Origin of the sequence: Sphaerochaeta pleomorpha str. Grapes (assembly GCF_000236685.1) — a bacterium.
GTDB classification, from domain to species: domain Bacteria; phylum Spirochaetota; class Spirochaetia; order Sphaerochaetales; family Sphaerochaetaceae; genus Sphaerochaeta; species Sphaerochaeta pleomorpha.
Genome location: NC_016633.1, coordinates 3,192,672 through 3,590,853 on the forward strand (window position 1 = coordinate 3,192,672; position 398,182 = coordinate 3,590,853).

A 398,182-nucleotide genomic window follows, 5' to 3' on the forward strand; every position below is an offset into this window, starting at 1 on the left:
GTTCGATGCTCATATGGATCTTCGCTCTTCCTATGAAGGTTCCGTCTTCAGTCATGCATCTGTCATGTACCGTGCAGTGGAAGCAGGGATTCCTTTGTTCCAGGTCGGGATAAGAAATTACAGCAGTGAAGACCTTGCGGCTAGAAACGAGTATAAGGTGGGTTTTTATGATGCCTCGGAACTCTACAGGCTAGCACATTCTCCAGCGGGTCTCGCCTCGCTTACGCTTCCTGATTCCTTCCCTGAGAAACTCTATATAACGTTTGATGTCGATGGTTTTGATGCTTCTTTGATGAGTGCTACAGGAACGCCTGATCCGGGTGGCCTTTTTTGGTGGGATGCCATTACCTTGTTGGATGTCCTTACTAAGGGAAGGACCATCGTAGGATCTGATGTGGTGGAGCTTGCCCCCAATAAGATGCTCTATCATTGTGACTACACTGCAGCAAAACTAGCCTATTATCTTATGGGTCTCATGGAGACAAGAAGAAAGCAATAAAATTCGTTTTGTTGATATTCCTCCCTATTTGAGAAATGAATAGGAAACCAGAGGGAGAAATTGGCCACATGGCCGGTAAAGAAAAAAACTCCAGGAGACAATGTAATCAATATAATTGATAAGTTGTCGCTGGAGTTTTCATGATCAAATACCAGGAAATTAGCCTTCGAGTTCTTCCCATGTAGTACGAACTTTTGATTCTGCCTTAGCCCAAGCCTGAGTAATGGTTTTTTCTAAGCTGGCTTCCAGTTCCTCACGTTCTTTATCTGATTTTGCACGTAATTCAGCTACCAGGGTCTCTGTCCAATCTTTCTTGACCTGAGGCAAAGCTGCTTCCCATCTAGCCGTAGCTGCAGCTTCAGCAGTGTCTACGCTTGTGAGCAGCGTTTTACCCTCAACCGCTTCAGGAGAACCTGGTTGAAAAATAAAGAGCTTCTCCAGAGTTTCCTTTGATGCAGCATACTCTTTACTTTCCAATTGTGCTTTCGCATCAGCAAGAAGCCTTCCTGCGTCATAGCGAGATGCGTCTAGTGCAATAGCCATTTTCGCATTTTCTTTTTTACCTGTCTGTACAACAGTCACTGTCATGATTAAAAATACGAGCAACCCCCCGATGAGTAGTGCGATAATTCGATTTACCAGCAAATTGTCCTTGAAAATAGCCATTAAGTCCTCCAAATTGTAACATCCCAATGCATAATGTATTGGGTGAGCGCTTTGATGTAGTTCCATACTGTCATTTGATTTTCTGGTTCTTATTACTATCAAAATAATTGGAGTCAAGACGAGAAGCGAGATAAGCTACTCAAAAGCAGTATACCTTTTTTATCATTATTATGATATAGCCCATATTTTTAGCTGACCGATAAAATATCAGGAATATGTCCCCCATGCTATAAAGGCAATTATGCTAGGATTGTTTAATAGAGAAAATCGAATACCAATTGCGAGATACCTCTACTATTTATCACTTGCTATCAAGCAAACTGGTTTGATTGATGCTATCAGGTACCTCAATGTAAGGTTTGAACGGCTAGAGAGGTGATGTTCTCATTGGAATGTCTGGAAACGGTTTATTCCCCTATGATTTTGATCAGTGCGTGTTTGTCTCGCATCCCGTCAAAGTCATAGTAGAAGATTTGCTCCCAGCTGCCGAAGTCCAAGGTGCCTTGGGTTATGGCTATTACAGCCTCTCTTCCCATGATGGTTCGTTTGAGATGCCCGTCAGCATTCTGCTCCAAGCCTTTGTTGTGCTTATATTGCTCATGGGGGTTTTCAGGGGCAAGTTTTTCCAGCCAGATTTCAAAGTCCTCGTGCAGGCCGCTCTCAATGGCATTGATGAAGACACTCGAGGTAATGTTCATTGCATTGACCAAAACGAGTCCTTCCCTGATTCCGCTTTCCGTTACTGCTTCCTGCACGGCATCGGTGATATTGACTAGTCCGCGCCTGGTGTTGATATGAAACCACAGTTCTTTTCGGTAACTATACATATATGCCTCCGCTGGTGACTTCAGTATATCATGGCTCATTGCAACATGTAAGGATTGAAGCTACACTGCCGCTCATCATGCAAAAATTTATTGAACCAAAGGGACAGGTCAAGGTAATCGGACACCTTGCTGTTTTGTTTTCCGTGGTAGTCTGGGCTACTACCTACATCTCGACAAAGAAATTGCTCTTTGGGTTTTCCCCTCTGCAGATCCTCATGGTCCGTACTTTTCTTGCTTTTATAATCCTTTCTTTCCTGAACCCCAAAAAAATGATCTACAAGGAAAAAAAAGACCGCTTTTTGATTGCCGGTGCCGGTATTTGTGGACTGTATGTCTATTTTTTTATGGAGAACACAGCCCTAACCTATAGTTCAGTGTCGAATGTCGGTGTAATCGTATCGATTGCTCCTTTTTTGACTTTGTTGGCTTCCCGTTTCGCCCTCAAGGAAGAAAAACTGCATCTGCAGTATTATATTGGGTTTGCCCTTGCCATCTTTGGGATTTGTTTGATGAGCTATAGCGGTAAGACAGATTTGAAACTCAATCCCTTCGGGGATTTTCTGGCCTTTGTCGCTATCGGGGTCTGGGCAGTCTACTCAGTGTTAACCAGAATGATTGCGAACAAAGGGTACGCTACGCTTCTTGTCACCAGAACTATGTTTTTCTATGCTTTTTTGGCCATGGTTTGCCAGCAAATCCTTTTTCCCTGCAAGTGGGAACTGGGGAGACTCCTTGGCAAAGAATATCTGTTTCATTTTCTTTTCCTTGGTGTGGTTGCCTCAGCCTTGTGCTTTGTTACCTGGAATTTTGGCTTGAAGACGATCGGGACCATACAAAGCTCGGCCTACCTGTATCTTAGCCCGGTCATAACTATCGTCTTTGCAATGCTATTCTTGGAGGAAAAAATCACCTTGGTTTCGGCAATAGGGGCAGGTTTGACCTTCTTTGGATTGTTGGTTTCTCAACGCAGAATACCAAATCCTAAGAAAATTCGGTAAAAGGAAAGGAAGCACTTTTTCTTGAAAAACTACTATACGTATGTTACTCTAACATCTGTATAGGAGGCTGTATGAATACCCAAGAGAAACTCGATATCCTCAGTGCCGATGCCCAGTATGACCTTTCCTGTGCCTGTGGTACGAAAAACCCCCTTGAACACCGAAAACGAAACGATACCGGTGATGGCTGGCTTTATCCAACAACAACGGCAAGCGGTGGAGCAGGCATTATTCTCAAGACCCTCATGGGCAACCGATGTGCCAATGACTGCAAATATTGTCCGCTAAGGGCCCAGAATGATTTTCGCCCTGTTGCCCTTTCCCCCTTCGAAATGGCCTCCTTTTTCTACGAATTCCAGCTCAAGCGACCTTTGTTGGGAATTTTCCTCTCAAGTGCTGTGATGGGTGATGCAGAAAAGACCATGGGCCTGCTTGTTTCAACGGCAGAAATACTGCGCAAGCATTTCCGGTATAAGGGATATATCCATGTAAAAATAATCCCAGGGGCCAGTAGGGCAAGTATCGATGCAGCACTTTCCTATGCTTCAGCGGTTTCCCTGAATATCGAAACTCCCGGAGCCAGACATTTTTCCAAATTGACCGATCGTAAGGATTACCAGAAAGATATCATCGACCCCCTAGCCTATATCGGCAAACAAACCGGCCCTGGTGCACGATATAAAAAGGTGCATACTTCCAGTCAGTTTATCGTAGGCGCCAGTGATGAGAATGACAAGGAAATCCTATTATACGGGAGTCGTATGTATTCTGAACTTAGCATGGGAAGGCTCTATTTCAGTGCTTATCAAAGTGGTTTGGGTGATCCTTCGATTCCTGGGGAACAAAGGATCGATCCACCTCTTTCCCAGTCTATGCTCCAACCGCTTTTATTTGACGAGGAAACCCTCGGAAAGCCAGTACGTTCGGATGGCTTGCTTGTCAGGGAACACAGGCTCTATCAGGCAGACTGGCTGCTTCGTAGGTATTCTTTTTCTTATGAAGAGCTACTATTTGAAAAAGACGGGAACCTTTCTTTGGAAAAGGACCCGAAGTTAGTATGGGCAGAGCATCATCCTGATTTTTTTCCTGTCTCGGTCAAGAGAGGGACGAAGGAACAATTGCTCAGGGTTCCTGGCATTGGCCCCACGTATGCGAGCAGAATTGTGAAAGGTCGCAGGGATTCTGCAATTTCTTCTTTGGATGATTTACGGTTTCCTCCTGCTTCCTTGCAAAAAGCGCGCAAATTCCTGCAACTCTGAAGCTATTCAATTGGTGAAATTACTGGTTGAAACTCCTTGAGCCTAAACGAAGGAATGAATACAATCAGCGTATTATGCGAGAGCTTTACCTATCATTCTTTTTTGCGTATACAATTTTTGCTATCGTAAACCCTTATCTGCAGATAATTCTCAGAAACTGTGGATATTCCTACCAGACGATAGGTATTTTGTTGGCTCTTTTTGAGGGGGCAGGAATTCTTGGGCCCCTTGTCATGGGCTCCCTTGCCGATAAAACACAAAGATTCAAGGATACTATCCTTGTCAGTACGGCAATGACTGCCCTTGGGTTTATATTGGTCACGCAAGGGACCTCCCAATGGATAGTCGTCAGTGGTTTGCTTGTCTCTGCCTTTTTTCTCCGTTCAATAATACCTATTCAGGATACCGTTGCAACCAGTCTTTTTGAGGGAGATGCAAAGAAATACACGAAAGTCCGTGCATTTGGGACACTCGGATTTGTACTCTTCTCATTATTTTATGCGGCTATCAAAAAACCTGTGCTTTCTGACAATGCAAGCATCCTGCGCTACATTCTCTTTGGCTGTGTACTGTTCTTCCTTCCTGTTTTGGCATGGAAGGAAAAGAAACGGCCAAAAAGGAAAGCAAAGAAAGTGGTTGTTGAACCCAAGAGAAAAAAAGGTGCCTTTTATGACAGTGCCTTTGTCGTTGGTTTGATCATCATTGCGCTGAACCGGTTGAGCATGTCAACAGTCAGCAGTTTCCTTTCCCTGTATATGGTGGAGGAATTGCATATTGAGGCTTTGACCTTGGTAAATGCCCTTGCGGCATCCAGTGAAATAGTGGCAATGCTCATCGCTGGCCGTCTGCTGCAGAGCAATAAAGTCAAACCGGTTACCCTGTTGATGATAAGTGCCTTGGGAATGGTGGCGCGATTGGTTATCTATGCCATGGTTCCCTCGATTTTCGGTATTATCAGTGGACAGTTGCTACATTCCCTCGGGTATGGGGTATTCCATCCTGCTGCTGTCCAGTTTGTCTTCAGAAGGGTAAAGAAAAGCCATAGGGCAACGGGAATGGCTATGTATATCTCCTTGGGAACAGGGCTTCCCGCGATGCTTGGTTCTACGTTTGGTGGGTATGTTACCCAGTTTTACGGATATAAGGTACTGTTTCTTTCGTTCAGTTTTTTTGCAGCACTTTCCGCATTGCTGTGTATCATATTCAGGCAATTGTTTTCAAAACCACCGATAGGGGAGGCTTAAGATGGTTCCGATGCGTAGGTCCGATAGGGTAATGGAACAAGAGAATACCTTGGAAGTTATAATAAACTGTCAATGGGCGGTCCTTTCAATGGTAAATAGCAAGGAAGAGTATCCTTTGGGCCTTGGGTCTCCCTATGCAATTCCCGTTTCTCCGGTATTCCTCAATGGTTTTATCTATTTCCATTGTGCTTTGCGGGGCCACAAGATTGACAACCTAAAAAAGGATAATCGCGTTTGCCTCTCCTGTGTGGGCCAAGCGGAAAATGATGAAAAGGCGTTTTCAGTTGCCTTTACCAGTAGTCTGGTGTATGCCAGGGCCTTTGAAGTGGAGGACCAAATGGAGAAAGAGAAGGCTTTATTGGCAATTTGCGAGAAATTTGCTCCGAGCCAAAAAGAGAGGATGCAAAGTTGTATTGTAGACCAAATGGACCATACTGCAATTTGGCGTCTGGAACTATTGGATATGAGTGGAAAACAGAGGAAGTTTGAATCCCTGCCAAAGGTGTGATATGCTCAAAACAAGGAGAACCTATCCGTGAAAAACAGCCAGAATTGGGATTTGCCAGCCATGCTTGGCGTAGCACCGGAAAAAATCCAACGAAATCTCAGGGACCTTTCAAATTTCCTCGATAATGATATAACGAATTTCCATAGGATTTTTTCTTTGTACCATCCTCTGGAGCTATTGAAGATGGCCTATTGGGAACAACATCGTATCGCCAATACCCGCCTCGATGACGAGTTCCAGAATCTTGTTACCAGCCGTATGGTTTCGTATCTCCAACAGTTAGTCTGTGCAAACCAAAAAGGGTTTTCCAAGAATCGTGACGTCAAGAAGAAAGATTGGAAACGTCTTTGCCAGCTGTTTGATGATATTTGCCGAAAGAGCGTTCGCTATGTCGACAATTTTTCACTTTCCCTTGCTGGCGAACAGGTTTTTCCCACAGAATCGGATATGGTTTCTTTCCAGCAGCTGACAACAGATTTTTGCCTTCCGCCTGCTACCGATCCTTCCTTGACCAAGCAGAAGTTTGTTACCCTTTCTTATCGGTTGCAACCGTTCAATGAACTGGTTTCTGCTGTCTTTTCCTGTGGACTTGATGGATTACTCAAGGCTTTTACTGCCTTGGTCGAGAATGCTTTTGATGGAATTGAAAAACTGAAAGATGACAGTACTGTTTTCAAACAGGCAGGCATGCTTCAGATTGAATTGCTCAAAAGCAAGGGTGAAGGGAGCGACGACTTACAGGCCATGATGGATAAGGTTATCCGTCAGGAAGGTTGGGAAAGCTGGGTTGCTGACATTGTTGGCCGAAGAGATGGGTTTGATTTGTTCGATGTGAAGAAAATTACATCCCTGAGCGATGAGGATTGCCTATTGCTCGCATGTGCAGCAGGCAAGCACCAAGAACTCTTTTCTGGGGACAAGAAAGGATGGTTGACCAGGGATTCAGTCCTGTTGGATAAGCCTTTTTTGCAGTTTGGGTCGTTTTTCTATTGTTTCGATGCCGAGCATCTTCTGGATAAGGCCTATAGGGTAATAAAGAAGGCAGTATGTGCCCATAGCGAAGATTTTGCCTATAGATGGGTTTCCCTTGAAAATGAAAAAAACTCTCTTCTGCCGGTCTCCTTTTTCTCTACGTTGCTGGGAACCATGAATTTTACAAGAAATGTGGAACTTGGTTCTGGCTATGTAGATGCAGTATTTGAAGATGAGCGGCAAAAGCTATACCTTTTGATTCCTTCATGCCATGCGCCGGCAGCTGAAGGAAATCCTTTTATTTTCCCAAAGGCTTCGGTTTTGCATTTGGAAAATGAAAGAAATGCTTTTGAAAGTCTCAAAGAAATTTCTGATCTATGCATTGTCCTTGATATGGACAGGGATGCTTTGTATCCATTGGAGATCAAGGATAACGTATTGACGATTTCTTTTTTGCAGCTGGCTAATCTTGCTTCTGATTGGGATGGCGTGAAACAGTTGAAAGGAATTCTAGGAGTAGGTGCTCCTGTTGTACCTGATCTGAAAGCCGGTTCAGAACTTGAAAGAGAGGATGCCATTCCCTTTGAACAGGAAGTTGAAGAAGACGATGAAGAGGAAGCTGCCAACGAGCTTGCACTCGATGAGTCCCAGCCCACTTTGTTCCCTATCGATGAATCCATTCCTTTTGAACAGGGCACTATGCTTGGAGCTTCTGACAGAGACCTTGATTTTCCTGATGAATATGACCAAGAGGCTGAAAATCTCTTGAATGAAAGCGAAGAAGAAACAGAGAACGAATATGAACAAGAGGAATCAGGGATATCGGAAGCAGATGAGGATCTTGAATCAGACAACGAGGATAGCTTTCATTCAATTCTAAATACCAATGACGATGAAGACGAAGCTATCGAGGAAATGCATTATAAGAAAGAAAATAGCTCATCATCAGCGTTCTCTCTTTTTTCGCTTCTTTCTTCTATCGCAAAGGGTGATGAAAATCCAATGGGAATCACGGAGAAGAAAGTCTCTGAGCCTGAACCGATAGCTGAGCCTGAACCGATAGCTGAGCCTGAACCGATAGCTGAGCCTGAACCGATAGCTGAGCCTGAACCGATAGCTGAGCCTGAACCGATAGCTGAGCCTGAACCGATAGCTGAGCCTGAACCGATAGCTGAGCCTGAACCGATAGCTGAGCCTGAACCGATAGCTGAGCCTGAACCGATAGCTGAGCCTGAACCGATAGCTGAGCCTGAACCGATAGCTGAGCCTGAGCCGATAGCTGAGCCTGAACCTATAGCTGAGCCTGAACCGATAGCTGAGCCTGAACCGATAGCTGAGCCTGAACCGATAGTTGAGCCTGAACCGATAGCTGAGCCAGAGCCGATAGCTGAGCCTGAACCGATAGCTGAGCCTGAGCCGATAGCTGAGCCTGAACCGATAGCTGAGCCTGAACCGATAGCTGAGCCTGAACCTATAGCTGAGCCTGAACCTATAGCTGAGCCTGAACCTATAGCTGAGCCAGAACCTATAGCTGAGCCAGAGCCGATAGCAGAGCCAGAGCCGATAGCAGAGCCAGAGCCGATAGCTGAGCGTATTGAACAAACAAAGCATTTTGCTATGCCTGAAGTTGTTGAGGCCTTACAAAAAAAAGAGGAAGCAGCTGCAACGGCAGTTGCTTCTGAAAAGCAACCTGAAGCAACTTCTCGTTCGATGCCTTCACCTCGGTTTATCCTTGCAGAGAAAATTGCGGAAAAGGAAGAAGAAGCTCCGAAACCACAAGTTGCGCAACCCTCTGTACTGTTTGAGGAAGTAGAATCTTCCTTTGACGAAGTCATTCCTGCCCGTCTGGAAGAGATACTGCGAATTATGAGTGAGGAAACAGGAACAGCCTTCTTTGATTTCTGTAAGTCTTCCGAAGGCCTGCTTCTGCAAAAGATTGATAAATTGATCGAACAGGCTCGGGAAGCCCAGCTTGTCGATGGGAAAGACAAGATGTTTACCATTCCCGGGAGTAACCTCACCATAGTGCTGGTTACCGGGCGTAATGATATGCTCCGTACCTGGGATCGAAGAAACAATGTTGCCGCAGTCATGTATGCACAGGGAAAAGAAACCTGGACAGCGCTCTACCTTTGCTTCAGCCGAATGGGAAATCTTCTCCATGCAGAGGAAAAGGTCATCAAAAAAGAGGACTTTACTCAGAATGACTGGAAATTTGTCATGAGTTTGGGTGAACGCATCATAGAAAAAAGGAAAAATACATAATGATAGAAGATCTTATCGACAGCCACCTTTCGGTGGCTTTGCTTGCTGCCAGACAAGCAGGTGCTTTTGTACTGGCAGCTAGGGAAGCCGGAAATATTGAGGTTCACACCAAACATACCAATGATTTCGTTACAGATATTGATAAAGCCTCTGAGAATCTGATTATTTCCATTATAAGGGAAACATTCAGAGATGATGCAATATTTGGTGAAGAGTCAGGGAAATCAGGAGCGGAGACAGGGGGACGATGGATAATCGACCCCATAGATGGTACCACCAATTTCTTTCGATCTCTTCCCAACTATACAATTAGCATTGCCTGGGAAATTGAACCTTTCAAACCCTTGGTCGGAGTGGTTTTCAACCCAAAACAAGATGAAATGTTTTGGGCCAGCAAAGGAAACGGGGCTTTTCTCAACGGAAAACCGATACACGTGTCCTCTGTCTCTGATCCATCAATGGCTTTATTGGTTTGTGTACCTCCCCACCGACATCATGAGAAAGCAATTGCCTATTTTGAGATTGAACAAGCTCTGTTTCATCAAGTAAGTGATATACGTTCCTTTGGGTCCTGTGCCTTGGAATTGGCCTACATAGCAGCTGGCAGAATGGATGGATACTACGAGCTATTCCTTGGTTATTATGACATGGCAGCGGGGATGGTTTTGGTCGAAGAAGCCGGAGGCAGGGTAGAAAGTGCCGACCCAGATACAAGTTTTTCTGATACTCATTGTGATCTGATATCTTCCAATGGGTTGATTCAAGATTGGATTTTCCATATGGTTCACGCATGAAGTTTAAATTAGTAATTTTTGATCTAGACGGAACCCTGATGAATACCTCTCCCGGTATTTTCGACTCTGCAAACAAGGCAATGGTTCAACTGGGCCGGCAACCTGAAAGCGATGTAAAACAGCTGAGTAAATTCATCGGTCCCCCGATTATCCAGTGTTTCAAGAACACCTATAACCTTGAAGACGAGTTTATTGAGCAAGCCGTTGCGAATTATCGTGTGGAATATTCACTGCATGGCCAATATAACGCTGTCGCCTATCCCCAGATTATTGAAACGCTGGCCCAATTGAAGGAAAGGGGATATTTGCTTGCGGTAGGAACCCTCAAACATGAAGAACTTGCAACGAACATGATGCAATACTTTGAGCTGGCACCATTCTTTTCCTCAATCAGGGGAGCCGATATGGGGTCCAAGCTCACCAAGGCCGATATAGTTAAAAACGTATTGTCCGATCTGAAAATCGATCCGAGTGACGCTGTGCTTATCGGTGATACAACGCATGACCTTATAGGGGCCAAGGACTCAGGTGTCAAGTTTGTCGCAGTGGATTATGGGTTTGGTTTCCCCCGCGGACAGCAGCCGATCGAAGGAATGCTAAAAGTTATATCGTCTCCTGGCGAACTGCTCACATTTCTTGGATAAGCTTTCGAGCCTGGGATAATGCTTTTGCATTATCCTTGGCAGGGTTGTCATCATCGGCACAAACTGGCAGATAGCCGGCAAACTGCATCTCTGTATATTCGCAGATGGCATTGAATTGTTCCTTGAGAAGCTGGTATTGGATTCCTTCCAAAGAATCCTCGCCTGTGACGATAAGAAAAAATTTCTTACCTTTGAAATCTTCAATTTCCAAGGAATACAACCTGTCGAGGAAAGTCTTCAACATTGAGGATATTCCCCACCAATAGACAGGGGATGCAAAACATACTGCATCGGCCTCTTTGAATTGGTTGATCAATAATTTCATGTCATCATTGAACACACAGATTCCAAGATCCCTGCACTGTTTGCACCCGGTGCAGTGATTGATTTTCTTTTCATGAAGGTAGATGGTTTCCACAGAATACTGCTGGGCGGCTTCAATTTCGAATTCGTTTGCGAGTGTAGAAGAATTCCCGTCTTTTCTGGCGCTGCCATGGACTATTAGCATTTTCATAGTTTAAAAATACAACCATCTGCAACAGCTTGCAAGATAATTTCTCAAGGAGTATTCTAAGCGGACAGGAGAAAAAAATGATTGATAAAACAAGCACACTTGAGAAAAAACAGATACGTACGGAGAAGGCTCCTGCTGCAATCGGTCCCTATAGCCAGGCCATTCTCGTAGCACCTTTTCTCTTTACTTCGGGACAGATTCCCGTTGATCCTTCTAACGGCCAGCTGGTTGAAGGTGGCATAGAGGCCCAGACCAGACAGGTATTCGAAAATCTCAAGGCCGTTCTCGCCGAAGCAGGCAGTGATTTCTCGAAAGTAGTAAAATCAACTGTATTTTTGAAGGATATGAATGATTTTGGAAAAATGAATGAGGTGTATACTTCCTATTTCAAGGAAGGGATACTTCCTGCCCGTTCTGCAGTCCAGGTTGCCAGACTTCCAAAAGATGTCGCAGTGGAAATTGAGATGATTGCTTTGGTCTAATAGTAGTTTCTAAAAAGGGGAGAAGAAGGGATGAAACGAACGCCGCTTTATGATGTGTATCATACGTATGAAGGAGTCAAGTTAATTGACTTTGGGGGCTGGGAACTTCCGGTAAATTTTGCCGGTGGTATTCTCTCGGAACATGAGGCCGTCCGCACTAGGGTCGGGCTGTTCGATGTTTCCCATATGGGCGAGTGTATGGTGGAGGGGAAGAATGCAAGCCAGTACTTGGATTATCTCTGTACCAATACCATTTCATCCCTTTCTCCCAATCAAATACAGTACACCATGATGTGCTATCCAAATGGGACTGTCGTAGATGACTTACTTGTCTACTGCTATGATAGCGAGCACTATCTCGTTGTTCTCAATGCATCCAATACCGAGAAGGACTTATCTTGGATACAGGAAGGAAACCCCAAAGCTTCCTTGAAGCCTTTGGTGACCGATTGTTCTTCGCAAACCGTACAGATTGCCCTTCAGGGCCCTCTGGCAGTGAAAACACTGCAGAAATTGCTTCCTGACTGTGAAACTATCACAAGTTTTACCTTTAGGAATCATTGCAACCTCCAAGGGGTCGATACGTTGGTCAGTAGGACGGGGTATACCGGAGAGGATGGCTATGAGCTGTATTGCGATGCAGCGGATGGGAAAAAGCTATGGAATATGCTTTTGCAATCTGGTGAAGAATTTGGGATTGTCCCTTGCGGACTCGGTGCCCGCGATACTTTACGCATGGAAGCGAAACTTCCTTTGTACGGACATGAGATCAGCGACAGTATTACTCCCCTGGAAGCCAATCTGGGAGTATTTGTGCATCTCGAGAAAGAAGACTTCTGTGGAAAGGCAGCGCTTGTCAAACAGCAGGAAACTGGTATACCGCGTACACTCAGAGGCGTTGAGATGATTGAAAAGTCTGTTCCCCGTGCCCATTGCAAGGTGTTTCTCAAAGACAGGGAAATTGGATTTGTAACAAGCGGTACAAAAAGTCCAACCTTGCAAAAATTCGTTGCCTATGTGATGATTGAACGTAGTACAGGGCTCAAATTCGGCGATGAAATCGAAATTGAGATTCACGGACAACGGAAAAAAGCCCAATTGGTCAAAACTCCGTTTTACAAACATGGCAAGACGAATGCCAGTACTACTTGTTAAATGCTAAAAATTGAAAGTTACTCCCCGGAAGGGTTTATTGCACTTGATAATTCAGCATTGATCTATCCGCCTACAGAAGCTAGATTCAATGCAAATACCTTCAGGGTATCTGTGGATCTTACTGTGGAGGTAGACCCTTCAATTCTTGAACTCGCCTTGCATGAAGTTTTGCAACGCTGTTCCTATGCGAAGGTAAGCCTCCATAAAGGATTCTTCTGGTATTTTTTGTCGCCGAACAACAAAGCCCCTATTTTACATCCGGAAGGTGCCTATCCCTGTGCAAGGTTTTTTTTCAAGAAAAACAATGGATACCTGTTTAAGGTGTTTTACAGCCGCAATAGGATTGCCTTGGAATGTTTTCATGCCCTAACCGATGGTTCAGGGGCTTTGATTTACTTGAAGATGCTCATTCAAAAGTATTACTCCCTTGCTTCCCTCGGGGACTTTGTATTCAAGGGTGCTTTGGATTTTGAAAGGAAATCGACAAAGCAGGAATTCAGCGACCCGTTTCAACATTTGTATAACAAGAATCTCCCTGGTTCCCCTTCTACAGGTTCTTCCTATCATCGCATTGGTGAAGGTTCCTATGATGATAGGGTGAGGGTTGTCAGTGCAATGGTCGATGCGGCAACGCTCCACTCTACAGCCAAGAAACAAGGTGCTTCGATAACCGAATACCTTTCTTCAATTCTGCTTTGGTCCCTGCAGGAACTGCAAAGGGAGGAGGTCCCTCTGCAGAAAAAAAGAAAACCGATCAGGCTATCGGTTCCCATGAACCTCAGAAAGATTTTCCATTACGATACCATGCGGAATTTTACGCTCTTTGCCGTTCCTGGAATTGAACCAGCCTTGGGTGAATATACTTTTGAGGAAGTTCTCAAAAATGTGAAACATGATATGGCAATTTCCCAAGACCCGAAACGGATACTCAGCCAGATAAAGAGAAATGTCGGGGGGGAACGTAATTTCTTAATGCGAATTGCACCCAATGTTATCAAGAATCCCCTGTTCAAGCTTCTGTCAGATTCCCTCGGTGATGACCTGTATTCTGCCGTTCTTTCCAACCTTGGCTATGTAGAGGTCCCTGATGAACTGCAACCTACGTTATCACGGATGGATTTCTACCTGTGCCCCGGGGAAATGAATAAAGTTGCCTTGGCTGTCATTGGATGGAAGGACAAGGTAGTTTTGAATTTTACCAGTTTCTATAATGTCGATACAAAACTCGAGCGGATGTTTTGTTCTTTTCTCGTTGAGGCAGGGATTCCTGTCTCAATCTCAACAAACCGCCCGGAGAGAGAGGATCAATAAATGGCCTATTGCATACAATGTGGAGTAAAATTGGAAGATGGTGCAAAACAATGTCCCCTCTGTCATACAGAAGTTGTCCTGCCCCCTTCCATGAGTGAGCAAAAAAAGGAACCCTTGTTTCCGCAACCTATGCCCCCACAAGGTACCGGAGGGTTCAACAAAACGATAAAAGGGATTGTTGAACTCATTGTCGCCTTGCTTCTGGTAAGCGAGTTTACCATCTTTTTTTCCATGCTGTTCTCGGGAAACCTGGCCTATAGTTTCGTCCCCTTGTTCTGCCCGTTTATGGCAGCTGTCATAATTGCCATCGCCTTGGCTGCGAAACATACCTATCCGATGCAGGTTTCGCTGCATTCACTGGCGGTAATTGTCCTGTTGCTAGGACTCGATGCTTCAGACTGGACTTTGTCCTGGTCGTTGGTCTGTGTAGGTGCAATTCTTGTGTTTTGGATTGTAGCGGTATTGCCTACGATCAGAAATGCGGCAAAAAAACCTTGGTTGCTTGCTATTTTTTCAATTGCTTCTGCACTTGGCTATGTAGCTTTCCTCAATTGGATGGCCAAAGGTACACTGACTTGGTTTTTACCTGTCGCAATTCCCACTGCCCTTGTGTTTCTTGTCGGGTTCAATCTTATGTGGCTGCGTTTTTTCAAGAAAACGAGATTGCGGACGCCCCTTGCCGATGTCATTTTCTTTTCGATTATTGTTTTGTTTCTGACAATCAGCGCGACGGATTTGTTTTCTACCCATTATCTACTGGGGGTATGGAAGCTTCGTTGGTCGGTAAGCCTGCTCTCCGCTGCAATCATCCTGTCGGTTTTCTTGGCAGCCGTATCGCTCAGTAGACGCGTCAGGCGCTATTTTACCAGCCAGAACAAACATTCCTAGGTAAAGTCAGCAAAGACAGCCTCAGAGGCTTTGAGAAGGTCTTCCGGTTTGAGTTTCAACTGGAGACCTCTCTGTCCTGCGCTGACATAGATGTATTCTTCCAGCTGGGCCAATTCCTCAATGAAAGTAGGGAAGTGCTTTTTCATTCCCAGTGGTGAGCAACCGCCGCGTATATACCCTGTGGTGCTTTGCAGTTTATCCATTTTTATCAGATCAATGTCCTTGCTCTTTGTCAGGGCCCTTGCCTTTTTGAGGCTTATCGAGAAATCAGCGGGGAGGCAGAAGACAAAGACTGCGTTGTCTGAATCCTGCAGGACAATTGTCTTGAATACTTGTTGCGTTTCGATTCCTGCCGATTGGCTGGCATGGACTGCGTCCAGGTGTTCTTCATCCCATTCGTAGGTTACGGTTTCGTACTCTATTTTCAAAGAATCGAGAATCCTCATGGCATTGGTTTTCTTTACTGCTGTGCTCATCTGAATATGGTACGCATTTTAAAAATTATGTGCAAGTGCAAAAAAAAAGGGACCGGTGAAGGTCCCTTGGAAAACAGAATAGGAGCAAGTTACTTGTCATCGATGGCAAAGGGGGTACCTAGTGCCGAGGGTGAGGCAAACGACCCTTTCTTTTTCTGGTTGATAATAGTCATGCCAGCTAAGACTATCAGGGTTATGAGATACGGGGAGAAGGCTAAAAACTGGGTGGGAATGACCATCTTGAAACCAGCGGCCTGCAGACTGAACTGGAGGCTGGTGATTCCACCGAAGATCAAGGTACCGATTACTACCTTTCCAGGATTCCATGTAGCAAAGATGACCAAGGCGATTACAATCCATCCTTTTCCTCCAGTCATCCCTTCATTCCAGCTCGGCGTGAAGCTGAGCGATAGGCATGCACCCCCGAGGCCTGCGAGCATACCACCGATGGTGGTGTAGATATATCTGGTTTTGGAAACAGAAATACCCATAGCAGCAGCTGTTCTGGGGTTTTCCCCTACCGCCCTGACCACCATACCGTATTTTGTCTTGTACATGAGTACCCAGGCAAGGGGGAGCAGGATATACAGGGTGTAGGTGAGTACGCTTACGTCGAAGAGAGCCCCGAGTACAGGGATTTTGCTCAGACCAGGAATGGCTATGTTGTTAAACTTGGCAGGGAGGTTCATCCCGGCAAGGTTGAACCCATTGGAAGCAGGACCGAGGCGCTGTCCCAGAAAGTTCGCAAGGCCGGTTCCGAGCATCGTGATGGACAAGCCAGAGACTACCTGGTTTGCCCTCATGGTGATGCAGAGAAATGCATGGATGAGGGAGAAAAACCCTCCAACCAGCATTGCCATCACAATGGCCAAGTACAGATTTCCCGTTGTGTACGTAGTGGCGAACCCCGAAAGGGCTCCCATGAGCATGATACCTTCCATGCCAAGGTTCAGAACCCCTGTTTTCTCAGTATAGACTTCTCCAAGGGTTGCATAGGTGAGGGAAGTCCCCATAGCGAGGGTTACCGCCAACAGTTTCGTAAGAAAATCGAGTAAATTCATTTGGCTACCTCCTTCTGTTTGCCTACGGCAATAAGCTTGTATTCGGTGAAAATACTTCCAGCCAAGAGCGGTATAAGGATCAATCCCTGTAGGACTTCACCCATAGCTGAGGGAAGTTTCAGACTTATCTGCAAGGCATCGGCACCGGTATCGAGGGCTGCCATGATGATCGCTATAAGAATCGAAGCAAAGGGATTCAGTCCGCTCATCCAGGCGATGATGATGCCGGTAAACCCATAGCCTGAGTTCACGCCCTTTGTAAGGCAGTGCGTTACAGCAGCAGAGTCGATTACCCCGGCGAGTCCGGCAATTCCGCCCGAGAGCAGCATTGCCAGGATGATGTTTTTCTTGATGGACACTCCCTGGCACTGGGCGGCACGGGGGTTTTTGCCAATCATGTTCAGTTCAAAGCCCCACCGGGTCTTATACAGCACAAACCAGAGGATAAGGACCAATACCAGCGCGAAGAATATTCCGCTATGTACTTTTCCCCAGATTCTGGGAAGCCAGGCAAATTCAGGGTATTTTACGGTTCCCATATTACCCCTGGGTGCCTTCCATGCATTGATGTACAGGTACTCGGCGTATCCTATGGCTATATAGTTCATCATGAGGGTAGTCAAGGTCTCATCAACCCCCCACTCGGCCTTCAAGACCCCAGGAATACCTCCCCACATTGCTCCGAAGAGAACCCCGACGATCATACCGACAGGAAGGAGCATCCAGTTCGGGAGAAAAGTCCAGAACTGCATGACCCAGGTAATGCCGATAACGCCACAGACATACTGTCCTTCAGCACCGATATTCCAGAACTTAAGCCTGAAGGCGATACCGACGGCAAGACCCGTCAACAGCAGTGGTATAGCCTTTGTTATGGTATACTGGAATTTGGTAGGGCTGCCAAAGGCTCCCCGAAACATTGCATAATAGGTTTTTGCCGGGTTTGCATTGGAAATGGCCAAAACAATTGCTCCCAGCGCAAAGGAAATCAATAAGGAAAAAATAGGGACCAGAATGGTCATTTTACGGGACTTGCTATCCCGTTTCTCCAAGGCAAGTCTCATACATCCCTCCTCTGAACACCGGCCATGAGCAAGCCGATTTCTTCGGTCTTTGCCTCTTTGACATCTAATATTGCCATGAACTTACCCTCAAACATGACTGCTATTCTGTCAGCCACCATTAAAAGTTCCTCAAGCTCTTCTGAAACCAGCAACACTGCATTGCCCATGTCCCTTTGCTTGATGAGGTTCTGCCTGACTGCCTCGGTGGCCCCGACATCGAGACCTCTTGAGGGGTATACTGCGATGAGGATTCCGCCACAGGAGTCGATTTCGCGTGCCAAAATAGTCTTCTGTATATTTCCCCCGCTCAGGAATTTAACCGAAGTATCCTGCGACGGTGTTTTTATAGTGAAGGCAGAAATCAGCTTCTCTGCAAAAATCCTGACAAGCCCCCTCTTTATGATACTGTGGTTTGACAGCTCCTCCGTCCTGTATTTTTTCATGGAGAGGTTGTCGCCGACACTCATATCCCCAACAACTCCCATCCTTCCCCTGTCAGCAGGAATGTGGCTCACCCCTGATTTGATAATCTGTAAGGGAGTTTTGTTGGTCAGATCCTTTCCATTGATAATGATATTTCCGCTTGAAACATGTAAAAGCCCAGTCAAAGCCTCAGTCAGCTGTTGCTGCCCATTGCCTGCAACACCTGCGATGCCAAGGATTTCTCCCCCACGGAGCTGGAAGGAAATATCGTCAAGTACGTTTCGCTCTCCCCCGATGGTTTTTATCACCAGGTTTTTCGCTTCCAGCTTGACTTCCCCCGGCTTGTATTGCCCGCGTTCCAAGGAAAAGAGAATGTCGCGGCCAACCATCATGTTTGCAAGATCTTGGACCCGTTCAATAGTATTGGTTGCACACACGCTCACGCTCTTGCCACGTCTGAGTACCTGAACGGTATGGGAAAATTCCATAACCTCATCCATTTTATGGGTAATGAAGATTGCGCTCTTGCCTTCTGAGAGCATCTTCTTGATTATCTCGTTCAAATCCCTTGCTTCCCCCGGGGTCAAGACCGCCGTCGGTTCGTCAAGGATAAGTATCTGGGCCCCACGATAGAGGAGCTTCAGGATTTCTACGCGTTGCTGCTCCCCGACAGATAATTCCTGGATTATTTTATTGGGGTATACCTGCAGTCCGTACCGTTTGCTCAGTTCAGTGATCTTTGCCTTGATTTCAGCCATAGGAGGGATTACCGCAAGACCTTTCATGCCCAATATGATGTTTTCTGCAACGGTCATATTGCCAACAAGCATGAATTCCTGGTGGATCATACCCACACCCAGAGCCATTGAATCCTGTGGAGAATGAATCTCAGCCAATTTGCCATTGATGTATATCTGTCCTCCATCGGGTCTGTATAGCCCGACGAGCATATTCATCAGAGTACTCTTTCCTGCTCCATTCTCCCCGAGCAAAGCGAGTACTTCGCCACGGTGCAAGGTCAAGTTGACTTTGTCATTTGCCAGAACACCTGGGAAGTGTTTGGATATTTCAACCATCCGCACGACGATTTCTTCGTCGGTGTTTTTCTCGTCCATATGTTTTCCACTTTTCAAAGCCCTCGGGAAGAAGGCTCGTCTAGGTAAAGAATTAGGGACGGACGAATGCCCGCCCCTATATTAAAGATTTAGAAAGAGATTACTTTACTGATCCGATAACGCCTTCAACAAACCAATCCATGGTAAGCATAGCACCGTCATCCATCTTTTCACCGGCCTTCTGGCGAAGTGCACCGGTCTGGTTGTCTTTCAGCTCGCCCCAGAATACATCGAAGGTACCATTCTTGATTTCTGCTTCCTTGGCTACAATGAGCTTCTGGAAATCGGCAGGGACCAACGGGGAAATCTCTGAAAGGTGAATCATCTCATCATCAAGTCCACCCCAGTAGCTCTGGGATTTCCAGGTTCCGTTAAGGGCACTTTCCACTGCAGGGATCATATAGTTGCCCCAGTTCCACATCGGGGATACCAGGATACGATCATCACCGATCATGCTTCTGAAATCGGCATTGTAACCAACTGCATACTTACCGCGTTCAATTGCGGCCTTGGCAGGTTCGGTGGTGTCCTGGTGCTGGGCAATGACATCGCAACCCTGGTCGAGAAGGGCTACTGCACCTTGACGTTCCAGTGAAGGGTCATACCAGGTATTTGTCCATACGACGGTAACAGTAGCGTTCGGGTTGACAGCTCTGGCTCCGAGGGTATAGGCATTGATGCCACGAACAACCTCAGGGGTATTGAAAGCGCCGACATAACCGAGTTTTCCGGTTGGGGACATTTTCCCGGCGATCATACCTGCAAGATAACGCATCTGGTACATTCTGCCGAAATAATTTGACATGTTTGCATTGGAGAGGTAGCCAGAGCAGTGCTCGAAGTATACATCGGGGTGAGCCTTTGCAACATTGAGCATGTATTCCTGGTAGTTGTAGGAATTGGCGAAGATTACTTTGCAGCCTTCATCAATGAGGCTTTCCATAGCTCTTTCGCTGTTCTCGTTCTCTTCGACGCCTTCCATCCGAATAACCTGGATTTTGTCACCGAAATACTTTTCCATTGCTTTTGTGCCCTGGTCGTGCATGTAGGAATACCCCATGTCGCCAGGAGCGCTGATGTAAATTACACCGACCTTCATCGGTGCATTAGCCTTAGCGGTAGTATCGGCTTCCTTGGCTCCCTGTGCAAAAGCAAGGGAAGAAACCAATAGGACCATCAGAGATAGAACAATACCTTTCTTCATGACGCTCTCCTTAAAATGATTGTGTGATAAGAGTGATATTACCCGAAGATGTTCAACTGTTTCAAATTATACGAGACGAAACAGGGTATGTCAAAACTTTATTTTTAAACATTTTGAGCGGTAAAACGCATTGTTTTTAGTGTTTTCCTTGGGATATACAAAAAAATGATTATGAAAAATGCAGTATTCCATAATTACAACAGAAATTCACAATATTTTTTCAAGCAACCTTGTTGCGTGTTGTTGTTTTGAGTGAAAAACGTTGTCATTTGGTGTCTTATTTACTGATTAATGCAATTCTTGTTGCAATATTATGCGATTTTGGCACTTCTCTGGTAAAATTTCTTTGTTTTTAATCCTTTTTACCTTGAGCTAATTTTGGTGTCCTTTGGTTGCCGTATTAAGTTTTCTATGCTTGTACGACTTATCTTCAAGTGATAAGATAAGTCGCAGTCGAATAAATTCAGGCAAGTTTTTTACATACAAAATTTCCCCAAAGAATGAGGTTTCCATTTCATGAAAACAGCGAAAAGAATAGTATCATTTTTTTTGGTTATTGCCATGACTTCCGCTTTGTTTGCATCCATTGGACCCGGTTTGGTAGTTCGTTCTCCCTTGTTCGGATTAAGTGTGGATGACGAAACACCTGTTGCAATGCTGGCAGTCCAAGGATATTCACAACAATTGGGACTTTCAAGTCTCACCGTTGAGGAAACCGCACAAGCAAGGGTTCTTACAGCTATAAGCAATGGCCAATACCCGGTAACCCCAGGTGACACCTACCGCTTGGTTTATCTTGATGGATTGAAGACCGTTACCTTGGACCTGCAGGTTGATGAGAAATTGTCTGTAGCGGTACCGGGGCTTGGGACTGTCGAAGGATCTGATCTTACGCTTGCACAGCTGAAGCAACAAATCCTGGCTATGGTAAAAACCTATCATAGTTACTCAAATCCCCAGTTGGTCCTAACCGGGACAGGTTCTTTCACCATAGCGGTAATTGGAGAAGTCGGGGGAACCCGCTTTATTCCTGTCTGGGGTCTTTCGCATCTTTCCTCGGTTGTCTCGAGTGCTACGAATTTTGCCTCAACCCGAGAAGTGACCATTACACATAAAGACGGAACCTCGGCAAGCTATGATTTATATCTTGCCCTACGCAAAGGCATTCTCGACCAAGACCCTCTTTTGAGAAGTGGCGATGTTGTTTCGATTCCTAGGGCGGAGAAGATGGTTGTCCTTGCAGGAAATGTATATTCTCCAGGAACGTATCAGCTCAAGGAAGGGCAGGCTTTGCAAGATCTTATTTCCTATTATGGGGGAGGGGTTTTAAGCAGTGCCGACGTGCAGAAAATCAGAATCCAGCGCTATGACAAGAAAACAGGTGTCTGGCAAGCACTCTATGCCAATTTGCTCAATGGTGATTCCTTTGCTTTGCAGGATCAGGACCAGGTTGTCGTTGATACCATTGCCCCGTCCATGATGAGCGTCACGGTAGAAGGCGCAGTTTCGGTAAAGGAAGCGTATGACGACTTGTCTTCCACCGCTTTGCTTGGCAACCCCTCCGGAAGGATTTTCTATCAGTTCTACCCCGGGGAATCAATCAAGCAGCTATTTAATTCCATTGGCACTCGGCTTATGACGGTCAGTGACCTCAATGGTGTCTATCTGGAACGAGATGGCCAGCGTATAGCATTGGACCTTGAGCAGATCCTCTATGGGAGTGCGGAAAACGCTTCGATGAAGCTTAAGGCAGGCGATACCTTTACCATTCCTTTCAACCAGCGTTTCGTTACCGTAAGCGGAGCTGTCGTTCGTTCCGGGGTATATGCCTATGTTCCTGATAAAGGGATCTCTTATTACCTTTCCCTTGCTGGGGGATTGAGTGATGATGCTTCGGTACCCACCTCGATCAAGGTGTATGATGCCAATAACAACCAGATCGACAAGGACTCGAAAGTACCTTCTGAAGCTACCATTAAGGTTGCGAAGAATACCTTTGTAAAAGATATTGCACCGACTGTGGCCATTGTAGGCTTGGTCAGTTCAATCCTTGGGATAGTGTATATTGTCTTGCAGAGCATCAGCGAAGCAAAAACTCTCTAACAGCCTGGAGGAAAACATGAACGAAAATACCGAAACCCAGACGGGTCAAAATATATATGACAATAACGATGAGGGGATTTCCCTATCGGAATTGCTCAAGATATTCAAACATCATTTCAAATGGTTTCTGTTTGGGTTCTTTCTTGTAGTCGGCATGGCTGTTGTCTATCTCCAGTTAGCTATACCCCAATATGAATCCGGAGTATCGGTTTTGGTAGACCCTATCCAGAAATCCTCCTCAATCGAGAACCTTTTGGAAAGTTCTGCAAGCTCTACCAAGATTGCCACGGAAGTAGAGTTGATAACCAGTAGGAAGAATATCGAGTTTGCGCTCAGTACCTTGGATCTCGATTCCTATAAGAATGCGGAAGGTGACAGTTACAGCAATAGAGAAGTCCTTGGCAATGTCAAGGACCGGATTGTCGTTTCCACCGTAAAGGATACCAATATTGTCAAAATCGTGGTAACCGATGCAAGCCCAATGTTTGCCCGGGACCTCGCCAATGCCCTTGCTTCAAGCTACGATGGGCTTCTGACTGGTATTGCAAAGAACTCAAAAACCGCCCAGAGAGAGTTTATCGACGCACAGATTCCCATTAACCAGAAAATGTTGGTACTCGCTTCAGATGCCCTTGGAGACTTCAGGGAAAATAGCGATATCATCCAGCTGACTGATAAAAGCACGCTTCTGGTAAATGAGATTTCCTATTATAAACTTCGGCTGGAACCGCTGAAGTTGCAGATGCAGGAAGCCTCGGTTTTTATCCAAAACTACAATCAGGGCCTGGTAAATGCCGGGATCAAGGGAATACTTACCTTGGATGAGTTGGGCAATGATGTAAAAATCAAGGCGAAGCTGAAGGAGCTGAACGGCTGGAAGACAGAACTTACCATGTATGAGTCTCTCAGTTCTCCTCAGATTGGGACTTCGGCAACTTCTTTGTCTTCGAATAATTCTTCCAGGGTCTATTTCCTCAATAGTGCCATTGAACAGATTACAAAGGATTTGTTGGATCGTGTTTCGGTCCTTACCAGTGCATATGCCAATGAATCAAACACGCAGTCCATTGTTCAACTCCTCACTACAGAGGTTGCCATACAGGTTTTAGAGGAACGTGGGGCACAGTTTACCAATGAGCTGTCACAGCTTCCGGTTTTGGAACGGCAACTTTCCGAGCTTCAGAGAGATGTCCAGATTTATGAGACCATTGACCTGAAACTCAGGGATATGCTTGAGGAAGTGAAATTGGTCGAGGCAGCTGTAACCGGAAATGTTACTGTTGTTGACCAGGCAAATATTCCCTTGAACCCGGTAAGTCCCAACAAGCTATTGATCCTTGCCGTTGCCCTGCTTCTCGGTTGTGCGGTAGGTCTCTTGTTTGCTTTGGGAATCGAGGCTTCCGACCAAACGATCCGCAATGAAGCGCAGATCAAGAAACTGGTGAAAAATGCAATACCGCTTCTTGGGTGGCTCCCTCTTATGAAGGTTTCCCCGAAAGATAAGTACCCCATGTTTTCCGTTTTCAATGATCCGCTTTCTTTTGAGGCCGAGCGATTCAAACTCATTTCCAACATGCTGTACAACAAGCATGATATGAAAGTCTTTTCCATCACCTCCTGCTCGATGGCAGAAGGTAAGAGTACGATTGTTGCCAACGTAGCTCTTTCCCTGGCCCAGATGGGTAAGAAAGTTTTGATTATAGATGGTGACTTGCGATTACCCAGCATGGAACGGTTTTTCCTTCTGAAACACTCAGAATCGGGTCTTGTCGACTACGTAATCAATTCTGTTCCATTGGAAAGAAGCATTGTTCAGCCTCTGGATTCGGTTCCCAACCTTCACTTGCTCTCATCGGGAAGTACCCCATTGGTCCCTGCAGCAATCTTTTCGAATCCAAATTACATTGAAACCCTGAAACACCTCAAGACTCTGTATGATTTCATCATCATCGACGCCCCTCCGTTGGATTCGGCAAGCGAGTTGTTAACCATATCGAAAAATATCGATGGTTTGATAATCACGGTAAGGGCAGGTGTTACTTCTAAGTTGTCCTTGATCGATTTGGTGGATAACCTCAAAACAGGAAATGCGCCTATTTTGGGTATCGTTTTCAATGGATGCAGTGCCGGGACGACAAACAGTGGGTATCATTATGGGAATTATTACAATTCTTATGCCTATCGTTATAATTCATACCAGAATAACAATTCCAAGAAAGGACTTAAGTTAAGCAATTATAAGATTCAAAATTCTTCCGGGTACCGTAAAAAGTACAGGCAGAATATTCGCCAGCGGGATAACCAGAAGCTTGATCTCAGCGATACCGTCCTTGCCTTTGGCCCTCAGTCCTATTGTCATTCACTCCATGAATGGGGAGATGTACAGCATTTCAACCCGGTTACAGGAATTGGACCCCAGCACAATGCTGACTTCAAAGATGGCTTGGAGGCTATTGAAAACGATTTGGAATCCATTGGGAAACTATAAGCCTGGGACTGGACAGAACTCGTTTACTCTGGTAATGTTTTCCAAAAGTAATAGGGAGGGGGGACGAAGTGGCAAGGAAAAGATACGGTTATTCGTACAAAGCCTTGGAAGCATTGTCTTCCCATAACATTAAGTAGAATTCAGAGTCGGTCAAAAATTGGCCGGCTTTTTTTTTGGAGGAGTGATATGGAAAAGCAAAGCGTTTTTGCCGGAAGGTCCCTGTGTGTCATTGATGATTTCACCATTGAAGAAAGGAAGTATCTTTTTGAGGAAGTCAAGGTCCTGAAACAGGCCATGGAGAAAAACGATCTTTCGGTCATGGATAGATATCGGATCAATGACAAGGATTTTGGGATTTATGAAGTATTCCTTGAAGACAGTACCAGGACGAAGGAATCCTTCCGCAATGCAGCCAATTTTCATCATGTCAAGGTATCGGAGCTGAATAGCGATAGTTCATCCTTCAACAAAGGCGAGAGCTTTGCAGATACATTCAATACGCTCAGCGGGTACTCGAATACCATCTTTATCGTAAGAAGCAAAATTGAAGGCGTATGCAGGTGGCTTGAGGATGAATGCCACGAGTATGCCTTGCGTAACAAACTCTGGAGAAAACCTTCATTCATCAATGCCGGGGATGGCAAGCATGAACATCCTACCCAGGAACTTCTTGATGAGTTCACCTTCATGGAGGACAATACCTGGCAGACCGATTCGATCCACCTTGCACTTGTAGGTGACTTGTACCATGGACGTACCGTTCATTCGAAAGCAGCTGGCCTGCGGATTTTTGAAAAAGTCAGGGTTGACCTCATTGCCCCCCCCGAATTGGCCATGCCTGAGAACTATCTTTTGGAAATGAAGAAAAATGGCTTCGATATAAGACAATTCTCATCCATCGAGGAATACCTGAAGCAATCGGATATTGCCGACAAGTGGTATTTTACCAGACCACAGTTGGAAAGAATGGGTGACCGGATTCTCCAAAGGCAAGATGAACTGCGTAATTCCATAACCTTTCGCAAGGAATTCATGGGGAAACTCCCGGAAAATACAAAATTCTACCATCCTCTCCCGCGTCATAAAGTTACCCCAACGATTCCTACCTTCCTTGACAACACCTCACTCAATGCCTGGGAGCGCCAGTCGATCAACGGGATGTATGTCCGCATTGCACTGCTTGCTTTGATCGGGGGGAAAATAGGTTCTGGCTTTGTGCCATCGGAAAGCAAGAGGGAGCGTGAAGACGAGGAATATATCTTTGAAGTTGCCCTTGACCAGGAAAAGCCCAAGGACAAAGTCATCAGTGAAGGAGTCCAGCCTATCCGTAACGGGATAGTAATCGATCATATCTGCCGCGGTGACAGCCCTTCAGAAATCAGGGACCATATGCGCTTGATCAGTAGTGTCCTGCACCTGGATGAAGAGAAAGGCGGGGAATGGGTCAGTTGCGGCCATAAGGATGAGACTACCTTCAAGGGAATCATCTTCAGGCCGGGTGCCAATGATTTGACCCGAAAGGAACTCAAACGCCTGGCAGCAGTGTCGCCTGGATGCACACTCAATATTATCAAGGAAGGGAAGGTAGAGAAAAAATACCGGATGCAGATGCCACCCCGAATCTATAATTTTGACGATCTTTCCTGTACGAACGAGGCTTGTATTTCTCACCCTGTCCAGAGTGAAGGGGTTCCTGCCATGTTTTATCGTACGGCAGACAATAAGTTTGCCTGTGCCTACTGTGGAAAGACTCATTCATTCAAGGAAATCTGGAAGAGTCGCAAGAAATAACGTAAACTGGAGAAAACGATGAAGACTATGGATGCCATTACCGATTATTATGGACCTTTACTGGCCGAAGAAGCCTTGCGCCTTGGGGCAATCCGGCTCAAGCCTGAGGACCCCTTTACCTGGGCAAGCGGCTATCGTATGCCAATCTACAATGATAACCGCCAGCTTCTTGCTGTCCCCAAGGCACGAGCCCTAGTTTGTTCTGCCTTCAGTGAGATGCTCAAGGCGCTTGACTTTGACCCAGATAACATTGCAGGAACTGCTACTGCGGGGATTCCCCATGCGACCAGCCTTGCTGATTTGCTTGGCAAACCTTTAAGTTATGTCCGGAGTGCCGGAAAGGATCATGGCCTGCACCAACAGATTGAAGGTCTGGGACCCAGTGGAAGCTATGAAGGGGCAAAGGTTGCCCTTATCGAGGATTTGATATCCACAGGGGGTTCCTCAATAAATGCCGTGAAAGCCATAGTTGCTGCCGGTGGGAAGTGCCCCTATTGCCTTGCAATCTTCACCTATGGTTTGCAGGCTTCTGTGGATGCCTTCCGTTCCTTGGATCCTGTATGTTCGCCTTATACCATTCTTACCTATGAGCGTATGGTTTCTACTGCACTGAAAAGCGGATATGTTGATAAAGATGGAGCTGCCTTGCTCTCAGCATGGCGCACAGACCCCTTCGGATGGGGAGAAAAGAACGGGTTTAAACCCGTAACCAAATAGGAGGCCTCAATGACATTTATTGAAAAACTTGAAGAAAGTTCCCGCCTTGTGGGCAATACCACCTGTATGGGTCTCGATCCACAACTTGCCCTGCTTCCTGAAAAAAGCGACGATATCCGTACCGATCTCAATGGTTTCTTTCAGATTTTGTTCCGGAGAATGAGTCTGTCAGGGCTTATTCCTTCAGCTTTCAAGCCAAATATCGGGTACTACCAATCTCTGGATAGGCCAAGGGACGAAGATTTTTCTGGAAGTCTCGCCTTAACCGACATCCTGGATATGGTCGAGAACTTTTTTCCCGGCATTCCCGTTATCCTTGACAGTAAGCGGGGCGATATTGCCCGAAGCAGCCTGAACTATGCCATGGAGGCCTTCGATTGCTGGCAATCTGATGCAGTAACCGTAGCCCCCTATATGGGTAGCGATTCCATCACCCCCTTTGCAAACCATGTGCCTGGCGAAAAGGGTGTGTATGTCCTCAATAGGACGAGCAACCCCGGGGGGAAGGATTTTCAAAACCTCCTTGTTTCCTCAAATGGTTCTTCCGTGCCTCTGTATATGGAGGTAGCCAAGAAAATCGCATCTTTGAAAACTGAATTTGAAGGCATAGGGGCAGTAGTCGGGGCAACCAATATGGCTGAGCTTACCAAAATTGCAACCTACTATGCAGACAAACAGATTCCCCTTCTCATCCCAGGTGTCGGGAGCCAGGGCGGTTCCGCAATCGAAGTGATGACGACCTTGCGCGAGGTTGGTTACCCTATTTCCCTCGCCAGGATAAACAGTTCGAGTGCCTTGACTCACCCTTGGAAAAAAGGGGCTGCGCCAGAGGATTGGCTTGAGCTCTGTGAGGCAAACCTTAGGACAATGATCGAGGAAACTGCCCTATGAGAGAAAGTAAAGCACTGCAGGTTTTAAAAGGACGGCACTTGAGGCTCGAAGAGCCTCTTTTACTCTCGACGGTAAGTGGCGTTGCCTCGACTAAACCTGCTCTGATTCGCTATTTCGACCAGAAGATATCGCCTATCGGAATTATAACGACCAAAAGCTTCCAGGTTACCCCCAATCCCGGTAACCGGGAGCCTGTAATCTGTGAGACAACCAAGGGTAATTTCGGAAATTCCGTAGGATTGAGAAATCCGGGTATGGACCAGGCTCTTGCTGAGTTACGTGCCCTGCGCCAAGAGTGGAAATTCAGGTGCCTCCTTAACGTTTCCCTTTCTGCAAACAGTGTCGAGGATTTTATTATGCTCGTTGAAGTCTTTTCAGAAGTTGCAGATATCTTGGAGCTGAATTTCTCATGTCCCCATGCTGCCGAAGGGTATGGCGCTTCCATCGGGTGTAGCAGTGAGATTTCCTCCGATTATGTAAGGAAAATCAAGGAAGCGACAAAAAAAAGTGAAGTTCCCCTGTTTGTGAAACTCACCCCAAATGTCGAGGATATCGGCCAGGTTGCCAAGGCGGTTGTAGATGCAGGTGCCGATGGTTTGGTTGCTATCAATACCGTTGGCCCCATCGTCCATGAAGACCCGGTTTCCCATACTCCCATTCTCCAAAATACTATCGGGGGGAAGGGTGGTTGCAGTGGCCGTTGGGTGCATGGGAAAGCAGTTTCTTGCATCAAGGAAATTCGAATGGCAGTAGGGGATGATGTCCCGCTTATCGGGATGGGGGGTGTTTCGACCGGAGAGGAAGCCGCTGAAATGGTTCTCTGTGGTGCAGATGCCGTTGGCATCGGATCTGCTTTTGGAACAGTCAGCCAAAAGGACTGGGAACCGTACTTGAACTCAGTTCTGGCCGAAGCAGAGGCAAGACTGAAACCTGGAAAGGAATACCTTGGGCCGAAAAGCGAAACCTATCTTGCAGAAGACCGCCAGATGGCCTATCGAAAACATACGGTAACTAAAATCGCTTATTATGGGAAAGACACTATCATCTTGACCCTTGACGGTTCTTTGCCTTGCAAGGCCGGTGAGTTTGCCTTTCTCTGGTTGCCAGGGATAGGGGAAAAACCCTTCTCTGTCGCCCATAACGACCCCTTGACCTTTGTGGTGAAGAAACGGGGGCCGTTTACCGAAGCACTCTGGCTCTTGTCCCTCGGTTCAGACTTGTATGTAAGAGGCATCTATGGTGCCCAACTCGAGAACGAACGTACCGACAAAGCACTTCTGGTTGCCGGAGGTACCGGGGTAGCCGTACTTCCAGCCCTTGCCCAGCAGCTGAAAGAACAGGGAACCGAGATGACGATTCTTGTTGGCACCAGTGAGTCCGTTGCAGGCAAGGCCTTGCTTGAAGACAGACTGAGTGGCTTTGGATCCTTTACCTGTGTTGCCGATGACGGGAAAAACGGAAGGGTCCTTGACCTTCTCAATGGTCTTTCCCTTGGGCCAGATCAGGCTTGCTACCTTGTAGGTCCGGAGATTTTTATGGCAATCGCTGCAAAGAAACTCATTCTTCAAGGTATGGAGGAAGAGAAAATCTATCTTTCCATGGAACGGATGACCCTCTGTGGTATCGGGATGTGCGGGGAATGTGTGTGTGGTGATCGTCTGACCTGCCAATGGGGTTCCTTTATGCGGTATGACTACCTCAAGGAACATGCCCCCTCGATGGTCGGCTTATGATAGACGCTCATGTACACCTCCGTGACTGGGGGCAGAGGGAGAAAGAAACACTCGCCCATGGCTTTGCAGTTGCCAAACTATGTGGGGTCGAAGAATTCTTTGACATGCCCAATACTGTTCCCCCATTGACCTCGGAGCAGGAAATCCTGAGACGGCTTGAAGATGCAAAGGCAGCCGGGCTTAAAAATTCGTACCATCTGTACGCAGGGTTGACCGGGGACAGTCAGCAGATTGCGTCCATGGTAGAATTGACAAAGAAACTCAAGGGGCAGGTAATTGGGTTGAAACTTTTTGCCGGTCACTCGACCGGCAATATGGGCCTTGTTACCGAACAGCAGCAGCGAAAGGTCTATGAAGAACTTGCCGCCTCGCAGTACGAGGGCGTTGTTGCCGTTCACTGCGAGAAGGAATCACTATTGTTGCCAGACTTGGAAGACCCCACTGATTTTTCCACCCATTCTCTCGCCCGTCCCTCCAAAGCAGAAGTGCAATCGGTTGCAGACCAGCTCGAATTTTGCAGGGATGCAGGCTTCAAGGGCACCTTGCATATCTGCCATTTGAGTTCACCTGAAGCCCTCGACCTCATCGAAGAGGCAAAAAGACGGGGCCAAAAGGTCACCTGTGCCGTTACGCCTCACCATGTTTTGCTTTCCAGCGAGGTTGCCAAAGATCAATCGCTTTATGCAAAGATGAATCCTCCCTTGCGCTCGGAAGCGGAGCGGAAACAACTTTTCTCAGCCTTGCTTTCAGGTAGGATTGACTGGATCGAAACTGATCATGCACCCCACACCCTGCAGGACAAGCGTAATGGTGCCTGCGGAATACCGGGTTTCAGCGGTCTGTTGCTCTTGGTAAAGGTGCTTCTTGACAACGATTGTTCTCCCACTCTGCTAAAGCTTCTTGTGGGGGGGAGGGTAAGCCAGGTCTTTGGTTTGGGAAAAAAAGATATCTTTATACCAGCCTATGAGAATCTTTTGGAATTGTCTTCACAAGCTGCCAAAATGTACGTTTTTGATCCTTTTTTGACTGTACGGCAAAAATGTTGACGTAGACATGTCTAAATAGTTCACTTGCGGTATCATCTGGGTATGATATACTACTCCAACGTGGAGGGTAGGTATCTATGATTGATTTACGGAAGCATTCAAGCAGACATCTTGAAACCAAAATCATCCTTCCCATTCCTGAGAGCAAGTCCTATGAACGGGAAATACATTACTATCTTTTTTCTCCCCCACAGCTGTATGTAAACAAGACTACCTACTCAGAAACAAGCATGCTCCATAAGTTCCAGTGCCATGGAAGATATTCTTCTCCGGAAATTACCCTGGAGGAACTCATTGATGAAGACAATGAGATGAGTCCTCTGGTAGTCTTGAAAAATTACACTGCTAGCCTTGAAAAAGACGTTACCTCGATACCTGAGAGAAATGTTGTCCATGAATTGCAGACTGTCGTAAATTCCCTTCGCCATGAGAACAAAGCCTGCCTGCAGGATTGCAAGGACATGGTGAAACTTGGTATGGTCAAGGATTTGCGGAAAACCCTCGAAGACTGGTATGTAAACATTAATATGCTTAAAGATACCGTACGGGATTTGCTCATTCATATCCGAACCAAATTCTCCCCTGACAATAGGGTCCTGCTCGCTTTTCTATGGGCAGATGAGGCAATTAGCCTGCTTGATGAAAAAGAAGCCATTGACCTGTATATGGCGACGTCTCCCCTCAATGCGCAGTTCCCTGTGATTCTTCCCAAGCTTTTGTCTTTTTCGCGGGAAGAAGCAAACTATAGGGTTCGCGAACAATATCAGAGTGGAAGCAATAACCCCGAGACTGTGCAATACCGGAAAGCGGTTTTGAAAAAATGGACACAGTCGGCCCTTTACCTCGTTCCCGAGATTTCTCGTTGGCCGATGAGGGTTTCTCAGATTCTTGCCGGTACTGCTGCTGCAATCGCCATGGCGTTTGCCACGCTGGCGGCTATTTTTGCAGAGAAAACATTTATCAAGAATAGCCTGCAGTGGGCCCTGATCGTAATTATTGCCTATGTCTTCAAGGACCGCATCAAGGAATGGCTGAGGTCTTTTTTCAATGCTGTTTTGCCTAAGATGATGGCCGACGAGATATCATCGTTTCTTTCGCCCAAGACCGGGGCGAGAATCTGCACAAGCCGAATCAAACTGAATTATCTGGAATTCGCAGAAATTCCCAAGGAAGTGAAGGATATCCGAAGGGACAATAACAATCCTTTTGCCGACATGCTTCCCAAGGAAGACGTTATCCACTATGTTCGAAACCTTATCATGCACCCGTATGAGAGAAAGGATAATGAGCAGAGCCAGCTCCCCCGGGAAAACAATTTTACCTTGGTGACCAGGATTCGGCTTGACGATTTCCTCAAGGAAATGGATGACCCGAACGACATTGTTTTCAGAATGGACCCGAACGCTGATGAACTTGACCAGCTGAACAGCGAACGGGTCTACCATTTGCACCTTGTCATACGCGAATGTTCAATAAAAGATGATATTGATCTGTACAGTCATTATTGCATTGTGCTCAATAAGTCAGGTATCGTACGGATCGAACAAATGCCTGACAACTAGAGACCTATCTGGCTCTGGACCCCGGTCATGGCATCAATGGTAATCTGAATGATTGCAGGGATTTCCATGTCGATCATATCCGCACCCTTGGTGATCAGGTCACGGTTGACCCCTGCCGCGAAACCTTTCGAAGCCCATTTTTTCTTTACGGATTTTACACTCATGCCTTGCATTCTCTCTGGGCGCATAAGTGCTGTGGCATATACGAGGCCTGTCAGTTCATCGATGGTATAGAGGACTTTTTCCATGAAAAGGGTGGGTTCGATATTGCTGCATAGTCCCCAGCCATGGCTGCAGACAGCATGGATAAAATTTTCATCCGCCCCGATTTCTTTCAGCAGTTCAGGAGCCTTTGTGCAATGTTCCTCAGGAAAACTACCGTAATCGACATCATGGAGCAATCCGACAAGAGCCCAATAGTCTGTATCTTCACCTTGCAGTCTGGCAAATTCCCTCATGGTGGCCTCTACACAAAAAGCATGGGTGACCAAGGCTTCCGACGCATTATATTTTCGTAGCAAAGAGAGAGCTTCTTCTCTGGTAAACATATATTCCTCCTGTTTTGAAGAGTATAGGGTTTTTTCCTTTTTTTTAAAACAAAGAATGGAGGTTTTTTAAGATTGCCTTGGCCCCTTGTTGAAAAAAAAACATTATTATGGAGGATTCCCCTTTATCCTGTTTGTTAGGTTATGGTAGTATGGGTATGCAATTCCTAAGCTTAGGGAATTATTTTTTCCGTGGAGGAGGATCCTATGTCTGTTTCAGACGAAGGTGGCAGTATAACACCCCTGCCTAGTTATTTACCCTTGGCGTCCTCCTTTCCCATAATCTAGCCCTTTTGGGGTTATGTTCTGATGTGGAAATGAAGGTACGCCTTACCTATTCCATGGAGGAACTATGATTACTATTAGAAACAACGTCGTTACGACCAATCCAGGTGATCCCGTACAGGCTGCATCCTATACTTGGGTAGATGCAAGGGATGTCAATCGCGATGACATCACCTTGCTTGAAGAACAATATGCTATTTCCAGCGAGTTGCTGGCAGATATCATGGACCAGGACGAGCAGTCACGCATTGAGAAAGAAGACGACTATGTCGCTCTCATCGTACGTCTGCCAGCCCTTGCCGATGATTGCAAAGGTATCAACCAATATGCAGTACCCTTAGGGATTGTCCTCTATAAGGACACTGTCATAACTATCTGCCAGAGCGACAGTATTGTATTGGAAGATTTTTCCAGAAACCGATATCGGCAATATCCCGTAGGGACAAAGGAAGGCTTTGTCATCAGCATTCTCGGCCGTGCTGTCATGGTATATATTCGCTTGTTAAAATATATCAACAGACAGAAATCCCTCGTTGAAGAACAGTTGCATAAGAGCATCATGAACTATGAGCTGATCCAGTTGCTCCAGATCCAGAAATCACTGGTATATTTTTCTACAAGCCTCACTACCAACGAGGCATTGCTTGAGCGATTGCTCAAGACCCCCTATTTCAAGATTAGCACGGAAGAGGAGCAGGATTTTCTAGAGGATGTTATCACCGATAACAAACAGGCTATTGAAATGGCCAATATCTATGCTTCAATCCTTACTGGGACGATGGATGCTTTTGCTTCGGTAATCAGCAACAATATGAATGTCATCATGAAACGGTTGACTATCATTTCCATAAGCCTGATGTTCCCTACCTTTATTGTAAGTTTCTATGGAATGAACCTGGAACTACCCCTGATGCATTTCCAATATGCCTGGATTGTTGCACTGCTGGCATGTGGCCTGAGCGCCTTTGTCGGGACTTGGTTTCTTTCTGACAGGAGGAACCAGAGGCTGATCCAACGCACTATGCAAGGTGGCGTACTCCCTGAGAAAGAAGCGATGAAAAGAAAAGAAAGAAGAAGAGAGAAAAGAAGAGAGAAAAGCAAAAAAAAGAGGTCGCTGGTAGATTGAATCATTTGTAATTCCAATGCTATCATCTCGCCAATCGGGAGATTCTGATACCTATGAATAGCCTTTCGTTTCTTTGTGATACCTTTTTGGGTACCTATGCCGAAGAGTCCTTCAAAAGCCTTGTGGAACTCTATGCGACAATTGAGCATGATACGCAGCTTTTTTGTTTTGAGAATTCTATTGCCTGTGGTCCCGGTTGCGGCACCTGTTGTGAACACTTCATTCCTGATATTACCAATGCTGAAGCCCGTCTGGTCGCTGCCTACCTTCTCTTTGTGAAAAACGACCAGACTCTACTCGATAAGCTTGAAAACTTCGACCAAAACTCCGAAGGTCCCTGTCCCCTCTATGATTTTGGCAATGCCCATCACTGCACAGTCTATGAGGTACGGCCTTTGATCTGTCGGCTTTTCGGAGCCTGCGCCAGCCAGGATAAAAACGGCAGCGCCGTTTTCAGACGCTGCCGGTATAATACTGAGGGTACGATGCCCATGCTCCTGCATTTTACCAATGAAGTCCCTGTAATGCAGGATTTTGCGTATGCAATCCGTTCGCTCGATATGGATCAGGTTGGGGCACGGTTGCTTCCGGAAGCAGTGACCGAGATGGCCGAGCAGTTGAAATTCCTTCGCTCGATGCTTGGTTTCCAGAATGACAACCCGGACGATACCCCGAACCCGATCGCAAGCTAGCGGATTACCCTGAGAATGTAACCCTTGAGGTATTCGGACTCTGGGAAGGATATCCGTATCGGATGGTCTTCGCCTTGGCCGAGTACCCTTAAGATTTGGATTTCTACCTGTGCATCTTTGGCACTCCAGGCAAGAATTGTCCTGAGCATTTCACTTGAGATTGCCCCTGAACACGAGAACGTAGCAATAATTCCCCCATTCTTGATTTTTTGCATCGCAAGTCTGTTCAGATCCTTGTAGGCTTTGGCTGCATTGTCAGCCTGTGCTTTCGTCTGGGCAAGCTTGGGTGGGTCAAGAATAATCAAATCATATTTGTTTTCCTCTATCAGACGCATCTGCTCAAAGATGTTGCAACAGGTTGTGGTAACCTTTTCCCTGCTGTCAGCAGGTATTGCTTTTGCATCCTGGTTAATGTGGATATGAACCAGGCTCTGGTGCAAGGCATCGTTGCTCGAATCGAGACAATCGACCTGTTTTGCCCCGCTTCTGAGCGCATGGAGCGTGAAGGCACCGGTATAACTGCATCCATCAAGGACGACAGCATCCTTGCAATATGGCTCGATAGCCTTTCTGTTTTCTCTCTGGTCACAGTAGAATCCGCTTTTTTGGCCTCTTCCTGGAATTATCTCATACAAGAGGTTGTCTTCTCGGAATCTGATAGGGTCGAGTTTCTTGCTCGGGGTAAAATAAGCACCGTTTTGCCAGAACAAAGCAGTCTCACTTAAATGTTCCGAAGCACAGAAAGCGCTATCGGTGGTGACGATTATCATTGCCGGGTTCAAAAGGTTCTGAAGGGTTTCCACTACGAGGTCCTTGTGGTCCCAGGCAACCCTTGCACTGATAATAATGCGGATTAGCGTTCCGTATACATCGGCAACGAGGCCCGGCAACATGTCGGCTTCACCGAAAATGATTCTGAACGTTGTATTTGGGCTTGCCTTGTCCTGAAAAAAAGAACTCCTGCGAAGCACGCTCTTTTTGATTGTCTCAGCCCACCAGTAATCATCAATGTGATCCTTTTCGTTCCAGGAAAGCAAATGGAGGGGAATATGGCTTTCTTTGTCATACCAGCCCCAGGCAATGAATTTGCCTTCCTCGGTGAGCACTTTTGCGACACCGCTTTCATCCGATTCGGAAGTAGCGATGGCCCCGGAAAAAACCCATGGATGGTGGCGTAAAAGCTGTTTTTCTTTGCCACTTTTAATTGTAATCGATTGCATAGGTAAACAGTATCTGAACAGCGGTATTTTGTCAAAACGTTTGTTGACTTGTATTGCAAGGATACTGGATAATGACCATATGCAGGAATCAAGAATACAGGCGGTCCTCTTTGATCTGGATGGAACGTTAGTCGATACTATTGAAGATATTACTGCAGCATTGAATGCTGCTTTAGCGGATGAAGGACTTGCTCCCTTGACACTCGAACAGGGCAAGAAGGTAGTAGGAAGGGGACTGAGGAACGCAATTGCCGGTGCTTTGGAACTGCAAGGACACAAGGTGACCGAGACACGGATGGATTCACTGTTTTCCATTTTGACAGACTATTATATTGCTCACGCCACGGTCTATTGCAAACCTTATGAGGGGATTTCCACTCTTTTGGAAGCACTGAACAGAAAAAGAATTCCCCTTGGGGTTTTTTCGAACAAGGATGATGTCCTGACCAAGGTTATCGTCAAAGAAATGTTTCCAAAGATACGGTTTGAATGGATTCGGGGTATGCGCTCCGATTTCCCCCGGAAACCGGAACCGGCTGGTGTCTTGCACTTTTGCAAGAATCTAGGCCTGCCTGTGGGGTCACTGCTGTATGTTGGCGATTCGGAGGTGGATTGGCAAACAGCACAAAATGCAGGTTGCCTGCATGTCTTGGTTACTTGGGGGTTTCGCAAGAGAAGCGAGCTGCTTACAATTGAAGGAGCCCGGTTGGTTGATTCTGTAAAAGAATTGGAGGATGCATGCAATGGCTTATAATGAGAAAGAACTGAGAAATAAGGCTGAAGCTTATCGTAAGGCTGAGAATGATCCGTTATTCAAGAAAGAAATCGAAGATGCCCTGTCAGAGAAAAACTGGGAAAACCTTTTTGACCGATTCTATACCACCCTGGCGTTTGGGACAGCAGGAATGAGAGGCGTGCTCGGGGGTGGGACAAACAGGATCAATAACCTTATAGTTCGAAAAGTTACCCAAGGACTCAGTGAATATCTGAATGAAACCTCAACGAACCCTTCTGTGGTCATCGCCTATGACAGCCGGCACTACAGCAAGGAATTTGCCATGGAAGCTTCCCTGGTCCTGGCGGGCAATGGGGTATCGGTATATCTGTACGATACGCTCCATCCGGTCCCGATGCTGAGCTTTGCCGTACGGTATCTCAAGACGACAGCGGGAATTGTAATAACTGCAAGCCATAATCCAGCAAAATACAACGGTTACAAAGTGTATTGGTCCGATGGGGGACAGGTTACCCCTCCCCATGATTTCAATATTGCAGGAAAGGCCAATGCGGTAAAATATGAGGACATCCACTGCCTGACTGAGAAGCAGGCAAGGGACAAAGGCCTTTTGGTCCCCGTACCGGAATCTGTCGATGAAGCTTATTACCATATGGTCCTTGCCAGTCTGCGCAGGCCAGCTTTAGTCCAGAACAGTCCCATTACCGTTGCCTACACTCCCTTGCATGGAACAGGGAATGTCCCGTTGCGCCACCTGCTTGAGCGCGTCGGCATACGGTGTGTTGTGGTCAAGGAACAGGAACAGCCTGACGGTTCTTTCCCGACAGTTACCCTTCCAAACCCGGAAAACCCCCAGGCAATGGAACGCGTCATTGAATTGGCAAAGAAAGTTAAGGCAGATATTGTGCTGGGAACTGACCCCGATGCTGACCGTCTGGGCATAGCTATTCCCGTCTCTGCAGATAAGAAAGAATATAAATTGCTGACTGGTAATCAGATAGCGGCTTTGCTCTGTGATTACCTGATTCGATCAAATGAAGAATTGCAAACCGAAAAGAGAACTCCCCTCTGTGTGAAAAGCCTGGTTACAACCGATTTGGTAAAAGACATAACCCTTAAACACGGCGGCAAATGCAAGGAAGTCCTTACCGGATTCAAATACATAGCTGAACAGATTGCCGCCCTCGAAGGCCCGCGGGGAGAGGACGAATATTTTCTCTTCGGATGTGAGGAAAGTTATGGCTATCTTACCGTTCCTTCCGTGCGGGACAAAGATGCAGTGAGTTCTGCTTTGGTCGCAGTTGAGATGATGTGCTATTATGCAAAGCAAGGAATTTTGCTGCAGCAACGGCTGGAGGCAATCTATGATGAGTATGGATACCGCTCTGAAGTTGTCTTTTCCCGGGATTACGAAGGATCAGCAGGGAAAGAGCGAATGGTTTCCATCATGACTTCCTTACGGAGCCTTAAAGAGGGCGATGTGCTTGCCGGCCGTACAATCGATTCAATCGAAGACCTGCTTTCTAAAACCTATACAGGATTCCCCCCCTCGGATGTGGTTATTATCCACTTCGTCGGTGGTGAGAAATTGGTAGTCAGGCCTAGCGGAACAGAACCAAAGATTAAATACTATCTGTTTTTGACTGCACCGAAAGGAAAAGCTGACTTGTTGCAACAACAGTTGCCTTCCATCGTAGAAACATTCAAGGCGGCGTTATAAATGATTAATTGTTATGTACTTACCCGAACGAAAAGACCAGATATCTACTTAGATCCATATCTTCAACAGGAAAAATTGGACCAATGGGGAGCCGATGAGCCGGTATGTCTCAAAAGTGGCGGAAATCTCACGAAACAGCAGAAAGACGAGGCTTCTTACAGTCTCTATGCTTCCATCGATTTTGCTGTGGACCGTTGGATCCAGGACAAACAGTATATTCCCAGGCTCTTGGTTTCTGCTTTGGTATTTCTCCTCATGTATTTTTTCCTTTCTTTGGTAATTAGAGACCCTATCCCGATGGTAGATGAACTGGTTATCAGTTCAGCCCTGACTATTTTGACCTGGGTATTGCTTTCACGCAGGGATACCCGATCTTCAGTTGCCTTGAAAAGACGCTATGAGTTAAAGCAGAGGGCGGGGAGCCCTACCTTGGAGAAACTTGAAGGGTTGCTAGACCTTGAATCGTTCCTTGAGGATGTTTCCCATTTCGATTCGCTAGACCTTTGTGAAGCCTTGTGCCTGCAAGGGAAAGAGAAACTGCCTGCAATAACTGTCGAAGGCGACTCTACATGGGTCGAAGAGCTTTCGTCTCTTTTGCAATTGCAATTGAAGACTTACAAAAAAAGCCTGTACAAGATATTCAAACGAGTCGAAGCAGTCAGAAACAGCAAAAACAAAGCCAGCAAGCTTCCTGCGCGGTTGTTCCATCTGTCAATGCAGCAGAAACTCGACCTTGGGTTGCTTTCCCTGGTGGTTGCCCTTGATGAGCAATTTGGATTGAAGCAATAGCGGGACCTTGTTGCCTTTGGGGGTATGAATGGTACCCGCTTTGCCAATCTTTCCATTGCTTTGCTACTTCCTGTTTTCTTTTATCTTTCCTATATATCCTCAGACCTTCTTTTCTATCCTGTCTTGGCTGCAATGGTCTTGGGTGGCTGTGGATTCCTGTGGGTATTGATCCGGCCTGATCTAAAAAAAACCATCTGCCTCTTTGTATCTTCCTTCTACCTTGGGTATGCCCTTTTTGGATTTGCAACAACTAGCAACCGGGCATGGTTCTGTTTCCCGAAAGAGAGGATAGTTGCCCTATCAGGAAATCTGGTGGAAGATTCTTCCCTGACAGAAACCGATAAGCAGCTTTTGAGACTCTCTCTCACCCGATGTACAACCCGCGACGGCTCTTTTGGCAGTGCCAGGGGCACGATAGCCGTTCTCTGTCCGCTCAAGGATTTTTTTGTGAGTGGCAGCAGTCTTTCGGTAAAAGGGACTTTTTCACAGGATGGTTCGCTGTTCTTTGGCGAAAGGTATCAAATCGAACATATTACCAGGCTCGGATATATCCGGCAGATGTATATGACTCGTTTGGAGAACCGGCTATTTGCGGTCATGCCTGACAGCCGTAGCCGTTCACTTTCCATGATGTTGCTGCTTGGCAGGAGTAGTGATGATGCGTTCCCACTTAAAAAACTCGGCATGGAAAGTGGTTGTGCCTTCATCCTTGCCCTTTCCGGCATGCACCTGCAGTTCTTCTCTGTATTTTCTTCCTTCCTATTCATCGGGTTACTCGGGAAACGGCGGGGAAAATTCTGTTCCTTGCTCATACCGGTAGCGTTTGTACTGTTTGTAGGGCCAAAGCCTTCCTTGATCAGGGCCTTGGGGATGTATGGGTGTTCTCGCTTTTTGCAGAAAAACCCGCGTTCCCTGTTCCTTTGTTTCTGGGTTACCGCGATGTGCCAGGCACTTCTGTTTCCCCAGAGTCTGCAGAGCATGGGGTGTTTGCTCAGTTATGTATCCTTTTCTGGACTTCTCTGCAGTTCCCTGCTGTGGGGCTACTGTCCACCGTATTTCAAAAACCTGATTTCTTCACTCTTTGCAATCGTATGTACTGCCCCGATTTGTCTGCAGGTAACCGGCAAGTGGCAACTCTCCTCGATTATCGTTGGACCGCTGGCATCCGCTCTTGTCGCCTTGGATATGTTTTTTTCCCTGTTGACCCTGTTCTTCGGTGTGTGGTTTTCGCCTTTTGCAGCTTGGTGTTGCACCGAATTGTTCACTCTCTTGGAGTTTGGGAGCAATCTGGTGCGGTTTTCCCTGCTTCTCAAAGAATATTATGTGTATCTTGCGGCCATGTTGACCTGTCTTGCCTCAATTGGATATGCTAAGCGGGCTTTGCAGAGAAAAAGGAGACGTTCCTATGAGTTGGAATTTTGCATACGATTCCCCGATAGCTATCGGGAAACTACTTGATAGGGAAGGTCTGTCGATGAGCAAAAAGTTCGGGCAGAACTTTCTCTTATCGAACCAGGTCAGGGAACATATTGTCCAGATCCTAGGGGTTGATGAAACCATGAAAGTCTGGGAAATCGGTCCCGGAATCGGAGCATTGACGAAAGTCCTGATTGCAAAGCAAGCTTCGGTAACTGCTTTTGAGATTGACCATGGGTTTTGCAGGATTCTTTCTTCCGAAGCCTTTTGTGACGATGCGAATTTCCGCCTCATAGAGGGCGATGCCCTCAAAACCTGGGAACCGTTGTTTTTGAAAGAAGGGGTGCCTGACAGAATCTGCGGAAACCTACCCTATAATGTCGGTTCGATCTGCATTGCAAAACTTCTCGAAGGGCAATGCCTTCCCCCACGCATGGTATTTACCCTGCAAAAGGAAGTATCGGACAGGCTCTGTGCCACTGCCGGGGATAAAAACTGGTCATCCTTCACACTTCTTGCACAGACAGATTATATAATCAAGACAGAGTTTACCATCAATAGCGGCGCTTTCTATCCTGCCCCCAACGTTATGAGCAGTGTCATTTCCATGGTCAAACGGGATAAGCCTTTGGTCGATGCTGCTTTGCGTCCCTCATTTTTGCTGGTTATCAGGGACTTGTTCGCCCAGCGGCGAAAGACCGTGAAAAACAATCTGCTTTCAGGGAAAGTAGGGGCCCTTGTAGGAAGGGAAGGGGTGGAAGCAATCCTTGAAGAAAGTGGGGTGGCCCCTTCCAAACGCGCAGAGCAATTGGATTGGCCTCAGTTTTTGGCTCTCAGTGAGGTTACTTCCAGGCTTTCTGCCACGATCCACCGCGATAGCGGAAATAACTGATAATCCCCCTGAGTATCAAGTCACTCATCATGGCAATCCAGATTCCCTGAAGGCCCAAATGTGTCGTTCTCAATAGAACCCAGGCCAAGGGGAGTCTGAGCAGCCACATGCCTGCCAGGGAAATGGTAAAGGGCCCTTTCATGTCCCCTGCTCCCCTAAGGACTCCGAAAACCAGAAGGGACAAGCCGAATGCAGGTTCTGCAAAGGCCTCGATCCTGAGTATCTTGGCACCTAGATGTACCACTGTCTGGTCACTGGTAAAGATTCCCATCAATTGTGGGGCAAAGAGAAACATGAAAAATCCCATGGTACTCATCAGAATGGTCCCCGCGACCACACAATTGTCGGCGAATTTCTTTGCAAGGGTGGTGTCGCCTTTGCCGAGGGACTGTGCTACCAGCGTAGTGGCAGCCGTTGAAATCCCGGAGGGGGGGAGATAGGTGATCGACTCAGCTGTGTTTGCCAGGTAATGCGCGGCCAAGGCTGCCGTTCCAAGGGTGCTTACCATTTTGGTTAGCACGATTTGCCCAAAAGACAGTGTTGAACGCTCGAGTGCGACCGGGATGCCAAGTTTTAAAGCCTGGGCATGAATCTGCCGGTCAAACTTCCAGTCTTTTATTTCAAGTTTGATAAGCCTATCGTTTCTGAAGAGGGATAGTAGTAGTAGAACCGCGGTAAACGTACAGGAGAGAGTCGTTGCTAAAGATGCCCCTCCAACTCCCATTCCAAGTCCTTTCAGCGATAATGACCCTACTTTGACTACAGGGAATATGAAAAACAGATTCAGCAGGATATTGAGTAGGTTGTTGAAAGTATTGAGATACAGCGGCGTGCGCGAATCCCCACTGCTTCTGAGAATTCCCCCGATTACAATCATCAGTAGGTTCGGAATGTACCCGATTGCGATGAATTTCATGTAGTCCTTGGCAAGGGGCCTGACATTTTCTGCTGCGCCCAGCCAAGTGGGAAGATAGAGTCCCACAACAGAAAGCAAAGCGGTGAGGAAAGCCCCATACCAAAGCGATGCGAGAAGCGATTGCTTGACAACTTGTTTTGCACGTACCGTATTGCCGGCTCCAATATTACGTGCCATCAAAACGGAAAAGCCTATCGCTATGGCATTCATCCATCCGTTTACCAGCCAGATCATGGAGTTGTTTATGGAAATAGCCGCGGTAGCCTCCGCCCCGAGGGACCCGACCATAGCAGAGTCTACATAGGTAACGGTAACCTGCAGTATTTGTTCCACAATGGTAGGCCAAGCCAGAAACCAGATAATGGAACGTGCCGGAATCGTGGGATCCAGCAAATTGAGTTGCTTCGTTGAAGGCTGCATGGGGACTTTCTCCTTGGAAAGTGCCCCTATCGTAACGAAAAGCCAGACAAGAGGCAACAAGGAAGATCATGAAAAAACGAGGCCCCTAAGGACCTCGCTTCTTCTTTGATAACCGTCGTAGATGTGAAAATTACGTAAGTGAAGCTGCCTGGGCTAAGGTAATGGAGGCGGTGACTACGATGTCGTCAACCGAACAACCACGGGAAAGGTCGCTGACAGGTTTTGCGAAACCCTGGAGAATAGGACCATAGGCCTCTGCCCCTGCGAGTCTCTGAACGAGTTTGTACCCGATGTTTCCAGCCTGCAGGTCAGGGAAAATCAAGGTGTTTGCCTTGCCAGCAACAGGAGAGCCTGGGGCTTTGCTTTTTGCTACGCTGCCGATGATTGCTGCATCAAGCTGCAACTCACCATCAACTGCCAGATCCGGGCATTTCTCTTTGACCAGTCTTGTTGCTTCCACTACCTTGTCCACCAGCTCGCCCTTGGCAGATCCCTTGGAGGAGTAGGAGAGCATTGCTACCTTTGGTTCAGCACCAAGGAAGGTGGAACAGGAAAGGGCAGAGGCTTCTGCGATTTCAGCAAGCTGTTCTGCTGTCGGGTTGGGGATAGTCGCACAGTCGGCAAAAATGAACGAGCCATTTGCACCGAGTTCGGTTTTGTCAGTTGCCATTACAAAGCAGGAGGAAGCATATTTGATGCCGGGTTTGCATTTGATAATAGTGAAGGCCGCCAACAGGACATTACCGGTTGTATTTTCTGCACCGGCTACCATCGCATCTGCCTTGCCAAGGTGAACCATCATAGCTCCCCAGCGTAAAGGCTGCGTAATACCTTCAAAAGCCTCTTCTTCACTCATGCCCTTATGCTTGCGAAGTTCATAATATTCCTGGCCGAAGGCTTTTCTGTCCTCACTGGTTTTAGGATCCACAACCAGGATTCCTTCAAGGGAGGTGCCCACAGCTTCAGCTGCTGCCTGTACTGCCTCTTTCGTTCCGACGAGGGTTACTGTTTTGGCGATTTTCTCGTCAATAATCTTGCGGGCGGCCTGAATAGTCCTGGGTTCCGTCCCTTCTGCAAGCACAAGGTTTTTATTTGCCTCTACTGCCTGTGCTTTCATTTTCTCTGCAAATGTCATTGTTTCGCTCCTTGGCAGGAAATATTGTTTACTCTGGTGTTAAGGATACCACTATTAACCTTCTTGGAAAAGTGCCGCAAGAGTCTGTATCCCTTCCATTTAGTATGATAACCTATGGTTCATGCAAATTAGAAATTTATTATTTGGGATGCTTGTAGTATTTGCCTTTGCTGGAAATTTGTTCGGGACTATGAGTGCCGATATCCAGCAAACCTGTTCCATTGATTTGAATCAACTCAGTATTATCATGAGCCTGAGCCAGGTTGGTACGTTTGTCTCTTTCTTAATGCTTCCTTCTTTGGTCAAGCGCATCGGTTCCTACCGTTTGATGCTTCTCGGCATCTTCGGGGCAGGAATCGGATTTTTGGGGATGGGCCTTTCCCGGTCAATGATTACTTTTGGCATTTCCTTTATGGTAAACTCATTGCTGGGGTATTATTACTGGAGTTGCAGTTACAGTGTCATGGTCTTTTGTGACCCTCAGAGACGGACAGTCAATATTCCGCTGACCCATCTGGTCTACAGCCTTGCAAGCGTAGCCAGCGGTTTGTATATAGCCAAGATAAAGGGACCCCGTTGGTACAATGGCTATTACCAGATGACCATTGTGTTTCTGGTGATGACCTTTTTGTTTATCATTGCTTTGCCGAAGGCCAGGGAAATTCCTGCCTTGATGAAGCAACCCAAGCGAAAAGTACCCTTTCTCAATAGCTTCTCTCTTCTGGCAAAGCGTGATTTTCTCTCTTTTTTCTTGTTTTTGGTTTTTTTCAGTTCTGTTGAATTCTGCTGCAGCGTGTATCCGCTCTTGTTCTTTCAGAGGCTACTGGGTGCAACTGCCTCCCAGGTTGCGCTGGCATTTTCGCTCTACTACGTTGGAAGTTCTACGAGCCGTCTCTTTATCATGCCGGTTCTTAAAAAAGTAAAAAGCCCGTTCACCCCATTGAAAGCACTGTGTATCTTGGCAATATTTTTCTTGGCAGTCTTGGCTTCCAGCAAATCACTTACTTCTGCTTATATCGCCATGATTTTAGTCGGTTTTTCGTTCGGGGCGATAAACCCGTCCAGCCAGATTCTGGAGATTATGAGTTGGCCGGAGGATATCGACCAAGTGGCTAATCTCCACATGATCAGCTCGGTTGTCGGCAAGTTGGTTGTTCCTTTGGCAGTAGGGGCAATTTCACAGCGTTATTCATTGGTTCAGGGGTTGCTTTTTCTCTCTGTTACCATGACGCTTGCGTTATTCTTTTTGTTTCTGGCAAAATGGTTGCAACCAAGTTCTTGCTAGCCGTTCTTCTTTTCTGTACAATACCCGCCATGAATAGTTCAATGCGTATCGGAGTATATGGCCTCGGCCGTTTTGGTTCATTCTGGGCCCGCGAGCTGGTAAAACACGGTTTTACCGTGGTTGGGTATGGCCGAAGTGCCAAACAGGCTCCCGAGGGCGTTGTTCTGGGAACAGAAGATGAAGTGCTTACCTGTGACGTGCTTTTTTTCTGTGTGTCGATAAGTGCCTTTGCCCAAGTGCTGCAAAACACAGCCAGTCGCATCGGACCTTCCACGTTAGTTATGGATACGTGTTCCGTTAAATTATATCCAGCGAAAAAAATGAGGGAACTTCTCCCTTCTTGCGTCAGGACAATTGCTACCCATCCGATGTTTGGGCCCGATTCCGGAAAAGACGGGGTTGCAGGACTTCCTATGGTGCTTTGCCCGGTGAATTGCCCCAAAAAGGATTTTCAATTCTGGGTCGATGAATTCAAGAACTGGAAATTGCAGGTCATTGAAATGACTTGCGACCAGCACGACCGAGAGGCTGCCTGGTCACAGGGGATTACCCATTTCATAGGGCGAACTCTCTCGGAACTCAACCTGCAGGATACCAAATTGGCCACGACCGGGTACCGGACGCTCATGTCTATTGTCGAACAGACTTGCAACGACCCATTGCAACTGTTCTATGATTTGCAGCGTTATAATCCGTATGCGCGGCAAATGCGAATGGGTCTGAAAGGTTCCCTCGATACTGTAATGCAGGTGTTGAAGGAACAGGAGAAAATTGTATGAATGTGTGTGTATATACGTTAGGTTGCAGGCTTAACCAATGCGAAAGTGAAGCTATTGCCGATGCTTTCGCACAGGAAGGCTTTACTGTTGTCGGTGAGGAAACCCCTGCAGATCTATATATTGTGAATACCTGTACGGTAACGAGCAAGGCAGAGCAAAAGGCCCGGAGAATGATTCGCAAATTTGCTACCACTGCTGTTACGGTTGCAACAGGGTGTTATGCCCAGGTGAACGAAGAGGAATTGGCAGGTCTTTCTGAAAATGTCATCGTTGTCCCTCTCGAAAAAAAAGCCCATCTGTTAAAATTGGCAACACATCTCAAGGCCTCCCTGATTTCAGGTTTTGATTTGCGTACCGGCTGTCTTTCGTTTGCCGATGGACAAGCCTCTGTTTTCGATTACGATGCAGCTTCTTTTTCCTATCATAGCAGGGCCTACTTGAAGATTCAGGATGGCTGCGACAATAATTGTGCCTATTGCAGGGTGCATATTGCAAGGGGAAAAGCCCTTACCCTTGATTCCGATACCGTACTGGAACGCGCGCTGGCCCTTGAGGCTGCCGGTTTCAGCGAGATTATGCTGACCGGGGTGAATTTGACCATGTATGATCACCAGAACGGAGGGTTGGGAGGGTTGTTGGAGAAGCTGCTTGCCAAGCTTGGCCCTTCGATTCGCCTTCGTCTCAGTTCCATGGAACCAGACCATATCGATGACCGCTTGCTCGATATCCTTTCCGATTATCGGATGCAACCCCATTTCCATATCCCCGTGCAGAGTGCCAGTGACAAAGTCTTGGTCAGGGTTAACCGCCACTATGGCATGGATCATCTTACCAGGGTCGTACAAAGGCTTCGCCAGGTAAAGGATGATCCGTTCCTTGCCGCCGATGTCATTACGGGGCTTCCTGCGGAGGACGATGAGGAATTCGAGAAAACCTATCGGTTCTTTGCAGAACAGAAATTCGCCCAAATGCACGTTTTCCCTTTTTCACCCCGGCCTGACACTGCCTTGTATATGGCTCGGGACAAAGTGCCTGAAAGTGTACGTGACGAAAGGGCCGCAAGGCTTCGGGAGCTTTCTGCAACATTGCACACTGATTACCTGGTCAGGCAGAGCGGAAAAGAGACTGAAGTGGTTTTGCAGAACAGAAAGGGAGGCCATTGGTACGGAGTGAGCGGAAACTATATCGATGTCAAGGTAATCGACGCTCCCCCGTTCTCCAAGGAAGGAACCTTGGTTAAGGGAACGTTCGGTATCATCACTGCCGAAACCGTGAAACCCACAGTACTTTGCCATGCATAAGCTATTTGAGACCGAACGCCTCAGTGCTTTCGTACTTGACCAGAGCGGAGGACGGCAATTGTTGTCCTACGAAGTGAGAAACCGGGAATTTTTCCGTCAGTATTCCATCGCCCGCAATGACAGTTATTTTACGCATGCGAACTTTCTCTCTGTATGCGAGAACCAGCATACGCTGTTCGAACAGAATCGGAAGCTTCCCCTGGTTTTCGTAATGAAAGGGAAAGGGAAAATCGTCGCTACGGTCAATCTCAATGAAATCGTGTATGGTGTCTTCCGTTCCTGTACGATTGGCTACAGCGTCGATGCTGAGCTGATTCGCAGGGGAATAGGGAAGGAAGCTGTCTCGAAGGTTGTAGAATATGCCTTTGATACCTTGCTTTTACATAGGATCGAGGCAAATATCATGCCACGAAACGAGGCTAGCCTTGCCTTGGCCACATCCTTGGGTTTTTGCAATGAGGGGCTGTCAAAGAAATACCTGTATATCAATGGAAAATGGGAGGACCACGTAAACATGGTCCTCATCAATGACAAATTGGATATGCAGAAAATCCATTAGTCTTTTTTCAGTTTCAAATCCCTGAACGTGGTCTTCGGTTCCTGCAAGACAACCATTGTGTCAGGGGGGACGTTTTCCTTGATCCAGACGTTCGACCCTATGATTGCATTTTGTCCAACGGTAATATCGCCGAGGATTGTCGCATTCGAATAAATCGTTACGTTGTCTTCAATGGTAGGATGCCGTTTGGTTCCCCTGATGAGCATCCCGCAGGCATCTTTGGGAAAGCTGAGGGCCCCAAGGGTTACGCCTTGGTAGATTTTTACATTCTGGCCGATGATTGAAGTCTCCCCGATTACCGTACCAGTGCCATGGTCGATAAAGAAAGAGGCTCCGATCTGTGCCCCGGGGTGGATGTCGATACCCGTTTCCCTATGTGCATATTCGTTGAACATGCGGGGTATGAGCGGGATGCCCATCACAAAGAGCTCATGGGCAACCCTATGGATCGTGAGCGTCATGATACAGGGGTAGGAGAGGATGACTTCCCCCACGGTTCTGGCCGCAGGGTCGCCGTCAAACCCTGCCTGTGCATCCTTTTTGAGGCTTAACCTGATCTCGGGTAACCGGAGGCAGAGCTCTCTCAGGTTCTGCTCTGTCCTTTCCATGAGGATGCATTCCTCAGTATCTGGATTCTCATATTTATAGGCAAGGAATATTTGTGATTTCAAAAGTGAGCAGACCCGATTCATCTGTTCCAGGAGAATTTCTGACAGACTTTCCGAAGGCCTGTCATGGCCACACCGGCCCGGGAACATAAGTTCCAGCAGATTTGCCGCTATCTCGGCGATGGTCTGCATTTGGGGCAATAGTTTCATCCCATGGAAGTTTGCTGTCCCTGAGATTCTGTCGAACGTATCAAGGAAATCAGGGAGATATCTGCTTGCATCAAAGCTTTGCTCTTTACATTCTTTCATGGATATACCATACGGTTGTTCCTAGGGGTTTTTCAATAGCTACCACCCCGTTTTTTTTTATTCAGTCTGTTGCGCAGTGATAAACGTGCGGACACGTTCGGAAAAACTGCCTGAAAGGGTTACGGCAACGATCAGTTTGACCGTATCGCCAATCAAGAAAGGAAGCATACCTGCCTTGATCGCAGGTCCCCAGCCCATCGAGAGGTTTAGCTTCAAGAAGGGTACCCCAATGAGGTAGATGGTAATAGTGCCTGCCAAACCGCCGAGAAAGCATCCTAGGGCATAGCTTTTTTTTGTACCCGCTTTGTACCCGATATCACTTCCGATACCGACGATAAAGGCAGCAGGGAGCAATGCAAGCAAATATCCGCCGGTAGGCCCGAGGAGAATTCCTATTCCTCCCCCGGAGGTGAAGACAGGCAGTCCAATGGCTCCCAGCAAAAGATAGATTGCTGTTGCCAATGTGCCAATCTTCCTTCCACCCAGCATGGCTGCCACGAGCACAAACATGGTTTGCAACGTGATGGGGACAGGAGGAAGGGGGAACCTGATATAGGCTCCTACGATGATAAGGGCACTGAAAAGCGCAGTTAAAATAGTTTTTCTGTTGTTCATGGGAAAACCATAGCATAAACGGATTTTTGTTGTAAACCATGTTTTGGTTGACAATCCACTTGCCCCTCTTTGCCTGTTTCGCTACTATTTTGCCATGAGTACCGTACAAGACGTCCTTGCTTTCCTTCATATCCATGAGGATACCTATGTTTCCGGCCAGCTGATCGCCCAGAACCTGGGGATAAGCCGCAGTGCCATCTGGAAAGCCATTGAGTTATTGCGTGATGAAGGCCATAGCATCGATGCGGTGACGAACAAAGGGTACCGCCTTATGCCCAATCTAGATGTATTGGATAAAAACCGGCTTGAAACCCTGTTGGGCGGTTTTCCCGTGCATCTTTTTGATACCATCGATTCAACCAACCGGTTTGCAAAACAGCTCGCAGCCGAGGGTTCTTGCCACGGGACGGTAGTAGTTTCTGCATCCCAGAGCCAGGGGCGTGGCAGGCTAGGCAGGGAGTTCTCAAGTCCCAAAGGTGGCCTGTATATGAGTATTATACTCAGACCCAGGTGTAAAACCGAGGAGGCCCTGCTTGTTACCAGTGCTGCCGCGGTTGCCGTTGCCCGAGCTGTTGAAAAAGTCTGCAACCTGGAACTGGGGATCAAATGGGTCAATGATCTGTTCTTCAGGAAAAGAAAAGTGTGTGGTATCCTTACTGAGGGTGTTATCGATTTTGAAGCGGGGGTTCTTTCCTCCCTGGTCGTTGGTATCGGGTTGAATTACTCGACCCCCTCTGCGGCCTTTGAGGCGAATCTCAGGTCGGTTGTTACCTCCCTTTATGATGGACCTTCCCAGGTTCCTCCTTTTCTGGATGCAAACGTATTGGTCGCCGAGATTGTGCGCACGGTTGTATCGCTCAGTGACCTGCTTCCCGACCGTTCATTCCTTCAGGAATACCGCGACCGTTCTCTTGTACTGGGCAATACGGTTTCGGTTGTCCAGGCTAAGAAGACAAAGACTGCCTTGGCCCTGGAAATCGATGACGATGCCCATCTGGTCGTCGAATATGGCGATGGCAGCATAGAGTCGCTTGGCACCGGGGAAATCAGCATCCGGCTTGATGTATGAGTTTTGATATAGTATAGTTTCACCGACTTCTCAGATAAGGAAAATAATATGCTTTTTAAGGTACGTCAGTTATGGAAAGCTCTGGTAGAAGAGCAGATAGGGATTTATGCTCGTGAAATGCTTGGTTCGGATATTGTCCTTCCTCCCCTTGCTGTACAGACACCTCCGAAACCGGAGCTGGGAGACATTGCATTCCCCCTGTTTGCCTATGCAAAGCTGTTAAGGACAGCTCCCGTGAAACTCGCTTCCGAGTTAAAGTCCCGGATAGAGAAAATCGACAACCGTCCTCTTGGGGATTTGCTTATTGCCGGCCCCTATCTCAATATTCGAATAGATATGAATTCCCTTGCCAGTGAGCTCTCAACAGAGATTGCCAGCAGGAAAGAAGCCTATGGAACCAACGATACGATGGCAGGCCAGCGGGTGACCATTGAATTCAGTTGCCCCAATACGAATAAGCCACTCCATCTTGGGCATATGCGTAATGACAGTATCGGGGAAAGTGTCTCTGCGATTCTCAAGGCAAATGGGGCCAATGTCAGGAAGGTCAACCTGATCAACAACCGTGGAGTCCATATTTGTAAATCTATGCTTGCCTACCAGAAGTTTGGAAACGGGGAAACCCCCGAGTCTACAGGCATCAAGGGTGACCATTTTGTCGGCAAATTCTATGTGAAGTTCGCCAATTGGGCAAAGGAAGACCCGACAGCTGAGGCCCAGGCCCAGGAAATGCTCAAGAAATGGGAAGACGGGGACCGTGAAGTCTTGGCTTTATGGGAAACCATGAACAAATGGACCCTCGATGGGCTGGCAGAAAGCTATAAAAAGATGGGTATCAGTTTCGATGCCTTCTATTATGAGTCAAACACCTATAAGTTTGGCAAGGATGAGATACTCAAGGGCCTTGCAGACGGGGTTTTCTATCAGGAAGACGATGGTTCTGTCTGGGTCGACCTTTCCTCGATCAACCTCGACAAAAAGGTTTTGCTCCGTAAGGATGGGACTAGCCTCTATATGACCCAGGATGTCGGGACCGCTATCATGCGTCACCAGGATTGGCCGTTCGATTCACTCATCTATGTAGTAGCAAGCGAACAGCAATACCATTTCAAGGTTTTGTTCTATGTCTTGGACCAGCTCGGTTACGATTGGGCAAAGAATCTTCACCATCTTTCCTACGGCATGGTCAATCTTCCCGAAGGCAAAATGAAAAGCCGTGAGGGTACGGTAGTCGATGCAGATGACCTGGTTGCCCAGCTTACTGAGCTTGCATCCTCTGAGATCCATGAGAAACAACGTGAGGATTTGGTAGGTGATGTGGAACAGACTGCTTCCAGCATCGCGCTCGGTGCCCTGAATTATTACCTCTTGCAGGTAATCCCTACCAAGGATATGGTATTCAACCCAGCTGAATCGATTTCCTTTGCCGGTAATACAGGACCTTATCTCCAGTATATGGGAGCCAGGATCTGCAGCATGCTGAGAAAATTCGAAACAGAGGAAAAAGGGTATGAGGGCATCGGTTTCGATAGTAGCCTGCTCACACTCAGTGATGAGCGCGAATTGGTGAAACAACTCGCCCTCTATCCCCAGATTGTAGCAAAGGCTGGTGCTGACCTTGACCCCTCGATTGTCTGCTCCTTCCTGTATGAGCTTTCCAGGCTCTTCAGTAAGTGGTATCACGACAATCCTGTGCTCAAGGCAGGGGACAAGGCCCTTGTCCGTTCAAGGATAGAGCTGTCGAAGATGGTGCTTCAGGTTTTGAAGAATGCCTTTGAGCTCATCGGGATTCCTTTCCTCGAATCGATGTAAGGTTATTGTATTGCATAGAGCTTGCAGAATTTGGTTATAAACCTTTCTTCCTGCCAAAGGATATCAGGGTCGTTCCCGACCATTGCCTTGGACAGGAAGTTCTGCACCGTTGCACTGAAGGTCATGACGGCAAGGTCCAGTTCCTCGATATCGAGTCTCAGCGAATCGGAAAGGGTCTCCAAAAGGATTCTGCTTTGCCCGTCGACCATTTCTCCCAGTGTCTTGCTGATAACCCCTGCTTCCCTATGGGTGAGTTTTTCCGACTCTACGATGCGGTAAAACCAATTCAGGGGCTCTTTTGTATATACTTCATGCCAATGGTCCACTGCCCTGAGTAATACCTCTTCTGCCGTCCCCGCAAGGGAGATGGTTGCCTGCTGTGTGTAGGCGAGGTTCGAGCAGAAGGCAAAAAGATGGGAGATAAGTTCCTCCCTGTTGGAAAAATGGTGAAAAATGGAAGCCTTCGAAATCTTGTTCTCTTTTGCAAGGTCGGAGAGTGAGACATTGTCCAGCCCCTTGAGAGAACCTAGGTGCAAAAGCGAAAGGGTCAGTTGGTTTTTCATATCTGTGGTATGCATATATCAATACTAACCTATCGGTCGGTAGTTTTTCAAGCACTTTTTCTTTGTTTTTGAAGCACTTGCAGTTCATACACCTTGAATCTTGGTTGCTTTCTATAGTATAAAAAGTGAGCACAAACTAAATTTAAGGATGAATATCGACATGTACGCACTTGTAGAGATTCTCGGAAAGCAGTACAAAGCAGTCGAAGGCCAAACCATTCAGGTTGACTTGATCAACAAAATGGAAGAAGGCTCTTCACTTGAGTACGCAACTGTCCTCGCCGTTGTCGATGAGAACAGTGCAAAGTTTGGCACCCCCTATATTGCAGATGCAAAAGTCAAAGTGACCTATGTTGGCGATAAGAAAGGTGACAAAATCAGGGTTTTCAAATATGAAAAACGAAAAGGATATCGCAGGACACAAGGTCATCGTCAGCGGTATTCGCTGATCACAATTGATCAAATCATTGCATAAGGAGTAAGGAAAATGGCACATAAGAAAGGTGGCGGAAGCTCCCGCAATGGTCGCGATTCCAACTCCCAGCGCTTGGGTGTAAAAAGATTCGGTGGTCAACTTGTAAAGGCCGGCGAAATTATTGTACGTCAGCATGGAACAGTCTTCCATCCCGGGCAGAATGCCGGTGTTGGCTCAGACTGTACAATCTATGCAAAGGCTGCAGGTACTGTTTTGTTCCATGTACGGAACAACCGCAAGTACATCAGCATCGTAACTGAGTAGTAGTTTATTCGACGAAAATGGCCTTAGGCCAGAGAAAACGAACGCATGTTTGGATTTTCAGACGAGACCTATATTGATGTTGCCTCCGGAAACGGGGGCAACGGTTGTGTTTCTTTCCGACGGGAAAAATACATTCCCAAGGGAGGACCGGACGGTGGTGATGGCGGCCGTGGCGGCGATGTAATCTTTGTTGTGAGGAATAACCTCAGAACGCTTGGTCATCTAAAAATGGTTCGTACCTACCGTGCCGAAAATGGCAGAAATGGTTCCGGTGCAAAGTGTTACGGTCGGGATGGCGATAATATTGAAATCCCAGTACCTCCAGGCACCGTTATAAAAAACGCTGAAACCGGAGAAATAATCAAAGACCTTACCGGTATCGACCGTTGGACTTTTTTGACCGGTGGTCGTGGCGGACAGGGAAACTTTCATTTCAAGACCTCAACCAGGCAAGCCCCGCGTTTTGCCCAGACAGGTGAAAAAGGGAGTGAAATGCGTATCGGGGTTGAACTTTTGGTCATTGCCGATATTGGTTTCGTAGGTTTTCCCAATGCCGGAAAATCTTCCCTGCTCAATATGTTGACCAATGCCCGCACGAAAGTCGCTGGGTACCCCTTTACTACGAAAATTCCTCAGCTCGGTATGTTCCGATACGATGAGCATGATATTGTTCTTGCCGATATTCCTGGCCTTATCGAAGGTGCAAGCGAAGGGGCTGGAATGGGAATCAAGTTTCTCAGACATATCAGTCGGACCACTGGCCTTGCTTTCCTTATCGATTTGAGTGATGACCGTTATCTCGATGCGTATGAAATTCTCTGTAAGGAACTGGAAGCTTTCGAACCATCGCTTCTGGAAAAGAAACAGGTCATCATAGGTACAAAGCTCGATGAAAGCGGGGCTCCCGAACACTTGAAGGAATTGCAGGCGAAATATCCCGATAAAGAAATAATCGGGTTGTGTGTATACTATGAGCAAGGAGTCGAGGAAGTGAAACGGGCCTTTATCAAGATGGTTGGGGATGCAGAGAATCCAGCTCTCCAGGCTCTCAAAGATAGTACAGGCGGTGGTTTTTCCTCTTCGATCGACTATGATGCAGAGTATGCCGAAGAACCCTTCGAGCAATAGGGGGGCGATGTGGCATCGGTAGTTCCAACAGCTATGGTCGGGGGAAGTTTTGATCCAGTTCACCTTGGTCATCTTCACTTGGTCCATACGGTACTCAATGCAACGAACTACCGTCGTTTTGTGTTTGTCCCCGTGGCACAGAATAATTTCAAACCACAGGCCCAGCTGGCAAGTGCCAAGGACCGAATTGCTATGTTACGGTTAAGCTTCAAGGCTTACCGGCGCCTGTATCCGGATGATCCTCCCTGTGAGTTGCTTCTCGATGAGTGTGAGCTGCATAGGGGAGGGGTTTCCTATACCTATGATACAGTCAAACACCTCTATTTGCAGTATAGTATAAAAGGGAGGTTGGGTTTGGTCATGGGTGATGACCTTTTGCCTGATCTTTCCAAATGGCATGAATTTGAATCCCTGAAGGAATTGGTTTCTTTCGTGGTCATCCGTAGGGATGCAACGGCTACGGTTTTCAAGGATTACTTTGTTGACCTTTCCTACGTCGATAATGCAGTATTCGATGATTCTTCCTCAAAGATCAGGGCAGCCTGTGCCCGGTTGGGCGAGGATGAACCGTTAGGCGATGACATTCGTTCCCTGATGACCAAGGAGGTTGCTGATTATGTTCAGCAAAACAAGCTTTACCGTTCTTGAAAGGGATGTCAGGTCCCTCATGAGTGAGAGACGCTTCCTCCATAGCCTGGGGACTGCCCAGACTTGTGTAAGCCTTTGTGAGAGGTATCATGAGAACGTTGAGGTGGACGACTGCTACCGATGTGGTTTGCTGCATGACATCGCAAGGGAATGGCCGGATGCCAAGCTTCAAGAATATGCCAGGGAACACCAGCTCTCATTGGAAAGTGAGGAGAAACTCATTCCGATGTTGCTGCATGGTCCGGTTGCCGCAGATATGTTGGCCTATAAGGGGTATGACTCTGCCCTATGCACTGCGGTACGCTACCACACCCTGGGAAGCCCCTACATGGGGCGGTTGGGGCTTATCCTGTTCATTGCAGACTTTATTGAACCTGGCAGGACACACCTCAGTGGGGGACAAAGGGAGTCGTTGCTGGAAAAAAGAAGTCTGGAAGAGGTTTGCTGCGGCTTGCTTTCCCTGCAGGATAGTTATTTCGAAAGCAAAGGAAAACGTCCCGCGTTTTCTTCCTTGTCCCTGAGAAAATTCATTGAGGAGGGGGGCAGGCTTTGAAACGGTTCCGCTCTTCTCCCTGCTTTTTGGTCTGTGCTCTTCTCATACTTCTGGTTGGCTGTAGGCAGGAAGGAATCCAAGCCGAATACGGTTTGTTTGGTTCTGAGGCTATCGTCCTCCTGAAACAAGGGGAAACTCTCAGTGTTTTGTCCTTACCTGCTGACATTGTTGACGGGTATGCCCTTCATACAAAGTTGGGAAAACAATTGGCTGTGCAGGATCTGCTGGGAATTCCTCCTACCGGTACGTTTGGGACGACTAGCGGCAACCTCGCCCTGCTCAGGGAATTGAGTAGGACTCTTGCAAGCGAAAGACTGGGGGTCGGGGAAGACCAAATTACCGACCAAATGCGTCTTGATGCGATGTTTGCCAGCGCTGAAGACTTGAGAAAAACAGAGTTGGACAATACACTGCAAAGGCTCAGCGGTCTGGATTCTGTCCTTGACCGTTTTTCGGATGTGAAATACTGCCATTATTATGATGTTGGCAGGTTTATCACGATAGATACAACAACGGATTGGGAAGCATTAAGCCTGTATATCAGGCAATGGCTTGCAGAGGCCATGCTTCTGGACCGAAGGAGAAATATTTCATGAATGAATTGATCGATTCCAATGCAAAGACCATTGGGCAGTTTCTTGAAGACCACAAATGTAAGGATATCCATATCATCGATGTTAGCGGAGAATGTTCCTGGGCGGATTGCTTTGTCATTGCTACCGTCAACAGTGTCGGACATCTCAAAGGTGTAGCCCATGAATTATGGAGTGAGCTCAACAATCTCGGACTTGAAGTGAACAATCGTCATAAGAATCCCCAGGGAGACGGCTGGGAATTGATAGATTGTGGCAGTATTGTCATACACCTGATGAGTTCAGAGCTCAGGGATTTCTATTCCCTTGAGAAGCTTTGGCAGAAAAAAGACCTCTAGTCCTCGATATTCTCCCGGATTTTGATAATCGTATTGGTTATTGAATCCGTGGGAGGATTTTTCTGGTTTCCTATCATATAGGCGAAGAGTTTTTGAATGGCCTGGTATCCCTGTTGTGTAGGGTTCTGGCATAAGGTAAAGGAAATGATATTTTTCTTTACCAGTTTTTTTGTCGAGGGAATGTCATCAAAAGTAAGCACTTTGACCAGACCTTCCCTTTTTAGTTTCGTGACTGCCCTGCAGGCGCCTTCCACCCCGGCAGCAGCTATAAAGATGCAATTGATCTGCCGATGCATTGTCAGGGCCTGGGTCGTGACCGTGAAAGCCAAGTCATCATCATCGAGGCTTTCCTTTGTTTCTACGATTTCAAAGGGTACATTCTTTTCTTTCAACCCCTGCAAGAATCCCTTGATCCTTTCGTTATGGCCCAGAATATTAAATGAACCGGTAAGAATGAGCAATTCCTGCTTATCCTTGCTGATCATGGACAGAAGCCCTGCAGCAGTCTTTCCCGCATGGTAGTAATCGGGTCCGATATAACAGAGCCTGCCGCAATCAGGGATGTCTGTGTTGACACAGACGACGGGAATCCCTCCTGCAATGGTCTTTTCCAGGGCCATTCTTACCTGAGGCACATCAACTGAGGTTATGCAGAGGGCGGAATACCCTTTCTCCTGCAATTCCCGTATGGCATTGACATGGGTTTCAGTATCGAATGATTTGACCTCTTTAATGTCGATAGAAAGCCCAAAATCAGAGAGTTCGCGCTCTGCAATCCTGAAACCGGCAATTACATCCTCAAAAAAAGGGTTTCCTATACTGGGAAGGAGGCAGGCAAAGGTCATGGGTTGCTTGAGGGCTGCCAATACTTTACCTGCCCGGTTAGGGAAAAAGCCCAAATCCTCGGCTATTTCCCTGACCTTGGCAGCTACCTCTGCATTAACCCCGCCCCTATTATGCAATACCCGGTCAACAGTGCCTCTAGAGACTCCTGCAACCCGGGCTATATCCTTAATTGTAACTGACAATTACGTATCCTTTTTTGCGAAGTCTACCGTAACGTTTCATCCACATCAATATAACTAGTTTGATTTGACTCGTTTTTTGCTCAATACATCAAAGACTACAGCTCCAAGCACTACGATGCCCTTGACGGCCTTCTGCCAGTTGGAATCGACGCCGAGAATGGACATACCATTGTTCAAAACCCCCATGAAGATTGCACCGATAACCGCTCCGCCTACAGTACCTGTTCCGCCATAAGCCGAAGCACCGCCGATGAAACAGGCTCCGATGGCATCGAGCTCGTAGTTTGTACCTGCGGTGGGTGCTGCTGAATTGAAGCGCGCCACACAGACCAAAGCAGCGACTGCTGATAGGAACCCCATGTTTGTGTAGGCTGAGAAGAGAACCTTGTCCGTATTGATGCCTGAGAGCTTTGCGGCTTTTTCGTTTCCACCTATTGCATAGAGATGCCGCCCCGGGACAGTGCTCGAGGTGTAATAGCTGTAGGCAAGTACGATGACTGCCAGTTGAATCAGGACAACGGGGATTCCCTTGTGCCTTCCGAGCAAGGAGAAGACAAGCAACACGGCAAAGGAAATGAGCACCGTGCGGGTAATTGTCATGGCTGGGTGTTCTGTCTGGTAGCCTTTCCGTTTCTTGTTGAAGCGGTCAAAGACTGCAAACGCGATATACACCAGGCAAATAATGATGCCTACCAGAAGAGTAACCGTGAAAATCGTTTCTGCGTTGGAAGTCCCCGGAAGATACGTAGTAAAATATTTCTGGTAGCTTTCAGGGAACGGGGAGATGGTAAGGCCATTGAGAATGAGCAGGGCTACACCTCTCCAGAGCAACATCCCTGCCAAGGTTACGATGAACGGCGGTATTCTCACGAATGCAATCCAAAAACCCTGCCAAGCCCCAATAAGAGTCCCTACGATAAGGCAAATAATGATCGAGAGAAAAATATTGAGGTGCATGTTGACGACCAACGTACCTGCAACAGCTCCGACGAGTGCGACAATCGAGCCTACCGAAAGGTCGATGTTTCCACCGGTAAGGATGCAGAGCAACATACCTGAAGCCAAGATTACCACATAGGAGTTCTGGCTGATAATATTGGAAATGTTTGCCGGGGCAAAGAGGGAACCCCTGTCCTGACTGACAATAAGAAGCTGGAACAGTATCATGGTAGCTATCAATGCAATAAGCATCGAGTTCTTTTTCATGGTGTTCTTTATTACGCTCGTATTAATCATTCTTTGTTTGCTCCTTTGTTTGATTGCACAATGCACTTCATTATTGCTTCCTGGGTAGCATCTTTCTGGAGCAATTCTCCCACGATGCGCCCTTCATTCATGACATAGATCCTATCGCACATACCCAATATCTCCGGGAGTTCCGAGGAAATGACCAATACCGATTTCCCTTCCTCCACCAGTTGATTGATAATGCAGTAGATTTCATATTTGGCCCCGACATCAATGCCTCTTGTCGGTTCGTCGAGGATCAAGATGTCTGGTTCGGCAAATATCCACTTGCCAAGTAGCACCTTTTGCTGGTTTCCCCCCGAAAGGTTGTTTACATCTTCCCTGACTGAGGAACATTTTGTACGAAGTTTCTCGCTGATATCCTTTGCCACATGGAACTCCATGTCCCGGTCGATCCTCTGGTGCTTGCTTATGGCCTTGAGGTTGGCAAGGGTTGTGTTCTCCATAATTGATTTGGATAATATCAAGCCGTTGCCTTTCCGGTCTTCGGTGACATAGGCAATTTTATGGTCGATGGCTGTTTTTACCGAATGAAGCTGGACTTCCTTCCCATCGATGAATGTCTTGCCGGTAATATTCCTTCCATAGCTATGCCCGAAGATACTCATTGCCAATTCTGTTCTTCCAGCCCCCATCAGGCCGCTGATACCCACGACTTCCCCCTTGTGAAGGGTAAAGGAGATGTCTTCACAAACCTTCCTGCCTTCATACAGCGGATGGAATACGGTCCAGTTCTGCACCTCAAAACTGATAGGGCCTATCTTTGGAGTGCGTTTGGGGAACCGGTCGGTGAGGCTCCTTCCTACCATGGCACTGATAATTTCGTTTTCATTGAAAGACTGAGTTTTTTTCTCCAGCGTGGTAATGACTTCGCCATCACGGATAACTGTCACCCTGTCGGCAATATACGATACCTCGTTGAGTTTGTGTGATATGAGAATGGACGTCATGCCGTTTTTCTTGAACTCCAGAAGGAGGTCTAAAAGTTTTAGGGCATCCGTATCGTTGAGGGAAGCGGTAGGTTCGTCAAGGATGAGCAGTCTGACATTCTTGGCCAGAGCCTTTGCTATTTCGACAAGCTGCTGTTTGCCGACGCCAATATCCTTGATAGGGACCCGGGAAGACTCCTTGAGTCCTACCATCCTCAATAGCTCATCTGCCTTGGAATAGGTATGGTCCCAGTCTACTTTGAGATAGGCCCCCCGCTCATTTCCAAGAAACATATTTTCCCCGATCGTAAGGTAGGGGACCAGTGCGAGTTCCTGGTGGATTATGACAATTCCCTTGTTTTCGCTTTCTTTGATGGTATGAAAAGCGCATTCCTCACCATTGAGCACTATCGTCCCGCTATAGGTTCCTTGGGGGTAAATCCCACTGAGAACATTCATCAGGGTTGATTTTCCTGCCCCGTTCTCTCCAACGATTGCATGGATCTCTCCCTCTGTAATCTGTAAGCTTACATCATTGAGGGCTACGACACCGGGGAATCGTTTGGTGATGTGTTTCATTTCCAATAACGTGTTTTCCAATTGAATCCTCCACCCAGAAGTTGCAGGCGGGCATTTTGAGTGCCCGCCTGTACGGTAATACGAGAAATGGTTTAGTTAATAGCCAAATCAGCTTCTTTGTAGTAACCGCTGTCGATCAAGAGAGCCTTGTAGTTATCCAAGGTAGCGAAAACAGGATCGCAGAGGTAGGAAGGAATGATTCCGGTTCCATTGTCATAGGTCTTGTTGTCGTTGATCTCAACAGTTGAACCCTTGACAATTGCGTTGACCATATCTACGACCTTGCTGGCCAAGGTGCGGGTATCTTTGAAAATCGACATACTCTGCAAGCCCTGGAGCATATTCTTTACTGCTGGCTTGTCACAGTCCTGACCGGTGAGGATCGGGAAATTGTCTTTGGTATAGCCAGCGGCTACGAGCGCGTTGGTAATTCCGTTTGCTACAGAGTCATTGGAGGAAAGAACTGCATCGAGCCTGTTGCCCTTCGGTCCATAGCCATTGGCGGTAATCAGGTTTTCCATTCTCTTCTGGGATTCTTCAGTTGACCAGTTCGGGGTTGCGCACTGGGCTTTTGTGGTCTGGCCAGAGCGAACTACGAGCTTGCCGCTCTTGATATAGGGCTCAAGAATGGACATTGCTCCACCGAAGAAGAAGTTTACGTTGTTGTCATCGGGGGAACCGGTGAACAATTCAATGTTGAAGGGGCCTTTTGCGGTGTCGAGTTTCAATGCATCGCGGATGAAGGTTCCCTGGATGGTACCGACTTTGTAGTTGTCAAAGGTCGCATAATAGGATACTGCATCACTGTTCATGATCAGGCGGTCATAGGCAATGACAGCGATTCCCTTTTGCTTTGCGGTTTTCAGGACCTCGGTGAGGGCCGATCCATCGATTGCAGCGATAACCAGAACTTTGCAATTGCTGGTAATCATGTTCTCGATCTGTGCAACCTGGGTCGGAATATCATTGTCACCAGCATATTGCAAGTCAACCTTGTATCCGGCTTTTTCAAGCTGTGCTTTCATGTTAGCACCGTCTTGGTTCCATCTCTGCAGGCTTTGCGTAGGCATAGAGACACCGATTTTTGCAACTGATGAGGAAGCAGCTTCAGTGCTTCCAGCCGCAAACATTGCCGATGTTGCTAGCAACAGGATCAGCAATACACTTGTAATCTTTTTCATAGGTCACTCCTTAATTAACTGGATTTCTCCAGATATTAACAAATCAAGTGAGCTATAGCACATGCAAGTAGAACGAAGGAGTAGAATAATCACATTAGGTCATGATTACTAAACCGTGCTCGAGCACAACTAGGTATAGTATTAAGCGGATTTGCTGAATTGTAAACAAAATTTTTCTAAAATTTTACTTTACCCAAAGGATTTTCGGGTAGTAAGAAAGGCGAGACTTATGAAAAATCATTGTCTCACAGCCTGGAATACCTATTTCCTGCATAAGGAACATTGTTTCTCAGATTACAATTTTCGTTTTCCATTTTCCCCGGGCAAAACGGACAATGAAACAGATGGAACGGAAAATCCAGTCGATATACATTGCATACCATACCCCAAGCAATCCAAAGCCGAGCTGTAATGCAAGCAGGTAGCTCATACCGACACGGAATACCCACATACTGAACATGGAGACTATCATGGTGTACTTGGCATCCCCTGCGGCCCTGAGGAAGTTGGGAAGCGTAAAAGCTGTCGGCCAGATGAGGATCGAAGCCACCATACAGGTTTTTATGACATGGCTTGCCATTAGGGTAGCCTCAACCGATAGGTTGAATACCTGTACAATCCCTGAGGAAAAGAAGAAGATCGGGGTAACGATGAGGCCCATGGCAAAATAGGCATAAACAAGAAATTTCTTGGAATAGTATACGGCTTGGTCGGTTTGCTGGGCCCCGACACATTGGCCTACGACCGTTATGGAGGCTAGGCCCAAGGCGTTCCCCGGTATATTGGCAAAGGAACCTACTGAGTTGGCTATGGCATTTGCGGCCAGGGAAGCAGTTCCAAAGGAAGCCGTAATACCTTGGACGAGCAATTTGCCGATTTGGAAGACGCTTCCTTCGATACCGTTAGGCACGCCAATGCGCAAAATCCGCTTGATCATGTCGCCCTTCCATTCGAATTTCCAGAGCTTGTAGATAAAGATGCTGTTGTTCCTGTTGCTTATCAGGACAACCATGATGAGAGCCCCGATGATTCTGCTGAGCATGGTTGCCAGTCCTGCCCCGGTAACCCCAAGGCCGAGACCGAAAATAAAGTAGGCATTCCCACAAATGTTTATGAAATTCATCAATACGCTGACTGCAAGGGAGACCTTGCTGTTGCCCATTGACCTGAACAGCGCGGCACAGGAATTGTACACGGCAAGGAAGGGCAAGGAAAACAATACAAAGATAAAGTACGTGACTGAGTTCACCATGACTTCGGCATCGATCGAGCCGAAAATCAATCTGATGATAGCACCTCTGAAGGGCAGGCAGATTGCCATCAGGGAAACCGAAACCACCAAAGACAGAATCAACAATTGTTTGGCTGCAATGTTTGCAGAGGCGTTGTCTTTTCTCCCCAGATATTGGCTCGACACTACAGCCCCTCCGGTAGCAAACGAGGCAAATACCTGTACGATCAAAATGGAAATCGAATCGACAAGACTGATGGCGCTTACTGCCGCTTCACCGGCTGAGGCCACCATAACGGTATCGGCCATGCCTATGGTAACGGCAAGGAATTGTTCGATAATCAAGGGTATTATAAGTTTCGATAAAAACTGCGGGGTAAATATGGATTCACCCAGAAAAGGGAGGGCTTGTGACTTCACGAACGGTAACCTCTGGCCTATAGTAGGTTGGTACTGAATATAATACAAGGGGGGTAATCCCCCCCTGTATTACTACTGGAAATGTATTTGTGACTACTCACAAGTAAGCAGGCCTTCGTCGTTATCGAAATCTTTTTTACGGATATTCTTGAAGAGCTCAACCAGCTTGTTGACAGTAAGCTTTTTCTTGTCTTCCCCGCTTACATCAAGGATAATCGTGCCTTCATCCATCATGACCAGACGGTTGCCAAAATCGATGGCAAACTGCATGTTATGGGTTACCATCAAGGCTGTAAGGTCGTATTCCTTGATGAACCGTTCGGTAAGGTCCATGACAATCTGTGCATTGCGGGGGTCGAGGGCCGCGGTATGTTCGTCTAGCAGAAGCATCCTCGGTTTGCTCATGACCGTCATGAGCAACGTAAGAGCCTGTCTCTGGCCACCGGAGAGCAATCCGACATTGTCCTTGAGCCTGTCTTGCATTCCGATCGGTTCCAGTAACTTCTTGAACTCTTCCCGCCTTTCATTGTTGAGGCTTATCCTGAGGCTTTTCATTCCCTTTGTTGCCGCGGTGATCATATTGTCCTCGATGGACATGTTGGCCGCCGTCCCTTTTGTCGGGTCCTGGAAAATCCTGCCAATGGTCATGGCCCGTTTGTATTCAGGGCTATTGGTCACATTCTTTCCGTCCAGGGTAATCTGTCCGCTGGTTACCGGGTAGGTACCGCTTATCAGGTTGAAAAGGGTGCTTTTCCCTGAACCGTTCGAACCTACGATACAAACTACATCACCTGGATTTACATGCAGGTTGATATCATCAAGGGCGAGTTTTTCATTCACGGTCCCCGGGTAGAAGACCTTGGTCATATTGATAATGTCGAGCATTAGTTTGACTCCTTGTTTTCGGCTTCGTGTCTGGCCAGGGAACGTGCGATGGCTTTTCTCTTTGCTCCCTTGGAGGAAGCAACGCTACGCGTCTGTGCTATGAACAGCGATGCGATGACCAAAATACCGGTGAGAAGCTTGAAGTCATTGGGGGTAATGTGGACCAAGTATCCATACTTGCGTCCGAAGAACATCAAGGCCTTATACATGATAGCCCCAAGGATGGCCCTGAGGGTAAGCAAGGAAATCCTGTTGGAGGAGAAAAGGAACTCCCCGAGCATTATGGCAGCAAGCCCTTGGACGACCATTCCGACTCCGAGGTTTGCATCTGCAAATCCTTGGTACTGGGCAAGGATCCCTCCTGAAAGGGCAATGAGACCATTCGATAGACCGATGCCCATGAGCTTGAGTATATTGGGGTTCATTCCCTGGCTGATGACCATCTGTTCGTTCCCGCCCATTGCACCCATCGCGACTCCAAGGTCGGTACGGAAGAAGATATCAATGAGCACTTTTACAAACAGCACAACCAGCAAGGTTCCCAGAAGCGAAGCCCATTCGGCCGGGATAAAGGCAAATATGCGGGGAAGTTTCGAGTACATGGTCTCTACCCTGAGCAACGGTACGTTTGCCTTGTTGCCAAGGATGCGCAAGTTGATGGAATAGAGCATCGTCATGGTCAAGATACCGGCAAGGAGGCCTGGGATTTTGAGTTTGTTATGGATAGCAGCAGTTACCATACCGGCTAAGATCCCTGAAAGGAAAGAGAAGATCAAGGCAAGGTAAATCGGCCAGCCATGTATGATGAACATAGTTGCAACGGCGGCCCCGGTCGCTACTGAACCGTCGCAGGTAAGGTCTGCGAAGTCGAGTATGCGATAAGAAATCAAGATGCCGATGACCATGAGCGAAAAAACCAAGCCATCTACGAAAATTCCTTCTAACATGTAAAACCCCTTAAACAGAAAAACCGCCGGACTTATTCAAGACCGGCGGTTCATGAAATTGCCAAATTATTTCTGGCTTATTTTTTTGCCGTCTTTAATAAGCACCGCCGCACTGTCTTGCAGTGACTGCGGAATAGTATATCCAAGCTTCTTGGCGGTATCAAGGTTAAACCACAACTCAAAATCAGAAGGATCGGAAAGATATTCGGTTCCGATGGATTTTGGAGACTCACCCTTGAGAACTTTTTCGACTACCTTACCGGTTGCAACACCGATGCTGTAGTAGTTGAAGCCCCAGGCGACCATGCATTCAAGGCCGTCGACACCGGAGGGGTCTGCACACAGAAGGGCTTTGCCTGCCTTGCTGGTTACGTCATCGACAGAGGCGATTGCACTGATTACAGCATTGTCTGTAGCAATGTAGATTGCATCTACACGGCCGATGATGGACTGGGCAGCCATCTTGACTTCGCTTGAATTGCTGATTGCAGCACTGACGAATTGCACCCCGAGGTTTTCACAGGCTTTTTTGGCCATTTCCATCAGGACAACACCGTTTGCCTCGCCAGAAGCGTAGATATTACCGATGGTTTTTGCCCCGGTAAGGTCAACGAGCAATTTAATCTGGGCTTCGACAGGGTTGCTATCGGATACACCGCAAATATTGTCAGCTACAAGACCGGCCTCGACAGGATCTGTGACGGCACTGAAGACGACAGGGGTGGTGGGGAATACGTTTGCCAGGGCCTGGGCCGAGGGTGTTGCGATACCTACTGCTACATCGACTTTGTCACTTTTGAACTTCTGGGCAATAGAAGAGGCAGTGGAGATGTCTCCGTTTGCATTCTGAAGGTCGTAGGAGACTACGAGCCCTGTGGTTGCAAGATAGTCCTGCATTCCTTTTTCCGCTGCATCGAGTGCAGGGTGGGCCAGGAGTTTTGAAACGCCGATTTTATAAGAAGGGGTGCTTGAAGAAGCTACTTCTGCAGTACCATTTGCAAAGACCGGCAGAACCAAGGCTACAATCATGGCAAGCAACAGGATTGTGGTGCGAACTGAGTGTTTCATGTAATTTTCCTCCAATCGTGGAATCCTTTCGTTTTGCGAAACTATAAACACAAATTTACCATTTGTAAATCATTTATGCAACACAATGAATAATAATTCATAAGTTATGCAAGAAAACTATCTAAGACGTTTTATTCTTGGTTCCTGGGATGCTTCTTCCTGTTTGCCAGAGCTTCCCCTCATGCGGTATGATTACAGCTAATAGAGGATCAATTATGGAAAACACACAGACGTACGGCTTTGGGATCATTGGCTTGGGTTCTATTGCCATTACCCATGCCCAGGCAATTAACCAAGCCAAGGGTTGCACCTTGGTGGCAGGATACCATGCAAACAAGGACCGTGCGGAACGTTTCTGCAAAGAACATGGGGGAAAGGCCTATTCTGACCTCAATGCATTCCTTTCCGACCCTAGACTCGACGTCGTAGTTGTTGCAACCCCTTCGGGCATGCATCTGGAGGCCGCTATTGCGGCAATAAGCAGCAACAAGCATGTCATCATCGAAAAACCCCTGGAAGTTACCGTTGCCCGCTGTGACCAGATCATTGACCTTGCCAGGCAACATGCTGTCAAGATAGGAGGAATCTTCCAGTCCAGATACTATGGAGCCTCACAGACGTTGAAAAAAGCAATCGATGAGGGACGTTTCGGCAAGATTACCCTCATGGATGCCCAGTTCAAGTGGTTCCGGAGCCAAGAATATTACGATAGTGCTTCCTGGAGGGGGACTTGGCAATATGATGGGGGAGGGGTTTTTATGAACCAGGGCATACACGCCATCGACCTGTTGCAATGGTTTGGCGGACCGGTAGTGGAAGTGAACGGTACCATAGCGACCTTGGCCCATGAACGGATTGAGGTAGAGGATACTGCCGTTGCCACCCTGCGTTTTGCCAGCGGAGCTTTGGGCATCATAGAAGGCACCACAGGCTCGTATCCGGGTTTCTTAAAAAGGATAGAGGTTTGCGGTACAAAAGGAAGTGCCATACTTGAGGAAGACAGCTTCCTTGCCTGGCAATTCCTGGAAGAACGGGAAGAGGATGCGGATATCCGAAGGATTTTTGGAAAGGACAATGCATCGACTATAGATGCAAGCAAGCCCAGTGGGTTGGACCCAAGTGGCCACCGTGCAGTCTTTGAGCAATTCTCCAAGGCCCTGCGTACGGGAACTGCACTTGATCTTCCGGGGGAAGAAGCAAAGAAGCCTGTGGAAATCATCGAGGCGATTTATAAAAGCGCAAGGGAAAAGACCTCCGTATTGCTATAGCAAAAGTCATCTATAAAATACAGAAAGCCCACCGTTTGACGCAAACCGGTGGGCTTTCTCTCTCTATATATTGGGAATTATGCAGGTTGGAGAACCTCTCCTTTCATATGGGCATATCCGAGCTTATTTGCTGACCTGCCTCTTTTGTCCGTTTTCAATCAGTATTGAGGCTTTTGACAGCAAATCCGCATCTATTGCAATGCCCAATTTCTTTGCATTGTCCAGATTGAACCAGAGTTCGAACTGCGTAGGGTCGTTAAAGAAGATTGCTCCGATATCCTTGGGTTTCTCCCCCTTGATGATGCGTTCCACGACTTTACCGGTCTCAACGCCAACGGTGTAGTAGTTGAAGCCCCAGCTCATGAGAAAGTCGATATTCTCGCTACTGGTCGTGTCTGTATTAAAGAGTGGGACCCCTGCTTTGTTGCATACTTCACTGACGCTGGATATTGCACTTACCACCGTGTTGTCTATCGCGATATACATCCCGTCCACCCGGTCAATAATCGAGAGGGCAGCCATTTTGACTTCGCTTGAATTGCTTATTGCGGCAGCGACGAACTTGACCTGGTACTCTTCGCAGATCTGTTTTGCCAGTTCCATCATGGCAACCCCGTTTGCCTCGCTGCTGGTATAGATCATGCCGATACTTTTCGGTTTGATAAGGGAAAAATAGGTTTCCAGTTGCAACCTGACCGGGTTGAGGTCGGATATGCCGCATACATTGGTATCTTCTGTCCTGTCATAGTTTGCTACAAGCCCAGCCCCAAGCGGATCTGTGATTGCTCCGAATACTACCGGGATATCAGTGAAAACCTGGGCAAGGGCCTGCGCTGGTGGGGTAGCAATCCCTATGACTAGGTCTTTGCCATCGCTTTTGAATTTCTGGGCAATTGCAACCGCTGTCGATATCTCGCCATTGCAATTCTGTTTGTCGAAGGTTACTGACAAGTCTGTAGTGGCCAGGTAGTCCTCGATTCCCTGTTCGATGGAATCCAATGCAGGATGTGAGACCATTTTCGAGATTCCGATATTGGTTGCGTTATTCTTGACTTCGGCATTGGATTGGGCAAAAAGCATTGCAGGTACCAGTAAAAAAGCGATAAGCATTGTTTTTTTCATGGGAAGCTCCTCTTGTAATAATGTTACTATAAACAGAAACACTAGGGATGGCAAGTATCTTTCTATAGAAACACTATTTTTTTCTGCAAGGAATTCTGTTTCCTTCCGTGCAGGGCAAAAAAAGTTGTTCCGTATCGTTATAAACGTGTCTTCAGGTTATCTGGCTTCCCAAACATAGATACAGCCTCCCGTCACGGGGAGGCTGTGTTACATACACTGAGATCATTACATCAAAGGAGGCGAGAAGGGTTATTCCTCATCAAGGTCGTCGAATTCATCATCATCGAAGAATTCATCTTCGAATGACTCATCCCCATCAACCATGAAGCCGTCGTCGAGGAGTTCTTCATCCTCTTCCTCTTCAATGATTTCATCGTCATCATCACTGAATCCGATTACATCTGGGGCTTCGATATCATCTGCGAGATATTCGTCCTCATCGTCTTCCAGGCGACTGAAATAACGGTTCTCTTCGTCATCCAAATCGTCTTCTTCGTCACGGTATTTAGCCATGCAAGTACTCCTTCCCAATCAACTACTACTACACTATACAACATAAAAGAAGCTATATGACTTGTCAATCAGTTTGCCACCGTTCGATACCTCATCATTACTGGACAGCCTACAGGAGCACTGCTATGATGCAGATATGAATGACAATATCGTATACCTGACGGTTCCTATGGGAGATCCTGCCGGCATCGGACCTGAGATAGTTTTGAAAGTGATTGCCCAGAATGATTTTCTCCCCAATGTTGCACTGGTGTTTGTTGCTGACAGACAGCTTTTGGAGCTCACGGCTTCGCGTCTTTCCCTTCCCTTTTCCTTTGATGCAATCGTGGGCGATGACCCTAGCCTGCGTGAGGCGATGCAAAGGGGGGCCAGGACAATTCTCTATGCCCTTGGTTTGGTGAACCTGCAACAGTTTTCCTTCGGTCAGATCAGTGCAAATTCAGGTAAAGCTGCCTATGACTGTGTCGCCAAATGTGTGCAATTGGTCACCGATGGCCTTGGCCAGGGCATCGTGACCCCTCCTTTGCATAAAGAGGCTTTGAAAAAAGCACAGGTGCCACAGATTGGTTATACCGAGATATTGTCATATCTTACCGGCACTGAGAACGCTGTGACTATGTTCGACACACTGGGGATGAAAATATTCTTCCATACCCGTCATCTTTCCCTTATTGAAGCGTGCAAGGCAGTGAAAACAGAGAGCATATTGCACACGATACTGACCTGTAACGAGATTAGTACCAGGTCATCGGCCTTCAATAGGAACCTAAGCCTTGCAATTGCAGGGTTGAATCCCCATTGCGGGGAGCATGGGTTGTTTGGCAATGAAGAGCAGGAGGCTTTGGTTCCTGCAGTGCTCAAGGCGAGGGAGCTGGGGGTTTCCATTGAAGGCCCCATAGGTGCAGACTCTGTATTCTACCAGACGAGAATGGGGAAATACCGGGCAGTCATATCTCTCTACCACGACCAAGGCCATATTGCCGCAAAGACCTTGGATTTCAACCAGACCATATCGGTCACCTGGGGGCTCCCGTTTCTGAGAACAAGCGTAGACCATGGGACAGCCTTCGATATCGCTGGAAAAGGAATAGCAAACAGCCAGGGAATGGCCCGCGCTATTTTAGTCGCTTCAGAATATTTGATTTCAAAAGAATGTATCCAATAATTATTATAAGGAAGACGTATGAAAAAGAAGTTGGCCCTTGCCGTATGCCTGATTTCCCTTTTGACTCTGTTTGTGTCCTGTAGGACAACCCTTTCTGTAAGGCATCTGGTTCCAGGAGAGATGGATCTGAGCAACTATAGGACAATTGCCGTTGCCTCGACAGATGGGTTTGGTTTTCCCTATGGGAGCCCTTTGTCTTCCTGGGTAAGGGGAGGGTCTGAGAACCAGTATAGTCTGACAACCGGTTACCGCGGTGGACTCTCTGACCAGGTTGCAGACTTGGCTACGACGTATCTGATGGAGACCTTGGATAAAACACACTATTTTACCATTCTCAACCCGAAGACAACAGATGCCTATATTGCCATTGGTCTCGGCGGGGACGATGCTATCTCTTTGCTAAAGGCAAAAGGTGTGCAGGCCATCCTTACCAGCGCCATCAGTTACATGGACTGCGAGGAGAATATCTATGGCAGGGATGTGAGCAAATGGGTAACCGAAGCCGATCCGAATGATGCAACGAAAACCATATCGTATTCAAAGGTAGTGGAACGGCAGTACTTTCTGAAACAGGAAGCCACCGTGACGTTCAACTTTTCCTTGATGGATATCAATACGAAACAAACCTTGGTATCGCGATCTTTCACTTCCAAGGACTCAAAGGAAACTCTGATAGGAACCAGAACCTACCATGACCCCATAGACAACAATCCAGCCACCTATACCGACCGGCTTACCTATTCTTTCGGGTACGCCCCCTCGTTCTTGCCCTTGTTCGAGAGAATGCTCTCTTCCTTCCAGACAAACATAGGGAAAACCCTTGCACCGTCCTACGAAACCGTTCATCTATCCCTTATGCCAAACAAACCCAAAAACAATCTGGCAAAGAGTGGATATAAGCTTGTTGAGTCAGGCTCCTTGAACTCTTCTTATTCTTTGTTCCGGGATATCTGGGACCAGGAAATGCACACTCCCAGCGGCTATAACGCAGCTTTGATCCTCGAGGCTCTCGGCGATTTGCCCGGCGCAATCGATCTGATGCAGGAGGTCTGTGACTATAGTGGCAATGAGGCCTGTTACGAGCAGATTGCAAGAATGAAATCTGCACTATCCAAGGAAGGCCAGGCTGCTAAACAGATTTCCGGAGAAGGTTCTGCCAATGATTCATCAGTGACCAGGACGCAACTGATAACCGTGGAGTAAACGATGCAAGGAACAAACAAGCCCTTGATTCTCCTTTATACGGGGAATGGGAAAGGAAAGACTACTGCTGCCATGGGGCAGCTGATGCGCGCCTTTGGACATGGTGCCAAATGTGCCGTTGCCCAATTTATCAAGGATGATCCGGAAAAATTGGATATCGGCGAGTATCGTACAGCCAAAACCCTTGGGGTTGCCTGGAAAAACTTTGGATGTGGTTTTACCTGGGAAGGGGATAACGACAAAGTCAACGCAGAACTTGCAAAAAAAGGCTGGGAGCAGGTCAAGCGATGGATTTCTACAGGGGCCTTTGAGATGATTGTCCTTGATGAATTTACGTATGCACTTTCACTTGGATATCTCGATACTGAACAGGTTTGTATCTGGATAGAAGACCATAAAGGAAAAAATGATTTCCCCCATTTGGTTATAACGGGAAGAGATGCACCTCCCCGATTGCTGGCCATAGCAGATATGGTCAGCGAGATTGTGGAGATCAAGCACCATTTGACCAGAACAGGAAGAAAATCAGAGGCAATGATTGAGTTTTAGGCCATCAAAACCAAATGATAGCCTAAAATGCAAGTTAGTATTAATTATTCTTCCCCATTTGCACTAATCTGGGTATAATCTCATGTAGGAGTAGTGTGAGATGGGAATTTGTGATTTGCATTGCCACTTGTTGCCGGAGATAGATGATGGATCTGTTTCTCGAGAAAACTTCGAACGAATGTTACAGTTGTATCGAGAGAGCGGAGTTGGTTCAATTGCTTTCACCCCGCATGTGTACAATCCTTATGTCACTACCAATATCTCAATGTTAAGGGGAACGTATGAATGGGCTGCATCCATTGCCTCTTCGATGGGACTTGTAACCTATCTTGGCAGTGAGCTGTTCGTGGGGACTCAAAAAGTACTCAAAAGCGTTCCTATCAAAAATACCTATTCGTTAGTGGAATTTGGGATCAACCTCCCTCCTGCAAATCTTTTTGAACGGCTTGAAGCCCTTGCAGGGACCGGTTTGACCGTGATTGTTGCCCATATTGAGCGGTATCGTTGGCTTTCAGTGGAAAGCCCCTTGCTCGCCCGGTTCAAGGATCTTGGCGCTTTGGTTCAGGTCAATGTAGAAGCAGTTGAGAGTGGATTGGCATTGCCTTACTTGCATGCTGGTCTTGTCGACATAATAGCAACCGATAACCATGGGGAGGAAAGCCTTCCCGGGCGATTGCTTTCAGTATTGGGTAATTGGCCTGAAGTGTACCAGAAGATGGAACGCATGGGGCTATGAAGTTACAAGGATCTCTCCCCCTAGGGGCAAAAGGAGGTGGCTTATGCTACTGGACATGACTATTGCGAACTTTAAGTCCGTGAAGTCTCCCCAGACTATTTCGTTTGAAGCTATCAGGGACAATAGGCTCTCAGAATCCAAAGTGGTGGTAGTTAACGAAAAGCTGAAATTGATCAAAACGGCCGCAATCGTAGGACCTAACGGTGCTGGTAAAAGCACGTTTGTCAGGGCTCTTGAGGCGCTCAAAGGCATCGTTACCGCCTGTGAGGGGACTGAGAATCCTCTTCTCGTCCTAGCCGGTACCTCGTTTGCCTATTCCGAAGTCAAAGGCCAACCTGCCACGATCATTATCAGGGTTCTCCTTGATCGCGGCGATGAGACGCGTGAGGCTGAGATTGCACAATACACCCTGGTTGCCGACCGTGAGAAAATATATGAAGAGTCGTTGTACTATATTTTCGGAAGGTCAAAAAAGTTGATGTTTGAGCGAAAGCTCATAGAATCGGTTTTGGTTGAACCTACCGAGGACCTCACCTATAAATACCGTTGGGGAAAAATGTACCGTGGTGAGAAAAAACGTCTGGTAAACAAGGTTGATGAGAAGCACTCCTTTTTGGCTGCCTCCAAGAACAAGGGAAGCGATACGACAACCCCGTTGTATACCTGGATCGAGGAATCCTTGCATCTTTTACCCATGGGCGTGTCGAATATTTCAGAAAAATATCTTATTCAGCAACTGACTGAACACCCCCAGTGGGTACAGCAACTCATAAATTTCCTCTGGAGTGTCGATATCACCGATATTCGTGATATCAGGGTTAAGGATGACCGTTTGATTTTCGTCCATACCAATGTCACCCAGCATTATGCCTCTTTCTTCTCTCTGGAAAGTTTGAGCCTCAGGCGTCTTTGTCTTATTGGTGTCGCTTTCTTTGAAAGTTTCATAAAGCCCAGAACCTTGATCATCGATGATTTCGGAATGCTCCTGCATCCTGATGTGCTTGCCCATATCGTAGAGATATTCGAAGCCTGCAATACAGGGTATGGATCACAGATGCTCACGGTTGACTGCAACCCTTCCTTGCTACGGCCCAATTTGATGCGGCGTGACGGGGTGTACTTTGCAGAGAAAGACAGCGAGAGCGCCACTGTGTATTTCAGCCTGGCCAACTTCAAGTATTCCCGGAGCAAGGATCGTACCCAGTCTCAATATATGAGCGGTGCCTTTGGTGCTTTGCCGATCCTCTCGGAGTTTTGTTTCGTTGATGGAACCAAGGATAAGGAGGTCTAACCATGGCAAGAAAAAGAATCAAGGAAGAACCTCGCAAAACAATTCTGATAGTCACGGCAACCGAATCGGAAGCTCTGTATTTTTCCCAGATGCGCAAGGACTGCAGGTTTTCGAATATGACTGTGCAGTGGGTAGAGAAATACAAGGATCTTACTGATTTGGTCAATATTTCCTCACGGATGCGCGGTGCTGGGAATTTTGCATCAGTCTGGGTTGTCTTTGGTCTTTCAGACCTGGAAATCACCCCTGAGGAAGTTAAGGCCTTGCTTCCGTATGCCAAGAAAAAGAAAGTAAAGCTCGCCTGGACAAATCCATCCTTCTCGCTTTGGTACCTGCTTCACCTACAAACCCCCCGTGGTTTTGTAGCGGAGTCCCAGACCATTGCCAAAGCCCTTGAAACCCCTCTGGCCGGTTTTTCCAAAGAGCCCGCCTATCTGCTTACCGACGGGTTGAACCTGCATCTGAAACTGTATCCTTACAAGGCACGGGCTGCAGTGAATGCAAGCAACTATAACAGTTTGGTGGAAGCCCGCCTGGGCTTGCCGGCAACTAACCTTATTTCCCTGTTCAATGACATAACCGATGTCTGCGGACTTGCCGATTTGACTCATAACCAAAAGCAACTCGGCATGAAAAAGAGCTGAGGAACCTGTGAATGGAGTAACCCTTCTCGTCTATATGCTTGCGTTTGCCATAGGCTGTATGACTTTGGCACTAGCTGTAGTGTATTGTATCCAGAGCCCTCATACCTGGACAAAATATTTTATCATCTGCCATGCATCCCTTTTGGGATGCATGATGTTCCTTGCTTTGCAACTTATATCGAGTTTATTCCTTTCTGGTCAAACCTCTGTGGTAATCGGGTATGTAATTGAGGGCATAATTATCGCAGATATTACGTTTTTGACGGTTTTTATCCCGTATTTTACGACTTGGGTAATCGCTCAGCCCTGGAGGAATCCCTACAGGCTGTTGTTTTTCTGTCTCGGCGGAATCTATCTTGCCTGTGGTGTTCTCAATGTAATTTTTGAAATCAAGATCCTTTCGGATATAACGATACTGCTTTTTGTATTTGTCGTTGGGTTTTGCCTGATTGTCATGTTGAAAAATATCAACTCGATCGAAGATAAACGGGCCAGGGCCACTTGCTTTGCAACCATTATCGTGAGTGCCACAATGCTTCCGGCCATTATGCTCGCCCTTTTCTTCCCTGCGATCAAGCCCCTGATGTATGGTATTTACTTTTTGGCATTTTCCATAACCATTATGACCTTTCTCTTTATGGAATTCACAGGACGTAGCAGGGAGATGCTTCAGGCAAAGAAAGAACTTACCCTTGCAGACCTTGAGCCCTATCATATCACCGAGCGTGAATTCGGGGTAATCCAGCTTATCAGCAAGGGTTTGACCAATAAGGAAATTGCAAGCGAACTGAATATCAGTGCCAATACGGTAAACAATCATGTTGCCAATATTTTTTCCAAGGCAAAGGTTCGTAGCAGAATCGATTTGCTGAATTTGCTTAAACAGCCTTGGTAAGGAGGAGATTCCCATGCATATAAGCTATGATGTATCTGACTGGACGAGAAAACACTATCAGGACAAAGGACCCGTACGTATGTGTGCGCGCCCATGGAAAATGGTTCATGACGAAAAGGCAGCCAAGGCTGTCCTTTGCTGTCATGGTTATACCGGGTATCCGGGAGAATTGATTAGGCCTGGCAAAGACCTCTATGAGGCTGGTTTCGATGTCTATGCGGTCAGATATCCCGGGCATGGGACTACAGGCGAGGATTTTCTGCAAAGCAAGGCAGAGGATTGGATCGGGGTTGCCTATGATGCCTATGCAGAGTTGAAAGATCAGTATGAAGAGGTGTATTTGGTGGGGCACTCCATGGGTGGGGCCATCGCTACGATTATCAGCGACGCCTTTGATGCGAAACGGTTGGCCCTTCTCGCCCCTGCCTTGGTTATACCTTCTGTTCCGGTTGCCCGGATTCGGTTTTTGCGGCATTTTGTCACGAAGACAAAAAAAGAATGGAAACGCGATCCCCTATACAAATTCTATTATGAAGGGGATCCTGATGACGATGCTTTTTTGGGAAGCCAATACTGGTCGTTCAATTATCCGAAATCTATTTGGGAGTTGGAACGGGTACGCGCTCAAGCAGTAGCTTGCCTTGATCACCTCAAGGCTGATACCCTTTCTATCAGCGGGGGCCTTGATGTCACCATTCCTGAGGAGGCCTCAGTACTGGTTGTTGGCAAGAAACTGGGCAAGAATAAGCATTTGCATATTCCCACTGCTACCCATCTGATGCCCTATGATAAAGATCTGAACGCACAGGATGAAGCAATGAAAGCCGTGGTAGACTGGCTGTCAAAGTAGGGTAGCCACTACTGAGTCTATGCCATTGAGATAATCGCCAAGGGTTTGTTCAACCAAGATGTCGGGTTGCAAGGAACCCTTGGTTTTTTTATCCATCACAAAGTGCTTCGAAGAATAATAGAGTGTGTTGCCACTATTTTCCAGTAGTTGGGTTTTTACTTCCCCAAAGTGGTTCACGCTCCCTCCTGTGTCATCGCCCACAAGGGTGCAGAGTGTCCTTTGCTTGCATTGGACCGCATTCATGAGTGCTGAGGAAAAGGTTCCCCCCCCTATAAGTGTGAACAGTGTAAGCGGTTGTTCTTTCTGTATGGAAGCTATTTCCTTGATGAAAGGTTCCAGCAGGGCAGAGTTCCCTCCGCCGTTGAAACGGAGGTCTAACAGCAGGGTATCGCTTTTTTCGGTACGGATGATTGTGGTGACTTCGCTGATGAATTGCCAAATCGGGTAATCTGGATCATTTGAGCATGAGTTGTATTGGATGAACAGAGTGTTTTTCCCCATCCTGAGATACCGATACGGTTCGCGGTTAGGGAATGTCACCGGATAGGTTTTTGGCTGTAAGGTCACAAGTTTGTCTTTGTTTAAGTTTTCAATGGGTACGCTTTGCAGTGAAAGGCAGCTTCCTTCCCTGGTTTCGATATAAAGGGGTTCTCCTGGTTTTGCCAGGTTTGTAAAAACCAATGCCGAAGGAAGGTTCATAAGATTTGGTAACGATTGTTGGAGCCAGGCTTCATTGTCATGGCTGACAAGAACCGATAGGGCTGTTTCGACCTCTTGCATCGAGTATCCATTCAAAGAAGAGATTTCCTCCCCAAGATGTGCACTGTATGCATTATCGATTGCCCCAAGGTAATAGTGCCCGGCAAATCTGGAAAAGGCCAGGGGGAAAACGCGGAGGGTTTTCTGCATTTCCCCGGACATGGCCAGGGAGGTGTGGCTATCCCCCAGCTTCGCTAAAAGGCTTCTCATTGCAAAATATTGCATTGTTGCATCTCTGTCGTCATAGAGGTTTTCCGTCGAGATAGCCAGGTCAATGAATTCCTGTCTGCCAATCTGGGAATACGGATCAGGATGGTTCGCCTCAAGGGTCTGTACAATATTCGCCAAATCCTTTGCAAAGGGGGTGTCCCCTCCTGTATAGGGAACCATGCTATTACAGGAGATAAGTGTACTGGCTAACAAAACCAATACATAAGGCAATAGGGTTGGGGCAACAAGTCTGGTTTTCATTTACCTGAGTATATCTAACAGCCAAAACCCTTGCAAGCGCGATACTCCGTTGTTGCTATAATCCTTTATTTGCGATACAACAGTACCATTAAGAGGAGTAAATTCCGATGGAAGTCCGAGTTCGTTATGCCCCTTCCCCGACCGGTTTACAACATATCGGTGGTGTTAGGACGGCTTTGTTCAATTATTTCTTCGCCCGTGCCAACGGGGGGAAGTTCATTTTGCGTGTTGAGGATACCGACCAAGAGCGGTATAGCGATGAATCACTCCAGGATCTGTATGATACACTCTCCTGGTTGGGTATTTCTTGGGATGAAGGTCCCATTGTGGGTGGTCCCTGCGGCCCCTATATCCAGAGTGAACGATTCGAATTATATAAGAAATATGCAGAGCAACTGGTTCGTGACGGAAAAGCCTATTACTGCTACTGCTCAAGTGAAAGGCTTGAACAGCTTCGCAGTGAACAACAGGCAGCGAAGAGCGAGCAACAGGGCTATGACCGACATTGTCGCACGCTTACTGATGAGCAGCGCTCTGCATATGAGCGTCAGGGAATTAAACCGGTTATCCGGTTGAAAGTACCCCTTGACGGAAAGACTACGTTCCATGATGTCCTGATGGGGGATATTACCCGTAGGAACCGTGATGTGAGTCCTGACCCTGTTCTGCTTAAGAGTGACGGTTTCCCTACCTATCACCTTGCAAATGTCATTGATGACCACATGATGGGCATAACCCACATCATGAGGGCCCAGGAATGGATTCCTTCCGGGCCTTTGCACATTCTGTTGTATGAAGCCTTTGGTTGGGAACCGCCTTTGTATTGTCATCTTCCTATGGTTATGGGCAAAGACGGCCAGAAGCTTTCCAAGCGCCATGGTTCCACTTCTGTCCGTGATTTCAGGGAGAAGGGATATCTTCCCGAGGCTTTGATGAACTATGTAAGCCTTGTCGGTTGGTCCTATGACGGGCAACGGGAATTTTTCAGCAAGCAGGATTTGGAACAGCTTTTCTGCCTGGAGAAGATCAACAAGGCCCCAGGTGTGTTCGATTATAAGAAACTCGATTGGTTTAACGGCCAATATATCCGTCAGAAGGACGATGCAGAACTTTCATTGCTGCTGCTGCCGTATCTGGAGAAAGCGGGTTTTGTCTCCCTGCCCCTTACCGAGACACAACAGGAACGTCTTTCTTCGTTGGTGCCTGCTGTCAAGGAACGTATGAAAGTGCTATCCGATGTCGTAGAGCTTTCCAGGTTCTTGTTCGAGGAGCCAAATCTTTGCGACCCCAGTGCTTTCTGTGGGAAAGGCGTGGACCTTCCTACGACGTTCACAGCCTTGGAGAAGGCTTATGCAATTTTGCGTAATGGCTTGGAGACAGGTTTGGAAGACAGTATCATCGAAAGCCAGCTGGTAGACCTGGCCACTTCAATGGAGATTAAAGTGAACGGGGTGTTTATGCCCATCAGGGTAGCGATTACCGGTAGTTCGGTTAGTCTTCCTTTGTTTGACTCGATCCGCCTGCTTGGGCAGGGGAAAACGTTCGATAGAATTGAAAAAGCATTGGCATTGCTGAAAAGTGAGGTACGGTAAAATGGCAGAAGTGACAATGGACAAAATTGTGTCCCTATGTAAGCGTCGTGGTTTTATTTTCCAGTCAAGTGAGATTTACGGCGGATTGAACGGCGCCTATGACTACGGTCCGATGGGGGTTCAGTTGAAAAACAATATCCGTGATTTCTGGTGGAAGGAAATGACCCAGATCCATGATGGTATTGTCGGTCTTGACGCTTCAATTTTGATGCATCCCCGCGTATGGGAAGCCAGTGGCCACGTTTCGAACTTTACCGACCCTATGGTTGACTGCAAACAATGCAAGTCACGTTTCCGGGCCGACCAGATCGACCTCAACGGTGCCTGTCCGACCTGTGGGACAAAAGGTAGTTTTACCGAGCCCAGGAACTTCAACTTGATGTTTGCAACCCATATCGGGGCAAATGCCGATGCTGGTTCTACGATTTATCTTCGTCCGGAAACTGCCCAGGGTATTTATGTCGATTTCAAGAACGTTGTACAGTCGAGCAGGGTCAAGATTCCCTTCGGCATTGCGCAGATAGGCAAATCATTCCGCAATGAAATTACCACGAAGAACTTCATTTTCCGCTCCTGTGAATTCGAGCAGATGGAAATGCAGTGGTTCTGCAAACCCGGTACCGATGAGCAGTGGTTCCCCTACTGGCGGGAACAGAGAATGGCTTTCTACCAGAAGATGGGCATTAAGAGCGAGAACCTGCGTTGGCACCAGCATGGTCCAGACGAACTTGCCTTCTATGCCAAGGATGCCTATGACATCCAGTTCCTCTTCCCAATGGGATGGCAGGAACTAGAAGGTGTGCATAGCCGAACCGATTACGACTTGACCCAGCATCAGACCTTCAGCGGCAAGGAAATGAACTACCTCGATCCCGAGACCAATGAACGGTTCATCCCCTACGTTGTCGAGACTTCAGCCGGTTTGACCAGAAATGTATTGATGGCCCTCAGCGATGCCTACGACGAACAAGAACTTGAAGGTGGGGACGTAAGAACGGTTCTGCATTTCCACCCGCGTCTTGCCCCGGTTACCGTTGCTGTCCTGCCATTGGTAAAAAAGGATGGTATTGGGGAATTTGCAAACGAACTCGAGCATACGCTTCGAGAGGATTTTGCAACATTCTTTGACCAGAGCGGAGCTATCGGAAGAAGATATCGCCGAATGGATGAGATTGGTACCCCGTATTGCGTTACCGTTGACTACGATACACTCAAGGACAATACCGTTACCTTGCGTTTCCGTGACTCTATGGAACAGAAACGTGTAGCAATCAGCGACCTTGTTGCCACTATCAACCAGGCGACAAAGGATTACAAACGTATCTAGGGGGATAGCAATGAATGAAGCTCTTCAGACTTTGATGGACCGGGGGTTTATCAAGGCATGTACTGATATCGATGCGCTAAGCGACCTTATGGATAAGGAAAAGGTGAAATTCTATGTCGGGGTCGACCCGACTGGAAAATCACTGCATGTCGGACATATGGTACCTTTTTTTGCGATGCACCATCTCCAGCTTGCCGGGCATAATCCTATTGCCCTGGTAGGCGGAGGGACTGCCATGATCGGGGATCCCTCGGGAAAAACCGATATGCGTAAAATGCTCACTCCCGAACAAGTCAGGGAAAACTGTGTTTCGATCAAGGACCAGCTCGGTACTGTTGTCGATTTTTCCGAGAACCCTGAAAAAGGAATGGGCAAAGCTGTCATGCTTAACAATGCCGACTGGTTGTCTTCTCTGAACTACATCGATTTTCTCAGGGAAATCGGGCGGCATTTTTCTGTCAATCGAATGCTGACATTCGAATCCTATAAACAGAGACTCGAGCGAGGGCTTTCATTCATTGAATTCAACTATCAATTGTTGCAATCTTTCGATTTCCTTACCCTCTACCGTAATGAAGGTTGTCGCCTCCAGATCGGTGGTGACGACCAATGGGGAAATATTGTTTCGGGAATCGAGTTGATCCGAAAGACCGAAGGTGCGGAATGCTACGGCCTTACCTTCAATCTCATTACCCGCTCCGATGGGCATAAAATGGGTAAGAGCGAAAAAGGTGCTGTTTTCCTGGACCCTGAGATGTTCAGTGCCTATGATTTTTACCAGTACTGGCGTAATGTCAATGACGCAGATGTAATCAGGTTCCTCAAACTCTTTACCTTCCTTCCCCTTGCAGAAATTGCTTCTTATGAAAAAGAAGGGGTTAATATCAATGATGCCAAGGAAAGGCTTGCCTATGAACAGACTAGGATAATCCATGGCGAACAAGAGGCTGAGAAGGCCCGTGCTGCTGCCTCTGCCATGTTTGGCGGAACTGGGCATGGTATCGAAAGCCGTGAGGGTATGCCTTCGCATGAGATAACACGTTCTGAGCTTGAAAAGGGCATAGGGGTCCTTGACCTTTTTGCCAGTACCGATCTTGCTGCAACCAATAGCGATGCCAGACGTCTGGTAGCCGGTGGAGGTGCCTGGGTCAGTGACAAGAAAATCGAGGATCCTAAGGCTTTGATTGATTCTTCCTATCTTGATGAACATGGGGAGTTGTTACTGAGGGCAGGTAAGAAGCGATACTATCGAATTGTAGTAAAGTAATGAGGTAGTAAGCCCCAAGGGAGATTTTCGATGAAAAAAGTTCTTGTTTTTATAATGCTTGCCTTGCTAGTACTGTCTTTTGCCAACGCCCAGCCAATGTACGAAGAGCGTCTCTCCAATGAACCTGTCAAAGCCAATATTGCAGTAATGGCCGGTCCTACCGGTTTCTCTTCGGTTGCCCTTTCTTTCAATGACGGAAAAATCAATGACTCGGTAGTTGCCGAGATTTCAGTCTATCCGTCTCCGAATGAAGTCATTGCCAGGCTCGCAAACGGTGAGCTTGACTTTGCCTGCCTTCCGACCAATGTTGCAGCCAATATGTACAACAAGGGTGTGAAGGTCAAGATTGCCGCGGTTGTCGGCAACGGCATGCTCAGTGTCATCTGTAGCGATGGATCAGTAACCGATTATACAGGGTTGCTGGGAAAGACTATAAATGTTCCCGATGTGGGGAGCACTCCCGACCAGCTTTCCAAGCTTTTGCTGATGAAAGCCGGTCTTGAGAACGGAAAGGACCTTGTCCTGGACTATTCTGTGGCTTCGCCGGCACAGATTTCCCAGATGCTGATTGCAGGGAAAATTTCCCTTGCAGTGATGCCTCAGCCCTTTGTCTCTATGGTTTTGGCCAAGAATCCGAAAGCAAAAATCGTAGCAGACATCCAAGACCTCTATGCACAGGTATCCGGTATGGAAAACTATCCCATGTCTGTATTTGTCGTGACTGACAAGTTTGCCCAGAATCATCCTGTTGCAACCCAGTCGGTTCTCGAGGCCTATAAGGCATCTGTTGCCTGGGTGAATGCTAATCCAGCGGAGGCCGGACAAGCCATTGAGAAAATCGGTATCATGAAGGCTGCCTTGGCCGCCCCTGCCATTCCGTATTGCAATCTTGTCTATGTTCCCGCAAAGGAAGCAAAGGCGCAGGTACAGGCATTCTTTGCATCACTCTATGCCTTTAGTCCAGCCTCTATCGGTGGTTCCATTCCCTCAGATGCCTTGTATCTGTAAAAGGTAGCCTATGAAAGTTCGGACGAAGCGAAATCTGGTTGTCTTTGGCTCCTCTTTGTTGCTGATTGTGATTTGGCAATTGGGGGCTATGGTTCTTGATAGCCAGATTTTACTTCCCCAGGTAGGCCCTGTAGGGAAGGCTCTGGTTGCATTGGCTTCATCCTCTCCGTTTGCCTTGCATGTCGGTTTAACCGTATCCAGGGCATTGGAGAGTTTTTTTATCATAGTCATAAGTGCAACATTTTTAGGAATCCTTGCAGGGGGAAGCCCCTTCTTTTCCTTGTTTGTAAAGCCTCTGATCGTAGTGCTCAAAGCTGTACCGGTGATGAGTATCATCCTGCTGGCATTTATCTGGTTCAGTAGCGGGACGGTTCCTCTCTTTTCAGCCTTTCTGATGGGTTTTCCCGTCATGTTTGTGCAAATTGAGCAAGCCTTTCTCCACATGGATAAAAATCTTGAACAGATGTGTGACCTCTATGACTTCTCAACCTCTCTGAAAATTCGGCATTATGTAATCCCTTCTCTGGTTCCCTTCTTCATAACTGGGGCACGTACCACACTCTCTATGGTGTGGAAAGTGGTTATCGCAGCTGAAGTGCTGACTGTTCCCCGCTATGGCGTGGGTGGGCAAATGCATCTTGCCCAGGTACAGTTGGATACAGAGTTCGTACTCTCCTGGACTTTGGTTGCCATTTTACTGACAGCCTTGGGGGATTTGGCTTTTGATGGGCTTGTAGCACTTGCGGGGAAATTGAAAAAACAACTGGATAAGCGGAGATTGCCATGCGATTTGTAGAAGTCTCGAAGCGGTTTGGCGACAATATAGTGTTCGACCAGTTTTCGCTTGCTATTCAGCCAAAAACTATCATGGCAGTCGTTGGTCCTTCCGGAATGGGAAAAACAACCCTGTTGCAGATGGCTTCAGGGCTTCTCGTCCCTGACAGCGGGGCAGTGGTAAAGGAAGAAGGGGAATCGGGCTCTGTTAGCTATCTGTTCCAGGAACCACGTCTGTTGCCACAGGGAACCGTATTCTCCAATGTGGAACTTTCCCTGCATAAAGCGTTCCCTGACAAGAAGGAACGTACCGATGTTGCGATGCATTATTTGAATCTGGTAGGGTTGCATGACTTTATTGCCTATTATCCCAGGCAATTGTCCGGGGGTATGCGCCAGAGGGTGGCGATAGCCCGTTCCTTCGCCCATCCCTCTGCTGTAATACTGATGGATGAGCCTTTCCAGAGCCTTGATATCAAACTACGATACAATCTACTTGATTCGTTTGTTTCGCTTTGGAACGAGAGTCCTAGGACGACAATTTTTGTTACCCATGACCCGAAGGAAGCAGTATTAGTCGGTGATAGCGTCTGCTGTCTGGGAAATCCGAAAGAACCCAATCTCCTGTTCAAAATACATATTCCCCGCGAAGCGAGGAATATTAGTGATTCTGAATTGCTTGGCCTTGAATCCAAGCTTGTCAAAGCCCTGGTAGAAGCCTAGAGCTTTACTTCCCAGAGGCCATGAAGGTTGCAATAGGCAAACACTGCAAGTGGCTTGTCTGCTTCAACCATAAAGACAGCATGTGGTTTTCCATCGATAACCGGGTTCTTTCTTTGTCCACCGTGCTCGGTCTGGAGATAAATCCATCCGATATGGTGTTCTTTTGTCATGGGATGATCAACTGAACCCACATTGACAGTAACCTTATTGCCTTCTACTTTGACAACTGGTACATGTTTTTCTTTGGCTGCATCAACGGTATTTGCCTTGATAAGCATCATTTCCTCGCCGCAGCAGGAAATAGCAGGACCATGGTCCTCTACTTTGGCCACAATGTTACCGCAATGTTTGCAGATGTAGAATTCTTGTTCTTTCATGGTTTTCTCCTTAGATAATATTCACCTATTTACATAGATGTCCGTTTATAGGCTAGGGTAATATCCTGTAGCCAAGGGTGCGATACATCAAACTCCATTGGTTACTATATACTTAATAGTACTGTAATTTGAGCAAAGCGTATAGCAAATTCTGGAATTGCGGGTTTCAATGAGAAAATGAAGACCTCTTTGAACCTCCGGTTTTGTTCTGGCAGGTGCCGTATTGGTGAATAAGGGAAGAATCCATATGCAAAAGAAAAGCAGGCCTAAGCCTGCTTGTTTCAAATCATGGAAAATGTAGGTTTATACATAGCCCTGGGCAATCATAGCCTCGGAAACTTTCAAGAAACCGGCGATATTTGCACCATCGATGAAATTGTTTTTCGTGCTGTATTTCTCTGCGGCGGCATCGATCGAAACATAGATGTTTTTCATGATACCCTGCAGCTGCTGGTCGACTGTCTGTGCCGACCACTGCAAGCGTCCGCTATTCTGGGACATTTCCAATCCGGAAACGGCAACCCCTCCGGCATTTGCTGCCTTTGAGGGAGCCTGGAGCACTCCTGCATCGGTAAAGATATCATCAGCCTCGAGGGTCGTAGGCATATTTGCACCTTCCCCGATGAGTTGTATGCCATTTGCCACGAGGTTTCTTGCATCCTTGGCATTGATTTCGTTCTGGGTAGCCGAGGGGAAGGCATAGTCAGCCTTTACTTCCCAAAGTGGGTTGTAATCCCTCTGTCCATTATGAGGTATATAGGTGGCCTCTTTGTACTGTTGTGCATATTCGGCAATGCGTCCCCTGCGTACGTTTTTCAAGGTTTTTACGTAGGCAAGTTTTTTCTCGTCGATTCCCGAGGGATCGATAAGAACACCGCTGGAATCACTCATCGAGATAACCTTTGCACCCATTTGGTTGAGTTTTTCTGTAGTGTACTGGGCAACGTTTCCACTGCCGCTGACAAGACAGGTTTTTCCGTCGTAGGTTTTCCCTTGTGCCTCGAGCATGGCTGCACAAAGATAGACCAAACCGTATCCGGTAGCCTCCGGCCTGATATAGGATCCCCCGTAGGACATACCCTTTCCGGTAAGAATACCGACGAATTTGTTGTTCATCCGCTTGTACTGGCCGAACATATAACCGATTTCTCTTCCCCCGACGCCAATATCACCGGCAGGGACGTCAGTATCCTCTCCAATGTGCCTGCTGAGCTCGGTCATGAAGCTCTGACAAAAACGCATGACCTCCCCGTCGCTTTTCCCCTTTGGATTGAAGTCGCTTCCACCTTTGCCTCCACCCATGGGTAGTCCAGTAAGGCTGTTTTTAAACGTTTGTTCGAATGCAAGGAATTTCAAGATGGAAAGGTTTACAGAAGGATGGAGCCTGAGACCTCCCTTGTAGGGACCGATTGCACTGTTCATCTGGACTCTGAATCCACGATTAAGTTGCAGTTGCCCGTCGTCATCGAACCAAGGGACCCTGAACATTACAACGCGCTCAGGCTCTACGACTCTATCAAGAACTTTGTGATATACAAGCTGTGGGATATCTTCGATAAGTTTGTCGATTGAATTCATGAAAGATGTGACAGCTTGGATGAATTCAACTTGTCCTGGGTCAACTTGTCGGACATGGTCCATAACTTTTTGGGTTACCTCATGCATAAAAAACTCCTCTCTTCTTCTTTTTTCCTTATAAATCTGTATAAATATGCAAATTTATGTATGCATAATACTGAATTATCAGGATAAGGTATAGTATTTAGGTAAAACAAAATTTATTGAAAAAATATTGATGTATTACTAAAAAGGAAGGAATTTTAAACAAACCTGAGGTAATGCGCAATTGGAGGGGGCTTCATTGAGAATGCACTAAAAACAGACCAAGGTCAAAAATGTGAAAAAAAGGTCAAAAAAAGAAGGCTGGAAAAACCAGCCCCCTTTTATTCCTACAGCAAAGATTCGCCGTTTCTCAAACGTTCTATGTTCTCGCGGAAGGGAGGACGTATAATTCCTCTCTCTGTGATGATGCCGGTAATATTCTGGTGTGGGGTTACATCAAAACAGGGGTTGTACACATCCATGCCATCAGGGGCGACTTGCACGCCTCCAGGGTGGGTTACTTCTTCCTTTGACCGTTCTTCGATAGGAATGTCGGCTCCGCTCGCAATGGAGAAGTCGATGGTAGATACTGGAACGACACTGTAGAAGGGAATCCCATATTCCTTGCAGATAACAGAGAGTGCGAAGGTCCCGAGCTTGTTGGCGACATCGCCGTTTGCAGCGACACGGTCCCCGCCGAGAACAACAAGGTCAATCTTCCCGTCTCGTATAAGGGTGGCCGCTGCGCTGTCGGGAATAAGTTTTGAAGGGATTTTTGCTTGCATGAGTTCCCAGGCTGTCAACCGCGAGCCTTGGAAGCGAGGTCTGGTTTCATCGGCATAGACAAAAATATTCTTGTCGTCGTAGAAAGCTGTTTTGATGACTCCCAGAGCCGTTCCCCATCCTGCGGTAGCAAGGGCCCCGGTGTTGCAATGGGTGAGAATGGTTGCATTGGCAGGAACCACAGTGTTGCCGATTCTTCCAATTTCCTTATTCGTAGCGATGTCTTCGCTACGGATAGCGTCTGCATCGGTTTTCAGGAGGGCGATAATTTGTTCGATAGGCAGCTTTTTTGCCTTTTCATAGGTACCGAGCATCCTGTCAATTGCCCATTTCAGGTTAACTGCGGTAGGGCGGGCGAGTGAGAGGAACGCACAGGCTTGCTTGAATTTCGTCTCGAAATCCTTCTCGCCTGCAAATTCCTTAGCAGCCATATACACCCCGTAAGCCGCGGTTGCCCCGATAGCCGGGGCCCCCCGGACTACCATGTCACGGATCGAAAACTCGACATCTTTATACGTATTGCATACGAAAAGCGTAAACGTGGTAGGTAAAACCCGCTGATCGATCAGGAACAGCTTTTCCTCCCTGTATTCCAGGGTAATAAATGTTTCATCCATTTTATCTCTCCTCTAGCGTTTTTGAATATCATCCCAACAGGCGTTTGTCTGTTCTCTTATCGATTCGAAATCGAGTCCGAGCAGATTTTTGTTTTCCATTACCAGCTTACCCTGGCAGAATACAGAATCTATATCGGAAGCCTGTGTTGAGAATACCAAGGAACTGAAGGGATCGTTCAGTGGTGTGAGGTGGCTTTTCTTTGTATCTATGAGGATCAAATCGGCTTCTTTTCCTACTTCGATTGTGCCTATGCGTGAATCGAGGCCCAAGGCCTTTGCCCCATTGATGGTTGCCATTTCCAGAATTTTGTACGGGCTAAGGTTTCCAGGGTTTCCACTTGAAACGGTACTGAGCAAAGAAGCAATATGCATTTCCTCAAACATGTTCTGGTTGTTATTACTGCTTGACCCATCTGTTCCCAGTGAAACGTTGATCCCTTGCCTCGAGTAGTTCCCTATCGGGGCGATTCCGCTTGCAAGTTTGCAGTTGCTTGTAGGATTATGAGCAATCGAAGCGTCAAGGGTGGCCAAAAGACGGATATCCTCATCGGTCAGGTAGACACAATGGGCAAGGATGCTTTTGATGCCGGAGAAAATTCCCATGTCATAGAGATATCGCAAGGGGGTTTTTCCGTGCTCAGCTATGCACTCATCGAATTCAGCCTTTGTCTCGGAAAGATGGGTATGCAGCAGAAGCTGGTGGTCCAAGGCCCAATCGTGGCCATAACGGTACGTATCTGCAGAGCAGGTGTATATGGCATGGGGGGCCACAGAGACTATGATACGTCCATCCGATCGCTCAACCTCATATCGGATATCCTTGGGGTTCTTTGCCATTCTCTTCTTTGAATCTTCAAGGTTCCCGAACAGGGTCAATCCGATGCAAGCGCGAATTCCAGCCTCATTTGCTGCCTGTGCTGTAGCAGCCTGTGAAAAATACATGTCATTGAAGGTTGTAATTCCACTTTGTATCGATTCGATCACTCCGAGGCGGGAGGCAGTGAGAATATCTGAATCGGTTAATTTTGCTTCGATGGGGAATATTTCGCCCAACCAGTCCTGGAGATTGGCTGCGGTATCTTTATAGTTACGCATCAGTCCCATGCTGAGGTGGGTATGGGTATTCACCAAGGCCGGCATAGCAATAAAAGAGGATCCATCAATGGTTTTGTCTGCGACAAAATCCTGCGGACCCTTTCCTGCGAATACGATTTTTTTCCCTTCAATCCCAATATCTCCCGTAAACGAAACGTTCTCAGAAGTCATAGGTAGTATAAGGGCATTGGAAATAAGAGTTTTCATAGCTCCCATACTAGCATCGAGTAGCTATGAAAGTCTATCGGCAATTTTTAGGCAATGACTTTTCCCCGTTTGATTTTCTGGGTACTGGTCATAGCCATTGGTTTATCGATGAGAGTCAGCTTGGTAATCTTTTTATATCCGGATAGATTTTGGTTTACTTCTTTGATTACAGCCTCGAGGTTTTTCTGTGGATCTTCCTTGCTTTCCTTGAAAAAATCCATATTCGGATAAATGACGGCCTCGATGCATTCTGCAGGAACATCCTTTTTCTCTTGATAACCCCTGATAAGAACCTGTTCTACCTGGGTATAGAGTTGGAACAGATCCTCGATTTCCTCGGGATATACATTCTTTCCGCCCTCAGTAACAATAAGGTTTTTTGCCCTTCCTTTGAGATAGAGGTAGTTTTCCTTGTCAAGGCAACCAAGGTCACCGGTTTTCAAGTACCCATCCTCGGTAAAGAGTTCCTTGGTGTGTGCCTTGTCTTTATAATAGCCCCTGGTAACGTTGGGACCTTTCACGAGAATTTCGCCAATGCCTTTTTCGTCTGGGTTTCCGATTTTCATGTCGACCAGCGGGAAACACATGCCGACTGATTCAATTTTGAAATGGCTGATCGGATTGAGCGTGAGGATCGGACTGGTTTCTGTAAGGCCATACCCCTGTATAAAATCAAGTCCCAGTTGCTGATATTGTTTGAATACCTTGGGAGAAAGGGGACCCGCCCCACAGATACAGATCCGGTTGTGATCCAAGCCGATTTTATTGAGCAGAAGCTTGTTGAAGGTCTTTCGAAATGGATTTAGATGGAGATATTTCTTCATGATTCCGTTTATGAACATCATCGTATGAACAAGGGAATTCACAAAGACCCCCTTTTTCTTGACTTGCTTCATCATGCCCGAAAGTACTTTATTGTATAGCAGGGGAATGCCCATGAAAATTGTGACATTCCCTCTGGTCAGGTCGACGATCATCTTGGAAACGGCAATCTCATGTCCAAATACACATTCAGAGCCATGACGGATGCTTTCAAGCAAGACGGACGTGCAGCAATAGCTATGGTGGAGTGGCAACAGGGCATACAGGACATCCCGGTCATCCAACTCAAGGAAAATCCCATCGCAGGCTTGGTATACGTCGCTGATGATATTGGCGTGGGAAAGGACGGCACCTTTTTCATTTCCCGTAGTACCGCTGGTAAAAAGGATTGCAGCATCATCCTCGCACGAAGATGGCACAGAGGGATACAGCTTGGTTGGCTTTAACTCTTCTAAGGTCGGGCAATGTTTGCTTCTGCCGAGAAGGGTTGCAACTCCCTTGAGGTTATTTACCCAGGGTGCGTCTAGGGACAGTGCGTCGATTACCGAGCTGTCTCCAAAAAAGAAAGATGCCTCACAGAAAGCACTGAGGGTTCCTACTCTGTCCGGATGCATCTGGTTATCCAAGGGGACAACGATACCGCCGGCATAGAATACAGATAGATAGGCCAAGGCCCATTGGGGGGAATTTTTACCGTTGATTACGACCTTGTCCCCTTTTTTTAGACCCTGTTGCTGTAAGTATGATCCAATGCGGGAACATTCGTCATACACCTCGGTATAGGTCATAGTGTTTCGGTCTGGCGTAAATACCGTAAAACACTTATTTCCAGGGAATTGCTGCAAGCTGATCATAAACATTTCCAGAATCGTAGGCCATTTGCCGGGGAAAAGTATTCCCCTATATTCGTCTATCTCTTCCCATGAATGCTTCATTGAGGTAAATCTCCTTTCTGCCAGCATGATAGAAATGTACTATTCATACTGAAGCTCAAATCATTCTTGATTTTTACAGAAAGGGGTATGATTGTCAATGAAAAAATAATTTCTTTGATTATTGGAGTTTAGAAATATAGTTATATATTACTATGTGGAAGAAAAGAGCCTATTGTCATTACGAAGGCTAGAAATATCGTCATAGAGTACATCACATTTTTTTTGGAGTAGTTTTTTATTGTTGCTTCCGCTTAATAGTGCTATGCAATATCCAGCTTTGCTATTCTTGGCAAACTGCATATCGGTGCCTGTGTCTCCGACTACAGCCACCGATTCGCTTTTGAGATTGAATAGTGTGCAAAACTCGTTAAAAGCCTCGGGGTCCGGCTTTCTCTTATATCCACTATCCCTTGCGCTTATAAAGTCAACTTTATCGTCCAGTCCCATCTGTTTGAGAAACAGGAGTGTCGAGGATTTTGTGTCGCTGGTTATAACCCCGATACGGTATCCTGTTTCCTTTAGCTGTCTGAACAGTTCCTGCTGGACAGAGAAATCCATTGATTTGAGCTTTTCCTTTATCAGGTTTTCGCTGTTGTGGACATTCTCCTCGTAGGTTTTGAAGGCTTTGACTGCATTGATTCTATAGCGCAGGCAGAACAGCATGAACCTGCATAGAATCTTGCCTTTCTTGTGGGTGAATACCAACCCTTTTGCTATTGTATTGCCTTCGCTATCGATCCCAAGCATGCGTAACATGGCCTTTTTTGCCGATTCATTATGCGGTTTTCCCAATACGATGAAAGCATTGCTGATAGACTCTGCAAGTACTTCCGCCCAAACCTGTGCATAGTCAAAGAGTGTTCCGTCTTTATCGAAAATGATTCCCTTGAGAGGATAGCTGTTTTGTGTCATGGTACGGTATGATAAATCAATTTGTGGTTGTCTGACTAGTGGAGGAGAAAGTGATGGAATTTGCCCATACGGTTCGTGATCGTACGTTGTTGCTCAGGTCTCAGGTGGAATCGTTGCGATTCTCCAAAGATTACATTGTCTATGACCCCCTCGATTATGCCTGGAACCTGCATGAACAGTATATTTTACGATATCTTTGCCACCCAGTGAAAGCTATCTTCCTTGGAATGAACCCTGGTCCCTTCGGCATGGCACAGACAGGGGTGCCCTTTGGCGAAATCAATGCAGTGAAAACGTTCATGAAAATTGAAGGGGAGGTTGGAAAACCTTCTTTTGAACATCCTGCACGGCCGGTGAAAGGTCTTTCCATCCAACGGAGCGAAGTTAGCGGAAAGCGGCTCTGGGGGTTGCTGTCAGATCATTATGCTACTGCTGAACAATGTTTTGGGGAGGTTTCCGTATTGAACTATTGTCCCCTTGTCTTCATGGATAGGGGTCCCACAGGAAAAAACATTACCCCTGACAAACTTCCCAAGATTGAACGTCTTGCTTTGGAAACCATATGTGATAGCTATTTGTCGGATTTGGTTGTCCTGCTGGAGCCTACCTATTTGATAGGGGTCGGCAACTATGCAAAAGCAAAACTGATGAAAATCGCAGAATCACTTGGCACAGGTTGCAAGGTCGATTCCATTCTGCATCCAAGCCCGGGAAATCCTCTTGCCAACAAGGGGTGGGCTGAGAAAACCGAACAGAAATTGATAGATCTTGGGGTATGGGACGCGTAGGTACGCCAAGACGCTATGAATATTATATAACTTTTTTTTAAATGCCCCACTCTAAGTGTAGTAAAAAAAGAAAAAATATGCTATTAGACTAGGTATCTGAAAAAAACTTACTGGACAATATGGCAGGTGTTTGCTAACATTTGAAAATGGAATGCAAAATTTTTTGTCAGGCGTATGCAAAGATAAATTTACACCTTGCCGTAGGTTTGCCTGATGAAAGTGGGTATCACACAATAGAATCGATTTTTTCCAAAGTAGGGCTGTACGATTCGCTTGAGGTAAGCTATTCAGAAAGCCCTTTTTTTTCCATAGAGGTCAGGGGGCTCGAACAGTATTGTCTTCCTGGTATGGATACTCTCACGAAGGCTGCAAACCTTTGGTATGCGAAAAGCAAAGTCCCTTTTTCCATCCTGGTTGACTGTAAGAAGGTTATTCCAGTGAAGGCTGGATTGGGAGGGGGGTCCAGCGATGCTGCCTCGCTGTTGGCCGTCCTGCAACAAATTGCTGGTAAGAATGCTTTGGATTGTGAAGAACTGCAGCAAGTCGCCAGACAAGTAGGCAGTGATGTTCCGTTTTTCCTTTCGGGGTTTCCCAGCGCTCTGGTAAGGGGTAAGGGCGAGCTTGTCGAGAAAGTGAAGGTTCCTGAAAAGGAAGTTTTGCTGGTAATGCCGACCGGATTTGATATTTCTACGTCACAAGCCTACAAGGCTTTGGATGCGAGAAGGGAATCGGTCCCCTTGGTTGAGAGATATTCTCTTTCTTTTTTGCTTTCGCTGCTACAGAAAAATTGTTACACTTGGAATCATATGCTGTATAATGATTTTTCCCCATGTACTGGCCATACTGAATTCTATGATTCTTTGAATCGGCTTGCCTGCGAGTATTCGGGGTTTTACAGTTTGACAGGTAGCGGGGCCTGTTGGTTTTTTGTCAGTGAACAGAAAGATAAGCTCTTGCAATTGCAAGAAAAGATTACATTGTTGTTTGGTTCAAAGGTTCGAATGTGGCTTGCGCCATTGATGCAATAGGCGTTTCTTTTGAAAAGGGATTGCTTGCATTTGGGAGGTTGAAGTGGACATTTCAGAAGTACGTGTTCGAAAAGTTAATCAGAGTGGAAAACTCAAGGCCTATGTGACAGTGACTTTTGATAATCAATTTGTTGTTCACAATATTAAGATAATCGAAGGGAAGGAAGGCGATTTCATCGCTATGCCCAGCCGCCAGTTGGCTAATGGTGAATTTAAGGATGTTGCCCACCCGATAAGCAGCGAATTCAGGGATCACCTACAAAAAGTAGTAATGGAAGCGTATGCTTCAGAGTCGGAAAATCCAGTTCTTGTCGATGATAGTCTTTAACTGCTGGACAAAGGGTTGTTTTTATTATATTGTCGTATCGATCAGTGGGAAGTAGCCAAGCGGTTAAGGCTCTGGTTTTTGGTGCCGGCATGCGGGGGTTCGAATCCCTCCTTCCCAGTTTTTAAGGCAATCTATGTAATTGTAGGTTGCTTTTTTTTTGTAGTATGCTTGCAATGCAAGTTGTTGGTAGTATACTATTGTGTTCCAGTGGATATCTTGGATATTCCCAGTTTATGGTAATTGGATACCCTCCTAAAGGTAGTTCCAATGAGAGTGCAAGGAGTTTTATATGGTTGATAGCAAGAAGCTCACAGCTAGCGAGCGTACTACTGATTTCGGTTCGGCCGGTTCACGCCGTCTTCTTCGCCAGGGTTTTATCCCTGCGGTAATTTATGGTAAGAATGCCCCTGTTCATATCGTATTGAATGCCAAGGAATTTACCATGAAGTTGCGTCATTTCTCTGAAACAGCACTTCTGGAAATTACTGTCGGCAAGAAGAAATACGAGTGTCTCATGAAAGCCTATCAGGAAAATCTGATGAAAGGCCAGATCAAACACGTTGACTTCTACGAAGTTACCCGTGGACATTTGCTTCGCACCAAAGTCACCCTTACCTTGGAAGGCAATCCGATTGGAACCCGTGAAGGTGGTGTCCTTGACCAGGTTGTCTATGAAATTGAAATCGAATGTATGCCAAAAGATCTTCCCCAGACCATTACCGCCAACGTATCTGGTCTTAAGTTGAACCAGGTTCTTCATTTGAAAGATATCGCCCTTCCTTTGGGTGTCAAGCTTCTTGAAGACGTCTCAATGACTGTTGCTTCTGTCAAATCTGTCAAGGAAGAAGTTGTAGCTGCCGCTGCTGTAGAAGAAGTTGTCGCTGCTGCTGCCCCTGTTGCTCCGGAAGCCAAGGCAAAGAAATGAAGCTCGTCCTTGGCCTAGGTAACCCTGGGACCAAGTATGAACACACCAGGCACAACGTCGGTTTCGATGTTGTGTCCCAATGTGCAGCGTTTTTTCAGGTTAGCCTGAGAAAACGCTGTTTTCATCTTTACCGGCAGGCGAGTGTTGAGGTGGAGGGTGTCGGTTATACCCTGGTCCAACCGTTGACGTACATGAACGAGAGTGGAAAAATTGCAAGTGACTTCCCTGATGTTTCAGCCCAAGATATGATTGTAGTCTGTGATCAGATGGATTTGCCTCCTGGTACGATACGGGTACGCAAGGGTGGTTCTTCGGCGGGTCATAACGGTTTGAAAAGTTTGATCTCGGAATTCAAGGGGAGTGGTTTTATTCGCATTTATGTCGGTATCGGAAGACCCGGCCCTGGGATTTCCGTAATTGACCATGTCCTGTCCCTTGATTCCGATCCGTTGGCAAGAAAGGGCGTAGACCTGGCAAGTAAGGCTCTTGTTGACTTACTCCAGGGAAAAACCCTCGAGGAGGTAGCATTTGCCTATAATCGACGAAACAGTCCCCAATGAAATTCGTCTTTTTTTGCAAAAACAGGGAATTGCCCGTGACGACCTGATAGTAGTCGCCTTTAGCGGGGGTAGCGATTCTTTGGCAATGCTTGCCGCTTTTTCTTCCTTGATGGAAGAGGGTTCCTTGCTTGCCGTATATGTCAACCATAGAATCAGGAGTGACAGCGAACTTGCCATAGAACTTGCATTGAACGAAAAGAATTGTAAGGAGCTTGGCATCCCCCTTGTGGTTATCGACTTGGGATTCGGTGAAGTCGAACGGGTAAGCCTGCTGCGTTCCTCGGGTATCGAAGAGGCTGCGCGTACCTTGCGGTATGCTGCCTTGTCCCGGATTTGCCAGGAAAAAGGGGCTCGGTTTTTGGCGACAGCCCATACCTGCGATGATCAGATGGAAACAGTGCTCATGAGGGTTTTCCATGGTAGCCCTGTTTCCGCGCTGGGGGGGATCGACCCTTTCAGGAAGAATCATTTTGATGGAATCTCTCTTATTAGACCTGTTTTGGAGCTCAGCCACGTGCAGTTGCAGAGGTATTTGCAGGACCGTGGAATTGGCTGGACAGAGGATTCGACAAACCTTTGCGACAAATATTTCCGCAATGCCCTTCGCCATACGGTTTCCCCTGCAATCCTCTCTTTGTTCCCCCAAGCCTACTCAGCTTTGTCCCGGCTACATAAAAGAACAAGGGAAGTCTCTGATTTTCTTGAAAGAGAGGCGACAAAAGCAATGGAGCAGGTGGGGTGCTCCTTGCCTGTCAGCATCGGCCTTCCTTATTTCCTATCCATAGAACCCCTTGTCAGGGATACTGTGCTCTATCGGATGTTCGATCTACTTTGTGGGGAAAAACCAATACGCATAAGCTATGCCATGATACAAAGGATCCGGGATGGGCTGGAATCCAGCAAGGAAGACGCAACCTGGACAATCTCTGCCTTTGGCACCACAGCGCGATTTTCGCACGGTGTGTTTACCTGGGAAAAAGAAAACACTGCATATCAATACTGCCTTGAGTTGAAAAAGGATGGGAAGGAGTGTATTGTGGAACTTCCTGACGGTTTTTCGCTCGCTGTGAGGCAATATAAGGAAGATTCTGACCCGACATTGATTCGCATAGGTATCGGAATCCTCGAAAACCCTATTGTCCGTTCACCTCTGGAAGGGGATACGATTTCCCTGCAGGGCAAAACTGTTTTGCTTTCCAAGCTTTTTTCTGAGTGGAAGATACCTGCTTCCCTCCAACCTTGTATTCCTGTACTTGAAGACAAACAAGGTATAGTTGCTGTTTTCGGAAGGATTTATGGAGGGCGTGACAGGCTGTGTGCCAGATGTAAAAGCACCCTTGCCCATGACCCGACAAATATATATAGTATTATAAAAAGGAACGAATGCCGTGAAATTTAGAAACGATAATCAGGAACCTGATACAGAAAACCAGCCCGATAAAAAGGATGATAAGCAATACTGGCAAGGCCGGTCGGATGATGGAAAAAAGCCTTCGTTCATGCCTAAAAACAATCCCAAAAACCGTTTTGCCCTGATTGTATTCATTACCCTGGCAATTATGTTTACCTATATGTTTTTTGATAGTACGTCAAATGCAAAGGACCAGGTTGTTCCCTATACGACGTTCCTTTCCTACGTTGAATCAAACCAGGTGACCAAGGTCGAGATCAAGGAACAGACACAGATCCATTTCTCGCTTGAGAATGGTATTTCTGCGCAGACAAGGATTCCCTATTTTGACGATGGTCTTCTCGCTGTCTTGAAAGCCCACAAAGTCTCTGTCACCGGTTCGGCCCAAGAGATTTCTTTCTTGCAGATTTTGATTCAACTGCTCCCTTGGTTGATTTTTATTGGCTTTACCGTAATGCTTTACCGCCAAACAAGCGGCATGAATGGAAAGATGATGTCCTCTTTGGGTAAGAGCAAGGCCAAAGAATATATGGAAGGGGATACAAAGACCACGTTCAAGGATGTTGCAGGCCAGATAGAGGCCAAATATGAATTGGAAGAGGTGGTTGCCTTTCTCAAGCATCCTGACCATTTTACCAAGGTCGGAGCTAAGATTCCCCGTGGCGTATTGCTTGTGGGACCTCCCGGAACAGGTAAAACCCTGTTGGCCAAGGCGGTCGCAGGCGAAAGTGGTGTTTCCTTTTTCCATACCAGCGGTTCCGATTTTGTCGAGATGTTTGTCGGCATGGGGGCTGCCCGGGTCAGGGATCTGTTCGAACAAGCCAGAAAACACTCACCCTGTATCCTGTTCATCGACGAATTGGATGCAGTCGGGCGTACCCGCGGAGGTGGGCTTGGTGGGGGAAACGATGAACGTGAGCAGACTTTGAACCAGATTCTTGTTGAAATGGATGGGTTTGAAACTACCGCAGGCGTTATTGTCATGGCTGCCACCAACAGACCTGATGTCTTGGACCCGGCATTGCTTCGCCCGGGACGTTTCGACCGACAGGTCGTAGTCGATCTTCCGGATATCAAGGAACGTGAGGCTATTTTGAAAATTCACTGCAGGAAGATTAACCTGGAGAGCGATGTGGATCTCAAACGTCTTGCCCGTGGTTCTGCAGGAACCAGTGGAGCCGACCTTGCAAATATGGTCAATGAGGCTGCTTTGTTTGCTGCCAGGAAGAATAAGACAACTGTTAGCATGGCTGACATGGAAGAGGCAATTGATAAAGTCCTCCTCGGGGTTGCCCGCAAGAGTAGGGCAATGTCCGATGAGGAAAAAATGGCAACAGCCTATCATGAGGCCGGCCATACTCTTTTGCATTACTATCTCAAGAATCTCGATCCGTTGCACAAGGTTACAATTATCCCCCATGGAAGAGCTTTGGGCCTGACTGTCAGTCTGCCCGAGCGAGACCCGTATACGAAGAGACGCTCGATGCTCAACGATTGGATCAAAGTCTGTATGGGTGGCTACGTAGCCGAGGATCTGGTGTACGGTGAAACAACCACCGGTACCAGCAATGATATAAAGCAGGCAACCGATATTGCCAGGCGTATGGTAACCGAATGGGGTATGAGCGGTCTGGGGTTTGTCAATCTTGCAGATGAGTCAGAACCGTTGTTCCTTGGCAGGGAGATTACCCAGCACAAGGATTATAGTGATGAAACGGCACGAAGGATTGATGAGGAAGTACAGAAGATATTGGCTGAAGCTATGGCTGAAACCCATTCGATTCTTTCTGTTCACCGAGACCAGTTGGATTTGCTGACCAAGGTCTTGGTCGAGAAAGAGACGTTGGATGACAAGCAGGTTCGAATACTCCTTGGCTTTGAGCTTTTGGATAGCCAGAAGACTCCCCGTGAAGAAGCGGGAGTGGAAATGACTGATAAGCCCGAAGAAGCTTCCAGCGAAGAAACGGCCCAGGCCCAGACCGATGAGCCCCAAGAGACTCCCCGCGAAGATGTGAAACAGGACCAGAGCGAAACTAACGTATAAGGATTAATATGTCGAAGGATTCTTCACTCACAAGAAATTTCTGTATTATTGCCCATATAGACCACGGTAAATCGACGCTTGCCGATCGTTTTATCGAGAAAGCCAAACTCGGTGTTACCAGGGGACCTGCCCAGTCGCAGATCCTCGATAACATGGATATAGAGAGAGAACGGGGAATCACGATTAAAAGTCAGGCCGTTACGATTCCCTATACTGCAAAAGACGGTAAAACCTACGAGTTGAATCTTGTCGATACTCCGGGACATGTTGACTTTTCTTACGAGGTCTCCCGGGCGATCAGTTCCTGTGAAGGAGCCTTGTTGCTCGTTGATGCATCCCAGGGGGTAGAAGCCCAAACGATAGCCAACCTCTATATGGCAGTTGAGCATAACCTGACGGTTATCCCTGTCATAAACAAGATTGACTTGGCTTCTGCCGATATTCCTGCATGCCTTCACCAGATTGACCATGACCTTGGGTTGGATACTGATCTGACCGTGCAGGTCAGTGCAAAGACAGGGGTGGGAGTCGATGAGCTTTTTGAGTCGATTGTCACTAATATTGAACCTCCCCAGGGTAGCGACGCAGCTCCTCTCCAGGCTCTGATCTTTGATTCCCATTATGATGCCTACCGCGGGGTTATCGTGCATTGCCGTGTTGTCGAAGGGGTAATGAAGGTCGGGGATGAAATAACCTTTATGCACAGTGATGCCAGCTATAAACTTGAAGAAGTCGGAATTTTCCAGCTTGGGCTGGTAAAGACCGGTGAGCTTCATTATGGCGATGTAGGGTATTGTGTAGCAGGGGTCAAGACCATCAGCGATATCCGTGTCGGCGATACGATTACCAGTGTCATAAACCCTGCAAAGAGTCCTTTGCCTGGATTCAAGGATGTCAAACCTGTTGTCTTCAGCTCTATTTATCCGGTTGACACCAATGACTATGAAGAGTTGAATGATGCCATCGAGCGCTTGAAGCTCAATGATGCATCGCTTATCTATGAAAAAGATTCTTCGGCCGCACTTGGCTTTGGATTCAGGTGTGGGTTTCTGGGCATGCTTCATCTTGAAGTAGTTCAGGAACGCATCGAACGTGAGTTCAACCTTTCCATTGTGTTCACGAGTCCTTCTGTCTCCTATATCGTGCATATGAGAAACGGTGATGTGTTACATATCGATAATCCTTTGACTTACCCGGAACCGATGCAGGTAGAGTATGCCGAAGAACCCTATATCCGTGCGAATGTGATTACCCCGACCCAGTATGTCGGGCCAATCATTACCCTTTGCATGGAGAAACGTGGGGTACAGACCGGGATGAACTATCTGGATGAGAAGCGTGTCGAACTTGTCTACGATATGCCCCTTGCGGAAGTCCTGTTTGATTTCTATGACCGTCTCAAGTCCATATCGCGGGGCTATGCTTCGTTTGATTACGAAGTGAACGGGTACAAGAAGACAGATTTGGTCAGAATGGATATTCTGGTAAACGGTGAACCTGTCGATGCGCTCAGCCAATTGGTTTTCCGCGGAAACAGCCAGAAAAGGGGACGGCAGGTCTGTTCAAGGCTGGTCGGGGAAATTCCTCGCCAGCAGTTCAAGATTGCCATCCAGGCTGCTATAGGCGGTACCATAGTCAGCAGGGAAACCATCAATGCCTATCGCAAGGATGTCACTGCAAAGTGCTACGGCGGTGATATTGGGAGAAAGCGAAAGTTGTTGGATAAGCAGAAAGAAGGTAAGAAACGGATGAAGATGGTTGGGAATGTAGAGATACCTCAGGGTGCTTTCCTAGCTGTCTTGAAAAGTGACGAAACCTCCTCATAGGGTATTGGATAAATTTGAGATTGTTGGTTCTTTGCAATAGGGTGTATACTTTCCACTGAATTGAATTCAATAAAAACGGAGTGGTGTATGCTTTCAAAACAATCCTTTGGCTTTACCCCAGATAAAGAAGAAATACTATTGGTTACCCTGTCCAATGGTCCTTTCAGTGTAGAGATACTCAGCCTCGGCGGTATTATCCGCTCACTGAAGACCCCGGACAGGGAAGGCAATATCGGTGATATCGTGCTTGGGTTTGACGACCCCTTGGAAAACTTGAAATCTACAACGTATTTTGGCCAGATTGTGGGGCGTTTTGCAAACCGCATTGCCAAGGGCAGGTATTCGATCGATGGGACTGAATATCAGATGGAGACGAATGACGGTCCCAATGCCCTCCATAACGGAAAAAGCAATTTTGGCTGGAGAAACTGGCATGTAGAGACTTTCGAGTGGTCAGGTTCCCCTGGTGTGGTCTTGAGCCTTTTCAGTCCTGACGGTGATGGGGGTATGCCAGGATCCCTGAATATTACTGTCACCTATCTGCTTCGCTCAAATGGTGAGCTGATGATTGAGTATGAAGCTACTACTACAAAGAAAACCATTGTAAACATGACGAACCACAGCTATTTCAACCTTGCAGGGGCTGCAAACGGTACTATCCTTGACCATGAGGTCAAATTGGAATGTGACCATTACCTTGAAGTTGACAAATCGCTGATTCCCACCGGGAAAATCCTGAGTGTCTCAGGGACACCTTTTGATTTTACAAAGGCAAAACCGTTGGGCAGGGATATGCTGAAAGCAGGGGGGTACGACCATTGTTTCGTTGTTTCAAAGCATGCAACGAAACTGTTTGAGTTTGCCCAGGTCTATGAACCAGTATCAGGCAGGACAATGAAAATCAGTACGACAATGCCTGCTGTCCAGATGTATACAGGTAATTTTCTCAATGGAAATGATATCGGGAAAGGGAACGTAAGGTATGCAAAACATGCCGGCGTATGTTTTGAGACACAGTTTTTCCCTGATAGCCCGAATCATCCGAATTTCCCGTCCTGTGTCCTAGAGCCTTCCTCAGTGTATAAACACACGACGGTGTTCGCTTTTGGAGCAAAATAATGCAGTTCAGTGTCTGTATCGATTCTCTCTTCCAGGGTCAGGTTACTACAGAAACGTTTACCCATTTGAAAAGCATGGGGTTTGACTATGTCGAGTGGTGGTTGAATGAAGGGCGTGACCTTGATGCCCTGGAGGCTTCGATGCAGGCAACAGGTATTTCATGCCATGCTTTTTGCACACCTTTTATCTCCTTGGTGGATCCTTCTTTCCAAAATCAATACCTTGAAGAGTTGGAGAAGACCCTGGTTATTTCCCAGAGGTTTGGGAATCCTGTTATTATAAGCCAGATGGGACAGGCTACGGAAGAATCCCATGAACAGCAGCTGGAGTATCTTGCCGCGGGCCTTGACCGTTGCGCGCCCCTTATGCAGAAGTACGAGCGGTTGCTGGTTATTGAACCGCTGAATACGCGCTTGGACCACAAGGGCTATTCGGTAAGCCGTAGCGGCGATGCCGTTGCGGTCCTCAAGCTCGTGGATAGCCCCAGGATCAAGATGCTCTATGATATCTATCACCAACAGATCAGCGAAGGTGATATTCTTACCAGATTGCAGAAATATCTACCCTGGATAGGGCATATCCATGCGGCTGGGGTTCCCGGGAGAGGTGAACTGGATACCGGGGAATTGAGTTATAGGCGGATTTTCTCAGCTTTGGAGGGAATGGGGTATACACAGAAGGTCGGTTTGGAGTATTTTCCCAAAAGGCCTCCATTTGAAGGTTTGCAGATGTTTGTCCAGAGGAGAGAAACGTGATCAAGGAAGTGAAAATAATTGGGATTACCGGAGGTTCTGGATCAGGTAAGTCCACAATTGTCAGAAAGATTGCCGAAGTTTGTTCCGATTTTGTCTTTATTGCCCAGGATAATTATTATCGTTCGGCTACTTTTATTTCAAATGCAAACATTACGGCTTTTAATTTCGATCATCCTGATGCGTTTGACATGGAATTGCTCTTTCAGCATTTGAGTGACCTGAAAAAGGGGAAGCCCATCCAGATGCCACAATATGATTTTGTGCATCATAGACGAAAAGAAGAGACTGTTTTTGTTGAACCCAAGCCACTTGTTATTATTGAGGGACTCATGGTGCTCTATGAGAAAAATATACGAGACCTGCTTGATTTGAAGTTATATGTAGATACCCCGGACGATATACGGTTTATACGCAGGCTCAAGAGAGATATTGCGGAACGTGGCCGTACAGTCGATAGTGTTTGCAGCCAGTATCTGGAAGTGGTGAGGCCGGGGCATTTCAATTTTATTGAGCCTACGAAGGAATATGCCGATATCATCATCCCTGAAGGCGGATACAACGAAAATGCACTCTCTGTTCTCATTCCTTTTGTAAAAGAACTTTCTCGTTAGCCTAATGGCGGCGGAAGAGGATGTACGCGTCTTTAATGGCTTTCCAGGACCAGGTTTCAGGGACAAGGTCTTTTCCGCCCATAAACATCCTGCTGCAACGAAATATGCGCGCCAGACCCATTATTCCGCCCTTTATGCAGCCATGTTTGAAAACGGCGTCTACCATATAGGATGAGCAACTCGGAGAATAGATGCAGCTTTGTCCGAAGAAAGGGGAAAGCAACCCTTTATAGAGGTATACAGGAACGAGGAATATATTCTTTAACAACCTATGCAGAACAGTACTAAGTTTTTCCATATACTATAGATAATATGATTTACAAAGGTGTTGTTCAATAACTTGGGAAAAAAAATTAGTAAGGGATTTGACTTAGGTGAAAAGAATCGGTATAGTTCTTATGACTATGATTTTATTGGAGGGATACTAATATGGCAGGAAACATATCCAAGAATGCTCGACGTGAAGGTGCGAAAGTGCTGACCAGTCGTTGGGGCGGTACTATTAAAATGAAAGCAGTTTTCGAAAACGGCAAATTGCGCCATGTCGCTTATTGTGAAAAAAGTGGTAATACCGCACGCAAGCCTAAAGACTTGATGTAAGTTTACATTACAAGAAAATTGTAAGGATGAGCCTGTGATTATTATTATCACAGGCTTACTTTTTTGGCTTTTACAGCCGTAAAATAGAAAAAATCCATCATTTTTGATGTATCCACTTTTTCGAGTGTGTGTTATAGTGTTGTTGAGTACGTATACAACGACACATGAGAACGTCATGAGGAGGAAACACGTGAAACGTCTTTCAAGAACAATTATGACAGCAATGCTGGTTGCTTTGTTGGCTTTTACCCTTGTAGGTTGTCAAAGTACCGCAAAGGTTGAGTCAATTCCACCGGCCCCTGTTGTAGAACCTGCTCCCGAGCCCGTAGCTCCCGTAGCAGAAGTTCCCGCAACCATCGAAAAGGTTGCAGAACCTGTAAAGGTTGCAGCACCTGTAGAGGTTGCAGCACCTGCTAAGGTAGCAGAACCGGTCAAAGTTGAGCCCGCCAAAGCGGTAGCTCCACAGGAAATGACAGAATACCCTTACGGTGTAAAATTGATTGAAAAGAACAATTCCGGAACGAAGGTGTTTGATCTTTTCATTGTCCATACTAACGACATTAACGGCAATATTTATGCCGAGAATGGTGGTATGGGTGTAGCTAAGCTTTCAACTATGCTGAAAGCCGCTCAGGGTATCACTGACAACTGGTTGCTTTTAAACTCGGGAAGCGTTGGTGAATTGCCAGCTTCTGCTTTTCAAACTGCAGCAGATGTAATTGATGGACTTGGTTATGATGCATATACCCCACAGGCTATTCAGCTTGCCACCGGTATTGCAGGAACCAAAAAAGCCATTCCCCTCAGTGCAAATGCGCTTGATTCAAAAGGCTATCTGGTTGCTCAGCCCTATCAGGTCTATGATTTCAACGGATTCAAGGTTGCAGTCGTAGGTCTCGTAGCGCCCAAAGCCATCCAGGGTGTTTCCTTTACAAGTGATTTGATCCTTCAGAATGCACAGGCTGCAATCGACATCGCAAAACAGTATGTTGATTACGTCGTTGTTCTCGGCGACCTTGGAAGCAAGGGCCAGTTGAACAGTGATTTCGTCTGCCAGAACTTGAATGGGATTGATCTTTTTGTAGACGGAAACGGAAGTGCTGAAGCAAAGACGGTCAATGGTACATTGATTGTTCGCGCTGACCAGAATCTCCAGAGCCTCGGTGCCGTTCAGCTCCATGTTGAAAATGGTGCTGTTACTGCCACCTATCCTATGATTCTTCCTGCAAAGGACGTTCTTGATCCTGCTCACTCCCAGATTGCAAAAGCTTTCAGTGGTGTTGCACAGGCCTATGGATATTCCCTTACCTCAGTTCCTGAGGATCCAGCCATTGTTTCTTTGATCGGGCCAACCCCGGTGAAGAAAGCCGCGGTAGTAGCTCCTGCAAAAGCAGCAGCTCCTGCTAAAGCAGCTGAACCTGCTCCTGTTGTAGCTCCTGCTCCTGTTGTTGCCCCTGCTCCAGCTCCGGCACCAGCTCCTGCAAAGGTTGCTGTTGAAGCAAAGAAACCTGAGATTGTCTATCCTTATGGTGTGAAAGAAATCCAGAAGAACGAAGACGGTGCAAAGGAATTTGACCTGTTTGTTGTTCATACCAACGACGTACATGCTCGTATTACACCGGCAGACGGCGGAATGGGTTATTCCAAGCTTGCTACCATGTTGAAGATGGGCAGAGCTTTGACTGACAACATTCTTTTGCTCGATGCTGGCGATGTCACCCATGGCACAAACCTTGCGAACATGTTCGAAGGCGAGCCCGTTGGTGTACTTCTCGATATGCTCGGGTACGATGCTGTTGCTCCTGGTAACCACGATTTCAACTATGGAAAAGATCGTCTTATCGAAGCTGCAAAGTATGCAGAAGCAAATACCAGTCTCAAGGTCTTGAGTGCCAACATCCTCGATAAAGATGGATATTTGGTGTTCCAGCCTTACCAGGTATATGATTTCAACGGATTCAAGGTTGCTGTCGTCGGTCTCACCACCCCCGATACTGCTACCAAGACCCATCCTAAAAATGTCCAAGGTCTTTCTTTCATGGATGATGTAATCATTCAGAATGCACAGGCTGCCATCGATGTTGCCCGTTCAATGGTTGACTATATCATTGTTCTCGGCCATATCGGTCTTGACTATGATGGAGCTTCAGGCATTACCAGCGACTTGATCTGCCAGAATGTTAAGGGAATCGACTTGTTTGTAGATGGTCACAGCCACACTACCCTCGAACAGGGTAAGAAAGTTGGTGACACTCTCATCGTACAGACTGGTTCCTATATGCAGAATGTTGGTGTTGTACAGATTCATGTTAAGAATGGAAAAGTTACTGCAACCTATCCGATGTTGATTCCTGCAAAGGACGTTTTGGATCCTAAGAATTCCGCAATGGCCAAGGCCTATGGAATTACTGACATCCCCAACGACCCACAGGTTGATGAATATGTCGGTTACATGACTGCCAAGTTGGGCGACCAGCTTAACAGGGTTATTGCAACTATTCCTGAGACCCTGCAGGGTGAACGTGCCGATGTACGTACCAAGCAGACCAACCTCTCCAAGCTTATTACAAAGGCTATGACCGAAGAAAGCGGCGCTGACTTTGCCATCACCAATGGCGGCGGTATCCGTACTTCGATTGCAGCTGGAAACGTAACAGTTGGCGATGTAGTCAAGGTGCTTCCTTTCACAAACATCATCACCGTTTGTGAGATCAAGGGTTCTGAAGTCTATGCTGCTCTCGAGCATGGCTACAGCATGTTGCCTGAGACCAATGGTGCTTTCTCCCAGACTGACCTTCAGGTTGTTTACAACCGGTATGCAGCTCCTGGAAAACGTATCCTGCGCGTCTTGCTCAACGGAAAGGTCCTTGATAAGAATGCTACCTATAAAGTAGCTACCAATGACTTCATGGCTGCTGGCGGCGATGGATACACCATGTTCGGTAAGGTCCTTACTGAAGGCTCCTTGCTCAGTGATGTGTTCATGGATTACCTTGCAGCTAACTATCCTGTGAAGTAGTTCCGATTTACTGATTATTCTGGGCGGTTTCCTTCGGGGAGCCGCCCATTTCTTGTTTTAGCCATAGCTATTACTTATTTGCTCCTACATTGAGTTTTCTATGTTTGGATAGGTGATTTATACACATTCGGGGTAGGGTCGCTTGGTGTTCCATTTTTAGCTGTTTCCGTACTTGTTTGCTATCATGTGCTAGTACAACTGTGTTTTCATTGGAATTGCAAAGGAATGACGCGCTGCAGTAGGTTAGCTTTTACAGAAAAAGGCATCAATATTTTATTTTCTCACTGTTCCTGCGTTATTTGCAAAGTCTTTTCCGCTTACTTGAGAACAATCGCTTCCCAGTACGAAAAAAGTTTACCCTTTTTTTTAAACAGCTTGACATAAACAGGCCTATACGGTATCTTAGCTATCGTTCTAGAGAGTTATTCGCCTATAGCTCAGTCGGTAGAGCAGATGGCTGTTAACCATCTTGTCGGGGGTTCAAATCCCTCTGGGCGAGCTAACACACTGAAAGCATTCCTCAAAAGGGAATGCTTCTTTTTTTTCTTGCATCCTGCTATGCATAGCCATTCACCTGACCCTTGTTTTATCATCCAACGAAATATACAGATCAAAAATAGGTACCAAGTAGTAAGAAACCGAAGCCTGGGTTGCCCTATGCTTTATTTCTCAATCTCCCAATGCATCAGAAACACCCTTGGATTTGTATTTAATCAACTTTTCGTCAGAGATGAAACCTTGACAGCTCAATATTTTGGATTCTTATAATACAAAACAGGTTGTCGGAAAATCCTAATTGATTGGGAGGTTACGAATGGCAAAGCATAGTATCATTCTCGGAAATGTCGGAAATTTTACAGACCGATTCATGGGTGTTGGTTACCAGAGGGATTATACCTTGGAGGAAATGTTCGATAGGGTAAAATCGGTGAAAGGGGTCACAGGGGTCGAGTTGGTAGGCAATTGGCATATTAACGAAAGAAACTTCAAGCAGGTCAAAAAAAACCTCGAGAGGACTGAACTTTCCCTGGTATCGATCATTCCTGATCATTTCGGGATACCTGAGTATGGGAAGGGGGCTTTTACTTCAAAAGACCCGAAGATCCGGGAAAAAGCAGTATCTGATACGAAAGTGATGATAGACATAGCCGTTGAGCTAGGTGGCGATTTAATCAGCCTATGGCCTGGGCAGGATGGATATGACTATTTCTTCCAAGGGAATTACATAGACGAGAGGGGTTGGTTTGAGGAAGGCGTCAGGGCCTGCTGTACCTATCGCCCGAGTTGCAAGATCTCAATCGAATATAAACCAAAGGAACCTAGGAATTTCAGTTATGCTTCAAACGTTACGTCAACGCTACTGATGGTTCAACAGATCAACCTTTCCAACCTAGGGGTTACCATTGACTATGGCCATGGCTCGGTAGCCGGTGAGAATCTTGCTGAGAGTGTAGCCATTCTCAAAAAATATGGTAACAAACTGTTTCATGTGCATATGAATGATAATTATGGTTCTTGGGATGACGATATGATAACCGGTTCCATCCATACCATCCCATTTATAGAGTTTTTTTACTGGTTGAAGAAGACTGGCTATGAAGGCTATATCTCAACAGACCAATATCCGTACAGGGAAGATGGCAGGGATGCCTGTAACGAGTCTGTACGGTGGTTTGATGTGTTTGAATCAATGGTGGACAGGATAGACGAACAAAAGATTACAGCACTTTATGAAACAGGAAATGCCTGTGATATAAGCGCATTCCTGCGTGACTTGATGTTTGGGAGGTGAAGACAATCCGAGGTTACATTTCTTCAATGGGAAGAAATTAAAAAAATGGAGGATACTGTATGAAGAAGATTGCTGTTTTGGCCCTTTCTCTTTTTGTGGTTGGTACTCTGCTTTTTGGTGCTGCCCAGGCAGAAAAGAAGACCGATTGGGAAATTGTCGTTGTTCCGAAGGATGCCTCGAATCCTTGGTTTGTCAGGATGGATGTAGGTGTCAAGGAATATGCTAAGCAAACAGGGTTGAATGTGTATCAGAAGGGGACAGCCCAAATCGACGCAACCCTTCAGGCTCAGTTGATCCAAGACCTTATCGCCCAGGGTGTTGATGCCATTTGTGTGGTTCCTGTAGATATCGAATCAGTGGAACCGGTTCTTGCCCAAGCCAGAAAGGCTGGAATAGTCGTTATCGCGCATGAAGGGTCCGCACTGGAAAATGTTGATTATGATATTGAAGCCTTCTCCAATGCCGGATACGGTGCTTTCATAATGGATAACCTGGCAGAGGCAATGCATGGGGAAGGGGTCTACACCACCATGGTAGCTTCCCTTACCAATGGATCCCATAACGAATGGGCAGATGCAGGTGTTGCCCACCAGATAGCAACCTATCCGAAGATGAAACTGCTTGAGGAAAGGAAAAGGGTAGAGTCGAATGACAATGGGGATGTCGCCTATAACGCTGCAAAGGAACTCTTCAAGAAATATCCCAACCTCAAAGGTATCATGGGGACCTCTTCCTATGATGCTCCGGGCGTTGCCAGGGCCATTGAGGAACTCGGGCTTATCGACAAAGCTTTTACCTCTGGAACCGGAATGCCCTTGGATAATGCGGAGTTGCTGAAAAGCGGGATTGTCAAATCCTTGACCCTTTGGGATCCTGCCCTTGCAGGCAAAGCAATGGTTGCCCTGGCTGTCAAAGTACTCAAAGGCGAACAGATTACCGATCCCGTTGACCTTGGGGTTGATGGCTATACGGCAATGAAATTCAAGAAAGGAAGTAAAACGGTACTTGAAGGCGAAGGCTGGATTGTAATCAATAAAGACAACGTATATGACTTTGGCTTCTAGCATGGGATACTGAGCGTTTGCCCTGTCACCTGAAAAGAGTGGCAGGGCATTCCCATAGACAGTGTGGAGGTTGTCGCATGGCAGAGAGTTTACTCAAGGCTGTTGGTATTTATAAGGCATTTATTGGAGTACAGGCACTCAAAGGCATCGACCTGGAGATCAAGAGTGGAGAGATACATTGCCTTGCCGGGGAAAACGGTTGTGGCAAATCGACCCTGATAAAAATCATCTCCGGTGTGTATACTCCTGATTCTGGCTATATTGAATTCAATGGAAAAAAATATAGCAAAATTTCCCCAAAAGAGGCAATTTCCAATGGAATCCAGGTTATATACCAGGACCTGTCAATATTTCCGAACCTAACGGTTATGGAAAACCTTGCCCTGAACAATGAGCTTGCCGATAAACGCAAACTGGTCAACTGGAAACGAATGAGACGTATTGCCCAGGAAGCTATTGAGAAGATCAACTTCCATGTTGACCTCGATGTCCAGGTAAGCACGCTTTCGGTTGCCGAAAAACAGATGATTGCCATTAGTCGTGCCCTCATGTTCAATGCACGGTTGATAATCATGGATGAGCCCACGACTGCCCTCACAAGGGTTGAAGTCCAGCAATTGTTCAAGATTATCTTGAAGTTGAAAGCACAGGGCATATCGATTCTGTTTGTCAGCCATAAACTCAATGAGGTATTCGAAATCTCCGAACGGTTTACCATTTTTAGGAATGGGGAACTTATAGTCACTGGAAATACTGCAGATCTCGACTCAAAGAAATTTTCCTACTATATGACAGGTAGAAAATTTGAAGAAAAGCATTTTGTCCCTCAGGACATCTCGGGAGAGCCCTTGTTCGAAGGAAGGAAAATTGGACTCTCCGGTAGTTTCGAGAGCATTGACTTCCAACTTAAAAAAGGTGAAATTCTCGGGGTTACCGGGTTGCTCGATTCAGGGAGAACAGAGTTTGCCCTGTCTTTGTTCGGCATTCATCCCCTCGACAGCGGGGAGTTGTTTCTCAATGGAAAAAAGCTGCATATAAAAAACCCACAGGTTGCAGTGGCCAATAAAATTGGCTATGTCCCTGAAGACCGGTTGAGTGAAGGCCTTTTTCTCCCGCAAAGCATCGCCGATAACATTATCGTCTCCGAATTGGATAGTCTGTCCAGGAAAGCGGGCATCCTGGATACGGAAAAAAGAAGAAGTGAAATTGAAAAATGGTTGAAACATCTTTCTATCTCCACTCCGAATGCAAATAATGCCTGTCAGACGCTGTCAGGGGGAAACCAGCAACGGGTAGTCCTGGCAAAATGGCTTGCCTGTAATCTGCAGATCCTGATTCTCAATGGGCCTACCGTCGGCGTTGATATCGGTTCCAAACATGATATTCATGAAATATTGCAGAAACTTGCCTGGGAGGGATTGGGAATAATCGTTATTTCGGACGATCTTCCGGAAGTGCTTGCAGTCTGTTCCCGGATCCTTGTCATGAAATCGGGGAGAATAGTGGCAGAAATGCTTGCCCACGATGCCGATGAACAGAAAATATTGTCTTTAATGATGTAGGGAAGGGGGTCGACTGTGCCGAAATCGTTTGAATTTACCATAAGGAAACTGTCACGCAGGAATGAGCCGTACATTTTTCTCGTCCTTTTGGCATTATGCCTACTCATTGAATTCCGCTCTGGTCAATTTTTTTCATCAAATAATATCGTCGATATTGCCTCAGCAATGATTGTTCCGGGGTTGTTTGCGATCTGCGCCTTCATGGTGCTCGTTTCAGGGGGGATAGATGTTTCCTTCCCTGCCTTGGCTTCTTTGAGCACGTATGCAACGACAAAGCTGCTCTTGGACGTCAACTATGAGGGTGGGGTTTGGTTACCCATTCTGATGGCCGTGGTAATCGGGGCTTTGCTAGGAGCTTTCAACGGATTGTTCATTGGATATTTTCAACTTCCTGCCCTTATCGTAACCTTGGGTTCTTCAAGTGTCTTCAAAGGAATAATGCAGGGGGCGCTGAATGCAAAGCAACTCACCATAATCCCTGTCGGTATGAGAGAATTCGGAACCTCTGCCTTGTTCGTCGCAAAGAATGCCGCCTCTGGGCTGACTTCGAAAATGTCAGTTTCTTTCATCGCCTTTGCTGTGGTCCTGTTCCTCGCTTTCCTAATGCTGAAATATTCGATGTTTGGACGGAGTATCTATGCCATTGGGGGAAATGAGACCAGCGCCTTGCGAGCCGGCATAAGTGTGAAGAAGACAAAATTCCTTATGTATATCCTTGTAGGTATGATTGCCAGCCTGGGGGGAGTGATAAGGACTTGTATGATGCAGCAATGCCATCCTACCAATATGCTCGGGATGGAAATGAATATCATTGCGGGCGTGGTGCTGGGGGGCACTTCGATTACAGGGGGGCTTGGTTCGCTTAGCGGTTGTATGCTGGGCACTTTGCTTATCGTGATTGTCGAGAATTCATTGATTCTCATTGGGGTACCCACCTCCTGGCGCAGCGTGTTTGTGGGGGCCCTGATTATCATAGGGACGGCTGTGAGTGCCTATCAGGTAAGCAGAATGACCAAGGGCACCAAGAAGTCTAGGGTTAAGGCCCGCAGGGAAAAGGAGGCCTTACGATGAGAACGGGTAACTCTGTACGCTCAACGATGAGAAGGACCTATGAAAGCGACCGGCATTTCTGGCGTTTGGTAGTGCTTATTCTCTGTTGGATGATCTTCATGGCAATTACCAAATTCAACAAATTCTATTCATTGTTGAATTTCCAGACCATGGCCTCGCAGTTTCCTGAATTCGGGTTGATGGCCCTTGGGGTTATGGTTTGCATGATAACCGGTGGAATAGACCTCTCTACTGTAGGGGTTGCCAATGTAACTTCGATTCTTATGGCCTTTTTTCTCTTGCGTTTTACCTCAGAAACAGGATCGCTTCCACCCTTTGCCATACCGCTGGTCTTTTTGCTTGCCATTCTTATCGGTGCTATTTGCGGGATTTTTAATGGTTTTTTGATAGCAAAGCTCCACATTCCTCCAATTCTGGCTACCTTGGGTTCCGGAGAATTGTTTACAGGGATCTGCATGGTAATGACTAATGGCAATGCCATAAGTAAGTTTTCAAGAACCTATGCCCAGACAATTAACAATAAAATCGGCGGATTGGTTCCAGTACAATTGCTTGTGTTTTTGGTAATGGCTGGCTTCATATGGTTCCTGCTAGCCAAAACGGTATTCGGGACTAAGATTTATCTTCTCGGCACGAGCTATTCAGCTGCCCGTTTCAGCGGGTTGAATACAAGTCTCCTTCTTTTGAAAACCTATTTGCTTTCAGGAATCTGTGCTGCCCTCGGTGGTATCATCATGCTGGCAAATTATAATTCGGCCAGGGCTGACTATGGAACAGTCTATACGTTGCAATGCATCCTTATCGTCGTATTGGGTGGCGTAAACCCAAACGGGGGAAAGGGGAAGATAAGTGGCGTACTATTTGCCATCATACTACTGCGGATGCTTGAAACCGGCATAAATAGATTCCCGAAGGTCAGTAGCTATTATATTTCCCTAATTTGGGGAGGTGTTCTCATCCTGGTAATGGTTTTGAATTACTTTACCGAGAAAAGCACTCGTACTATTAAAAAAGCGCATGCGTAAGCAGACAAAGAAAAGGAGGCAGAAAATGCCTCCTTTTCTCGATTGATCGCTTTTGTCAGTATGCCTTTGTCTTCGGGGCGTTTGCGAGATAGACTTTCCAGGTCGAGTCAATGATGGACTCAAGGGAAGAATGCTTTGCCGTCCATCCCAGTTCTTTATGGGCCTTCTCGGAAGAGGCAACAAGTTTGGCAGGGTCGCCTGGGCGACGGGCAACATATTGCGCAGGAATTTCTTTCCCGGTAATTTCTCGTGCCGTATCGAGAATCTGCTGGACAGACAATCCAGACTCAGATCCAAGGTTTACAATAAGACTCGTATTGTTGGCCATCAGGTAATCTGCAGCCAGTACATGCCCGTTTGCAAGGTCGGTGACATGGACATAATCTCTCACCCCGGTTCCGTCGGGAGTATTGTAGTCATTGCCAAAAACCAAGAGGTTCGGTCTGATCCCGGAAGCGACTTCCATGACAATAGGGATCAGGTTTGCCGGATTGCTTTCGAGTCCGAGCATTCTTCCCTCCGTGTCATATCCTGCTGCATTGAAATACCTGAGTGAGACATAGTTGAGCCCTTTCAATTGGGAGTACCATTTCAGGTTTTCTTCGATGCAGAGTTTCGTATATCCGTAATAATTTGTCGGGTCTTTGGGATGCTCTTCGTCGACAGGAAGATAAGAGGGCTCCCCATACACTGCGGCAGAAGAGGAAAGGATAAAATTCTTTACATTATGTTTGACACACTCGGTGATGAGGTTCAAGGAACCGGTGATGTTGTTCTCGGAATATTTCTCCGGTTTCAACATTGACTCGCCGGCTGCTTTGAATGCAGCTAGGTGAATGACAGCGTCCCAACCTTCACTCAGGACTTCTCCGACATGCTTGGCATCTAGGATATCGCCTTCGAAGAACTTTGCTTTCTTGTTGATATTGCTTTTAAGGCCTGACGAAAGATTGTCATAGATTCCGATTGTATCGCCACGGTCGAGAAAGGCGAGGGCTACATGGGTTCCGATATACCCAGCGCCTCCGAATAGAAGTACTTTCATATGTATTGTTTCTCCTTAAGAACCAAAATATGGCCGTTTAGTTGAATTGTTTGATAATCGAGGACAATTCAGTAAATTTTTCCTTGAGTTCTGCATCTGTCTTGGCTTCTGCGACAAGGCGTAGGTAAGGTTCCGTGTTTGATTTCCTGACATTGAACCACCAGGTGGGGAATTCAATCCTGTAGCCATCAAAGTCGAGGACTTTCGAAGGATTGTCATGGGTGACAAATCTGTCGAACAGGGCAGAAACCGCAGCATCCTTATATTCAAGCTTGAAATTTACTTCCCCGCTATTTGCATATGCAATAATGGAATCGATCAAGGAACTGAAGGTTTTGCATTCTTTCTTGAGCTGGGCAACAACTTCGAGGACAATGAGGGAAGCCAAAAAGCCGCTGTCGCAATTGTAGAAGTCACGGAAATAGTAATGTCCTGCCAGCTCTCCACCGAAAATGGCATTGAGGTCACGGAGCTTTGTCTTTGCATAGGCATGCCCGACTTTCCAGGTGTAAACAGATGCTCCGAGGTTGGTCAGATATTCTGACGTTGAGCGGCTTGTCCTGATATCGACCAAAACATTGCCCTTTTCGGACTTAAGGTAGTAGGCACCTATTACCGCGGTAATATAGTCCGGCTGGATAAATCTACCTTTCTCGTCAATGAACATGACACGGTCTGCATCTCCATCGTAAATTACCCCGATATCACTGTGGTTGGCGAGAACGGCTTTCTCAAGGTCTTTGCAGTTCTTTTCTTCAAGTGGGTTTGGCTCGTGGGCAGGGAAGGTCCCATCAAAATGATCATACAGGTAATGGGGCTTGTTCCCGAGCAAATCTTTTACCAAGAGGTTTGCCATTCCATGGGAACAGTCGACGGAAATATCGAGAGCGGAAGTATCGGGGACAAACTTTTTCAAGAATGCCAGATAAGGGGTCCTTGCATCTTTTTCAATGACTTTTCCCTTTGTCTCTGCAACCACGATGGAATCATTGGTTACCATATGTTCCAGTTCTTTCAAACCGCTGTCGACACCGACTGGAATCGCTTTGGTCCGGCTTATTTTCAATCCGTTGTATTTTGCAGGGTTATGGCTTGCTGTAATCTGTACAGAGGCATCTGCCTCGAAATGGACGGTGGAAAAATATACCATGGGAGTCGTTGCAAGCCCAATGTTCCAGACGTCGGATCCAGAATCTGTAATACCCTTACAAAGGGATTCGAAGATTTCGTCACTTGTGGTACGGACATCCCTTCCAACCACAACAAATTTGCTTTTCAGCAGTTTGGGGAGGAAATAGCCAATTTTGTAGACTGTTTCCTTGTTAAAATCCTTATTATAGATTCCTCTGATATCATATGCCTTGAAAGCACCCATAGCTCCTCCTAATTATGTAATTCTCCCACAAACGTTTTGCGGTCGATAAGTTCAAAAAAATGCACGGACCCGTCTTTAAGGGTAACCATTTCTACCAGTTGCCGGAAAATCTTGTCAAAGGAATTCGCCGTGTTGACCTTTTTGCTATCCATATACCCTTGGGCCACTTTGATAGCCTGTTGCTTGGTTATGGGTTTTGAATCGGCAACATCTGATACTGCAAAGGAACCTTCATACTTCATAAAGGGTTCTTTCTTTTTGTTTGTCTTTATGGAAAGACCAAACATACTGGGGGTTCGTTCGAAATCCTCGTAATAGAATGAATCCCTGCAGCGGTAAAGAAATACGCCGAATTCCCTAAGAATGTTTTTATCATTTCCGTACCAAGTGGCATAGGTACGCCAAGTAATTGGCCCTTGGTGTCGCTTTTCCAGTTCCTCGATAAAGGCCTGGGCATCGTCTTCCATGTTTTTTCCTCGCTTCTCTAGCTTTTTTCTATATTAGCATATACACTGCTTTGCAGAAAGAGTAATCAGGAAAGACATGGACTACGCTGAAAAAGATTTTGGAAAGATTTTGAAAACCAATGCATTGAAAATGCGTCGGCTGTTGTTAGGAAATGACACGAATTGTATGCGTGTCTACGATAGGAACCTTGAACGTTTTCCGGTAACGGTGGACATGTATGGTCCGTATGCGAGAATTACTGATTACAGTGAAGAGGGCTTGGACGAGGAAACAGAAAGGGTATGCTGCGACATAGTATCCCGGATGTTATATGTCCAGGCGGTACATGTTGTATTCCACCATCGGATCAAGAGGATAGGAAAGGAACAACATGAAACACAGAGCGAGGAATCGCTCATGGCTCAGGTATCGGAAAATGGATTGTTATTTACCGTTGACCTGACAAAACGCATCGATACCGGCTTATTTCTCGATCATATGCTGACAAGGCAAATGGTGATGGGAATGAGCGAGGGTATGACGGTTCTGAATTTATTCTCCTATACAGGTTCGTTTTCCGTATACGCCGCAAAAGGTGGGGCGAAACGAGTTGAATCGGTAGATTTGTCTGGAACCTATACGGCTTGGGCTCAGAAAAACCTTTCGGATAATGGGTTTCCGGAAGAACTGTTCCCTTGTATTGCCTCGGATGCCTGGCGATACGTGGTTGAAGCCGTCCAAGAGGGGCGTCGATACGACTTGATAGTATTTGATCCCCCATGTTTCTCAAACAGCAGGAAGATGGACCATGATTTTGATGTCCAGAGAGACTACCTGCGATGGATTAAGGTGCTTAATGCCCTTTTGACAAAAAATGGAATATTGTTGTTCTCTACAAACCTGAGTAATTTCAGAATGGACAAGGGCGCGATTCGCGGTTACGAGGTTGAAGATATCAGTTCGAGTGTCGCAGCACCGGGCTTTACCAACCGTTTGGGAATCGCAAGAAGTTGGTTGCTATATAAGCAACAGGATGTACGGCTCTATGCAGGTGACCTGCAGACCGTTGACAAGAAAGCTGTAAAGAAACAGCGCGATACAGAAGAATTGGAAGATACAAAAATGACTAAGAAAAAAGAAGTGAAGAGCGAAGAAATGATTGAAGAACGTATTGAAGACGTCAAGGTTGAAGAAAACCTTGCAGAAGAAGCCGTACAGAATGAAGCACTTGTTGAAGAAACTGTAGAGAATGATGCAATTGAAACTGAAGAGAACGATGATTTCGTTGAAGATATTGCTGAAGAAACCGAAGAAGATGACGAAGTCTATGCAGAAGATGATGAAGAGTTGGATTCTGACGACGAGGAAGAAGCTGATGAAGATTTTGATGAAGAATCTGATGAAGCTCCCGTCGAAGATGCAAACACCATCGAAGATGACGTTTTGTCCTTGCAGTGGGATGATGACGATGTAGAACCGATTGCCTCTGTCGAGAAATCGGATGAAAACACTGAACGCAAACCACCCCGTGAGTTTGGACAGGACAGGGATCGTGAAGGCCGTGGCCGTGATGACCGTCGTCCTTCCTATGGAGAGCGCGACTCCAGGCCCAGTGCCGGTGGAGACCGTGAACGCCGCCCTTATGGTGACCGCGATTCAAGGCCTAGCTTCGGTGGAGACCGCGATCGTCGTCCTTCCTATGGCGACCGTGAACGCCGCCCCTATGGAGAGCGTGATTCCAGGCCCAGCTTCGGTGGGGACCGTGACCGTCGTCCTTCCTATGGCGACCGTGATTCCAGGCCCAGTGCAGGTGGAGACCGTGAACGCCGTCCCTATGGAGAGCGTGATTCCAGACCCAGCTTCGGCGGAGACCGTGAACGTCGTCCATATGGCGACCGTGATTCCAGGCCCAGCTTCGGCGGAGACCGTGACCGTCGTCCTTCCTATGGAGAGCGCGATTCCAAGCCCAGCTTCGGCGGAGACCGTGAACGTCGTCCATATGGCGACCGTGATTCCAGGCCCAGCTTCGGTGGAGACCGTCGTCCTTCCTATGGAGAGCGCGATTCCAAGCCCAGCTTCGGTGGAGACCGCGACCGTCGTCCTTCCTATGGAGACCGTGATTCCAAGCCCAGCTTCGGTGGAGACCGTGACCGTCGTCCTTCCTATGGAGACCGTGATTCCAAGCCCAGCTTCGGTGGAGACCGTGACCGTCGTCCTTCCTATGGCGACCGTGATTCCAAGCCCAGCTTCGGTGGAGACCGCGACCGTCGTCCTTCCTATGGAGACCGTGATTCCAAGCCCAGCTTCGGTGGAGACCGCGACCGTCGTCCTTCCTATGGAGACCGCGATTCCAAGCCCAGCTTCGGCGGAGACCGTGAACGTCGTCCATATGGCGACCGTGATTCCAGGCCCAGCTTCGGTGGAGACCGTGACCGTCGTCCTTCCTATGGCGATCGTGATTCCAAGCCCAGCTTCGGCGGAGATCGTGACCGTCGTCCTTCCTATGGCGACCGTGATTCCAAGCCCAGCTTCGGTGGAGACCGTGAACGCCGTCCTTCTTATGGCGACCGTGGTGCAAGACCTGGTTTCGGTGGAGACCGCGACCGTCGTCCTTCCTTTGGTGACCGTGACAGGACTCCTGTTGCTGGTGGCGAAAGGCGCGATAGGAACTCTGCCCCCAAGCCTTATGGTTATGACAAGTTCAAGACCACCCGTACCCGTGGACAGGAAGAGAATACAGATTCTTTCTTCTGGCTCGAGGATCACAAAGACGACAAATAGGTTTAAAACCTGTTATTGTTGATAACTGATAGTTTAAAAAACCCCCAGAAGTTGGCGACAACCCCTGGGGGTTTCTCTCCTGTTTCTTTCTTGCCCCTTTTTTTTAGGTTCATGAGATTTTCTTGTAGGTTTTCTCCCAATTCTCTTTTGTCTTCATTTGTTTCTCAATGGCAGCCCTCAAGAGGTCCGTTCGAGATAGGGAAGCGTAAGCGCGAAACAATACCCTCCAATGGGTGCGGAGCATCGTGTTGGATGCAGGGACCTGGACAACATAGCTCTCGGAGAGCTCCCGCCCTTGTCGGTACCATTTTTCGGTGTTTCATTATAGACAGCCCGCTTTCCCTGATTGATTTTCCTCGCTTAGCACAACATTGGTATAGGGGTAATGGTCTGTGAGTATGTAAATCCAAGGCTTCTGACCGGGTATAACGGGATTTCTATTGTTGACAATGAAGTTTCAAAGATTTATAATCCTAATTGATATTGATTATCAATTAGGTACCCAATGAAAGCTATCCGTCAGACAATTCAGAAAGACCTGGTCAAGGAAACTGTGTTTGCTTCCTGTGATCATCCGACAGCAGAACAGATTTACAACACCATTGTTCTCACCCATCCCTCTATCAGTAAGGCAACTGTATATAGGAACCTGAATCTGTTGGTAGATGATGGGCTTGTGAAACGGGTACAGGTGCTTGGTGGGCCTGACCACTTTGATAAGACAGTCCTGGATCATTATCACATTCAATGTACCTGCTGTAAGCGGGTAGAGGATGTTGAGGGTATTCCGAATCTAGGGATATTGGCCGGGATTACGAATGCAAAAGGGTATCGTATAGATTCCTATGAAATTGTTTTCAGCGGGGTTTGCCCCGATTGTCTAGAAAAAAATGCTGCCATGAAGCAGTGAAGGAGCACGAGTATGGAATTGAAAGGATCAAAGACCGAAGCTAATCTGGCTGCAGCTTTTGCAGGGGAATCACAGGCAAGGAATAAGTATACCTATTATGCCTCAAAAGCACGCAAAGAAGGGTATGAGCAGATTGCAAACCTGTTTGAAGAAACTGCAGGGAACGAAAAAGAACATGCAAAAATCTGGTTCAAGTTGCTCCATGGCGGTGAAGTTGCAGATACTGCTACCAATCTCAAGGATGCTGCTGCCGGGGAATATTATGAATGGACCGATATGTATGTAAACTTTGCAAAGGATGCACGTGCAGAAGGGTTTACAAAGATTGCCACTCTGTTTGAATTGGTTGCAGCAATCGAGAAAACCCATGAGAAGCGTTACCTTGACCTTTTGAAGAATGTAGAGGAAGGCCTTGTATTTAGCAGAGATGGCGAGCAAATCTGGAGATGTTCCAATTGTGGCCATATCGTAGTCGGGAAAAAGGCTCCTGGCATTTGTGCTGTCTGCAATCATCCGCAGGCATACTTTGAACTTGTCAGCCAGAACTACTAGATTGTAGTCTGTAGCTTTCAAAAGGTCTGTTGCAAACAGTATGTATGGCAACAGACCTTTTTGTTTTGCCTTCCTTCGTTGAAGCCCGGTAGCACAGTGAATTATGGGATGCTGCCTATGGTTGCTTCCCTTACTGGGGCAGTCCCATAAACTTCATCGGGTTTGTCTGTACAAATAAATCAATTTCAGCATCGCTGAAAGGTGATTGTTCGAAAAGCCGATAATAACTGGTATAGGACTCGACCTTGAACAGGTTGACGCAGAAATCGGTACCGAATATCGTCCTTTTGAGAATGGTATCGGCCTTCTCACGGCTTTGTGATTTGATGTAATTGTACAGTTGTACATAGAAGTCTGGATTTGTACCGCTGAAGGATACATCCGCATAGACGTTGGGGAACAGGTGCATGAGCTCGACCAGTTCATAGAACCAAGGGGAGTCGGGAATCCTGTTCGCTGCCGCAGATATTCTGTTGATCGGGTTTTTCTGCAGCTGGTTGTATTGCCAGCCATAATGTGCAAAGTCGAGCCTCAAGGTAGGGTAATGGTCCAGAACAGGTTTGAAAGAAGCAGGGGAGGTAAACATCCAGGCTTCCTTCGGGCTTATTCCCCTGAAACCCTGGTCATCGCAGTGAGTGATAACCGGCAAGTCATATTTTGTACAGAAATCATAGATCATACAAACCTTTTCGCGTTCCTCGTCATCGCTCGGCCAAGGGTTGTACCCGAGCGGCGGATAAAATTTTATACCGAAGAATTGTTTCTTTCCTTTTCTCTTCTTGGTTTTCGCTACATATCTTTCCAGCAGGTCATGGATAAATTCGGCAGAGTGCACCGGAGGATTGATTCCTATGAACGGAAAGAACTCAAAGAGCCCTTCGTTGTGATTCTGGTGATACCATTCAATCCCCTCGAGGGTATCGTCTGCATATTTGAGAATCTTTTCCAATTTATGCGAAGGGTAATACAAGTCTTCAATCTGGGATGAACCCTGGGAAAAATCCATCAAAAGCGGGCACATTGCCATTTTGTCATAGGAGGCGGAACGCATATGCATTTTTCCGTCTCTGATGTAGGGCAAAGGGGGGTAGTCCTCTAGCTTTCCATGAGTCTGGAATTTCCCGAGCAGGTCATCTTCCATCATGGCAAAGGTCATCCCTATCGGTTGTTCAAAGGAGGTGAGTGTATTCATTACCTTGGTAAGCATCTGGGATGGCTTGAGATTTTTATTATTAAGGATATACGAAGGAGAAAGAGCCCCACTGGTTAACATGTCAGGAATCCCATCTTTGATCGCAGACATGAAACTCAGCAGATTGGGATGTTCCAGTGTCATGACATGAAAGTGTTGGTCAAAAAAATAGTTCATTTTTTTCTCCCTGTTTCTGTTGGGTTCGGAAAGGAAAAGGAAGAAAAGGGACGCCACTGGCGCCCCTTCCACTTATCTTCAGATACCCATTTTCTTCTTCATCTTGGCCCAGGAGTCCTTGAGAGTTACTGTCCGGTTGAAAACCGGGTGCTCACTCGTACTGTCCTTGCTGTCAACGCAGAAATATCCGTTTCGGATAAACTGGAGGTAATCGCCTACTTTTGCTTTCAAAATCTCAGGCTCCGCGATTGCGTTGGTAATTACCTTCAGTGAATCGGGATTAAGGTCATCGAGGTAGTTGCCAGTTTCCCCGCCAGGGTATTCGGTATTGAAAAGCTTGTCATAGAGTCTGGCCTCGATGGTTACCCCTTCTGTGGCACTTACCCAGTGGCTGGTTCCCTTTACCTTCCTGAGGTCAGGGGTTGTCCCTCCCCTTGACTCCTTGTCATAGGTGCAGTGGACTTCTGTGATGTTGCCTTCAGCATCTTTTACCACTGAGTTGGCAGTGATGTAGTAGGCATACTTCAACCTGATTTCATTTCCAGGATAGAGTCTATGGTAGCCTTTGGCAGGAACTTCCATGAAATCCTCTCGCTCGATGTACAGTTCTCGGCCAAAAGGAATTTTATGGGTCCCGCTGTTTTCCTGTTCGGGGTTGTTTTCGCCTTCGAAATACTCGATGGTCCCTTCACTGTAGTTGTCGATGATAATCTTGAGTGGATCGAGGACAACCATGAGGCGTTCTGCACGCTTGTTGAGGTCTTCGCGTACACAGAATTCCATGAGCGAATAGTCAACCACACTTTCGACTTTTGCCACCCCGACCCTGCTTACGAAATCTTTCATGGATTCAGGTGAATATCCCCTTCTCCTGATTCCGCTGACTGTAGGCATCCTGGGGTCGTCCCACCCGGTTACGATTTTCAAATTGACCAAGTTCAAAAGTCTCCGCTTGCTCATCAAAAGGTAATTGATGTTGAGTCGGGCAAATTCATACTGGTGGGGGGCATGGTCAATGCCATCGATTTCCGTGGCCCAGTCATAGGCGGGGCGGTGATCTTCGAATTCAAGTGTACACAGCGAGTGTGTAATACCTTCGATAGCATCACTTATGGGGTGCGTGAAGTCATACATCGGGTAGATGCACCACTTGTCCCCGGTGCGGGGGTGTGTTGCATATTTGATCCGGTAGAGGGCAGGGTCGCGCATGTTGATGTTCGGGCTCGCCATATCGATCTTGGCCCTGAGGATGTATTTCCCCTCACTGTGCTTGCCAAGGCGCATCTCTTCAAAGAGACGGAGGTTTTCTTCGATGGAACGGTCCCTGTCAGGGCTGTTTTTTCCGGGTTCGGTCAAAGTCCCGCGGTATTCTTTCAGTTCCTCGGCTGTCAGGCTGTCAACGTAGGCTTTTCCTTCCTTGATGAGTCTGAGAGCGATTTCATACAGTTGCTGGTAGTAGTCGGAAGCATAATATTCATACTGCCCCCAGTCGAAACCAAGCCAATGGATATCTTCCTTAATGGAATCGATATATTCCATATCTTCTTTGGCTGGGTTGGTATCGTCCAGTCTCAGATGGCAACGTCCGCCATATTTCTGGGCAAGGCCGAAATTGATACAGATCGATTTGATATGACCGATATGGAGATACCCATTGGGTTCAGGCGGAAAACGAGTGACAATGGTATTGTCAGGTACTCTTCCGTTGGCCAGATCATCCTCGATGATTCTTTCGATGAAGTTGAGGGAAACCTTTTCCTTCAGCTCTTCCGTTTGCAACTCTTCCATGAATTGTCCTTCCTTGATACCCTTTCAAAGGGGCTTGGTATGAAGATGCGCAATAGTACCATATCGGCATTGCTTATTACAGGGGGAAATGCTATTGCCCTTCCTTTTTTGCATACCGAACCGACCGTAGGCCGGAATCGAAAGGCTTCGATTCCCTGTTGGAAAAATAAGGGCCGAAACTTATGGCCCGCTGCATTCCAGGCAAGGACGATTGCATCACTTCGATGAACTGGGGATTTTCCAATTCTGTGGCATAAAAGATCTTTACCGACTCCCCGCTCCTGTCCAGTTTCCAGAGGACTTGTTTTGTATGCAACTCCAAAGGTGAATGGCTTTCGGTTTTATAGCCCCGAACCGAGGTGTGGACTGATAACGTGTCAAATGATAGTCCCGCGGCACAGAAGGAGAGATCACTATGATAGATGCATAGACCGCTTTCTCCTCCTGCAGGGGCTACGTCAATAAGCAACTGGCAGGTAAAATCCTCATCACTGACAGCCAATAACAAAGGGCAGGAGGGCAATTCTGTCTTGCCTTCTACGACAAGCGTAGTCTCCCTATAATCTTTTTTCCATATCTCCGGTTTGCCAAGCCACCGGAAGTCGCGCATCATTACTTTCTTCATGGATGCAGTATACGCCTCTTGTGTGTTTTTTTCCACAGGAGGCTTTCCCGACGTGTAAAGTTGTTGTAATCTTACGCTATGAAGTCACCAAAAGAACACATTCTCGACCGCCACCTGCTTGGACTGCTAGACCAGAGTAACCCGAGTTTCAAGCTGGCAAAGTTGCTGGTTACCGATCCTGAAATCGAGGCAATTCAGGATTTTGCCAATTCGGTATCGATAAAGCGTCTCAACTACAACGACCATGGGCCGGTGCATATGCGTCAGGTTGCCTATAACAGCATCCAGATGCTTTCCTTGTTGAAGGATGCCGGTATTAAAAGTTCCTTGGAAACCGAAGATGCCGGGACCTATGACGACAGCGTCTGTGCCGTGATGTTATCGTCTTTTTTGCATGACCTGGGAATGAGTGTTTCCCGTACCGACCATGAACTGACTGGGATTATCATTGCCCGACCTATCATGCATCGTCTTTTGAAGGAAATCTTTCCCAATGACCTTGGCAGACAGATAGCCATTCTCTCGGTTGCTACCGAAGGAATCCTCGGCCATATGGCAAACCGTAGGGTAAACAGCGTTGAGGCTGGCCTTCTTCTGGTAGCCGATGGTTGCGATATGGAGAAAGGAAGGGCAAGGATTCCCATGAGTATTACCACGGCACCGAAGACCGGGGATATCCATAAATATTCGGCCAATTCGATCGAGAAGGTAAACATCGGGAAAGGACAGAAAAAACCGATCAAAGTCGATGTCGATATGTCCAGTGACGTGGGCTTTTTCCAAATCGAGGAAGTATTGCTTCCCAAGATAGCGATGAGTCCGGCCAAGCAGTATGTAGAGGTTTTTGCCGGGGTAGTCGGACAAAGCAAAAAACAATATTTATAGGGAGATTGCTATGATTGGAGTGATTGGTGAAGCGTTGATTGATTTTATCGGGACCAATGTGGAAGGTTCTTCCCATAATTTTGCCTCGTATATCGGAGGTTGTGGTCTCAATGCCGCAACGGCAGCCACCAGGGCCGGTTCCCCTGTGGGTTTTTTTGGCAAGCTCTCCAGCGATATGTTTGGTTTGAGAATACTTGACCACTTGGTTGACAATAAAGTCCTGTTTGATCCGGCACTCTGCAATTCACCCCTTCCTTCCATGATTGGTTTTGCCCAACTTGATGAACAGGGGAAAGCCAGCTATGCATTCTATAGTAAAAATACCGCTCCCGTCTGCCTGAATTCCGAGGAACTGCTGGATTGCCTGTCAAATCACACAGACCTTAAAGTTTTGCATATCGGTTCCGTATCACTTGCCGTCAAGCCTGGCTGTGATGCCATTATCGATACTGTCGATTTTCTAAAGCCCCGTCCTGTGGTTTTTCTCGACCCCAATGTACGGCCTTCGGTTATCGAGGATTTTGAATCATACAAAACCCGCCTTTTTACTGCTTGTCGACTTGCTGACATTATTAAGCTAAGCGATGAGGACTTGTTGTTGCTGTACCCTGGTCTCGATGTAGAGACAGCTGCAAAAACCCTTTGTGCAGAGGTTTCTTCCCATGTAATCCTTACAAGGGGGAAACAGGGCAGCACATGGTTCAGTCCTGATAAGTTTACTGTCGATTCCCCTATCATCGATCTTCCTGTAGTCGATACGGTCGGTGCAGGCGATACGTTCAGTGGTTCGTTGCTTTCTTATCTCCATGAGCTCAATTGTTTTGGAGAGGACGGGAAAGAGCCGTCCTTGCAAAAGCTTGACAAGGCTATGATTACAGAGGCTATGCGGTTCGCCAATGCCGCTGCTTCGATAAACTGTTCCCGCAAGGGATGCAATCCTCCTTCAAGAAAGGAAGTGGAATCGTTACTGGCGTCTTTATAGTTGTCATCATCTGCTGTTTGGCTGTAGACTTGGTCTATGCTCAAGGATTCAAGAAAACGGTTCATACAGGTTTTGGTAGTACTGACTGCCTTCGTTCTGGTTTGCATTGCATCTCTGTTGCTTTGGCGATGGACGAACGCAATCCAAGTGAGTGCCAACCGCAAGGAATTGGAGAAAGTCCTTCACACCATCGTCAAAGACGAAGGTGAAGTAGGACTTCTCTCTATGGCCGGGGTTAGCGTAGATTCAATTTTCTATGGGGATGAGGGCATTACGCTCTTTGAGGGACAGCCAACCTCCTGGAGGTATACTGCCGATGAAAGACAAAGTATCAATGTCTATGAGTCCACTAATAAAAGCGTAGTCCATATTACCTCAACAGTCGATGTACAGGTTACCTCCTTTATGGATGTGCTTCCTGCCCAGGGGACTGGCAGCGGCATTATCTTGTCTTCCGAGGGCTATATACTTACCAATGCGCATGTGGTCGAAAAAGCGGCCAGTTTGAAGGTTAGCCTGTATGACCAGAGTTCCTATACTGCAAAGCTCATAGGTGTTGACAGCGAGGATGACCTTGCTGTGATCAAGATTTCCGTAGATAAGGATACTGATCTCATACCCATCACCCTGGGTACCAGCGAAGATTTGAGAATCGGACAGAAGGTCATTGCAATCGGAAATCCCTTCGGGTATGACCGTACCATGACCGTTGGGGTAGTCAGTGGGCTGAATCGTCCGGTAAAGACTGCGGAGGGGAAGGTAATCATGGATGCCATCCAGACCGACGCCTCGATTAACCCGGGAAATTCCGGGGGGCCTCTACTGAACAGCAGGGGTGAGGTTATCGGGATTAACTCATCGATTTATTCCATGAATGGAAGTTCCCAGGGTATTAACTTTGCCATTCCGATCGACACTGCGATTTCCATAATACCAGACCTTATCAAACTCGGGAGAGTGAGCAGGGGGTGGCTCGATATTGTCCCTGTGCAGTTGACCCCGCAACTTTCATCCTATGCAAAACTTTCAGTCGATACAGGCATCCTGGTGAGTCAGGTAGTGAGTGGGGGGTTGGCGGAAAAAGCAGGCCTGAAAGGCGGTAGCCAGATGGTTCAATATGGCTCGAGTGTGATTTATCTCGGAGGGGATGTCATTCGCGCAATCGACGGGAAACAGGTCAACGATCTCAATGACCTGTATCTTGCACTGCTTGATACGCATAGCGGGGATACAGTCAAGGTTCTGGTTAATCGTAAAGGTGAACAGAAGACCCTTGTCGTGCAATTAGTCGAACGAAGTGCCCAGAATGTAAGTGCACTTGTACGGTAGGATATGATGAAAGAGAGTAAAGTTGACGGTACTTGGGGTGGCGAGACGATTGAAAACATCCATGGTGTTGTTTCCAATGAACAGAAACGGTTTGCCGTTGTAGCTCCGTATGAACCTTCGGGTGACCAGGCGCAGGCAATCGAAAAACTCGCCGAGGGACTGCAGCAAGGCGACCGTTGCCAGACCCTTAAGGGGGTGACCGGAAGTGGCAAGACCTATACGATGGCCAAAATCATTGAGAAGATTCAGCGCCCTACGTTGGTGTTGTCCCACAATAAAACGCTTGCTGCCCAGCTCTACCGGGAATTCAAATCATTTTTCCCCGACAATGCAGTTGAATATTTTGTCTCGACCTATGACTACTACCAACCTGAAGCCTATGTCCCGGGAAGGGACCTGTATATTGAGAAAGCTACGGATATCAACCAGGAAATAGACAGGCTGAGATTATCTGCTTCTTTTTCACTCATGGAAAGGCGTGATGTCATCGTTGTTGCAACTGTCTCCTGTATTTTCGGACTAGCCAATCCAGTGTCAGTAAGGGATATGGTCCATACCTTTCGTGCAGGGGAAGCCTTCCATCATCATGATGTGCTCGACCAATTGGTCCGTATGCAATATGAACGCAACGATATGATTCTCAAACGCGGAGCTTTCCGTGTCAAAGGTGATTTTCTTGAGATTTGTCCCTCCTACGTAGAGAACGCGGTACGTATCTCCATTGACTGGGATGAGATAGCCTCGATTCAATGGTTCGACCCAGTCTCAGGGGAGAAACAGGAAAAGGTAGAGAGTTTTACTTTGTACCCAGCCAAGCAGTTTGTCATGCCACAGGAAGAGATCAAGGCTGCAATCCAACGCATACGAAGCGAAATGGATGATCAGGTTGAATATTTCAATAGCCTGGGGAAACCCCTTGAGGCAGAAAGGATCAAGACCAGGGTAGAATATGACTTGGAGATGCTCCAGGAAATTGGCTATTGTTCAGGTATCGAGAACTATTCCAGGCCCTTGAGTGATAGGAAGGCAGGAGAAAGGCCTGCTGTGTTGCTTGACTATTTCCCGCCTGATTTTGTTACGTTCATCGATGAATCCCATGTAACCCTGTCCCAGGTGGGGGCGATGTATGAAGGCGATCGGTCGAGAAAACTCAACCTAGTGAATTATGGGTTCCGTCTACCCTCTGCCCTCGACAACAGGCCTTTGAAAGCAGCGGAATTCAACGAGGTTGTCGGGCAACGGATTTTTGTTTCAGCCACTCCCGGCGCAGTTGAACTTGCTCAGAGTACCCAGATGGTGGAACAGGTTATCCGCCCCACCGGGTTGCTCGACCCTGAAATCGATGTACGTCCGACCGAAGGCCAGATGGAGAATCTGTATGGGGAAATACGCAAGACGATTGCAAAGAACCAGCGTGTTCTCATTACTACGCTGACGAAGCGTATGAGTGAGGACCTTACCGACTATTTTGCAGGTCTTGGCCTGAAGGTAAGGTACTTGCACTCGGAAATCGAAACCATTGAGCGGGTTGAGCTGCTCCGCGATCTTCGGCTCGGGGTGTTTGATGTACTGGTGGGTATCAACTTGTTGCGCGAAGGCTTGGACCTTCCTGAGGTTTCCCTCATCGCAATCCTTGATGCAGACAAAATAGGATTCCTTCGCTCGGCTACCTCCTTGATTCAGATAGTAGGACGTGCGGCACGTAACTCTGATGGCCATGTCATTATGTATGCAGACAAAATGAGCAGTGCCATGGAACAGGCCATTATGGAAACAAATAGAAGACGTTCCATCCAGATGGCTTACAATACAGAGCATGGAATTACCCCTACTACCATCATCAAGGCTATCCACGACCTTATCCAACGGGAACAGGAAGATACCAGGCAGAACGAGAAGCAGGACCTTTCCATTCTCAAGGGTGGGTTCAATATGCTCAATGCCAATGAACGTAAGAAATATATCAAGGCTCTGGAGAAGGAGATGTTGCAGGCAGCCAAGAATTTGGAATTTGAGCGTGCTGCGGTTATCCGTGATGAGATCGAGGTAGTCCGTAACGGTCAGTTCAATACCTAAACAGTACCAAGTCCCTGCTTCCGCCAGTGAGTACAGGGTGTTGGTACTGGTAATGGAACGACCCTTTGGTAGGTATTTGTTGGTGACTATGGATATAGCTGTAGAGATTGTCTGCCGAAACCTTTCCTTTTTGCCCTGCTGGGGGGACCATGTCGCCCATGTTCCCTGTCTGCTCATTCCAACCTAGGCCTTGCAACAGGGCTTCTGTGAAATAGCCATGTGGATGCATGCTGTCTTTCGGTTCCTTGCTGGTATTGTCCTTTGTCGTTGCGGCTAGGACAAATACTGAAGCAGGGTTCTTGCCTGGTGCAAAGAATTTCCTAAAAGCGTCATCAAGGTATTCGTCTTTTTCTATCAATGAAATCGAGGTTTCGCTTTCCTGTACGAAACATCCACAGTAACAACTATCGAGTATCAACAGTTTTGCCCCTGCAAGTGTTTGTAGCGAAGAGAGCAACGTGTTGACAGTGAGCAGGCATTCGCTGTCAACTGTTCCGTCTTCCTTGAAGATTGAGCCTAGGGGATTTGTCGGGGCTACTACCAGAGACCCGTCATCATACCCATGTCCGCTATAGTAACATATGGTAAGGTCCTCAGGTTTCAGAATACCGGAAAGAGAAGCAAGCTTGTTCAGTATATGTTCTTTTGTAGGCAACGAAGGATCTTCAACGGGGTCGTACGCATAGAGAGGCCTGTATGATTCTTCTGGAAGCAATGGTCCTCCCTCCTGGACAAGCGAGTATCCAAGGAAAGATTTACCTGAAAGATTGCAGGCTGCTTCAAAGGCTTGTCGTATCTCGCGCTCGTCATTTAGGGTCCCGTTCAGGTAATTTACATTGGTTCCGCGGTAATTGAGACCAATGCTGACAAGGTGCATTGTTCCTTTTGGGGGTGCTTCCCTGGCAAGCTCGCAACTGCAGGATAGGACAGAAACCATAAGGAACACAGCAAAGAAGTATCTGTTTCTGCCCATCCAAGCCCTCCTGGAAGAGAAAGGCAGGGAAGGGGAGTAATCACTTCAGATCAGAAATTGAACAGGACCATATCCATTGCACCGCCGTTAGTCATGGGGTGCTGGTGGGAGAGGTAAAGTTTATTTGATGAAATCAATTGATGTTTCAAAACGTATGCATACAGGCTGTCGACAGTAACAACTGAATTTCTTGCAGCAGGAGGTATGCCGTCGATAATAACCGAGGATAGGTCAGTATTGTGTGACCTGGGCCAGCCCAATGCATCCAAGAGTGCATAGGTGAAATACCCATGGTTATGGTCGGCCTCATCAAAATAGTCTTCATACGATTTTGTGTTATTTGCACTTGCACTCAAGACATACAGATTCGACAAATCATAGGATTCATCAGAGAAGAATTTTGCATAAAAATTATAATCTGAATAAACGGTACTGAGAGAAGTGGAACTTTCCGCTACATGTTGACCACTGTAGCAACTATCTATAAGCAAGAGTTTCTTACCTGGAATCTTCTCCATTGCATCAAGCAATTCTTTCACAGTGAAACGGCAATCATCATAAATATTCGATGAACCATCGAATATGGAACCATCAGCCCTCGGAGGGGCAACGATTAGGGCCCCCTCATCATCCCCATGACCGCTATAGGTGAAAATGGTAAGATCATTATCATTTACGTCTTTCAATTCTGAAAGTATTTCGATGATTTTTGATTTTGTCGGTAAATCAACATCACTTATAGAGTCATAGTCGTATTGTGCTCTTTTATAATAAGTTTCCTCAGAAATAAGGACTCCCCCATCTTGGATCAATAAGCTAAAAGTACCATTCCTCTCTATATTGGAACTGACTTTTTTTAGCACTTCTTGGAGTTCGCGTGCATCATTAAGGGTTCCCTGAAGATAGTTGGCATTAGTTCCATGATAATTTAATCCAACTGAGACAACATGAACATTCCCCTTACTTGGTTCGTCAGTGAAGAACTCACAGCTTGTGAATAAAAGCAGGGGAAGCAACAGCAAGAGGATGTATCGTTTTTTCATAGTACTTCCTCCTTGTCCTTGGATCCGAGTGGGAAATAGCTATAGCGTAACCCAATTCCTACCGTAGGGGCTGTAATTTCTTTTCGTAGATGTACAGTAACGGGAAGGGTCAAGTCCAGATGGTAGCGTGGATTCTCTACAAGGGTAAACTGAGGGCCCACCCCAATTGTAAAGGAGGCGAAGGCTTCCTCAATCTTGTCATAGTAATTTATTTCAGTTCCACCGTCTAAAAATATGCCGAATTTTGGGTTCAATTGATAGGAAAGGCGTAATGCCATACCTAATTCCCAAAAACCGCGGGCAATATAATTCCCAAACACTATTGAGTCGCCGACATGTAGGATTTTGACATCAAGACTTGCATTTCCCTCACCGAATGAGAACCCAATGGGACTTACGGAAATGCCATAGGCATAGCTTGACCGGAAAGGCAGCTCATCTTCAAAATGCGGGACAGACATATAGTAGGAATTGGTAACTCCGAGTGCATACGTATATCCCACTTTCGCAAAGAGTGGAGAAACCATCAAAGTAACCAGTAGTAAGGCGAAAACTCTTTTACTCTTCATTTTCCCAGTATACCGTTTTACCAGAAAAATTCTATTCCCCAACCTTGGTACTTAGGTTTCCTACGTTCTTTCCCTGCATAAATACTTTGATATCAGCATTTATTATCCCAAGCCGTACATGGGTACCCCTTGGTTTCCTTTGGGTATTCACTTTGATAGTGTGCCCTTCCCAAAGGCAGGAAAGTCGGTAATGGGTGCCGGAAAACTCGCAGTTCCCCACTATTGCATCGCTAAACGCAAGGTGGGGGAGGAATGCAGGCAAAGGCAAAGACTCGTCATCTTGGACCAGTACATTCTCAGGCCGGAAGAAAAGCAATTGGCTGCTTTCATCTTGGTCGGTAGTCTCTTCCCCCGATACTTTGTATTCTGGCATGCATTTTGCGAGCACACCATAGGGCAAAAGATTGCCTTCCCCCATAAAGGTTGCAACAAACAAAGAGGAAGGATTTCGATAAATCTCCTCTCCGCTTCCCATCTGTTCGATTTTTCCTTCGCTCATCACGATTATCCTGTCTGCAATCGCCATGGCCTCTTCCTGGTCATGGGTTACATAGAGGGTTGTCACCCCCGTCTCATCATGGATTCTCCTGATCTCATCGCGGAGGTGCTTCCGCAATTTTGCATCGAGTGCGGAAAGCGGTTCGTCGAGTAATAAAAGCTTTGGCTGGGAAGCCAAGGCCCTTGCAAGGGCAACCCTCTGCCGTTCCCCTCCAGAAAGTTCCTGGGGTTTTCTTTTCTGGTACGCAGAGAGGGCAACCAGATTGAGCAAGGCAGCAGTCTTTTCCCTTCTTTCCATTTTCTTGATTTTTCTCAGTTTCATCGGGTAGGAAATATTCTGCTCAACGCTCATATGTGGGAACAATGCATAGTCTTGGAAAACCATCGCAATTTCCCGTTGGTTTACCGCTGCCTGGGTAATGTCAGTCCCATTGAGAAGCACCGACCCCTCATCGATTTGTATGAGACCGGTAATCAACTGGAGCGTTGTACTCTTCCCGCAACCTGAGGGGCCGATGATGCACACCAATTCCCCTTCCTCGATTGAGAAAGAAACATCAAGCTTGAAATCCGGATATGATGCCTTCAAAGAGCAGAAAAGACCACTACCGTCCATTGCCATCCCCTTTTGCCAGTTCGCTGATGGAAAACACTATAGCACAAACAAGGATAAGCACAGAACCCAAAGCGCAAGCTCCCTGGTAATTGTAGGAACCTATCAAGCGGTACATCACAATAGGTAACGTGACAATTGAGCTGTTTGCCAAGGTTAGCGTGGCATTTATTTCTCCCATGCTCAAGGCAAAGGCAAAAATTCCCCCGGTAAGCATCGCCCCCTTGAGAAGGGGTACCTCAATGCTGAAAAATGTCTTCATCGGACTTGCCCCCAAAGTAAGTGCGCTTTGCATATAGGAGTTGGGGATTTTCCTATATTCAGGAAGAATAGTACGTAAAGCGAAGGGGATGGCAATGACCATATGGGCAAGTACGACCAGTGTATAACCGATTCCATTACCGCCCTTGATATGGCTAGAGATAATATAATAGCCAAGCCCGATAATTACGGAACTGACCGTCATGGGAAGCATGCCGAACAATTCCAAAGTCGATGAGAGTTTGCTCTTCCTCCTGATAGCAGTAGAGAGAGTCAGTGCAACAGGGACGGTAACCAAAGCAACGACAGTTGCGATGCCAAGGCTGTTTTGAAGTGCCTCGAGTGCAGATCCCATATGACCGGTTCCCCGTTCGATTGCAAACAGCTGACGGTACCATTTCAAGGAAAAACTTTCGGCCCCGGACCGTGTTGCGGAGGACATGAATGATCGGACCAGAATGGAAACGATAGGACCCAAAACAAAGACCAGGCTGAAAAGGGAATAGAGAACAGCCAAAACTTTTCCGAGCAGGGTGGCAGGTTTCTTTTCCAAAATTCGGTGCGTCGTAGTATAGGATTCTGCCTTAGCCAGGGATTTCTGGGTGGCATTGTACCAGATGAGGATAACCGAGGTGACCACAATCGAGAAAAGCGCCATCGCCGCGGCAGCTCCAGTGTCCATCGACATACGGGCCAGCCGATAGATTTCTACTTCCATGGTAGTGAATTGGGGCCCTCCGCCCAAGACCATGATGATGGCGAAGCTATTGAAACAGAAAAGGAAAACCAAACTGGCCGAGGATAGGATTGCAGGCAAGAGCCTGGGCAATGTAATAGTCCTAAATGTTTTTGCCTTGCCTGCCCCCAAAGTCCAGGCAGCCATCTCGCAGTGCATGTCCATGTGTTCCCAGTAGGATGAAACCAGATTCATGATGATGGGGAAGTTGAAAAACGTATGGGCAAGTATAATTGCAGAGAAGGAATAGAGAATTTTCAAGGGAGGTTCCTTCAGGTTGAACACTGCCATGAGGGCACGGTTGAGAAACCCGTTATTACCGAAGAAAATGACAAACCCGAGAACAACTAGAATCGAGGGGATGACAAACGGTACGGTACTGATAGCCTTTACCATCCGCTTTCCCCTAAACGAGTAGTTTGCCAGCAGATATGCACCGGGAAGCCCGAACAGTAGGGAGGCAAGCGTGCTTATTGTTGCCTGAAACAAGGTGAAGAGCATAATACGAATCGTATAGGCACTGGTAAAGGTCTTAACGATACGGGAAAAGGTGAAGGCACCTTCCTTGAGGAAGGCGCCTGAAAGAGTAAAACAGAGTGGAATTAGAAACAACAAGAGCAGTATGGCAGAGCCAGGAATTGGCATTGCCCTATATAGCCCTTGGAATTCTTTTTTGCCCTGTTTTGTCATTTGCTCATTACCTGCGTCCATTCAGTAAGCCATCTATCAAGGTTTTTTTCAATAGCCTGTGAGCCGATGGAGAGGTTCTTCTCCGGTTTTGGGGCCCAATCGAAAGCTTTTGGGAGTACAATCGAGCTATTGACCGGGTACATGGAATTGGCATTAGCTATTTCCAGTTGTGCGTCCGATAGCAAGAAGTCAATGAAGAGCTTGGCATCGGCTTTGTTTTTGGAAGACGCCACCAGGCCGACACCTTCGATTGTGGTGCTGTGACCTTCGGAGAACAGGACTGTCTGGTAACGGGTGGTATTCTCGTAGGTTACATGATAGACAGGGCTGGTGGTATAGCTGAGTACAAGCGGGGCTTCGCCTTCGGTGAAAAGCCCATAGGCACTGGACCAACCTTCAGCGATAGTCAATGCATTGTCTTTCATTGCTTTCCACCAGGAAAGATATCCGTCTTCCCCATAGACCTCGATGGTCCATAGCAGCAGCCCGAGACCTGCCGAGGAAGTGCGGGGGTCGATGAGCAAAACCTTGTCTTTGTATTTTGGGTCGGTAAGCTGGCTCAAACTGGTAGGTATATCCTCTTTTGCCATTTTCTCGGTGTCTACGATAAAGGAGAAGTTACCGTAGTCGAAGGGTAGCAACCTTTTTGAAGCATCGAATTGCAAGAAAGAGGGAATTGTAGCAAGGACTGGGCTGTCATAGCTTTCAAACAGGTTCGACGCAAAGGCCTTTGAAGCCATGTCATTGCTGATACCAACGATGACATCAGCGACAGGGTTGCCCATTTCGCTCTTTGCCTTGGTAAGCATTTCGATAGCATCCCCGGCGCTTACAAGGTTGACCTTGATACCGGTTTTTGCTTCGAACTCGGGGACGATGGTGGGACCAGGGCCCCAGTCGCCACAGAATGCGTCATAGGCGTATACGGTGATTTCCCTTTCCGCTTGAAAAGAGGGAGTTTCCTTGGCACCCTGTGCAAAAAGAAACACAGGAAGCAGGGAAATGGCTAGAACGGCACAAACGAAATGATGCTTATTCATAAAAGCACCTCCATATTGGTATTCTGCCATGGGGAATTATTAGAATTGAGAATTGGCGTGTCTCCCTCCGCTGGTATTATCCAGATCAGGTTAACGGGTGTAATCTCAGGCTTTATGGGCCACCCCAGGACTTCTTCAGACTAAACAGAATCATAAAATCTGTCAAGCTGTGTTCTGTTGACCCCTTAGGCAACCTGCTGTACAGTATTGGCATGGATCAGCTTGTATCATCCGCAGCAATGGCAACTATCGACAGCGATGCCCAGTTACAGTACAAAATACCGGGCCTTTCTCTCATGGAAACCGCTGGTTTCAAGATTTGGGCTTCTCTTGCAGCTGAGATTCACAAAGAGCAGCATCTCGTGTTTCTCTGTGGCGGCGGCAATAACGGAGGGGATGCCCTTGTCGTTGCACGCCTAGCCTTCGATCAAGGGTATGTAAACCAGGTCTGCATCCTTATCGGTAACCATATTTCTCCCTCCTGTGCAGTGCAGCGCGAAATTATACAGGCGTATGGACTTCCTTCCATAATGCTTGGCGATGAGATTTCCCCCCAAGTCACCAGAGCTCTTCTGGATGCAGGGGTCGTATTCGATGGAATAGCCGGGACGGGGTTGAAAGGCCCTTTGCAAGGAATCTCCAAAACGTTGGTAGCCTTGGCGAACAAAAGCAAGGCGCTGCGGGTGGCAATTGATATCCCTTCAGGGCTCGGTGATATGATTTCACCTGATGAAATCCATTTCCTTGCAGACCGTACCTGTACACTCGGACTTTCCAAAGCAGCATTTTACCATCCCTTGTCAAGAAACGACTGTGGGCAAATTGAAATTCTCAATCCTTCTTTTCCTGCCAGGCTATTGGAGAATGTCCAAGCTGAAGGCAAACTGATAGATCCAAAAGAAGTAAAGATGCATGCTCTTTCCTCCGCTGCGTTCAAGAATAGCCGTGGCCATGTGGCTATCATCGGAGGAAGCAAATCCTATACCGGGGCAGTACGGCTTTCTGCCCGGGCAGCTTTTTCCTCCCGTGCAGGGTTGGTTACCCTGTTCTGCGACCAAGAGGTTTTTCAACTGGCTGCTACTGAAAGTCCCTCTGTAATGGTTAAAACACTGTCAGAAAATGATGATTTCTCCCCATTCAATGCTCTTTTGGTAGGACCTGGTTGGGGAAAAGGGAGGGAATCCCTGCTTGAGAAGCTTTTCTTGACCAAGAAACCGATGGTTCTTGATGCCGATGGGATCAAGGCCTATGCCAATCTACTGAAAGATAAAAAAAGACCACCCCATGGGCCACTTCTCCTCACTCCACACCTTGGAGAGTTACGGGAATTGGCTTTTTCCGTGTTTGGAGACCAAGCCCTTTCTTTGGGGAAACAGGATACTCCTGAAGCCTTTTTTTCCATGACCAGAAAATTGTCAAGGGAGCTTGATGCGATTCTTATTATGAAAAGTTCCTTGGTCCATATCGCAGGGGCGGCTGACCAGCTTATTGTGATGGAAGGGTTGAATCCTTCCTTGGGGGTAGCCGGAAGCGGTGATATTCTCTCTGGCATAATTGCAGCTTTACTCGGCAACGGTATCGAATTGGCGCAAACAGCAGTCATTGGCTCTGCGATTCATCAGAATGCTGGCCGTTTGGCCCATGAAGAGCTTGGCTATTATGACAGTGAGACGCTTTTGGGATTTATAGGCAAAGCCGTCGGGGAGATGGAGCAGTGATTCAGGTTTATTCCCTCTGTATAATCTATCTCCTCCTTGGTTCGGGATTTCTTTTGAGTGATTCCTATGGGGTGCAATTTCCTTTGCTTCTTTCCCTCCGGTATTATTTTAGGAATTCTAAAAGGTTCAGACGGTTCCTTGTGCTATCGGGAATCCTGCTTGCAGTTGCACTTTGTTTTTTCCCTGTAGATCCTGGCCCTGTCTTTCTTGGGGACCTTATCCCGATGGTGAATGTCCTGGGCCTTACCCTCTGGTATGTTTCCCAGGCTTTCAAAGTAGTGAATTCTACCTCAGGTGAGGACGAGAATTCTGTATTGGAGGCAACGGGCCAGTATTTTGAGAGAAATAAAAGAGTATTCGGGTATCTGACGGTTTGTGTCGCATGTTTGCATTTTTTAGTACCGGTTTCGGTGTTGCTATAAGGGTAAAGGTATATGGAAGAATATTCAGCAGAAAGAATTACTACTGCCGGGGTGTTGGTGAAGGATCAGAAGTACTTTGTGGCAAAACGTGACAAAGGCGGCTCTATCGGAGGGTTATGGGAATTTCCTGGGGGTAAGAACAGGTGGGGCGAAACCGAAGAAGAAACCCTCAACAGGGAATACCAGGAAGAACTGGGACTTGAGGTAAAGGTCGGGGCGTTGATCCATTCCCATGACTTCGTAAATAAAGGGACCCTCTATCATCTTAAAGCCTACCTTATCACCGCCAACGACTTTGAGGACCTTCCCCTTTTGGTACATACGACGTTTAAATGGGTCGATAAGGACGAATTGGGAACCTTGGACTTTGCTCCCAGCGACAGGAAAATCGTTGAGACTATATTGGGGTAATGGCAGGCTATGATTCTTTTGCCTTGATTTGGACTTGAAAGAATCAAATTCACATATCAGTCGCTTTCCCCACTATTGATGGCAGTGCAGATAAGGGTGATTTTGTCAGATGGTAACTCAGTTCTGGCTGAAGGTTTCCCGACGCCTGAAAGGGTAAACTCAACAATGCCTTTTCCTAGGTAATGGCATCTATTCCAGTGATGCAAACAATATCGGGTTGAATATGGAGCTGGACGCCATCTTAGCCGTCGCACTTGGAGGGCATAGCCTCGGGGGAGGGACAGTTATCGGTACTTTTTTTGGTGTGTTGATCAAGGCTTCTCTAGAAACCTATATCCGCTGCAACGGTACGGTATCTTCCTGGTGGAATAAAATCGTATTGTCTGCCTTGCCGTGTTTCTTTAACGTATTGCAGAGGGTGTTTGCGACAATCAAAGAGAAACGGAAATAAATACCGAATCCAACAGGTTTTCCGCAGAACCTTTCAGTTGCAGACGATACCCGATCACACTTTTTATAGGTTCTTTTCTATACGGTAGAGAGTCAGGATCTAGGCTCCTTCGACTTTATCGGTAGGTGCAGAGAATGGAAACAGGTTTTTGCAATGCGTTGGATTCTGAATTGCAAAGGATCAGCGAATCCTATAGCTCACGTAAAAATTCTGTGATTTCATTTGCGGTAAATTCCCATTGTTCTTCTGGTTCTATCAAGGCTGTCCCGTCACCTTTCTGTTTTCCGTAATTACCGAATTGGGCATGGTTTCCTCCCACGATAGTAACATATCTGGTATCTGCGGGAAGAAGGCTTTGAGCCTTTTCAATCTTTTCATCTGTTGCCAACAAGTCGAACTGGGCAGAGAGAGACAGTACAGGGAGTCTGGATAAAGAGAGGTCATTGCTTTTGGCAGGGTAGGCAGCAAGAAGGATAAGGCCGGAGAAAACCTGCTGGTGTTTTTCCACGAGCGTAGCTGCCATGGCACCCCCGAGGGAATGGCCCGCTGCAAACCAGGTTGTTACGTTGGGAAATGCCTCAGGTACCTTGGCTCCTCTTTGGGGGGCTAGGACTGCAAGATCGAAGGGCATTGGTACAATGACAACAAGTACCTGTGCTTCGTAGGCTATCTCTTGGGCAAGGGGCATATATGCTTCAGGTTCTACCAAAGCACCCGGGTAAAATACTATTCCGTGTTTCTTCTGCATCCCCTCGTACGCCAACGGTTTGACAGTGATCCAATCCCCTGTTTTTTCGGTTAGGGTAAAAAGTGTCTTTTGGTAAAAGGGTTCTTCCAAGGGTTTGTAAAAAGCACATGAAGTGAATGTCCCGGTAGTAAGGGCAATGAGGAAAAGTAGGGTACTGACACAGGTAAAAAAGGATTTTTTCTTCATTGGGGGAACCTCGTTCAGTGAATTAAGACTCTGAATAAAAACTATCCTTTTGGAATATACCTGTTTGCATCCCTTTCTGCAATTCTCACTTGTCGCAGGAGCCATGCGTGAACAAGAAGTTCGATTGTTCGTCCTGCAGATTCTCAGGTAATATGATATCGATTGGTAGGTCGATTACAACCTCTGAGGTCTGGTTTAACATATTTTTGCGATACAGTTGATAAATTGCCGTATATCCTTGGAAATCGGGGCGCTGGGATAACAGGCAGTCGACCTTGCCTTCAAGCATAGCTTTCCGGTTCTGTTCGATCAGGTCGTATCCTATCAGTACGGTTTGGCTCTTTCTCCCGATGAGGGAAATGAAATTTGCCACCCGATGCACCGCATCATTGACCACAAAGATTCCCCGTATATCAGAATACTGTCTATAGGCGTTTTCAATGAGGTCTTCGCCTCCTTCGGTCAGATTCATTACCAGTTCAACAACTTTATAGCCTTCTTTTACTTGGAAGAAGCAACGGAACCCTCGAGAACGTTCTGCGGAGTTGTAGGCTGATTTATGGGTCTGGATTGTCAGGTAAGTCCCTTTCTGTGGGTTGAGCAGATGCATCATCCTTGCAGCCAGATAGCCGCCACGGAACGGATTCTGCACAACCGATGCCACCGGGCTTGTATCAGGCAGGGGGGAATCGATAAAGGCATAATCGACATCTTTGTGGTTGTTGATAAATATCCTTGAGACTTCAGGTAGTACAGGAGGGAACAGCACTGCATCCGGGTTTTTCAAGAACAGTATTTCTCCCGACTTGAGAAAGGTTTCCGGCTTTGCCCGGTCGAATTCTACCAGGTCTATCGATACCGAAAGGGGCGAAAGTTCCTTTGCTGCTTTGAGTACCCCCTCATAGATCAGGTTCCAGTACCCAAACTCGGAGTGGAGCTTGGGAAGGAGAACCCCAATATGAAAGGTTTTGCTTAGCTTGAGATTACGTGCATACGTATTGGGTTGATACCCGTAATCGTGTACGATAGCCAGAATTTTTTCTATGGTCTCTGGAGCTACTCGACCTCTTTTATGTAATACACGGTCAACAGTCCCAATGGAAACATTAGCAAGTTTTGCAATTTCGGAAATGGTCATGGTTGTGGGGATATCCTTCTGTGAAAGATTTGTTTAAGTGTCGATAACGCAAGTATAGCATATACAATTATTCTGTCTAGAGTCAATTGGAAATAACAAAAGCAAAAATTAAATATAAGTAGCATAGAGAAATGGGCTATTGTAATAGAATTATAAAAAATAAATATTGACAGATATTATAAAAGGATTAACAATATAGCAGTCGATGCGTTAACGTAAACGCATATGATATCAATTTCACGAATGGAGGTTTTTGAATGAAGAAAATTGGAATGCTCTTGCTTGTCCTCGCACTTGTAATGACGGGTGTATGGGCAAATGGTTCGAAAGAAAGTGCTGCAAGCGGTAAAATGACTGTTGGTGTATGTATGCCTACCCAGTCCTCTGAAAGATGGATTAATGATGCTGCAAACATGAAAAAGCAATTGGAAGCACTTGGTTATACCGTTGACGTACAGTTTGCGGAAGACGATGTACAGGCACAGGTTTCCCAGATTGAGAATCTCGTGGCAAAACAAGTAAACTGCTTGGTTGTTGCCGCCGTTGACTCTTCTGCCTTGGTAAATGCTTTGGCTCAGGCCAAGGAAGCCGGTATTCCGGTAATTGCCTACGACAGACTTCTCATGGATACCGATGCTGTTTCTTATTATGCGACATTTGATAATAAAGGTGTCGGGACAAAGATTGCCCAATATATTGAAGAAACAAAGAAACTGAAAACAGCAAAAGCTGAAGGCCGTTCCTATACCTTTGAACTCTTCATGGGTTCCCCTGACGACAACAATGCCCTGTTCTTGTATAACGGCGTTATGGAAGTATTGCAGCCTTATCTTGACAACGGTGTTTTGGTCTGTAAAAGCGGAAGAACTTCTTTCAAAGAAACTTGCATACTTCGCTGGTCTCAGGAAACTGCACAGCAGTGGGCCGAAAACTATCTTTCTGCCTTCTATGCCAACGAGAAACTCGACATTGCCTGTACTGCCTTTGACGGTTTCGCTTACGGCCTCCGTTCAGCTCTCGAAGGTGCCGGTTATACCCTCGGTCAGGACTGGCCTTTGGTCACAGGACAAGATGCTGAGTTGATGGCTACCAAGAACATCATCACTGGCTACCAGACCATGAGTATCTATAAAGATACCCGTTTGTTGGCTCAGAAGTGTACTTCTATGGTCGAGGCCGTGCTCAAGGGAGCAAAGCCTGAGATCAATGATACAACCCAGTACAATAACAACAAGCTTGTTGTACCTTCCTATCTCTGCCAGCCGGTTGCCGTCGATAAGAGCAACTACAAGGCAATTATTGTTGATGGTGGGTATTATACCGAAGACCAGCTCAAGATCTGATTGGAAAAAAACGTGATCTGAAATACTGTGCGGTTTGCAGTGCAATCCGCACAGTACTGTAGTCATGGCTTTCCCTCCATTATCAATGTATGGGAACCCAGGCTTAACCATGAGAATGAGATCAGGAGCAAGGTATTTATGACTGATACGATCTTGGAAATGAAGGACATCACAAAGAAATTTACCGGTGTCCAAGCCCTTACCGAAGTTAACCTACAGGTAAAGCGTGGTGAAATCCATGCGCTTTGTGGGGAAAATGGGGCAGGCAAATCTACGCTGATGAATGTCCTGTCAGGGGTATACCCCTACAAGTCATACACTGGGCAGATAATCTATAATGGCAAAGAATGCCAATTTCACCAGATTCGCGATAGTGAGGAACAAGGTATCGTAATCATTCACCAGGAACTGGCTTTGATCCCGTATCTCTCTATTGCCGAGAATGTGTTTCTAGGAAATGAACAGGCAGACAACCATGGCGTCATTGACTGGTGGAAAACCAGAAAAAGGGCACAGACAGTGCTTGAGGAAGTAGGACTTCCCCATGAAGATGTCTCCAAGCCTATCAATAGCTTAGGCGTAGGGAAGCAACAACTTGTCGAGATTGCAAAAGCACTTGCCAAGAAAGTAAGCCTCCTGATTTTGGATGAACCCACAGCATCCCTTAATGATGAGGAGAGCGACCACCTGCTTTCCATCCTTCTGGACCTTAAGAAGAAGGGTATTACCAGCATCATCATATCCCATAAACTCTCTGAACTGACAAAGGTGGCCGACACCATTACCGTTATCCGCGATGGAGAAGTAATAAAGAACCTTGAGAGGGGAAGAGATGCCTTTGAAGAAGATGTAATCGTAAGGGCAATGGTAGGACGGGAACTTACCCAGCGATACCCTGCAAGGGAAAATTGCAAAATAGGCGAGCCGGTTTTTGCTGTGAAGCATTGGACTACCTACCATCCGGATGATGCAAACCGGATAGTACTGGAAGATGTCAATTTCACTGTCAATGCAGGTGAGGTAGTAGGGTTTGCAGGCCTCATGGGAGCTGGAAGGACCGAACTAGCTATGAGTCTGTTTGGCAAATCCTACGGGCAAAAGACCTCCGGGGAGATTTGGCTTCATGGCAAACAAGTGTCCATTGAAAATGTAGGGGATGCAATCCGCAATAAAATTGCCTATTGCAGTGAGGACCGAAAGCAATATGGGCTCGTCCTTACCGATGACATGAAACATAATATGACAATGGCTGCCTTGCCATATTTCTTTTCCAACCATGGTATTGTCAATTCGAACGACGTTATCCTGGAATCGGAAAAATATAAGAAATCCATTAATGTCAAAGCGTATTCAATTAACCAGAAAGTCGAAACACTCTCAGGTGGAAACCAACAAAAAGTCGTGTTGGCTAAATGGATTATGACCGCACCGGATGTTTTGATCCTGGATGAACCTACAAGGGGTATTGATGTCGGGGCTAAACACGAGATCTATCTTTTGATCAACGAATTGGCCAAGAGTGGGAAGGCCGTAATTGTCATTTCCTCAGAGATGCCTGAAGTAATCGGGATATCGGATAGGATCTATATCCTCAACGAGGGCCGCATTATCAAGGAAATGCAGAAAAACGAAATATCCCAGGAAGCCATCATGACTCATATTATCAGAGATGCAAACAGTCGAAGGAGAAAGTAAGCATGGAAACCCTTGCAGTTAAAAAATCAAAGGGACGTATCGACGTCAAACAATATGGAATGGTGTTGGCTTTGATAGCTATCTACCTTTTGTTCTTCTTTCTCACCGGGGGGACAAATGCCTCACCAACCAATATCAATAATCTCATTATGCAGAACGGATACATCATCATTCTCTCAGTTGGTATGTTACTCTGTGTTTTGACGGGAAACATCGACCTCGGTGTCGGTTCTGTAGTCGCCGTTTGTGGTGCTTCCGCTGCAATTGCAGTGGTTGACTTTCATCTTCCGGTTTTTGTCGGTTTCCTTTTTGCCTTGGGAATCGGGGGGCTATTCGGTGTGTTTACCGGATTTTTTGTTTCGGTGCTCAGTATTCCTCCGTTTATCGTAACGCTTGCTACCATGTTGATAGGGCGTGGTTTTACCTACACCATCTTACAGGCACAGACAAAAGGACCGCTACCTCCGTCCTATACCAAGATAGGTGCAGGATTCTTGCCTTCTGCCAAGGTTTCAATTTTCGGGAACCAACTTGACCTTCTCTGCCTGATAATAGCTCTTACCGCATCAGTCTTGATAATACTTTCTACGGTGCATTCAAATAATACAAAGCGGAAATATGGTTTCCCCATAATTCCAGAATGGCAGGAACTGATTAAAATTGGCCTTATTCTGTTTTTAGTCTGGTTCCTGCTTATAAAGCTTGCTTTATATAAAGGCATTCCGTATGTGTTGCTTTTAATGGGCGTGCTGGTAGCTTTTTATCATTTCCTTACAGAAAAAACAGTTGCAGGAAGACAGATTTATGCTTTGGGTGGTAATGCAAAGGCTGCAAGGCTTTCAGGTATTAACACTCGGAAAGTCTATTTCTGGGTCTATGCAAACATGGGACTTCTTTGTGGAGTGGCAGGTATAGTGCTTTCTGCCCGAAATGCTTCTGCAACCCCCAAGGCCGGAGACGGTTTTGAGATGGATGCAATATCTGCGTGTTATATCGGCGGTGCTGCGATTGCCGGTGGGTCTGGAACTATCATCGGGGCGGTGGTTGGCGCCTTGATCATGGGTATTCTCAATAACGGGATGTCTTTGGTTGGACTTTCAACCGATATTCAGAAAATCGTGAAAGGAATGGTGCTTCTCGGCGCAGTTACGGTTGATCTGGTTTCAAAACAAAAGAAAGCCTGAGTTTTTCTTTGGGGTATGTCAAAGAATTAAGAAGCTTTTTAATGGAAGAAACCTTCACCTGCTTTTCTTGTAAAGACAAAAACAATGCTTTATGAATGTTGTTTTCAAGTTTGCAAGAGAGCAGGGGAATCTTATGTAAAAAAGACTTTAGGCAGCGAATAGGTTGCCTTGTAGTAAGGAAAAAAGAATGGAAAGAAAACCTCTCAAGGAATATGAGTTCTGGCTACTAGTCGGTTCCCAGTTCCTCTATGGAATCGAAACCTTGGAAAAGGTTGCCCAACATGCGGTCATTATTGCTGAAGGATTGAATACTGCGAAGCAGATTCCCTGTAACGTCGTGTATAAGGCTACGATGAAAACCCCTGAGGAAATCGAAAAATGGATAAAGGAAGCAAACTATGACGATTCCTGCGCAGGAATCATCACCTGGATGCATACCTTCTCCCCATCCAAAATGTGGATCAATGGCCTTAACCTATTGCAGAAGCCCTATTGCCATCTGCACACGCAGTTCAATAGGAATATACCTGACCAAGGCATAGACATGGATTTTATGAACCTGAACCAGTCAGCTCATGGGGACCGTGAACATGGCTTTATTGCAGCAAGGATGCGTCTGGGGCGTAAGATAGTCGTTGGTTACTGGGAAGACGAAGATGTACAGTCTGAACTTGGGAAATGGATGCGTTCAGCTATAGGTGCAATCGAGAGCAAGAACCTAAAGGTTGTTCGTTTCGGTGACAATATGCGTAATGTCGCTGTTACAGAAGGGGATAAGGTCGGGGTGCAAATGCAACTCGGCTGGCAAGTGAATACCTGGGGTGTCGGCGATTTGATCAAGGAAATAGACAACGTGACAGAAAGCGATGTCGATGAGCAAGTTGCATCGTATCGAAAGCTCTATGATTTTGCTACCGACAACCTTGACTCAATCCGCTATCAGGCGAAGGAAGAGATAGCAATGCGCCGGTTCCTCGATCGTGAAGGGGCAATGGCCTTTACCAACACCTTTGAAGACCTGCAGGAATTGAAACAACTTCCTGGACTTGCCTCCCAGAACATGATGGCTTTGGGTTATGGCTATGGTGGGGAAGGGGATTGGAAAGTCTCGGCAATGACTGCCTTGATAAAGCGTATGACCGAGGGGATGGGCGGTGGTACCGCATTCATGGAAGACTATACCTATGACCTCGAGAAAGGTAAGGAATTGTCTTTAGGTGCCCATATGCTTGAAGTTTGTCCCTCCCTTAGCGCTGATCGTGCCAGAATTGAAGTGCATAAACTGGGTATAGGAGGCAAAGAACCTCCAGCCCGGTTGGTATTCGAAGGTCATAGCGGGAACGCCGTGGTGGCCTCCCTTGTCGATATGGGAGGTCGTCTGAGACTCATTGTCCAGGATATTGAAGCGGTGAAACCCAAATATAAAATGCCCAACCTTCCCGTTGCCCGTATTATGTGGAGACCTGAACCGGATTTGATAAGCGGAGCCCACATGTGGATCCTGGCCGGAGGTGCTCACCATACTGTCCTGAGTTTTGATGCGGATGCAACGATGCTTGAAGATTGGTGTGAGATTATGGGGATTGAATTTGTGCATATTGGTAAGGAATCAACAGTAGCGGGAATGAAACAGCAGTTATTTCTTTCCGACCTTGCCTGGAAATTGAGATAGAGGTCTTATAATAAGTAGGCTTGCCGTGATGGTCTCATCGCTGCAAGCTTACTTTTCAGAATCTATGGGTATGTTCAATCTGCAATACCGAGCTGTTATCACCTCGAAGTAACAGAATTTTGCCTTGCTTGGTTACGTTGCTGATTGGTTATTGCCGAATATCATTTTTCTTAATTTATCAACGAGACCAACCTTTTTTATGTTTACTAACGATTTGGTTTTTATTTTAGGATAGGTCACTAGGTTTGCATACAATGTGAGGTTTTCCGTATCGCTTTTCTTTGGCACAAGAAATGTGAAAGTCACAGATTCCTGGATATCAAGCGGTTTTGTATCAGTAAAAAGAATATTGCCATCGGCGTTGCAGATTGATAACTCAACAGGAATAAATGAGAGGCTTCTTCCACTTTGGACAGCATGTACACTGACTGTCAGGTATTGGCCTTCTTCGATTTCCTTCTCTGTTTGGATTTCCAATCCAGTTACATTTAAATATGATGTAATTTTTTCTCTGATCAATTGCAGGTAACTCTGTTCCTCCGGCTGTTCGTGTTCTCGGATTGATGGACCCATAAAATATTGGCTAAGAACGTCCTGAATTCTATAGAATGATTGCATTGTTTCATTGAAATTCTGCTGTTCTGTTATAGAAGAAAGTTCGAGCTCGACCTGTTTCTTCAGTGTCTCCTTCTCTTCTGTTTGGATCTGCTTCCAGACTTTTTTATCAAGTGTCACAAATTGTTGATAATTTCCCTGTTGAGATTCTTTTCCTTCAAAAACGGAAATCTGATCAGTTAGCAGGAGTAAATGAAAACTGACATATTCATCGATCTGGTCAAGGAATTTTCCCAAGTCTATCAATTCTTCAGCTTGGACCCATGAAGTTCTGCTTTCTTTGATCAGTTCTGTTTTTAAACCCTCTTCAAGATTGGTCCTGGCAATCTGTTTTGCATCGAGCAAGGATATTTTTGAGATGCCCTCGCTGACATAAGCATAGGGAGAGTGGACCAATTGGGTAATCAAGCTATCTCTCCTTGTTTCTATGGCCGTGAGATACTGTCTATACTTCCCATCGATCATTCCCTCAACGCAGGGACCCCATATTGTTGACTGCAGACTTTCCCTTGCGTTCTTTAGAATTGTTACTTCCTCTGCCTTTTGCATGTCTGGATATCGTGAAGAGAGAATTTCATCAGCCTTTTGTTTCGCGGCGAGGGTTTTTCTTGCCTTTTGGCCTTCCCAGGCATCTTTATTGAGAATGGCATACGTTGTTTGTCCGGTAGCTTGGCTATAAAGCTCCTCAATGTACTGGATTTCCTCAAATTCTTGGGTAAGTTCCTCGGATATACAACTTTCCATTGAATTTGAAGAATGATTATCATCGTGCAATGATATGGCGGTAGTATATGAGGTTATCTTTGTTTGAATCTGTGAGGCCAGAGCAAGGAGTGCTTGTTTTTTTGCACTCTCCTTATCGATGCCTATGTTGTCACCATGCACAGTTGCCGAGCCTACAAAGTATTTTTCATTAGGATAATTGATGGATTGGAACAAAGGAGGGGGAAGTTCTTGAACAGAGGTGCATGAACTGAGTATCAGTACAATCGCAAAAACGATGCAAGCAATAGGAAGAACTTGTCTGTATTTTTTTAAATTGTTCTTATCCATGGAAATAGGATAGCACCAATATTTGATGGAGTAAAGATTAGTCGCGGTTGGAAAAGATAAAGCAACCAAAGGATTATTCTTCCAGCGGTAGTAGGCATGAGTTTCGCAGATTACCTGCAAGTGAGGTACAATAAGAAAACACACAGATCCTGGCTATAACCGTCTCTGTGTGTTCCCTTCAGTGAAATATTATACGTACCAAGGTAAGCAAAACTGTCAGTCCAAGTTCTCTACAGCAGCTTTCTCTACCGCAAGGCCTTTCTTGTAATTGGCAAAGAATGCATTGAAACCATCGATATCTTCCTTGGTGGGAGCTATGGTGATAGCCTCGCTTGAAGCAAAAACATCCTTTGTAAGGAATTCCTGTAGTGTTTGCCCTTTCCCCTGTACCAAGTAGGAAGCAAGAAGGGCTATGCCCCAGGCACCACCTTCCCCTGCTGTTTTTAAAACTGAGATGGGAGTATGCATGGCTGCTGCCATCATTGTTTGTCCAACCTCTGCGGTTTTGAAGAATCCCCCATGGCCGTTGATCGAATCGACTTCAACATGCTCTTTCTCAAACAGGATATCCATACCAGTTCTCAATGCTCCCAGGGCAGTGAAGAGCTGGGCCCGCATGAAATTGGCAAGGGTGAAATTGTTTTTTGTCTGGCGAACAAACAAAGGACGACCTTCGTAGATGCCAGTCATGGTTTCCCCGGAGATGTAGTTGTAGGGAAGCAATCCGCCACAATCCTTATCACCTTCCAGAGCCTTTTGCAGGAGTGTATCGTACAGCTTGCCTTTTTTGATTGGGTTTCCGGTAGCCTCAAGGACTTCATTGAACAGATTCATCCAATGGTCATATTCCCCGGTACAGTTGTTGGCATGGGCCATAGCCACCAAGGAACCGTCAGGAGTAGTGACCAAATCGATATATTTGTTATAGCTTTTGGAGAGTTCTTTCTCCAGGACAATCATTGCAAATACTGAAGTTCCAGCCGAAACATTTCCTGTTCTCTGGGCGACACTGTCAGTGGCAACCATTCCTGTCCCTGCATCACCTTCTGGAGGGCAGAGAGGTATTCCCGGGGACAACGCTCCTGTTGGATCAAGCAGCAGAACTCCCTCAGCAGTAAGGTTTCCCGCATTCTCTCCGGCAACCAATACTTTGGGGAGAACAGAAGCAATCTTCCAAGGGAAAGCATAGCCGTTGACCAATGAGTCAAACTGGCTGAGCATGGTTTTGTCATAGTCTTTGGTGTTCACATCGATGGGGAACATCCCTGACGCATCGCCAATACCAAGCACTTTTTTCCCTGTCAGTTTCCAATGCACATAGCCAGCGAGGGTACATACATATGCCAAATCAGTAACATGTGCTTCTTTGTTGAGGATAGCCTGATACAGATGTGAGATTGTCCAACGTTCGGGAACAGGGTAGCCAAAGAGATCTGAGAGCTGGTCTGCAGCGTTCTCTGTAATGGTGTTTCTCCAGGTCCTGAAAGGGACAAGCAGATTGTCATTTTTATCGAAGGCAAGGTAGCCATGCATCATGGCGCTTATCCCAAGGGCTTGTATCTTGGTCAGTGCTACCCCGTATTTTTCCTGCACATCATATTTGAGGTTTTGGAAACTTGTGGCAATGCCTTTCCAGACATCATCTAGGGCATACGTCCAGATTCCATCTACCAAGGAGTTTTCCCAATCGAAACCACCTTGGGCAATAGGCTCGTTTTTAGCATTGACTAATACTGCCTTGATCCTGGTAGAACCCAGTTCGATGCCCAAGATTGCATTTCCTTCAACGATTTCCTTTGCTGTCTCATTCTCTTGCATTGTTTTCGTCCTCATGGTTTTGGTTCGTGTAATGGTTACCTGCACGCTTGGAATTTTTCCTTTGGCGTTGCAGGGAAGAAATACTCAATTCAGGCATATGGGTTGCCAATACCCTATAGTTTATACTTGGCCTCTATACTTTTCGTTGATAGGTTCCATAAAACTTTTTTACCAAGAGTAATGGCAATTGCCTCGTATCGACAGCGATAATTGTAATATAGATATCATTTTCAAACAACTATATACAGCGTAATTCTGTGTCCAAAGCAGGTTTACAGGAGTATTTTGCATACAGAAAGAAACCATGAAAGGCGGCAAGCCAAAGTGTCAGCAGCACAATTTGCTTTCTTGGTTATTGATGCTCATTTGCTCAATAAAGAGAAGTGCCAAAGCTCTGTCAAATTGGGTTCCCGCATGTTTCTCTATTTCCAGAAGTGCTTCTTTGGAAGTCATGCTCTGTTTATATGTTCTCTCTCCTGTCATTGCATCATAGGAATCTGCGATAGCTACTATTTTCGATTGAAGCGGGATTTCAGAGTCCTTGAGCCCTCTTGGATATCCTTTGCCATCCAACCGTTCGTGATGGGCCAATACAAATCCGGCGAGATCATTCATTTCGGGTACGCTGGATAAAATCCTGAACCCGATTTCCGGATGGCGTTTGATTTCCTGCCATTCTTTATCAGTCAGCTTCTCTGGTTTATTCAGGATATTTTCCTCGATTCCGATTTTCCCAATATCGTGGAGCAACCCCAAGGTCTTCAATTCATTGATTGCACTTTCGCCTAGACCCAAGGCTTTCCCGATCAGCTCACAGTGTTCACTCACCCTTCTGGAATGAAATTCCTCACGTTTATTTTTCTCATGTAACGTGTTGATAATAGTGTAGATAACATTGTTCCTGATACTGAGGGTCTGGAAAAGTTTTGCACGGTTCAATTGGACTTCTGCCCTTTTGAGCATTTGCTGAAGTGTGTCTGTGGAATCTTGAAGAGTCTCCAGTCCGAAGGATATCGTGCGTTTAAGATAGTTGACACTGGAACAGGAGAACTGTTTCTGAATAGCGTCCTCGATTTCAAGGACCTTGTCAGACGTTGTGTCAGGGAAAAGCATAATGAATTCATCCCCGCCGATCCTTGCACAATAATCACAAATGCGAAGGTTGTTCGATAAGATTTTAGCCAGTTCCTTGATCAGGCAATCTCCTGCATCGTGGCTAATGGTATTGTTTACCAGATACAGGCCATTGATATCTCCAATGGCAATCGTGAAAGGTGCTTTGATTGCATTCCCGATTTGGTTGACATAGGTACTGAAATGGGTGCGGTTATACAGACCGGTAAGGGAATCGGTAGAGTTTGCATGGGAAACCCGTTCTTCGACTGCTTTCCGTTCCGAAATATCTGTTACCATACATAAAGTCATTGGCTGCTTACCATTTTCCTGACGAAGGGAAGAGATCAGGACAGTAGTCCACACATAGGTCCCATCTCCTCTGAGGAATCGCTTGTCATGGGAGTAGGAAGCAATTTTGCCCGCCTTGAAATCCTTTATCTTGGCTAGGTCCAATGGATAGTCTTCAGGATGGGTGATGCTCATCCAATCGTTTTTCAGCAGGTCTTCTTCGGTTCTTCCCAGGATTCTCAAGTACTCGGAATTCATGGCCAGCCTTTTGCCCGTCTCAGGGTCGGTAACGGTGATGCCCACGGGTGCCTGGTTAAATATTGTCTTGAACCGATATTCGCTGCTTTCCAATCGGGCCTGCATGGAATTTCGCTTATAAATGGTAAGAAATAGGTTGCCAAGGACGGCAGTTGCCAAAGGATAAAGAACCAAAACCGAAAGGGCATTCGTTCGGAAAATGGGGGAAGCCAGGTCCTTGGGGATGAAAAGCAAGCTGGCAATCATGAAAGAATGGAGGACAATTCCAATATATAGGAATTCCAAGCGATTTTCAGTACCCTTGGTACAGTAGCTTTTAGCTTTGAATTTCCGCCATAACATTCCGATAGCAGAGGCGGAGAACAGCATGAAAAGCACAGCCGCTTTTCCCGTTCCGCCTTGTAAGAATGCATAGATGCTCATTGAGACAAGGGCAAAGAGGGTGGGGACCCAACCAAAGAATATTGCAGTAAATGCTAGAAACAAGGAACGTGAGTCGAGTGCAAGGACAGGGAATGTATCATATGAACATTTCATGAGAATAAGTCCAAATGAGCTGATAATGAGACCTAGCACTAGTTCAATGTAGGTAATCTTTTGTTCGGTTTTCTGTGAATACAGAAAATAGAGAACTGAAAGTGACAAAAGCAACGAGATATTATAGAAAATAACATTAAACATCAAATAAAAATCCCCTGGGAAAATTCTGCGTGGTGATAGATATATAGAGAAATTGGAAAAAATGCTAGAGATTGTACATGGCTGGGAGAATTTGATAGGTATGTGAAAAACCTATAACGTTATTACATCTGGTGATTTTTCACGACATAGTTCAAAACCGTTACTGCTATTTAACTCGGTGGTGCACCTGTAAAAAAGGACCGTTTCAAAAAGTACTTTCTGAAACAGCCCTTTCTTTGCATTGGAAATACAGTGTATTACATCACTGTCCCGTTTTTGATAACGGCATTCTTGTTGATGACGATAATACCGTCATGGATAGAATACATGGCAAAATCACCTTCCTGGCGGGGGATATCATCGATACCGATGCGGCATCCATCACCGATGCGGGCATTCTGGTCTATGATAGCCTTTCTGATAATCGTTCCCTTGCCGATGCCGATGTTTGGAATCCCTTTCTTGGTGTTTTCAAGTTTTTGCTCATCGGTCTCATAGAAAGAAGCTCCCATACAGTAGACACCGTCAAGGCTTGCCCCGGATTCAATCAACGTACGGACACCGATAATCGAGTTGACGATATAGGCATTGGTAATAATCGAACCTTCGGAAGCCAGTGAACAGCTGATATTGCAGAAGTTCACTTTCGTTGCCGGCAGGTGGCGGCGGTGGGTATAAATGGGCATTGTCTCATCATAGAAGTTGAACTGTGGGTTTATCGAGGCAAGATCGAGGTTGGTCTCATAGAAAGCCTTGATCGTTCCGATATCTTCCCAGAAACCATTGAAGAGGAATGTGGCCACTTTGCGGGTCTTGATCACATCAGGGATTATTTCCTTGCCAAAGTCAGTCTTATCATTGTTGAGCACTTCTTCCAACGTCTTGGCATTGAAAATATAGATACCCATGCTTGCAAGGTACTCGTTAGACGATCCTACCTTGAGATTCAAAGCCTCTTTCATATATGTCTCAGGAATCTTGTAGTCACTGATATCGAGGTCATTGGCTGGTTTTTCATAGAATTTCTGGATATAGCCCTTCTCATCGGCACCGATAATCCCAAGGCCCGTGGCTTCCTTCCTGCTAATTGGTTTCGCGGCGATTGTAAGTTCTGCACCACTGGCTATATGGCGGTCAAGCATTTCCTGGATATCCATGCGGTAGAGCTGGTCACCACTGAGAATGATATAGTAGTCGGCATTCTGGTCATGGAAATGCTTGAGGTTTTTCCTTACTGCATCGGCAGTCCCCTGGTACCAGCTTTCGCTGTGATAGGTCTGTTCGGCTGCAAGGATTTCTACGAATCCATTGGAGAAAGTGTCAAAAATATACGTATTGGAGATATGGTTGTGCAAGGAAGCGGAATTGAACTGGGTCAGGATATAGATCTGCCTGATCCCACTATTGATACAGTTTGAGATTGGGATGTCCACCAGACGATATTTCCCTGCGAAGGGAACTGCTGGCTTTGATCTGTCCATGGTCAAGGGATAGAGTCTCGTCCCCTTTCCACCACCGAGAACGATTGCGATTGCCTTTTCCTTTTTTACCATGTTTTTTTCTCCCTTATGCTGGTTTCGTATATATTCAGATAAGATCGAGCTGATCTTTCCCAGGTTGCGTCAGAATCCATACACCTGATTCGAATAAGGTCCATTTCCTTTGATCCTTTTTCCCACCAGTATAATGCTCGTTTAACGCCCTCAATTATAGCATCTCCGCTTATTGTTTTAAAGAGAATTCCGGTGCCCTCCTGAGGGCTTTCATCCAGATCTATGATGCTGTCGGCTAATCCTCCTGTCTTTCGGGCAATAGGGAGCGTCCCATAGCGAAGGGAATACAGCTGGTTCAACCCACAGGGTTCATAGCGGCTTGGCATCAAGAAGAAGTCTGAGGCAGCCTCGATACGATGTGCCCCGCGGTTGGAGAACATAATGTTCACCGAGAGGTTCTCATACCTATTTGCCAGTTCCAGCATTTGCTTTTCCATGCGTTCGTCACCGGTACCCACAATGAGCATCTGCAAAGGGTAATCGCGTACCAGCTTTTCAAGGGCACAGGGAGAGCCTTCAAGTAATTCGACGAACCCTTTTTGGTCTGCTATGCGGCTGATCATGCTGATAAGTGGAATATTGGGGTCAACGGGAAGCTTGAATTCTTTCTGGACCAAAGCCTTGGTCTTTGCTTTTCCCTGCAGATCCTCACGAGAAAAATGGTCATCAAAGAAGGTGTCGGTCTGGGGATTCCATTCCTCATAATCAATGCCGTTGATAATCCCGCAAAGATTGTTGCTTCTTTCCCTCATAAGGTGATCTAATTTGCAACCATATTCGGCAGTCTGGATTTCCTTGGCATAGGTAGGGCTTACCGTAGTGATGGCATCGGCAAATTCCAGACCGGTCTTGAGCATGTTGACCCGTTTTTCAGGTGTGTCGCCACTGAACATCCGCTTGTCGCTCTGAAGGTTTCCACCCAATAGCTGCAAACGGGAGAAGTCTCCCTGGTAAGCCAGGTTGTGTATGGTCATAATGCTTGCAGTCCCACTAAAGAATGCATCCCGTTCAAGGTCCATCAGGTAGGGGATGAAACCGCAGGTCCAATCGTGGCAATGTATGATTTCAGGTTTCCAGTGCAAAGCCTTGCACAGAGGCAATGCTGCTTTGTTAAGGAGCATGTATCGTTCAAGGTTGTCACTGTAGGGGGTATAAGAACTATCGCCGTAGATGCCTTTCCTGTTTTGAAACCAGGGGTGGCAGAGAAAATAGAAATGGACGTTGTCGAGTTCTGTCTCAATAAAAGTGACTCGTTCGGTTTTCCCGAGAAGCGGTATATCGATACCGATTGTCATATCGGAAAAACCAGAAATGTCCATATTGCCATAACATGGAACTAACACCCGAACATCAGAACCGAGGGAGGATAATGCGGAGGAGAGAGCCCCTACCACATCAGCCAAACCCCCGGATTTTGAAAACGGCACAGATTCACTGGAAACCATGAAAATATTCATAAACCAATTAGAACACTAACCGTAGGGTATCGTCAAGGATAAAAAGCCAAATCAGAGTGCTATCTAGCGGTATTCCCGGCCTTCAATCTCATCAATGTATTCACTTGCGCAATGTGCGGCAATGGCTCCATCGCTTGCTGCGGTGATCAACTGTCGGAAAACAGTATCGCGGACATCACCCGCTGCATACAGGCCCTTCTCTTTGGTTTCCATTTTTTCGTTCGTGATAACATAGCCGCTCTTATCAAGCAGTTTGGCATCGAGCAGTGCTGTCTGGGGAAGCATCCCGACAAAAATAAACACGGCATCGAAATCCCTGTGGTATTCTTCCCCTGTGACGAGGTTCTTCAGGATAACACCGGTTACGCGATTTCCATCCCCCTCGATCTTGGTAAGGGTTTGTTGCATCACCGTTTCAATATGTCCGTTCCTGTTCACTTGGTCGACTAGGTTGTCCTGGGCTCTGAAGCGGTCCTTGCGGTGTACGATTACCACGTCGTCAGAAAGTTTGGAAAGGTAGAGGGCATCGGTCAAAGCGGTATCACCACCACCTACGACAAGGATTTTCTTTTTCTTGAAGAAAGGACCGTCACAGGTACCACAATAGGAAACCCCTTTGCCCTGGTAGGTTTCTTCACCCTCGACCCCAAGGTGACGGTGTTTTGCCCCGGTTGCAATGATTACTGCCTTGGCCTGGTAAGTTTCCCCGCTTGTAGTAGCAATAAACACATCCTTCTCTTTTTTTAAGGAAGTGACAGAACCATAGACAATTTTGGCCCCGAATTGTTCTGCCTGGGACTGGAATTTTATGCCAAGGTCATATCCACTTACCGGTTTGTCAAATCCTGGATAGTTCTCTACCATGTCGATATACATTGTTTGTCCGCCGGGGGCCATTTCTTCAATGAGAGTAACGCTTCTCCCTGCGCGGGCTCCATATTGGGCAGCGGCCATTCCTGCTACACCTGAACCTATGATAAGTATATCCTGTTCAACCATTGATTTCCTCCAGTTTGCGAATTTTTTCAAGTAATGCCAATTCCGCATCGCTTTTTCTGACATAGGCAGGCCCCGTTCCGATATCATCAGGACCATTATCCCTGAATTTCTTGAATCCAAGCCTGATTAAGGTCAATGCTAGGTTTGCAGATGGATTGCCATCGACAAAAAGTGCCCCGTCATAGTTTTTCAGCTGATGGGAAAAAGCGACTGCATCGGGACCGGTTACCAACGTACTAGTATGGCCTTCAAGCAGTTTTGCAATTTCATCACCATCGCAATCGAGGTCAGGGGTCTGCCGTTTTCCATCAGCGTAAATTGCCGTGTAAAAACGTTTTTTCCTGGCGTCAATCGCAGGAACGACCGCACCATTGAAGAAGCTTACGCACTCATACAGGGCATCAAGCGTAGATATCGAAACCAAAGGAATCGATGCAGCCAGTGCAACGCCCTTGCAGGCACTCATGCCTATTCTCAGTCCGGTAAAAGACCCGGGACCGTTGGTACAGACCAATAAATCCAAGTCTTTCAGGATAAGGCCATTGTGCTTACACAGCTCAAGCATCTGGGGGACCAGCGATTCGGAATGTTGAGCTCCGTTTGCGATAGTCCTGGTCTCAAACCGTTCAAACAGGTTGTCTTCTGTTCCCCTGGCGAGACAAAGGGCCATGGCTTCAGTCGATGTGTCGACACTTAGGATGTTCATAGTTCGATTCCCTCAATGGTAATGACGCGTTCTTGGTTAGGCATAATGGAAATATCGACATAAATAGTCGAATCGGGAAGCATTTCCTGAATTTTTTCACTCCATTCGATCAAGGTTATACCTTTTCCGTACAACATTTCCTCACCGCCGATCATTTCGAATTCATCAGTCCCGCTGAGGCGATAGAGGTCCATATGGAAGAGTTTGTATTTCCCTTCATATTCCTGGATCAAGGTAAAGGTGGGGCTGACGATGGCTTCGTTGATTTCCAGTGCCTGGGCAATCCCTTTGGCAAGCACCGTTTTACCTGCTCCCAGACTTCCGCGTAAAGAAATCACTGAGCCGCCCTTACAAACAGAGCCAAGGCGGCGTCCGAGCTCAATGGTTTCCTGGGCGCTTTTGCTAATTATTTGCATGGTATGCTATTCCTCTTCATGGTCATGGTTGCAGGAACACCCTTCTTCCCCATGCTGATGGCCACACGAGCAGGCATGTCCTTCTTCCTGGGCCTCGAAAGAAACCTCGAGGTCGTCGGTATCTTCCTTTCCCTGGATATGGAAAGGTTTTTCTTTCCTTGCTCTCTGTAATTCCTGTTCCTTGAGCATGGCAGTATCTACGAATTCCTGTACTATCGGGGATGCAAGGGCCTCTCCTGTAGCATTCTGATAGTCTTCCATCAGTTTGATGATAACAGGATCGTTTCCGTCAATATTGCGGGCTAGTTCCAGAAATTCCCTGGCTTCGTCAAATTCTTCATCTTTGAGATGGAGATAGGCGAGATTGGAAAGCAGGGTGAGGTTCTCTGCATCCAGATCGACCGCTGTGTTGAGATAGTTCTTTGCAAGCTCTGTTTTTCCACTCTCCAAGGAGCAGATGGCAAGTTCGTTATAAATGTCACTGCTGCTCTCGCCGAGGGCGAGGCATTTGAGGAAAGCTTCTTCGGCTTGGGAAAATTGCTCAAGTCTTCTGAAAGCCCAGCCCTTGAGAAACCAGCCGTTCCATACCTTTGGGTTTTCCGTCAGGTAGGGTTCCAATAACGTAAGGGCTTTTTCCTCGTTATTCATCTGGATCTCGTCGTAGGCCTGCATCAGCGCCTTGTCATTGTTCAGTTTGTTGTCGATATCTGAGACGATGCGCTGGACATGGGTCTTTTTGTCACTATCCTGGGCAAGGTCGAGATAGCGGTCGAGATAGTTCTTTGCAATTTCGATATTACCCTGGTACATATGAAAGAATCCGAGTTCGTTGAGGAGATTCTCATCGTCACCGAGTTTCTCGAGTCCTTCGTTAAGGGTGTTCAAAGCTTTTTGCTGGTAGAAATCGTATTGGGTCCCTTTCTTCTCATCCAGGGCCGCACGCTTGCTATATAAGGTCGCAAGGTTGATAAACGTTGCACTCTGAGGATACAGGTGGTTTACCGTCAAAAAGAGTTCCTCTGCAAAATCAAGGTCATTGTTCTTTTCCTTGGCAATCGCTGCAAGGTTGAGTTCGTTCACTGCATCGCTTTGGGAAGCCAGGACAAAATCCCTGTAATAGGCAAAATGGGGGTGTTCTGGGTTGTAGGCAATGATCTTGAGCATTCCCGCTATGATCATCTCTATGCTGATTTCTGTAGTTGCATCTATTTCTTTCTTTCCATCGGGAAGTTGCACCGGTATTTCGATGGAACTGTCGACATGGAAGCCGTTGATGTCCCTCTCCATAGAGGAGGGTAGGTGAATAAAGAGTAGATCTTTGAATTTCTGGTTCTGTTCTGTCATGGATTATTGTTTCCTGTATGCAAGAAAAACCTGCGGTGCCGGTACCGGAGAATGCTCTTGAACCTGTGGTTCAAGGGGGATGCCAGTTGTGCTGAAGATTCTGTTCCATTAAACCCCGAAAGGTTGGATCAATGCAACTCAGCTATGCCGTATCCCGTAATTGTAATTTGAGCCAAGAGACTATGGCTCCGGGCGAACACCGCAGGAACTTGTCAAATATCGAGGGACAGGTTTCCCTGTCACGTCTACATCCTACAATAAGAATAGGGTTTGTAGAAGAGGGTTGAAAGAAAAGAAAACGGGGCCCGAAGGTCCCGTTTCCCTGGACATAGCCCAGACTATAAAAAGTCTCTTAGAGTGCTGGAGAATCACCAAGGAGTGAATCCAGATCAATATCCTCTTCCATGGCCAGTGCATCACCAGAGGAAAAGCCTTCGGCGGCTTCCAACTCAAGTGCGACATCGTCCATCAAAGGAATATCATCCAACCCGTCGATAGTCGAGAGGTTATCCATTGCCTTGGCAATACTTTCCTCGATGAGCTTGTTGCTCGTCGTGAAACTTTCTGCATATTCTTCGAGTTCGGCGTTATGGGTGTTGACCAAGTCGAACTTTTCTTGGAGTTCTGCTTTCTCCTTGCGGAGCATTGCAATCAAACCTGCGGCTTTCTTGGTACGCAGTTCCAACAATTGAACGGTATCGACAACTGACATAGCCACTCCTTCCTAAAGTCTGGACAAATACCTCCCGGTTATTTACCGAGGGTAACCTTTACCTGGGCAACGAGAGCAGAAAAAGCTGTTTTGTCTTCAATAGCCATATTGGAGAGAGCCTTTCTGTTGATCTCAATGTTTGCGAGGGTCAAGCCATGCATGAACTGAGAGTAGTTGAGACCCTCAGCCTGTACGGCTGCGCTGATTCTTGCGATCCAGAGCTTGCGGAAGTCCCGCTTGCGCTCTTTACGACCACGATATGCATATTTACCAGCTTTTGCAACTGCGTCTTTTGCAACACGGTTGTTGGTACTTCTGCGTCCATAGTAACCTTTTGCAAGGTCAAGAATCTTCTTTCTTCTGTCCTTGTGTTTTGTTCCGTCTACTGCTCTTGGCATTTTCCCACCCCCTACGCGTAAGGAAGCATAGTTTTGGCTCTTTTTGCTTCCATGTCGGCTAGAATTCCAGTTGCACGAAGGTTACCCTTACGCTTGCTGCTCTTCTTGGTGAGAATATGGCGAAGACCTTGCTTTTTATAGCGGACCTTGCCAGTCCCGGTAACGTGGTAACGCTTTGCAGCGGACCGTCTTGTTTTCATCTTGGGCATTTTTTGCACCTTCCATACTTGCGCTCACAAGGAACAAGAACCCCTTGGAGCAGCATATTCAACATCCCATACAGGATACTGTTTAGAAATTAGTCTTTTTTGGCAGCAGATGGATTGTTTTTCAGAGGGCTGACAATCATGCTCATCATCTTGCCTTCCATCAATGCATCGCGGTCAAGGTTGAAACCTACACCATTTTCAGTCAGTTGGGCAAGTATCTTATATAATACTACCTTACCAAGTTCAGTGTGAGCGAGCTCACGACCGCGGAAACGGATACTTACCTTGACTTTATTGCCTTCGGCGAGGAAATCACCGATGAATTTTGACTTAGTCTCAAGGTCGTGTTTCTCGATCTTGGGCTGCATTCGGATTTCCTTGATCTTTATTACGGTTTGGTTTCTTTTTGCATCCCGAATCCGTTTTTCCTGTTCATACCGGTACTTTCCGAAGTCCAGTATCTTGCAAACAGGTGGGTTTGCGGTTGGGGACACTTCCACCAAATCAAGCCCAGCGCTTTCGGCAAGCAATACTGCGTCAAATACGCTCATAATGCCTTTCTGATTTCCATCAGCATCTATGACATATACTTCTTTAGCACGGATCTGTCTATTGATCCTCAAATCCTTCGTAGCCAATCGAGCTCCTTGTGTTTTCGCAGAAAACCACTGTAATTTTGTGAGGGTAAGCCAGCCAAATAGCCAGCAAGGAATAATATAACACATGCGCTTGCATATGTCAAAGTACTGAATACCTAGAAAAACCAAAAGCCATCTGGAAATTTACAGATGGCTTCTGAAAGTATTACAAAGGCTTAGGCCTGGCCTGCAGAACCGAGTACATCGATGTTCTTGTGCATATACATCTTTTTCAGTTCAGCTCTGGCTGGTCCGAGGTATTTGCGGGGATCGAACTCACCGGGTTTTTCTGCAAAGACCTTGCGGACCATTGCGGTCATGGCAAGGCGGGCGTCGCTGTCAATGTTGATTTTGCAAACGGCACTCTTTGAAGCAAGGCGAAGCTGTTCCTCAGGAATACCTACGCTGTCCTTGAGTTTGCCACCATACTCGTTGATCATGTTTACATATTCCATGGGAACAGAGGATGACCCGTGCAGTACGATTGGGAAGCCTGGGAGTTTCTTCTCGATTTCCTCGAGGATGTCGAAGCGGAGCGGAGGGGGAATCAAGATGCCTTCGGCGTTGCGGGTGCACTGCTCGGGAGTGAACTTGTTTGCACCATGGCTGGTTCCAATACTGATAGCAAGGGAATCTACACCGGTTTTGGAAACGAAATCGATGACTTCGCTTGGCTGGGTGTAATGGCTGACAGCTGAGGAAACTTCATCCTCGATGCCTGCGAGAACTCCAAGTTCACCTTCGACGGTTACGCCAAACTGGTGAGCATACTCTACAACTTTCTTGGTCAGGGCAACATTCTCGTCATACGGGAAGTGTGATCCGTCGATCATGACAGAGGAGAATCCATTGTCGATGCATTCTTTGCAAGTCTCGAAGCTGTCACCATGGTCAAGGTGGAGGACGATAGGAATTTCACAACCAAGTTCTTTGGCATATTCCGTAGCGCCACGAGCCATGTTTCTCAAAATATTCATGTTTGCGTAATCGCGTGCACCCTTGGACACCTGGAGGATAACCGGGGACTTTGTCTCGACGCAGGCCATGATGATTGCCTGAAGTTGTTCCATGTTGTTGAAGTTATAGGCAGGGATGGCGTAACCACCCTTCACTGCTTTTGCGAACATTTCCTTGGTATTTACAAGGCCGAGTTCCTTATAGGACGTCATGTGTTGCTCCTTTCAAAAAAATAGATGAAGTGTTGTATCGATACAAATTTAATCAATCTACCCAAACTGGTCAACCTGTATACAATCAATTGTTGACCTTACTATCCTGCACTGGTACAGTTTGGGGATGAAACGCAAAGTTCGCATTGCCTTATCAAGCCTCTCTCTAGCCCTGATTCTCGGTTCACTGATGGTTTTTGCCGTACCGCATCTATTAGGGAGGGTTGTGTTTTTCCTCGACGGACCTTATGCAGAGACCCAATGGGAACAAACAGGCAAGAAGACACAGTGGATGCTGCTTCGCCATGGCCTCTCTGCACAGGTAATTATAGTTGACCCGCTTCCCCTCGATGAGCAGACCCTTGCGAAGGTCGCTTCCCATAAAAAAACCAAGGCAATGGTATTTTCCCCTTTGCTGACAGCTCTGGAGAAGGGGGCTTTACCAGAAGATGGACAACCTCTGGTTATCGGAATGGGAATGCTTGCCCAAAAGAATAGTTTTTTCGATATAGCTCTTCTCGCTGACGCTGATGCCGGGTGGAGCGAAGCCGCCGTGTTTTTAAAGGAGAGGCAGGCAGAAACCCATCTTGGCTCGGCTGTATTGTCCCAGCAAGGGGACGAGCGCTCGACTCTTGCGGCAAAAACCTTTGCCGCTTCCTTTTCAGATGCTTCTTTGGTCACCGTGAGTCAAGGCAAGGATGAAGGGGGGCCGTTGTTTGCCGCCGCCCTTCTGGATTCCCTCAAAAAAGAGCATGTCATGTTGGTAGCCACAGCAGGGGCTGACAGACTGGATGCCTATTTCGCTTCAGACAATTCACTTCAGTGGGTGGTCGATGTCCGGTATAAGCCGATTGTGCCTGTCAGGCAATTGTTCGCAGTTGTTGCCGATGACCTTTCGCAATCTCTTCTTCCCTTGCTCCCTATACTGGACCAACGACCTGAGAAACGGGACAACCCACTGAGTCTCCCCTTGCTCAGGAGTTGTTATCCTATGACAAGAACGCTTGGAAGTTTTGTTGAATCTGCTCTGCAAGGGCTTCGACGCTCATTGCTCTGACTTCCGCTGCCTTTTCATAGATGTGACTTATCATCAGGGGTGTGTTGATCTGTCCCCGATAGGGTTCTGGGCTGAGGTAGGGGCTGTCAGTTTCCAACAGAATTCTGTTTATTGGGAGCTTGGCAAGTATCTCACGCATCAAGTTGTTGCTTTTGTAGGTCAGTGGACCTGCAAATGAAATGTAGAACCCTTTCTTGATAGCGGTAAAGGCGAGTTCCTCAGTGCCTTGGAAGCAATGCAGGAGACCTCCTTTTGCAAACTTCGTATTCCTGATGATTTCCAATGTTGCTTGGTCTGCCTTCCTGTTGTGAAGGATTATCGGCAGATTCCGGCTGTTTGCAAGATCAATCTGGCTTTTTAGGAGTCTGTGCTGTTTTTCGGCTGTTCCGTATTTCCAATGGTAGTCGAGACCGATTTCGCCGATGGCACACACTTGATAGGTATCAATCTGGTTGACCAGTGTTTTCATTTGCTCTTCTAGGGACGGTTTTCCATCCTCAACGCCCCAGGGCCCGATGCCCGCACTCAGCCTGATACTGGGAAAGTCCTGTACCAGTTTGGAACGTTCGGCTAGGTCGTCGCAATCGACACCGATATCGATGCCCCCTGCCATATGGTTTTCTTCCATCTGTTTGAGTACTGACAGGCTTTCTATGCCTTTATGCTCCATTGACTGGAGGTGGAAGTGTGAATCTATTAAGTTTGAATATATTTTTTGCATGGCTCAGTTATAGACGAGTTCCTATTTGCTTGCAAGTGACTCGGATAAAAAGAAATGCAGTGTAGTGGAATTAGTGGTACAGTGAGAGTATAGATTATCGAAAAACCAAGGAGTGCCAAAGGTTATGGACATAGCAGTCGTATATTATTCTTTGGAGGGACATACCGATTTTATTGCCAGGAAAATCTGGGAGCAAACCGGTGCGGTCCCCATTCGATTATTCCCCAAGAAGGAATTTCCCAACGACGGTTTCAAAAAATATTTCTGGTGTGGCAAGAGTTCTATGTTTCATGAAAAACCGGAACTCTCCAACGAACCGTTGCAGCTCGATACCTATGATACAATTGTCGTGGGAACCCCTACCTGGGCGGGTTCCATGACTTCCCCTATCCGATCCTTCCTTGCCAAAGAGAACCTCAAGGGAAAGCAAGTCTATCTCTTTGCCTGCAACAGCGGGGGAAAGGACGATAAATGCTTTGCGCAGATGAGCAAGTACCTTGAGGACAATACGCTCAAGGGTTGGGCTTCGTTCAACCAGCCGACTGAAGAGAATTTTGAAACAATGAAAGGAGAATTCGATAGGTTCTGCGAGGCTATCCAGGCGGGAAAGCAATATCCCTGAAAACACAAGAGGAAGATGAGTCGATGGCCAGAAAAGTCGAGAAGTGTCCTAAGTGCGGTTCATCCAATGTCATACCCATTGCCTACGGGGAGCCAGGCCCCAAAATATGGAAAGAGCAGATCGAGGGCAGGATTATTCTTGGGGGATGCAATATCTTTGAGGATAGTCCCAACGTACACTGCAAAGACTGTAAGTATGAATGGAAAAAACAAAAGCATTGGCTTGCAATGATAAAGCCAGAGAAATACTAATTTGCAGTATAGCATATTGTAAGGTCTTACAATAAAAGCAACTATCTGGAGTATAACCTTCCTGGGGACTTGTTCACCAGGAAGGTTGTTTGGTTCTAGCAGGTTTTCCCCCTATATTCAGGCTAATTTCAGTTGGAACCGCTGGTAGAATCCCCCTATGTATACGAAAGAAAGGAAGAGGGCGAGAATCACTGGCCAAAAGATTCCTGTTTGTGCATAGCTGGCAATCCAAAAAGACGGCAGCAGGCAAAACAGGTATCGGAGATTCGATTGCATAAAGAACGGAATGGGAAGGCCCAGCATCAAAAGACCCGAAAGCTTTGCGATTGCCATGCCCTCTACCTTGTTCCTGGAATAGGAGAAGACCAGCATTGCCTCGATGATTGCCGAAAAACCAGAGAGCAGGGTGGTCCAGAAAAGGGGTTGCAATGACCATTCGGTCAAAGAAAAGCCAGTGAGCAATGCAAGAGAGCCAATGCAGGCGATAGCAGTGGGCAAAAGCAGGCGGGAAACCAGATAGCCCTTTTTCCCGACTGGGGTTACCGAGAGATAACTCGATAAATTCACATCATATTCTTCCAACATCACCATTGCCGAGGCAAAGCAGAACATGAAGGGGGTCAACATAATCAGCAAGAGGTCGAAAAGCAGGTAGTACGGGGAAAGAATCGCCTGCAAACCGAGAACACTGCAGAGAATATTTTCTATCTGGGGGATTGCAAACCTGAAAAAGAAGGCTGCAAGAAGCGAGGCAAAGCACACGATGACCAGCATGCTGTCGCTTCGTATCTGTTGTATGAACAGAAAAAAGGATTTGAGTATCGGTCTCATGATTTTGATCCTCCCAGGGAAAGGAAATAGCGTTTCATCTGCAAAGTGGCAAGCAATGAAACCCCTACAGTCCAGGCGAATAGCACAGAGCCAGATACGATCCAAGGGTTTCCGTTTCCACACAATTCGATAACACACACCCCGGGATGTAGCAAAAGAGCAGGGGCTTTCCAGCCAAACAGGTACGCAAAGGCGGGAAGATTGATGATAAGCTCGAAAGGAATCGTGAAAACGATGAATTGGTTAAGGGTTTTCGCCTTCGTCGCAACCAGAAGACCTGTCGCTGAAAACAGACACGACCCCAAGAAAACTCCGAGAAAAAAGAGAATCGGCCTTTCTATCCTCGTTACTGAAAGGCGTATGGCAAATCCAACAAGGGTGGAAAGGAAGGCTAGGGACAGCAGTTTTGCAAGCACGTATTCAAACGGCTGTATCGGGGAAACGGCAAGGCTCTGCAGGGTTTGTTCGCTCTTTTCCAAAAGGATGATCGCTCCCATGAAAAAAAGCCCCATCGCAGCCGGGTCTGAGAAAACCATGATAAGGGAAGCGGTATCCGCCCATGCAGCAGGAAATGACTGCAAAAGAAAAACATAGAGCAAGGAGAATACCAAATAGAGGAAATAGAACCCATATTTCCATTGGAAACGGATATCACCTAACAGCAGTGCCTGTATCCTCATTGCAGTTTCCTCCCGGTCAATTCGGTAAAGATATCATTGAGGGTTGGTTCTGAGCTATGAATTGAGAGAATCTTGTTTTCGTGGAGGAGTTTCTCCAATACATGGTCTTCTTTGGTGGTTTTTAGGGGAATTTCCCGCTTTGTCTCCTTGCCTTCCTCAAGATAGGAATAGGTAATCTTGGTGGCACCCCTTTGCATGATGAGATTCCTGGGGGAGTCGAGGGCCCGTATCTGCCCATCGACTATGAATGCCACATGATCGCAGAGCTCGGTAGCATCATACATGTTGTGGGTAGTGAGAAGAATGGTTTTTCCTTGTTTCTTCTGTACAAGGATCAGGTCCTTCATCAGGCGGGCATTGGAAGGGTCGAGCCCGGAGGTCGGTTCGTCCAGAAAAAGCAAGGAGGGGTCATGTACCAACGCCTTGATGAAATTCAACCTTGATTTCATGCCCTTGGAATACGCTGATACTTTCTTGTCGGCTTCTGTAAGCAGGCCTACACTCGCCAGCAATGGATCGAGGGGGAGGGTCTTCGTATACAGGGAAGCAAAGAATTCGAGGTTTTCCCTTGCGGTCAGTTTTTCATAGAGACTGGGGAATTCGAAATCGACCCCGATGGTTTCATAAAATGTATGGTCATGTCTTTTAATCTCTTTTGCATTTACCAGGACAGAACCCTTGTAGCGCGGCAGCAAGCCGGTCAAAATTTTCTGGACGGTGCTTTTCCCTGCCCCGGATGGGCCCAAAAAACCAAAGATTTCTCCTTGTTGCACTGAAAAATCCATCTGTTGAATGAATGGCTTATGGGTGTAGCTGAACTGAAGGTCTTGGACACATATCATAAAATCCTCCTAAAACAATTGGGAAACTATTCCTCTGAGCATCATTTTTACTGCATCGTTGAAGTGTTCTTCCCCGATCTCCTGTTTATGCAACAGACTCGTGAAAATTGCCCGTAAAGCCACACTGAACACTTCGATCATTTCCTTGGTGGTCTCAATGGATAGAAGGTCTAGCAACTGTCCAACACTGAAGTCATCTTTCTTCATATGTTCACGGGCAATTTCCGGTGGGAGTTTTCGCATCAATAACTCAAGATCTCCACTTGCCAGAAATGAAGGAAGGAAGGTTTTCTCAATTTCGCGAAACAGGTTGTATAGTAAATCCGTCAATTCCTCACATCCTACAGTTCTTCCTTTCTCCTGCACCTGGGATAAGAGACTCTGCTGGAGCGAATCGTGCAAATCCATGAGGATTTCGAAAAACAGGAGTTCTTTTGAAGCATAGAAAAGGTAGAAGGTTCCTTTTGGAATCTGTGTTCGTTTTACCAGTTCGTCAACAGTGGTTTTTTTCAGTCCATAGAGTCCCAGACAGATTTTTCCTTCCTCTTTCAATCTGATTCTTATTGCGGTTCGTTCATGTTCCGAAAGTGCTTTTGGCAAAGTAATAATCCTTTTGACTAAAAATGTTTTTATAGTCAAAATCATATCAGAAGTTTTATCTTTGTCAATACAAAGAAGTCTTTGATGCCTATATCTTTGTTTTGCAACGAAAACCCATGAATAAAACCGCTCTATTGATTTTTTCCCTACCATTCCCAAAATCTCTGGTTTACAATACAGGCAGCAATTATTCTTTTTTTCCTTGTCACAAAACGAAGAGGGGATACTGAATGAACGATGATGTCATTGTAATCGGAGGGGGGCTAGCCGGTTTGACTGCAGCGAGTCTTCTGGCAAAACGCGGTTTGCAGGTCACGGTAATAGACAAGAGCTATAACCCAGGCGGGTCATGCGGAACTTTCAAGCGTGACGGCGCAATATTTGACCAGGGTTCTTCCATGCTTTTTGGCTTCGGTGAACATGGATTCAATGCCCATCGGTTTGTATTCAACTGCCTTGAAGAACCGATCGACGTCATTAAAAACAGGATTTTGTACTGTGTGACTTTTGAAGGGCACCGGATACACTTTTACGACGATATCGAAAAGTTCATTGTAGAACTTTCCGCAGTTTTTCCCTCCCAGAAACGGAATATTGCGCGTTTCTACCACGATATGCGAAAAATCTACCAGCACGTTATGGTTGAGAATCCAAATTATGCCTCTGCAGACGAAGCTGACCGAAAGAGTTCCCTGAAGTCTTTGCTTCGCCATCCGGTTTCCTATGCCCGTTTTCTCAGCTATTTGAATAAGAGCGCAAAACAGCTTTTACAAAAGTACTTCGATGACCCTGAGATTTTCAAGTTCTTCGATAAACTCACTTCGAGCTACTGCTATGCGACGGTGGAAGAGTCGCCGGCAATTCTGGCGGCTGTCATGTTTGTCGACAACCATGTCGGGGGAAGCTATTACCCTGCAGGGTCGACAGTATATCTTCCCGGTAAACTGGAAAAAGTCATTGAGGAGCATGGGGGAACCATGATCGGCGAAAAAGAGGTTGTTTCCATCCTGTTTGAGAACGGAAAGCCCGTTGGGGTGGAACTCGATGACAAAAGAAAACTGTATGCTGAAACTATTGTGTATTCGGGGACTGTATGGAACCTGTATGGCAAGCTTATCCCTTCAAAAGAGACCACAGCCGACCGAATTGCCTGGGCACAAAACCTGGTCCCGACTTTCCCCAGCGTTATTCTGTATGCGGTAGTCGATAAAGAGGTTATTCCTGAGGATACCGAAGTGGTGGAGTTGCTTGTAGGCAATCCCAATGCCGTGGATGAAAGTGAGGTTACCGCTTATATCCATAGTATAGACGATAAGACACTCTGCAGTGAGAACCAACATGTCATTATGGCTATCGGGCCCAGTCTGGAAACATGGGAAGGCCTTACCAAGAGACAGTACGAGGCAAAGAAGAAAAAGGAAGAAGAACGGTTGCTTTCAGTCCTTGAAAACCGATTCCCTGGAATAAAAAAGCACGTGCAGCACGTTGAAATTTCCTCTCCCCGTACGATCGAGCGTTATACCATGAAAAATGGTGGTGCAGTGGCAGGTCCCAAGCAGATGTTGGGGCAGCACATGTTCAAACGGCTCCATATACGCAGTGAGTGGGATACTCTCTTCTGTTGCGGGGAGTCGACGGTAATGGGGACTGGAACCCCTACGGTAACTACTTCAGCTATAAGTGCTGCAAATGCCGTCTTGAAAAAGAAGGGCCTTAAACCGTTTGTCTATGAACCGGACAGGAAGCAATACGTTCGTATCGTAGATGCGCCTTATACTGCAGACCGTCTTTTCGAAGGGTATCTGGATGAAGAAAAAAAGATTATGAGGGAAGCTTCCCGGTGCCTGTTTTGTGAACACCCGCTCTGTAGTGAAGGTCTGCACTTCGATATCCGTGGTATAATGCGGAGAGTAAATGTAGGGAATTTTACCGGGGCTTGGAATCTGGCTTCCGATTATGCAGGTGAATCGGCCTTGATTGCAGCTTGCCAGCAACGGTGTGCCCAAAATGGGTTGCAAGGAAAACCTGTAGAAATAGTTGAGGTGATACACTATCTGAAGAAACGGGGGGAGAATCGTGGACTCAAGCCAAATCTATGATGCAATCGTCGTGGGATCAGGAATTGCGGGCCTAAGCAGTGCTGCCTTTCTATGCCGTGATGGAATACGGACTTTGGTCTGTGAACGCGGTGAAACCTATGGGGGGCTGGTCAATTCCTTCGATAAGGACGGATTTACTTTTGACGGTGGCATACGGGCTTTTGAAAACTCAGGGATAATCATACCTATGCTCAAGCAGTTGGGTATTGACCTGGAATTCGTAAAGAACCCTGTTTCGATTGGGATCGGGGACGATATCATTACCCTCACCTCAAAAGAGAGTCTGAAGGATTACCAAGCCTTGCTCGAAAGGAATTTCCCTACCTCCAAGGAGGATATTGCCAGGATTATCGAAGAGATCAAAAAGATTATGCAATATATGGATATCCTCTATGGAATAGACAACCCCCTGTTCCTCGATTCCTATTCCGATACCCAATATATGTTCAGTACCCTGCTTCCCTGGCTTGCAAAGTATCGAAAGACACTCAAACAGATCCGTAAGCTACAAATGCCCGTATATCAGTATCTCAGGGGATTTACGGCAAACCAGGTCCTTGTCGATTGCATTGCCCAGCATTTCTTCAAGGATACCCCGGCCTTTTTTGCCATGAGCTACTTTGGCCTCTATCTCGATTATACGTACCCTAAAGGGGGGACAGGCATCCTTGCCGAGAAGATGTCTACCTATATTCTGGAACGGGGTGGTATGATTGCCTTTGATACCGAGATTACTTCCATTGATGTGGACGAGAGGGTGATAAAGGCAAGGGATGGAAGAATTTTCTCCTATAAGAAACTGATCTGGGCTGCCGATATGAAAGCGCTCTACCGGTCTGTGATTCCCGAGTCTATTGCAAACGATAAAAAGCGGAGGTTCATCGGCAACTGGAGAGCGCTTGTCGAGCATAGCCATGGGGGTGATTCCATTCTCAGCATTTTTGTTGCCACGTCCCTTACCCGTGAGTATGTCAAAAACCATTGTGGGGCCCATGCTTTCCATACGCCGGCACGCAAGGGTCTTCATTCCATGGACCTAAATAGATGGAAGCTTATCATCGAGAATGGAAAAATGAGCCGACAGAGGGCTCACCAGGAACTGGAAGCCTATATCAAGGAATTTTTTACCTGCACAACCTATGAGATTTCCTGCCCTGTCCTCAGAGATGCTTCCTTGGCCCCCGAAGGCCAAACCGGTCTTATCATCAGTACGCTGTTTGAATATGACCTGGTTAAATTCATAAAGGATTCACTCTGGTATGATGAATTCAAGGAGCTTTGCATCAAAACATCTCTCGAGGTGCTTGGCAAAGATTTGTTGCCTGACCTTGCAGATCATGTTCTTTTTTCCCTGTGTTCGACTCCTATGACCATCGAACAGCTTACCGGTAACAGTGAAGGGGCTATCACCGGTTGGGCCTTTACCAATGAGACTATTCCCTCTGAATGCCGTTTTGCCCATATAGCCAAGTCGATAAGAACCCCGATAAATGATATCTACCAGGCAGGGCAGTGGTCCTTCAGTCCTTCGGGGCTTCCTGTATCGGCATTGACCGGAAGGCTTGCAGCCAAGGAAGTAAGCAAGAAGTTGAAGTAATGTGTACTTGCCTTGCCAAAGGATCACCAAGGGAAAGGTTTTTATAGAGGAGGAATGAGGCCTTTTTGTTAACTACACGCCAATAGAAAATGGCCAGAGTGAATTTTCTTGTGTATGCTTCTTCCTATTGAGCAGCGTCTATTATGGGAGGTGTTCATATTTTTACAAATCAAGAAATAGCAATATTGGCGTGGTTGCCCTTCGCTATCATTTTTATTATTAAAAATAAGGATATCAGAGAGTCTTGTGTAAAATTAATAAAGATTGCCTTTTCTCCAGGATTATGGATTATCGATAGTATTCTTTTAGTTCAGCTTTTACTAACATTTGTTATTTTTGCATTATTCGAAGAATTATCATTTTCGAATATTAAAACCATCATTTTCTGGGAATTGTTTGAGCTCTTTAAAAGAGTAGTTAATCTTAATACGAATAAAGAAATAAGTTGTAGAAAATATTTTCTAGAACATTTTGGATTTACCGCTATTCGTCAAGGGCAACGATCAAAGGTTGTTCTTGTGCCATAGATTGCTACACACTGCAAGATAGTGCTTGCTTAGAGTTCGTGCAACTCAGCTTAGTTTCTCTAAGTCAAGGGGGGAATGAACATACAGATAAACTCAAATCACTCAACAAATGGATGAAGGATATTGAGAGACTTGATAAGAATTTAAAGATTCAATACACGGAGAGTTTTCATTGAAATCAAGTGAGAGGGATTTGCTCCCTGATCTATACCAATATAAATCGAAAAGGGTGTTTCAATTTATATTCTTCATTTTTATTGCACTTCCTTGAGCCAATGCCTGAGACTGAATACTTTGATCCCGTCCTGTACCATACCATCCATGGAGGTATCGGCTGTTATCATGAAACGAGGGTATCCATCTCTGGGCATTAATAAATTCCCAAATTCAGTCTCCATTTTTTCCTTCGTCTCAAAACGCTCGCAAACCTGAAAATACATTTTTTTCTCTCCCTTGGAAGCAATGAAATCTATTTCTTTGCCTTTTGGGCCCCTGCCTGTAGTGATTGTATAACCGTTCTGTAGGAGAGACAGATATACAACATTTTCCGTCACTTTGGCCCTGTCCGATACCTTAAAGCCTCCACAGAGGTGATTTCGTAACCCCAAATCTTCGTAGTAGTATTTGGCGGAGATATCCAGAAATTGTTTTCCCTCCAAATCATAGAAGGGAGTCTGATGCACTAGGTATGCTCTGTCGAGCGTCTCCAGAAAAGAAATTATTGTGGGAACAGTAATACTCATGTGTTGGGACTTCATATACTTCGAAATTGAGTTTGCCGAAACAGGGTTTCCAATATTGTCTGCCAAGAACCGTACCAGAAACCGGAACAACTCTTTGCTTGAACCCTTATGAGCATTCAACACATCATTGAGCAGTATTGTCTCCTCGACTGTGTTGAAATAGTCTTGTACCAATTCATGATCTTGCAAGGATATATGGGAAAGATAAGGGAGTCCTCCGAGGCGGAGGTACTTTCCTAAGCTTTCTTCCGAATCCTCCAGATTGTGGAAGGAAAGAAATTCCAAATACGATAATCCATGTATCTCCAGCTCTGTATATCGTCCGGAAAGTAAGGTTGCCAGATCACCACTGAGAAGGTGACTGTTGCTGCCAGTCACGTAGATATCGTATCCACCCTGCTCGTACAAGGCGGATAAAACCTGTTCGAAACCAGCAATTTCCTGGACCTCATCCAGCAGCACAACCTTATGGGTATCGGTATCCTTGAACTGGGAGACAATATATTTGTAAAGCTCTTTGTTGTTGCTTAGGGGATGATCAAATCGATCCTTTGGTATGTTGATACTGACAATTGTTGCCTTCGGATATTCTTTTTGTATTTCATCGATTACTTGGAACAATAAATAGCTCTTTCCCACACGTCTTTGGCCAGTGAGAACCTTAATGAGACTACTGCCCATATGGGGTTTGATACGGTTCAAATACATAGGTCTTACAATATATTCTGGATGTTCTATCTTCATGACAATAGTATTGCATCAATGTTGATTGTTGTAAAGTATACTTTATATTAGTATTAAAAAACACTGTTTTATAAAGTGCATTTAAAACAAATTTATACTATCAAGGAAATCTTTACCGCCGATGAATCGCAAGGAACTTCATGCAACTAATGCATATAGTCAGAATGGTTAGTCTAGTAACCATTTTTGTTTTGAAAATGTATACCCTGGTAACCAAAAAATAGTTGTTTTCCAGAGAACTCGAAAGAAAAAGCTCTTCTTTCACTGTTTCTAATATTCCTGCATCAACCATTTTCTTATTTGTAAAAAGTACCGGGTCACTACCTCAATCCTGTATTCTTTGTCAGTCTATTCGGTATACAATAGAAGCAGAAAAGCCTTGGCATTGTGCCGAAATTTGCAAACTTGATGAGGAGCCTGAATCTTTTGGAACAATTTGCATTGAAAGGAATCTTCTTTTGTGACGTCGACGGGACCTTGCTTCCCTACGGGAACAAGAGACTATCAGATGAGGTGATCGAGCTCATACACCAGATAACGGAACTAGGCTATCTTGTCTGCATTTCAAGCGGGCGTCCGTACCTGTCACTTCAGGAATTGTTCCAGGAAGTCAAAGAGGAAGTAATATTCTCCTGTTGTAATGGAAGTGCCTTGTTCTATAAAGGCAAACCCTTGGTAGACGAGGTGTTCCTAAAAAGGTCTGTGCTGGAAGGAGTCTATGAAGATTGCCTTGCAAGGGACTGTTTGGCAATTATCGCCACCTCAGAACGAATATATCTTTCATTGCAGCAAGACACTCCTTTACGCAAGAAACACTATGAGAACAGGTCGTATGCACAATCTATCGCAGACCCAGCGCAAGTAGGACAGGATGCACATCAGATAACTGTATGCTGTAATGGAAATCTAGAGGAAGTCTTACCCTATTTTAAAAAAACTTGGTCAGATGAAGCGCATATTGCAGTCAGCGGGAATTCCATGTTTGACCTTTCCGCTTCCAACAAGGGAATTGCCTTGCAGCGGGTTGCAACCCATTTTTCCCTTCCGCTAGCACAAACCTTTGCTTTTGGCGACAGCGAAAATGACCTCTCTATGTTACGTCTCGCCGGCAAGGCTTTTGTGATGGAACAAAGCAGTGAGGCATTGAAAAACGAAATTACCGATCATTGCCGGGATGTAGGAGAGACAATCCGCTCGATTGTATTTGCATAACAAAATCTGGTAATGCCAAGCAAGAGGGTCTCCATCCACTTTACTTTTAGACAATGTACGGTACAGTAGAAACGTGACTTTTTCAAACCAATTTTGGAGAGATGCCAATGCTTGAACTAGTGATTATAGCCGATGACCTTACCGGGGCTCTCGATACCGGGGTGCAATTCGCCAAAAACGGATATTCTACGGCCTTGCAGGTCGTTACCACTCGCTATCTGATAGAGATTCCCTCTCCAGACATTGAAGTCTTGATCATCGATGCAGAACAAAGGCATCTCAGTGATGCGAAGGCCGAAGAGAAAATTATTGCATTGGTTACCCAGATCAAAGCTTTTTCTCCGCACTATCTGTTTGTAAAAACAGATTCGGGTCTTCGTGGCCCCATAGGGGCTTCCTTGCAAGCTGCTTCGCTTGTCTACGGAAACGAACCCCTTGCCTTTATCCCCAGTTTCCCACAGCTAGGCAGGATAGCTATAGACGGCAAATATTTTGTCGAGGGAAAACCGGTGAGGGAGAGCGTATTTGGCCGCGACCCACTCAATCCAGTAACCATTACCGCTATAAAAGACCTTTTTCCTTCCTCGGTTCTGCTCAGTGATGATGAGTCTTCGGGAATACACATCTATGACTCTGCTACAACAGAGGAGATTGCCAACCTGGTTTCCCGGCTTCTTTCTGCAAAGGTGCGTCTCTTTGCAGGCTGCGCTGCGTTAGGGGGCGAGTTAGTCAAAAAGTTACGACCGGATATTGATTGCCCATCCCAGCCTTTGGACACGGCAAAGCCACTGTGCATACTCAGTGGCAGCTTGAATGCAATTACCCAACGGCAACTGGAAAGTGCCGAGGCAACAGGTTTGGTTCGCTTTCAATTGGAACCTGAGGACCTGTTCTCTGATTCCTGGATGGAAAACACCTTTCTCGAAGATATAGCCGCAGCACTTGAAAAGGGCTCGAATATTGCAATCGATCCGGGTATTTCCGACCAACAACGCATGAAAACCTACCTGCAAGAGAATGCCATTGATGACACAAGGGCAAGCAGGCATATTGTCTCTGTCTTGGCCCAGATAGTGGCATTGTTGCATGCCAAGGAACTGCTTAGTGAGCATCAACTCATGGTAATAGGGGGAGACACCCTGCTAGCTGTCCTTGAGCACCTACAATTCAAGGAATTGTTGCCACTGGGGGAATTGGAGCGTGGGGTTGTCTACTCCAGGCTTGCGACAGGAAAAGGGGCAATGATGCTCATATCGAAATCAGGTGGTTTTGGAACCGTACAGACAATAGAAAACTTAATGAGGTGAATATGGATACAAGACCTATAGTGGCAATTACGTTGGGAGATCCTGCAAGCATTGGACCTGAGATAACCATCAAGGCATTTTCCACTCATACCTTGCTTGATCGATGCAGGCCTTTGGTTGTTGGGGATGTAACGATACTCCATCGGGCTCTTTCCTTCCCTGGCATTCCTCAGGTAGCACTCAATGCGATACAGAACGTCTCTGATGCCAAATTTGAACAGGGCACCATTGATGTGTTCGACCTTGGTATCTGTGACAATGCCTTGCCCCCTGTAGGGGAGGTCTCCAATCTCAGTGGCGATGCAGCCTTCCAGTATGTACTGAAGGCAATCGACCTGGCAAAGTCGGGCGAAGTCGATGCTACGGTAACCAACGCACTTAACAAAGAGGCAATGAATAAAGCCGGACATCATTTTGATGGCCATACGGAAATCTACGCCCACTATACGGGGGTCACGAACCAGACCATGATGCTTGTCCATGGCGATTTGAGAGTCGTGCATGTCTCTACGCATGTAAGTCTCAGACAAGCTTGCGACCGGGTGAAAAAGGCAAGGGTGCTGGAGGTTATCGAGATAGCTGACAAGGCCTGCAAAGACTTGGGCATCGCCAGCCCCCGGGTTGCGGTCGCCGGTTTGAATCCCCACTGCGGGGAAGGGGGCTTGTTCGGCACAGAAGAGATCGAGGAGATTTCCCCTGCGATCGAGGAAGCCAGAAAAGAAGGGATCAACGTTATAGGCCCCATTCCCCCTGATACTATTTTTTCCAAGGCCCTTGGGGGAATGTATGATATCGTGGTGGCAATGTATCATGACCAAGGGCATATACCGTTGAAAGTAGTGGGCTTTGTCTACGACAGGGCTTCCAAGGCCTGGAAATCGGTCAGTGGGGTCAATATCACCTTGGGGCTTCCCATTATCAGGACCTCGGTAGACCACGGCACTGCCTTCGACCAGGCAGGCAAGGGTACAGCTGACGAACTGAGTCTGATCAATGCGATTGACAATGCCATAGACCTTGCTAAGCAGAAAATGAGAAATAAGTAGGTACGGAAAACAAAATAGTGAGAGAAGAGGCAGTATCGAATGGATGCTGCCTCTTATGTATCCCTATCGTTTTTCTCCTTACTGTCCTATAATCCTGTATATCTTTCAGTTGGGTATAAAGATAAAGCCCCACCCAAGAGATTTCTCCCTGGAGTAGGGCTTTTCCAAACACTGCAGTTTCAAGTCCCTTCTGTTTACAACAAGGCAAACAAAAGATACCAAAAGACAAACTTTGCTTGCCGTTATCGCGTTGCTATCACTTCGATCTCGACCATTGCTCCTTTTGCAAGCTTGGTAACCTCGACACAGGCACGGGCAGGGGGCTCAATTCCTTCATAATAACGTGCATACACTGCATTGACCTTGGAAAACTGGCTCATGTCAGTGATGAAGACGGTGCATTTGAGAACTTTGTCAAAAGAAGAGCCTGCAGCAGAAAGCACTGCCGCAAGGTTTTTCATTGCCAGGTCCGTCTGCTGGGCAATATCGCCATCGAGCAGTTCGTTGGTAACCGGGTCGATAGGCAACTGGGCAGAGGTGTAGACAACGTCGTTATAGACAGTAGCCTGACTGTAGGGACCGATTGCCTTTGGTGCTTTGTCAGTCTGTATGATTTCTTTTTTCATGATCGTAACTCCCTACAGGTCTTGATAAGATGGAAGGTTCTGAAAGCTGCATCCTCGGTAAGCTCCAAAGACCTTGCCATTGCTTTCTCCAAAGGCATTGCCGCATTGGTGGTGCTTACGATTGCGTCAATTCCGAGTTCGTAGAGACTTTCTGTCCCTTCTCCGATATCACCGGCGAAAGCAATTACCGGAACGTTGTGTTTTTTGGCCAGTTTTGCTATCCCGACAGGAACTTTTCCACATTTGCTCTGCCCGTCTATCTTTCCTTCACCGGTAAAACAGAGCGTTGAACCTTTCAGTGATTCTTCCATGCCGATAACACTCAGAACGAGGGCGATACCGCTTTCCAGCTGCGCATTTGCAAAGGTCATCAGGGCAAAGCCGAGACCTCCGGCAGCCCCAGCTCCTGGATAGATGGCCAGCTCCTGTTTCCCCAGAAGCTTGGAAAAAGTATCCATGGCGCTGTCGAGAGTGGCGACCATTTCGGCCGTGGCCCCTTTCTGGGGCCCGTAGATTGCGGATGAACCATTGGGACCGCAAAGGGGATTGTCAACATCGCAGGCAACCCGAATCGACGTGTTTGCAAGCAAGGGAGTCATCTTTGAAGTATCTATGGCTGCAATGGAAGATATATTTCCTCCTGTGGGTATTACAAGGTTTCCTTCTTTGTCATAGAAAAGAGCACCGAGAGCGGTTGCCATGCCGATACCACAGTCATTGGTAGCACTGCCACCGATTCCTACGATCAGATTGTCACAACCCTTTTCGAGCGCATCGAGAATGAGTTCCCCTGTTCCAAGCGAAGTCGTATGCAAAGGGTTCCTCTGGTCAACAGGGACAAGGGGGAGGCCGCTGGCTGTCGCCATTTCGATAATTGCCAGCTTACCCCTTTTGAGGTAGGAAGCCTGTCTTTTTTCAAAAAGCGGACCATGTACGGTAACGGTTACCTCTTCATCCCCTGCTTTCTGCAGGGTTGCGATAAGACCTTCTCCACCGTCTGCAACCGGATATTTGTCGCAGACTACCGTGGGGTCGACCCTATGGATGCCCCGCTCTATTGCCCGTGCAACCTCAAGGGATGATGCACTTCCCTTGAAGGAGTCGCTTGCGATTGTAACTTTCATACTTTTATTTCCCTTTTTGTAGAATTTATTCGATTACCATAACTGATACGCCATCAGGAATGGCAGTTATAGTTGCTTTGTCATTGCCGACAATTTTTTCGGCCTTCTTCAGCGCCTCCTCGAGGGAATGGGCAGGTATCATATGCAGACCCCTGACAATTTCATCAGGTGCCTCAGAAACATAGATTACCTGGGCTTTCAGAAGAAGGCGGATAAAAATCTGGGTTTGCCATTGGTCTGCCTCGGTATGGTTCCTGTCCCTGGAAAGAAAGATTCCCATAGTCTTGGTAATATCCATCTCGTCGGCCATCTGATGATAGAAGGCATCGCCTCCGATTCCGTCATTGGATCTGGCAAGCATGATGATAACCCCACCTTGCTTGACAGTAGCCTCAGCGGCAGTCATGCCCTTTACCGCCTGATAGATATTCTGGTCAAGCGGGTATCCCCCGTTGGTGGATATGACAATATCTGCCGGTTTGGCATCGACCTTACACAGGCTGCTGAGGAACTTGCAACCTTCTGCATGGGCTTCAACCATATCCCCGCTCACAGCGAATATTGCCTCTTTTTCAGCATTGATCACTACATTCACGATGAAAGCCAGCTTTGCTTTTCTTGCTGCCCAGACCATGTCCTCGTGAATGGGGTTGCCTTCGAGAATCCCGGTTCTCGCCTTTGGATGTGCGATAAACTCGGAACAATGGTTGGCTAAAACAGTTGTCCTGCTTGCAACACCTGGAAGAATGCTTTTTCTGGACCCTGAGAACCCGGCAAAGAAATGGGGCTCGATGAAACCTTCAGCGACTACCAAGTCTGCATCTATTACAAGTCTATTGATAATGCATTCCCCGCCGCTGGGAAGTGTTCCGATTTTGACCATAGGTGAAGTGGAGCTGTCATGGACAAGGATTTTCTCCTGTGCAACTACCTCGGACCCGAATTTATTGACAAGTTCCTCTTTCGAGGTTTCCCTATGGCAGCCTGTAGCAATAAGGATTGTAATATCGGCGTTCGGATTGCCCTTTCTGATTTCCTTTAGCATAGGGGGAATGATTGCCTTACTGGGCACCGGCCTGGTGTGGTCGCTTGCAATCAATACGACATTCTGTTTGCCCCTTGCCAGGGTGGAAAGCCTCGGGGAACCGATAGGATTCTGGAGAGCTTCCTCAACCAGTTCAATCTGCGTCTTTTCGGTCTTGAAACTATGTAAGGTAGATATGAGGACCCCTTGGAGACGGTCCTCTGGAATATCTATTCCAAGGGTTTTCTTGCCATAAGGAAAGTCAATGTTCATGAAAAATCACCTCTGATAAATATAAATAGTAAAAAAAATAGTAAATCAGTTTTTTGAGTAAGCATCAAAAAGTCTAGCATAGGAAAATACTCATGAGAATTGGTATATAAAATGAAAAATATAAAAAAAAATTGTTTTGTAAGATGAAAAAAAAGGAGAAAAACTACAAAAAAAAACTTTCTTTACAGTCCCAATATACAGGTTTATATTCACGTAAATGCAATTTTCAAGTAAGGAGTGTATTTTATGAAAATGGGAAAAGTTCCAATTCTGGACACCTTGAACAAAATCCCTGGGGGCCTCATGGTGGTGCCTTTGCTCTGTGGTGTTTTGTTTAACACGTTTCTGCCCAAGTCTCTGATGATCGGTAGCTTTACCACTGCGTTGTACAAGACAGGCGCTTTGACTTTGATTGCAGTACTGTTCTTCTGTAGTGGAGCCCAGATTCAATTCAAGTCTGCAGGTATGTCCTTGTATAAGGGACTCGTTTTGAACGCCAGCAAGGTTTTCTTTGGCGTTATCTGCGGTGTTGTCCTTGCAAAAGTCGCCGGCCCTGCCTCGGCTTTTTTGGGCGTTACCCCACTTGCAATGATTGCGGCTATGTCCAATTCCAATGGTGGCCTTTACACTGCACTTGCCTCAAAGTATGGTGATGACACTGACGTTGGTGCCATTGCGGTTCTGTCTTCAAATGACGGACCATTCTTTGAAATGATGTTCATGGGTATCGCAGGTGTTGCAACCATTCCCCTCATGTCCCTTGTTGCTGTTATCGTTCCTATTTTGGCTGGTATGATTCTTGGAAACCTTGATGACAAGTTCAGGTCTTTCCTGAAACCTGGAATGTTTATTGCCATTTTCCTCTTTGCTTTCCCCTTGGGCGCAGGACTCAACCTGCAGACCTTGGTAGTAGCAGGTTTCCCTGGCATCCTTCTTGGTCTGATGACCCTTATCATCACTGGTGTCCCTTCCTACTTCATCTACAAGTGGTTGGTACCCAGAAAACATCGCAGAAGTGCAGCCGTCGGTGCAGCTGTAGGTACCTCAGCCGGTAACTCGATTGCAACCCCTGCAGCTATTGCTGCTATCGATGCAACTTGGGGTCCCTATGCTGCTACTGCAACCGCCCAAGTCGCTGCTTCGATTATCGTTACCGCAATTTTGGTGCCCTTCCTCGTAGACTGGTTCTATAAGTGGGATACAAAGCATGGCGTACTCAATGAAGACGTTCCTCTTGCCGGTGGGGTATTTGGGACGGAAGTAGCTGCTGTGGCAGAAGTAATGGTCGCAGACGCAAAGTTATAATGCAAAGCTAGCATGACTAAAGAAAGGCAGGTGGAAAATATCCATCTGCCTTTTTTGGTTTGTCCGGCATGGTCATGCTTTATGCTGAACATAGGTGTACTGCCAGCTGCTCCCCGCTGGTTTAAACGGAATGACAATCAAGCTTCTTAAGAAAGTAGGAGAGAAATCTGCAATCGGCAGTCAATTCCGGGTGGAAGGCAGTTACCAGAATGTTTTTCCATTCGGCAGCAACGGCCTGGCCTTTTACTGTGGCGAGGACAATGACACCTTCAGAGGTTTTCGAGATGACCGGTGCGCGGATGAAGGTCATCGGTATTTCACCTATATCCGCAAAAAATCCTATAGTCTGGAAGCTACCCAGCTGTCTGCCGAAGGCATTTCTTTTCACTCTGATCGGTATACTTCCAAAATAGACTTCATCCTCATTCTCAATGCCCCCAGAAAGCAAGATCATTCCGGCACAGGTTCCGAATACAGGCAGACCGCTATCGATCAAGTGCTTTATTGGATAAAAAAGTCCGGTCTCATGAAGCAGTTTCCCGATGACGGTACTCTCTCCTCCTGGAAGGATCAAAGCATCGATACCGTTGTCCAGGTCGCTCATCTTCCTAATAAGGAAATTCTCGACACCCAACTTGCCCAGAGCTGCAACATGTTCTGCAAATCCCCCTTGCAGTGCAAGGACACCGATTTTCATAGGCCCCGTTCCGCCATCAATACTTTGATTTCCTGTTCATTGATTCCGACCATTGCCTCTCCCAAACCTTGAGAAAGAGAAGCAAGGATATCGGGATCGTTATAGTTTGTGACGGCTTGAACGATAGCACGCGCACGTTTGGCTGGATCCCCGGATTTAAAAATCCCCGAACCGACGAAAACGCCTTCCGCATGTAATTGCATCATCAATGCGGCATCTGCAGGGGTCGCGATCCCCCCGGCGGCAAAATTCACCACAGGAAGTCGGCCCTCACGGGCTACAAAAAGCATCAAATCCTGAGGAACCTGCAATCGTTTCGCCTCCTCATACAACTCATCCTCGCGGATACTGCGCAATTTTCCGATTTGTTGGTTTATCAGTCGCATATGGCGGACTGCCTGGATGATATCCCCCGTACCGGGTTCCCCCTTTGTACGTATCATGGAAGCCCCTTCAAAGATTCGACGAAGGGCTTCTCCGAGGTCCTTGGCCCCGCATACGAACGGAACCTCGAATTTTCTCTTGTCGATATGATATCTATCGTCGGCGGGGGAGAGTACCTCGCTTTCATCTATATAATCGATCTCGAGGGCCTGTAATATCTGAGCCTCCACGAAATGACCGATTCGTACTTTCGCCATGACCGGGATAGTGACGGCTCTCTGGATTCCGTTTATCATCGCAGGGTCGCTCATCCTGGAGACGCCTCCCGCTGAGCGTATATCGGCAGGGATGCGCTCGAGAGCCATCACGGCGCATGCTCCGGCATCTTCGGCGATTTTAGCTTGGTCAGGTGTTGTCACATCCATGATTACACCGCCTTTGAGCATCTGGGCGAGGTTCTTGTTCAGTTCGTATCTGTTTTCCATGGCAAATTCACTCCTTCCTCTATTGATTCGATTGAAATGCAACCCTATCCTAGAAGGGAATCTGATTGTATGAAAAGTCTCAGATATTGAATATTTTATGGTATCAGAATGGAAGTGGACAGATGAATGAAATTACCTTGACCCTCGATAGGGATGACAGACGGACATTGACAGAACAACTGTACGCATTCTTGAAGGCGGAAATCATGCAGGGGAACCTTGCAAAGAACGAAAAGGTTCCCTCGAAGCGAAAGTTATCCTCACATCTGAAGTGCAGCATAAATACAATCCAAGGGGCATACAACCAACTAGTCGACGAAGGGTATCTGGTCGCGAAAGAAAAAAGCGGCTATTTCGTTGCAGAATTGGACGGGATTCTTGATTTGGCCGCGATACCAAAAAAGGTTGTGGAAGATACCCCCCTGTCAAAAGGGTACCGGTACGATTTTTCTTATCATGGTGTCGACTTGGAACAGTTTCCCTTCCGTATATGGCGCAGGATTACCCGGGAGGTGATCAACGAAGATGACAAAGACCTTCTGGTTCTGGGCAATCCCAAAGGACTTTTGCCATTACGTTCGAGTATTGCAAGGTATCTGCATCAATCCAGGGGAGTGGTATGTTCCCCACATCAGATTATTGTCAGTTCCGGAACGGAATTCCTTCTGCAGTTGCTCATTCAGCTGCTCGATCCCTCTACCATCTATGCCATCGAGAATCCCGGGTATGAGAAACTCAATCTCTTGTTCAAGAGAAACCGTGTGAATTTCAAGTCGTTGCCACTGGATGAGCAAGGCCTGCGGCCTGAGAGGCTCGAGCAAGAAATGGTGGATGTAGTGTGTGTAACGCCATCGCACCAATTTCCTACAGGTTGTATCATGCCGGTCAAAAGACGGCTCCAATTACTTGCGTGGGCGAGCGAGCAGGCTGGACGCTATATCGTAGAGGATGATTATGACAGTGAGTTTAGGTACTCTGGCAAGCCGATACCCTCCTTGCAGGGAATGGATCAGGCTGGTCGGGTCATCTACCTGGGAGCATTCTCAAAATCTCTTTCTCCCTCTTTGAGAATCAGCTATATGGTCTTGCCAGAAAAACTGATCGATTCGTTTGATGATACATTGAGTTTTTACAATTGCCCTGTGCCGACGATTGCACAGAAGACGTTGAAAGAATTCATGGACAAAGGTCATTTCGAACGCCATCTCAACCGCATGCGCAATCTGTATGGACAGAAGAGGGAGGCCCTTGTTACGGCAATACAAAGACATCTTCCCTTTGCTGAGATTGAAGGAGCATCAGCGGGGTTGCATGTGACTGTCCGAATCAACAATGGCATGGATGAAAAAGCATTGGTGGCTTCTGCAGAAAGCCAACAGATAAAGGTTTATGGTCTGTCGCGTTATTATTCGGAATGTTTGCAAGGGGGTGACGATGGCAGATTGCTACTTGGATTTGCCACGATGAAAATTGAAAATATGGAGGATGCAGTTGCTTTGCTTGCAAAAGGCTGGTGTTGAGATTTTGAATAGCACACTCTGGGAACCTACTGTACTTCACCTTTGAAATATGGTTTACAGGTTGTTCAATTCGATCATAAAGAGCTCTGCAAGGGAAAAAGGTGCCGCAAACTTGAGTTTCCTTAAATCTAGGCCTGTTCTTGTTTCGATTCGTTTGAGTTTATACTGGAGGGTATTCGGATGGATGTTCAGTATTTCTGCCGCCCGCTTGATCGATCCATCCTCCTCATAGAACACCTTGATGGCATTGATGCTTTCTTCAATTTCTTCCGCTGAGAAATCTTTGAATATTTTGGAGATATAGAGCTGCTTGGCATTCAAGGGAATTTCGTCAAGCACCAGCTCGATGTTGAGCTTGCTGTAGAAACAATATCTCTGTATCCCAAACTGGCTGCAGGAAATCAAGGCTTTTCTTGCTTTTGTATATTGGTCATAGATTTTAAGCATATCAATAAAGCCGTCATCGACCCCGATGTAGAATTTCATGGGATTGTCAGCATATTTATTGATGAGTTTCTCTATGAGTTCGACAATTTTGTCATCTGATCTGTTTGTAATTGCAGCAACCACAAAATTGAGATTCCTGAATGCTACGTTTTCACTGTCCTGTTTTCGTATTTCATGGATAATCTCGCTTTTCAGATTGCTTTCGATGTCGTTCGGTTCCATGCAGAAAAGTATCAGTCTCCTAGGTTTCGTTATATCGATGTTGAATTCCTGGCCTTTTGCCCTGAGGCTGTCAGTAATGACTGTCTGGGGGTTGCAGATCCATTCAATTTCAAACCGTTCCTTATCCTGTTTGAGTTTGAGAATCTTGGAATCCCTGTCTTTTCCCAGGATGAGGATTTCGGTCATCTTTTTGATAATCTGGCCATAGGCCCTGGCTTCCTTGTAGGGCCCTGTAATTCCGACAACTCCAATGATTTGGCCATCAATAACCAAAGGCAGGTTGGTTCCCGCATGGGTTCCGATAAATTGATCGTCAGTTACCGCTACCAGTTCTTCCAGTCTGTTCTCGATTATCTGTTTCGTGGCCTCATGGAAGTCACCGACCCGTTCCCTGTCAGAATTGGCAATGATGATTGCATCGCTTCCCACGATATTCATTTTCAGGTTAATAAGACTAGAGAGTTGATCAACTATTTCTGCAGCATCTTGTTTGGAAATTTGTAGCATATAATAACCTTTCTATGCATATGAGTATACCATGGAATTTTTCGGTATTAATACAGAAAAGGAAGTTTTGTATTTTATATGTACACTGTTCCCGGGAATAAACCAGGTGTCGGCAGGATGTGCCTATATACAAGCGGTAGCCCTTGGTATATATAAATCAAAGAAAAAAAATGTAGTGCTTTATTGCAAATGGGGATTCTATGAATACCGTTAAGACGGGATGAAAATCGAATTCATTTCCTTTGATTCTTTTCTAGGTTCGAAGAGTGCTGTCCTTTTGGCTTGCAAGAAGTTTTTCATATAGAATTAAGATAAGTCAGAAAAACCAGACACAGTAAATTTGCTCGTCAATTATTGATCCTTTTCAAATCAAAAAACCAGAAACCATGGAAAGCCTTTTCCCATAATTCCTGGTCTTTTCTTATGCCCATGATCCAGTGAAAGGTTTTGGAAATCGGTTCATTCATCATGCAAAGGTGTACCGTTGCCGTCTTGAAAACGAGGGCGAGAGCCAAAATATTGTGATTGTTCCCTCCTTTGCCTTTGAGGACCGATTGATTGACACTCCCTTTACCATAGCTCCCAGTCGATTTGCCATAGTCATTATGCTGGAAGGCAAAGACAAGGGGAAGGAATATTATTTTGACGAGCCCCATACATTCGAGGGTAATGCAAGGATTCTTGTCTGTTATGGTGCTAAGCGGTAAGCGATAAGTGTTTACGTATTGCCTTGAGAAATACGACAGTATCTCAAGGCGTGCCAGAGGTTACCAAAAAATCATTAGCTCACAGGTAGGTCACGATTTTCCACCATGCCCCTTTATTACGGGAATGGATAGGAGGAAAGGTGTCCCCTTCATTAAGCACGATGGTCAATTCTTCTATAGTCGGGAACGGAGCATATGTCCCATCTGTGTAATGATCCCAGACATAGCGTGCATGGGAAGGTACTTTCTGTCCTGTTTCATACAATTCTCCAAATGCCATATATTTACACCTCTGGTATGTATTCTACTCATTCAAACAAAAAAACCAATACTTACAGTACAGTAAATGTAAAAAAACCCATAATTGTTTTTACATTTGCTCCACCCATCTCAGTAGGTATCGAATAGGCCTGCCCAAGTGGAGTAATGAAACAAGCAGTGCCTACAAACTATGACATTTAGCATAGTTGTAAATACTATAGGTATTACCTACTCACTACCGGTTCAAAACCCCGAGGGATTTTGCCTATGGGTATCCTTCCCGCCATGGTACGGTTCGTACCTGTGTACAGAGAGCCGGAGAGGAGAATTCTGACATTCGTACAGGTTGTTTCGCCACCACAATGTGTAGATGTACTGGAAAAGGAATTGCATGGAAAAAAGTCATTGTCTATCAGAGTGATTCTCCTTGCCCTTACCCTTGCAAATCCGCTTTTCCCTTACATATAATGAATTGTCGAGGTGAATTTTTATGAAAGGCTTTGCCTATGAAACCCATCTCCACACCAAAGAAGGCAGTGCCTGTTCCTCTTGCCCTGCTTCGACCTATGTCCCTTTATTCAAAAACCTTGGGTATGCTGGCATCATTGTCACTGATCATTTTTTCAACGGGAACTGTACGGTTCCCCACTGGCTCTGCTGGGAAGAAAAAGTCAACCAATTCTTCCTGGGATATGAAAAAGCAAAGAAATTGGGTGATGAGATCGGCCTACAGGTATTTTTTGGCTGGGAATCGACGAATCGTTTTGATGACTATCTTGTCTATGGCCTGGATAAAACATGGTTGCTAGGTCATCCTCAGGTGGTAGACTGGAGTCCTAGTCAGATATTCGAAGCAACCGATGCAGAGGGTGGTTGCGTTGTCCATGCCCATCCGTTTCGAGAACAGTTTTTTATTACTGAAATAAAATTATATCCAGAGTGTATCCATGCTGTAGAGGTAAGCAATGGAGCGAATGAAATTGATTTCGACCGGAGAGCCCTTTCCTATGCCCAGGCTTTTGACTTTCCCATGACCAGTGGATCTGACTTGCACCATGGCCAATATGTAGCAATGCAAAAAAGAGGTGTGGTATTCGAAAAAAAGTGGGAATCAATCCAGGATTATTGTCAGGCGATAAGGGAGCGTAAACCCTATTCGCTGATAACTACCGAAGAGAGATACTTTCCCCTATCCTATAAGACCAGTTCTGTACCCATTACCATGTATGGAAGAAATAATGAGATTCTTTTTCAGGGCTAGCATTGTTTTAATCGTCTTGGTTCAGAAAGTACCCGATTGCAGATGCAGATGCCTGGGTTTAGTAACCAAACAGAGTGTCTTTTGGGAGAATGTTCAATACTGATTACCCAAAGGGCTTTTCTTGGTTCAGGAAGGAGCGGAATTTTCTGGCAGTTTAGCGATATGGTGATACCATAAGCTATGGCAATGGTCGCAGTCCCTTAAATCCTTTCTTTTAGCAGGTCTGAGCTATTGCAGTTACGAAAAAGGACTCAGTACTGCAACGTACTGGAAACAGGGCAACCTGCTAATTCTTCATTTGGAGGTGTTCAATGGCACTGAGTGAATATGTATTGGCTTTGCAGCATATCGGGATCCCTTCTTCAAACCTGGATCGGAGCAGCGATTTCTTTCTTTCCTTGGGTTTTTCGGTTGTGCAACGGGAAAAACTTCCCGATTCACAGAAAAGGGTTGTATTTATGCAATGCAGTAATGTGGTCTTGGAAATCTGGGAAGAGAGTAGCATGCAGAGTCCTCGCTCAGTCGGCGCCATAGACCACATCGCCTTGGATGTTTCAGACATTGAGGCAGCCTACGATGAAGCATTGGAAATGGATCTGTCCTTTGTAGACCAAGGAATCCAGTTCCTTCCGTTCGGAAAATCCGGGGTGCGATATTTCTCGGTCTTTGGACCCGATAATGTAATAGTCGAGTATAACCAGAAGCTACTTCCAAACGACTGATTGGTCATTATGCCCCCTGCCTCTTTTGAAAACCCTGCATAATACCCTTTTGGTAGGATACAGGGTCGTTCGAATGAGTATATTGTTTCTTGACCAATTTCTATCCCTTGTATACAGTAATCTAGTCGAAATAAAAACACAGTTCCGGTTGGTAGTCCGGACGCAGTAACTTGTAAGTAACCTGCCTCCTCGGTTGTCCGTTTTCGACCTTTGGATTTTTACAGGAGGCCATGAAAATGGAAAAGGTTGAAGGCAGTTGTACTGTCTATTTTGATGACCCCTTTTGGGTAGGGGTGTTTGAGCGTACCTATAGAGGTACGTATCAGGTTGCGCGGGTGGTGTTCGGATCAGAACCAAGTTCCCAGGAATTTCTTGACTTTCTCACTTTCCACTATGATCGAGTAATCTTCAGCATACCAGTCAAGACTGGTATTTCTTCAAATCATAAGAAGATTGGAGCGAAGCGATCGATGCGTAATGCGAAAAAGGAAGCAAGTACCGCAATAGGGACAGCAAGCCAGATTGCTTTGCAGAGACAACGGGAATTGATGGCAAAAGAGCGTAAGCAAATCAGAAAACAGAATAGAGAGACGAGGGGAGAAAGGCTCTATCTGCTTCACAAGGAAAAGAAAAAACAGGCAAAAAAAGGGAGATGAGCCTATCTATAAGGCCTTTTGATGCGATAGGCTGGAAAAATGTAGTACAGAAATGGACGCATTTTCCTTTGGTATATATCAGTTACCCGATGTATATGGGGATGCAATAGAAAGAGGGAAGAACTATCTGCGTCTTTCCCCTATTCTGAATTGTTCAGTTTTTAATTTTCGTCCCTTGTTCATCCCTGAAATATCTGTATAAGTTTTCTTAGGTTAACTGTGACAGGCTTTTCCCCAGATATTCCATGTCAGTTACCCCATATCTCTGGTCAATCTGGACACTTACGATATGGTCATAGATATAGAGGGAGTGGGGGAAGGCTTCCAGGTTTTTTAACTGAGGGGGCAAGGGCCAGTAGACGGTGCTCTTGATTCCCATCTCCTCAAGCTGTCTCTGTGCCCTCTCTCTGTCTTCGCTATAAAAGCAAAAATGGCTGGGGCAACTGTTTTCTCCCAGGACAGGGAATACGGCCCTGCATTGCTTCGATTCCTTGAGCGTATCGAGAACAGTCTGGTAATTCCTTCTTCTTATGGCAACAAGGCCTTCTGCATTGAAATGGTTCAGTATTTCTGCCGAACGTTCATCGCTTCCTTGTTTGGCAAAGCTTTGCCTTAACTGCATTTCTGTTTTCCAGAACACCTCGTAGGCTTTCTGGTCATAGCAGCTGTCTTTCGTCAACAAGGCTTTTGCACGGAACGCCATCGCTTCATATCGTCCCTTCAGATGGTCCTGATCAGGTGGGTCTATAGGGATTTCGAATTTTCCTTCCCTTTTGATAGCGACGCCGCCACAGGCGATTCCCATCCATTTTCGGATGCTTCCCGCATAGAAATCGGCTTCAGGGCAATATCCGTCAAGGGAGAAGGGACTGTGGGTAATATCCTGAAGGATTGTAATTCCCATTTGCCTACATTTCTGTAGGATAGACCGTGAATAGGAACTGAACCCGTAGTATGCACTCAAACCCAGTACAGAAACCCCCTGCAAATCAGTATCTTTGAATAAAGGAGTCAAAAGGTATTCGTCAACGTCATAGAAACGGAGGGAATAGCCCGCCTTTTCATAGCTCGCCAAAACGGTTTCGCATGTATAGGCGGGTACATAGGCAATTTTTTTCGTATCGAGGGTACGAATTTCACAGAGACAGGCATACAAGGCGCAACGACCAGACATATAGAACCGTACATCATCACCTTTATTTTCCAGAAACGTATTGCTTCCTTTAGAAATCCTCTCCATGCAAAACATACCACCGATACGACTTGTCATCCTAGAAACCCCTGATTACCGATTCGTTCAGCCTTTTGATAATCTCGATGGCAAGCTTGATCCCATTTTCAATATCACAATAAGAACTGATCCCGTAATGAGTGTGAGCATAACGCACCGGAACTCCAATAACAATACAGGGAATACCATCATTGGAAAGATGAATGGGAGCACCATCTGTTGATCCTGCACTCCTTACTGCTTCCTGTACGGGAATGCCATATTCTCTCGCCAAATCCAGGGCAAAGCGCTGGAAACGGGGGTTGGTAATCATCCTTGAGTCGATATGCCGGAGCATCGGGCCTTTCTTTAAACACGTCTGGGCCTGGTAGGCAGGCACTACCGTATCATCAGCGGGACATCCCTCGAATACGATGGCAATGTCAGCCTTGATCGTATTGGCACTGACTATGGAACCGCGGGTACCTACTTCTTCCTGGCTGGAAAAGTCTCCCACCAGATTTACCGCAAGCTTTTGGCCTTCCAGCTCTTCCAGGGTAGAGAGGACAGAGGAGCAACCGACTCGGCAGTCAAAGGCTTTTCCCATCAGGATATCGTGTTTTTCATTATAGGTGCACATCGCTTCAGGCACAACCGGAGCTGCGATACCTACTTTGTAGTCGTTGATAACTTCCTCTGCGCTGACTGCCCCGATGTCTATTACCAGACTGGCAATTTCAAGCGGGGCTTTCTTTTCTGCTTCACTCATGAAGTGTGGGGGTTTACTGGCTACCAGCCCGGGGATATACACCCCTTCTTGGTTTTTGACCCGTACCAGATGGGCAGGAATGTTGGTGGGGATCCAGCCCCCGATGGTAATGAACTCCAGCATACCGTCAGGGCGGATAGCCTTTACCATAAAGCCAACCTCATCCGTATGGGCATTGAGTTGTACCACCGGTTGCCCTTCGATGTTTTCTTTGCGCCAGAGGTACAGGTTGCGCATTCTGTCTTCCGTAAAAGTACCAAAATCTTTGCCTTCCTCACGGATAACAGAGAGAACCTCATCCTCAAAACCGCTGATGCCATTTGCATCGCTGATTCTCATTATTCTTTCGATCGTTTTTGTTTTGTCCATTAGAGCACTACCTTCTCGAATTCTTCAATAAATGAAACTATATAGTCGGCCATAGCCTGTAACATTTCAGTACCCCATGCCTCAGTGGCATATTTTGGATGATCGCTTCCGATCCATCCATTAGTGGTGACGTGGTTGGTCAAACGGGGAATCGTCAAGGTGACTTCCTTGTATTTGACTGTGTTAAATCCTGAGGCTTTGATAGTGGCGCTCACGTCTTTCAGTTCAAGAGGAAGCTCGATTTGGCTTGTATCGACCAGAGAAGGGTCGATTGCCATAATTGCGGCAGTTTCCTCTCCGCCTCCATGTCCACCTTTCCAGAGAGGGTTCATCTCCCAGACGTTCTGCCACCAGTTAAGTAGGGCCATCATGCAGCCCTCGCTGTCCAATTCATATCCAATTCGTTCCAGAGCCTTGATATTTCCCCCGTGGCCGTTGACCACAAGGAATTTTCTGGCTCCATGACGTCTCAAATTCAGTACAATTTGCTTTACCAGCTGGTAGAGCAGGTCATTTCCCAGATTAATCGTCCCTGGGAAGGGCCACAGACTTTCACAGGCCCCATAGGGAATGGTTGGAGCGATCAGGATACGATCGGTCTGCTGTTCCACCAAAGAAAGGATCTTATCGGGAATCATGGTGTCGGTACCAAGAGGCATATGCCTCCCATGGCATTCGATGCTGCCGATAGGGATTATTACCATATCGGACTTCGTAAAGTATTCTTCGGCTTTTGGCCAGGTCATTTCTGCAAGATACACATTTCACTCCTTCTGAAGGCAAAGAGCCGGATAACTCCAGCTCTTTGCCCAAGAAATGCCAGAATCGTAGGATTTCGCAACCAATTGGTTATTTGGTTACGGAAATGCCCTCAAGCCTATGATAGCCAATTGGATCCAGTACAAAGTCCTGGACCTTGTTACTGGCACCGGCTGTGATGGCAGTGTAGATAATCGGAGCATTGTTCGCAACTTCCTTCAACCTAAGGGCAAGATCTTTGTATGCTGCGTCACGAACTTTGGTGTCTGCACTGGTGCGACCAAGTTCGACAAGGCGGTCTACTTCAGAATCATTGATAAAGGATCTGTTTCCTGGGGCACCCTGCTGTGAGCTGTGTTCCAGGGAATAATAGGTGTAGTCGCCATCTTTGGTAGATGTTACCCAGCCAAAATAACCCATGTCATGCTCGCCTGCGGTTGAACGGCTGATAAAAGTACCGAATTCCATTACTTCGACCTTACAGGTAATTCCGATTTCACGGAGCATTTCCTGGATAGCCTGGCACATTTCTACACGACTCTGGTTGTTATTGACCCAGAGGGTGCAGGAGAACCCGTTGGGATAACCAGCCTGGGCAAGGAGTTCCTTTGCCTTGGTCGGATTATATTCCCAGACACCTGTTGAATAGTAGCCATAGACAGCAGGTGCAATGATTTCATCTGCAGCTGCACCGGTTCCATTGTTTACTGTGTCAACGAGAAGCTGGCGGTCGATAGCCATGTTGATTGCCTGACGGACCAACTGATTGTCAAAGGGAGCTTTCTTCATGTTAAAGGAAATGTAGAAACAGGTAAGGGAAGGAGCCTCAAAAAGGGTAAGGTTCTTGTTAGCCTCAACGCGTTTCATGTCAGAAACCAAAATATCGTAGGAAAGGTCGATCTCGCCAGTTTCGAGGGCGATAGTACGCTGGGCAGCTTCGGGAATGACCTTCATGACCAGATACTTGGTTTTCGGGGCACCCTTGAAATAGCTGTCGAAGGCTTCAAGCTTTACATTATCACTCTGTGCCCAGGACACAAACTTGTAAGGGCCACTTCCGACTGGTTTCATCTTCAGTGCATCGGGATTGGCACTGACATAGTCTTTAGGGACAATTGCTGCAAAGGGAACGGCAAGGTTGCGGAGCGTTGGTCCATAGGGGGCCTTCGTGGTAACAACTACCGTATAATCGTCCTCAACGACAACCTCTTTGATGAAGTCGACAATGTAGGAAACAGAAGCACTGGCGATGGCACGGTCGAGAGAGAATTTTACGTCATCGGCCTTCAGTTCTTCGCCATTGTGGAACGTAAGTCCCTTGCGGATGAAGAAGCGATAGGAAACAGGGGAGAGTTGTTCCCATCTCTCAGCAATCTGGGGAACTACCTCACCGGTTACCGGGTCGGTATCGACAAGCGTGTCGTAAATGTGGTTGGTGACTGCTACAGCCGGGGTTTCTTTACCAACATGAGGGTCAAAGGAAGTGACATCAGCACCTTGGCCAAAGACAATGGTGTCTTTGTAGCCTGTTGTGGCTGCAGAAGATCCTTCTTTGGCACCACCGGCAAAAAGCACAGTACCACAGAGCAGCGCGAGAAGTACAGTCAGAATCTTTTTCATTTCTTTCTCCTATTTCGAAGTCCCCTTACTGGGGAACAAACGAGCTATACCAAGTTACACGCGACGAAATGACCGCTTTCAACTTCTTTGAAAGGAATGTCACCCTTTCTACAGGCCTCGGAAACATACGGGCAACGTTTTGCAAACCTACATCCCGGACCAGGGTCTATCGGGCTTGTCAGTTCCCCCTGCAACAAGACACGGTTGGTCTCATAATCTGGATCTGGAACAGGAATTGCCGAAAGCAACGCCTGGGTGTAGGGGTGCAAGCTGTTGGCGAACAATACTTGCGAGGGTGCTTTTTCAACCATCTGTCCCAAGTACATAACCAGAATGTCATTTGACAAATGTTTTACCACCGAGAGATCATGGGTAATAAACAGATACGTCAAACCGAATTCATCCTGAAGGTCCTGCATCAGATTAAGGATCTGGGCTTGTATGGAAACATCCAAGGCGGAAACCGGCTCATCACAGACAACGAACTTCGGATCGAGTGCGAGTACGCGGGCAATGCCGATGCGCTGCCTTCTCCCGCCATCGAGTTCATGGGGATAGCTATTGATGAGACGCGGGGAAAGTCCGACCAATTCCATGAGGTTTGCAACCCTTGCCCGTAGTTCTGCCCCTTGGCGACGGGTAAAAATTTTCTGGATGAGCAGACTTTCACCGATGGTCTCGGCTACAGTCATCCTGGGGTTCAACGAAGCAAAAGGATCTTGGAAAATAATCTGCATGTCTCGCCTAAGCGCTTTCATGTCATTTTTTTCCAGATTGGTGATTTCCTTGCCCTCGAAGAAAACCTTTCCCTCGGTTGGTTCATGCAACCGGAGAATGGTTCTTCCCAGTGTCGATTTTCCGCATCCCGATTCCCCTACGACACCAAGGGTCTCCCCTTTGTTGATCGTAAAAGTGACGTCATCGACGGCATGGAGGGTTCCGTTTGGGGTGTTGAAATATTTTTTCAGGTTCTCGACCCGTACCAATTCAGACTTCTTGTTCTCAGCCATGCTGTACCTCGTCTTTGCAGAGAATGCACCTTACCCAATGTCCTTCGCTTACTTCGTACAGGTTTGGAACATTTTCGTTGCATTCAGCACAGGAAAATTTGCACCGGGGGGAAAACTTACAACCTGGCGGCAAATCGGTAGGGTCAGGCATAAGTCCCTTTATGGGGCTCAATCGTTTTACATTCTTAGTGAGGGATGGAATCGACCCTAGCAAGCCGAGGGTGTAGGGGTGTTTTCCTTCCTTGAAAATATGGTGGAGACTTCCGATTTCCACGATCTCGCCTGCATAGATGATAGCCACACGGTCACAGTTCTGGGCAACTACCCCAAGGTCATGGGTAATCAACAACATTGCCGTATTCAAGCGGGCCTTCAAAGCCCTGATCATATCGAGTACCTGGGCCTGGATGGTAACATCGAGGGCAGTGGTAGGTTCGTCGGCAATCAGTAAGACAGGGTTGCAGGCCAAGGCTATGGCAATGATTACCCTCTGTTTCATGCCCCCTGAAAACTGGTGGGGGTACTCATGGGCACGGTCGGCGGAAATACCAACCATTTCCAGCATCCTGTTTGCCTGCTTGCAAATCTCCGATTTGTCCATTTCCTTGTTGTGGGCTTCGACAACTTCCATAATCTGGTCCCCGACGGACATGACCGGGTTAAGGCTGGTCATGGGATCCTGGAAGATCATGGAAATCGCATTGCCCCGTACATTGCGCATCTGGTTTTCGGTAAATTTCAGTAGGTCATTTCCTTGGAACGTAATCTTCCCGCCTTTGATAACTCCCGGAGGGGAGGGGACTAAGGCAAGGATTCCCCTGGCCAAGGTTGTTTTACCGGCTCCAGTTTCCCCTACGAGTCCCAGGGTTTCCCCTTCTTTCATGCTTAGAGAGACCCCATTGAGTGCCTTGACGATGCCGTCATCGGTCTCATAATGAATTGTCAGGTCTTCTATCTTGATCAATTCTTTTTGGTTACTCATGACAACTCCTAGTTTTTCAATCTTGGGTCAAGTGCGTCTCTCAGGCCGTCTCCCATGACGTTGAGAGCCAAGATGGTAATCATGATTCCCAGTCCTGGAATTACCGTGATATGCCAACCCTCGCGGATATAGGAACGGGCTGAAGAGAGCATCGAACCCCACTCGGGTGTCGGGGGTTGAATTCCCAAGCCCAGGAAGGAAAGCCCCGCGATGGAAAGAATTGCACCGGCAACCCCCAAGGTAGCCTGCACAATCAGTGGGGCCATGGAATTGGGGAGAATATACTTGAAGATGATACGCAAGTCGCTTGCACCCATGGCTCGGGCGGCTTCAATGAACTCCTGGTCCTTTATGGTTAGCACAGAAGCTCTTACCGTACGGGCGAAAGTGGGTACATAGCTGATGGCGATTGCAATCAAGACATTGGTCAGGCTCGTACCCAATGCCGCGACGATCGCTGTAGCGAGTAACATGGAAGGAATAGCCAGCAGAACATCCATAATACGCATGATTACATTATCGGTTACCTTGCCGTAGTATCCTGCGAGTGATCCTAGAAGGCCCCCGACTATAGTAGACAGGGCAATTGCTACTGTTCCCATGAACAGCGAATAGCGTACAGCCCAGAGCATTCGCAAAAAAATATCACGGCCGAACTCATCCAAACCGAAAATATGCTCGGAACTTGGACCTTGGAGCCGCAACCTGAGATTCTGCTTGATAACATGGCTGTTATAGATGGCATTGTCAGTTACCAAGTCAATGACCATGGTGGTAAGCGCTATGGTTACCAGGGCCACAAGTACAAACATGCCTGCCAATGCCAATTTGTTTTTCTTGAACCGTCTCCAGGTTTCGGCACCCAAAGACCTTTGTTTTTTCTTATCTTGCAATACGTTCATGCAGCTACACCCTTTTTCTTTCCAAAGCCTTTGCCGTACTGGGATTTAATCCGTGGGTCAATGAAAGCGTAGAGAATATCAACGCAGAGATTTACGAAGGAGAACATGACTGCCATGAAGATAACAGCCCCCAGAACCATCGGGATATCCTTGCTGGTTATCGACTCGACCATCAAACGCCCCAAGCCAGGCCAGGAAAAGATTGTCTCGGTGAGCATTGCTCCCCCAAGTAGCTGGCCGAATTGCAATCCTACTGCAGTAACAATGGGAATTAGTGCATTCTTGAGCATGTGCCGGTTGGTTACTTGTTTTTCACTGATACCCTTTGCCCTGGCCGTACTAATATAGTCTTGGCGAATTACTTCGAGCATGGAAGACCTTGTCATCCTTACAACAGTTGCGGCAGCCCCTGTCCCGAGGGTAATGGCAGGAAGGACGAGCGAGCGCAGCAAGGGCAGAAAACCTTGGCCCATACCTTGGGAAGGAAGCCACCCCAGTTTTAAGGCAAAAAGGAGGGACAAAAGCAGCCCGAGCCAAAAGTTAGGCATGGAAACCCCGATAAGGGAAAGCACCATCGAAGAGGTGTCCATCACGGTGTATTGCTTTTTTGCCGATAAAATACCGACAGGTATTCCAATAAGCAGGGCAACGAAAATACCCGCAACCGCAAGCATTGCGGTATTGGGGAATTTGTCCCATACCTGGGCTGCCACGCTGATCTGGTTCTTGTAGGATGTGCCGAGGTCACCTTGCAACAAGTTTCCCATGTACTTTGCATAGCGTATGATCAAAGGATCATTGAGCCCCAGCTCAATTCGTTTAAGCGCAAGGGCTTCCGCACTTGCCTGGTCTCCTAGAATGATGGCTGCGGGGTCTCCCGGCGTAAGGGACATGATAAAGAAAACAATGAACGTTACGCCGAGCAACACCGGGATCATCATAAAGAGACGCTTGAGAATGTATTTCCCCATAGTGACTCCAAATTAAAAGCTTAAAAACTATATATATGAAAACCCCTGTATTAGGTGTGCTTTACTAAGAGTATCTCTGTAAAAGAGATGCGTGACATTTTATGATGACATCACGTTGATAGACCTTAGGTGTACTGGGAGAACCGGCCTCCTACGATGGCAATTGTCAGAATCATCCTGAAAACATCGCTATAGTTCTTTGAACGGTAGGCAACCGTCCGGCCTGAAAGCCGTATGATCCCTGGTACTATAGCTACAGCATCGGCAACGACTGTAGTGGTTAAGTCAATTTCAAGTTCATAGGTTCCCTCGAAGTGTTTGACCTCCAAGTCCCTATAGTTGCCAATCGCTTCCCTGGTCTTTTCCCTGAATTTCTTTTCAACATACTCGGGTGAGAACATTTTCCCAGTGAATCGCCCAAGACCTTGTTTTGTGCAAACATAGGGTACCTGGAAAAAATCCTTGAGCTGCTGCTCCAGCACATCATCGCCGCTGATCATTGCTATCGGTACTCCGAATAAACCGGCGAAATAGGCATTGATCTCTACTTCCCCTACGGTTCTGCCATTCAAGCGGGCATTGTAAATGCAGGAAGCGGAATAGGAATGGTCCATCATGCCGTGAAGGGTACCGATCATGGCATGGTAGCCGATGAGAAATACTACATCGAAACTTTCATCCAGGCCTTCCATCATATAGGAATGGCGGGGGTAGCCCTTGATATGGTTGACCCGCTCATCACCAAACGATCCGAAAGAGAGGTTTTCTCCCCTGGAATGGGAATCACAGATACAGATTTCTTCGATTGCAAAGAGCTTGTCTTCTCTTTCCATCCGAAATAATTCATCAATTACCCAAGTCAATTCCTGCTTGAGCAAGGCTGCACATTCCCTGCCCCTTACATTCGGTTCCATCTCATTCCAGGACGAGATCCCTTCGATTCCTTCCATGTCAGTTGAAATATAAATTTTCATATGAACATATCCTTCTGGATTTTAACAAATTGGTACGCAGCCCTTTCATCTTCAACAACCGTTTTCATTCCCGTAAGTAGGTTTTCCTTGCTGTTCAGCAATAACATGTTTATCAAAACCTGTACTATGGCAACCATTCCTACATAGGAATTCGTTAGGAGCAAAGAATTGTTTTCACAACGCACTACGGCGCTAGCAAACGAATAAATCGGGCACAGGGGGGAGTCGGTGAACAAAAATACGTCCGCACCTTTTCCCTTGGCATAGGTTGCTACCTGGATTGCCTCGATGGAATATGGAGGGAGCGTCATGACAAAGAGAATGTCGCCTGGTTTTATCGAGTGCAACCTTGGATTGTAATCTGAGATAGATCCTGTAATGCCGATAATTTCCTTTATCTGCATGCTTACCAGGGCATATTCAAAAATCTGCATAATATTCTTGCTGACACCAAAACCACTGATGAATATTTTCTCGGATTCAAAAACCTTCTGGACCATTTTGGAAAGAGTCTGGACATTGATATCATGGAGTGTCTTGCTCAAGTTGAAGATTTCATTCTCGGCAAGTTTTTCCAGCTGTTTTGTGGCCGGAAGTATATCAAGCTCATTTAAGGCTACCTGGGTGTCCTTATTCAGTTTGTTCTTGACCTCATCCTGGATAGCTTCCCGAAATTCCTTGTACCCCTTGAATTCCATGAATTGGGTGAACCGTACCAAGGATGCATTGCTCACTCCAATTTTTTTACTTAATTCATTTACAGAGGTGAATCCGATCTCATCATAGTTTTCCAGTATATAGACCGCAATCTCATGATACGAAAGAGACATCGAAGCGAGGTTTTTTCTGATCTTGTCTCGAACCATATCATGCTCCTTATACGATAAATGCGTACTGAAAAGGGGAGGAAAAAGAAAAAAGCGTTTAGGGCTTGGGCTCGGCAAAGTAGGTAAGGCGCCCTAAACCGCTTTTCTCGTTGTTTAGGTTATCAATAACTGTAATAATAGTTACCACAACTTAGATTATATTAACAAAATTTACATAGTTTTGCATCATTTATTTTATTTATTTTTAGATATGGAATAAATTGATACAATATAAAGAAAAATCAGAACACCTGTTTTTAATTTTGTCAATAGTAAAAAACTAAGTAAGCGAAAATGCCAACCCTGTACAATGATTTCCTCTGTGGTAATTGCAGAAAAAGATTCCTCTGCTGTTACAATATCCCTGTGCAGGGAATGTGAAAGGGTTATACTCACACTAGATGATAATACGGGGGAGTGTGTATGAAAATAGCTTTTATAAGTGACATTCATGGCAACCTGCAGGCCTTTGAAGCTGTGGTGAAAGACTTTACAAAAGAACACGTCGAGGCAGTCATCTTTTTGGGTGATTTAATTTTCTATGGGCTCTATCCCCGTCAGTGTTATGACTTGCTTGTCTCCTTACATCCGATTTGCTGCATCAAGGGCAATACCGATGCAAACTTGGAAGAGCTTGAAACGTTTGTCCCGGTTTCACCACAAGAGAGGATTCTGTATGAGAATATTCAATTTTGTAACGAGCAACTTTCCCCAGAGGCTAAAGTTACTATAGCCTCCTGGCCTATTGCAAAGAGAATCACCTTGGAGAATGAAGAGATACTAGTCTGCCATGGCAGTCCCTACCATTTCAAAGATCAGTTATCCCTGCAAAGCAGGCAACTCGAAGAATTGGCCGCCAGGATTGAAAAAGAACCGGTTAACCATATTTATTGTGGCCATACGCACATTCCGCAGATCTTTAGCCTGAAAGAGAAACGCATAGTGAATGCAGGGGCCGTAGGGTACTCCTTTGACAGGGACAACAGAGCTTCCTATTGCCTGACAACCATTGAAAAGGGACAGTGGGAAAATATGATAAAAAGGGTGGAATATCCAGTAGACGAGTATGCCAAAGAAGTCTTGGCTATCCCGCGGTTTGGGCATAATCTCTGGTATATCCTGAAGCAAGGGACATTCGAAAAGAAACTATAAAGAATTGGCTTTATGGTTTCCTTTCGAAGACTAAAGGGAAAAAACCTATACCCCCAGGATTGCTTTCCTCGTCAGTTCCTGTGCTATTTGGACTTTATACCGGTTGCAGGCAAGCGGAAAGGCTTCCTTGCCAATGATTTTTCCCGCCATGGCAGCAGTTGCTTCGGTTATCTTTTTGCCGATGAGCATTTTCTCGACTTTCGATGCTCTCACCGGTATTGGTGCAACCGCCCCGAGCACGACCCTGGCTTCGGTTATAACGTCGTCTTTACAGGTGATCACTGCCGCCACACTCACGATAGGAAAGTCAATCGAGTTCCTGATCCTAAATTTTTCAAAGCTTCCCCTGGAGTTTTCCTTTGGCAAGGGGATGAAAATCTCCTGAACGAGTTCATCATCGGCGAGCACCGTTGTTTTCATGAGAGCGGCAGAGAAAAAATCTTCGGCAGGGATATTCCTTTTTGTTGTTTTTATCATTGCTTTAAGGGCTATAAGCGCTGGGGCCAAGTCTGAAGCATTTACTGCGACACAGCTACAGTCGAAGCAACGATGGGCTTCCAGTTCGATTTTTTCCCGGCCAATCGTTTGGTAATCTTCCTTTTTCAGGCTACGATTGGAGACTGCAATTTCTTCAACTGTGATTCTCGGTGAGGTTGTAAAGGCTTCTCTGTTAATCTCTCGGAGTTCGGGTCTCAATATCTGTGCTGTGGGGCTTACCATAGCTTTCTTTTCTTTTAGAAGCGATGCTTCGATGGCATGTGATGCGAGTCTGCCTGCTGCAATGGCTTCTACCGCGGTTGCCGGTCCGCTTACAATATCGCCTCCTGCATAAATTCGTTCTATGCTGGTTTCCATGGTAAGTGGATTGACTTCGATACCATTCCCTTTGGTCGGTTTGAGCGCTTCCAGTCCTTTCAGGTTCTGGTCCTGCCCGATAGCGGCGATTACCCAATCTGCTTTGAAAAGGAATTCACTGCCAGGAATCTCTATCGGTCTTCTCCTTCCTGATGCATCGAGGTCGCCAAGCTGCATCTTGCAACATTGGAGACCTACAAGGGTATTCCCTTCCAAAACTGCTTTTTTAGGGGAAGTGAGAAAGTGTAGCTCGACTCCCTCTCTTTTTGCATCTTCTATTTCCTCGGCTTCCGAGGGCATCTCATTCTGGGTTCTTCTATACAGGAGGGCTACGTGTTTTGCCCCGCATCGAAGCGCGGTACGTGCTGCATCGATTGCGGTATTCCCTCCACCGATGACAGCAACCGTACCTTTCAGGTTTGGAGAACCCGTTCGTTTGACAGCTTCCAGAAAATAGATTCCGCTGAGAACGTTCCTGTGTTGTTCACCTTCGATTCCCAAAGATTTTGGAACCCATGAGCCCACAGCCAGAAATATTGCCTCGAATCCCTCATGCTTGAGACTGTCCAGGGTAAAGTCCTTTCCCAGGACTTGTGATGTGCTTACCCGTATGCCTGTAGAGACGAGAAATTCGATTTGTCTGTCCATTATTTTGCCAGATAGCCTGAATTCTGGAATTCCATAGCGGAGCATTCCCCCTAGCTTAGGCTGTTTTTCAAATATGGTAACGGTAAAGCCTTTTAAGCGAAGGTAATAGGCGCAACTTAGGCCTGCAGGGCCTCCACCGATAACAGCAACACTCCTGCCATTTTCCTGTATACTTTCTTTTTTCCAGGTTTCCTGGTTCTCCAGGATAAAGTCTCCGATATGCCTCTCTATGGACCTGATAGACACTGCACTGTCGATTTCGCCGCGGTTGCATCCCTGCTCGCAGAAATGTGGACAGATCCGGCCTGTAATGGCAGGCATCGGATTCTTTTCCAGGATAATCCGGCTTGCTTCCTCTATCTCCCCTATACGTATTTTTTCCATGTAAAGAGGAATATCGACAGAATCGGGACAAGAGGCACTGCAACCCGGCTTGCCTACGGGCACAGAACCGAAAATGGAATGAAATCGGTTTTCCCCTGTCAGGGCTGGGCATTTCTGCCCACCCTTGCGAAGGCAGTGAAAGGTGTTTTCATAGTTTCTGTAGTACCAGCACCTGGGTTCCTGACAGATATTGCCCCCGACTGTGCCCATATTCCTGATTTGCGGGGAGGCCACCGCATGGGCGGCTTTGGCAAGTAAGGGGAGTTTTTCCCGGACTGTTTTGTCCTTGGCAAGGTCACTGAGTTTTGTCAGGGTGCCCACGGTAATTCCGTTTGCATCGTGTATGATATGGTCCAAGCCCTTGATTGTTTTCAAATCGACAAGGAAAGCTGGATTTTCAGCATGGACTTCGTCTTTGAGGATTCCTAGGATATCGGTTCCCCCAGCTATGGCAACAGCCTTCCCTTTTTCGACATCCAACAGGCTTGTAGCTTCTTCAAGTGATTGTACCGCTATATGTTCGAACGTTTGCATTCCCATGGTTTTCCCCTCAGTCCTTTCCCAGTGCTTTGAGAATTTTTTCCGGTTTGACTGGAATATCGTTCACCCTAACGCCGATGGCATTGTAGATTGCATTCTGGATTGCCCCAGGCGTACACGACACTGTGCCCTCACCAATGCCACAAGCGCCATATTTGCCGGTCCCTTTCCAGACTTCAAGCAAAACAGGATCGATTTCAGGCATATCTGACATGGTAGGGATGGTGTAGTCTATCCAGTTGAAGTTCAAAGGAATGCCTGTTGCCTTGTCATAGATGATTTCCTCGGTCAAAGCTTCGCCCATGCCCATGCATTGGCCTCCGATTTGTTGCGCTTCGGCTCCTGAGGCATACATGACTGTTCCGCAGTCATTGACTACCACCAGTTTCACCACCTCGACTTTTCCTGTCCCGGTGTCGACTTCAACTTCGGCAAAATTTGCAAAAAAGGGAACTCCGGTGAGTTTGACATCCGGTGTGCGACTGCTTGCAACGGTGATAGGGGCATTGTCGCCTTTTCTCAGAAGTTCTTTGATGGTCAGGTCCAAGGAAGGCTGGGAGGTGACCAAGACTTTGCCTTGTTCGAAGAAAATCTCTGTTGAAGGGACCTTGAGAATCTCAGAGGCTACCTCTCCGAGTTTGAGCTTGAGTTCCTTGGCGGTATCGATTAGTACTTCTGATTGCAAAAAGGAAACTGCACTATCAGTCTGTACACAGTCCTTGATTCCATCGTTGGTGTCGACGATACTTGTCCATTGGATGTCTTGCAGGGAGATATTTAGAAACTGCAGGGCTTCAGCACACCCCAGTAGATTACAGGTGTTCGACCCTCCTCCGACTTCGATGGAGGCTGCCTTCAACAAAACTGTGCAGTCGGGATTCAAGGTAAGGGTTACCTGAACCTTCCCCCTGCGTTTTTCCTGCCATTCGGCATGCCAGGAGGGATGGCAGGAGAACCCGACCCCGCGTTTCTTTGTTCCGTTAAAAAGAGGTCCTTTCCCTGGTTTGTGACGTAGGTCCTTCCACCCTATTCTCCGCTTTCCTTCCTCCAACACTACCTGCAGGCTTTTACTGGGAAGTTTTTCCCATTCATGGGCAAAATTCTTGATACAGAGATCTATTGGATCCATATCCAACTTCTCGCTCAGCTCATCGATAAGGTGGGCGAAGATAAGGTTGAACTGTGAATTCCCGACACCCCGCATCATGCATCCGGGGATGACATTGGTATATACCCCATAGGCTTCCATGCGCAAATTGGGAATGTGGGCAAGGACGACTTCTGCAAGTTCTTTGGGTACAAACTTGAGGGCAAACATCGAGAGGTCTGCGTAGGCGCCGACATTGCCTATCGACTTGAAATGCATCGAGGTTATCGTTCCGTCCTTCTTTGCCCCGACCTTACAGGTATACTGGGCAGGTTGTCTGGTGTTGAGGAAACTCTGATGGCGGGTATGGCGGTATTTGACCGGCCTCCCTGTTTTCATCGAGAGTAGGGCGGTTATAAGAAAGAAGGGTTGGTCTCCGGTGTCTCCACGGCCAAACTGACCTCCTACGTACGAGGCGATTGCCCTGATTTTGTGCAGGGGCAAGCCAAGCATCTCACTGATATGCATCCGTAACTGGTCTGCAGCATACGAGTTTGACCAGACTGTCAGATTGTCTTCTTTCCATTGCATGAGGCAGCACCAGTTGTCCATACTTGCCTGGGTCGCATTGTGATGGGTGGAATGTACTTCGATTACTACATCAGCAGTTTTAAAATCGGAATCGACGTTTCCCCTGTCTTCGAACACATCGGGGCCGCCGGTAGGGTCGGGGGCAAGCACGTTGCTACTGGTCAAATCGGGATGGACCAAGGGGGAGTCGATGGCCATCGACTCGATGGGGTCGAGGGCAAAAGGTTTTTTCTCCCATTCGATATCGATGAGTTTCAAGGCTTGTTCTGCAATTTTTTCGCTTTCGGCAGCTACTGCGATGCCCATTTCATCTCCGACCCAGCTTGCTCCTTCGCCAAGGACCCTTCGGTCGCGGAAAGGAAACATCATGCGGTCCCAGGTTACGGTGTCGACGCAGTCGGTCCAACCTGCATTGGTGAGTTTGAGATTGGAGAATTCCGGATCTTTGTAGGTCATGACCGTCACTACTCCGGGAAGTGCTTCTGCTTTTTTGGTGTCAAAGGACACGATCCTTGCATTCGGGTAGGGACTTCTGAGCACTTTTGCATAGAGCAGGTCAGGAAATTTTCGTTTGATAGTCATGTCATCGGCAAACAATGCTTTCCCGCTTGCTTTCTCCCACCCATCGATTTTTGGGCGGTAGGTTCCGATAAATGTATGCGCATCTCTTGGTTTGAAGGGTTCGTTCATAGGGTTTCCCCCCTTTCCCGGATTTTTTCGGCGGCCCTGAATACTGCCTGGGCAATGCCTGCATAGCAGCCACAGCGGCAGATGTTGCCACTGAGGGCATCCTTGATCTCTGCTAGGGTAGGATTTGGATTCTCATTGAGAAAAGCCTTTGCGGTCATGACAAAGCCCGGGGTGCAATAGCCGCATTGCATTGCCGTACCGTAATGGGGTTCCGATTGCTCGGCGAAGGCCTGGATTACCGGGTCGTCCTTGGCAAGTCCTTCGATGGTGATCACCTCATGTCCATCGGCCTCTATGGCGAGCACCATACAGGAAAGTACTGCCTTGCCGTCCATAATCACGGTACAGGCACCACAGGCTCCTTCATCACAAGCCACCTTGAGTCCCGTAAAACCGAGTTTCTCTCGAAGGAGATAGGAAAGGGTCGTAGCATTGTCAAGGTCACCTTCCAAAAGAAAGGTATGATACATTCCATTGATACGAATTCGAAGCTCTCTGCTTGGTTTCTCCACAGTAATCAGAACGTCAGGTTCTCTCTTTGACATGGTGTTCCTTCCTCAATAGCTCTTTGTAAAAGATGCGAGAGAATATGGAATGGAAAAAATGAACCGTTTTCTAAGTGGTAAGTAAAATTTTATAATGTATCTATATAAACCTTTTTAATCTTACGACCGCTTGCAAGGAACTGTCAATAAAATGTTTTCCCATAAAGAATGGCTCCACAGAAAGAATTGCCTATAAAGAATGGTTTATAGGTTTTGTCTTTATTGCTGGCATGCCCTGGGGTTTGTTTGCCGGTCGATACCCTTGAAAAAAGGGACTATCTAGCGTTTTTCAAGGTTTGTCATCACTATCGTTGTATCGAGAACCTTCCAGTCGCCTGTGATAGCATCGATGACAACAGGGTAAAAACCCGAGATGACATCGAGGATTACCCAACCGAGTCCAAGTTCACTGTTGATCAAAAACGATTTGCTCTGGTATCCGGATTTCCGAAATTCCACAGTGTAGGAATTGGAAGAGTCCATGTTCATGGTAAACGGGGTGTCCCCGAAATAGGATCCATTGATATATACCTGTGCTTTAGCAGGGTCCGAGGCAAATGCCACTTCTTGTGTATTCCCTTTCAATAACGTAGCACATCCTGTGAGACTCAAGGCGAGGATGGTAGCTACGAGAATGGTTATAAATCTTTTCATAAATATACTCCATGCAATAATTTGAATCGTACCTGATTACCATAATATGGTAAAGGTTCCAATGGCAATATGCTATGAGTGTGTTACAAGAAAAGATTGGAAAGTGAAGGTAAGATTGGCCTTTACCCTGATAATCCAAGCCAGTGGATTTCTCTATACAAGGCAAACTTGGTAAATTTCGTAGATACTTGGAAACTGTAAAAAAATTACCCAAGACTTTTGATATCTTGGGTGATAGGGGATGCCGAAAGCGGGAATCGAACCCGCACGACTTTGCAGTCAAGGGATTTTAAGTCGTTCTGGGATCATTTTAAAAGATTATAAAATCGCAAAAATACTTTATAAAAGAATAAAATATAAAGAATTACTAAGTTAGCAATTTTGAATTTTTAAAGACTTAAAAAAATGATTCACTTTTGATGTGATCTTGATTACTAAAAAATAATACCAAAACAGTTTATTTTTAACTAATATCGCCAAAAGCGATAAATTTCTTTACATATGCTTTGAGCAAGTTTATTATAACCTAAAGTGTTATATAGGAGGGTTACGATATGAAGTCAAAAGGGACTGCGTATGTCTTATGGTTCTTCCTAGGGTTAATCGGTGTTCATAAGTTTTATCTTGCTAGAACAGGAATGGGCGTTTTGTATCTTCTTACTGCTGGTATTTTTGGTATTGGTTGGTTTTTTGATTTGTTTACGCTTGGCGGACAAGTAGATAGGTATAATGCTCTTTATGGAAGAGGGCAGCAACAATCACAAAGCCAAAATATAATTATCAATATGCCTACTAATGGAAATGAACCAGCAATTGCAAAGACTGAGTAAGGAACCTAATGAACTTTCTTTCAAGCCATAGAATAGCTCTGTGGCTTTTTATTGATATATGAGGAAAATTTTGAAATATGATTGGCATTGGATGTGTTTTCTGAGGGGGGAGCTATAAATGAAAAGAAGAATAGTAGTCTTGATCGTAATGACACTTTTATTTTTTGTTTTTATTGGTTGTGATGATAGTCTTGGAGGGTTTGCTTCGATACTTAATACAGAACAGCTAACAGATTCCAGATTTAATGGTAATTTTACTTTTTTTGAGCATTGGACTGACTCCTATGGAATAAATGAACGATATGAATATACCTCATACAACTTTGATGGTACAAATAAAGTGCATTATTACACCAAGTATTATAGTTATTCTACTAGCTCTGGTTGGCATTATTCAGGCGATTATATAGGAGATTATTATTCCTGGGACTTGGAATTTGAAATTCAGAATGGACAATATCGTACTAGACTTTGGAATAATAAATACTCAGATTGGGAAGAATGGGAAGATTATGAATTTAGTGGGAATACACTTACCCTGCATAACAAATACAATATTTCTGGGAATGATGAAATTCTTGCAAAACATTAAATACTGTTATACAACCCCAAAACGTCCTTACCGTCAACTCCAGTAAAATTACCATACTGCCCACAACATTCTCGCCGAAGCGCGAGATCCGGTGTGCTTTTGATATTCTACTTGATTAAAAGCACTTTGCCCTTGTACCTGGCATTCATCATTGCAACCCGCTTGTTACCGCATTTCATGTATTCGTCTATAAACTTCAACTGGTACGGGTAAGATCAGCAAGATTCGTGATCTTCTCTTCTTCCATGTCTGTCCTCCTGACAAAACCATACAGTCTTTTCACTCAGGAAAATGACTATGAAGTAACGAGATTTTGAATATAAGAAGTTTAAGGTATAAATAGGAATTTTTGATAATTTCAAGCCATATATTAGCGGTAAAAATATAATCATGGTATTATGACTTATATATTTAATTGTAAAACCAGTAGTTTAGGAGGGCTTATGGAGGAAATGCTTTACCACTATACCAAACTTGAGACTTTTTTAATCCATATTCTTCCACAGAAAGAACTACTATTCTCAAGAATGGGCACATCTAGGGATCCGAATGAGTATAAATCGCTAAGCAGATACAGTTATACAACAGACGAAAATGAGACGACAAAATTTAATGATTTCCGTGAAGCATTAGAAAAATATAAATTCAATTCCAAGTTTCTTTGTTTTTCAATGGAAAACCATAAAGGAAATCAAAATCCCAGACATGAGTTTGATCGTTTACGCATGTGGGATCAATATGGTGATGGAAATAATGGCATCTGCCTTGGTTTTTCTAAAGATAAGCTTATTAGTACTTTTACGAGTATGAAATCAAAATACTCCAGACAAGAGTATGAGTTTTTTAACGACCCGATAAATTATTTAAATTTTGCAAAGGAATGGCATGCTATAAATGCATATGAAGTTGTAAAGGATTATGCCCCTCCCCCTTATATCGAGAAATACCTAAGTGATAAACGAAAACGAGATTTTCTTTTTTTCTCAAAAGATGAAAATTATGGAGATGAGAACGAATTCAGGTTACTGATTCTAACCCAGAAGGATAATTGCACAATTAAAATTTCAATTACAGAATCTCTAAGTGAAATTATTATTGGGGATAACCTACCGACATCGTTTTGGGAAACCTATATGCCACTTATAAAAAGTATTTTCCCCGATGTGAATGTATTTCAAATGAAGTGGAATTATGGAATCGTACAAAGGGTTCCTTATTAGCCCTCAGAATGAATTTCCTTCTGCCCAATCTGTATCATGAATTTCAATGAAAATATAACGTTGTTATTTTTAAAGCCTTATTTGGTTTTACAAATGTTTACTTAAATTCCAAATCGATGGTTTCTTACGTTAAAATAATGATTGATCTTCAAATGCACTGTACTCGATAAGGACACTGTGACTACCATTAACAATATTCCACCTTAATTGGATTTTGGTTCCATCTTTTATCCAGTTATACGTATCAAAACTCATATTCAATTCGGATTTGTCGCTCGACTTATCAATATAAGGTCCATATTTTGAAATCAATTGTAATCGGATATCATTTACATCTCTTCCTACTAAAAAGTCTTCATTTTGTAAGGCCAACTGTACTAAGCTTAGTTGTCCATCTATAAACATGAAGTAGACATTATACATTTTTCTTCCGATATTGAAATTTAAAAGATTGGCAACTTCAAAATGGCTAATACCAGGGATATCCTCCCCTGGTTCCTCAAAACTGGCATCAGGGAATAAATTGCTTACTTCAGCGATTGTCATGTTGAGCATTGTTCCATTCCAAAGCGGAGTGGCGAATAGAACCGATTCCATTAGTAGAAATACAATAATTGAGCCAATTCTTTTCATGATACCTCTTAAAATATGGCTAATAGTGATAAAAGTATTATTGTTTATGAAGATTGTGAATGCAAGGCATAGTAATTAAAACTTTTGAACAATATTCACAGGTAGAGGAGGGGTTCTCCCGCAGCCCTTGATTAAATTTGCCGCCCCCATACCTTGCTTTTTATACACCAATTATGCAGGAAATGATGTCTTGTCCGTCTTGTCTGGGTAATTGCAGTGAGATATTTTTTAGCATAACTTCATAACCCTAGAGATGTCCATTGGCCCCTGCAATGGGGCATACCCTTAGAGGCTCTCTGCTGATAATTCAAGCCAGTGGATTTCTCTATACAAGGCAAACTTGGTGAATTTCGTAGATACTTGGAAACTGTAAAAAAATTACCCAAGACTTTTGATATCTTGGGTGATAGGGGATGCCGAAAGCGGGAATCGAACCCGCACGACTTTGCAGTCAAGGGATTTTAAGTCCCTTGTGTCTACCAGTTCCACCATTTCGGCGAGAGAATCAGTTCTTTTCGTCAGTATCGATCAGGTTAGGAAGCACTGAGGCATCAGTCTTGATCGGAATCAGGCGCTTGATAAACGGCTGTACCCCGATATAGGTCTTCTGGAACTCATCTTCGCTTTCCTTGAGCGCTGCCTGCCAGGCTGCACCGAAGCCAGGACTGTTGATAGTCAAACGGTCAACTGCCAGCTGGTACACATGAAGCCTTGCAACTTCTTTTCTTCCTGGTTTCTGGGAGTAGGTGCTCAGACTGATGCGAAGGTTCTCATTCTGTTTCTTGAGTTCCTCGTTCTGGTCTTTCAACTTCATTATCCCATCGCCCTCAAGATCCATACGGTCGGTAAGCATTCGTTTTAAACGCTCGTTCTCTTTGGTCGCAACAAGGATTTCCTTGTGTCGTTTTACCGACATGCTGACAACAAGGACGATAGCAAGAACAACACCTATGGCAAGACCGATAAGAAAGTTCTGCATGCATTACTCCTAACGTATGAACTCTAGCTAAAAATACTGTAAGAGAAGGATTTTGTCAAAGGAGAAAGAGGAAAGAGAGCCTGTTTCAGCCGGCAATGACACTTTTTTTCAATGATTTCTTTGCAAATGTAAAAATATCGGCAGTAATCTCGTTTGGTCGGTAGCCCAAGTGGACAAGTTTTCTGCAGTACTTTGCTGAAATGCCTGTTGCCGTTCAGTATCCTGTCTTGGGTTTAAAATCCTGGAAATGCAAAGGCGTAGCGTAAATTATGTATGCAATCAGGTGCAATGGTATTGGAATATGAAAGACCGTAGGTTATAACAAAATACAATTGAATGCTTTGTGAATTTGTATACATTCTCTTGCTTGAGGGAATGGAAATAGTATGTAAGGAGTTGCATATGAAGATATCGGTTGTTGAGCCTTTGGGGGTCAAAAAGGAAGTTCTTGCAGAAAAACTGAGAAAAGCCATTGGAGAAGATCCTCAACTCATGCTCTGGGATGACAGGAAAGAGAGTGACGCTGATCTTGTGGAACGCAGCAAGGATGCAGACATTGTAGTCTTGTCAAACATCAAATATGGCCGCACCGTCATCGAGCAGTGTCCTTCCTTGAAAATGATCTGCGTTGCCTTTACCGGCTTCGATCATATTGATATGGAGTGTTGCAAGGAAAAAGGAATTCTTGTCTGCAACTGTGCAGGGTATTCCACAGTTGCCGTAGCCGATCTCGTATTTGCCTTGGTCCTTTCCCTTGCCAGAAACATTGTTGCCTGCGACAAAGCTACCAGGGAAGGTAAGACGAAAGACGGTTTGGTGGGTTTTGAGCTGGAAGGCAAGAAATTCGGCATAATCGGTTTGGGAGCCATCGGGACAAGGGTTGCACAGATTGCCCTGGCTTTCGGTTGTGAAGTCTCTGCGTATTCGCGGACAGCAAAAGCAATTCCAGGGGTAACGTTCACCGATTTGGAAACGGTACTTAAAGAATCAGATATCGTTTCTTTACATGTTCCCCAGTGCAAAGAGACTATCGGCATGATCGGGAAAGAGGAATTGGCCCTGATGAAGAAGAGTGCCTTCCTGATCAATACCGCCCGGGGTCCTGTGGTTGACACCGCGGCATTGGTTACCGCTCTCAACAATGGGGTAATTGCCGGGGCCGGTATCGATGTCTTTGACAAAGAACCACCGCTTGCTCCCGATTATTCCCTTTTGGGTGCAAAGAATACGGTACTTACCCCACATGTTGCCTTTGCAAGCAGCCAAGCTTTTGCAAAGCGTGCCGATATCGTTGCTGATAATATCAGAGCCTGGATTGCAGGCAAGCCTGTACATGTGGTTTCCTGATAGTCAGGGAAAAAGAATACCATTCTGCCCTCGTTGCTGGCATTCTTTTTCCTCTCATCAATAGGGTGTAGCGACTCAACTGGTTTTTGTTTTGGTGTCCAGAGGCTCCAATTCGGGAACTGTCACGCATCCATCCGGGAGTATGAGTACCTTGGGTTCCTGGATCCCCCTGTCTATTGCCCTTTGGATGCCTTCTTCGATAGCGTCTTGCAGGTTGTGGACAGGGGTAATGAACAGGCCGGTAAGTTGTTCATCCTGCATTTCCGTGAATGCTTGCACGGTAATCCTCTGCGAGACCGCAGCCATTTTCGCCGCCTTGTGGTAGCCAAGCCTGTAACAACGGGAAATCCTGTGTAAGGCATCCCCGGCAGAAGAGGCTTCGCAAAGCAGATTCGCAAAGGTCTCGTCCCCTATCCCTTCCCTGCAGGAAGAGACCAGGATCAAGGTCCCCCCGTCTTTTACTGCAAGGGCCCCGTTGTCAATCGCCTTCTGTGACTGGTACAGGTTGATATCCATCGGGAACCTGGCTACGGACACCACGACATCTGCTTTCTGGGGAATCTGTACGCAGAAAATCTGTTTTGCAACCCTTACCGACTCATAGAATGACTGATTGATATCCCCGGCGACAACCGAAGCGATTTTCTGTTCCTTGTCCAAAACAGCCATGATGGAGAATGTAGGGGTGGTGATTACATGCAGGGCATCCATCATATCCTCATGGACAGGGTTCCCTTCCAGTGCAAGCGATTGGGCCCTCTGGGACAACGCCAGCCTATGGTTTGCCTCAATGGTCTCATAGCCGGCAATACCCGGAAGGAAAGCCTTTCTTCCCCCGGTAAAACCGGCAAAATAATGGGGTTCCACGCTCCCCGTGACAATAACCCTGTCGGATTCGAACAGGCGCCGGTCCAGGATTATCGGTGTCCCGTTCCTTGTTGTCCCTACCTTGACCTGTTCGTCTTTTTTCTTCGCATCATGCGAAACACAGCAAGTACGCAGACGTTGTTCCAACGGACCCAGAATCTGTGAGAATTCCTGTTCTGTAGCCCCCCGGTGGGCTCCCGTGGCTACCAGGACCGTAAGGCCCGTACGTTCTGAAATACCATGCTTAGCTAGGATGGGAAGCAACGCTTCGAGCATGGTTGAGGTAGGGGTAGGGCGGGTGGCGTCATTTACGATGACCAGTACCGTTTTCGCGCCTTTTAGGAACGTGTCGAGGTCGGGGCCTCCCCGTGGTTTTTCCAAGGCCTGTGCCAGCAGAGTCAAAGCATCTTGGGATGCTATGAACTCATTGGGCTCAAAGGAACCGAGCAGGTTCCTTTCCTTTATTGAAAAAGATTGCCGGTTCCTTTGGTATTCAACCTGCATGATATGCATCTCCTTGTCTTTGAAGGCCTTTTGCATCCTGTCACCGAAAAACAGAACCCCTCTCCCCGGTTTTCAACCAGGGAGCTAGGTTCATCCGACATTTTTGTTTTCGAAGGGAGAAAGCGGAATCTTTACCGTATAGGCTCGGTAAGGTTGCGGTCGTAGGCCTTTTCCATGGCAGTGATAAGGGGCAATTTCTTTTTGGACAGGAACCTGACCATTGCGCCCCCTGCGGTACAGACATACGAGTAACCTTCAAGCCCTGTGAATTTTGCAGCGGCACTGACGCTGTCGCCCCCGCCGATTACGGTATAGCCGGGAGCCTCGGCAATGGATTTCCATATTTCCCGGGTACCGTTTTCCCATCGAGGATCCTCGTATACCCCGGCAGGTCCGTTTACAAAAACCGTGCCTGCCTGTGAGATAACACCGCAGTACCGCTCTATTGTCCGTTTTCCGATGTCCAAAAAGAGCTTTTGCTGCAGGCCGGACGGAACGGCAAAGGACGAGACCTCTGTCTCTGCCCTATTTTCCTCGTTCTCATAGGCAAGGTCCCCGGGAACAAGGAAAGAATCTCCCCATTTTTCCAAAAGGGATTCAGCTTCCTGGATGAATACAGTCAGGTCCCTGTCGTCCAAAAACGTTCTTGTCCGCTCCCCGAGCTCGACCCCCTTTGCCAGCAGCATGACCAGGCTGGTGATTCCCGTTGTGAGGATTTTGTCGGCAGTCCCTGCTTCCAGCACGCTTCTCATCATACCGAAGGCATCGGAGATTTTTCCTCCCCCGAGCACGAACACGCAGGGGCGTACCGGGTTCTCGGCAACCTTGGACAGGGCCGTATATTCTGCTACAAGTTGCCGCCCCCCGGCGGTGGGGAGTATTTCCTGGAAGGCTACCATCGAGGGGGCATTCCTATGGGCCGCGGCAAAGGCATCATTGACGTAGATATCCGCCAGGGGCCCCAGCGATCTCACCAGCCAGGTATCGAGCATCTGGGAAGGGGTAAGCTTTACCTCCTTCTCAAAGGCGGTCACCTCTTCGCTGAGATACCTGAGGTTTCCCAGTAGGATGGCTTCGCCTTCCTTGAGGGATTGTACGGCGGTGACGGCGGCAGGGCCGCATACATCATCGATATAGCCTACCTTCGAACCGGTGAGGGCAGAAAGGATCCGGGCATGTTCAGATAGGGGAATGAGATTCTGGTAATCCAACGTATCACCTTGGTGTGCAATCAAGGCTACCTTGGCTCCCCTTACAAGCAGCGCTTTCAAGGTAGGGGCAGCCTTTTCCAGCCTGTTCGTGTTGGTTATCTGCTTTGTCTTGGCATCGAGGGGCGAATTGATGTCGGGGCGGAACAGTACCGTCCGCCCTTTCATTTCAAAGTCTTCCAGGACCTTTATCTTTATACGGTTTTTTTCCATGTTCCTATCCTGAGGTATTTGTTTGTCTCAGCCGTCCCTGTCTCACGGGTGAGCTGCATCTTCATGGAAGACCGGATCGCGTCAATGTTTTCCGGGATGACCACAGACTCCTGGGGGATATTGATGGCGAACATCAGGTCCCTGCCGCTCTTTACCACGGAGTCGCTCCATACGGCAATCTCATACATGTCACCGCGGGGGTTGCCAAGGTCACGGGCATACCTGAACAGGCTCGCATTCCCTAAAAATCCCTCGCCTATCGAAACCACCCTGATACGTGGGTGCTTCTCGAAGATCTCGAGGGCATCCTTGACGCTGATATCCTGTTTCGGGGTGAGTACCACCGTGATGATATGCCCATGGGTGACCGGGGTATGGATCAGGATACCCGTTGCCTCGACATGGGGCATGATGGTCATCAGGTCCAGTGCCTGGTGGCTTGGTGCCTTGTCGATTTGCAGCGCGTTCGTCAGCCCGCGGTGGTAGTCCCCGGGGTCGGCGACACGCCTTATGATGGTGATGGCCACCTTTTCCACCCCGACGGCCCTGTCGATGCAGTCTACGGCACGGATGAGGCCGGTCGTATTGCAGGAGGTCAGTTTGAGGAAATCGACGCCGAGCCCTTTCTCAAAGTTCGCATAGCCATGGAAGAAGACATTTGCGACATCGTTTTTTTCCCCGCCCTGGAAAATGGCATGCTTGCCATATTTCTCATACAGGAGCTTGTTTTTCGCACCGATGCCCGCACTGGTGGCATCGAGCATGATATCAACCTGCTGGACCAAGTCTTCGAGCATACCACTGATAGGAATGCCTGCCCCTTCAAGAGCTGCCTTGCCCTCAACCGATGCGGCAAACAATCTGTAGGGCATCCCTTTTTCTTTCAGGGCCCTCACGCTGAGGGTGGGCATAACATCTGCAACCCCAACCAGTTCCATGTCACCCTGCAAGGCAACCCCATCTGCCAGCCGTTGCCCTATAACGCCATATCCGGCGACACCTACCCGTATTTTCTTTTCCATTCTTGTCTCCTTGCCTCAGATCCCTGCAGAATCCAGGATGAATTTTCTCGCCCGCATTGCATATTCCAGGGGATTTGCCTGCGCAGGGTCCTGCTCTGCCTCCACGACCCACCAACCGCAGTATCCCCTGTCCTTCAGTTCCTTGAAAATCGGCTTAAAATCGACACAGCCATCGCCGGGGATGGTGAATACCCCGTTCTTTACCCCCTGGAGGAACGACCATTTCTTTTCTATCGCAAGATTCCTGCGTTCTTCCCTCACGTCCTTCAGGTGTACATGCCAGATCCTGGGGTACCATTTGCAAAGCGTTGCCATAGGGTCTTCCCCCGAGAAGGCAATGTGCCCGCTGTCAAACAGAAGCCCGACCAGAGCAGGGTCTGTCGATTCCATGAGCCGGTCGATCTCCGCAGTCGTCTGGATGCCTGTTCCCATGTGGTGGTGATACGTCAGGCGAAGGCCTTTTTCCTGTGCAACCTTTCCAAGGCGGTTCAATCCCGCACAGACCTGGTTCCACTGCATGTCAGAGAAATGGGGCTTTGCGTCAAAGACAGGGACATCCTGTTTGCCCTGTATGGAATTCCCCTGTTCCGCGACCCCCACGATCTTTGCACCCATGGTGTGCAAAAAATCACAATGCCTGGCAAAGTCTTTCTCGACTTCCTCATACGGTTGGGTGGTCAGGTAGGTGCTGAACCAGGCGTTGCAGATGGAGAGCTTGCGCATTCCCAGTTCCCTTTTTAACACCTCGGTGTCCTTCGGGTATTTGTTGCCCACCTCGCACCCAGTAAATCCGGCAAGGGCCATCTCGCTGACACACTGCTCGAAGGGGATGTTCCCCCCGAGTTCGGGAAGATCGTCATTGGTCCAGCCGATCGGGGCGATTGCCAGCGAAACCTTGTATTCTTTCATGGTGAATCCTCTCTTAGAATTTTCTCGTTTTTTTGATTTCAGGCTGCATTTCTTTCCAGGCCTTGACGACCTCGGGGTTGCTCGATACCTCGGCAGTCCCGACACGCCACCAGGATTCGTATCCCTTCGACATGGATTTGGGGGCAACATGGACATGGATTACCACCGGCCTTGTTTCAGCCAAGGCGAGGGACACGCAGTGTTCGAGTTCTTCTATGGTATCGGCACGGAGCCCGATAGCCCCCCAGCTCTGTGCGTTCATGGCATAGTCGACCGATAGGGAAGGGCCGGTAAGTCTGCCGGTGGCATCTTCCCTTGTCTTCCACTCATTGCCGTAGTGTACGATCCCCTGGCTCTGCTGCAGATTGTCTATGCACTGGAATCCGGCATTGTCCAGCACCACTACGATGATTTTCTGTTGTTCCTGGACTGCGGTGAGCAATTCCGAATGGAGCATGGTGTAGGCCCCGTCCCCGACAAGGGCAATTACTTCCCTGTCCTCATGGGCAATCTTGGCACCCAGGGCCGCGGCGATTTCATAGCCCATGCACGAGAAGGCATACTCAACATGATAGGTCCCTCTTTTTCTGACTCTCCAGACCCGCTGCATATCACTGGGGATGGAGCCTGATCCTGAAATGACAATTGCATCGTTAGGCAGGAGCTTCTCGTTCAACATGCCGAGTACTTGTACCTGGGAGAGGCTGCCGGGGATTTCCTCGGAGAAAAGACGGTCGACCTCCTCATCCCATTTGGCCTTTGCCTTAGCGATCTGGGACCCCCAGTTTGAAAGATATCCCGAGGGTAGCAATGCTTTGGTGAGTGCTTCCAAAGTCACCTTTGCGTCGGCTATGATGGGCTCGCTGTTCATCTTGTAAGCGTCGAAACCCGATACGTTGATTGACAGGAAACGGCAGGAGGGGTTCTGGAACAGCCATTTTGAACAGGTGGTGAAATCCCCGAGGCGGGTTCCCACCCCGATGACAAGGTCTGCTTTCTTTGCAAGGGTGTTTGCTGCAAGCCCCCCGGTGGACCCTATTCCCGAAAGGTTCAGCCCGTTGTCCCAAAGGATGCATCCCTTGCCGGATTGGGTCTCTGCAAACGGGATCTTGAAGTTGGAACAGAATTTCTCCAAGGCCGCACCGGCCTCGGAATAGCGGACTCCTCCCCCACAGATTACCAAGGGGTTGGAAGAGGCCTGCACCGAGGCCACCATCCGTTGTATTTGCCTTTCGGTGGGCTCCCTTCTCTCTATGTGGTGTATTCTCTTCTCCAGGAATTCCGCAGGGTAATCATAGGCTTCCCCCTGGACGTCCTGGGGCAGCGCCACGGTTACGGCCCCGGTTTCCGCAGGGTCGGTGAGGACCCGCATGGCATTGATCATGGCCGTCATGAGTTGCTCGGGCCTGTTGACCCTGTCCCAATAGCGGCTCACGCTCCGAAAAGCATCGTTTGCGGTGTTGGTATAGTCGTTCGGAATTTCAATCTGCTGCAGGACCGGGTCTGGCTGCCTGCTTGCAAACGCATCGCCGGGAAGCAAGAGCACCGGTATGTGGTTTGCCGTGGCAGTCCCTGCACCCGATATCATGTTCAGTGCGCCCGGTCCTATCGAAGTAGTGACAGCCAGTATCTTCCTTCTGTTGTGTTCCTTGGCAAACCCGGTGGCGGCATGTACGGCGCCCTGCTCGTTCTTTGCCTGGTAAAACGGCAGCGAGTTTTCCGCCGCCGCCAAGGCCTCCCCGAGCCCTAATACGCATCCATGCCCGAATATCCCGAATACGCCCTGTACGAATTTAGTGGTTTCCCCGTCAAACTCCACGTACTGGTTGTCAAGGAAACGGAGCAAGGCCTGGGCCATCGTCAATCGAATAGTGTCCATATAGGCTCCTTTGTTATTGGTTTCTCTTTGGTTCCCAGATTTCTGCCCCAGGTTCCGTAACCCATTTGTATTGGGGGGGGACTGTCTGTACCCCATACCTGTTTCCCTCGAGATGCCTGATCACCCACAGATACCACAGGGCATAGCCGGGTGCCGTCACATGCGGGTGCACTTCCTGGTCATGTATGAGGATGGTGTCCTTATCCTTGATAAGGTAGGGCGTTTCCCCGATCGCACAGAAACCGAATCCCTGTTCGGGCTGGACCCTGTAGTGGTAGATTTCCGGTTGGGGATGGTGATGCGGAGGGTAGCTGGACCATTTGCCGGGGACTCCGATTACCTCACCGATGACAAGGTTCGACTCAGGCCTGTTTGTATCGTCGAAAACCGTGCGTACGATCCTCGTCGAGGTTTCGCCCATCATCCCTTCACCCCTGAATTCGCTCATGCATTCACTGGGGGTGAAAAGCCGGGACTCGAACTGCAGCGGGTTGTCCGTGGCACAGCGGTAGAACTCCGCCCCGCTTTCCCCCGCCTTGATGGTTACTGCAATGGCAGAAGGTACTGACAATACCCAAGGCCCATGGTCGAACAAATCGGGTCTGAACATCTCTTGCTCCCGTTCTCCCCAGGCAATCGTCGCCGAACCTTTTGCAAGCAGCCAGATGCGCTCGTCGCCGGTGCCTGCGCAATCCTGCCAGATCTCATTCGCTTTCAGGACAAGGACCCCGAAACTCATGAACATGTCGCTTGTCGGACCCGACCGGGGTACCAGTTCGGTATAGCCTCGAACATAGGGCCCCTTGTGTCTCATCTGCATCGCCTATACTCCCAGTTCTTTTTTCATTTCCTTGATTGTGACGGGCCGGTGTTCTTTCAGGGACTTCCCGGCTGCCAAGGCAGCGACCATGTCCTCAAAGCCGTCTTCTCCGCCTACCTCGACAGCAGTGTCCTTGAGGATTGCCTCCACAAAGGAGGTTATCTCGCCGATATACGCATCCTTATACCGCTCCAGAAAGAAATGGAGGGGTTTCTCTCCCTTCACCCCGTCAACGGTTGCAAGTGTCACTGAATTGGCGGTATCGTTTTCGCACTGGGCCGAACCTTTCGACCCGAAAACCTCGACCCGCTGGTCATAGCCGTAGACAGCCTGCCTGGAATTGTCGATGACCCCGATAGCCCCGTTTGCGAACTTGAGGGTGACGATTGCCGTATCGATATCGCCGGCTTTTCCTATTTCCGGGTCGACCAGTACAGCTCCAGTGGCATAGACCTCGGTAATCTCGCTCCCTGCCTGGAAGCGGGCCATGTCAAAGTCATGGATCATCATGTCAAGGAAAATCCCGCCTGACACCGCAACATAGGCAGCCGAGGGTGGGGCCGGGTCCCTAGAGGTGATCTTTACGATCTGGATGTCCCCGACCTGCCCTGTTCTTCCCAATTCCCGTATATGCTGGAAGTTGTGGTCAAACCGTCTGTTGAACCCAAGCTGGAGCTTCACCCCTGCTTCTTTTGCAACCTTGATTGCCTCAAGGCCCTTCTGTACGGACAGGTCGATCGGTTTCTCGCAGAATATATGTTTCCCTGCCCTTGCCGCGGCGATTATGAAATCGGCATGGGTCGAAGTGGAGCTGCAGATGACCACGGCCTTGATATCGGGATTACCGATGAGGTCCATGGCATCCCCGGTTGCCAGAGGTATATTCAGGCTTTCAGCCCAGAGCCGTGTCTCTTCGTTCATGTTCACATCGGCAATCCCGATGATTTCTACGCTTGGGACCATGCGGGAAATATTCTCCGTATGCAACCGCCCGATCCTGCCTGCCCCGATGATGCCGATTTTATATTTTCCGCTCATTTCTTGGATTCCTTCCTTCTTATTTCGTACAGAGGCTTTTTTTGAAAATTTATGAAAACGTTACCAATTAATATTGAGTATACTACGAAGTCATTATTTGTAAAGTATTTTCTCTTGTCAGTAGTTAATAGAGTATAATCTTGAAACTGAAAAGTAATAATTGACAAATGTATAAATAGATGTGAGCATAAAATAATGATAACGTTTTCATTTATAGTGCATAAAAATACCTTGAAAAATGGTACTGGCCTATCTGCAGTGCAAGCATGCCTGCGATGGCTACATGCTCCTGGAATACAAGGTATGGATTCTGAAATTGTGTTTGAAAAGGTTGGTTGCTTCCTGTTTCGTCGACAGGCAATTAATTCAGGCAAACAAAGGACTTGCCTTTATGCTAGTATGTGCTTGCTGATAGCCGGATGGTACTGTTTTGCAGCCTGTGGAGCCTAGTGGTTTGAGATCCGTCGAAGACCTCCTGGCAAAGGGGATTGCATGTGACTTGGTTTGCTGCCGTCTTTGCATCAAAGTAGTCCTTGCCTAAGGCTGTTGCTTTTTTTCTTCATGAAGTTGTATAAAAAAAGGATTCTCTGCTAAGATTCTAAGGCTCGAAAGGAATTGCATATGGTAAGTATCAAAGAAGTAGCACAAAAGGCCGGAGTATCAGTTTCCACCGTTTCCCGGGTTATCAACGGGAAGCAGAATGTGAGTCCTGAGAAAAGGGCTAAGATTATGCAGATGGTAAAAGCTACGGGATATGTTCCAAACAGGGCAGCCAGGGATATGGTCATGAAACGTAGTTTCACCGTCGGGATAATCATTCCGATGACCTTCAATATGTTCCAACGCCAGCTGTTTTCCGATATTGAGCATCATCTGGAGGACTTCGGATATCATTCCAGTTTCTATTTCGTCGCAATGAGTCAGGAGAGCGAAGAGGCTTGCCTGAGACGTTTGAAAGGTGAGAAGACCGATGGTGTTATCCTGCTCCACGAAATTGAACTACCTGAATTTCGCGAATACCTGGAAAAGAATGATATTCCTTCAGTAATCGCTACGTTTGAGAAGGAACGATGGAAATCGACCAGTATCCATATCAGCGAGAATGAGGCCGCTAGCGCTGCGGTGAACCATCTGATCAAGCTTGGGCATAGGGAAATTGCTCTTTTGAGTGGCAAACGGTATTCCTTTGGGCGTCAGCGCCTGCAAGGCTATGTAAATGCGCTTGAAAGTGCCGGTATTCCCTACAACGAGTCAAAGGTTGTCTTTGTCGATTCTTACAGCATCAGCGACGGCATGTCCGGTATGAAAGAACTGCTTGACCGGAAAATCTCGTTTTCTGCTTTGTTTGCCATTACCGATGAATTGGCTATCGGTGCAATGAGATACCTGAAAGACAGGGGGTACCAGGTGCCTGGGGATATCTCGGTAGTCGGTTGCGATGATATCGAAATATCTTCCTATACCATTCCCCGGTTGACAACCATTCGGCAACCGGTTTCCGAAATGGGCAAAATGTCTGTTGCCATGCTCCATTCCCTGATCACCAGCGAAAGTAAAATGAATGTAAATATTGCCCTTCCCTTTACTTTGATTGAAAGGGAGTCTGTAACCGAATATACAAAGAACATCTAAAACCGATCGTGCCAAATGGGTGAAGATAGCAAGGATATGCATAAAACGCTCAAGGCTGTTGTCCTTTGGTTGTATCCCTGTTTGGTAAACGCTCCGATGCTACAGGATTCACAAAAAGAGCTTTGTCCCGGTCCTTTTCGGACAGCTAGTATTTGATTCTGGTTTTTTCCCTTTCCTGGATGAAGACGGTTATGTTGCCTGCACCCTCCCTTGAAATTTTTTTTCTTGACGATTTTGTTGGGGGAGAAATATAATGAATACTATTGAAAACGTTTGCATATGGAATTTCCCAGCTATAAGGGGTTATTGTCGCCAGTCAGGTTATGGAAAACCAAAAGAGAATGGCCCCTGGCTGGAAAGGTTTTTGTTGAGGGGAATGTATACATGCACACAATTAATACGATTAAGGAACAATTTTAGCTTCCTCTGCTGATGGGAAATGAAAAAAATACCTTTTTGCTTGACGGTTTTTGAAAGCTAGAAATATAATGACGTTATTGGTAACGTTTTCAAAGAATAGTGAATTGTACCAGATATTCGAACGAAAGCTTTGAAAGATGGCTTGAAAACCAAGATACCGTTACTAGCTGAGAAGAATTATTTTCAAGTATCGTCTGGTGCTTTCCCCCTGACCAAACGAACCGATCGGCTCTCAGGGAATGAACCTAAATATCTAAGATGATGGAGTATCTAATGAAAGTATCCAAGAAAATACAAATTTCATCTCCCAGAAAAAGAAGTCTGTCTCACGTGTATGAGCCTTACCTGTTTTTACTCCCTTCCCTCACCATTTTTTCCTTGTTCCTTTACTATCCTTTTATCCGTACCATGTATCTCAGCGCCTTTTTGACTAACAAGGTAGGTAAGCCTAAGATTCTTGCTGCATTTACGGAAAATGACAATTACCTTGCCTTATTCAAAGACCCCTCGTTCTGGGCAAGTGTTGTTGTAACGTTCCAATTTGTTGCCATAGTGGCACTGGGAGGGTTGCTTATAGGGTTGACCTCCAGCCTTCTCACCGAAAAGAAGTATTTTGGGTCCAGTATAACGGCGGCTGTCTATGCCATGCCTATCGCAATAGCCTCTGCGGCTGCTTCCATGTCTTTCAAAATGATATTGCATCCGACCATTGGCCTGCTCAATTCACTTATGGGTACCCAGATCAATTTCACCGGTGATTCTCGGTATGCCTTGGCCTCGGTCGCGGGGATGACCATCTGGCTTACCAGCGGCATCAACTTCATTTTCATCAGTGCAGGGCTTCGTAATGTTCCTGCAGAACTCTATGACAGTGCTTCCGTTGATGGGGCAGGGTATTGGAGAAAAGTGTTCAATGTTACTCTGCCGTGCATTTCGCCTACACTTTTCTTCCAGATTATTATCAATATAATCGGGGCCTTCCAGGCTTTCAGTCAGATTAAATTGCTGACAGAAGGTGGCCCTGGGGATGCTACAAACGTAATGGTGTGGTCTATTTACAAGGATGCATTCCGAAACTTCAGGTTCGGAGCGGCGGCCTCCAGGTCAATCGTTCTTTTCCTTATAGTGCTTACGATTACGATAATACAGTTTAGATTTGAGAAAAGGGGTGTGAACTACTAATGCGCATAACAACCATTCAAAGAAATAGATTGCAGAATTTTGGGCGTTTTGTAATGAATATTCCCCTCATGCTGGTAATCTTGGTTCCCCTGCTCTATACCGTATCGATATCGGTGATGCCGGCAGACGAAATATACAGTAACCATATTTTCCCGACTTCAGTCAATTTTGTAAATTACATCCAGGCGTTCGTAAACCCGTATTATAACTTTTTGAGGATGATTTTAAACTCCTTTATCGTATCGACTGTAGTAATGCTCGGACAGATGGTTACTTGTTCCCTGGCAGCCTTTGCTTTTTCGTTCCTTGAATTCAGGGGAAAGAAACTATTATTCATAAGTGTCCTGGCTACGATGATGGTTCCTGGCGAAGTCACCATAATTGCAAATTACCTGACTATGGCCCAATGGGGTTGGCTGGATTCGTACCGTGCCTTGATCTTCCCCTACCTAACCAGTGCAATGGGAATATTCCTGTTGAGACAATACTATCTGACGTTTGCAAAAGAATTGTACGAAGCGGCAAAACTTGATGGTTGTTCCAATCTCCGTTTTCTGTTGAGTATTGTTCTTCCGCTTTCGAGGCCGGCTCTTGGGGCTTTGGGTGCCTATGTATTCCTTAATACCTGGAACCAGTATATGTGGCCGCTGTTGGTCACCAATTCGAGTTCTTACCGGACTGTCCAGATTGGGATATCGATGCTGTATGACGTCGATGCACAATCACTGGGGTTGATGATGGCTGGAGTTGTGATAGTAATTGTTCCATCGTTAAGCATTTTCGTATTTATGAACAAGCAATTGATCAACGGTTTGATGGCAGGGGCAGTGAAAGGATAACCTTTGGAGGAGAGGTTATTGTGTGCTGCTATAGTGACTCTGTTATATTCTCGGTACTTGATCTATGCATTGGTAAAAATGGGCGTATTTTGCGTTCCATCGGAATTATCGAACGAGGAGAAAAAAAATGAGGAATGGAAAAATGAAGAAAGTATTGTGCTTGCTTCTGGTCGGGGTCTTTTTGGTAGGGACCTGTTTCGCCAATGGCGCGGCAGAGAAAGGGCCGAGTGCTCCTGTTAAGAGTGCTGGACCTGTTGAGATAACATTCTGGCATGCTATGGGCGGAGTCAATGGCGAAGCTATGGTTGCCATGGTAGATGAATTCAACAAGAACTATGAAGGCAAGATACACGTAAACTACGAGTTTCAGGGCACCTATGATGATGAATTCTCCAAAATCCAGGCTTCCGGCGGAAATTATCCTTGTGATATCGTCCAGGTCTATGATATTGGATCCCGCTACATGATCGATTCTGGCTGGATTGTTCCTGTCCAGAAATTCATCACAAGCGATAAATATGATATCAGCCAGCTTGAACCCAATATTGCAGCTTACTATACAGTTGACGGGACTTTGTACTCCATGCCGTTCAACAGCTCCACTCCTGTTCTCTACTACAATAAGACTGCTTTCAAAGAAGCAGGTATCGATAAGGTCCCGACTTGTTTCGAGGACGTTTACGAAATTGCAAGCAAACTGAAGATTGTCAATCCCGACGGCAGCGTCAAACGCTATGGATTCGGAATGGGCAACTATGGTTGGTTCTTCGAGCAGTGGATGGGCAAGATGGGCAAAAACTACGTAAACAACAACAACGGACGTGGCAAGAATTATGCTACAGCAGTTGATTTTGATGTGAACGGTGGTGGCTTGGCTATTATCAATGTCTGGGACAAAGTACTCAAAGAAGGGATTGCCCCTTATCTCAACCAAGGCAACAATGATGCCAAGGCCGCTTTCATTGCAGGAAATACTTGCATGGTACTTGAGTCTACGGCAGCTTTGAAATCCTTGCTTTTGAACGTAGGTGACAATTTTGAGATCGGCGTTGCTTACTTCCCGTCGATCAATCGCAATGACGTCGGTGGCGTATCGGTTGGTGGCGGTTCCATGTGGATGATGAATACCGGTAACGAAGCCAGAATGAATGCTACCTGGGAATTCCTGAAATTCATGGTTTCCCCTGAGATGCAGGCTACCTGGAATGCAAAGACCGGTTATTTCCCTGTAACTGTTGCTGCAGCCAATACTGCAACCTTCAAAGAGAATATTGCAAAGTATCCTCAGTTCCAGGTTGCCCTCGACCAGCTGCATAGTTCTTCCCCGAAGTATGCAGGGGCTTTGCTCAGCGTCTTCTCCGAGTCCCGCCAGATTGTACAGGATTATATTGCCCGGCTTGCCAACAGTGAGTTGACCCCACAGGCTACTCTTGACGGAATGGCCAAAGACATCAACAAGGCAATCACTAGTTATAACCTGGTCAACTATTAAGTTAAAATAGGGTTTTGATTCACCGTCAGCTTTCGTAAGACTGGCATGATGCTTAACCATGAGGGGCTGTTTCATGAAAGAAAATGGAACAGCCCCCTTTTTATATGCGTATTGTTTCGCAGCAGGACCTGAATCCCTCAGGACGGGGAGACCTTTGTTTACCGAGTTGGTAGGTGCCTGCAGTTTTTGATAATGTACTGTTCCTTCTCAGCATATTCCTGTTCGGCAATACATGCATGCACCCTATTGAATAAAGCATTGATAGTGCAACGCATGTTCGTTCCAGACCCAAAGTATTAGGTCTCAGGCAAATCGAGAAGTGAAGATTGATCGATGCTATCATGCACAACGAGTGTAGAATACATAAAAAGAAACAGGCAGATTTGGCCTGCCTGTTCCCCTTCTTATTTGCTATCTTTTGTTTCTTGTGAGTTACTTCTCAAACCGTTTGATCACTGCTTCCTTGCTGTTCTCAATTGCCTCGGGAATGGAAACCCTTCCGGTGAAGACTGCCATATCCTTGAAACCGGTACCGGTGAGAAGCGTACAGACGCTGACATCCTTTCCGAATTTCTCGATGAGCATCTTGCTATCCTTGACAACCCCGGCCCAGGCACAGGCTGCTGCAGGCTCGACAAAAATGCCGGCTTCCCTGGTCAGTTCAAGCTGGGCGTCAAGGATTTCACTGTCGTCAACCTCAGTAGCCCAACCCTCGCATTCGTTGATATAGCGCACGGCCATACGCCCGTTTGCAGGACTTTCGACGCTGATGCTGTCAGCACGGGTGGTAGCTGCCTCGATGCAACTGAAATCCCCGGTCTTCCACGCTTTGCTGATTGCATTGCTCTGCTTGCTCTGTACACAGATGATATGGGGCATTTTCTCGATAAGCCCTGCTTCCTTGAGGTCGTAGAAACCCTTGAAGACCCCGGCATAGATACAGCCGTCCCCAACTGGCACATAGACCACATCGGGAACCTTGCGTCCCATCTGCTCGAACAGCTCGATGGAAATGCTCTTTTTGCCTTCGATGGTCATGGGGTTGTAGGCGGTATTGCGGTTGATTCCCCCGAAACGCTCGGTATAGGCAATGGAAAGGGCAAAGGCATCATCATAGGTGCCCTTTACCGGTACTACCGTTGCCCCATAGAGAACGCTCTGCATCAATTTGTTAATCGGGGCTGAGGCAGGGACAAAGAGAATGATTTCCAGACCATAGGCAGCTCCTGCACAGCTCATTGCAGCCCCGGCATTCCCGGTAGAGGCCAAGGCAATACGGTTTTCCCCATGGGCGAGGGCTTGGCCTACGATCAACTGGCTGGCACGGTCCTTGAAAGAGCCAGAGGGCAGGGTGCTGTCCAGTTTGCAGCTAAGATTCTTGATACCGTATTTTTTAGCAAGGCGAACTGGTTCTGCCAAGGGAGTCCCCCCTACTGGGTAGGCTGAGGGAGTAGGAACTTCGTAGGGAAAGAAATCATACATAGTGACATGTTCTTTTTGGGCAAGGGTTTTCAAGTCTTCCTTGTTAAGTTTGACTATCAAGTTGCCTTTGGGGAACGAGGTCCCGTCATTGAGCTTGGCACAGGTTGGACACTGGTAGATTACCTCGCCCGTTTCAAATACATTGCCGCAATCGCAGCATTCATAGGTAAAACGCATTTTTCCTCCAGGATAAAAAATGCCGGACAGTTAAGCCCGGCATCTGGTAGTAGCAATCGTTATTTTGCCAAGACTTCCTTGTTGAACGCCTCGATCAATTCATCGATCTTGTCTGCCATGGCAGGAAGTTGCTTCCAGTAGTTCTTGTCGTACCACTGGGCATTGATCTCTGCATAGGTTTTGCCCTGCTGTTCAACCCAAGTATAGTACTTGAGGTTGTGGACGCGAAGCCTATCGTAATAGGAAAGCTCGAGAGCATTGTCGATTCCCTGGTGCATGAGGGAAGCGGCGAGCACGCGGACAGCTTCGAGTTCGTCGAACTTGCCTTGTTTCTCATCCAGTTCCTTCAAACGGGAAGTGTACATGACGGAGCTGTCGGTCAGGACAGTGAAGATTACATCGTCCTCGTCCATCTCATAGTACTTGGCCATCTTGATTGCGCCGAGCATGTTGCCGATACCGCTGATCCCGAACAAAGCCAGGTTTGCAATGTCTGCATCACAGACGCCCATTTTCTTGAGGTACTCGATACCTGCACTTTCATTGAACAAGCGATAGATATCCATGCAGTCCTGGTCGTCGATGGCAAGGACCATATCGGTGTTCTTGACATTGTGGATCCATGGAACATGCTTGTCGCCGATACCTTCGATTCTGTGTCCGCCGAAGCCGTTGCGAAGCAATGTAGGGCACTGGAGGGCTTCAGCCGCGCCGATCTTGAGGCCAGGATAGACATCTTTAAGGTGATCTCCGGCTGCCAGGGTTCCGCCGGAACCGGTAGCAGAAACATAACCACGGACGTTCTCGTCCTTGATTCCCTGTTTCTTGGCGATCTCGATCATAGCACCACCGGTTACGGTATAGTGCCAAAGGTAGTTCTCGAACTGCTCGAACTGATTGAAAATGACAATGTGCTGGCCGCGTTCTGCATCAAGCTCATGGCATTTGTCAAAGATTTCCTTGACGTTTGATTCACAACCCGGGGTTGCAATGATCTCGCCGGCAACTGTCTTGAGCCAATTGAACCGTTCCTGGCTCATTTCCTCGGGGAGGATGGCGATGGATTTGCATCCGAGCAAAGCACTGTTGTAGGCACCACCGCGGCAATAGTTGCCGGTGGACGGCCATACGGCCTGCTGGTCGACAGAGTCAAAGTTACCGGTGACAAGAGCGGGAGCCAGACAAGCATAGGTTGCACCGACTTTGTGAACCCCGGTGGGGAACCACTTTCCGGCCATGGCAATGATACGGGCTTTGCAGCCTGTGATCGCGCGTGGGATTTCAATGTAGTTGACATCACCAAACTTTCCGCCTTTCTCGACGGGTTCGTTATGCCAGGTTACTCTGAAAAGGTTGACAGGATCGACGTCCCACAAACCAGTTACAGCGAGTTTGGCCTTGATATCCTCAGGTACAGTGGAAGGGTCCACCATCTGCTTGAAAGTAGGAAGTACAATACTTTTTTCCCTACAGCGTTTAATGTTCTTTTCCCTTACTTCAGGGTTAACATTCAAATTAATCAACATATCATTTCCTCCATGCGGTCACTAGGTTGCAATTTTCAATGAGTCAAGTATACAGGAATGCAATGAAATGTAAAGAGAAATATTCGTGAAAGTTAGATTTTACCATCATATATTGCGTTAAGTATCAGTAAATTGTTATTAATTTATGGTAAAGTGCGATTTATTTGATAATTATAATTATTTCTCTTGACTTTTTCAAAACCTTTTAGGCTTTTGAGGGGTTTTCTGGTGGACCTCGGCCTTCGTTTTGAAGGGAAGAAGAGGAAACGATAAAAAAGGGGCAAGCGCTGCCTTTTGGAGGAAACAAGGCAAAACGAACCCCAAGGCCGCGGGGCAACCAAGGGATTCGTTGTCTGTTGTTTCGTTAGGTAATCAGTAAGCTTTTTTGTTTCCTGAGACCAAGTTGGCCCCGGCAATTATGGCCGTGATGAAAATGAGTAAAAACGAAATTGCGTTGATCACCGGGGTTGAACCGTCGCGTACCTGCATATACATGTTGATAGGCAGGGTAGCCTGGGAACCGACAAGGAAGATGGTGGTATTGAAATTTTCAAACGACATGAGAAAGGCCATCGCTGCCCCCCCTATTATGGAAGGCCGGAGATATTTGAGCGTAATGAACCATAAGACACTGAATCGGTTCGCGCCTAGGTTGTAGGCAGCCTCTTCCAGTGTACGGTCGAATTTTTTCAGCCGGGCAATCACTACCAGGGCAACAATAGTGGATATGAATGATGACTGGCCGACTACCACAAGCCAGAAACCAGGTCCCAGTATTTTTGCATACCCCCCGAAGAGACTCTCCAAGGCTGATCCAAGTGTATTTGCGAACATGAGGATTGAGATACCGAGAATGACCCCAGGGATTACCAATGGGGCAAGCATCAAAAAATAGAGAAGGCCTTTGAATCTGAAGTCCTCTTGTTCGAACAGAAAGGCTGCACAGGTCCCTAATATAGTGGAGACTACAGTAACAGAGAGAGCAACCCGCACAGACATGCCAAGGCTTCTCAAATTGGACTGGTCATGGAAAATGCCGTATTTCTGTGGTCCGTTGCCAAAGAACCAATCGAGGGTAAAGCCTTCCCAGGGAAGGGAAGGGTACATCGAATTGTTGAAGGCAAACACCATGGTTACCACCAGAGGGGCAAAGAGAAACAGGAAATATAGGATTATAAAAATGCGGAAACCCCAAGAATAGGCTTTTGAACTGGGAAGTGATCGGATCATTTTACTACCTCCTTGAGACTTTGCCGTGTCAGTTTGAGGATAACCCAGATGATGAGCGAGGAAAGGGAAAGCAGGAGGAAGCCAAAGGCTGCCCCTTGGTTCCAGTTGAAATAGATGATTATCTGGTTATAGATCTGCTCGGTAAACCACAGGGAGTTCTTCCCGCCCATGAGGTTCGGGGTGAGATAACTTCCCAGTACCAGCATAAACACGATGATGCCTCCTGATACTATGCCTGGCATACAGTGGGGAATGATGATGGTACGCCATATGGCGGGTTTCTTGGCACCCAGGTCATAGGCAGCCTCAATAAGTGCATCGTCCAAGTCGTCCATGACCCCGATGATCGGGACAACCATGAAGAGCATGCTGGTGTACACCAGTCCCATGACCATGGTTATGTCGTTATAGAGCATCTCCACCGGTTGCTTGAACAACCCAATGGAGGTGAGCAGTTTATTCAGTACGCCGCTTTCCCTCAATAGAATGATCCAGCCATACACCCTGATCAATTCACTCACCCAGAAGGGAACCAGAACAAGGATCATTAAAAAACCTGAGGCTTTGACCTTGGCGATTTTGGTGATATAGAAGGATACCGGCAGGGCAATTACCATCACGATGAACGTGACCAGTATGGAATAAAGGGCGGTACGGACGAAGGTGAGCCAATAGATTGGTTCCTTGAAAAAGGCCAGGTAGTTGTTCAAGGTGAACCCGCTGGTACCAGAATAGCCTGTCCCCAGAAACGAAAGCCTCAACAGTTCCAGATGGGGCAATACGATCAAAAGAAACAGCCAGAGGAATACCGGAATGAAAAAAACGAAGAAACCCCAGTTCCTTTGCTTAGTATCTTGTTTATTCTTCATCATATAGTTTCCAATTTTCCCTTTTGTAGCAAATCGAGGTAGCTGCGTCCCAGCCCACCTGAATTTTGTCTTTTGCCTTGATATTGTCGAACTGCCTGTTCTGCGGCAAGGCAACTACCAGTTCGTTGTCAGTCCCCTGGGGGGTTACCAGCAAGCGGCTGTTTCCCCCGTCAAACAGAATCGCCTTGACCTCTACATCCAAGGTGTTGAACGAAGCTGTCTTCTCCTTCGGGTTGATAATCATAGCCTCGGGACGGATGAAAAGGTCATAGGCTTCCTTTTCCTGGAGTTCCTGTTTTCCGAGTAAAAGGAACTCCTTGCCATTCTCGTATCGGGCAAAATATTGCCCATCACCGTCTTTTCTCAAGGAGACAGGGAGTTTGTTGTTGTTGCCAACAAACTGGGCTACAAAAGAAGAAGAGGGGTTGTGGTACAGTTCCTGCGGAGTTCCGATCTGTTCGAAGTGACCCGCATTCATGACCGCTACCGTATCGCTCATCATCATTGCTTCCGACTGGTCATGGGTGATATAGACAAATGTGGTGCCAACCTGTACCTGCAGTTTTTTCAGTTCGACTTTCATATGTTCCCGTAGCTTTGCGTCGAGGGCTCCCAGCGGTTCGTCAAGCAAGAGGACCGAGGGGTCGAGAACCAGGCATCTGGCTATCGCAATACGTTGGCGCTGGCCGCCTGAAAGCTGGTTGATTTGTTTTTTCCCTGATCCGGGAAGCCCGACCCGTTCCAGAAGTTCATTGACTTTTTTATCAATTACCGCGGATTTCTCCCCCCGTCTTCTCAGGCCAAAGGCAATGTTCTCGTGTACGTTCATCATGGGGAATAGTGCAAGGTTCTGGAATACCAGGTTCACCGGCCGTTTATTCGGGGCTGTGTTTGTCATGTCAACGCCACTGAATGCAATGTTTCCCTCGGTTTGCCTGTAGAACCCTGCGATCATGCGCAAGAGGGTTGTTTTCCCACAACCCGAAGGGCCGAGTATCGAGAAGAATTTTCCTTCCTCTACATCAAACGAGACATGATCGACTGCGGTGAATTCACCGAATTTTTTAGTCAGTCCCTTCACCGACAATGCAATTTCCATGTAGTAGTCCTCCTGTCCAACGGTTATGGTTCGCTTGTTTTGCCTCATTGCTTTCAAGCTGGAAAAGAAATATCTGGTTTTCCAAAAAAGGAACGGCAGCCTTGTAGACTGCCGCTCAGGTCTACCAAAGGAAGGCCATTTAACGGGCAGCCTTGACCTTGTCGAGCGTTTTCCCTTCCATCTCCTCAATCCCGGCAGGAACGGTAGGGTACCAGTTCACCTTAGCCAGAACTTCAGGTGGAAGGCATCTGGTAAAGTTTGCGGCGATTGCCGGATCCAAGAATTTCACAGCATCCTTGCTAGCTGTTCCATAGGTTTCCTTGTTGGTGAAGAAGGCGGCATTTTCAGGTCTCAACATAAAGTTAATCCATTTATATGCGCCGCTGACATTTTCCGACTTTGCAGGAAGGGCAAAGGTGTCGACCCATCCAAGGGCTCCGCTTGTCGGTGCGATATAATCGATATTAGGATTCTCGGCATTGAGTTTCCACCCGGCCTGTTCCCAGGCTGAAGCAGCCCAGACTTCCTCGCTGCGGAGCAGCTGGAGCAGTTGGTCACCGTTGTCCCAGTAGGTCTTTACAACCGGTTTTCCCTTGATCAGGAGTTTTTCCATGTCATCGAGGAAAGCCTGGTATTTGACAGGGTCGGAATAGAGTGAGAAGGGGTCGTAACCGTTTGAGAATCCCTGGCCTATCAAGGTAGGTCTCTTTAGGCGATAGGAAACACGGCCTGCATATTTGGGATCAAGCAGGTCTTTGAAGTCTTTGATACCAGGGGCCTTTGCCTTGTTGACTACCAGGCCTTCTGTTCCATAGACATGGGGAACGGCATAGGAGCTGCCATTGACCAGGGTGTTTTTCTTTACAGACTGCAAAAGGGAAGGGTCTATCTGATCTGTATCGATCTGTGTGAAATCGATCGGCTGATAAATGCCATATTGCTCGACAACCGAGGATATTCTGTCCTGGGAGGGCTGGGCCAAGTCAAACCCACCACCACGGGTAGCCCGTAACTTGGAAATCATCTCTTCGTTATTGCTGAGAGTGACTTCCACTTTAATACCGGTTTCGGCAGTGAATTTGTCAATCAATTCCTGGGGGGCGTATCCTGCCCAGGTGATGATCCTGAGAACCTTGTTCTGGGTTGCTTCTTCTTTCGTTCCTTGGGAGAAGAGCATCGGGCAGAGCAGCATAATGATTACGAGAAAGAGAACAGTTTTCTTCATGCTTGAACTCCTTATTACAAAAAGCGGTAAATCCGCTGAATGTCTCCGGAAAAACAAAAAGACATCACAAACAACGTATTGCCTGATCTGTTTTTTGTTCCATTCAATGAATATAAAACTTCGGAAAAAAAACCCTAGGAATATATGCATGGAAAATCTAATTCACTATATGGCAACAGTGTAAATCCTCGCCAAGTTATCTGTCAATGAAATGTTCCCGGTGTTCTGCTTATGTTTGGGTTTTATCCTGTTTCTTTACTGTGCGAGTAGTAATTTTCTCTGGAGGTAGCGCCTTCTTATGGCTTATTAAAGCGAAAAGCAATATACAGAGTTGTACGTGAAATAGAGATTTTTACGTAATATATTGCGCTAAGTGTCAGTATAGATATATAATTTTATGGTAAAGTGCTAAAATTTTGATTCTCTGATGAAATTCGCTTGACATTTTGGGCACAACTGACCACAAAGTAGAGACAGGGAGGGCAGGCGTCTGCATTGTTGCTAGGATCCTTACCTGGATATATTCGCTCTGCTATGATTCCCAAGGGTACTGAATAGTCAAAGAAGTGTAAAAGTTGTTGCAAAATGTTGCAAAAACAATTGACTTCTCTTGAATCTGCATTAGAATAGAGAGGCGTCAGGCCTTTGTGCCTATCGACACCTTTTTAGAAGGAGTAAGTATGGCAGACATCATGCGTCCTGTTCCATTTTCGGAACTACTTAGCCGTATTGTTGGAGAATATCGTAACCACCATTCAATTTTTGGACTTGCCGAGGAGCAGTTCTATACAGACAAAGGCAAACATGACCTGAAGGTATTTGGCCAGCATTGCAGCACCGCATGTGGTCCCGCTGCAGGCCCCCATACCCAGCTTGCCCAGAATATTGTCACCAGTTACCTTGCCGGTGGCCGGTTCATGGAACTGAAGACCGTACAGGTCATGGATACCCTTGAGATCGACAAACCCTGTATTGATGCCCGCGACGAAGGCTATAATGTGGAATGGTCCACAGAATATTCCCTTCCCAAGGCTTGGGACGAATATGCAAAGGCTTGGATCATCCTGCATGTCATTGAAGCTTTGCAGGGCAAAGGCAAATTCGAGAAGCCTTCCTTTATTTTCAATATGTCCGTCGGATATAACCTTGAAGGAATCAAGACGGCAAAGATGCAACAATTCATCGACTCGATGATTGATGCGAACAAGGATCCCCGCTTTGCAGAATATCTGGCTGAACTGGATGCAATGGTCGAAGAAGGCCTGCTCGATGGTTCCCCCTGGGATGGTATGGAAAAGAAGCTCAAGGGCATTTCTTCCAAAATCAGCGCCAATATCAGCCCCTCGACCACCATCAGCACCATGCATGGCTGTCCTCCCAAGGAAATTGAAGCCATCTGCACCTATATGCTCACCGAAAAGAAAATCGACACCTTTGTAAAGCTCAACCCAACGTTGCTCGGCTATGACAAAGTCCGTGAGATCCTGGACAACCTCGGATTCGATTATATCGGTCTGACAAGAGAAAACTTCGAGCATGACCTGCAGTACAATGATGCAATTGCCATGCTTCATCGTTTGGTAGACCTGGCAAAGAAAGAAGGGAAGGGTTTCGGCGTAAAACTGACCAATACCCTTGGTTCTGTCAACGACCAGGGCGTTCTTCCCGGCAAAGAGATGTATATGTCCGGCCGTGTCCTTCTTCCTATTTCTACCACCGTTGCAAGCTGGCTGAGTAAGGAATTCGGTGGAAAACTCCCTGTTTCCTATAGTGGCGGCGCCAATGCGCTTACCGTCCAGGCTCTTTTTGAGACCGGCATCCGCCCCATTACCCTTGCTACCGATATGCTCAAGCCGGGCGGGTATTCCCGTCTGAACCAGATGGTATCCATCCTGGAAAAGAGTAAAGCCTGGGATATGGATTCCATCGATGTTGAGAAAATCGAAAAGCTTTCCAATGACGCCTGCACTGGCAAATTTGCCGTGACCGAGAAGGAATTCCGTGGTACAGACAGCATTAAGATAGGCCAAGACCTTCCTTTATTCGACTGCTATGTTGCTCCCTGCCAGGTTGCCTGCCCCATCCATCAGGATGTTCCAGAGTATGTCCAGCTTGTCGGAGAAGGCCGCTATGCCGATGCCCTTACCCTTATTTATGACAAGAACGCACTTCCTGCAATTACTGCAAACATCTGTGACCACCAGTGCCAGTTGCATTGTACCCGTATGGATTACGAAGGTGCTGTGCAGATTCGCGAGATGAAAAAACTTGCAGTGGAGAATGGATTCGAGGAGTTTAAGAAATCCTGGGAAGGTCCTACTGACAAGAGCGAAATCAAAGCCGCTGTCGTTGGTGCCGGTCCTGCAGGTCTCTCTGCTGCCTATTTCCTTTCCCGCAGTGGCTTTGACACCACGGTCTTTGAACGGGAGGAGAATGCAGGCGGCGTAGTACGCCATGTCATTCCTGGTTTCCGTATCCCTGTCGAGGCCATAGAGAGTGATATTGAGTTCATCAAAGCACATGGTGTGGATTTCCGCTTCTCTGCAAAGAGCGAGGATATTACCGTCAAGGCTTTGAAAGAATCAGGCTATTCCTATGTCTTCTATGCTGTCGGTAGCGAAAAGGACAATGAAATCCCGCTTAAGGGAGAAACCAAGAATGTATTGCAGTCCCTTTCTTTCCTGGGTGCCTACAGAAAGGATCCGTCCTCTGTAACCTTGGGCAAAAACGTGGTGGTAGTCGGTGGCGGAAATACCGCTATGGACAGTGCCCGTGCAGCCCTCAGGGTCCCTGGAGTAGAGAAAGTCTCTGTGGTCTACCGCAGGACCGAGAAGGAAATGCCAGCCGACCTGGAAGAGTACGGCCTTGCCAAGGAAGAAAACGTAGAGTTCTTGTTCCTTGCAAACCCTGAATCCTATGAAGGAAACAAGCTGGTTGTCCGCAAAATGGAACTCGGTGAAAAAGATGCTTCCGGCCGTTGTCGCCCGGTAGCTACCCAAGAGACTTTCACCATGGTTGCAGACTCTATGATCACCGCCATCGGTGAACATGCCGACTCTGAAAAACTTACCTGGTACGGCGTACCGGTAAACGAGAAGGGTTGGCCGAAAACTGACAAGGAGACCTTGGAATCGGAAGTCGAGGGCGTCTATGCTATCGGTGATGTGCAAAGTGGTCCTTCGACCGTTGTCCGCTGTATCGCAAGTGCAAGGACTGCCGTAGAAGCCTGTATCGACAAGGTACTCGGTCCTCTTGAGGACGACGAAGAAGATGACTGTTGTTGTGGCCATGACCATAGCGAAGACCATGAATGTTCCTGTGGCCACGACCACAGTGAAGATCATGAGTGTTGCTGCGGTGATGACGAGGACGATGACGATTGTTGCAGCGATGATGACGACGATGACGAAATGAGCCCTGAGGAAATGGAAAACCTTGCAGCTGACGAGAATTCCTATTTTGCACTCATCAATGAAAAGAAGAGTCAGATTCTGGTTTCCAAGAGTGTCAGTGACAAGAAATTTGCAGAGACTGAGGCGAAGCGTTGCCTTGAATGTTCCTATATGTGTAACAAGTGCGTAGAGGTTTGCCCCAACAGGGCCAACGTCGCAATCGATGTACGCAATACCGGGGTATTCGACAACCCGTTCCAGATTCTCCATCTCGATGCTTACTGCAACGAATGTGGGAACTGTGACACCTTCTGTCCTTGGACCGGTGGCCCGTATAAAAAGAAATTTACGCTCTTCAGCAGAATGGATGACTTTGAGAATTCTACCAACGAGGGTTTCTATTCTGACAATGGGGAAATCGTTATCAGGTTTGCTGGTAAGATTTACAATTGTTCAATGGACGAGGACGGGATCCTTGTAGGCGACCAAGAGGGAATCACCGATGAAGTCGCTGCCTTGATCGAGGAAGTGTTTACATCGTACAGCTATCTGCTGGGTGTCGTAGAAGACTAAGGAGCGTGCCATGTCAACAATAGTAATCAAGAACACCCGCGTTATGCAGACAATGCCTCCGTTTACCGTTACCACTGATGTGGATGTCGTCATCACCGATGACGTCATCCGCGCCGTGGGAAAGGGAGCAGGCTCGTCTGTGCAGGCGGACAAAGTAATCGACGGAAAAGGCAAGACGGTCATTCCTGGAAATGTCTGTGGTCACCACCACTATTATTCAGGGCTTTCCAGGGGCATGATGATCTCAGCCGGTCCCCAGAACGATTTTATCCAAGTGTTGAAGGAATGGTGGTGGCGCCTTGACCGCGGACTCGATGAGGAAGCTTGTTATTACAGTTCACTCATTTGCTCTCTCGACGCTATCAAGGCAGGTACAACTACCTGTATCGACCATCATGCGAGCCCAAACTATATTGCCGGTTCGCTCGATACCATTGCCAATGGAATGGAAAAAGTCGGTGTACGGGGAACTACCTGTTATGAAGTAACTGACCGGAACTTTGGTATGAAAGAAGTCGAAGACGGGGTTAGTGAAAATATTTCCTTTGCCAAGTCCAGTAAGAAGCGCACCTTGGTTCGCGGAATGATCGGAGGCCATGCCCCCTTTACCATTCCCGATGAGGGTTTGCGCCTGATGGGTGAGGCGATGAGGGAAACGGGTGCCGGTTTGCACTTGCACGTGGCTGAGGATAAGTACGATGTCGTACATTCCCACCATCACTACAACAAGGACATCGTTGACCGGCTTGACTCGTTCGGTCTGCTTACCCCGAATTCATTGTTGGTTCACGGCCTTTGGCTGAATGGCAAGGAAATCGAGAAGATCAACGAACATGATTGTTTCTTTGCCCACAACGCCCGTAGCAACATGAACAACAATGTCGGTTACTGCCAGCACATCCAGGATGTAAAGAACTTGATCATCGGGACCGATGGTTGCGGTGGAAATATGTTCGAGGAACTCAAACTTGCCTTCTTCAAGCATAAGGACGAAACAGGATCCTGGTGGCCCGGTGATTATCTTACCGCCCTCTCCAGGGGAAACAAACTGGTCGAGAAGTATTTTGATGGGAATTTCGGAAGGGTTGAGGCAGGCTACAAAGCTGACTTGGCTATTCTCGACTACCAAAACCCGACTCCTCTGTTGGAAGGCAATGCCGCTGGGCATTTTGTTTGGGGCATGAGCAGCAATTGTGTCGAAAGTGTAATTGTAAACGGGAAACTGGTTATGGAAAATCATTCCTTCCCAGGACTCGATGTAGCAGAAATCTATGCCCAGGCGGCGAAAGTTGCCGAACGCGTATGGAAAAAAGTTGACAAAATCGCTCCCTAAGTAGAGCGATAGGAAGATAAGACTAGACAATGTCGAAGGGGAATTTACTATGAGTATTCAGGAACAGATTAGAGCCAAGGCTGCCGAATATCGCGACTATACGGCGCTGAATCTCTCCAAAATGGTGCAAACCAAGAGCTATAGCTCCCAGGAAGAGGATGTTTGCCGCCTCATCGTTACTCTTTGCGAGGAAGCAGGGTTCGATGAAGTATATATCGATGGACTCGGTTCGGTTATCGGCCGTGTCGGCAACGGGCCTAAGAAACTGGCCTTTGATGCCCATATCGATACCGTTGAAGTCGGAAACCTCAAAAACTGGGATTTCGACCCGTTCTCCGGTGAGATCAAAGACGGAAAGGTCTGGGGTCGTGGTACTTCCGACCAGAAAGGTGGCGCAGCTTCCATGATCACTGCTGGTCGTATCCTCAAGGAGCTTGGCTACGGTGGCGAGTATACTTGTTACTTTACCTTTACCGTAATGGAAGAGGACTGTGACGGCATGTGCTGGAAATACCTCATCGAAGAAGAGAATTTCCGCCCTGACTTGGTTGTTTCCACTGAACCTACCTCCTGCCGCCTCTACCGCGGACATCGGGGAAGAATGGAAATCAGGATCATTCTCAAGGGCATTTCCTGTCATGGAAGCGCTCCCGAGCGTGGTGTCAGTGCAGCCTACAAGGCCGCTAAGGCAGCCCTTGCCATTGAGCAGCTCAATAAAGACCTCCAGCCCGACGAAGAGAAGTTCCTTGGAAAGGGAACCATCACGGTCAGCCAGATGGACGTCAAGGGACCCAGCCAGTGTGCAGTTGCCGACTATGCAATGCTGTATTGTGACCGCCGCCTGACTTGGGGTGAAGACGCCGACCTTGCTATCAGCCAGGTTCGTGAATATGTCTCCAAGGCTACCGGGGACGATCCCGATTCAATCGTTGTCGAGATGCCCAACTATGAGAAAATCGGCTGGACCAAGAAGCCTTACTCTCAGGAACTGTATTTCCCAACCTGGAAGATCGATGCAAATCACAAGCTGGTCGAAGCCGGTGTCGCAGGACATGAGGCCCTTTTCGGAAAGGCTCCTGTCGTAGACAAATGGACTTTCTCCACAAACTTGGTTGCTACCACCGGTCGTCACAAGATTCCAGCTATCGGTTTCGGACCTGGCGATGAGTCACAGGCTCATGCCCCTAACGAGATCAACCGCATAGAGGACCTTGAGATTTGCAGTGCGTTCTACGCAATGCTTCCGTATTCCTTGGAAAAATAGTTCTTTTTCTTTCCCTGGAGAATTTGTATTGTGTATATACAGCCACAAGGCCTTTCTGGCTTGTGGCTGTTTGGTTCTCTGGTTATCCATTATGTATTTTTACATTTAATGGATTGTACTGTATTGATTGCAAGGAGCAGAGTAGATGGCACAGAAGCCTATTGCCGACCCTGTACGAAGGGTAGATGCTATAGCCAAAGGGAGCGGGACGCAAAAATATCTTACCGACTTCCAATTTGAGGATATGCTGTACAGTCGAATGGTCCGCTCGAGTATTCCCCGTGGGATTATTAAGAATATTGAGGTCCCCCAGCTACCCGAAGGGTACTATTTCATTACTTATAAAGACATTCCGAGTGACGGACGAAATGAACTTGCAATGATTGCAAAGGACTGGAAGTGTTTCGCCGAGAACGAAGTAAGGTATGTCGGTGAGACCATAGGCCTTTTGGTCGGGGAAGACAGGAATATCCTTGCCGATCTCCATGACCAGGTCAAAGTTACCTATGAGGAATTGGAACCTGCCATTTCCATTGAAGATGGCCTTGCCCTAAAAGGTGGTGCTTTTGTCAACGATGACAACATCTTCTGTGAGTTGCATACCGAGACCGGGGAAAACCTCGATGAGGTCTTTTTCCAGGCAGACCGTGTGTTCGAGGAAACCTACCGTACTGGATTCCAGGAACACGTTCATCTTGAAACCAATGGTGCGCTGTGCTGCAAGGAAGACGACAAGTTTGTCATTTATGCCTCTGCCCAGTGTCCTTTCTATATTCGGAAATCCATTGCAGGGCTTCTTAACCTGCAACCCCAGGACATTATCGTGCGTCAGACGACTACCGGTGGTGCGTTCGGGGGAAAAGAGCATTTTCCCGATGTGCTCAGCGGTCCCCTGCTGGTAGCAGTCAATAAGATTGGCAAGCCGATCCAGCTTTCCTTCGACCGGAGCGAGGACATGGAATACTCGGTCAAACGTCATCCGAGCAGGACGAAGATCAAGACAGCCCTGGACAAGGATGGGAATATCCTTGGCATGGATATAGATGTTGTCTACAATGTCGGGGGATATCTCTCCTGTTCGTTTGTTGTCCTGCAGCGTGGGGTTTTCCATGCAACGGGTTGTTATGCAATCCCCTCAACCAGGATACATGGACGCGGTGTGGCTACCAACACCTTCCCAAGCGATGCCTTCCGTGGTTTCGGAGCCCCCCAGACTATTTTCGCCATTGAACGGCATATGGATCATCTCGCTGTGTTCCTCAAGAAAGACCCTCTGGAACTGAGGAATCAATATCTTCTAAAGAAAGGTTCGCTTACCTCTACCAATGGCCATGTCGTCGAAGACGTCAAGCTTCCCGAGATGATCAAACAGATTACCGATGCTTCCGATTACTGGCGCAAATCCAAGGAATATGACCGAGGCTCAGGAAAGGGTATCGGAATTTCTTTGTATAACCATGGCGGTGCTTTTACCGGAAACGGTGAACAGATGATTATTAAAGCCCATGCAAGGTTGCATAAGAGCGCCGATGGCATGGTCGAAATCCTTGTCGGAAGTACCGAGATGGGGCAAGGTTTCCAGACCGCGGCACGTAAAATCGCCGCCCAGGTTCTGGATATTGATATCGACATGGTTACGTACGAGAATCCCGATACGTCACGTGTTCCCGATAGCGGTCCGACGGCAGCAAGCCGTTCTACCATGATTGTCGGAAAACTGGTTGAACGGGCGGCCTTGCAGATGAAGGACCGTTATGCCTCGGAAGAAGATTTCTCTGTCGAAGTTGAGTATGAACATCCCGAAGGTTTCCCCTGGGACCAGAAAACCTTCCAGGGTGATGCCTACCTCGGCTATGGCTGGGGGGCGGCAATCGTCGAGGTTGAGCTCGATCCCCTTACTTCTGAAGTAGAGACAAAGGGAATCTGGGTCAGCCATGATGTAGGTCATCCAATTGATGAGCTCATCATCCGTGGACAGGTCCATGGAGGGGTGATGCAGAGCCTTGGCTATGCCTCAATGGAACTGCTGGAGAACAAGAAGGGTTATTTCAAGCAAAATTCCATGAGCGATTATATTATCCCGACTTCCATGGATTTCCCGAAAATGGAATCGTTTTTGGTTGATAACCCCTATCCCTATGGGCCTTTCGGGGCTAAGGGTATGGGTGAATTGGTGTTCAATGGAGCTGATGCCGCGTTCTGTGATGCGGTAAGCCGTGCCATTGATCGGAAAGTCTGCGAGATTCCCATCCCGAGCGAAACTATTATGGAGCTACAGCTACATGGAAACTAACATAGAATTTACCTTGAATGGGGAACTTGTCTCCATTACTACCGATCCGCTTCGTCGTCTGCTTGACGTAATCCGGGAGGATTTCGGCCTTGTCGGAACCAAGGAAGGTTGCGGTGAGGGTGAGTGTGGGGCTTGTTCCGTCATTAAAGACGGAAGGATCATCACTACCTGCATGGTTCCGATAGGGGCTGTCGGGGGAAGTTCCATCATGACAATCGACGGGCTGAAGGAAACCGCTCAGGGCAAGTGCATCATCGAAGCCTTTGCCGACGGAGGGGCTGTCCAGTGTGGGTTCTGCATCCCGGGTATGGTTATAGCCGCCGAGGATATGCTTACGCGCAACCCGCATCCAAGCGAGCAAGAAATTCGTGCAGGTATCAGCGGGAATATCTGCCGCTGTACCGGCTATGATTTGATCGTGGAAAGTATCAAACTCGCCAGCGAGAGGGGGAATGGACTATGGTAACCTATATTCCGGAAACACTCGAAGAAGCTCTTGCTATCAGAAAAGAGAGTGGTGCTCGCCCCCTTGCAGGCGGTACCGATCTGATGGTCCAGTATCGTCGGGGAGTAGGGGTAACGCCCAAGTTTCCCTGGCCGATCATGATAGTCAGCCAGCTTGCAGAGCTCAAAGGTATTTCTCAGGACCTCGATGGCAGCTGTGTAATCGGTGCCGGTGTTACCTCTACTGAGATTGCAGAATCGGAGATGGTACCCTTTCATGTACGTGAGGCAGCAAGCAGGATGGGCGCCATTTCGCTTCGCAACCTAGCCACGATAGGCGGAAACATCGGCAATGCTTCCCCTAAGGGCGACCTTCCTGCCGTTTTGATCCTTCTCGATGCTTCCCTTGTGCTGTCCAGTGTCAGCGGGGAGCGGATTGTCTTGCTTGACGATTTTATCGTGGGGGCAAAGAAGACACTCCTAAGAGAGGATGAGCTTATCACCAAAATTATCATTCCAAGGCCTGAAAAGCCATTTACCTATGTATGGTACCGTAAAATCGGAACCAGAAAGGCAAATGCAATAAGCAAACTATCCTTCTCAGCCGCCATGACTGTGGATGATGAGGGAATAGTCACTGATTTTCGAGCTTCCAGCGGTGCTGCAGGTCCGAAAATCGCAAGGAACAAAGAATTGGAATCCACTTTGATCGGGAAAAACATCGAGGATCTTCCCTCCATGATACCCGCCTTCCTTCTAGAATATGACAAGATCATATCGCCTCATGCCATGCCTGAGTACAGAAGGGAGTCGACAAAAAGAATGCTTGCTTATTTTTTGGAACAGGTCGCTAAAAGACCTGCATCGGAGATAATCAAATAGGAGTATCCATGAAATCTTCCATTTTACTGAAGAACATTTTCTGCCTGCAACTGAGTTTTGACGGTCCTCAGTACAGGGGTGCCGATTTGCTGATAGTCGGGAATAAAGTTGCCAAGATGCAACCTGAGGGTGGTTTGATCGCACCTGAGGGGGCCCGGGTCATCGATTGCTCGAGGCATGTGGTAATTCCCGGTCTGGTAAACACTCACCATCATTTCTACCAGACACTGACCAGAAACCATCCGGCTGTACAGAATGCAAAGCTCTTTGATTGGCTGAAGTTTCTCTATGATGTATGGAAATATGTCGATGATGAAGCTGTCTACTATTCCTCTATGCTCGCCATGGCCGAGCTGATGAAGACCGGTTGTACCTGTACCACTGACCACCATTACCTCTATCCGAGGAATTTCAAAGGCGATTTGATGGGGCTTCAGTTTGAGGCTGCCGACAAACTGGGAATGCGTTTTAGTCCCACAAGGGGCTCGATGAGCCTGAGCAAGAAAGACGGGGGACTTCCTCCTGACAGTGTCGTACAGACGACCGATGAAATTCTCGCCGATAGTGAACGTTGCATCCTGAAATATCATGATGATGCTCCTGATGCCATGCACAAGATTGCCTTGGCTCCCTGTAGCCCGTTCAGTGTTACCAAGGACTTGATGAGTGAGACAGCTATCCTGGCGAGGAAATACGGTGTAAGATTACATACGCACCTGTGTGAAACGGCTGATGAAGCTGATTTTTGCCAGAGTATGTACGGTATGCGCCCTGTAGCGTTGATGGAGGAATGTGGCTTGATCGGAAATGATGTGTTCTATGCACATGGGATTCATTTCAATGACGAAGAACTCAAAGTTCTCCAAAATACCGGTACACATATTGCGCATTGTCCCTCTTCGAACATGAGACTGGGAAGCGGAATCTGCCGCGTGCAGGATATGCTTAAAATGGGTATCAATGTAGGAGTGGCAGTTGACGGCAGTGCGAGCAATGACAGCTCGGATATGCTCAATGAGGTTCGCATGGCCATGTTGTTGCAGCGGGTCAAATATGGCTCCGATGCCCTTACTGCGTCAGAAGCTTTTACCATGGGAACCATAAACGGTGCGAAGATGTTGAATTTCGGTAATGTCGGATGCCTGTTTGAGGGTTGGGCTGCCGATATGGCGATTTTTGATGTTTCTACCTTGCCTTATGCAGGCAGTCAGAGCGACCCAGTGGCAAGTCTGCTCTTCTGTGGAACAGACCATAACACAGATTATACGATTATTAATGGAAAAGTTGTAGTTGACCAAAGGCGGCTGGTTGGCTTCGACGAACAGGCTCTTGCTGATAAGGCGAACGCTATCAGCAAAAAGCTTATGGATAAAGCTGCCAGAGGGGAGGCCGTATGATACAGGAATTTCTCATTGCAACCAATACCGAGGATGCCCTCGAATTGAAACGTACACATGAGGGAAGCGTCTTTTATGCAGGTGGAACAGAAATCAACCGCTTAGGTTCGACAATCCAGGCCACGACTGCAATCAGTCTTTCCAAATTGCGTCTGGATACGATAACAGAGGATGAATCGACGATTCGAATCGGCAGCATGGTCACGTTCCAGCAGTTACTCGAATCTCCCTTGGTTCCTCAGTGGCTCAAGGATGCGGCTTTGTTCTGCGGGTCGTTCCCGAAGAGAAACATGGCAACGATAGGTGGAAACCTTGCGCTCTGTCGCGATGATTCCTACCTTGGACCAGCGTTGCTGGCTTCCCGTTGTCGTCTTTGCACAGCAAGTCTTACCGAAAAAGGGGCATACTGCGAGGATAATATTCCTATTCGTGAATATCATGCCTACCATGCCCAGTTCAAGGGAACCTTGTTGCTTGTCATTATTATTCCCAAGGCCTCGCGCTTCGTTGGTACCTTGCGGTTTGCCAATACGGTGGAAAGCCACGCAGCGGTAACCGTTGGTTTTGGGGCATCAGTGGATGGGGAAGGGGTTATTGACCATGTTCGTCTGTATGCTGCTGTAAAAGGTAGTCCTTTGCAGCGTTTGTCTGCGGTTGAAAATTCGATTGAAAACGGCGAATTGACAACCCAATCTGATGTTCAGCATGCCATTGCCCATGATATCGAGGCGAAGGATGATTTTAGTGGAAGTTCTGCCTATAAGCGGTACATTGCCAGTGATTCCCTTGCCCAATTGTTTGCCAAATTCCTGGCAGGAGGCGTGAAATGAGTATTATTTCTTGTAATATAAACAATAGGAATGTCAAAATAGAAAGTAACGGTTCAGAATCGTTGCGAGAAATGTTGGTTCGAGCCGGACATTTTGCCGTTCGAGACAGTGATGACCGCGAAGGGTTTGCCGGAAGCGATACCATCATTTTCAATGATATGCCGGTGTATGCAAACCTGATGGTAGCAGGCCAGGCAGAGGGTGCGGTTATCCGAACCCCTGATAGCCTCGGGGATAGCCGTCACTTGAGTGCTGTCCAACAGGCAATGATAGATGCTGGTATTGTCCAGAGTGCTTACAATATTCCTGCTGCAGCCTTGCTGTTGACTTGGCTTCTGGAACATGAAAAAAATCCTACCAAAGAGCAGATCGATAATGTGCTTTCCGGTATCTTTATCCGTGACACAGGGTATGAGCATTTCTACCTTGCAGTCAAATTGGCTTTGGAGAAAATGAAAGACGGGAAGTATTCATCTGAGATTTCCCCTTCTTTCCGGGAGAACCTCACCTATGTCGGCAAACCGAAGGCGAAGGTCGATGGTCCGCAGCTGGTAGCCGGAGAAAAGAGCTTTGTCGAGGATAGGGTGCTTCCAGGCTATAACAGCATGGTAGTTTTGCGCAGTCCTTATGCACATGCCTATATAAAGAAGATCGACACAAAAGAAGCTGAGGCGATGGAAGGTGTTATCGCCATCATTACCGCAGATAACTGCCCAGACGTATTCTACATGCAGGCTGGTCAGGGGAACCCTGAGCCGAGTCCCCATGACAGGCGTTTGTTCAACCATAAGGTCAGGCACGTAGGTGACCGGGTCGCTGCCATTGTTGCCGAAACCGAGGAACAGGCCTTGGCTGCCCGCTCTGCTATCAAGGTAGAGTATGAAGTACTGAAACCGGTATTTACTGTAGAGGAAGCCATGGCTGAGGGTGCTCCCCTTGTGCATAACGGGGTTGTTGAATACCGCGTAGGCGCCCCTGCAGATTTGGATGAGTATAATAAGAGTGCTGAGAAAAGAGACGGGAAAGTTGTCTACCAGTTCCCCCTCCATGGTGATATCCGCCACAACATTGCATCCGCAGCCCATGGCCAGATCGGCGATGTGGAAAAAGGATTTGCCGAAGCCGATGCCGTAGTTGAGAGAACCTACCAGACTTCCCAGATTCAATGTACCCCACTTGAACCCCATGTATGCTATGCCAAGATTGACAATGGCCGACTGGTGCTCCATGCCTCTACGCAGGTACCTTGGCATGTGCGCCGCATTGTAGCCTGGGTCTGTCAGATTCCCGAGAACAAAATCCATGTCATCAAGGAAAAAGTTGGCGGCGGCTATGGTTCGAAACAAGATATCCTGGTAGAGGACCTGGTTGGATATGCAACCTGGTTGACTGGCAAGGCTGTCTATTACAGAAATACCCGCGAAGAGGAATTCATTGCAAACTCCACCCGTCATCCGATGAGGGTGACTGTAAAGATGGGGGCAAAGAAAGATGGATCCCTTACTGCCGTGTATATGGACGTCAGGGCAAATACCGGTCCATACGGAAACCATTGTCTTACCGTTCCCATGAATGCCTGTTCGAAGACACTTCCTTTGCTCAAGTGTGACAACATGCGTTTCGATGTAATCACCTACTACACCAATATCCCTCCCACGGGAGCCTACCAGGGCTATGGGGCGCCGAAAGGGACCTACGGGCTCATGGTGTGTATGGCAGAGCTTGCCGACAAGCTTGGCCTTGACTACTACCAGATGGCTATGAAGAACAAGGTTGAACCCGGGTATATGCTTGAGATTCTCAAGGGCCTTGGCGAAGGACGTGAAGGTAACGTGGTTCCCGTTGGTTCGTGTGGTCTTGACCAGGCTCTCAAGCAGGGCGCGGAAATGATCCATTGGGGCAAGAAGGAGAAATCCAAAGATCCCGATTGGAAAATCGGAAAAGGTTTTGCGATGATCCAGCAAGGTTCAGGCCTTCCTGGGCTCGACCATGCAAATGCTTGGGCAAAGCTTCTCACAGACGGCACCTTCCAGATTTTCAGTGGCGGTGCAGACTTGGGAACCGGACTCGATACGATCAGCGTCAAGATGATGAGCGAAGCATTCTGCATCGATATGGATAGTGTAACCGTTGTCAGTGGTGATACAGACAGTTGCACGTTCGATACCGGGGCCTATGCCTCGAGTGGAACGTTCTTCAGCGGGAATGCCTCCTATTATGCGGCAGAGGATCTGAAGAAGAACCTGCTTACAGAAGCTGCGTTGCAGATGGGTGAGGATTTCGACGACCTGATCTGTCGGGCTCCTGGCGAGGTCTACAGTACAAAGACAGGCAAGACCCTCAGCTATGCCAAGCTTTCCCATGATGCACTGACGGGAACCGGTCGGGGCCAAGTCATGGGTCGTGCATCGTTTACTACGAATGCCAGCTCCATTCCCTATGGCGCCCATTTTGCCCAGGTTGCGGTCAATGTGAGGACCGGCCAGGTCAAGGTGCAGAAATTCTATGCGCTGCAGGATGCAGGGACTCCGATCAACCCGGAACTTGCTTTGTGCCAGATGTATGGGGCTGCGTTGAAGTCCATCGGGCATACCCTGACTGAGCAAATGGTACTTGATGGGGAAGGCCGTTGTGTTTCCGCCAATTTCACAGATTACGGGGTTCCGATGATCTGGGAAAAACCGGATGATTTCAAGGCTGTCTTGATTGATATCAATGATAACGATGGGCCTTATGGAGCAAAGTCAATCAGTGAGATTGCGACAAACGGGGCTGCCCCGGCTATCGCTACCGCTATTCATGATGCATGTGGAATCTGGATGCGTTCCTGGCCTTTCTCGCCTGAGAAAATCCTGAAGGAACTCGGAAAGATTTAACAAAGTTGCAACAAACTGCAACACATTCCCTAGACAGGGGAACCTAGTCATGCTATAGTTCCGCTGTCAGGGTTTTTATGAAAATTACTAGGGAGGTTCCTAAATGAAGGACAAAGCCGCTATTAAAAAAATGATCGAAGAGCTGAAAACGCTCAAGACCGACGACATGTACCTGAATGACTTTTTCCACACCTGGAAGGAGTCTGATGACGAGATTGAGGCTGTATTCGAAGTAGCAGAAATTCTTCGCGCCATGCGTGAGAACAATATTTCGACCAAGGTATTTGACAGCGGTCTTGGAATCTCCGTATTCCGCGATAACTCAACCCGTACCCGTTTCAGCTTCACCAGCGCTTGTAACTTGCTCGGCCTTGCAGTCCAGGATCTGGATGAGAACAAGAGCCAGATTGCCCATGGTGAAACCGTCCGCGAGACTGCCAACATGATCAGCTTCATGGCTGATGTAATCGGTATCCGCGACGATATGTATATCGGAAAGGGTCACACCTACCAGAAAACAGTTGCAACTGCAGTTCAGGAAGGCTATGACGACGGGATTCTCGAACAGAGACCTACCATTGTCAACCTCCAGTGCGATATCGACCACCCGACCCAGTGTATGGCTGACATGATGCACATCATCAACCATTTCGGTGGTGTTGAAAACCTCAAGGGTAAGAAAGTTGCAATGACCTGGGCTTATAGCCCCTCCTATGGCAAACCCCTTTCTGTTCCCCAGGGAGTTATCGGTCTGTTTACCCGCTTTGGCATGGACGTAGTACTTGCCCATCCCGAAGGGTACAATGTAATGCCTGAGATCGAAGAAGTAGCCAAGGAAAATGCAGCAAAGTGCGGTGGATCCTACCAGAGGGTCAACAGCATGGAAGAAGCTTTCCAGGATGCCGATATCGTATATCCCAAGAGCTGGGCTCCGTTTGCCGTCATGGAAGAAAGGACCAAGATTGTTGAGAATGGCGATCAGGCTGCACTCAAGGACCTTGAGAAAAAATGCCTTGCAACCAATGCTCAGTTCAAGAATTGGACTTGTACCGAAGATTTGATGAAGACAACCAAAGAAGGAAAAGCTTTGTATCTGCACTGCTTGCCAGCAGACATCACCGGTGTCTCCTGTAAAGAAGGCGAAGTTGAAGCTTCCGTATTCGATCGTTACCTGGTTCCTTTGTACAAGCAGGCTAGCTACAAACCCTATGTAATTGCTGCAATGATCTTCCTTGCAAAGTTCCAGAGCCCTTCAGCTAAGCTTGAAGAACTGCTTGAACAGGCAACCAAGAGAGTTCTCTAGTCCATCGTCCCCATAAAACAATATTTGCTGAGGCCAGGAGTAATCCTGGCCTTTGATATTTCTCGGGGTAAAGATATTTTTTTCTGGGTACAATATTCTTATCAATAGTTCTAAATGTAATCCCTGATAGAAAATAATACGATGTGGAAGTAAAACCGTGCTATACTGGAAACGAGAGGTGATAGCATGATACCACGTATGGAATTTGGCCAGACAGGACATCTTAGCACCCGGATAATCTTTGGGGCAGCATCCTTGATGGATGTTACGCAGGATGATGCAGACAAAACGTTTGAGTTGCTTGCCCGGTATGGTGTGAACCATATTGATACCGCGCAGAGCTACGGTGAATCAGAGCGGCGCATCGGACCATGGATGAAACATCACCGCAAGGAGTATTTCCTTGCTACAAAGACTGAAAAACGTACGAAAAATGAAGCAAAAGTTGATTTGTCGGAATCGTTGGATAAACTTCAGACCGACCATGTAGATCTCTGGCAATTCCATTGCCTTGTAGATTCTGACGAATGGGAAAGGGCTATGGGTGAAGGTGGTGTCCTGGAAGCTGCCGTAGAGGCCAAGGAAAAGGGGCTTGTTAACCATATCGGCGTGACAGGCCATGGAATAAATGCCCCTGAAATGCATTTGAAAAGCCTCGAGCGATATCCCTTTGATTCTGTTTTATTCCCTTACAATTATCTGATGATGAAACAACCTGCCTACAGGAAACAAGTCAATAAACTTCTGGAGGTTTGTGCCAAACGAGGGGTAGCGGTTCAGACTATCAAGGCGCTGGCGAAGAGGAATATTGAGGAAAGGGTTAATCCCTATGCAACTTGGTACGAACCGCTGGATACCCCGGAAGCCATCTATCCTTCCGTTCACTGGGTCTTGGGCAATAAGCAGGTTTTCCTCAATAGTGTAGGCGATATCAATCTGCTGCCTATGGTTCTTGAAGCCGCCTCATCCCAGATAGATTTAGTCCCTAGTGAAACAATGGACAACATGGTCTCCAAATATAAAATGGAAGCATTATTCAGTTAAAGGAAGGGGTTCATGAAAATTGATCATCTTGTTCTCAATATAAGTAGAAAATATCAGCAGGATAGCAAAGAAATCAAAGCTATACAGAATGCCGGATTTCCTTATAAACCCGATATGGGAATACGTACAAAAGGCTTCAAGGTTTCCAATATCTGGATAGGAAATGAATATCTGGAATTAGTGAGGCTTCTGTTGCCTTCCGGTGGGACCTGGAAAAAGGAATGGGTCGATGCCTACAACCTGGGTCATCGCGGGTTGATGTGCCTGATGTTGGATACTGACAACCTTGATGCGGAATATAAGCGTCTGTCTTCCCTCTATGTTCCAATGACAAAACCGGAGACGGTACGTTACAAATGGTTTCTCAACCTGTTATCCAAGACAATGCCTTGGAGGAACTCGTATATTCCTGTGTTTTTCGGAGTCCCTATGCAAATTGGATTCCAGGAAACGAAGGACGCTTCCCAAAAAGGGTCAATGACGCCGAACAGCCGTGATAATTCGATCAGGGGCATCAAGAAAGTTGTTGTCGAGGGAGGATTTACGGAAGGTGATCTCAAAATGCTTGCCCAGCTTTTCCCTGAGGGAAAGCAAGAGACCGAAGGCTTTACGGTGAAATTGGAAAATAACCAGACACTGGTGTTCAGGTATAACAAGGAATATCATGTTACGATTGTTACTGATTGTAAGAATGCGGAGTTTGAGAAGAAGTATGTTAGTTTCGAAAATGTTACACTGAGAAATTCCTAACCAAAAGAAAGGGAAATAGAACAGGCAGGTCTGGCAATTGACCTGCCTGTATTTATCTAAAGCCTGTTTGTATCTTTTTTCAATATTCCCTTGAGAATTGCGAAGGCTATTATAAGCATGATCGCATCGGTCAACGGCTGTGCGTAGATGAATCCGTTGAAGCCGAATAGTCTATTAAGACCCAATAGCAAGGGTATAAACAGGAGGCCCTGGCGTGAAATGGAAAGGATGAGGGAAGGGAGGGCTTTGCCCATAGCCTGCACAGAGGTGGTGCAGAGCATCTGACCCCCGACGATCGGAAGCGAGAATACCAAAGCCCTCAAGACAATCGTGCCTGCATCGATTACCTCGACTACATTGGTAAAGGCTCCGATAAAGGATCTTGCAAATACCCACATCACGATTCCAAGCAGCAACCCAATAATGGAGGTTATGGAAATTCCATGAAGGATTATGCTATCTACCCGTTTGATGTTCCTTGCACCATAGCTGTATCCGACAAGCGGTTGGCAACCGGCGGCGATTCCCATGAAAATGAAGGTGCCAATCGTAACAATGCGTGACGCCACCCCGAGACCTGCAATCACAGTGTCTCCATAACTGGCAGCGATATTGTTCATGATTATAAGGGCAACGCTCATGAGACCCTGGCTGATGGATGATGGCAGACCGATTGTGAAGATTTCTTTGGAAATTTTCTTGTCAAAGGAAAATAGGGAAAGTCGGAAATGAATCAGGGTTTTTCCTTTTTTGTATCTGACAAGGTAGAATAGCAGGGAAATGGAATTTGCAACTACCGTGGCAATAGCCGCGCCACTGACCCCAAGGGAAAAAGTGAAGATCAACAATGGGTCGAGAATAATATTGGTCACCGTACCGATGAGCATTCCGAACATCGATCCCATGGCATCACCTTCGGCTCTGAGCAACTGGCCCAGTGCAAAATTGCACATGACTGGAATCATACCCCAGACTAATACCGAAACATAGGAAAAGGTATAGGGGAAGGTTTCTGCACTGGCTCCCAATACTGCAACCAGGTTCTTGAGGAAAATGAGCGTGAAGACGGTAACGATGAACCCAATTATAAGCAGGTAGACCATTCCGATGGTGAGTGTCTTGTCAGCTTCTACAGCTTTTTTCTCACCCAAGGCCCGGGAAATGTAAGAAGCCGCACCTGTCCCTATTACCCCTGCCAAAGCCATGGAAAGAATAAACACCGGCAATGCTATATTGGCAGCGGCAAGCTGGTTTGCATCGTTGAGTTTACCAATAAAAAAGGTGTCTGCAAGGTTATAGAGAACTTGGACCATCATCCCTGTCACAACGGGCAAGGACATTACCAGTATTGCCTTCGGAACCGATTCTTCTGAGAGTAATTTGATTCTGTCTTGTTTCATATTTTGGTTTCCTTTTCAAGGACAGAAAGGCTTTTAGCTCTTTCTGTCATGCTGGTGAGTACATCGAGAAATATTGTTTGATCGGTTTCGCTTATTCCTTCCAGGAGTTCTGTCTCCCATAGGTTCACGATAGCGTATACGCTCTTCACTTCTTCTTCCCCTTTTTCTGTCAGGGATACAATTTTTTCCCGTTTGTTTTGTTCATTTACAACTCTTGAGACCAAGCCTTTCTGTTCCAGCTTGACCAGAATCTTTGCTATAGTTCCCTTGTCCAGTACCAACTGTGTGGAAAGGGTGTCCTGGCTTATGTTGTTTTGGATGGAGAGATACATGATTACCGAGTGTTCGGAGCCTACGATTTCAAGACTCTGTAAGTTCTTGTGAGCATAGATACACCAATATTTAGCTATCGCTGACAATTGTTTCATGAACATGAGCCAACTCCTTGTATTATTTTATAGGTTGCAAATGCAACTGTTGCAAATGCAACTGTTGCAAATGCAACTGAAATGAATATATTGATATAGGCTTAGAGGGTCAAGATAGAATATGAATAATTTGAAATTTGAGAGAAATAAACAGGTACTGACTGATAGAATTCTGATTTATGCAAATGCAATAGGCTGTCCGGAGTGTTTTTTTTAGGTTTTATTGTTTTGAGCGATAGCATGAGCAAAAGGAAACCCTTTAAAGAGTTTCCTTTTGCCGTAGTGTCAGACTTATAGGATTTCCTGGAATTCCAACCGTTCTTGTTCCGGACCACGGAACATGAAGAAACGGCATCCGTTTGCACCGAAGTCTTCAAACTTCACGATACCCCGTTCTTCAACCTCAACACCTTTCTCAACCAAAAAGGCATAGACCTTCTCGATATCTTTACAACTGAGGGCTATGTGCCTAATTTCATCTTTGTTTTCTTTTCTGTGATCTTTCCCATCACAGATGATTTCTAAGACAAGGTTGCCTTTTTGCACAAATATAACGTTGTCATGAAACATATATTCCTTGGAGAATCCAAGGATTCCACAGTAAAAATCCTCAGCCTTTTGCAAATCCTGTACAAAGATCCCACAATGGGCAAGATTGCCCATGATCAACTTTTCTTTCATTGTTGTCCCTCTTGGTTAGTACTAGTTAAAAGTAGTTTTCAAACAAGTTAGCATACTGCTGATGATACTTAGGTTCAACCCGTGATTTCAATCTTTCAATAGCTTTTACTATTTTGAAACTAGATAGTATGCATTTTCAACAAAATAGCAGTACCAAAGATCAGGTACGGCTGTTCTGTACCTCTTGGTTTATCCTATCAGTTGTAAGGAGCCTTGCATTTTTCCACGATAGATTCGCTGTCGATCTTGTATTCATCAATGACATCACCATAATGACCGCTTTCTGCAAACGTATCTGCAAGGCCAAGATGATAGAATGCCGATGAAATACTTGCAAGAATCAGTGTATGGCAAAGTTCATACGCCAGGCCGTTACGCTGTTGATGGTTCTCCACTACCAACAGGCGCCCTGTTTTTCTCCCTGAATCAAGCAGGAGTATCGCATCAAATGGCTTAATCGAATTAATATCGATAAACTCCTATGAAATCCCGGAATAAACGGTTATAGCAAGGTCTCTGTGAGATCATTACCATAGTGCAAAGCCAACGGACCGATTAACTGCATGCTTGGAAACGTATGCATGAAGGCAATATCTTCAGTGGTCTATGGGGTCTCCGGTCAATTGTATCATTCAACCCACCCTGTGACCGAAATGTCTTTAAATCCAAATTTGAATAGCAGCTTATCGTTCTGACTGCCTAGAATGTTTGGAAGGTAAGTAAGATACCATAGAAATTCGTAACGATTTGCCTGTATGTAGCTGATACCGGCAACTACAGCTACCATGCCTGGCTTTGTGAGACCCTCATTGAATTCTCCTTCTTGGGAAAAAATTTTTCATGGGCTTTCGGTGCAGGCAAACCAATATAGCCAAACTAACTGTCCTGTTTGGATAACCCTAATAGATATATTGGTTACCACCAATCAGCAATACTATTGCTGATTGGTGATAGAAGAGAAATCAAGATGTTGGAAGTGGCAATGGCTTCCATTGAGTACAGTAAAACCTACCTGTCCATACGAATATGGTGAATCTATATCGTTATACTCAAAAACGGTTTTTCCATCGATACTTGCGAGAATCCGGTTTTCACGCATAGTAATTGATAAAATATACTTCTGCTCCATATTGAACTGAAACGGTATTTGTTCCAACACCTTGTAGGTGTTATGTTTTTTAACCAAGGCGATGGTGTTTTTGCCATAGAATCCAAAGGCATAACTTCTAGCTGCTCCCTGGACTCTGAAATTTACCAGATGATAGTACCCGAGTTTGGGTTGTATTGTGCAGGAAACTTTCACATCTCTAGTCTCGTAGAAACCGGTATAGGCTTCTCCCTCAACTGCACAACTTCCGCTCAATGACGTTCCCTCAAGTTCCCATAATCCACCGTTTTGGGAAAATTGGCTTATTTCCTGGTGCAGGCCAGAATGTCCAAATCCATAGTTTTGGATCATTTCCCTGTCGAAATCGATAGTATATTCTGGATTCCCCTTAAATAAGACGGAATCAAGGAGAACCGTAAGATCTTCTAAATTTCTCGAAGCTGAGAAGACCGTCAGATCAAAACGATTTATCAATCCATGTTCAATCCTTGGTATTTTCAAAGTTATTGTACCTGTTGCCTGGGGTTCAAGGGATATCATATGTGAATAAGTGGTTTTATTGCGTAGGTCGTAGACGGCTAAACTTACTTCAATTTTACTGGAACCAATATTCATCAAAACCGCAGTGACGCTTTGTCCCGGAAAGAGGATTGGTGTGAAACTAGGATCATACCGTGAATCGCTTAAATCTTCGGGGGTATAGAATGTTTTTACAAAAACATTCATTGAGGAAGCCTGATTTACCGAAATAGCAAGGGATCGATGATTGGGGATTACCGCTCGTTCACAATTTTCAATCGACACATTATCGGTTGAGGTCCTGAAAGCTTGGGTTGATTTTTGGAAATCAAAATGAAATAACCTTCCTGAAATGGTAGAACGTTCTGCCCATTCTTCAGGCAAACTGACACCAGCCATCCTGCAACCCAAAGTACAAAAATACTGAGCAGTATTGGAAACCGTGTCGATATTCAAATTTCCAATGACGCTGGACGAAATGAGGAGGTCGCGGATAGGATCGAGCCACTTCTGTTCAATTCCCTCTATACCTTTGAATACTCCGAGTATTGAACCAACATTGCCTGCATTGCAGTCGGTATCCCAACCACAGGAATTGCAAATCATCTGTGACTTTCCAAAATCTTCTTCCCCATATAAGAGGGATAGGATAATAATAGCGGCATTTGGAATGATATGGCAATTTCCTGGATATTTGTCATATCCAAAGGTAGCTTGGACGAAAAAAAGACATCGTTTCCAATTTTTTTTAGTATCTTTTTTATAGAAATCGATTATTTCCCTAACTACATAAGCATAATGGCTGGTTTCTGGAATGGTGAGAAGACCTTTTTGGATTACCTCTGCAATGGAAGATGCACAATATGCTGCACTAATACATGCGGCAATAAAGCGTCCTCCCACTATGCCTTCTCCATCATGAGAAACTGAGACCATTTTCTGTGCATAATCTGCAGCTATGCTTGGATTAGCAGGAAACACAAAGCCCCAACTGTCAACAAAAATCTGTCCACCGATTTGTTCTGATACAGAAAGTCCATTTTGGAGAACCGAGCCGCTGCGAGGGGCTGTTATTCCAGCTTTTAAATTTTCATAGACAGTATGTTCCGTTGAAATACCATATCCGCCCCACCAAAAAAAACCTCGATGGGAAGAAACATAGTTGAGCCAAGTTTCTCCCATCTGTTCTACTGTAATGGGTTTCTTGTCAGCTGAGAAGTCTGAAAGGCATCGGATAAAAAAAGCAGGTCCATTGCTGTCATCATCTGCAGCATAATCATTGTATTCGCTTTTGTAATAATTGATTTCTCCGTAGGTTTCCATAATTTTTTCATGAGTCCATCCTTCAATAGGTGATCCCATCCTTATTCCGATGATCTTTCCCATCCAACCCGCATAGGTTTTCTGAAAATACGTATTGTCTAATAAAAAAAGCTGGTTCATTTCACACTCCCTGAAGTCATTCCGTCTATGAAATATTTCTGAAGAAAGAAAAACAAGAGCACAATCGGAAGCATGGTAATAATTCCCGCAGTGTAAATCATGGAAAGATCTGATCCACGTTCACCTACAAACAGCACATATTTTGTTGCTGCAGTTTTCAATTCCGGTTTCTGTAAAAAGGTGTTGGCAAGCGTAAACTCATTCCATGTATTTACGAATGAAATCAGGAGAATTGTCGTAATGACTGGTTTGGCCAAGGGGAAAATTATTTTTGCAATTACTTGATAAGTCGAACATCCATCAATAATAGCAGCTTCATCGAGAGCATTTGGAATTCCACTTACAAAGGTGCTCGCTAGCAGTATATTGAAAGGGAGGTTCATTGCTATATAAATCAGAATGAGACCCACGTGGGTATTGACGAGGTTTAGGTTGGCAAACGAATAATATAAAGGAACTAGGAAGGAAAAGGTTGGTATTGAGAGCGATACTCCAAAGTAAACCAACAAATAGTTGCTGAACTTATTATTTGATCGAGAGAGAAAATATCCACCGATTATAGAAAATACAAGTACCACCACCGAGGAGGAAATACTTACTAACATGCTATTGGCAAAAGCATTGAAATAGCCACCAATGTTCCATGCCTTTCCGAAATTTGAAAACTGAGGGTGAAAAGGAAATGCAACAGCTACCTTTTTGATATCAGCATTAGTTCTCAGCGAGTTCATCAGTGCCGCTAGCAGGGGAGTGATTTGGATGATTGCTAGCGTTATTAGGACTATATATAAAATTATTTTGCCTATTTTTTTATTCTTTCTCATTATTCATCCCCAAATTTTTTTTGAAATAATGCAAACCCACCGAAAATTACTATTGCTATGAAGGTTTGGACAACAGAGATAGCACAGGCATATCCTGCACGGTATTTGAAGAATGCATTTTTATAGAGCATTGTTGATAATAGCGAAGATCCCGAAGATCCTTTTGTCATTACCCACACGTAATCGAATGTACTTATTGACCAAACCATGCTTGCAAGGATAACAAACAGCAGGGTCTTTTTAATGCCAGGGATGGTAATGTACCAGAGTTTTTGCATTTCGCTGGCTCCTTCCACTTCTGCACTTTCGTATAACATTGGGTCAATTTGTTGCATAGCGCTGAGAAACACAACAAGCAGGAATCCCCACCAGTGCCACATATCGACGCTGGCTACTGAAAATAATGCATGCGAAGGTGCAAGCCAGTCTTTTGCTAGAAAACCGAGACCCATTTGTTCAAACAAAGAATTAATCCCAAAGTAAGGATTGTAGAATGCTGCAAATATTTTACCAGCGATTGCAGCAGAAATAACATAGGGGAGAAAATAACAAGCACGCAAGGCAACTTGCCCTTTCTGGGTTTTTGCCAGGAAAAATCCAATTAATATGCTAAGGATAATGGGAATTGTTAGAAATATCGACAACCACCTGATATTGTTTGCGAATGCCTCATAGAAATTGGGATCTTTGAATAGTTCCAGGTAATTTTTTATGCCAATGAATTTTTTTGAAATCAATCCATTCCAATCAGTGAATGAATTGAAAAATGAATTGAAGGAAGGTAAAACAACCAGAATGAAATGATAGAGGAATATAGGCAGTAAGGAAAAAATGGCTATCCGGCTTTCTTTTTTTTTGTATCCTAAGATTTCTTTGTCAAAATGCATAGCTAATCCTGATTTTTGGTTTTGAATGAGATCATGATTGGTGAAATACAGGGGTGGAAGTAATATCCACCCCATCTTTATTAGGTAACAAGATTATTTCGCAGAAGGAATTACAGGGACAAAGCCTTCGTTGAGCTCCTTGGTGTTCAAACGTTGCATCTCTGCAAGGTAATCATCAATACTGAGCTTCCCATCATAGACATCAACAATGCCTTCGTATGCGTACAGTCTTGTTTCTGGAGGATAGAATGCCCAAGTTGTATACCCGAAGGAACCTTCATCCAAGGCCGTGTTCACCATTGCCCACATATCTTGTACGATAGGTGATAGATTTGCAAATTGCTTTTTGTCGATTACTTTAGGTGCAATATCAAGACCGGATTCCAAAAACATGCCTTGGAATTCATCACGCATCATATTGGATAGAATATATCCGGAAATATCTGCATTCTTTGTAGAGGCTGAGGCACACCACATTCCTCCGACTGCCAATGGCATATGCGGTTTTTCAACATTGTTTATTGCAGGATGGAGCATTACACCAATTTTTTCATAATCTTCTTTTTCAAGGGGAATGATCCAGTAGGGAGCCCATGTTCCTTCAATTTTAAATAAGGCTTTTCCACTGGTGAATGCATTGATTGCATCATCAGAAGTGAGGATGTAAGACTTTCCATCAGCAAGGTATCCTTTGTCATTCCACGACTTGGCCAACTCGACAGTCTTCTTGAAAGCTTCGTTGTTCCAACCTTGGGCGTCTTTCCCTTCAATCGTGTTTTTCAGTAAATCACGACCGGTGTAGCTGAAAAGGATTGAAAGATACCATTCCTGGGCCCATGGCCAATCCTGTGAACCAAGCATCATGGGGATGTACCCGGCATCCTTGGCTTTTTCGAGAGCCATCTCAAAACTGGTAAGGTTAGTCAAAGATTCAGGGGTAAGCCCTAATTCTTTCATGATGTCTTTGTTGTACCACATCACCATTCCCTCATATCCGAACGGGAGCGTATATACCTTGCCATTGATTACTGCCAGTTTATAGGCCCAATCAAAAAGGGTGCCCTGCCAATCGTACTGTTTTGCATAGGGAGTAAGGTCCAGAAGAAGACCGTCTTTCTGGTAGCGGTTTACATCGGCAGGAGAGTCAATAGTAAAAATATCTGGTTTGTCATTGGAACTCATCCGGGTATTTGTTATATCCATACCTTGTCCAGTGACTAGCCTTAGTTCATAGGAAGTGCCGTTTTTCTGATTGTATTCACTAACAAGCTGAGAAAAAATCTTTTGCTGTGTGGCAATCTGTCCTTCTTCCGTAACATTGGAAGAAATCTCAATTACTTTCTTTGCTGTTTTTTCGCTTTGTCCGTTCGCAAATAGTATGCCAAAGGAACAGAGCATAATCAGCAACAGAATACCCTTTTTCTTCATAATAAAACCTCCAACTGTTTTCTATATGTCTAGAGTATTCTAGTTATTTGCGCACAGCACTGCAAATTTAACACAAAACTATGCAAAAACGACTATTTTGAGATTTCTACTATAGGATTTTTTCTCCATACAGAGGGCGGCTGGCCTGTTTTATTTTTGAATTGGCGGTTGAAATTACATAAGCTGTCAAAACCACATTCAAGAGAGATGTCCAGAATTGATTTTTTCTTGTCCCTAAGCATTGCCATTGCAACCTTCAATTTTACCTCAGTCTGGAATTCCTTGGGAGAAATGCCAATTTGGTCACGAAAAAGTTGCCTGAAATGAGATTCAGAGAGGTAACATCGTTCAGCGACTTCGGAAATGGGACAATCCAGATTTTTGAATTCTGTGAGCAGGTCCAGGGCTCTGAGGATGCGGCTATCAATAGTTTCTCGTTTATCAAAAGCTGCCGATTCAATGATTCCTTCTTGATTACTCAATTGTCGAACAATATAGGAGGAGATTGAAATAATCAGTCCTTTTGCTATTTCCCTGTACCCCTGTTGTTTTTCTTCCAGCTCATGGTAGAGAATGCCGAGCAAATTGGAAAAGTCCCGATGTTTGTTCCTGTCAGCAAAAAACATTGAATTTGGAGGAATTTCTTGGGCATTCCAGTCTTTCGGATTGAAATAGAAAAATATCCAATGGTTCTTTTTGTCCGGATTGCTATTGTTGGCTCTATGATAGACCAATGGCCCCATAACAATTACATCCCCAGGTTTATAGGATTGAATTTTCTTTCCCTGTATAAACAGGCCATACCCTTCGAGGCAGAGTCCTATCTCAATTACATCGTGATTATGTAACTGGTTGATCTCATCGTTTGAGGCATCATGATGAAACCAGTATAGGGGGAAATCTTGATCCAAAGCGATGTTGACCAAGGAATAGGAGAATTTCAAATTATGTACTTTTGCTTTTGAAACTGGTTTGTCCATGAATTGGATGGTAACAGAAAATGACTAGCATCGCAAATACGAAATATTTTTGCACGAACGGACTGGAAAATGGTTAGCTTTACATCATCACACTTTTCTTTCTTATTTGCTGCAAGACTGTAGGAGGAAAGAGTGAAAAAAATATGGTAATAAATGAAATATATCTAAAGTATCGCCAGAAAGATAAAATTGAATTCGTCCTAATAACAAAGCATAAAAGATTACTCAGGACTAGGTACCCTGTATTAGATAGGTGTAACCTATTGCAATCAAGCAAACACAATGCTAATAGCATGTTCCCTGGAGGTATTCGAGGCAAGGAAAACCAAATCTTTCTGTTCGGTCAGTTCTGTTGTTTTCCCGTCGAAGGCAGGTAGACTGGTGCAAGGTTCCAGACAAATCGTATTTCCTTTCATCTTTGGCCGTTGCCAGATTACCAGTTGGGGAAACGTATCATAGCAAATGGTCAATCTATGGGGGGAATGTCTCTGTGAGAACGTAACCTCACCGCCGGTACCGTACAAAATACGTGCATCGTTGTCAAAGAGTTCATGGGTAAGGTCGAGCCTGCTTTCTTTGAGGGGGAAGGGTAAGCGCTTTTCCAATGCCAACTTGGAAAGGGCAATGGGTTGTTCTTCCAGAACGGTTGCCTTTGGAAATTCCAGAAAGCAGTGTGAGAATTCGCCTCCTTCTATAGGTGCGTTGAAGGCAGGGTGGAACCCAAAACCATAGTACATGGCTTCCTTCCCTGTATTGGTGACTTTTGGGATAATTTCCAGACAGTTTTCCCTCAACCGATAGGTCAAATCGAAGCGGAATGGAAACGGATATTGAGATAGGGTGTCAGCATCGGAACAACAAAAAAGGGTCAGGGAATTATTATCCTGGTATTCTACAGAAAATTCTTTGTTTCGGATAAACCCATGGATGGGAATTTCATATCCGGTTCCCCTGTACGTATATCGATTGTTACATTGTCTCCCAACGAAAGGAAAAAGGAATGGGGAACTTTGGATAGCTGGATCAGTAAGATAAGACAAACCCTGCGGTGTGGAAATCGAGCAGGGTCTTGCTCCCAAGGAATCGATTGTAAGATGCAGAAACTCATTTGACAGCGTAAAAAACATATATCCCCCAAAATCACAGGTACCTGTGATAGTACCTATATTGAAGGAATCAGGGAAGGGCTAGCAAAAGAAAAGAAGATTTCCGCGACCCTGTATCATCAGACACAACGCTGGTCTTTCTTTTTTCTACATCCTATCTTTGAGCGCAGTACATACCAGCATTGCTGTCGAAAACGCGGCTTGTAAATTATAGCCTCCGGTATCGCCATCAAGGTCTAAAACCTCCCCAGAGGCAAAGAAGCCGGAGACTTTTTTTGACTCCAAGGTTTTGCGGTCGAATTCAATGAGGGAAAGACCCCCTGCGGTGACCATTGCCGAGGAAAAGGATTTTTTGGCAGAAACTACCAGGGGAAAATCAAGGATATTGGTAACCAGACTTTTTCTTTTTTCTTTTGGCAGGTTGGCACAGGTTTCTTCCTTTCCGATTGACGAGTAAGCAAGGAGCTTCTCTGCCAGGCTGGAGAAAATGCCAAGGCTTTTGAGCAGCGTAAAGACTTGTTTTTTCGGGCTGTCCTGTAACAAAGCCAACAACTCTTGTTTTTTTGTCTCTTTGTTCTCGGTTTGGACCAAGGAAGCACAGAGAAGGTCGCCTTTTATCAGTGACCTCGCATTGTTCATGATAACAGGGCCGGAGACTCCGTCATGGGTAAAAAGCATATCCCCTTGTGAGCGCAAGTAACGCTTTGCTTCCCCTTCATGGAAAAAATCAATGAGCGAGCTCCTGATCGCATTGCCTGCAAGCTCTACAAATGGATATTCCTTTACTGCAACCCCGACCAAAGAAGGGGTAGGGGGCACAATGCTATGTCCCAAGGCCTTGGCAAGCGCGTAGCCATCGCCCGTCGACCCGGTGGTAGGATAGCTCATGCCTCCCGTTGCAAGGACGACTGTTTTTGCCTGATAGCATTCTTTGTTCGTCTGTACCGAGAAACCCGATTCTGTTTTTTCGATGGATGCAACTCGTTCCCCAAAATTGAACTGCACCCTGTTTTTCAGGGAAGCGGTGTAGAGAACGTCCACTACGGACTGTGCTTTCAGGGACTGGGGGAAAACCTTCCCGTCTTCCCTGACAACCAGTTCCAAGAGCTGGTGTTCAAACCAGGCTTTTGTATCCTTGGTTGAAAACTGCATCAACGCAGGTCTGAGGAAATTGCTTTGCTGCTTGTCTTTGAAATGGGACAGGAATGTATTGGTGTCGTCGCAATTGGTGAGATTGCACATGCCTCCGCCGGTAATCAGAATCTTTTTACCCGGCCTGTCATTTTTCTCCAGTACCAATGCCTTCAGACCTGACAGATTTGCTGCCAAAAAAAGCCCGCTCGCCCCGCTTCCAATGATAATAACGTCATACATGGGATAAAGCATACAATACAATTGCTTTTGTGTCTTTTCCCTTACCTTGCAATTCTCTCACACCTGATTCTTTTTGCCGTGTACAGGCCCAATAGGATATAGATGCTGGTGAGGAGAAACACCACTGGATAGCCCAGTTTCGTTACCAGGATGCCTGCAAGGATAGGGTAGAGGATGTTCATGAAAGAACCAGCTCCTGCAAGGCCTGCATAGATACCCCTGTTCTCGTCATTGGAAATCTCAAGCAAAACCCCAGCTGTCACAATTTGGAAGACTGCACCGGTTGCCCCGCTGAGTAAAAAGACCAGCGAATAGAGCAGGGGGCTAGAGGTGAGCAACAGGGCCAGAACCAAGGTTGCTGATCCAAGACCGATGAACAGGTACAGCAAGGGACGATACTGTTCACTCTTGGAAAATAGTTTCAATAGGATGTTGAAAACCAAGCTTCCAATCATTCTGGCAAGCAGGAAGGTTCCCACCAAGCTTCCGTTTATCTCGAACTTGGTCCTTGCAAACAGAATCAAAAAAGGGATGGTGGATAGAAAAACTCCCGAGGTATTCAACAGCCAGAGGTAAAGCCTGAGGTTTCTGTCTTCTTTCAAGGCCTTTGTGAACATTCCAAATCGTTTTGTAAGCGTTATTTTCTCTGTAAGGGGGGCATCGGTTTCCTTGAGCATCCAAAAGCCCAAGGTAGCAAGTGACAACAGAATTCCCGAAAGCAGAAAGAGCATGCTGTAGTTCAAAGGATAAGGAAGGGCTGTAAGGATGAGCTTAACCAAGAGGGCCGAGACGATAACCCCGACACTGGATATCAGTTGTTTTGAGACCAAGAGTCTTTTGCGCCTCACAGGCTCGATTACTCGCCCCATGATATCAGTATAGGAGATATTGGCGAAGGCTCCGCTAAACGAGAACAGGGCCATCAGAGAAAGAATAGCCCATACCTTCCAGTTAGCCTGTTCTGTGAGGGTTTTCAAGAATAAACCCATTGCAACAAGGGCAACTACCCTGAGATAGATGCCAGCTAGCAAAGCAGGTTTTTTCCTTTTGAGCGGGATGATAAGACCTGCAAAAACCAGTTGCATGAATCCTGCTCCCCCGATCATGATGGCAGACAAGATTCCCAGATGGAAAGACGTCGCGCCAGCCTCGGCAAGCATGTTTGGAATCACTGTGTTTATATCTATGAAATTCAGCGTCAGGGCCAAAAAAAGGGCATGCACAAGAAAGCCGTTCATGTTACGGTTCTGATTTACTTCTTGTAGGTTTTTAGCAGGTGTTTTTTTCATTACTGCTTTGAATATAATGAAAAATCAGCAAGAATTCCACCGATTCCCGTTATTGGAAGCCAATTGGTCACTCGCTATGTAATCATAAGTCTTGTTTGACCCAACCCTTGTTGGAAACCAGCATATTGAAGGCTTTTTCTTCAGCTGTTTTCAAATGATATTCCATTGCCTGGGCAGCTTTCTCATAGTTCTGGGCAAGCAACTGGTCGATGATCACTTTATGCTCCATCTGCGAATCGTTGATTCTGCCTTGGGTGAAACCTGTCAGGATTCGTATCCGTTGGTTCTGCATGGTTGTCTCATTAAGACAGGAGAGCAGGTACGTGTTTGCACAGGCCCGGTACAGGGCATTGTGGAAACTATCGTCTGCAATCAGTTCTTTCTCGAGGCTTTCCTCTGGGTTGTTATCAGAGAACAACTCAGAAAACTCCAAAAGCAAATCACGGGGGATTGCAGCCCCGTAGTTTCGCAGGATATAGGGTTCGATAAGGATTCTGGTCTCGTACAACATGGCGATTTCATTGATGGAAAGGTCGCTTATCAAAATGCCTTTCTTGGGAATTATTTTCAATAGGTGTTCTTGCTCCAGCCTGCTCAAGGCTTCGCGGATAGGGGTCCTTGAGCAATTGAGTTCTTCCTGGATCATCTTTTCATTTATAAAGGAATTGGGCATATATTCGCATTTCAGGATTTTGTCCTTGATCAGTTCATATGCTTGTTGTTTGAAGTAAGTATCTGCCATAATTCACCTTGCTTATGTTGTTTCTGGGCCCATACGCTATAGAATGGGGGAATTTCCGCTCTATTGTCAACAAATATGGGAAAATCCTCAGGTTTTTCTACCTAATTTTCCTGAATTTGTAATTATGTGACATAAATCCATTAAACGTCGATAGTCACTCTTTATCCTGCATTTTGTACAATGTATCGCGCATTTTTTCATTTCATTGTCTCTTGGGGGTATTTTTACCCAAAATGAAAGTAGTAGATAAAAAATACGCACATTTATTTTCTTGACAAGGGGAAAATCATAGGTTACTGTGATGTATACAACAAGAATACAACACAGTAATTAAAACATATTTGCTGTAGCTTGAAAATATTGGATATGCAAAAAGTATTGTAAATCCAAGTATTATATGTAAATATGAACCAAATGGGTTCATAGCAATATTTTCTCAAAGGGAGAGATACCAAATGAAAAAGACTTTTATTGTAATGTTGGCCCTTGCAGTACTTGCCAGTGGCTCAGTGTTTGCAAACGGTTCAAGTGAAACCAAGGCTGCTGCAAAGCCCGCCCAGGTTGTCAAAGTGCAGATTGGTTTTGAGAATTCGCTTACAGAACCTGTCGGACAGGGCCTGCTCAAGTGGCAGCAGCTCGTCAATGAAAAGGGTGACGGTAGCATGGAAATCGTACTGTATCCCGATAGCCAACTCGGAAGCAAGAATGAGCTTATCGACTCAATGCTTCTTGGCGAACCAGTCGTTACCCTTGCAGACGGCGCTTTCTATGCTGACTATGGTGTAAAAGACTTTGGTATCCTTTTTGGACCCTTCCTCTTTGACACTTGGGAACAGGCTTGGACCCTTACCGAAAGCGATTGGTACAAAAAACAGAGTAGTCTGCTCGAAGCAAAAGGACTGAAGATTCTTTCCTCCAACTGGAAATACGGTGACCGCCATACCATGACTACTAAACTGGTCAAGACTCCTGAAGATCTCAAGGGTGTCAAGGTCAGGGTCCCCAGCAACCAGATCCAGACTGAAGGTTTCAACGCGCTTGGTGCCGTAGCAGTCGGTCTTCCACTTGGTGATGCTTACGAGGCACTTACCACCGGAACCATCAGTGGTGTCGAGAATCCGTTTGCAACCCTTTATGGAAGGAAATTCCAGGAAGTTGCAAAGTACTTGTTGCTTGACGGTCACGTAAAGAACTTCACCACTTGGGTAACCGGTACCATGTTCTTCAATTCCTTGACCCCAGCACAGCAGGAACTTCTGGTCTCCACAGGCAAGGAAGCAGGCTTCTACAACAACGAAGTACTTGACCAAGCTGAGCAAGGTTACAAGGACAAGATGATAGCAGAAGGTGTAACCATCACTGAGATGACTGCAGAATCCCGTAAGGCTTTCAAGGAAGCTGCACAGTCCTTCTACGCAAACGGTGCAAAGTTCGGTTGGTCTGATGGCCTGTACGAGACTGTACAGAAGGCCATGATTGCAAAATAAGCTCATTAAGGGGTGAGGAATAAAGTGGAAAAGAAAAATGAACGGCTTGGCTGGTTGCGTCACCTAGACATAATTGCAGCAGGAATCGTTCTTGTTTCCCTGGTAGTTCTAACCTTGGTAGGGGCCTTGTCCAGGTATATCCTGGACAAGCCTTTTACCTGGATGGAAGAAGTGCAACTTATGCTGGAAGTATGGGTTGTGTTTTTGGGTGCAGGATATGGTTTCAGGGTAGGGTCGCATGTGGCAATCGAGATTATCATTGAGTCCTTGCCTGAAAAGGTACAGAAGGTGTTCGATTTCATTATCACTTTGATTGTAGTCGGAACCCTGTTATACCTGTTTGTGCAGAGTATTGGGTATTTTAACTTGTTTGTAAGGAGCGGGCGTGTAACGAGCATCCTGCAGATACCCTACAAATATATCTATGGGATCGTTCCTGTATGCTGTGTGCTGATGTTGTCAAATTATCTCTATGTCTTTGTAAGAAAGTTGCATGGAGTCGATATCGTTAAAGAGGTAAGTGAATTTTGAACGGAATAATAACCCTGACATTTATTACCCTGTTACTCCTATTGTTCATGAAGGTCCCTGTATATATAGCGATACTCGGATCGTCACTCCTCTATTTCTTTCTTACTCCGGGAGTAAACTCAATCGTATTCGCCCAGCAGGTCGTAGGTGGCACGGAAAGCATTTCCCTGCTTGCCATTCCCTTCTTCGTGTTCATGGGCGCTTTGATGAATTATAGTGGGATCTCGAGCAGAATCTATGATTTTGCCAGCATCCTGACCGGTCGCATGCGTGGTGGGCTTGCCCAGGTAAACGTATTGGTCTCGACCCTTATGGGTGGCCTTAGTGGTTCCAATCTCGCAGATGCGGCTATGGAAAGCAAGATGCTTGTTCCACAGATGGAGCGAAAAGGTTTTTCCAAGCCATTCTCAACAGTAGTAACGGCCACCTCGTCGGTTATTACCCCGCTTATTCCCCCTGGAATAGCCATGATTCTGTATGGAAGCATTGCCAACGTATCTATCGGAAAGTTATTTGTCTCTGGCCTTGGGGTTGGGACTCTGCTTTGTGTAACCTTGATGGTGCTTGTCGCGGTGATTTCAAAGAAACGTGATTACAAGCCGATTAGGACCGAGAAACTGACAAGAAAAGAGATTACCACCGCAACGAAACCTGCCATTCTACCTTTATGTATCCCCTTGGTTATAATTGGGTCGATTCGTCTTGGGATTGTGACCCCGACTGAGGCAGGCTCGGCAGCAGTTGTCCTAGCCATTGTCTTGGGGGTTTTCTATAAGGAACTTGATTTTAAGAGCTTCAAAAAAGCAGTCACGGAGTCGGTTACTTCAACCTCCTCGATTCTATTGATTGTTGCTGCAGCCACTGTTTTTTCCTGGGTACTTACCAAGGAACGAATTCCTCAGCAACTTGCTGACTGGTTGATCGGGACCATCAATAACAAATATGTCTTCCTCTTGATCGTCAATGTGTTTCTTTTGGTGGTTGGAATGTTTGTTGAAGGGAATGCCTCGATGATTATCCTGGTTCCGCTTCTTGCCCCCATAGCAAAGGCTTTTGGAGTCAACGAAATACATTTTGCCATGATTTACATTTTCAATAATGCAATCGGGGCACTTTCTCCTCCAATGGGAACGTTGATGTTTGTGACCTGTGGTATCACCGGTTGTAAGACTAAAGATTTTATCAAAGAAGCGGTTCCTTTTTATCTGGTGATGGTGCTGGAATTGTTTTTGCTCACTTATGTGCCGTTTTTCTCGACAGGTTTGGTAGACCTTCTCTATTGACCTTACCGTATTCTCACTCAATGATGACGATCAAAAACATCATGGAGTGAGTAGCATTTTTAATATTGATTAATGTATACATTAGATATACAACAATAAATTAGGAGTATTGTCTTGAAAGCCATATATATCAACAGAGCAAAGGATGTTTCCATACGGGAAATTGAAAAACCCGTTCCCAAAGAAGGCGAAGCCCTTTTGAAGGTTCTCTATGGTGGCATCTGCGGTAGTGACCTTGGGTCTTACCGCGGAACCTTTGCTTATTTTTCCTACCCCCGGGTCCCCGGCCACGAACTTGCAGCCCAGATTGAAGAAATCGGGCCAAACGAATATGGACTTGAAAAGGGGATGGTAGTTACCTGTAACCCCTATTTCAATTGTGGTACCTGCTATTCCTGTCAGCGTGGCTTGGTAAATGCCTGCACAGACAACCAGACCATGGGGGTCCAGCGTGAAGGTGGCTTTAGCGAGTATATAACCATGCCAATTGAGCGGATTATCGATGGCAAGGGTCTCGATGCGAAGACCTTGGTTCTTATCGAACCGTTCTGCATCGGTTATCATGGGGTCAAGCGGGCACAGGTCGGTCCCAAGGACAAAGTCCTTATCGTAGGATCGGGCACCATCGGGGTGCTTACTGCCGTTGCTGCCAAAGCCGTTGGGGCAGAGGTCTATATCAGTGACATTGCCCCCAAAAAGCTCGAGTATGCCATGCAGTTCGGTATCGACGGTACGCTTCTCAATGATTCTGCTGAGCATCTTGAACAGCAGGTACATGCGATTACCGGCGGTAATGGATTTGATGTTGCCATAGAGTGCGTAGGTCTTCCCTCAACATTCCAGAACTGCATAGACTCTGTCGCGTTTGGCGGAAGGGTAGTGCTTGTAGGAGTGGGTAAGCAGAACCTTGACTTTAATTTTACCGCTATTCAGAAAAAAGAATTGAATATCTTTGGTTCACGCAATGCTTTAACCAGTGATTTCAAAGAATTGATCGCTATCGTAAAGGCTGGAAAGGCCGATATTGCAAAGGTTGTAACCAACGTTTATGCTTTTAATGATGCTCCACAGGCTTTTGCCGACTTTGACAAAAATTCTGCAGAGATGCTTAAGGTTTTGATTGCATTCTAAGGAAGGAAATCGTATATGAAAAAAATCAATGAAGTCGTAGAAAAGAAAAACGGACACTATCCTGAAAAGGTACTTCAGTTTGGGGAAGGGAATTTCCTCCGGGCCTTTGTGGACTGGATGATCGATGAAGCCAATGACGAAGGTCTGTTCGGTGGGAGTATCGTACTCTGCCAGCCCATTAGCCAGGGAATGGTTGCCAGACTCAATGCCCAGGACAATGTCTATACCTTGGTTATGAGAGGATTGGAGAACGGCAAGAAGACCGAGAACATTAAAGTCATCACCTCGGTTTCCAGAGGCCTCAATCCCTATGAGGATTATGATTCCTATATCGATCTTGCAAAGAGCAAGGACTTACAGGTTATCGTGTCCAATACCACCGAAGCCGGTATTTCCTACAGTGAAGGGGACAAGCTTACCGATACCCCTCCCAACTCATATCCTGCCAAAATTTGTTCCTTTCTCTATACACGATACAAACATTTCAACGGGGACAAAGCCATGGGGATCCTGTTGCTTCCTGTCGAACTCATTGAAGACAATGGCCCTGTATTGAAGAGAATCGTGTACCAGTATGCACAGGAATGGAACCTTGAGAAAGGTTTTATCGAATGGATGGATGCTTCCTGCACGTTTGCCAATACCCTTGTCGACCGTATTGTTACCGGGTATCCGAGAAACGAAGCCGCTTCATATGAAGAAAGGTTTGGCTACAAGGATGATATGATCGATACTTCTGAGGTTTTCAACCTTTGGGTTATCGAGGCTGATAAAAAGTACAGTGAGATGTTCCCCATTGCCAAGACCAAGGCCAATGTCATCTGGACCGACAATGTCAAACCCTATAAGATGCGCAAAGTGAGGATTCTCAACGGTGCACATACCTCGACGGTTCTAGCCGCCTATCTCAGCGGGTATGAATTCGTAGGGGAGTTTGTCAAGGACGAAGAATTTTCTGCTTTCCTCAAGGATCTTATCTTTGGTGAGGTCATCCCTACCATCCAATTGCCCAAGGATGAACTTGCACAGTTTGCCGATGCCGTGTTTGAACGTTTTGGCAATCCCTTTATAAACCACAGGTTGCTTGATATCTCTCTCAATTCTGTTTCGAAGTATGTGGCACGGTGTCTGCCCAGCCTGGAAGACTATCTTGCAATGGAGAAAAAACTTCCTTCCCACCTGACATTCTCACTTGCTGCACTCATTAAGTTCTATGATGTGAAGAATAGCGAGCAAGGGTATTTCGGGATCAGGGAAAACGGGGATATGTATCCGGTAAAGGACACAGCAGAGAACCTTGCTTTCTTTGAGAAAGCCTGGCAGGAACAGGATCTTTCTGTTTTGGTTAAGAATGTACTCTCCTGCAAAACCCTCTGGCAGCGTGACCTTACCGAGATTGAGGGCTTGTATGACGGTGTCCTTGCTCACCTGAAAGGTATTGTTGCAGATGGCGTAAAGGCTACGATCAAGAATTTGTAAGGTTTGGTGATAAAAAAATGGGGCCCTGCTGCAATTGAGTCTTGCAGGGGCCCTTTTTTGTAGTTAACAGTACATTCCAAATGGCCAATAGGTTGCACGGAACATGGTTGTGAAGATGCCAAAAAAGGCAATGAAGAAAATAAATACTAAAGAGCTGAGTATCAAACCGATGATGCTCATGATATAACCTGCCTTGGCTTCTGCATCATACTTCCTGTTCTTGTTGCCCTGTACGATTCCTATGATACCCATAATGGAACCGGCAAGGGAAGCGACCCCTGTTATCCCGCATACCAAAGATAGAATGCCAAGAATCAGGGCTGTCAGGCTGCTGCTGTCTCTTTTGGGGTAGGAAGGTTGTTGTTCTTGCCCACTATACGGTTGTCTGTCATCCATAGTGTTTCCTCCACGGTTTAAATATACAGGCAAACAGGACATAAAGCAAATAGGTCGATAAAAAACGGACCCCTTACGGAGTCCGTTTTGAACAGAATCGTGAAAATTCTTACAGGGCGCCAAAGATAATCTTGGCGACAAAGAGACCGAAGACTACCCAAGTCATGCCAGAGATATCTTTACGCTTGTTGGTAAAGAATTTGAGGAGGACATAGGACAGGATTCCGAACATGATGCCATCGGCGATGCTGTAAGCAACAACCATGAACATGATGCAGAGGAATGAAGGGATTGCCTCGGTCATATCGGTCCATTCGATTTCCGTTACAGGAGTCATCATCATGACACCTACGATGATCAAAGCAGGAGCTGTTGCAGCTGAAGGGATCGATTCGAACAACGGAGCGAAGAACAATGAGAGCAAAAAGAGGATTGCAACGGTAAGGGAAGTCAAACCGGTACGTCCACCTTCTACTACACCAGCAGAGGATTCGACAAATGTGGTGACAGTGGAAGTTCCGAGAACTGCACCGAGCGTGGTTCCAACTGCATCAGCAAACAAAGCTTCTTTACAGTTGGGGATTGATCCGTCGCTCTGGATCATGTCAGCCTTGGTAGCACAACCGATGAGGGTTCCTACTGTGTCGAACATGTCGACGAACAGGAAGGTGAACACTACAACGATAAAGTCAAGGGACATAACCTGGGAGAAGTCAAACGGGAAGAAGTAGGGGGCAGGAGGAACGAAGGAACCGCCAGCATATTTGGTGATCCCGAGAGGAATTCCAATAATGGTGGTGAGTGCGATGCCAATCAGGAGTGCACCGTTTACCTTGAAAACAAGGAGGATACCGGTGATGAGCAGGCCGAGCATTGCCAAGCCAGCAGGTCCCATATACCAATCGGGATTGAGACCGACCAAGGTGGCTCCTCCGATTACGATACCTGCGTTCTGCATACCGATGAACGCAATGAAGAGCCCTATCCCAACCCCAATCGCTTTCTTAAGGTTTGCCGGGATGCTGTTTACGATTGCTTCGCGAATATTAACAGCGGTGAGGATGAGGAAGATGATACCTTCAACAAAAACGGCTGTCAAAGCGAACTGCCAGCTATACCCCATTCCCATAACTACCGTGTAGGTAAGGAAGGCGTTCAAGCCCATTCCCGGTGCGAGGGCAAACGGAAGGTTTGCCAAAAGGGACATAACCAAGGTAGCCACAGCAGAAGCTATTGCGGTTGCTGCGAAGACTTTTGAGAAGTCCATTCCTGCCTGTGACAGGATTCCGGGGTTGACAGCGAGAATGTAAGCCATCGTCAGGAAGGTTGTTACACCAGCCATGATCTCGGTCTTTACATTTGTCTTTCTTTCTTTAAGTTTAAAAAACTTTTCCATCTATGCACTCCTTGCAGATGATGATTTATAATGCCTATTCTAATACATCAAACCAATCAAGTACAGAAAAATCTTTACATTTATCATATACCAAATTATCATTGATGAAATGTTATTTCAGGGAAAAAAAATAGCTTGATTCTGCACTATATGTAAAAAAGGATTTATAAATCTTTTTTATACACTAGTGAAATAATGTAGTACAACAATAGTATTTTATTTGAATTGCTTGGATTTTTTCCTTTTTTTCCCCTTGAACTATTTGTGCAAGGTGTTACACTGGAAAAAAAATGTGTTGCAATTTGTTGCTGGTTTGGAGGAATTATGCAAGATAAGGAAAGTAGGGCAATGAGTATCGAAGTCGCGACAGGGCGAAAAACCGCCGATTTGTGCGTAACCGGTTCCCATGTCCTTGACGTATATAATAAAGAATGGTTCGAAGCCGATGTCTTGGTGAGCGGAGGCCTCATATGTGGTTTTCTTGAGCCTGGGAAAGGTGAGGCCAAGAAGATAATCGATGCCGAAGGCCGTTACCTCATCCCTGGGTTTATCGACAGCCATGTTCACATTGAGTCATCGCACTGCACCCCTTCGGAGTTTTCAAACCTTGTCGTGCCCTGCGGAACAACAACTGTGGTTGCCGACCCTCATGAAATTTGTAACGTCTGTGGTCTTGCAGGGCTCGATTATATGCTTGAGGATTCCAAAAACACTCCTTTGCAGGCTTTCTTTATGGTTCCTTCCTGTGTTCCTGCAACCCCGTTCGAGCATAGCGGGGCAGTTCTGCTCGCTTCCGACCTTGCAAAGCGACTGGGCCATGAACGGGTTTTGGGACTCGGTGAGATGATGGACTATCCAGGGGTCATTGCCGGTTCGTCTATGGTCTTGGATAAACTCTGGGAAGCAAGTCTTAGCGGTAAGGTCGTTGACGGACATAGCCCTGCTATCGAAGGATCTGATCTGGACGCTTATTGTGCGGCCTCTATCCATACGGACCATGAATGTGAGACCCCTGAGGAATTGAAACAACGAGTCAGGCGGGGAATGTATGTCATGCTTAGGCAAGGCTCTGCCTGTTGCAATGTTTTGGGCTTGCTTGGAGGGGTGACCCCTGCAAACAGCCGGCGTTGTCTCTTCTGTACCGATGACCGGCAACCCAAAAGCATTCTCAAGGAAGGCCATATCAATAATAATGTGCGCCTCAGTGTCGGCGCAGGGCTCGACCCCATCGAAGCAATCTGTATGGCTACGGTAAACAGCTCCGAATGTTACCGTCTGTTTGACCGTGGGGCTATTGCCCCGGGCCTCCGGGCTGATTTCCTATTATGTGATAATCTTGAAGCTTTTTCCATGCACCAGGTATTTGTGGGGGGCGAGCTGGTAGCCGAGGACGGCAAGATTGTGCAAAAGGCAGTTTCGGGTCCAGCTTCCAATGTCTCAGGGAAGATGCTGGTAAAAGGTTTTTCGAAACAAAGGCTACATCTTCAGCTGAAATCGGACCATGTCAGGGTTATCGATATCATTAGCGGTGGCGTGGTCACCGGCGCAGGCGAAGCGTATGTGACGGTAAAGGATGGGCAATGGGTTCACGATAACAAGCAGGATGTTATCAAACTGGCTGTTATCGAACGGCACCATGGAACAGGAAATGTAGCGGTTGCCTTGCTCAGGGGGTACGGACTCAAAGGTGGAGCTGTAGCAACCTCTGTTGCCCATGACTCCCATAATATTATCGTCTGTGGCGATAATGACGAGGATATGGTTTTGGCTGTAAACCATCTGGTAGAACTCGGAGGAGGCATGGTCATTGTCAAGAAAGGGAAAATCCTGACCGATCTGCCTCTCCCCATTGCAGGCCTCATGACCAGTATAGAGGGGGTAGATGTTGCACGCAAACTTGATGAATTGCATTCCGTTACCCAGCGTGAGCTTTCGGTAAGCGAGACAGTGGATCCTTTCATGACACTTTGCTTTATGTCGCTCCCTGTCATTCCCGCCTATAAATTGACAGATATGGGCCTGTTCGATGTGCGCAAATTTGAATTTGTTCCCTTGGAGTTATAAATCAAAAGATAAGGGTTTTATCCCCGACTTTGCAAACAGTCATGGGGGTATCATAGAGGGTGGTCAACGCTTGTGAGGTGACCACCTCTTCTTTTTTTCCGAAGCAGAGCATCTTTCCTTTGCGGAGCATAGCCACATGGGTGGCCACTTCGAAGGCAAGGTTTGCATCGTGGGTTGTAAAAAGCAGGGTTTTGCCTTTTGCATGCAGGTTATGCAGAATCGAAATCACCTTTTGCCGGTTCGCGGGGTCAAGGGCGCTGGTAGGTTCGTCCAATAGCAGGATTTCACTTTCCTGGGCAATGGAACGGGCAAGCAACAACAATTGGTGTTCTCCCCCTGAAAGTGTAGTAATGGAGCGTTTTGCAAACGATTCAAGCCCAACGGTTTCCAGTGCCTGGTAGGCAATCTCGACATCTGAATCTTTCGGGGATTCCATCTCCGAGAGATAGGGTGCACGTCCGAAGAGGGTATAGTCAAGGACGGAAAAGGAAAAATTGTAATTCTCGCTCTGGGGAACCAAGGCGATGGTCCTGCCCAGTTCTTTTCTTCCATACGATGCGAGGTCGCGACCGAAAAGTCGAATACCATTTGCCTTTTTCCACGATAAGACCATATCCATAAGGGTACTCTTGCCTGCACCGTTCGAACCTAGCAGGGCAACGGTACTCCCGGTTTCGATTTCCAGGGAAAGTTCCTGGATGGCCTTTGTTCCGGAAGGATAGGTATAGAAAACCTTGTCTAGTGTGAGAGCATTCATGCTTTTCCCTCCTGGTTTCTCAAGGAAAGTATAACCATAAAGGTAATAGCGCCGATAAAACTGGTTAACAGCCCAATGGGGATTTCTGTTGCAAGGATTGTACGTCCCACTGTATCGCAGAGAAGCAAAAAAATGGCACCCATGACAGTAGATCCTGGCAGGGCTGCTTTGCTGTCGGAACCGAAGATTTTCCGTGCAAGGTGTGGCATGATCAGGCCAACCCACCCGATGAGGCCAGTGATGGATATAGTCAGGGTTGTTCCTACGGTAGCGACCAGTAGAAGGATTACCCGGTCACGGTTCGGGTTCAATCCTACTGAGAATGCAGTCTTCTCCTGCAGCGAGAGCAGGTTGAGTCTCCATCGGTATCGCAAAATTACCAAAAGACACAGCAGGACTATGGGCATGATGGAGAAAATTTGACCCCAGTTGCAATTCCAGAGTCCTCCCATCATCCAGAAGGTAATATCCTGAAGGTCCTTTGTCGGCTCCGCGACCAGTTTGATTACCCCGAGTGCTGACGTGAAAATAGCGGAGACGGCAATTCCAGACAAGACCAGCCTGAGTAACCAGCCTCCGAAACGAAATCTCTTGGCCAGAAAATAGGACATGATGAGTGCCAGCAACCCGAAGACAGTTGCACTTACCTGCACGAGGTAGGAGCTGTAATTACCCAGGACAATGACCAAGGCTGCCCCAAAGGCAGCTCCTTGGCTTACTCCCAGAAACCCTGGTTCCACCAAAGGATTTGAAAAGAGCATCTGGAAAGTAAAACCGGAAGCACTGAGAATTGCTCCTGCCATGATTGCCAATAGGATTCTCGGAAGCCTTACGTTGAAAATGATAGTAGACATCAGCTTGTCGTCTGCAAGGTTGCGGGGAAACGTAATGCCTCCCTTTGGATACCTGCCGGCAAAAAGGAACAGGCAAGAAAGAAGCACAAGCAACAGACAAAGCAACAACAGGACGAGCCTGTTGTGCTTTTGGTCATTCCTATAGGTAGTTGTGGCGTTCATACAGTATCTAGTTAAGGGAAATCGAGGTCTTGTAGGCGCTTAGGAGCGTATCGAGTACCTTTTGGTCTGTAAGGCCATAGAATTCCCTGTAAAAGGAGGTAATCTCTTCTTCCATGTCGACTGAAGCAAAGAGCTCGGGATAAAGGTCCTGGGCCATCCACTGCATTCCCAGAATCCAGGTTGCCACCGGCTGGATGTAGTTCATCATATCCGAAGGGGTTTCCTCCACATTATGGTTTTTCACTGCCTTGAGATTTGCCCATATGGGGGAACTGTAAATTTCATTGACATATGTTTCTGTCGGAGTCTTATAACTGACAATATAGATTTTGTCAGGATTCCATGCAGCTATCTGTTCAAAAGAAACGGTACTCCAACCATTGGAAGCTGTATTTGCACCTTTCCATACAGGAACTCCCCCTACATTCTCTGCCATCCAGGTCTGCATCCAGGAATCAGGGGCGATTTTGAAGGAAGAGGCATTGTCCGTGGTTACTCCCTGCAAAATCAGTACTTTCAGCTTGTTCTCGGGTGCCAGAGAAGAAACCGTATTGGTAATGGAATCCAGGCGTTCCTGGAATAAGGAAAGGATCTGTTGTGCGCGGGTAGTATTCTTCAATAGCTTCCCCAGTTGCGTGATTTCAGTTTTCCAGTCCTCATACGATTCAAGGTTCATGGTAAAATTGGGAATTCTGAGCTGGTCGAGTTTTTTCCCGATTTTTTCATAGTTTGCAGTCTTGGTGAGTACGATTTGCGGGTTCTGGGCCGCAATTTCCTCTGCACTCGCATTCTGGCTGATGCGGGGTTTTTCATCGAGAGAGGGCCTGATCAGGGAGAAAAAGTCCCCAAGCCCTTGGTCAGTAATGGGAAGCGTCAAATCCATTGCTTCAACCTCGGGGAACAAGAAAAGCGCATTTGCACTCATATTCCCGGCTTTTCCCGCGATAATGACCCGATAGGGTTTTTCTTCTAAGGTTACTGTGCGTCCATTGGCATCGGTAGCGGTATAAAACCCGCTATCCTGCATTTCTTTCTCTGCATTTCCCTGGGAAAAAAGCAGAACCGGCAAAAGGACAAGCAAAATAAACAATATTTTTTTCTTCATGGTAGATGGAGACTCCTATTAAATGTTGCGAACGGTTGCAGTTTACCATTGTATATATAAAAATGCAATCGAATATACTCACACCAGGCAATCCTTTTCTCCTTGATACCTTCCCTTATTCGGGGTACTGTATAGACAAAACTTCAAGGGGTTGCATTATGGCAGATCACACCATACAGGAATCTATATATATACTGAAAAAGAGTTCTACACGACTTTCAGTGAGTACTGATAAGCAGAGAAACGATCTGCTTTTAGCCATTGGGCAGGGTCTCGTAGACGATTGGGCAGAAATCGAAAGGGCCAATGCCCTTGACCTTTCGGCAGCGGAAGCAAACGGCGAAAAAGAAGCACTGGTCAAACGACTGGTATTCGACATTGAGAAACGGGACAGTGTCATTGCCGGACTCAAGCAAGTCGCTGCCTTGCAGGACCCTATCGGGAGAGTCTTGGAACGGCGTTTGCTGGACACCTCTTTGTTGCTTGAACGTGTCAGTTTTCCTATCGGGGTTATCGGGATGATTTTTGAATCCCGGCCGGATGCCCTTGTCCAGATTGTTTCACTTTGCCTGAAAAGCGGAAATGGCATCATACTCAAGGGTGGGAAAGAGGCTGCACATACCAATGCTGCTTTGGTTGCCTCCATATATAAAAGTGCCGCTTCTTCTCCTCTAGGTTCTGAGTGGCTTCTGTTGCTGACCAGCCATAGTGACGTCGATGTGATGCTCAAGATGGATGGACTGATAGACCTGCTCATACCCCGTGGTTCCAATGCTTTTGTGAAATACGTCATGGACAATACTTCCATACCCGTCCTTGGTCACGCGGCGGGTATCTGCCACATGTATGTCGACAAGGAAGCCGACCTTGCAATGGCAAGCGAATGTGCCTTCGACTCCAAGACCCAATACCCTGCAGCCTGCAATGCAATAGAGACAATTTTGGTGCATAAAGACATTGCCCCTGTATTTCTTTTGATGCTTGCCTCGCGTATGGCTGACAAGCAGGTGATTCTGCATGGAGATTCCCAGACGCGATCTTATATAGACTGTCTTCCCTGTACACAGGGTGATTACGACACGGAATACCTTGCCCTTGAGCTAAATATTAGGGTAGTCGATACCTATCAGCAGGCTTTGGACCATATAGCAGAGCATGGGTCCCATCACACCGATGCGATTATTACGAAGAACAAGGAGCTCGCCAACCTGTTTATGAGGGAAGTCGATTCTGCTGATGTCATGGTGAACTGCTCTACCCGGTTTGCCGATGGGTTTAGATTCGGCCTTGGGGCTGAGGTCGGTATCAGTACGGCAAAAATCCATGCCCGGGGACCTGTAGGGATTTCAGGCTTGATGAGCAGCAAATGGCTGCTGCAAGGCGATGGTCAGGTTGTTGCATCCTACACTGGCTCAAATGCGAAGCCTTTCTTACACAAGGAACTGGCTATTGGGGAGGAATCGAAATGAATCGCGATTTTTCCCAGGTGCAACGGGTGGTGGTAAAAGTCGGAACGAACCTGCTCTCTACAGCTGAAGGCATCGATGAACATTGCATCGAGGATATCGTCTCCCAGATTGCTATACTTATGGGAAAAGGGATCCAGGTCCTTTTAGTCTCCTCCGGGGCTATCGGGATGGGAGCCAAAGAACTCCATCTCAAGGACGCTGTCAAACAGGTGGCTATGCGACAAGCCTGTGCTTCCATCGGGCAACCGATTCTGATGAGCAGTTACCGTAAGGCTTTCAAACACCATGGCATAGTCTGTTCCCAGATTCTTCTTACCCGCAAAGATATGAACAACCGTCATACCTATGTGAATTTACGGAACAGTGTAATGACCTTGCTCGACCTTGGGGTAGTGCCAGTCTTCAACGAGAACGACGTGGTAAGCACGGCTGAAATTGGTTCTGCCTTTGGTGATAACGACAGGATGAGTGCCATGGTGGCCAGCAAAATTGACGCAGACCTTCTGATTATCCTTACCGATATCCCCGGGGTTTATACTGCCGACCCGAAAAAAGACCCAAAGGCGACTCTGCTCGGAGAAATAGAGATGCTCGACGAACAGATTTTCTCCTACGCGGGGGGGGCTGGGAGCACCTTCTCGACAGGGGGAATGAAAACAAAACTGCTTGCGGCAAAGATTGCCGCAGTAGGTGGATGCGGATCCATTATTGCCAGTGGATATGAGAAGAATTCACTGGTACGACTTTTGGAAGGGGAACCTTTGGGTAGCTATATCCATCCTTTACAAAGGATCAGCCAGAGGGCACGTTGGATTTTGAATAATTCCCACCTAGGCTCGGTGACGGTGGATGATGGGGCAAAAAAAGCTTTGTATGACCACAAAAGCCTGTTGCCCAAAGGTATTGTCAAGGTGAGCGGGGTCTTTGGACAGGGAGATGTCATTCAGGTCTGTTCTGAGGACGGTAAACCTTTCGCCAAAGCGGTACCTTATTATAACAGCACCGATATTGCTCTGCTTGCAGGCCATAAGAGCAAAGATATCGAAGAAATCCTTGGTTCGGGGAAAAAGGACGTAATCTTTCGTCCGGAGGATTTGGTGTTTTTGGACAATGTTGAATAATTATAGGATTTACCGCAGGAGACAGGACCTTGGGACACGGATCAATCAGTTGCATTGTACTGAGCAACTTGCTGTAGGTATTCTCGATACGGGAAATCTCCAGCAATTGAAGGAAACCTTGGATTGGTTTCTCGCAGAGATCAACTGTAGCCTGCACGTGGTTACCCAAGAGGATCGCATCGATGTCGTTGCAATGCAGGAAGCCTACCGAGAGGTTACCTTTTTGGTTTTCTCAACGATGACCTTTGCAGGTGAACGCATTAATGCCGTGGCAAATGAATGTCACACCAATTATTTTTTGATTGTCAGGAGCGACCAGATTCTCATCCGGTTTGATGGTAACAAATTGCTATCCCTCATGGGGAAAAGTGACCATCCGGCAGCCCTTGCTGCGGTAATTGCCAATGGGAAATGTGAAGTCGTGCCTTGTGTCAGGGCCCCCTTTATGGAGGGGAAGAAAATTGAACCGCGTTCCTATTTTCCCAATATGGAGGATGATTCTACCCTCGACACCTTGTTTCCTGTCATGTGTATCGGCTTCTATGACCGCGCATTGTTTCAGCGGATGCGTGGTTTCGATGAGCAGATCCATAGTGAATACTGGCAAGCCTTGGACTGGGGAATCCGGTGTTACCTCTATGGGTATACCATTCAGGTAACCCAGGCCCTCATGGTTCAGTTTCCCCAGAGGGATTCGGTAATCGAGGATAGGACCGAAGCGGATGGTTACCTGCGCTGTTACACCAAAGCTTTATCCGTCAGCCAGATCAATGGGAAAAACATGGCTCGAAAATACAAAGGTTTCGTAGATAAGGAAGTATTCAGGGAAGATGTGAAGAAACGGATGATCTGGTTGCAGAAAACAGATTTCCCGACGCTTTGTGAAAAATGGGAATACCCTTTGAAGGAGAAACCGTGAGAAAAGGGCTGATCGTTCTGCTTCTCCTCGGTTTTCTCTTTCCCCAAGGATTGCTCTTTGCCGTGGAAAACCCTTATGACTATCCTGTTTCAACCGTAATCATTGATGCAGGCCATGGCGGGTATGATCCCGGGACCTCCTCGGCCTGGGTTTTTGCTGGGGGAACGATATTCGAACGGGATATCAGTCTCGATATAGCCAAGCGGGTGTATGCCCTTCTTTCGGTAATCCGTCCGGATTTACAGCTTGTCATGACTCGTTCTGACGATACCTTTGTCAGTCTGGAGGACCGGAGTCGCATTGCTTACACCACTGAATTGCCATTGAAAACCAGTGCGTTATTCGTATCCATCCATGTTAACAGTGCAGAGAACAATGAGGCCAGGGGATTTGAGGTATTGACCAAAAAACAAGGGAAGTCAGTGACTTTACTCAATAGTGAGACACCCACTGGCAATATAGTACTCTATTCCCCTTTTACTTCAGTGCAACTCAATCGCTTTTTGAATAACAGGAACCTTGTCATCGCCAAGACGTTTGAACAAGTATTGGCACAGAAACTGGAAAGTTCCAAGGACCGGGGAGTCAAGGAGCAAGACCTATATGTTCTCAATGCCTCCCGGATGCCTGGGGTTTTGGTCGAAGTAGGGTTTCTGTCCAATGAACAGGAAGCGCAAAACCTTGTTTCCCCGCAGTGGAGACATTCTGTGGCAGAAGCAATTGTCCAAGCTATTATACAATGTCTCTGAGAGGATGGCTGGTATGGATAATTTTGATGTCAAGAAAACCTATGCCTCGGTGTACGGGGCAAAAGAGCAACCTTCTTTGGTGACAGTGCCCCCGCTTCCTTATTTTATTGTCGATGGACAAGGTGAGCCCGCAGGAAAAGAGTACGCCCAATCTGTAGAAATCCTCTATGGTTTGAGTTTTACGCTCAAGATGGCATACAAGAGTGAATCCTGGTACAAACCCTTTGTCGTAGCACCCCTTGAAGGGGTATGGTATGCCTGTCAGGAGGAAGCCCGTTCGCTCTGGAGATGGTCGAGCATGATATGCCAACCTGATTTCGTGACCAGTGATATTTTCTCGCAGGTACAGGTGTTATGCCGGTCCAGGAAAAAGATTCCCACGGAGCTTTCCAGATTCTCCATTGTTGAGGATGGTTTATGCGTGACGATGCTGCATAGAGGTCCCTATAGCGAGGAGAAGCGTTCTTTTGATGCAATGGAATCTTTCTGCCTGGAGAACCATGTCGTGAGAAACGGTGATATGCACCGCGAAATCTACCTTTCTGATCCAAGAAAAACAGCCCCGGAAAAACTAAAGACTATCCTTCGGTACTCCGTTTCAAGGATATAAAGGAAACATTCCACAATTACCTCCTGGTTTCTGTATAAAAATAGAAGGTCTTTCCCCTGGCTTTGTAGGTCGTTTTCCTGTCATTACGGATGACGAACAATAGTAATAATTTTCCAGTAAAACAGTAGGAATATTTTAAAGCCATTACCTATAAGTAGATGGAAGTGTTTTCATGTTTTTTTGTTTTTAGTAATTACCAAAAGTATTTCTTGACAGGCAGAGATTGGTAGTTTATATTTGTTGCATGCAACAAATTTGCAGAATCCTTTCGCTATGCTCCTAAAGGAGGAGAAAATGAAGAAAATCGTTCTATTGGCTCTTGTTTCCCTGCTTGTTCTCCCAATGTTCGCAGCCGGCACACAGGAAACCTCCAAGGCTTACCCTGCTCGGAATGTGAAAGTCATTATTCCCTGGTCTGTAGGCGGTATGACTGATGTGTTGACAAGACCTATTGCAAGCTACCTTGAGAAGAGCTTTGGCGTTCCCTTCGTAGTTGAGAATAAGCCAGGCGGTGGCGGAGTCGTTGGTTCCTTGGAAATTGAAAATTCAAAGAACGATGGCTACACCATTGGAACAACCTCAATGTCAACCGTATCGGCAAAGTATGTTTCACCCATGTACCCCGATATCCACAATGTGGAATTGATCAGCCAGGTTATTACCATTCCTGCAACGGTAACGGTCAATGCAGACAGTCCCTTCAAGACCCTTGCAGACTTGCTCGCCTATGCAAAGGCAAACCCCGGGAAACTGAAGAATTCGAATTCAGGAACCGGCGCCAGTGCACATATCTATGCTGCTTATTTCGAGGCTGCCGCAGGTATCAAGATGAACCACATCCCGTATCCTGCCTACGCTGAAGCAATTACCGCTTTGCTTGGCAATCATGTTGACTTGACGAACATTCCCCTTCCTGATGTTGCTGCCCATGTTGATGCAGGCGAGTTGAGATTGCTTGCAATCGCATCGGCTGAACGTCACCCTTCCTATCCTGATGTACCAACCCTCAGGGAACTGGGACTTGATGTAGTTATGGGGAACTATTCTGGTTTTGTTGCCCCGAAGGGAACTGACCCTGCCATCATCAAAACCCTTGACGAGGCTATCGCAAAGAGTATGCAGGATCCTACCATCCGCAAATTCCTGGTCGATGCAGGATACCAGCCCGTATATCTCAATTCAGAACAATTCGCACAGGTCATCAAGGATGCTGAGCACCAGCTTGACTATCTGGTAAATGAACTCGGGGTAGAGTTTATCGACGACTGATACACTGTTTTGATTACGAGTGATGTCCCTCTCCTTTTTGGAGGGGAGGGCATCCTTCCTTACTTGCTTGGATGCTCACAATCTGGAGATTGAAATGACAAAAAGAAAATCCGATATTATTGCAGGAGCCACTCTCTTCGCCTTCTCTGGTCTCCTCTATATTGGCGCTGGTTTTATGCCTACACGCAGTGAAGGCTCAAGAATACTCAACACCGGCTTTTACCCACGAATGCTCGCAATCATTCTTGCATTCCTATCAATAATCATGGTCATTGAAACCATGCAGAAATTCAAAAAAGAAGGCGATACGGAGGCCGAAGTCTATTGGAAGAATTCCACATCCTTTTTTTTCTTCGCAACGACCCTCATCCTCTTGACCCTGTTTCCCTTTGTTATGAAAATTCTGGGATTTGCCCTAACGAGTTTCCTTTTCATTGCTTCAATGGTTTGGCTGCTCTCTGAGAAGAAAAACCGGCATCCACTGAAAATTGTCTTGGTATCAGTGGTTATTGCCTGTATCGTGTATGTAGTTTTCAAAATCATATTAGCAATCCCGTTTCCTACGGGAATCCTGCTTTGATAAAAATGAAGGGTTAGAATCATGGATATATTCTCTTTAGACCTGTATCTCTCAGGACTCCACTTCTTTGCAAATCCGATGATGTTTGTTTCATCGTTTCTGGGAGTCCTTGTCGGCATCATTTTCGGAGCCCTCCCGGGTTTGACCGCCACGATGACGATTGCGGTTTTCATACCCTTTACCTTTGGTCTTGCCCCGACCATTTCGTTCGCTTTCCTTTTGGGACTCTATACCGGTGCGGTATACGGAGGGTCGATCTCGGCAATCCTGATCAATATCCCAGGGACTCCCTCAGCTATTGCAACGTGTCTTGACGGCTATCCGCTTAGCCAGCAGGGAAGGGCAGGGGAAGCTATCGGTGTGTCGACTATCAGTTCTGCAGTCGGCGGTTTCATCAGTGTTATCGTTTTGGTCTTTGCAGCCCCGCTCATCGCAGGTTTTGCCTTGAAGTTCAGCGCAGAGGAATATGTCGGGATTACCCTCATTGGTCTGAGTATCATCGCCATCATCTCCCCTGGATCAACGGTAAAAGGTTTGATCAGTGGGGTCTTGGGCTTGATAGTCGGCATTGTCGGGCTCGACCCGATTACCAGTTATCCTCGGTTTATCATGAACCAGGCTGAACTGATCGATGGTATCAACGCAATACCGGTGATGATCGGTATGTATGGCTTGTCCGAAATGCTCATCCAGATTTCGGATGTCCAGTATAACGTGATTGTAAAACAGGCTCTGAACAAACTGATTCCTCCTTTCAAAGAATTGAAACGGATAACAGGAACCGTAATCCGTTCTTCCTTCATCGGAGTACTCATCGGGGCTCTCCCTGCAGCCGGTGGTTCAATTGCCTCTTTGGTTGCCTATGGACAGGAAAAACGCCTTGGGAAACGGAAAGAGTTATTGGGAACCGGTATAATTGAAGGTATCGCCGCGCCGGAAGCAGCAAACAATGCAAGCACCGGTGGAGCTCTTATTCCCATGCTTACCTTGGGAATTCCTGGGGATGCAATGACAGCGGTACTCATGGGTGGTCTGATCATCCAGGGTCTGCGACCGGGTCCTCTTTTGTTCCAACAGCAGATGCCGTTTGTTTCCTCGATATTCCTCAGCCTGCTTCTTTCCGTAGTGTTTATGTTGATCCTTGGACTGCTGGGCGCACGGGCCTTTGCAAAATTGATCAGTTTCCCCAAGAAATTTTTGATACCTGCCATTTTGCTTTTCAGTTTGGTTGGTTCCTATGCCATCAGCAACTCTGTTTTCGATATCTGGGTTCTTATAATCAGCGGTATCATTGGGTTTGTCTTGCGTAAGCTATCCTTCCCGATTGCTCCAATCGTGCTGGGTATGATTCTGGGACCGCTTTTTGAAAGTAACTTCAGGAGGGCTCTCATGCTTTCTGAGGGGAATTGGGCTACGTTTATCCAAAGGCCCATCAGCCTTTTCTTCTTGGTTGTGGTTATCCTTGTCCTTGCAGGACCAGTGTTATTGGTTCAGGTAAAGAAATTAGGGAAAAAGCACCAGTAAGGAATCGTACCAGTCAGGAAACGGACTGGACGAAAGCCAATTTTACAAGAAACTCAAGCTGGCCGTAAGCAAGGCCAACTTGAGGGAGGCAGAAGGATTTCTTATACTCTAAAGAGTCTTTTCAGAAGGCTTGCGTGGCGTTAACGGTTTGCTTTTTTTTACACTTTCCGTTCGCTGACACTATCAGAGGGTTGGGTTTTCTTTGGTATCTACGGGAGAAAGCCCTGCTTTATGCCGATAATGATTTTTACGGAAGGGACCGGAAAACACGGTCGCCACTTTTTCTCCTCCTCGTTTGGGGAATCGAAATGTTGCTTATTGCAAGTATTGGTCCTCATGTTCTAGACTAATGCAGATAAGAAGCAGGTTGGCGGCCTAGTGTTTCCAAAGCAAAAAAAATGAAATGGAATGTACAATGACAAAAAGAACAACTGTATATGATATTGCCCATGAACTTGGAATTTCACCCAGTACTGTATCCAGGGTGCTGAACAACTCTTCTCTTATTAGTGATGAGAAACGGGAGTTGATCATATCCACTGCTGAGAGGATGGGGTATTGCAAGCGCTCTATCAAGCGTCAGAAAAACCGTACCATTGTGACTATCAGGTTGTTCCTGCCTCCTGCCAAATACAGTTATATTCATTTGTTCTATGATGTTGCCGAATTGATCGAGGGTATTCAGAAAGGATTCGATAATACTAAGGTCAATATAATCATCAGCGTCAATGATGGGGATCTTACCCTGTTTGATTCTAAAAAACTTGGGGATATCGATGGTTGTATTTTTGCTTTTACGATGCCATCAGCACCTCTTGAGACAATGCTTGAGGAAAGGGAAATACCTTTTGTCCTGCTGAACCGTGAAGATCCTGAAAACAACTATGTGATGGTCGATAGCATCGGGGGGATGCAAAAGCTCGTAAAGGCAATGTGGAACAAGTATGGGGATGCCCTTCATCCTTGTTTCATTGGTTTCTCTCCTCTGTCAGCCGTTTCCAAACGGAGAGAAGAGGGTGTGCGAACAGGATGCCTTTCCTATTCCATTCCCTTTTGTGATGAAGATGTCTTCAATATCGATTCAATCGGTGAGTTGAAAGAAAAAGTATTGCCCATCATCCTTGAGCGTGGCTACAATGCCGTATTTTGTTTTAATGACTTGTTGGCAGTCTCTTTGTATCAGTCGGCCCTCAATCTCTCCCTGGCTATTCCCGAATCCTTTTCCCTTTCAGGATTCGACAATTCACCGATGCTTGATCTTTTGGATAAAAGAATCAATACCATCGAATTCTCTTTGCGAAAACTGGGTGTTGAGGCTGGTCTCTGGCTGCAAGGTAAAATTATTGAGCGAATTGAACTGCCCCTACAGAAAAACCTTGAGGGTACGTATATTCCTGGAGGGACAATTTGAATGATTGAGAAAGTCGGAACGGTTACTTTCGAAGGCATCTCTATACCTGTTTTCTTTTCCCATGTCCTGATAATTGGGTCTGGGGCTGCCTCTCTATCGTGTGCTTTGCACCTGAAAAGAATGGGCTGTGACGACATTACCATCGTAACCGATAATTCTTTGGGGGGGACCTCCCGCAACACGGGGTCAGACAAGCAGACCTATTACCGGCTCAATGATTCCGGACAGGTTCCCGACTCCCCCTATGCAATGGCAGAGTCCTACCTTGAAGGTGGGGCCATGCATGGGGATATTGCCTTTGTTGAAGCCCAGGGGTCTACACAGGCTTTCTATAACCTTGTTTCTTTGGGGGTCCCGTTTCCCCATAATCGGTATGGTGGGTATACTGGCTACAAGACCGACCACGATCCCAGCAATAGGGGCATTTCTTTAGGTCCGTACACCTCCAGGGTCATGATGGAGAAATTCCAATCGGAAATTTCCCGTCTGGATATCTGTGAATTGGATCACCAGGATGCCGTTCAATTGTTGATGGCAGCAGATGATCGTATTGCAGGGGCCCTCTTTGTTGATAAACAAGGTACTTTATCAGAAAACCTTGGGTTCTCTATCATCCTCAGTGACCACGTGGTTTTGGGTACGGGCGGCCCTGCAGGTTTGTATGCTGCGTCAGTCTACCCAAAAGTCCATACAGGCAGTATCGGGCTCGCACTCGAGGTTGGCGCTGAGGCTGTGAACCTTACCGAGTCACAGTTTGGCCTTGCTTCTACCAAGGTCCGCTGGAATCTGTCAGGCAGTTACCAACAGGTTTTGCCACGCTATTTCAGTACCGATGCCCAAGGTGGGGATGAGCAGGATTTCCTTGTCCCTTATTTTAATGATTGGAAGGAATTGACTCGCGCAGTGTTTCTCAAGGGATATCAATGGCCCTTCGATGCAGCCAAGATCCCTGACAATGGTTCTTCTTTGATCGATCTGCTCGTGTACCAGGAAACCCAGGTAAAGAAACGGCGGGTATTTGTCGATTACCGTAACAACCTTAACGGCAAGGCTGGTTGGGGTGTTTTCTCAAAGCAGGTTGTCGATGAGGTTGCCTTGCACTATCTGGATAATTCAAGGGCTTGGGCCGAGACTCCCTTAAAGCGATTGCAATTACTCAATCCGGAAGCCTATACGATGTATCTGGACAAAGGGGTAGACCTCTCTCTCGTTCCCTTGGAAATTGATTTGTGCGCCCAACATAACAACGGTGGGCTCAGCGCTGATATCTGGTGGGAATCTACCAATATCAAGCGGTTGTACCCAATCGGGGAAGTAAACGGAAGCCATGGCGTGAGCCGGCCTGGCGGAAGTGCACTCAATGCAGGGCAGGTTGGTGCCAAACGGGCAGCTACCAGGATTGTCGGCTACGGAGAAAACGATTCCCTCGATATTGATAGTGCAATAGTAGCGACGTCTTCCCAGGTGAAAAACGTTGTGGTTCTTGCCCATAGGTGGGTACGCCAGAATGCCTTGGACCATTTTTCGGTTCCCGCTGCAAAAGAAGTGTTGTCGGGTATACGAAGCGAGATGCAACTGAGGATGTCTGAATGTGCAGGTCCTGTAAGGAGGGCCAAAGCCGTTGAGCTCGCTTGCCTAAAAGCTAGGCAGCAACGCATGCATGCCCTGGAAAACCTTTCGGTTCCCCCGGTGTTACTCACTGTAGCCCTGCAGCTACGGCATATGCTCATCTCCCAAGATTGGTATCTTTCTGCAATAAAAGGATATCTTGCTAATGGAGGGGGAAGCAGGGGGTCCTATCTTGTGTTTGATGAAGCTGGAGATTCTGCGCACCCTTTGCTGCCTGCATACAGGATAAAGCAAGAACTTTTGGCCATGCGGTCAAAAATCCAGGTATTGTCATTGGATGCAAAAGGGCAGATTGTCCAGCGGTATGCTTCTGCCAGACCGATTCCCAAAACGGAATTCTGGTTCGAGCAGGTATGGGCAGAATTTCGGAACGGAGCATTTTTGCTTCCCCTCGACGATGCGGGGAAGGCCAAAGAGCAATAGTACTGAAAAAAGGAATAAGCCTTGCCTTCAGGCCTGGCATAAAAGAAAACCGGAGCAACGCACCTACGTTCTCCGGTTTTTAGCTTTCAAGGGGTTACTGGTTGGCCATAGCCTCTTCTTCCTTGGCTTTTCTTCTTTGTGCTACCAATAAGTCCATCTTGAGTTTTTTCAAACGGGAAGACAGGCTTACCTTGTAGATATGTGGATTGATCTGCCTCAGATAGCTTTTATGGAAGGAGTCCAAGCCTTTTTGGGCATTTTCCCTGATTTCGGTCAAAGGTGGTTTTTCCCCGATTCTTTTCCCGTTTTCCATTCGCTTGATTAGCAATGGTACACAGGTAGCAAAGTTCTCCTTATGCATCTCAAAGAAATCAGCTTCGGCAAACGGGTGGTAGAAAGTATAGTTCTTGCCGGTTACCACTTGTTCGCTGTCCAGGGTAATGAGATCGGCCAGGGCCCCGCCATCTTTGTCAAAGAATCTCCAAACCTGTTTGATGCCAGGGTTGGTGGTCTTTTCAAAGCTATTGGAAATCTTCATGGTCGGGATGATTGTCCCATCCTTTCCCTCTTTTGCAGCGAGCTTATACACGCCGTTGAGTGAGGATTGGGCACCTCCGGTAACCAAATGGGTTCCGATGCCCCAGCTGTCGATTGGTACCTCATCATGGATCAAAGTCTGTACAATTTCCTCGGTAAGGTCGTTTGATACACAAATGGAAGCGTCAGTTAGCCCTGCATCGTCAAGTTTCTTGCGGATTACCCTTGGCAGATAGGAAAGGTCCCCGCTATCAATCCTGACACCGATTTTCTTCCCTAGCTTTTTTTGTTCAAGACCGACAATGATGGCATTGTCGATACCGGAGCCGAGTGTATCATAGGTATCGATGAGCAGTACCGCATTGTCCGGATAGAGGCGTGCAAAGGACCGGAAAGATTCCAGCTCGCTACCGTAGGCCATTATCCAGGAGTGAGCCATGGTCCCTGAAACCGGAATTCCATAGGTTTTTCCTGCAAGGGTGTTGCTTGTTACTACCGAACCGCCAATGAAAGAGGCCCTGGAGGCACTCAGTGCCCCATCTTCCCCCTGTGCCCTGCGAAGACCGAATTCCATGAGAAGCCCACGGTTGGCAGCTAAGGCCATACGTGAGGCTTTCGTGGCGATTAGGCTTTGGAAATTAAGGTTATTAAGGAGTAGTCCCTCGATGAGCTGGGCCTCAATCAGGGTTGTATGGACCCTGACCAAGGGTTCGCCAGGGAAAACTACCGAACCTTCCTCGATTGCGTATATTTCGCCGGCGAAGTGATATCCCGCCAGGTATTCGAGGAAGTCGTCGGTAAACTGGTTGAGTCCTTTGAGGTACTCAAGGTCTTCTTTACTGAAAGAAAAAGATTCAAGTTTGTCTATCAGTTCGTTCAACCCTGCAAAAATGGTATAGCCACCTTCAAACGGATTTGTTCGGTAAAACATGTCGAAAACCACTTGGGGATTCAAATTGTTCGAGAAATATCCCTGCATCATGGTCAATTCATAGAAATCCGTGGTCAGTGCACTGATATGCATCGAATTCTCCTTATTTTCTTGCAGGAATAACAGTAAACCCTGTAAGTGGTACTAAAGCTTCCGGCATGCTGATGGAACCATCGGCATTCTGGTAGTTTTCCAAAACTGCAACCATTGCCCGGCTGAGTGCCATTGCAGTTCCATTGAGCATATGTACGAATTGCAGTTTCCCTTCGCTATCGCGATAGCGGATCTGCAGGCTTCTTGCCTGGTAGTCGGTACAGTTGCTTGTTGAGGTTACTTCACCATATTCGCCTTGATCGCCACGACCTGGCATCCAGGCTTCGATATCGAATTTTCGGTAGGCAGGGGCTCCCAGGTCACCGGTGCAGGTATCGACGATACGGTAAGCAAGGCCAAGTCCGCTGAAAATCTCTTCTTCGATGGCAAGCAGCTGTTCATGGTAGGAATCGGAATCCTCAGGGAGGCAGTAGATGAACATTTCCAGTTTTGAAAATTGATGGACCCTGTACAGACCCTTTGAATACTGTCCGGCCCCACCAGCTTCCCTTCTGAAACAATGGGAAAGTCCGGTCATTTTGATAGGCAATTGTGATTGGTCGAGAATCTGGTTGGCATAATATCCACCGAGGGTAATTTCTGCAGTCCCTACCAGGCAGGTACCTGTTCCTTCCACTGTATAGATGTTGCTTTCTGCACCGCGGGGATTGAAGCCGATTCCGTTGAGAATTTCTTCTTTTGCAATATCGGGGGTGATGAATGGGGTGAAGCCGTGTTTCATCACGATGTCCATGGCATATCGCTCAAGGGCCATCTGTAGGATTACCGCTTGGTTCTTCAAGTAGTAGAATTTAGGACCCGATACGCGTGTGGCTGTATCAAAATCAATGAGGTCAAGGCTTTCCCCGAGTTGGACATGGTCCAAAGGCTTGAAATCGAATTTGGGAGGTTCACCAACGAATTTGATAGCAGTGTTATCTTTGTCTTCCTTACCTACGGGAGCCTTCGGGTTGTAGTAGTTGGGGATGGTCTTTGCCTTTTCCTGATAGTCTTTCTCAATCTCGTTGAGTTCAGCTTCCATGGCGGCAATGGCTTCCTTGATTTGTTTCCCTTCTGCTATCAAAGCCTGGCGGGTCTCATTGTCGAGCTTGGTTTTCATTTTCTGGGCATTCTCATTGCGTTTTGCCCGGAAGGCTTCGCTTTCCTGCATCAATGCAGAGCGTTTGTCCTGAAGCTCAATGATTTCATCAATATTGACATGCATGTTACGGTCGCTGATATTCTTTGCGATTTCGTCATGTCTGGTTTTCAATTCTTTCAAGTCTATCATGATTTATCCTCGTTGATATGAAATGCGTTGGTATTGGTATTATTTTTGTTTTGCCAGTTCTTCGAGTTGCCGTGATTTCTCGGCTGAGGCGCTCACAGCTGACATAACGGTTGCATCGAAATTCCCCTGGGCGAGGGCTTTCATTCCCTTGATCGTGGTTCCCCCTGCCGAGCAGACCATGGTAGCAAGTTCTACAGCACCCTTTCCTGTTTCCTTTTGTAGGGTTGCGGCACTGATGCAGGTATCACGGGCAATAGCCAGGGCAGTTGGGTAGGGAATGCCTTCTTCCACTCCTCCCATTGCCAAGGCATGGAAGAATTCGAAGACATAGGCGATTGCAGAACCGCTAATGCCGATAAAAGCCGCAAACTGGCTTTCTGGAAGGGCAAAGGCAGAACCGAAGGACGTTGCAATTTCCATCGCCGTATCGGTAAGTTCCTTATCTGCATTTTCACAGGAGGCAACTGCAGTAACTGCTTTTTTTGCCTTTGCAGCAATGTTGGGCATGAATCGAACTACATTGCCTGTTCCCAGTTTTTCACAGAGCACCGAAAGGGGAACCCCCGCCGCAATACTGATCCAATATTTTGAAGGGGCGTTGTTTTCCGAAAAAATCTGGTAGAGAGAGGGAAGGATCTGTGGTTTGACTGCCAAAATGATATATTGGCAGTTTCTGATCATTTCTGTTATTGACGGTGAAGCGATGCAACCAAGCTCAATGGCAAGACCCGTAGCCAGGTCGTCGTTGCTGTCATATAGGGTAATTGACCAATCTTTGTTGGTGCTGAGGGCCGTTGCAATCGCACCACCCATGTTTCCGCATCCGATAATACCAATTTTTTTCACTTTGTTTCCCCCCAGGAAAGTCTATGGAGTTTTCCCTCTCGTTGCAATGAGGGAAACTGCTTCTGGCGCATATATTCATAGGCGGCAATGGCCACGCTGTTGGAAAGATTCAGGCTTCGGGCTTCCTCGATCATAGGGATCCTGACACAGGCATCGGGATGCGAGACCAGTATGTGTTCGTCAATCCCTGCACTTTCTTTCCCGAATACCAGATACGTATCATCACTGTAGGAAATATCGGTATAGTCGCAATGGGCTTTGGTTGTAAAGAAGTAGAGGTTGTCCTTGCCATGGATTTCCATAAAGGCTGCTACGCTTTCATACTCGGTTATGGTAACAAGGTGCCAGTAATCGAGGCCGGCACGTTTGAGATGTTTTTCGTCAAGGCTATAGCCTAGGGGATGAACCAGGTGCAATCTTGCATTGATTGCAGCACAGGTCCTGGCAATGTTGCCGGTATTCTGTGGGATCTCGGGTTCAAACAATACAATATTCAGTGCCATCGGTTGCTCCTTCACTCTGTGCCAAATCTACCACTTGTGGCAAATCAACACAAGGCATCGAAAAGCATGACTGACAGCAATTACTTGTCCGTATGCTATCTGGAGTAGGTTTACCCATGTTTTTCCCAGCAAAGGATTCTTTCTTTCTTTTTTCTCTTCCTTTGTTTGGTATTGGGAAGAGAGCCAACCAAATGCATTCAGAAATGTGCCTCTCAGGTGTCCTGAAAAAGGTTGTCTTTTTGCAAAGAAATTAATTTCTGGTCAGATAAAGAAAAAAAAGTTTACAGATTGGGAAATACAGCATATATATAGATATTGAAATTAATTTAAAAGATAGAAATTAATTTCAAGATGGGGGATGGTATGGGTATTTTAGATAATACAAAATTCATTTTCATGGTTTGTGAATTATTTTATCAACAGGGATATAGTCAAAAGGAAATCGCTGCAGAACTAAAAATTTCAAGGCCACAGGTTTCTCGGATAATTGCAACGGCAATAGAGCGAAACCTTGTTACAATTCAGATTAATTACCCAAATGAAGAAGAAAACCTATACCAACGCATTTTACGTGAAGAATTCGGGATTGGGGAAGTCTATGTCTATGATACGGGCAACCTTTCTGGTGGTGAAGCAACAAGGAAACTTGCAGAAGTTTCGAAAGGGTTGTTTCCCATCTGCGTAAAAGATAATGAGCGATGTGGGGTTATGGCAGGAAGGACAATCAGTTGTTTGGCCTCTGCGATAGAGAAAAGTAAAAATAGGGGATTGTCATTTGTTCCACTTTGCGGAGGGACTGCAGGGAATGGCTCTGATTGGTATGCAAATTCAATTGCACAGAGTTTCGCGAAGAAAACAAATGGAACCTATTTTATTCTGAACGCCCCCCAATATCTCAACAATTGTGAAGTCAAGAAATTGTTGCTGAATGAGCCGAGTATCAAGGAAATCCTTGACCTAGGAAAGTCCTGTGATTCTGTATTGATGGGAGTTGGAAATCTTGAAGTCAGTTCAACAGGGGTACAAGCCGGAAATCTTTCAGTTCAAGATATCCAGTCTCTCAAGTCACAAGGGGCGGTAGCGAATATCTGCTCTTCGTACATAAATAAAGACGGAAAGATACTAGATAGCGAAATCAGCGATAGAATCATCGGTCAGACAATCCTTGATGTCAAAAATGCCAGAAAAGTTTGTGTGGCTCGGGGACTTTCAAAAGTCGAAGCGATAAAGGCCGTTCTTATAGGTGGTTACTTGGATGTATTGATAACATCTTTGGATACAGCAAAAAAAATAGTCGAAAACAAAAGAGAGGGAATCAAATGAAAAAGAGAACTTATTTGGTCGTGGGGTTAGTTCTGTCGATGGTATTTGCGATGCTCCTTATGGGCTGTGGCAAGAAAACCGAAAGCGTTCAACAGGAGAAATCTATAGAGGTAGCGATCTGCACGCCGTATTTGTCATCTGTAACAACAAAACAAATGGTTGAGCTCATGCAGTCGAAGTTAGGTGCTATGGGGTACAAGGTGTCTGTATATGATTCTGCAAATGATACCAGCAAATTGGCGTCTGACATTGAGACATGCGTCGTTTCGAAGGTTGATGCTATTGTAATTGTCAGTGTCGACCCCAGCCTGTGCAAGTCCCAGATTCAGGAAGCTTCTGATGCGGGTATTTCGGTATTTGGTTGTGACTCGGGTTATTTTGATGCTATGCAGATGAATGCGACCAGTGACAACTACCAAATGGGAACCATGATGAGCAAATATCTTTTCGAGAAAATTGGAAAACAAGGGAATATTGTTCACCTCACCCATCGCCCCCATCCCGGTGTAGTGAAGAGAACGTTGGCCATGGAAGATGTTTTGAAAGAGTATCCTCAGATCAAACTGCTAAGCGAACATCATATAGATGTTCCGAATCAAATCAACAATTCCAAGGAAATCGTAGAGAATTTACTTACTGCTTACCCCCAGAAAGGATCAATTGATGCAATTTTATGTGCATGGGATGAACCTGCGATTGGTGCTACCCAGGCTCTTCAAGAAGCTGGCCGTGATGAAATCTTAGTCGTAGGTGTAGATGGAAACGAACAGGCAGTGAAACTGATCAATGAAGGTACAAACCTCGTTGCTACCTTGGGTCAGGATTTTGATGGGATGGCTTCTATGGTTGCCTCTGAAATTGTCAAAGTCGTGAAAGGGGAGTCCACGGAAAAGGGTGAAAAATATGTTCCTGCACTCTTAATCGAGAAATAGCATTGTATGACTTCAATCCTTGCCGGAACTATCGGCAAGGATGTTTACCAGAGTGGCTTGCCGTTAAAGCAGATTGTTGTTTGTGAGTAGTTTATTCTTGCCCTACAAATCTTTGGGGTCTATGGGAAAATAATGATATTAGAGACAAAAAACCTAACTAAAAGATTCGGGAGTATGTATGCCTTGCAGCATATCGATTTCTCCCTGGAAAAAGGTGAAATACATGGATTGGTCGGGGAGAATGGCGCCGGGAAGTCTACCCTTATCAAGATAATTACCGGTGTTTATCATCCTAGCGAGGGAGAAATCATTTTTGATGGAAGGAAAGTTGAGATCACGAGGCCATCGGAAGGTAGAAAACTGGGAATAAATGTCATCCATCAGGACCGGAATCTTGTTCCGTCTTTCAATGGGATTGAGAATATATTTTTGGGGCTACCATCCGAAAAAAAGCATTTTTGTACGGTCGATTTCAAGGCTATGAGGGAACGGGTTGCTGCTGTCATGGCAGAATATGAAATTGATGTTCCCTTGGATAAGATGGCTAGTGAACTGACCCCACCGCAGAAAACCTTGCTTGAAATTGTGCGTTCAATGATGACAGAGTGCAAGCTTCTGATACTCGATGAACCTACTGCCTCCCTGACTGATAAAGAGTCGGAAGTACTTTTCAAAATCATTAGAAAGGTGAACGCAAAGGGAACAGCAATTTTATATATTTCCCACCGCTTGGATGAAATCTTTGCTTTGACAGATAGGATTACGGTTTTCAAGAACGGAGAACTGGTGGAGACGGTCAGAACAAAGGAAATCAATCAAGATGGGCTGGTCGGGTTGATGACAGATAACTGGGTAAGTGAACAAAAGGAAACCATTGCTACAGCTTTTAGCGAGATCGCCTATTCTGTCGAACATGTATCAACCACCGATTTGGTGGTTAAAGATGCTACGTTTTCAGTTCGAAAAGGGGAAATTCTCGGAATATTTGGTCTTGGGGGAAGTGGAAGGACTGAGCTATTGGAAGCACTGTATGGTTATAAGTCAATCAAGGAAGGGATTGTTCGTCTGAATGGTAAGCAATTAGGTACCATGACACCGGCATTCTCCATCAAACAGGGAATCGTCTTGATAAACGAAGACCGCCGGGGCTGTTCCCTTGTTGAGAGCAGAAGCGTGAAAGACAATATCGTCCTTTCGACTATTGCATCTTACTCCAAGAAAGGAAAATTTGATTCTAAATCGGAAAAGCAGGATGCAAGAGATAAGATTGCTGAGTTGAAAATAAAAACCACAGGAATTAACCAACCAGTATGGGAATTATCTGGAGGAAATCAGCAAAAGGTTGTTTTCGCAAAGGCCCTGATGTCTCATCCACAGGTTTTCCTCTGTGATGAACCAACCCAGGCTGTTGATATCAAGACGAGATTCGAGATTCATGAACTACTGCGCCAAAGAGCCAGGGAAGGAAGTTCTGTAGTCTATGTAACATCAGATCTCAAGGAAATGCTCATGGTTGCCGATACAATAATCATAATGGCCAATGGAAGGACCTGGGAACAAATCCCAAATATAAGCGTTTCATCGGAGCAGATTCTTACATATTGCTACCAGCAAAGATAAGGCAGGAAAATACATGAAAAAAATAACAATGCGAACAAGTCTTGGAATCAAAGAATTCGTTCGTTCTTATGGTACGATATTGGCGCTGATTGCTATAATTATAGTGTTCGGCTCACTCAAGCCGGATACATTCTTTTCAAAGACGAATTTCTGGAATATAACCCGCCAGATGGCTATCTTGGCTGTGATCGCCTTAGGTACAACCCTCATTATGTGTGTCGAGGAATTTGACCTTTCCGTGGGTACTATTGCTTCTTTCAGCGGAGTATGCGCTGCTGTGCTGGCCATATCCGGTGTTCCCTTCTTCTGGGCTCTGGTTGTTTCTGTCATAGCAAGTGCAATCCTCGGATTCCTTAACGGATATATCGTGACCAAATTCAGGGTAATGTCATTCATCATTACCTTGGCAATGAGCCGTGTAATATATGGAATAACCTATTGGTTGTCCGGGGGTGCAATTATATTCAACGGTATCCCTGAGGCATTCAAGTTCATCGGAACAGCAAAAATTGGGCCAATACCATATCTGACTGTTTTGATGGTTATTGTCTCTGCACTTTTCTACTATGTCACTAAAAGTACTGCCTTTGGACGAAAGCTTTACGCAATAGGGGGCAACGAACGTGCTTCACAGGTGGCAGGGATACAGGTTAGTCTGAACAAAACCCTTGCCTTTACAATCAGTGGGGCTATGGCAGGCTTTGCCGGGGTTCTTCTGGCTTCACGTGTAGGAAGTGCAGCCCCAACAGCAGGGGATGCCTATTGCTTGAATGCGTATGCGACAATCTTTATAGGTAAAACACTGTTTAAGGAAGGAGTTCCAAATATTGTCGGTACTATTGTTGGAGTTGCAATTTTTACCGTCCTTGCAAATGGATTGACAATCATGCAGGTACCAACTTTTTTCCAAAACATACTTACCGGAGGAATTATTGTACTGGCGGTAGTTGCCCAAAAACTAGGAAGCAAGGACCATGCCTAAGATATATTCCGAGAGAACAAAGACCGTGGTTTCGAGTGGGAAAAAATTTATAATCGGTTATTTCTTAGCAGGTTATCCAGATGAAGAAGACTTTTTCAATGTGCTTGAAATTGTGGAAAAAAACGCAGTGGACATTTGTGAGATTGGTTTCCCGTCCAAGAATCCCTATGCAGACGGGCAGGTTATTGCAGATATCCATGCAAAGGTAGACTTTGATACTGCAATTGATATTGCCTATTGGAAAAGAATACGGGAATCTACTGGGAAACCTATATGGGTTATGGCTTATTATGAAGATTTCGTTGCCACGGGGATATATCGCTCCTTTGCCGAGGAAGGCGTTTTCGATGCCATGGTCATTCCCAATACGGATTTTGCAACCAGACGTGAGTTGCAAAAGGAAATGGCTCCTTTTGGTATTGATGTGGTAGGTTTTGCAAGTCCGGCAATGGCTGAGAATGAGCTTGCAAAGGTTCTTGAATCTTCATCATTGGTCTATGAACAACTGTATGTCGGGCAGACAGGTATTGCTCAATCAGATGAGATGTATCATCCGATGCTTGAATATACAAAGCAGTACCCCCAGGTAATCTGTTTTGCAGGTTTTGGCATAAACAGCTATGAGAAGGTCAATAAAGTCTTCCAGGATGGATTCCATGGTGCTGCAATCGGGACGGAATTGGTGAAACGGATTAATATATCCATGAATAGTCTGGAAAAATTCCTTAGGGAGTTGGAGAGGGCCCATTGATATGAAATTGATAGTCACATTTGATTTTGGAACTACTGCGGTGAAATGTGTTGTTTTGGATGAGAACCAATCTGTAGTTTTTTCTGCAAAACAGCAAATACATACTTTTCACGATGGCTTGTTTCATGAACAGGACCCTGATGAATGGTATAGGGCTTTTTGCGAACTAGCAAAATCGTTCTTCGAAACGGGATTTTTGCCGTCGGATATCCTGGGCCTGGTCTTTTCCGGTCAAATGCAGGATCTAATCTTTGTTGACAACGGTGGTAAGAGCTTGAGGAGAGCGATTCTCTATACTGATCAAAGGGGGGATGCCTATGTAGACCAGATTGCCCCTTCGCTTCAGAGTGTCACTTCGGTTGCCATGAACGGAAGTATCCCCTTGGCTAAAATGTTCTGGATGAAAGAAAACCAGAGTCTCCTTCTAAAAGGGACCCATAAAATTCTTTTCTCCTCAAAGGACTACATTATTACAAAACTTACGGGTGCTTTTTGTTCCGATGTAACGAGCCTTGCTACTACAGGGATGATGGATATACTACGTAAGACCTATATCAGGGAATTCTCGGATTTCGGGTTCAATCCAGATCTGCTCCCCAGGATATGTTACTCAGATGAAATAGTAGGGCACGTTACAGAAAGGGCACAAATCGAATCAGGATTTCTATCAGGTACCGATGTATATGCTGGTTCCGGGGATGCAGGGGCGACTACCTTGGCCAGTGGAATTCTCGAAGCCGGGGAAATAAATATCAACCTGGGAACCAGTGGTTGGGTTGCAAGTATCTCGGATGGGGTACGTACTGATGCTTTTAACCTTGTTGCCATCAACAGAGGCAAATATATCAATGTCATACCCGTTCTCAATGCAGGAAATGTGCATACTTGGGTTTCCGATTTCCTATTTCCAGGCAATCTTGAAAAATATGATATGGTGACCAGCCTGTTGGAAGAAAGCAGTGCTGGGGCCCATGGCCTTTTATTTCTTCCCTACCTGGTAGGGGAAAGGTTCCCTGTTTCCGATAACAAAATCAGGGGTTGTTTTATAGGGGCTTCCCCTGATACCGATAGGAGGGATTTTGCCCGAAGTGCTTTGGAAGGCGTTGCTTTTTCCATGAAACAAAGCCTTGAGGCATTAAAAATAACCCCCCGTAAAGTCTCGATGATTGGTGGGGGAGCTCAGGAATGCATCTGGAATCAGATTTTCTGTGAAATACTGGGTACAGAAGTCATTGCCTATGAGAAATCGGAATATCTTCCGAGTATGGCGATAGCCTCGTCAGTATTGCTCCATCTCGAGAAGATTTCTTCCTATAGTGAATTTGTTTTCGAAATGATTGATAAGACTCCCCATACTACCTTTGTTCCCAATCTGGACAATGTAGCATTCTATGCAAAAAGATATGAAACATTCAAAAAGATATATCCTACAGTCAAGGGACTTTTTTGAGACTGTCTTATTGGTTTCCATACAAAAGGAAGAATGTAGGGTGAGTTATTCCTGCAAAAGGTTTCTGTGCTGATCCTTTTTCTCGGTATAGGTATTTTACCTTGTATTGCATTTCCATTTGATTTAGACTGAATCCCAATATTGGGAGGGTGAAATGATGGAACTTTTGAAGGCTTTGTTGCTTGGAATCGTACAGGGTATTACCGAATGGCTTCCTATTAGTTCAACAGGGCACTTGCTCTTGCTTGACGAACTTATCCAATTGCAGATTAGCCCTGCCTGCAAGGAACTGTTTATGGTTATTATTCAGCTTGCTTCAATCCTTGCTGTCATCATCCTGTATTTCTCTACCCTCAACCCATTTTCTACAAAGAAAGGGCAACTGGAAAAGAAACAGACCTGGAATCTTTGGGGTAAAGTGTTGGTAGCAACCCTACCTGCCGGAGTCGCAGGGGTGCTGCTCAATGATTTTATGGATACCTACCTGTATATCTGGCCGGTAATCGTAGTGGCCCTTGCTTCCTATGGTCTTGTCTATATTCTTCTGGAAAAGAAGGGAAGGGGAACAAGAAAACCTAGAATTACCACCCTTTCTGAAATCTCCTATGCCGATGCTGCGAAGATGGGAGCTTTTCAGATGCTCGCCTTGGTGCCTGGGACCAGCCGTTCGGGTTCTACCATCCTCGGGGGGATTATTATCGGGATAGATAGGCCTATAGCCGCACAGTTTTCGTTTTTCATGGCCATACCGATCATGGCAGGAGCCTCCCTGCTGAAACTGTTGAAAATCGGGTTTTCCTTTACAAACAGCGAGTACCTGATTCTTGCCGTTGGGTTTATTACTTCCTTTGTCGTCTCACTGTTCTGTATCAAGGCTCTGGTTGCCTATGTAAGGAAACATGACTTCTCAATCTTCGGCTTCTACCGGATTGCCCTCGCTCTGGTCGTCACCATATTTTTCTTGACCACGGGGCGATAGCATGGCCCTCCTGGTAATTATCTACCTATCGTTTATTTCTCTGGGGTTGCCTGACGGGGTACTTGGAAGCGCTTGGCCCGTGATGCATGTACAATTGAACCTTCCCCTCTGGTCAGCCGGGGTCATCGCTTTGGTAACCAGCGGAGGGACGGTAGTCTCCGCCTTATCCAGTGCAAAGGTAATACGGCGCTATGGAACCGGAAAAGTCACAGCAGTCAGTGTCCTGATGACCGCAGTTTCGTTACTTGGGTACTCTTTTGCCCCTAATCTTTTGACGCTTCTTTTGCTTGCTGTCCCTTTGGGGCTTGGAGCCGGATCGGTTGACTCTGCATTGAATAACTATGTAGCTTTGCATTACAAAGCCCGCCATATGAGCTGGTTACACAGTTTCTGGGGATTGGGGGCAAGCGGTGGCCCTGCGATTATCTCGCTGGTGTTTACGCTTGGCTATGGCTATAGGCAAGGGTACCGTGCAATAAGTGTAGCCCAGTTTGTCTTGGTTGCTCTTTTATTCCTCTCACTTCCCTTCTGGCAGGGGAAAAAAAGCGAGAATCAAGGGAAGGAAGCGAAAGCGAGTGTGAACCCACTTTCCCTACAGGGCGTGCCGTTTGCGTTGCTGACCTTCTTCTTCTATTGTGCGATGGAATCTTCGACAGGCCTTTGGGCAAGTACCTATCTGGTACAGGTCAAGGGAATCGGGGTGGAACAAGCCGCACTGTGGGGATCATTATTCTTTTTGGGCATTACCGTAGGCCGCATGGCCAGTGGCTTTATCACCTTCCGTGTTTCCAATAACACTATGATCCTTGGTGGCCTTACCGTTTGTTTTGTGGCCTTACTGCTGTTTTTCTCTCCCTTTGTACATCTTTCAGGTATTGCCTTGGTCACCTTTGGCCTTGGCTGTGCACCTATCTTTCCCTGTATGATCCATGAAACCCCCAGACGATTCGGAGCAGAAAACTCTCAAGCCGTTATCGGCCTCCAGATGGCCTCTGCCTATGTGGGTAGCATGATTATGCCACCGCTTTTCGGTTTGATGGCTTCAACTCTCGGGTTGGAATGGATGCCACTTGTACAACTGGTTTTCACCCTGGCTATGGTCTTGTGTGTTACAAAGCTCATCCGTATCGCAAAGCAAAAGGCAAAGCGTTAAGGCTCTGGATTTGCCGGTAGGACATCATCAGGCCAAGGGGTAACCAAATCTGTCTTTGACGATGCATTAAAGGGATTGGTAAGCGTATTGCCTGAAATTGCATTTGAATCCTTGACCTTTGGGGAAGGTATAAAACCCGAATATGCAACCGTGGTAATATAAACCCCTCCTCCGTTTGTCTTTGCCTGGTTGCCGCTGATAGTATTTTGAGCAAAGCTCTCACCAAGGGCATGGATATATAGCCCACCTCCGATTGAAGCAGAATTGTTTGCTGTAATTGTATTGCCTGTGAAAATTCCATCAGGGAACAACTGGGAAATGTAGACTCCGCCCCCATAGCCAAATTGTCCGGCATTGGAATTGTTTGTAATACGGTTGTCAAGTACCGATCCTTTCAAATGGAAAATATACAGGCCTCCTCCGTCGGACGAGGAATGCAGTATAGCGTTTCCCGTAAAGGTATTTTTTTGTATGCTTCCGCTTGGTTCAAGGTATTCTACCTGCAACCCTGCACCGTCTTCGCTATTAGTAGCTGAAATGGTATTGGCAGAAAACAAATTGTCCTGGACCAAGCCCTTTACAGTCTGGACTTGCATCCCCCCTTCGCTATTGCTTTGTATGGTATTGAGGGAAAATACGCTTTCTGATGCCAATTCGCCCGCATAGACACCCAGCGTATTGCCAGAAATAGTATTCTCGGTAACCAGGCCTTCCAGCAGATACATGGACAAACCTGTTCCGTTAGTATTGGAAATGGTATTTCCCTTGATGATTGCCCCTGCCATCGGGTACCCGATTGAAACAGAGGAAAAATTGTCGGTAACCAGATTGTCTTGGAAAACCCCGTCGAATTTGTCGAGATCGACACTGCTTGACTCCAGGTTTCTGAAAATGTTGTTCTGTATGAATCCGGTGACAGGAACCTCATTAGGGTAAAAATCAAAACCTAGTCCATACCCGTCTTCAATGATACAGTCTTTGATTTCTACGTAGAATTCCTCCATGGAGGAATAATCCTTGTTGCTTGTCACATTCCATATTCCGCTGTTATTGGTCGATGCCACCGTCTTGATTGTGAAACCCTCCAGATGGGTATCCTCATTGAGGTAAACCCTCCCGTCTATGATGGTAGACTCTCTACCGGCTCCTATGAGCGAAGTGCCTATAGGAATAGTGATCGTCCCGACATAGGTGCCGCTTGGTACGTGTATGGTTGCCTTTTCTCCATAGTAGTCGATGATGTCCTGTAAGGTCTCGGTGACATCGATTCTGGTAGTAGCCGTTGCCCAGTATCCCCTGATATCCTCGACCCTGACGCCGACCTCAAAATAATCGTCATCTGCGGTGAACTCATGGGTAACCGAGGAAGATGCAGTAGTTAGGTCTGACCCATCATCGAAATCCCAGATAAATTCCATCGATCCCGGGACAAAGGCGTTGTTTGGTTTTGCACTGAACGTCACAGAGAAGGGTACTAGCCCTGTATTGGGAGAGGCAGTGAGGGTGACGGAGAAGTCATCGTTTACAGGGTCGTCGACAACCGTGACGTCATCGAGAAAATCGGGAAGCCCGCTGTCAGAGTCTACCTGTTCCTTTTTTGTCTGTGCAGTGTTGACAGTGGGGTCCCAATCCTCGGCAAAGGCATCGAAAGCATTGCTCATGGCCTCCACTTGGCTATACAGGCCTGACACTTCGTCATAGAGGTCTTCCCAGAGTTGTTCATCCCCCCAGTCAAAATCTGGGTAGGCCCAGCTGTCGAATTCGACATCGGGAAGATTGTAGTCCCCCGAGGGGAGGATAGCCTTGGCAGACTCACTGGAAGCTATGTTGATTTCGCTAGGGGTAGTTTCGAGTATTGGTGTCTTGGATACCTTCACTCCGCCTTCCTGTACTGTGAAGAACGTAGTGGTGATGTCATTGCCTGCCCCTATGATGGCAACGGCTTTCTCACCGGATGAAGAACCGGTGAATCCTGTTTTTCCTCCAAGTACTATTGACAGGTACCCATTCACTGTCGTGGCAGTCTTGAAAGCCGGGGGAATATTTTTCTCATCGACTGCCATATTTACGACGTTTCCGGTGAATGTCATCACCGCACTGGCATTCTCGACGACGGTGACTGCTGTCTTTGCCTTTGCAACCCATCCGATGGCAGAGGCTGCCGTGGCTGTTGCCCCGCCTTTTACGATGGCGGTAACCGGGTTGACCAGAGCCAAGGTAGAATTGACCGTGTTTGCCGTATCTCGTACTGTCTCGATATATTTGATTTCCTTGCCGTATTCAACCTCATCGACAATATCGACATTGAGTGCAATATGGTCGTTGGTCTGGTGGAGCAGGAAAAAGAGTTTCGACATGCCCACCCCGGTACGTCTCGAAATGTCTTGCAAGGAATACTTTGTGCCATATTCAGGGTCGAGCATCATTTCGATGAGCCGACGGGCGTGCCAGGTATCCTCACCCTTTGCCTGAAGGGTCTTTGCCTCTTTTTGATAGTCTGCATAGGTCTCTGTCAGCCGGAAAGCTTCCAAAGCCGGTTCAAACGTATTCTTTGCATACGATTCCATCTCACGGCAGAGGTCGAGCAGGGCGTCCGTCTCCTCTATTGCTGCATCGAGGCGGCTGGTAAGCAGAGCCCTATCGGTGACCGAAAGGTCGGCTAAGAATACTGAATTGGAAAGCGCTACCACACGGTTGTAAGATTCGACATAGGCAAATAGGTAATCATTCACACGCTGGTCATACAGTCTGATAAACGCTTCCATATCAGATGAAACCGGTAGGAACGTGAGCAGGTCTGATCCCGCAGTATCTTCTATTGCCCCAGGCGGTTCACTCGGGCAAGATACCAGTAGCAAAGACAAAAGGGAAATCAAGGCCAAAAACAAACAGGGAAGGGATGGTCCTTGGGGTTTCAACCTCATAGCCGGCCTCCAGCTTTCTTGTTGCGATTCAGGTATTGAAGTACGATATATCTATCTTTTATTTTTACATACTCTGAGTATATGTCAAGAACTTATACATAACTAAATATATGTATTTCATTGATTAGCATGCCCTGATAGGGCGAACCCGCAAGGGCAGGTTTTTTCCCACACTGGAAACTGTCCCGTTTCCAAAATGTTGGCTCCAAGCTTCAATGGCGGCCTGACTTCCTTCTGAGGAACTCCACTACATACTATCTGATAACCTCCAAAAGAAGGTGTTGCCATTGTCTCTATCCTGTTCATAGGCAGCATCAGCCATGAAAGAAATAAGGTTTAGTGTGTTGAATGGGCCTTTTTTGATGGTTTCGAAGGTGGGGATCATTGAACTGAAAGCATTTACCAAGGTCTTGTAATATCCAAAAATCACAATTTGTTCTGTTTGTATACCAAGCCGAAGCAGAAAACAATACGTTATTTTCTGCTTCGATATAGGATTGGTTACAACCTGTCTTGTGTTATTCAGGAGGTCTCGTTCACTCGCTCTTCCTGACTGAGAAGCGACAATCGTTTCACTTCATCGAGATCTAGCGCCAGGGCCTTGGCTATGCGAGAGCCATAGTCCTTATCGGTTTTATAGAAAAGGGCACATTGTCTCATCTGAATCTTATGCTTGGCATTAATCAGGTGACTTGCAATATTATTGATTAGATGCTCCTTGTCCTGTTCGTTCATCACTCTCCGGTAAAGTTCTCCCGGCTGAATAAAATCGATATCTTCACTCGGACGTTCATGTCTGGCAAGGATTGCCTGTACTTCAATCTGGGGAGGAGAAAACGATGCATCTGGTTTTGGTTGCCCTTCAATAGAATTAGGCCAGTAGTTCGGTTCCTTTCCCTGGTTTCCCCCGATGCTCATTGAACCGTCACGTTGATAGGTCTTTGCCTTATGTTTGCTCATGTTGATGGGAATCTGTTGATGGTTGGTCCCTAACCGGTAGAGATGTGCATCATGATAGGCAAACAGCCTGCCTTGTAGCAGCTTGTCAGGGGACCAGCCGATACCTCTGACCAGATTTGAAGGGGCAAATGCAACTTGCTCTGTTTCTTCAAAATAGTTTTCCGGGTTTTTGTTCAGTGTCATTTTTCCCAGGGGAATCAAAGGGTAGTCACTCTGATACCAGACTTTGGTGACATCGAAGGGGTCGAAAGGATAGTCTTTTGCCTGTTTACTCGTCATGATCTGGACATATACCGACCAGATAGGGTAGTCGCCCCGCTCTATGGCATCAAAGAGATCGCGGGTTGCATGGTCACTGTCTTTTGCCTTCATGGCTTCTGCCATCTGGGCATCCATGGTTTTGTTTTTCTGGTCGGTCTTGAAATGGTATTTTACCCAGACATATTCTTTTTTACTGTTATACCACATGAAGGTATGGCTTCCGTACCCATTCATATGCCTGAAATCGAGCGGGGTTCCCCGGTCTGAAAAAAGAATCGTGACTTGGTGCATTGACTCAGGGGTCAAGGAAAGGAAATCCCAGAACATGTCTGCATCTTTGAGATTGGTCTGGGGGTTGCGTTTCTGCGTGTGGATGAAGTCTGGGAATTTGATGGCATCGCGGATGAAAAATACCGGAGTGTTGTTGCCCACCAGATCGTAATTGCCTTCCTCGGTATAAAACCTGACGGCAAATCCCCTCGGGTCGCGCTCAGAGTCGGCACTTCCCCGTTCTCCGCCGACAGTAGAGAATCGCACAAACACTTCAGTCTGCTTTCCGATAGTGGAAAGGAAGTCGGCGCAACAATATGCACTGAGATCGTTTGTTACTTCGAAAACCCCATGAGCCCCGGCTCCTTTTGCATGTACTACCCGCTCGGGGATGCGTTCCCTGTTGAAGTGGGCAAGTTTTTCCGTAAGATGGGCATCTGCTAAGAGGGTATACCCTTCTTTCGCCCCCGTCGTGAGAGAAGCCTGGTCACTAGGAACAGGTAGGCCGCTTGCAGTGGTAAGCTTTTTGTCTTTAAACATTCCTTTTTCTCCTTTTCAAAAAGATTACCCTTCTGCCTAAAAATAGAACATGAACCGTTTGATTTGTCAATGTTTTCACTTTGAAATGCTTTCCAAGGAAATAGTTAGCTCCTTATGATATCTGAACTTTCCTGTGCTATACTGAACATGGTATGTATGAAACCAAAAAAAGGAGCGATACCTATGAACAAAGGGTCATATAGCGTTGTGCTTTCAGGTGAGGCAGGACAGGGTTTGAAGACGATAGAGTCGCTTTTTATGGCTCTATTGCAGAAAAGCGGATACCATGCCTTCCTTTACAAGGAATTCATGTCACGGGTACGGGGAGGCAACAATACCAGCGAAATCAGGATTGCTTCCACTGCAGTATCAGCCTACGTCAACAAAATCGATTTGCTTTTGGTTTTCAGTAAGGATGGGCTTGACCGGTTGCTCGACCGCATAGATGAGGACACCCTTATCGTTGGGGAAGAGATGTACATCACGGCAAAAAAGACCAAGGGAAAACTCCATCCGATCCCAATCGTAGAACATATGGAGAAACTGGGAAGCCAGATATATGCGAACAACTTTGTAAACGGGCTGCTCTGCGACTTGTTTTTCTGCGATGCAACCTATGCTTTCGAGGCGATCGAGAAACAGTTTTCGAAAAAAGGCGAGGAAGTTGTCGAGAAAAACCGTCAGGCTTTCCAAATGGGGCAGGAGATCGGGAAGACGTTCAATGGTACGTTCAAACTTCCCCCTGACCCTGCGGTAAAAAAAAGGTATTCGCTCAGCGGTTCTGAGGCGATAGGGATAGGAGCCCTTGCAGGGGGGTGTAATTTTATCGCTTCCTATCCGATGTCTCCTTCAACAGCCGTTTTGGTATATCTTTCCAAGCATGCCCGTTCCCACGGGATTGTCGTGGAACAGGCCGAGGATGAAATCGCTGCAATTAATATGGGTCTGGGAGCTTGGTATGCAGGAGCCAGGGCAATGGTTACCACCTCCGGTGGCGGTTTTGCCCTCATGGGGGAAGGGGTAAGCCTTGCAGGGATTATCGAGTCGCCGATGGTAATTCACCTTGCCCAGCGGCCTGGGCCTGCGACAGGACTTCCGACAAGGACTGAACAAGGCGACTTGAATTTGGCCATCTATGCCGGACAGGGTGATTTTCCCCGTATTATCTATGCACCGGGAACGTTTGAGGATGCAATCCGGTTGACCCATCGGGCCTTTGAGATGGCTGACGCGTTCCAAGTACCTGTTTTTGTACTCACCGACCAATATTTTCTGGACAGTGAGGGCCAACTTGATCCAATCGATTTTTCCACCCTTACGGTAACAAACAATATTGTAAAGACAGAAAAGGAATATTTGCGCTATGAACTGACGCCTTCGGGACTTTCCCCTAGGGGCATCCCTTCGTTCGGTGAGGGGTTGGTCTGTGTAGATAGCGATGAGCATACCGAGGAGGGAAGGATTACTGAATCTGCAGCAGTGCGTGTTTCCATGGTGGACAAACGCCTTCGCAAGATTGAGGGATATAAAGAGGTCGAAGTGGAAATCGTAGGGGAAAAAGACTATGAGACATTGGTTGTTTTGTGGGGGTCTCCCTATGGTGCTGTAAAAGAAGCTGTGGAGAGGATAGGGGATAAGACAATTGCAATTGCCTATTTCAAGCAGGTTTTCCCACTCCCTTTGGCAACCCGTGCAATTCTTTCCAAAGCAAAAAGACGTATTCTGGTTGAAAATAATGCTACCGGGCAATTGGGTGAATTGATAGCCAGGGACCTGCAGCTTACCTTCGATGCAAAGATCCTGAAATATAACGGGTTTGCCTTCTCCGTCGAGGAGCTTGCCACACAGATCAAAGGAGCACTCAAATGAAACAGACACGATTCGATTATACAAAGAATTCAGATATTGCCTGGTGCCCGGGTTGTGGAAACTATGCCTTGTTACCCTTGCTTAAACAATCGCTTGAGGATTTGGATATGGATCCGAAAAATCTGGTTATTTCCTCTGGGATCGGGCAGGCGGCGAAGATGCCGCAGTATGTGCATACTAACTTCTTCAATGGACTACACGGACGGGGTGTCTCGGTTGCGACAGCAATCAAGATGGCTAACCCAAACCTTACCGTCATTGCAGAAGGTGGGGACGGTGATATGTATGGGGAAGGAGGAAATCATCTGATCCATACCATCAGGCGTAATCCCAATATTGTCCACATTGTGCACAACAATATGGTCTATGGCCTTACCCAGGGGCAAGCCTCCCCGACAAGTCCCCGTGGTTTCAAGACGCCTCTCCAAAATGAGGGTGTGATTCTGGAACCCCTCAACCCGCTCGCCCTTGCCTTGGCCCTCGGGGCCCCGTTTGTAGCTAGGACGTTCGTGGGAAATGCGGAGCTTACCAAAAGGATTATCAAGGAAGCTATCCAGTACAATGGGTATGCCCTCATTGATGTGTTTGACCCCTGTGTTTCGTTCAACAAGGTCAATACCTTCGCCTGGTACAAGGAAAACTCGTATGTACTTGATGAGTCCTACGATTTTTCTGATCGCATGCGCGCTATGGCGAAAGCTTTCGAGCAGGGGCCCTTCCCGTTGGGAATCCTGTATAAAAACCAAGAGCATAAGCCAACGATTGAAGAACAGCTTCCTGCCTATCAGGAGGATAAGAATCCACTCTTTTTGCGAAAACGTTCGGTTTCCGATTTGAATAAGCTAATGGCTTGATTCTGTTACCGCCCGGTTTTCCGGGCGGTTCCTGTTTTACTGGTCAGTTATCCCCTCGATTCCTTTTTTTGTCCGATGGAAGAGGCTGAGGGCAAGAAGGGCCAAGGCCACTCCACAGGTTCCCAGTATCCATTCGATTCGGATTGCATCGCCGAGAGGCCCGAAGAGAAGCATTCCTAGGGGCATTGCAAGCCCGGAAAGGATTGTCTGCAAAGAGAAAACCCTTCCGAGCATGGCCGTTTCGGTGTTCTTCTGGATGATTACGGTGCTGCTGATATTCGTCATAGGGACAAACAGCCCCGAAATAAAAAGGCACAGAAGATACAGCGGAAATGTGGGCATGATGGCCATGAGGATAAAGGTTATCCCGATTGCCAAGAATCCTACCCAATAACTGGTCAGTAGGTTTTTGAATCCACCCCACATCGACATGGCGATTCCCCCGACCATAAACCCTATGGACCAGGCCATTTCGTTTGCCGTAAGGTTCCAGACCAAATTGCCAAAGGTACGCGAAACCATCAAAGGGGTGAGGAAGGCTGCCGGGGAGATCAGGAAGAAGAATATCCCCGAAAAGAAAATGACTATTTTGAGTATGTCATGGTTGTTGGTATAGAGGACTCCAAGTTTCAACTCAGTGAGGAAGTGCTGTTTTTCGGTTGTCCTGACAAATGGTTTGACAGCCACAAAGAGCAATACGACGCTTGCAAGGATTGCCGTTGTCACATCAATGAGCAGGATATTCCCCAGGCTCCAGGAAGTAAGCAGAAAGGCTCCCAGAGCCGGGCTGCCCAGCATGATGATACTGGTTGTTGTAGCCTGCAGGGAATTGAACCGGGTGAGTTTCTCTTCTGAAACAATCTGGGGGATGACTGCGAGAATGCTTGGGTCCTGGATGCCTTCGGCCGCTGATCGTACACCCAGTACAAGGTAAATCAAGAGAAGGGATTCGGTTTTGCCGAGAATCATGTAGACAGCGAGCACAATAGTGGCCAATGCTATGAAAAGGTCACTCGCAATAATAAGGATTTTCCGGTTATACCGGTCTGCAAGAACCCCGCCAAGTGGTGATACAAAAACCAAAGGGAGGCAAATGCAGAGCGTTGCTATGGCCATGACCGAGCCGCTTTGTGTTTCCATGGTCAAATACCAGCTGATGGAATAGCTTACGATCATGGAGCCGAACCGGGACAGGGCTTGGCTCATTAAAAAGAGGATACCGGCTTTTGCTATATGTTTTTCGCTTTGCATGGCCAAACTATTCAGGAAATATATTTTCCAGTCAAGGGGAATGGCTAATTACTACTCTTTTACTTTGATTTCGTTCTGTTCAAGGTTGGTGGCCTTGAAAACGTTCTGTCCTTTTTTATGCATTTCCAAAATGAGTTTCTCAAGTTCCCTCTTTTTACTATAGGGGTCTTCGAATAATTCTTCCTGCATGGGTTTATCCCCTTCATACAACTGGTAGAGGCCAACACCGAGTAGCCGAATGGGGATTCCCTCATGCCACTTTTGGGCAAGCAATTGCTTGGAGTAGCTGAATATCTGCTCGGCACTGTAGATGTTTGCCTTCGGGGTGGTCTGGCAGGTATAGGTAGTAAAGTCGGGGAGTCTGACTTTTATACCAATGGTCCTCCCGATTTGTTTCTCGTCAAGCGACCTGAACATCACCTCATGGCTCATCTGGAGCAAGTATTGTTCCAGTATAGAGGCACTGGATATGTCTTCGTCAAAGGTAATTTCACTTGAAATGGAATGGCTTTTCGCTTCACAGGTAAAGAGCCCAGGATCGATACCCCGTGCCGCGTTATACAGAAAGGATCCCATCGATTGTCCGAAAAGCGACTGCAGGGTACTTTGGGTAAATCCCCTGAGTTGTTCTGTTGTCATGATATGGTGTTTTTCCAGCAAGGCCCTGGTTACTTTCCCGACTCCCCAGAGTTTTTTCAATCCTACGGCATCAATGAACGCAATTTCTTTTCCCGGGGAAACCCTGCACAGTCCATCGGGTTTGTTATAGTCGCTTGCCATTTTTGCTATGAACCGGGAAGGTGCAATCCCAACGGAGATGGTCAAACCGGTTTCTTCGGTTACCTTCTTTTTAAGCAGCATTGCCGCTTCGCGGGGCAGCCCATAGAGCCGGCGGGTCCCGCTCATATCCAAAAAGGCTTCATCGATCGATAATTGCTGGACTTCGGGAGAGAACGTGCGGCAAATCTGCATTATGCCCTTGCTGACTTGGCTGTAGTGTTTCATGTTGGGTTGCACAACGATTGCCGAGGGGCAGAGCCGCAGGGCCTGACCCATGGGCATGGCTGAATGTACCCCGAATTTCCTTGCCGCATAGGATGCGGTAGAAACGACACTTCTTGGCCCCAAACCTCCGATTACCAGACATTTTCCCTTGTATTCGGGATGGTCTCGCTCTTCGATAGCGGCAAAGAAAGCATCCATGTCAACGTGAAAATACACCTTTTCCGTGTTCATATCGATCAAATTCCTGGTGGAACGTAGGTACGTCCTTTTTCCTCTTGGGCACGTAGAATCGTATGATCCAAGAGTGTCTGCACGACTTGCTCAAGAGAATACCCGCACGATTGCATAAGTACCGGGTAGTGGCTGGTAGCAGTCATTCCCGGTAGCGTGTTGATCTCATTGATATACAGTAAACCGTCACTAAAGAAAAAGTCCACCCTGGCATACCCATCCCCTTTGATTGATAAAAAGGCTTTCTTTGCGTAATCGCGGATTGTCTTTTCGGTTTCCCCGTCTAAAGTGGAGGGGATTTGCATATGGGCGGTGTCTATCTGCCCGTATTTGTGTGCATAGGTGAGAAACCCTGCATTTTGTTTTGCCGGGTCGATTACGAGTCCTGGGCCTGCGACGAGAAGCCCTTTGTCTTGTGTGGTAAGGACTGCGCACTCGATTTCTACCATGGGCTCGATCAAACGCTGGAGAAGTACGCATTCACTGAATTTTGCTGCATAGGCTATTGCCGAGAGAAGTGTTTCCCCCGTTGGGGTTTTTAAGGCGGTGACTCCAACCGATGATCCGCTGTTTTCCGGTTTTACCAGTAGGGAGGGCCCCAGTTGTTTGAGAATGCGCGGTAGCGCTATCTCGATGCGGGTAGTGCAGGTGCTGCAAAAGAAATGTTCGCCGAGGAAGGCGGGCAGGCTTGCCCCTTCAACTTCCTTAAGCCAGGCAATTGCGTTGGCATTGAGACTTAAGGTGGGGACCGTAGGGATGCCGGCACTGGCAAACAGCTGTTGGGCAAGTTCCTTATGCATGCCGAGCGCACTTGAAACGGTGTCGCAACCGCATAAAGGTATCTGGGCAAGAAAACAAAGTCCTTGGAGATTCCCGTCTTCCCCTCCCATTCCATGGGTTACCGGAAAGGCTACCTCGATGGGAAGAAGGTTGTTGTTGCAGCTGAACCCAAGACCAGGCAGCACAGTGACGTTTTGTCTCTGATCGATGGTTTCCTGTATCGGTTTGTCTTCCTGTAAATGAAAGGTGCCACTAAGCGAGATGCCTATTGGCAATACCGCATGGCCAAGTTTTTTCAAGATGGTGTATATGTTCTGGGCACTCTTGATCGATACGTTGTGTTCGCTGGAGCGTCCTCCGTAGAGTAGGGCAACATGCATCTGTTGATTCTCCTTTTAGGCTTTCTGATAGGTATGCAAGGCAATTCTGACTTGTTCTTCTTCATTCCAGGGTATTTTACCCTCTGCTCGTTCAATGGAGGTTTCATGGCCTTTTCCCAGAAACAAGAGGGTATCTCCGTTGTGGGAAAGGGAAAAAGCCCGTTCGATTGCTTTTTTTCTATCTGGTATTTTTTCGATGATAAGGTTTTTATCCCCAACTTCTGTAACGAGGCTCAAGAGGTCTGAGAAAATTGCTTCGTTCCCTTCTTTACGGGGGTCTTCCTCGGTGAGGATGAGGATATCGGCATAGGTTGCGGCAATGTAGCCCATGGGGGCTCGTTTACTGGTGTCCCGTTCGCCTGCACAGCCGAAGACGGCGATCAGTTTGCCTCTTTCGTGCTCAGTTGCAAAGGAAGAGAACAATTTTTCATACGCATCGGCGGTATGTGCGAAGTCTATGAAAATTTGCAAGCCAAAGGGGTTTTCGATGGTGTTCATCCTACCTGTAACCGGTTGGAGTTCTTCTAATGAGGGGAAAAGGGTGGTAAATGGGGTATGCAGAAGATAGGAGGCTCCGAGGGCTGCGAGCATGGCGTTGCTTGCAAGGCAGGGCAGTACACAGGAAAGCGCTACTGTTTTGTTTCCTACGGTGCAGAGAACCTGTCCTGCTTCCTTTTTTTCGATGGTGCATTGTATGTCGCGGTGGAGGATACATGCCTCTTTGTCTTTTGTAAGGCAGGAAAGGAAAGCTTGCAGCGAAGGGTTGTCGGTTGTCGATATGAACTTGCCGTTCTTTTTGAGGTTTCTCACTAGGTTGCATTTTGCATCGACATAGGCGCTATGGGTCTTATGGAATTCCATATGCTCACTGGTTACGGTAGTTACGATAGCCACATCATAGGTTAGCGTTGCAAGCCGGTCATATTCTTTGCTTAGTGCATGGCTGGTGCATTCCAAAATCACATGGGTCAGTCCATTGTCTGCACATCGACTGAGGAATTGTTGTAGGGAATCAGCTTCCGGGGTGCTTTGGCGATAGGGTGAGATTTGTTTTTTTTTGCCGTCATCCATGGATACGGTTCCCAGTAATCCTGTCTTTATTCCATGTTTAGTAAGGATTTGATGCAGGTAGTCACAGGTGGTGCTTTTCCCGTCGGTTCCCGTTATTCCTATGAGAATAAGCTTTTTTGCAGGATAATCATAGAAGGCTGCACACATGTTGGCAAAGAGGGAACGGGGATTTGGAGTTTGGAAATAGTAGATTCCCTGTTGTTTGTCCTTGGGTTCTGTTTTGCTGATTATGCAGATTGCACCGTTTTCGATGGCTTGGGGTATATAGTTCTGTCCATCGGTGTGAATGCCGTCAAAGGCAAAAAAGGCGCAATCTGGTTTGCATTGCCTGGAGTCGTAGCAGAGCGAGGTCAAGCAAAGGTTGCTATCGACGATAGATCCGTCCAACCCGGTCGCATTCAGCAAATCTGCAAGCTTTTCCATGTGGCTATGGTAGCAGGGTTGCAAAACCAATGCAACTGATAGTGCAACTGATAGTGGTTTGTTTGTTTTGTTTTTGGTATGCTTGGGTATTATTATGAAAACCTATACATATAAACCCCAAGGGGTCTGTTCCCGTGGTATAACTGTAACTGTGGATGAAAGGAATATCATAACAGATATTCATATTGAAGGTGGTTGTGAGGGTAACCATAGCGGAATTATCGCCCTTTGCCTTGGTCAGGAAGCTTCTGTGGTGGTGACCAAGCTGGAGGGGATAACCTGCGGGAAAAGAAAAACCAGTTGCCCGGACCAGCTGGCAAAGGCTCTCAAGGCAGTTTCATGAAAAAAAGGTTTGTGCTTGGTTGTGTTCTTACATTCTGTCTCGCAAGTCTAGGCTCTTCGCCTTTGGATCGTACCGATCTCAGTTCGATTGGTTCTGGTTCGGCAGGTCTGGCTTTGACTTCCTCAACTTCATTTTTTGCTAATCCTGCTGCGCTTTATTTCCGTGATGTTACCGATTCCTCATTCTATGTGTCGGGTAGCTACAAGGATTATATGGTTCCTACGAACTTTAGCAATGGCGAACCCAATCCCTTTGTCGATAGTCCTGTTTCAGATTTTTGTGTTTCGTTCAGCGGTAGAAGCCTTGCCTTGACTTTGGAATCCCAGACTTCTCTTTCTGATCGTACTGTCTTTGCCGATTATACTACCTATGTAGCAAAGTCGAGCACTTTGTTTCAGCTTGACTGGGCTGTAGGTTCTAATAAAATTGCCTTTGGTCTCAGTCTGAGGGCTGTTTCTTTTTCCGAGCGGTCACCGATTCTTGTCAGGGATGCCTATACTGTCGGGGATTATTTTGTAGAGACTGTCTTGGGTAAGTATGAGACTCTGGAGGAAGATGCCATTGTCTCAGCAGGTCTGGGGCTTCTCTTGAATTATGACTGGTTTAAAATGGGTGTAACCAGTGATGCTTTTGCCTATGCCCAAGGTGATGACTCTTTGGCAATTAGCTCAGAGTCTTTGTTCAAGACTTTACGATGGGGGTTTGCACTCAGTTCCCCGACGTACGACAGTACCAATCAGCTTAATCTTTTTAAAATCGAGTCAGCGCTTGATTTATGTAATATCGGGGATCTTGAAACGAGGGAAGTGCGATTTGGGTTGGATATCAAGTTGCAGCTACTGCCTTTCTGGTCGGTGAGCCTGAATAACGGGTATCGGGAGATTAAGCCTGACATTGGCGATTTCTTTGCAATTGTCCCTGAAAACGGCATCCATACCATTGGCCTCGAAATCCAACTCAATAGGGTCTCTCTTGACCTAGCCTGTTCCATTCCCTTGGATTGGTACCTGGGAACAAAAGATGATGACTCTTCTGTTGCCATTACCTTGGCAATGAGCTTCGCAGTGTAAGAGTGCCGTGGTATTGACACTAAGATTTTACCAGCTTTAAAGCAAGCAATATTTTGTTTTTGGCCTTTATCATCTCCAAATAAATAACACCTCTTTGATTATCGATTACTAGACATGAAGATTTTGTCTGGCTTTATTGCGTCATGAAGGGTGTCTCCTATTTCTAAAATCAAGGACTCATATCCAATATGTTTCCGTAAAGATATACCTGGAAGAAAATAGGAAAAGCAATGATTTTATTCTTTTGCCCTTACCTATGACACTATATGTCATTGGGTATGGGTAATACTGTAAAAACCAGATAGGGAAAAAGTTTGACAAAGTCATTTTGGAAGGCTAGTGTTATGAACAATTAGCAAAGAAATATTTCATATAGCTTTGTTTTGGTAAAGGAAAAATATTAAAAGTGAAAGCTAGAGTTGATATTGCCCATTGTAAAAAAGATGAGAACGATCACTGGGATACTCCCCAGAACTTGATAGATCATTTAGAGAATGTGGCAAGAATGGCTTCAGACTTTTCAGCAGAATTTTGTTCTTCCTCTTGGGGCTATGAGGCCGGTATCAATCACGATACAGGTAAGGGAACAGATGAATGGCAGGAATACATACGTCAGCAAAGTGGTTATGAATCCCCCGACAGTGACGGTAAAAATTCTCGGCTTGATCATTCTTCACCAAGCTCAAAATTAGTAGAGCAGAAAATCCCAGGTATTTCTGGAAGGATTCTTTCCTATCTTATTTCAGGTCATCACACGGGTCTTCCTGATTGGGAAGGCTCCCAGAGTTCATTGCATTTTCGGCTGCAGCAAACAAAAATAGATGGGATTCATGCAGAATACAGGAAATCTGATAATTTGGAGAGCAGGTTGACGCCTCCGTGGCAGTTTCCTACTACTGGCCTTGATATATCTCTTTGGATGCGTATGGTTTTTTCTTCTTTAGTTGATGCTGATTTTTTAGATACTGAGAGCTATATGGATTCTAGTGCCTCTGCTCTGCGTTCAAGCTATCTTCCTTTTTCTGTCTTAATCAGTATGTTTGAACAGTATATGCAAAATTTGGTAACCCAAGTAAGCATAAAAAAGGACACTCCAATATATAAGGTTCGGCAACTGGTTCTTAAAGATTGTAAGAATGCAGCAAAGAAAGCACCAGGGATGTTTTCGTTGACTGTACCTACAGGAGGAGGAAAAACCCTTGCTAGTCTTGCTTTTGCATTAAGTCATATTGAAATTTATGCAAAGAAAAGAATTATTTATGTTATTCCCTACACAAGTATCATTGAACAGACAGCAAATATTTTCAAACAAATTTTCGGTGAGGACCAAGTTATTGAACACCACTCCAACTTTGACATGAGTCTCTCATCCCAAAAGGTTCGCCTTGCTTCTGAAAATTGGGATGCACCGATTATTGTAACAACCAGCGTTCAGTTCCTTGAATCTTTATTCGCTTCCAAGCCTAGCCGTTGCAGAAAGCTGCATAATATTGCAAATAGTGTGGTTATTTTCGATGAGGTACAGCTACTGCCGATAGAATATCTGAAGCCTATTTTAGAAAGTTTGGAATTGATTTGTAGCCATTATAAAACCACAACCCTGTTTTGCACAGCCACACAACCTGCATTTGAAAAACAAGATGATTTTCCACAGTTCCCTGGCTTCGCAAAGGGAAAAGTCAGGGAAATCATACAAGATGTCCCATTTCTGTATAAAGCCTTGAGAAGAGTTGAATTACAGAGTGTAGATATCAATACTATAAGGTCTTTTGAAAGCATCGCTTTTGAACTTACAACATATGAACGAGTTTTGTGTATTGTTTCTGACAGAAAAAGCTGTAGGGAATTGCATGCCTTGATGCCAGTAGGCACGTATCATCTATCTGCTTTGATGTGCCCTGAGCATAGAAGCGATATCATTGCTGAGATTAAGGAAAAGCTCAAAGGGAATGGGCCAGTCAGAGTGATAAGCACCCAGCTTATTGAAGCCGGAGTTGACATAGATTTTCCCGTAGTCTATCGATCCATTGCTGGCTTTGATTCTATTGCTCAGGCAGCAGGGCGTTGTAATAGGGAAGGGGTATTGGAAAAGGGTAAGCTTGTTGTGTTTGTTTCTCCCCGTAGACCTCCTGTTGGTATCCTCCGAAAAGCTACAGATGCATCGATTAGTTTACTAAATGAAGGATTTTATGATTTTCTGGATCCTTCACTATATAGGAATTATTTCTCGCGTTTGTATTGGCTTGCGAATTCTTTCGATGCTAAAGGTATCGTTGATTTGCTAGAAATTTCTGACCCTAAGAACCTGGGGATCCAGTTCAGGACAGCATCAGAACAATGCAAAATTATTGATGATAGTAATATGGTAAGTATTTTTGTTCCTTACTGTAAAGGTTCCAAATTACTCGAAGAACTTACTTCAGGTGGGCCCTATGAAAAAGATAACAAAAACTACAGGGCGATTTTTCGAAAATTACAGCGATATTCAGTTTCAATCTACAAAAATGAATATACAAAACTTCTGCGACGAGGCTCACTAGTTGAAGTGTTTCCTGAAGTTTATGCATTAAATAGTATGGTTGAATATGATTTTCAAAAAGGGCTTTTGGTGGATGAGACTTGCCAAAACCCTGAAACTTTTATGGTTTGAATGGAGGATACCGATGGACGATTGGATATTGGAAGTGTGGGGTGATTATGCTTGTTTTACTCGTCCTGAAATGAAAGTCGAACGAGTAAGCTACGATGTTATAACACCTTCAGCTGCTAGGGCTATTTTTGAGGCGATTTTTTGGAAACCTGCTATCGTTTGGCATATTACCAAGATAGAAGTATTGAATCCTATAAAATGGGTTTCGGTGCGGAGAAATGAAATCGGGAAAATCGCTTCTATGCCTTCAAAATCCCAAATGGAAGGGACTGTAGAAGAAATGCCGGAGATTATCATTGAAGAGAATAGGCAACAACGCGCAAGTATGATTCTATGTGATGTTCATTATAGGATCCATGCTTATTTTGAATATTTACCTCCTGAAGTACGAAATACTACTTCCAGTGAATCTGAAGACGATAGGACAGACGAATCGCCTGCAAAGTATGCTGCAATGTTTGATAGAAGAGCTCGGAAGGGACAGTATTTTCATCATCCCTATTTAGGGTGTCGAGAGTTCGCTTGTTATTTTAGTCTTATCGATTCTTCAACTTCTAGTCAGGGGAAAAAGCCAATTGCAACAGACCAAGATTTAGGTTGGATGCTTTATGATATGGATTTTTCTAAAAATGATTTTCCAACACCTACATTCTTTAAAGCACGAATGGTCCAAGGTTGTATTGATACCGATGCACGAACTTTGGAGGTCCTCTCATGATACTACAAGCTTTGTCGGAGTATTATTATCGCCTGGATGGAAATGGAAAAGATCTAATCGCTCCATTAGGTTGGGAAAAAAAGGAAATTCCGTTTATATTTGTCTTGGATGAACAGGGATCTCTTTTAAATGTGGAAGATACAAGGGAGGGGGAAGGCAATAAAAAACTTGCCAAGACCTTTCTAGTCCCTCAAGGAGTCAAGAAAACATCAGGTGTTGCAGCAAATCTTCTATGGGATACTGTTGGTTATGTCACGGGGTATCTAGATACAAAAAAAATGTCCGAGACTCAGGCAAAAAAGAAAATCGAAAGACTACCCAAAGAACATCAAGCTTTCATTGAACGCATAGAAACAGAACTGATTGACTCGCCCAAAAAGAGTGCCTTGATTCATTTCCTACATTCGATAAGTTTGGACGATCTTCGTAGCTTTCCTTGCTGGGAAGAGATTGCAGTGGTTAACCCCAACGTTAGTTTTCGTTTTTCTCAAGATCTTCAGTTGTACTGCCAGAACAATGAAGTAAAGAAGGCTTTGGCTAAGATCGAACCGAAAAAAAATGATGCAACTCAGCAGGTATGCTTGGTTTCTGGTGAAAAGGATAGCATCTGTACTTTACATACAGCCATCAAAGGGGTGTATGGTGCCCAGTCTTCTGGTGCAAATATTGTTTCCTTCAACCTCTCACCTTTCAATTCATATGGCAAAAAACAAGGTGAGAATGCTCCTATTAGTGAAAAAGCAATGTTTACCTATACTACTGCTTTAAATACCTTGTTAGGAAAAAACTCAAAACAAAGAATGCAGATTGGGGATGCCTCAACAGTGTTTTGGGCAGGTAGGATGAATCAATTTGAAAAAGATTTCCTAAAATTTTTCGCAGAACCTTCAAAGGATGATCCGAATGCAAATACCCAAAGTATTCGAAGTCTGATGGATTCACCTAAGACTGGTGAATATTATGCTGATTCCTGTGAAGACCCCTTTTATGTCCTAGGTCTTTCTCCTAATGCGGCACGAATTTCTATCCGGTTTTGGTTTAATGGCATAGTTTCGGATTTTTCTAAAAGAATTAGGGTATATTTTGAGGATCTTGCAATTGTGAAGCCGCCGAACGAACCGGAATATTATTCAATATGGCGTCTTTTGGTCAATATTGCTGTCCAAGGAAAAAGTGAAAACATTCCACCGAATATTTCATCTGACTTTATGCGTTCAATACTTATGGGAACTCCCTATCCGCAGAGTCTACTGCAAATGACTTTACGGAGAATAAAAAATGATGGGGAAAACAGGGTTCCCCCTGTTAGGGCAGCATTGCTTAAAGCAATTTTAAATAGGAATTTACGATTATATCCAAAACAAAATCAAAAGGAGTTAGATATGTCACTAGATATCGATCAACCTTCGATAGGGTATCAGCTAGGGCGTTTGTTTTCAACACTAACCAAGATTCAGGAAGAAGCAAACCCAGGGATAAATGCGAGTATCGCTGATAGGTATTACGGGTCGGCGTGTAGCACCCCTGTATCTGTTTTTGGAACATTGATGCGCTTAATGCGACACCACCTGGCGAAAATCGAGAATCCAGGAAGAAGAATCCAACTTGAACGGCAGATAAATGAGATTGTAAGTCATATTGATGAATTTCCTGCACATCTCAATCTGAATGAACAGGGAAGGTTTGCAGTTGGTTATTATCACCAGCGACAAGCTTTTTTCACAAAAAAAGAAACTGAATTGTCTGATAAATAGGAGGTTTGAAATGGAATTGCAAAAGCGTTATGACTTCATTCTGTTATTTGATGTACGTGATGGTAACCCCAACGGAGACCCTGATGCTGGTAACTTGCCAAGGATTGATCCTGAAACTGGCAATGGTTTGGTGACAGATGTCTGTATCAAACGGAAAATTCGTAATTATGTAGATATCGTCAAAGGAAACCAACCTCCTTATGAAATTTACATAAAGGAAAAGGCTATCCTCAACAATTCTAACAAACGAGCTTTTGAAGCCTTGGGAGTCGATCTTGCAAAGGATACCTCAAAACGAAAGGGTGGGGACAAGACAGAGGAAGCTAAGCTTTGGATGTGTAAGAACTTTTTTGATATCCGGACTTTTGGTGCTGTCATGACCACAAAAATCAATTGCGGTCAAGTTAGAGGACCAGTCCAATTCACATTTGCCCGTTCGATTGACCCTGTCATCGCGGCCGAACATAGTATCACAAGGATGGCTGTAACTACAGAAGAAGAAGCTGAAAAACAATCCGGAGATAACAGAACTATGGGAAGAAAATACACGATTCCCTATGGTCTCTACCAAATTCACGGTTTTATTTCTCCTCATTTAGCTCGTCAGACAGGATTTGATACTGATGATTTAGAGCTTCTTTGGGATTCATTGTTAAATATGTTTGACTATGACAGGTCAGCTGCAAGGGGGTTCATGAGTACACAGCGGTTAATTATATTTGAGCATTCCTCACTACTAGGTGACAAGCCGGCACAAGATTTGTTTGCAAGGGTTTCTGTTGAGCGAAAAACAGATCAGGACAAGCCAGCAAGAAGTTTTTCTGATTATAAGGTTACCTTGGATGGGCAATTATTGGATAATAAGAAGAACATAATCCCCGTGTAAAAATTGTTAGTAAATAGAGCCAAACCTAAGGAATCTACCCAAGGGTTTGACTCTATTTTTGTCAGAATGATAAGGAGTGGATTGTGTTTGATGAAAGGGACCTCCTTCCAATATCTTCTATACAGCATCTACTTTACTGCGAAAGACAATTTGCCTTGATTCATTTGGAAGGCCTTTGGGATGAAAATAGATTCACAGTAGAAGGGGATATTCTTCATGAACGGGTTGATATGATTCACCATGAATCAAGGAAACTGTTTTATCAGGAGTACAGTCTTAATATCAGATCCATGGAAATTGGTTTGGTTGGTATTTGTGATCTTGTTGAAGTTTTATACACGCCCAATAGAGAAATTGAAACTATCTGTCCGGTTGAGTTCAAAAGGGGAAGCGCAAAACAGACTGATGTCGATTTGGTCCAACTTTGTGCCCAGGCAATATGTCTTGAGGAAATATTTGCAATAAAGATTCCAAAAGGACAGATATTTTACCTACAAGACCATAGGCGAGTTGATGTGCTTTTTGATAATTGTTTAATTACTAAAACAAAAGGATTGGTTAGGCGTGCTCAAGAATTGTTAAAGGGTTCGTTTACACCTTTGCCTGTTTATCATCCAAAATTATGTGATGCTTGTTCTCTGAAGGAGATTTGCTGTCCAAAAATCATAAGCTCGAGGCAACTTGCTGTTTCTGACTATGTTAAATCTCAAATTTCCTTTAATCGAATGGAGTATATAACTGAAGGATTGAGCAATGATTAAATTATTGAATACTCTTTATGTCAGTTCTCAAGGGTCTTATCTCCGGAAGGAAGGTGAAACTGTAGTTGTTGAGTTGGCTACAAAGAAAGTTTTACAAATTCCAATACATACAATCAAGGGGATTGTTTGTTTTGGGAATGTCCTGTGTTCGCCTTTTTTACTTGGCTTTTGCTCAGAGAAAAATGTTTCGGTTTCTTTCATGACAGAATATGGTAGATTCTTAGCTTCTGTCCGCGGTCCTGTATCTGGAAATGTATTATTACGTCGTCAACAATATCGTTTTGCTGATGATAGCGAGATATCGACGATAATCGTTAAGAATTTGGTTAGTGCTAAGATCGTCAATTGTCGTATTGTTCTTAATAGAGCTATGCGAGATCATGGCACCAAGTTTGATATAAAAAAGATGAAAGAAAGTTCTATAAGCATGGATAGGGCTGTTAGCCAAGTTTTAAGCGCTACTTCAGTGGATGAAGTAAGAGGATATGAGGGGCTTGCTGCAGCTGAATATTTTTCTGTTTTTAATGATTTGATTGTAAGTCAGAAGGAAGATTTTATCTTTCAGACTAGAAACCGAAGGCCACCTTTAGATGAAGTAAATGCTTTACTCTCTTTTATTTATACACTTCTTTCCCATGATGTTCGGTCTGCTCTAGAAACGGTAGGTCTCGACCCTTCTGTAGGGTTTTTGCATTGTGATCGTTCTGGGCGATATGGATTGGCCTTAGATATGATGGAAGAGTTCAGGCCTGTTATTGCGGATCGATTGGTTCTGTCGCTAATTAATAGAGGCCAAGTAAAAAAGAATGGCTTTTATAAAGCAATAAATGGGGCGATTACTATGGATGATGATACAAGGAAACTTGTTCTTGTAGAGTATCAAAAGAGAAAGCAGGAACAAATTCATCATCCCTTTATAAATGAAGATATCCAGATTGGATTGCTCTTTCATGTTCAAGCTACTTTATTAGCGAGGTATATTCGGGGTGATATTGATGGTTATCCACCATTTTTCTGGAGGTAAATCATGATGGTTCTTGTCAGTTATGATATTATGGTTTCGAGTGAGGATGGACCTAAGAGGTTGAGAAGAATTGCAAAAGAATGCACAAATTATGGGCAACGTGTTCAGTTTTCTGTTTTTGAATGCATTGTGGAGCCTGCCCAATGGATCTTCTTGAAACATAAGCTTGAGTCAATCATGGATAAAGAGAAGGATAGTTTGCGTTATTACTATCTTGGAGCAAATTGGACGAGAAAGATTGAGCATGTTGGTGTCAAAGAATCAATAGATTTACAAGGCCCAATTATTGTTTGATATTTCAAAGAAAATGATTTTGCGAACCCTAAGCATACATAAATTACCATTAGGTTCGCAAATTAATTAATTACCTATAAGTTAGATATTTGAAATTTTTCAGCGTAGGATATGACATCTAAAACTATCCTTGTTTCCAACGTTCGCAAATAAGTAGTTGTAATTCCATTTCATGTAATATAATATTTTTAGTACCGTCGCACCCTTCACGGGTGCGTGAATTGAAACAATGACCATCACCCAATAGGAACAACACCAATGACGTCGCACCCTTCACGGGTGCGTGAATTGAAACCTTTACGGGCAATGTGCTTTGATCGATATGCACATAGTCGCACCCTTCACGGGTGCGTGAATTGAAACCACGTCCAGTGCTTGGAGTGATTACAAAGGTACGTGTCGCACCCTTCACGGGTGCGTGAATTGAAACCTCAGCCGTTATGACCGAAGATGTTTCACACGAAGTCGCACCCTTCACGGGTGCGTGAATTGAAACAACCACCAAGCGTACCAATCATTAAAATAACTAGTCGCACCCTTCACGGGTGCGTGAATTGAAACAACCACCAAGCGTACCAATCATTAAAATAACTAGTCGCACCCTTCACGGGTGCGTGAATTGAAACCGCGCATTGCACCCGGTGAACTGGACAACGAAGAAGTCGCACCCTTCACGGGTGCGTGAATTGAAACCACATATTCGTAAATGAGGCACTGCTCAGGACCGTCGCACCCTTCACGGGTGCGTGAATTGAAACACAACTACCAGGTGTAGCTATAACGCTCAAATACTGTCGCACCCTTCACGGGTGCGTGAATTGAAACATCGATTACGAGGGGTCTGTCACTCTCAAAAATGAAGTCGCACCCTTCACGGGTGCGTGAATTGAAACCACCTTTTACCCTGTCGGTAACCGCACCAACTCCAAGTCGCACCCTTCACGGGTGCGTGAATTGAAACCCGTTGATCAGATAGAAGAAATGTTTTCCCGCAAGTCGCACCCTTCACGGGTGCGTGAATTGAAACATCTCCACAGAATCGAAAGGTTGAGGTATCTCGTGTCGCACCCTTCACGGGTGCGTGAATTGAAACCGCTCGGTGACATTGTGTTGCAGGGTGATGATATCGTCGCACCCTTCACGGGTGCGTGAATTGAAACACCATGTGGGCGCAGGATATCGCTTTTACGACTAGTCGCACCCTTCACGGGTGCGTGAATTGAAACTGTGCTCTATTAAGGACAAGGAGTTAACAAATGGTCGCACCCTTCACGGGTGCGTGAATTGAAACATTAGAAACAATGAATCCGATAGCGGCGGCAGTGTCGCACCCTTCACGGGTGCGTGAATTGAAACAACGGATTGAGCATATATCTGCATCCAATGAGTTGTCGCACCCTTCACGGGTGCGTGAATTGAAACCAGTAGTCGTCAATGCTATCATAGTCATATGCGTGTCGCACCCTTCACGGGTGCGTGAATTGAAACCCCGATTGGAACATATCTAAGTTGGCAGACGTTCCGTCGCACCCTTCACGGGTGCGTGAATTGAAACGCATCAAGAGAGATAAAGACAGAGCACGACCGCCTGGTCGCACCCTTCACGGGTGCGTGAATTGAAACTCGTACCAACCGGAAGTGTAGTGAGCGTCGTATGGTCGCACCCTTCACGGGTGCGTGAATTGAAACCATCCATAATCAACAAGGTTTCCGAGATTCTAAGTCGCACCCTTCACGGGTGCGTGAATTGAAACGATTTATCAGATGGATTGGAAATGCAGACTGATTGTCGCACCCTTCACGGGTGCGTGAATTGAAACATGGGCATCCTATGATGTCGGTGGTTTGATAGAGTCGCACCCTTCACGGGTGCGTGAATTGAAACTAAAGTACCCACCGCCACCCCCGGCAACCTTGCTGTCGCACCCTTCACGGGTGCGTGAATTGAAACCTGCTACTACAGCGGCTATTAGATATCAACATGCGTCGCACCCTTCACGGGTGCGTGAATTGAAACACACAATCCTATGTGATTAAGCTAAGCAATTTTGCAGTCGCACCCTTCACGGGTGCGTGAATTGAAACCAAGTGTTGGGAATTTTTTAGCATTCAAGGTATGTCGCACCCTTCACGGGTGCGTGAATTGAAACTCCACACTATCACTCAACTGGAAGGTGAACCATGAGTCGCACCCTTCACGGGTGCGTGAATTGAAACGCATTAATGAGCAAAGGGCTAGGCAAGAAATTGTCGCACCCTTCACGGGTGCGTGAATTGAAACCAGCCGGATATCACCAGCGAAGCAGAGACTGTTGGTCGCACCCTTCACGGGTGCGTGAATTGAAACATATACACCGCAAAAATTAAATGGGATTATTTTTGTGTCGCACCCTTCACGGGTGCGTGAATTGAAACTAGCTATGTAAGATAAGTGGTATAGTGCGAAGCGTCGCACCCTTCACGGGTGCGTGAATTGAAACAATGGGTACCATGCCACCAAGCCTTGCGAGACGTGATGTCGCACCCTTCACGGGTGCGTGAATTGAAACAAACTGGTGGATCGGATAGGCGCTGGGCTGAATAGTCGCACCCTTCACGGGTGCGTGAATTGAAACCCTGTATCCTTGGTGTTTACAGACCAGATGAAAGTCGCACCCTTCACGGGTGCGTGAATTGAAACTTGTTATTAACAGGCATATCATACCCTCCGTTGGTCGCACCCTTCACGGGTGCGTGAATTGAAACAAACAAGTTGTGGATGAGATACCAGGAGTAGATACGTCGCACCCTTCACGGGTGCGTGAATTGAAACGGTAGCAACCCCAGAAATGAAGCTACTCTACGATAGTCGCACCCTTCACGGGTGCGTAAATTGAAACCCCACATTGATATTTCGGGGGTTTGCGAGTGGAAAGTCGCACCCTTCACGGGTGCGTGAATTGAAACCAGTCGAACAAGATACCGGCGTTGGAACTTGAACGTTGCACCCTTCACGGGTGCGTGAATTGAAACCCATTGTAGCAACGCAATCATCCCCGACACGCATGTCGCACCCTTCACAGGTGCGTGAATTGAAACCTGTACAGCCGGAGACAGCTGTTCCTGCTCACGTCGCACCCTTCACGGGTGCGTGAATTGAAACTTGCTCAGACTTGAGAGCATCTTGTAACTTCTGGTCGCACCCTTCACGGGTGCGTGAATTGAAACCGATGGCTATGACGGTAGAAGAAGAGTTGTATGTCGCACCCTTCACGGGTGCGTGAATTGAAACCCACTTGACACTCGATTGTGCGCACTATATAGGGTCGCACCCTTCACGGGTGCGTGAATTGAAACAAGAACCAGATCGAAGCAGCAAAGGTTTTGGTCAACGTCGCACCCTTCACGGGTGCGGGGTGGGTGCGTGGGGGCATGGCGCGAGCAGTAGTATTAACTGTCCACTAAAAAAAGGACGAGATGCAGAAAAAATAGAATCCCATGGGAACCGTGCTATCTTTGGTTTAACCACAAATCAAAAAACACACGGAGACACCATGGGACGTAGGAATCTTACACTGGGAAAGCACTGCAGGGGAAGCCATTTCTCTTGGGGCGAGAGGCTTAAGCTGCAATACTACTTCGCAGGTAGCAACGGATACAGAAAAGAGCGAAGCCCTACGGTACTGGGAATGATTTTCCAGAAGAGCGCCAAAACGATAGGCAGGGAACTGCAACGGGGTATGGTGGAGCATGTGCTCGGAGAAATCCCGTTTTCCCGGGCGGAGTACAATGCGGACCATGCCCAGATCGATGCAGAGGAGAAGATGAAGTACAAGGGCCCGTTGCCCAAGTCGGGCAGGCACTACGCACTGGTGCAAAGGATATCACCCCTGATCCTGAAAGACAAATACAGCCCCTATGCCGTACTGAAGACCCTTGACAAGGATGAGGAGTGGCCGGAGGGGCTGAGAATCTGCGAGAAGACCCTGTACAACTGGATAGAAGCCGGGGACATCCCTGGTGTCACAATCGAGAACCTGCCGAGGAGAGGCAAGGTCAAGCACAACAAGGGCCATGGGGGCAAGAGAAAGCACTCCAACGCGGAGTTCGCCGCCCGGTCCATAGAGCACCGCCCGAGGGAAATCCTCAGGCGCCTGGTGGCTGGTCACTGGGAGGGGGACACTGTCTACAGCAGAAAGAACGGATCAAAGGAATGCCTGCTGACGCTTGTAGAGCGGAGTACCAGGATGGAGCTGATACTGAAGATACCGGACAGGACCGCTAAGTCCGTGAAGGAAGCATTCGACAAGTTGGAGAGGCAGCTCGGAAGCCGCCTGTTCCGGTTGATATTCCTCTCGGTCACGTTTGACAACGGCAGTGAGTTCTCCGATGTGCTGGGGCTGGAGAAGTCGATACTTACCAAGGGAACCAGGACTGTATTGTATTGTATTTCGCCCATCCCTATTGTTCCTGTGAAAGAGGCACTAACGAGAACCACAACGGCATCATCAGAAGATTCCTTCCCAAAGGAACGGACTTCGCCTTCATCAAGGCTAAGGAAGTAAAGGAGATCCAGGACTGGATGAACACCTATCCAAGGAGAATCCTCAACGGTTCTACTCCCTTGCAATCCTTCAAGGAAGCATTCGGACTGATGGATCTTAACATCAAACTGCTGGAGGCATGCTGATGAAGAAAACCAAGAAAGAATTAAAGGGACATTTCTCTTTACAAGAAACCGTGCGTGGGGGCATGGATTGAAACTACTTGACACTCGATTGTGCGCACTATATAGTCAAACGGTAGATTGTATGAACCTGTAAGGAGTAATGATATGTCCAAAGCACATAGAGGAAGTGGCATCCGTACCGAAGTCAACCATGGACGTGGTGTTTGCCCTGTTTGTAAACGCACTGCAGTCAAGGTATTGTATGAAGCCACCGTTGAAGGCGAAAAGGCTAAAGTTTGTAAGTCTTGTAACGCCAGTCTCAAGGCTGCTGCTAAATAAGTGAGCGCTCAGTGAGAGTAAGACTGTCTTTGCAGGCAGTCTTTTTTTGTTTTGTTTTATGATTATAAAAAGAGGTAACAGTGAATTTCTCTGCCAAGAAAGTATATTTGGTCGGTATCAAAGGCACTGGAATGGCATCTCTTGCCGTCCTGTTACATAAAACCGGAGCGAATGTTTCTGGCTGTGACTCCCCTGAAATCTTTTCTACCGATACCTTGCTTGCAGAAAACAAAATACCTGTAATCTCTGGTTTTTCTATTTCCTCTCTCCCTTCTTCTACCAATATCGTCATCCATAGCAGTGCCTACCAGAGAACCCTTCCCATTCTACAAGAAGCTGAGAGAATAGGCCTTGAAATCTATTCCTATCCTGAGTTTCTTGCTTTGTTATCAAAAGAGAGTGACAGCTATGCAGTAGCAGGGACCCATGGCAAGACAACCACTACAGCAGTTGCTTCTTATCTGCTAGCCTCCCTGGGATTCCACGATTTCCCTTTCTATAGCATTTACGGTTCGAACCTGCAGGGTGAGTCCTCGCTCCCTTACCAAGGCAGCGAGGTTGCCCTTTTCGAGGCCTGCGAGTATCAAGACCATTTTCTTTCCTATTCCTTACGAGGAGCCTTGGTAACCAATGTCGATTTTGATCATCCCGATTATTTCCATGACTTGGCCCACGTACAGGAAAGTTTTGAAAAGTTCGTAGTCAATATTCGCCCCAATGGATTTTTAATCTGTTGCAACGATGACCCAGGATCCAAAAAACTTGCCCAGTATTGTCGTGATCGTCGCCCCGATATCACTCTGATGACCTATGGTTTCAATGATAACGGACCGTTCTGGATCACGAAAAACCATTGGGACGGCACCTATAGTCTCTCATGTCTGGGAGGCAGATACTTTGTCCTCCCTCCTTTAAGCGAACCGTTGCTTGACGATTACATCGGAGGAGCTGTTCTGGCACTGGCAATCATGCTCGACAGACCTCAGGTAAAGTTGTATCTCGACGATAGCCAAATTATCAGCGAAGAGGCAATTCCTTCGGTAGCAGGAATGCTTACTGAGCGGCTTGTCTCCTTTCCCGGGTGCGTAGGCCGCTCAGAAGTGATGCTTGAAGAAGGTGGCATTACCTATATAGACGATTATGCCCACCATCCTATGGAGATAAAGGCAACTATCGATATGCTGCACATCAAGTATCCGAAAAGGCCTTTGGCCGTGCTGTTCTGTCCCCATACGGCAAGCAGGACAAAGGCCTTGCTCAAGGATTTCGTAATTGCCCTCAGCCTTGCCGATAAAGTCGTCATACAGCATTCCTATGCATCGGCAAGAAATGATACAGATCTCAGTGAAGACCCTGCAATCCTGTTGGAAAAAGCCCTTTCAACACATATCATGAGGACCTATCGCTGTCATCTACAGACGGTGAGTTATGCTCCCGATGACAAGACTGCCGTTAGTATTATGTCAGTCCAGTTGCAACCGGGCGATTTGTGTATTACGATGGGTGCGGGTAATAACCGCCTTCTGGGCCCTGAAATTGCCCAGGCAAGGAGATCTTTATGAAAAGCATGACCGGATATGGATCAGCTGAGACAATGAACGAAAAGTTCCAGCTCTCGGTAGAAATCAAATCCTATAACAATCGTTTTCTGGATATAAACCACAATATTCCCTTTTTCCTCTCTCCGTTCGAGATGGATATCGACAAGGCAGTAGCTACGGTCGCTTCACGCGGGCATGTAGAAGTCAATGTGCGGGTCAAATCGCTGGTTTCCGATATGGAAATCGTAGTTGATACCCAAGCTGTCGAGCGGTACCGCGATGCCTTTGCCCAGATAGCAGCACTGTCAGGTAAGGCGCTCAAACCTGAGCTCTCTGATTTTCTTGCAGCTGAGGGTGTCATGACCAGTGTGCGCCAAGGTGACAGTGAAATGTACCGGCAACCCTTATTCTCAGTCTTGGATGAAGCTCTTGCCCAATTTGCCCAGAGCAAAGAGAGGGAAGGAAATTCCACCAAGGCAGACCTTACTGCCATGGGTAAAATTGTTGAAGAGGGGCTTTCTGTAGTTAGTGCACATGCTGGGGAACTGGAAGAATTGGTGAAGACAAATCTGAGAAATCGGTTTGAAGAAATGCTCGGGGACCAGAACTATGATGAGAACAGGATCTTGCAGGAAGTTGCTGTCATGTTGGTCAAATATTCAGTCAACGAAGAGATAAAGCGTCTTGCAGTCCATTTGAAAGAATATTTCAAGCTTCTCAACCAGAATGAACCAGTAGGTAAACGCCTCGATTTCCTCTGTCAGGAAATGAACAGGGAGATCAATACTATCGGGAGCAAAAGCCAGATGGTAGAGATGAACCTCCAGGTGGTACGAATGAAAGACGGATTGGAAAATATCCGTGAACAGATCAGAAATATAGAGTAGGGGTTTTTATATGCGCATCGCAATCAGTGGCAAGAGTGGCTGTGGAAATACAACGGTTTCGACCTTGGTGTCGCAGGCTTTGGATTATCCTTTGATAAATTTTACGTTTCGCAACCTTGCAAACGAGAAACATATGGATTTCTGGGACTTCTGCAAGTTGGCGGAACAATCAGACGAATATGACAAAGAACTGGATACAAGACAGGTCGAAATGGCCATGGCCCAAAAGGACTGTGTTTTGGGTAGTAGACTTGCCATCTGGATGCTCGAACAAGCCGACCTCAAGGTATATTTGACAGCCTCGGCCCAGGAACGGGCAAGCAGGGTCTACAAGCGAGAAGGTGGATCCTTTGAAGAACGCCTTGCACAAACCATGATGCGTGACAAGAATGACAGCGCCCGTTACCAGCGCATCTACGGTATCGACAACAGTGATACCGCCTTCGCCGACCTAGTCATCGACACCTCGGATAAAGATCCCATCCAAGTGGCAAAGATTATCATAGCAGAAGTAAAGAAAAGATTGGCCTAATACTGAAAGGAAACTATAGATTCAATACCAGGGGGCTTTGCCTAATCAACAAGAGAATGGCAGGCCTCTTCTTTATTTCTGTTCAAGGCAAATGTCTCATACTCTGATACTTACATCTCTGTTTTCCTGACAAATAGGTATCCATTTGTCCTCCTGTTTCCTATTATACTGACTCAAAGAACTGGGTGATGCTTCTAGGCTGTCATAAAGTCCTTGATCATAGCAATCAGGAAATCTCTCTCAGATGATGGGGGATATAATTCATGGATTTCGTCAAAAGCTTGTCCGAATAATTCGAAAGCCCGGCCTTTTGCTTTTTCCAGTGCTCCAGAGTCCTTGATCTTTTTGATCAAAGCAATAATCGAATCAGATGCTTTTTCGTAACCTGAACTTTGTGCAAACTGGAATACGGAAAAGAGGTGTTCGTTTTGATCAGGATTTGCATTGGCATACAGGATTATCGGAAGACTCTTCTTATTCTCTACAATGTCATCGCCCTGACGCTTTCCAGGATTGCCTTTTTCCAGATTGATAACATCGTCCAAGATTTGGAAGCCAACTCCTATCGTCTCTGCTATATGCCCTGCTTTCCTGATAATATTCATGTCGTCTACTGCAAGTGCTGCTCCGACTTCACTTCCCATCGCAGCGAGACAACCTGTTTTCAAACGACACATCAACTCATATTCTTCCAGGGTAGGGGTTTTTGTGTTGTCATGATGCCAGGAAATATCCATGCCTTGACCCAAATGAACCCGGCGCATATATTTTGCATAAATCTGATAGATACGTAACTTCACTGTATCTTCGACTAAGGATTCATCAATGGCTTTTGTTGGAAGGAAATAGAGTAAATTCCCTGCATTGATTGAGATATCCTCCCCATACATGAGATGAACGGCAGGCTTTCCACGCCTCAAATCAGATTTGTCTTCGATATCATCAATGATCAAGGTCCCGTTGTGAGGCATTTCAATCAATGAAACAAGTTTCTCAGCGAGTTCCAGTGCAGGTTCACCACCTAGCATTTTTGCTGTCAGCATCATGAGCAAAGGTCGCCAACGTTTACCTCCCCTTGCCAGGAGGTCTTTGGCAGGTTCACAAAAATGGTTGAAAACATTCTTGTCAGCACCTAACGTTGAACAGTCGAGCATCCAATCGATCCATTTTTGGTCGAAAGATGCAGGAAATATACGATTCAGTTCGGTCTCTATTTGGTTTAGCCAATGTTGCATGTGCGGATTATAGGGAGACGGGATGTTTAATACAACCCATAGGGGGGCAGTAATGATTGCCTCGCTTTGATCATATCCAAAATCAAGATCCATAGACTTTTGCAGTCAGTCTCAACGAAACGCCAATGGAGTATATGAAGCATGCATACAAGGCTCAGCACGCCATATTTGTTAGTATCTCCCCGTTTACATCCATACCCCAGATATGGTAGTTTTGGCATATGAAAAAAGTTCTGCTGACAGCCTTGTTTATATGTATGGGATTAACCTTGTTTGCTAGCCCCTATATCGGGGTAAGCCAAGGCCTTGGAGCCACTTCAGTGGAGCTGGGGTTTATGACCAGTTCTTTTGAAGAGAATATCTTTGTCGGAATCCCATCTTTAATGGCCATGGATAGCTATAATTCAGATTTCTACAAGACAGTTGTAGTCGGAACCGATTTGATTTACCGGTTCAGACCAATAGGTCCCCTTGTTATAGGATTTGGCCCTACCTTCCGCGCAGCATGGGAAACTGGTAATGCGTTCTCTCTTATGGCAGGGGTGGCTTACCAACTCTCCCTTGAGACTCCCGATGTGATGGACATCCTGTATGTCGAGGGTGCCTATATTCCCGATTTCATGCAATATGAATCAGGAACGGTCACAAACGACTTCTTGGATAAAGCAGCAAAGCAAATCTTCCGCCTTGGATGGCGACATGCTTTCTAAGTACTGTACATTCCTCTAAAAAACCAATATAGTGATATAGTTACATTTTAGTGTAGATACAGACGCAAGGAGATTCCACGGTGAGCATCCCATTGAACAAACTTATCGATTACAAGGGAAATGTCTATGAGATTACCTGTGTTGCCATTAAAGAAGCCATTATTCTCAGTAATCCTGGTTGCGGTGGTAAAGAAATAGAAGAAAATAACGGCAAAATTGTTAGTGAAGTCCTCAGCAGAGCTCTCAATGGCGAGATTCACTTCATCCCAACTGACGAGCAATAGTTCGTATAACCCAGTAATTTTCCTTTTCGGCCCTACCGGGGTCGGAAAGACTGAGCTGCTCTTGAATTTATTCAAAGACAGGTTCTCGGTAGTCAATGCCGATTCCATCCAAGTGTACAGACATTTGGATATAGGGTCGGCTAAGGCGTCTAAACAGATTCAGGAAAAAATCCCTCATTACCTCATTGATATTTTCGACCCCTGGGAGCAATTCTCCGTAGGGGATTTCATTGAGCTCGCAGACAAAGCCTGTGAAGAAATTCGTGCACAGGGGAGAATACCCATTTTAAGTGGGGGAACTGCCTACTATTTCAAGCATTTTCTCTATGGCCTGAGCGAGGCTCCTGCCAGTGACGAACACATTCGGGCCCGTGTCGCCCAAGAGCTTGAAGAGAAAGGGGGAGTGTGGGCGTATGCAAGACTTTGTGAAATAGACCCGGTCTATGCAAACAAAATCCATCCATCTGATCTCTATCGGATATCGCGCGCCCTGGAGGTCTTTGAAACCAGCGGACGGCCCCTCAGCTCCTACGTAATTCCTTCGACTTATCGAAACAACATGCATCCTTTAATCCTCGGCCTTCATCGTGAAAAACAGGAACTGAAAGAAAGAATCATTGCCCGCGTACAGCAAATGTTCGACGAAGGTCTAATCGAGGAAATCCGGACCATCCTGCAAATGGGTGGGAAGAGCGAATGGCCAGGCTTGCAGGGTATCGGGTACAAAGAATTCTTCCAAGCCATGGAAAGCGGAGAAGTCTCGCTTCCCATGATAGCCGACCAGATAGCAAAAAACAGCCGCTCCTACGCAAAGCGGCAGATGACATTCTTTAAAAGCTTTGCAGAAGTGAACTGGATGCAACCAGATGACCAAGAGGCTATTGCCGAGATGGTTGCTGCCTACCTGGCCAAAGAAACCTTTTAGTTTTATAAAGACAAAACCATCAATTTTATGCTCAAGAGTGAAATGTAATGAAGCACTACAGATGCATCATTCCATTTGCAGACTCCGTGTGCCCCAATGGAAATGTGGATTTTCCTTTGCTTACAATTACTGCAAGCGAAAATACTGGCTCAATGAATGGAGTAAAATAGTCTACTGCAGGAATAGAAGACAAGAAGAAGTGTACTTTACTGCATTTTTTTTTATATTGTCTGACGGTGTTTTTATCTTTTGTCCATCTCCTTTTTCTTAGCGAAGGGTGTTGATATATGAGCGTGAGTAATGAAATAAATCTATCTAATGTAAAAAATTAAAATTAACTAATAGTACTCTGTTTGTTTACAAGGTGCAGTTTTGATGCTAGCCTAGTTTTATAGGCTTTGTTGTATGCAAATAGAAATGCAACATATGTTCAGCCGGCTTTCCTAGGCATTGAACCTGTTCGGTAAGTCCTGATTGAAGGAGATTCAGAAGGGGGGAAAACAATCAGAAACCATACATGCGACAAGGCATACTCAATATTTAATTCTTTCCCTGCATACTCATTTTTTTTGTATTGTTACATTCGTTTTTTTCAGTTTGCATATCAACGGAACGTAAGGGTATTCACGGTTTAATCTTCCATGTTTTACAAGTAGTCTGGCTTCAATCCAAAGGAGGTAAGAAATAGTTCTATCGGAAAATGAATCCAATTTTCTTAGCAGCCATACTATTTGTTGCAAAAGAATTCGGGTGGTAATTTTCCCTCCCGAAGGTGAATTTTTTTTCACATTGGAGGAACTATGAATCGAAGATCATCATTTTCAGGTTTTTTGTTTCTTTGCTTTGCGATGCTTATTGCAATTACCCTTATCGTAGGTTGTGAATCCAACATACAAAACAAAGTGGGATCCCTGACAGTATCTACAGGGGCCCAAGAGAAGACAATCTCCCCAGATTCGACTCTGATCGAGATAGCATCGTACCAGGTGAGGGGCGTTTATTCGGATGGGGTAACAACCTTTAGCCAACAATCTCCAATAAACACTATCGTAATTAATGATTTACTTGTTGGTGACTGGACAATTACCTTTGAGGGATTGAATTCCTTCGGCACGGTGATTGCCTCTGCCACACAGATGGTTACGATCAATGCAGGGTATAATACTACCGTAACATTCGTTTTAACCTCTGTCTCCGGTGTAGGGACCTGTGAGCTTACTCTCTCCTGGCCGGTCACGGTTACCTCGGTACATAGGATAACAGTTAGACTCACAGCTGCATCGAGTATGGATGTTTTCGATGTAGAGGCGTTTGCCTTTGAGGCAACACAGGTAGGTGATATACAACAAATCATGAAGACAATCGCAGATATTCCTGTAGGTTCCTATGCGTTGAAGGCTCAGTTCTGGGATGTTTTTGATGCACAGATTGGTCTTACCCTGATGGAAACAGTCAATATCTACGCCGATATGACTTCTACCGGCCTCTTTGCCTTGCCAGAATTCCTGTTCCCGGTCGAGAAACCGACGTTCGATCCTATGGGCGGAAGAATTACACCCGAACAGACAATTGAGCTGACAACAGCCAGCATTGGGGCAACCATCTATTATACGATTGATGGAACAGATCCAAATACTACCAGTATTGAATACGAGGGGCCTTTTACCTTGCCGCACAATGCAACGGTAAAAGCTATTGCGTTAAAAAACTGTATGTTTGCCTCGGCCATTGCATCTGCTGTATTTGAGATTCCTGCTGCCATGCCGACAATTCTACCGGTTTCAGGAACCTATTCCATGCCCCAGGAAGTGACTCTCTTCACGGAAACGGCAGGGGCAACAATCTATTACACCACTGACGGGAGTGCTCCAGATACTTTTAGTATCCTGTATACAGGACCTTTTATGGTTTCCCAAGACACCACTGTCAGGGCAATCGCTACGCATCCCGATTTTGGGGTATCCGAAGAAGTGTCGGCCGAGTATATAATAGTGAACAGCGTTGGTCTGGTTACAGTCGATCCTGCAAACTATACAGTCGAGATCATAGTACCCCCAGAATGGACGGGAGGGCCGGTCATAACAAATGTATGGGCCAGGATCTGGGCAGATGTTGAACCTGATCCGACTGGTGTAACCTACACTTGGTATCTGGACGGGGAGGAGGCAAGAAACCAGGGAGGCGAGATAGCCTCAACTTCCGATTATCTTGATTTGGGCATAGGCTTAGATAGGGTTGCCATCGGTCCCGGACCCCATTCGATCACAGTCACCGTTACCGCCGGTGAGCTTTCCTTCAGTGACTACTATTGGTTCTGTGCATCAGATACTGCAACGATAGGTGCTTCCTCCTTTGCTATCGGAGATGTAGGGCCTGCCGGAGGGCTGGTATTCTACGATGATGAGGAAGATGGTATCGATGACCTGCCAGGATACCGATATCTGGAAGCAGCCCCGGAGGAAACAGAATGGGAAAACAGACAGTGGGGTGCCTATGGATATTCTGTTGATCCAAGTGCCCTGGGTACTGCTCTAGGCTATGGGATGCCGAACACTGAGAATATTGTGAGTTATCATGATAGTCTGGGCACCTTGTATCCTTTGAAAGGAGACTATTATACAAATCCTGGAGCGTACTACTTCAAAAATGATGGGTCTGTAGCAGCAAAGCTGTGTGCCGATCTGGAATACGGAGGGTATGATGACTGGTTCCTGCCATCGAAGGGCGAACTTGATCTTATGTTTACGATTATAAGAAAATGTTGTCCCAGTGATTGGTGCGAACACTCCTATTGGAGTTCCTCCGAATTCTCGCCTACCTGTGCATGGCTACAGAGCTTTGCCTGGTCACAATGGAAAAGCCCCAAATTTGAAAACCATAGGGTAAAGGCTGTAAGGGCTTTCTGATTTTTTCCTAGCTGATCGAATTGGACAATAACTAATGGGGGAACCCTTTTGGTTGATGACCATAAGGATTCCCCCTCTTTGCATGTTCTTTATCTATTCGTATCTACTGGGCTTGAGCAGTCTGCCCAGATAACACCTTGTTAGGAGCAGGGTAGGTCTCTACCTCGATAATCCCCAAGTCCAGTATGCTCTCATTGGTAATGCTGGTTATCTCCGTCCAACCATGTTTAGACAAACCTAGGGTAAACTTCTGAACCTGCTGATAGTGGTACATGAAGGCATGACCTGCACCGGGTTGTATTTCTTCGCTCCCATTTTCTTCAATATAGGCATAGGGAGTATAGAGTATGCTGGTTGCCTTATAGGTGTTATCTCCGATTTGTTCAACCTGCACATCGGTAACCCCGTAGAGGTAAGTCCCTTCCATGATTGCCGGTTTGCCGTTGGCAATCCATTCGTTTGGGTTAACCTGGGTGTTCAGCCCTTCATAGGCCTGCCGCGTCTGTCTGGAAACAAACAGGTTCGAGACTTCCAGAGAAGCTGGGTTCTTTGCCTTCTTGGAAAGTGAAGCCTCCATTTTCTGTACGTCGAGCTCGCTCTGTCCCGTGTAGTACTCGTCAATGATCTGCACATTGGACATCCCTGCAGTGTAAGGTGGCGTGAGCGAAGCCTTAATTGCGCTCCCGGAAATCCAGAAGACAACAATAACCACTGCTGCGATACTTGCAACGATCCAACCCTTCTTTCTCCAGAAAATCTTCCAGTCAGCTCGCTTCTTCTGTTTTTCCAAAAACGGTCCGCATCCAAGATCGAGTTTCAAGTCCTCGCGGCTTGTAGCTTCGTCTCGGTCCTCGAGTGTCCACTGAAGGTCCTCGGTTGCACCGATGAACCAAGATAATACATCCTTGCTCTCTTTGTTTCCGCCAATATCCCTCTGTTTTGTCAGACTGAGGCTAAGCGTTTTGTCGATAAACTGAGAGGTAGCAGTAGGGAGATGCAAAACTGAATACAGGGAAACAGGAAGGGCCCTGAAAGCATCTTCCCTTGTTTCGGGACTCTGGAAAGGAGGAAAGCCCATGCAGGCAAAATAAAGCAGCTGGGTCATCTGGTCACAGAGTGAAAAAGGCTTGTGGTTATCGTGGTGGACCCAGCACGTGCTCTGAAAAGAGCGTACTTCTTCGTTGGCACAGGAAGAAAACAGGTCTGCCAGGTTCTGCGGGAGAATGAGGAATCCTCCGTCCTCCAGACCCCAGATTCTCCAAATGGGGATAATCCCGCTGGAAAGATCAAGAAATTTCGTGCTTACCAGAGAAAGCGCCTTTGCAAGGTCGCGGACAATTGCCAAGGCCTTTGAACGTTTCTTTGTGGCGATATCGGTAAGGGGGAACAAATCCATTTTCTTGAAATAGATGCACCGCTTTTCTTGGGCAATTGTCAGTCCATCCCAGTACCAGCTTTCCACAACGCCACCGCGAATGATATACCCACAGCTTTTCACACCCTGCATCATGAAAGTAGGAAGCTCGATGCCCTTTTCACCAATCGAAATGCAACTGTATTCCTTTCCTTCAATAATTGTATTGAACGTCTCGACTCCGATATCCATCCTAAGCTTCTCCTCTCAGTGCAGCGCAATGCCAGACTATCTTGTCTTTTTCGTCAAACGTATCGGGTACTTCGTCAAATTTCTGGTCTTTGCATTGGAAGGATATAAAATCCCAATGGGAACTTCCCCATGTTTGCCCTCTCAGGGCCTCAAGCGCAGAAATCCCACAGGAAGAAACCTTCCCGTGCCTTTGCTCTTCCAAAAGCGGGGCTCCCGCCTTGAGCAGAGAAGCAAACTGTCTTGCCTGTTCCGTAGCAATTTCTGAGGGAAGAATAGCCGTCACATTTGCCGATACAACAAACAGGACGTCTTTTGTCTCTTCAGCAATCTGGGAAAGTAGGGCAGAAAGAGTCCTGACCTGTCTTGCATCAAGATTCCCCATCAGAAAAGGAAGAACCGGGACTTGGGGGAAATAACTGTGAATCATTGGCAATGTGAGCTCAATACAGGGCTCTTCGATAAAGTAGCTGTCCTGAAGGGAAAGCGCATCGGAAAACCGCGCAGTCAATTCGTCCCGTAGTTCTGTCGGGAACAGTACCTTTCCCGTAGGAATGGAAACACCATCCCCGCTTGGTGCAAAGATGAAGCAGGGCAGGTCACCCTGCAATTGTTCCTGATGCAGAGATCCCAGTAAAACAACCAGTTGCGGATGCAAGGTCTGTGCCCCGGCAAATCCATCGTGTAGTAAATCCAAGGACCAGTCATAGGATGCATGGGGAACCAAGATCGAGGCTGGCAGTTTTGTCAGTGACTTTTTTGGCTCCCTTTTGGTACAGGCTTCTTCGAGTTCGTCTTTATCCTGTGGATAAAAAATAGCATGGTGCTCGCTTTTATGCATGTTCATCCTCTAAAAGTAATCGTGCAAGCCGTCCCTCGTCCAGTACAACCGAAAGATTTTTTTCCTGGGTTGGCAAAACAAGACCGGCTTTTGCCCCTTTTGGTTTCCTCAGGTATTTTACCTGCGTATAATACAAGTCGGCCTTGCCGTCTTTCTTTGCCTTGCTGAATACCAAAGCCAGATTGCCTGCATCGAGGAGAACCTCCAGGGGAACGGTTTTTCCCTTGAGGTACTTGATAAAGACATAGCCTCCGGGGCAATCGCGGGTATGCATCCAATAATCGTTACCCTTCGCATAATGGCGAAGCAACTCTTCGTTTTCCTTGGCATTCCTACCCACGAGCAACGTATATAGCCCACTCTTGATCGTAAGCCCTACCGAGGGTACTACTGTCGGTTTGTCCGCTGTCTCACTGCCAAGCTCCCGTTTCAACCGTTGGATATCCTTGGTCTCATTGCCGGTGAGCGTAAGGATCTGCTCATATTTTTCACGAGTGGTTTCCAGTTCCTGGCGGGCTTTCTCGTATTCAGCCTTGGCATTCTCATATGTACCTTTTGCCTTCTGGTACCGATCATAGAAAAGAGTGATATTTGCATTGGGGGAAAGCTTTGGTTCAAGGGCGATAGTCAAAGGTTTTTTCGTGGTCCAGTCTTCCAGGGTTATCGTTTCCGCATGAGGCTTGAGTAAATGGATATTTGAAGAGAGCAGATCGCCATAAAGCTTATAGGTTTCGAATTTCCCATTTTCTAGCATCTTGCGTTTCAACGAGTTTGCCGTTGCTTCCAGTTGTTTCAACAGCCGGTCCCCTTTGACGGTAACCTTGTTCAGGACTTGATGGAGGGTTTCCTCATTGCTGCTTTTTGAGTACTCATCCTCAATTTGGCGGTTAAAGGAACCTTCAACCCGTTCCCTTACCGAAAAATCCTTTAGGTCTTCGGTTTTTTCCGGCGGGAGAATGAACTGCGATCCGCTTTTCTCGTCTCTCCCGGGCCTGCGGTAGAGCAGGTCGAGGATCTCGTTGTTCTCATCGGTGGCAATGATGTTCGCTCCAGGGCCACTGTAAAAACGCAGATACAGGTTGATACGCTTGCCATGGTTGTCTAGTACAAGCTTGACTAGCCGGTCGAAAGGGACCTGGGTAACCGAGATAACCCTGCCACCTTCGAGATTCGCCCTGCAGAACTGAATAAACCGCTGTAACTTGGCTGTTTTTGTAAACTGTTGCACAGCCAAGGGACGGGTAACCATGTGAAGTCTGCTATAGGGAGTCCCCATCTCGGTATATAACGTCCACCGACCATGCTGAAAGTGGTAGAAATTCCAGCTCAAAGAGTGGAAGTCATGTTGTACGACACCCTGTAGGACACTGTCTTCGAACGGCAGTTCTTCAACGATTAAAGCAATTTCACGCCAATTTAGGGACATTGTTTCTCCGTAGCTTATCGTATGCTATTTTTATGCCACCTGCAAGGTAGAATGAGCCGCACACCAGAATTGCCTTTTCACCAGGAGTCGTTTCCAGAGCCAAGGAAAGTGCTTCTTGGTTATCTTCTACCAAAAAAAGCCCTATATCCTGATGGTTCTCCTTCGCCAGGGATTTGAAAGTCTCAGCTATCAGGGAAATGTCACTCTTTTTGTAACTCCCCGGTTTCGAAACGATAATATGGTCGAAATATTGAAGCACCAAGGAACACATTCCCCTGTGGTCTTTGTCTTCCAGGGCCCCATAGATGAGAGTATTCCCCTTTCCATACAGCTGGGAGAACGATTCAAACAAGCCCTGCAGGGAATGGATGGTATGGGCACCGTCTAAAAACACATCGGGCTCTGTCCCAATCTTCTGGAATCGTCCGGGAAGCGAATTCTGTTCGAGGGCTTCAAGCGTATGTTCATTGGTCAGGCCTAAGGTTTTAAGCACCAGCAAGGCTAGGGCACAGTTTTGTGCCTGCACCTGTCCAAGCATCTTCAGCGAAAGGTGTTCGCTCGAACCATCCTTCCACACATAGGAAACTTTTTCGCCTTCCTTGGTCGTCTTGTAACTATAACTTTCCAGTTCCTGGGAAAGGAATCGAATGGGACTACCCTGTTCCCTCGCTTCCTTCTTGAAAACATCATAGGCTTCCTTGGTTTCGAATCCTACAAAGGAAGGAACGCCTTTTTTGATAATCTTGCTCTTTTCAAAGGCAATGGCCCCAATGGTATTGCCCAGAATTTTGGTATGTTCGAGCTCGATAGGGCAAAGGACGCTTGCCTCGGGAATAATCGTATTTGTTGCATCAAGCCGACCCCCAAGGCCTGTCTCGATTACAGCCCACTGGCATTTGGCCAAGGAGAAAAGCAAAAAAGCATAGGCTGTATAGAGTTCGAATGTAGTAGGGGTGGTTTCGCCCCACTCGTCGGAGAACGTGAATCCTTCAAGTCGGGAAAAGAGTTCATTACCTGCCTGTATGAGCATTTCGTCATCGAAGAACGTCCCGCCTAGTGTGAAACGCTCCCGGTAATCGACCAGATGGGGGGAAAGGTACAGACCGGTTTTATACCCGAGGGCGTGTAGGGCTGAGGCAAGGAAGCTTGCCGTAGAGCCTTTGCCTTTCGAACCTGCGATATGGATTTTCTTGTAATCAAGCTCGGGGTGTCCGATGTATTTTAGGATTGCATGCATTCTGTCCAGCCGGTAGGTGCGGGTGGTGTAATGGGTGGTTTGTTTTTCCAAATTGGTGAAGGTTTCCATGTGGGAAACTATGTCATCGAAATGAGTAAACTGCATATCTGAAAGTACCTCGGGCGTAACTGTAGTACCATACGCCGGTTTGGTCAACAAAACCCTGTTCAGAAAAACAGATAGGTGTACCCGTTTTTCCCCTGGACCTTCTCAGTCTGTACCGAAAAGGCCTTGCTGATCAATGCTGATTGTTCAGTATGCCCAGGGGAATCATAGCTGAGGATCTTCCCGTTTTCCATCAGGCATATAGCATCACAATAAAGCAGGGCAGAATTGATATCATGCAGTACGGCAACAACCCCTTTCCCTTCGTCCCTTAGTTCCTGCATAAGGCAGATAATTTCTCTTTGGAAGCCGAGGTCAAGAAAGGTTGTCGGTTCATCGAGGAATACATAGTCGGTATCCTGGGCCAGAACCATAGCCAGATAGGCTTTTTGCCGTTCGCCCCCACTCAGTGACTGGAGGTTCTTATACCTGAGTTTTTCAAGATCCATTCGTTGGATGGCTTTTTGCACGATATGCCAATCTCTCTCTGAAGGGTTTCGGGAAAAATGCTGGTAGGGGAATCTTCCGTGCATGACTAAGGTCTCAACAGAGAGGGAAGGATTTGATTGCATCTGCGAAAGCATCGATACCTTTTGAGCCCAGGGCTTCTCGCCATAAGCCTTTCGTTCCTTACCATCCAGAAGAACCTTTCCTTTCGTTGGTTTGACAAGGGCACAGGCTGTTTTCACAAGCGTAGATTTCCCACAACCATTCTTGCCGATGATTGCAACAAATGAGGCTTTGGGAAAGCCGATGGATAGATTCTCGAGTATTTGCTTTTGACCGTAACTTGTGTATATGGATTCGAGGCTAAGCAAGGATCGATCTCCTTTTTCTATCGAACAGCAAATACAGAAAGAAGGGGCTTCCCACAAAGGAAAGTACGATTCCCACAGGGATTTCATAGGGGGCAAACAGAATCCGCGAAAGGATATCGCATCCTATTGCCATAATGGCTCCGCAAATTGCGCAGAAAGGTATCATTGAACTTCGTTTGGTACCAAGCAACATCCTGACCAGGTGGGGGACTATAAGGGCAATGAATCCGATCAGGCCACACATGCTTACCACGCTGCCGGCAAGGAGGGCTGACAGAAATAGTGAGGCGAAGCGCACTCTCTCAATAGGTACTCCCAAAGACTTTGCCGTCTCATCACCTAAAAGCAACATGTGCAAGTTCTTCTGGAGTATTAGCGAAATGGCAATGCTTCCAAGGATGAACCAAGCACAAAAACGTAACTGGTTTTCGGTAACAAAGGAAAATGAGCCTATGAGAAAGTCAGTTCTCTGCATCTGGGTGTCCGGGAAAAGGGTGATAACAGTATCACTGCAGGCAGAAAAGAAACTCGAGAGAGCAACCCCTGCAAGGAGTATGGTCGTGCGGGAGGCTTTTGTAGTTTTTGTAAGAAAGTATACTAGCAAAACCGAAACCAAGGCTCCCAGAAAGGAAGCAAATAGCGTATAGCTTACGAGATGGGGGAACAAGGCTGAAAACAGAACCGTTGCAAACAGGGAACCGGCATTCACCCCGATGATATTCACACTAGCCAAGGGATTGTGCAAGGCTGTCTGCAATAGATATCCACTCACAGCGAGGGCCATTCCACACAGCAAGGCTGCAAGGGTTCTGGGAAAACGTACAAATCTTACAATCCTGAAAGCTGTGGAGGTTTGGTCTTGGTGGAAGAGGATTTCCAAAAGTTGGTTTCCTGATATATTCGTTGAGCCCAGGCAAAGGCTGGAGAGGAACAACAAGGCCAATAGAGCGGTGGAACCCCAAAAAGGCGTGTTGTCAAAAGATAATGTTTTCAAGGTATGCATAGCTTTCACTCCAACGGGCATTCGGTTTGTACTGGAAGAGCTCTTTTGGCAAAAACAAATAGTGGGCTTGTTGCACTGCCTTAAGGTCTTTCCATGCAGGATTCGAGGCAAAGTATTCTTTCATTGCTTGATTTGCCTGGTCGCTGTCTCCCATGGCAATGGCAAGGATAAAATCAGGGTTTTCTTCCAGAATAGCTTCCATTCCCAAATCAGATAGCAAAGAAGGGCGGCGACTTACCAGGTTGTCAGCCCCCAATTCTGTAAGCATCACGTTGATCATGGTATCGGAAGCAAGGGCTTTGACTGAGAGTGCAGAACAGCGGACGAGTAAAACCGTGGGTTTTTGTACACGGTAGGTCCTTTTTGCCAGAAGAGACTGGATTTGTTCTTGCACTTCAAGTCCATTTTTCCTGTACAGATCCTTTCTGCCTGTGATATCAGTGAGGATATTGAGCATCGAAAGAAAATCCTCAAAATGTTCTACTTTGAAAAAGGCATGGGCAATTCCCGACTGTGTCAAAATATCCGATAAAACTAGGTGGGAAGGAATGTCGGCTGAGAGTAATACAAAATCTGGCTCGAGGGCAATGATGGCCTCTATACTGGGATGTTTGACTGTCCCGATGATGGCCGTATTGCGATCGATCGAGAAATCCCGTTGTGAAATCACATCATTGGTAACGCCTATAATCTCTCCCCCCGCCTCTAGCCAAGCTTCGCAATACGAGCCAAAGGCTGAAATTACCCTTTTGGGCTTTGCTGCGAGTGTGACAGAGTTGCCAAGGGCATCGGTGAATTGGAGATAGGTACCTGCTCGCAGGTTTTTAGTACCGGTATCGGTTCGGGAGCAAGACAGCAGGATTGATACCAGCAGAAGTTGTAGGCAAAGAAAACCCAACCATTGTCTTTTGTTCATAGCTCACTATTGTCCATCATGAAGTATTGCTTCTTTCTGTTCGAGCAGGGTATTGCCTTCCAGCACGAGCTGTATGGTTTCTGTACCGAGCCTATCGACCAAAGAGGCAAACCGTTCACCTTTACTACCTTGCTGAATGAAAAGCAGAAGGGCTTTTTCCACCATGTCGAGCACCTCGGCTCTCGAATAGAGAGCAGTGAGTCTGGTTCCGATCCGTACACGTTTGCCCCATCTTCCCCCGAGATACACTGAGAACCGCGTTTCTTCCCCGACTATTGCAGAGAAAGGACAATGTTCGATGCAGCGTCCGCAATTATTGCAGATGCCTCTCTCTATCGTAGCTTTGCCTGCCTTGGTAATTGCCGTGAGGGGGCACGCCACCTGTGCTTTGCAGATTTTGCAGGCCTTGCATTTTGCACTGTCGAGAGAAACAATTTTTTGGGCAACAATCCCAAAATCATTGAGATCCGGTTTCACGCAATTGTTCGGACAGCCCCCGCAGGCAATCTTAAACTTATGGGGAAGTGTGACCGATTGATAGCCTACATAGAACCTCTGATGGATTTCCAGGGCCAGCGACTGGGTATCGCATAGGCCAAAGGTACAGGTGGTTCCTTTGCAACTGACCACAGGGCGCACCTTATGTCCTGTACCTCCGGTCTCAAGGCCTTGCCCTGCAATGTATTTTTTAAACGATGGGATAGTTTCAAATGCAATGCCTGGCAATTCGATGGTCAAGCGGCTGGTCATGGTTACCATGCCGTTGCCATACCGGTTGGAAGCTTCACAGGCACTTTTCAGCTGGTCTGCGGTAAGGCAACCGTTCTTTGTAATGATTCGGGCCGAAAAAGAATCGACACTCCGGTTTTTTAGGAACCCTTGTCCTTTCAGCTCTTTTATTTCTTCAGTGGTTGGTTTCATACAGTCGCTCCTTCTTTTGGACAGGAGCAGTATAAGAAAGAAAATATATAGCGTAAATACTATAAAAAGAATATAAAATATAGTAAAAACATTATATATAGGAGTTGCCCATGACCATACGTGATGTTAGGATTTTCTGCGAGGTAGTCGAAACCCTTTCCATGAGCAAGGCCGCTGAAAACCTTGACTGTGCCCAGCCAACGGTAAGCCATGTGATAGCAGGAATAGAGGCTGACTATGGGGTTCGTTTGTTTGAACGGTTTTCAAAACGTCTGTATCTGACCGAGGATGGGCAATACCTGTATTCCCATGCACGTGATCTTCTTTGTGTGTATGATGAGATCGATACAAATCTTGGTGCATACAGCCATCCAGTGTTGGTAAGAATCGGAGCTACGATAACCGTGGGGAGTAGTGTCATGCCTGCCCTCTGTTGCACCTTTGAAAAGGAACATACAAATCTAAACCTCAAGGTTGTTGTCGATAATACCAAGACTATCGAACAACTCTTGCTCGAAAATAAGCTGGACCTTGCCTTGGTTGAAGGGACGGTATCGAATACAGACTTGGTTACAGATCCTGTAGTCTCTGATGAACTGGTTTTGGTCATGTCCCCTGATTTCCCATTTTCCTTCCAAAACAGCTGTAGAGCAGAAGATTTGGCAGGGTTGCCTTTTATATTCAGGGAAGAGGGGAGTGGAACGAGGCAAAGGTTCATTGAATTCCTTTCGGCGCACAAAACCAACGTGCAGGAAAAATGGGTGTGTCATAGTTCGGATGTTATCTTGAATGCCGTAAAGAGTGGGCTAGGGTTGACAGTAATTTCTTCTCGCCTGGTCAGCAAGGATTTGCAGATGGGGAAACTGAGAAAGATTCAGCTGGCTGACGCAAATTTTGTGCGTGCTTTTAGCCTCGTCTACCACAAGGACAAATTTTTCACTCCCCAGCTTGAGGCTCTCGTGAAGAAAATCAAGACACTTGAGTGAGAGTGACTAATAGTTATAAAATACAATATGACGGATGTTGAAAAAGTGTAAGAGAAACCTTGATTTTTGGTTTTGTTCTGCCTATAGTTTAGATGTATTGGGTTTTGAAAGAGAAAAACCTATAGGAGAAGGCACATGGCAAGCAAAAAGGTATCCGAAAAACGTTGGGATTTCCTTGAAGAATTCAGAGGAAAAGATTTTCAAGGGGAATGGCCTACTATTGTTGAAATGTTTAATATCACAGTAAAGAGGTATCCTAATAACAGGTGCTATTCGGCCTTTGTTCCCAAGAATGAGGTATTTACCTTTCTTGAAGTGCAGGGTATCGTCAAACGGTTGGCCAACTATCTAATTAGCCATGGTGTCAAAAAAGGTGAGAAAATCGCTGTATCGGGAAAGAATAGTCCCGAATGGGCCATTGCCTATCTTGGAATTCTTTTTGCAGGGGCCATAGTCGTTCCCCTTGACAACACCTTCCGCGACGGGGAAATGGAAAAATTGCTTGCCTTTGCCGATGTCGACCGCATTTTTGCCGATGCAGACCGACTGAAAACCCTTGATTCAAAGAATACATTGGGCTTGGTTGAGAAAATCAGTCTGGAAATCTGCAAGGATTTCCCATTTGTCCTTGACTGCCAGGTCGAAGAAGAGCAGGAAAGAGAAAAAGCCGATGTACTGGATACTGCAGCAATTCTCTTTACCAGCGGGACTACCGGGACGCCCAAAGGGGTGATGCTCAGTCACCGGAATCTGGTTTCAGATGCCTATCTTGCCCAAGGGAACATGTGGATCTATCCCGAAGACGTATTCTATGCGATTCTTCCCATCCACCATGCCTATACCATGCTTTCGGTATTCTTTGTTTCGATGAGCGTCGGTGCCGAAGTAGTCTTTGGAAAGAAACTGGTGATCAGTCAGGTTTTCAAGGAAATACGCGAAGGTCATGTAACAATGTTTCTCGGCGTCCCCATGCTCTTCAACAAGATGATTGGCGGCCTGATGAACGGGATCCGGGAAAAAAGTATTATTCTCTATGGAATAATCCGGTTCCTGATGAGTGTCTCCGGTTTCCTGAAGAAAGTATTCAAGGTGAATATCGGCAAGAAAATGTTTGGGTTCCTCTTGAAAAAGCTTTCCTTGGAAAATAACAGGATCTGCATTTCCGGTGGTGGGCCGCTTCCTTCCTCCACCTTCAAGATGTTCAATGAACTGGGCATAGATTTCGTCCAGGGCTATGGCCTTACCGAAACCAGTCCCATCACGCACCTCAATCCCGTTGAGGCCTATATCGAAACCTCGGTAGGCAAAGCGATTCCTGGTGTCGAGGTAAAAATCGTTGACCCCGATAGCGATGGCAATGGTATTATCTACCTCAAGGGTTCGATGGTCATGCAGGGATATTATAAGAATCCCGAGGCTACGGCCGAGGTCTTGGAAGACGGTTGGCTGAAGACAGGGGATGTCGGTCACCAGGATGCAAACGGGTACCTCTATCTGACCGGGCGGGAAAAGAATGTCATTGTCACTGAAGGTGGCAAGAACGTCTTCCCCGAGGAAATCGAGGACCATTTTCAGTTGTATAACGAGATCGACACTATCTGTGTATGCAAATATAATATTGACGTGAAAGCAAAGAAAGAAGGTATCAGGGCATTGATTTACCCTTCTGAGACCTATCGTGAAAAGATGGAAAAGGAAAACGGAACATCGAGCAAAGCCCTTATTGCCCATCGGATGGAAGAAATTGTAGCTGAGGTTAACAAGGAATTGCCGGTTTATAAAAAGATTACCCGTGTACAGGTTGTCGATGAGCCGTTCGAAATGACGAGTACGAAAAAAGTTAAGCGCTTTGTAGTTGCACAGAAGTACAAGGACTAGGTATAGTTAGGCTATGAATAGTAGTGTACGGAGTTTTCTGAAGGCAAAGGCCCAGAATCTAAAACCGGTCGTAATGGTCGGTAAGGGTGGCGTAGATCCCAGGATTGTTACTGCCCTTGATGAGGCTCTCACCAGTCATGAACTGGTGAAGGTGAAGTTCCAGGCTTTCAAGGATGAGAAGAGAACCCTTGCCGAACAGCTTGCAGTCGATACAAAGAGCGAGTTGATCGGTATCATGGGGTTTATTGCAACCTTCTACCGCGATAGCGAAAACCACCTCATGCATTTCCCAAAGGAATTACTGAGGAAGGGGGAGTAAGGCAACACCTGGTTGCCTGCTAACTAAGACACCAGCTAACCCCTGGTGTTTTTTATTCGGTTTTTTATATGAAAATCCCTGTTTCAGGGAAAACTGGGAAAAGAGAAAAAGCGCAAGCCCCCATTCCAACGGAACAGGGACTTGCAAGTAGAGAAAATCCACCAGAAGGTGATACTCATTAGTACCACAGGGGCTCTTCCCTTGCAATGGTTAATTGCTATTTCCCTTGAAGCAATCAAAATCCAATGCCGAAAGCTTCTTTTCAAGGCTGTTTCTCCTCGAAAGTATACTCGACATTTCCTGGGGATTCCAAAGTCTTTCCGCCAGGATCGATAACCGTGGGAAAAGCATATATTCCGCATGTTTGGAATATACGATTTTTTCGGTCCAAAGGTTTCCTTGTCCACCAAGCACCATTTTCTGACTGGCCTCGTCCAGATCAACAGGGCAGGGATTGAAAAGGGCCGTGTCCTGAAGCGTGGTTACTCCCAGATTGCCCGGTTCCTCAATACTGTCGAGGTGCTTGTAATCGAAGTAACACCCTGCTGTGTTGGGGCTCATTATTATCTGGTGGCCGAGCTCGCTTGCCTTGCGGCCTCCCTCTGTTCCTCTCCAGGACATAACAATAAGGCTTTCTGGTAAACCAAGTGTTTCGCTCCCTTCAAGAACCTCATCCCATCCTATGGGCTGCTTGCCCTCATCCTCTACTATTTTTGCGACTTGGGTTGTCATCCAGGCTTGGAGTTCCTTTTCGGAGTGCAGATTGTTTTTTTGCATCCTACTTTGGCATTTCGGGCATCGCTCCCATTGGGCATGGGGACATTCATCCCCACCGATATGGATATAAGGACCGGGGAAAAGCCTGGCCAGCGTAGCGATGGCAGCCTTGAGGAATTCCAAGACCTCGTCATTTCCCGCACACAGTACATCTTCGAAAATACCCCAGCGGTCCTGCACTGCATAGGGCCCTTCGGTGCAGCCGAGATGGGGATAGGAAGCAAGCAAGGCAGAGGCGTGGCCTGGGGTTTCGATTTCAGGGATTACCACCACTTGGCGCTGTTTGGCATAGGCTACTATTTCTTTGATCTCTTCTTCCTGGTAAAACCCGCCATAGGTAGTCTGTCCCGAATATTGGAGTTCTGCCCGCTTAGACCCTATCGTCTCAAGGTTTGGATAGCCATCTATAGGGAAACGCCAGCCCTGGTCATCGGTAAGATGCCAATGGAAACGGTTCAGGTGGTGCAGTGCCGCCGCATCGATGAGTTTCTTGATGAATGCAGGTGAAAAGAAATGCCTGCTGCAGTCGAGCATGAAACCACGCCAGCTGTATAATGGTTCGTCCTCGATTTTGCAACAGGGGATGATGTTGTCATTGGCCAGTGCCATCTGCCTAAGGGTCATGAAACCGTGAAACGCCCCTTCAGACTGGGAAGCTGCGATAACAACCTGGTTTTTGGTTACTTTAAGGGTGTACCCCTCCCTCGGTAGCGTGTCTGTCTTTTTCAAAAAGACATCTTCTCCCCCTAAGTTGCACTGTAACTGTTGCTGCGCAAGTTCAGCGATTTCTTTGAATTCCGGTGCAAAGCTGATGGTAGTGCCGTTGTGGAGACGAAAGGCCCCTTCTAGGTCTACGATATGCAAAGGAAGAGGCATAAGGAGTTCCGATGCCTTCTTTGGTTGTTTTTTCTGCATTGTTCCTTCCTTTAAGGTACCTGTTTTCTTACAAAACCCTATGGTCCGCTCTCCAGTCAGTTGGAAAATATTCTTATTGACAGGGGCTAGGACCGATGGTAGTCTTAGTTTGTACAAAGAGCAAACAAACTAATACAGAGGGTTTACTTCCCTCCATCTTAAAGAAGCAAATGAGAATAAACAATAATAATTTTCAGAAAAACGCCAATACCTCCCTCGTTTCCCAATTGATATGGAAGAGCCCAGGGATCAGTCGTGTCGATATCGCCCGGGAACTGAACCTCTATCGGTCGACGGTTACCAATATCATCTCCGCGCTCATCGACGATGAAGTTGTCTATGAGGGTGAGGAAGGAAGCGGTATGAGCAGGGGAGGGCGAAAGCCGATCATTCTCAGACTCAATGAAAAATTTGGCTGCGTGGTTGGTTTTGATATCCAGCCTTCCCATTATCGTGCCGTGATACTCGATATCACCGGTTCCTTGCTCTGGCAACAGAAAGGTGCCCTGCCCAAGGTTGACTTTGACGGGATCCTGTTGTTTCTCATGGATCTTGTCCTCTCGGAGGTGAAAAAAATCAACATTCCCTTGCTTGCCGTATGTGCAGGTATTCCCGGGATTGTAAACTCTGACAACGGAATCATTGTCTATGCAGAACCCTTTAAACTAAAAAATTATGATTTTCATTCATTCTTTGCCAAACGCTATGATGTTCCGGTATTCGTTGAAAATGATGCCAACTGTACCGCTTGGCTGGAAATGACCATTAACCGCAATATCCATCTGGGGGATTTTGTCTGTTTGATAGCTGACTACCATGAGGGAAGCTATCAGTTTGGAGACCGTTCAGGCATTGGCGTAGGCATTGCCCTCTCCATTGGCGGAAAAGTCTACCATGGGTCTCACCACAGTGCAGGTGAATTCTGTTCCTTGAGCTGGAGGGAAGAAAGCATAGGTCAGACTGGTTTGCAAGAGGATGTATTGATTCGCTCAGTTTCTGATCCCCAGGCCTTGGCAGTCTGGATGAACGATCTTTTTTCTTCGCTTGTTCCTGTCCTCTCTGTAATAGACCCGCGTTTCCTGTTCATCCACGGGAAACCCTTCGATGATGAAGACAAGATTCAAGGGATGCTCAGCAAAGACTGTCCCCAGTTTCTTGCCTTACTGGAAAAAATCGGATGCAAGATGGTTTTCAATGCACATGATGAATCGGTAGTTGCGAAAGGAGCTGCTACTATGTACTTGCAGAAACTCTTCGCTGTTCCTGAATTATCGGAAACTGAGAGCAGAACCCATTTTGACTGGGATGATGTAATTAATCAGGCCTATCCGATGAAAAAAAGCTATATTTTACAGAGCGGGAGTGATGACAATGAGTAAGCATCAATCGTTAAAATCTTCACTTTCATCCTCACGTAGGGAACAGAACCGTGCTTACTGGATGTTGGTTTTGCCTGGGGTTATCATATACCTTGCGGTAATGGCTTTTCCTACCATATTTTCCATTGTTTTGAGCCTGAGCAGTTATAACGGTGGTAAATTGTTCAATGCACAGAACCCTGCTGCGTTTGTGGGTTTGAAATGGTACAAACGCCTGTTCGTTGATGAATATTTTTACCTTGCCCTGAAAAACAATCTCTGGATTGTCTTTGTCTCGGTTTTCGGCCAGATTCCCCTGGGGTTTTTCCTTTCCTATGTACTCTATAGGGGTATTGTAAAGAGAACGGATTTTTTCCAGACAATGATCTATCTGCCCTGTGTCATCTCTACGGTTGTAATAGGTATCCTCTGGAAATCTTTCTTTGCACCGTACGGGGCCTACCCGGAATTGGTCAGGCTTATAAACCCGGAATTTGAATATTCGGTTTCCAATCACCCTATGTTCCCGGTTCTCTTTGTCATTCTCTGGATGTATACCGGAACCTACCTGATTATATTCATGGCCAACTTGCAGAAAATCGATGCCGCAATTATCGAGGCTGCAAGGATTGACGGGGCATCAGAAGGACAATCTCTGCGCTATATCATTCTTCCGGCCCTCTCAGGGGTCCTTGTGACAAGTTGCATTCTGGCTATCAGCGGTTCATTGAAAAGTTTCGACTTAATCTATGTTATGACGGGAGGGGGGCCTGCAAACAGGACCAGTGTCCTCTCTGTCTATATGTTTGACAAAGCCTTCAGGGGAGCCCCGAATTATCCATTGGCAAATGCTATCAGTACCGTGATGGTAACAATCAGTTTTATCCTTATCGGTTTGACCAAATGGGCCGAGAGTAAATTCGGGGGGAGAGAATAATATGTCTGATATCAAAGATACCAAAAGCCCCCGGGCCCGTTTCGGTTTGTTTCTGACCTATCTGGTTCTCCTTTTCTTTACGCTCATGGCAATCTACCCGCTCATCTGGCTGGCTATGAATTCTTTCAAGACAACAACCGAATTCCAGCTTAATAAGCTGGGGGTTCCAAAAGCCTGGGTCACGATCAATTACCAGGATGCCTGGGTAAGGGGAAAGTTTCCCCATCTGATTTTCAATAGTGTAATCTATACGGGAATTACTACATTGGTCACCTTGGTTTTCTCCTTTATGGCCGGGTTTGCCTTTGCAAAGATACCCCATAAGGCAACCAAGATTCTGCATGGTTCCTTTATCATCGGGCTACTGTTGACCTTACAGTCTATCATGGTTCCCTTGTTCCTTATCATCAACTGGACTGGATTATACAACTCTCGCCTTGGGGTCCTGATTCCTTATATCGGTATTGCGATGCCTATGGGGATTTACCTGGGAACCGATTATATTAAGAGTATTCCCAATGCCTTGATAGAATCGGCAAGGATTGACGGGGCAACCTATTTGAAGATATTCAGGACTATCATTGTCCCGATGGCTTTGCCTGTTGGTGTTACCGTTGCAATTCTTACCGTTACCGGTACTTGGAATGAATTTATGTTGATCAACATTCTGACCAGCAGTGATGCCCTGAAGAGTCTTCCTGTTGGGGTTCAAAAATTTGCTGGGGCTCTTTCCAGCGATTTCGGAAAGCAGTTTGCGTCTTTGGTAATAGGCTTGTTGCCCATGTTGATATTCTACATGTTCTTCCGCAAGGAGATTACCAAGGGAGTCGCAACAGGGGCTGTCAAAGGGTAGTCTAACAGACTTTGTTCTGGGAAAAGCACAACCCTAAAATTGTTTGACAGCTGTAGGTACGCATGGTAGCATTTAGTTTGTACAAAGTATGAACTAAATTGGTCATGAAGGATTCACCCTTTTTTTGGGGTGAATGTGCTATTGACGGGGTAGGCAAAAACCTACCGATTGTAAGCTCATGAGAAGTCATTAGGAGGTAAAAATGACTATAATGAAACGAATTTCTGTATTGGCTCTTGCTCTGATGATGGTAGTTACATCAGTATTTGCACAGGGGACCAAAGAAGATGCATCTGCCAAAGGGCAGACAGAATTGACTGTTCTGAACTACATTGATATGTCAGAACCGAACAGTGCAAACGAAGTCAAGTTGATCTGGGATAAATTCAATGCAGAAAATCCTGACATCAAGGTTATCCGTGAAGACTTGTTCAATGAGCCGTTCCACCAGAAGACAGAAGCCTATGTAGCAAGCGGCAAAGTGCCAGATGTATTATACATGTGGCCCAGCGGACGTTCCACCAGTCTTCACACTACCAAAAGCGTGAAGGACCTCATGCCGTTCCTGGAAAAAGATGGCTTGGTAAGTTCCTACAACCCTGCAACCCTGACCCCGCAGTTTGCTGGATTCCTGGGTGAACTTCCCAACGGTATTACGACGACCCATATGCTTTATGTCAACACGAAAGTGCTCAAAGACAATGGTTTGACCATGCCCAAGTCCTACAATGAGATGAAAGCAATGGTAAAGCCCCTAAAGGCCAAGGGTATCGACTTGATCGCAATGGATAATATGGACGCATGGGTCATGCAGAGTTGCTTGTTCTCCATGGTAGTCGGTCGCTTTGGAGGCACTGACTGGTATGGCCAGCTTGCTTCCGGCAAGATTTCCTTTACCGATCCCTGGTTCATCAATTCACTGAGTCTTATTGATGATATGTATAAATCAGGTATGATCAACCGTAACAGTCTTTCCAGTCCTTACGGTTCAAGCCGTGGTAGCTTTGCAGCCGGAAAGGCAGCCTTCTATATCGATGGCGACTGGTCGACTGCTTCCTTCCAGACTGATATGACCACCGGACAGGCTTTGTTGAGCCCAGCTGTGCAGGCTAGTGATATCGAACTCGTTGTTCTTCCTGAGATTACCGGTGAGGTAATTCACAATTCCAACAGTGGCGTAGTCGGAACCGGTTGGGGCATGAGTGCCAACATTCCAGCAGGATCTGCAAAAGAAGAAGCCGCTTGGAGACTTATTAAATTCCTCGAAGGCGAATATGCCCAGACGTATCGTTTGTCAATCGGTGCTTCTTTCCCCTCCAACCTCAAAGTCGATGTTGCCAAAGTTGTAAAAGAAAGGAACCTCGAACCCCTGGTAGCCAAGAGGGCTGATTACTATAAGAATTTCAACACCATTACCCCCGTTATCGACGGAGTACTGGCTGGAGACGTTTACAATGTAATCAACACCGGATTGCAGGAAATCGGTCTTGGGTCTAAGACCCCTGCCATGGTAGCCCAGAATGTCCAGAAGGCATGGCAAACCTGGAAAGCCAACCAATAAGCTTTACCGCTAAATCGTTTTGACAAAGTAGAGGGGACCGGAAACGGCCCCCTCTCTCTTGGTAAGACATAAGAGTTGACAATTCTAGTGGCTGCTTCCATACAGGTCGTAGACTGTCAGGCTATCGCGGAATTGCTTGATCGTAAGCTTTTCCTTGGTCTTGAATACGACAACTTTCTGGGCAGTCGGCCGTATGTCAAAGAAATTGTCCGTGAAAGTCCCCTTAAGAGAGCCTGCATCGAGAGAGACAAAGAAAGCAGGGGCAAGGCAACTGACCGTAACGGAAAAGCCCTCGTGTGCCTTTGCTACCGATACTTTCAGTTTGGGATCGACTAGGGAGCATTTTTTTGGCCGGTCCAGGAACAGGCAGTTTTCCCTGTAGACTTCGTTCGATACCAGCTTGAAATAGACAAAGGTGTCCTGGGCCTCTGCGTTGAACTGCTTCTTACCATCGATCGTGCAGATATGCGTACTGCTTTGGGGTGCAAAATCCTGGAAGTATTCCTGTTTTTCAAGTTTTGTTCCATCAAAATGACAGAACTTAATGGAAACCTTGGCATTCACGAGGGGGGTCGCCCGGTCATTTATGACAAAGACTTCGATTATGCCGTCTTCCTTCACATAGGCAATCGGGAGGATTGGAGCATAGAAATGTTTTGCCGCATACTGCAATAGTTTCCATTTCCCGGTGTAGTCGATGGAGGACCAGGAAGCTACCGGCCAGTTATCGTTAAGTTGCCAGAATATCGTTCCCATACAAACAGGACGCAAGGTTCTCCAATACTCTACCGCGGTTTTCATAGCCATCGCCTGCTGTACCTGTGAGAGATAGAGCATGTGTTCAAGGGAATTGGGGAAACGAAAATACCGTGAGAAGTTCTCGATGATAATGGAGTTTCCCCTGTCGTTTTTCTGATGGTGCTCCATGACCGGGCTGGTCAGGTTCAATTGTTCGTCAGGGGTATACAGCTTGACAGTCGAAAGAGACGGGAAGCTCTGGTACCCGAATTCGCTTACAAACCGTGGCTTGATGGAATAATAGGCCTCAAAAGGTTTGCCTTCGTGCCATACTGACCAGAAGTGCATATCGCCGCGGCTGTCGTCATGCCAGTTGTCCGAAAAGTCGTCTATCCCTGCCGATGGGCTGGAAGGCCACCAGGTCCTGTTTGGGTCGAGCTCCCTTATGATTCTCCCGACGGTTCCTTCATTGAGCCGGTCGTAATCGATGATATACCGTACCGGGTTGTTTTTCGTTTCCTCATACCAGCTTATGGCCCCGAGGTCTTCATTGTTGCCACACCATAGGGCGATGCTTGCATGGTCTCTCAAACGGGGAATCTGGTAACGGAGTTCTGCTTCTACATTTGCCAGGAAAGCTGGGCTGGAGGGATACAGGGAGCAACTGAACATACAGTCATGCCAGATCATAATGCCCTTTTCATCACAAGCATCATAAAAAGCATCCATTTCATAGAGACCTCCGCCCCACAGGCGAACCATATTCATGTTGGCCTCGACGCAGTCCTGCAGCAATTGGTCATAACGCTGTTTTGAGAACCGGGAAACAAGGGCATCGAGGGGTATCCAGTTTGCACCCTTTGCGAAAACATCCCTGCCGTTTACACAGAATACCATGCCTTTCCCGCCTTGCCCGTCCTCAGGGGTATTGACGGTCAAGGTCCTGAAACCTATCCGTTTGGAGAACGTCTGCTCCCCTAGGTTCAAGGTGAGTTCATACAGGGTTGGTTTCCCTTCACCGCAAGGCCACCATTGTTCGATATCCTTGCATTCGAAATGGAACGTCAGTTTATTCAACCCCCGCATGACCTGTACCTCGCCTTTCTGAACGGATTTTGCCAGGCTCGCCTTACAGTTCAGCATCAGTGCCTTGGAAGCATTGTAGATGACCTCGACGGTTGCTTCCCAGTTTTTGTTTGAGCTTGGCTTGGTGTCGGTAACGATGGATTCCACGATTCCCTCGTTTATAAAATCGAGGGTGATATTCTCATAGACACCGAAACTCATGATACAGGGACCCCAGTCCCAGCCGCTGTGGCTCTGGGTTTTTCGAATGAGGTTCCGGTGCTTTGCAGATACAGGGTAGACCGAATACGGAATGGGGTAGGCTAGTTTTGCAGCCTCTGCGATTGCTGCATTCTCGGCACTGCTAAAGTGGAGCTCAATCGTATTGTCTCCCTCTTGGAGCAAAGAAGAGAGGTCGAAGCGGAAACGCCTGAACTGGTTGTCACATGTTCCGGCCACCTTCTGGTTTACCATGACGGTGATGATGGTGTCGGCCATGGTAAGGGTAAGGACAGGCATGCCACTTTCCATCTGTTCTCTGGTAACGGGAAAAACCTTGGAAAGTATCCAGTCATGCTTTCCAACCCATTGGACATCGAGTTCATTGGTTCCGTAATAAGGGTCCATGATCAATTGCTGCTCGAGCAATGCTGAGTGGATGTCCCCGGGTAAGGTACAGGGAATGCTTTCTGTGGTAAGGAAATATTTGCAAAACGGAGCAATGGCTCCGCTATCTTTGGGCCTAAGCCGCCATTGACCGTTTATTTTGAGTGTTTTCATGGTAACCCTCCGCTTGGCAGTATACCACAATTCTCCTGCAAAGGATGTTTTCGGGTGGGAAAAACGTTGGGTTGCCGCTTGATGGCTTGCTAAAAGTCAGGAACCTATACGGATGCGTAGCAGTAAAAATTCCCTTTCCTTGTATGAAAGAAAAGGCTGGTATATACTGATAGGTCTAGGCGACAAGGCGGGGTAGTCCTGCTTTGTACTCGTTACCAATCCATGAAAAGGGGTCAATGCTATGTATGCACCTGATGAAAAACGGTATGAGAAGATGAAATACAATTATTGTGGGAAAAGCGGGCTCAAGCTCCCTGCAGTTTCCTTGGGACTTTGGCATAATTTTGGTGATGCAACGCCTCTGGCCAATGCCAGGGAGATGATTCACACTGCCTTTGATCTGGGCATTACCCATTTTGACCTGGCCAATAACTACGGTCCCCCTGCAGGTTCTGCGGAACTGAATTTCGGAAAGATTTTTTCCCAGGACCTGGCAGCCTATCGGGACCAGCTGATAATCTCCACCAAAGCCGGATACAATATGTGGCCGGGACCCTACGGGGAATGGGGAAGCAGGAAATATCTGCTCTCCAGCCTCGACCAGAGTCTGCAACGGATGGGACTGGACTATGTCGATATCTTTTATTCCCATCGGTTCGACCCTGACACGCCCCTTGAAGAAACCATGGGAGCACTTGAGACAGCCTATCGGCAGGGTAAGTGCCTTTATGTAGGTATCTCTTCCTACTCGGCAAAGAAAACGCGCGAGGCCTATGCCATATTGAAGGAACGCAATATCCCCATTCTCATTCACCAGCCTTCCTATTCCATGTTGAATCGTTGGGTTGAGGAAGAATTGCTCGATACTATCGGAGAACTCGGGATGGGAACCATTTGTTTCTCGCCCTTGGCCCAGGGTATGTTGACAGATAAATATCTGGAGGCAATTCCCGAAAACAGCCGCGCTGCCAAGGAAGGTACCGCCCTTTCTGCCAAGATGCTGACAAAAGATAACCTGGATAGGATTAGAAATCTCAACGAAATTGCAAAGAAGCGAGGGCAGAGCCTGGCACAGATGGCTTTGGCCTGGGTGCTGAGGAGAAAGGAGATTACCACTGTCCTTATTGGTGCAAGCTCGCCTGCCCAGATACAGGAAAATGTGGGTGCCCTGGATAACTTGACGTTCACTGATGATGAGCTGAAGGAGATCGATCACTACGCACAGGACGGGAATATCAATCTGTGGGTAAAATCGAGCACTGCCGGTTGATTTAAAACCAAAGAGTGAGAAACGCATTAAAAACGCACCGGACTAACTGCCCAGTGCGTTTTTTGTATCATATGCAGGTCTTGTTATTTTCCGCTCTGTTCCAGTTCAAGGGTGACCGTAGTCCTGTCACAAACCTCTGTAGGTCCAAAATACTGTACAGCGCCTGGGAAGACGAAACAGGTTTCCCTGGCCCACTGGGCGCGATGTGCCTCAAAGTACTTGAAAGGCTTGCCTTCGAGTTCGACCAGGGCCTTCTTGATTACCGGCTTCATCTCGCCATGTCTCTGTTCCATGTTCATCATCGCTGTAATGGGGATTCCGCCTGCTTTCCATTCGAGAGCGGGGGCAGAAAGGTTCTTTACAGAGGAAAGGTACCCGGTCAAACCGCCAGCGATCAAGAGGAAGGCGTTATAACCAAGGCTATAGCAGTAGTCGGAGTCGAAGTTCGTCGGGAAGGCACAGCGTCCCTCATAGCCAAAGAAGTGGGTCATCGAGCTGAACTTGCCATTGTAAGTCCCTTCCTTCTTCATCTTCTTGAGCAGGGTTGCAACCATTTCGGCAAGGAGCTTGTCGGTTTCGATTCTGGAGACCTGGACATTCCCATGGGGGTCCCTGTCCATAAGCAGCTGTTTCTTGATGCCTTCAGGCAAAAGATTGAAAACACTCTTGCTCTCAGATGAGAGACGTTCGACAACAAAGGCGAACATTTGGTTGTCATCAGAGCAAAGGGCATAGGCCTCGGCTTCTTTGGCCAGCAGGTCGTTGATCTCCTGGATCAAAACCTTAACCTCAGGAATGAACTCAACCAGACCTTCGGGGATAAGGATGACACCGAAGTTGTTGCCGTCCTGGGCACGGAGTGCGACAGTGTTGGCAATGTCTTCTACGATGCTTGCAAGGGATTGCTTTTTAGCCTCTACCTCTTCGCTGATAAGACAGACGTTCGGCTGGGTTTCCAATGCACACTCCAAGGCAATATGGCTTGCGCTACGGCCCATGAGCTTGATGAAATGCCAGTATTTCTTGGCACTGTTTGCGTCACGCTCAATATTCCCGATAAGTTCACTGTAGGTCTTGGTAGCAGTGTCAAAACCGAAGGAAATCTCGATTGCCTCGTTTTTCAAGTCACCATCGATAGTCTTTGGGCAACCAATGACCTGGATACCGTTTTTCCTTTTGGCAAAATACTCTGCAAGGACGGCTGCATTGGTGTTGGAATCGTCTCCGCCGATGATTACGAGAGCGGTGATATCATGGGTCTTACACACTGCCTCGCAGACTTTGAACTGTTCCTCGCTCTCGAGTTTTGTTCTTCCGCTGCCGATAATGTCAAATCCACCGGTATTGCGATAGGCTTTCAAAAAGTCAGCGGTAATCTCTTTGTAGGAATTCTCAAGGATACCGCTGGGGCCGCCTTTGAATCCGTACAGGCGATTCTCGCTGTTGGCTGCTTTCAAGGCATCGAAAAGACCGCTGATGACATTATGCCCCCCAGGAGCCTGTCCTCCGCTAAGAATTACTCCAACATTACGGATCTGGGAAATGGCAGCATCTTTTCCTTTCTCAAAAGAAACCGTCGGAAGTCCACAGGTGTTGGGGAACAAAGCCTTGATTGCCTCGGCATCGGAGGCTGGATTCGTATTCTCTCCCTTGACTGGGAGGATGGAACCCATGGGTTCCCGAAGGATTGCAGGAAGCTTCGGCAGATAGTCATACCTTACACGCTGAAGGGGCGAAATATCCATGATATACTCCTTAATTCAAAAAACTCTTGGATATGCTAACCATAGAAAAAATACAACTTCTTTTCAAGCGATTGGAACAATTATACAGCCTAAACTTGCACCCAAGTGTTGTAAAACAACAGAGACGCATATTCCTGTTGCAGGCACTCTCTACTTCATGCTATACCCAAAGACAAGGAGTCTCTCATGCATATTTCAGAACCCTTGAACTTTGCTTGGCTTTTTACCCCTTCCTTCGACAGTACTTACACCGATATTTCCTTTGACGACAGCCACTGGGAACTGGTTGACCTTCCCCATGCCAATCGATACCAGCGGAGCCATTATTTTGATGAAAAGGATTTTTGTTTTGTCAGTTGTTACCGGAAACACCTCAAGCTTGACTGTCCTGTCGGTATGCATGCCCTTCTACGCTTTGAAGGAGTCGCCTCGCGATCAGAGGTCTATGGCAACGGTATCCTGCTTTGCACCCATGAAGGGGGATATACCCCCTTTGAGGTAGAGCTTCCCCTAAAAAAAGAGCTGGTACTCACCGTTGTTGTGGACAGCAGGGAGAATCCCAAGATCCCTCCATTCGGCGGTAGCATAGACTACCTCACCTTTGGGGGATTATACCGTACCGTCACGTTGCATTATTTTCACCAGCAACGGATAACAGCATGCCAGGTAGTGTGTGAAAACCCCTCGCTCATTTTCTTTAGGGCTGAAGTCAAAGAATCCGATGGGTTGCCTTTCCTTGCAACGCTCTATGACGGTGAAAGCGAAGTAGGTTCTTGCGAGGGTCTTGTCCTGGACGGAGTGATTACCGAACAGATGAGAGATTTGAATTTGCAGAGCTGGAGCACTGAAAACGCGAAGCTGTATACCTTTTGTCTGTCACTCGATGGCTTTGACACCTTCTCCTGCAAAATAGGTTCCCGTACTGCGCGGTTTGAAAAAGATGGGTTTTATCTCAACGGAAAGAAGAAAAAACTCATTGGCCTTGACCGCCACCAGAGTTATCCGTATGTCGGATATGCAATGCCGCCATCAATGCAAAGAGACGATGCTTTGCAACTCAAGCAACTGGGTGTGGATATTGTCAGGACAAGCCACTATCCGCAGGATCCTTCTTTTCTGGATGCCTGCGATGAACTTGGGTTGCTGGTACTGGAGGAAATCCCTGGGTGGCAACATATCTCTTCCGATCAGCATTGGCGGAAATTGTGTGTGGCCAATGTCAGGGATATGATTGTACGTGATTACAACCATCCGAGCATCGTCTTATGGGGTGTAAGGATCAACGAATCCCCTGACGATGATGCATTGTATGAACAGACCAATGCGATGGCTCATAAAACCGATGCTACCAGGCAAACCGGTGGCATACGGAACTTTGCAAAAAGCCATTTGCTGGAGGATGTGTATACCTATAATGATTTTTCCCACAGCGGCAAAAACGCTGGGCTGGCAAAGAAAAAAGACATATGCCTTGTAGATGCACCGTACTTGGTAACCGAGTTCAACGGCCATATGTTCCCGACAAAACGATATGACAACCCTATCATGCGAAGTGAGCATGCCCTTAGGCACTATCGCGTCCTCGATTCCCTGTATGCAACAGAGGGGGTATCCGGGGCGATAGGGTGGTGTATGAATGATTATACTACCCATAGCAATTTCGGAAGCGGGGACCAGGTCTGCTACCATGGGGTATGCGACCAGTTCCGCCTTCCCAAACTTGCTGCCTATGCTTACCAGGCCCAGCAGGACGAAAAGAAAATTATGGTCGTTTCCTCTACGATGGATATCGGCGATTTTCCTTTCTCCTCTATCAAATCAGTACTGGTCTGTACGAACTGTGACAGTGTGAACCTGTATTACAATACTGAATTGGTTGGTTCCTTTCTTCCCGACCGCAAGCAATTTTCCCATCTTCCCCATCCTCCTGTTGTCATCGAGGATTTGATCGGGAAACGGTTTGAGGCAGAAAACAGTTTTTCTCCAAAAGACAGACAGTATTTGAAAAATTTGCTTATAAAGGTGGGAAAACAAGCTGCCCAGTTTACCCTCGGCGATAAGCTGAAGATGTTCTATTTTATGAAAAAATATAAGATTTCCTACGATGCGGCGGTGAACCTGTACTCTCGTTATGTCGGAAATTGGGGAAGTGCCGCCTCTGTCTGGAAATTCGAGGGCGTCTGTGGGGGCAAGGTTGTCTGCACCGAGGTATTTGGCGGAGAAAACAAGCCTGAACTGCATTTGGAAGTCTCAAAGACAACCTTGCAGCTTGGTCCTTGCTATGACGTAGCCCAGATTTCCGTAGAAATACGGAAAAAGGACATGATGTTGCCGCTTTGTTATGCCCATGAGGCTTTTACGGTTTCCGTACAAGGCCCCATTTCGTTATTGTCCCCCTCTTTGAGCCAGACTGAAGGGGGCACCTCGGCCATCTATGTGCGCACTACCGGTACAAGCGGGAAGGCTACGGTGACGGTTCATAGCAATCTGGGTGACAAGATGGTTGCTTTTACGGTAGGCTAGGTTCTATGTTTACCCTTTATATTGATGCCGACTCCTGTCCAAAGAACCTCAGGGTCATTTTGCTCAGGTGTATTACCAAGAATGGATATCGTGCTTTTTTTGTTTCGGACCGACCCCTCAAAGATGTGCAGCTGGCCAAGCAGGAGCAGACTGCTTTGCTTCGGAAAAAGGCAAAACAAGAGGGTGTCACCGATGCTCTGGTCCTACGCTCGATCCAAAGCGAAATCGAGAGTGTCGTAGTAGATTCTGGAATGGACAGCGCCGATGACTGGATAGTCGAGAATGCAGAACTTCCCTGTCTTGCCATTACCCATGATATCCCGCTTGCAGCACGCCTGGTCGAGAGGGATATTCCTGTCATTGATGACCGGGGTGGAATCTACAACAAAGAGAATATGGCCAATAGACTCTCGGTTCGTAATGTGATGACTGAATTTCGCGAAATGGGGATTTTCTCCCAGAAAAACAAACCTATGGGGCCAAAGGAAGTCAAAGCATTCTCCGATTCCCTCAATTCCCTATTGCATATTTTGACCGTGAAGCAATAGGGGAAGGTTTTCTCCTTTCTCTATTGATGCGAAAATATGCACTGGTTCTCTACGAAAATGAAATAGACAGGATTTTCTTGCTTGAAAAGACAGGGGAAATGCCCTGGTTATCCTGTACGATGAGCAAGCTCGGTGACCCACTGAAAACCGAAAGGGCCCAACTGGTTCTGGGACGGGAAGATGCATTGCCTTCCCTGCTCAAGCTGAAGGCAACACTTCATACCCTTGTTGATCTTCCTCTGCTGGTCTTTGTTCCCCCGCAAAATCTTTCGGTTTTGAAGATGCTGGAGTCGAATGGCTGTTTCCTCATATCCGAGGAGGCTGACCAGGAAGAAGTTGATTCCCTGATTCTCCGGATGGTAAAGCAGGGTTCCCAGGCCTGTTGTGCAGAAAAAAGCAGATGTAACCTGACCCAACGGGAACGGCAGATCATTGCCCTGCTCATCTCGGGGCAGGATAATCGCCAGATAGCCACAAAACTGGGGATAAAGCTTTCCACTGTCTCGGCACACAAAAAGAATTTGTTTCTCAAGACCGGGGTGCATACAACCAGCCAGCTGGTGGTGTGGGCGATGGTAAGGGATATGGAATTCTCTTAAGCACCGAAAAGGAAGATTTTTCAATTGGAAGTCTATGTTGCGGATATATCTATTTCCTTATGAAAGATCATTAGTCACCACCATTGCGGCAAGTGCGAACGTGCAACCGTTAATACTTCCACCTATATAGGTGACAAAAGTGTTGGAAAAAGAGAAGGGCTGTCACCAATGAAATATTGGAACAGCCCTTTTTTGCAGAAATAAATTGCTTCTAGAAATCAGCCAGTTTCGGAGCCCTTGGGTACGGGATGACGTCACGGATGTTTGCCATGCCGGTTACATATTGCACTGCACGTTCGAAACCGAGACCGAACCCTGCATGGGGAACCGAGCCATATCTTCTCAGGTCAAGATACCACCAGTAATCCTGCGGGTTGAGGTTGAGCTCCTTCATCCTGGCGGTCAGGACATCAATGTTCGATTCGCGTTCCGAGCCTCCGATGATTTCTCCGAGACGGGGTACCAGTACATCCATTCCGCGTACGGTCTTCCCATCGTCATTGAGTTTCATGTAGAAAGCCTTGATTTCCTTGGGGTAGTCGGTGACGATCACCGGGCTTTTGCAGACGACTTCAGTGAGGAATTTTTCATGTTCACTCTGCAAGTCACTGCCCCAGCTTACCGAATAGTCAAATTTGTCATTGTATTTTTCAAGAATCTTGACAGCTTCCGTATAGGTTAGATGGGCAAATGGCGTATCGACAACATGCTGGAGCGTCTTGTCTACTCCTGCTTCAACGAATTTTGAGAAAAAAGCCATATCTTCAGGGCATTTTTCCAATACCGATTTAAACAGGTACTTCAAAAAAGATTCTGCAATTTCCATATCACCGGTGACATCGCAGAATGCCATCTCAGGTTCAACCATCCAGAATTCGGCAAGATGTCGCTTCGTATTGGAGTTTTCGGCCCTGAACGTAGGTCCGAAGGTATAGATGTTTTTCAAGGCAGTGGCGTAGGTTTCTCCCTCGAGCTGACCGCTGACAGTCAAGAATGATTTTTTTCCAAAGAAATCCTTGGAATAATCCACCTGACCTTCTTCAGTCCTGGGTACCTTGTCGAAATCGAGGGTGGTAACCTGGAACATTTCACCGGCTCCCTCGCAATCGCTTGCCGAGATGAGAGGGGTGTTTACATAGACGAAACCATTCTCCTGGAAATACTGGTGCACGGCAAAGGAAAGCGTATTGCGTACACGCGCGACTGCACCGAACATGTTTGTGCGGGGGCGAAGATGGGATATTTCCCTCAGGTATTCGACACTATGGCGCTTTTTCTGGAGAGGGTAGGTGTCAACCGGGCATTCACCGATAAGTGTAACATCGGTACTTGCCATCTCTACTTCCTGGTTTCCCCCAGCGCTTTCTACAATCGGCCCCCTGCAGGTAACCGAAGAGCCCGTGGTAATGGATGACAGCAAGGCATCGTTGTTCAGACTTACCTTATCGATGACAACCTGTAAGCCCTTGAGGCACGAACCATCGTTCAGCTCAAGGAAGCATACGGTTTTGCTGTCGCGTTTTGTGCGTACCCAGCCTTCGGCCGTAATAATCTCTGGCCCCGGCTTTCTCTTGAGTAAAGCTGAAATCCGTTCGTTCATAGGAAATGCTCCTTCGAAAATTATTCTGGTATTATGGGTTCTTTCCTGTATTCTAGTCAATATTCAATTGACCCAAAGGAATTTCTCTTGCTATAATGCCAGAAGTTTTTTTATCCATAAAATGTATAAATATACAACTATAATGCACAATATATTATACACCCCTATGGATTTGTATGAGAGCATTGGTTTTTACTGGCCATTGTGTATGGCCTGTCCTATAAAATCGCACTGCATCGTAGCTGGAGGATTGAAATGAACGGAATTCTGATGTTGGTAATCGCCATCGTTGCCTTGGGTGGGGCATATCTGATTTATGGCAGATACCTTGCAAAGAAATGGGGCGTCGACCCCAAGCGGAAAACGCCTGCGTACGAAATGGAAGATGGCGTCGACTATGTGCCTACCTCTACCCAGGTAGTCTTTGGGCACCAGTTTGCATCGATTGCGGGGGCGGGACCCATCAACGGACCTATCCAAGCCGCTATCTTTGGATGGGTACCAGTTTTGGTCTGGGTCCTGGTCGGGGGCATATTTATCGGTGCTGTTCAGGATTTCGGGGCCATCTATGCTTCTGTCCGAAACAAAGGCCGTTCGATCGGATATATCATCGAACTGTATGTTGGTAAAATCGGAAAACGATTGTTCCTGCTCTTTGTATGGCTGTTCTCCATCCTGGTTGTTGCTGCCTTTGCCGACATCGTTGCCGGAACCTTCAATGGGTTCAATGCCGATGCCACAAAAAACATCATCAATGGTTCCACTGCCACGACCAGTTGTGCCTTTATTGTAATCGCAGTCGGCTTGGGCTACTTTATCCGCTATGCAAAGCCTACCAACCTTGTGAGTACTACGGTCTCCATCGTGGCGCTTATCGCCTGTATCGCCTTTGGTCTTGCCTTTCCGATGTTCATTTCTAAAACTATCTGGGTCTACCTGGTATTTGCCTATATCATGGTGGCTTCGGTTGTCCCCGTGTGGGCTCTGTTGCAACCCCGTGACTATCTGAACAGCTTTTTGCTGGTCTTCATGGTTATAGCTGCCGTGGTCGGTATCTTTATTGCAAACCCGACCATCAATCTCCCTGCTTTTACCGGATTTAATGTAAACGGCCAGAATATGTTCCCGATCCTTTTCGTAACCATCGCCTGTGGAGCAGTATCTGGTTTCCATAGCCTGGTAAGCAGCGGAACCTCTTCCAAGCAAATCCAGAATGAGAAGGGAATGCTTCCTGTTGCTTACGGCGCAATGCTCCTCGAGTCACTTGTTGCAGTCATCGCACTCATCTGTGCCGGTGCGGTTGCCTCCAACGGCGTACTTCCCAAGGGAACTCCCCCGCAGATTTTCTCCATGGCAGTTGCAGGCTTCCTTGCCAAGGTAGGGATTCCCTCATTGGCCAGCAATACCATCATGACCTTGGCAATCAGTGCATTTGCCCTCACCAGCCTGGACTCAGTGGCAAGAATCGGGAGACTGGCATTCCAAGAGTTGTTTATGGACAGTTCAACAGAAGAAGACAAGATGGGTCCTGTACTGAAATTGCTTACCAATAAATATTTTGCAACAATCATTACCCTGTTCTTCGGCTACCTCCTGTCTTTGAATGGCTATAGGAATATATGGCCCTTGTTCGGGTCGGCCAACCAGTTGGTCAGTGCTTTGGCCCTGTGTGCAATAGCTATCTTCCTTAAGAAGACCAACAAAAAGGGATCGATGATCTGGGTTCCCATGTTCTTCATGCTTGCCGTCACTTTTACTGCCCTTACCCAGATTCTAGTCTCCCGCTTCGGAAGGCTTATCAGTGGTGATTTTGTATTCCTTTCCGATGGTATGCAACTCATCTTCGGAATTCTTCTGGTCGGACTGGGGATTGTCATTGCCTTTAAATCGATAAAGACGCTGTTCTTCTCATCAAAAGAAGAAGTGGTTGAAGAAGAATCTGTAGCTTAATACACTAATAGTAACGTTTATTATCTATTGGCAGGGAGTTAATCCCTGCCTGTTTTGTTTATAGAATGGGTCGTAACTGTTCTACGCTGAACAAAGAAAGGGTGGTTTTGCTGGAAAATATATAACCGATAATAATTTATACATTTATACAGGAAAAAGAATAAGGGTTTGAAAGATATTTATATTGACAGATTGACAAAAAGTGAAAATATGTTAATTATATACATAGCCCCTTTTGGAGGTATATATATGTATACTACGATTCCCCAGATGTTCGAAACAATAGCAACTACCTATCCTTCGTTCTCCGCCCAGATGGTAAAGGACAAGCAAGGTATTTTCCAGAGTATTCCCTATTCCCAGGTATTTGCCGATGTCGATGCGCTTGCAGCCTCTCTTTCCCGACGCGGTATCAAACGCGGGGATCTGGTTGGACTTGTAAGTGATAATAGAAGTGAATGGCTTGTAACAGACCTTGCAATTCTCACCCTTGGAGCTGCAGATGTACCCCGTGGCCGTGATGCAATGCCCTATGAAATCAGTTTTATTCTTTCCACCACTGAGGCTGCCTATTGTTTTGTAGAAAATGCAGTACAGTTGCGGAAAATTCTCAACTTGAAAGAAAAGCTTCCTTTGTTGAAGCATCTCATCGTGATGGACAAGGAATTCATTTTTGAGAGTCTTGAAAATACTGCAGTTCCTGCTGGGGTGGAAGTGCTCCTTTTTTCCGATTTGTTGAGTGAAGGACGCCTTCTGCTTAACGATTCCGCACAAAAAAGACATATTGCCGAGGAAAGAAAGAAGGGAAGGGGTGATGAAGTCGCAACGGTAATCTTTACCAGCGGGACAACCGGTGACCCAAAAGGCGTTGTCCTGACGCATGAGAATTTTGCCTTCCAGCTTGAAGAACTCCCCAAAATCATTACCAGGTTTGCACCTGGGCAGAGATGGCTGAGCGTATTGCCTGTCTGGCACTCTTTTGAGAGGATTCTCCAGTACACCATCGTAAGCCAGGCTTCAGCCATTGCCTATTCCAAACCACTTGGTTCGATCTTGCTTGCAGATCTGCAGGCAGTCAATCCCCACTGGATGGGATCTGTACCCAGAATCTGGGAAGCGGTCAAAGCTGGGGTTTTTGGCAGCATGAAAAACAAGAGCCCTGTTTCCCAGAAGCTATTCAAGTTTTTCGTTTCGGTTGCCAACCTTTATGATACAAACAAGGATCTTTTGGTTGGGGATGTCCCTTCATTTAAAAAGCGAAACCGTTTTATAGATGTTTTGCGGTCATTTTTGCCGACAGTCCTGTTGTTCCCCCTCTATAAGCTTGGTGATCATCTTGTCTATGCAAAGGTCAAGGAAAAACTCGGTAAGAATTTTCTGGCCGGCGTGAGCGGTGGTGGTTCTCTCAGTGAAAGTGTCGATAGGTTTTTCTCTTCCATCGGCATCAAACTGCTTGATGGCTATGGGCTTACAGAATCATCTCCGGTTATTGCTGTCAGATATTTTGACCATTCAATCAAACGGACAGTAAGCCCGTTGGGTAATACTGAAGTAAAAATTGTTGACGAGAATGGAAACAGTGTAGCTCCCGGCGTAAAGGGACTGTTGATGGTGCGTGGAAAGCAAGTGATGAAAGGGTATTACAAACGCCCTGATTTGACTGCAAAAGTATTGTCCCCCGATGGTTGGCTGAATACCGGCGACTTGGGAATCTGGACCCATGACGGCCAATTTTCGATTGCAGGAAGGGCTAAGGATACCATCGTACTCTCTGGTGGTGAAAACCTTGAACCTGTTCCGATCGAGGCTAAGCTTTGCGAATGTGAGATGATTGAGCAAGCTGTTGTCGTAGGTCAGGACATGAAGTACCTTGGGGCCTTGGTAGTTCTCAACAAGAAACTGGTTGAGGAATACCTTACAGAGCAACATATTCCCTATCTCTCAGATAGCCTTTCAAAAATGAAGGAAGTCAATGAACTGATAGCTGAGCGGATAAACGAAATCATAAATTCCAAGCACGGGTTCAAAAACTTTGAGCATATCTTGCGGTTTGCGATCATCACAAAGCCCTTCGAGATTGGCAAAGAACTCAGCGCAAAGCAAGAATTGAAGCGTTTCGAAATAAATAGAATCTATAAAAATGAGATAGACCAGCTATTTGTAAGCTAAAATTGATAGTAAATACTAACTAGCTTTATTTATGCTCGACAGATGCCTACCTTTTTGTCAAGAATGTTGCTTTTTTCCCCTGTGTCCTATACTATATTGATAGCCACAGGGGAACACATGATACAAATAATTGGGACAAAGAAATGTAAAGAGACCTCGAAAGCCTTGCGAGCCTGCAAGGAACGTTCCTTTTGTTTCCAGTTTGTTGACCTTTCCCAGCGTGAACTTTCCATCGGAGAGTGGAATGCTATTTTTTCTGCAACAGAGCCAGAATCTTTGATCGACACATCCTCTCCCTTCTATATCAAGAATGGATATACGTTCCGTGAGTTTTCTATTCGCGAGGAATTGGTCGAGCACCCCCAGTTGCTAAAGACCCCGATTCTCCGTAACAAAGGAAAAGTCTGCGTTGGCTTTAATCTCGATACCCTGTCGGAATGGGGACAAGCCTAATGGTGCAATACGCAGTCCTTGGTACAGGTTCAAATGGAAACAGTTATGTTTTCAGTGATGGCACGACTTCAATCCTTGTTGATCAAGGGTATAGTGTCGTTGAACTGGGTAGGAGACTATCTTCTTTCGGTATAGAGTTTTCTTCTATTGCAGGTGTCTGTGTTACCCATCTGCATCCTGACCATGCCAAGGGACTCGGGACGATAGCCCGTAAGTTTGGCATTCCCATCTACATACATGAAGTGGCTCAGGAAAAAGAAGCCGAGGCCCTTTCCAGACTTTCCATTCCCCAACATTGCCTGAGGTCCGTGAAGGCTGATGTGCCTTTCACCATAGGTCCCTTTACCCTTGGTTGTTTCTTGACAAGCCATGACAGCGGTGGATCGGTTGGCTGGAATATTGGCTTGGATAACAAGAAAATGATGATTCTCACTGACACCGGTTGTTTTTCGTCTCAGCAATGTGCCTTTGCGACGGAGGCCGATGTCCTTTTTTTGGAAGCAAACTATGATGAGAAAATGCTGAATTCAGGTCCTTATCCTTTTTTTCTTAAAAAGAGGGTCAGCGGTGAGTTCGGCCATCTCTCCAATAACCAGGCAATCGAATTTCTAGGTTCAAGCAGGTTTCACGGTCAGCATGTCTATTTCATCCATCTATCGGATATAAACAATAATCCCTCATTGCTTGAAGATTTTGCAGGACAGAACCTTTCGGTTCCCTTCACCGTCTGTGAAAAAGGCAAATGTTATGGGGGAAATGTGGAGCAACTATGAGCAAACCAAAAGTGGCAAAAGAAAAAAAATGGTCGTTTAAGCGCATTAAGAAACTGCAGAGACCAGATGGGTTGAAAATGATAACCGTATATGAATATACGATGAATGCAGTGGTCGATTGCTCTGCGAGTCGCAATTCTAAACGGGTAGCCCTCAGGACCTATGGGGATGACGAGAGCATAGTTACCTACTCGCAGTTGAAGACCATGAAGGATAGTATTGGTATTTCATTGCTTGAAAATGGTTTTGTGCACGGGGATAAAATTGCTATCCTGGGAGAAAGTTGTCCGACCTGGTTGATCGCCTATTTTGGGATTACCGGGGTAGGTTGTGTCGCTGTTCCCGTCCTTCCTGATTTTTCCGGCAAGGAAGTCTGTTCGATTTTACAGCAGTGTGGGGCAAAGGGAATCATTGTAAATACCAAGCATTTTGAGAAAGTCATCCCCTTTGTCAAAGAAAATCCCCAATTTTTGGTTCGAATGGAAGACTTGTTTCATATTCCTGACCCGATCAGTTCCCAGCTCGAGGATAAGACGCAGTTTGCAGCGGCTCCCGGACGTGATATTACCAGACATAAAATGACAAAGAAAGCGCTGGAAATGCGTGCGGCAAACCTTCCCAAGGAAGATGACCTGGCTTCACTTATTTATACCAGCGGAACAACCGGTAACAGTAAAGGGGTTATGCTATCGCATAAAAACCTTGTCTGGAATGCAGACATTTCCGCTAAGCATTATGTGAACTTCAAGCCTTGGCAAAAGGCCCTTTCCATTCTTCCGGTTAGCCATGTGTATGAGTTTACAACCGGTCAGTTATTGCAAATTATGAATGGAATGGAGATTTATTATCTAGGCAAAGCACCTGCCCCAAGCGTCCTGCTTCCGGCTCTCAAGAGCATACGGCCTACGGTTGTGATGACCGTCCCTCTCTTGATTGAAAAAGTCTACCGTAGTGCTGTCTTGCCCGTGTTCAGGGATAACCAAAAACTAAAGACCTGGCTGAAATGGGGCATTTCACGCAGGTTTATATCTAGGATTATCGGAAGGAAACTTGAATTGACGTTCGGCGGAAAACTAAAATTCTTTGGTATCGGCGGAGCTCCTTTGGATGCGGAAGTCGAAAAATTCCTCTATGAGGCCCGTTTTCCCTATGGTATCGGGTATGGATTGACTGAGACAGCCCCCTTGATCGCTGGTTCCGACGCCAAAGACCATAAGATCGGAATAATTGGTAAACTGGTAGAACATGTTTCGGTAAAACTTGACAATGCAGACCCTGTGACCGGGGTTGGTGAAATTCTCGTCAAGGGACCCAATGTAATGCAGGGCTATTTTAATAATCCAACGTTGAATGCGGAATGTTTTACCGAAGACGGTTACTTCCGTACCGGGGACCTGGGTACCCTGGACAAGAAAAACCGTTTGGCAATCAAAGGCCGTACCAAGACAATGATCCTTGGCTCAGGTGGAGAGAATATTTATCCTGAGAATATCGAGGCAGTCTTAAACAACCAGGGTTTTGTAACAGAATCCTTGGTTGTCCCGGAAGAGGGTGGCCTTATCGCCTTGGTAAAGTTGGATATCGATTCCTTTGCACAGAAAATGGCTTTGGATGTCAATGATGCACGTACCGAGGCAATGAAATATTTGTCGAAACTGCGTGAAGAGGTTAATAAAGAGCTCAGTGCTTTCAGTAGGATCAGTTCTGTGGAGTTGCAGGATGAACCTTTCCAGCGAACTCCTACCCAGAAAATCAAACGGTTTCTCTATTCAAGAAAACCCAATGATTCTACGAAGGACAAGAAATAGGGTTGAGCCTTCTTTTCGGTTATGATATACCACTGACAAAGGGAATACTATGTCTAATGTTGATATCAGAATCAGGAAAACAGAATCTCTCGCTACCCCGGATGAACTCATCAAAAAGTTCCCGGTAAGTGAGGAGATTGCCAGCTCAATCAATCTTTCACGGCAAGTAGTGAATGACATAATCAAGGGAAGGGACCACCGGCTGCTCGCCATTGTCGGTCCCTGTTCCTTGCATGACCGTAAAGCGGCCCTTGAGTATGCACATAGGTTGAAAGACCTTGCAGAAAAGGTCAAGGACGAAATGTACATAGTCATGCGGACCTATTTTGAGAAACCCCGGACTGTCCTCGGATGGAAAGGATTGATTCTTGATCCGAACATGGATGGGTCCTATGATATCGGGAGCGGGATTGCCATTGCCCGTTCCCTGCTACTGGATATCGTTTCGATAGGGATGCCAGTCGGCTGTGAAGTCCTTGACCCCATCATACCCCAGTATATCGACGAGTTGATGAGTTGGTCCTCTATCGGGGCCAGGACCACCGAAAGTCAGATCCATCGTAACCTTGCAAGTGGTCTCAGTGTAGCCGTAGGGTTTAAGAACAGTACCAGTGGCGACCTAAGCAATGCAATCAACGCAATCCAGTGTGCCTATAACCCTGCTTCCTTCATCGGTATGGACAGAAGCGGGGCAAGTACCATTTTCAGGACGACTGGAAATGATTGCTGTCATTTGATTCTCCGTGGCGGAGACAACAGTCCTAACTATTATGAGGATGATGTTGAAAGTGCCCGCAATATGATGATCAAATCTGACTTGAACCCTGCAATCATCATCGATTGCAGCCATGCCAATTCCCGTAAAAACTATGACCGTCAGAAACGGGTACTCCGCTCTGTCGTAGACCAGGTATGCTGGGGAGAGAAGGCTATAAAAGGCTTTATGCTCGAAAGCAATCTGATTTGTGGAAGCCAGAAGATTCCCTCTGACCTTTCGGACCTCAAATATGGGGTTTCTATAACCGATGGGTGTCTGGGATGGGATGAGACTGAACGTATATTGATTCGCTCCTGTGAGATGCTTCATCGCTCTTTTCAGGGTGACGGCCAATCGATGCCGTTGTAGGAGGTGTATATGGTTCCTTCTGTTTTGGTTATTCTTGCTAACGGGTTCGAGGAAATCGAGGCTATTACCCCGATTGATATGCTTCGCAGAAGTGGTGCAAACGTTACGGTAGCCGGTCTTGATAACCTGACTATTATAGGTTCCCACAAGCTCGAGGTCACTTGCGATGCCCTGCTTTCCGATTGCAAACAGACGTATGACTGCGTGGTTTGCCCAGGGGGCTCCCTTGGGTCAAAGAACCTTGCTTCGTCTTTTCTGGTTTTGGAGAAATGCATCCAGACTGCCGAAAAGGGTGTGGTAGCCTCAATCTGTGCAGCTACTGCCGTAGTCCTTGGGAAGACAGGCTTGCTCGACAACCATACGGTCACTGGGTATCCGGGTACCGAGAAAGAATGTCCGGGGCTGGTTTTTTCCTCCGAGAAGGTCGTTACAGACAGAAATCTGGTCACAGCCCAAGGCGCTGGATGTGCAATGGAGTTTTCGCTTGCAATAATTGCAAAATTGTTTGATTCGGTAACCGCTGGGAAACTTTCCAGGCAGGTATTATTCCAAGGAGTGTAAGATTGTGGCAGAGATAGGGTTTGACAACGAGAAATATCTTGAGGAACAGAGACATTTCATCCTTGAGAGGGTGAAGCAGAGTGAAGGAAAACTCTATCTTGAATGCGGTGGTAAGTTGTTATATGACTACCATGCCTCGAGGGTGCTGCCCGGTTTTGACCCCAACGTTAAAATGAGGGTATTCCAGTCACTTCGTGACCAGATTGATGTAATTATCTGTATTCATGCCGGCGATATTGAACGCAGGAAAATGCGAAGTGATTTCGGCATTACCTATGATACTGATGTATTCAAGATGATAGATGATTTCTCGAAGTGGGGACTGACTGTAAGCCGGGTTGTCATTACCCGCTTTGAAGGCCAGAACGGGGCAGTGCATTTTAAGCAAATCCTTGAACAAAGAGGTATTACTGTTTATACCCACAAGCCTACCCGTGGCTATCCCAATGATGTCGATTTGATCGTCAGTGATGAAGGCTACGGGGCCAACCCGTATATTGAAACCGAGCGCCCTGTAGTCATCGTGACGGCTCCCGGCCCAGGTTCAGGAAAACTGGGTACCTGTCTTTCTCAGATGTATCACGACTACCGTTCGAAACGACATAGCGGGTATGCAAAGTTTGAGACTTTCCCTATCTGGAATCTTCCCATCAACCATCCAGTAAATATTGCCTATGAATCGGCAACCGCCGATATCGGGGATATCAATCTGATAGACCATTTCCATGTCAGTGCCTACAATGCAATTACGGTAAACTATTCAAGGGATCTTGAAGCTTATCCTTTGCTCAGGCGGATATTGGAAAAAATCACCGGTAAACCTTGCATCTATAAAAGTCCGACTGACATGGGGGTAAACAGGTGTGCCTTTGGCATTATCGATGATCAGGTCGTAAGGAGAGCTGGCGAGCAGGAAATTATTCGCAGGTATTTTAGCGCTGCCTGTGCGTATATCCAGGGCATCGGAACCAAGGATACGGAGGAACGCTGTCTTTCTATCATGGAAAGTGCAAACCTTTCCTTCAATGACAGGCCGGTTGTCCCTGCTTCCGAAAAAGCCCTTGCAAGAGGACTGGAAAGGAATAAAGGGCTCAACGGGATAGTCTGTGCGGCTGCACTCCAATTGCAAGATGGAAGAATCGTAACCGGCTGCAACTCATCCTTGCTCCATGCTTCTTCGGCTTTGATACTCAATGCAGTGAAAATCCTGGCAGGCATCGACCATAGCGTAGATTTAATCTCCCCTTCAATCGTGAAGGCGGTTACCTCGATGAAACGTGATATCCTTCGCGGCAGGGGAGTGAGCCTCAATTTGGATGAAGTACTTATTTGCCTTGCCATGAGTGGAGCTATTTCAGCAGATGTACAAAAGGCTGTGGATATGCTTCCTTTGCTCAAGGGGTGCGAGGTCCATATGACCCATATCCCGTCAGCTGGGGACTCTTCCGGGCTGAGGAAGCTAGCTGTCAATGTGACAAGCGACCCCCGGTTCCCAACTGCAAATCTCTATAACCCTGCTTAGGCAGGGCTTGCTGTTTTTACTTCAAGGTATTTCTCCTAGCGATTATTAATGTTTCCCTTGCTATCCCTCTTTTTGAGGGATAGGATATAAGGGCCTGCCTTTTTTGTGCAGCTAATGTTTGCTAGGAGGATAATTCATGAAAAGAAACATTGCTCTTCTGTTCATTTTGGCATTGTGTCTTATTGTTACTCCGCTTTTTGCAACTGGGCAAAACGAAGTTACCGTTACGATACTTGAAACCAGTGATATGCATGGGACTTTTGCTCCCTGGGATTATGCGACAGACTCTCCCTTGGACCAAGGCTGGGCAAAGGTTGCAACTGTTATCAAGCAGGAAAGGGCCAAGGATCCGAATCTTCTACTAGTCGATAATGGAGACACTTCCCAGGACAATATGATACAGGAATTCCGTTTCGATACGGTCCATCCTGTAGCAAGGGCTCTCAATTTCCTTGGATATGATGCCTGGCAATTGGGAAACCATGAATTCAATTTCGAATTCGAGAATCTGCAGAGGTTGATTGCCTCAGTCAATGCAACTGTATTGGGTGGAAATATCTATAAGGCCGATGGTACCCGGTTTGCCGAACCTTATATGATTAAGAGAGTCAATGGGGTGAGAGTTGCAATCATGGGGCTTGCTCCTCCTCATATCACCCGCTGGGAAGCTTCTGATCCTTCACATTTCAATAATATGACGTTCACAACTCCCATGGATGAGACTGCCAAGATTCTCAAGGAGCTGGAAGGAAAGGCTGATGTAATCATAGCCTTGGTCCATTATGGTGAGGATGGTGAGTACGATACGGAAGGAATGCGGGAGATTGCAGCCAAATATGGCGATAGGATTTCTGCTTTCCTTATCGGGCATGCCCATTCAACTCTTGCCGAAGAGCAGAAAAATGGTTCATTTATCGTTGAACCGGGAAGCAAGGGTTCTAGTGTTGGAAAGGTCGAAATAAAGCTGTTACAGAGAGTATCGGGCGGAAAGTGGCTGATTGAAGAGGTGAAAGGCTCTGTCATTCCGGTAAAAGGTCAAAAGATTGCAGCCGATCCTGCTTTCCTTACTGAATTCAAAGGAATCGACGAGAAGAGCCGTATGATCGCCAACACAGCTGTCGGTAAGGTTGGAGCCGATTTCCTACCTTCCCTATACTGGAAAAATATTGAGGGAATCCCCACTGCAATCGTGCAGGATACTGCAATGATTGATTTGATCAACAATGTCCAGATGGAAGCCACAGGGGCTGATGTTTCCCTTGCTGCTCTCTTTGATGCAACGAGTGACCTCCCCAAAGGTGATTTCAGAAAACGCGACGGGGTAAAGATCTATAAGTATGACAACACGTTGATGGCAGTCAGGGTTACCGGAAAACAGCTGAAGGCAATTATGGAAAACCAGGCAGGGGCATTCTTCAACCAGTATAAGAAGGGTGATGTCACAATTTCCTTCAATTCCAAGATCAGAATGTATAACTATGATATGTTCCAGGGCGTAACCTATGATATTGATATTTCCAAGCCTGTCGGGCAGAGGATTTGCAATGTCATGTATAAAGGAAAGCCTCTTTCTGATTCACAGGTTCTGGTTCTTGCCTTGAATAATTACCGCTACGGCGGTCTTTCCTCAAGCGGTATGATCAGCAACAAGAGTGAAGACCTTGTCTACAATAGTGGTCTGGCCATTCGTGACATTATCAGTGACTATGTGGTCAAGCAAGGTACTATCATGCCCAAGTGCGACAACAACTGGAAGATCATCGGAGCTCCCCTTACCGATAAGGACGCAGAGAAAATCTATGCGATGGTACGTGAAGGAAAAATCAAGCTTCCTACCAGTGAGGACGGAAGGACCCCGAATATCGAACCATTGAATGCAGACGACCTTCGTTCTAAAAAAGTGCTTTAATCCATCGTTTTGGAAATTGCCAGGTTGGCTTTATTTGCCAGCCTGGTATTTATTTTTGCTTTTTATGGTAAATTATGCAATGGTTGTTGTCAGAAGCAATTATTATTATACCGATTGTATGTATTTTGTCATCAAATGTCCCTTGACCATTGCAATTCATGCTGATAACTTCAAGATATGAAGTTTTCCACAAAAGGTCGATATTCTCTTGAGACAATGGTGTATCTGGTTACCTGTAAAGACAGTTGCAGTATTCGTTCCGTCAGCGAGGCAACAGGAATTTCCAGCGGTTATCTTGAACAGTTGATGATACCCCTCAAACGGGCAGGTCTTGTAATTGCCGAACGCGGGGTGCAGGGAGGATACAGAATTGCCAGAAAGGGTATTACGTGTCTAGAAGTTTTAAATGCAAGCGAGGGGGATTTCCATCCGGTTCCCTGTGATGGTTGTGTCCGCTCTGATACTTGCAAGACCTTCTCTACCTGGGATCTGTTCAGGGATGAGGTCAATCATTTTGCTCAAAATATTACCATTGAGTCGTTAGCTTCCAACCTTGTGGAGTCTGAACAGGGAGGAGGTATATGAAAATCTCAACTCGAGGACGGTATGGATTACGCTTACTCGTCGATCTGGCAGAGAATGACTGCAACCGGCCTATCGCCCTCTCCCAGGTTGCCTGCAGGCAGGACCTGAGTGAAAAATATCTCCAGCAGGTAGCCTTGTTGCTTACCCGTGCGGGTTTCTTGATTTCGACCAAGGGCTCAGGCGGAGGGTATTTGCTTAAGAATGATCCCTCAGAGATTGTTGTATACGATGTCCTCAGTCTCTTGGAAGGTGGTTTAGATTTTTCCGAACCTCCCGCAGATGCCGATACTGCCATAAGACGTTGCCTCCATACCCATTTCTACCAGCCTTTGGATGAACACCTAGCTCAGATCTTCAAGGGGATGACCCTTTCCGATATTGTCCGTTCAGTTCCTTTCTCGTATTCGATTTAGGTTTTTTACAATACAGAACATAATTGGGTTTGGGTTGACAGAGTGTTTAGTTTTAAATACTATTAAACCCATAACTTTACTAAGGATTAAATAAAGGAGCAATCGTATGGATTCCCACATATATACTGACATTACCGAGAAAATTGGAAAAACACCGTTGGTGCGCATTAATCGCTTAAATGATGGATACGCAACCATTCTGGCAAAAGTTGAGAGTTTCAATCCTCTTTCCAGCGTCAAGGACCGAATTGCCTTTGCTATGATCACCGGTGCAGAGGAAAGCGGTAAACTCAAGAAGGGGTCTGTCCTAGTCGAGCCTACCAGTGGAAATACCGGGGTAGGCCTTGCCTTTGTAGCCGCGGTTAAAGGATATCGTCTTATTATTACAATGCCAGAGACGATGAGTATCGAGCGAAGAAAACTTATGGCAGCCCTTGGTGCTGAACTGGTTCTCACCGATGGTTCTCTGGGAATGAAGGGTGCGATAGCGAAAGCTGCTGAAATTGCTGCCCAGACTCCCAATTCCTTCATCCCCTCGCAGTTCTCCAACCCTGACAATCCAAAGGTGCATTACCAGACAACCGGTCCGGAAATCTGGGAAGATGCAGGGCATGACGTCGATATTTTCATTGCAGGCATCGGCACGGGAGGAACAGTTACCGGTGTCGGGCGTTATTTGAAAGAGGTCAACCCAACTGTCAAAATCGTAGGGGTAGAACCGGTTACCAGCCCTATGCTCAGCCAAGGGCATGGAGGGCCACACAAGATTCAGGGGATTGGGGCAGGTTTTGTTCCCGATGTCTTGGACCGCTCGGTGATTGATGATATCTATACCTCAGAGGATGCCAAAGCCGGAGAAACAGCCCGGCAGGCAGCAAAGATGGAGGGTCTGCTTGTTGGGATTTCTTCCGGGGCTGCCTTGGAGGCTGCTCTCACGTATTCCAGGAAAAAAGAGAATGAAGGTAAAACAATAGTAGTTCTTCTCCCTGATACCGGGGAACGCTACCTTTCCACCTGGTTGTTTTCAGATCTCTGATTCTTGCACTTTCTATGCAATAGTGATGAATTCAGGCAGATGGTGCCCGAATTCATCAAGGTTTTTCCCTGATAAGATAGTGAACTTGGCATCGAGGAAAAAAGAAAAAAGATTGTTTACAAAAAAAGCATCGGAACAACGGACTGCATAAAGCCCCGTGTTTTCGGTGTTTTTTTCGGTCTTGACGATTTCCCTTGATCGGTCAAGCAGGCTTGCCAACGTTCCTTCCAGGTGCCGGTCGACCATGTTTTCTAGAAGAGGATCGGAGAGAAAACCTTCGGCTTCCATTTTCAGTCGTCCTGTATCCGACGAAATGGAAAGTAGTTGCGAGATGCCTGACTCCCAGTCAATCGCTATGAGTGCATACAGTCCCTTTGCTTTCTTATACTCCTCTGCGACGTCCAGGACTCTGCATTGAAGCGGGTACTCACAGGCATTGAACTTTTTCTGCAAAAGCGAATGTTCAGCAAGATACAATTCACCAAAGCTGTAGGGTTGTGGAAAATCCTGTTTTGAGAGAGAAAGGGAAAGTAGTGTTTCACCAATCTCATAGATTTCTTCCAAGAGAAACGTATCAAGGATATTCTTTTTTGTGTATACAAAATGGGCATACCTACCAATGATTCGCTCAATTCGTTCAGATTCATTGGCTGTCCCTATGATTCTTGTAGTCCAAGAGGGGCCAGTAGATTTGAGGCTATTCATACGTACGGTCTTTTCCTCCTAGTGAAGAATACCCCTAGAGCTAGGAAATAGCTATCTGAAATATCAGAAATTGATAAAATTGCGTCAAAAAATGACGAAATAATACCATTTATTAGTGTTTTCCCAGATTCAGACAGAGAAATTCTTCAGTAATAAGGATTTTGAGGATTTTTCCCGGTTACCTTTCCAAAATCCTTTTTCAAGAGGGACGATTGCGATACATGACAGATTTTTCCATCCCCCGATTGGGGAGTGCTTCCGGTTGCTTGCCAGAGGGAAAACAAGTTGGTAGAGTACCTGTATGGAAAATTCTGTAATCAATCTGCAGACAACCCTGTTTTGCGGTCAAAGCTTCGCTTGGCTCCAACATGGCGAAACTTTTAGTGCTGTGCTGAAAGGGAGGCTTGTTCAGCTACGGCAAGATACATGTATCGACCAGTGTAAGGAAGATGCCTTTTTATACCATTACTTCGACATGGACTTTGACTATGCTTCAGCCAACCGTCATTTGATCACTTTGGACCATCCTATGAGTGAAGCAATTGCCTATGCCAAAGGGCTCCATATACTGAACCAGGATCCCTGGGAAGTACTCATCGGTTTCATCTTAAGCCAGAATAATTCCATTAAGCGAATTACCATGCTGTATGAAAAGCTTTCCATCAACTTTGGGACAGAGGTAGGCAAAGGCCGGTTTTCATTTCCGACTCCCGACCAGTTGGCAGGGGTAGGTGAGAGCGAACTTCGCTCACTTGGCGTTGGATTCCGTTCTCCCTATATTGTTGACGCCATTGAAAAGAGCTATTTGCTTGATGATATCAAGTCGCTCCCCTTTGATGATGCTCTATCTGTATTGATGACAATCAAAGGGGTTGGGCCTAAGGTAGGTTCCTGCATCCTTCTGTACGGTTTTCATAGGATGGAAGCATTCCCTATGGATACTTGGATGAAGAAAGCGATGGCGAGATGGTACCCAACCCAGGACAGTGCTCTTTTTTCACCATATGCTGCACTTGCCCAGCAATACCTCTTCCATTATGCAAGAACAGTGGGGTGCGAATAATGCGCATCACCATAAATGGTATCCGATTTGACCAGGTATCACCTTCGGAACGAAAGGTTTTTTCCTTTACTGAAAAACAATTATGCGACGCAACGGTTAAAATCAGGAAACAAACAAAAAGTGAAGCGACCGTTTTGCTCTGTACTTGCGACCGGATAGAACTCTGGACGTTGGAGAGCAAGACCTCTACCTATGAGCCCCTATGCAGGGACCTTGGCCTGTCTCCCCTCGCTTGGAAACAGTATTCCTACGCAAAAGAGGGTCCTGGGTGCGTTACCTATCTCTATGAGTTGGCATGTGGCCTCCATTCACCGTTGTTCGGGGAGGACCAGATTATCAGCCAGCTTCGGGAAGCTATTGAACGTTCCCGTCTCTGTGGATGTACTTCTGCAGTTCTTGAACAGTTGTTCAAGAGTGCAGTTACCCTGGCCAAAAAGGTCCAGAGTTCCCTCAAATTAGGTGTTGCTGATAAAACGGTAGCAATAGCAGTACGGAACATATTGCAGGACGCCTATGGCTCGTTAGACTCCCTTCCGGTGTTGGTCATTGGCAGCAGCGAGCTTGCACGTTTGGTTTCCCAGGAGCTTCTCGACCATAACGTTTCCTTGACCATGACAATCCGGGATTTGGAGAAAGCCGACCTATTAGTGCCCCGTGGGGCCCAACGGGCTCTCTACAGAGAGCGATTCTCCTATTTTCCAAAGGTAACGGTGGTTATCAGCGCAACCAAAGGGTTGGAATATACCGTCTGTGCAGCCCAAGCCTTGCATCCTACTCTGTATATCGATCTTGCAAATCCAGCGGATATCGAGCCAGCGGTAAAGGACCTCGAGGGGAAACGACTGGTTACCCTTGCAGATTTGCCGTGTAGTTTTCCTGAGCGTGAAAAAGCTGTATCCCTGGCTAGCTCTATGATTAGTGCCTCTGTGGATTCCTTTTTTTCCTGGCTTCAGGCTCGTGACAGGTTTGCAAGTATCGAGCGTACGAGTGAAGCTGCTGCAAACAACCTCCTGTACCGCCTCTATGCACCACTTTCCCAGCTTGGCCTCGATTCCCTTACCTTGGACGAAATGAGGAAAACCCTTGTTGAAACTGCCCGGAAGGCCTTCTCCCACCAGCTCTATGAGAACGGCAAACTGCGTCCAATACAAAAGTATGTCGACCTTACCCGATTACTGGAAAACGCTCCCCCTGTGTTTGTTGATGACCCTGATACCTCTATTGAGGCTGTCGCTACGATGGAGAAAAACCACTACAGGGTGAAACGATTGCAACTGGGCACCCACAGTGGGACCCATATCGACAGCCCCAATCATATATTGGAGCAGGGTAGGACTCTCGATAGCTATCCTGTCGGGTCCTTCTCTGCCAAGGCCTATGTACTTGATTGCCGAAATAGGGAGAGGATAGACCGCGCTCTTGTTGAAGAGGTACCCTTTGGGGTGACGTGTGTCGTGTTTTCAACTGGCTGGGAACATTTCTGGGGTACTGCTGCCTACCGTGAAGATCCTCCCCTTTGCAGCAAGAATGCGATACTCTTTCTCCAGGAACGGGGGGTTGTCCTGTTTGGGTTTGACTGTGCAAGTTGTGACAAAATGGAAAGCACCGACCTGCCGATTCACCGGCAAATTCTTGAATCGGAAGGCCTGATCATTGAAAATCTCTGCAATCTGCAATCCCTGGCAGGACGATGCGTCGACCTTGTCGCACTTCCCCTTTTTGTAAAAAATAGTGATGGTTGCCCTGCCAGGGTTGTCGCTTCGTACTTCGTGTAAAGGATCCTAGAATACGAAAAATGAGTTTTCGAAAACCCTGGTTGTTCCTTTTTCAAGGAATTCGGCTTCTTTCATCTTTTTGAGCTCCAAAGGACGAGTGGTGTCCCCAAACGACCGCATGGGTTCAAGACAAAGATATTGGGCTTGCTTTGGAGCACAGGTCCAGATTACGAACGTTGCCATATCACCTCTGGTTACCGTAACCCCATGGTCTCCTGTTTTGCATCGGAGTGTCACTTTTGGTGACTTCAGGTTTTCCAGGATAATAGGTCCTTTTGCGGTTTCACTACGGGAAAGGTCAAAAAAATCTTTGGCATCCAAAAAGTTTTTCTCGGTGATGAAGACTCCATTTGAAGGATAATTCCTGTCGACTTGTTCCTTTTGTTCGAAGCAGACATAGTACTGCTCGAGTGGGGTGCCTTCCCCGTTTATATCGAGGTTGAAGGCAGGATGCCAGCCAAAGGTAAAATACAGGTCGTCCTTTGCAAAGATTTCAGCTTTTGCCGTATAGCCATCTGCAAGGAGTGTGTAGGTCACTGTCAAGGTAAAACCGAAAGGGTACATCGAACGGGTCTTGGCGCTGTCAGAAAGCATGAATACCGCATGGGTATCGTCATGTTCCAGTACTGTGAATTCCAAGTCCCGCGCAAACCCGTTATTGGGCATGGGATAGAGGGTATCCTCTACAGAAATCATATTGTCCTTCGTAGGACCGGTCATAGGGAACAGGAGCGGTGCATGCCTGAACCAGTATTCTTTATTACCATTCCAGATATATTCCAGGTTTGATTTCGTATTTTTCAACGATTGCGGTTCCGCACCGAGGGTGGATATTTCCATGGAAAAGGTCTCGTTCTGCAAGAAAATCATAGTACCTCCAAATTAATGAAACAATGTTCTGAAATAATAGAAACAATTTAGCAGAGACACAAGTATCCCTATCTGGTTTTCCACGAATTAGGAGAATATGCTATACTATAGGCAATGGAGGAACCTGCATATGGAAAATAACCTAGTGTATACTATCGGCAGACAGTTCGGAAGCGGAGGAAGACAGGTAGGTAGGACCCTTGCAAAGAAACTTGGTATTCCGTTTTATGATAAGGAGCTCATAGCACTCAGTGCCCAGGAAAGCGGATTGAGTGAAGCTTTGTTTGCAAATGCCGATGAAAAGGCAACGAGCAGTATATTTTATTCTCTGGTAATGGGGAATTACCCGATGGCCAGTGGGGCTCTCGGTGTAACGGAAATGCCACTTAATGACCAATTGTTCCTTATCCAGTGCAAGACTATAAAGAAACTTGCGGAAACAGGTTCCTGTGTAATCGTAGGGCGTTGTGCGGACTACATTCTGCGTGAGCGGGAAAACGTACTCAATGTCTTTATCCATGCTTCACTCGAAAGCAGGGTGGAAAGGGCTATCAAAGTCTACCAGGTTGATGAGCATAAGGCTGAGGATGTCTGTCTCAAGGCTGACAAGCAGCGTGCAAATTTCTATAATTATTACAGTGACAGGAAGTGGGGTATGTGCCGCACGTACGACTTGAGCCTTGACAGCAGTAAAATCGGTATCGACGGATGTGCCGATCAGATCATTGCTTTTGGGAAGGCCTTGGCAGAACATAAGGGACAGGGTATCTAATGCTTTTTGATGTTTTGGATAAATTGGAGTGGTATCAGAAACTCTATCCCTCGATTGAGACGATTATTGATATTATGGACAGGAGCCTGCCCTACGAGGATGGTGATGGTTCTCATTGTGTCGATGGTATCGATTACACAGTAGAAACGTATGTTACGAAGAGTGATGCACCGATTCAGGCAGCCTTTTCTGATTGTATGCATATCATTCTGGAGGGAGAAGAGGTGATTGCCCTGGAAGAAGAAGGAAACCCTTCAGTGGTTGCCATGGCGACCGTCGGGCGTTTTATTCTCTTTTCGAAGGGAGACCAGTATAAAAGTGCATTGCAGAATGGCTCTCCCGGCACCGTGAAAAAAGTAATTTTTACCCTTTCTGGGCCTCGGCTCTAAATTGTTCCCTTTTTCTCCAGAGGTGTAACAACATACACTTTTCGCCGTCTTTTGCATTGCCGTTCTTTATGGCTTGTATGAGACGGCGATGTTCTGTCTGGGTTTTCTTTATCCCAGCCTTGCTGAGGCCCTGATACGACATTAAAACCGATTCATTGAGATTGAGTCTTCCCCACATCTGGTCCAGCAATTGATTATTTGCAAGGTGCACGAGATTGTAATGGAAACGGTAATGAAGGGTGTTGAACAGCTGGATATCTATGGTACCGCTTTCCCCTATTGTATCCATCTCATCGAGTAACTCTTCCAACTGTTGGGCAGAAACGCGATTGTGGCAATCCAAGCGTATGGCAAGGGCTTCGAGATAGGCCCTTACCTCGGTCAATTGCTGATATTCGTTTTTGGTTGAATCCTTTACATAGCTTCCGCTATGGGGGACGATCACGATAAAACCATCCTGTTCAAGGCGTTTCAAGGATTCCCGTACGGGGGTCCTTGAGCAATGAAATTCCTGTGCAAGGGTGTTCTCTGAGAGTTTTTCCCCTTTTGCGAGTTTCTCCTGGAGGATATCGTTCTTCAGGTTCTGGTAAATCGTATCGATGAGGGATCTGCTTTTCACATCATGCATAGTTTTCACAGTATAACCAAAGAATCAGACCCTGAGAAGTAGAAAAAGGCTGTGCATTTTCAGTGCACAGCCTTTGATCGGTCTTCGTAGATACTCTATTAATTGGCGACGGTTGCCCCTGGAGGATCGATACCAACCAGTTCAATGTCGAAAACAAGAAGGGCATTCGGTGCAATGTTCTGAGTTCCATCTTCACCATATCCCAAGGAAGGATGAATCCAACATCTGATGACACTTCCGGTATTCATGGTAAGCAGAGCTTCCTGGAAACCAGGAATAACCTGGGTTACCCCGAAGTGCGCTGTTGCCCCATTGTCATATGAACTTTCGATTATGGTACCATCAGCCATCTGCAGCTGGTAATTTACCTCAACGGTATCAGTTGCAACGGGTTTGGGACCGTCGGAAGCAACCTGCACCTGATACTGCAATCCGCTGGCCGTCGTGATCACTCCCTCGTTGGTCTTGTTTTCCTCAAGATATTGGTCTGCTTTGGCAAGGTTTTCTACTTTTGCTGTTTCAGCCCAGGCAGAATATTCCTTTTCGAGTTTCTGCTGATATTCATTGAAGGCACTCTGCATCTCTTCATCGGTAAGCAATGTGGAGTTCTCAAAGGCAAAATCAAGGATACCGGCAATATAGAAATCACCATTGAGCTCGATTCCCTGCTGAAGCATGTTGTAGGTAAGCAGGTAGCCATAGGTATAGCTGAATGCATCGGTAAGGTCTTCACTCAAAGGAAGGTTTCTGATTTCCTCGAGGTTTGTATAGCGCTTGCCGTAACCGGTAACGCCTTTGCCTTCATTCCAGATTGTATTCTGATAGGCATCAATGTTGGCATACAGTTCATCGAGCGAATAGTAGCCAGGAACCTTCTGCTCTGCGCTCACAAGGCCATCCATTGCTCCCTTTACGTAATAGCCGCCATTGAAAAAGAGATTCTGGTTTGCAAAGGACTGGAGCAGCAGGTACCCGTAGGTGTAGCTGAAACGCTCGATAAGGCCTTCGGGAACCTCCAGCATTGAGCTGCTGATGGTGATGTCCTTGATCTTAAGGCTTACCAGGGGATTGATGTATCTGATGTTCTGGGCAACAGTTCCTGATGCCACAGTCTCGATATAGTCTCCAATGGTCAAGGATGAGACAGGAAAACTGCTTACAGTCTTGCTGTCGGTAGTGTATGCAATGCGTTCGCCCCCTAAGGTGCGTACGGTAATAATTGGGTTTGTTTCGGTATTTTCAACTGAGATAATTCTTCCAGTCACAGCACCTTTTGCTGTTTCTTTCATTCCTGCTGCAAATAACATAGGTACCATGAGTGTCATGATAACGAGCACCATGGCAAACTTGACAAATTTACTTCTGTTCATGTTTATTCCTTTATTTTTAGTGACAATAGAGTTCTGCCTATACATACATTACTTTAAGTTCTCTTTGGCCAATCGTCAATGACTGATTTTTCAATACTTCCGATTTTACCTCTATAAATGCTAGCAGGTAAACCAGATATCCTTGATTTTGTATTTTTATGTACTTTATGTTGTTGTTGAAAAGTTACATTTTGCATGGTATTGTACGGAAAAGAGGATTAAGAAATGCCAGTTATTACCCAGAAAAATGCTACATCCGACGACATTCGTCTCTTATATGAGACCGTTCGCATTGCCCATGAGGCAAAAGAGGCAGGAAACCACCCCTTTGGTGCTTTGCTTGCCGACAAAGACGGGAACATTCTTATAGAACAAGGAAATGATCACAATGAGGGAGGCCCTGCCATGCACGCAGAGACTGCCTTGATGCTGAAAGCAGGAAAAAAATATAGCCCTGAATTTCTTTCTACGTGCAGTCTGTATACGAGTGCAGAGCCTTGCGTAATGTGTAGCGGAGCCATGTACTGGACCAACGTTCGGCGCCTGGTTTTTGGCATAACCGAGTCCCAACTGCTCTCCCTGACCGGCAGTGATGACCAGAATCCTACCTTTGACCTTCCCGCGGTTTCGGTACTTTCCCATGGACAGAAAGACCTTGAAGTGGTAGGTCCTGTCGATGACGAGGCCCTTGTAAGGGCAATTATCGAAGACCATATAGGATTTTGGAATAACTGATGGTCAAACTACCCTATGTCCTGCAAAAAGAAAATATCTGCAGGTTCGACGGTGATACTTTCTTTATCGGGGACAGGCGAACTTTTCCGCTTGCCAAAACCTTTGTAGCATGCTCATCCGTAAGGGACATAGCAATAGCCCTTACACAGATGGTCACCCAGGGGGGAGGTCCTCTCCAAGTCGCCTTTACCACACTTTCCTATTGTGCCCATAGGATGGAGAGGGGAACGCTTCCTGCAGGTTTTGAGACATTTAAGGGAAGCGCAGCCCAGTTGATCGCTGCCCGGCCAACGAATACCACCATGGCAAGGGTACTTGAAAAGATGCTCGGTGAGATTTCCCTCCTGTTTGGGCAGGGAGGCGATCTGCATTCTGTGGTCCAGGCTATCGATGCCTTGGTTCTGGAAAACGAACAGCAGTATGATGCGATTTACCATGCAATGGGAAAGAAAGGGGCCTCCCTGCTCAAAGACGGTGAAACCGTCTTGACTACCTGCTTTGCCGAGCATACGTTTCTCTTGAGCCTTGCCTATGCACAGCAAGAGGGAAAGACTGTTTCGGTATTGGCCTCTGAGACCCGTCCCTATCTACAAGGAGCGCGCCTGACAGCTCCGAGCCTTCGGGAAATGGGAATACCTGTCAGCTTGATAACCGACGGCATGGGAGCCAATTTTCTGTCGAAGGGGAAAGTTGGTTGTTACATGACTGCTTCCGATGTAGTCTGTATGGACGGTACGGTAGTTAACAAGACAGGTACCTTGGCCAATGCAATTGCCTGTGCCTATTACAACGTCCCCTACTATTCATTCAGTATTTCACCCGATCCTTCGAAACGGAATTCAGGCGATCTGCATATGGAAATGAGGGATGGCAAAGAGGTAATCCACTGCATGGGGCACCTGATAACAGATGAGGCGATCCCTGCATTGTATCCCTCGTTCGACAGTATCCCCCCATCTTTAGTAACGGGAATCATTACCCCCAAAGGAATCCTTACCCCGGATGCCTTGTCAGGAGCCTATCTATGAAAGCAATTATCGGAGGAACCGGGGTCGATACCCTGCCTGGTCTCCAGTCAGAAAAAACAATGGTTGCCACCCAATACGGGGATGTTGAACTCTTTGTCGGGACAGGGAAGGACGCTTCCCTGGTTTTTCTTCCCCGCCATGGATCTGAGCATTCGGTTCCCCCCCATTTGATCAACTACCGTGCAAATATCAAAGCCCTCGTATCCCTTGGGGTCGATGAGGCTATCGGAATCTATGCCGTCGGATCAATCACCGATTTGCTCAAGCCTGAGCAGATCGGAACCATCTCTGATTTTATTGATGTAACCGGAGGCGGTCGGCAACACACCTTCTTCACAGGGGGTAGCGAGCAAGTCAGGCATGTCTCCATGGACAGGGTGTTTGACCCTGCACTCACTGAGGCCTTGCTCCAGGAGGACCCTTCCTTGGTTCGTGGCGGAATATATTGCTGTACCAATGGTCCTCGCCTTGAGACCCCTGCAGAGATACGCTCCTACAGAATACTCGGGGCTGATTACGTGGGAATGACCTGTGCAACGGAAGCTTCCCTCGCTGTTGAGGCAGGTCTTCGCTTTGCAGCCCTCGCCTATAGCATTAACTGGGCTGCCGGGGTAGAAGGAAGCGAAGTTGCGTTCATCGGAGATGCTATGATCAAACAGCTCCGTTCAAAAATGACTAGACTCTGTACCCAGGTACTGACAAGGAGGTAGCCCATGATTACTGTTCGGGAGGCTACAAAGGAAGATGCAGCCTTGATTCTCCCTTTCATGGCTACTGTGGGAGGCGAGAGTGATAATCTTGTGACCGACGAAAAGGGGCTTCCCTTTTCCTTGGGGCAGGAAGAAGCCTACCTGCAACATAAACAGGGATCGAAGAACAACATCCAGTTGCTTGCCTTCGAGGGAAATGTCCTGGTTGGCAGTGCAGGTTGTGATACGAGCTCACGTCAGCGTATCTGCCATGGTGGGGAAATCGGTATTTCGGTTCTGAAAGCCTATTGGAACAAGGGAGTTGGAACCTTGTTGCTCTCCAATCTGGTGCAATGGGCCAGAAACAGTGAAACGGGTTTAAGAAAACTTAGCCTGACGGTACGCGCAGACAATGTCCGCGCAATAGCCCTTTACAAGCGATTCGGTTTTGTCGAGGAGGGTAAGGTAAAGCGTCTGCTTCAGATCAACGGTGTTTTTTATGATGGAATAACCATGGTTCTTCTTATTGACTGACCCCATAGGTGAGGGAGAGAAAAACATATGACGCAAATCACCCTAAGCAAGACCAATTGTTATTATCTCGAAAATGAAAACGGAAATATGTTGATCGATACAGGATACGCCTATGACAAAGATCTCTTTTTGAGGCAAATGGGTGATGCTGGGATAAGCATAGGTGATATCCGCTATCTTCTGCTTACCCATCATCATGATGACCATTCAGGCCTCGTTTCGTTTCTGGCAAAAGAAAACCCGGACCTTGTGGTTATCATGCATGCTTTGTGTGCCCATCTTGTCTCGAAAGGATATAATGCAAAAGAATATGGAGGCAGATGGTGCTCCAAATCCATGCAAACCCTTACCTCGGTGTATAAGAAGTTCGATAAAAACTGGACATTGACCTTCCCCCCTTACTTTGCAGGCCCCCACGACCTTCTCTTGGATTTTTCCCGGGGGTCTGTCCCTTTCCTTGACTATACGATAATCCCGACCCCGGGACATACCCCAGACTCCATCAGTCTCCTTTCTAACGATGGTTCCTTGTTTATCGGGGATGCCGCTGCCAATTTCCTGCAGTTCGCAGGTACTCACTATGCACCTCCCTTCATCACAGACACCAGTCGTTTCTATGCAACATGGAAAGAATTACTCACCTTGCCCATTGATAGGATCTATCCTGCACATGGGAAAAGCTTTTCCCCTGATAAGCTGAAAAAACACTTGTATTCGCTCAAAGAAAGCAAAATGCCTTTGTTTACAGGGGATTGATAAAATGTCTGCAGGTTTATCAAAAAGCAATGGCTGCCACCTCGGTGACAGCCATTGCCTGTATAGTGCTATTCTTTGTAAAATGAATGCGTTTTCTTGTTTTCCCTTAGTCTTCCAAAGCCTGGAATTTGTCAAACTCGGCAATCATTTCCTGGTCTGGGTGTTTGTCAAGCAAGCTGAAAATGATCATCAGCAGGGTAGCAACGATAAAGCCGGGGAGCAACTCATAGATATCGAAGATGCCGCCGGAAAGCTGTTTCCACAGGACTACCGTACAGAATCCTCCGACCATAGCCGCTACAGCACCGTTTTTGGATGCTTTTCTCCAGAACAGACTGGCTATGATAACAGGTCCAAAGGTTGCCCCGAAACCGGCCCAGGCATAGCTGACTATGTCGAAAATCGAGCTGGAAGGATCCATGGCAAGGAATATTGCAATGAGCGCGATAACAAGTACGGTAATCCTGCTCACAGCCAACGTCTCTTTGTCAGAGGCATCCTTTCTAATAAAAGCCTTATAGACATCCTTGCTGAAGGCAGAGGCTGCTACAAGCAGTTGGCTATCGCTGGTACTCATGCTGGCTGCCAGGATTGCACAAAGGAAAATCCCTGCAATGAAGGTCGGGAATATCTTTTGCATGCTGGCAATGAATACGGTTTCGGCTGCACCCTGACTTTCATATACCATGGGAAGCAAAAAGATTTTTCCGATAACCCCTACGATCAAGGCAGCAGCCATTGCTACGGTAACCCAGACCATGGCTATGCGTCTTGAGGTCTTTACTTCTTCATTGCTTCTTATCGACATGAACCTGACAAGGATATGGGGCATACCAAAGTAGCCAAGGCCCCAGGATAGGGCGGAGATAATATCAATTGCCCCGAACTTTGTGCCGGGAGTAGCGGCAAACGGATTGAGAAACTGTTGCCCGAAATCACCAAGCTTTGTTACCGCTTCGAAAGGACCTCCACAGAGTATCGTGCCAATGACAGCTGTTAGCAACAAGGCCACAAACATCAAAGAGCCTTGGAAGAAATCGGTTGTTACTACCGCAAGGTATCCTCCAAGCAGCGTATACCCTAAAATGACGACAACCCCGAGTAGCAAGGCCAGGTAATAGTTAAGGCCAAAAACGGCATTGAAGAGTTTTGCGCTAGCAAGGAACCCGCTTGCGGTATACACGACAAAGAAAATGATAATCAACAGTGAACTGATGGTTTTCAGTATATTGGTTTTGTCATGGAAGCGGTTAGCAAGAAACTCTGGGATGGTTATGGCATCCTTTGCATGGATGGAATATTTGCGGATTCGCTTGGCTACAAAGAACCAGTTCAGATACGTACCGAGGATCAAGCCTGCTGCAGTCCAGAAGGCTTCTTTGAGCCCGGTAAAATAGGCAACTCCGGGAAGTCCCATCAAAAGCCACCCTGACATATCTGATGCTTCTGCACTCAGCGCGGTGAACCAAGGGCCAACAGAACGGCCTCCGAGGAAATAATCGCTGGTACTATTTGTTTTCTTGTACGTAAAGATTCCAATGGCAATCATTGAACCTAGGTACAATGCAAATGCCAAGGCCGTAATCAAGTTATTGCTGTTCATAAAAAAGTCTCCCCTGCACAAAAACGTAGTCTCAGATTACCTG

Annotated in this window: 348 protein-coding genes, 3 tRNA genes, 1 other RNA gene, 3 pseudogenes and 1 CRISPR repeat array (1 of these 356 running past the window's edge); of the genes and pseudogenes, 203 read left to right on the plus strand and 152 right to left on the minus strand. The window is 46.5% G+C overall.

Annotated features, from left to right (window positions below; translation table 11 throughout):
• On the plus strand, positions 1 to 499 hold the 3' portion of the coding sequence (locus SPIGRAPES_RS14560; RefSeq protein WP_014271517.1) for an agmatinase family protein. It extends 392 nt beyond the left edge of the window; the window shows 499 of its 891 coding nt (coding positions 393–891); its start codon lies beyond the left edge, outside the window; the stop codon is at positions 497 to 499.
• A 159-nt stretch (positions 500 to 658) separates the two neighbouring features.
• On the opposite strand, the gene SPIGRAPES_RS14565 is transcribed toward SPIGRAPES_RS14560, so the two are convergent.
• On the minus strand, positions 659 to 1,165 hold the full coding sequence (locus SPIGRAPES_RS14565; RefSeq protein WP_014271518.1) for a hypothetical protein: 507 nt from the start codon (positions 1,163 to 1,165) through the stop codon (positions 659 to 661).
• A gap of 407 nt (positions 1,166 to 1,572) precedes the next feature.
• A complete protein-coding gene (locus tag SPIGRAPES_RS14570) occupies positions 1,573 to 1,992 on the minus strand; it encodes a secondary thiamine-phosphate synthase enzyme YjbQ (protein ID WP_014271519.1) in 420 nt (139 codons plus the stop codon).
• A 77-nt stretch (positions 1,993 to 2,069) separates the two neighbouring features.
• Here SPIGRAPES_RS14570 and SPIGRAPES_RS14575 point away from each other — a divergent pair, with 77 nt between their 5' ends.
• From SPIGRAPES_RS14575 to SPIGRAPES_RS14605, 7 genes are all read left to right on the plus strand, one after another.
• Positions 2,070 to 2,990, plus strand: coding sequence for a DMT family transporter (locus SPIGRAPES_RS14575; protein WP_155816775.1), 921 nt, complete (start codon positions 2,070 to 2,072; stop codon positions 2,988 to 2,990).
• Positions 2,991 to 3,061: 71 nt separating this feature from the next.
• Positions 3,062 to 4,249, plus strand: a complete 1,188-nt coding sequence (locus SPIGRAPES_RS14580; RefSeq protein ID WP_014271521.1) for a radical SAM protein — start codon at positions 3,062 to 3,064, stop codon at positions 4,247 to 4,249.
• A 74-nt stretch (positions 4,250 to 4,323) separates the two neighbouring features.
• Entirely contained in the window at positions 4,324 to 5,493 is a 1,170-nt protein-coding gene (locus SPIGRAPES_RS14585) for an MFS transporter (RefSeq protein WP_014271522.1), read from the plus strand.
• A gap of 1 nt (position 5,494) precedes the next feature.
• A complete protein-coding gene (locus SPIGRAPES_RS14590) occupies positions 5,495 to 6,001 on the plus strand; it encodes a pyridoxamine 5'-phosphate oxidase family protein (protein WP_014271523.1) in 507 nt (168 codons plus the stop codon).
• Between the two features lie 27 nt (positions 6,002 to 6,028).
• Entirely contained in the window at positions 6,029 to 9,238 is a 3,210-nt protein-coding gene (locus SPIGRAPES_RS17405; RefSeq protein WP_014271524.1) for a hypothetical protein, read from the plus strand.
• Complete coding sequence (locus SPIGRAPES_RS14600) at positions 9,238 to 10,032, plus strand: inositol monophosphatase family protein (RefSeq protein ID WP_014271525.1); 795 nt, start codon at positions 9,238 to 9,240, stop codon at positions 10,030 to 10,032. The genes SPIGRAPES_RS17405 and SPIGRAPES_RS14600 overlap by 1 nt, the downstream gene beginning before the upstream one ends.
• Entirely contained in the window at positions 10,029 to 10,676 is a 648-nt protein-coding gene (locus tag SPIGRAPES_RS14605) for an HAD hydrolase-like protein (RefSeq protein ID WP_014271526.1), read from the plus strand. The genes SPIGRAPES_RS14600 and SPIGRAPES_RS14605 overlap by 4 nt, the downstream gene beginning before the upstream one ends.
• Here SPIGRAPES_RS14605 and SPIGRAPES_RS14610 read toward each other — a convergent pair.
• Positions 10,660 to 11,190 carry a flavodoxin family protein gene (locus SPIGRAPES_RS14610; RefSeq protein WP_014271527.1) on the minus strand — a complete coding sequence of 177 codons (531 nt, stop codon included), beginning with the start codon at positions 11,188 to 11,190 and terminating at the stop codon, positions 10,660 to 10,662. The genes SPIGRAPES_RS14605 and SPIGRAPES_RS14610 overlap by 17 nt on opposite strands.
• Positions 11,191 to 11,267: 77 nt before the next feature.
• On the opposite strand from SPIGRAPES_RS14610, the gene SPIGRAPES_RS14615 reads away from it, so the two are divergent.
• The 4 genes from SPIGRAPES_RS14615 to SPIGRAPES_RS14630 all read left to right on the plus strand — a co-directional run bounded on the left by SPIGRAPES_RS14615 (position 11,268) and on the right by SPIGRAPES_RS14630 (position 15,026).
• Positions 11,268 to 11,672, plus strand: a complete 405-nt coding sequence (locus SPIGRAPES_RS14615; RefSeq protein ID WP_014271528.1) for a RidA family protein — start codon at positions 11,268 to 11,270, stop codon at positions 11,670 to 11,672.
• A 30-nt stretch (positions 11,673 to 11,702) separates the two neighbouring features.
• Complete coding sequence (gene gcvT, locus SPIGRAPES_RS14620; RefSeq protein WP_014271529.1) at positions 11,703 to 12,827, plus strand: glycine cleavage system aminomethyltransferase GcvT; 1,125 nt, start codon at positions 11,703 to 11,705, stop codon at positions 12,825 to 12,827.
• Positions 12,828 to 14,138 (plus strand): hypothetical protein, encoded by a 1,311-nt coding sequence (locus SPIGRAPES_RS14625; protein WP_014271530.1) that lies wholly within the window; start codon positions 12,828 to 12,830, stop codon positions 14,136 to 14,138. It abuts the gene before it with no gap.
• A gap of 90 nt (positions 14,139 to 14,228) precedes the next feature.
• Positions 14,229 to 15,026 carry a hypothetical protein gene (locus SPIGRAPES_RS14630; protein WP_155816777.1) on the plus strand — a complete coding sequence of 266 codons (798 nt, stop codon included), beginning with the start codon at positions 14,229 to 14,231 and terminating at the stop codon, positions 15,024 to 15,026.
• Here SPIGRAPES_RS14630 and ybaK read toward each other — a convergent pair.
• The 5 genes from ybaK to SPIGRAPES_RS14655 all read right to left on the minus strand — a co-directional run bounded on the left by ybaK (position 15,023) and on the right by SPIGRAPES_RS14655 (position 20,369).
• Entirely contained in the window at positions 15,023 to 15,502 is a 480-nt protein-coding gene (ybaK, locus tag SPIGRAPES_RS14635; RefSeq protein ID WP_014271532.1) for a Cys-tRNA(Pro) deacylase, read from the minus strand. The genes SPIGRAPES_RS14630 and ybaK overlap by 4 nt on opposite strands.
• An 89-nt stretch (positions 15,503 to 15,591) precedes the next feature.
• Entirely contained in the window at positions 15,592 to 16,563 is a 972-nt protein-coding gene (locus SPIGRAPES_RS14640; RefSeq protein WP_014271533.1) for an ABC transporter permease, read from the minus strand.
• Positions 16,560 to 17,627, minus strand: a complete 1,068-nt coding sequence (locus tag SPIGRAPES_RS14645; RefSeq protein ID WP_014271534.1) for an ABC transporter permease — start codon at positions 17,625 to 17,627, stop codon at positions 16,560 to 16,562. The genes SPIGRAPES_RS14640 and SPIGRAPES_RS14645 overlap by 4 nt, the downstream gene beginning before the upstream one ends.
• Entirely contained in the window at positions 17,624 to 19,165 is a 1,542-nt protein-coding gene (locus SPIGRAPES_RS14650) for an ABC transporter ATP-binding protein (protein ID WP_014271535.1), read from the minus strand. Before SPIGRAPES_RS14650 ends, SPIGRAPES_RS14645 begins: the two co-directional genes overlap by 4 nt.
• A 100-nt stretch (positions 19,166 to 19,265) precedes the next feature.
• The gene (locus SPIGRAPES_RS14655) at positions 19,266 to 20,369 is read right to left on the minus strand and encodes a BMP family ABC transporter substrate-binding protein (protein ID WP_014271536.1); all 1,104 of its coding nucleotides are present in this window, start codon (positions 20,367 to 20,369) and stop codon (positions 19,266 to 19,268) included.
• 516 nt (positions 20,370 to 20,885) lie between these two features.
• On the opposite strand from SPIGRAPES_RS14655, the gene SPIGRAPES_RS14660 reads away from it, so the two are divergent.
• From SPIGRAPES_RS14660 to SPIGRAPES_RS14695, 8 genes are all read left to right on the plus strand, one after another.
• Positions 20,886 to 22,472, plus strand: a complete 1,587-nt coding sequence (locus tag SPIGRAPES_RS14660) for an SLBB domain-containing protein (RefSeq protein WP_014271537.1) — start codon at positions 20,886 to 20,888, stop codon at positions 22,470 to 22,472.
• 16 nt (positions 22,473 to 22,488) lie between these two features.
• Entirely contained in the window at positions 22,489 to 24,960 is a 2,472-nt protein-coding gene (locus tag SPIGRAPES_RS14665) for a GumC family protein (protein ID WP_014271538.1), read from the plus strand.
• A 186-nt stretch (positions 24,961 to 25,146) separates the two neighbouring features.
• Complete coding sequence (locus SPIGRAPES_RS14670) at positions 25,147 to 26,751, plus strand: bifunctional aspartate carbamoyltransferase catalytic subunit/aspartate carbamoyltransferase regulatory subunit (protein WP_014271539.1); 1,605 nt, start codon at positions 25,147 to 25,149, stop codon at positions 26,749 to 26,751.
• A gap of 18 nt (positions 26,752 to 26,769) precedes the next feature.
• On the plus strand, positions 26,770 to 27,468 hold the full coding sequence (locus SPIGRAPES_RS14675) for an orotate phosphoribosyltransferase (protein ID WP_014271540.1): 699 nt from the start codon (positions 26,770 to 26,772) through the stop codon (positions 27,466 to 27,468).
• 9 nt (positions 27,469 to 27,477) lie between these two features.
• On the plus strand, positions 27,478 to 28,359 hold the full coding sequence (gene pyrF, locus SPIGRAPES_RS14680) for an orotidine-5'-phosphate decarboxylase (RefSeq protein WP_014271541.1): 882 nt from the start codon (positions 27,478 to 27,480) through the stop codon (positions 28,357 to 28,359).
• On the plus strand, positions 28,356 to 30,092 hold the full coding sequence (locus SPIGRAPES_RS14685) for an alpha-hydroxy-acid oxidizing protein (protein ID WP_014271542.1): 1,737 nt from the start codon (positions 28,356 to 28,358) through the stop codon (positions 30,090 to 30,092). Before pyrF ends, SPIGRAPES_RS14685 begins: the two co-directional genes overlap by 4 nt.
• Positions 30,089 to 31,138, plus strand: coding sequence for a dihydroorotase (locus SPIGRAPES_RS14690; protein ID WP_014271543.1), 1,050 nt, complete (start codon positions 30,089 to 30,091; stop codon positions 31,136 to 31,138). Before SPIGRAPES_RS14685 ends, SPIGRAPES_RS14690 begins: the two co-directional genes overlap by 4 nt.
• 77 nt (positions 31,139 to 31,215) lie before the next feature.
• Positions 31,216 to 32,700, plus strand: coding sequence for a hypothetical protein (locus SPIGRAPES_RS14695; RefSeq protein WP_014271544.1), 1,485 nt, complete (start codon positions 31,216 to 31,218; stop codon positions 32,698 to 32,700).
• Here SPIGRAPES_RS14695 and SPIGRAPES_RS14700 read toward each other — a convergent pair.
• A complete protein-coding gene (locus tag SPIGRAPES_RS14700; protein WP_014271545.1) occupies positions 32,697 to 33,248 on the minus strand; it encodes a hydrolase in 552 nt (183 codons plus the stop codon). The genes SPIGRAPES_RS14695 and SPIGRAPES_RS14700 overlap by 4 nt on opposite strands.
• 349 nt (positions 33,249 to 33,597) lie before the next feature.
• Between SPIGRAPES_RS14700 and SPIGRAPES_RS14705 the strand changes: the two genes are divergently transcribed.
• Positions 33,598 to 34,656 carry a magnesium transporter CorA family protein gene (locus SPIGRAPES_RS14705; protein ID WP_014271546.1) on the plus strand — a complete coding sequence of 353 codons (1,059 nt, stop codon included), beginning with the start codon at positions 33,598 to 33,600 and terminating at the stop codon, positions 34,654 to 34,656.
• A gap of 53 nt (positions 34,657 to 34,709) precedes the next feature.
• Positions 34,710 to 35,348 carry a YkgJ family cysteine cluster protein gene (locus SPIGRAPES_RS14710; protein WP_014271547.1) on the plus strand — a complete coding sequence of 213 codons (639 nt, stop codon included), beginning with the start codon at positions 34,710 to 34,712 and terminating at the stop codon, positions 35,346 to 35,348.
• On the opposite strand, the gene SPIGRAPES_RS14715 is transcribed toward SPIGRAPES_RS14710, so the two are convergent.
• The gene (locus SPIGRAPES_RS14715; RefSeq protein ID WP_014271548.1) at positions 35,345 to 36,568 is read right to left on the minus strand and encodes a class I SAM-dependent rRNA methyltransferase; all 1,224 of its coding nucleotides are present in this window, start codon (positions 36,566 to 36,568) and stop codon (positions 35,345 to 35,347) included. The genes SPIGRAPES_RS14710 and SPIGRAPES_RS14715 overlap by 4 nt on opposite strands.
• Positions 36,569 to 36,647: 79 nt before the next feature.
• On the opposite strand from SPIGRAPES_RS14715, the gene SPIGRAPES_RS14720 reads away from it, so the two are divergent.
• Genes SPIGRAPES_RS14720 through rsmA form a run of 5 tightly spaced genes read left to right on the plus strand, consistent with a single transcriptional unit; the run spans position 36,648 to position 42,121 of the window.
• Positions 36,648 to 37,322: an HAD family hydrolase gene (locus tag SPIGRAPES_RS14720; RefSeq protein ID WP_014271549.1), complete on the plus strand. Its 675-nt coding sequence runs from the start codon at positions 36,648 to 36,650 to the stop codon at positions 37,320 to 37,322.
• On the plus strand, positions 37,312 to 39,024 hold the full coding sequence (locus SPIGRAPES_RS14725; protein WP_014271550.1) for a phospho-sugar mutase: 1,713 nt from the start codon (positions 37,312 to 37,314) through the stop codon (positions 39,022 to 39,024). The genes SPIGRAPES_RS14720 and SPIGRAPES_RS14725 overlap by 11 nt, the downstream gene beginning before the upstream one ends.
• The gene (locus SPIGRAPES_RS14730) at positions 39,025 to 39,813 is read left to right on the plus strand and encodes a hypothetical protein (RefSeq protein ID WP_014271551.1); all 789 of its coding nucleotides are present in this window, start codon (positions 39,025 to 39,027) and stop codon (positions 39,811 to 39,813) included.
• 24 nt (positions 39,814 to 39,837) lie between these two features.
• Positions 39,838 to 41,271 carry a ComEC/Rec2 family competence protein gene (locus SPIGRAPES_RS14735; protein ID WP_014271552.1) on the plus strand — a complete coding sequence of 478 codons (1,434 nt, stop codon included), beginning with the start codon at positions 39,838 to 39,840 and terminating at the stop codon, positions 41,269 to 41,271.
• Positions 41,219 to 42,121: a 16S rRNA (adenine(1518)-N(6)/adenine(1519)-N(6))-dimethyltransferase RsmA gene (rsmA, locus tag SPIGRAPES_RS14740; RefSeq protein WP_014271553.1), complete on the plus strand. Its 903-nt coding sequence runs from the start codon at positions 41,219 to 41,221 to the stop codon at positions 42,119 to 42,121. Before SPIGRAPES_RS14735 ends, rsmA begins: the two co-directional genes overlap by 53 nt.
• Here the strand turns inward: rsmA and SPIGRAPES_RS14745 are convergent.
• Complete coding sequence (locus SPIGRAPES_RS14745; RefSeq protein ID WP_014271554.1) at positions 42,072 to 43,457, minus strand: MATE family efflux transporter; 1,386 nt, start codon at positions 43,455 to 43,457, stop codon at positions 42,072 to 42,074. The genes rsmA and SPIGRAPES_RS14745 overlap by 50 nt on opposite strands.
• Positions 43,458 to 43,587: 130 nt before the next feature.
• A complete protein-coding gene (pta, locus tag SPIGRAPES_RS14750) occupies positions 43,588 to 44,592 on the minus strand; it encodes a phosphate acetyltransferase (RefSeq protein ID WP_014271555.1) in 1,005 nt (334 codons plus the stop codon).
• A 148-nt stretch (positions 44,593 to 44,740) separates the two neighbouring features.
• Between pta and SPIGRAPES_RS14755 the strand changes: the two genes are divergently transcribed.
• From SPIGRAPES_RS14755 to SPIGRAPES_RS14770, 4 genes are read left to right on the plus strand one after another with little or no spacing between them, the layout of a single operon-like run.
• The gene (locus SPIGRAPES_RS14755) at positions 44,741 to 45,877 is read left to right on the plus strand and encodes an MFS transporter (protein WP_014271556.1); all 1,137 of its coding nucleotides are present in this window, start codon (positions 44,741 to 44,743) and stop codon (positions 45,875 to 45,877) included.
• A 29-nt stretch (positions 45,878 to 45,906) separates the two neighbouring features.
• Positions 45,907 to 46,656, plus strand: coding sequence for a prephenate dehydrogenase/arogenate dehydrogenase family protein (locus SPIGRAPES_RS14760; protein ID WP_041385420.1), 750 nt, complete (start codon positions 45,907 to 45,909; stop codon positions 46,654 to 46,656).
• Positions 46,653 to 47,957 (plus strand): tRNA (N(6)-L-threonylcarbamoyladenosine(37)-C(2))-methylthiotransferase MtaB, encoded by a 1,305-nt coding sequence (gene mtaB / locus SPIGRAPES_RS14765; protein WP_014271558.1) that lies wholly within the window; start codon positions 46,653 to 46,655, stop codon positions 47,955 to 47,957. Before SPIGRAPES_RS14760 ends, mtaB begins: the two co-directional genes overlap by 4 nt.
• Positions 47,950 to 48,516: a GNAT family N-acetyltransferase gene (locus SPIGRAPES_RS14770; protein ID WP_014271559.1), complete on the plus strand. Its 567-nt coding sequence runs from the start codon at positions 47,950 to 47,952 to the stop codon at positions 48,514 to 48,516. Before mtaB ends, SPIGRAPES_RS14770 begins: the two co-directional genes overlap by 8 nt.
• Here the strand turns inward: SPIGRAPES_RS14770 and epsC are convergent.
• Positions 48,513 to 49,433, minus strand: a complete 921-nt coding sequence (gene epsC, locus SPIGRAPES_RS14775; protein ID WP_014271560.1) for a serine O-acetyltransferase EpsC — start codon at positions 49,431 to 49,433, stop codon at positions 48,513 to 48,515. The genes SPIGRAPES_RS14770 and epsC overlap by 4 nt on opposite strands.
• A 57-nt stretch (positions 49,434 to 49,490) precedes the next feature.
• The gene (locus tag SPIGRAPES_RS14780; RefSeq protein ID WP_014271561.1) at positions 49,491 to 50,048 is read right to left on the minus strand and encodes a biotin transporter BioY; all 558 of its coding nucleotides are present in this window, start codon (positions 50,046 to 50,048) and stop codon (positions 49,491 to 49,493) included.
• 94 nt (positions 50,049 to 50,142) lie between these two features.
• Here SPIGRAPES_RS14780 and SPIGRAPES_RS14785 point away from each other — a divergent pair, with 94 nt between their 5' ends.
• Both SPIGRAPES_RS14785 and argS read left to right on the plus strand, forming a co-directional pair.
• A complete protein-coding gene (locus SPIGRAPES_RS14785; RefSeq protein ID WP_014271562.1) occupies positions 50,143 to 51,117 on the plus strand; it encodes a biotin--[acetyl-CoA-carboxylase] ligase in 975 nt (324 codons plus the stop codon).
• Positions 51,118 to 51,165: 48 nt separating this feature from the next.
• Complete coding sequence (argS, locus tag SPIGRAPES_RS14790) at positions 51,166 to 52,929, plus strand: arginine--tRNA ligase (protein ID WP_014271563.1); 1,764 nt, start codon at positions 51,166 to 51,168, stop codon at positions 52,927 to 52,929.
• Between the two features lie 2 nt (positions 52,930 to 52,931).
• On the opposite strand, the gene SPIGRAPES_RS14795 is transcribed toward argS, so the two are convergent.
• Positions 52,932 to 53,507 carry a TetR/AcrR family transcriptional regulator gene (locus SPIGRAPES_RS14795; protein ID WP_014271564.1) on the minus strand — a complete coding sequence of 192 codons (576 nt, stop codon included), beginning with the start codon at positions 53,505 to 53,507 and terminating at the stop codon, positions 52,932 to 52,934.
• A gap of 145 nt (positions 53,508 to 53,652) precedes the next feature.
• On the opposite strand from SPIGRAPES_RS14795, the gene rplU reads away from it, so the two are divergent.
• From rplU to rsfS, 7 genes are read left to right on the plus strand one after another with little or no spacing between them, the layout of a single operon-like run.
• A complete protein-coding gene (gene rplU, locus SPIGRAPES_RS14800; protein ID WP_014271565.1) occupies positions 53,653 to 53,967 on the plus strand; it encodes a 50S ribosomal protein L21 in 315 nt (104 codons plus the stop codon).
• A gap of 12 nt (positions 53,968 to 53,979) precedes the next feature.
• Complete coding sequence (gene rpmA / locus SPIGRAPES_RS14805; RefSeq protein WP_014271566.1) at positions 53,980 to 54,231, plus strand: 50S ribosomal protein L27; 252 nt, start codon at positions 53,980 to 53,982, stop codon at positions 54,229 to 54,231.
• Positions 54,232 to 54,276: 45 nt separating this feature from the next.
• Complete coding sequence (obgE, locus tag SPIGRAPES_RS14810; RefSeq protein ID WP_014271567.1) at positions 54,277 to 55,359, plus strand: GTPase ObgE; 1,083 nt, start codon at positions 54,277 to 54,279, stop codon at positions 55,357 to 55,359.
• 9 nt (positions 55,360 to 55,368) lie between these two features.
• Positions 55,369 to 56,007, plus strand: a complete 639-nt coding sequence (nadD, locus tag SPIGRAPES_RS14815; protein ID WP_014271568.1) for a nicotinate (nicotinamide) nucleotide adenylyltransferase — start codon at positions 55,369 to 55,371, stop codon at positions 56,005 to 56,007.
• Positions 55,976 to 56,560 carry a bis(5'-nucleosyl)-tetraphosphatase (symmetrical) YqeK gene (yqeK, locus tag SPIGRAPES_RS14820; protein ID WP_014271569.1) on the plus strand — a complete coding sequence of 195 codons (585 nt, stop codon included), beginning with the start codon at positions 55,976 to 55,978 and terminating at the stop codon, positions 56,558 to 56,560. Before nadD ends, yqeK begins: the two co-directional genes overlap by 32 nt.
• Entirely contained in the window at positions 56,557 to 57,156 is a 600-nt protein-coding gene (locus SPIGRAPES_RS14825; RefSeq protein WP_014271570.1) for a hypothetical protein, read from the plus strand. Before yqeK ends, SPIGRAPES_RS14825 begins: the two co-directional genes overlap by 4 nt.
• On the plus strand, positions 57,153 to 57,491 hold the full coding sequence (gene rsfS / locus SPIGRAPES_RS14830; protein ID WP_014271571.1) for a ribosome silencing factor: 339 nt from the start codon (positions 57,153 to 57,155) through the stop codon (positions 57,489 to 57,491). The genes SPIGRAPES_RS14825 and rsfS overlap by 4 nt, the downstream gene beginning before the upstream one ends.
• Here the strand turns inward: rsfS and SPIGRAPES_RS14835 are convergent.
• The 8 genes from SPIGRAPES_RS14835 to SPIGRAPES_RS14870 form a co-directional block, all read right to left on the minus strand.
• Positions 57,488 to 58,519 carry a LacI family DNA-binding transcriptional regulator gene (locus SPIGRAPES_RS14835; RefSeq protein WP_014271572.1) on the minus strand — a complete coding sequence of 344 codons (1,032 nt, stop codon included), beginning with the start codon at positions 58,517 to 58,519 and terminating at the stop codon, positions 57,488 to 57,490. The two genes, rsfS and SPIGRAPES_RS14835, sit on opposite strands and share 4 nt — an antisense overlap.
• Before the next feature lie 54 nt (positions 58,520 to 58,573).
• Complete coding sequence (gene mmsB, locus SPIGRAPES_RS14840) at positions 58,574 to 59,755, minus strand: multiple monosaccharide ABC transporter permease (protein ID WP_014271573.1); 1,182 nt, start codon at positions 59,753 to 59,755, stop codon at positions 58,574 to 58,576.
• Complete coding sequence (gene mmsA / locus SPIGRAPES_RS14845) at positions 59,752 to 61,296, minus strand: multiple monosaccharide ABC transporter ATP-binding protein (RefSeq protein WP_014271574.1); 1,545 nt, start codon at positions 61,294 to 61,296, stop codon at positions 59,752 to 59,754. The genes mmsB (SPIGRAPES_RS14840) and mmsA overlap by 4 nt, the downstream gene beginning before the upstream one ends.
• A gap of 71 nt (positions 61,297 to 61,367) precedes the next feature.
• Entirely contained in the window at positions 61,368 to 62,456 is a 1,089-nt protein-coding gene (chvE, locus tag SPIGRAPES_RS14850) for a multiple monosaccharide ABC transporter substrate-binding protein (protein ID WP_014271575.1), read from the minus strand.
• A gap of 289 nt (positions 62,457 to 62,745) precedes the next feature.
• Positions 62,746 to 64,107 (minus strand): MATE family efflux transporter, encoded by a 1,362-nt coding sequence (locus SPIGRAPES_RS14855; protein WP_014271576.1) that lies wholly within the window; start codon positions 64,105 to 64,107, stop codon positions 62,746 to 62,748.
• 93 nt (positions 64,108 to 64,200) lie between these two features.
• Complete coding sequence (locus SPIGRAPES_RS14860) at positions 64,201 to 64,992, minus strand: ABC transporter ATP-binding protein (protein ID WP_014271577.1); 792 nt, start codon at positions 64,990 to 64,992, stop codon at positions 64,201 to 64,203.
• Positions 64,992 to 65,939, minus strand: a complete 948-nt coding sequence (locus tag SPIGRAPES_RS14865) for an ABC transporter permease (RefSeq protein WP_014271578.1) — start codon at positions 65,937 to 65,939, stop codon at positions 64,992 to 64,994. The genes SPIGRAPES_RS14860 and SPIGRAPES_RS14865 overlap by 1 nt, the downstream gene beginning before the upstream one ends.
• A 66-nt stretch (positions 65,940 to 66,005) precedes the next feature.
• On the minus strand, positions 66,006 to 67,007 hold the full coding sequence (locus SPIGRAPES_RS14870) for an ABC transporter substrate-binding protein (protein ID WP_014271579.1): 1,002 nt from the start codon (positions 67,005 to 67,007) through the stop codon (positions 66,006 to 66,008).
• A gap of 215 nt (positions 67,008 to 67,222) precedes the next feature.
• Here SPIGRAPES_RS14870 and SPIGRAPES_RS14875 point away from each other — a divergent pair, with 215 nt between their 5' ends.
• Positions 67,223 to 68,275: a Gfo/Idh/MocA family protein gene (locus SPIGRAPES_RS14875; protein ID WP_014271580.1), complete on the plus strand. Its 1,053-nt coding sequence runs from the start codon at positions 67,223 to 67,225 to the stop codon at positions 68,273 to 68,275.
• Positions 68,276 to 68,398: 123 nt separating this feature from the next.
• Here the strand turns inward: SPIGRAPES_RS14875 and SPIGRAPES_RS14880 are convergent, their stop codons facing one another.
• The gene (locus SPIGRAPES_RS14880; RefSeq protein WP_014271581.1) at positions 68,399 to 69,397 is read right to left on the minus strand and encodes an ABC transporter substrate-binding protein; all 999 of its coding nucleotides are present in this window, start codon (positions 69,395 to 69,397) and stop codon (positions 68,399 to 68,401) included.
• A gap of 249 nt (positions 69,398 to 69,646) precedes the next feature.
• Positions 69,647 to 69,910, minus strand: a complete 264-nt coding sequence (locus SPIGRAPES_RS14885; RefSeq protein ID WP_014271582.1) for a hypothetical protein — start codon at positions 69,908 to 69,910, stop codon at positions 69,647 to 69,649.
• Positions 69,911 to 70,046: 136 nt separating this feature from the next.
• Here SPIGRAPES_RS14885 and SPIGRAPES_RS14890 point away from each other — a divergent pair, with 136 nt between their 5' ends.
• The 8 genes from SPIGRAPES_RS14890 (at position 70,047) to SPIGRAPES_RS14925 (ending at position 77,243) form a co-directional block, all read left to right on the plus strand.
• On the plus strand, positions 70,047 to 71,075 hold the full coding sequence (locus tag SPIGRAPES_RS14890) for a 4-hydroxythreonine-4-phosphate dehydrogenase PdxA (RefSeq protein ID WP_014271583.1): 1,029 nt from the start codon (positions 70,047 to 70,049) through the stop codon (positions 71,073 to 71,075).
• Between the two features lie 18 nt (positions 71,076 to 71,093).
• Positions 71,094 to 72,278 carry a hypothetical protein gene (locus SPIGRAPES_RS14895; protein ID WP_014271584.1) on the plus strand — a complete coding sequence of 395 codons (1,185 nt, stop codon included), beginning with the start codon at positions 71,094 to 71,096 and terminating at the stop codon, positions 72,276 to 72,278.
• A 3-nt stretch (positions 72,279 to 72,281) separates the two neighbouring features.
• A complete protein-coding gene (locus SPIGRAPES_RS14900; protein WP_014271585.1) occupies positions 72,282 to 72,827 on the plus strand; it encodes a cob(I)yrinic acid a,c-diamide adenosyltransferase in 546 nt (181 codons plus the stop codon).
• Positions 72,828 to 72,927: 100 nt separating this feature from the next.
• The gene (locus tag SPIGRAPES_RS14905; protein WP_014271586.1) at positions 72,928 to 73,563 is read left to right on the plus strand and encodes a CpsB/CapC family capsule biosynthesis tyrosine phosphatase; all 636 of its coding nucleotides are present in this window, start codon (positions 72,928 to 72,930) and stop codon (positions 73,561 to 73,563) included.
• Positions 73,564 to 73,606: 43 nt separating this feature from the next.
• Positions 73,607 to 74,854 (plus strand): AAA family ATPase, encoded by a 1,248-nt coding sequence (locus tag SPIGRAPES_RS14910; protein WP_014271587.1) that lies wholly within the window; start codon positions 73,607 to 73,609, stop codon positions 74,852 to 74,854.
• A gap of 2 nt (positions 74,855 to 74,856) precedes the next feature.
• A complete protein-coding gene (locus SPIGRAPES_RS14915) occupies positions 74,857 to 75,498 on the plus strand; it encodes an RloB family protein (RefSeq protein WP_014271588.1) in 642 nt (213 codons plus the stop codon).
• A gap of 7 nt (positions 75,499 to 75,505) precedes the next feature.
• Positions 75,506 to 76,393 carry a helix-turn-helix domain-containing protein gene (locus SPIGRAPES_RS14920; RefSeq protein ID WP_014271589.1) on the plus strand — a complete coding sequence of 296 codons (888 nt, stop codon included), beginning with the start codon at positions 75,506 to 75,508 and terminating at the stop codon, positions 76,391 to 76,393.
• Between the two features lie 13 nt (positions 76,394 to 76,406).
• Complete coding sequence (locus SPIGRAPES_RS14925; protein ID WP_014271590.1) at positions 76,407 to 77,243, plus strand: alpha/beta hydrolase; 837 nt, start codon at positions 76,407 to 76,409, stop codon at positions 77,241 to 77,243.
• Here SPIGRAPES_RS14925 and SPIGRAPES_RS14930 read toward each other — a convergent pair.
• Complete coding sequence (locus SPIGRAPES_RS14930) at positions 77,235 to 78,473, minus strand: S41 family peptidase (protein WP_014271591.1); 1,239 nt, start codon at positions 78,471 to 78,473, stop codon at positions 77,235 to 77,237. The two genes, SPIGRAPES_RS14925 and SPIGRAPES_RS14930, sit on opposite strands and share 9 nt — an antisense overlap.
• A 107-nt stretch (positions 78,474 to 78,580) precedes the next feature.
• On the opposite strand from SPIGRAPES_RS14930, the gene gltX reads away from it, so the two are divergent.
• From gltX to SPIGRAPES_RS14960, 6 genes are read left to right on the plus strand one after another with little or no spacing between them, the layout of a single operon-like run.
• A complete protein-coding gene (gene gltX, locus SPIGRAPES_RS14935) occupies positions 78,581 to 80,065 on the plus strand; it encodes a glutamate--tRNA ligase (protein ID WP_014271592.1) in 1,485 nt (494 codons plus the stop codon).
• A gap of 1 nt (position 80,066) precedes the next feature.
• Complete coding sequence (locus SPIGRAPES_RS14940) at positions 80,067 to 81,392, plus strand: glycine--tRNA ligase (protein WP_014271593.1); 1,326 nt, start codon at positions 80,067 to 80,069, stop codon at positions 81,390 to 81,392.
• A gap of 10 nt (positions 81,393 to 81,402) precedes the next feature.
• Complete coding sequence (gene tyrS, locus SPIGRAPES_RS14945) at positions 81,403 to 82,659, plus strand: tyrosine--tRNA ligase (RefSeq protein WP_014271594.1); 1,257 nt, start codon at positions 81,403 to 81,405, stop codon at positions 82,657 to 82,659.
• A 30-nt stretch (positions 82,660 to 82,689) separates the two neighbouring features.
• On the plus strand, positions 82,690 to 83,667 hold the full coding sequence (locus SPIGRAPES_RS14950) for an ABC transporter substrate-binding protein (RefSeq protein ID WP_014271595.1): 978 nt from the start codon (positions 82,690 to 82,692) through the stop codon (positions 83,665 to 83,667).
• A 10-nt stretch (positions 83,668 to 83,677) separates the two neighbouring features.
• Entirely contained in the window at positions 83,678 to 84,463 is a 786-nt protein-coding gene (locus SPIGRAPES_RS14955) for an ABC transporter permease (protein WP_014271596.1), read from the plus strand.
• A complete protein-coding gene (locus SPIGRAPES_RS14960; protein WP_014271597.1) occupies positions 84,451 to 85,164 on the plus strand; it encodes an ABC transporter ATP-binding protein in 714 nt (237 codons plus the stop codon). The genes SPIGRAPES_RS14955 and SPIGRAPES_RS14960 overlap by 13 nt, the downstream gene beginning before the upstream one ends.
• Here SPIGRAPES_RS14960 and SPIGRAPES_RS14965 read toward each other — a convergent pair.
• The 6 genes from SPIGRAPES_RS14965 to SPIGRAPES_RS14990 all read right to left on the minus strand — a co-directional run bounded on the left by SPIGRAPES_RS14965 (position 85,161) and on the right by SPIGRAPES_RS14990 (position 92,514).
• Positions 85,161 to 85,541: a desulfoferrodoxin family protein gene (locus tag SPIGRAPES_RS14965; RefSeq protein ID WP_014271598.1), complete on the minus strand. Its 381-nt coding sequence runs from the start codon at positions 85,539 to 85,541 to the stop codon at positions 85,161 to 85,163. The two genes, SPIGRAPES_RS14960 and SPIGRAPES_RS14965, sit on opposite strands and share 4 nt — an antisense overlap.
• Positions 85,542 to 85,844: 303 nt before the next feature.
• Complete coding sequence (gdhA, locus tag SPIGRAPES_RS14970) at positions 85,845 to 87,206, minus strand: NADP-specific glutamate dehydrogenase (RefSeq protein WP_014271599.1); 1,362 nt, start codon at positions 87,204 to 87,206, stop codon at positions 85,845 to 85,847.
• 284 nt (positions 87,207 to 87,490) lie between these two features.
• On the minus strand, positions 87,491 to 88,543 hold the full coding sequence (mtnA, locus tag SPIGRAPES_RS14975) for an S-methyl-5-thioribose-1-phosphate isomerase (protein ID WP_014271600.1): 1,053 nt from the start codon (positions 88,541 to 88,543) through the stop codon (positions 87,491 to 87,493).
• Between the two features lie 12 nt (positions 88,544 to 88,555).
• Positions 88,556 to 89,854 carry an amidohydrolase family protein gene (locus SPIGRAPES_RS14980; RefSeq protein WP_014271601.1) on the minus strand — a complete coding sequence of 433 codons (1,299 nt, stop codon included), beginning with the start codon at positions 89,852 to 89,854 and terminating at the stop codon, positions 88,556 to 88,558.
• Between the two features lie 38 nt (positions 89,855 to 89,892).
• A complete protein-coding gene (locus SPIGRAPES_RS14985; RefSeq protein WP_014271602.1) occupies positions 89,893 to 91,602 on the minus strand; it encodes an AMP-binding protein in 1,710 nt (569 codons plus the stop codon).
• Between the two features lie 150 nt (positions 91,603 to 91,752).
• Positions 91,753 to 92,514 carry an HAD family hydrolase gene (locus SPIGRAPES_RS14990; RefSeq protein WP_014271603.1) on the minus strand — a complete coding sequence of 254 codons (762 nt, stop codon included), beginning with the start codon at positions 92,512 to 92,514 and terminating at the stop codon, positions 91,753 to 91,755.
• A 53-nt stretch (positions 92,515 to 92,567) separates the two neighbouring features.
• Between SPIGRAPES_RS14990 and SPIGRAPES_RS14995 the strand changes: the two genes are divergently transcribed.
• The 12 genes from SPIGRAPES_RS14995 (at position 92,568) to udk (ending at position 103,909) form a co-directional block, all read left to right on the plus strand.
• Positions 92,568 to 93,302, plus strand: a complete 735-nt coding sequence (locus SPIGRAPES_RS14995; protein ID WP_014271604.1) for a uracil-DNA glycosylase family protein — start codon at positions 92,568 to 92,570, stop codon at positions 93,300 to 93,302.
• Positions 93,303 to 93,448: 146 nt separating this feature from the next.
• Positions 93,449 to 94,330 (plus strand): 4-(cytidine 5'-diphospho)-2-C-methyl-D-erythritol kinase, encoded by an 882-nt coding sequence (locus SPIGRAPES_RS15000; RefSeq protein WP_014271605.1) that lies wholly within the window; start codon positions 93,449 to 93,451, stop codon positions 94,328 to 94,330.
• A 43-nt stretch (positions 94,331 to 94,373) separates the two neighbouring features.
• Positions 94,374 to 94,658, plus strand: coding sequence for a septation regulator SpoVG (gene spoVG, locus SPIGRAPES_RS15005; protein WP_014271606.1), 285 nt, complete (start codon positions 94,374 to 94,376; stop codon positions 94,656 to 94,658).
• Between the two features lie 45 nt (positions 94,659 to 94,703).
• Positions 94,704 to 94,776: transfer RNA gene (locus tag SPIGRAPES_RS15010), tRNA-Gln, on the plus strand.
• 171 nt (positions 94,777 to 94,947) lie between these two features.
• The gene (locus SPIGRAPES_RS15015) at positions 94,948 to 95,583 is read left to right on the plus strand and encodes a 50S ribosomal protein L25 (protein WP_014271607.1); all 636 of its coding nucleotides are present in this window, start codon (positions 94,948 to 94,950) and stop codon (positions 95,581 to 95,583) included.
• The gene (pth, locus tag SPIGRAPES_RS15020; RefSeq protein WP_014271608.1) at positions 95,580 to 96,143 is read left to right on the plus strand and encodes an aminoacyl-tRNA hydrolase; all 564 of its coding nucleotides are present in this window, start codon (positions 95,580 to 95,582) and stop codon (positions 96,141 to 96,143) included. The genes SPIGRAPES_RS15015 and pth overlap by 4 nt, the downstream gene beginning before the upstream one ends.
• Positions 96,112 to 97,542 (plus strand): tRNA lysidine(34) synthetase TilS, encoded by a 1,431-nt coding sequence (gene tilS / locus SPIGRAPES_RS15025; RefSeq protein ID WP_014271609.1) that lies wholly within the window; start codon positions 96,112 to 96,114, stop codon positions 97,540 to 97,542. The genes pth and tilS overlap by 32 nt, the downstream gene beginning before the upstream one ends.
• The gene (gene ftsH, locus SPIGRAPES_RS15030) at positions 97,532 to 99,598 is read left to right on the plus strand and encodes an ATP-dependent zinc metalloprotease FtsH (protein WP_014271610.1); all 2,067 of its coding nucleotides are present in this window, start codon (positions 97,532 to 97,534) and stop codon (positions 99,596 to 99,598) included. Before tilS ends, ftsH begins: the two co-directional genes overlap by 11 nt.
• 8 nt (positions 99,599 to 99,606) lie before the next feature.
• The gene (lepA, locus tag SPIGRAPES_RS15035) at positions 99,607 to 101,424 is read left to right on the plus strand and encodes a translation elongation factor 4 (protein ID WP_014271611.1); all 1,818 of its coding nucleotides are present in this window, start codon (positions 99,607 to 99,609) and stop codon (positions 101,422 to 101,424) included.
• Between the two features lie 87 nt (positions 101,425 to 101,511).
• On the plus strand, positions 101,512 to 102,543 hold the full coding sequence (locus SPIGRAPES_RS15040) for an aldose epimerase family protein (protein WP_014271612.1): 1,032 nt from the start codon (positions 101,512 to 101,514) through the stop codon (positions 102,541 to 102,543).
• Positions 102,543 to 103,298 carry a TIM barrel protein gene (locus tag SPIGRAPES_RS15045; RefSeq protein ID WP_014271613.1) on the plus strand — a complete coding sequence of 252 codons (756 nt, stop codon included), beginning with the start codon at positions 102,543 to 102,545 and terminating at the stop codon, positions 103,296 to 103,298. The genes SPIGRAPES_RS15040 and SPIGRAPES_RS15045 overlap by 1 nt, the downstream gene beginning before the upstream one ends.
• Complete coding sequence (gene udk / locus SPIGRAPES_RS15050; protein ID WP_041385425.1) at positions 103,298 to 103,909, plus strand: uridine kinase; 612 nt, start codon at positions 103,298 to 103,300, stop codon at positions 103,907 to 103,909. The genes SPIGRAPES_RS15045 and udk overlap by 1 nt, the downstream gene beginning before the upstream one ends.
• Position 103,910: 1 nt before the next feature.
• Here the strand turns inward: udk and yidD are convergent, their stop codons facing one another.
• A complete protein-coding gene (yidD, locus tag SPIGRAPES_RS15055) occupies positions 103,911 to 104,207 on the minus strand; it encodes a membrane protein insertion efficiency factor YidD (RefSeq protein WP_014271615.1) in 297 nt (98 codons plus the stop codon).
• Positions 104,208 to 104,338: 131 nt separating this feature from the next.
• On the opposite strand from yidD, the gene SPIGRAPES_RS17105 reads away from it, so the two are divergent.
• The 8 genes from SPIGRAPES_RS17105 to SPIGRAPES_RS15090 all read left to right on the plus strand — a co-directional run bounded on the left by SPIGRAPES_RS17105 (position 104,339) and on the right by SPIGRAPES_RS15090 (position 114,042).
• Positions 104,339 to 104,509: a hypothetical protein gene (locus SPIGRAPES_RS17105; RefSeq protein ID WP_014271616.1), complete on the plus strand. Its 171-nt coding sequence runs from the start codon at positions 104,339 to 104,341 to the stop codon at positions 104,507 to 104,509.
• A gap of 190 nt (positions 104,510 to 104,699) precedes the next feature.
• Positions 104,700 to 107,528 (plus strand): 5'-nucleotidase C-terminal domain-containing protein, encoded by a 2,829-nt coding sequence (locus tag SPIGRAPES_RS15060; RefSeq protein WP_014271617.1) that lies wholly within the window; start codon positions 104,700 to 104,702, stop codon positions 107,526 to 107,528.
• Between the two features lie 426 nt (positions 107,529 to 107,954).
• A tRNA-Asn gene (locus SPIGRAPES_RS15065) sits at positions 107,955 to 108,027 on the plus strand.
• Positions 108,028 to 108,342: 315 nt separating this feature from the next.
• Positions 108,343 to 109,320, plus strand: coding sequence for a sugar phosphate isomerase/epimerase family protein (locus SPIGRAPES_RS15070; protein WP_014271618.1), 978 nt, complete (start codon positions 108,343 to 108,345; stop codon positions 109,318 to 109,320).
• 59 nt (positions 109,321 to 109,379) lie between these two features.
• Positions 109,380 to 110,384, plus strand: coding sequence for an autoinducer 2 ABC transporter substrate-binding protein (locus tag SPIGRAPES_RS15075; protein ID WP_014271619.1), 1,005 nt, complete (start codon positions 109,380 to 109,382; stop codon positions 110,382 to 110,384).
• 77 nt (positions 110,385 to 110,461) lie between these two features.
• Positions 110,462 to 111,946 carry a sugar ABC transporter ATP-binding protein gene (locus tag SPIGRAPES_RS15080; protein WP_014271620.1) on the plus strand — a complete coding sequence of 495 codons (1,485 nt, stop codon included), beginning with the start codon at positions 110,462 to 110,464 and terminating at the stop codon, positions 111,944 to 111,946.
• Positions 111,947 to 111,961: 15 nt separating this feature from the next.
• Positions 111,962 to 113,017 carry an ABC transporter permease gene (locus SPIGRAPES_RS15085; protein WP_014271621.1) on the plus strand — a complete coding sequence of 352 codons (1,056 nt, stop codon included), beginning with the start codon at positions 111,962 to 111,964 and terminating at the stop codon, positions 113,015 to 113,017.
• Positions 113,014 to 114,042, plus strand: coding sequence for an ABC transporter permease (locus SPIGRAPES_RS15090; RefSeq protein WP_014271622.1), 1,029 nt, complete (start codon positions 113,014 to 113,016; stop codon positions 114,040 to 114,042). Before SPIGRAPES_RS15085 ends, SPIGRAPES_RS15090 begins: the two co-directional genes overlap by 4 nt.
• Positions 114,043 to 114,097: 55 nt before the next feature.
• Here SPIGRAPES_RS15090 and galE read toward each other — a convergent pair whose 3' ends face one another.
• From galE to SPIGRAPES_RS15105, 3 genes are read right to left on the minus strand one after another with little or no spacing between them, the layout of a single operon-like run.
• Positions 114,098 to 115,087 carry a UDP-glucose 4-epimerase GalE gene (galE, locus tag SPIGRAPES_RS15095; RefSeq protein WP_014271623.1) on the minus strand — a complete coding sequence of 330 codons (990 nt, stop codon included), beginning with the start codon at positions 115,085 to 115,087 and terminating at the stop codon, positions 114,098 to 114,100.
• Positions 115,088 to 115,124: 37 nt separating this feature from the next.
• The gene (locus tag SPIGRAPES_RS15100; protein WP_014271624.1) at positions 115,125 to 116,462 is read right to left on the minus strand and encodes a phosphomannomutase/phosphoglucomutase; all 1,338 of its coding nucleotides are present in this window, start codon (positions 116,460 to 116,462) and stop codon (positions 115,125 to 115,127) included.
• 8 nt (positions 116,463 to 116,470) lie between these two features.
• A complete protein-coding gene (locus tag SPIGRAPES_RS15105; protein WP_014271625.1) occupies positions 116,471 to 116,929 on the minus strand; it encodes a hypothetical protein in 459 nt (152 codons plus the stop codon).
• A 76-nt stretch (positions 116,930 to 117,005) separates the two neighbouring features.
• Between SPIGRAPES_RS15105 and SPIGRAPES_RS16720 the strand changes: the two genes are divergently transcribed.
• The 3 genes from SPIGRAPES_RS16720 to rbr all read left to right on the plus strand — a co-directional run bounded on the left by SPIGRAPES_RS16720 (position 117,006) and on the right by rbr (position 121,152).
• Complete coding sequence (locus SPIGRAPES_RS16720) at positions 117,006 to 119,690, plus strand: class I SAM-dependent methyltransferase (RefSeq protein WP_014271626.1); 2,685 nt, start codon at positions 117,006 to 117,008, stop codon at positions 119,688 to 119,690.
• Positions 119,691 to 120,195: 505 nt separating this feature from the next.
• Positions 120,196 to 120,600, plus strand: coding sequence for a Fur family transcriptional regulator (locus tag SPIGRAPES_RS15120; protein ID WP_014271627.1), 405 nt, complete (start codon positions 120,196 to 120,198; stop codon positions 120,598 to 120,600).
• A 12-nt stretch (positions 120,601 to 120,612) separates the two neighbouring features.
• Positions 120,613 to 121,152: a rubrerythrin gene (gene rbr, locus SPIGRAPES_RS15125; RefSeq protein ID WP_014271628.1), complete on the plus strand. Its 540-nt coding sequence runs from the start codon at positions 120,613 to 120,615 to the stop codon at positions 121,150 to 121,152.
• Between the two features lie 130 nt (positions 121,153 to 121,282).
• Here rbr and SPIGRAPES_RS15130 read toward each other — a convergent pair whose 3' ends face one another.
• The 3 genes from SPIGRAPES_RS15130 to SPIGRAPES_RS15140 form a co-directional block, all read right to left on the minus strand.
• Complete coding sequence (locus SPIGRAPES_RS15130) at positions 121,283 to 122,521, minus strand: amidohydrolase family protein (RefSeq protein WP_014271629.1); 1,239 nt, start codon at positions 122,519 to 122,521, stop codon at positions 121,283 to 121,285.
• A gap of 78 nt (positions 122,522 to 122,599) precedes the next feature.
• Positions 122,600 to 124,309, minus strand: a complete 1,710-nt coding sequence (locus SPIGRAPES_RS15135) for a glutamine--tRNA ligase/YqeY domain fusion protein (RefSeq protein ID WP_014271630.1) — start codon at positions 124,307 to 124,309, stop codon at positions 122,600 to 122,602.
• Positions 124,310 to 124,400: 91 nt separating this feature from the next.
• A complete protein-coding gene (locus SPIGRAPES_RS15140) occupies positions 124,401 to 124,934 on the minus strand; it encodes a DUF1349 domain-containing protein (protein WP_155816779.1) in 534 nt (177 codons plus the stop codon).
• A 78-nt stretch (positions 124,935 to 125,012) separates the two neighbouring features.
• Between SPIGRAPES_RS15140 and SPIGRAPES_RS15145 the strand changes: the two genes are divergently transcribed.
• Genes SPIGRAPES_RS15145 through uvrB form a run of 4 tightly spaced genes read left to right on the plus strand, consistent with a single transcriptional unit; the run spans position 125,013 to position 130,206 of the window.
• Entirely contained in the window at positions 125,013 to 125,819 is an 807-nt protein-coding gene (locus tag SPIGRAPES_RS15145) for a phosphohydrolase (protein ID WP_014271632.1), read from the plus strand.
• Between the two features lie 10 nt (positions 125,820 to 125,829).
• On the plus strand, positions 125,830 to 126,801 hold the full coding sequence (locus tag SPIGRAPES_RS15150) for a carbohydrate kinase family protein (protein WP_014271633.1): 972 nt from the start codon (positions 125,830 to 125,832) through the stop codon (positions 126,799 to 126,801).
• 36 nt (positions 126,802 to 126,837) lie between these two features.
• The gene (locus SPIGRAPES_RS15155) at positions 126,838 to 128,130 is read left to right on the plus strand and encodes a S1C family serine protease (protein WP_014271634.1); all 1,293 of its coding nucleotides are present in this window, start codon (positions 126,838 to 126,840) and stop codon (positions 128,128 to 128,130) included.
• Positions 128,131 to 128,136: 6 nt separating this feature from the next.
• Complete coding sequence (gene uvrB, locus SPIGRAPES_RS15160; RefSeq protein ID WP_014271635.1) at positions 128,137 to 130,206, plus strand: excinuclease ABC subunit UvrB; 2,070 nt, start codon at positions 128,137 to 128,139, stop codon at positions 130,204 to 130,206.
• On the opposite strand, the gene SPIGRAPES_RS15165 is transcribed toward uvrB, so the two are convergent.
• Genes SPIGRAPES_RS15165 through SPIGRAPES_RS15190 form a run of 6 tightly spaced genes read right to left on the minus strand, consistent with a single transcriptional unit; the run spans position 130,196 to position 136,629 of the window.
• The gene (locus tag SPIGRAPES_RS15165; protein WP_014271636.1) at positions 130,196 to 131,179 is read right to left on the minus strand and encodes a caspase family protein; all 984 of its coding nucleotides are present in this window, start codon (positions 131,177 to 131,179) and stop codon (positions 130,196 to 130,198) included. The two genes, uvrB and SPIGRAPES_RS15165, sit on opposite strands and share 11 nt — an antisense overlap.
• 50 nt (positions 131,180 to 131,229) lie before the next feature.
• On the minus strand, positions 131,230 to 132,222 hold the full coding sequence (locus tag SPIGRAPES_RS15170; RefSeq protein ID WP_014271637.1) for a caspase family protein: 993 nt from the start codon (positions 132,220 to 132,222) through the stop codon (positions 131,230 to 131,232).
• Complete coding sequence (locus tag SPIGRAPES_RS15175; protein ID WP_014271638.1) at positions 132,219 to 132,791, minus strand: hypothetical protein; 573 nt, start codon at positions 132,789 to 132,791, stop codon at positions 132,219 to 132,221. The genes SPIGRAPES_RS15170 and SPIGRAPES_RS15175 overlap by 4 nt, the downstream gene beginning before the upstream one ends.
• A 31-nt stretch (positions 132,792 to 132,822) precedes the next feature.
• The gene (locus tag SPIGRAPES_RS15180; RefSeq protein ID WP_014271639.1) at positions 132,823 to 133,905 is read right to left on the minus strand and encodes an ABC transporter ATP-binding protein; all 1,083 of its coding nucleotides are present in this window, start codon (positions 133,903 to 133,905) and stop codon (positions 132,823 to 132,825) included.
• Entirely contained in the window at positions 133,895 to 135,589 is a 1,695-nt protein-coding gene (locus SPIGRAPES_RS15185) for an ABC transporter permease (protein WP_014271640.1), read from the minus strand. Before SPIGRAPES_RS15185 ends, SPIGRAPES_RS15180 begins: the two co-directional genes overlap by 11 nt.
• Positions 135,586 to 136,629, minus strand: coding sequence for a thiamine ABC transporter substrate-binding protein (locus tag SPIGRAPES_RS15190; protein ID WP_014271641.1), 1,044 nt, complete (start codon positions 136,627 to 136,629; stop codon positions 135,586 to 135,588). Before SPIGRAPES_RS15190 ends, SPIGRAPES_RS15185 begins: the two co-directional genes overlap by 4 nt.
• A 212-nt stretch (positions 136,630 to 136,841) precedes the next feature.
• Here SPIGRAPES_RS15190 and SPIGRAPES_RS15195 point away from each other — a divergent pair, with 212 nt between their 5' ends.
• The 4 genes from SPIGRAPES_RS15195 (at position 136,842) to SPIGRAPES_RS15210 (ending at position 139,631) form a co-directional block, all read left to right on the plus strand.
• Positions 136,842 to 138,347 carry a bifunctional ADP-dependent NAD(P)H-hydrate dehydratase/NAD(P)H-hydrate epimerase gene (locus tag SPIGRAPES_RS15195; RefSeq protein WP_014271642.1) on the plus strand — a complete coding sequence of 502 codons (1,506 nt, stop codon included), beginning with the start codon at positions 136,842 to 136,844 and terminating at the stop codon, positions 138,345 to 138,347.
• Positions 138,344 to 138,769, plus strand: coding sequence for a hypothetical protein (locus SPIGRAPES_RS15200; RefSeq protein WP_014271643.1), 426 nt, complete (start codon positions 138,344 to 138,346; stop codon positions 138,767 to 138,769). Before SPIGRAPES_RS15195 ends, SPIGRAPES_RS15200 begins: the two co-directional genes overlap by 4 nt.
• Before the next feature lie 12 nt (positions 138,770 to 138,781).
• Entirely contained in the window at positions 138,782 to 139,180 is a 399-nt protein-coding gene (locus SPIGRAPES_RS15205) for a (deoxy)nucleoside triphosphate pyrophosphohydrolase (protein ID WP_014271644.1), read from the plus strand.
• Between the two features lie 223 nt (positions 139,181 to 139,403).
• Positions 139,404 to 139,631, plus strand: coding sequence for an ABC transporter permease family protein (locus SPIGRAPES_RS15210; protein WP_041384736.1), 228 nt, complete (start codon positions 139,404 to 139,406; stop codon positions 139,629 to 139,631).
• A gap of 190 nt (positions 139,632 to 139,821) precedes the next feature.
• Here SPIGRAPES_RS15210 and SPIGRAPES_RS16725 read toward each other — a convergent pair whose 3' ends face one another.
• Both SPIGRAPES_RS16725 and SPIGRAPES_RS15220 read right to left on the minus strand, forming a co-directional pair.
• Positions 139,822 to 140,565, minus strand: coding sequence for an alpha/beta hydrolase (locus tag SPIGRAPES_RS16725; protein ID WP_014271645.1), 744 nt, complete (start codon positions 140,563 to 140,565; stop codon positions 139,822 to 139,824).
• Positions 140,566 to 140,650: 85 nt separating this feature from the next.
• Positions 140,651 to 141,703 carry a LacI family DNA-binding transcriptional regulator gene (locus SPIGRAPES_RS15220; protein ID WP_014271646.1) on the minus strand — a complete coding sequence of 351 codons (1,053 nt, stop codon included), beginning with the start codon at positions 141,701 to 141,703 and terminating at the stop codon, positions 140,651 to 140,653.
• 257 nt (positions 141,704 to 141,960) lie between these two features.
• On the opposite strand from SPIGRAPES_RS15220, the gene SPIGRAPES_RS15225 reads away from it, so the two are divergent.
• From SPIGRAPES_RS15225 to araA, 4 genes are all read left to right on the plus strand, one after another.
• Complete coding sequence (locus SPIGRAPES_RS15225; protein ID WP_014271647.1) at positions 141,961 to 143,046, plus strand: substrate-binding domain-containing protein; 1,086 nt, start codon at positions 141,961 to 141,963, stop codon at positions 143,044 to 143,046.
• 138 nt (positions 143,047 to 143,184) lie between these two features.
• On the plus strand, positions 143,185 to 144,741 hold the full coding sequence (locus SPIGRAPES_RS15230) for a sugar ABC transporter ATP-binding protein (protein ID WP_014271648.1): 1,557 nt from the start codon (positions 143,185 to 143,187) through the stop codon (positions 144,739 to 144,741).
• 2 nt (positions 144,742 to 144,743) lie between these two features.
• On the plus strand, positions 144,744 to 145,925 hold the full coding sequence (gene mmsB / locus SPIGRAPES_RS15235; protein ID WP_014271649.1) for a multiple monosaccharide ABC transporter permease: 1,182 nt from the start codon (positions 144,744 to 144,746) through the stop codon (positions 145,923 to 145,925).
• 187 nt (positions 145,926 to 146,112) lie between these two features.
• A complete protein-coding gene (gene araA / locus SPIGRAPES_RS15240; RefSeq protein WP_014271650.1) occupies positions 146,113 to 147,597 on the plus strand; it encodes an L-arabinose isomerase in 1,485 nt (494 codons plus the stop codon).
• 132 nt (positions 147,598 to 147,729) lie between these two features.
• On the opposite strand, the gene SPIGRAPES_RS15245 is transcribed toward araA, so the two are convergent.
• From SPIGRAPES_RS15245 to SPIGRAPES_RS15310, 15 genes are all read right to left on the minus strand, one after another.
• Positions 147,730 to 148,956 (minus strand): hypothetical protein, encoded by a 1,227-nt coding sequence (locus SPIGRAPES_RS15245; RefSeq protein WP_155816780.1) that lies wholly within the window; start codon positions 148,954 to 148,956, stop codon positions 147,730 to 147,732.
• Between the two features lie 525 nt (positions 148,957 to 149,481).
• Positions 149,482 to 151,083 carry a xylulokinase gene (locus SPIGRAPES_RS15250; RefSeq protein WP_014271652.1) on the minus strand — a complete coding sequence of 534 codons (1,602 nt, stop codon included), beginning with the start codon at positions 151,081 to 151,083 and terminating at the stop codon, positions 149,482 to 149,484.
• 327 nt (positions 151,084 to 151,410) lie between these two features.
• Positions 151,411 to 153,426, minus strand: coding sequence for an HD domain-containing phosphohydrolase (locus tag SPIGRAPES_RS15255; protein ID WP_014271653.1), 2,016 nt, complete (start codon positions 153,424 to 153,426; stop codon positions 151,411 to 151,413).
• Positions 153,427 to 153,683: 257 nt separating this feature from the next.
• A complete protein-coding gene (locus SPIGRAPES_RS15260) occupies positions 153,684 to 154,979 on the minus strand; it encodes a glucose-1-phosphate adenylyltransferase (protein WP_014271654.1) in 1,296 nt (431 codons plus the stop codon).
• Positions 154,973 to 156,436 carry a glycogen synthase gene (locus SPIGRAPES_RS15265; protein ID WP_014271655.1) on the minus strand — a complete coding sequence of 488 codons (1,464 nt, stop codon included), beginning with the start codon at positions 156,434 to 156,436 and terminating at the stop codon, positions 154,973 to 154,975. Before SPIGRAPES_RS15265 ends, SPIGRAPES_RS15260 begins: the two co-directional genes overlap by 7 nt.
• 63 nt (positions 156,437 to 156,499) lie before the next feature.
• Complete coding sequence (trxB, locus tag SPIGRAPES_RS15270; protein WP_014271656.1) at positions 156,500 to 157,435, minus strand: thioredoxin-disulfide reductase; 936 nt, start codon at positions 157,433 to 157,435, stop codon at positions 156,500 to 156,502.
• A complete protein-coding gene (tsaB, locus tag SPIGRAPES_RS15275) occupies positions 157,428 to 158,141 on the minus strand; it encodes a tRNA (adenosine(37)-N6)-threonylcarbamoyltransferase complex dimerization subunit type 1 TsaB (protein ID WP_014271657.1) in 714 nt (237 codons plus the stop codon). The genes trxB and tsaB overlap by 8 nt, the downstream gene beginning before the upstream one ends.
• Positions 158,138 to 158,557, minus strand: coding sequence for a tRNA (adenosine(37)-N6)-threonylcarbamoyltransferase complex ATPase subunit type 1 TsaE (gene tsaE / locus SPIGRAPES_RS15280; protein ID WP_014271658.1), 420 nt, complete (start codon positions 158,555 to 158,557; stop codon positions 158,138 to 158,140). Before tsaE ends, tsaB begins: the two co-directional genes overlap by 4 nt.
• A gap of 6 nt (positions 158,558 to 158,563) precedes the next feature.
• On the minus strand, positions 158,564 to 159,901 hold the full coding sequence (locus SPIGRAPES_RS15285) for a tetratricopeptide repeat protein (RefSeq protein ID WP_014271659.1): 1,338 nt from the start codon (positions 159,899 to 159,901) through the stop codon (positions 158,564 to 158,566).
• A 23-nt stretch (positions 159,902 to 159,924) separates the two neighbouring features.
• Positions 159,925 to 160,112: non-coding RNA, 6S RNA (ssrS, locus tag SPIGRAPES_RS17615), on the minus strand.
• A 141-nt stretch (positions 160,113 to 160,253) separates the two neighbouring features.
• Positions 160,254 to 160,613, minus strand: coding sequence for a hypothetical protein (locus SPIGRAPES_RS15290; protein ID WP_014271660.1), 360 nt, complete (start codon positions 160,611 to 160,613; stop codon positions 160,254 to 160,256).
• Positions 160,614 to 160,651: 38 nt separating this feature from the next.
• Positions 160,652 to 161,011 (minus strand): 50S ribosomal protein L20, encoded by a 360-nt coding sequence (rplT, locus tag SPIGRAPES_RS15295; protein WP_014271661.1) that lies wholly within the window; start codon positions 161,009 to 161,011, stop codon positions 160,652 to 160,654.
• An 11-nt stretch (positions 161,012 to 161,022) separates the two neighbouring features.
• The gene (gene rpmI, locus SPIGRAPES_RS15300) at positions 161,023 to 161,220 is read right to left on the minus strand and encodes a 50S ribosomal protein L35 (protein WP_014271662.1); all 198 of its coding nucleotides are present in this window, start codon (positions 161,218 to 161,220) and stop codon (positions 161,023 to 161,025) included.
• 89 nt (positions 161,221 to 161,309) lie between these two features.
• The gene (gene infC, locus SPIGRAPES_RS15305; RefSeq protein WP_014271663.1) at positions 161,310 to 161,858 is read right to left on the minus strand and encodes a translation initiation factor IF-3; all 549 of its coding nucleotides are present in this window, start codon (positions 161,856 to 161,858) and stop codon (positions 161,310 to 161,312) included.
• A 176-nt stretch (positions 161,859 to 162,034) separates the two neighbouring features.
• Positions 162,035 to 163,027: a class II fructose-bisphosphate aldolase gene (locus tag SPIGRAPES_RS15310; RefSeq protein ID WP_014271664.1), complete on the minus strand. Its 993-nt coding sequence runs from the start codon at positions 163,025 to 163,027 to the stop codon at positions 162,035 to 162,037.
• 127 nt (positions 163,028 to 163,154) lie between these two features.
• On the opposite strand from SPIGRAPES_RS15310, the gene SPIGRAPES_RS15315 reads away from it, so the two are divergent.
• Complete coding sequence (locus SPIGRAPES_RS15315; RefSeq protein ID WP_014271665.1) at positions 163,155 to 164,084, plus strand: hypothetical protein; 930 nt, start codon at positions 163,155 to 163,157, stop codon at positions 164,082 to 164,084.
• Here the strand turns inward: SPIGRAPES_RS15315 and SPIGRAPES_RS15320 are convergent.
• Entirely contained in the window at positions 164,017 to 164,805 is a 789-nt protein-coding gene (locus SPIGRAPES_RS15320; RefSeq protein ID WP_041384738.1) for a TatD family hydrolase, read from the minus strand. The two genes, SPIGRAPES_RS15315 and SPIGRAPES_RS15320, sit on opposite strands and share 68 nt — an antisense overlap.
• A 124-nt stretch (positions 164,806 to 164,929) precedes the next feature.
• On the opposite strand from SPIGRAPES_RS15320, the gene SPIGRAPES_RS15325 reads away from it, so the two are divergent.
• Together SPIGRAPES_RS15325 and SPIGRAPES_RS15330 are read left to right on the plus strand one after the other, a co-directional pair.
• A complete protein-coding gene (locus SPIGRAPES_RS15325) occupies positions 164,930 to 165,427 on the plus strand; it encodes a flavodoxin family protein (RefSeq protein ID WP_014271667.1) in 498 nt (165 codons plus the stop codon).
• Between the two features lie 23 nt (positions 165,428 to 165,450).
• On the plus strand, positions 165,451 to 165,678 hold the full coding sequence (locus SPIGRAPES_RS15330; protein WP_014271668.1) for a hypothetical protein: 228 nt from the start codon (positions 165,451 to 165,453) through the stop codon (positions 165,676 to 165,678).
• A 117-nt stretch (positions 165,679 to 165,795) separates the two neighbouring features.
• Here the strand turns inward: SPIGRAPES_RS15330 and SPIGRAPES_RS15335 are convergent, their stop codons facing one another.
• From SPIGRAPES_RS15335 to SPIGRAPES_RS17185, 4 genes are read right to left on the minus strand one after another with little or no spacing between them, the layout of a single operon-like run.
• Positions 165,796 to 166,509: a hypothetical protein gene (locus tag SPIGRAPES_RS15335; RefSeq protein WP_014271669.1), complete on the minus strand. Its 714-nt coding sequence runs from the start codon at positions 166,507 to 166,509 to the stop codon at positions 165,796 to 165,798.
• The gene (locus SPIGRAPES_RS15340) at positions 166,506 to 167,189 is read right to left on the minus strand and encodes a fluoroquinolone export ABC transporter permease subunit (protein WP_014271670.1); all 684 of its coding nucleotides are present in this window, start codon (positions 167,187 to 167,189) and stop codon (positions 166,506 to 166,508) included. Before SPIGRAPES_RS15340 ends, SPIGRAPES_RS15335 begins: the two co-directional genes overlap by 4 nt.
• Complete coding sequence (locus tag SPIGRAPES_RS17180; RefSeq protein ID WP_014271671.1) at positions 167,186 to 168,031, minus strand: ABC transporter ATP-binding protein; 846 nt, start codon at positions 168,029 to 168,031, stop codon at positions 167,186 to 167,188. The genes SPIGRAPES_RS15340 and SPIGRAPES_RS17180 overlap by 4 nt, the downstream gene beginning before the upstream one ends.
• A 9-nt stretch (positions 168,032 to 168,040) precedes the next feature.
• Positions 168,041 to 168,676, minus strand: coding sequence for a TetR/AcrR family transcriptional regulator (locus tag SPIGRAPES_RS17185; RefSeq protein ID WP_245535445.1), 636 nt, complete (start codon positions 168,674 to 168,676; stop codon positions 168,041 to 168,043).
• A 185-nt stretch (positions 168,677 to 168,861) separates the two neighbouring features.
• Between SPIGRAPES_RS17185 and SPIGRAPES_RS15355 the strand changes: the two genes are divergently transcribed.
• The 3 genes from SPIGRAPES_RS15355 to SPIGRAPES_RS15365 all read left to right on the plus strand — a co-directional run bounded on the left by SPIGRAPES_RS15355 (position 168,862) and on the right by SPIGRAPES_RS15365 (position 172,854).
• Positions 168,862 to 170,730 carry an FAD-dependent oxidoreductase gene (locus tag SPIGRAPES_RS15355; RefSeq protein ID WP_014271673.1) on the plus strand — a complete coding sequence of 623 codons (1,869 nt, stop codon included), beginning with the start codon at positions 168,862 to 168,864 and terminating at the stop codon, positions 170,728 to 170,730.
• A complete protein-coding gene (locus tag SPIGRAPES_RS15360) occupies positions 170,708 to 172,327 on the plus strand; it encodes a phytoene desaturase family protein (RefSeq protein WP_014271674.1) in 1,620 nt (539 codons plus the stop codon). The genes SPIGRAPES_RS15355 and SPIGRAPES_RS15360 overlap by 23 nt, the downstream gene beginning before the upstream one ends.
• A 143-nt stretch (positions 172,328 to 172,470) precedes the next feature.
• On the plus strand, positions 172,471 to 172,854 hold the full coding sequence (locus SPIGRAPES_RS15365) for a hypothetical protein (RefSeq protein ID WP_014271675.1): 384 nt from the start codon (positions 172,471 to 172,473) through the stop codon (positions 172,852 to 172,854).
• Positions 172,855 to 173,108: 254 nt separating this feature from the next.
• Here SPIGRAPES_RS15365 and SPIGRAPES_RS15370 read toward each other — a convergent pair whose 3' ends face one another.
• Positions 173,109 to 174,341: an ATP-binding protein gene (locus tag SPIGRAPES_RS15370; RefSeq protein ID WP_014271676.1), complete on the minus strand. Its 1,233-nt coding sequence runs from the start codon at positions 174,339 to 174,341 to the stop codon at positions 173,109 to 173,111.
• Between the two features lie 426 nt (positions 174,342 to 174,767).
• On the opposite strand from SPIGRAPES_RS15370, the gene SPIGRAPES_RS15375 reads away from it, so the two are divergent.
• The 3 genes from SPIGRAPES_RS15375 to pdxA all read left to right on the plus strand — a co-directional run bounded on the left by SPIGRAPES_RS15375 (position 174,768) and on the right by pdxA (position 177,906).
• Complete coding sequence (locus SPIGRAPES_RS15375; protein WP_014271677.1) at positions 174,768 to 175,553, plus strand: HAD-IIB family hydrolase; 786 nt, start codon at positions 174,768 to 174,770, stop codon at positions 175,551 to 175,553.
• Positions 175,554 to 175,660: 107 nt separating this feature from the next.
• Positions 175,661 to 176,860: a four-carbon acid sugar kinase family protein gene (locus SPIGRAPES_RS15380; protein WP_014271678.1), complete on the plus strand. Its 1,200-nt coding sequence runs from the start codon at positions 175,661 to 175,663 to the stop codon at positions 176,858 to 176,860.
• A gap of 2 nt (positions 176,861 to 176,862) precedes the next feature.
• On the plus strand, positions 176,863 to 177,906 hold the full coding sequence (gene pdxA / locus SPIGRAPES_RS15385) for a 4-hydroxythreonine-4-phosphate dehydrogenase PdxA (RefSeq protein WP_014271679.1): 1,044 nt from the start codon (positions 176,863 to 176,865) through the stop codon (positions 177,904 to 177,906).
• Positions 177,907 to 178,148: 242 nt separating this feature from the next.
• Here pdxA and SPIGRAPES_RS15390 read toward each other — a convergent pair whose 3' ends face one another.
• Genes SPIGRAPES_RS15390 through larA form a run of 3 tightly spaced genes read right to left on the minus strand, consistent with a single transcriptional unit; the run spans position 178,149 to position 180,953 of the window.
• The gene (locus SPIGRAPES_RS15390; RefSeq protein ID WP_014271681.1) at positions 178,149 to 178,532 is read right to left on the minus strand and encodes a Rid family detoxifying hydrolase; all 384 of its coding nucleotides are present in this window, start codon (positions 178,530 to 178,532) and stop codon (positions 178,149 to 178,151) included.
• The gene (locus SPIGRAPES_RS15395) at positions 178,529 to 179,656 is read right to left on the minus strand and encodes a glycerate kinase (protein ID WP_014271682.1); all 1,128 of its coding nucleotides are present in this window, start codon (positions 179,654 to 179,656) and stop codon (positions 178,529 to 178,531) included. The genes SPIGRAPES_RS15390 and SPIGRAPES_RS15395 overlap by 4 nt, the downstream gene beginning before the upstream one ends.
• Positions 179,657 to 179,681: 25 nt before the next feature.
• Positions 179,682 to 180,953, minus strand: a complete 1,272-nt coding sequence (gene larA / locus SPIGRAPES_RS15400) for a nickel-dependent lactate racemase (RefSeq protein ID WP_014271683.1) — start codon at positions 180,951 to 180,953, stop codon at positions 179,682 to 179,684.
• Between the two features lie 246 nt (positions 180,954 to 181,199).
• Here larA and SPIGRAPES_RS15405 point away from each other — a divergent pair, with 246 nt between their 5' ends.
• A complete protein-coding gene (locus tag SPIGRAPES_RS15405) occupies positions 181,200 to 182,258 on the plus strand; it encodes a 2-keto-3-deoxygluconate permease (protein ID WP_014271684.1) in 1,059 nt (352 codons plus the stop codon).
• Between the two features lie 121 nt (positions 182,259 to 182,379).
• On the opposite strand, the gene pdxT is transcribed toward SPIGRAPES_RS15405, so the two are convergent.
• Positions 182,380 to 182,955, minus strand: a complete 576-nt coding sequence (gene pdxT / locus SPIGRAPES_RS15410; RefSeq protein WP_014271685.1) for a pyridoxal 5'-phosphate synthase glutaminase subunit PdxT — start codon at positions 182,953 to 182,955, stop codon at positions 182,380 to 182,382.
• Positions 182,952 to 183,824: a pyridoxal 5'-phosphate synthase lyase subunit PdxS gene (pdxS, locus tag SPIGRAPES_RS15415; RefSeq protein WP_014271686.1), complete on the minus strand. Its 873-nt coding sequence runs from the start codon at positions 183,822 to 183,824 to the stop codon at positions 182,952 to 182,954. The genes pdxT and pdxS overlap by 4 nt, the downstream gene beginning before the upstream one ends.
• A 122-nt stretch (positions 183,825 to 183,946) precedes the next feature.
• On the opposite strand from pdxS, the gene pdxR reads away from it, so the two are divergent.
• Entirely contained in the window at positions 183,947 to 185,344 is a 1,398-nt protein-coding gene (gene pdxR / locus SPIGRAPES_RS15420; RefSeq protein WP_014271687.1) for a MocR-like pyridoxine biosynthesis transcription factor PdxR, read from the plus strand.
• Positions 185,345 to 185,398: 54 nt separating this feature from the next.
• On the opposite strand, the gene SPIGRAPES_RS15425 is transcribed toward pdxR, so the two are convergent.
• From SPIGRAPES_RS15425 to SPIGRAPES_RS15440, 3 genes are all read right to left on the minus strand, one after another.
• Positions 185,399 to 186,520 carry a CdaR family transcriptional regulator gene (locus tag SPIGRAPES_RS15425; RefSeq protein ID WP_014271688.1) on the minus strand — a complete coding sequence of 374 codons (1,122 nt, stop codon included), beginning with the start codon at positions 186,518 to 186,520 and terminating at the stop codon, positions 185,399 to 185,401.
• Between the two features lie 347 nt (positions 186,521 to 186,867).
• On the minus strand, positions 186,868 to 187,176 hold the full coding sequence (locus SPIGRAPES_RS17280) for a hypothetical protein (RefSeq protein WP_014271690.1): 309 nt from the start codon (positions 187,174 to 187,176) through the stop codon (positions 186,868 to 186,870).
• A 130-nt stretch (positions 187,177 to 187,306) separates the two neighbouring features.
• Positions 187,307 to 187,507 carry a YjzC family protein gene (locus SPIGRAPES_RS15440; protein WP_014271691.1) on the minus strand — a complete coding sequence of 67 codons (201 nt, stop codon included), beginning with the start codon at positions 187,505 to 187,507 and terminating at the stop codon, positions 187,307 to 187,309.
• A gap of 471 nt (positions 187,508 to 187,978) precedes the next feature.
• Between SPIGRAPES_RS15440 and SPIGRAPES_RS15450 the strand changes: the two genes are divergently transcribed.
• The 3 genes from SPIGRAPES_RS15450 to SPIGRAPES_RS15460 all read left to right on the plus strand — a co-directional run bounded on the left by SPIGRAPES_RS15450 (position 187,979) and on the right by SPIGRAPES_RS15460 (position 190,127).
• Positions 187,979 to 188,749: a PHP domain-containing protein gene (locus SPIGRAPES_RS15450; protein WP_014271693.1), complete on the plus strand. Its 771-nt coding sequence runs from the start codon at positions 187,979 to 187,981 to the stop codon at positions 188,747 to 188,749.
• A 311-nt stretch (positions 188,750 to 189,060) separates the two neighbouring features.
• A complete protein-coding gene (locus SPIGRAPES_RS15455; protein WP_014271694.1) occupies positions 189,061 to 189,471 on the plus strand; it encodes a VOC family protein in 411 nt (136 codons plus the stop codon).
• A 236-nt stretch (positions 189,472 to 189,707) separates the two neighbouring features.
• Entirely contained in the window at positions 189,708 to 190,127 is a 420-nt protein-coding gene (locus tag SPIGRAPES_RS15460) for a YjdF family protein (RefSeq protein WP_014271695.1), read from the plus strand.
• Between the two features lie 208 nt (positions 190,128 to 190,335).
• Here SPIGRAPES_RS15460 and SPIGRAPES_RS15465 read toward each other — a convergent pair whose 3' ends face one another.
• From SPIGRAPES_RS15465 to SPIGRAPES_RS15510, 10 genes are all read right to left on the minus strand, one after another.
• The gene (locus SPIGRAPES_RS15465) at positions 190,336 to 191,397 is read right to left on the minus strand and encodes an aspartate aminotransferase family protein (RefSeq protein ID WP_014271696.1); all 1,062 of its coding nucleotides are present in this window, start codon (positions 191,395 to 191,397) and stop codon (positions 190,336 to 190,338) included.
• A gap of 1 nt (position 191,398) precedes the next feature.
• Positions 191,399 to 192,475, minus strand: coding sequence for a M42 family metallopeptidase (locus tag SPIGRAPES_RS15470; protein ID WP_014271697.1), 1,077 nt, complete (start codon positions 192,473 to 192,475; stop codon positions 191,399 to 191,401).
• Positions 192,475 to 193,236 carry a creatininase family protein gene (locus SPIGRAPES_RS15475; protein WP_014271698.1) on the minus strand — a complete coding sequence of 254 codons (762 nt, stop codon included), beginning with the start codon at positions 193,234 to 193,236 and terminating at the stop codon, positions 192,475 to 192,477. The genes SPIGRAPES_RS15470 and SPIGRAPES_RS15475 overlap by 1 nt, the downstream gene beginning before the upstream one ends.
• Before the next feature lie 88 nt (positions 193,237 to 193,324).
• Positions 193,325 to 194,854 (minus strand): ABC transporter substrate-binding protein, encoded by a 1,530-nt coding sequence (locus tag SPIGRAPES_RS15480; protein WP_014271699.1) that lies wholly within the window; start codon positions 194,852 to 194,854, stop codon positions 193,325 to 193,327.
• Between the two features lie 44 nt (positions 194,855 to 194,898).
• Positions 194,899 to 195,864 (minus strand): ABC transporter ATP-binding protein, encoded by a 966-nt coding sequence (locus SPIGRAPES_RS15485; protein ID WP_014271700.1) that lies wholly within the window; start codon positions 195,862 to 195,864, stop codon positions 194,899 to 194,901.
• Positions 195,857 to 196,846 (minus strand): ABC transporter ATP-binding protein, encoded by a 990-nt coding sequence (locus SPIGRAPES_RS15490; RefSeq protein WP_014271701.1) that lies wholly within the window; start codon positions 196,844 to 196,846, stop codon positions 195,857 to 195,859. The genes SPIGRAPES_RS15485 and SPIGRAPES_RS15490 overlap by 8 nt, the downstream gene beginning before the upstream one ends.
• A gap of 8 nt (positions 196,847 to 196,854) precedes the next feature.
• Positions 196,855 to 197,748: an ABC transporter permease gene (locus SPIGRAPES_RS15495; protein ID WP_014271702.1), complete on the minus strand. Its 894-nt coding sequence runs from the start codon at positions 197,746 to 197,748 to the stop codon at positions 196,855 to 196,857.
• Positions 197,745 to 198,719, minus strand: a complete 975-nt coding sequence (locus SPIGRAPES_RS15500) for an ABC transporter permease (RefSeq protein ID WP_014271703.1) — start codon at positions 198,717 to 198,719, stop codon at positions 197,745 to 197,747. Before SPIGRAPES_RS15500 ends, SPIGRAPES_RS15495 begins: the two co-directional genes overlap by 4 nt.
• 125 nt (positions 198,720 to 198,844) lie before the next feature.
• Positions 198,845 to 199,693, minus strand: a complete 849-nt coding sequence (locus SPIGRAPES_RS15505; RefSeq protein ID WP_014271704.1) for a M55 family metallopeptidase — start codon at positions 199,691 to 199,693, stop codon at positions 198,845 to 198,847.
• Positions 199,690 to 200,559 (minus strand): MurR/RpiR family transcriptional regulator, encoded by an 870-nt coding sequence (locus SPIGRAPES_RS15510; protein WP_014271705.1) that lies wholly within the window; start codon positions 200,557 to 200,559, stop codon positions 199,690 to 199,692. The genes SPIGRAPES_RS15505 and SPIGRAPES_RS15510 overlap by 4 nt, the downstream gene beginning before the upstream one ends.
• Before the next feature lie 423 nt (positions 200,560 to 200,982).
• Here SPIGRAPES_RS15510 and SPIGRAPES_RS15515 point away from each other — a divergent pair, with 423 nt between their 5' ends.
• Positions 200,983 to 201,711, plus strand: a complete 729-nt coding sequence (locus tag SPIGRAPES_RS15515; RefSeq protein ID WP_014271706.1) for a metallophosphoesterase family protein — start codon at positions 200,983 to 200,985, stop codon at positions 201,709 to 201,711.
• A 45-nt stretch (positions 201,712 to 201,756) separates the two neighbouring features.
• Here SPIGRAPES_RS15515 and SPIGRAPES_RS15520 read toward each other — a convergent pair whose 3' ends face one another.
• The 4 genes from SPIGRAPES_RS15520 to SPIGRAPES_RS15535 form a co-directional block, all read right to left on the minus strand.
• On the minus strand, positions 201,757 to 204,138 hold the full coding sequence (locus SPIGRAPES_RS15520; protein WP_014271707.1) for an FAD-dependent oxidoreductase: 2,382 nt from the start codon (positions 204,136 to 204,138) through the stop codon (positions 201,757 to 201,759).
• A 10-nt stretch (positions 204,139 to 204,148) separates the two neighbouring features.
• Entirely contained in the window at positions 204,149 to 206,506 is a 2,358-nt protein-coding gene (locus SPIGRAPES_RS15525) for a xanthine dehydrogenase family protein molybdopterin-binding subunit (RefSeq protein WP_014271708.1), read from the minus strand.
• Entirely contained in the window at positions 206,503 to 207,051 is a 549-nt protein-coding gene (locus SPIGRAPES_RS15530) for a (2Fe-2S)-binding protein (RefSeq protein WP_014271709.1), read from the minus strand. Before SPIGRAPES_RS15530 ends, SPIGRAPES_RS15525 begins: the two co-directional genes overlap by 4 nt.
• Positions 207,052 to 207,330: 279 nt before the next feature.
• Positions 207,331 to 207,705 (minus strand): PEGA domain-containing protein, encoded by a 375-nt coding sequence (locus SPIGRAPES_RS15535; protein WP_014271710.1) that lies wholly within the window; start codon positions 207,703 to 207,705, stop codon positions 207,331 to 207,333.
• A 554-nt stretch (positions 207,706 to 208,259) separates the two neighbouring features.
• Here SPIGRAPES_RS15535 and SPIGRAPES_RS15540 point away from each other — a divergent pair.
• The 3 genes from SPIGRAPES_RS15540 (at position 208,260) to SPIGRAPES_RS15550 (ending at position 210,347) form a co-directional block, all read left to right on the plus strand.
• Complete coding sequence (locus tag SPIGRAPES_RS15540; RefSeq protein WP_014271711.1) at positions 208,260 to 208,535, plus strand: TM2 domain-containing protein; 276 nt, start codon at positions 208,260 to 208,262, stop codon at positions 208,533 to 208,535.
• A 118-nt stretch (positions 208,536 to 208,653) separates the two neighbouring features.
• On the plus strand, positions 208,654 to 209,127 hold the full coding sequence (locus SPIGRAPES_RS15545) for a hypothetical protein (RefSeq protein ID WP_014271712.1): 474 nt from the start codon (positions 208,654 to 208,656) through the stop codon (positions 209,125 to 209,127).
• A 443-nt stretch (positions 209,128 to 209,570) separates the two neighbouring features.
• Entirely contained in the window at positions 209,571 to 210,347 is a 777-nt protein-coding gene (locus SPIGRAPES_RS15550; RefSeq protein WP_014271713.1) for a DUF2971 domain-containing protein, read from the plus strand.
• 129 nt (positions 210,348 to 210,476) lie between these two features.
• Here the strand turns inward: SPIGRAPES_RS15550 and SPIGRAPES_RS15555 are convergent, their stop codons facing one another.
• The 3 genes from SPIGRAPES_RS15555 to SPIGRAPES_RS15565 all read right to left on the minus strand — a co-directional run bounded on the left by SPIGRAPES_RS15555 (position 210,477) and on the right by SPIGRAPES_RS15565 (position 211,959).
• A complete protein-coding gene (locus tag SPIGRAPES_RS15555; RefSeq protein WP_014271714.1) occupies positions 210,477 to 210,980 on the minus strand; it encodes a hypothetical protein in 504 nt (167 codons plus the stop codon).
• 414 nt (positions 210,981 to 211,394) lie between these two features.
• A tRNA-Leu gene (locus SPIGRAPES_RS15560) sits at positions 211,395 to 211,478 on the minus strand.
• Positions 211,479 to 211,485: 7 nt separating this feature from the next.
• On the minus strand, positions 211,486 to 211,959 hold the full coding sequence (locus SPIGRAPES_RS15565; protein WP_014271715.1) for a hypothetical protein: 474 nt from the start codon (positions 211,957 to 211,959) through the stop codon (positions 211,486 to 211,488).
• Positions 211,960 to 212,361: 402 nt separating this feature from the next.
• On the opposite strand from SPIGRAPES_RS15565, the gene SPIGRAPES_RS15570 reads away from it, so the two are divergent.
• The gene (locus SPIGRAPES_RS15570) at positions 212,362 to 213,306 is read left to right on the plus strand and encodes an NAD(P)-dependent oxidoreductase (RefSeq protein ID WP_014271716.1); all 945 of its coding nucleotides are present in this window, start codon (positions 212,362 to 212,364) and stop codon (positions 213,304 to 213,306) included.
• A 75-nt stretch (positions 213,307 to 213,381) separates the two neighbouring features.
• On the opposite strand, the gene SPIGRAPES_RS15575 is transcribed toward SPIGRAPES_RS15570, so the two are convergent.
• The 7 genes from SPIGRAPES_RS15575 to iolG form a co-directional block, all read right to left on the minus strand.
• Entirely contained in the window at positions 213,382 to 214,677 is a 1,296-nt protein-coding gene (locus SPIGRAPES_RS15575) for a nickel-dependent lactate racemase family protein (protein WP_014271717.1), read from the minus strand.
• Between the two features lie 131 nt (positions 214,678 to 214,808).
• Entirely contained in the window at positions 214,809 to 216,098 is a 1,290-nt protein-coding gene (locus SPIGRAPES_RS15580; protein WP_014271718.1) for a phosphoglycerate kinase, read from the minus strand.
• Positions 216,080 to 217,120, minus strand: coding sequence for a type II glyceraldehyde-3-phosphate dehydrogenase (locus SPIGRAPES_RS15585; protein ID WP_014271719.1), 1,041 nt, complete (start codon positions 217,118 to 217,120; stop codon positions 216,080 to 216,082). The genes SPIGRAPES_RS15580 and SPIGRAPES_RS15585 overlap by 19 nt, the downstream gene beginning before the upstream one ends.
• A gap of 15 nt (positions 217,121 to 217,135) precedes the next feature.
• The gene (gene iolE, locus SPIGRAPES_RS15590; protein ID WP_014271720.1) at positions 217,136 to 218,029 is read right to left on the minus strand and encodes a myo-inosose-2 dehydratase; all 894 of its coding nucleotides are present in this window, start codon (positions 218,027 to 218,029) and stop codon (positions 217,136 to 217,138) included.
• Positions 218,030 to 218,042: 13 nt separating this feature from the next.
• A complete protein-coding gene (gene iolD, locus SPIGRAPES_RS15595) occupies positions 218,043 to 219,908 on the minus strand; it encodes a 3D-(3,5/4)-trihydroxycyclohexane-1,2-dione acylhydrolase (decyclizing) (protein ID WP_014271721.1) in 1,866 nt (621 codons plus the stop codon).
• A gap of 13 nt (positions 219,909 to 219,921) precedes the next feature.
• Entirely contained in the window at positions 219,922 to 220,722 is an 801-nt protein-coding gene (locus tag SPIGRAPES_RS15600; protein ID WP_245535446.1) for a 5-deoxy-glucuronate isomerase, read from the minus strand.
• Positions 220,723 to 220,731: 9 nt separating this feature from the next.
• Complete coding sequence (iolG, locus tag SPIGRAPES_RS15605; RefSeq protein ID WP_014271723.1) at positions 220,732 to 221,766, minus strand: inositol 2-dehydrogenase; 1,035 nt, start codon at positions 221,764 to 221,766, stop codon at positions 220,732 to 220,734.
• A gap of 612 nt (positions 221,767 to 222,378) precedes the next feature.
• Here iolG and SPIGRAPES_RS17495 point away from each other — a divergent pair.
• The 5 genes and pseudogenes from SPIGRAPES_RS17495 to SPIGRAPES_RS15625 all read left to right on the plus strand — a co-directional run.
• Positions 222,379 to 222,519 (plus strand): annotated as a pseudogene (locus tag SPIGRAPES_RS17495) (LacI family DNA-binding transcriptional regulator); the annotation flags it as partial.
• A gap of 33 nt (positions 222,520 to 222,552) precedes the next feature.
• The gene (locus tag SPIGRAPES_RS15610) at positions 222,553 to 223,398 is read left to right on the plus strand and encodes a LacI family DNA-binding transcriptional regulator (RefSeq protein ID WP_281047920.1); all 846 of its coding nucleotides are present in this window, start codon (positions 222,553 to 222,555) and stop codon (positions 223,396 to 223,398) included.
• Between the two features lie 693 nt (positions 223,399 to 224,091).
• The gene (locus SPIGRAPES_RS15615) at positions 224,092 to 225,000 is read left to right on the plus strand and encodes a carbohydrate ABC transporter permease (protein ID WP_014271725.1); all 909 of its coding nucleotides are present in this window, start codon (positions 224,092 to 224,094) and stop codon (positions 224,998 to 225,000) included.
• Between the two features lie 53 nt (positions 225,001 to 225,053).
• Entirely contained in the window at positions 225,054 to 225,839 is a 786-nt protein-coding gene (locus tag SPIGRAPES_RS15620; RefSeq protein ID WP_215904757.1) for a carbohydrate ABC transporter permease, read from the plus strand.
• 142 nt (positions 225,840 to 225,981) lie between these two features.
• Complete coding sequence (locus SPIGRAPES_RS15625; RefSeq protein ID WP_215904758.1) at positions 225,982 to 227,331, plus strand: ABC transporter substrate-binding protein; 1,350 nt, start codon at positions 225,982 to 225,984, stop codon at positions 227,329 to 227,331.
• A gap of 432 nt (positions 227,332 to 227,763) precedes the next feature.
• On the opposite strand, the gene SPIGRAPES_RS15630 is transcribed toward SPIGRAPES_RS15625, so the two are convergent.
• From SPIGRAPES_RS15630 to SPIGRAPES_RS15655, 6 genes are all read right to left on the minus strand, one after another.
• Entirely contained in the window at positions 227,764 to 228,990 is a 1,227-nt protein-coding gene (locus SPIGRAPES_RS15630; protein WP_014271729.1) for a threonine synthase, read from the minus strand.
• A 59-nt stretch (positions 228,991 to 229,049) separates the two neighbouring features.
• On the minus strand, positions 229,050 to 230,516 hold the full coding sequence (locus SPIGRAPES_RS15635; RefSeq protein WP_014271730.1) for a pyridoxal-phosphate dependent enzyme: 1,467 nt from the start codon (positions 230,514 to 230,516) through the stop codon (positions 229,050 to 229,052).
• A 372-nt stretch (positions 230,517 to 230,888) separates the two neighbouring features.
• The gene (locus SPIGRAPES_RS15640; RefSeq protein WP_014271731.1) at positions 230,889 to 231,746 is read right to left on the minus strand and encodes an ABC transporter permease; all 858 of its coding nucleotides are present in this window, start codon (positions 231,744 to 231,746) and stop codon (positions 230,889 to 230,891) included.
• A complete protein-coding gene (locus tag SPIGRAPES_RS15645; RefSeq protein WP_014271732.1) occupies positions 231,743 to 232,618 on the minus strand; it encodes an ABC transporter permease in 876 nt (291 codons plus the stop codon). The genes SPIGRAPES_RS15640 and SPIGRAPES_RS15645 overlap by 4 nt, the downstream gene beginning before the upstream one ends.
• Positions 232,605 to 233,714, minus strand: coding sequence for an ABC transporter ATP-binding protein (locus tag SPIGRAPES_RS15650; protein ID WP_014271733.1), 1,110 nt, complete (start codon positions 233,712 to 233,714; stop codon positions 232,605 to 232,607). Before SPIGRAPES_RS15650 ends, SPIGRAPES_RS15645 begins: the two co-directional genes overlap by 14 nt.
• A 139-nt stretch (positions 233,715 to 233,853) precedes the next feature.
• Positions 233,854 to 234,939 (minus strand): extracellular solute-binding protein, encoded by a 1,086-nt coding sequence (locus SPIGRAPES_RS15655; protein ID WP_014271734.1) that lies wholly within the window; start codon positions 234,937 to 234,939, stop codon positions 233,854 to 233,856.
• A gap of 680 nt (positions 234,940 to 235,619) precedes the next feature.
• Between SPIGRAPES_RS15655 and ygfK the strand changes: the two genes are divergently transcribed.
• The 12 genes from ygfK to SPIGRAPES_RS15715 all read left to right on the plus strand — a co-directional run bounded on the left by ygfK (position 235,620) and on the right by SPIGRAPES_RS15715 (position 253,320).
• Positions 235,620 to 238,904, plus strand: coding sequence for a putative selenate reductase subunit YgfK (ygfK, locus tag SPIGRAPES_RS15660; protein WP_014271735.1), 3,285 nt, complete (start codon positions 235,620 to 235,622; stop codon positions 238,902 to 238,904).
• 10 nt (positions 238,905 to 238,914) lie between these two features.
• Positions 238,915 to 240,237, plus strand: coding sequence for a putative aminohydrolase SsnA (gene ssnA, locus SPIGRAPES_RS15665; protein ID WP_014271736.1), 1,323 nt, complete (start codon positions 238,915 to 238,917; stop codon positions 240,235 to 240,237).
• Between the two features lie 49 nt (positions 240,238 to 240,286).
• Complete coding sequence (locus tag SPIGRAPES_RS15670; RefSeq protein WP_014271737.1) at positions 240,287 to 241,501, plus strand: YgeY family selenium metabolism-linked hydrolase; 1,215 nt, start codon at positions 240,287 to 240,289, stop codon at positions 241,499 to 241,501.
• A 145-nt stretch (positions 241,502 to 241,646) separates the two neighbouring features.
• Positions 241,647 to 243,794: a xanthine dehydrogenase family protein molybdopterin-binding subunit gene (locus SPIGRAPES_RS15675; protein WP_014271738.1), complete on the plus strand. Its 2,148-nt coding sequence runs from the start codon at positions 241,647 to 241,649 to the stop codon at positions 243,792 to 243,794.
• Positions 243,784 to 244,260, plus strand: coding sequence for a (2Fe-2S)-binding protein (locus SPIGRAPES_RS15680; protein ID WP_014271739.1), 477 nt, complete (start codon positions 243,784 to 243,786; stop codon positions 244,258 to 244,260). The genes SPIGRAPES_RS15675 and SPIGRAPES_RS15680 overlap by 11 nt, the downstream gene beginning before the upstream one ends.
• On the plus strand, positions 244,254 to 245,120 hold the full coding sequence (locus SPIGRAPES_RS15685) for an FAD binding domain-containing protein (protein WP_014271740.1): 867 nt from the start codon (positions 244,254 to 244,256) through the stop codon (positions 245,118 to 245,120). Before SPIGRAPES_RS15680 ends, SPIGRAPES_RS15685 begins: the two co-directional genes overlap by 7 nt.
• A gap of 8 nt (positions 245,121 to 245,128) precedes the next feature.
• Positions 245,129 to 246,517: an 8-oxoguanine deaminase gene (locus SPIGRAPES_RS15690; protein ID WP_014271741.1), complete on the plus strand. Its 1,389-nt coding sequence runs from the start codon at positions 245,129 to 245,131 to the stop codon at positions 246,515 to 246,517.
• A complete protein-coding gene (locus SPIGRAPES_RS15695; RefSeq protein WP_014271742.1) occupies positions 246,514 to 247,347 on the plus strand; it encodes an FAD binding domain-containing protein in 834 nt (277 codons plus the stop codon). Before SPIGRAPES_RS15690 ends, SPIGRAPES_RS15695 begins: the two co-directional genes overlap by 4 nt.
• Positions 247,344 to 250,223, plus strand: coding sequence for a molybdopterin-dependent oxidoreductase Mo/Fe-S-binding subunit (locus tag SPIGRAPES_RS15700; protein ID WP_014271743.1), 2,880 nt, complete (start codon positions 247,344 to 247,346; stop codon positions 250,221 to 250,223). Before SPIGRAPES_RS15695 ends, SPIGRAPES_RS15700 begins: the two co-directional genes overlap by 4 nt.
• A 103-nt stretch (positions 250,224 to 250,326) precedes the next feature.
• On the plus strand, positions 250,327 to 251,526 hold the full coding sequence (gene ygeW / locus SPIGRAPES_RS15705; RefSeq protein ID WP_014271744.1) for a knotted carbamoyltransferase YgeW: 1,200 nt from the start codon (positions 250,327 to 250,329) through the stop codon (positions 251,524 to 251,526).
• A gap of 186 nt (positions 251,527 to 251,712) precedes the next feature.
• The gene (locus tag SPIGRAPES_RS15710) at positions 251,713 to 252,570 is read left to right on the plus strand and encodes an aldo/keto reductase (RefSeq protein WP_014271745.1); all 858 of its coding nucleotides are present in this window, start codon (positions 251,713 to 251,715) and stop codon (positions 252,568 to 252,570) included.
• 12 nt (positions 252,571 to 252,582) lie between these two features.
• Positions 252,583 to 253,320 carry a hypothetical protein gene (locus tag SPIGRAPES_RS15715; RefSeq protein WP_014271746.1) on the plus strand — a complete coding sequence of 246 codons (738 nt, stop codon included), beginning with the start codon at positions 252,583 to 252,585 and terminating at the stop codon, positions 253,318 to 253,320.
• A 56-nt stretch (positions 253,321 to 253,376) separates the two neighbouring features.
• Here SPIGRAPES_RS15715 and SPIGRAPES_RS15720 read toward each other — a convergent pair whose 3' ends face one another.
• The 13 genes from SPIGRAPES_RS15720 to SPIGRAPES_RS15780 form a co-directional block, all read right to left on the minus strand.
• On the minus strand, positions 253,377 to 254,720 hold the full coding sequence (locus SPIGRAPES_RS15720) for an MATE family efflux transporter (protein WP_014271747.1): 1,344 nt from the start codon (positions 254,718 to 254,720) through the stop codon (positions 253,377 to 253,379).
• On the minus strand, positions 254,717 to 255,148 hold the full coding sequence (locus tag SPIGRAPES_RS16730; RefSeq protein WP_081468840.1) for a MarR family winged helix-turn-helix transcriptional regulator: 432 nt from the start codon (positions 255,146 to 255,148) through the stop codon (positions 254,717 to 254,719). The genes SPIGRAPES_RS15720 and SPIGRAPES_RS16730 overlap by 4 nt, the downstream gene beginning before the upstream one ends.
• 291 nt (positions 255,149 to 255,439) lie before the next feature.
• Positions 255,440 to 255,829 (minus strand): VOC family protein, encoded by a 390-nt coding sequence (locus SPIGRAPES_RS15730; RefSeq protein ID WP_014271749.1) that lies wholly within the window; start codon positions 255,827 to 255,829, stop codon positions 255,440 to 255,442.
• 197 nt (positions 255,830 to 256,026) lie between these two features.
• Positions 256,027 to 256,302, minus strand: a complete 276-nt coding sequence (locus tag SPIGRAPES_RS15735) for a transketolase C-terminal domain-containing protein (protein WP_081468817.1) — start codon at positions 256,300 to 256,302, stop codon at positions 256,027 to 256,029.
• A gap of 461 nt (positions 256,303 to 256,763) precedes the next feature.
• Positions 256,764 to 258,899, minus strand: a complete 2,136-nt coding sequence (locus SPIGRAPES_RS15740) for an ADP-ribosylglycohydrolase family protein (RefSeq protein WP_014271750.1) — start codon at positions 258,897 to 258,899, stop codon at positions 256,764 to 256,766.
• The gene (locus tag SPIGRAPES_RS15745; RefSeq protein WP_014271751.1) at positions 258,896 to 259,723 is read right to left on the minus strand and encodes a carbohydrate ABC transporter permease; all 828 of its coding nucleotides are present in this window, start codon (positions 259,721 to 259,723) and stop codon (positions 258,896 to 258,898) included. Before SPIGRAPES_RS15745 ends, SPIGRAPES_RS15740 begins: the two co-directional genes overlap by 4 nt.
• Entirely contained in the window at positions 259,723 to 260,685 is a 963-nt protein-coding gene (locus tag SPIGRAPES_RS17500) for an ABC transporter permease subunit (protein WP_081468818.1), read from the minus strand. Before SPIGRAPES_RS17500 ends, SPIGRAPES_RS15745 begins: the two co-directional genes overlap by 1 nt.
• Positions 260,686 to 260,703: 18 nt before the next feature.
• Positions 260,704 to 262,038 (minus strand): ABC transporter substrate-binding protein, encoded by a 1,335-nt coding sequence (locus tag SPIGRAPES_RS15755; RefSeq protein WP_014271753.1) that lies wholly within the window; start codon positions 262,036 to 262,038, stop codon positions 260,704 to 260,706.
• A gap of 92 nt (positions 262,039 to 262,130) precedes the next feature.
• Positions 262,131 to 263,018: a helix-turn-helix domain-containing protein gene (locus tag SPIGRAPES_RS15760; RefSeq protein WP_014271754.1), complete on the minus strand. Its 888-nt coding sequence runs from the start codon at positions 263,016 to 263,018 to the stop codon at positions 262,131 to 262,133.
• A 269-nt stretch (positions 263,019 to 263,287) separates the two neighbouring features.
• A complete protein-coding gene (locus tag SPIGRAPES_RS15765; protein ID WP_014271755.1) occupies positions 263,288 to 264,145 on the minus strand; it encodes an aldose epimerase family protein in 858 nt (285 codons plus the stop codon).
• 126 nt (positions 264,146 to 264,271) lie between these two features.
• Complete coding sequence (locus SPIGRAPES_RS15770) at positions 264,272 to 265,510, minus strand: BaiN/RdsA family NAD(P)/FAD-dependent oxidoreductase (protein ID WP_014271756.1); 1,239 nt, start codon at positions 265,508 to 265,510, stop codon at positions 264,272 to 264,274.
• Positions 265,511 to 265,539: 29 nt separating this feature from the next.
• The gene (locus tag SPIGRAPES_RS15775) at positions 265,540 to 266,787 is read right to left on the minus strand and encodes an MFS transporter (protein WP_014271757.1); all 1,248 of its coding nucleotides are present in this window, start codon (positions 266,785 to 266,787) and stop codon (positions 265,540 to 265,542) included.
• 82 nt (positions 266,788 to 266,869) lie between these two features.
• The gene (locus tag SPIGRAPES_RS15780) at positions 266,870 to 267,529 is read right to left on the minus strand and encodes a GntR family transcriptional regulator (RefSeq protein ID WP_014271758.1); all 660 of its coding nucleotides are present in this window, start codon (positions 267,527 to 267,529) and stop codon (positions 266,870 to 266,872) included.
• Between the two features lie 455 nt (positions 267,530 to 267,984).
• On the opposite strand from SPIGRAPES_RS15780, the gene SPIGRAPES_RS15785 reads away from it, so the two are divergent.
• From SPIGRAPES_RS15785 to SPIGRAPES_RS15805, 5 genes are all read left to right on the plus strand, one after another.
• Positions 267,985 to 269,016: a C4-dicarboxylate TRAP transporter substrate-binding protein gene (locus tag SPIGRAPES_RS15785; protein WP_014271759.1), complete on the plus strand. Its 1,032-nt coding sequence runs from the start codon at positions 267,985 to 267,987 to the stop codon at positions 269,014 to 269,016.
• A 24-nt stretch (positions 269,017 to 269,040) separates the two neighbouring features.
• Positions 269,041 to 269,547 (plus strand): TRAP transporter small permease, encoded by a 507-nt coding sequence (locus SPIGRAPES_RS15790; RefSeq protein WP_014271760.1) that lies wholly within the window; start codon positions 269,041 to 269,043, stop codon positions 269,545 to 269,547.
• Positions 269,544 to 270,830 carry a TRAP transporter large permease gene (locus tag SPIGRAPES_RS15795; protein ID WP_014271761.1) on the plus strand — a complete coding sequence of 429 codons (1,287 nt, stop codon included), beginning with the start codon at positions 269,544 to 269,546 and terminating at the stop codon, positions 270,828 to 270,830. Before SPIGRAPES_RS15790 ends, SPIGRAPES_RS15795 begins: the two co-directional genes overlap by 4 nt.
• 114 nt (positions 270,831 to 270,944) lie before the next feature.
• Positions 270,945 to 271,961: a zinc-binding alcohol dehydrogenase family protein gene (locus tag SPIGRAPES_RS15800; protein WP_014271762.1), complete on the plus strand. Its 1,017-nt coding sequence runs from the start codon at positions 270,945 to 270,947 to the stop codon at positions 271,959 to 271,961.
• A gap of 15 nt (positions 271,962 to 271,976) precedes the next feature.
• Positions 271,977 to 273,440, plus strand: a complete 1,464-nt coding sequence (locus tag SPIGRAPES_RS15805) for a tagaturonate reductase (RefSeq protein ID WP_014271763.1) — start codon at positions 271,977 to 271,979, stop codon at positions 273,438 to 273,440.
• 63 nt (positions 273,441 to 273,503) lie between these two features.
• Here the strand turns inward: SPIGRAPES_RS15805 and SPIGRAPES_RS15810 are convergent, their stop codons facing one another.
• Together SPIGRAPES_RS15810 and SPIGRAPES_RS15815 are read right to left on the minus strand one after the other, a co-directional pair.
• A complete protein-coding gene (locus tag SPIGRAPES_RS15810; RefSeq protein ID WP_014271764.1) occupies positions 273,504 to 273,836 on the minus strand; it encodes a DUF4190 domain-containing protein in 333 nt (110 codons plus the stop codon).
• Between the two features lie 109 nt (positions 273,837 to 273,945).
• A complete protein-coding gene (locus SPIGRAPES_RS15815) occupies positions 273,946 to 275,232 on the minus strand; it encodes an NCS2 family permease (RefSeq protein WP_014271765.1) in 1,287 nt (428 codons plus the stop codon).
• 324 nt (positions 275,233 to 275,556) lie between these two features.
• Between SPIGRAPES_RS15815 and ade the strand changes: the two genes are divergently transcribed.
• Positions 275,557 to 277,296: an adenine deaminase gene (gene ade / locus SPIGRAPES_RS15820; protein WP_014271766.1), complete on the plus strand. Its 1,740-nt coding sequence runs from the start codon at positions 275,557 to 275,559 to the stop codon at positions 277,294 to 277,296.
• A 1-nt stretch (position 277,297) separates the two neighbouring features.
• Here ade and SPIGRAPES_RS15825 read toward each other — a convergent pair whose 3' ends face one another.
• Genes SPIGRAPES_RS15825 through SPIGRAPES_RS15835 form a run of 3 tightly spaced genes read right to left on the minus strand, consistent with a single transcriptional unit; the run spans position 277,298 to position 280,174 of the window.
• Positions 277,298 to 278,053 (minus strand): ABC transporter ATP-binding protein, encoded by a 756-nt coding sequence (locus SPIGRAPES_RS15825; protein ID WP_014271767.1) that lies wholly within the window; start codon positions 278,051 to 278,053, stop codon positions 277,298 to 277,300.
• Complete coding sequence (locus tag SPIGRAPES_RS15830; RefSeq protein WP_014271768.1) at positions 278,050 to 279,069, minus strand: FecCD family ABC transporter permease; 1,020 nt, start codon at positions 279,067 to 279,069, stop codon at positions 278,050 to 278,052. Before SPIGRAPES_RS15830 ends, SPIGRAPES_RS15825 begins: the two co-directional genes overlap by 4 nt.
• Positions 279,070 to 279,076: 7 nt before the next feature.
• Positions 279,077 to 280,174, minus strand: coding sequence for an ABC transporter substrate-binding protein (locus SPIGRAPES_RS15835; RefSeq protein WP_014271769.1), 1,098 nt, complete (start codon positions 280,172 to 280,174; stop codon positions 279,077 to 279,079).
• Positions 280,175 to 280,332: 158 nt separating this feature from the next.
• On the opposite strand from SPIGRAPES_RS15835, the gene SPIGRAPES_RS15840 reads away from it, so the two are divergent.
• The 10 genes from SPIGRAPES_RS15840 (at position 280,333) to SPIGRAPES_RS15885 (ending at position 291,878) form a co-directional block, all read left to right on the plus strand.
• Entirely contained in the window at positions 280,333 to 281,643 is a 1,311-nt protein-coding gene (locus tag SPIGRAPES_RS15840) for a glutamate-5-semialdehyde dehydrogenase (RefSeq protein WP_014271770.1), read from the plus strand.
• The gene (gene proB, locus SPIGRAPES_RS15845) at positions 281,640 to 282,764 is read left to right on the plus strand and encodes a glutamate 5-kinase (RefSeq protein WP_014271771.1); all 1,125 of its coding nucleotides are present in this window, start codon (positions 281,640 to 281,642) and stop codon (positions 282,762 to 282,764) included. The genes SPIGRAPES_RS15840 and proB overlap by 4 nt, the downstream gene beginning before the upstream one ends.
• Entirely contained in the window at positions 282,754 to 283,683 is a 930-nt protein-coding gene (locus SPIGRAPES_RS15850; RefSeq protein ID WP_014271772.1) for a hypothetical protein, read from the plus strand. The genes proB and SPIGRAPES_RS15850 overlap by 11 nt, the downstream gene beginning before the upstream one ends.
• Positions 283,680 to 284,432, plus strand: coding sequence for an N-acetylmuramoyl-L-alanine amidase family protein (locus tag SPIGRAPES_RS15855; protein WP_014271773.1), 753 nt, complete (start codon positions 283,680 to 283,682; stop codon positions 284,430 to 284,432). Before SPIGRAPES_RS15850 ends, SPIGRAPES_RS15855 begins: the two co-directional genes overlap by 4 nt.
• A gap of 13 nt (positions 284,433 to 284,445) precedes the next feature.
• Entirely contained in the window at positions 284,446 to 285,042 is a 597-nt protein-coding gene (locus SPIGRAPES_RS15860; protein WP_014271774.1) for a GyrI-like domain-containing protein, read from the plus strand.
• A gap of 294 nt (positions 285,043 to 285,336) precedes the next feature.
• Positions 285,337 to 286,311: a tripartite tricarboxylate transporter substrate binding protein gene (locus SPIGRAPES_RS15865; protein ID WP_014271775.1), complete on the plus strand. Its 975-nt coding sequence runs from the start codon at positions 285,337 to 285,339 to the stop codon at positions 286,309 to 286,311.
• A gap of 94 nt (positions 286,312 to 286,405) precedes the next feature.
• The gene (locus SPIGRAPES_RS15870) at positions 286,406 to 286,891 is read left to right on the plus strand and encodes a tripartite tricarboxylate transporter TctB family protein (protein ID WP_014271776.1); all 486 of its coding nucleotides are present in this window, start codon (positions 286,406 to 286,408) and stop codon (positions 286,889 to 286,891) included.
• A gap of 21 nt (positions 286,892 to 286,912) precedes the next feature.
• Positions 286,913 to 288,415, plus strand: a complete 1,503-nt coding sequence (locus SPIGRAPES_RS15875; RefSeq protein WP_014271777.1) for a tripartite tricarboxylate transporter permease — start codon at positions 286,913 to 286,915, stop codon at positions 288,413 to 288,415.
• A gap of 415 nt (positions 288,416 to 288,830) precedes the next feature.
• Positions 288,831 to 289,826 (plus strand): LacI family DNA-binding transcriptional regulator, encoded by a 996-nt coding sequence (locus SPIGRAPES_RS15880; RefSeq protein WP_014271778.1) that lies wholly within the window; start codon positions 288,831 to 288,833, stop codon positions 289,824 to 289,826.
• Entirely contained in the window at positions 289,827 to 291,878 is a 2,052-nt protein-coding gene (locus SPIGRAPES_RS15885) for an FAD-binding protein (RefSeq protein WP_014271779.1), read from the plus strand. It begins immediately after the preceding gene.
• A 94-nt stretch (positions 291,879 to 291,972) separates the two neighbouring features.
• Here the strand turns inward: SPIGRAPES_RS15885 and SPIGRAPES_RS15890 are convergent, their stop codons facing one another.
• Genes SPIGRAPES_RS15890 through SPIGRAPES_RS15905 form a run of 4 tightly spaced genes read right to left on the minus strand, consistent with a single transcriptional unit; the run spans position 291,973 to position 296,079 of the window.
• Positions 291,973 to 293,439, minus strand: coding sequence for a nicotinate phosphoribosyltransferase (locus SPIGRAPES_RS15890; protein WP_014271780.1), 1,467 nt, complete (start codon positions 293,437 to 293,439; stop codon positions 291,973 to 291,975).
• A gap of 10 nt (positions 293,440 to 293,449) precedes the next feature.
• Entirely contained in the window at positions 293,450 to 294,730 is a 1,281-nt protein-coding gene (serS, locus tag SPIGRAPES_RS15895) for a serine--tRNA ligase (RefSeq protein WP_014271781.1), read from the minus strand.
• A gap of 39 nt (positions 294,731 to 294,769) precedes the next feature.
• On the minus strand, positions 294,770 to 295,576 hold the full coding sequence (gene proC, locus SPIGRAPES_RS15900) for a pyrroline-5-carboxylate reductase (RefSeq protein WP_014271782.1): 807 nt from the start codon (positions 295,574 to 295,576) through the stop codon (positions 294,770 to 294,772).
• Positions 295,573 to 296,079: a tRNA (cytidine(34)-2'-O)-methyltransferase gene (locus tag SPIGRAPES_RS15905; protein WP_014271783.1), complete on the minus strand. Its 507-nt coding sequence runs from the start codon at positions 296,077 to 296,079 to the stop codon at positions 295,573 to 295,575. Before SPIGRAPES_RS15905 ends, proC begins: the two co-directional genes overlap by 4 nt.
• 363 nt (positions 296,080 to 296,442) lie before the next feature.
• On the opposite strand from SPIGRAPES_RS15905, the gene SPIGRAPES_RS15910 reads away from it, so the two are divergent.
• The 8 genes from SPIGRAPES_RS15910 (at position 296,443) to SPIGRAPES_RS15945 (ending at position 305,269) form a co-directional block, all read left to right on the plus strand.
• Entirely contained in the window at positions 296,443 to 297,402 is a 960-nt protein-coding gene (locus SPIGRAPES_RS15910) for a sugar-binding transcriptional regulator (protein ID WP_014271784.1), read from the plus strand.
• A complete protein-coding gene (locus SPIGRAPES_RS15915) occupies positions 297,399 to 298,334 on the plus strand; it encodes a sugar ABC transporter substrate-binding protein (protein WP_014271785.1) in 936 nt (311 codons plus the stop codon). The genes SPIGRAPES_RS15910 and SPIGRAPES_RS15915 overlap by 4 nt, the downstream gene beginning before the upstream one ends.
• Before the next feature lie 132 nt (positions 298,335 to 298,466).
• Positions 298,467 to 299,954 carry a sugar ABC transporter ATP-binding protein gene (locus tag SPIGRAPES_RS15920; RefSeq protein WP_014271786.1) on the plus strand — a complete coding sequence of 496 codons (1,488 nt, stop codon included), beginning with the start codon at positions 298,467 to 298,469 and terminating at the stop codon, positions 299,952 to 299,954.
• Between the two features lie 13 nt (positions 299,955 to 299,967).
• A complete protein-coding gene (locus SPIGRAPES_RS15925) occupies positions 299,968 to 300,936 on the plus strand; it encodes an ABC transporter permease (protein ID WP_014271787.1) in 969 nt (322 codons plus the stop codon).
• On the plus strand, positions 300,929 to 301,687 hold the full coding sequence (locus SPIGRAPES_RS15930; RefSeq protein ID WP_014271788.1) for a tryptophan synthase subunit alpha: 759 nt from the start codon (positions 300,929 to 300,931) through the stop codon (positions 301,685 to 301,687). The genes SPIGRAPES_RS15925 and SPIGRAPES_RS15930 overlap by 8 nt, the downstream gene beginning before the upstream one ends.
• Position 301,688: 1 nt before the next feature.
• The gene (locus SPIGRAPES_RS15935; RefSeq protein ID WP_014271789.1) at positions 301,689 to 303,137 is read left to right on the plus strand and encodes a xylulokinase; all 1,449 of its coding nucleotides are present in this window, start codon (positions 301,689 to 301,691) and stop codon (positions 303,135 to 303,137) included.
• A 154-nt stretch (positions 303,138 to 303,291) separates the two neighbouring features.
• Positions 303,292 to 304,116, plus strand: a complete 825-nt coding sequence (locus tag SPIGRAPES_RS15940) for an undecaprenyl-diphosphate phosphatase (protein ID WP_014271790.1) — start codon at positions 303,292 to 303,294, stop codon at positions 304,114 to 304,116.
• A 1-nt stretch (position 304,117) separates the two neighbouring features.
• The gene (locus tag SPIGRAPES_RS15945) at positions 304,118 to 305,269 is read left to right on the plus strand and encodes an MFS transporter (protein ID WP_014271791.1); all 1,152 of its coding nucleotides are present in this window, start codon (positions 304,118 to 304,120) and stop codon (positions 305,267 to 305,269) included.
• Here the strand turns inward: SPIGRAPES_RS15945 and SPIGRAPES_RS15950 are convergent.
• Both SPIGRAPES_RS15950 and SPIGRAPES_RS15960 read right to left on the minus strand, forming a co-directional pair.
• Complete coding sequence (locus SPIGRAPES_RS15950) at positions 305,266 to 308,193, minus strand: NosD domain-containing protein (protein ID WP_014271792.1); 2,928 nt, start codon at positions 308,191 to 308,193, stop codon at positions 305,266 to 305,268. The genes SPIGRAPES_RS15945 and SPIGRAPES_RS15950 overlap by 4 nt on opposite strands.
• Before the next feature lie 522 nt (positions 308,194 to 308,715).
• Positions 308,716 to 310,224 (minus strand): catalase, encoded by a 1,509-nt coding sequence (locus tag SPIGRAPES_RS15960; protein ID WP_014271793.1) that lies wholly within the window; start codon positions 310,222 to 310,224, stop codon positions 308,716 to 308,718.
• A gap of 183 nt (positions 310,225 to 310,407) precedes the next feature.
• Between SPIGRAPES_RS15960 and SPIGRAPES_RS15965 the strand changes: the two genes are divergently transcribed.
• On the plus strand, positions 310,408 to 312,093 hold the full coding sequence (locus SPIGRAPES_RS15965) for a 2-oxoacid:acceptor oxidoreductase subunit alpha (protein WP_014271794.1): 1,686 nt from the start codon (positions 310,408 to 310,410) through the stop codon (positions 312,091 to 312,093).
• Complete coding sequence (locus tag SPIGRAPES_RS15970; RefSeq protein ID WP_014271795.1) at positions 312,090 to 312,947, plus strand: thiamine pyrophosphate-dependent enzyme; 858 nt, start codon at positions 312,090 to 312,092, stop codon at positions 312,945 to 312,947. The genes SPIGRAPES_RS15965 and SPIGRAPES_RS15970 overlap by 4 nt, the downstream gene beginning before the upstream one ends.
• Before the next feature lie 36 nt (positions 312,948 to 312,983).
• Here the strand turns inward: SPIGRAPES_RS15970 and SPIGRAPES_RS15975 are convergent, their stop codons facing one another.
• Genes SPIGRAPES_RS15975 through SPIGRAPES_RS15990 form a run of 4 tightly spaced genes read right to left on the minus strand, consistent with a single transcriptional unit; the run spans position 312,984 to position 318,088 of the window.
• Complete coding sequence (locus SPIGRAPES_RS15975) at positions 312,984 to 314,198, minus strand: MFS transporter (RefSeq protein ID WP_014271796.1); 1,215 nt, start codon at positions 314,196 to 314,198, stop codon at positions 312,984 to 312,986.
• Between the two features lie 51 nt (positions 314,199 to 314,249).
• Positions 314,250 to 315,434, minus strand: coding sequence for a DNA polymerase IV (dinB, locus tag SPIGRAPES_RS15980; protein ID WP_014271797.1), 1,185 nt, complete (start codon positions 315,432 to 315,434; stop codon positions 314,250 to 314,252).
• A gap of 5 nt (positions 315,435 to 315,439) precedes the next feature.
• Positions 315,440 to 316,594: a D-alanine--D-alanine ligase gene (locus tag SPIGRAPES_RS15985; protein ID WP_014271798.1), complete on the minus strand. Its 1,155-nt coding sequence runs from the start codon at positions 316,592 to 316,594 to the stop codon at positions 315,440 to 315,442.
• 15 nt (positions 316,595 to 316,609) lie between these two features.
• Positions 316,610 to 318,088, minus strand: coding sequence for a Mur ligase family protein (locus tag SPIGRAPES_RS15990; protein ID WP_014271799.1), 1,479 nt, complete (start codon positions 318,086 to 318,088; stop codon positions 316,610 to 316,612).
• A gap of 94 nt (positions 318,089 to 318,182) precedes the next feature.
• On the opposite strand from SPIGRAPES_RS15990, the gene SPIGRAPES_RS15995 reads away from it, so the two are divergent.
• The 15 genes and pseudogenes from SPIGRAPES_RS15995 to cmk all read left to right on the plus strand — a co-directional run bounded on the left by SPIGRAPES_RS15995 (position 318,183) and on the right by cmk (position 335,535).
• Positions 318,183 to 318,431: a TIGR03905 family TSCPD domain-containing protein gene (locus SPIGRAPES_RS15995; protein WP_014271800.1), complete on the plus strand. Its 249-nt coding sequence runs from the start codon at positions 318,183 to 318,185 to the stop codon at positions 318,429 to 318,431.
• On the plus strand, positions 318,428 to 319,501 hold the full coding sequence (locus SPIGRAPES_RS16000; RefSeq protein WP_014271801.1) for a hypothetical protein: 1,074 nt from the start codon (positions 318,428 to 318,430) through the stop codon (positions 319,499 to 319,501). Before SPIGRAPES_RS15995 ends, SPIGRAPES_RS16000 begins: the two co-directional genes overlap by 4 nt.
• 406 nt (positions 319,502 to 319,907) lie before the next feature.
• A complete protein-coding gene (locus SPIGRAPES_RS16005) occupies positions 319,908 to 322,151 on the plus strand; it encodes a CRISPR-associated helicase/endonuclease Cas3 (protein WP_014271802.1) in 2,244 nt (747 codons plus the stop codon).
• Positions 322,152 to 322,164: 13 nt separating this feature from the next.
• Positions 322,165 to 322,869 carry a type I-C CRISPR-associated protein Cas5c gene (cas5c, locus tag SPIGRAPES_RS16010; protein WP_014271803.1) on the plus strand — a complete coding sequence of 235 codons (705 nt, stop codon included), beginning with the start codon at positions 322,165 to 322,167 and terminating at the stop codon, positions 322,867 to 322,869.
• Positions 322,866 to 324,623: a type I-C CRISPR-associated protein Cas8c/Csd1 gene (gene cas8c / locus SPIGRAPES_RS16015; protein ID WP_014271804.1), complete on the plus strand. Its 1,758-nt coding sequence runs from the start codon at positions 322,866 to 322,868 to the stop codon at positions 324,621 to 324,623. The genes cas5c and cas8c overlap by 4 nt, the downstream gene beginning before the upstream one ends.
• 10 nt (positions 324,624 to 324,633) lie before the next feature.
• A complete protein-coding gene (cas7c, locus tag SPIGRAPES_RS16020) occupies positions 324,634 to 325,509 on the plus strand; it encodes a type I-C CRISPR-associated protein Cas7/Csd2 (RefSeq protein WP_014271805.1) in 876 nt (291 codons plus the stop codon).
• A gap of 83 nt (positions 325,510 to 325,592) precedes the next feature.
• Positions 325,593 to 326,270: a CRISPR-associated protein Cas4 gene (gene cas4, locus SPIGRAPES_RS16025; protein ID WP_014271806.1), complete on the plus strand. Its 678-nt coding sequence runs from the start codon at positions 325,593 to 325,595 to the stop codon at positions 326,268 to 326,270.
• The gene (cas1c, locus tag SPIGRAPES_RS16030; protein ID WP_014271807.1) at positions 326,263 to 327,294 is read left to right on the plus strand and encodes a type I-C CRISPR-associated endonuclease Cas1c; all 1,032 of its coding nucleotides are present in this window, start codon (positions 326,263 to 326,265) and stop codon (positions 327,292 to 327,294) included. Before cas4 ends, cas1c begins: the two co-directional genes overlap by 8 nt.
• Before the next feature lie 3 nt (positions 327,295 to 327,297).
• Entirely contained in the window at positions 327,298 to 327,588 is a 291-nt protein-coding gene (cas2, locus tag SPIGRAPES_RS16035; RefSeq protein ID WP_014271808.1) for a CRISPR-associated endonuclease Cas2, read from the plus strand.
• A 196-nt stretch (positions 327,589 to 327,784) separates the two neighbouring features.
• Positions 327,785 to 330,924: direct repeats of the CRISPR family, unit length 32 nt; unit sequence GTCGCACCCTTCACGGGTGCGTGAATTGAAAC.
• A 332-nt stretch (positions 330,925 to 331,256) separates the two neighbouring features.
• A pseudogene (locus SPIGRAPES_RS17115) lies at positions 331,257 to 331,964 on the plus strand (IS30 family transposase); the annotation flags it as partial.
• A gap of 47 nt (positions 331,965 to 332,011) precedes the next feature.
• Positions 332,012 to 332,110 (plus strand): annotated as a pseudogene (locus SPIGRAPES_RS17620) (IS30 family transposase); the annotation flags it as partial.
• A gap of 291 nt (positions 332,111 to 332,401) precedes the next feature.
• Positions 332,402 to 332,575, plus strand: coding sequence for a hypothetical protein (locus SPIGRAPES_RS17190; protein ID WP_014271810.1), 174 nt, complete (start codon positions 332,402 to 332,404; stop codon positions 332,573 to 332,575).
• Positions 332,576 to 332,655: 80 nt separating this feature from the next.
• The gene (locus SPIGRAPES_RS16045) at positions 332,656 to 334,137 is read left to right on the plus strand and encodes a UDP-N-acetylmuramate--L-alanine ligase (RefSeq protein WP_014271811.1); all 1,482 of its coding nucleotides are present in this window, start codon (positions 332,656 to 332,658) and stop codon (positions 334,135 to 334,137) included.
• The gene (locus SPIGRAPES_RS16050) at positions 334,134 to 335,003 is read left to right on the plus strand and encodes a YicC/YloC family endoribonuclease (RefSeq protein ID WP_014271812.1); all 870 of its coding nucleotides are present in this window, start codon (positions 334,134 to 334,136) and stop codon (positions 335,001 to 335,003) included. The genes SPIGRAPES_RS16045 and SPIGRAPES_RS16050 overlap by 4 nt, the downstream gene beginning before the upstream one ends.
• A 10-nt stretch (positions 335,004 to 335,013) precedes the next feature.
• Positions 335,014 to 335,535 (plus strand): (d)CMP kinase, encoded by a 522-nt coding sequence (gene cmk, locus SPIGRAPES_RS16055; protein WP_014271813.1) that lies wholly within the window; start codon positions 335,014 to 335,016, stop codon positions 335,533 to 335,535.
• Positions 335,536 to 335,729: 194 nt separating this feature from the next.
• Here the strand turns inward: cmk and SPIGRAPES_RS16060 are convergent, their stop codons facing one another.
• Positions 335,730 to 336,770: a polyprenyl synthetase family protein gene (locus SPIGRAPES_RS16060; protein ID WP_172635104.1), complete on the minus strand. Its 1,041-nt coding sequence runs from the start codon at positions 336,768 to 336,770 to the stop codon at positions 335,730 to 335,732.
• Positions 336,771 to 336,991: 221 nt separating this feature from the next.
• Between SPIGRAPES_RS16060 and SPIGRAPES_RS16065 the strand changes: the two genes are divergently transcribed.
• From SPIGRAPES_RS16065 to SPIGRAPES_RS16080, 4 genes are all read left to right on the plus strand, one after another.
• A complete protein-coding gene (locus tag SPIGRAPES_RS16065; protein ID WP_041384750.1) occupies positions 336,992 to 337,480 on the plus strand; it encodes a hypothetical protein in 489 nt (162 codons plus the stop codon).
• Positions 337,481 to 337,560: 80 nt separating this feature from the next.
• Positions 337,561 to 337,764, plus strand: coding sequence for a hypothetical protein (locus SPIGRAPES_RS16070; RefSeq protein ID WP_014271815.1), 204 nt, complete (start codon positions 337,561 to 337,563; stop codon positions 337,762 to 337,764).
• The gene (gene miaA / locus SPIGRAPES_RS16075; RefSeq protein ID WP_014271816.1) at positions 337,727 to 338,689 is read left to right on the plus strand and encodes a tRNA (adenosine(37)-N6)-dimethylallyltransferase MiaA; all 963 of its coding nucleotides are present in this window, start codon (positions 337,727 to 337,729) and stop codon (positions 338,687 to 338,689) included. The genes SPIGRAPES_RS16070 and miaA overlap by 38 nt, the downstream gene beginning before the upstream one ends.
• Positions 338,690 to 339,489: 800 nt before the next feature.
• Positions 339,490 to 341,595, plus strand: coding sequence for a chitobiase/beta-hexosaminidase C-terminal domain-containing protein (locus SPIGRAPES_RS16080; RefSeq protein WP_014271817.1), 2,106 nt, complete (start codon positions 339,490 to 339,492; stop codon positions 341,593 to 341,595).
• A 103-nt stretch (positions 341,596 to 341,698) separates the two neighbouring features.
• Here SPIGRAPES_RS16080 and SPIGRAPES_RS16085 read toward each other — a convergent pair whose 3' ends face one another.
• From SPIGRAPES_RS16085 to SPIGRAPES_RS16120, 8 genes are all read right to left on the minus strand, one after another.
• Entirely contained in the window at positions 341,699 to 343,201 is a 1,503-nt protein-coding gene (locus tag SPIGRAPES_RS16085) for a hypothetical protein (protein WP_014271818.1), read from the minus strand.
• 1 nt (position 343,202) lies between these two features.
• Positions 343,203 to 344,045, minus strand: a complete 843-nt coding sequence (amrB, locus tag SPIGRAPES_RS16090) for an AmmeMemoRadiSam system protein B (RefSeq protein WP_081468823.1) — start codon at positions 344,043 to 344,045, stop codon at positions 343,203 to 343,205.
• Positions 344,032 to 345,465, minus strand: a complete 1,434-nt coding sequence (locus SPIGRAPES_RS16095; RefSeq protein WP_014271820.1) for an NFACT RNA binding domain-containing protein — start codon at positions 345,463 to 345,465, stop codon at positions 344,032 to 344,034. Before SPIGRAPES_RS16095 ends, amrB begins: the two co-directional genes overlap by 14 nt.
• Positions 345,446 to 346,753 (minus strand): bifunctional folylpolyglutamate synthase/dihydrofolate synthase, encoded by a 1,308-nt coding sequence (locus SPIGRAPES_RS16100; protein ID WP_245535448.1) that lies wholly within the window; start codon positions 346,751 to 346,753, stop codon positions 345,446 to 345,448. Before SPIGRAPES_RS16100 ends, SPIGRAPES_RS16095 begins: the two co-directional genes overlap by 20 nt.
• Positions 346,754 to 346,869: 116 nt before the next feature.
• Complete coding sequence (locus SPIGRAPES_RS16105) at positions 346,870 to 347,625, minus strand: ABC transporter ATP-binding protein (RefSeq protein ID WP_014271822.1); 756 nt, start codon at positions 347,623 to 347,625, stop codon at positions 346,870 to 346,872.
• Positions 347,618 to 348,628 (minus strand): FecCD family ABC transporter permease, encoded by a 1,011-nt coding sequence (locus SPIGRAPES_RS16110; protein WP_014271823.1) that lies wholly within the window; start codon positions 348,626 to 348,628, stop codon positions 347,618 to 347,620. Before SPIGRAPES_RS16110 ends, SPIGRAPES_RS16105 begins: the two co-directional genes overlap by 8 nt.
• Positions 348,600 to 349,544 (minus strand): ABC transporter substrate-binding protein, encoded by a 945-nt coding sequence (locus SPIGRAPES_RS16115; RefSeq protein WP_014271824.1) that lies wholly within the window; start codon positions 349,542 to 349,544, stop codon positions 348,600 to 348,602. Before SPIGRAPES_RS16115 ends, SPIGRAPES_RS16110 begins: the two co-directional genes overlap by 29 nt.
• 6 nt (positions 349,545 to 349,550) lie before the next feature.
• Positions 349,551 to 350,465 carry a 4Fe-4S binding protein gene (locus SPIGRAPES_RS16120; protein ID WP_014271825.1) on the minus strand — a complete coding sequence of 305 codons (915 nt, stop codon included), beginning with the start codon at positions 350,463 to 350,465 and terminating at the stop codon, positions 349,551 to 349,553.
• 110 nt (positions 350,466 to 350,575) lie between these two features.
• Between SPIGRAPES_RS16120 and SPIGRAPES_RS16125 the strand changes: the two genes are divergently transcribed.
• From SPIGRAPES_RS16125 to SPIGRAPES_RS16135, 3 genes are all read left to right on the plus strand, one after another.
• On the plus strand, positions 350,576 to 351,451 hold the full coding sequence (locus SPIGRAPES_RS16125) for a LysR family transcriptional regulator (RefSeq protein WP_014271826.1): 876 nt from the start codon (positions 350,576 to 350,578) through the stop codon (positions 351,449 to 351,451).
• Between the two features lie 135 nt (positions 351,452 to 351,586).
• Positions 351,587 to 353,329: an AMP-dependent synthetase/ligase gene (locus SPIGRAPES_RS16130; protein WP_014271827.1), complete on the plus strand. Its 1,743-nt coding sequence runs from the start codon at positions 351,587 to 351,589 to the stop codon at positions 353,327 to 353,329.
• Between the two features lie 13 nt (positions 353,330 to 353,342).
• Positions 353,343 to 353,648, plus strand: a complete 306-nt coding sequence (locus tag SPIGRAPES_RS16135; RefSeq protein ID WP_014271828.1) for a YhbY family RNA-binding protein — start codon at positions 353,343 to 353,345, stop codon at positions 353,646 to 353,648.
• 210 nt (positions 353,649 to 353,858) lie between these two features.
• On the opposite strand, the gene SPIGRAPES_RS16140 is transcribed toward SPIGRAPES_RS16135, so the two are convergent.
• A complete protein-coding gene (locus tag SPIGRAPES_RS16140; protein WP_014271829.1) occupies positions 353,859 to 355,340 on the minus strand; it encodes a beta-N-acetylhexosaminidase in 1,482 nt (493 codons plus the stop codon).
• Between the two features lie 170 nt (positions 355,341 to 355,510).
• On the opposite strand from SPIGRAPES_RS16140, the gene SPIGRAPES_RS16145 reads away from it, so the two are divergent.
• The 4 genes from SPIGRAPES_RS16145 (at position 355,511) to SPIGRAPES_RS16160 (ending at position 360,049) form a co-directional block, all read left to right on the plus strand.
• Positions 355,511 to 356,719 (plus strand): ROK family transcriptional regulator, encoded by a 1,209-nt coding sequence (locus SPIGRAPES_RS16145; protein WP_245535449.1) that lies wholly within the window; start codon positions 355,511 to 355,513, stop codon positions 356,717 to 356,719.
• Positions 356,712 to 357,635, plus strand: a complete 924-nt coding sequence (locus SPIGRAPES_RS16150; protein ID WP_014271831.1) for a carbohydrate ABC transporter permease — start codon at positions 356,712 to 356,714, stop codon at positions 357,633 to 357,635. Before SPIGRAPES_RS16145 ends, SPIGRAPES_RS16150 begins: the two co-directional genes overlap by 8 nt.
• 1 nt (position 357,636) lies before the next feature.
• Positions 357,637 to 358,488 carry a carbohydrate ABC transporter permease gene (locus SPIGRAPES_RS16155; RefSeq protein WP_014271832.1) on the plus strand — a complete coding sequence of 284 codons (852 nt, stop codon included), beginning with the start codon at positions 357,637 to 357,639 and terminating at the stop codon, positions 358,486 to 358,488.
• 211 nt (positions 358,489 to 358,699) lie between these two features.
• On the plus strand, positions 358,700 to 360,049 hold the full coding sequence (locus SPIGRAPES_RS16160) for an ABC transporter substrate-binding protein (RefSeq protein WP_245535450.1): 1,350 nt from the start codon (positions 358,700 to 358,702) through the stop codon (positions 360,047 to 360,049).
• Positions 360,050 to 360,133: 84 nt separating this feature from the next.
• Here SPIGRAPES_RS16160 and SPIGRAPES_RS16165 read toward each other — a convergent pair whose 3' ends face one another.
• Positions 360,134 to 362,632 carry a beta-mannosidase gene (locus SPIGRAPES_RS16165; protein ID WP_014271834.1) on the minus strand — a complete coding sequence of 833 codons (2,499 nt, stop codon included), beginning with the start codon at positions 362,630 to 362,632 and terminating at the stop codon, positions 360,134 to 360,136.
• 241 nt (positions 362,633 to 362,873) lie between these two features.
• Between SPIGRAPES_RS16165 and mgrA the strand changes: the two genes are divergently transcribed.
• Entirely contained in the window at positions 362,874 to 363,902 is a 1,029-nt protein-coding gene (gene mgrA / locus SPIGRAPES_RS16170; protein ID WP_014271835.1) for an L-glyceraldehyde 3-phosphate reductase, read from the plus strand.
• 83 nt (positions 363,903 to 363,985) lie between these two features.
• Here mgrA and SPIGRAPES_RS16175 read toward each other — a convergent pair whose 3' ends face one another.
• The gene (locus SPIGRAPES_RS16175; protein WP_014271836.1) at positions 363,986 to 365,647 is read right to left on the minus strand and encodes a diphosphate--fructose-6-phosphate 1-phosphotransferase; all 1,662 of its coding nucleotides are present in this window, start codon (positions 365,645 to 365,647) and stop codon (positions 363,986 to 363,988) included.
• A gap of 186 nt (positions 365,648 to 365,833) precedes the next feature.
• On the opposite strand from SPIGRAPES_RS16175, the gene SPIGRAPES_RS16180 reads away from it, so the two are divergent.
• Genes SPIGRAPES_RS16180 through SPIGRAPES_RS16190 form a run of 3 tightly spaced genes read left to right on the plus strand, consistent with a single transcriptional unit; the run spans position 365,834 to position 369,317 of the window.
• Positions 365,834 to 368,170 (plus strand): glycoside hydrolase family 2 protein, encoded by a 2,337-nt coding sequence (locus SPIGRAPES_RS16180; RefSeq protein ID WP_014271837.1) that lies wholly within the window; start codon positions 365,834 to 365,836, stop codon positions 368,168 to 368,170.
• A gap of 5 nt (positions 368,171 to 368,175) precedes the next feature.
• Complete coding sequence (locus SPIGRAPES_RS16185) at positions 368,176 to 368,718, plus strand: DUF188 domain-containing protein (RefSeq protein ID WP_014271838.1); 543 nt, start codon at positions 368,176 to 368,178, stop codon at positions 368,716 to 368,718.
• A gap of 26 nt (positions 368,719 to 368,744) precedes the next feature.
• A complete protein-coding gene (locus SPIGRAPES_RS16190; RefSeq protein ID WP_014271839.1) occupies positions 368,745 to 369,317 on the plus strand; it encodes a helix-turn-helix transcriptional regulator in 573 nt (190 codons plus the stop codon).
• Positions 369,318 to 369,528: 211 nt separating this feature from the next.
• On the opposite strand, the gene asnS is transcribed toward SPIGRAPES_RS16190, so the two are convergent.
• Entirely contained in the window at positions 369,529 to 370,917 is a 1,389-nt protein-coding gene (asnS, locus tag SPIGRAPES_RS16195) for an asparagine--tRNA ligase (protein ID WP_014271840.1), read from the minus strand.
• A 255-nt stretch (positions 370,918 to 371,172) separates the two neighbouring features.
• On the opposite strand from asnS, the gene SPIGRAPES_RS16200 reads away from it, so the two are divergent.
• The 12 genes from SPIGRAPES_RS16200 (at position 371,173) to cysK (ending at position 385,222) form a co-directional block, all read left to right on the plus strand.
• Complete coding sequence (locus SPIGRAPES_RS16200; protein ID WP_014271841.1) at positions 371,173 to 372,867, plus strand: carbon starvation CstA family protein; 1,695 nt, start codon at positions 371,173 to 371,175, stop codon at positions 372,865 to 372,867.
• A gap of 249 nt (positions 372,868 to 373,116) precedes the next feature.
• Positions 373,117 to 375,036, plus strand: a complete 1,920-nt coding sequence (locus tag SPIGRAPES_RS16205; protein WP_014271842.1) for an AMP-dependent synthetase/ligase — start codon at positions 373,117 to 373,119, stop codon at positions 375,034 to 375,036.
• A 117-nt stretch (positions 375,037 to 375,153) separates the two neighbouring features.
• Positions 375,154 to 375,489: an arsenate reductase family protein gene (locus tag SPIGRAPES_RS16210; protein WP_041384752.1), complete on the plus strand. Its 336-nt coding sequence runs from the start codon at positions 375,154 to 375,156 to the stop codon at positions 375,487 to 375,489.
• Entirely contained in the window at positions 375,489 to 376,262 is a 774-nt protein-coding gene (locus SPIGRAPES_RS16215) for an MBL fold metallo-hydrolase (RefSeq protein WP_014271844.1), read from the plus strand. Before SPIGRAPES_RS16210 ends, SPIGRAPES_RS16215 begins: the two co-directional genes overlap by 1 nt.
• Entirely contained in the window at positions 376,259 to 378,070 is a 1,812-nt protein-coding gene (locus tag SPIGRAPES_RS16220; RefSeq protein ID WP_014271845.1) for an AMP-binding protein, read from the plus strand. The genes SPIGRAPES_RS16215 and SPIGRAPES_RS16220 overlap by 4 nt, the downstream gene beginning before the upstream one ends.
• Before the next feature lie 49 nt (positions 378,071 to 378,119).
• Positions 378,120 to 379,196, plus strand: coding sequence for a 3-deoxy-7-phosphoheptulonate synthase (locus SPIGRAPES_RS16225; RefSeq protein ID WP_014271846.1), 1,077 nt, complete (start codon positions 378,120 to 378,122; stop codon positions 379,194 to 379,196).
• Positions 379,197 to 379,205: 9 nt separating this feature from the next.
• Entirely contained in the window at positions 379,206 to 379,757 is a 552-nt protein-coding gene (locus tag SPIGRAPES_RS16230) for a DJ-1 family glyoxalase III (protein ID WP_014271847.1), read from the plus strand.
• Positions 379,758 to 379,761: 4 nt separating this feature from the next.
• The gene (locus SPIGRAPES_RS16235) at positions 379,762 to 381,279 is read left to right on the plus strand and encodes a DUF1846 domain-containing protein (protein ID WP_014271848.1); all 1,518 of its coding nucleotides are present in this window, start codon (positions 379,762 to 379,764) and stop codon (positions 381,277 to 381,279) included.
• Between the two features lie 136 nt (positions 381,280 to 381,415).
• Positions 381,416 to 383,188: a 5'-nucleotidase C-terminal domain-containing protein gene (locus tag SPIGRAPES_RS16240; protein WP_014271849.1), complete on the plus strand. Its 1,773-nt coding sequence runs from the start codon at positions 381,416 to 381,418 to the stop codon at positions 383,186 to 383,188.
• 177 nt (positions 383,189 to 383,365) lie between these two features.
• A complete protein-coding gene (locus tag SPIGRAPES_RS16245; protein WP_014271850.1) occupies positions 383,366 to 383,773 on the plus strand; it encodes an RrF2 family transcriptional regulator in 408 nt (135 codons plus the stop codon).
• Entirely contained in the window at positions 383,770 to 384,186 is a 417-nt protein-coding gene (locus SPIGRAPES_RS16250; protein WP_014271851.1) for an RrF2 family transcriptional regulator, read from the plus strand. Before SPIGRAPES_RS16245 ends, SPIGRAPES_RS16250 begins: the two co-directional genes overlap by 4 nt.
• Positions 384,187 to 384,292: 106 nt before the next feature.
• Complete coding sequence (cysK, locus tag SPIGRAPES_RS16255) at positions 384,293 to 385,222, plus strand: cysteine synthase A (protein WP_014271852.1); 930 nt, start codon at positions 384,293 to 384,295, stop codon at positions 385,220 to 385,222.
• A 12-nt stretch (positions 385,223 to 385,234) separates the two neighbouring features.
• Here the strand turns inward: cysK and SPIGRAPES_RS16260 are convergent, their stop codons facing one another.
• On the minus strand, positions 385,235 to 385,927 hold the full coding sequence (locus SPIGRAPES_RS16260; RefSeq protein ID WP_014271853.1) for a hypothetical protein: 693 nt from the start codon (positions 385,925 to 385,927) through the stop codon (positions 385,235 to 385,237).
• A gap of 301 nt (positions 385,928 to 386,228) precedes the next feature.
• Between SPIGRAPES_RS16260 and SPIGRAPES_RS16265 the strand changes: the two genes are divergently transcribed.
• Together SPIGRAPES_RS16265 and SPIGRAPES_RS16270 are read left to right on the plus strand one after the other, a co-directional pair.
• Positions 386,229 to 386,990 (plus strand): DNA-3-methyladenine glycosylase family protein, encoded by a 762-nt coding sequence (locus SPIGRAPES_RS16265; protein WP_014271854.1) that lies wholly within the window; start codon positions 386,229 to 386,231, stop codon positions 386,988 to 386,990.
• On the plus strand, positions 386,990 to 388,765 hold the full coding sequence (locus SPIGRAPES_RS16270) for a cyclase family protein (protein ID WP_014271855.1): 1,776 nt from the start codon (positions 386,990 to 386,992) through the stop codon (positions 388,763 to 388,765). Before SPIGRAPES_RS16265 ends, SPIGRAPES_RS16270 begins: the two co-directional genes overlap by 1 nt.
• Positions 388,766 to 388,771: 6 nt before the next feature.
• Here SPIGRAPES_RS16270 and SPIGRAPES_RS16275 read toward each other — a convergent pair whose 3' ends face one another.
• Positions 388,772 to 389,635, minus strand: a complete 864-nt coding sequence (locus SPIGRAPES_RS16275) for an aldose epimerase family protein (RefSeq protein WP_014271856.1) — start codon at positions 389,633 to 389,635, stop codon at positions 388,772 to 388,774.
• 130 nt (positions 389,636 to 389,765) lie between these two features.
• Between SPIGRAPES_RS16275 and SPIGRAPES_RS16280 the strand changes: the two genes are divergently transcribed.
• The gene (locus SPIGRAPES_RS16280) at positions 389,766 to 390,407 is read left to right on the plus strand and encodes a cytidylate kinase-like family protein (RefSeq protein ID WP_014271857.1); all 642 of its coding nucleotides are present in this window, start codon (positions 389,766 to 389,768) and stop codon (positions 390,405 to 390,407) included.
• Positions 390,407 to 390,796, plus strand: coding sequence for a NanQ anomerase/TabA/YiaL family protein (locus SPIGRAPES_RS16285; protein ID WP_014271858.1), 390 nt, complete (start codon positions 390,407 to 390,409; stop codon positions 390,794 to 390,796). Before SPIGRAPES_RS16280 ends, SPIGRAPES_RS16285 begins: the two co-directional genes overlap by 1 nt.
• Here the strand turns inward: SPIGRAPES_RS16285 and SPIGRAPES_RS16290 are convergent.
• Positions 390,771 to 391,424 (minus strand): GntR family transcriptional regulator, encoded by a 654-nt coding sequence (locus SPIGRAPES_RS16290; RefSeq protein WP_014271859.1) that lies wholly within the window; start codon positions 391,422 to 391,424, stop codon positions 390,771 to 390,773. The two genes, SPIGRAPES_RS16285 and SPIGRAPES_RS16290, sit on opposite strands and share 26 nt — an antisense overlap.
• Before the next feature lie 98 nt (positions 391,425 to 391,522).
• The gene (locus SPIGRAPES_RS16295; protein ID WP_014271860.1) at positions 391,523 to 392,794 is read right to left on the minus strand and encodes an FKBP-type peptidyl-prolyl cis-trans isomerase N-terminal domain-containing protein; all 1,272 of its coding nucleotides are present in this window, start codon (positions 392,792 to 392,794) and stop codon (positions 391,523 to 391,525) included.
• A 225-nt stretch (positions 392,795 to 393,019) separates the two neighbouring features.
• Here SPIGRAPES_RS16295 and SPIGRAPES_RS16300 point away from each other — a divergent pair, with 225 nt between their 5' ends.
• From SPIGRAPES_RS16300 to SPIGRAPES_RS16320, 5 genes are read left to right on the plus strand one after another with little or no spacing between them, the layout of a single operon-like run.
• Positions 393,020 to 393,529: a nucleoside deaminase gene (locus SPIGRAPES_RS16300; RefSeq protein ID WP_014271861.1), complete on the plus strand. Its 510-nt coding sequence runs from the start codon at positions 393,020 to 393,022 to the stop codon at positions 393,527 to 393,529.
• Positions 393,529 to 394,557: a translation initiation factor eIF-2B alpha/beta/delta subunit family protein gene (locus SPIGRAPES_RS16305; RefSeq protein ID WP_014271862.1), complete on the plus strand. Its 1,029-nt coding sequence runs from the start codon at positions 393,529 to 393,531 to the stop codon at positions 394,555 to 394,557. The genes SPIGRAPES_RS16300 and SPIGRAPES_RS16305 overlap by 1 nt, the downstream gene beginning before the upstream one ends.
• Positions 394,554 to 395,267 (plus strand): MTAP family purine nucleoside phosphorylase, encoded by a 714-nt coding sequence (locus tag SPIGRAPES_RS16310; RefSeq protein ID WP_014271863.1) that lies wholly within the window; start codon positions 394,554 to 394,556, stop codon positions 395,265 to 395,267. Before SPIGRAPES_RS16305 ends, SPIGRAPES_RS16310 begins: the two co-directional genes overlap by 4 nt.
• A 3-nt stretch (positions 395,268 to 395,270) precedes the next feature.
• Positions 395,271 to 395,780: a GNAT family N-acetyltransferase gene (locus tag SPIGRAPES_RS16315; protein ID WP_014271864.1), complete on the plus strand. Its 510-nt coding sequence runs from the start codon at positions 395,271 to 395,273 to the stop codon at positions 395,778 to 395,780.
• 27 nt (positions 395,781 to 395,807) lie between these two features.
• Positions 395,808 to 396,536, plus strand: coding sequence for an MBL fold metallo-hydrolase (locus SPIGRAPES_RS16320; protein WP_014271865.1), 729 nt, complete (start codon positions 395,808 to 395,810; stop codon positions 396,534 to 396,536).
• 106 nt (positions 396,537 to 396,642) lie between these two features.
• Here SPIGRAPES_RS16320 and putP read toward each other — a convergent pair whose 3' ends face one another.
• Positions 396,643 to 398,139: a sodium/proline symporter PutP gene (putP, locus tag SPIGRAPES_RS16325; protein ID WP_014271866.1), complete on the minus strand. Its 1,497-nt coding sequence runs from the start codon at positions 398,137 to 398,139 to the stop codon at positions 396,643 to 396,645.
• Positions 398,140 to 398,182: the final 43 nt, after the last annotated feature.

What these genes read in the sequence shown, in the direction of transcription:
- SPIGRAPES_RS15975 (WP_014271796.1), bottom strand. Translation starts at nt 314,198, where the DNA reads ATGCAAAGCGAAAAACATATAGCAAAAGCCGGTATCCTCTTTTTAATG.
- SPIGRAPES_RS15505 (WP_014271704.1), bottom strand. Translation starts at nt 199,693, where the DNA reads ATGAAAATTTATATTTCAACTGACATGGAAGGAATCGAAGGGATCTCG.
- SPIGRAPES_RS15330 (WP_014271668.1), top strand. Translation starts at nt 165,451, where the DNA reads ATGGCCAGAAAAGTCGAGAAGTGTCCTAAGTGCGGTTCATCCAATGTC.
- SPIGRAPES_RS15460 (WP_014271695.1), top strand. Translation starts at nt 189,708, where the DNA reads ATGGAAAAGGTTGAAGGCAGTTGTACTGTCTATTTTGATGACCCCTTT.
- SPIGRAPES_RS16180 (WP_014271837.1), top strand. Translation starts at nt 365,834, where the DNA reads ATGCATATTTCAGAACCCTTGAACTTTGCTTGGCTTTTTACCCCTTCC.
- SPIGRAPES_RS15670 (WP_014271737.1), top strand. Translation starts at nt 240,287, where the DNA reads ATGAGTATTCAGGAACAGATTAGAGCCAAGGCTGCCGAATATCGCGAC.
- trxB (WP_014271656.1), bottom strand. Translation starts at nt 157,435, where the DNA reads ATGGTTGAACAGGATATACTTATCATAGGTTCAGGTGTAGCAGGAATG.
- SPIGRAPES_RS15365 (WP_014271675.1), top strand. Translation starts at nt 172,471, where the DNA reads ATGGGAGGTGTTCATATTTTTACAAATCAAGAAATAGCAATATTGGCG.
- SPIGRAPES_RS15075 (WP_014271619.1), top strand. Translation starts at nt 109,380, where the DNA reads ATGAAGAAGATTGCTGTTTTGGCCCTTTCTCTTTTTGTGGTTGGTACT.
- SPIGRAPES_RS15260 (WP_014271654.1), bottom strand. Translation starts at nt 154,979, where the DNA reads ATGGTAAAAAAGGAAAAGGCAATCGCAATCGTTCTCGGTGGTGGAAAG.
- SPIGRAPES_RS16095 (WP_014271820.1), bottom strand. Translation starts at nt 345,465, where the DNA reads ATGTCCCTAAATTGGCGTGAAATTGCTTTAATCGTTGAAGAACTGCCG.
- yidD (WP_014271615.1), bottom strand. Translation starts at nt 104,207, where the DNA reads ATGGAAAAACTTAGTACTGTTCTGCATAGGTTGTTAAAGAATATATTC.
- SPIGRAPES_RS15890 (WP_014271780.1), bottom strand. Translation starts at nt 293,439, where the DNA reads ATGCATATCAGTGCACTGACCACGGATTTCTATGAATTGACCATGATG.
- SPIGRAPES_RS15875 (WP_014271777.1), top strand. Translation starts at nt 286,913, where the DNA reads ATGGATATATTCTCTTTAGACCTGTATCTCTCAGGACTCCACTTCTTT.
- SPIGRAPES_RS14640 (WP_014271533.1), bottom strand. Translation starts at nt 16,563, where the DNA reads ATGAATTTACTCGATTTTCTTACGAAACTGTTGGCGGTAACCCTCGCT.
- SPIGRAPES_RS16115 (WP_014271824.1), bottom strand. Translation starts at nt 349,544, where the DNA reads ATGAACAAAAGACAATGGTTGGGTTTTCTTTGCCTACAACTTCTGCTG.
- SPIGRAPES_RS15700 (WP_014271743.1), top strand. Translation starts at nt 247,344, where the DNA reads ATGAGTATTATTTCTTGTAATATAAACAATAGGAATGTCAAAATAGAA.
- SPIGRAPES_RS15550 (WP_014271713.1), top strand. Translation starts at nt 209,571, where the DNA reads ATGGAGGAAATGCTTTACCACTATACCAAACTTGAGACTTTTTTAATC.
- SPIGRAPES_RS15770 (WP_014271756.1), bottom strand. Translation starts at nt 265,510, where the DNA reads ATGCTTTATCCCATGTATGACGTTATTATCATTGGAAGCGGGGCGAGC.
- rsmA (WP_014271553.1), top strand. Translation starts at nt 41,219, where the DNA reads ATGAGTTGGAATTTTGCATACGATTCCCCGATAGCTATCGGGAAACTA.
- SPIGRAPES_RS16130 (WP_014271827.1), top strand. Translation starts at nt 351,587, where the DNA reads ATGGCAAGCAAAAAGGTATCCGAAAAACGTTGGGATTTCCTTGAAGAA.
- SPIGRAPES_RS15810 (WP_014271764.1), bottom strand. Translation starts at nt 273,836, where the DNA reads ATGGATGACAGACAACCGTATAGTGGGCAAGAACAACAACCTTCCTAC.
- SPIGRAPES_RS15530 (WP_014271709.1), bottom strand. Translation starts at nt 207,051, where the DNA reads ATGTCAAAGAGAGAACCTGACGTTCTGATTACTGTGGAGAAACCAAGC.
- SPIGRAPES_RS15620 (WP_215904757.1), top strand. Translation starts at nt 225,054, where the DNA reads ATGAATATTCCCCTCATGCTGGTAATCTTGGTTCCCCTGCTCTATACC.
- SPIGRAPES_RS14590 (WP_014271523.1), top strand. Translation starts at nt 5,495, where the DNA reads ATGGTTCCGATGCGTAGGTCCGATAGGGTAATGGAACAAGAGAATACC.
- SPIGRAPES_RS14865 (WP_014271578.1), bottom strand. Translation starts at nt 65,939, where the DNA reads ATGTTAGAAGGAATTTTCGTAGATGGCTTGGTTTTTTCGCTCATGGTC.
- lepA (WP_014271611.1), top strand. Translation starts at nt 99,607, where the DNA reads ATGTCGAAGGATTCTTCACTCACAAGAAATTTCTGTATTATTGCCCAT.
- SPIGRAPES_RS15225 (WP_014271647.1), top strand. Translation starts at nt 141,961, where the DNA reads ATGAAGAAAATTGGAATGCTCTTGCTTGTCCTCGCACTTGTAATGACG.
- SPIGRAPES_RS15490 (WP_014271701.1), bottom strand. Translation starts at nt 196,846, where the DNA reads ATGAGTAACCAAAAAGAATTGATCAAGATAGAAGACCTGACAATTCAT.
- SPIGRAPES_RS16060 (WP_172635104.1), bottom strand. Translation starts at nt 336,770, where the DNA reads ATGCAACATTGGCTAAACCAAATAGAGACCGAACTGAATCGTATATTT.
- asnS (WP_014271840.1), bottom strand. Translation starts at nt 370,917, where the DNA reads ATGAACGAACGGATTTCAGCTTTACTCAAGAGAAAGCCGGGGCCAGAG.
- SPIGRAPES_RS15190 (WP_014271641.1), bottom strand. Translation starts at nt 136,629, where the DNA reads ATGAATAAGCATCATTTCGTTTGTGCCGTTCTAGCCATTTCCCTGCTT.
- SPIGRAPES_RS15870 (WP_014271776.1), top strand. Translation starts at nt 286,406, where the DNA reads ATGACAAAAAGAAAATCCGATATTATTGCAGGAGCCACTCTCTTCGCC.
- SPIGRAPES_RS15175 (WP_014271638.1), bottom strand. Translation starts at nt 132,791, where the DNA reads ATGAAGAGTAAAAGAGTTTTCGCCTTACTACTGGTTACTTTGATGGTT.
- SPIGRAPES_RS15335 (WP_014271669.1), bottom strand. Translation starts at nt 166,509, where the DNA reads ATGAGACCGATACTCAAATCCTTTTTTCTGTTCATACAACAGATACGA.
- SPIGRAPES_RS16290 (WP_014271859.1), bottom strand. Translation starts at nt 391,424, where the DNA reads ATGCATGATGTGAAAAGCAGATCCCTCATCGATACGATTTACCAGAAC.
- miaA (WP_014271816.1), top strand. Translation starts at nt 337,727, where the DNA reads ATGGCGAGATTCACTTCATCCCAACTGACGAGCAATAGTTCGTATAAC.
- SPIGRAPES_RS15645 (WP_014271732.1), bottom strand. Translation starts at nt 232,618, where the DNA reads ATGATGAAGAATAAACAAGATACTAAGCAAAGGAACTGGGGTTTCTTC.
- SPIGRAPES_RS15255 (WP_014271653.1), bottom strand. Translation starts at nt 153,426, where the DNA reads ATGTTTAATGTTATTTTCTATAATATCTCGTTGCTTTTGTCACTTTCA.
- mmsB (WP_014271573.1), bottom strand. Translation starts at nt 59,755, where the DNA reads ATGATTAATACGAGCGTAATAAAGAACACCATGAAAAAGAACTCGATG.
- rpmA (WP_014271566.1), top strand. Translation starts at nt 53,980, where the DNA reads ATGGCACATAAGAAAGGTGGCGGAAGCTCCCGCAATGGTCGCGATTCC.
- SPIGRAPES_RS15325 (WP_014271667.1), top strand. Translation starts at nt 164,930, where the DNA reads ATGGACATAGCAGTCGTATATTATTCTTTGGAGGGACATACCGATTTT.
- SPIGRAPES_RS15940 (WP_014271790.1), top strand. Translation starts at nt 303,292, where the DNA reads ATGATGGAACTTTTGAAGGCTTTGTTGCTTGGAATCGTACAGGGTATT.
- SPIGRAPES_RS14715 (WP_014271548.1), bottom strand. Translation starts at nt 36,568, where the DNA reads ATGCAATCGATTACAATTAAAAGTGGCAAAGAAAAACAGCTTTTACGC.
- SPIGRAPES_RS15455 (WP_014271694.1), top strand. Translation starts at nt 189,061, where the DNA reads ATGGCACTGAGTGAATATGTATTGGCTTTGCAGCATATCGGGATCCCT.
- SPIGRAPES_RS14885 (WP_014271582.1), bottom strand. Translation starts at nt 69,910, where the DNA reads ATGGCTAAATACCGTGACGAAGAAGACGATTTGGATGACGAAGAGAAC.
- SPIGRAPES_RS15575 (WP_014271717.1), bottom strand. Translation starts at nt 214,677, where the DNA reads ATGCAGGTTGAATACCAAAGGAACCGGCAATCTTTTTCAATAAAGGAA.
- SPIGRAPES_RS15205 (WP_014271644.1), top strand. Translation starts at nt 138,782, where the DNA reads ATGGAAGAATATTCAGCAGAAAGAATTACTACTGCCGGGGTGTTGGTG.
- SPIGRAPES_RS16140 (WP_014271829.1), bottom strand. Translation starts at nt 355,340, where the DNA reads ATGCAGAAAAAACAACCAAAGAAGGCATCGGAACTCCTTATGCCTCTT.
- SPIGRAPES_RS15150 (WP_014271633.1), top strand. Translation starts at nt 125,830, where the DNA reads ATGATTGGAGTGATTGGTGAAGCGTTGATTGATTTTATCGGGACCAAT.
- SPIGRAPES_RS15145 (WP_014271632.1), top strand. Translation starts at nt 125,013, where the DNA reads ATGAAGTCACCAAAAGAACACATTCTCGACCGCCACCTGCTTGGACTG.
- SPIGRAPES_RS16175 (WP_014271836.1), bottom strand. Translation starts at nt 365,647, where the DNA reads ATGGATATTTCGCCCCTTCAGCGTGTAAGGTATGACTATCTGCCGAAG.
- SPIGRAPES_RS15655 (WP_014271734.1), bottom strand. Translation starts at nt 234,939, where the DNA reads ATGAAGAAAACTGTTCTCTTTCTCGTAATCATTATGCTGCTCTGCCCG.
- SPIGRAPES_RS15465 (WP_014271696.1), bottom strand. Translation starts at nt 191,397, where the DNA reads ATGACAAGTCGTATCGGTGGTATGTTTTGCATGGAGAGGATTTCTAAA.
- SPIGRAPES_RS15650 (WP_014271733.1), bottom strand. Translation starts at nt 233,714, where the DNA reads ATGGAAATTGCATTGTCGGTGAAGGGACTGACTAAAAAATTCGGTGAA.
- SPIGRAPES_RS14710 (WP_014271547.1), top strand. Translation starts at nt 34,710, where the DNA reads ATGAATAGCCTTTCGTTTCTTTGTGATACCTTTTTGGGTACCTATGCC.
- SPIGRAPES_RS14730 (WP_014271551.1), top strand. Translation starts at nt 39,025, where the DNA reads ATGATTAATTGTTATGTACTTACCCGAACGAAAAGACCAGATATCTAC.
- cysK (WP_014271852.1), top strand. Translation starts at nt 384,293, where the DNA reads ATGGATTCCCACATATATACTGACATTACCGAGAAAATTGGAAAAACA.
- SPIGRAPES_RS16000 (WP_014271801.1), top strand. Translation starts at nt 318,428, where the DNA reads ATGAAAAAAAGGTTTGTGCTTGGTTGTGTTCTTACATTCTGTCTCGCA.
- SPIGRAPES_RS16720 (WP_014271626.1), top strand. Translation starts at nt 117,006, where the DNA reads ATGGACTACGCTGAAAAAGATTTTGGAAAGATTTTGAAAACCAATGCA.
- SPIGRAPES_RS14995 (WP_014271604.1), top strand. Translation starts at nt 92,568, where the DNA reads ATGGAATTTGCCCATACGGTTCGTGATCGTACGTTGTTGCTCAGGTCT.
- SPIGRAPES_RS15710 (WP_014271745.1), top strand. Translation starts at nt 251,713, where the DNA reads ATGATACCACGTATGGAATTTGGCCAGACAGGACATCTTAGCACCCGG.
- SPIGRAPES_RS14575 (WP_155816775.1), top strand. Translation starts at nt 2,070, where the DNA reads ATGCAAAAATTTATTGAACCAAAGGGACAGGTCAAGGTAATCGGACAC.
- SPIGRAPES_RS15515 (WP_014271706.1), top strand. Translation starts at nt 200,983, where the DNA reads ATGAAAATAGCTTTTATAAGTGACATTCATGGCAACCTGCAGGCCTTT.
- SPIGRAPES_RS16135 (WP_014271828.1), top strand. Translation starts at nt 353,343, where the DNA reads ATGAATAGTAGTGTACGGAGTTTTCTGAAGGCAAAGGCCCAGAATCTA.
- SPIGRAPES_RS15040 (WP_014271612.1), top strand. Translation starts at nt 101,512, where the DNA reads ATGCTTTCAAAACAATCCTTTGGCTTTACCCCAGATAAAGAAGAAATA.
- SPIGRAPES_RS15555 (WP_014271714.1), bottom strand. Translation starts at nt 210,980, where the DNA reads ATGAAAAGAATTGGCTCAATTATTGTATTTCTACTAATGGAATCGGTT.
- SPIGRAPES_RS15355 (WP_014271673.1), top strand. Translation starts at nt 168,862, where the DNA reads ATGAACGATGATGTCATTGTAATCGGAGGGGGGCTAGCCGGTTTGACT.
- SPIGRAPES_RS15600 (WP_245535446.1), bottom strand. Translation starts at nt 220,722, where the DNA reads ATGAGACACAAGGGGCCCTATGTTCGAGGCTATACCGAACTGGTACCC.
- SPIGRAPES_RS15185 (WP_014271640.1), bottom strand. Translation starts at nt 135,589, where the DNA reads ATGACAAAACAGGGCAAAAAAGAATTCCAAGGGCTATATAGGGCAATG.
- SPIGRAPES_RS15765 (WP_014271755.1), bottom strand. Translation starts at nt 264,145, where the DNA reads ATGTTTTTTACGCTGTCAAATGAGTTTCTGCATCTTACAATCGATTCC.
- epsC (WP_014271560.1), bottom strand. Translation starts at nt 49,433, where the DNA reads ATGAAAGAATGTAAAGAGCAAAGCTTTGATGCAAGCAGATATCTCCCT.
- dinB (WP_014271797.1), bottom strand. Translation starts at nt 315,434, where the DNA reads ATGAACACGGAAAAGGTGTATTTTCACGTTGACATGGATGCTTTCTTT.
- SPIGRAPES_RS17280 (WP_014271690.1), bottom strand. Translation starts at nt 187,176, where the DNA reads ATGGGGCTCGTCAAAATAATATTCCTTCCCCTTGTCTTTGCCTTCCAG.
- SPIGRAPES_RS14985 (WP_014271602.1), bottom strand. Translation starts at nt 91,602, where the DNA reads ATGAAGCATTCATGGGAAGAGATAGACGAATATAGGGGAATACTTTTC.
- SPIGRAPES_RS14860 (WP_014271577.1), bottom strand. Translation starts at nt 64,992, where the DNA reads ATGCTCGACATTATCAATATGACCAAGGTCTTCTACCCGGGGACCGTG.
- SPIGRAPES_RS14760 (WP_041385420.1), top strand. Translation starts at nt 45,907, where the DNA reads ATGAATAGTTCAATGCGTATCGGAGTATATGGCCTCGGCCGTTTTGGT.
- SPIGRAPES_RS15380 (WP_014271678.1), top strand. Translation starts at nt 175,661, where the DNA reads ATGCTTGAACTAGTGATTATAGCCGATGACCTTACCGGGGCTCTCGAT.
- SPIGRAPES_RS16270 (WP_014271855.1), top strand. Translation starts at nt 386,990, where the DNA reads ATGCGCATCACCATAAATGGTATCCGATTTGACCAGGTATCACCTTCG.
- SPIGRAPES_RS16050 (WP_014271812.1), top strand. Translation starts at nt 334,134, where the DNA reads ATGAAAAGCATGACCGGATATGGATCAGCTGAGACAATGAACGAAAAG.
- SPIGRAPES_RS15140 (WP_155816779.1), bottom strand. Translation starts at nt 124,934, where the DNA reads ATGAAGAAAGTAATGATGCGCGACTTCCGGTGGCTTGGCAAACCGGAG.
- rplU (WP_014271565.1), top strand. Translation starts at nt 53,653, where the DNA reads ATGTACGCACTTGTAGAGATTCTCGGAAAGCAGTACAAAGCAGTCGAA.
- SPIGRAPES_RS15630 (WP_014271729.1), bottom strand. Translation starts at nt 228,990, where the DNA reads ATGCGTTTTACCTATGAATGCTGCGATTGCGGCAATGTATTTGAAACG.
- SPIGRAPES_RS15315 (WP_014271665.1), top strand. Translation starts at nt 163,155, where the DNA reads ATGAAACGCAAAGTTCGCATTGCCTTATCAAGCCTCTCTCTAGCCCTG.
- ade (WP_014271766.1), top strand. Translation starts at nt 275,557, where the DNA reads ATGCAAGATAAGGAAAGTAGGGCAATGAGTATCGAAGTCGCGACAGGG.
- SPIGRAPES_RS16080 (WP_014271817.1), top strand. Translation starts at nt 339,490, where the DNA reads ATGAATCGAAGATCATCATTTTCAGGTTTTTTGTTTCTTTGCTTTGCG.
- SPIGRAPES_RS15970 (WP_014271795.1), top strand. Translation starts at nt 312,090, where the DNA reads ATGAAACAGACACGATTCGATTATACAAAGAATTCAGATATTGCCTGG.
- SPIGRAPES_RS17190 (WP_014271810.1), top strand. Translation starts at nt 332,402, where the DNA reads ATGTCCAAAGCACATAGAGGAAGTGGCATCCGTACCGAAGTCAACCAT.
- SPIGRAPES_RS16210 (WP_041384752.1), top strand. Translation starts at nt 375,154, where the DNA reads ATGATACAAATAATTGGGACAAAGAAATGTAAAGAGACCTCGAAAGCC.
- pyrF (WP_014271541.1), top strand. Translation starts at nt 27,478, where the DNA reads ATGACATTTATTGAAAAACTTGAAGAAAGTTCCCGCCTTGTGGGCAAT.
- SPIGRAPES_RS16310 (WP_014271863.1), top strand. Translation starts at nt 394,554, where the DNA reads ATGAAAGCAATTATCGGAGGAACCGGGGTCGATACCCTGCCTGGTCTC.
- SPIGRAPES_RS14705 (WP_014271546.1), top strand. Translation starts at nt 33,598, where the DNA reads ATGATTACTATTAGAAACAACGTCGTTACGACCAATCCAGGTGATCCC.
- SPIGRAPES_RS15945 (WP_014271791.1), top strand. Translation starts at nt 304,118, where the DNA reads ATGGCCCTCCTGGTAATTATCTACCTATCGTTTATTTCTCTGGGGTTG.
- SPIGRAPES_RS16205 (WP_014271842.1), top strand. Translation starts at nt 373,117, where the DNA reads ATGTATACTACGATTCCCCAGATGTTCGAAACAATAGCAACTACCTAT.
- SPIGRAPES_RS17180 (WP_014271671.1), bottom strand. Translation starts at nt 168,031, where the DNA reads ATGATATGTGTCCAAGACCTTCAGTTCAGCTACACCCATAAGCCATTC.
- SPIGRAPES_RS16125 (WP_014271826.1), top strand. Translation starts at nt 350,576, where the DNA reads ATGACCATACGTGATGTTAGGATTTTCTGCGAGGTAGTCGAAACCCTT.
- SPIGRAPES_RS16260 (WP_014271853.1), bottom strand. Translation starts at nt 385,927, where the DNA reads ATGAATAGCCTCAAATCTACTGGCCCCTCTTGGACTACAAGAATCATA.
- SPIGRAPES_RS15695 (WP_014271742.1), top strand. Translation starts at nt 246,514, where the DNA reads ATGATACAGGAATTTCTCATTGCAACCAATACCGAGGATGCCCTCGAA.
- SPIGRAPES_RS14745 (WP_014271554.1), bottom strand. Translation starts at nt 43,457, where the DNA reads ATGCAGCCTTCAACGAAGCAACTCAATTTGCTGGATCCCACGATTCCG.
- SPIGRAPES_RS14930 (WP_014271591.1), bottom strand. Translation starts at nt 78,473, where the DNA reads ATGAAAACCAGACTTGTTGCCCCAACCCTATTGCCTTATGTATTGGTT.
- SPIGRAPES_RS16160 (WP_245535450.1), top strand. Translation starts at nt 358,700, where the DNA reads ATGAAACGAATTTCTGTATTGGCTCTTGCTCTGATGATGGTAGTTACA.
- SPIGRAPES_RS14670 (WP_014271539.1), top strand. Translation starts at nt 25,147, where the DNA reads ATGGAAAAGCAAAGCGTTTTTGCCGGAAGGTCCCTGTGTGTCATTGAT.
- SPIGRAPES_RS14895 (WP_014271584.1), top strand. Translation starts at nt 71,094, where the DNA reads ATGAAAAAGAAGTTGGCCCTTGCCGTATGCCTGATTTCCCTTTTGACT.
- SPIGRAPES_RS15045 (WP_014271613.1), top strand. Translation starts at nt 102,543, where the DNA reads ATGCAGTTCAGTGTCTGTATCGATTCTCTCTTCCAGGGTCAGGTTACT.
- SPIGRAPES_RS16110 (WP_014271823.1), bottom strand. Translation starts at nt 348,628, where the DNA reads ATGCATACCTTGAAAACATTATCTTTTGACAACACGCCTTTTTGGGGT.
- SPIGRAPES_RS15950 (WP_014271792.1), bottom strand. Translation starts at nt 308,193, where the DNA reads ATGAGGTTGAAACCCCAAGGACCATCCCTTCCCTGTTTGTTTTTGGCC.
- SPIGRAPES_RS15760 (WP_014271754.1), bottom strand. Translation starts at nt 263,018, where the DNA reads ATGGACAAACCAGTTTCAAAAGCAAAAGTACATAATTTGAAATTCTCC.
- argS (WP_014271563.1), top strand. Translation starts at nt 51,166, where the DNA reads ATGCTTTTTAAGGTACGTCAGTTATGGAAAGCTCTGGTAGAAGAGCAG.
- SPIGRAPES_RS16280 (WP_014271857.1), top strand. Translation starts at nt 389,766, where the DNA reads ATGGAAAATAACCTAGTGTATACTATCGGCAGACAGTTCGGAAGCGGA.
- SPIGRAPES_RS14755 (WP_014271556.1), top strand. Translation starts at nt 44,741, where the DNA reads ATGCTTGTAGTATTTGCCTTTGCTGGAAATTTGTTCGGGACTATGAGT.
- SPIGRAPES_RS14925 (WP_014271590.1), top strand. Translation starts at nt 76,407, where the DNA reads ATGCATATAAGCTATGATGTATCTGACTGGACGAGAAAACACTATCAG.
- SPIGRAPES_RS14690 (WP_014271543.1), top strand. Translation starts at nt 30,089, where the DNA reads ATGATAGACGCTCATGTACACCTCCGTGACTGGGGGCAGAGGGAGAAA.
- SPIGRAPES_RS15635 (WP_014271730.1), bottom strand. Translation starts at nt 230,516, where the DNA reads ATGTTGATTAATTTGAATGTTAACCCTGAAGTAAGGGAAAAGAACATT.
- yqeK (WP_014271569.1), top strand. Translation starts at nt 55,976, where the DNA reads ATGTTCAGCAAAACAAGCTTTACCGTTCTTGAAAGGGATGTCAGGTCC.
- SPIGRAPES_RS16315 (WP_014271864.1), top strand. Translation starts at nt 395,271, where the DNA reads ATGATTACTGTTCGGGAGGCTACAAAGGAAGATGCAGCCTTGATTCTC.
- tsaB (WP_014271657.1), bottom strand. Translation starts at nt 158,141, where the DNA reads ATGAACATCCTAAGTGTCGACACATCGACTGAAGCCATGGCCCTTTGT.
- SPIGRAPES_RS15265 (WP_014271655.1), bottom strand. Translation starts at nt 156,436, where the DNA reads ATGAATATTTTCATGGTTTCCAGTGAATCTGTGCCGTTTTCAAAATCC.
- SPIGRAPES_RS14965 (WP_014271598.1), bottom strand. Translation starts at nt 85,541, where the DNA reads ATGAAAGAACAAGAATTCTACATCTGCAAACATTGCGGTAACATTGTG.
- SPIGRAPES_RS17105 (WP_014271616.1), top strand. Translation starts at nt 104,339, where the DNA reads ATGGCAGGAAACATATCCAAGAATGCTCGACGTGAAGGTGCGAAAGTG.
- SPIGRAPES_RS15570 (WP_014271716.1), top strand. Translation starts at nt 212,362, where the DNA reads ATGAAGATATCGGTTGTTGAGCCTTTGGGGGTCAAAAAGGAAGTTCTT.
- SPIGRAPES_RS14955 (WP_014271596.1), top strand. Translation starts at nt 83,678, where the DNA reads ATGAAAGTTCGGACGAAGCGAAATCTGGTTGTCTTTGGCTCCTCTTTG.
- SPIGRAPES_RS15995 (WP_014271800.1), top strand. Translation starts at nt 318,183, where the DNA reads ATGAAAACCTATACATATAAACCCCAAGGGGTCTGTTCCCGTGGTATA.
- mgrA (WP_014271835.1), top strand. Translation starts at nt 362,874, where the DNA reads ATGTATGCACCTGATGAAAAACGGTATGAGAAGATGAAATACAATTAT.
- SPIGRAPES_RS14685 (WP_014271542.1), top strand. Translation starts at nt 28,356, where the DNA reads ATGAGAGAAAGTAAAGCACTGCAGGTTTTAAAAGGACGGCACTTGAGG.
- cas1c (WP_014271807.1), top strand. Translation starts at nt 326,263, where the DNA reads ATGATTAAATTATTGAATACTCTTTATGTCAGTTCTCAAGGGTCTTAT.
- SPIGRAPES_RS14940 (WP_014271593.1), top strand. Translation starts at nt 80,067, where the DNA reads ATGGCAGAAGTGACAATGGACAAAATTGTGTCCCTATGTAAGCGTCGT.
- SPIGRAPES_RS15520 (WP_014271707.1), bottom strand. Translation starts at nt 204,138, where the DNA reads ATGGGAATGCAAACGTTCGAACATATAGCGGTACAATCACTTGAAGAA.
- SPIGRAPES_RS15685 (WP_014271740.1), top strand. Translation starts at nt 244,254, where the DNA reads ATGGTAACCTATATTCCGGAAACACTCGAAGAAGCTCTTGCTATCAGA.
- pdxT (WP_014271685.1), bottom strand. Translation starts at nt 182,955, where the DNA reads ATGAAAATCGGTGTCCTTGCACTGCAAGGGGGATTTGCAGAACATGTT.
- gcvT (WP_014271529.1), top strand. Translation starts at nt 11,703, where the DNA reads ATGAAACGAACGCCGCTTTATGATGTGTATCATACGTATGAAGGAGTC.
- SPIGRAPES_RS16295 (WP_014271860.1), bottom strand. Translation starts at nt 392,794, where the DNA reads ATGAACAGAAGTAAATTTGTCAAGTTTGCCATGGTGCTCGTTATCATG.
- SPIGRAPES_RS14615 (WP_014271528.1), top strand. Translation starts at nt 11,268, where the DNA reads ATGATTGATAAAACAAGCACACTTGAGAAAAAACAGATACGTACGGAG.
- SPIGRAPES_RS16185 (WP_014271838.1), top strand. Translation starts at nt 368,176, where the DNA reads ATGTTTACCCTTTATATTGATGCCGACTCCTGTCCAAAGAACCTCAGG.
- SPIGRAPES_RS15850 (WP_014271772.1), top strand. Translation starts at nt 282,754, where the DNA reads ATGTTGAATAATTATAGGATTTACCGCAGGAGACAGGACCTTGGGACA.
- SPIGRAPES_RS16230 (WP_014271847.1), top strand. Translation starts at nt 379,206, where the DNA reads ATGGTTCCTTCTGTTTTGGTTATTCTTGCTAACGGGTTCGAGGAAATC.
- SPIGRAPES_RS15000 (WP_014271605.1), top strand. Translation starts at nt 93,449, where the DNA reads ATGGAATGCAAAATTTTTTGTCAGGCGTATGCAAAGATAAATTTACAC.
- araA (WP_014271650.1), top strand. Translation starts at nt 146,113, where the DNA reads ATGGAAAGAAAACCTCTCAAGGAATATGAGTTCTGGCTACTAGTCGGT.
- SPIGRAPES_RS15815 (WP_014271765.1), bottom strand. Translation starts at nt 275,232, where the DNA reads ATGGAAAAGTTTTTTAAACTTAAAGAAAGAAAGACAAATGTAAAGACC.
- SPIGRAPES_RS14655 (WP_014271536.1), bottom strand. Translation starts at nt 20,369, where the DNA reads ATGAAGAAAGGTATTGTTCTATCTCTGATGGTCCTATTGGTTTCTTCC.
- SPIGRAPES_RS15585 (WP_014271719.1), bottom strand. Translation starts at nt 217,120, where the DNA reads ATGGAAAAGAAAATACGGGTAGGTGTCGCCGGATATGGCGTTATAGGG.
- SPIGRAPES_RS16145 (WP_245535449.1), top strand. Translation starts at nt 355,511, where the DNA reads ATGAGAATAAACAATAATAATTTTCAGAAAAACGCCAATACCTCCCTC.
- SPIGRAPES_RS15120 (WP_014271627.1), top strand. Translation starts at nt 120,196, where the DNA reads ATGAAAGCTATCCGTCAGACAATTCAGAAAGACCTGGTCAAGGAAACT.
- SPIGRAPES_RS14900 (WP_014271585.1), top strand. Translation starts at nt 72,282, where the DNA reads ATGCAAGGAACAAACAAGCCCTTGATTCTCCTTTATACGGGGAATGGG.
- SPIGRAPES_RS15220 (WP_014271646.1), bottom strand. Translation starts at nt 141,703, where the DNA reads ATGACCATTTCCGAAATTGCAAAACTTGCTAATGTTTCCATTGGGACT.
- iolG (WP_014271723.1), bottom strand. Translation starts at nt 221,766, where the DNA reads ATGAGCGGAAAATATAAAATCGGCATCATCGGGGCAGGCAGGATCGGG.
- SPIGRAPES_RS16155 (WP_014271832.1), top strand. Translation starts at nt 357,637, where the DNA reads ATGTCTGATATCAAAGATACCAAAAGCCCCCGGGCCCGTTTCGGTTTG.
- SPIGRAPES_RS15825 (WP_014271767.1), bottom strand. Translation starts at nt 278,053, where the DNA reads ATGAATGCTCTCACACTAGACAAGGTTTTCTATACCTATCCTTCCGGA.
- SPIGRAPES_RS15985 (WP_014271798.1), bottom strand. Translation starts at nt 316,594, where the DNA reads ATGCATGTTGCCCTACTCTACGGAGGACGCTCCAGCGAACACAACGTA.
- SPIGRAPES_RS15615 (WP_014271725.1), top strand. Translation starts at nt 224,092, where the DNA reads ATGAAAGTATCCAAGAAAATACAAATTTCATCTCCCAGAAAAAGAAGT.
- SPIGRAPES_RS14910 (WP_014271587.1), top strand. Translation starts at nt 73,607, where the DNA reads ATGCTACTGGACATGACTATTGCGAACTTTAAGTCCGTGAAGTCTCCC.
- SPIGRAPES_RS15090 (WP_014271622.1), top strand. Translation starts at nt 113,014, where the DNA reads ATGAGAACGGGTAACTCTGTACGCTCAACGATGAGAAGGACCTATGAA.
- SPIGRAPES_RS14605 (WP_014271526.1), top strand. Translation starts at nt 10,029, where the DNA reads ATGAAGTTTAAATTAGTAATTTTTGATCTAGACGGAACCCTGATGAAT.
- SPIGRAPES_RS15545 (WP_014271712.1), top strand. Translation starts at nt 208,654, where the DNA reads ATGAAAAGAAGAATAGTAGTCTTGATCGTAATGACACTTTTATTTTTT.
- SPIGRAPES_RS15405 (WP_014271684.1), top strand. Translation starts at nt 181,200, where the DNA reads ATGAAAATGGGAAAAGTTCCAATTCTGGACACCTTGAACAAAATCCCT.
- cmk (WP_014271813.1), top strand. Translation starts at nt 335,014, where the DNA reads ATGCGCATCGCAATCAGTGGCAAGAGTGGCTGTGGAAATACAACGGTT.
- SPIGRAPES_RS15195 (WP_014271642.1), top strand. Translation starts at nt 136,842, where the DNA reads ATGGATCAGCTTGTATCATCCGCAGCAATGGCAACTATCGACAGCGAT.
- SPIGRAPES_RS14780 (WP_014271561.1), bottom strand. Translation starts at nt 50,048, where the DNA reads ATGAACAACAGAAAAACTATTTTAACTGCGCTTTTCAGTGCCCTTATC.
- SPIGRAPES_RS16730 (WP_081468840.1), bottom strand. Translation starts at nt 255,148, where the DNA reads ATGAAACAATTGTCAGCGATAGCTAAATATTGGTGTATCTATGCTCAC.
- SPIGRAPES_RS16265 (WP_014271854.1), top strand. Translation starts at nt 386,229, where the DNA reads ATGGAAAATTCTGTAATCAATCTGCAGACAACCCTGTTTTGCGGTCAA.
- SPIGRAPES_RS15990 (WP_014271799.1), bottom strand. Translation starts at nt 318,088, where the DNA reads ATGGAAAAGCTTGCAGATTTGCTGAATGCGACCGGGTTGGACGGATCT.
- SPIGRAPES_RS14950 (WP_014271595.1), top strand. Translation starts at nt 82,690, where the DNA reads ATGAAAAAAGTTCTTGTTTTTATAATGCTTGCCTTGCTAGTACTGTCT.
- SPIGRAPES_RS16150 (WP_014271831.1), top strand. Translation starts at nt 356,712, where the DNA reads ATGAGTAAGCATCAATCGTTAAAATCTTCACTTTCATCCTCACGTAGG.
- putP (WP_014271866.1), bottom strand. Translation starts at nt 398,139, where the DNA reads ATGAACAGCAATAACTTGATTACGGCCTTGGCATTTGCATTGTACCTA.
- SPIGRAPES_RS14725 (WP_014271550.1), top strand. Translation starts at nt 37,312, where the DNA reads ATGGCTTATAATGAGAAAGAACTGAGAAATAAGGCTGAAGCTTATCGT.
- SPIGRAPES_RS15535 (WP_014271710.1), bottom strand. Translation starts at nt 207,705, where the DNA reads ATGAAAAGATTTATAACCATTCTCGTAGCTACCATCCTCGCCTTGAGT.
- SPIGRAPES_RS15485 (WP_014271700.1), bottom strand. Translation starts at nt 195,864, where the DNA reads ATGGCTGAGAACAAGAAGTCTGAATTGGTACGGGTCGAGAACCTGAAA.
- SPIGRAPES_RS15080 (WP_014271620.1), top strand. Translation starts at nt 110,462, where the DNA reads ATGGCAGAGAGTTTACTCAAGGCTGTTGGTATTTATAAGGCATTTATT.
- SPIGRAPES_RS16120 (WP_014271825.1), bottom strand. Translation starts at nt 350,465, where the DNA reads ATGAAACCAACCACTGAAGAAATAAAAGAGCTGAAAGGACAAGGGTTC.
- SPIGRAPES_RS15450 (WP_014271693.1), top strand. Translation starts at nt 187,979, where the DNA reads ATGAAAGGCTTTGCCTATGAAACCCATCTCCACACCAAAGAAGGCAGT.
- SPIGRAPES_RS15525 (WP_014271708.1), bottom strand. Translation starts at nt 206,506, where the DNA reads ATGAACGAACCCTTCAAACCAAGAGATGCGCATACATTTATCGGAACC.
- SPIGRAPES_RS15755 (WP_014271753.1), bottom strand. Translation starts at nt 262,038, where the DNA reads ATGAAGAAAAAGGGTATTCTGTTGCTGATTATGCTCTGTTCCTTTGGC.
- SPIGRAPES_RS15470 (WP_014271697.1), bottom strand. Translation starts at nt 192,475, where the DNA reads ATGGACAAAACAAAAACGATCGAAAGAATAATGAGAATCAGCGATGCA.
- gdhA (WP_014271599.1), bottom strand. Translation starts at nt 87,206, where the DNA reads ATGCATGAGGTAACCCAAAAAGTTATGGACCATGTCCGACAAGTTGAC.
- SPIGRAPES_RS16305 (WP_014271862.1), top strand. Translation starts at nt 393,529, where the DNA reads ATGGTCAAACTACCCTATGTCCTGCAAAAAGAAAATATCTGCAGGTTC.
- SPIGRAPES_RS15915 (WP_014271785.1), top strand. Translation starts at nt 297,399, where the DNA reads ATGAAAAAGAGAACTTATTTGGTCGTGGGGTTAGTTCTGTCGATGGTA.
- SPIGRAPES_RS14565 (WP_014271518.1), bottom strand. Translation starts at nt 1,165, where the DNA reads ATGGCTATTTTCAAGGACAATTTGCTGGTAAATCGAATTATCGCACTA.
- SPIGRAPES_RS14585 (WP_014271522.1), top strand. Translation starts at nt 4,324, where the DNA reads ATGCGAGAGCTTTACCTATCATTCTTTTTTGCGTATACAATTTTTGCT.
- ygeW (WP_014271744.1), top strand. Translation starts at nt 250,327, where the DNA reads ATGAAGGACAAAGCCGCTATTAAAAAAATGATCGAAGAGCTGAAAACG.
- SPIGRAPES_RS15785 (WP_014271759.1), top strand. Translation starts at nt 267,985, where the DNA reads ATGAAAAAGACTTTTATTGTAATGTTGGCCCTTGCAGTACTTGCCAGT.
- SPIGRAPES_RS14915 (WP_014271588.1), top strand. Translation starts at nt 74,857, where the DNA reads ATGGCAAGAAAAAGAATCAAGGAAGAACCTCGCAAAACAATTCTGATA.
- SPIGRAPES_RS15105 (WP_014271625.1), bottom strand. Translation starts at nt 116,929, where the DNA reads ATGGAAGACGATGCCCAGGCCTTTATCGAGGAACTGGAAAAGCGACAC.
- rpmI (WP_014271662.1), bottom strand. Translation starts at nt 161,220, where the DNA reads ATGCCCAAGATGAAAACAAGACGGTCCGCTGCAAAGCGTTACCACGTT.
- SPIGRAPES_RS15740 (WP_014271750.1), bottom strand. Translation starts at nt 258,899, where the DNA reads ATGAACCAGCTTTTTTTATTAGACAATACGTATTTTCAGAAAACCTAT.
- SPIGRAPES_RS15690 (WP_014271741.1), top strand. Translation starts at nt 245,129, where the DNA reads ATGAAATCTTCCATTTTACTGAAGAACATTTTCTGCCTGCAACTGAGT.
- SPIGRAPES_RS15015 (WP_014271607.1), top strand. Translation starts at nt 94,948, where the DNA reads ATGGTTGATAGCAAGAAGCTCACAGCTAGCGAGCGTACTACTGATTTC.
- SPIGRAPES_RS15960 (WP_014271793.1), bottom strand. Translation starts at nt 310,224, where the DNA reads ATGTTTAAAGACAAAAAGCTTACCACTGCAAGCGGCCTACCTGTTCCT.
- pta (WP_014271555.1), bottom strand. Translation starts at nt 44,592, where the DNA reads ATGACATTTGCAGAGAAAATGAAAGCACAGGCAGTAGAGGCAAATAAA.
- SPIGRAPES_RS15715 (WP_014271746.1), top strand. Translation starts at nt 252,583, where the DNA reads ATGAAAATTGATCATCTTGTTCTCAATATAAGTAGAAAATATCAGCAG.
- ssnA (WP_014271736.1), top strand. Translation starts at nt 238,915, where the DNA reads ATGTCAACAATAGTAATCAAGAACACCCGCGTTATGCAGACAATGCCT.
- SPIGRAPES_RS15495 (WP_014271702.1), bottom strand. Translation starts at nt 197,748, where the DNA reads ATGAACGTATTGCAAGATAAGAAAAAACAAAGGTCTTTGGGTGCCGAA.
- rsfS (WP_014271571.1), top strand. Translation starts at nt 57,153, where the DNA reads ATGAATGAATTGATCGATTCCAATGCAAAGACCATTGGGCAGTTTCTT.
- SPIGRAPES_RS14600 (WP_014271525.1), top strand. Translation starts at nt 9,238, where the DNA reads ATGATAGAAGATCTTATCGACAGCCACCTTTCGGTGGCTTTGCTTGCT.
- cas2 (WP_014271808.1), top strand. Translation starts at nt 327,298, where the DNA reads ATGATGGTTCTTGTCAGTTATGATATTATGGTTTCGAGTGAGGATGGA.
- SPIGRAPES_RS14720 (WP_014271549.1), top strand. Translation starts at nt 36,648, where the DNA reads ATGCAGGAATCAAGAATACAGGCGGTCCTCTTTGATCTGGATGGAACG.
- SPIGRAPES_RS15070 (WP_014271618.1), top strand. Translation starts at nt 108,343, where the DNA reads ATGGCAAAGCATAGTATCATTCTCGGAAATGTCGGAAATTTTACAGAC.
- SPIGRAPES_RS15680 (WP_014271739.1), top strand. Translation starts at nt 243,784, where the DNA reads ATGGAAACTAACATAGAATTTACCTTGAATGGGGAACTTGTCTCCATT.
- rbr (WP_014271628.1), top strand. Translation starts at nt 120,613, where the DNA reads ATGGAATTGAAAGGATCAAAGACCGAAGCTAATCTGGCTGCAGCTTTT.
- SPIGRAPES_RS15775 (WP_014271757.1), bottom strand. Translation starts at nt 266,787, where the DNA reads ATGAAAAAAACACCTGCTAAAAACCTACAAGAAGTAAATCAGAACCGT.
- SPIGRAPES_RS16725 (WP_014271645.1), bottom strand. Translation starts at nt 140,565, where the DNA reads ATGAAGAAAAAATCCTTTTTTACCTGTGTCAGTACCCTACTTTTCCTC.
- SPIGRAPES_RS16215 (WP_014271844.1), top strand. Translation starts at nt 375,489, where the DNA reads ATGGTGCAATACGCAGTCCTTGGTACAGGTTCAAATGGAAACAGTTAT.
- SPIGRAPES_RS14870 (WP_014271579.1), bottom strand. Translation starts at nt 67,007, where the DNA reads ATGAAACACTCAGTTCGCACCACAATCCTGTTGCTTGCCATGATTGTA.
- tyrS (WP_014271594.1), top strand. Translation starts at nt 81,403, where the DNA reads ATGAATGAAGCTCTTCAGACTTTGATGGACCGGGGGTTTATCAAGGCA.
- SPIGRAPES_RS15395 (WP_014271682.1), bottom strand. Translation starts at nt 179,656, where the DNA reads ATGAAAGTTACAATCGCAAGCGACTCCTTCAAGGGAAGTGCATCATCC.
- proB (WP_014271771.1), top strand. Translation starts at nt 281,640, where the DNA reads ATGAATCGCGATTTTTCCCAGGTGCAACGGGTGGTGGTAAAAGTCGGA.
- SPIGRAPES_RS15965 (WP_014271794.1), top strand. Translation starts at nt 310,408, where the DNA reads ATGAACAAAGGGTCATATAGCGTTGTGCTTTCAGGTGAGGCAGGACAG.
- galE (WP_014271623.1), bottom strand. Translation starts at nt 115,087, where the DNA reads ATGAAAGTACTTCTATTCGGAGGCGCTGGGTATATCGGAACCCATGTA.
- tsaE (WP_014271658.1), bottom strand. Translation starts at nt 158,557, where the DNA reads ATGCAAATAATTAGCAAAAGCGCCCAGGAAACCATTGAGCTCGGACGC.
- SPIGRAPES_RS16220 (WP_014271845.1), top strand. Translation starts at nt 376,259, where the DNA reads ATGAGCAAACCAAAAGTGGCAAAAGAAAAAAAATGGTCGTTTAAGCGC.
- pdxS (WP_014271686.1), bottom strand. Translation starts at nt 183,824, where the DNA reads ATGGAAAACAGATACGAACTGAACAAGAACCTCGCCCAGATGCTCAAA.
- SPIGRAPES_RS15610 (WP_281047920.1), top strand. Translation starts at nt 222,553, where the DNA reads ATGAAACGTAGTTTCACCGTCGGGATAATCATTCCGATGACCTTCAAT.
- SPIGRAPES_RS15860 (WP_014271774.1), top strand. Translation starts at nt 284,446, where the DNA reads ATGGATAATTTTGATGTCAAGAAAACCTATGCCTCGGTGTACGGGGCA.
- SPIGRAPES_RS14875 (WP_014271580.1), top strand. Translation starts at nt 67,223, where the DNA reads ATGGAAAACACACAGACGTACGGCTTTGGGATCATTGGCTTGGGTTCT.
- SPIGRAPES_RS15540 (WP_014271711.1), top strand. Translation starts at nt 208,260, where the DNA reads ATGAAGTCAAAAGGGACTGCGTATGTCTTATGGTTCTTCCTAGGGTTA.
- SPIGRAPES_RS14990 (WP_014271603.1), bottom strand. Translation starts at nt 92,514, where the DNA reads ATGACACAAAACAGCTATCCTCTCAAGGGAATCATTTTCGATAAAGAC.
- SPIGRAPES_RS14795 (WP_014271564.1), bottom strand. Translation starts at nt 53,507, where the DNA reads ATGCATACCACAGATATGAAAAACCAACTGACCCTTTCGCTTTTGCAC.
- SPIGRAPES_RS15925 (WP_014271787.1), top strand. Translation starts at nt 299,968, where the DNA reads ATGAAAAAAATAACAATGCGAACAAGTCTTGGAATCAAAGAATTCGTT.
- SPIGRAPES_RS16275 (WP_014271856.1), bottom strand. Translation starts at nt 389,635, where the DNA reads ATGATTTTCTTGCAGAACGAGACCTTTTCCATGGAAATATCCACCCTC.
- SPIGRAPES_RS14905 (WP_014271586.1), top strand. Translation starts at nt 72,928, where the DNA reads ATGGGAATTTGTGATTTGCATTGCCACTTGTTGCCGGAGATAGATGAT.
- SPIGRAPES_RS14675 (WP_014271540.1), top strand. Translation starts at nt 26,770, where the DNA reads ATGAAGACTATGGATGCCATTACCGATTATTATGGACCTTTACTGGCC.
- SPIGRAPES_RS15885 (WP_014271779.1), top strand. Translation starts at nt 289,827, where the DNA reads ATGATTGAGAAAGTCGGAACGGTTACTTTCGAAGGCATCTCTATACCT.
- SPIGRAPES_RS16085 (WP_014271818.1), bottom strand. Translation starts at nt 343,201, where the DNA reads ATGGATATCGGAGTCGAGACGTTCAATACAATTATTGAAGGAAAGGAA.
- SPIGRAPES_RS15865 (WP_014271775.1), top strand. Translation starts at nt 285,337, where the DNA reads ATGAAGAAAATCGTTCTATTGGCTCTTGTTTCCCTGCTTGTTCTCCCA.
- SPIGRAPES_RS16320 (WP_014271865.1), top strand. Translation starts at nt 395,808, where the DNA reads ATGACGCAAATCACCCTAAGCAAGACCAATTGTTATTATCTCGAAAAT.
- ybaK (WP_014271532.1), bottom strand. Translation starts at nt 15,502, where the DNA reads ATGAGCACAGCAGTAAAGAAAACCAATGCCATGAGGATTCTCGATTCT.
- SPIGRAPES_RS16285 (WP_014271858.1), top strand. Translation starts at nt 390,407, where the DNA reads ATGCTTTTTGATGTTTTGGATAAATTGGAGTGGTATCAGAAACTCTAT.
- SPIGRAPES_RS16190 (WP_014271839.1), top strand. Translation starts at nt 368,745, where the DNA reads ATGCGAAAATATGCACTGGTTCTCTACGAAAATGAAATAGACAGGATT.
- ygfK (WP_014271735.1), top strand. Translation starts at nt 235,620, where the DNA reads ATGGCAGACATCATGCGTCCTGTTCCATTTTCGGAACTACTTAGCCGT.
- SPIGRAPES_RS15155 (WP_014271634.1), top strand. Translation starts at nt 126,838, where the DNA reads ATGCTCAAGGATTCAAGAAAACGGTTCATACAGGTTTTGGTAGTACTG.
- SPIGRAPES_RS14665 (WP_014271538.1), top strand. Translation starts at nt 22,489, where the DNA reads ATGAACGAAAATACCGAAACCCAGACGGGTCAAAATATATATGACAAT.
- rplT (WP_014271661.1), bottom strand. Translation starts at nt 161,011, where the DNA reads ATGCCAAGAGCAGTAGACGGAACAAAACACAAGGACAGAAGAAAGAAG.
- SPIGRAPES_RS14650 (WP_014271535.1), bottom strand. Translation starts at nt 19,165, where the DNA reads ATGGACGAGAAAAACACCGACGAAGAAATCGTCGTGCGGATGGTTGAA.
- pdxA (WP_014271679.1), top strand. Translation starts at nt 176,863, where the DNA reads ATGGATACAAGACCTATAGTGGCAATTACGTTGGGAGATCCTGCAAGC.
- SPIGRAPES_RS15440 (WP_014271691.1), bottom strand. Translation starts at nt 187,507, where the DNA reads ATGGCATTTGGAGAATTGTATGAAACAGGACAGAAAGTACCTTCCCAT.
- SPIGRAPES_RS14660 (WP_014271537.1), top strand. Translation starts at nt 20,886, where the DNA reads ATGAAAACAGCGAAAAGAATAGTATCATTTTTTTTGGTTATTGCCATG.
- SPIGRAPES_RS15230 (WP_014271648.1), top strand. Translation starts at nt 143,185, where the DNA reads ATGACTGATACGATCTTGGAAATGAAGGACATCACAAAGAAATTTACC.
- SPIGRAPES_RS14960 (WP_014271597.1), top strand. Translation starts at nt 84,451, where the DNA reads ATGCGATTTGTAGAAGTCTCGAAGCGGTTTGGCGACAATATAGTGTTC.
- SPIGRAPES_RS15565 (WP_014271715.1), bottom strand. Translation starts at nt 211,959, where the DNA reads ATGCAGAACTTTCTTATCGGTCTTGCCATAGGTGTTGTTCTTGCTATC.
- SPIGRAPES_RS15500 (WP_014271703.1), bottom strand. Translation starts at nt 198,719, where the DNA reads ATGGGGAAATACATTCTCAAGCGTCTCTTTATGATGATCCCGGTGTTG.
- SPIGRAPES_RS14890 (WP_014271583.1), top strand. Translation starts at nt 70,047, where the DNA reads ATGAATGACAATATCGTATACCTGACGGTTCCTATGGGAGATCCTGCC.
- SPIGRAPES_RS15880 (WP_014271778.1), top strand. Translation starts at nt 288,831, where the DNA reads ATGACAAAAAGAACAACTGTATATGATATTGCCCATGAACTTGGAATT.
- SPIGRAPES_RS15930 (WP_014271788.1), top strand. Translation starts at nt 300,929, where the DNA reads ATGCCTAAGATATATTCCGAGAGAACAAAGACCGTGGTTTCGAGTGGG.
- SPIGRAPES_RS15100 (WP_014271624.1), bottom strand. Translation starts at nt 116,462, where the DNA reads ATGGGTGCTTTCAAGGCATATGATATCAGAGGAATCTATAATAAGGAT.
- SPIGRAPES_RS15250 (WP_014271652.1), bottom strand. Translation starts at nt 151,083, where the DNA reads ATGCAAGAGAATGAGACAGCAAAGGAAATCGTTGAAGGAAATGCAATC.
- SPIGRAPES_RS15780 (WP_014271758.1), bottom strand. Translation starts at nt 267,529, where the DNA reads ATGGCAGATACTTACTTCAAACAACAAGCATATGAACTGATCAAGGAC.
- SPIGRAPES_RS15830 (WP_014271768.1), bottom strand. Translation starts at nt 279,069, where the DNA reads ATGAACGCCACAACTACCTATAGGAATGACCAAAAGCACAACAGGCTC.
- mmsB (WP_014271649.1), top strand. Translation starts at nt 144,744, where the DNA reads ATGGAAACCCTTGCAGTTAAAAAATCAAAGGGACGTATCGACGTCAAA.
- SPIGRAPES_RS16200 (WP_014271841.1), top strand. Translation starts at nt 371,173, where the DNA reads ATGAACGGAATTCTGATGTTGGTAATCGCCATCGTTGCCTTGGGTGGG.
- SPIGRAPES_RS15285 (WP_014271659.1), bottom strand. Translation starts at nt 159,901, where the DNA reads ATGACAGAACAGAACCAGAAATTCAAAGATCTACTCTTTATTCACCTA.
- SPIGRAPES_RS14695 (WP_014271544.1), top strand. Translation starts at nt 31,216, where the DNA reads ATGATTGATTTACGGAAGCATTCAAGCAGACATCTTGAAACCAAAATC.
- SPIGRAPES_RS15905 (WP_014271783.1), bottom strand. Translation starts at nt 296,079, where the DNA reads ATGGCACTGAATATTGTATTGTTTGAACCCGAGATCCCACAGAATACC.
- mtaB (WP_014271558.1), top strand. Translation starts at nt 46,653, where the DNA reads ATGAATGTGTGTGTATATACGTTAGGTTGCAGGCTTAACCAATGCGAA.
- SPIGRAPES_RS15310 (WP_014271664.1), bottom strand. Translation starts at nt 163,027, where the DNA reads ATGACGTCCTATAAGGAACTCGGCCTTGTAAATACCAAGGAAATGTTC.
- SPIGRAPES_RS15370 (WP_014271676.1), bottom strand. Translation starts at nt 174,341, where the DNA reads ATGAAGATAGAACATCCAGAATATATTGTAAGACCTATGTATTTGAAC.
- SPIGRAPES_RS14770 (WP_014271559.1), top strand. Translation starts at nt 47,950, where the DNA reads ATGCATAAGCTATTTGAGACCGAACGCCTCAGTGCTTTCGTACTTGAC.
- SPIGRAPES_RS17500 (WP_081468818.1), bottom strand. Translation starts at nt 260,685, where the DNA reads ATGGGGTGGATATTACTTCCACCCCTGTATTTCACCAATCATGATCTC.
- SPIGRAPES_RS15640 (WP_014271731.1), bottom strand. Translation starts at nt 231,746, where the DNA reads ATGATCCGATCACTTCCCAGTTCAAAAGCCTATTCTTGGGGTTTCCGC.
- SPIGRAPES_RS15425 (WP_014271688.1), bottom strand. Translation starts at nt 186,520, where the DNA reads ATGCTACAAATTTCCAAACAAGATGCTGCAGAAATAGTTGATCAACTC.
- SPIGRAPES_RS16165 (WP_014271834.1), bottom strand. Translation starts at nt 362,632, where the DNA reads ATGAAAACACTCAAAATAAACGGTCAATGGCGGCTTAGGCCCAAAGAT.
- SPIGRAPES_RS15720 (WP_014271747.1), bottom strand. Translation starts at nt 254,720, where the DNA reads ATGAAACAAGACAGAATCAAATTACTCTCAGAAGAATCGGTTCCGAAG.
- larA (WP_014271683.1), bottom strand. Translation starts at nt 180,953, where the DNA reads ATGAACATTGACTTTCCTTATGGCAAGAAAACCCTTGGAATAGATATT.
- cas5c (WP_014271803.1), top strand. Translation starts at nt 322,165, where the DNA reads ATGGACGATTGGATATTGGAAGTGTGGGGTGATTATGCTTGTTTTACT.
- SPIGRAPES_RS15935 (WP_014271789.1), top strand. Translation starts at nt 301,689, where the DNA reads ATGAAATTGATAGTCACATTTGATTTTGGAACTACTGCGGTGAAATGT.
- SPIGRAPES_RS14630 (WP_155816777.1), top strand. Translation starts at nt 14,229, where the DNA reads ATGAGTGAGCAAAAAAAGGAACCCTTGTTTCCGCAACCTATGCCCCCA.
- SPIGRAPES_RS15320 (WP_041384738.1), bottom strand. Translation starts at nt 164,805, where the DNA reads ATGCAAAAAATATATTCAAACTTAATAGATTCACACTTCCACCTCCAG.
- SPIGRAPES_RS14880 (WP_014271581.1), bottom strand. Translation starts at nt 69,397, where the DNA reads ATGAAAAAAACAATGCTTATCGCTTTTTTACTGGTACCTGCAATGCTT.
- pth (WP_014271608.1), top strand. Translation starts at nt 95,580, where the DNA reads ATGAAGCTCGTCCTTGGCCTAGGTAACCCTGGGACCAAGTATGAACAC.
- SPIGRAPES_RS14645 (WP_014271534.1), bottom strand. Translation starts at nt 17,627, where the DNA reads ATGAGACTTGCCTTGGAGAAACGGGATAGCAAGTCCCGTAAAATGACC.
- SPIGRAPES_RS15130 (WP_014271629.1), bottom strand. Translation starts at nt 122,521, where the DNA reads ATGAACTATTTTTTTGACCAACACTTTCATGTCATGACACTGGAACAT.
- amrB (WP_081468823.1), bottom strand. Translation starts at nt 344,045, where the DNA reads ATGAACATGCATAAAAGCGAGCACCATGCTATTTTTTATCCACAGGAT.
- chvE (WP_014271575.1), bottom strand. Translation starts at nt 62,456, where the DNA reads ATGAAAAAGATTACAAGTGTATTGCTGATCCTGTTGCTAGCAACATCG.
- SPIGRAPES_RS15805 (WP_014271763.1), top strand. Translation starts at nt 271,977, where the DNA reads ATGAAAAAAATCAATGAAGTCGTAGAAAAGAAAAACGGACACTATCCT.
- gltX (WP_014271592.1), top strand. Translation starts at nt 78,581, where the DNA reads ATGGAAGTCCGAGTTCGTTATGCCCCTTCCCCGACCGGTTTACAACAT.
- uvrB (WP_014271635.1), top strand. Translation starts at nt 128,137, where the DNA reads ATGAAAGAGAGTAAAGTTGACGGTACTTGGGGTGGCGAGACGATTGAA.
- SPIGRAPES_RS15390 (WP_014271681.1), bottom strand. Translation starts at nt 178,532, where the DNA reads ATGAAAAAAGAAATCATACAGACTGACAAAGCACCAAAGGCAATCGGT.
- SPIGRAPES_RS16225 (WP_014271846.1), top strand. Translation starts at nt 378,120, where the DNA reads ATGTCTAATGTTGATATCAGAATCAGGAAAACAGAATCTCTCGCTACC.
- SPIGRAPES_RS15170 (WP_014271637.1), bottom strand. Translation starts at nt 132,222, where the DNA reads ATGAAAAAACGATACATCCTCTTGCTGTTGCTTCCCCTGCTTTTATTC.
- SPIGRAPES_RS15165 (WP_014271636.1), bottom strand. Translation starts at nt 131,179, where the DNA reads ATGGGCAGAAACAGATACTTCTTTGCTGTGTTCCTTATGGTTTCTGTC.
- SPIGRAPES_RS15625 (WP_215904758.1), top strand. Translation starts at nt 225,982, where the DNA reads ATGAAGAAAGTATTGTGCTTGCTTCTGGTCGGGGTCTTTTTGGTAGGG.
- SPIGRAPES_RS16300 (WP_014271861.1), top strand. Translation starts at nt 393,020, where the DNA reads ATGCCAGTTATTACCCAGAAAAATGCTACATCCGACGACATTCGTCTC.
- SPIGRAPES_RS15180 (WP_014271639.1), bottom strand. Translation starts at nt 133,905, where the DNA reads ATGGACGGTAGTGGTCTTTTCTGCTCTTTGAAGGCATCATATCCGGAT.
- SPIGRAPES_RS14610 (WP_014271527.1), bottom strand. Translation starts at nt 11,190, where the DNA reads ATGAAAATGCTAATAGTCCATGGCAGCGCCAGAAAAGACGGGAATTCT.
- mtnA (WP_014271600.1), bottom strand. Translation starts at nt 88,543, where the DNA reads ATGGATGAAACATTTATTACCCTGGAATACAGGGAGGAAAAGCTGTTC.
- SPIGRAPES_RS15340 (WP_014271670.1), bottom strand. Translation starts at nt 167,189, where the DNA reads ATGAGGATACAGGCACTGCTGTTAGGTGATATCCGTTTCCAATGGAAA.
- SPIGRAPES_RS14785 (WP_014271562.1), top strand. Translation starts at nt 50,143, where the DNA reads ATGAGTACCGTACAAGACGTCCTTGCTTTCCTTCATATCCATGAGGAT.
- SPIGRAPES_RS17185 (WP_245535445.1), bottom strand. Translation starts at nt 168,676, where the DNA reads ATGATTTTGACTATAAAAACATTTTTAGTCAAAAGGATTATTACTTTG.
- SPIGRAPES_RS14980 (WP_014271601.1), bottom strand. Translation starts at nt 89,854, where the DNA reads ATGGGAGCTATGAAAACTCTTATTTCCAATGCCCTTATACTACCTATG.
- iolD (WP_014271721.1), bottom strand. Translation starts at nt 219,908, where the DNA reads ATGGACACTATTCGATTGACGATGGCCCAGGCCTTGCTCCGTTTCCTT.
- iolE (WP_014271720.1), bottom strand. Translation starts at nt 218,029, where the DNA reads ATGAAAGAATACAAGGTTTCGCTGGCAATCGCCCCGATCGGCTGGACC.
- pdxR (WP_014271687.1), top strand. Translation starts at nt 183,947, where the DNA reads ATGAATGAAATTACCTTGACCCTCGATAGGGATGACAGACGGACATTG.
- SPIGRAPES_RS15675 (WP_014271738.1), top strand. Translation starts at nt 241,647, where the DNA reads ATGGCACAGAAGCCTATTGCCGACCCTGTACGAAGGGTAGATGCTATA.
- SPIGRAPES_RS16065 (WP_041384750.1), top strand. Translation starts at nt 336,992, where the DNA reads ATGAAAAAAGTTCTGCTGACAGCCTTGTTTATATGTATGGGATTAACC.
- obgE (WP_014271567.1), top strand. Translation starts at nt 54,277, where the DNA reads ATGTTTGGATTTTCAGACGAGACCTATATTGATGTTGCCTCCGGAAAC.
- SPIGRAPES_RS15290 (WP_014271660.1), bottom strand. Translation starts at nt 160,613, where the DNA reads ATGTCAGTTGTCGATACCGTTCAATTGTTGGAACTGCGTACCAAGAAA.
- SPIGRAPES_RS15245 (WP_155816780.1), bottom strand. Translation starts at nt 148,956, where the DNA reads ATGGAAAGTTGTATATCCGAGGAACTTACCCAAGAATTTGAGGAAATC.
- SPIGRAPES_RS16245 (WP_014271850.1), top strand. Translation starts at nt 383,366, where the DNA reads ATGAAGTTTTCCACAAAAGGTCGATATTCTCTTGAGACAATGGTGTAT.
- SPIGRAPES_RS15480 (WP_014271699.1), bottom strand. Translation starts at nt 194,854, where the DNA reads ATGAAAAAGATTCTGACTGTACTTCTCGCGCTGCTCTGTGGTACTGTG.
- SPIGRAPES_RS14580 (WP_014271521.1), top strand. Translation starts at nt 3,062, where the DNA reads ATGAATACCCAAGAGAAACTCGATATCCTCAGTGCCGATGCCCAGTAT.
- SPIGRAPES_RS15510 (WP_014271705.1), bottom strand. Translation starts at nt 200,559, where the DNA reads ATGGTTCGAGACAAGATCAGAAAAAACCTCGCTTCGATGTCTCTTTCG.
- SPIGRAPES_RS15910 (WP_014271784.1), top strand. Translation starts at nt 296,443, where the DNA reads ATGGGTATTTTAGATAATACAAAATTCATTTTCATGGTTTGTGAATTA.
- SPIGRAPES_RS16240 (WP_014271849.1), top strand. Translation starts at nt 381,416, where the DNA reads ATGAAAAGAAACATTGCTCTTCTGTTCATTTTGGCATTGTGTCTTATT.
- SPIGRAPES_RS15730 (WP_014271749.1), bottom strand. Translation starts at nt 255,829, where the DNA reads ATGAAAGAAAAGTTGATCATGGGCAATCTTGCCCATTGTGGGATCTTT.
- SPIGRAPES_RS15920 (WP_014271786.1), top strand. Translation starts at nt 298,467, where the DNA reads ATGATATTAGAGACAAAAAACCTAACTAAAAGATTCGGGAGTATGTAT.
- serS (WP_014271781.1), bottom strand. Translation starts at nt 294,730, where the DNA reads ATGATAGACTTGAAAGAATTGAAAACCAGACATGACGAAATCGCAAAG.
- SPIGRAPES_RS14625 (WP_014271530.1), top strand. Translation starts at nt 12,828, where the DNA reads ATGCTAAAAATTGAAAGTTACTCCCCGGAAGGGTTTATTGCACTTGAT.
- SPIGRAPES_RS14735 (WP_014271552.1), top strand. Translation starts at nt 39,838, where the DNA reads ATGAATGGTACCCGCTTTGCCAATCTTTCCATTGCTTTGCTACTTCCT.
- SPIGRAPES_RS15745 (WP_014271751.1), bottom strand. Translation starts at nt 259,723, where the DNA reads ATGAGAAAGAATAAAAAAATAGGCAAAATAATTTTATATATAGTCCTA.
- SPIGRAPES_RS14700 (WP_014271545.1), bottom strand. Translation starts at nt 33,248, where the DNA reads ATGTTTACCAGAGAAGAAGCTCTCTCTTTGCTACGAAAATATAATGCG.
- SPIGRAPES_RS14570 (WP_014271519.1), bottom strand. Translation starts at nt 1,992, where the DNA reads ATGTATAGTTACCGAAAAGAACTGTGGTTTCATATCAACACCAGGCGC.
- SPIGRAPES_RS15835 (WP_014271769.1), bottom strand. Translation starts at nt 280,174, where the DNA reads ATGAAGAAAAAAATATTGTTTATTTTGCTTGTCCTTTTGCCGGTTCTG.
- SPIGRAPES_RS16250 (WP_014271851.1), top strand. Translation starts at nt 383,770, where the DNA reads ATGAAAATCTCAACTCGAGGACGGTATGGATTACGCTTACTCGTCGAT.
- SPIGRAPES_RS15840 (WP_014271770.1), top strand. Translation starts at nt 280,333, where the DNA reads ATGGCAGATCACACCATACAGGAATCTATATATATACTGAAAAAGAGT.
- SPIGRAPES_RS15210 (WP_041384736.1), top strand. Translation starts at nt 139,404, where the DNA reads ATGGAGCTGGACGCCATCTTAGCCGTCGCACTTGGAGGGCATAGCCTC.
- cas8c (WP_014271804.1), top strand. Translation starts at nt 322,866, where the DNA reads ATGATACTACAAGCTTTGTCGGAGTATTATTATCGCCTGGATGGAAAT.
- SPIGRAPES_RS15135 (WP_014271630.1), bottom strand. Translation starts at nt 124,309, where the DNA reads ATGGAAGAGTTGCAAACGGAAGAGCTGAAGGAAAAGGTTTCCCTCAAC.
- SPIGRAPES_RS15580 (WP_014271718.1), bottom strand. Translation starts at nt 216,098, where the DNA reads ATGGAAAAAAACCGTATAAAGATAAAGGTCCTGGAAGACTTTGAAATG.
- cas7c (WP_014271805.1), top strand. Translation starts at nt 324,634, where the DNA reads ATGGAATTGCAAAAGCGTTATGACTTCATTCTGTTATTTGATGTACGT.